This is a genomic window from Geomicrobium sp. JCM 19039 (genome assembly GCF_000698145.1).
In the GTDB taxonomy this organism is placed as follows: Bacteria; Bacillota; Bacilli; order Bacillales; family Marinococcaceae; genus Geomicrobium_A.
The window spans coordinates 1-413,938 of record NZ_BAXB01000002.1; the positions used below are offsets into that span (position 1 = coordinate 1).

Consider the following 413,938-nt stretch of genomic DNA (forward strand, 5'->3'; position numbering starts at 1 on the left):
CCAACTTGCGCGCAGATTCCAGCTGAAGTGCCAACGACATGTCGGCCCCGCTGGGGCCGAAACGAAACCGCACTCGGTTCGGCGCGGGGATTGTACACGTGAGCCGGTAATCTGTTCCCGAGTTTATGAGAATCCATCGCTTTTGCTGCGATTTTCTTCAACTTGAGCGCAGTTTCCACGTCACAAAGCTTACCATGGGTTTTTGAAGAAATTCTTACGTTCAACGTATTTCGTTACGTATATATCGGAGGGAGCACAAAACTAGCGCTACTCATTTCATCTGTCGGTACTGTGAATTGACAAACGTTAATAATTTCACGTACTGTAATCAGTTGCAATTTAAGTGAGATAATCCATCGGAACTCATCATATGGATAAGCAAAGGAGGTTTGGCAATGCTCAAGATTACAGACCTACAATCCAAAGAAGTTGTTAACGTCCAAACAGGGAAACGTCTCGGTATGCTTGGAGATGTAGACATTAACTTGTCGACGGGAATGATTGAATCGTTAATTATTAGCAATTCCGGTCGCATGCTCGGAATGTTTGGCAAAGATGATGAAATGGTGATTCCTTGGAATCAAATCGCAAAAATCGGGACCGACGTAATACTCGTTTATGTTTACGGGCAGGACGCGTGACCCGAGTTTTTGAATATCATGACGATTGCTACCGTACAGTAGGGGAAATGTGCTAAAATATAGAGGAGATTATGAAAAGGAAGGCGAATCATGTCCAAAGAACCTTTCGTATTTGATGATACAAATGAATATTTTACACTTCCATCTCTTCCAAGAGATGTGAAAGCTGGATTCTCGACGCGAAAACAAGGGGGAAGTTCAGCACCCTATAACTCATTAAATCTCGGGCTTCACGTTGATGACCGTACCGAAGACGTCTTAGAAAATCGGTCACGATTTGCAGCCAACATCGGTCGTGACGAAGGATCATTTGTATTTGCTGAGCAAGTACATGGCAACGACGTGCAACGAGTAGGTCCTTTCGACCGCGGGGCAGGGAGCAAAACGTTGGCAACGGCAATTGCTGGTGCAGATGGGTTTTATACGACTGATCCGACGGTCACCCTCATGAGTCTTTATGCAGACTGTGTTCCCCTTTTCTTTATTGGAGAGGAAGGAAGATTGTCGGTTTAGCTCATGCGGGATGGAAGGGTACGGTAGGTCAAATCGGCTCCAACATGCTCGCAGCTTGGAAAGAAGAAGGTGTGGATCTGCAAACCGTGCACGCGTACATCGGTCCGTCGATCGGACAAGCAAATTATGAAGTGAACGACAAGATTATTACGAGAGTGGATGCGTGTTTGCCCCATTCAGCACGACGACCTTACTACCCTACAGACCCGGGGAAGTATCAATTGGATCTAAAAGAGACGAACAGAGTGTTGCTCCAAAGTGCTGGAGTGCCAGAGGCCAATCTCCATGTGAGTGCGTATTGTACATACAAAGAAGCAGATTGGTTTTATTCACATCGACGAGACGGAGCGAAGACTGGGAGAATGGCAGCATTTATCGGATTGAACTGTGGGAGTGTTAATGACCAATGAGCGTGAAAGAAAATGTAGAGCTCGTGGAAGAGCGGATCACGAATGCTCGTGAGCGGGGCGGTTTTGGACAAGCGGTCACAACCGTTGCTGTTACGAAGTACGTATCAACAAATACGGCACAACAAGCGCTTGACTCAGGCATTGGTCATCTTGGAGAAAGCCGAACTGAGGGCTTACTTGAAAAGCAAGATACCCTTCAAGGTCGTGAAGCAAGCTGGCACTTTATCGGTCAACTTCAAAGCCGTAAAGTGAAAGATGTCGTCAACCGGATCAACTATTTGCATTCATTGGATCGACGCTCGTTAGCGAAAGAGATTCAAAAGCGTTATACGAAGGACGAACCTCTTCGTTGCTTTGTGCAAGTGAATGTCTCAGGCGAAGCATCGAAGTCAGGCCTTCATCCCAATGAGGCAATTTCCTTTGTTGAATCGTTATCTGAGTTTGACAAGATCGAAGTTGTCGGTTTGATGACGATGGCACCGTACACGGATGATCCTGAACAAACGAGGCCGTATTTCAAGCACTTGAAAGAACTGCAGTCGACGGTTCAGAGCTACAAATGGCAACACGCGCCGTGCACAGAATTGTCGATGGGCATGTCCAATGATTTTGAACAAGCGATTGAAGAAGGAGCAACATACATTCGACTCGGCTCAACACTCGTCGGCGATGAACGAAACGAATCGTAAAGGGGGCGTTCGCATGAGTATGAAGTCAAGATTCAAACGTTTTTTCGATGTGGATGAAGATTATATTGAAGAAGAAATTGAAGTTCCACATACCGAAGATCCGAATTCGTCTTCAACAGAGAATAAGAAGAACGTTGTGAGCTTGCAAAGCGTGCAGCAGTCTGCGAAGATGGTGTTAATTGAACCACGTACCTATGAAGAAGCTCAAGATGTAGCTGACCATTTAAAGAATCGACGTTCGGTTATTTTAAACATGCAACGCATTCAGCGCGATCAAGCGAAACGAATTGTCGACTTTCTTAGTGGGACCGTTTATGCGATTGGTGGAGACATTCAAAAAGTCGGAAGCAACATCTTTTTAGTCACTCCGGACAACGTAGAAATTTCAGGGGCGATTTCTGAAGTGTTACAACAAGAATTTGAGTAAATGAGGTTGAGGTGAACAATAAATGGTGTTAATCGGAAACATTATTGTAATGGCATTAACGTTGTTACAATTGGCTGTGTTTATTTACGTGTTATCGAGTTGGCTTCCTGGGTTAAGAGAGTCGCAATTCGGGGAAGCACTCGGCAAAGTTGTTGAGCCGGTAATGGAGCCATTTCGAAAGATTATCCCGCCCATCGGCATGATTGATATTTCACCGATTGTGGCATTGCTTGCGCTTTATCTAGCACGAATGGGCGCAATGAGCATCTTCTATTAACGGATGGATATTTTTCAGCATTACCGTCAAGAAGAACACGGGTTTATTGAACTCGTGCAAGATTGGAAAGAAACGGTCGGAACGGTTTATGAAGCCAAGCTTTCTGGTTTTTTAGACCCTCGAGAATGTGACATCGTCCGCGATGTTATCGGTGCCGACGACAATGTAAAAGTGGCGTTTTTTGGAGGTGTGGACGAGGCGGAGCGACAGCGCGCACTCGTCTATCCGTTTTTTGAGTCCCCAGAACGGAGTCGCTTTCACATTACGGTGTTCCAGGCATCGTTTGACCCAAAATTCACTTCATTGAGTCATCCGGATCTGTTAGGTGCACTCATGGGGCTTGGTGTTAAACGAGAGATGTATGGCGATCTACACGTGTTTGATACGTTTGTACAATGGTTTGTTACCGGAGAGATGGAAGACTTCGTCCGCACCCATTTTCATAAAGCGGGGAATACGAGTATCCTACCGAAGGTCGTGTCGTTAGACGAGGCTGTTCCGATGCGTGAAGTATGGGAGGAGCGCTCGGGATTTGTATCGTCCCTTCGTCTTGATACGGTCATTGCAGAGCTTTTCAAGCTATCCAGATCTAAGGCGAAAGCGTTAGTAGAACGAGAGCGAGTGAAAGTGAACTGGAAGGTCGTCGACCAACCTGCCTTTGTGCTAAGAGAAGGTGACACACTGTCGGTTCGTCAATACGGCAGGCGGAAACTGCTGTCACTTGGCACGACAACAAAAAAAGGCAATGTGCGTATTCACTATGGAGAACAAAAATAAATACGGAGGTGGTAGGTTTTGGCATTAACACCGATGGACATTCATAATAAACAGTTTACAAAAGGCTTTCGAGGGTACGATATGGACGAGGTGAATGAATTTCTCGACCAGGTGATTAAAGATTATGAGACGGTGATTCGTGAAAAGGAAGAACTGTTTACAAAGGTGAACGAGCTTGAAAGTCGATTGGATCACTTTTCCAATATTGAAGAAACGCTGAACAAGTCGATTCTCATTGCACAAGAATCTGCAGAAGAAGTGAAGCGGAGCGCGAAGAAAGAATCGCAGCTGATCATTAAAGAGTCTGAGAAAAACGCGGATCGGATTATTAATGATGCGCTATCCAAGTCGCGAAAGATTGCACTAGAACTTGAAGAACTTAAGAAACAAGCGGCTGTTTATCGGATGCGTTTTAAGATGTTAATTGAAGCGCAATTGGAATTGTTGGATGATGAAGATTGGGATAGCCTCACAGATGTACAAGAAGAAGACGAGCAAGAACTTCAGCATACATATGATGATCGTGAAAGTCGTTGACTTGACGTTTGCGCCATTTTCCAATATACTACATGCAAATTACACGTAATATGAGGCAGAGATGAGGACAGTAACAAAAACACGAGCTTGGCAAAGCGAGTTGGGGACGGTGGGAGCCCAATACGAGCCGTTTTTGTGAAGATCACCTCGGAGCTATCGTAAAGAAGCTATGAACGCATAGTGGTAGACTACGACGTGACCAAGCGATAATTGGGCTTGAGTGGCTGCGATCGAGCAGTTATCAGGGTGGTATCGCGGGTAAGCCTCGTCCCTTTTTGTGGACGGGGTTATTTTATGTTTATAGGAGGATACGATGAATTTTAAGAAGACATTACGAATGCCAACAACGGAATTTCCGATGAGAGGGAACTTACCAAATCGAGAGCCAGTCAGGTTAGAAGAGTGGAATGACGCCGCTTTATATGATCAAGTGATGGAGAAGAACAGTGACAAACCGATGTTTGTTTTGCATGACGGACCGATTTACGCAAACGGGAACATCCATGTCGGCCATGCGATGAACCGCATCGTCAAAGATATGATCGTGAGACATCGCAATATGGATGGGTATAAGGCGCCATACGTCCCTGGTTGGGATGCACACGGATTGCCGATTGAAACGGCGCTCACGAAAACGAAGAAAGTCGATCGTAAGAAAATGTCGATCTCAGAATTTCGGGCGGCTTGCGAGGCGTATGCGTGGGAGCAAGTGGAAAACCAGAAAGAACAATTTCAACGACTCGGATTGATTGGGGATTGGGATGACCCTTATGTGACACTAACGCCTGATTTTGAAGCGAATCAGATTAAAGTATTCGGCGAAATGGCGAAAGAAGGTCACGTGTATCAAGGGAAAAAGCCGGTGTACTGGTCACCTTCTTCAGAGTCAGCATTGGCAGAAGCGGAAATTGAGTATCACGACAAACGTTCACCGTCTATTTATGTAGCGATGAAGGTGAAAGACGGACGAGGCGTACTCGATGAAACGGATGAATTTATCATCTGGACGACAACGCCGTGGACATTGCCAGCGAACCTTGGAATTTCTGTGCACCCGAAATATGAATACGTCGTCGTTGAAGCGAGTGAACGCAGATTCGTCGTTGCTAAAGAGCTACTTGAGCAAGTTCAAACGGCGTTGGAGTGGGACGCTATGAACGTCGTAAAGACAGTGACTGGCGACCAATTGGAAAACATTACGGCTCAGCACCCATTTTATGATCGTGAATCACTCGTCATGACAGGTGACCACGTTACTGTAGAAGCGGGTACGGGTGCTGTACACACCGCACCAGGTCACGGTGAAGATGACTTCATCATCGGTCAACATTATGGCTTACCGCCACTTTGTCCCGTCGACGATAAAGGAAAAATGACGGACGAAGCTCCAGGTTTTGAAGGTCTTTTCTATGATGAAGCGAATAAACCGATTACGGAAAAGTTGGATGAAAACGGGGCTTTACTCAAGTTGCAGTTCATCACACATTCGTATCCACACGACTGGAGAACGAAAAAGCCTGTCATCTATCGAGCGACCGAACAATGGTTCGTGAGTGTTGATAATATGAGACAAGACTTACTCGATGCGATTGCTCGCGTGGAGTGGCAACCGAAGTGGGGAGAGGTACGTCTCCACAATATGATTCGAGATCGTGGCGATTGGTGCATTAGTCGTCAGCGCGTATGGGGCGTTCCTATTCCGGTGTTCTATGAAGAAGATGGGTCACCAATTATTTCTACGGAGACGATTGATCATGTGGCACAATTGTTTAGAACTCACGGATCGAACATTTGGTTTGACTGGGAGACAAAAGATCTGTTGCCAGAAGGCTATACGTCTGAAAAAAGCCCGAGCGGAAACTTTACACGTGAAACCGATATTATGGACGTATGGTTTGATTCTGGCTCTTCGCATCAAGGCGTTTTGGAAGAAAGAGCCGATCAACACCGTCCAGCAGACTTGTATTTCGAAGGATCTGACCAATACCGAGGGTGGTTTAATTCATCCCTCATCACCGCCGTTGCTGTTACAGGTGACGCTCCTTATAAGAAAGTGTTAAGCCACGGTTTTACACTGGACGGTAAAGGCGAAAAAATGTCCAAATCACTTGGAAATACGGTTGATCCTGCCAAGGTGATGAAGCAACTCGGGGCCGATATTTTACGGCTGTGGGTATCATCAACAGATTTCCAATCCGACGTTCGGGTGTCTGATGACATCTTAAAGCAAGTGTCAGAGACGTACCGTAAAATCCGTAACACGTTACGTTTTATGCTCGGCAACTTGCATGACTTCAACCAAGCAACCGACCGTGTCGCTGATCATGAACTTGGAGATATGGATCGTTTCATGTATCAACGCTTAAATCGTTTAATTGATACAGCACAAAAAGGATACCGTGAATACAACTTCGGTGCGACGTATCAAGCACTTCACCACTTTTGCTCCATTGATTTGAGTGCGTTTTATATGGATGTCGCTAAAGATGCCCTCTACTGTGATCATAAAAATGATGTGCACCGCCGTGCGATGCAGACGGTTCTTTACGATAGTCTAGTTACGCTCACGAAATTGCTCACACCGATTACGCCTTATACAGCGGAAGAAGCGTGGTCATTCATTGAGGATACGAACGAAGCATTTGTTCAGCTCTCTGACATGCCTAGCCGCTTTGAAGTTGAAGCGAAGCCGACAGGGAAGCGCGCTGGAATGAGCTTTTGCAAGTGCGTACCGTCGTGTTAAAGGCACTTGAGGAAGCGCGTTCCGAGAAAGTAATTGGCAAGTCACTAGAAGCCCACGTATCACTTAAAGTGTCTCCATCAATCAAGCAGATGCTCCAGCAAATGAGTGCACCAGAAAAATTATTTATCGTTTCCAAACTCGATGTCTTGGAAGGTGAAGACACGCACGTGAGTGTTGAAAAAGCATCAGGAGATACGTGTGAACGTTGCTGGCATGTTAAAGATGATGTTGGAGAGAACCAATCTTTTCCTATGCTCTGTGAGCGTTGTGCGGACGTCGTTGCGACGTATGATCGTGCTGTTTTGGAAGAGCCGGCAAAATAAGTATGGAGTAACGTTCCCTCATTTGTCAGAAGCTATGCGTGTACCGGTCACGTGAAGGGGATGTGGGCAATGGCTTCTATTCAAGATGCGATTCAAGCTTTGTACAGGCGGAAAAGAGAAATTGAAACACATGCTTTACACGAACGAGTGGATGGCAGAAATAATGAATTGTCGGTGTACGACAATCACCCGGCGGATTCAAGTGATATTTACTTTGAAGCAAGTAAAGACCGGGTGTTAGAAGAATTTCGTCATCAAGAGTACGATCAAGTGATGCGAGCGATCGAGAAAGTGGAAAAAGGGACGTACGGCATTTGTGAAGTGACAGGTCAACAAATCCCAATTGAGCGGTTGCTAGCGAGCCCGATAGCTCTGACGATTATTGAAAAAGCGAACGATACGAGGCACGTGGAACCGGCGATGCATGCGCCACCAAGCGAAGCTTTAACATTTGATTCAGCCACGGATCTTTGGGAAGAGTTGTTAAACACAACCGAAGATGAAGGATATAGGGAAACGGCGACCGATGATGGCTGGGTAGAAGATGCCCCTGGGTTTACGGAAGAGTATGAGCGCTATGCAAGCACAGGTATTGAGGGTTACACTGGAGCTGAGCACGTGCATATCGTCTCTAGCCATCATCGCCACCTAGAACGAGACAATGAATGGCGGTAACGTGTTTACCGCCTTCCTTTCATGTCTTCTTTCATTGTAAAGGAGCGAACAAACAGAATGATTTTATATTATTTGCTGGCACTAATTATTATTGGCATCGACAGATCACGAAGATTGCTGTTGATCGGAACATGGAAATTGCTGAGACTATTCCAATTATCGAAAACGTGTTACATATTACCTCGCATCGAAACATGGGTGCTGCATTTGGGATATTGCAAGGACAAATGTGGTTATTTTACATCGTAACTGTCATTGTAACGGTCGGGATTATTTATTACATGCCAAAGCTCGCCAAGCAAAACAAATGGTACGGTATTTCGCTTGGCGTCCTTTTAGGAGGAACGATTGGGAACTTTATCGATCGCCTATTTCGTAATGAAGTCGTTGACTTTGTTGATGTGTACATTGGAAGTTACAGTTTTCCGATCTTCAACGTGGCAGATGCTGCTTTAACGATCGGTGTCATCGTTTTATTAGTGCTCATGTTCGTGGAAGATCGTAAAGAGAAAAAGGAGAAGAATCATGAATCTGCATGAAATAGAATGGATCATTGATGAGCAAGAAGCCAATTACCGTTTAGATAAGTTCGTCGCAGAAAAAATGACGGTATCAAGAACGCTCGTTCAACAATGGATTGTCGAGGGCCATGTAACGGTCAACGGCGAAACCTCGAAGAGTAATTATAAAGTAACGAAAGACGACCGTGTTCATGTTATACCGAAAGAGCGGGAACCAATCCGAGCCGTTCCGGAAGATATAGCGCTAGACATTTGCTACGAAGACAACGACTTACTTGTGATTAATAAACCAAGAGGTATGGTTGTTCATCCAGCCCCGGGTCACACGAGCGGCACGGTCGTGAATGGGCTGCTCGGCATGAAGCAGCAGTTGTCATCCGTTAACGATGATACCGTTCGCCCGGGTGTCGTCCACCGAATTGACAAAGATACGAGTGGGTTATTAATTGTCGCTAAAAATGACACCAGCCACGAAGCGCTTGCTAAGCAATTGCAAGAACGCACGTTGAAACGTACGTATGTGGCGATTGTCCACGGCATTATTTCTCACCAAAATGGCACGATTGATGCTCCACTAGGACGAGATGTGCAAGATCGACAAAAGATGACGGTGACTGACTTGCATTCAAAAGAGGCCATTACACATTTTTCAGTGATGCAACGATTTGCTAAATACACGCTTGTCGAATGTCGATTGGAAACGGGTAGAACGCATCAAATTCGGGTGCACATGGAGTATATCGGTCATCCTCTCGCTGGAGACCCGAAGTACGGGGTAAGAAATAGCTTACCGATTGCAGGACAAGCGTTACACGCTCGGGCGTTGACGTTTATTCAGCCGACGACCGGCGAAGCGATGACCGTTGAGGCGGAGCTTCCACATGATATGCAGTCTTTAATTAACAATTTAGAACATTAAAGAGCGGATTGACAGTCGCTCTATTATCTGAAATAATGATCTAAGAAATGAATAGCCCTTTAACACAGTCCGGAGAGGCTGAGAAGGAACCTGGCGAAAAGCAACGACCTACATGTGGTTGCCTGCAGTTAAGTGTGCCCAAAACCTCTCCGTACTGGAGAGGTTTTTTATGTACTACGTAAAGGAGTGGGTGTACACATGAGCTCAGGAGAGCAGATTTTACTCGACGAAGCTGCCATGAATCGGGCGCTAAAGCGTATTTCACATGAGATGATTGAAAAGAATAAAGGGATGAGTGACACGATTCTCGTCGGAATCAAAACACGAGGATACCCGATCGCACTCCGTTTAAAAGAGCATATCGAACGCATCGAAAATGTGAATGTAACCGTCGGAAGCATGGACATCACATTGTATCGAGATGATCTTCATAAAAAGCAAGAAGACCCAGAAATTCACCAAGTTGAAATTCCAACATCCATTGAGAATCAACGTGTCATACTCGTTGATGATGTGCTTTATACGGGCAGAACCGTGCGCTCAGCTATGGATGCTTTGATGGACCTTGGACGGCCGTCACAAATTCAGCTAGCTGTTCTCGTAGACCGAGGCCATCGTGAGCTTCCAATCCGAGCCGATTACGTAGGCAAAAACGTACCGACTTCGTCCAGTGAGACGATTCACGTGAGCTTACAAGAGGTGGATCATTCCGACTCCGTCTTTCTTCAAAATCAATAACATTACGTTTCTCTTTAAAATGGTCCCGTGAGGCTGTAAAGAGGTTGTAACCTGTCAAAAGTGTGGCGAACACCGCTTCCCTTTTTGTCAGTGTGCGGTCAACTCTTTGCTCCTTGGGCAAAGGGTTTTTTTATGAAAATGATGAGGTGGAGGAAACAACATGAATCGCAATCCAAACGCAATACTCGACGTACACGAAAGACCTAAACCTGCGAAATGGATCATCCTCAGCATGCAGCACTTGTTTGCCATGTTTGGAGCAACCATTTTAGTTCCGATCTTGACAGGATTAAGCCCGTCTGTCGCTCTCGTTTCGAGCGGACTAGGGACGCTCGCTTATCTCGTTGTTACCCGAGGGAAAATTCCTGCATATGTCGGCTCTTCTTTTGCCTTTATTAGCCCCCTCATCAGTGCGATGGCGTTTGGCGGACCCGGGGCTGTGATGCTCGGGACGTTCTCCGCCGGTGTGGTGTACGGTGCGACAGCAATGTTAATTACCGCTTTTGGCGTAAACTGGTTGCTAAGATTATTACCTCCGATTGTCGTCGGTCCTGTGATTATGGTAATTGGGCTTGGACTCGCCTCAACGGCGATTGAGATGGCGATGAATTATAATCAAGATACAGGAGACTTTGTTGATACACCGTTACATTTTACCATTGCCCTTGTCACACTAGGAGTAACCATCGTCTCCTCATTGTTTTTTAAAGGCTTTTTCCGACTGATTCCAGTACTGATCGGTCTCGTATCTGGCTACTTGCTATCCATTGTTGTTGGCATCGTCGACTTGACACCGGTAAGGGAAGCCGCATGGTTTCATGTGCCTGACTTCGCCATCCCTTACCTCACAGTTGACCCGATCTATTCGTTAACGATCATCGGAATTATGGCCCCGATTGCGCTTGTCACAATGGCAGAGCACATCGGTGACCAGATGGTACTCAGTAAAATTACAGGGAAGAATTTCATTAAAAACCCGGGGTTAAATCGCTCGTTGCTCGGTGATGGTGTTGCCTCAATCGTTGCAAGTTTAATTGGAGGTCCACCGAATACGACGTATGGTGAGAACATTGGGGTGCTTGCCATCACGCGCGTCTTTAGCGTGTTCGTCATCGGGGGAGCGGCGGTGTTTGCCATCTTGTTTGGCTTCTCAGGCAAGATTGAAGCGTTTATTGCAAGCATACCGACATCCGTAATGGGTGGTGTGTCGATCTTACTGTTTGGAATTATCGCTTCATCAGGCTTCGACTTATGGTAGAAAATCGTTTAGACATGTCAGAGAACCGAAATCTCGTCATCGCATCCGTCATCTTAGTGATTGGGATTGGTGGCGCCTTTATTGAAATCACCGATGATCTCGTTATCCCGTCTATGGCGCTCGCCACATTTATTGGGATGTTTCTCCACGCAATATTGCCAAATAAAGATCTTGGCTATGGAAATGGGAAACTGTTCGATAGCATGGATGAAGACAATACAGAGGAGTGATGGGTATGACAGTGCACAACTTTACGTCAATGGAAGACCTAACAGTGCAAGAGATCGGCAAGCTTCTAGAAGCAGCAAAACGCTTTAAGCAAGGGGAAAAGGGGCATGTTGGGGGTAGCGGTTTTATCGCAAACGTCTTTTATGAACCGAGTACGAGAACGAAGCTTTCTTTTGAAGCTGCAGAAAAGCGTCTCGGTCTCTCCCCGCTCAATGTAGATGCTGACCATTCCAGTGTTCAAAAAGGGGAGTCGCTGTACGACACGGTACGAACATTGCAAGCCATTGGCGCAGAGGCCGCTGTCATTCGCCATTCAACGACGGCGTTTTATGAGTCACTGCAAGGGATTGGCATTCCGATTATTAATGCTGGCGATGGGAGCGGCCAGCACCCTTCCCAATCGATTCTCGACTTGTTTACAATTCAAGAATCGTTTGGCCGCTTTCACGGCCTGAACGTGACGATTGTAGGTGATATCGTCCATAGTCGAGTAGCCGCGTCCAACATGATCGCTTTGCAAAAGTTAGGCGCAAATGTCATGACAGCAGGACCGAAGGCTTGGTCTAACGAGAAGGCGCACCACTGTCGTCACATTACCATGGAAGAAGCCATTCAAACGAGTGACGTCGTCATGCTCCTTCGGGTACAACACGAACGCCATGAAGAACGAACGGCAATGAACGACTATCACGAGCAGTATGGCCTCACCGAGAAACGCGAAAAACAAATGAAGAAAAACAGCATTATTATGCATCCTGGACCGTTTAACAGAGGCGTTGAGATCGCTTCCTCAGTCGTTGAATGCCAACGATCACGAATTTTTCAACAAGTGGAAAATGGTGTGTATTGCCGGATGGCGATTCTCCAAGAAATTCTACAGAAAAAAAACATTCATGCCCTTGAAGGAGTGGTGTAAGTGAAACGTCAACTCATTTTAGAAGATGGACACGTATTTACAGGAAGAGCATTTGGAAGTAAAAAAGAACAAAGTGGCGAAATTGTTTTCAACACAGGAATGACGGGTTATCAAGAAATTATGTCTGACCCGTCTTATAGCGGACAAATTATTACATTTACATATCCTCTGATCGGAAATTACGGCACGAACCGTTCAGATTTTGAGACGATTGCCCCTTCGTTGCACGGCGTCGTTGTGAAATCTCTTTCCCCATATCCGAATCATTGGAAACATAGCGAGTCTTTCAATGAATTGCTCGTACGTTTTGATGTTCCAGGAATTGAAGGAGTCGACACAAGAAAGCTAACGAAATTAATCCGAGACAAAGGGACCGTACGCGCGGTGATTTGTAACGAAGAGACGAGTGTTGATCGCGTAATTGAGCAGTTGCAATCTGAAAATGCTGCTAAAAACCAAGTTGCAAAAGTGAGTACGACACATTCATTTAGCGTACCAGGTAGCCACGGCCCGAAAATTGTTTTGATTGATTACGGCGCAAAGCAAAACATTATGCGGGAATTGTTAAAGCGGGGCTGTGAAGTGCATGTCGTTCCATACAATACATCGGCCAAAGACATTCTTAAAGAGAACCCTGATGGTGTGATGCTTTCCAATGGACCTGGAGACCCGAGGGATATTCCTGAGTGTGTGGACGTTGTAAAAAGCCTTGTCGGAAAAACAAAAATTTTCGGGATTTGCTTAGGCCATCAGCTGTTATGCCTCGCGCTTGGCGGGCGCGCAGTAAAAATGAAGTTTGGTCACCGGGGATCAAATCACCCTGTAGTAAACTTGAGAACGCAAACGGTAAGTCTGACTGCACAAAATCATGGGTATACGATCGACGCGGAATCGTTGCTACATACCCCGCTTTTTGTTACTCATCAAGCCGTTAATGACGGTTCGGTTGAAGGGGTTGCATTGGAAGATGGGAGCGCATTTAGCGTGCAATATCATCCAGAGGCGGCACCAGGTCCAAGTGATGCGAATGCGTTATTTGATCAGTTTTTGCAGCAAATTCGAAAACCAGTGAAGGAGTTGAGCTAACTATGCCAAAGCGTGAAGACATCAAGAAAATCCTCGTTCTCGGCTCGGGACCAATTGTCATTGGGCAAGCTGCTGAATTCGACTATTCAGGAACGCAAGCGTGCCAAGCACTTCAAGAAGAAGGGTATGAAACGGTTCTTATTAACTCAAATCCCGCAACGATCATGACCGATACGAATATGGCCGATAAAGTGTATATTGAACCGTTAACGTTTGAGTTCGTTTCGCGCATCATTCGTCAAGAACGCCAGACGGGCTCATTGCAACGATGGGTGGGCAAACGGCCTTAAACTTAGCAATGGAACTTGAAGGCAATGGCGTGTTACAGCAATACGGTACAGAATTGCTCGGTACAGACCTTGAGGCAATTGAAAAAGCCGAAGACCGCGAAGCTTCCGTTCACTTATGCACGAACTAGGCCAGCCCGTGCCAGCAAGCGACATTGTTCATTCGGTTGAAGAAGGTGTACAATTTGCCGAAGAAATTGGTCTGCCAGTCATCGTGCGTCCTGCGTATACGCTAGGGGGGACGGGTGGTGGAATCGCCACAACGATGGAGCAATTAAAAGAAACACTTGCTTCTGGTTTAGCGTATAGTCCCGTTGACCAATGCCTCGTTGAACAAAGCATTGCGGGCATGAAAGAAGTCGAGTATGAAGTCATGCGTGATCGAAATGATGATGCGATTGTTGTGTGTAACATGGAAAACCTTGATCCTGTTGGCATACACACAGGAGACTCGATTGTAACAGCTCCTTCACAAACACTCACAGACCGTGATTATCAACGGTTACGCGATGCATCACTTACGATTATCCGTGCCCTTAAGATCGAAGGGGGCTGTAATGTTCAGCTTGCTCATAATCCACACTCCGACGAATATTACGTGATCGAAGTGAATCCCCGAGTGAGCCGATCGTCAGCGCTTGCCTCGAAAGCAACCGGCTATCCGATTGCGAAAATTGCCACAAAAATCGCTGTCGGTTATCATCTGAAAGAATTAAAAAACCCAGTAACGAAACGAACATACGCAAGCTTTGAGCCTGCTCTTGATTATATCGTTACGAAAATTCCACGCTGGCCGTTTGATAAGTTCTCGTCAGCAAACCGGAAACTAGGCACACAAATGAAAGCGACCGGTGAAGTGATGGCGATCGGCCGGACCTTTGGAGAGTCACTACTAAAAGGCATTCGTTCACTAGACATGAAAGACGACCATCTGCTTTTGCCACGCTATGAAAATGAAACAGATGAGGCACTCATTCATCAGTGGGAAAATGCCGATGATGAACGATTGTTTGCCGTCGCTGAAGGGTTTCGAAGAGGGTTCACGGTAGCTGAGCTCCACAAACATACAGCGATTGATGCGTTCTATTTGATGCACATCGAAGGACTTGTTCACCTTCATCTCGCCATCAATGACGCGCCGTGGGATGCTGAATTGTTACAAACGGCGAAGGAAAATGGTTTCTCAGACTCCACCATCTCTCAATTGTGGGACACGACTGAAGGAGACATACGGGCATTTAGAAAGCAACAGAATATGACGCCAGTGTACAAAATGGTCGATACGTGTGCAGCAGAGTTTGCCTCGGAGACACCGTATTTCTATAGCACGTTTGAAGAGGAAAACGAATCCATTAAGACCGAAAAATCATCGGTACTCGTGCTTGGTTCAGGACCGATTCGAATTGGGCAAGGTGTTGAATTTGATTATGCGACCGTTCATAGCGTGTGGGCGATTCAAGAAGCTGGATACGAAGCGATCATCATCAACAACAACCCCGAAACCGTGTCAACAGATTTTAGTATGTCTGACAAACTGTATTTCGAACCGTTAACGTTTGAAGATGTGATGAACGTCATTGATCTAGAAAAGCCAAAAGGTGTCGTCGTTCAGTTTGGAGGTCAAACCGCCATCAACCTCGCTGAAAAATTACACGAAGCAGGCGTGAACATTCTTGGCACAACGCTTGAAGCAATGGATACGGCTGAAGACAGAGATAAGTTTGAACGTGCGCTAAAAGGATTAGATGTGCCGATGCCTCCAGGAAAAACCGCCACGTCAGTTGACGGCGCGATTGAGGCGGCGAACGTGCTAGGCTATCCAGTTCTCGTGCGCCCATCCTACGTACTAGGTGGACGGGCGATGGAAATCGTTGATACTGAGGATGAGCTCGTTCGCTATATGAAGGAAGCGGTGCACGTACACGCGGAGCATCCCGTCCTCATTGATCGATATTTCTTTGGAAAAGAAATTGAAGTGGACGCCATTTCTGACGGGAACAACGTGTTCATCCCTGGCATGATGGAACATATCGAGAGAGCGGGCGTGCATTCTGGGGACTCGATTGCCGTTTATCCTCCACAAACGCTTAGCGAACAGACGAAACAAGAAGTTATACGCCAAACAGTGAAACTCGCCAAAGGGCTCGGCATTATCGGTTTGTTAAACATTCAGTTCGTCTTACACGAAAACAGCGTGTACGTGATTGAAGTGAACCCGCGGGCGAGTCGTACGGTACCTTTTCTTAGCAAAATGACAGGTGTACCGATGGCACAACTGGCGACTCAAGTTATTCTAGGTTCGAACCTTACTGATTTAGGCTACACCGACGTGTATCATCCAGAGTCAGACCGTGTATCGGTAAAAGCGCCAGTATTTTCTTTTGCAAAGCTTCGCCGTGTTGACATTCATCTAGGACCAGAAATGAAGTCTACTGGGGAAGTGCTCGGGCGAGATTTAAATTTAGAGAAGGCGTTATACAAAGGACTCGTCGCTTCTGGCATGAACATTCCGAGAAAAGGAAATGTGCTCTTTACGATCGCAGATAAAGATAAAGAAGAAGCCGTACGTCTTGCAGAACGCTACGAACGACTTGGATTTACGTTAATGGCGACAAGTGGGACAGCAAAACTTCTTCAATCGGAAGGGGTCGCTGTTCAAACCGTTCATAAAATTGGAGAAGGCACGCCGAACATATCGTCACTCATTAAAGATGGAGACGCCCAACTGGTCATCAATACATTCACGAAAGGGAAACAACCCGCACGTGACGGATTCCGCATTCGTAGAGAAGCGGTTGAACATGAAATCATCTGCTTAACCTCAATGGATACCGCGTTTGCGTTGTTGCACGTTTTAGAAATGATGTCTTTCGCGACGGAGCCTGTCCCACGCTTAGAGCGAGTGCAAGTGAAAGAAGGTGTTCAGTGATGTACGCAAAACCGATGAAAGTCGTTCGAAATCGTGAGATCGCAAAAGATACGTACGAGCTCATTTTGAGTGGTGAACTCGTTCAGCATTTACATGAAGCAGGCACCTTCCTCCACGTTCGTGTGCCAGAGGAGAACTTCGTATTGCGGCGGCCGCTTAGTCTAGCAGCGGTGAACCACGAACTCGGAACGTGTACGATCATTTATAAACGTGTCGGTGACGGGACAGAGCGGATTACGTCTGCCCGTCCAAACGATCGACTCGATGTGCTTGGCCCCCTTGGTGGGAGCGCATTTCCTGTATCGCTGCCAAAGAACGCTGACCGAATATTACTCGTCGGGGGAGGGGTAGGAATTCCTCCTATCTACTTTGCAGCCAGGCAACTGACAGAACGAGGCATCCCAGTTTCAATTATTGCCGGATATGCAGACAAGGAATCTGTGTTTTATGAGAAAGCATTTTACGAACTTCCCCACAGTGACGTGACGATCGTTACCGACGACGGAAGTCACGGTGAAAAAGGAACCGTCATCGACATAGTAAAGAAACAGCCAGCAGCAGACTGGCTGTTTGCCTGCGGTCCGAGAGGAATGCTGCGTGCACTAAAGGCAGAAGTGCCCGATGAAACGAACTGTTATGTCTCTTTAGAAGAACATATGGGGTGCGGGATCGGTGCTTGTTATGCGTGCATCTGTGAGTCAAGTGATCGACGGTCTTATTATAAAGTTTGTCAAGATGGACCCGTTTTCCTAGCGAAGGAGGTATATCTATGAATCGAGAAAGATTGGCGATTGAGCTTCCCGGTTTGTCAATGAAAAATCCAATCATGCCAGCTTCTGGCTGCTTTGGTTTCGGAAGAGAATATGCCAAGTTGTATGACTTGTCTTGTTTAGGAGCAATTGCAATTAAAGGGACGACCGGAGACATGCGCCTTGGGAACCTAACGCCGAGAGTTGCAGAAAGTCCTTCGGGCATGCTCAACGCCATCGGTTTGCAAAACCCTGGGGCAGAGGCGGTACGAGATGAAGAGCTTCTATTTTTGAATGAATATGACGTGCCAGTGTTGGCGAATGTATCCGGGTCGACCCCAGAAGAATACTTGCACGTGATCAATACGTTGAAAGCAAGTAAAAATGTCGGTGCGTTTGAATTGAACATCTCGTGCCCGAATGTGAAAACGGGAGGCATCCAGTTTGGAACCGACCCGGAACAAGCGGCTCGTTTAACGCAACTGGCAAAAGAGGTATCGGATAAGCCGGTTTATGTGAAATTGTCACCGAATGTAACGGATGTAGTAGCCATTGCCAAAGCTGTGGAAGCGGCTGGTGCAGACGGGTTGTCCATGATTAATACGCTCGTAGGTATGCGCTTTGACTGGAAAACGAAACAGCCAATACTTGCCAACGAAAGAGGCGGCTTGTCAGGACCTGCAATTAAGCCTGTCGCACTACGCATGATTTATGATGTCCGCCAAGTATCGGACTTGCCGATTATTGGTATGGGCGGCATTTCAAATGCAAAAGATGTGATGGAATTTCTTATCGCTGGAGCAAACGCAGTGGCGGTAGGAACGGCGAACTTTACAGATCCGTTTGCATGCCCAACGATTATTAATGAGCTGGAGACGTGGATGGACAAAATGGGCGTGGATCACGTGACAGAACTTATGGCAAACGGGTGATGTCTTAATGGATCACCCGTTATTCATTGCTCTAGATATGAGTTCAAAAGGGGAAGCTGAAGATTTTTTGAAGCGATTTGACGGTCGTTTACCCGCGTTAAAAGTGGGAATGGAACTTTTCTATACTGCAGGACCAGCCTTTATTCATAACCTGAAAGAACGAGGACACCCTCTCTTTCTAGATGTGAAGTGTCATGACATTCCAAAAACTGTGGAACGCACGATGAAGCAAATTGCCGGATTAGGTGTCGATCTTGTGACTACCCATGCGCTCGGAGGAACCGAGATGATGAAGGCAGCAAGGGAAGGATTGGAACAAGGGCAAATCCACGGCCAAGCGCGTACAAAATGTATTGCCGTAACGGCACTTACGAGCATGACTGAACAAATGTTGCATGAACAATTACTCATCCAAACATCGCTAGATGAAACCGTTCGCCACTTGGCGAAAGAGACGATCACTGCCGGTTTGGACGGCGTCGTTTGTTCCGTACATGAGGTTCGTGACTTAAGACGGAGCGTAGCAGATGATATTTTCACGCTCACGCCAGGCATACGTATGGCAGGTGCGGACACTCATGACCAAAAGCGATCGGCAACACCAGAAACCGCGAGAGCCGAAGCGAGCAGTGCGATTGTCGTCGGACGGGCAATTACCGAAAGTGTAGACCCTGTTGCCACGTATGACCAGATTTTTGAACGGTGGCACGGTTTGTCGTAAAGGAGAGAAAATGATGGAAGCAAATAAAGAAATTGCAAAACAGTTGTTAGCGATTCAAGCAGTAAGTCTAAAACCGAACGATCCATTCACTTGGGCATCAGGTATTCAGGCGCCCATTTATTGTGATAACCGCTTAACGTTATCGCACCCGAAACTTCGGACATTTATTGCCGATCAGTTCAACGAACTCATCGGTGCGAAGTTTCCGGAAGCTGACGTCGTTGCTGGAACCGCAACAGCAGGCATTCCTCATGCAGCACTCGTCGCTGAGCGCCTAGAATTGCCGATGATTTACGTGCGAGGAAAGGCGAAGGCCCACGGGAAAGGGAACCAAATCGAAGGACAATTACTCGCCGGTCAAAAGGTTGTCATTGTTGAAGATCTCGTGTCAACGGGAGGCAGCTCTTTGCAAGCCGCCAAAGTAGTCGCTGATGCAGGTGGGAAAGTGCTCGGGATTGTCGCCATTTTCTCTTACGGCTTAGATGCAGCGATAAACAATATGGAATCTGAAAACGTGCCATTATATACGCTCACTGACTTCCAGACGTTGCTTGACGTCTCCCAATCTGAAGGTACACTATCAAAGCGAGAATACGAGAAATTAGTACGGTGGCAACTGGCACCAAGCGACTGGCAAACGTAATCTCTTTTTGACTACATAAGAAAGCAAGTATAGAGGCGTAAGGGCTTGTTATGTGTGTGAACGTTTATTAAGGTGTCGCCGAAAACGAGCTAGAGAGGATGAACTTAACATTTTCCTGATTTGCACAGTTGGGTGTTGGGTTGGATGGGGTAGCGCGGTGCCATTTTGCGCGCAGTTTGTTCCAACTGGAGCGCAGATTCAATGCCCATAAGCTAGCAACCTGTCGGCCTGAGTGCGGCCGAAGCCAAATCGGACTCCGTTCGGCGCGAACCGCGCCGACAGCTTGTGGGTACTTAAGGGCGGAAATGTACACGTAACCTTGTAATCTGTTACCGAGTTCGCTCATTCTGTTACCTAGTTTATGAGAATATATCGCTTTTCCTGCTATTTTTCCTCAACTTGAGAACAGTTCGGTCGCAACTCGAGCACAGTTTCAACTTTGCCAAGCTTACCACTGGTTCTTGAAAAAATTATTTAGTTCAACTTATGTAGTTAGGATGAACTTAACATTTTCCTAATTTGCACAGTTGTCGCTTTCCAATTCAGGCGTATGTCAGTGCTCCAGAGCATAAGTTCGACATCACCTCTCACTACCTCCGCTTGTGCTCGCTGTGTCTACTTTATAGTCTAGACTATAAGTGCAACATCGGTGGTCAAAAATCGCCCACCGTGTTTTCTATGTAGTCCAGAGCAGAAGGGCGAAACGGGTTGCTTTTCTGCCTACTAGCTACGGTGTACAGAAAGAAGCCCAACTGCCTCATAAGTTCATTTTAGTGACACTTTGGAAAGGAAAAATCATCATTTTAGACTTGAATCCGCACATAAACGGGGTCAACTGTCACAAATCGCGATTTAAGTGACAGTTGAGGACCAAAAGTGCTTGGTTTGAGGGCTGAATGGTCACATAAACGAGAGGTCATAACATAGCTTGCGCTAGGTGGTGACCATTGGTCACGTCTTTTTGCCCTTCGGAAACGTTTTCCGTGTTGCTGGTAACCCATGCAGTGACAAACAACGTCCGGGACCGAACGTTGCCGAAGTGAAACGAGATGAGCTTCAACAGACAATAAGTAGGCGTTCGTCCGCAAAAGGTCATACTTGATCATAGGATTCAGTGAATATCTTTAGTCAACTTATCTAGATGCACACGTCCACACTCGTACAAGTTATGAACAAAAAAGCGGATGGTTAGCACCCGCTTTTTTTCTGCTATTACGAAAACAAATAGAGGTCCGTTTAATTTTTGTTTCCAAAGAGTGTACATCTAAATTTTACCCCATTCGAACACATGTCGGCCCCCTCGAGCCGCGCCGACGGAATGCTCGTACTTTGGAGGGGCGCAAATCTGTTACCAAGTTCGCGGTGAAATCCCCGTTTTATGAAAAAATCGCCAATTTGGGCACAGATGCAATGAACTCGATAACAGTCTCAGAAGTGAGGCCTCCGGTCTGCCACCCACACCTCGAGGGATCGACCATTCTGCGTTCACGTTTGCCTTGTTTAGCGTGATGGGTTCGTTCTGATCCGACGTGAATCCCTAAAAACGGCCCGCGATATGGCTCATATCGCGGGCCGTTTCAGTAATTTTAATAACGAGGTGGCACTCGCTATCCTTGATTTTTTCCGTGAACGAATCGGTCGACGAGCATGGCGATCGCGCCGTCGCCGGTCACGTTTGTTGCTGTTCCAAAGCTGTCTTGTGCCATGTAAAGTGCGATCATGATGCCAACAGCGGCTTCAGTGAAACCAAGCATCGTCGTGAGCAGTCCAAGGGAGGCAATGACGGCACCGCCAGGTACCCCTGGAGCGGCAATCATAATTACAGCAAGCGCAAAGATAAACGGCAACATGTTCGCAAATGTCGGTGTAGCCAAATCACCAAACATCATCATAACGGTTGTAGCAGCCATAACAATCGTTATCGTACTGCCTGCGAGGTGGATGTTGGCCCCGAGTGGGATGACGGTCTCAGCCATGCTGTGTCGGACGTTATTTTTCTTTGCTGCCTCTACGGTAACGGGAATCGTCGCTGCACTTGACATCGTTCCAAGTCCGGTGAAATAGGCAGGTAGCATGTTTTTAATGGACGTAAACGGGTTTCTACCAACAACTGCTCCAGCCGTCGTAAATGTCCCGAGCAAGTAGATCCAATGGGTTCCGATTGCAAGGATGAGGACGAGTGCAAAGGAAGCGAGTGTTTCCCATACTGTACCGTCTGCGGCCATTTCTGCAAAGATGCTTGCAATATAAAAAGGCAATAACGGGATGATGACGTTCCATAACAGCTTTTCGATGATTGTTTTTCCTTCATCGAAGAATCGCTTCAATGTTGGAGATTCGGTTCTCGCAATGCCAATCCCGAAAACAAATGCCATGACGAGGGCGGTAATAACGCCCAATGCTGGATCAATTTCAAGTTCAAATAGCGGAGAGAAGCCACTTTCTTCACCAACATTTGGTTGTGATTCGGTAATGAATAAAGGAAGAACAATAAGTGCAATCACAAACGATAACACACCGGCAAGCACAGATGAGATGTAAGCAATACCTGCGCTCAATCCTAACGTTTTGCCTGAGTCAGCGCCCATGCTAGCGACACCACTCGTAATAAAAAATAGAATCACAAAAGGGATAATAAAACCTAAAAACTGGCCGAAAATCATCTGAAAGGTGACGACAGTTTCCATTACAGCTGAAGGGAGTTGAGTCGCCACGAGTCCGATAACAATCCCGGCGACAATCCCGATGAGCAATTTAATGATAAGTTTCATTCGCTTCTCCTCTCTATTGCTTGAGTTGGTTTACAACAGCCGGATCGGGTGTCACGTAGACGGTGCGCTGTTCATCGTAAGTAACAAACCCGGGTTTTGCCCCGTTTGGTTTTTTCACATGCCGAATGAGCGTGTAGTCGACTGGGACAGACCCAGATTCTTTCGCCTTTGAATGATAGGCGGCTAGTTGAGCGGCTTGGTGAAGGGTCTCCTCACTAAATTCTTCGGCGCGAATGACAACATGTGAACCAGGGATGTCTTTCGTATGCAACCACGTATCCGTCTTTCTAGCAAACTTCATCGTTACATATTCATTTTGTTTGTTGTTTTTCCCTACATAGATGTCTATACCTTCGCTTGAACGAAAATGATCGGGTTTTGGTTTTTCAACTTTTTTCTTTTTGTTTTTCTGCTGTTTGTTCTTCAAGTAACCTTCTTCTTCTAATTCTTCTCGTACTTCTCGTAAATCTGCTTGAGCGATCGATTGTAGCTGTTGCAACAGACCATCAAAATAATCGATTTCATTTTTCGTCTGTTTGAGCTGCTCAACAACCGCTTTTTGGGCGTTCTTCGCTTTATTGTATCTTTTGAAGTACATTTGTGCGTTGTCTGCCGGCGTTTTTTCTGGGTCAAGCTCTATGACAATCGTGACACCTTCAGGGTCATAATAGTCATAACTTCAGCTTTTGAATCGCCAAGTTTTAGTTGGTGCATATGCGCAGTCAAAAGTTCCCCGTATTTCTGATTTTGCAAATCGTCTTCTGCTGAACGAGATGTGTCGAATAATTTTTTTTGCTTTCTTTCGTTCTTTTGCAATTGGTTTCGAATAAAGCGATCAAGGTCGTACGCTTGCTGCTTTACGCGGTCTCTTTCCGCTTTGCCTCGATAAAACCCGTCAATCATTTCGTTCACCGTTTCGTATCGGCTCGTTTCACCCCCAAGATGCTCAAGAGGAAAAAGATAGAAGGACTCTTTTTGGTTATGGGTAATGACAACAGGATCGACCTGATGATTTCGAACACGGTCCATCATCGATAGAAAGGCACGAACGAGTGATTCTCGTCCTCCTGATCCTGCGACATGAACCATTTCTTTTGTAATGAGTGGGCTTAAACCGGAATAGCTGTTTAGCAATTGTCTGTCCAGGCGCCCGCCGTTCCAATCAATCTTACGAAGCAGCTCCTCGTCATTTGCGGAAAAAGGATTGCTTTTATGCTGGCTTGGCGGCGGGGTATACGCTTGTCCTGGCAACAGTGTTCGATGACGGTTTACAGCGGGAGATACGTGCTTAATAGCGTCAATAAGCTGGTCTTCGTCATCAATTAAAAGTAAGTTGCTATGCTTACCCATAATCTCAATGTGCAATCGCTTTTCTTCGCGATCGCCAATTTCATCGGTTCCTTCAATCGTCAATTGTGCAATTCGCTCCATCCCAACTTGTGAAATGTCGCGAATGAATCCACCTTCCAGATGCTTTCTCAAAATCCGGCAAAACATCGGTGGTTCTTTATGGCTCGCCTCAGGGGCTTCGCTAAAATGCACTCTTGCGAAACTCGGGTGAATAGAAAAAAGCACCGTATGATTTTGACGGTGGTTACGGATCGTTACGTACACTTCAGTATTGGTTGGTTGTTTAATTTTCGTAATTCTTCCATTGAGTAATGCTTCTTGCCATTCGTGTATGACCGAACGAAGCACCAATCCATCAAAAGACATCGAATCACCCTTTCTTGCAATGAACAGTATAGCATGTTTTGTCCCATTGCTGAATAGGATGGATTATTGAGAAGTCCAAGCTGTGGGGTGGGAAGAGATGAAATGGCACCAGACGGATCCATATGCCGTATACAAAGCGTTAAATACGGACAGTGAAGAAGGGTTAAGTAAAGAAGAAGCGGCTAGACGATTACACATCCACGGTCCAAATCGTTTAATGGAAGAAAAAAGCACACCTTGGCCGATTTTGTTCATGGAGCAATTCAAAGATTTTATGGTCATGATATTACTTGTGGCCACTTTTGTATCGGGGCTTCTAGGTGAATACATCGACGCGCTCGTCATTATGGGGATTGTGCTCGTCAATGCATTGCTCGGCTTCTTTCAAGAACGGAAAGCAGAACGCTCACTACATGCGTTAAAAGAGTTATCTGCCCTGAAGTGACGGTGCTTCGGAACGGAAAGTGGCAAAGCATTCCGTCCGCAGATGCGGTGCCTGGGGACATCGTCCAACTTGAAAATGGCGACCGAATCAGTGCAGACATTCGTCTCATTGAGACGATGAGGCTAGCGATTGAAGAGTCATCTCACGGGAGAGTCAGTGGCAGCGGAGAAATACGAAGGGTTATTGCATGATGAGAAAGCGCCACTAGCCGACCAACATAACATGGCGTTTGCTGGAACGCTTGTAACGAGAGGGCGAGGCAGGGGAATTGTCGTTGGTACCGGCATGAAAACCGAGATGGGAAAGATCGCCCATTTGTTGCAAACGACAGAAACGGTCATGACACCGTTACAACGCCGTCTTGCACAGCTCGGGAAAGTGCTAATTATCGGTGCGATTTTGCTCACCATTCTCGTTGTAGTGCTTGGTATTTTGCAAGGGCAACCGACATATGAGATGTTTCTTGCGGGTGTGTCTCTTGCCGTTGCTGCGATTCCCGAAGGATTGCCTGCGATTGTGACTGTCGCTTTAGCACTAGGTGTACAACGGATGATTCGCTATAAAGCAATTGTGAGAAGACTTCCGGCGGTAGAAACACTCGGATGCGCGTCCATCATTTGTTCTGATAAAACCGGAACATTGACGAAAAATGACATGACGGTCACGGAAGTTTGGACTTGGTCGGAACACGTCGCTCTGGACGGTGTAGGTTTGACCGGGTCATTTACGAATAACGGCGTACCGACAAAAGGGTCTAGAGATATTCAAGACGTTCTTTATTATGGATTGATTTGTAATAATGCCGAATTGAAACGGACGACAGAGGAAGATCGCAAATCAAACATTACGACGGAGCAGCAGTACACATTGAGTGGAGAACCAACGGAGTCCGCCCTCGTACTAGCAGCGGCCCGTGGAGGATGGTTTTATGAAGATGTGTCCCGTTCCGTAACAAGAATCGACGAACTACCATTCGATTCAACAAGAAAAAGAATGACCGTCGTGATGAAACAAAAAGACGGCAAAAAGTTCGTCGTCACAAAAGGTGCACCAGATGTACTCATTTCAAGGTGTACAACGATCCAAGTAAATGGCCACGTCAAACCACTAACGAAAGAAATGAAGCAAAAGTGGGAAAGAAGTGTTAGTCAATTTGCTTCTCAAGCGTTACGGACAATTGCGGTTGCGGTTCGGCCGTTGCCAGAAGGGAACCATCAAGCGGCTGATGTGGAGTCAAACATGACACTCATCGGATTAGAAGCCATGATGGACCCACCAAGACCAGACGTTAAGGATGCCATCCATGAATGCCGCGAGGCAGGAATTAAAACGGTAATGATTACTGGGGATCACGTGGAAACGGCGCGGGCAGTGGCGAAAAGTTTGAACATGTTGCCTGATCACGGCAAAGTCATGACTGGGCAACAGCTCGATCAATTGAGCACAGAAGATTTTAAGCGAGAAGTTGGAAAAACGTATGTTTTTGCTCGTGTAACCCCTGAACATAAATTAAAAATTGTAAAGTCGATGCAGTCCAACGGTCACGTCGTTGCGATGACAGGTGATGGTGTGAATGATGCACCAGCATTAAAAGCGGCGGATATCGGGGTTGCCATGGGGAAAACGGGGACAGATGTCGCCAAAGAAGCAGCGGCACTCGTACTTGCTGACGACCATTTCTCGACGATTAAAGCGGCGATTGAAGAAGGAAGAAATATATACGATAACATCAGAAAGTTTATTCGTTATATGCTCGCTTCCAACGTCGGAGAAATCCTTGTTATGCTATTTGCACTATTGCTTGGCTTACCACTCCCACTTGTGGCGATACAAATCCTTTGGATAAACCTTGTTACCGATGGTTTGCCAGCGATGGCGCTTGGGGTTGACCGTGCAGAAAGCGATGTAATGAAACGCGCTCCACGGCATCCGAATGAAGGGATTTTTGCTAGAGGGCTAGGAACAAAAGTCATTACGAGAGGTTTATTAATTGGTCTTGCAACGTTAGCGGCATTTGTCATTACACTTTATGGAAGTGGTGGATTGCCAGATTTAACGAAAGCACAGACGGTTGCGTTTACAACACTCGTCGTTGCCCAGCTCATCCATGTATTTGATTGCAGAAGCGAGTATTCAGTGTTTCACCGGAACCCGTTCGGTAACCGAACACTCGTCTTTGCTGTACTTCTGTCATTCATCATGATGCTTGCGGTCATATATGTGCCATTTTTACAACCGATTTTCTATACAACCGCATTATCGCTAAATGAATGGCTCTTAATTATCGGTCTCGCAGCAATTCCAACCGTTGCTCTAAGCTGGTCTGGTTTAAGAAGGAAACAATAATAACATTATGTAAACAAAAACGTAGCCCATGCTAAGGCTGCGTTTTTGGTGAGCAAGTGAGAGCTGACGCGCTTAGGTTTACGAAATATAAAAAAAGGGCTAACTGCCACATTGGCATCATTAGCCCCGAACCCCGGTGATTGTATTTACAAACTCGTTGATGCCCTCACGCTAAATGTGACGTTACCGCTTGATGCATCCACATCTCCTGTAATCATTACCGGAATGTCATGATTGTTTTGAAATTTGAGGTCTGCCCAGCCCCAACTGACCATCGCATCTTCACCTTCAGGGACGTAATCGATCGGTAAGGAGTGGTGATGACGCTCGGTAACATCCAGTCCAGCATCGGCTATAGCATTGTATAACGTTGTTGACGTTTGACAAATGCCTCCACCCATGCCGTTCGTAAATTCACCGTCTACGATAACATTTGCCTCTTGATACCCGCGTTCAGCACTAGCTTGCCCGACGACTTCATGGAAGGAGAAAGAATCCCCTGGACCGAGGACGACACGATTGATACTTTCCGTCGATAACCGGATGTTCTCGACTCTACCGGTCGTATTGGCGTTAAAAGAAGTTGTAAAGGAGCCAATCACTTCGGCACCAATATTCTCTAAATCATCTTCTGATACGTTTGGCTCGTTAATGTCAAGTGGAAGTTGAATCTCTCGCCCATAGTAAGAAGCGTCAAGCACGCGTTCTACGAGCTCGCCTTCTCTAAGAATAACCTCACTTCTTCCGCCTTCTAAAGTGCCGTCAATGTTCTTGGGGGTTTGCATGGAACGATCATAACCCTCTTCGCCTCTGGCTAAGTTTTTCGCCCAGTCGGATAAATAATCCTCATTGAGCTGGTCTGCCTCTAATTCAACTCGAAAATCGTCATTGCCTTCTTCGTACACGACGACTTTCTTCTCCGGAGCTGTTTTCATCGCATTCTCGGCGTGAACCGAGGAGACGGATGCGACAGAGGTAGGTGGGTCTACCGTCCCGCAACTTGCTAGAAATGCTGTACAAATTATCATTGGAAATAAGGTATGTTTCTTCATCACAAACCTCCATATATATATATCTATATTGTCGATATCTTGAAATGAAAGTTACATATAATTGTAATGTCATTGTCATTAATATACCATAAATTGGTATGTAACTGTGTGATTAATCATTGACATTTGCCGACAAAATCCTCCTTTCTCGTGTCAGAACTGGCATAAATAGGCGCGTACTTGTTGTTCTCTTGAAAAACGTATACAATAAATGAGTGGATGTGATGACTGTAATGAAAAGCATGACCGGATATGGTCGTTCAAACTTCTCGAGCGGCCGTGAACATGTCATTGTTGAAATAAAGAGTGTGAATCACCGCTTCTTTGACGTGTCAATGCAACTTCCAGATCAGTGTTTGGAAATGGAGCAAGCCATTACAACACGAATGAAAAAGCAGATTCATAGAGGAAAAATACACGTTTTGATTACGGTCAAAGCGAGTGAACATCATGAGCAGACAGTGTCTATTGATTGGGCACTTTTTGATCAGTATGTAAAGGCAGCTAAAAACATGATCGATCGTCATGAAATTATAGAAAAGCAGCTCTCTCTTGGTGAGTGGCTATTTCGAACAAATATCATTTCTGAAAGTTCGAGCACGGACAGGACGTCAACATTCTCAGCGAACGTCTTCAAATCCGTAGATGAAGCGGTACTCGAAATGATGTCAATGCGTAGTGATGAAGGCAAGCACTTGCAAACAGATATTGAAAAACGCTTACAAAGTGTGAGACGATATACGGAGGCAATTTCAGCCCTCCAACATGAAGCGACCGAACAGTTTCGTGAGAAGTTAACGACCCGAATGAAGGAAATGGGTGTTGGCATTGACGACGACCGGTTAATGACAGAAGTCGCGATTATGGCTGAAAAAAGTGATATTTCCGAGGAATTGACTCGACTAGCATCTCATGCAGAACAGTTCGAGCAAGTCATCGGTGAAGCTGGACCGATGGGGCGCAAGCTGGACTTTATTTTGCAAGAAATGAATCGTGAGGCGAATACAATCGGTTCGAAGGTAAAGGGGACAGCCATTCCTAGTTTGGTTATTGATGTAAAAGCAACGCTCGAAAAGCTAAAGGAACAAGTGCAAAACATCGAGTAACCGATGTGCAGAGAGTGAGGGTTTCTATTGAATGTAAAGTTAATTAATATCGGTTTTGGTAATATGGTATCTGCAAACCGCATCATTTCGATTGTAAGTCCCGAATCTGCACCGATAAAACGAATTATCCAAGAAGGCAGAGACCGCAATATGTTAATTGATGCTACATATGGAAGACGAACGAGGGCAGTCATCATCGCCGACAGCGATCATGTCATTTTGTCAGCAGTGCAACCAGAGACGGTTGCACAAAGGTTGCACTCAAAAGACGAATCAGAAGAAGATTAACCGAAGGAAGTGAACAGGTTGAAAAAAGATCCAGGTCTGTTGATTGTTCTTTCAGGACCAGCAGGGGTCGGTAAAGGAACGGTCTGCAATGCTCTTCGAAGTGTTGACCAACGGGTCTCCTACTCCGTGTCTGCAACAACAAGAGAACCACGTGAAGGCGAGCAAGAAGGCGTCAATTACTTCTACAAATCAAAAGAAGAATTCGAGCGCATGATTGCTCATGATGAACTGCTGGAATGGGCAAAATACGTGGATAATTACTACGGTACGCCCCTCCATTATGTTCAAGAAACCGTAAAAAAAGGATCGGACATTATTTTAGAAATTGAAGTTCAAGGCGCAGCGAAAGTGAAGCAAAAGTACCCAGACGGTATTTTTATTTTTCTTGCCCCGCCGAACTTGGCAGAACTTCGAAAAAGAATTGAAGGCCGAGGTACGGAGGAAATGGACTTAATTAATCAGCGAATGGACGTTGCAAAAGCTGAGATTGAGATGATGGCGCAATATGATTACGTCGTCGAAAATGATCAAGTTGAACGTGCAGTTGAGCGGATCCAAGCGATCGTACAAGCGGAGCACCTAAGGCAAGAACGTGTGATTGACCAATATCGAAACCAAGTGGAGGTGAATGAATAAATGTTATATCCATCCATTGATTCATTGTTAAAACGAATTGATAGCAAGTACTCACTAGTAACGATCTCAGCACAAAGAGCGCGAGCACTTCAAGAAACAGAAGAAGGATCACAAGGTGTGGAAAAACCGGTATCAAGAAAATATGTCGGTGTAGCTCTAGAGGAAATCGAAGACGGATACTTGAGCATTAGAGAGTAACTTGGATTTGTTTAAATCGAGAAGGGTGGATTGCCGCCTTTCTCGATTTTTTCAGGTTTAGATACGTTGAACGTTAGCTTTCCTATATGGTGCTATATAAGTTGAAATAGAGAATTTCACTGAATCCGATGACCGAGATCGGCCTTTACAGGCAAACGCCTACCGATTGTCTGTTGAAATTGATCTCGTTTTACTTCGACAACTTCGTTGCTGATCGTTGTTCATCAATACAAGGGTTTTGGGCAACACGGAAAACGTTTGCCGAAGGGTAAAAATTCGTGGCCGAGGGTCACCACCTGGCACAAGCATGTGATGACCTGTCACGTATGTAACAATTCAGCCCTCAAACCGGGCACTTTCGGCCCCCAACGGTCACATATATCGCGATTTGTGACCGTTGACTCTATTTATGTGCGGATTCACGTTTAAAATCATGATTTTTGTTTCTCAAGTGTCACATTAATGAATATATGGGGCATTTGAACTTCTTTCCACACCGTAACCAGCAGTCAGAAACGTGAACCGTGTTGCTCTTATGCTCTGGAGTGTCAAGAAAACACGGTGGGCGTCTTTTGACCACCGATGTTGCACTTGTAGTCTGGACTACAAGAATCTGCCTGAAGTGGAAAGCAACTTCCAACAGGGCAAATCAGGAAAATCTTAAGTTCATTCTATATAGACAACCTTGTTTTTCGCAATTCGTGTGACTCAAACTTAAACATCGAGATTTGAGAGATCGAAGCAGGTTTTAGAAGGAGACTGTCATTCATTTCCTGTAAAGACGCGCTCGATCTGCTTCCATAAATGTCTGTTTGGAAGCAGACGCTCATGGATTGGAACTAAAACAAAACCAAAACGGGCATAGTGAGAGAGTCTGTTTCCAATCCAAGCTCTTTGGAAGCAAAAAAAGTATTCAGCTACCCCAAACTCCTATGGAGAACTTCGACCGATGATCCCACCTTGGAAAGGTGATGGGAATCAAGTACCAACAACGCAAATCAGGAAAATCTAAAATTCTCACGATATCGTTCTCCGCGAAAGAAGGATGTAGGAGTTTCTATAGGGTCGTCATCCGCTATGGGATGATTTTCGATTCACTCCCCGCTCCAACGTTTATCCCGTGGGCTTGACAAGTCTATGTAGGTTTTTTTCGTAGTTGCCTCACTAGTAACGAATAAACCTTACTCTGTCGTCAGATGAATTTCTTGCATTCATTATATATTAGAAGCAAACGAGCACAAGCATCCGGCACGATGAAAGGTACATGATGGTGTTATACTAGCAACAAGGACAAAACGAAAGGAGTGGCATGATGAAAAACAAAAAGGTTGTACTCTGTGTGACAGGAGGAGTTGCGGCGTTCAAAGCCGCGGCATTTGCTTCGAAGTTAAAGCAAACAGGCGCGAGCGTGAAAGTCATTATGACAGAAAGCGCAAAGCAATTTGTCACGCCACTTACATTCCAATCGTTAACACGAGACCATGTGTATGAAAATACATTTATAGAAGAAGACGTTGAAGTTATTGCTCATATTGACGTAGCGGACTGGGCGGATGCGTTTATCGTAGTTCCAGCTACAGCAAACTTTATTGGGAAGTACGCGAATGGCATTGCCGATGATATGCTCACGTCAACGTTACTTGCCACTCAAGCTCCTGTCTATCTTGCTCCGGCGATGAATGTGAACATGTATGAACATCCAGCTGTTGTAGAAAACATGGATCGTCTTCGGTCCCGTGGCGTGAAGTTTGTTGAGCCAGGCGCTGGCTATTTGGCGTGCGGATGGATCGGCAAAGGCAGGCTTGCAGAACCTGAAGACTTGTTGGCCTATTTACAACAAGAGCTTGAAGCCGAAACATCCGACCTTAAAGGCAAAACATTTGTCGTTACTGCAGGTCCAACGAGAGAAGTGATTGATCCGGTTAGGTTTATCAGCAATCGCTCATCTGGAAAAATGGGGTATAGTATTGCCCGAGCAGCGGCAGAACGAGGGGCTGAAGTGATTCTCATCAGTGGTCCTGTCACGTTAGACGTTCCGGTCGGTGTGACACGTGTCTCTGTGACGAGTGCAGAAGAAATGTATGAACAAACGCTTGCCTATTATGACGAAGCTGACGTGGTCATAAAAACGGCTGCAGTGTCTGATTATCGACCTGTCATTCGAGATGAGCATAAAGTGAAGAAGCAAGACGGCGTGCTCACACTCGAATTTGAGCGAACGAAAGATATATTAGAAGAACTCGGAAGAAAGAAGACGAATCAAGTTCTTATCGGGTTTGCTGCTGAGACGCAAGACGTAATTCGGTATGCCGAAGACAAGCTAGAAAGAAAGAACTTGGATTTGATCGTCGCCAACAATGTGAATGACGACACCATTGGATTTGAAAGCGATGAGAATGAAATTACGATTATCCGTAGAGACCGCTCCAACGAACCATTCGCACGTTCAGAGAAAACCGCACTCGCTAAGAAAATTGTCGAAGAAGCACGTCTGTTACTAGAAGGAGCGGGTAATCGTGTACGCGAAGGTGATCGTTGATGTGCCAGCCGGTGGCGTGGATCGCACGTTTGATTACCGCTTAAAAGAAGAGCACATGAATGTGGCAACTGCGGGCATGCGTGTTCTCGTGCCGTTTGGAGCAAGAAAGCAAACGGGTTTTATTACTGAAATCACCTCATCCTCAACGGTGAAAAAGGTCAAATCAATTCATGAGCTCCTCGATGTGACCCCTGTTCTCAATGGTGAACTGCTTGAACTCGGGCAATGGCTCGCGAAAGAAACGATTTGTTTTCAAATTACGGCGTTTCAGGCAATGATTCCTGCGGCAATGCGAGCAAAGGCTCAAAAACAATTGCATCGGCGTGATGACGAAGTCACGCGCTTGCCTATGGAAATTCAGGCGTTATTCGGACAGAAAACGACGATCGATTGGAAAGATGTGCCTCAACAAAAGAAGATTCTCACGCAAATTCAAACAGGGATCGTAGCAGGACAGTTGCGCGTAGGTTATAAACTGAAAGACAGTGCCAAGCATCGAGAACAAAAAGCGGTCCGGGTCGTACAGACGAACGAAACGCCAAACACGGATCAACAAAAGAAGACGCTTAACCGGATTGCAAAAAAAGAGCAGCCCGTCGCCGTAGCATCGCTCATCAACGATGAGTCTCTGAGCCGCTCAACGATCCAAACGTTAGTAAAAAATGGTTTTTTAATTGAAGAGCATGTTGTGATTGAACGAAACCCATACACCGCAGCAGAAGGGGACGGTAAAGAGCAAAAAGCGACACTAACAAGTGATCAAACAACAGCAGTTCACGCACTAATACAAGGTGTGAAATCAAATCAAGCGAAAACGATGCTTCTTCACGGAGTAACCGGTAGTGGGAAGACCGAAGTGTATTTACAAGCGATTGAGGAGGTCATTCATGCTGGCAAAGAGGCCATTGTTCTCGTTCCAGAAATTTCCCTTACCCCGCAAATGGTCAACCGTTTCAAACGTCGGTTTGGAGATGCCGTAGCCGTCATGCACAGTGCCTTATCAACGGGAGAGCGGTATGACGAATGGATGAAAATTCAACGAAAAGAAGTGCAAGTTGTCGTCGGTGCACGCTCCGCTGTGTTTGCTCCTTTCGAAAACATCGGGCTAATTGTGATTGATGAAGAGCACGAAAGTAGCTATAAACAAGAAGATTACCCGAGGTATCATGCACGAGAGGTTGCGATTCGTCGCAGTGAAAAACATCAGTGCCCGGTGCTCTTAGGCAGTGCGACTCCGGCGTTGGAAAGTTATGCAAGGGCGTTAAAAGGAGTTTATCAACTGTTGGAGCTTCCTAAACGTGTGAATGAGAAACCGTTGCCAGACATTCACTTTGCCGATTTGCGTGATGAACTGCGAAGTGGAAATCGCTCTGTGTTCTCTAAAGAATTGCTAGATAAGATGAAAGAGCGGCTCGAACGAAAAGAGCAGACGGTATTGTTTCTTAATCGAAGAGGGTTCTCCACGTTTGTCATGTGTAGAAGCTGTGGGTTTGTGGGCATGTGCCCTCACTGTGAAATCTCCCTTACGTATCACCAACGAGGAGAGCGGTTGAAATGTCACTATTGCAGCTATGAAGAAGGGATGTATGAAACGTGTCCTGAATGTGAAAGTGATCAAATTCGTTATTTTGGGACAGGCACTCAACGGTGGAAGAAGAATTGCAGAAACTTCTTCCCGAAGCGAAGATTATTCGTATGGATAACGACACGACGCAAAAGAAAGGTTCACACGAAAAGCTGTTGAAAGCATTTGGCAATCAAGAAGCCGACATCCTGCTCGGTACCCAGATGATCGCCAAAGGTCTCGATTTCCCGAATATTACACTCGCTGGCGTATTAACTGCGGACACACTATTAAACCTTCCAGACTTCAGAGCACCAGAGAGAACCTTTCAATTGCTTACCCAACTAGGGGGTCGAGCCGGTCGCGACGAATTGGAAGGAGAAGTCATTATCCAAACGTACACACCGGAGCATTACGCAGTCGCTCTTGCTGAAGGTCATGACTATGTCCGTTTCTTTCACCGGGAGATGCAGCAAAGAAAGGTCGCTGGTTATCCACCTTATTATTATTTGTGTTTGATCACGTTTTCTCACGAATATTTAAAAGAGGCGATGAATGCATGTAGTTTTGCCGCTTCACGGTTAAAGGAGCGCCTCAGTGAGGGTGCGGTTATTTTGGGACCAACACCGTCACCAATTAGTCGGATCCAAGATAGATATCGATGCCAATGTTTGATAAAATATAAAGATGAGCCTCATCTCGTTGATGAGCTTCGTGAGTTGTTTGCTCATTACCAACAAGAAATTCATAAAGACAGCCGGTTTATGGCGATTGATCGCCACCCTAACTTATTCATGTAGCCCCCACGCTGTTGGGGGTTTTTGCACGAAAGTTGCATAATAAAGGAAGTGTAAATCAATGAAAATCGTGTTTATGGGTACACCTGACTTTGCCGTTCCTGTCCTTCAATCACTCATTGAAGAGGGGCATGATATCATTCGCGTCGTTACCCAACCGGACCGACCGAAAGGTAGAAAGCGTGAACGGGTGAAAACACCTGTGAAGGTCGAGGCAGAAAAACATGGGATTGAAGTGTTCCAACCTGAAAAAGTCAGGGAGGAAGCTGCTGTTAATCACGCCGTTTCAGGCGATCCTGATTTGATTGTAACGGCGGCATACGGGCAATTGTTACCGGAGTCGTTGCTCGAAGCACCGGTGCACGGAGCGATCAATGTTCACGCATCATTGCTCCCGAAGTATCGCGGTGGTGCCCCGATACACCAGGCAATTATCGATGGCGAAAGTGAAACCGGCGTGACCATTATGTACATGGTTAAAAAGCTCGATGCCGGGGCGATGCTTTCTCAAGAGCGAATAGCGATTGAGCCGACAGACACCGTTGGTACGATGCATGACAAGTTAAGTGAGCTTGGATCAAAGCTGTTGCTTCATACCGTCAAGCAGATTGAGACAGGGACAGTGCATGCAACCGATCAAGATGAAACGAAAGTCTCGTACGCACCGAATATTTCTCGTGCTGCTGAGCGTATTGACTGGAAGAATTCTGCCCAAGCTGTTTATAACCTAATCCGGGGCATGAACCCGTGGCCGGTTGCACATACGTACTGGCGTGAGGAAATGGTCAAATGCTGGGCAGCAAGTATCGATTCAACCGTTTATGAAGGTGTCCCAGGAGAAGTGGTTCACGTGGAAAGAGACACATTGATCATACGTGCAGGGGATGGTCAAGGCGTGAGGTTGCGAGTCGTTCAACCATCCGGGAAAAAGCGAATGCAGGTGGAAGATTATTTACGAGGCAAAGGGAAAGACATTCGAGTAGGAGATTGTTTTGATGACAAATGATGGCAAGCAAAATGCTCGGTTTGTTGCAGCAGAGGTGCTTCACCGTGTCTTCTTTAAGGGTTCATACAGCCATTTAGCGTTGGATGAGGAATTACGCAGTAAAAGCTTGGAAAACGCAGACCAACGATTTGTCACTGAAGTCGTTTATGGTACAGTAAAACGGAAAAATACAATTGATTACATCTTGAATGCGCAGCTTAAGCAACCGGTTGAAAAAAATGACAAGCGCATACAGACGATCTTGCGATTGTCTGTGTATCAAATGTTTTATATGGACCGAGTGCCTGAGCGGGCCGCCATTCATGAAGCGGTAGAACTCGCTAGCCGATGGGGGCGCAAAGGGTTAAAAGGGCTCATTAACGGTGTTTTACGTAATGTGTCAAGAAAAGGGCAACCGAGTTTTGAGCACTTGAGCGTAACAGAACGGATTAGCTTAACGACTTCTCACCCGGAGTGGCTCGTCAATCGGTGGTTGAACGATTACGGCGAAGTCGAAACCCTTCGTATGTGTGAGGAAAATACGAAGCGAGGGTCAACAACACTTCGCACGAACACGAGAGAGGTATCAAGGCCTGACCTTCAGCTTGAACTAAGTGAAGAACACGTTCAAACTCATGAAGGGAACATTGCACCTGAAGCGCTTCGCGTATTGGAAGGACATGCACGAAGTAGTTCGGCCTACGAACGAGGTCGATTCACCATTCAAGATGAAAGTTCCATGCTCGTTGCAAGAGCGCTAGATCCAAAGGCCGGTATGACGGTTTTAGATGCTTGTGCTGCACCTGGTGGAAAGACAACACACATCGCTGAGCTCATGAATAATGAAGGAACGGTCGTTGCTAACGATATTCACGAGCACAAACAGCGGCTCATTAATCAACAAGTGAACCGTCTAGGATTAACGTGTGTATCGACGCGTACGAGTGACGCAAAAACGTTGCCCGACCAGTTTCCCACTCAAACGTTTGACCGGATTTTAGTTGATGCTCCTTGCAGTGGTTTAGGAGTCTACGAAATAAACCAGATATCAAATGGAATACCGATGAAGAGAGAATTAAAGGCTTACCTGTCGTACAGCAAGAAATCTTGCAACAGGTCGCTCCATTGCTGAAAGATTCTGGTGTACTCGTCTATAGTACGTGTACCGTCTTACCTGAAGAAAATGAACATGTCATTCGTAAGTTTATGGAGACTCACCCTGAATTTGCATTCGATCGCACACTCAGCGAGCGGTTGGCGATTGAAGCCGCGGAAACGGGGCAATGTACGATACTTCCTCAACACTACGGAAGTGATGGATTTTATATTTGTGCTCTAATAAAGAAAGGAAGTGCCGATTCGTGAAAACCGTAACAAAAAATAAACGAGACGTAACCGCTACTGCTGAAGGTTCGAAACGGTCGATTTTTTCATTAACGTTTGATGATTGGAAGCAATGGATGAGTGAGAACAGCCAACCGCAATTTCGTGCGAAACAGATGTATGAGTGGCTGTATCGAAAGCGGGTAGAAAGCGTCGATGAAATGACGAATTTACCGTTAGATTTACGTGAGAAACTAAATGAAGAATTTATGTTTACAAGACTGAAAGAAGTACTTCGGCAAACATCTGTTGATGGAACCGAGAAGTTTCTATTTGAATTACACGATGGCTATTCGATCGAAACCGTACTCATGCGTCACGATTACGGAAACAGCATCTGTGTCACCACTCAAGTTGGTTGTCGCCTAGGATGTACATTTTGTGCTTCAACGCTTGGAGGTTTAAAAAGGAATCTAGAAGCAGGAGAAATTACTGCTCAAGTTCTTGATGTTCAACGTGCGTTAGACGAGACGGGAGAACGTGTCGACTCGATTGTTGTCATGGGTATTGGCGAGCCGTTTGACAATTACGATCACTTGATGGGCTTTCTAAGAACGGTCAATCACGATGAAGGGTTGAACATAGGCGCTCGTCACATCACCGTATCAACGAGTGGTATGGTACCGAAGATTTATAAGTTTGCCGATGAAGGGATGCAAATTAACTTCGCGATCTCTTTACATGCACCAAACTCTGAAATTCGTGGCCGGTTAATGCCGATCAATAAAGCATTTCCAGTCTCTAAATTGATGGACTCAATCGTTTATTATCAACAAAAAACGAAGCGTCGTGTCACGTTTGAATACGGCCTGTTTGGTGGCGTAAATGACCAGGTTGAACATGCTGAAGAGTTAGCAGAGCTGATTAAAGATATTCGCTGTCACGTGAATTTGATTCCTGTTAATGACGTGCCTGAAAGGGATTATGTCCGGACATCAAGAGAAGATATTTTCGCGTTTGAAAAAACACTCAAAGATAAAGGGGTACTCGTGACGATACGCAGGGAGCAAGGGCATGATATTGATGCTGCATGCGGACAACTACGCGCGAAAGAACGTGCGGAAGAAACGAGGGAGTAAATGTGGAGATTGCGTTTCGTACTGATGTAGGGAAACTACGTGAGCATAATGAAGATGCTGGTGATTACTTTCTGACCGACGAGTTATTGTTTGCCGTCGTGGCTGATGGCATGGGCGGGCACAATGCTGGAGATGTGGCGAGTGAAATGGCGGTTCAGTCAGTGCGAGAACGCTGGCAAGAGGCACCACCAGCTGCTGAGGAGGAAGCCATCAAAGAATGGCTCCTCCAAACCGTTGAAGCTGCGAATCGGCGCATTTACGCAGCATCTGTCGAACATCAAGAAATGAGTGGGATGGGAACGACACTCGTCTGTGCCCTCGTGTTTGGCGATCGTTTTATTACGGCTCATGTTGGGGATAGTCGTTGTTATGAACGAACAGAAGATGGCGTACTGCAAATTACGAATGATCATACCCTCGTTCATGAGCTCGTCAAATCAGGTCAGATTACGGAAGCTGAGGCGATGGTTCACCCTCGTAAAAATGTCGTCACTCGGGCACTTGGAACTGAAGAGCATGTGCAAGTAGATATAGGTGCACACCCGTTAGAAGGGACTCGCGAACTTCTTATTTGCTCGGATGGCCTTAGTGACAAGCTGACGACTGACGACGTAGAGGGTGCACTTGCTTCACCGCAACTTGAAGAGAGCGCTGATGAGCTTTTGCAACTTGCCCTCACTCGTGGTGGAGAAGATAATATCACCTTCATCTTGCTTCGGCAGGAGGGGAGTGCGTAATGATTGGTTCGAGAATTGATGGTCGTTATGAACTGCTAGACATGATTGGTGGCGGAGGCATGGCCAATGTGTATCGCGCCCAAGATGTCATTTTAGAGCGTGAAGTGGCGGTGAAAGTGCTGCAACCGCAATACATTCATGATGAGGAGTTCATTCGCCGTTTCAGAAGAGAAGCGCAAGCAGCGACCAGCTTGATTCATCCGAATGTTGTTGATATTTATGATGTCGGTGAAGAAGACCAGACATTTTATATTGTGATGAACTATATTGGTGGCAGTACGTTAAAAGATAAAATTATCGGGGAAGGATCGTTGCCGTTCACTGAAGTTCTTGAGATCTTCGATCAACTTACAGCAGCGATTAGCTATGCCCACGAACAAGGCATTGTCCATCGAGATTTAAAGCCTCAGAACATTTTGATTGATCATGATGGGACCGTAAAAGTGACGGATTTTGGGATTGCACGTGCGGTTTCTGCGGCGACGATTACTCATACAAATTCTGTGCTCGGCTCCGTTCATTATCTTTCACCAGAACAAGCACGGGGAGGGCATGTCACAGCTCAAGCAGACGTGTATGCGCTTGGCATTATTCTGTATGAAATGATCACAGGTGTATTGCCATTTGATGCAGACTCCGCTGTTTCGATTGCCCTTAAACATCTACAGGAGACCATTCCAAATTCGAAAGATTTTCGGCCAGATGTGCCAGAGAGCATTAACAATATCATTCGTAAAGCAACGGCGAAAGACCCGCTCAAACGGTATGCGAGTGTCCAAGAGATGCGCGCAGATGCTGAGACTGCCCTGTTGCCAGAGCGGCTAAATGAAGAGCCACTAGTCATTGAAGACGTAGACGACGATCAGACCCGTGTGTTGCCTGCGCTATCAGATTTACAATCGGAAGAAGATACGATTGTTGCTTCTGGAGCAGATGAAGAACAAGCAGAATCACCTGCACCAAAAAAGAAAAAAAAGAAGAAAAAATGGCTCATCCCACTCATTATCATTTTTATTCTGTTTCCTGCAGCCCTCGTTCTGGCACTTGTCGTCATCCCATCTTGGTTAGCGGTTGATGAAGTTCAAGTCCCGGATGTGTTAGGAATGGATGTGAGTGAAGCGGAGGCGCTGTTAGAAGAAAACAACTTGCTCATTACTATTGAACGAGAATTTCATGATGAATACGAAGAGGATATCGTTTATTATCAGACCCCTTCATCAGGGCGAAATGTGAAAGTTGATAGCTCTGTAATGCTCAGAGTAAGCGACGGACCTGAACAAGTGGAAATGGCAGATGTGACTGATATGAGTTTGGAAGAAGCTGAAGATGTGCTAGATGGCTTTGAACTTGATGTCAGTTTTGAACAATCTAGCGATGTTGACCCGAACATGGTGATGAGTCAAACGCCAAATCCTGGAGAAGAGGTCGTTGTCGACGAAACAGTCGTGCAGTTGGTCGTGAGCGAAACGCCAGAATTCACGATTAGTGACTTAACAGGGTCGAGTGAGCAAGCCGCAAGCAACTACATTGAGTCTCACAATTTAAGTGGGAATTTCACGAGGGAACATTCTGATTCTGTACCCGCTGGAAACATTATTTCTCATGATCCAGGACCGTTTGTAACGGTCTCAGAAGGCAGTGAAATCACGTTCGTTGTTTCTGAAGGACCTCCTCCAGTCGAAGAAGAGCCAACCGAGACGCGTTATGCAGAAATCCCAGTAAACGTGACGAATCCAGATGCTGGTGATGTGTTCACGATTCGTATAGAATATGAAGATTTAAGTACAGACGGAGAAACCGATGTATTTGTCGAAGAGGAGATTACTGAATCCGAAGTGTATCTCGTCCCTCTTGAAGTGAGTCCGAGTGTTTCTGGTTCATATACGTTGTATGTAAATGACGAAGAGAGACAGTCAAATACGTTGGAATACGAAGGTGATTAAGTTGAGGTGGAGCATTTGAGGAAAGGTCAAATCGTCAAAGCAGTCGGTGGATTTTATGATGTAAAAACGAGTACAGAAGTCGTGCGCTGCCGAGCTCGTGGGTTATTTAGAAAACAAAATATTAAGCCCCTCGTCGGCGACCACGTTGAGTTTCAAGATGATTACGTGCAAAATGTCCTGCTGCGAGACAATGAAATGCATCGACCGCCTATTGCAAACGTTGACCAGGCGCTGCTCGTCGTATCCATTGTCCAACCTGCCTTGTCCTCATATTTATTGGATCGGCTTCTTGTTCATACCGAGGCGATGGACGTCGAAGCCGTCATTGTACTTACAAAAGCTGACATCGCAAGTGAAGAAGAACTGCAACAAGCAGCGGCAATTGTGCGTCTTTATGAAGCGCTCGGGTATGAAGTCATTCAGATGTTTGACGATAACACGACAGAGAGAGTGAAAGGAGCGTTGGCAGGAAAAACGACCGTAGTTGCCGGCCAATCAGGTGTCGGTAAGTCAACGCTTTTGAATCGTATTGACGAAAGGTTAGCCCTCACGATTGGAGAAGTGTCAAAACACCTTGCAAGGGGCAAGCATACGACGCGTCATGTGGAATTGTTACCGGTAGAAGGTGGGCAAGTTGCGGATACGCCAGGATTTAGCTCGCTTGATTTTACAGGCATAGAACTGGACGTATTGGCCGATTGTTTTATTGAAATACATGAAACAGGCAAAGCGTGTAAGTATAGAGGCTGCACCCATCGAAAAGAAGACGGCTGTGCTGTAAAAGCAGCTGTGGAAACTGAACAGATTGCCCGTTCTCGCTACGAAAACTATATAACATTCTATACAGAAAAAGAAGAAGAAGAAAGACGGAGGTACTAGACATGACCTATATTGCCCCATCGATTTTATCAGCGGATTTTGCCAAACTAGGTGAAGATATTCGCGCGGTTGACAACGCAGATTTTATCCATGTGGATGTGATGGATGGGAAGTTTGTCCCGAATATCACCATCGGTCCGATGATTTGTGAGGCGGCAAAACGTTCGACAGCGTTGCCACTTGATGTGCACTTAATGATTGAAGATCCAGACAAATATGTAGAGGATTTTGTAAATGCAGGAGCAGACATTATTACGGTTCACGCAGAAGCGACAAAACATTTACACCGCACCATTCATTTGATCAAAAGCTTTGGTGTCCGGGCGGGGGTTGCAATAAACCCACATACACCTGTTGACGTCGTACGCCATGTGATTCAAGATGTTGATCTCGTTCTTCTTATGACGGTAAACCCTGGGTTTGGCGGGCAACACTTTATTGATGCTGTGCTCCCGAAAATTCAAGAAGTGAAGCAGATGGCAAATGAAAAAAATGAATCGCTTCTCATAGAAGTTGATGGAGGAGTGAATGAAGAGACGGGAAAAGCTTGTGTTCAAATGGGGCAAACATGCTCGTTGCCGGTTCCTTTATTTATAAACAACCGAACCGAAACGAAATGATTAAAAAACTTCGTCACGCAGTAAAATAATTTTTTTAAAAACGATGTACTATTTCCTTCTGGGTGAATATACATATAGAAGAATCCGTATGTGCCCGTCAGTAATTATTCTTCGGTAATAGCTGGCCTTCAAGGAGGAATAGTCATGAAATTTTATACGATCAAGCTTCCTAAGTTTCTCGGTGGAGTTGTTCGTGCAATGCTGAACTCATTTAAAAAAGATTGAGCGCCACAACACCCTGGAAAGAAAAAAGCCTCGCGTTATGCGAGGCTTTTTTCTTTCGTCGGTCGTAAAAAAACCGGCTGGCGACGCGGATTATACGCGCTCCACCTTGCCGGCTTTCAAAGCTTTTGCAGATACATAAACTCGTTTTGGTTTACCGTCTACTAGAATACGTACTTTTTGTACGTTTGCGCCCCAACGACGTTTTGATGAGTTGTTCGCATGTGAGCGGTTATTACCGCTTGATGGTCCACGACCCGTAACGTAACATTTACGTGCCATCATATTCCCTCCTTTACCTTAGCACTTCCCTTACTTGCACTGAAACATCTTAGCATAGATTGTGCACAAAAATCAATATGGTTTTCTTAACAGTCGCTTTATAAAAGTCCAGAAATATAGTAAACTGTCGATAGTTCTCATTACAGATTGACGAAAGGAGGATGCTATGGCCTTAGAAATGAATTCACAACTAGGTACCATTGACATCTCTAGGGAAGTTGTTGCTACCGTTGCAGGAGGAGCAGCGACCGATTGCTACGGAATTGTAGGCATGGCCTCTCAAAAGCAGATTAAAGACGGTATTTCCGAGCTACTAAAAAGAGATAATTTTTCTCGAGGGGTTGTCATTCGAGAAGAAAATGAAGATCTAATTATTGATATGTACATTATTGTCAGCTACGGGACGAAGATTTCCGAGGTGGCGTATAACGTACAAACGAAAGTGAAGTATCAACTTGAAAAACTGCTCGGCTTAAATGTGGAGTCAGTCAATATTTTTGTACAGGGTGTTCGTGTTACAAACCCGTAGCGTATGGATAAATGAGGTGGTATACAGTGTCGAATAAGATAGACGCCAGATGCTTCTGGCCATGTTTACTGAGGGAGCAGCGTCGCTTGAAAAACATGCGAAGCGCGTCGATGCACTAAATGTATTTCCTGTGCCAGATGGTGATACAGGAACAAATATGAGCTTGACCATTCGGTCAGGTGTCAAAGAAATGAACCAAAGCTACTCAGCTTCAGCAAGTGAAGTGGCAAAACGATTCTCGAAAGGGTTGCTTATGGGAGCAAGAGGCAATTCTGGTGTAATTTTGTCTCAACTGTTTCGTGGGTTTGCCAAAGGAATTGAGCAAAAGCAAGAACTAGACGGTACGCATTTGGCCGATGCGTTAGACGCAGGGTAGAAACGGCGTACAAGGCGGTTATGAAGCTGTAGAAGGCACGATTCTTACGGTAGCCAAAGATGCAGCCGCAGCCGCAAAGAAAGCTGTGAAGAAGCATCGGGACGCCGAAGAGTTACTCACTATTGTCATTGAAGAAGCGAAGGCGTCTCTTAAGCGGACACCAGACTTGTTGCCAGTGCTTAAAGAAGTCGGCGTAGTTGACTCTGGTGGCCAAGGGCTCGTTTACATTTATGAAGGAATGATGGCGGCTCTACGAGGCGAAACGACCGATGATTACGCAACAGAGCAACCGACAATGGAAGAGCTCGTTACGGTCGAACACCATAATATCCAGGGCGATATGCTGCTGAAGACATCGAGTTTGGCTACTGTACTGAAGTGATGATTCGCTTTGACGATGAGAAAGTGAAGAAGAATCCTTATGTGGAGGATGATTTCCGTAACACGTTGAGTCAATACGGAGATTCACTACTCGTCGTAAGTGATGAGGACCTCATTAAGATTCATATTCATGCTGAGCATCCGGGCTTTGTGATGAACGAAGCGCAAAAATATGGCGACCTTACTCACGTGAAAGTCGACAATATGAGAGATCAGCATGCTGCTCTGTCTAACGATTATGATGGACACATACCTGCCGCTGCGTCAGGTGAGCAAAAAGACTTTGCGCTCATTACCGTTGCGATGGGTAGTGGTGTCAGTGAGCTATTTAAGAGCATTGGCGTTGACGAAGTAATCGAAGGTGGACAGACGATGAATCCGAGTACTGAGCAGTTGACTCGGTCCATTGAACGTTTTAATGCGAAGCATATCTTTTTGATTCCAAATAACAGCAACATCATTATGACGGCTGAGCAAGCCGCTGAAGTGAGCGATAAAGATGTTCGCGTCATCCCAACGAAGTCTGTGCCACAAGGGTTAAGCGCTTTATTTGCGTTTAATGGCATGCAAGATGTTAATCAGAACCAAGAGGAGATGACCGACAGTATTCAACATGTCCGTAGTGGACAAGTGACGACGTCAATTCGAGACACGTCCATCGAAGGCATCGACATTAAAAAAGACGACTACATGGGGCTTGTTGAGAATAAAATTGTTAGTGCAGGTGATCCGTTAAACGAGACACTTGTGAAAGTGACCGAGAAGATGATCGATGAAGACACGGAAATGGTCACCATCATTAGCGGGGAAGACGCAGAACAGTCGTGTACAGATGCGCTCATTAAGCATATTGAAAGCCATCACCCAGACGTTGAGACTGAAGTGCACGAGGGCAAACAGCCACTGTATCATTATATTATAGCTGCTGAATAGCAGGGGGGATGGTTGAACGATGACACGTGTGAAGATCGTCACAGACAGTACGGCGGATATTCCTAAAGATCTTGTTGAAGAACTAGATATTACGGTTATTCCACTAAAGGTGAATTTTTCTGAGCAAGAAACGTACTTGGACGGGGAAGAACTTTCACCGGCGCAGTTTTATGAGAAGTTGGGGAAGACGAGTGTGATGCCGACAACTTCTCAGCCGTCACCTTATGACTTTGAGACGCTCTACTCAAAAATTAGCACAGATGCAGATGAAGAGACGGTCGTGTTTTCGATACACCTCTCATCCAAACTTAGCGGTACTTACCAAGCGGCGAGCATTGCAGCTGGAGAAGTTGAAGACAAGATTCGTGTTCATGTGATTGATTCTAAAAAGGCGAGTTATTCAATTGGGATTATCGTAGAGGATGTTGCTAGACTTGCTGCAACTGGAGCGAGTGCCGAACAGGTACAAGCGCGAATTGATGGGCTGCTTGAATCAACATCGGTATACTTTCTTGTCGAGACACTTGAATATCTGCAAAAAAACGGACGAATTGGAAAGGCAGCAGCACTTATCGGTTCGCTATTAAAGATGAAACCGATCTTATCACTTTCGAAAGAAGGGGAAGTGTACCCTTTTGAAAAAGTACGAGGCCGCAAGAAGGCAATTGATAAGATTGTTGAGACACTCGCTGCGGAGTATCACAATCAGCCCGTGAAGATTGGTCTTTCACATGCAGTCGCTAGTGATGTCGGTGATTCTGTTCTTGAAACCGTCTCGTCTAGGCTTAATACGGTGTCAACAGTCAAAACAGAAATTGGGGCTGTCATCGGTACACACGTAGGTCCGGGAACCATCGCAATCATGGTGATTCCTGCAGATGAAAACAAGTAAACCTTCGGTTGAGAGGGGATTAGCATGAAGTATCGGAGTGTAACCGAAATTATAGGGCCGATTATGATCGGTCCATCTAGTTCACATACGGCGGGTGCGGCAAGAATTGGTCGGCTCGCAAGATTATTGTTTCATGAGCAACCTGAGCGCGTGAACATCCACCTATACGGGTCGTTTGCAAAGACGTATAAAGGTCATGGAACCGATGTGGCACTCATCGGTGGATTGTTGGATTTCGACACGTTTGATGAGCGAATCCCACAAGCGAAAGAGCTTGCAAAAGAAAGAAAGATGCGTGTCAGGTTTCATGAAGAAGATGCGATAATGGACCACCCAAACACAGTTAAGCTCCGTCTTGAGGCGAAGGAGAAATCAATGGAGCTCGTTGGGATTTCCATTGGTGGTGGGAAGATTGAAGTGGTGGAGCTTAATGGCTTTCAACTTAATCTATCAGGACATCATCCGGCCCTTCTCATTGTGCATCAAGATCGTTACGGCGTGATTGCTAACGTCGCCAACCTTTTAGCAGCACACAAAGTAAACATTGGGCATATGGAAGTTTCACGTAAAGAAAAAGGTCGAGAAGCATTAATGGTGATCGAAATGGATCAATCCGTCACAGACGACATGATCGAATCGTTAGAACGTCTCGAACACATTACACAAGTAGCGAAGCTGAATGAATGATATTGAGGTGATCACATATGTTTCGGAATGTAGCTGAATTGATCGAACGCACAGATCGTGACCAGATCTCGATTTCAGAGGCGATGATTCGCCAAGAAGTTGAGGTGACCGGACGAAGTCGAGAAGCGGTCTTAGGAGATATGGATGAGAAATTAAAGATCATGGAAGATGCGGCAAAGCGTGGGGTAGAAGAGGACATTCGTTCTGTGTCTGGACTCACCGGTGGTGATGGTAAGAAGCTCGAACAATACATTGCCGAAGGGAAAGGGCTAAGTGGGGACACGGTACTTCATGCCGTCAGCCGTGCGATGGCGACCAATGAAGTGAACGCCGCTATGGGCATGATTTGTGCGACGCCAACAGCAGGGTCTGCTGGGGTTGTACCCGGTACGCTTTTTAGTCTTAAGGACAAGCTAAACCCTTCAAGAGAAGCGATGCAGAGGTATTTATTAACGTCAGGTGCTTTCGGGCTTGTCGTTGCCAACAATGCATCCATTTCTGGTGCGGCAGGTGGTTGCCAAGCTGAAGTCGGTTCGGCAGCAGGTATGGCTGCTGCTGCAGCAACAGAACTTGCTGGAGGGACACCAAGGCAATCTGCTGAAGCGATGGCGATGGCGTTAAAGAATATGCTCGGTCTCGTTTGTGACCCTGTAGCTGGACTCGTAGAAGTTCCTTGTGTAAAAAGAAATGCAGCTGGAGCGGCCATTGCCATGGTAGCTGCTGACATGGCTCTAGCGGGTATTGAAAGCCGAATTCCATGTGACGAGGTCATTGATGCAATGTACCGAATTGGCGAAAGTATGTCCGAGTCACTTAAAGAAACAGCAATGGGTGGTCTTGCCGCGACACCGACAGGTAGAGAACTTGAGACCAAAATCTTTAATATATCGCTAGAGCGGTCGTGAATGGGATGGATCGCCACTCAGAAGTCCAGCAATTAAAAGGTGTCGGACCAGAAGCAGAAAAAGATTTGGAGCGCCTCGGCATATCCACAATTGAAGATTTGTGGTTTCACATCCCCTTTCGTTATGAAAATATCGAAATCAGACCCATTGAAGACATTGAACATAATGAACAGGCAACCATATCCGGTGAGATGATTGGTGAGGCGCGAGTGCGCCGCTACAGTAAAGTAAAAAATATTCTTACCTTTCGATTGGACAGCGGCGGTCACGCAATAGAGGTGACTGCTTTTAATCGTGCATTCCTTAAAGGGAAACTCTCCCCAGGGATGACGATAACAGTAACCGGTAAATGGAATCGAAGCCGTGCACAAGTAACAGCCAAACACATTGAAATCGGGGAGCGTCAAGAACGCACTCCGTATGATCCGATCTATCAATTGACAGGCAAACTTACTAATCGACAATTAAAAACATGGATTGCGGATCTTTCCCGTAATAGAGAAGTATTTCCTTTGGAGATGCTTCCTTTCTCTATTCGAGAGAAGTACAAGTTGCTTCAATCGAAGAAACGTTAAGGCAACTGCATCAACCACAAGATGCAGAGCAGCTAAAGCATGCAAGGCGTAGGTTTATTTATGAAGAATTTTTGACGTTTCAGCTACGCATGCACGCCTATAAGCATGCGCTAAGAAAAAGTGAATACTTAGAAGGATTACAAGATGACCAAGAACGAGTGAGCACATTTATTCGCGGGCTTCCTTTTACACTCACCGGAGCACAAGAGCGTTCTCTACAAGAAATTCTATTTGATATGCGCAGTGGGCATCGAATGAATCGTCTCTTGCAAGGGGATGTAGGATCAGGCAAAACGGCAGTCGCAGCCATCGCAATGTATGCTGCTGTTACTGCTGGGAAGCAAGCCGCATTAATGGTTCCAACAGAAATTCTAGCAGGTCAACATTATGAAGCTTTTAAACAGATGTTTGCGGACGATCCAGTGAATGTCTCGGTGCTCACAGGGTCAACGAAAGCGGCGGAGCGTCGCGACATCATTGAACAACTGGAAAACAAAGAAGTGGACATGATTATTGGGACGCATGCGCTCATTCAGCCAGATGTTCCAATTCCGAAGTTAGGTCTTGTCGTCACTGATGAGCAACACCGGTTTGGGGTAAAGCAACGACGCGCCCTAAAAGAAAAAGGCGACCCTGATGTTTTATTCATGACCGCAACACCTATTCCTCGAACTTTGGCGATTACGGCGTATGGTGACATGGACGTATCAAGGATCGATGAGCTACCTACAGGTCGAAAAGCAGTGGAAACGTATTGGGTGAACATGTCGTTGTTTGAGCGGGTTGTCAACTTCATTAAGCGAGAGATTCAGAACAAACGGCAAGTGTATTTCGTTTGCCCGCTCATCGAGGAGTCAGAACAGCTCGATGTCCAAAATGCTATCGATTTGCATGCGCAGTTACAAGCAATTCTTTCAGGGGACCACGTCGGTTTGCTTCATGGACGCCTTCACAATGATGAAAAACGAGAAGTGATGGAACAATTTACATCCCAAAATTTGGATGTTCTCGTCGCGACGACAGTGATTGAAGTCGGTGTGAATGTTCCAAATGCCACGTGCATGGTCATCTATGATGCAGATCGATTTGGTCTAGCGCAGCTGCACCAGCTTCGTGGTCGCGTCGGTAGAGGTCACAACCAGTCGTATTGCATTTTGCTCGCCAACCCGTCATCAGAGACCGGGAAAGAGCGTATGCGCATTATGACAGAAACGACAGACGGATTTGTACTTGCCGAAGAAGACTTGAAATTACGTGGACCTGGTGAATTACTCGGGAAAAAGCAAAGTGGCATGCCGAAGTTTAGGCTTGCCGATCCAGTGCACGATTACCGGGCATTAGAAACGGCTAGACAAGATGCGAAATCGCTGTTTGAATCCTCCTCTTTTTGGGAAGACCCTGAGTACGAAGCGTTGCGAACGGACTTGGTCACTTCAGGAGCGTTGTCAGAAGACAAGCTTGATTAACAATGGTCAACGGTTGATTTTATCTTTGGACTGTTGCAAACTACTATTAGGACCTAGTCATAGAAATGCGGTGCTCTTTAAGGATGAAAAAGCCTAAACATATTCGAAAAAGCGAACTGAAAGAAACGATCGAAGCCGATCCATTTATTACAGATGAGGCGTTGGCGGAGCGGTTTTCTGTTAGCATTCAAACGATCCGTTTGGACCGTATGGAGCTACAAATTCCAGAACTTCGGGAGCGAATAAAGTCTGTAGCTAAAGGCCACCACGATGACGTGAAGGCACTGACAGATGATGAAGTCATCGGTGAGGTCGTTGATTTAGAATTAGATGAAACAGCCATTTCAATTATGGAAATTACGAGTGAACAAGTATTTTCAAGAAATGGGATTGCTCGGGGTCACCATATGTTCGCCCAAGCGAATTCACTTGCGGTGGCTATTATTAATAATGAGTTTGTCGTTACCGGCAGTGCAAAAGTTCGGTTTTCTCAGCCAGTAAAAGCAGGGGACCGTGTCATTGCTAAAGCAAAGGTAGTCAAGACGGATGACGGTTGGTCGGTCGTTGAAGTAACGAGCACAGTCGACCACTCGGTAGTGTTTTCCGGGGAGTTTATTATGTCGCGAGGACAGGCGATTGAAATGGAAAACGTATCAAACAAGATGCGGAGAAAAGGGGATCGGCAATGAAAATAGCGGTAGACGCCATGGGTGGAGATCATGCTCCTAAAGCACAAGTAGCGGGAGCCCTGGCTGCGGTTAAAGCGTTTGATCATATTACGATCCAACTGATCGGAAACGAAGAATTGATTAAGCCTCACCTAACAGATCACGAAAGAATTGAAGTAAAGCATACGACCGAAGTTATCACTTCTGAAGATTCACCAACAAAAGCAGTGAGAAGAAAAAAAGAAGCGTCTATGGTGCTCGCAGTACGAGAAGTACGTGAAGGAAGAGCTAAAGCTTGCATTTCAGCGGGCAACACCGGGGCATTAATGACAGCTGGACTTTTACACGTTGGGCGTATTGAAGGGGTAGAGCGACCAGCGCTTGCACCGATGCTTCCGACGTTAGACGGTGAAGGGTTTTTGTTGCTAGACGTCGGTGCGAATGTTGATGCGCGGCCGGAACACCTTTATCAGTATGGGGTGATGGGTGACGTTTATTTGCGACAAGTAAAAAACCGTAAAAACCCACGTATCGGGCTATTGAACGTTGGAACAGAGGAAGGCAAGGGCAATGAGTTAAGTAAAGCGACATTTGCCCGCCTACAAGAAGCCGATTTTAATTTCATTGGCAATGTAGAAGCACGAGACGTTTTAAACGGGGTTTGTGACGTCGTCGTCACGGACGGTTTTTCTGGTAACATTCTCCTGAAAACGATTGAAGGAACCGCGGAATCATTGTTCTCTATACTAAAAACTGAGCTCACTTCTTCAACGATGAACAAGCTAGCTGCCGGAGTATTGAAGCCTTCCTTCAAAAATATTAAAGAAAAAATGAGTTATTCCCACTATGGTGGAGCTGGACTTTTCGGACTGCGTGCTCCCGTCATTAAGGCGCACGGTTCTTCGGATCATACGGCGGTATTTCATGCCATCAGGCAAGCAATGCAAATGGTTGAAGAACAAGTACCCGGTGTGATTGAACGTGAACTAACTTCTTCAGAGGGATAGGGAGTGGAAACGATGGAAAACATTGCATATTTATTTCCTGGTCAAGGTTCTCAAGCGCTCGGAATGGGACATGCTGCAGCAAATGACAGTGACGGTGCAAAAGCAATTCTCAACCGTGCGGATGACAGGCTGCCATTTTCTTTAAGCGAGTTAATGAAAGACGGACCTGAAGAACAATTGAAAGAAACGGCAAACGCGCAACCAGCGCTTCTAACGGCGAGTATTGCAAGTCTTTCCCTTTTAGAAGATGCCGAGATTGAGCTAGTTACTTGGCTGGGCATAGTCTTGGGGAGTATAGTGCGCTTGTTGCAGCGGGTGCCCTTCGTTTTGATGACGCAGTTTATGCAGTTCATGAGCGAGGCAAGTTTATGCAAGCGGCTGTTCCTGCGGGGGAGGGAACGATGGCGGCCGTCATTGGGATGGAACGTGAACCGCTCATGCAGATTACAAAGCGAGTAAGTGAGTCGGGCCACGCTGTACAATTGGCGAACCTGAATGCTCCTGGACAAATCGTCATTTCTGGCACGGTTGAGGGGGTACAAGCTGCATCTGCGGCTGCCAAAGAAGAAGGGGCAAGACGTGTGATGCCACTAAACGTGAGCGGCCCATTCCATTCAGCGTTAATGGAACCGGCAAAAGAACAGTTGCGAAACGTACTCACAGCGATTGAATTCCAAAATGCACGTATACCCGTTGTAACGAACATTCATGCCACACCGGTTTCAAACGGAGAAGAGTTGCGGCAAGGTCTAGTAGAGCAGCTCACCTCCCCGGTTTATTGGGAGGACACGATCCGCTTTATGATTCGTGAAGGGGTAGATACGTTCGTTGAATTTGGGAGCGGTCAAGTTTTGTCTGGCTCGTAAAAAAGATTCAACGCCGAGATGTGAATGTTTTCTCCATCAGCAACCTCGAAGAAGCTGAACAATTTAAACAAGCAGTAAAGGCGGTGAGGTAGTGAATTTAAATGGCAAAAAAGCACTTGTTACTGGTGGTTCACGAGGAATTGGTCGCGCCATTGCAGTCGCTCTTGCAAAACAAGGGGCAGATGTTGCGATTAACTATGCTGGAAATGCTGCCAAAGCAGACGAAGTAAAAAATGAATGTATAGCTGAAGGTGTTCAGGCTTTCACCATTCAAGCAGATGTTGCGAGTGAAGATGATGTCAAGAATATGTTTCAAGAAGTGCAATCTCAATTCGGGGGCATTGACCTGCTCATTAATAACGCCGGGATTACACGAGACAACCTCGTTATGCGCATGAAAAGTGACGATTGGGACGCAGTCATCGATACAAATTTAAAGGGGGTGTTTCTATGCTCCAAAGCGGCATCCCGGCCAATGATGAAGCAGCGGAGCGGAGCGATCATTAACATTGCATCGGTTGTTGGTTCCATTGGGAACGCGGGCCAAGCGAATTACACAGCGGCAAAAGCAGGTGTTCTCGGTCTAACAAAGACGCTAGCTCGAGAATTTGCGGCACGGAACATCCGTGTCAATGCGGTTGCTCCTGGGTTCATCTCAACGGAAATGACCGACCAACTCGATGAACAAACGCGCGTTAGTTTGTTGGCAAACATTCCGCTAAATGAACTCGGGAAACCAGAAGACATTGCAGAAGCCGTCGTTTTTCTGGCCAGTGATGCAAGTCGTTATATGACAGGTCAAACCCTGCATGTAGACGGCGGTATGTACATGGGATAAAGGACGATATTCACTAGTTTTTTTTCGAAGTTTCATCTATAATAACAAAAGGATTGCTATCTTTTTCTATAAAGAGAAAGATGATTAATGGAGGCGAATAAATATGGCAGAGAATAACACACTTGAACGTGTAACGAAGATTATCGTAGATCGACTAAGTGTAGAAGCAGCAGACGTAAAAATGGAAGCAACATTCAAAGACGATCTCGGTGCAGATTCCCTTGATGTTGTTGAACTCGTTATGGAACTTGAAGATGAGTTTGAACTTGAAATTTCTGATGAAGAAGCTGAAAAGATTTCAACGGTTGCTGATGTCGTCAATTACATAGATGCACAGTAACTGAACGAACAAGTTCTGCACAGAGGTGCAGAACTTGTTTTCCGGTTAGGATCTTTGAAAGGAGTGTGCTTATGCGGCGGCAAACGGAGCGAAAGCCAAAACGTAAAGCTCAGACGAATGTACATCCGCAATTGGCAAAACGGTTTGACGAATTAATAGAAAGTTTATCGATTACGTTTACGAATAAGCAAATTCTCTATCAAGCATTTACTCATTCATCCTATGTGAATGAACAGAGGTTCCGTTCGGACCAAGATAATGAACGATTGGAGTTTCTTGGAGATGCTGTACTTGAGCTTGCCGTTTCCCAGCATCTATTTAAACGATTTCCGACGATGCAAGAAGGGGAGATGACGAAACTCCGAGCAGCAGTTGTATGTGAGCCATCCCTTGCGGACTTAGCTGAGCGCTTGAACTTCGGAACGCTTATCTTTTTAGGTAAAGGGGAAGAAATGAGTGGAGGCCGCGAACGTCCAGCCATGCTCGCTGATGTGTTTGAAGCGTTTGTCGGTGCACTTTATCTTGACCAAGGCATGGAATCGGTGTACGTATTCCTTGAAGAGACGGTCTATCAGAAGATTAAAAGTGGCAGTTATACACACGTGATGGATTTTAAAAGTCAATTGCAAGAGTTTGTTCAGCAAGAAAGTGGCGCAAGAATTCAATATGAGATTGTCGCTGAGGAAGGACCTGCGCATAGTCGAGAGTTCGTTTCACAAGTGTATGTAAATAAAGCATTGCACGGTGAAGGTAGAGGAAAGACGAAAAAAGCTGCGGAACAGCATGCTGCGCAAATTGCGCTTGCAGAATTAAGCAAAGATGTGGTGGAAAAACAGCACTAACCAATTTCAAAGAAAATGGTTAGTGCTGAGAATTATTTCTTAACCTTAATGGACCCAAGCTCAGAAACGAGCGCATCGATCTCTTTTACGCTTAGATTAGGATGATGAATGACGTAATCGTATACATCACGAATATCTTCATAACGTGATAACGAATAGCCATCTGGTCTAGAATCGCCCGATTGACGACGTTTAATCGTTCCTGCAGCTTTTCAAACATGTAAGTCATATTCTCTTTTGTTGCTTCTTGAAGTTCCATGAATAGCCTCCTTTTCTCTTTTATTTTAGAGGCGATTTTCATGTTTGAAAAGGTGAGACGTAAAAAAAGTCAGATCAGGAAATAAGGGGTAAGGTTGAATTGAGGGTACATGTATGCATTTAAAACGACTGGAAATTTCAGGATTCAAGTCTTTTGCGTCACCGTTGACCGTAGACTTTGACCGAGGAATTACCGCCGTTGTCGGCCCAAACGGTAGCGGCAAAAGCAATGTTGCGGATGCCGTGAGATGGGTGCTTGGAGAACAGTCCGCCAAACAGCTTCGTGGATCAAAAATGGAAGATGTCATTTTTGCTGGCAGTGAATCGCGAAAACGAGTGAATCTCGCTCAAGTTACACTTGTGCTGGACAATGAAGACGGTCATTTACAATCGGACTATACGGAAATTAGTATGACTCGTAAATTGTTTCGGACTGGGGAGAGCGATTATAAGTTAAATGGGACGAGTTGTCGCAGAAAAGACCTCGTGGATTTACTCGTTGACTCTGGGCTCGGCAAAGAAGCGTATTCCATGATTGGGCAAGGAGAAGTAGAAAAGATCCTCTCTTCTAAACCTGAAGAGCGTAGAGCGATGTTTGAAGATGCGGCAGGCGTGCTGAAATATAAATCTCGTAAACAGCAATCAGAAAAGAAACTTCAAGAAACGATGGAGAATTTGGATCGGGTAGAAGACATTTTGCATGAGCTCGAGCAGCAAATTGAGCCTTTAGAAATCCAAGCGTCAACGGCAAAAGAATACATTGAGAAAAAAGAAGAATTAACTGCGCTAGATGTCGCACTGCTTGCGATTGACATCGAAGACAAACATAAAAAATGGTCTGTTTCCAAACAAGATGTCGAAACCTTACAGGAACGTCTGAAAACAGAAGAGAAACAGTTGGCTTCGTATACGGATGCGAGAAAAGAAGAAACAAATAAACTGCAAAACATTGAACAAAACTTAGAAACTGCCCAGACGAAATTGTTAGAAGCAAGTGAACGTCTTCAGCAACAAGAAGGCCATAAGAAGCTCATGGACGAACGAGGGACGAATGCCTATACCCGTTTGGATGAGTTGGACAAACGGATCACAGCGATTGAAAGTGAATGGAAAAGAAAGAAAACAGAGTTGGATGATGAAGATCAGGATCTTCGAGAGAAGACGAATCAATTAACGGCGTTAGACGAACAGTGGAAAGAGTTAACGAACCGTGCAAGTCGTTCGAAAGAGGATCTTGAAGAAGAGATTGAAACATTAAAAACGACTTATATCGATGTTTTGAATGAACAAGCCGCCACTAAGAATGAGTTGCGTTATCACGATGAACAACGAAAAAAGCTACGCCATCGCTTGCGCATCTTGGATGAAGAGAACAAAGGGACAGATGAGGAGCTAAAAGCTCAGGATAAGCAGCATCAAGATGCGATGCAACGTGTGAAAGCACTTCAAGCCAAGCGCGAAGCAGCCAATGATGATGAGCAATCGTTGGATGGAGAGATTGAGCAGGCGATCAAAAAAAAGGTAGACACAGAAGATCATCTCTATCGTGGGTATCGATCGAGGGAAGATGTGACGTCACGACTCGCTTTGCTAGACCGAATGGAACAAGAACACGCTGGCTTCTTTCAAGGAGTTAAAGCTGTTCTTCAAGCAAAGGACCGTGAGAACCTGACAGGGATTGTCGGTCCGATCGCATCCCTCGTCTCTTCTGATAAGAAGTTTGAGACGGCGATTGAGACGGCACTTGCCGGTGCGCTCCAACACGTCGTCGTTGATACCGAACGTTCAGGTCGTCAAGCCATTCAGTATTTGAAAAACCACCGAGAAGGTCGGGCAACATTTTTACCGTTAGACGTCATGCGAGCGCGTACAATTCCTAAAGCTCTCGTACAAAAGCTGCAAACCCATGATGGCTATTTAGGGACGGCAAAAGAAAACGTTCAGTATGAACAACAGCTCGAACCAGTCGTTGGCAACTTGCTCGGAGCCGTCATTATCGCGACAGATTTAAAAGCAGGAAATCAATTAGCGCAAATGGTCAACTATAAAAACCGAATTGTTACGATGGACGGTGACGTAATCAATCCCGGAGGGTCGATGACTGGCGGGGGCGAGAAACGTAAAGGAATGGAACTGCTCGGTAGAAAGCGTGAACGAGAAGAGCTTCGAGAAAAGCAAACGTCTATTGAGGAAGCGATTCAATCTCTTGAAAAGCGAGTCGCGACTGAAAAAGAGACGCTCGCTCAACTTGAAGAAAAGAAACAGGAACAACTTCTTCAAAGTGAAACCATTCGTTTAGAGTTGGAAACAGCAAAAGAACAAGCCCAACAACTTGCCCAGCAAAAGGAGCGGGACGGAGCGCATCATTCCTTGTATATTAAAGAGCGAGAAGCTTATTTACAGGAGCTAACCGATACCGAAGAGCATGTGCAACGAACGGAAGAAAAAGAGCAGTCGCTCGTCACACGTGTACAAGAACTCCAGCAGTCGATCGAACAAAAAGAAGCGCTCAAAAAAGAAGAAGAGTCATCGGAGAAAGATCTTCAAGAGCGTGTGACGGAGATGAGAATTGAGCGGGCGAAACAAAAAGAACAGTTTGAAAGTCAGCAACAAACCGTCAAACGCTTGCAAGCGGATGTAAAAGAACATCAGAAAGGTCTTGCAGCCGCCAAAGATGAGCGGAAAACATTAGAATCAAGACTCGGTGACTTATCAGAAGGCTCATCGACGATTGATGATGATATTCAGTTGACATCTGAAGAAAAGAAAACCGAGCAGGCGAAGGTTGAGGATGGCAAAGCAAAACGTGAGCAAGTGAAGCAACAACTTCAACTGTTAGAAGAGCAAGTTCAACGTTACGAAGTGCGGGTAAGTGAAGAGACAACGAAAAAACAAGATGAGGAACTGTGCCTTCACCGGTTAGACATTGAACTCGATCACTTGCTCAACCGTCTGCAATCCGAATATGAACAAAGTTATGAAGCGGCAAGGCGTGACTATGAGCTATCAATTCCTGTTGAAGAAGCACGTACGAAAGTGAAGCTGCTGAAAAAAGCCATTGATGAGCTTGGGTTTGTCAACCTTGGAGCGATTGATGAGTTTGAACGAATTTCGGAACGTCACGATTTCCTTAAAAGCCAGCAAGATGATCTATTAGAAGCGAGGAGCACCCTTCAAGAAGCGATTCGGGAGATGGATGAAGAGATGACGCGGAAGTTCCGTGAGACGTTCGTGCAAATCCGCGCACAATTTAAAGAAACGTACCGGAAAATGTTTGGGGGAGGGGAGGCTGACCTTGAGCTGAGCGACCCAGATGATCTCCTCGAGAGTGGGATTGATATTTTTGCTCGACCACCTGGAAAGAAACGCCAGGCGCTATCCTTACTCTCTGGTGGAGAGCGAGCGCTCACTGCCATTGCTCTATTGTTCGCGATTTTGAACGTGAGACCGGTGCCGTTTTGCATATTGGACGAAGTGGAAGCCGCGTTAGATGAAGCGAACGTTACTCGGTTTGCGAACTATTTACAGTCGTTCGCTCACCAAACCCAATTCATCGTCATTACACACAGAAAAGGGACGATGGCGTCTTGTGACGCACTGTACGGGGTCACAATGGAAGAGTCAGGTGTATCACGACTTGTTTCCGTTCGTTTAGAAGAAACCGAACAACTCGAGGCGATCGTCTCGGGAGATTAGATCGTGGAAAGGTGTAGATGACATGAGCTTCTTTCGAAAACTTAAAGAACGCGTGACGAATCAAACCGATTCGATGACAGACAAATTTAAAGATGGTCTGCAAAAGACGAGAGATTCATTCTCTGAGAAAATGAACAGTCTCGCTGCAAAGTATCGAACTGTAGACGAAGATTTCTTTGAAGAACTTGAAGAACTTCTCATTTCGGCAGATGTTGGCGTGAACACGGTAATGGAGCTCGTCGATGAACTTAGAGATGAGGCAAAGCTGAAAAATGTTAAAAACAGTCGAGACATCTTACCGATCATTAGTGAAAAGTTGACCGAAAGACTCGATTTTACCGGTCATGACAGTGAGCTTACAATGAATCCCGATGGGATGACTGTCATCTTGTTCGTCGGTGTGAACGGTGTTGGAAAAACGACGACGATTGGCAAACTCGCACACCACTTCAAGCAATCCGACCAAAAAGTTGTGTTAGCCGCCGGGGATACGTTTCGGGCAGGGGCGATTGAACAGTTAGCGGTTTGGGGAGAGCGCGTCGGTGTGGATGTAATCAAGCAAGCTGAAGGTTCAGACCCTGCAGCGGTCATGTACGACGCCATTCATGCTGCCCGCTCTCGTGGGGCGAATGTGCTGTTGTGTGATACCGCTGGCCGCTTGCAAAATAAAGTGAATCTCATGAAAGAGCTTGAGAAAGTGAAGCGTGTAATTCAACGTGAAGTACCTAGCGCTCCTCATGAAGTGTTGCTCGTTCTGGATGCAACGACTGGTCAAAATGCGATGGCCCAAGCAAAACAATTTAAAGAAGCCACCGATGTATCCGGGATTGTGTTGACGAAGCTTGATGGTACGGCGAAAGGTGGAATTGTACTCGCCATTCGCAACGAGCTTGATATTCCAGTGAAATTTGTTGGGCTAGGCGAGAAGATGGATGACTTACAGCCGTTTCAAGCGGAACAGTTCACGTACGGACTTTTTCAAAACATGGTCGAGAAAGAAGAGGACTAACCGTTTCTTGACAGCGGGACGCGCAGCTTGTAACATTTAATTGTAAAGGCTATTCACTTAACAGTGAGGGTGAATTCAGTGCTTGAAAAGACGATGAGAATGAACGCGTTGTTTGATTTTTATCATTCGCTTCTCACAGACAAACAACGCAACTATTTAAAGCTCTACTATTATGATGATTATTCGCTCGGTGAGATCTCTGAACTCTATGAGGTGAGCAGGCAGGCCGTTTATGATAATATTCGCCGTAGTGAACAGATGCTTGAAGACTATGAGGCGAAGCTGGGTCTTTTTCATCGATACCGAATTCGACAAGAGCTATACAAGACACTTAAAGAGATCGGTGACGAGACAGACAACCGGGAATTACTCCGGATTAGTGAAGAATTAGAACGAGCCGAAGAGTAAGGAGGGGATTCCAATCGCATTTGAAAGTTTAGCGGAACGACTTCAACAAACGATGCAAAAGATCAAAGGTAAGGGAAAGGTTAACGAAGCGGACGTCAAAGAAATGACCCGTGAAGTGAGACTTGCTTTACTCGAAGCCGACGTGAACTTTAAAGTCGTGAAGCAATTTGTAAACCGTATTAAAGAGCGGGCGGTTGGCCAGGAAGTGATGAAGAGTTTAACTCCTGGTCAACAAGTCATCAAAGTCGTTAACGAAGAACTGACTGAATTGATGGGCGCTGAAGAAAGCAAGATTGCTACAGCAAACAAACCTCCTACGATCATTATGATGGTCGGTTTGCAAGGTGCAGGTAAAACGACGACAGCAGCGAAACTTGCCAACTATTTGCGAAAGCAAAAGAACAAAACACCGATGCTCGTTGCCGCTGACGTATATCGCCCAGCGGCCATTGACCAGTTGAATACACTCGGAAAGCAATTAAATATGCCTGTGTACTCGGATGGGACCGATAAGAACCCGGTGGACATCGTCAATGCAGGTGTGCAAATGGCGAAAGATAACCAACATGACACGGTCATCTTGGATACGGCAGGTCGTTTGCATGTGGACGAATCACTTATGGGTGAACTGCTGCAGATGAAAGACGCTGTAACTCCTGATGAAATTCTTCTCGTTGTCGATGCGATGACCGGTCAAGATGCCGTTAACGTTGCCGAACATTTCAACGAACAGCTCGAAATTAATGGCGTCGTATTAACGAAGCTAGACGGCGATACACGCGGAGGGGCAGCTTTATCGATTCGCGCGGTCACTGACAAGCCGATTAAGTTCGCCGGAATGGGTGAAAAGATTGACCAACTTGAACCATTCCATCCAGAGCGAATGGCGTCTCGAATTCTCGGTATGGGTGATGTACTTTCATTAATTGAAAAAGCACAGACGAACGTCGATGAAGAGAAAGCCAAAGAGTTGGAAGCGAAGATGCGCAATGCCGACTTGACGTTTGATGACTTTTTGGAACAGTTGGATCAAGTGAAGAGCATGGGGCCTTTAGAAGATCTGCTCGGTATGATTCCAGGTGCTGGGAAAATGAAAGGCTTAAAGAACATGCAAGTTGACGACAGCCAAATTGGAAAAGTGGAAGCGATCATCCGTTCCATGACGAAAGCGGAGAAAGTCGACCCTAAATTGATGAATGCTAGCCGAAAGCGAAGAATTGCCAAAGGTAGTGGGACGACCGTTCAAGATGTGAATAAGCTGCTCAAACAGTTTGATGATATGAAAAAAATGATGAAGCAGATGTCTTCACAAATGACAGGCAAGAAAAAAGGAAAAGGCGGGATGCAGCTCCCGTTTATGAAGTAGGTAAAGATTTTTATGCTGAAAAGGAAAAACCCTTTACACATGAATAGAATTTGTCTATAATAGGCTAATGTGCGATGAATTCACTAGAATTATTGCAAGGCGTTCTGCCTTTTAAACAAAAAAGAAAACAAATATAATGGAGGTTGAGGATTATGGCAACGAAAATTCGTCTTAAAAGAATGGGATCAAAGAAAAGACCTTTCTACCGTGTAGTTGTTGCGGACTCTCGCGCACCACGTGATGGTCGCTTTATCGAGGAGATTGGAACGTACAACCCACTTCTTACAGAAAACACATTTGATGTGAAAGAAGAGCGTGCGCTTAAGTGGATGCTAGATGGAGCTAAACCATCTGACACGGTACGTAACCTATTCTCTAAAGCTGGCCTTATGGAGAAAGTCCATAACGCGAAGAACGGCAAGTAGGTTAACCGATGTTAAAAAAACTCGTCTTGACCGTTGCCCAGACGCTTGTGGATCACCCTGAAGACGTTCACGTAGACCAAGTGGAACAACAAGGAACGACAGTGTTAACGCTGTCTGTGCACAAGGAAGACATGGGGAAAGTCATCGGCAAAAGCGGCAAAGTTGCAAGCGCATTGCGCACGGTTTTGGCTGCAGCGAACCGGGATCACGGAAAGGTTCGACTAAACATTGCTGATTAAGGACGTGTGAGGGGGAGGCGAAGCCTTCCTCTTTCTTTTTACTCGTTTTTGCTCAATCCGGACAAGATTAATGGTATATTGAAAGTATTACATATCAACTAGAGGTGATCCAATGAGAATTGAAAAGAAAGTGCTCGTTCGTCATGTACTCACCGAAGACTATCGGAAGAAATTATTGGCTAAAATGGAACAAGACAAGCAGCGTTTGATGACGGAGACGGAACAACTCCGCTTTCAATCACAGAAACAAGCAAAAGAACAAACCGATGCGAACAACAAAGCGCTCGTAAAAACGAGGTTTAACGCGGAAATAAAGAAGCGTACACAACGAATTGAAAGCATTACTTTTCGTGAGAATAAGATTCGTACGCTTCCAGAAGGTTCTCTTGTAACAAGTGAAACGTTGAAACGTACGACCGATGTAAAAGTCGGCGACAAATGGGCAGACCATAAGCTAGAAGATGAAATCATCATTGAAGATGGTATGGTTACAGAGATTCGCACTAAAGGAGATCAAGGAGATCATGACGTCAAACACTGAGTATTTTAAAGTGGGGACGATTGTTAATACCCATGGGGTGCGGGGTGAGGTGCGTGTCATTCCGTCAACCGATTTTAAAGAAGAACGGTTTCAAGTCGGCAACACACTTTCTCTTCTCAGCAAAAACAAAAACCGTTCCTCGGTTAAAATTACAGGCTCAAGAACTCATAAGCAGTTTCAACTTCTCACGTTAGAAGGCATTGATTCTAAGGAGCGCGCAGATATGCTAAGAAATGCTGAATTGCAAGTGCATGAATCTGAGCGCGAGCATTTGCCAGAAGGTGATTTCTACTATAGTGAAATCGTCGGGTTGAACGTTGTTACAACCGATGGACAAACGCTTGGTGTCGTGAAAGAAATTCTTTCTCCTGGAGCGAATGACGTGTGGGTCGTCAAGCGAAATGAACCGATGAAAAAAGACGTGTTATTGCCGTATATTGATGATGTCATCATTGATGTCAATCGTTCTGAACGAGTCGTCACCGTGCGGCTAATGGAAGGATTGTTAGACGAATGAATCTTCATTTTCTAACGCTTTTTCCAGAGATGTTTACTGGAGTCAAAGAGTCTTCCATATGGAAACAAGCGAATGATAAAGGTAGCACTACTTACACGATTACGAACTTCAGAGATTATACCGATAATAAGCACAAAAAAGTCGATGACTACCCGTTTGGCGGTGGTGCAGGCATGGTGCTTCGTGCGCAACCGATTCACGATGCGTTGCAGGCGATTCCTCGCACAGAAAAGGAACGAGTCGTCCTGTTATGCCCTCAAGGCGAAGCGTACACACAAAAGAAAGCGGAAGAGCTTGCCGATTCTGACCAAATCGTTTTTATTTGTGGCCATTATGAAGGGTATGATGAACGAATTCGCACGTTCGTCACAGATGAAATCTCTGTAGGGGATTACGTGCTTACCGGTGGGGAGCTGGCATCGATGATTGTTGCAGATAGCGTCATTCGTTTGCAACCTGGTGTGCTAGGAAATGATGAATCGGCGGTCAAAGACTCTTTTAGTACCGGTTTATTGGAACATCCTCAATACACTCGACCAGCCGAGTGGAATGGTTTGCACGTACCTGAAGTGTTGCTCTCTGGTCATCATGAGCGTATTCATGAGTGGCGAGAAAAAGAAGCACTGAAGCGAACGTGGCAGCGGAGACCGGATTTGCTCGAACAAAAAGAACTGTCCGAACGAGAACACGTTTGGATCAAAGAATTTGAAGGAAACAATTGAAGAAAGGCTGTCCATATGCTATGATAGCAGGTGTGGCGAAAGCCCTTGAATCCGATGTTCCGCTATGGAAATTCCGTAAGAGCATCCGAGAAGAAAGGAGGCAGTATGCCTTATGACAAACATTATTCGTGAAATTAACAAAGCTCAACTAAAGAGTGATGTACCGAACTTCCGTCCTGGAGATACAGTCGCTGTCGACGTTAAAGTTGTCGAGGGTTCTCGTGAGAGAATTCAGGTATTCCAAGGTGTTGTACTCAAGCGTCGAGGAAGTTCAATTAGCGAAACGTTTACCGTGCGTAAGATCTCTTCTGGTGTAGGAATTGAGCGTACATTCCCGGTTCATTCACCAAGAATCGCTAAGATTGACGTGAAGCGCCGTGGTCGCGTACGTCAAGCAAGATTGTACTACTTGCGTAAACTTCAAGGAAAAGCAGCAAGAGTAAAAGAACTTCGCTAAATTGTAGACCAACGAAAGGAGCTTGCCACCATACAGGCTCCTTTTTCGCACTTCTAAAAGTAAAGGAAGTTGTAACCATGACAATACAATGGTTCCCCGGACATATGGCTAAAGCCATCCGGGAGATGAAAGAAAATATTAAAAAAGTCGATGTCGTGATTGAACTGCTTGATGCCCGCATCCCAGAATCTTCTAGAAATCCGGTGTTAGAAGAAGTCGTAACTGACCAGCCGCGAGTGCTCGTTTTAATGAAACCAGACTTAGCAGATCCGGAACGAACGAAAGAGTGGGTCGCCCACTACGAACAACGTGGACAAGCAGCAGTCGTGGTGGACGCCAAGAAAAACACAGGCATACAAACGCTCATTAAAGAAGTGCTCAATCAGGCAGAACCGAAGATGGATAAGTTGAAGCAAAAAGGCATTCGACAACGTTCTGTGCGTGCCATGATTGTCGGCATTCCAAACGTAGGAAAATCGACGCTCATTAATCGCCTTGTCGGGAGAAACCAAGCAACAACTGGGAATAAACCAGGGGTGACAAGAAAGAACGAATGGTTAAAAGTTGGCAAAAAAATGGAGCTGCTCGATACGCCAGGTGTCCTTTGGCCAAAGTTTGAAGATCAAACGGTCGGCCTTAGATTGGCAGCGACAGGAGCCATTAAAGATGAGCGTCTAGACTTTTCTGATGTTGCCCTATATTTGATTCGTTATCTTAAAGAACATTACCCAAATGCGCTAACTGTTCGCTATAACATAAAAGAAGCTCCGAGTGAAGATGTGGCGTGGTTTGAAGAAATTGGAAAAAGACGAGGGTGTCTAATGAGTGGAGGAGACATCGATTTTGATCAAACTTCCGAACTGATTTTGAGGGAGTTTCGTTCAGAGAAGTTAGGGAGAATTACGCTAGAACGGCCATAACGACCGTCTACACGTAACGCTCCCTTTTTTTAAAAAGGAGAAAACGATGAATAAAGAAAGCATAACGGCAGTGAAAGCCCAGTTATTTGAAGAAGGTGCAGTGCATGACGAGAACTGGCTTAAAGCGATGCGTGCAGACGAAAGAAAAGGCATTCAAAAGCTTCTCGCCCAGTATGATGCACTCATCGAAAAACAAACAACAGATTTGAACATATATACCGATAAAAGAAATGAAGAGTATCGTCTCTGTCGCACGTGGAACTTTGCAGGCATTGATGAAGTCGGGCGAGGTCCACTTGCAGGACCGGTGACGACAGCTGCAGTCATGATCCCTGAGCACGTGATGCTGCCGGGCATTGATGATTCAAAAAAACTGTCACAAAAAGAGAGAGCCCGTCTATATACCTCATTATGGAACGTGCGTTGTAGGCATTGGTGAGGCGACTGTTGAAGAAATTGACGAAATTAACATTTATTATGCTACGCAATTAGCAATGAAACGGGCAATTGAAAACCTGCCGACCCAACCGGATCATTTACTCGTTGATGCGATGACGTTACCCGTGCCCATTCGCCAAACCTCACTGACGAAAGGCGATCAGCACAGTGCTGCCATAGCAGCCGCCTCGATTGTCGCAAAAGAGACGAGAGACAGGTTTATGAGGAAGCTTCATGAACGCTTTCCGGTGTATGGGTTTGACCAGCACGTAGGATACGGGACGAAGCGCCATCTTGATGCTCTTGATGATTATGGACCTTCTTCTGAACATCGCTTGAGTTTCCGCCCAGTCGCCGATCGCGTGCTCTAAGAGAGGGTGTAGGTATGGACCATCAAAACATAAACCGGTCATTATCGGTGTCAAGAGATCTAACGCTCGGTAAGCCTAAACTAACGCCTGGCCAATGGTTTAGTGGACGAATTACAAAGATTTATAGGGGACGTCAAGCGGTTGTACATACATCCGGTGGTTCAATGGTTGCTCGTCTCGAAGCCCCGCTCACAGCGAATGAGCGCTATTTATTTCAAGTGCAGTCGGTTAAAGGTGAGGTCCACTTGAAAGTATTTCCCACCCCGTCCAACTCCCCGTCTAAAGACCAATTGAGTGCAACAGGTCTAGGGAATAACCGGCAGGAACGGGCGTTGCTCGGTCGTTTCTTAAGAGACGAAACGCCGTTTACTACGAATGCTTTGCAACAAGGGGGGGAACTGCTTAAAGCGATTGGAAGAAAAGATGCGCACGCTGTGAAGATTGTCGGAGCGATGATTCAACAACTTTTGCCGTTAACCCCTTCGGTCTATCAAGCCATCGACGCTTTCACGCGAGGAGACCAAGGGGCATCAGCGTCCCTTCGTAAACTGCAAAGCTCCACGACGATGCAAGCGGCAACACCGTCCTCCAATCAATTTCTACAATTGCTTACGACCCTTTTAGAAAGATCGACTGTTTCAGCAAATCAGGCAGTGACGACCTCCCGATTGGAGCAATTGCTCCAAGAAGCAACTGGACGAGAAGTGCCGCACCATAGGGAGAAGGGGCAAGAATGTTGCTAGCGAGGATTGGGCTTGTGAACGAGGGAGTGGCAACCGCGACGAGAGAGACATTTATACACCAACTAAAAGAGACGTATCCAGCGTATACTCAATCGCGTGAGTGGGCACATGGTTAACCCCGTCTTCACAGATGGTTGAGCGTTTGAAAACGATCCTCTCTCTTCAAAACCTAACCGCTCATGAACGCGTAGCTCTGCAGCGACTTGTTGGCCAAGAAGCGATGCACGTACAACAAGTGAAACAATTACTAGACACGAGTACGAGTCAACGAATGCTCGTGCAAACGTTGGAGCGTGGAATCAATACGGAGATGAGCCCGCAGGCGGTAACATTATTTACTTCCGTCGCCCAACAAATTGCCGGCACGCATCTGCTCGCTGCAATTCATGACTTTCAAGCATTTTATATTCCACTAGAGCGAGAAGAAACATATACCGATTTGTTTTTACTACACAAGCGAGAGGATCATGAAGCTTTTCGAATTCTGTTTTTTCTAAATCTGGAAATGCTCGGTGACACCGTCATTGACATGCAAGTCGTCAAAGAGCAACTTTTCTTAAACATTCGCACAAAACAACAGGAACCAGAGTGGATAAAGACGGTCATGATCCCGCTTTTAACAGATCGGCTGGAGCAAGCAGGATTCGTGTTGTCAAAATTCCAGTGGGAAGAGCCAGAAAATGGAGAACCTGTATTAACACTACAAAAACATGAGCAAGAAAATACGAAAACTTCAAAGCGATTGGACATAAGAATATGAAGAAGAAACGAAATTTTGCAGCCGCTCTTCGTTATGACAAAGATCGCACAGACGCGCCCGTTGTCAAAGCAAAAGGGTATGGACATGTGGCTGACCAGATCAAAAAATCCGCGGAGAAATCAGCAATTCCGGTACAAAAGGACCCGTCCCTTGCTGAATTATTGTCTCATTTACACGTGAATGAGCCGATCCCAGAGCACTTGTATGAAGCGGTTGCTGAAGTGTTTGCTTTTATTTATCAAGTGGAGAGAGAAATGAAAGAAATTCAAACAAACGGGAACGATAGAGGGGAAAGATAAGAAAGGAGGGACCAGCGTTGACGAAAAAAAAGAATTTGCTCGACGTTACACAAAGCGAGACGCTGATGACTCAATTTAACGAAGAAATTGCACATGAATTTGGCATTCATTATGCTGCAATTGAACAGGATGCCAAAGCGAAAGCTAACGACAAAAAATCACAGAAACAAGACGAGCAAAAAGAATCTGATCGTTAATTGTTTCAAAAGGCAAAGGCATGGTTGCGTGAAAACATCATGCCTTTTCTATCGTAAAAACGACCCGAACATTTTTAGATAATTTCCAAAAATCGCTAGCAATTTATTTCGAAACACGGTATATTTATCGAGTGACAATTTTTCAACGTTTCTGAATGATAGTTTAATGTGACAAGAAGGTGATGCATTCATGCAGATATTTAAGCAGTTAAAAGAGTTTTTCTGGCCTTATCGTAAGTACTTTATCGGCTCCATTCTCTCACTCATTTTTGTGACTGGCTTAACTGTCGTTTATCCTATTTTTCTACAGCTGGCAATTGACGAAGGGATTGTGAACCAAAACTACAGTCTCATCCCCATTTTATCCATCGGGTTTATCTTCGTGATGATGCTCAAGCAGTCGCAGCATTTTTCAATCAATATTGGGGGGATCTGTTCGGCATTCAAACCGTCTACCAACTCCGGAAAAGATTGTATGAAAAGTTGCAATTTTTGCCATTTCGCTATTACGATAATGCTCGTACAGGCGACTTAATGTCGCGACTAACCGCGGATGTAGAAGGGTTTCGTTTCTTTTTATCATTTGGTTTTGCGCAGTTATTTAACTTTGTTATGATTGTCGTTTTCAGTTTGATCGTCATGTTTTATTATTCACCGCAATTGGCGTTAGTCACGCTTTTTATGATGCCAGTCCTCGCGGTAACCGTGCAACGGTTTGACCGCTTCGTACATCCTGCGTTTAAAGAAATTCGTATCTCAATGGCCAGTTTAAATACGCGCGTTCAAGAGAACGTCAGTGGTATTCAAACGGTCAAATCACTCTCCAAAGAAGACTTTGAGAAGACGCGATTTGATGATAAAAACTCTCACTATCGAGATCGGTATTTGTTTACGTCAGGAATTTGGGCGAAATACTTTCCGGTAATGGAATTCATCGGAAACATCGCCGTCGTCCTTCTTTTAGCTTACGGAGGATACTTAGCGATTTATGGGACGTTAACGCCTGGAGCATTTGTTGCGTTCTTCAGCCTCGTTTGGTACATCATGGGTCCACTTATGAACCTAGTTTATCATTAACACCTTTAGCCAATCGAAAGCGTCAGGAGAGCGTCTGCTTGAAGTGCTGCATGAGCCTGAAGATATTCAAGATCTTCCTAACGCGACCGACGCCAAACGATTAAAGGGAGAAGTTGAATTTAAAGAGGTTGATTTTTATTATCCTTCCGAGAAAAAGGCTGCTCTTTCGTCCATTAACTTCAAAGCAAATGAAGGGGAAACCATTGGTCTTATGGGAGGGACAGGTGCTGGAAAGTCCAGCATCACACAATTAATCGCCAGGTTCTATGAAGCAACGAATGGATCCATCACCATCGATGGAATTGACAATCGAGATTATACGGTGCAATCGCTTCGAGCAAACATCGGTTTTGTTCTCCAAGAGCCCTTTCTTTTCTCATCTTCAATCCGTGACAACATCTCCTACGGAAATCCGAGTATTTCTTTAGAAGAAATTGTTGAAGCGGCCAAACGCGCAGATGCTCATGAATTTATTGAAGGGCTACCGAACGGCTATGACACGGTGCTTGGAGAGCGGGGCATGGGGCTATCGGGAGGGCAAAAGCAGCGAATTTCAATTGCAAGAGCATTGCTTGTGAACCCGAGCATACTCATTCTTGATGATGCGACGAGTGCTGTTGATATGCAAACGGAGTTCAAGATTCAAGCGGCATTTAAGGAGCTCATGAAGGGCAGAACGACATTTATTATTGCCCATCGAATTTCGAGTGTTCAACATGCGGATCAGATCCTTGTACTAGAAGAAGGCACGATAAAAGAACGAGGACGTCACGATGAACTATTAGAAAAGAATGGCCTCTACCGTAGAATATTTGATATTCAATATCAAGATTTAGAAGCAATTAAAGCGCAAACGATTAGTTGAAAGGGGCAAGCCTCGTGTCACAGCAAAACAGTAAGCAGAGTCGTGTAATGGAGCGATTTCATTACAGTCAAGACACGGCAATCGAGAAGCCTTTCAACTGGGAAAAGTTAGCTCGATTGTTCAAGTACATGAAAGAAAGCAAAGGACTCATCCCTAAAGCGATTGTTGCCATGCTCATCACAACAATCGTTCGGCTGATTGTTCCGCTTATCATCGGTCAGTGGGCACTCGATTACGCCCTCGCTGACGAGGATTACGGTTTAATGCTGCAACTAGCGGTTCTTGCTTTAAGTTTGTATATTTTCTCATTATTTGCGAACCGATTTCGGATAAAGTGGACGAATCAAATCGGTCAAAACGCAATCCATGCATTAAGAAAGGAATTGTTTAACCATATTCAAGGGTTATCCAACCGTTTCTTTGATTCACGATCGGCAGGATCGATCCTCGTGCGTGTCGTTAACGATGTGAATGCGTTGCAAGAGCTATTTACAAACGGGATCATCAACATGCTCATGGATATCGTCATGCTCGTGAGCATCATTATTATTCTCTTTACACTTAGTCCACCATTGGCGTTAGCAGTTTTAATTGTTTTGCCAATCATGTTTTTCATTTCAACGAAATTACGAAGAAACATTCGTCGTTCATGGCAAACCGTCAGAATTCGTCAAGCGAAATTGAACTCGCATTTGAATGAAAGCATACAAGGGGTTCGCGTGACACAATCATTTTCTCAAGAAGACAACAACATGGATTTCTTTGATGGCATCAACCGCGAGAATTATGACGCTTGGGAAGAAGCTTCAAAGAAAAGTGCATATTTTCGCCCGTTTGTGGAAATGTCTAACGCCCTTGGTTCGGCAGTGCTCATCTGGTACGGCGCGTACCTCGTCGCTCAAGGATCAATTGGCTTTGGTGTTCTCGTTTCGTTTGCCTTCTTTCTCGGGATGTTTTGGGAGCCGATCTCTCGACTCGGGCAAGTGTACAACCAGCTGCTCGTTGCAATGGCTTCCTCAGAAAGAATTTTTGAGTTTCTCGATGAGCGGCCAAATATTAAAAATAAAGCGGACGGTTATACAGCTGAAAAGCTCGATGGAGAAATTGTCTTTGACGATGTGACATTCAGTTATGATGAATCGAGAAAAGCGTTGGACGGAGTCTCGTTAAAGATCGACGCGGGGGACACGGTTGCACTCGTCGGTCATACGGGCTCAGGGAAATCGACGATTGCCAACCTGATTGGCCGGTATTACGACCCGACAGGCGGTCGTGTATATCTTGACGGAAACGCGCTCGAAGATTATCAATTAAACAGCTTACGAGAAGAAGTGAGCACTGTGCTTCAAGATACGTTTGTATTCTCTGGAACGATTCGAGAAAACATCCGTTTTGGCCGACCTTCAGCTAGCGATGAAGAAGTAGAACAGGCGGCTAAAGCGATTGGTGCGGATGAATTCATCGGCAGGCTTCAGGACGGTTACGAAACTGAAGTTGAAGAACGCGGGAACATTTTAAGCGTTGGAGAACGACAACTTCTTTCTTTTGCTCGGACGCTACTTGCAGATCCTAAAATTATTATTTTGGATGAAGCGACTGCAAGTATTGATACAGAGACAGAACTGAAAATTCAAGAAGCGTTAAACACGCTTTTGAAAGGGAGAACGTCGGTCATGATTGCTCACCGGTTATCGACCATTCGTGAAGCGGACAACATTATTGTTTTGGAACAAGGAAATATTCTGGAACAGGGCAATCACCAGAAGCTGATGAAAGAAAAAGGCAAGTATTACGATTTAGTGATGAGTCAATTTAAAGCGTTGAATGTCACATAAAGATATAGGGGTTGCCTGTGAGTGGATCTCACAGCGGCAAGCCCTTTTCTTTTCAGGAGGTATTTAGAAATGTATGATGTTGTAATCATTCGTGATGTGAAGCTTCAAGACCTCGTTTCAATCATCAATCATAAAAAACAAGTCTTGCGAGAAAATGCTGCATTCATGGGGCGTACACTGGATGAATGGAAGATCGACGTATCCGTTGAAACGGCGTGGTTGAGACAACATTTGCAACCAGGGAGCTGTATGTTTGTCGCCATTTATGACGGACAGGTTATCGGGATGCTCGGCTTTTTACGAAACGAGCGCGCGCGTTACAAGCATGGGGGGATGATGGGCATGAGTATCCAAGAACACTTCACTGGCCAAGGCATTGGCAAAAAGTTGCTCACTGAATTTTTGAAATGGGCCGAAGCAGAAGAAGGACTAGAAAAAGTATCACTGGAAGTGTATGCCTCGAACAAGCGAGCAATCAGTCTTTATGATAAATTCGGATTTTTGGAAGACGCGAGAGTAGAGAAGCTCCGGAAAGAAGCGGACGGTTCTTACGTTGATGACGTACACATGAGTTATTTTCCCAAAAAACTAACCGTGTCGAATCGTCAGAACTAATGTATAATAAAGGGCGTGCCCAATGCGTGATGTTTTTAATGGAAATGTGTGGGCAAGATTGAAAGTTATTGCACATATAACTTTTGAGGATGAACATTTTGTGTTACGATTAAACATGTGTGTAATGAGCTTGCGGTAGGCGATTCATTCGCCAAACGTCCGCATCTTATGAAACTGAATGTACTCATAGGAGGATGGAAAGAACATGAATATTCATGAGTACCAGAGTAAAGAGTTACTCAGAAAGTACGGTGTTGCTGTACCTACTGGGCATGTTGCTTTTACAGTAGATGAAGCGGTTGAGAAAGCCAAGTCGCTATCTACAGAAGTCAGTGTTGTAAAAGCCCAAATCCACGCAGGTGGACGCGGAAAAGCCGGCGGTGTAAAAGTAGCGAAAAACTTAGATGAAGTGCGTACATACGCAGATGAAATTCTAGGAAAAACGCTCATCACGCATCAGACTGGACCTGAAGGAAAAGAAGTGAAACGCCTTCTTATTGAAGAGGGTTGTGACATTGACCAAGAATACTATATTGGACTAGTACTTGATCGCAGTACTTCTCGTATTGTACTTATGGGCTCTGAAGAGGGCGGTACAGAAATCGAAGAAGTTGCTGAGGAAACTCCTGAAAAGATTTTCAAAGAGTTCATTGATCCTGCTGTTGGTTTGCAAGGATTCCAAGCGAGAAGACTTGCTTTCAATATGAATATTCCAAAGGACGCACTCGGCAAAGCCGTGAAGTTCATGGATGGATTATATAAAGTATTCGTTGATAACGATTGCTCAATCGCTGAAATCAATCCACTTGTAACGACAAAGCAAGGTGACGTGCTTGCACTTGATGCGAAGTTGAACTTCGACTCCAATGCACTTTATCGTCAAAACAACATCGTGGAGTACCGCGATCTTGATGAAGAAGACGAGAAAGAAATTGAAGCGTCTAAATTTGATCTTAGCTACATTGCCCTCGATGGAAACATCGGTTGTATGGTAAATGGTGCAGGTCTTGCGATGGCTACAATGGACATTATCAAGTATAAAGGCGGCGAACCCGCGAACTTCCTCGACGTTGGGGGCGGTGCAACAGCTGAAAAGGTAACCGAAGCTTTTAAGATCATTCTTTCGGACAAGCACGTAAAAGGATCTTCGTCAACATTTTTGGCGGGATTATGAAGTGTGACGTTATTGCAGAAGGTGTTGTAACGGCGACGAAAGAAGTCGGCCTTGAAATCCCTCTTGTCGTAAGACTTGAAGGTACGAACGTGAAAGAAGGTAAGCAAATCCTTCAAGAATCAGGACTTAACATTACAGCTGCAGACACGATGTCTGATGGCGCAGAAAAAATTGTAGCTTTAGTAAAATAGAAAGGCGGGCCAACTACAATGAGTATCTTAATTAACAAAGATACGAAGGTTATTGTTCAAGGTATTACGGGCAGTACCGGACTATTCCATACAAAGCAAGCGCTTGAATACGGTACACAAATCGTCGGCGGTGTCACACCGAAAAAAGGCGGTACGGAAATTGAAGGTGTACCTGTATTTAATACAGTATCTGAAGCGAAAGCAGCAACAGGAGCAAATGCAACAGTCATTTACGTTCCACCTGGCTTTGCAGCTGACGCAATTATGGAAGCGGTAGACGCTGAACTTGATCTAGCCATCTGTATCACAGAAGGAATTCCAGTTCTTGATATGTTAAAAGTGAAACGTTATATGGAAGGAAAAAATACACGCCTCGTTGGACCGAACTGCCCAGGTGTTATTACGCCTGAAGAATGTAAAATTGGCATCATGCCTGGTTACATTCACAAAAAAGGTCACGTCGGTGTTGTATCCCGTTCAGGTACCCTTACGTACGAAGCAGTAGATCAACTGTCTTCCAACGGCATCGGCCAATCAACAGCGGTCGGTATTGGTGGTGACCCTGTTAACGGTACAGATTTCATTGATACGTTGAAACTTTTCAACGAAGATGAAGACACAAAAGCCGTAATTATGATCGGTGAAATCGGCGGTACTGCAGAGGAAGAAGCTGCTGAATGGGTTAAAGAAAACATGACGAAGCCTGTCGTCGGATTCATCGGCGGTGCCACTGCACCTCCAGGAAAGCGTATGGGTCATGCGGGTGCGATTATCTCTGGTGGTAAAGGTACAGCAGAAGAAAAGCAAAAAACGCTTCGCGCGTGTGGCATCGAAGTTGCAGAAACACCTGCAGTTATCGGTGAAACATTGATTGGTGTTTTAAAAGACAACAACCTTTACGATGCATGCCTTACACATGAAGTAAAATAAGATCAAAGCGGATATCCCTTTCGGATATCCGTTTTTTTATTCATAGCGGTATTCTAAATAGAATAAACGTAAGATTTTCCTGATTTGCGCTGTTGAGCGTTGGGTGGGAGGGGTAGCGTGGTGCTGGGTGCCAATTTGGGCGCTAGTTTACACGTTTTGCGCGCAGATTGTTCAAAAACTGGAGCGCAGATTCCAGGCTGAAGTGCCAACGACACGTCGCCCCGCTGGGGCCGAAACGAAACCGCACTCGGTTCGGCGCGAACTGCGCCGGCGTGTTGTGGGTACTTCTGGGCGGGGATGTACACGACCTTATCATCTGTTACCGAGTTCGTTCATTCTGATGCTTAGTTTATGGGAGTATACCGTTTTTCCTGAGATTTCTCTCAACTCGAGCACAGTTTCCACTTTACCAAGCTTACCATTGGTTCTTGAAGAAATTATTTTGTTCAACTTATATAGATTGTTTTTCTTATAAATCTATATAAAATGAACTTAGCATTTTCCTAATTGCACAGTTTGTTGTTGCTTTCCACGCCAGGCGGATGCTTGCACTCCAGAGCACAAGTGCAACATCGGTGGCCCAAGTACGCCCACCGTGTTTTCTATGCAGTCCAGACTATAAGTGCAACATCGGTGGTCAAAAGACGCCCACCGTGTTTTCTTGACACTCCAGAGCACAAGGCAACATCGGTAATCAAAGATCGCCCACCGTGTTTTCTATGCAGTCCAGACTATAAGTGCAACATCGGTGGCCAAAAGACAGCCACCGTGTTTTCTTTACACTCCAGAGCACAAGAGCAACATCGGTGGTCAAAGTACGCCCGCCGTGTTTTCTTGACACTTCAGAGCATAAGTGCAACATCGGTGGTCAAAGTACGCCCACCGTGTTTTCTTGACACTCCAGAGCACAAGAGCAACACGGTTCACGTTTCTGCCTACTGGTCACGGTGTGGAAAGATGCCCAAATGTCCCATATATTCATTAATGTGACACTTGAGAAGGAAAAATCATCATTTTAAACGTGGATGCGCACATAAACGGAGTCAACGGTCACAAATCTGAATATATGTGACCGTTAAGGACCGAAAGTGCACGGTTTAAAGGCTGGATTGTCACATACGTGCCAGGAGATCACATGATTGCGCGAGGTGGCGACCATCGGTCACGTCTTTTGACCATTCAACAAACGTCTGCCGTGTTGCCCACAACCCTTGCAGTAACGAACAACGATCGACATCGAAGTGAGATGAACTTCAACAGTCGATCGGTAGGCGTTTGCCTGGAAAGACCGATCTCGGTCATCGGATTCAGTGAAATTCTTTCGTTCTACTTATATAGATAAGCATCGATTGGAAGCAGAAAGAGGCAAAACGGTCACATAGGAGTGAACCTGATTCCAATCGGTGGTCCTTTGGAAATATTTTTCGGTTCCACGTTCAAACTCGACCATAGGCTCCGTGAATGTCTTTGCTTCATCGTTTTAACTAGTATTTATCATCTTGAACAATTCCGATGGCAGATCAGTTATATGGCTGTAATGGTTTAAACGAAGGGTCCAGTGGACAGCGTCACTAATGTGTGGTGTTTATTGCTACAAAAAATAAAAATGCAAGACATTCGTACTGGACAACAGTCATTTTTTCTTATAATATAACAGAATATTCAAAGATTATCTGGAAGGAGCGGTTCAGATTAACGAAACGCGCAATCGCCTCATTTACCTCCACTCTTCGCCCCGCATGACCTCCGCATCTTTACGTCAATTGCTTCTCAAAGTACCTACGTTAGATGTTTTTCATCTTTCACACGAATCATTACAACAGATCACAAACCGCCGTTCTGATATCATACAGCAGTGGCAACACTATTGGCGGACGATTACGGTCGACGAAGTCGTCTGTCGCTATACGAAAGGCTCCGTTCGCTCTGTGACGATCGTAGATGATGAGTATCCAGGTCGGTTCCGGTATTTATCCGACCCACCACCCGTTTTGTATGTGTCTGGACACGAGCATTTATTAAATGACACCCAAACACTTGCTGTTGTTGGTACGAGAAATCCAAGTGAATACGGTAAAGCTCGTTTAAATGAGTTGCTCGTCCCCGTCGTTCATCAAAACACGGTTATCGTAAGTGCTCGCACGTGGAATCGATACGCTCGCCCATAAGCTTGCGATTGGTAATAACGGCAAGACAATTTCAGTCATTGGGAGTGGCCACGACCACATTTATCCAAAAGAAAATCAAGGTCTCGCCAAGACGATCAGTCAAAATCATTTGCTACTTAGTGAGTACCCACCAGATGTGGCGCCACAAAAATGGCATTTTCCAGAGAGGAACCGATTAATTAGCGCCTTAGGTGATTTGTTGTTTGTTGTGGAAGCAGGTGAAAGATCAGGCACACTAATTACGGTCGATTGCGCTTTAGAGCAAGGGAAAGACGTCTGCGCCTTACCTGGGAATGTCGGTGTGAGCACGAGTGTCGGAACGAATCGGCTTATTCAACAAGGTGCTAAAATGGTGTTAACCGTAGACGATCTAATCCCTTCTTAAATATCCGCTTTTCGATGCATGTATTGTCTTAATTTCATAAAAATTCACCGATTTATGGACACTAGTGTTTGACAAATTGTAAATGGGTGTTCAATAATAGGGAAGGTTTACATTTAAAAAGAGGGGGAGGAAACTCTAGAGATGGCAGATTACCTTGTAATCGTTGAATCTCCCGCAAAAGCGAAAACCATTGGAAAGTATTTGGGAAAAAAATATACGGTTAAAGCTCCATGGGCCATATCCGTGATTTACCTAAATCTCAGATGGGCGTGAATGTGGAGCAAGACTACGATCCGAAATATATAACGATCCGTGGAAAGGGCCCGGTCCTAAAAGAATTAAAACAAGCAGCCAAGAAAGCGAAACGAATCTATCTTGCTGCCGACCCCGACCGTGAAGGGGAAGCGATTGCGTGGCATTTAGCGCACAGCTTAGATATTGACCAGGACTCGGATTGCCGCGTTGTTTTTAATGAGATCACTAAAGATGCGATTAAGGGTGCGTTTAAGACCCCACGTCCCATTAATATGGACCTTGTTGACTCGCAACAGGCTCGGCGCATCCTCGATCGTCTCGTTGGGTATAATATTAGCCCGTTATTATGGAAGAAAGTTAAAAAAGGGTTAAGTGCCGGACGTGTCCAATCGGTTGCTGTAAAGATGATTAATGAGCGGGAAAAAGAAATCCAACAATTTGAACCTGAAGAGTATTGGTCCATTCGTGGTCAATTCTCTTATGAAAAAGAAACGTTTGATGCACAATTTTATGGCGTGGATAAAAAGAAACAATCCCTCCATACGGAAGAAGATGTGAAAAACGTACTGGCCAAACTCGAGGGAAACGATTTTCATATTGACTCCGTGACAAAAAAGGAACGTAAGCGTAACCCAGTACAACCGTTTACGACATCTTCATTGCAACAAGAAGCGGCTCGTAAGCTAAATTTTCGAGCGAAGAAAACAATGATGCTGGCGCAACAGCTGTATGAAGGTGTGGACCTTGGAAAAGAGGGGACTGTCGGTTTGATTACGTATATGCGTACCGACTCCACACGTATTTCCAATACCGCTAAAGAAGAAGCGCGGGAGTACATTGAGAACAAGTACGGCAAAGAATACCTCGGGCTGAACGGAAACAAACAAAACAAAATGAAAACGCCCAAGATGCGCATGAGGCCATTCGACCGACAACCGTTGCGAAAGAACCAAAAGAAGTGAAGAGCTACTTGTCAAGAGACCAGTTGCGCCTTTATCGCCTCATTTGGGAGCGGATGGTTTCAAGCCGGATGGCTCCTGCTGTAATGGATACGATGAGTGTCGACTTGACGAACAACGGTGTGTTGTTTCGGGCGACAGGATCTAAAGTGAAGTTTCCTGGTTTCATGAAAGTGTACGTTGAGGGTAACGATGACGGCAATGAAGAAGATGACAAGAAGTATTTACCTGAGCTTAAGGAAGGCGAGACGGCAACGTCAACAGAACTAAATGAGAACCAACATTTCACGCAGCCTCCGCCAAGGTATACAGAAGCACGACTCGTACGGACGATGGAAGAGCTTGGCATTGGCAGGCCTTCGACATACGCTCCAACACTCGACACGATTCAAAGAAGAGGTTACGTTGCGCTCCAAGATCGACGTTTCGTACCTACTGAATTAGGGGAAATTGTCCTTGATCTGATCGTTGAGTTCTTCCCTGAGATCTTAAATGTCAAGTTTACAGCTCGAATGGAAACAGACTTGGATGAGATTGAAGCAGGCAATGCGGACTGGATCGGCATTATTGACGATTTCTACAAAGGGTTTGAAAAACGTCTTGACGTTGCGGAGAAAGAAATGCAAGAAGTTGAAATTAAAGACGAGCCCGCTGGTGAAGATTGTGAAGTGTGTGGCAATCCGATGGTGATTAAAATGGGCCGATACGGAAAGTTCATGGCATGTTCCAACTTCCCAGATTGCCGCAATACAAAAGCAATTGTAAAGAAGATTGGCGTCACTTGCCCGACGTGCAAAAAAGGCGATGTGGTTGAGCGAAAGAGCAAAAAACAACGAACATTCTTTGGGTGTGAACGGTACCCAGAATGTGAATTTGTTTCTTGGGACAAACCGATTGCTAGACCATGCCCTAAATGTCAACAATTGCTCGTGGAAAAGAAAACGAAAAAAGAAGTGCGAGTACAATGTACTAAGTGTGATTATGAAGAAGAACCAAACTAAGACACAAGCGCCCCTTTCTATAAAGGGGCGCTTCCTTATGTGTAAAATTGTTCACTGAATGTTTGTTTTTCTAACAAACAGGCAATCACGTATAATGGAAAGATAAGGTTATGTACGTATCTAAAACGAGGTGATGAATGTGAGTCAATATCCATCCGTAAATGTTATCGGTGCTGGCCTTGCAGGAAGTGAAGCCACGTGGCAACTTGTGAATCGCGGCGTACCGGTGACGCTTTATGAAATGAGACCGGTGAAAAAGACACCCGTTCACCATACCGAACAATTTGCTGAGCTCGTCTGCACGAACTCGCTACGAGGCAACTCTTTGGCCAATGCCGTTGGTGTTTTAAAAGAAGAAATGCGATATTTAGATTCACTCGTCATCCAATCTGCCGATGCAAGTGCAGTTCCGGCAGGCGGGGCACTTGCCGTTGATCGGCATGACTTTGCTGGAAAAGTGACACACACACTACACAATCATCCTCTCGTGACAGTCGTGCGCGATGAAGTTCCAGAGGTTCCTGATGGACCGACAATTATTGCGACGGGCCCATTGACGTCGTCTGCGTTGTCAGAGAGCATTATCAATTTGACAGGAAAAGATCAACTGTACTTTTACGACGCGGCAGCCCGATCGTGGAAACCGACTCCATAAACATGGACAAGGTGTACTACAAATCGCGCTATGACAAAGGGGAAGCGGCGTACATTAACTGCCCGATGACAGAGGCTGAGTTTAAGATTTTCTATGATGCACTTATTCGCGCAGAAACCGTACCGTTGCGTGAATTTGAAAAGAAAATGTTTTTTGAAGGTTGTATGCCTGTCGAAGTAATGGCAGCAAGAGGAGAGAAGACACTTCTCTTTGGACCAATGAAGCCCGTTGGTCTAGAACACCCTGAAACGGGAGAGCGCCCATATGCAGTCGTTCAACTGCGTCAAGATAATATTGAAGGCAGTCTTTACAACATTGTCGGATTTCAGACACATATGAAATGGGGGCCACAAAAAGAGGTGATTCGCCTTATTCCTGGTCTAGAGAATGTGGACATCGTCCGCTACGGCGTGATGCATCGTAACACGTTTATGAAGAGTCCGACACTTCTTCATCCGACGTATCAATATAAAGAGCGAAATGATTTGTTCTTTGCAGGTCAAATGACCGGTGTAGAAGGGTACGTGGAATCCGCTGCTTCTGGGCTTGTTGCAGGCATTAACGCGGCAAACCTTGTGAAAGGTAATGAATTAACGATTTTCCCGAAAGAAACGATGATCGGCGCAATGGCAGAATATATTACGACGGCAGATCCTGATCATTTTCAACCTATCAATGCAAATTTTGGGCTTGTGCCTCGTCCGAAAGAGCGAATGAAAAAGAAAGAAAGGTACGAGTACCTTGGACGAACAGCGCTGAGCTCCGTTCAGAATTTTATGAAAAAAGAAGGCGTTTAGGTTGCGATTGCTCAGGTTATATGATAGAATTTAGTCGCTTTAATGAGGTGAATGATCATGTGTACAACTGCACAAGATCCTTATCAAAGATTTTTTCAATATCTACAAATAGAGAAGAATGCTTCCGTGCACACAATCTAAGCATTCAGTCGGCAAACTCGAAGATTGGAAGTATTTCTTGGATGCTGAGAGCGTGGATGCAGGATGCTTGTCTGCACAGAGTGTGCACATTCGACTTTATTTGACGCGATTACATGATAAAGGTTTAAAACGCATGAGCATCGCTCGTAAATGATCCGTATTAAAAACGTTTTATCGTTTCTTAAAACGGGAATCAGTGGTTTCGGAGAACCCTACAGCATTTACACACTTCCCCTCGCAACCCAATTGCTTACCGCGATTTATGTATAAAGAAGAACTGCAAGTATTGTTTGATGCTTGTGGAGGTGACTTCCCGCTTCAACAAAGATCTGGCTATTATGGAGCTCCTTTACGCAACGTGCATTCGAGCAAGTGAACTTATCGGTCTTCAAGTTAAACACATCGATAATCGTGCTGACCTCATTCTTGTACTCGGTAAAGGTTAAAGCAACGATACGTTCCAGTTGGAGCCTTTGCGATGGCGACCGTTCGACGGTATATGGAAGATGGCAGGCAAGCGTTGCTACAGCATGAAGAAACAGGAGTGTTCTTGAATTTCCGCTCGGGTCCACTTACGGATCGTAGGCTTCGCTACATTCTTACGAAACGGGTTCAAGAAGCTTCGCACACCTTACACATTTCTCCGCATAGTCTAAGGCATACATTCGCAACACATCTGTTGAACGAAGGTGCGGATTTACGAGCGGTATAGGCGTTGCTCAGGGATCTGGACTTGTCAACCACTCAACCGCTATACTCACGTAACGACAGAGCGTCTGCGAAAGGTCTATAAAGGTGCACATCCACGCGCCTGAGAGGAGGCAACATGGAACAGTCTTTCCATGCGACAACGATTTTTGCCATTCGCCATAACGGAAAAGGGGCGATGGCAGGTGACGGTCAAGTAACGTTCGGTCAGGCAACGGTGATGAAGCATTCAGCAAAGAAAATTCGAAGAATCTACAACGGGAAAGTTGTTGCTGGATTTGCCGGTTCAGTTGCAGATGCATTCACACTGTTTGATATGTTTGAAGGGAAACTTCAAGAAGCCAATGGTCAGTTGGACCGAGCAGCAATTAATCTAGCGAAAGAATGGCGCAACGATAAAGTGCTCCGAAAATTAGAAGCAATGCTACTCGTCATGAATGAGGAGAAATTGCTACTCGTTGCGGGTACAGGAGAAATCATCGAACCTGATGATGGCATGATTGCCATCGGATCAGGAGGATTCTATGCGTTGGCAGCAGGTAGAGTCCTTGCCAAGCACTCATCTCTTAGTGCTAAAGAAATTGCTGAAGAAGCATTGCGGACAGCTGGAGACATTTGTGTGTATACCAATCATGAACGAATCGTTGAAGAAATTTAATCATTCTCCTTTGTGAGATGATAAAGGATAGGTGATGGCTTTTGGAACATGCCAATCAAACACCAAAGCAAATTGTAAACAAATTGGATCAATATATTGTTGGCCAATCTGGGGCGAAACGAGCGGTAGCCGTTGCGCTTCGAAATCGGTATCGAAGAAGTAAAGTTGCAGAAAGTATGCGAGATGAAATTACACCGAAGAACATTTTGATGATTGGTCCTACCGGTGTCGGAAAAACCGAGATTGCCAGACGATTATCAAAGCTTGTCGGTGCGCCGTTTGTAAAAGTTGAAGCGACGAAATTCACCGAAGTCGGTTACATTGGTCGCGACGTTGAATCGATGGTGCGTGACTTGGTGGAAGTCGCGGTACGTCTCGTAAAAGACGAAGCGACAAAGGCTGTAAAACCGCAAGCAGACTCGCTTGCTAATGAACGGCTCGTCGAGTTGTTAGCCCCATCAAAAAAGAAGAATCAATCGTACAAAAACCCGTTGGAGATGTTTTTTAACCAAGGCGGAGCTGCTCAACAAGATGTGGATGACCTTGAAGATGCGGATCAGCAATCGTTAAAGGAACAGAGAAAACGAATCGCATCTCAGCTTGAAACCGGTGAGCTAGAAGATACGACGGTAACGGTTGAAGTAGATGAGCAAAATGCTGGACTGATGGATATGTTTCAAGGGTCTGGTATGGAGCAGATGGGCATGAACATGCAAGACATGCTTGGCAACATGATGCCAAAGCGGAAGAAGAAGCGAAGACTAACTGTAAAAGAAGCGCGCAAAGTTCTGGCTGACGATGAAGCACAAAAGCTTGTTGATATGGAAGAGATTAGCCAAAAAGCTGTTGAGAAGACAGAGCAGCTTGGCATGATCTTTATCGATGAGATTGATAAAGTTGCAGGTAAGCAGCAGAACAACAGTGTTGACGTATCCCGAGAAGGTGTACAAAGAGACATCCTTCCAATTGTAGAAGGAGCAACGGTAACGACGAAATATGGCCCTGTGCAAACCGACCATATATTGTTTGTTGCTGCGGGTGCATTCCACATTTCAAGACCGTCAGATCTCATCCCTGAACTGCAAGGGCGTTTTCCAATTCGTGTGGAGCTTGATAATCTCACGAAAGATGACTTTGTGGGGATATTAAAAGAGCCTGACAATGCGCTGCTCAAACAATATGCAGCACTTTTGGAGACTGAAGGTATAATCGTTGAATTTTCTGACGAAGCTGTAGTTAGATTGGCTGAACTTGCAGAGCATGTAAATCGAACGACGGAGAACATTGGCGCAAGACGCTTGCACACACTATTGGAACGTTTACTTGAGGACCTATCTTTTGAAGCGACAGATGTGACGTTAGAAAAGATTACGATTACACCGTCTTATGTAGACGATAAGCTCAAAGACGTTGCAGGAAATCAAGATACCAGCCACTTTATTTTGTAATATATGAATAGGAGGATCTATTAACAGATGGAACTATTAACGAAGTCGAGAAAGATCAATGAGATGCTACAAAAATCAGCGGGGCAACATGTGGATTTTAAAGACATGGCAGAAACATTGCGCGATGTCATCACAGCGAACGTATTCGTTGTCAGTAGAAGAGGGAAGTTGCTCGGTTATTCCATTCAACAAGAGATTGAGCATGATAAGATTGACCGTATTTTAGAGGAGCGTCAATTCCCTGAAGAGTATACAGAAGGATTATTTGGGGTTGCTGAAACATCTCCAAACCTTGATATTGACAGCAAGTACACAGCATTCCCTGTTGAAAATCGTGAACTATTTAAAACAGGACTTACAACTATTGTTCCAATCATCGGTGGAGGACAACGTATTGGTACGCTCATTCTTGCCCGCTTGAATGATTCTTTCAATGATGATGATCTCATTCTAGCTGAGTATGGAGCTACGGTTGTCGGCATGGAGATCCTCCATGAGAAAGCTCAAGAAATTGAAGAAGAAGCGAGAAGTAAAGCGGTTGTTCAAATGGCAATTAGCTCGTTATCTTACAGTGAGTTAGAAGCGGTTGAGCATATCTTTGAAGAGCTTGATGGCAAAGAAGGCTTACTTGTCGCTAGTAAAATCGCTGACCGTGTAGGCATTACACGCTCTGTCATCGTGAATGCACTTCGTAAGTTAGAAAGTGCCGGTGTCATTGAATCTCGTTCCCTAGGAATGAAAGGTACGTATATTAAAGTGTTAAATGGAAAGTTTCTTACAGAACTTGAAAGACTAAGAGACGAGTAAATAAGCGAAGCAAAAGCCCCGCTCCTGATAGAAGGAGTAGGGCTTTTTTCGTGGTTTTTGTGACGGAATAACCATTCCATTTAGTATGTGCTTAGTAAAGAAGGTATATGTCTATAGATGGTGAACGAACGTTTAAAATGGAAATCGGTAAGAAATACCAATATTAGGAAACTGATGCGGAATTTTCTCCTGTCTATTTTGCATTGCTCGTGTCGAAACAAAAACATATTACTGGTCTTTAAGGACTATTGTTTTTGAGGTAGTGAATTAGATTTAGTTAAAAAGTATCAATATAATCGAACATTTAATAGTCCGTAACTCGTGTTTTCATGAAAATTTTAGATTATAATAGAAAAATTGTCGACGTTGACTACAATTTAAAGAGACGAAGTTCACAATACATAAGTACCGAACCGAGTGCGTTGAATCGTGTAATGATTCGGATGAATCATACAGGGAGGGTTAGCGAATGAGCTTAATATCCAATACAATGCTTTCTTTGGAAAGAGGTTTGAATGCATCATCAATGCAACAACAAGCGATATCAAACAACATAGCCAACATCGATACACCGAATTATAAGGCAAGGCGTGTTGACTTTCAGTCTGCCCTCACCGACGCACAAGCGAAATTGGATGCGCACCGAACAGATGAGCGTCATGTGCCTTTTTCAAGTGGAGGAAGGGAACCCATGATGAAAAGAGATGCCAATACAGCATTTAACCATAACGGCAATAATGTTGATCTGGATCATGAGATGGCGATGATGGCAAATAATCAAATTTATTACAATGCCGTTGCCGAGCGATTAAATGGACAATTCAGCTCCTTAAAAACCGCGATTCGGGGAGGGAATTAGATGAGTATGTTTGCAGGTATGAATCATACCGCTTCCGCACTAACCGCTCAACGGCTTCGTATGGATGTGGCTGCTGGCAATATGGCCAATGCGGAAACGACGCGTGGGCAAATGGTAGACGGGGAATGGCAGCCTTATCGTCGTAAGATGGTCACGATGGGCAGCGGCGAGCAGTCGTCGTTTGCGTCACATTTACGAGCAGCAGAGAATGGTGCAAATGGGGTTCAGGTTACGGGAATTGTAGAAGATGAAACCCCGCTTCGACAAATGTATGCACCTGGCCATCCTGATGCGAATGAAGAAGGTATGCTTTTTCTTCCGAATGTGGACCCATTAAAAGAGATGGTCGATATTATGGGGGCAACGCGTTCATATGAAGCGAATGTTACCGTATTTGATGCTCACAAAGGCATGATGATGAAAGCGTTGGAAATTGGACGTACATAACTAGAGGGGGTTAAGTAATGGAGGGTGGCAACACAATTCAACCGTTTATGCCTGTAGGTTTCAGCGGAAACGTTGCTTCTAGTACACGGACGCACACACCTGCTGATGCGCATGGCGCGTTTCATGAGTTGCTAAAAGGTGCAATTGAGAACGTGAACGACCAACAGATCGAATCACGACAAATGACCGAAAAACTCGTTTCAGGTGAAGTAGATAATCTTCATGATGTAATCATCGCTTCAGAGAAAGCCGGTATTGCGATGCAAACTACGATTGAAGTGCGTAACAAAGCCATCGAGGCTTATGAAACGATCATGAGAATGCAAGTGTAGCATCTCTAAGCGGAAGTAGGCGGGACGAACCATGAATGAGAAGATTGAACAAATGAAGGCGCAGACCATTACGTTTTGGACGTCCAAAACAAAGAAGCAAAAAGGCTTCTTTATCGGTTCGGTCATTGTCGTTCTATTACTAATCGTAATGTTGCTATTTTTCACATTGCGCACAAACTATGCACCGCTCTACAGCAATTTGTCCGTTGAGGAAACAGGACAAATTAAAGAGACGCTTGATAGCCGTGGGATTGCCAATACGATTAATGAAAATGGAACAGCGATTTATGTACCAAGAGACGTCGTTGATGATGTGAAAGTTGAGCTAGCTGCTGAGGGAATTCCGAGCACAGGTGCTATCAACTACGAAGATTTTCGCGATTCTCTTGGGTTTGGCATGACAGATAACGAATTTTCGGTCATGGAAAAAGCGGCAATGCAAACGGAATTGGAGGGGTTGATTCAGACGATCGACGGGGTTCAGTCCGCGACGGTCATGATACAGCTTCCAGAAGAGACGATTTGGCTTAGTGATGACCCTGGTGAGGCACAAGCGTCCATCGTACTTACGCTTGCAGGTGGTTATTCACTCGATCCACATAACGTATCAGCACTTTTTAATCTCGTAGCCAAAAGCATACCGAATTTGCCTACCGATAATATCGTCATTACTGACCAACTCTTTAACAATTATACATATGACCAAAGTGAGATGAGCGACAGTACCCTTCACGTGTACGACCAGCAGCGAGAAATCCGACGAAACATAGAACAAGACATACAACAACGACTCCAACAGATGTTAGGGATGATGATGGGGCAAGATAAGGTCGTCGTTTCTGTAACCGCTGATGTTGATTTCACACAAGAGTACCGTGAGGAAGAGCTCGTCGAACCTGTGGATGAAGATACGACGGAAGGAATTGCAATCAGTGTAGAGCGTGTGTCTGAATACTATGAAGGCGGCGGAGTTCCTGAGGAAGGTGTTGTCGGAACAGGCGATGATGACATTGCCAACTACCCAGCTGTAGGGGCTACAGGCGATGGCGATTACGAGCGCATTGAAGAACGAATTAACAATGATGTGAACCGGATTCATCGACAAATCCAAGAAAGTCCATACACGGTTAGAGATTTAGGTGTCCAAGTCGTTGTGGAACCGCCGGACCCAACCGATTTAACATCCCTACCACCAACAGTAATTGGTGAAATTGAGGACATGCTCGAGACCGTTGTTTCTACAAGCATCGCTTCTCCATCGCTCGAAGACATGGAAGGGGATGTTGGTGACCGAATTGTCGTGACCGCACAACCTTTATTTGGAAAAGCAGATGTTGAGGAAACGGCTCAATTTGCAATTCCGGCATGGGTTTACGTAGCAGGGGGCTTAGGGCTACTCGTCCTCATTGTAGCAGGCTGGCTGTTGTTAAGAAGAAACAACGACGAATTCGAAGAGTTTGAAGAAGAGGCGTTTACGGAAACAGTCGAAGAAATCCCGACTGAAGACATTACACCAGGTGCTGAGCGTCGGAGGAGATTGGAACAGCTGGCAAGAGAGCGTCCAGAAGAATTTTCAAAACTACTGCGCACTTGGCTATCTGATGACTAAGGGGGTTCACAGATGAATCGAACGCGACAGAAGTACTCTGGCAAACAAAAAGCAGCAGCGCTATTAATTTCTCTTGGACCCGACGTATCTGCAAATGTATATAAACATTTACAGCAAGAAGAAATCGAACAGCTCACACTAGAGATTGCGAACGTTCGAAAAGTAGACAATGAAGACCGAGATCAGTTGATTCACGAATTTCATCAACTCGCGGTTGCTCAAGAATACATGACGCAAGGCGGCATTGGTTATGCCAAAGATGTGCTAGAGAAGGCGCTAGGAACCGACGAGGCGATGGCCATCATTACGAAGCTCACATCGACGTTGCAAGTGCGCCCGTTTGATTTTGCGCGCAAATCAGAGCCGGTTCAAATTCTTAATTTTATTCAAAATGAGCATCCACAAACGATCGCACTCGTCCTTTCTTACTTAGACCCCCACCAAAGTGGTCAAATACTTTCGGAGCTCTCTTCTGAAATGCAGTCGGATGTTGCAAAAAGAATTGCAACGATGGACCGGACGTCTCCGGAAATTATTAGTGAGGTGGAGGCGGTTCTCGAACAGAAATTGTCATCGACGTTCACTCATGATTATACGGAAGCTGGAGGAATAGAAGCGGTTGTTGACGTGCTTAACAGCGTCGATCGAAGCACCGAGCGAACGATTCTTGATTCATTAGAGATTCAAGATCCTGATCTGGCAGAAGAGATTAAAAAGCGGATGTTTGTGTTTGAAGACATTGTCACGCTTGACGCTAGATCGATTCAACGCATCATTCGCGATGTAGACAATGAAGACTTGCAATTGTCACTGAAAATTGCAAGTGAGGAAGTTAGAAACATTCTATTTAGCAACATGAGTACGCGGATGGCGGAAACGTTCAAAGAAGAGATGGAGTATATGGGGCCGGTCCGTTTGAAAGAAGTAGAAGACGCGCAAACGAGAATTGTCAACGCTGTGCGCCGTCTCGAAGAAGCTGGAGAAATTGTGATTGCTAGAGGTGGGGAGATGATGTGATTGTCTAACCTCATAAAACGGAATCGACAAAACAAAAGCTCAACGAACGAGCGCCCGTTTTCTCTCGTCTTGCAACCGATTGAAAGAGAGACTGAACCTTCGAGTAAAGAATCGTCAAATGAGCAAGTCGAAGCTATGCAAGACACTGGCGTAAACATCGTTCGAGCCGCTCAAGAAAAAGCGGCCACGATTATTGAATCTGCCAAGCAAGAAGCGGCCCGTTTAGAAGCGTCACTCGTTGAAGAGAAAAAGCTTCATGAAGCTGAGGCGAAACGTCTGTTCGAGGAACAACGAGAAGCGGGTTGGCAAAAGGGATATGAAAAAGGTCAGCAAGAAGGACATGATACGTATTTGCAGGAAATTGACCGGGCTGAGCACGTCGTACAAGCGGCGAAGGAAGATTATGACCGGTACGTAGAACAAGCGGAAGAATCAATCTTACAACTAGCGATGGCGTTTGCCAAACAGATTGTTGGTCAAGAAGTGAGCGTGCCAGAAGGTTATGACCAGTTTTTGAAACAAGCGATCGAGCAAGTGAAAGACGAAGAAGAAGTGCTCATTTACATTCATCCAAATCATTTTGCCGACACCGTGCAACGTCGCGGTGAGTATGAAGCTTTGCTTACGATGGCGGAACGTGTTCGTTTTTTTGCAGACCCTAGTCTAGAAGAAGATGGTTGCTTAATCAAAACGTCTTACGGCCATTTGGATGCGAGCGTTCACACACAATTGGATGGTTTGCACACAGAATTAGAACAACGACTCGTTCGTGAGCGTGAGCACCATGAAAGCTATTAATCTCATAGAAGAACTCGCCACTGTCGACCAATACCAATGGTATGGCAACGTAACCCGAGTTGTCGGTTTAACGATTGAAGCTAGAGGTCCTCGAGCTGCAGTTGGAGAGATTTGTGAAATTAATCAAAATGACGGCTCGGTTGTATTAGCAGAAGTCGTTGGGTTTAAAGAAACGAATCTTTTGCTCATGCCTCTTTCCAAAACGAACCGTATTCAAACGGGTAGTCTTGTGAAAAATCGGAGAACACCACTTGAAGTTGCTGTTGGAAATGACCTGATTGGCAAAGTCGTTGACGGTCTTGGTCACCCACTGAACGGTGAACGGTTGCCTCGAGGCTTGAAAAAGGTTGCAGTAGAACAACCGTCACCCAACCCACTAACTCGTCCAAGAATTACAGAAACGATGCCGTTAGGCATTAAAGTGATTGATGGCTTGCTTACTGTTGGGGTGGGTCAACGAGTCGGCATCTTTGCCGGCAGTGGAGTCGGAAAGAGTACACTTCTTTCAATGATTACGAAGTCTTCAGCAGCCGATGTGAATGTGATTGCTTTAATTGGTGAACGAGGAAGAGAAGTTCGAGATTTTATTGAGAAAGAATTGGGCGAAGAGGGGATGAAGCGCTCGATCGTCGTCGCGGCAACTTCGGACCAGCCAGCGCTCGTCAGAATTAAAGGCGCGCAGACGGCGACGGCTATCGCTGAATATTTCAGAGACCAAGGGAAACACGTGAACTTAATGATGGATTCGGTCACACGCTTTGCGATGGCACAGCGAGAAGTTGGACTTGCAGCAGGGAACCTCCGACAACAAAAGGATACACACCTTCAGTATTCGCGATGCTGCCTCAGCTGTTGGAGCGATCAGGCACGAGTGTAAACGGTGCAATCACTGCTTTTTATACAGTTCTTGTTGATGGGGATGACCTGAATGAACCGATCACAGATGCCGTTCGTGGGATTTTAGATGGTCATTTCATCTTGGATAGAAGTATCGCAAACCGAGGCCACTACCCAGCCATTGATGTATTAAAAAGCGTGAGTCGATTAATGAATGATATTACAGAAAAAGACCACCAACAGGCAGCGCAAACCATTCGTGAACGAATGAGTGCCTATCGTGATACGGAAGACTTAATTAGTGTAGGGGCGTACAAAAAAGGACACGCCAGATCGATTGACTTGGCGGTAGAGCTTCAACCAGAAATACAACGTTTTTTGAAACAGTCAACAGGAGAGCATGTTTCTTTAGAGCAAACGCGTGCATGGATGAATGACATTGCCATAAAGGAGTGACCGGGTCGTGACCTTTCGGTTTAGGTTAGAGAAGTTGTTGCAAGTAAAAGAGAATGAAGCGAACGATTGCCAGGTGAAATATAACGAAGCGGTCAAAAAATTCGAAACGGTCGGTTATGAACTGTACCACTGGCTCAAACAAAAAGAGACAACCAAACAAAAAGTCGATCAAAATGTGGTGGCGGGAACGACCATTGCCGCGCTACAAGAAGCAGAGCTAATGTCCAAACGGTTGGAGAAACAAATTCTCATTTGGCAACATGAAGCCGATGTATCCCGGCAACATATGGTCAAAATGAAACAAGCGTGGCAAGCAGCAAACACCGAACTGAAAAAGCTTGAAAAAATGAAAGGAAAAAACAAGGAACGTGAGCGAGAAGAACAAAACCGTCTTGAGCAAATGCAATTGGATGAAACGGCGGTCTTGCAATTCATTCGAGCAGAGTAGGGGGAGGCTATGAAGAAAAAATCAAAAGACAAGCACTCCTCGTGGAGCGGCAAACAGTTTCTGCTGTTTGTCATACTTATCCCTGGTATTGTGCTCGCAACGATCTTGGCTGTTGTATTTTATGTATTGGATTTCAATCCATTGGATACGTTCACGGCTGATTCTGAGGAAGAATTGCTCATTCGTGAAGAAGAGTCATCAAGTTCTGCAGATGTAGATGTGCTAGAACAGCAACTGCTCGCTGCTGAGCAAACGATCGAGGCCCTTGAAGAAGAACTTGAACAATATGAAATTGATGCTGCGTTTGAGGGAGGACAGCCACCAGAAGAAGATGCTGTTGACGAAGAACTCGCGCGTATTGCAAGAATCTATGAAAACATGAATCCTCGAAGAGCGGCAGATATTATGAGTGAGCTGAGTGGTGAGGAAATCGTCACCCACATGACAGAAATGAACGATCAATCCCGCTCAGGCATCTTGCAAAACATGGAAGCTGAGCTTGCAGCAGAAGTGATGACGATGCTAAGCGACCAAGACGATTGAAAGGAGGTGAACCGACTGATTACGACAGGATTTTCAAGTTTGTTTACAGATAAGCTATTCCCGGAAAAGGATTCGCTAAAACCGGTTTTCGCTCAAGGAACAAAAGACAATTCATCAGCACCTGCATTCGCACAGCTGTTAGAAACGCTGAACAGGACACGAGAAGAAGAAATATCCGACACTGACACCCAAGAAGAAACCGTACTCGATACATTGTTATTACGAATTGCCGAATGGTTGACCTCACGCGAAGACGAGCCAGGAGAACGATCACAGCAAGTACAAGTTGAGGTTGTTGAAGCGCGTAACGAGCTAGAAACGGAGCGAGTGCATGAAGAAACCGACCTCCGGTTAGCTCATATTGAATCGCTAATCCAAGATCTAGTCCATGAACCGAGTTTGAGGGAAATCGCCTCTTCTTTGCAAAAAGTTCAGGTTGCGATCGACACATTACGAAGGCAAGACATATCGTCAACCGAGCAACTCGGTCGTTTGCAAACGCTCGTTCAGCGTATCATTGATCAACAAACAACATCTTCACCCGTTTTCAAAGAACCGACCGTGAAGAAGATTGAAGCCGTTATTGAACGTGTAGAGCGACTGGAAACGGATCAAAAACGCAGCCAACCGATCGAACGACCGGCACCCGTTTTGTTGGACGACCGTTTTATGAACAGTGCGTCACGGGTTGAATTTACGCCGTATTACGCGATGAGAGCGTTAGGCGCAGGGGAGCAGCTTCAAATTCATATCGGAACAGAAGATACAAAGCACCGACAAGAGGTACAGTTCCAACGGCAACTCCATTTTGTTCTCAATCGAGCACAGTTTCAACATGTTGGCGGAAAAGAGACACTCACCATTCGCCTTCATCCAGAACATTTAGGGAAGCTTCATATTGAGCTTGTCCGAACGAATGGTGTTATGGAAGCGCGTTTACTAACCGCTTCGGCAACCGCTCGAGAACTCATTGAAACACAGCTGCCTCAGCTCAGAAACGCTTTCCACCAACAACATATACAAGTCGAACGAGTAACCGTGGATGACATTGAGCAAAAACTTGATGGCGAGCAAGCGGAGCGGGACCGAGAAGACGATGAAACGGCACAATATGAAGAACCAGTGTCTGATGAACAAACGGACTTCCCTTCGTTCCAAGAGTGGCTAGCACAAACCATTGAAAAAGAAGAGGAGGAGAGCAAAACGCTATGAACGTGAACTTTCAAACCGCCGCGGCAGGCGAGCGTAATCAAGTGAACGGGGTACCGGTTGCAAAACCCGAAGATACGATTCTTGGAAAAGATGACTTCTTGAAACTTTTAATTCATCAACTGCAAAACCAAGATCCACTAGACCCGATGGACGATCGGGAATTCATCGCACAAATGGCTCAGTTTTCTTCCCTTGAACAGTTGACGAACATGAACGCCAACATTCAACAGTTTACTCAGCAACAAGAACATACTTCACTCGTACAGCTAAGTGGGCTTATCGGAAAACAAGTGAACTGGTACCGAATTATCGAAGATGATAACGGCTTTGAAGAACGTCACTATAGTGAAAATGAAGTCACTGCAGTACGAAGAAATGAATCAGGGGAACTGCAAGTTCAGCTCGATACCGGTCGCTGGGTGGACAGCCGACAATTAACCGAAGTAGCTTTGAAAAGCGAACCATCAGAAGGTGATGACGAATAAATGCACATTCCTTATCAACCTTTAGCTGCCGTGCAAACGGCCCATCCACCTACGAAAAACAGTGTAAAAACCGCTCAATCGAATACCGGATCATTTCAAGAAGCATTACAGGCGGCCACAACGAAAGAACCTCTAAAACTTAGTAAACATGCTGAAATGCGCATGAAAGAACGACAAATTCATATGTCCGAAGAACAATGGATACGGGTAACAGAAAAAGTGCAAGAAGCGAAAGCGAAAGGTATTTCACAGCCTCTCGTGCTCACAAACGATGCTGCCCTCGTCGTAAGTGCCCAAAATGAAACGGTCGTAACCGTGCTCTCAGAACGAGAAGCAACCGACAAGATCTTCACGAACATTGACGGTACGATTGTACTCAAGCCATAACAGCTGGACCGATAAGGAAGCTGTCCGTTCGCCGACTGACTGACGCGAACGACCCACTATAAGGAGGAATACAGATGATTAGAAGTATGTATTCAGGCGTAACCGGATTGCAAAACCACCAACAAAAACTCGACGTAATCGGCAACAACATCGCCAACGTCAACACATTCGGATTTAAAAAAGGGCGTTACACATTCCAAGATATGCTCAGCCAAACCGTGCAAGGAGCGAGTGGTTCTGCAGGAGATTTAGGTGGGACAAACCCGAGACAAATTGGCCTCGGTGTACAGACTGGCTCCATCGATACGATTCATACCCAAGGAGCGTTGCAACCGACGGGGCGTGAGTTGGATTTAGGCATTGCAGGGGATGGGTATTTTCGGGTAGGTCCTCAAACAGATGCTACTGATGCAAATACGTTATATACGAGAGCGGGTAATTTTTACCTTGATGAAGAAGGGTACATTGTAAATTCAAATGGACATTATTTATTAGGGGAAGACGGTAACGGTATAAGTATTCCAACCGACGCAGAAAGTTTTAGCATTGGTTCTGATGGTGGTGTGTATGTTGTAGGTGGTACTGGTATTGGAGAAGATGGTCTTGCTGGTACGATCCAACTCGCCACCTTCCCGAACCCTGAAGGACTTGAAAAAGTCGGCGGCAATTTATATCGTCAATCACCAAACTCAGGAGAGCCTGGTGATCCAGTTACCCCTGGTGAGGGAGGCTCCGGCACTCTCGTTGCTGGCGCACTGGAAATGTCAAATGTTGACCTATCTGAAGAATTTGTGGAGATGATTACCGCTCAGCGTGGGTTGCAAGCGAACTCGAGAATCATTACGACGTCCGATGAAGTGTTACAAGAGCTCTTGAACTTGAAATAATTGATTAGGGAGGCGCGGGCCGGGGTGGACCTGGCTCGCATACGTACATATGATTCGATTACTCCGGTTAGATGAAACGGTATTTTACTTGAGCTTCATGCAAATTGAAACGGTGGAAAGTTTACCTGACACGACGCTCACACTGACGAACAATCGTAAGCTTGTTGTAAGAAATACATTGGACGATGTAATTGAACAGATTGAGACCAAGTATGAGACGTTCGGTATTGTCGTGAAAAGTAGGCCGAAGGAGGAAGCCGAATGAAGAAGTTTGTGCTTATAATGTCTGGTATTACACTTAGCGTTGCCTCGTGACGGCTTCAATATGGTTTTTAGGCATCACGGGTGAAGAACAAGCCGAAGGTTCGGAACAACCGAGCATTGACGAAGTGATTCATCGTTCTTGGGACACCGACCAGCTGACAACGAACCTTGGCAGTGACCATATAATCCGTGCGTCATTTCGAATTGAGACCGACGATCCAGACACACGAATGAACGTAGAGATGCGTGATTTTCAGATTAAAAACTTGATTATTCATCGGCTCGCGGAACAAAGTGCAGATGAGCTTCGCAGTTCAGAAGGGCTAAGAGAGCTAGAAGAAAACGCTTCGAACCGACATTAACGAACTGCTTGAGAGTGGTACGGTAGTCGAAGTGTACACGACGGAACGAGTGATTCAGTAAAAGAGGTGAGTGTCATGGCAGATGTATTGTCACAAGGGGAGATTGATGCGCTTTTGTCCGCACTCTCGACCGGAGAGATGGATGCAGAAGAACTGTTAAGAGAAGATGCGGCAAAGCGCATTTATACATACGATTTCAAACGGGCGGTCCGATTTTCAAAAGATCAAGTGCGTTCGTTAACGCGCATTCACGAAAACTTTGCCCGGTTATTAACGACTGCGTTTTCTGCGCAGCTTCGAACCTATGTGCAAATTAATGTGACGTCTGTCGACCAACTTCCGTATGAGGAGTTTATTCGCTCCATTCCGTCAGTAACGTTATTGAACATCTTTGACGTTTCGCCACTTGACGGTCGGTTTCTCATCGAGGTAAACCCAAACATTGCTTATGCGATGGTGGACCGTATTCTAGGCGGGTCGGGTGCTGGAATGAATAAAATTGAAAACCTGACTGAAATTGAAAAAAGATGCTATCGCAAACGTTTCATTATATGTTAGATAGTTTCCAGCAAGCATGGCAATCGGTCATTGATTTGGATCCGGTCATGGATGATTTAGAAGTGAACCCGCAATTTGTGCAATTGCTCAGTCCGAATGAAACGGTAGTCGTCATTAGTTTATCAACGACGATCAATGAGACATCAGGATGATTAACGTCTGCCTCCCGTATGTCGTGCTTGAGGAGCTATTGCCGAAGTTGTCTGCGCACTATTGGATGCAATCGCCGAACAAAGAACGCAATGAACGAGAAGAGGGGAATTTGAAGCGCTCGGTACATAAAGCTGACCTGTTAATCCAAACGATCCTTGGAACGTCAACATTAACGGTAGAAGAGCTTATGTACTTAAAAGCTGGAGATGTTTTGGAACTAGGCCAAAGTGTTCATGACCCACTTGTGACAAATGTCGGAGAAAAACCTAAATATTATGTACAGCCTGGACGAAAAAAACAAAGAATAGCTGTACAAGTGAGAGAAGAGATAAAGGAGGATGTCGACGATGAATGATGAGCCGCTCTCTCAAGAGGAGATTAACCAGCTGTTGCAAGGTCTCGAAGATGAAGCAGAAGCCGAACGAACTGAAAAGACAGACGACGGCTATCCGCCTGCACCAACACGAGCGACGACCGATATCCAACAATTTCTAACGGAAATTGAAAAAGATGCGATTGGTGAAATTGGCAATATTTCTTTTGGAACGGCGGCAACAACGCTTTCTCAGCTGCTGAACCAAAAAGTGTCGATTACAACGCCAGTTGTGCAAGCGGTCAAATCAGATTTATTGCAAGAGGAGTTCCCTGCTCCCCACGTATCGGTACACGTCCAATATAAAGAAGGGTTTGAAGGGACGAACGTGCTCGTCATTAAAGAGAAAGATGCACAAATCATCGCGGACCTCATGCTTGGTGGCGACGGTACTGAACCGTCAAACGAGCTCGGGGAAATGCACATTAGTGCCGTGCAAGAAGCGATGAATCAGATGATGGGTAGTTCGTCAACGTCATTGTCTACGATTTTTAATACGAGAGTGGACATTTCTCCTCCTGGCATTACGATGTTGGATGTTGAGGCGGGAGACGGCATCGAACAGCTTCCGAATGAAGCGACGCTCATTAAGATTTCTTTTCGTTTAAAGATTGGTGAGTTGATCGACTCCATCATCATGCAACTGGTGACGGTAGAGTTTGCAAAAGAAATGGTCGAGCTACTCATGAACTGGCGATAACGCAGGGGCAATGGAAGCGCCAGCGATGCCGGTAGAAGAGAAAACGGTTGAGCATCCCCCTCAGCCGGAGCCCACCCGACCCGCTCAGAAAACAGCAGTCCCGCCCTCAATTCCATCAGCTAACGAGCATAAAGCACGTTTGCATGAAGAGTTCGCGATGGATGACAGAGAAGTACAACCTGCTCAATTTGCGAGCTTTGAAGAAGAGCCGCTCACGAGAAGTCAGTCCCGCAACTTGAACATGCTAATGGATATTCCCCTTGATGTCACGGTCGAGCTCGGCCGCACGAGACGGTCGATCAAGGATATTTTAAGCTTTACTCAAGGATCAATTATTGAGCTGGATAAGCTGGCAGGTGAGCCGGTTGACATTATGGTGAATCACCGTCTTGTCGCTAAAGGCGAAGTCGTCGTCATTGACGAGAATTTCGGTGTGCGTGTGACCGATATCGTCAGCCAAGCCGAGCGTTTAGAAAACCTAAAATAAACAGAGAAGAGGCGGAGTTCATGACAAGCCGTGTATTAATTGTTGATGATGCTTCATTTATGAGAATGATGATTCGGGATATTTTGGAAAAGCACAACTTTGTCGTTGCAGGGGAAGCAGAAAACGGAAAAGATGCCATCGAAAAGTATAAAGAGACAGAACCGACGTTTGTGACAATGGACATTACGATGCCAGAAATGGACGGCATCGAAGCATTAAAAGAAATCCGTGCGTTTGACCCTGAGGCGAAAGTGATTATGTGTTCGGCGATGGGACAACAAGCGATGGTTTTGGATGCCATCAAAGCTGGGGCAAAAGATTTTGTCGTCAAACCATTTCAAGCGGACCGCGTCATTGATGCAGTAAATAAAACACTCGGTCAGTAAGGGGACATGGGGATGAGGATGATCAAACCATGGACGCAATCGTTTTTGCCATGTGTAGTCTTTTGTTATTCCCTGCACCTCATGCGTTTGCGGATCAATCAGTAGCAGATACACTTCAGAACAATGAAGGGGTGGGGGAAGTCGAAAGTACCCCCGTTGTTCCTGAAGAAGAACAAATTCAAGTCGGTGGGAGCGCAGCTGCTGAGGAAAGTATGTGGAGCGTGTTGTTTAAACTCGGGCTCGCACTCACTGCCGTACTTCTCATTATGTACGTATTGCTTAAAATGCTCGGGCGTAAAAGCCACCATGTGCAATCCAGTGGCATGTTACAAAACCTAGGGGGCATTCAACTCGGGCAACAAAAGTCTGTTCAAGTGATACGAGTCGGTGATCGTTTCTTTATTGTTGGTGTTGGGGATTCCATTCAACTTCTCGATGAGATTCGTGACGAAGCCGAAATCCAACAGCTCGTAGAAAAAGCAGGTCAAACCCATAGCGCTCCTGACTTCATGACGCATGCGAAATCGTTTCTGCAAAAACAAGCGAAAAGGGATGAAACGGTGCAATCGCTTGAGCGAAAGCTCGGTCAAACAAAGAGCGCCAAAAGATCTTCGGTTGATTCGTTGGGGATCGGCAAATGAGCATTGTCATTACGGCAATTCCAGGTGTTGATGTAGGCAATTTGCTCAGTGACGATCCTCAAGATGTCGCGATGACGGTCCGGCTCGTATTGTTGCTCACGGTGCTCACGCTTGCACCTGCATTCCTTATTCTAATGACGTGTTTTACACGAATCATTGTTGTCTTAGGTTTCGTCCGGATGGGACTTGCTACGCAACAGATGCCACCGACCCAAGTGTTAATCGGGTTGGCACTATTTTTGACGTTTTTCATTATGGGTCCTGTGCTTTTAGAGATTAACGAAGAGGCCGTCACACCATTTCTAGAAGGTGAAATTGATCAAGAAGAAGCGTTTGAGCTTGCGGCCGCACCGATAAAATCGTTCATGGCTGAACATACGCGGGAGAAGGATTTAGCTTTATTTATAGGCTATGCCGAAATGGAAGCCCCGGAAACGCTTGATGATATTCCGTTAACGGCACTCGTTCCGGCCTTTGCCATTAGTGAACTGCAGACCGCATTTCAAATCGGTTTTCTCATCTTTATTCCATTTCTCGTCATTGACATGATTATCGCTAGTGTACTCATGTCCATGGGGATGATGATGCTTCCACCGGTCATGATTTCCTTGCCATTTAAAGTGTTGTTGTTCGTGCTTGTGGATGGTTGGTATTTGGTCGTGCAGTCGCTCTTGATTAGCTTCTAGTAGAAAGGAACGATCCGTATGTCACATGAAACGGTGTTAAGCCTTGCCGAGCGCAGTGTGATGGTCATTATAATCATTGCAGGTCCGCTGCTCATCCTTGCGCTCGTCATTGGGCTTGCGGTAGCGGTATTTCAGGCGACGACACAAATACAAGAGCAAACTCTTGCATTCATACCCAAAATTCTTGGTGTGTTAGCCGGAATTGTCGTATTCGGGGCGTGGATGTTAAATGAGCTCATATTCTTTACTGAACAGTTGTATACAAACTTACATAACTTTATAGGATGATCCGATGGAATGGATAAACCTAATACCCGCCTATTTGCTCGTATTTGTCCGTCTGCTCGCATTTTTAGCAACTTTACCGGTATTTTCTTATCGAAATGTACCTGCGTATTTCAAAATTGGCTTTGCGGTTTACTTTGCTTTTATCGTAATCTTTACGATTGATTCTCCGATCGTTGCGTTGGATGGACAATTTATTTTGCTCGTCGTCAAAGAAGTGCTCGTCGGCTTGTTAATCGGTTTAATTGCATCAACGTTGTTTTACGCTGTGCAAACGGCAGGGGCATTTATTGACCTGAAGATCGGTTTTCTTGTCGCTAACGTCATTGACCCACAAACCGGTGCGCAAAGTCCGTTAACGGGAGGATTTCTTTATGCGTTTGCGGTTTTGTTCTTGTTTGTGACGGGGGGGCATCACCTGTTATTAGACGGGATGTTCTATAGTTTTTCATATGTTCCGATTGATGAAGTAGACATTAATTTGACGAGTGAAGCGGTCATGCAAACAGCAGTTGAAGCGTTTGTTACGATGTTTATTATCGCTTTTCAAATGGCATTTCCAGTCGTTGGTGCACTTTTTCTCGTGGATGTCGCCCTAGGCATGATGTCGCGTGCGGTACCACAAATGAACGTGTTTGTTGTCGGTCTTCCTCTGAAGATTATTTTAGGTCTACCGATTATGATGCTCATGCTGCCGGCATTCTTTTGGCTTCTTCAACGACTTGTTGAAGAAATTGTCATTAGTATGCGCATGTTAATGCAGCTTTTTGGAGGTGCATAACATGTCGATGCGGATGGATTTGCAGTATTTTACAGGTGAAAAAACAGAAAAAGCAACGCCGAAAAAAACGTCAAGATACGCGAAAAAAAGGGCAAGTTCCAAAAAGTAATGACGTAAATACAGCCATTATTTTGCTCGTTGTCTTTATATCATTAATGGCCTTTGTCCATTCCTGGACAATTCATGTACGACTTGTTTACAGAGGCGTATATTAACACGTCTGGCATGACGTTTACGGTCGAGAATACGATGGGTTTCTTAACCGATGTGACGGTTGGATGGTAATCGCCGTTGCCCCGATTATGCTTGTTGCTGCATTTGCAGGCGTTGTCGCTAGTATGATGCAAGTCGGCGTCTTGTTTGCACCAGAAGCGATTAAACCAAAGCTGTCAAAGATCAACCCTCTAAAAGGGTTAAAGAGAATTTTCTCTGCCCGTGCACTCGTTGAATTAACGAAAGCGATTTTAAAAATCATTCTCGTCGGAATGGTTGCTTTCGGTATTTTATGGTTGTACCGAGATGACTTACTTTTTTTTAGCGTTATATGACGTGAATGATGGTTTTTTGGTCGTCAGTCAGCTAACGGTAATGATCGGGATTGCTTCTGCACTTTTGCTGCTTATCCTTTCCATCCCTGACCTCGTGTATCAGCGATTTGACCATGAAAAACAAATTCGTATGAGCAAACACGACGTGAAAGATGAGTTCAAAAAAATGGAAGGCGACCCGCTCATCAAAGCAAAACGAAAACAACGTGCACAAGAGATGGCGATGAACCGCATGATGCAAGAAGTGCCAAAAGCGGACGTGGTCATCACGAATCCAACCCACTATGCGGTCGCTCTTCGTTATGATGGAGAAACGATGCAAGCGCCCAAGGTAATTGCAAAAGGGGTTGACTACAATGCGTTACGCATCCGCCAAGTCGCAAAAAAACATGACATTTCCATGGTTGAAAATCGGCCGCTAGCTCGGTCGTTATATGACGGAGCTAGCCTTGGTGAAGACGTACCTGAAGATTTATTTAAAGCAGTCGCTGAGGTGCTAGCTTACGTTTATAAACTGAACAAATCCGTACAATGATCAAAGGAGTGAGGTGAAGGCGCATGCGATTTCGTGATCTGTTTATTCTAGTGTTTGTAATTTTAATTGTGGCGATGCTCATCATTCCTTTGCCATCACCAATGATCGATGTTCTTATTATCGTCAATATTTCATTATCTTTAATGATCATTCTCGTCGCAATGAATATGAAAGAGCCTCTCGACTTTTCGATCTTCCCTACAGTTCTATTATTAGCAACACTTTTTCGGGTCGGAATCAGTGTGTCAACAACCCGAGCCATTCTCGGCCGTGCCGAGGCTGGTGAGGTAATTGACACGTTTGGGAACTTTGTGGTTGGGTCGAACCCCCTCGTTGGTTTCGTCGTCTTTTTAATTCTCGTTGTCATTCAATTTATCGTGATCGTAAAAGGGGCAGAGCGTGTATCAGAAGTCGGCGCACGTTTCACCTTAGATGCGATGCCGGGTAAGCAGATGAGCATTGATGCTGATCTGAATGCAGGCATGATTACCGACCATGAAGCGAAACAACGTCGCGAAAAAATTGAAAAAGAAGCGGATTTCTACGGTTCAATGGACGGGGCGAGTAAGTTCGTGAAAGGAGATGCGATCGTCGGGATCGTCATCGTGCTCATCAACATTATTTTCGGATTTATTATCGGTATGGTACAGATGGGCATGAGTTTCTCTGAAGCGGCGAGTACATATACACTGCTTACGGTCGGAGATGGCTCGTAACGCAAATCCCCGCTCTCTTGATTGCGACCGCGACAGGAATTGTTGTTACACGGGCTGCATCTGATGCCACACTAGGAGCAGATATTTCAAGGCAAATGCTTGCGTATCCTAAACTGTTGTATGTGGCTGCCGGTGCAATTCTTTTACTTGGCATCTTCACGCCTATTCCAAATTTGCTAACGTTGCCTATTGCACTGTTTTTAGGCATTGGCGGTTACATGCTTGACCGTAAATCTGTAGATGAGCCCGTTGAAGATGTTCGTGAAGAAGAGGAAGAGCCACCAACGACAACACCGGAAAATGTGACGCAACTTCTGAGCATTGACCCGGTAGAATTTGAGTTTGGTTACGGATTAATCCCTCTTGCTGATAGTCAACAAGGTGGAGATTTGCTTGACCGTGTCGTCATGATTCGAAGACAACTGGCGTTGGAGTTAGGGATGATCGTGCCAGTGATCCGGATTCGCGACAACATCCAACTTCAGCCAAATGAATATGTAATCAAAGTGCGGGGAAGTGAAGTCGAACGTGGTGAGTTGTTGCTAGATCATTACATGGCGATGAGCCAGGGGTCGAAGACGAGCAAGTCACAGGCATTGAGACGACAGAGCCTGCTTTTGGGTTGCCAGCACTTTGGATTACTGATGATGTGAAAGATAGTGCCGAACTATCGGGCTACACTGTTGTTGATCCGCCGTCGGTCGTATCCACCCACCTAACAGAAACGTTGAAAAAGCACGCACATGAGTTGCTCACACGTGAGGAAACAAAACAGCTCGTTGAACACTTGAAAACGACTCACCCTGCACTCGTTGAAGAAGTGACACCGAATCCATTGACGCTCGGCGATATCCAAAAAGTGTTACGGAGTCTACTGAAGGAGCGGGTGTCGATACGCAACCTGGCGGTCATTTTTGAAACACTGGCAGATTACGGACCGATGTTTAAAGACCCACAGTTAATGGCAGATACGTTCGCCAATCCTTATCAAGACAAATTACACAAGCTGTAAAACCACCACAAGGCGGACCGCTCTATGTGGTAACTCTTGGCGGTGGCGTTGAGAAGAAATTAGCTGATGCATTGCAACAGACCGACCACGGGACGTATTTGTCGCTCGGTCCCGACGATGCAGAACAGATCGTACACGCTGTGCAAAATGAGTCAATGAAGCTTTCGCAAATGGGGCAATCTCCTGTCATCCTTTGCTCGCCTGCGGTACGCATGCATTTGCAGCAACTGTTATCACGGTATTTGCCGAATGTACCCGTTCTCTCATATAACGAGTTAGAATCCGATCTAGAGATCCAAAGTGTCGGGGTGGTGAATGTAGCATGAACGTGAAGCGGTTTTACGGAAAAACGGTCAGCGATGCGATGAATCAGGTGAAACAAGCGTTTGGGAATGAAGCCGTGATTTTGCAAGATCGCCAAGTGATTAAAAAGCGCTTCCTCGGTTTGAAGAAAGAAAAAATCATCGAAGTCATTGCAGCGACAGAGGAAAAGGAAGAAAAACGAGAGATCGTCCAAAAGTCTGTGCAACCCGTTCCGCAAGTGCCCATCGCCCAACGACCCAACCCGGGTGCAAAAGCGTATCAACCTGAGCAGTTGGAACGAATCGTTCGACAACTAGAAGCCCAAGGGGTAATGAGTGACACGCTAAAGCACATTCAACATGAGATGTATCCGCTCTACTATAAACGAGAAGACGAACGAACAGATGTGGAATTGTTGGAACAGGCGCTCGAGCCATTGCTTGTGAACCCGCCTTTTAGAAATGCTCTTAAAGAGGATACAACTGTTGCCATTTTTGTAGGACAAACAGGCGTTGGGAAGACGACGACCATAGCAAAAATTGCAGCGTTGTATAAATTAAAAAAGCAGCGGACTGTCGGATTCATTACGTGTGATACGTATCGAATTGCTGCGGTTGATCAACTTATCACATACAGCAATATTTTAGATGTTCCAATAGAAGTGGCATATACCAAAGAAGACTATCGGCTCGCAAGAGAGAAACTAAAACACGTGGATATTCTATTCGTTGACACTGCAGGAAGAAACTATCAAGATGCTGATCGTGTTGAAGAACTTTGTGAATGGTTGGGTGAACGGGATGACACAACGGAAATCGTGCTAACATTAGGCCTAACAGCGAAAGAGTCAGACCTTCTGCGCGTCTGTGAGCAGTTTGAGAAGCTACACGTTGATCAGCTTCTGTTCACGAAGTTCGATGAAACGAAGACAATTGGAGAGATGTTGACCCTCATGGTAAAAACACAGCTTCCTGTTTTGGCTGTAACGAATGGCCAAGCCGTTCCCGATGATTTACTCCAGTTGGATCGCTATTCGTTTGCCAATTACTTCGTAAAGGAGGCTGCTATGGGTGAAAGACCAAGCGTACGAATTACGAAACCGAATGCAAATGTATGAAGGGGTACAACAAAGCGTTCGTGTTGCGGTGGTCGGTCCATGTGAGAATGACATACGAGCATTCGAGCAACTGCTTGAGGGGGAGATCGAGAGGCGCAGACCGCCGGTTCAAATCTCTTTTAATGAGGCACTTCCTCAACGTGCATCTGTTTTATTTTTATTCTCGGGAACGGATCCAGCCGAGATTACCACTTTATACGAATGGTTAAAAAAACATCGTTCTGAATTGCCTGCCGTATGTTTTGTCATCGTGAATAGCGAGAGCGACGAATCGAAGTCAAAAAGAGCAATTCAAAATCTAGTGAACACGAGTGCGGCATTTCTACAATTACCCATCACCTATATCGGTCATTGGTCAGACAAAGAATCGGTGTTAAATCAATGTATTACTATTCTTATTCAACATAAGGAGGATCGAGATGAACGTCCTCATCGTTGATGATTCTGCATTCATGAGGAAATGGCTTCGTGAGCTTGTTGAAGACCAAGAAGGCTCAAAGTCGTTGGTGTCGCCCGAAATGGAAAAGTGGCATTAGAATTACTCGATCGTATTCATGTCGATGTAATGACGCTAGACATTGAAATGCCGGTTATGGATGGCTTGGAAACGCTCATCCAAGTGATGCACTCACACCCCTTGCCAGTCATCATGGTGAGTAGTCATACAGATAAAGGCGCCAAGAAAACGTTACAAGCGATGGAATATGGGGCAATTGATGTGGTGCTTAAACCAAGTCATCCAAAGGATTATCAAAAGGGTGAACTAGAGCAACAGTTGATCACAAAGCTGCTAGAGGCATCAAAAGTTGATGTGAAAAAACTGAGGGCGATTAGTAAACGAATGACGGGGCAACTTTCACCGCTCCCATTGCATGCTCCTAAAAAGACGATTATAGCCATCGGCACATCGACGGGAGGGCCAAGAGCTTTACAAGCGATATTAACGAGGTTGCCGAACACGTTTCCTTTTCCAATCGTCATCGTCCAGCATATGCCCGCACCCTTTACGAAAACATTCGCAGATCGACTTCACGGGATCACTTCTATCGGTGTACAAGAAGCGGTACACGATAAAAAACTCGAATCAGGGCGTGCATACATTGCCAAGGCAGGTGCACATTTGACAATTGAAGAAAAGGGAGGCGGGCTGTACATGTTTTGCGATGCTCCCCCAGATCCAGGGGAATACCACCGGCCATCGGTCAATCGACTATTTACGTCACTCTCACAAATATCCAATGTACAAGTGATGGCTTTTGTGCTGACAGGTATGGGGTCAGATGGTAAGGAAGGGGCAAAATCATTAAAAGAAAATGGCAATGCACCGTGATTGCTGAATCGAAAACGAGTGCGGTTGTCAACGGCATGCCAGGTGCAATTATTGAAGCGGGTTACGCAGATGCAGTGTGGTCGCTCGCAGAAATTATTGAGCAGTTGGCACAGATGACGGAGTCTGAATAGGTCTTTGCTCCTTATTTGGACTTTTATCTGATTTTCGGCAATATTTTCGTGGTACAATAGCATTATAAAATTAGTCAATTACAACAATTGAAAGAGTTGAGGAATGCCGATGATCACGCAAACATCTGTGCATGCGGGTATGGGGGAACTAGTGGTCGGTTGTGCACCACAAACGTTACGAGTCATTAGTCTAGGTTCTTGTATAGCTGTTTTTATGTATGCCGATGACAAGCCGTGTTCGATGCTTGCACACGTTGTGCTCCCTCAAGCGCCTGCACCAATCACAACCGATTATAAAGTGGCGAAATATGCCGATGTTGCCATTCCAAAAATGCGTCGTATGATGCTTGTGAATTTTCACGTGCAGGCCGACAAGATTCGCGTGAAGATTGCTGGAGGTGCACAAATGTTTGCAGCGTCACGAAATGACGCGCGTATTTTGCACATTGGAAAAAGAAATGAAATCGCAGTTATTGAAGCGTTGGACAAACTCTCCATCCCAATTATAGCGAGTGAAACAGGTGGTCATGACGGTCGAACTGTCATGTTTAATCCAGAAACGAAACAAATGGCAGTGCGAACAAGTACGCTTGGAACAAACTACTATTAACATTGATTAAGAAAGGAGGGAATTCGTGTGACTTCGAGTACGGCATTGGAAGAGGCGTGGCTCAAATGGCACGAACATAAAGACTCACAATCTGCAAACGACATTATCGAGCGTACCTCCCGCTTGTCGACTATCATGTGAACCGAATCGGTGCCTCATTGCCAAGGAATATGGAGCGTGAAGAGCTTCGGTCTCAAGGATTAATTGGATTGTACGATGCCCTCAATAAATTTGACATTCATCGTGACCTGAAGTTTGATACGTATGCATCTTTTCGCGTTCGCGGTGCGATTATTGATAGTTTGCGAAAGCAAGATTGGTTGCCTCGTTCAGCGAGAGAGAAGATGAAGCGAATTGATGAGTGTACAGAACAACTCGAACAAAAGTATGCAAGGCACGTGACCGAACACGACGTTGCTAAAGCATTAAACATGAGTGTGGATGATGTGTTAAAGACAACGGCAGACAGCTACTTTGCTAACTGGTTGTCCATTGATCAAGAAACAAAAGCAGACGGAGATAAAGAGGAAGCCTATCAATCGATGATTGCAGATCAGCAACAAGACATCCCTCATGAACGTTTCGAAAGGCAACTCGTCTATCGAGAGATTGAAGAAAGTATCGGTATGCTTGGTGAGAAAGAAAAGCTCGTCGTGTCTCTCTTTTACTTTGAAGAACTTACGCTAACAGAAATCGGCCAAACATTGCGCTTGTCCACATCAAGAATTTCACAAATTCATTCAAAAGCATTGTTTAAATTAAGGAAGGCATTGCGAAAAGAAATAGCGGTTCGTTAATACGATGGCGGGGGGATCCTATGAAGCTTGAGGATTGCTTTTTAATCAAGGTTACAAATGAGAATATGAAAGCCTCTTGTTATAAGCGAGGCATCATTAAAGAAGGTCAGAAGTTTCAAATGGAAGAATGGAAAGAATTTTTACATAGCCAAAACATCTCTCATGGTCACCTTGAAGAAGCAATTACCAAGTTGTGCGAACATCCTGAACTGCTCTCATACCCTGTTGTTGTTGCAAAAGGAACGGCGCCGAAAAAAGGCGAATCTGCATGGCTACATTATGTTCATGATGAAGATAACACAATAGCTCAAGAAGAAAATGCACACGAACGGACACGAGACTATAAGCACGTACTTACCATTCCAATGGCAGAACAAGGCGAAGTTGTGGCTAGAAAAGTGATGCCGACTGAAGGAGAGAGTGGTTCCACGCTATCTGGAGACCGAATTCCAGGTGTTTTAGGGAATGATTTCACGTTAAGAAATGGGAAAAATACGACCGTCGTTCAAGAACGCGGCGAAATTGTTGCTAATGTGAGCGGTCAACTGAGCATTGAAGGAAGACGAATACACGTGTACCCTGTGTATGAGGTGAACGGCGATATTTCCATGCAAACAGGAAATATTCGTTTTAATGGGAACGTTGTCATACGTGGTTCCGTGCCGTCAGGGTATCGCGTGGAGGCCAAAGGGGACGTTCGCATTACAGGTATTGTTGAAAGTGCGGATATCCACGCTGAAGGGTCGGTCTACATCCATCAAGGGATTGCTGCCCAAGGTAAAGGACGAGTGGTCGCGGGCTACAACATTGAATGTGGCTACATTAATCAAGGCATTGTCACAGCCGGAAATAACATCATTGTTTCCCAAAGCATTATACATAGTCGAGTGGATGCTGGACAATCCCTCATTTGCAACACGGGCAAAGGGAACATTATCGGCGGCAAGAATTCAGCGGGGAAGAACATCCGAGTTCGAGAAGCTGGCAATCACTTGAACACGCCAACAGCATTGTACATCGGCGTCAGTGAACAACGACTGAACAAAGAAAAAGAAGCGAAGCGAACGATTGAGCATGGCAAAGAGGAACTCAAAAAAACTTCAGCAACTCAAACATGTGATGGCACAAAAAGAAAAAGCACAAGGATTTCTAAGTATGAAAGACCGAGTGACCCGATTGCGCATTCGGAACACTATGGAAGATTGGATAACGAAAATTCATCTCGCCTCAGATACGATTCGAGAGATTGAAGACCAAAACACTTTTGGGGAGTCAGTCATGATTGTCGTTGAGAAAGCGACACATATGAATACAGTGGCGCATTTTGGCAAATACCGAAAAAGTGTTACGAAAACGAGACACGCCGCTGTTTTTCAACTAGATAATGGGGAGATTGTTCTCACATCAATGTAAGTGCGGAGGTGTAAGTATGTCCGGATGGGGGATTTTAAGCATCTTGCTTCATATCGTGACCATTCTCTTTGTCCTTTACTTGTATTATACGAAGCCAAAGGCGAGGTTTGGTGAAGATGCCGACGAGGTTGAACAGTTACTCATTAAATATACAGACGAGATGAAAGCAGACAATGATCGGGTGATCCACTATGTTAAACAAAAAGGGCTGATTGTAGACAACCCTGAACCAGAAGGAAAAGCGGCATTTAAAGACGTTCTTGAAGAAGTGGCTGCCGCTGACGAGTTTACTCAGATTGATGACGATACGCCTTTACACATTTCCAAAGAAGCGCAAGTGTTGCAAATGTACAAGGAAGGCTCGACTCCTGAAACGATTGCGAGAACGCTTGGGTTAGGGCACGGGGAAGTGAATTTAATGATTCGCCTTCATAATGGATAAAAGGAAATGGCTCGTTCTTCATCGCTTTAAACGAAAGCGCTTATAAGGAAGGCGAGCAACCGAGTCACCTCTTTGAATACGTTTGTGTCTATTAAGGAAATACTTTCACAACAACCTCTTGCTCTTTGTTTATTGTTTGTGGTATATTTACTGATGGTGTTAATACACACGCTTATGGATTCAAGAATCGGTGCCGTTTTAACGGTCGTTTTTGAAAGAGAAGTAAGCGGAGGTAAAAACCGAAGGAGGAAAAGAATCATGGCAGTTATTTCTATGAAGCAATTGTTAGAAGCAGGTGTTCATTTCGGACACCAAACACGTCGATGGAACCCGAAGATGGACCGTTACATCTTTACGGAGAGAAACGGAATTTACATCATCGACCTACAGAAGACCGTAAAGAAAGTGGACGAGTGCTACAAGTACGTTCGCGATCTTGCAGCTGACGGAGGGAAAGTTCTTTTCGTTGGTACGAAGAAGCAAGCACAAGACTCTGTTCGTGAAGAAGCTGAGCGTGCGGGAATGTACTATATTAACCAACGTTGGTTAGGTGGTACGCTTACGAACTTCGAAACAATTAAAAAGCGTATTAAGCGCCTAAAAGATCTTGAGAAGATGCAAGAAGACGGGACATTTGAAGTCCTTCCTAAAAAAGAAGTTATTTTACTTCAAAAAGAAATGGATCGCCTTGAGAAGTTCTTAGGTGGTATTAAGGACATGAAAGGTCTTCCTGACGCGATTTACATCGTTGATCCGCGTAAGGAGCGCATTGCTGTAGCAGAAGCGCACAAATTGAACATTCCAATTATCTCTATTGTTGACACGAACTGTGATCCGGATGAAATTGATTACGTGATTCCTGGAAACGACGATGCAATTCGTGCGGTACGCTTGCTCACATCAAAGATGGCAGACGCAATTGTTGAAGCTAGCCAAGGTGAGGAAGAAGAAGTAGCAAACGAAGAAGAAAAAGAAGCAGCTGTCACTGCAGCTGACGAATAATAAACGACTGAAGAGGGGTGACAAGGGTGATACCCTTGTACCCCTTTTTTCATGAACAGATTGACCAATTATAAGGAGGACGATTCGAAATGGCTATTTCAGCTAAGCTCGTAAAAGAACTCCGCGAAAAAACAGGCGCGGGTATGATGGATTGCAAAAAAGCACTTACAGAAACAGATGGAGACATGGATGCAGCAGTGGCTTACCTTCGTGAGAAGGGCATCGCTAAAGCAGCGAAGAAAGCAGACCGTGTCGCTGCAGAAGGTCTTACGAAAGTAGAAGTCAAAGGAAACAAAGCAGTTATTGTTGAAATCAATGCTGAAACAGACTTTGTTGCGAAAAACGAAGGTTTCTTGAACCTCGTCGATACGATTGCGAACCACCTGCTTGATCACGAGCCAGCAGACGTTGACGCTGCATTGCAAACGACGATGAGCTCTGGAGAAACATTAGAGACGTATATTACGGACCAGATTGCAAAGATCGGTGAAAAAATTTCACTTCGTCGTTTCACGATTGCTGAAAAAGACGACAACAGTGTGTTTGGCGCGTACTTGCACATGGGTGGTAAGATTGGTGTACTTTCTGTCGTTGAAGGAACTACAGAAGAGCAAATTGCAAAAGATATTTCCATGCATGTTGCTGCCATTAACCCAAGGTATTCAAGCCGTGACAGCGTTCCTGCTGAAGAAGTGGACCAAGAGCGTGAGATTCTTAAGCAACAAGCACTCAACGAAGGCAAGCCAGAGAAGATTGTTGAAAAAATGGTTGAAGGCCGTTTGAAGAAATTCTTTGAGCAAGTCGTTCTTATTGATCAGCCATTCGTTAAAGACGGTGACCAAACTGTTGAAGATTTCTTGAAGAGCAAAGGTGCGACCGTTTCTTCGTTTGTTCGTTATGAAGTAGGCGAAGGCATCGAGAAGCGCGAAGACAACTTCGCTGACGAAGTCATGTCTCAAGTGAAAAAATAATTGATAGGGAACACGAAGGTGTTCCCTATTTTACAATCAATTGTATTGAAGCAATTCGTTAACTGGAGGAGCAGCATGCATACTTATGAGCGCGTGATTCTGAAATTAAGCGGGGAAGCATTAGCGGGAGAACAAGGGTACGGCATTGAGCCGGCCATGATTCAATCCATCGCAGAACAGATCAAAGATGTCGTGAAGTTAGGAACAGAAGTAGCTGTCGTTGTTGGAGCTGGGAACATCTGGAGAGGGATGGCTGGAAGTTCAAAAGGCATGGACCGAGCAACAGCAGATTACATGGGGATGCTTGCAACCGTTATGAATGCATTGGCGTTGCAAGATAGCCTTGAGGATATTGAAGTGGAAAGTCGTGTGCAAACGAGCATTGAAATGAGACAAGTGGCTGAACCGTACATTCGTCGCAAAGCCATTCGACACCTTGAAAAGAAACGTGTCGTGATCTTCGCTGGTGGTACAGGTAATCCATATTTCACTACGGATACAACTGCAGCACTTCGCGCTGCAGAGATTGAAGCCGATGTAATTCTCATGGCGAAAAACAAAGTCGATGGTGTGTATAGCGCAGACCCGTTTAAAGATGAAAATGCTGTAAAGTATAAAGAATTGTCGTATTTAGACGTGCTAAAAGACGGATTAGGTGTTATGGATTCCACTGCCTCATCCCTTTGCATGGATAATGACATTCCGCTGCTCGTCTTTTCCATTACTGAAGAAGGAAATATTAAACGTGCGGTTCAAGGTGAAGACATCGGAACCGTCGTAAGGGGGAATTCTTAATGTCATCTGAAGTCATGCAAGATGCAAAAACAAGAATGCAAAAAGCGGTAGATGCGCTTCACCGTGAGCTTGCGACATTACGAGCAGGACGTGCGAACCCAGCACTTCTCGATAAAGTACTTGTAAGCTATTATGGAATGGATACACCGCTGAACCAAATTGCTACAGTAAGTGTGCCTGAAGGTCGTTTGCTAGTTGTTTCTCCATTTGACAAGTCATCGATTGCTGAAATTGAAAAGGCGATTCAAAAAGCTGATCTTGGTCTTACTCCGAACAATGATGGTTCAGTCATTCGCATTACGATTCCAGCACTCACTGAAGAACGGAGAAAAGAGCTGGCCAAGCTTGTGCGCAAGTATGCAGAAGATGCTCGTGTTTCTGTCCGCAACATTCGTCGTGATGGAAATGACCAACTTAAAAAGCAAGAAAAAGATGGAGACATTACTGAAGACGAATCCCGTCGTGCACAAGATGATGTGCAAAAGCTGACGAATGATTTCGTAAAAGCGGTGGACGAAGCAGCCGAAGCAAAAGAAGAAGAAATTATGGAAGTGTAAATTGTGACAAACCCCTGTCCAAGATAAAACCCTCTACGTTTTTCAGGGGGTTTTATCTTGTATTGTGAGGGATTGTTTTATAAAATATAATTTCCTTATTCGCTTTTTGTCAGGCCGACGAGGGTACCGAGTATTTTACGAACACGAGGCTGGTGCGTACAATGTTGGAGAGATTTTTAAAGAAACAAAATGAATCTCAAGCAGAGGATTTAACCTCTGAGGTCCCTAAGCACGTAGCGATTGTCATGGATGGTAACGGCAGGTGGGCCACAAGGCAGGGACTGCCGAGAAACATCGGTCATCGTGAAGGAATGAAGAAGATTCATGAAGTAGCCAAAGCAGCGGATGATCTTGGCGTAGAGATTTTGACGCTGTTTGCATTTTCAACAGAAAATTGGGGCAGACCGAAGAACGAAGTTGATTTTATCCTTCGCCTTCCGCAACGGTTTTTATCAAGTGAACTGCCGAAACTGCAAAAAAATAATGTGTGTGTGAAGATTATTGGTTCAGCGAATGAGCTGCCTGAACATACACAAGTGGCAGTGAACCGAGCAGCTGAAGAAACGAAGCATAACACGGGAATTGTCCTTAACCTTGCATTGAATTACGGTGGACGGGCAGAAATCACCCAGGCCGTACGAAAGCTATGTGAAGATGTTGAACAAGGTAAAAAACAAGCGAGTGACATTACAGAACAACACATTGAAGACTATCTATTTACTTCAGAAATCCCTGATCCGGACTTGTTCATTCGTACGAGTGGTGAACTGCGTTTAAGTAACTTTATGCTTTGGCAAATGGCATATAGTGAATTTGTGTTTACAGACGTCCTGTGGCCAGAATTCTCAAGGCAAGATTTCTTTGAGGCCGTTGATATCTATCAAAAGCGGAAGCGCCGATACGGCAGCATTTAAGGAGAGGCTCATATGAAGCTTAGAGTATTAACAGCAATTGTAGGGCTTGCCGTGCTGCTTGTGCCATTAATTATCGGCGGCCCGGCGTTTAGTATACTTGTCGCCGCGATGACGATCGTTGGTGTACTTGAATTGCTTAGAATGAATCAAATCCCAATGGTCTCACTACCGTCTTTGCTTGGTGTGAGTGCATCACTCGTCTTATTGTTTACTGGCCCTGGGTTAGAAAGGTTTGCAAATGAATCGACCCTTGCGCTTTTGATTGTTATATTTATTCTCTTGTTGCTCGTTACCTTTTTTACAAATAACCGGTTTCATTTTGGAATCGCAGCGTTTGTTGCGTTCTCAGCTCTGTATGTCGGCATGGGATTTCATTTCTTTTACGCAGCAAGAGTGGACATGGGTCTTGAATACATATTTTTTTGTTTTGCTTGCCATCTGGGCAACAGACACAGGAGCATACTTGTTTGGGAAGCGGTTTGGTCGCAACAAATTATCCCCGAATGTTTCTCCGAATAAAACGATTGAAGGCGCCCTTGGTGGGCTCGTTTTGGCACTTGTGGTCGGCATTATCTTTAGTTTTATTTGGCCACCATATGACATGCCACTCATCACGATCATCGCGCTTATCGTCATTAGCATTGCTGCCCAATGTGGGGATCTCGTTGAATCTGCGTTTAAACGTTATTACGAAGTGAAAGATTCAGGAAAGATTCTACCTGGACATGGTGGGGTGCTTGACCGATTTGACAGTCTTTTTGTTCGTTTTTCCGCTACTTTATGTTCTAACTGTCATTTTCTAGATGTATGATTGAGGAGGAGAAACATATGAAAAAGATTGCCGTTATCGGCTCAACGGGTTCAATTGGAACGCAAACGCTAGACGTCATCAGAGAGCATCCGGACCAGTTTACAGTACACACCCTTGCTTGCGGACGGAACATCGATTTGCTAAAACAGCAAATTGCTGCCTTCGAACCTGAAGTGGTCATTATTGGACGAGTTGAAGATTTGCCTAAATTAAAAGGTCATCTCGGTCACGCACGTGCGTACGCTGGCGAAGAAGCATTGGTCGAAGCGGCCGCGCACAGTGACGTAGATTTTGTGATGAATGCGATGGTAGGTGCTAGAGGACTTCTTCCGACGATGGCAGCCGCTAAGGCAGGTAAAAAGATCGGGATTGCCAATAAAGAAACACTCGTTACCGCAGGTCACCTTGTCACACAAACGTGTCGTGAGCACGGAGCAGAATTAATTGCGGTTGATAGTGAGCATTCAGCCATCTTACAAAGTTTACAAGGGAGTAACCTGAGTGAAGTTGAGCGAATTATCGTTACCGCTTCTGGAGGAAGTTTTCGAGATTGGTCGTACGAGCAGTTAAAAACAGCAACACCAAGTGATGCACTCAAACATCCGAATTGGTCAATGGGACAAAAAGTTACGATTGATTCGGCAACGATGATGAACAAAGGTCTTGAAGTGATTGAGGCTCATTGGTTGTTCGGTCTACCTTACGAAAAGATCGACGTTGTCATCCACCGTGAAAGCATTATCCACTCCCTCGTTGAGTATATCGACAAGAGTGTCATTGCTCAGCTTGGAAGCCCCGACATGAAAGTCGCCATTCAATATGCACTCACTTATCCAAATCGACTTGAACTCGGTGGGACAGAAAGGTTAAACTTATTGGAAGTAGGCAAACTGCATTTTGAGGCGTATGATCAAAACAAACATCGTTGTTTAGATTTGTCCATCGGTGCGGGTAAAGCAGGTGGGTCGATGCCAACGGTGTTAAATGCAGCAAATGAAGTTGCAGTCGAGCTTTTCTTACAGGAGAAAGTATCGTTTTTAGGCATTGCTGACATAGTAGAAAAGGCGCTTGAAACGCACGACAAAATCTCGCAACCTTCCATTGAAGATGTACTGGCTGTTGATGAAGAGACGAGAAAACGTGTAAGAGCGCTATGAACAGATAAGGTGGGAAGCATGTGCAAACGCTCATAGCCGTTATCATTATTTTTGGGTTGATCGTAGCGATTCACGAATGGGGTCATCTGTACTTTGCCAAGAAAATGGGCATCCTCTGTCGTGAATTTGCGATTGGCTTTGGACCGAAGTTGTATTCAAAGAAAAAGAATGAAACGCTCTATACGATTCGCCTTTTTCCAATAGGTGGGTTTGTTCGAATGGCAGGGGAAGACCCCGAATCGGTTACGATCAAACCAGGCTATGAGATTGGGCTTACATTTAACGATGAAGACAAAGTAAAAGAAATTATCGTCAACAATAAAGCGAAACATCCGAATGCGAAGATCGTGTCGGTCGAAAGAATTGACCTTGAGCATGAGATGATGATTGAAGCTTATGGAGATGAAGACGAAGGACTCGTCCGTTTCGAAGTGGATCGCCAAGCAGACTTGATCGTTGATGAAGAAAGAGATCAACTCGCACCGTGGGACCGACAGTTTGGCTCCAAAAAGCCATGGCAAAAAGCCGTAGCAATTTTTGCAGGTCCGCTAATGAATTTCGTGCTTGCTATTTTATTGTTCGTGACGTACAACGTCATGGAAGGCGTGCCAGTTCCGATCGTTGACCAAGTGATGGAAGGCTCTCCTGCTGAAGACGTCGGTCTTGCTCCAGGGGACGAAGTGTTGTCGATTAACGGTGAAGAAATTACGTCTTGGGGTGAGATGTCAGAAACGATTCAATCGAATCCTGGTGAAGAATTATCGTTTCATATTGAACGTGCTGACAGTTCTCAAGAAACGATCCTCATTTCACCCGACAGTATTTATCAAGAACCACTCGATGAATACTTTGGACAAATTGGTGTCGTCCCTCAATCTGAAGTATCGTTTATGCTCGTCATTACAGATAGCTTCGTGAAGCTGTGGGATGTTGTTGAGCTCATTGCAGATGTACTGTCACTCATCTTTACCGGTGAGTTCTCCATTGACATGCTTGCGGGTCCTGTTGGAATTTACGACTACACCGGAGAAGTTGTGCAAATGGGGTACGAAATGCTGTTCTTCTGGGCAGGCATACTCAGTGTGAATATCGGGATTATGAACTTGTTGCCAATCCCTGCACTTGATGGCGGGCGTCTCGTCTTTATTGGACTAGAAGCCATTCGTGGAAAGCCATTAGACCCAGGAAAAGAAGGGATGGCTCACTTTGTGGGATTTGCCCTCTTAATGCTTCTTGTAATAATGGTAACGTGGAACGACATTACACGTCTTTTCTTATAGATGAGACAGTCAAAAAAGTGAGTTGAATGCGATGAGACAACAGACATTTTTTAGTCCAACAATGCGAGATGTACCTGCTGATGCTGAGGCGGTCAGTCACCAGCTGATGCTTCGTGCAGGGTTGATTCGACAAAACGCTGCTGGAATTTATTCATATTTGCCGCTTGGTCAGCGGATGATCCAAAAAATCCAAACGGTCGTGCGTGAGGAAATGGACAGTACAGGCGCTCAAGAACTGTTGATGCCAGCAATTCAACCTGCAGAACTATGGGAAGAATCCGGGCGATTGCAAGATTACGGACCTGAGCTAGTACGCTTGCATGACCGTCACGAGCGACCTTTCGTTCTCGGTCCAACCCATGAAGAAGTGATTACATCACTCGTCCGTGACGGTGTGACGAGTTACAAACGCTTGCCGATGAATTTATACCAAATTCAAACGAAGTATCGCGATGAACGGCGCCCACGGTTTGGGTTGCTTCGCGGTCGTGAGTTTATTATGAAAGACAGCTATTCATTTAGCCTTACAGAAGAAGAGCTCGACGAAGAATACTGGCGGATGTTTGCGACGTATGAGCGAATCTTTTCCCGACTTGGCTTGAACTTTAGAGCGGTTGAAGCGGACGGTGGGGCAATTAGTGGTTCATCAGGTCAGACTCATGAATTTCAGGCACTCGCTGATATTGGTGAAGATACAATCGCCTATTCAGATGGATCGAACTTCGCAGCAAACATTGAAATTGCCGCGACGCATCCGCCGTCAACGGACCGGGTGGGTGATGAGCAACCGCTTTTGAAAACGGCACGAACAACAGTGGAGAATCAGGAACAGTCTGCTGTTGCTACGTCAACGCTCTTTTTTGTGGAAGACGCACCAGTACTTGCCGTCACACAAAAAGGCGATGACATTAGCGACGTTAAATTAGGGGCTGCACTTGGCAGCATTGATGTTGTAGAAGCGTCCATTGACCAAGTTCAATCGCTATTCAATATCCAATCAAATAATGACTTAGGACCAGTAAATGTGCCAAGCGATGTGCGCGTTCTGTTTGATCATCGCCTCGAGCCTTTTGAGAGTTTGATCGCTGGGGCAAACGAGACAGGACAAGCCTACGTGCACGTGAATGCAAAGCGCGATGTGACAGACTATACATTTGCCGATATTCGTCTCATTAAAGAAGGAGACCCGTCACCAGATGGCAAAGGCACGATCCAATTTGCACAAGGGATTGAGATTGGACAAGTGTTCAAGTTAGGGACGAAGTACTCTGAGACGTTAAAAGCAGAAGTGTTAGATGACAATGGACGCTCTACACCACTTACGATGGGGTGTTATGGCATTGGCATTAGCCGAACGCTAGCAGCGATTGTTGAACAACATCACGATGAGCGAGGCATTGCTTGGCCGAAAGAAGCGGCACCGTTTGATGTTCATTTGCTCGTCTTAAATGCAAAAAATGAAGAACAAGTGGCGTTGAGTGATACGCTCTATGAAACATTAAAAACGGCAAACTATGATGTATTATACGATGATCGAAAAGAAAGAGCAGGCGTGAAGTTCAATGATAGTGATCTTTTTGGATTGCCAGTTCGCATCTCCGTTGGAAAACGGGCGGGAGAAGGCATTGTGGAAGTGAAGGATCGTAAATCAGGGGATATGATGAGGTTCACGTTGATGAGCTACTGGATTTCTTAAACAAATAAAGAACAGAGAGGGCTGACCAACGTCCTCTCTGTTCTTGTCTGAGGAGGGGGAGCAATGGACGAGAGGATGAGGGAAGATCGCTTTTTGCTGTTACTCGAGCAGATCGGCATGAGTGATGATCCGTTTGCAAAAGAACTTCAAGACGGTAAGATTACCCGACTTGAAGTGAATCGCGCACAAAAGCACTGGCAATTTCACTTGCAAGTGAAAAAACCGGTTAGCGCAAGCGTGATTCAACTATTAAATGAAAAGCTAAAATCTGCGTTTCAAGAGATTGCAGCTGTTGGCTTTTCGATTCGTTATGAAGCAGGGGAATTAAAGAAAGAAGACATTGAACCGTATTGGCAGGCGATTGTCCAAAAAGCAGAACAAATCCCTGACCATACTCGCATAAAGCTCGAGCGTTCCGTTCCGAAAGTGAACGAACGCGGCATATTGTTACGTTGTTTGAGTGAAGCAGAAGCAAATTCTCTCGAACGACAAGTAAAGGCGCAACTTGAGAAGGCGATCGCACAAGTTGGCTTTGAACGGGTAAACCTTGACACATATGTGGAGGCGAGCTCTGAAGAAGAAGAACGATTCATCCAAAAGAAACAAGAAGAAGATCAAACGAAGGTCATTGAGGCAATGATGGAGAGGCAAAAGCTAGAAAAAGAGAGCGGTGCAAAACTCCAGCACCAGCCTTTACAGCTAGGTTATCCGATTAAGGACGAAGCCGTCCAACTTACATCAATTCAAGATGAAGAACGACGTGTGACGATTGAAGGGTATGTGTTTGACGTAGAAACACGGGAGCTTAGAAGCGGACGCTTATTGCTCACTGCGAAACTGACCGACTATAGTGATTCACTGCTCGTGAAGATGTTCTCAAGAGACAAAGAGGACATTCCGATGATGCAACAACTAAAAAAAGGCATGTGGATTAAAGCAAGAGGTAGCATTCAAAACGATACATTCGTTCGAGATTTAGTCATGATCGCCAACGATATGCTTGAGATTAAAGTGAGTGAGCGGATGGACGAATCGCCAGAAGGGGAGCGGCGTGTCGAACTGCATACGCATACGCTTATGAGTCAAATGGATGCAACAGTGAGTGCTTCTGAACTTGTCGCTCAAGCGGCTAAGTGGGGTCATGAAGCGATTGGCATCACGGACCACGGTGTGGTTCAAGCGTTTCCTGAAGCTCATGCAGCTGCGAAAAAGCACGACATTAAGCTGTTGTATGGGATGGAAGCAAACATTGTTGATGACGGAGTGCCGATTGCGTACAACGAGAGTGATCGCCACTTGTTAGATGATGAATTTGTCGTTTTTGACGTGGAGACGACAGGGCTATCGGCCGTGTACGATACAATTATTGAACTGGCAGCCGTCAAAATCGTGAATGGTGAAATTGTGGAGCGGTATGAATCGTTTGCCAACCCCCACGTGCCACTGACCGCAAAAATTACCGAACTTACCGGAATTACTGATAAGATGCTTGAGGATGCCCCTGAAGTAAGTCAAGTGCTTGAAGAATTTCATCGTTTTGTTGGGGATAGCGGTCTCGTTGCTCATAATGCGAGTTTTGATATCGGCTTTATTAACGCAGGCAATAAAAAGGTGAACCTTCCAGAGATTACAAATCCGGTCGTTGATACGCTGGAGCTCGCCCGCTTTTTGTATCCGAATTTAAGAAACCACCGGCTCAACACGCTTTGTAAAATGTTTGATATTGAGCTTGTGAGCCACCACCGTGCCATCTATGATACAGAGGCCACTGCATATTTGTTTTACCGATTATCCAAAGACGCAGAAGAGCAAAACATGACGATTCACCGCCAGTTAAATGATAACTTAGGCCAAGGAGATTTTTATAAAAACCGACCGTCACATTGTACCATTCATGTGTTAAATCAAACCGGGTTGAAAAACTTGTATACGCTCGTTTCTTTATCACACCTCCACTATTTCCACCGGACACCTCGAATTCCTAGATCTAAATTGAAACAACACCGCGAAGGGTTGTACATTGGATCGGGTTGTGAAAAAGGGGAAGTGTTTGAGGCGGTCATGCAGAAGTCACCGGAAGAAGCAGAAAAAGCCGCAAAGTTTTATGATTATATCGAGATTCAACCGCCTGACCTTTATATGCATCTGATTGAAAAAGAAATCATTCGCACGGAAGCACAGCTGTACGATGTGCTACGCAAATTGAATGATTTAGGGAAGAAACTTGATAAACCTGTAATTGCTACGGGTAATGTGCATTATTTAGAGCCAAGAGACCGGGTATATCGCAAGATTCTCATTGGCTCGCAAGGTGGAGCAAACCCACTGAACAATCAAACGTTACCGAAAGCCCACTTTCGCACCACTTCTGAAATGCTCGACGCATTATCTTTTCTAGGTGAAGAAGCGGCAAGACAAGCCGTTATCGAGCAACCGAAAGCGCTCGTCCAACGTGCTGAAGACATTCAACCCGTGCCTGACGACTTGTATACGCCAAACATTGATGGCGCAGAAGATGAGATGCGCGACATTACGTACGGCAGAGCGAAAGAAATATATGGTGAAGATTTGCCAGAAATCGTGGAAGCACGGCTGAATAAAGAATTGGATAGCATCATCGGTCACGGGTTTGCGGTCATCTATTTGATTTCACAAAAGCTCGTAAAACGATCACTAGAGGATGGCTATCTCGTAGGTTCAAGAGGGTCGGTCGGCTCTTCATTTGTTGCCACAATGTCAGAGATTACCGAAGTGAATCCGCTCCCGCCACATTACGTCTGCCCAAGTTGCACTCACTCCATCTTTTTCGACGATGGTAGTGTGGCATCGGGCTATGACTTGCCGAAGAAACCGTGTGAGCAGTGCGGAGAAATGTATGCGCGTGACGGTCAAGACATTCCATTTGAAACGTTTCTCGGGTTCAAAGGAGATAAAGTCCCCGATATTGACTTGAACTTCTCCGGTGAATATCAGCCACGGGCCCACGCATATACGAGAGATTTATTTGGGGAAGAGAATGTGTACCGTGCAGGAACGATTGGGACCGTTGCGGAAAAAACAGCGTATGGTTATGTACGTGGCTATCAAAATGACCATGGTTTGCACTATAGAGGGGCAGAAGTTGATCGATTGGTGAGCGGGTGTACCGGTGTGAAGCGGACAACAGGACAGCACCCTGGAGGAATTATTGTCGTCCCCGATGATTATGATATTCATGACTTCTCGCCAGTGCAATATCCAGCTGATGATAAAAATGCGACGTGGAAAACGACCCACTTTGACTTTCATTCCATTCATGATAACTTGCTCAAATTGGATATACTCGGCCACGATGATCCGACGGTTATTCGCATGCTTCAAGACTTAAGTGGCATGGATCCCAAGGACATCCCCATTGATGATCCTGACGTAATGAAAATCTTTGAAGGACCAGAAATTTTAGGGGTAACGTCAGATCAGATTATGTGCAAAACGGGAACGTTTGGCATCCCAGAGTTTGGGACCCGTTTCGTTCGACAAATGTTGGAGGAAACGAAACCACAAACCTTTTCTGAGCTTCTGCAAATCTCCGGTCTATCCCACGGCGCCGATGTGTGGCTCGGAAATGCAGAGGAACTGATTCGTGACGGGATTTGTGAATTAAAAGATGTGATTGGTTTACGAGATAATATTATGGTAAACCTTATTTACAAAGGGTTAGAACCAGGCCTTGCTTTTAAGATTACGGAGTTTGTGCGTAAAGGGAAAGGGTTACAAGACGAGTGGATTGAAGAGATGAGAAAGCACAATGTGCCGGAGTGGTACATTAATTCTTGTTTGAAGATCAAATACATGTTTCCGAAGGCCCACGCTGCAGCTTATGTTCTCATGGCTGTAAGGATTGCCTACTTCAAAGTGCATCATCCGATTCTGTTTTATGCGGCGTACTTTAGTGTAAGGGCGAGCGACTTTGAATTGGACACGATGCAAAAAGGCGGAACGGCAATCCGTGCGCGCATCGAAGATATTCAGCAAAAAGGTTTTGATGCGTCTCCGAAAGAAAAAAACCTTGTCACCGTTCTTGAACTCGCTTTGGAAATGTGTGAGCGAGGTTTTGCGTTCCGCGACGTTGATTTATACCGCTCGGAAGCGACCCATTTTCTAGTGGATGAAGATGGTTTGATCCCACCATTCGGTGCTCTTGAAGGTGTTGGATCAAATGCCGCAAAGAACATTGTGGAAGCGAGGCAAGGTGGAGAGTTTTTGTCGAAAGAAGATTTGCAGCAACGTAGCAAAGCGACAAAAACCGTCATCGAGCATCTCGACCAAAGCGGAGCGTTGGAAGGATTGCCAGATTCCAATCAGCTTTCTTTGTTCTAATTTGCATTGTTTGCCATTTTGGTTTATACTAATTTTTGGTGACAAACGGATAAGTTTTAAGAAAGAGTGGGGCTTCCCCACTCTTTCTTGTACGTTTAATGTGCTTTTATAAGAGGCATCGATTGGAGGTAGAGAAATGTCTCAAGAGATTACACAAGCCGTTGAAAGACTCGCCAAACCCATCCTTGATGAACTCGAGATGGAATTGGTCGATGTCGAGTATAAAAAAGAAGGTAGCAACTGGTTTTTACGGTTGTTCATTGATCATCCAAATGGCATGGGGCTAGATGAATGTAGCCTCGTAAGTGAACGTGTGAGTGAAGTGTTAGATAAAGAAGACCCGATTGAAGGTTTTTATTATTTGGAGGTTAGCTCCCCGGGGGCTGAACGTCCATTGAAGAAACCTGCAGATTTCGAAAATGCCGTCGGTAAGAAAGTGTACGTGAAGACGTATGAACCGATTGAGGTAGAAAAGAAATTCAAGGCACACTCACCGAGTATGAAGAGGGTGAACTGACAGTGGAAGTAATCGATAAAACGAGAAAAAGTTTGGTTGCTGTCCCTGAGTCGAAAGTAGCGAAGGCACGCTTATCTGTCTTATAAATGAAGCGTAGCCTGATATTGAAGGGAGAGAATGTACTGTCATGAACAGCGACTTTCTAGATGCTTTAACGACGCTTGAGGAAGATAAAGGCATCGAAAAGGAAATCGTGCTCGAAGCGATTGAAGCCGCATTAATTTCTGCATATAAACGAAACTTCAGCCAAGCACCTAACGTTCGCGTTGACATTAACCGTGACAATGGTGAAATTAAAGTGTTTGCTAGAAAGCAAGTGGTGGAGGAAGTTTTCGACCCTCGCTTGGAAATTTCGGTTGAAGCTGCCAAAGAGATGAGCGTACGCTATGAGCTTGATGATGTTGTAGAAATTGAAGTGACACCGAAAGACTTTGGAAGAATTGCGGCACAAACTGCCAAGCAAGTCGTAACTCAACGAGTACGTGAAGCAGAACGCAGCATTATTTATTCCGAGTTTATCGATCGCGAAGAAGATATTATGACTGGAATTGTACAAAGGCAAGATCATCGTTTCATCTATGTGGATCTAGGAAAAGTGGAAGCCATTCTTCCACAAAGTGAACAGATGCAAAATGAAACGTATCGTCATAACGACCGGATCAAGTCATACATCACGAAAGTGGAAAAGACGACAAAAGGTCCACAGATTATGATTTCAAGAACCCACCCAGGGTTATTAAAACGATTGTTTGAATTAGAGGTTCCAGAGATTTATGATGGAACTGTAGAAATTCAGTCCGTAGCGAGAGAAGCAGGAGATCGTTCAAAGATCTCGGTTCATGCTGAGGACCTGAGGTGGACCCTGTCGGTTCGTGTGTTGGCCCTAGAGGACAAAGGGTTCAAACGATTGTCAATGAACTAAAAGGCGAAAAGATTGACATTGTGCAGTATTCTTCGAACCCTGTTGACTACGTAGGAAATGCGCTCAGTCCGTCAAAAGTGTTGGATGTGCAAGTGAGCGAAGAGGAAAAGAGCACACTCGTCGTCGTTCCCGATTACCAACTATCTCTTGCGATCGGAAAGCGCGGTCAAAATGCACGACTAGCGGCAAAGTTAACCGGCTGGAAGATTGACATTAAAAGCCAATCAGAAGCTGAAGAACTTGGCATTTACAACCCAGAAACAGCACGGGTTCCTGGTGAAGAGTCCGCTTCAATAGAAGGTGAGGATTGGACGGATGATTCTTGGGAAATGACAAAGGAGCATGAAGAGGAATGAGAAAGCAGAACACCCCTCTTCGCAAATGCATTGTCACGAATGAAATGAAGCCTAAAAAAGAGCTCATTCGTTTAGTGCGGGATGCAGATGGTTATGTGAGCGTCGACCCAACGGGTAAAAAGAATGGGCGCGGTGCTTATGTGACTCATTCACCTGAGAGTTTCAAAACGATGCGGGAAAAAGACTTATTGTCCCGTCATCTTAAAGTGAAGCTGACCGCTGAGGATTATGAACGTCTTATAGACGAGAGCAAAGAGGCAAGCCGATGACTGAGGATGCGTTCTATAAATTCCTTGGTTTGGCAATGCGAGCAGGAAAAGTGGTAAGCGGTGAAGAAACGGTTCTTAAAACCGTCCGCGATCAACGCGCCAAACTCGTCCTCATTTCTAGTGATGCTTCAAGCAATACAAACAAGATGTTTCATGCGAAGTGTCATTCTTACAACGTTCCGATTCAGACAGCAGGAACTAGAGAGCACCTTGGCAGAGCAATCGGTAAACATGAAAGAGTTGTCCTTGGCATAACAGACGAAGGTTTCGCAAAAAAACTACAAATCATGATCGATGATTAGAAGTTGGAGGTTATGCTTATGCCGAAAATGAGAGTCTATGAATACGCAAAATCTGTAAATAAGTCGAGCAAGGACATTGTTAACCTTTTAAAAGAAAAGAATATAAAAGTAAGCAATCATATGTCCGTGATTGATGATCATGCCATCAAACAGCTAGAGAGTGAATCAGCGGAGAAAAAGGATGGGAGTATGCAAAAAGATAACAAACCAAAAACAAATACCCAAGCGGCGAGACCTACGAAAGCCGCTGGCGGACAAAATAACGACAACTCCACGCGCAATCGTCGTCAAGCCCCTAAGCAAAACCAACGTCCCCCGCACTTACGCGGAAATCGGGGACCAGGGAAGCGTGGAAAAAGTAAGAAGAACCGGCCAAAAGAAGCACCAAAAACGCCGGAAAAGATTACATTTGCAGGCAGCTTAAGCGTTGCTGAACTTGCCGATAAGCTAAAGAAAGAGCCTGCTGAGCTCATCAAGAAACTGATGGGTCTGGGTGTGATGGCGACAAAGAATGAAGAGTTGGATGCGACAACCATTCATTTGCTATGTGAAGACTTTGGTGTAGAAGTGGAAGAAGAAGAAGTCGTTGACGTGCTAGATATGGAATTATACGAAGAGGCGGACACAGAAGATGATCTTCAAATTCGCCCACCAGTTGTCACGATTATGGGACACGTTGACCACGGAAAAACGACCCTTCTCGATGCCATTCGTAAAACGAAAGTCACGGACACCGAAGCGGGTGGAATTACACAGCATATTGGTGCGTACCAAGTGAAAGAAAACGGGAAGAAAGTGACGTTCCTTGATACACCAGGACACGCAGCATTTACAACAATGCGTGCACGTGGCGCGGAAGTGACCGATATTACAATTCTCGTTGTTGCAGCAGATGACGGGGTCATGCCACAAACAGTAGAAGCTCTAAACCATGCAAAGGCCGCAGAAGTACCGATTATTGTTGCGGTGAACAAGATGGATAAAGAAAACGCAAACCCAGATCGAGTCATGCAAGAGCTTACCGAGTACCAACTTGTTCCTGAAGCGTGGGGCGGGGAAACCATTTTTGTGAATGTGTCTGCAATAAAAGGGGAAGGTATTGATGAGCTTCTCGAAATGATCCTTCTCGTCGCTGAAGTAGGCGAGCTAAAAGCGAACCCAGAAAAGAGGGCACAAGGCACCGTCGTTGAAGCTGAGCTTGATCGTGGACGCGGTCCGGTTGCGACGTTGCTCGTACAAAATGGAACGATGAACGTCGGAGATCCGATTGTTGTCGGGAGTACGTTCGGAAGAATTCGTGCAATGGTGAATGACGTCGGTCGTCGTGTGAAAAAAGCGGATCCGTCAACACCGGTTGAGATTACAGGACTTAACGATGTGCCGCTAGCAGGTGATCAGTTCCTCGTGTTTGAAGACGAGAAGAAGGCTCGCCAAATTGGTGAAGGTCGTCAAGCCCGTGCGAAAGAAGCAGAACGTAAGCAAACATCAAAAGTAAGCCTTGATGATCTGTTTAATCAGATTCAAGAAGGTGAACTTAAAGAAATTAACGTAATCATTAAAGCAGACGTTCAAGGTTCGGTAGAAGCGGTCCGTGGCTCACTTGAAAAGATTGACGTTGCAGGTGTGAAGGTCAATATCATTCATACCGGTGTAGGAGCGATTTCTGAATCCGATGTTATTCTAGCTTCTGCTTCCAACGGGATTATCGTCGGCTTTAACGTTCGCCCAGATGTGAATGCGAAGCGCACCGCTGAATCAGAAAAAGTAGACATTCGTCTGCACCGCGTCATTTACGATGCCATTGAAGAAATTGAATCGGCGATGAAAGGCATGCTTGACCCTGAATTTGAAGAGAAGGTTCTAGGACAAGTGGAAGTTCGCCAAACCTTCAAAGTATCCAAAATCGGTACGATTGCCGGGAGCTATGTAACCGATGGGAAAATTACACGTGACAGTCAAGTTCGGGTGATTCGCGACGGGGTTGTCGTTTACGATGGCCGGGTTGAGGCGTTGAAACGTTTCAAAGATGATGTGCGCGAAGTGGCGAAGAATTATGAGTGTGGCGTGACGCTTGAAAACTTTAATGATGTAAAAGAAGGCGACATTATTGAGCCGTTCGTTATGGTTGAAGTTCCAAGAACATGATTGGTGCCCTTCATGTAACGTGTTCCCTTCCTTCATCACACTCATTAAAAGAAAAGCGAGCGGTGCTTCAAAGCATCCTTACGAGAGTTAGAAAACGAAACCTATCGATGTCTGAGATGGATCATCAAGACGCTTGGCAACGCACGGCCCTTAGTGTTGTATGCATAAGCAGCGACCGCAAAGTGATTGAGCGGGAGCTGCAAAGCGTGCTTGATTTGATCGATCAGTCTGAAGGCATCGATTGTTACGATATGGAATATGAGTGGCTGTAAGCTGCTCTGTAAACTGAGGTGTTACGATGAGTCAGATGAGAGCACAGCGTGTTGGAGAACAAATGAAAAAAGAGATGAGTGACATTCTTATGCGTGAGGTGAAAGATCCACGCGTGCAGTTTGTTACTGTTACTGGCGTTGATGTGACTGGAGATTTGCAACAAGCGACGGTGTATGTCACCGTTCTTGGTGAAGATGAAGAGAAAGATGCAACGCTAAAAGCACTCAAGAAGGCAAAAGTTTATTCGTTCAGAAATAGGCAAACGAATTCAACTGCGAAAGACACCAGAAATTGATTTTTCGTTGGATGAGTCAATTGCTTACGGAAATCGCATTGAAGAATTACTAAAAGATCTTGATAACAACTAGTCCAGGAGGAAACGTATATGGTACAAAGCGGTATTTTGCCATTGTATAAACCTGCTGGATACACTTCTTTTGATCTTGTTGTCCAAGCAAGACGGTGGTTTAAAACGAAAGAAATTGGACATGCAGGCACTCTTGACCCTAGTGTCACGGGTGTTCTGCTCATTTGTGTTGGACGAGCGACCAAGCTTGTTCCAATTTTAATGGAACAAAAGAAAGCCTATGACGGCGTGGCAGCGTTAGGAGAAGCAACGACGACCGAGGATCGCGAAGGAGACGTTATTGCACACGCTTCAATTTCACGAGTGCCGTCTCAAGCGGATGTCGATCAAGCGATTGCGAATTTTAACGGTACGCTTCAGCAAGTGCCGCCGATGTATTCTGCTGTTAAAGTAAAAGGGAAAAGATTATATGAATATGCTCGGGCGGGTGAAACGGTGGATCGTCCGGTGCGAACGGTGACGATTTATGATATGAAGCGTAATGGAGAGGTAGTAGAGACGAGTAGTGGTCACATTCATATTCCATTTTCAGTGACATGTTCCAAAGGTACTTATGTGCGTACACTAGCCGTCGACCTTGGCAAAGCACTCGGATTTCCTGCTCACCTTCACCAGTTAACGAGAACAATGAGTGCAGGCATCACCGATCGGCATTGCGTCACCGTTGAAGATATGGAAATGGCAAGTGAACGAGGGAATGCAGACGAGAAGTTGCTCCGGGTTGACGATGTGCTTCAAGATATTCAGCACGTTGAAGTGCCACTTCCCGTTGCCAACCAAGTGAAGAACGGTGCGGTATTTCAAGCAGATCTATTCCCAGATGCAAAACGAATGGTGCTTACACATCAAGGCAAATGCTTGCCGTATATAAACAACACGAAAACAAACCAGGTAAAGTTAAACCTGAAGTGATGCTTGTCATAAAAGAACAGCCGTGATTGAAAGTTGGGTGACGAAACATGGGTATTCATTACTTATCACAAAGCTTGCATGAAGAAGAGCGACACACGTACCCACCAGTCTCGATTGCACTCGGGTATTTTGATGGCGTGCATCAAGGCCACCGAAAAGTGATTCAAGCGGCCATCGATGATGCTTCGAAGAGAAATGTTGAGAGTGCGGTTCTCACTTTTCATCCGCACCCAAAGACGGTTCTCGGTAAAGAGCCGCTCCAACAATATGACGAAATTACACCGATAGATAAGAAATTGAGCGTACTGGAATCATTAGGCGTTGATCATATATTTCTCGTCACGTTTGATGAGCAGCTGTCGAGTTTATCTCCTCAGCAATTTGTCGATACTTATCTTATTCCAATTCATGTGGTACATGCGACTGCAGGATTTGATTTTTCATACGGTCAGTATGGAAAAGGAACGATGCAGGCAATGCCTGAATACAGTCGTGGTCTCATTTCAACGACGGTCGTTGAAAAGTGGGAGCAGTCCGGTGAGAAGGTAAGCTCAACCCGTGTTCGACGCGTGATTGATGAAGGAAATGTGGCTGAAGCAACGGAGCTTCTAACGCGACCGTATGAATTGAGTGGCACCGTCATTCGCGGCGACCAACGGGGAAGAGAACTCGGTTTTCCGACTGCAAATGTGGAGCTTTCTAGCAATTTTGTCGTGCCGGCTACAGGTGTGTATTATGTAACGGTAAAAACCGCCAAGGGAGAGAAACGAGGCCTTTGCAACATCGGGTATTTGCCGACATTCTTTGAAGATCGCCAAGAAGTGAGCGTCGAAGTGTACGTATTGGATTTTGACGGTGACTTGTACGGTGAACAAATGGATGTGCAGTTTCTTGACAAGGTGAGAGACGACGAAAAGTTCGACCGTGTAGAAGATCTCGTTACCCAAATGAAAGAAGACGAAAAAAAAGCGAGAGCTTATTTCACAAGTTCACGGTAAACACTTGCATTGTGTCGATAAAAAAGGTATTCTAGCACAGTAGTCTGCCATGGGCAGATCACCATTTTCTTGGCATATTCGCTCCACCGGCGATTTGCGAGGAATTTGGAGAAAAAGAAAAAGGAGGTGGAAAGGATGGCACTAACTCTAGAGCGCAAACAAGAAATCGTGGAGCAATACAAAACCCACGACAAGGACACCGGTTCACCGGAAGTTCAAATCGCTATCCTAACAGAGCAGATTAATGAGTTGAACGATCACTTGCGAACGCATAAGAAGGATCATCACTCTCGTCGAGGTCTTTTGAAAATGGTTGGTAAGCGTCGTAACTTACTCACGTACTTGCGTAACAAAGATGTCACGCGTTACCGTGAGATTATTAAAAAGCTAGGATTACGTCGATAAAGCAGAAAAGCGGGAGATCTCCCGCTTTTTTTCAAATCGTAAAAGAAATGAAAACGTAAAGGAGGGGCAAAAGCATGTCAGTAGAACCCCGTACGTTCTCGACCATGATCGGTGGAAGAGAAATGACATTTGAAGTTGGAAAGTTCGCGAAGCAAGCGAGTGGAGCTGTGCTCGTTCGGTATGGTGACAGCGTTGTACTTACTGCGGCCACAGGTTCGAAAGAACCGAAGGATCTTCCGTTTTTCCCACTCACAGTAAACTATGAAGAAAGACTATATGCGGCTGGAAAGATTCCAGGCGGCTTTATTAAACGTGAGGGCCGTCCATCTGAACATGCCGTTCTTACGAGTCGCTTGATTGACCGACCGATTCGTCCATTGTTCCCAGATGGTTTTCGCAATGATGTACAAGTCATCAACACGGTCATGAGTTCAGACTCAGATGCTTCATCAGAGATGGCAGCAATGATTGGTTCATCACTTGCGTTATCGATTTCTGATATCCCGTTTGCAGGCCCAATTGCTGGTGTACAAGTAGGTCTCGTCGATGGAGAATTCGTTGTAAACCCAACTCACGAACAATCGGTTCAAAGTGAGATGGATCTAACGGTTGCAGGAACAAAAGAAGCCATTAACATGGTTGAAGCAGGAGCAGATGAAGTTTCTGAAGAAACAATGCTCGAGGCGATTTTGTTTGCCCATGATCAGATTAAAGAGATCGTTGCGGTTCAAGAAGAGATCGTAGCTCAAGTGGGCAAAGAGAAAATGGACGTTGTTCTGAAAACGCTTGACGAAGATTTAACGAATCAAGTGCGAGCCTTATCTGAAGGTAAGCTTAAAGATGCCGTTCTCGTTAAAGAAAAGCACGAGCGTGAAGTGGCCCTTAAAGATGTCGAAACGGATATTGTCGAGCAGTTTGAAGATGAAGAAACGATTGACCATGTAAAAGAAATCTTAAAAATGCTTACGAAAGAAGAGTTTCGTCGTCTGATTACTAAAGAGAAAATCAGACCAGACGGGCGAGGACCAGAAGAAATTCGTCCACTTGCTTCCGAAGTACAATTGCTGCCAAGAACCCACGGCTCTGGTTTGTTTACGAGAGGTCAAACGCAAGCGCTTAGCGTGTGTACACTAGGTGCACTGGGAGAAGTACAAGTGATTGATGGGCTTGGGCAAGAAGAATCGAAGCGATTCATGCACCATTACAACTTCCCGCAATTTAGTGTTGGTGAAACTGGACCGATTCGGGCACCAGGACGAAGAGAGATTGGACACGGGGCTTTAGGGGAACGAGCGCTTGAGCGTGTCATTCCAGATGAAGAGTCATTTCCGTATACAATTCGTCTTGTTTCTGAAGTGTTAGAGTCTAATGGTTCCACATCTCAAGCAAGTATTTGTGCCAGTACGTTAGCGATGATGGATGCAGGTGTACCCATTAAAGCACCAGTCGCAGGCATTGCAATGGGGCTTGTTAAAGAGGGCGAAGACCTCACGGTTCTCACGGATATCCAAGGTATGGAAGATGCACTCGGAGACATGGACTTTAAAGTTGCAGGAACATCAGCAGGTGTAACGGCATTACAAATGGACATGAAGATTTCAGGGATTAACCGGGCAGTATTACAAGAGGCACTCCAGCAAGCAAAAACAGCACGGATGCACATCTTAAATAGCATGCTTGACGTTATTGACACGTCACGTTCTGAGCTTTCGGCTTATGCTCCTAAGATTATGACGATGCACATTAAACCTGAGAAGATTCGCGATGTGATTGGACCGAGTGGAAAAGTGATTAACCAAATTATTGAAGATACCGGTGTGAAAATCGATATCGAACAAGATGGTACGGTTTACATTTCTTCTACAGAAGCTTCTCTAAATGAGCGTGCAAAAGCGATTATTTCCGATATCGTTCGAGAAGTTGAAGTTGGTGAGATCTATCACGGAAAAGTGAAGCGTGTTGAGAAATTCGGTGCTTTCGTTGAGCTATTCAAAGGCAAAGATGGGCTCGTTCACATATCACAATTAGCTAAAGAACGGGTTAACAAAGTTGAAGACGTTGTGAAAATTGGTGACATGGTCGATGTGAAAGTGACAGAGATTGATAACCAAGGTAGAGTGAACCTCTCTCGCAAAGTCCTTCTAAAAGATGAGCCAAAAGAAGAATCAAAAAGTGAGTAACAGAAAAACTTGGTCCACCGCCAAGTTTTTTGTTTTAAAAAATACATAGGAATTTTCTCTTTGATTGTTTAGTCGATCCGGGGTTCGTTCAACCGCTCTTTTGAAATGGTCTGTTCTTCTCGTCCAATTGTTGCATAAACTAGGACGAGGAGGTGGGTAGCAGATGATGTTTCGAACGAGGTTCATCCAAATCGTCATCGGTGTCGCAATTATTCTTATCGGATTTACTGCTTGGCAAGTTCCTCATCTACCTGACGATACGGTTGAAACATGGAATGAAGAAGCAGAGTTGTTACAAACGACAGAAACCGACGAGCAAATACAATCTCGAATAGCTTCTGCGAAAGAAGAGCTGGATGAACCGCCCATTGATGCGGTCGTTGATCCAGTTTGGAAAGGCATCCCGGGTTTAAATGGGCGCCTAATCAATGAAGAAGCTTCATTTAATAATATGGTGGAAGAAGGAAGATTTGCTGAGGAGTTGCTCGTTTTCGATGAAACCGAGCCTGAAGTGATGATGAGTGATCTCGGCGCAGTGCCGTTCTATCGTGCAAACGGTCAAAAGCCAATGGTCGCATTCATCATTAATGTTGCTTGGGGAAATGAACATCTTCCTGATATGATAAACACGCTAAATGAAAAAGATGTAACGGCTACTTTTTTTCTAGACGGGTCTTGGGTGAAAAGCCAACCTCGACTTGCACGAATGATTCAAGAAGAAGGTCATGAAATTGGCAATCATGCCTATAACCACCCAGACATGGCTACCTTGTCAGATGCAGAAATTCGTGAACAATTAGAAAGAACGAATAATATGATTTCTGTTACACTAGATGTAGAACCTGTCTGGTTCACACCACCTTCAGGCAGTTTCAATGATCGTGTGGTGGAAATTGCAAAGGACATGGAGATGTATACGGTTTTATGGACCGTGGACACAATTGACTGGCAAAACCCGAGCACAGATGCTATGGTGGAGCGTGTCACGAGTAAAATTCATCCAGGCGCAACTGTGCTTATGCACCCAACAAAACCGACCAAAGAAGGAATGGAAGCAATGATTGATGGCATTCGAGCTGAAGGATTAGAAATTGCTCCAATTTCTGAAGTTTTGAGTGAACAAAGAGCACCTTTGCCCCGCACCGATGAAGTGGAGGAGGGGGAGCGTTGGTACAACGCATTCAATTAGCGAATGGGGTCCGACTTGTCGTCGAACCTATGGAACATATTCATTCTGTTGCCATCGGTATTTGGGTTCACACCGGATCAAGAACGGAACAGCCAAGCGAGAATGGATTTCACACTTTGTTGAACATCTCATGTTTAAAGGAACAGAATCGATGAGCGCCGCACATATTGCTGCAGCTTTTGATCGTATCGGCGGTCATGTAAACGCATTCACTTCGAAAGAATACACGTGTTTTTATGCAAAAGTTATGAGTCGTCATGCGAAAGAAGCGGCGAGAATCTTGAGTGACATGTTTTTTCATTCATCGTTTAAAGATGAGGAAATTGAACGAGAACGTCAAGTGATTCTTGAAGAAATTCGGATGGTTGAAGATATGCCGATGACGTCGTGCATGACGATTTGGACCGCGCTGCATTTGGGGCGACGCCTCTTGGTCTTCCGATACTAGGTAGTGAGCAATCGATCCAATCGTTTGACAGAAACCAGCTTCGTCAGTTCGTCAAAGATCATTATCGACCTGAGCGGGTTGTTGTCTCAGTTGCAGGAAACATGGATTCATCGCTACTTGATCAGATTTGTGATGACTTTAGTCAGTTTGAAAAGAGTGATGCAAAACAAAATGCGCCAATACAACAAGAGATGGGCTTTGAACACCTCGTACGGAAAAAGCCGGTTGAACAGGCCCACCTTTGCCTTGGACTTCCTGGTGTATCGCTTACGGACGAGCGGTTATATGCGATGGTCATTTACAACCATTTACTCGGCGGGGGTATGAGCAGTCGACTGTTCCAAGAAATCCGCGAGCAGCGGGCATTGGCGTACTCGGTCTATTCTTATCATACTTCTTATCAAGATACAGGCATGCTTACGATCTATGCGGGCACAGCGACAGAACGCTTGAAGAAACGTACGCAACAACGATGCGAATGATTGAGGAACTGGCCAAGAGCCACTCAATTACAGAAGACGATCTTGAAAGTGCAAAAGCGCATGTGATTGGCAGTACGCTTCTTGGATTAGAAAGTTCAAGTAGCCGCATGAACCGTAACGGTAGAAATGAAGTCGCACTTCAAGAACATCAAACATTGGAAGAACTTTCTCACCGCATTGAACGTGTACACCTTCCTGATGTTCATGAAATTGCTGAGCATATTCATGCGGATCGGTATGCGATGGCACTCATTAGCCCAGACGGAAAATTGCCTTATAATTAATGGTCTCAATGGTTGCCCTTCATCATATCCTTTATGAAGGAGGAGAGCGTATGAGGTTAAGTGAAATGAGCGCAAAAGAAATTGTCGATTATGAGCAAGGAGAGCGCCTCGGTGTTCCAGGAAGATAGATGCGAGAATCGATGCATCAACTGGAGAAGTGCAGGCATTTTTGTTTCCGACCAATCGCTGGAGCCCTTTTCGAAAAAATGAAGACTTGCTTGAGATTCATTGGCGCCATATCCATACGATTGGGGAGGACATGATTATCGTCAATCGGTCTGTACAAAATAACGGCTGAATACTCACAAAAGAAACATCCACATAATAGCTGCCTCGAGACGAACGGTCTCGGGGTTTTTTGTTGTCATTTCTTGTTTTGCATGAAAGCGAATCAAACAAGACCGACGGGATCATTCAGAAGGGGCTTATCTACCGAGCGCAAACCCGTCACCGATGTGTGAAATGCTCATAATCTAACATAGTGCAACTATAAAGGAGGTGAGATGCTCATGGTCGAAATCGCTGTGCTCGGAGGAGACCTGCGAACAATCTCCTTAATGAATACACTATCATCATACGCGAATCGAATTTACACGGTTGGATTCAATCAAAAAGAAGTGGGCGTAGAGGTTTGTGAACGTACACTCGAAAACTTGCCCTACGAGCGGCTAAATGCGATCATTCTACCGGTCCAAGGCGTAGGAACAGACGGTACTGTTCCTACCCTTGATGGAGACCCATTAAAACTGGATCCAAGTCATATAGAAAGAACAGGTGAGCAGTGTCTCTTTATTACAGGTGTGCTCACCCCATTCCTTAAAGCAAATGTCCCCCGAAAGGTCATTAGTTGGATGTCAAGAGAAGACGTTGCGATTGCCAACTCTATACCGACGGCAGAAGGCTGTTTACGATTAGCAATTGAGAACACAGCACATACGATCCATAGCGCCACCGTTTTTATTTTAGGATATGGGCGTTGTGGGAAGACGATTGCTGATCTTTTCAGTGGCTCAGGGGCAAATGTCATTGTATATACGAATGAAGATGGTGAAATAGCAAGAGCAAAACAGCGTGGGTTCGTAGCGCGTTCGTTTCTAAATATTACTGACGACGCTGATGAAGCGGATGTATGTATTAATACAGTCCCAAGTCGTGTGCTGACGCCTGAGCTTTTTCAAAAGATGAAGTCGACGTGTTTCATATTAGACATTAGCAGTGCGCCTGGAGCATTTGACCCAGGCGTAGCAAAAGCTTTTCCACAGAAGATTTTAAATGTTCCGGGTATCCCGGGAAAAGTCGCTCCGAAAAGTGCCGGAGAAATACTCGGAAGAGCAACGATAAAGATATTTGAAAAGGAGTTTGGACATGGAACTTAAAGGGAAAAGGATAGGGTTCGGTTTGACAGGCTCTCACTGTACGTTAGAAGAAGTCATTCCGCTCATTGAAACACTTATCCAAAGAGGTGCAGAAGTTGTTCCTTTCGTTAGTTGGACGGTACAATCAACCGATTCGAAATTTGGTAAGGCAGCCGATTGGATAGCAGCCATCGAGAAGGCGTCAGGTCATGAGGTCATTAACAGCATTGTCAAGGCAGAACCATACGGACCCAAAAAGCCGCTAGATTGCATGCTAATCTCACCAATGACAGGTAATTCATTAGCGAAGTTCGCGAATGCACTTACCGATTCGCCAGTGCTTATGGCAGCCAAAGCAACACTAAGAAACGGCTCACCCGTCGTTGCAGCCATCTCAACGAATGATGCACTTGCTTAAACGCCAAAAACCTGGCCACACTTTTGACGATGAAACACGTATTTCTAGTCCCATTTGGTCAGGACGATCCCATTAAAAAACCAACCTCGTTAGTAGCAAGAATGCAAGCAATCCCGTCAACGATTGAAGATGCGTTAGATGGTCGGCAATTCCAGCCTCTCTTAATTGATAAGTATAACGATTAGTCTATCATCTGAGTTGATTATTCTCACGCTCTCTTATATCGTTAGTAAGGTAGGTTGTAAGACTCGGTTTTGTCCCGGCTCTTAATTAATAAAACTGCTGTTTTAAACGCCGAGAATTGGCGAGTGAATATTTGAGGAGGAACTACACAAATGGCAAATCATCATGGTTATCATGTAGCAATCGTTGGAGCAACAGGTGCAGTCGGACAGCAAATGTTAAAAACATTAGAAGAGAAAAATTTCCCGATTCGCTCTTTAAAGCTGTTATCATCTTCACGTTCCGCCGGCAAGAAAATTGTGTTTCAAGGGGAAGAGCACACGGTTGAAGAAGCGGCTCCAGAGCAATTTGAAGGCATCCAAATTGCCTTGTTCTCAGCAGGAGGTTCGATCTCTAAAGCGTTGGCGCCAGAAGCTGTCAAACGCGGAGCGATCGTTATTGACAATACGAGTGCATTTCGCATGGATGAGAATGTCCCACTCATTGTCCCTGAAGTGAACGAAGAAGACTTGAAGAACCACCAAGCATCATTGCCAACCCAAATTGTTCAACCATTCAAATGGTTGTCGCTTTAGAGCCGTTAAAGAAAGCATTTGGTCTTAAAAAAGTGATTGTATCAACGTATCAAGCGGTTTCAGGAGCAGGGTTAGACGCTGTTCAGGAAATGCAATCACAGTCAAGACAATTGCTTGATGGCGAATCAATTGACCCGCAAGTTTTACCTGTATCTGGAGACAAAAAGCATTATCAAATTGCGTTTAATGCTGTCCCACAAATCGACCTTTTCCAAGAAAACGGATATACATTTGAAGAAATGAAAATGATCAATGAAACAAAGAAAATCATGCACGATGACCAGTTAGAAGTGGCAGCGACGTGTGTACGTTTGCCAGTTGAAACGGGTCATTCAGAATCTGTATACATCGAAACAGAAAAAAGCGGCATGAGCGTAAAAGACATCCACGAAATCCTTGCTGAAGGAGCAGGTGTGACATTACAAGACGACCCAGCGACACAAACGTACCCACTGGCCAGTCATTGTGTAGGGTTACCTGATGTATTCGTTGGTCGTGTTCGAAAAGACTTGGATAAAGAAAATGGCTTTCATATGTGGATTGTTTCTGACAACCTCATCAAAGGTGCTGCGTACAATTCGGTACAAATCGCTGAAAGCTTAGACCAATTAGGGTTGATTGTTCCAGAGGAAGACGCCTCATGAACATCGTAGTTCAAAAGTTTGGAGGGACATCCGTTCACTCCGAAGAACGAAGAGAGGCAGCAGCGAGTCACGTTCAACAAGCGGTTGAGAAAGGATACAAAGTTGTTGCTGTCGTCTCGGCCATGGGCAGAGAAAATGACCCGTATAGCACGGACACGTTACTCAGCCTCATTGGTGGCGTCAAAGCGCACGTCCCCGGAAGAGAACAAGATCTTTTGCAATCGTGCGGAGAGATCATTTCTTCAGTCGTATTCACCAACCTTTTGATTGGAAAAGGCATAGCAGCCAGTGCACTTACTGGCAAGCAGGCAGGGTTTGTTACGAATGGATCGTTTGGGAATGCGCGAATTACAGAAATGAAAACCGATGCTTTACTTGAACGTCTGAAGCACGACGATGTCGTCGTTGTGGCAGGGTTTCAAGGGGAAAGCACCGATGGCGAACTGACGACGCTAGGTCGTGGGGGTAGTGATACGTCTGCCACAGCACTTGGCGCAGCCTTGAACGCTGAATTTGTAGATATCTTCACTGATGTGGACGGCATTATGACGGCTGATCCAAGAATTGTTGATGATGCACAACCGTTGAAGACACTCACGTATTCTGAAGTGAGCAACATGGCGTATCAAGGGCAAAAGTCATTCACCCACGGGCCGTTGAAATCGCGATGTATGCAAAAATCCCTCTGCGCATTCGCTCTTTGCAATCGGAATCGTTTGGTACGTTAATCACGATGTCAAAAGATCAGCTTCCTGGCAGTGACATTGAAGAGCGACTCGTGACGGGCATTACGTACGTGAAAGACCTTGCCCAAGTGACGGTAACGAAGAATGAAGAGGACCACGAAGCGGCTTCAACGATCTTCACGCATATGGCTGAGCAAGGCATAAGTGTAGATTTTATTAACATCGGTCGCACCGAAATTGTGTTCACGGTTCCGATGCATAAACAAGAAGACGTTCAACAGGCGATTAAGAGCATAGGTTACCCTGTTATTCTACTCCCCCAATGTGCGAAGGTGTCCGCTGTAGGGGCTGGCATGACCGGTGTTCCCGGAGTCGTCTCCAAAATTACAAAAGCTCTTTTCCAAGAAGAAATCGAAATTCTGCAGGCGACAGATTCTCATACAACCATTTGGGTACTTGTGAAAGAAAACCATATGCATCAAGCCGTTAATGCGTTGCATCAAATGTTCGATCTTGCGAATAAACAGTCGCATAATGCCTAATTAAAAATCGGTCACCTCTTCACGAGGGGGCCGATTTTTGTGTAGTGACACCTCGGCGCCGCACGTCAACAAAAATGCATGAACGTTAGGGTAATCTTCTTGTGATACTTGTCTTTGTACAAAAGAATAAGGTATACTACTACCAGTTCATTCGTTCGGTTGTAAGCCAATGGGCCATCGGTTAACCCTTGATGTTGATCGATGACCTTAGTAACGGTGTGAAATGTCGCTTTGACGGAAAAGCGAGTAGAGAAAATTTATATAATTGTGGGAGGAACAGATATTGTCTAAGCAAGAGACAACAAGTAAAGTACGTATTTTGCCTTGGGCGGACTCGGGGAGACAGGCAAAAACATGTACGTCGTAGAAGTAGATGAAGAAATGGTCGTTCTTGATGCCGGCCAAATGATCCCTGAGGATGATATGTTAGGGATTGATGTCGTTATTCCAGACATCAGCTATCTCGTCCAAAACCGCGACCGAGTAAAAGCGGTCATTCTTTCTCATGGACATGAAGACCATACAGGCGCCATTCCTTATGTCATTAGTAAGCTACAAGCTCCTGTGTACGGATCAAAGCTAACGATGGGCTTAGTCGAAGAGACTTAAAAATGAAGAACATCGAGAACAAAGTAAAACTGAAAGTCGTATCGCCGGGTGGCAATATTAAAGCCGGAAAAATGAAAATTGAATTTTTCCGCGTCAACCATAGCATTCCTGATTGTCTTGGCGTGGCGATTCAAACGCCGCAAGGGTATGTGGTGTACACAGGAGATTTCAAAATTGATCAAACACCTCCAGACCGGAAATTCTCTGATGTCGGCCGCATGACAGACTACGGGAAAAAAGGCGTGCTCTGTTTGCTTTCTGACAGCACGAATGCTGAAGTACCAGGCACTACGCCATCAGAAAAGGAAACAGAAGCAGGCATTAAAGATGTATTCCGTGATGCACCCGGGCGTGTGATTGTTAGTACGTACGCATCGAATGTGTACCGTATTCAACAAGTGATTGATTCTGCAGCCGAGTCTAATCGCAAGCTGGCGATTGTTGGTGATTCAATGAAGAAAGTCATTGAGATTTCCCAGCGCCTCAACTATTTACGTGTTCCAAAAGGCTGATCATCTCTGTTGAAGAGATTAGCAAATACAACGGAGAAGATGTTGCCGTATTATGCTCAGGGACACAAGGAGAGCCTGTTTCTGCACTACACCGTATGGCGAAAGGAAGCGACCGACAGCTATCGATCTTACCGAAAGATACCGTCATTATTTCCGCAAGCCCATCGCCTGGAAATGAGAAATCGATAGGCCGGGTCGTCGATTACTTGTACAAATTAGGTGCTGAAGTCGTTCATTCTGATAAAAGGGTGAATGTGTCTGGGCATGGGAGTCAAGAAGAGCTCATGTTTATGCTCAATCTCATGAAGCCGCGTCACTTTGTCCCGATTCAAGGAGAGTTCCGCATGCAATTTGCTCACGCTGAACTCGCGTTAACGACAGGTGTGCATCGAGAGCGTATCCATATGCTAGATAACGGTGACGTGTTGCAACTTCAAGGGAAGAATGCGACAAAAGCATCCAAAGTTCCTGCTGGAAATGTCCTCATTGACGGATTAGGTATTGGGGATGTTGGAAATATCGTTCTTCGTGACCGACGCCTGTTATCTAAAGATGGCATTCTAGTCGTTGTCGTCACGTTAAACAAGAAAACGAATGCGTTTGTTTCAGGTCCTGACATCATTTCTCGAGGGTTTGTATATGTAAGAGAATCTGAAGAGCTGCTCGAAGAAGCAAAGAAAAAAGTGACCGACACATTAAATGAATGCATGAGTGAAAATGTAAATGAATGGTCGTCACTGAAAAGCAACGTACGTGAAGTACTCAGTCGCTTCTTGTACGACAAAACAAAACGCAGGCCGATGATCTTGCCGATTATTATGGAAGTATAAACGTACCGCGCGCTTACAACCGATGTAAGCGCGCGGTATTTTTAATATGGAGAACCTGGAAGGAATAAGTCTGTCCTACACTCGAATACTAGACGAAAAGGAGGCAATATAATGGCAGGAGAACAACCCCAAGAAAAAGAGAAAGGTTCAGACGTTGTCCAAAAAATTACATCCCTCGGGCAAACGAGTGTGCTACGAGTGAGCAATCTGAAATTCATTGCATTACGATTATTGGTCAAATTGAAGGACACATGCAGTTGCCACCGCAAAATAAAACGACGAAGTATGAACATATCATTCCTCAACTCGTCGCCGCAGAACAGAATTCAAAAATCAAAGGCCTATTGCTCGTATTAAATACAGTTGGCGGTGATGTGGAAGCAGGTTTGGCAATTGCAGAAATGGTCGCAAGTATGAACAAACCGACGGTTACGCTCGTGCTAGGTGGTGGCCATTCCATAGGAGTACCGGTTGCTGTCGCTGGGGACTACGCGTTTATTGCTGAAACAGCAACGATGACGATTCACCCCATCCGTCTTAACGGACTTGTCATTGGGGTGCCACAGACGTTTGAATACATGGAGAAGATGCAAGAGCGTGTCATTCAATTTGTCACCGGCCACTCCAACATTAAAACCGAGGTGTTCAAAGAATTGATGTTTGATAAAGGGAATTTAACGAGAGACATTGGAACGAACGTCGTCGGTCAAGATGCCGTTGATCACGGATTAATTAATGAAGTCGGCGGAGTCGGTCCAGCTATAGAAAAGCTAAGAGAATTAATCTCAAGGCAAGGGGAACTTTTGCAATGATTATTTACACACCGTTATCAATGGATGAGGTATTTCCACAAACAGAAGGAATTGACTGTCACTATGTAGAAACTGATAATGGCGTTGTTATGCTTGAGAAATCGGGTGACGGGCAATGGGTGGTTGGACGATTATTAAGCACGGAACCTAATGACTTTTTACAACCGAAGTACCAGCAGGAATGCCTTGGGATCTCAAAGATGATCAACAATGAGTTGTTCATCTTTTTTCTTGAATCTCGGTCTTTTTCAGCGCTTTTTGTGAAGTTGTAGTGTGTTATAATGGTTCAGCTACCAACTTTACGTAATCGATGGATTTTTTATACAGGGAAATAAGGGGGGAGGAGTAGATGGGGAAGAAAAAGAAAAAGAAAAAAAAGCAACAAGAGTGGACTACCCAGCTTAAATTTGAAATGGCTGGTTTAATTCTCCTTGCGATTGCACTGTTTACTTCTTTTCAATTTGATCCGCTCGGCATTATCATTATCCAGCTGTTTCGGTTTTTTGCAGGTGAATGGTATCACTTTCTTACGCTGTTGCTTTACATGTTCGCCTTCATGCTCATTTTTAAGCGAGTGTTGCCGACAATGTGGTCTAGGCGTTTTGCAGGCTTATACATTGCGATGTTTACTGTGCTCTTATACAGCCATCTTGAACTATTTCAGAACTTACAAAGCGTTGGACCGTTCCAAAATGGTTCGGTGCTCATGAATACGCTGGAATTGTATCGCTTAGACTTGACCGGTCAAGCCGATGACCTTGGAGGGGGAATGGTTGGTGCCGTAGGGTATGCAGTAGGTACGTTTCTCGTAGATGTTGGTGGGACGTATGTCCTCGGAGCGGTACTTCTTGTCATTGCGTTTATCTTACTTAGTGGTAAATCGATTCGTGATGTGTATGACGCTGTATCAAAACGAGTACGCGTGTGGGGTGCGAAGGGATTGGATGCTTACAAGAACTCCCGCACGAAAGAAAATAAACCTCGAGCGCCGGCGACCGAAAAGAAAGAGAAGGTGTCGACCGCTACACCAACGCCACAAGCACCTGCAGCCACGGAGTCGAGCACGAGCGAGCGACCGGTCATTCATAATTTCCAAGAGCAAGCGTATAAGGGAGAAGAGCGAAGTCAAAAGAAAAAAGGCAAGGGACCTGTTGTAGAAAAAGAAGAGACAGAGGATATTCAACCGCTTCTTACGAGTGAGAAATCAAACGAAGATTATCAGTTGCCTGGTCTTACATTGTTGCAGTCCCCTGTTCAAAATCACCAAACGAGTGATCGAAATCAAGTGTCTACGAATGCGAAGAAACTCGAAGACACGTTGAAAAGTTTTGGTGTGCAAGCTCAAGTGAATGAAGTTCATCTCGGTCCTGCTGTAACAAAATACGAGGTCCAACCAGCGGTAGGGGTTAAGGTGAGTAAAATTGTCAGTCTAACGGATGATATTGCACTTGCTCTAGCTGCGAAAGACATTCGAATTGAAGCGCCGATTCCTGGAAAATCAGCGGTAGGAATTGAAGTTCCTAACCAAGACGTTGCAATGGTTACTTCGGGAAGTACTGGAAACGCCGAAATCCAATGATGCTCACGTTCTTTCTGTTGCGCTCGGACGCGACATTTCAGGTGAGCCGATGACTGCTGAGCTTAATAAAATGCCTCACCTGCTCGTCGCAGGGGCAACAGGAAGCGGGAAAAGCGTTTGTATAAATGGAATTGTGACGAGCATTCTCATGCGGGCAAAGCCTCATGAAGTAAAGCTCATGATGATTGACCCGAAAATGGTGGAATTAAATGTGTACAACGGCATTCCTCACCTACTTACGCCTGTCGTAACTGAGCCGAAAAAAGCCGCGCAAGCATTGAAAAAAGTGGTTTCTGAAATGGAGCGGCGCTACGATTTGTTCTCGCATAGTGGGAGCAGAAATATTGAAGGGTATAATGCGATGATCCGGAAGCAAAATGAAAAAGAGGACGATGACAAGCCGTTGCTCCCGTATATTGTTGTCATTGTAGATGAGCTTGCCGATTTAATGATGGTCGCTTCAAGCGATGTTGAAGATGCAATTACCCGACTTGCGCAAATGGCTAGAGCCGCCGGCATCCATATGATTATTGCAACACAACGGCCTTCTGTAGATGTAATTACTGGAGTAATTAAAGCAAACATCCCTTCACGTATCGCTTTTGGGGTTTCTAGTCAGACCGATTCACGTACGATACTGGATGCGTCTGGTGCTGAGAAATTATTAGGGCGAGGGGACATGTTATTTTTACCCGTCGGTGCAAATAAATCCACCCGAATTCAAGGGGCGTTTATTTCTGATAAAGAAGTTGAAGACATCGTTTCTCACGTTGTTGCCCAACAAAAAGCGCAATATGAAGAAGAGATGACGCCAGATGAAGTCGTTGAAACTCATAAAGAGCCTGAAGACGATCTGTATTATGATGCGATAGACCTTGTCATGCAAATGGACTCTGCATCGGTTTCCATGCTGCAACGACGCTTTCGGATTGGTTATACACGTGCAGCCAGGCTCGTAGATGAAATGGAAGCACAGGGCATTGTCGGTCCTTACGAAGGCAAGAAACCCCGCGAGGTGCTAAAAAGAAATGAACCAGACGATTTAACGGACGCTAAGTAAAGGAAAAGGTGATGACTCATGGTCGAACAATTTAACGTTGGCAGCTTACATGTACATTGGCAGCCGAGTGATAAATATAAAACGACAACGTTTGTGCTTCAAATGAAAGCCCCATTAGAGGACGAAAAAACATCAGCAGCACGCGCGTTGCTTACCCAAGTATTGCAAGCTGGAACGAAAAAGCACCCATCCCGACGAGAAATCCGAAAGCACTTGGATGGGCTTTACGGGGCGAGTTTCGGTGCAGACGTCGGCAAAAAGGGTGAACAACACTTTGTTACGTTTTTTGCTGAAGTCGTTCACGAACAATATTTGCAAAGTGAAAACGAACCCCTAGCTAAAGAGATGTTGCAATTTTTTCTCTCAGTATTATTTGCACCTGCCAAAACCGATGATGGCGCGTTTTTAGACAGCATTATTAAAGAAGAAAAACAAGCGCTCATCAGTCGGGTGAAAAGCATTGCTGATGATAAAATCCGTTACGCGAACCAGCGCCTCGTTGAAGAAATGTGCAAAGAAGAACGGTATGGCATTCCGCCTTATGGTACAGCAGCACACATTGAAGACGTAGATGAACGAGCGCTCCAAGACGCCTACACAGACTTGCTAAAAACAAATGCTTTTGATTTGTTTATTACAGGACCTGGAGAGCGTGAAGAAATTGAATCTATTCTGAATGAGTATGCGACAAAGTTTACGAGCAAGTCAGTGACGAGTGAAACGAAAATGCAAAAAGCCCCGGAGGAGACACGAGAAGTCGTGGACCATGAAGATGTGCAACAAGCGAAATTGCACATGGGGTTTCGGGTGCCGTTTCAAGCAAGCGACAACGAATATGCAGCCGTCCTCGTTACGAACGGGATTTTCGGTGCCTTTCCACACTCCAACTGTTCGTTAACGTTCGTGAAAAAGAGAGCCTTGCTTATTATGCGGCGTCACGGTATGAGCCGTATAAAGGTTTAGTGTTTGCGATGGCAGGTATCGCTTCTGATAAATATGAGCGTGCAGTAACGATTATTAAGGAGCAGTTACAGGAACTCAAAAACGGTAATTTTACCGATGAAGAGTTGCAAACGACTCAGTATATGCTCTCAAACCAAATTCTTGAACAAGTCGATTCAGCGAGAGGGTCGATTGATCTTTTATACCAGAACGTACTCACGAACAAACACCGCTCGGTTGAAGACCGTGTGAAAGAAATTCAAAACGTATCACGAGAAGATGTAACGCGCATTGCATCAGAAATCACACTCGACACGGTGTATCTGTTAACTGGCAAGGAGGATTCGCAATGAAAAAACAACAGTACGACCAGCTCGGTGAAACCCTTTATTATGAGACGCTTGATAACGGACTAAAAGTGTACGTCCTCCCCCGTCATGAAAACAATAAAACGTTTGCGATTTTCACGACCGATTACGGTTCAATTGATGACCACTTCAGTCCTTTAGGGCAAAAAGACGCCATTCGTGTACCTGATGGCATCGCTCATTTTCTTGAGCACAAGTTGTTTGAAGATGAAGATGGCGATGTATTCGATACCTTTTCAAAACGGGGCGCACAAACGAACGCGTTTACGAGTTTCACACGAACGGCTTATTTGTTTTCAAGCACGAGTGATGTGCATAACAACGTGGAGACGCTGATTGACTTTGTGCAAAAGCCATATTTTACGGAAGAGTCGGTTGAAAAAGAACAAGGCATCATCGAACAAGAGATTCGTATGTACGATGATGACGCCGACTGGCGGTTGTTCTTTGGCCTCATTGCGAGTCTTTACAAAAACAATACCGTGCGTGTGGACATTGCTGGAACGGTATCCTCCATTCATGAGATTACAAAGGATATGTTGTATACGTGTTACGAAACGTTTTACCACCCGTCAAACATGGTGCTGTTCGTGACAGGACCTGTTGATCCCGAAGAAATGGGTGCGCTTGTGCGCGATAACCAAGCAGCGAAATCGTTCAAAGACGTTGAAGAGATCAGACGAGAATATGGTGATGAGCCCGATGAAAGTAATCAAAAGGAAGACGTTTTGCGCATGAATGTGCAAACGCCAAAAGTATTGCTCGGATATAAAGAGGGCGGCGATGCGTATCCACTTGACGGGCTGACATATGAACTCGCTGTACAAATGCTTCTAGACGTCATGTTCGGTAGCGGTTCACAAGCGTACGAGAAGTTATACCGAGAAGCTCATTGACGGTTCTTTCTCTACGGATTTCACGATGGAACGCTCTTTTGGCTTCTCGGCAATTGGAGGAGACTCAAAAGATCCTGATCGTCTCGTAGAAGTGCTTCGTGACACGATCCGCACGTACAAGCAAAAAGTCTTAAACGAAGAAGAGATCGAAGTAGCGAAAAAGCGAAAAATCGGTTCGTTCTTAAAGCAACTAAACAGTTCTGAATTTATTGCGACACAATTTACGAGGTATGAAATGAACGGTGACGCGCTGTTTGATGTCGTTCCTAAGCTTGAAAAGCTAACGATCGGTGATTTAGAAAAAGTGTTGCAGCGTCACTTTGCAGAAGACCATAGTTCAGTAATGAAAGTGCTCCCCCACTCTTCATGAGGCATACGTTCATTACTGGAGCTACAGGCGGAATCGGTAGAGCTGTGGCAAAGGAGCGGGCAGGGGCAAACACTCACCTCTACCTTCATTATTATCGAAATAAAAGTGCTGCACTGGACATTCAAGAAGAGTGCCGGAAATTAGGTAGCAAGGTTACGCTCGTTCAAGCAGATTTTGGTCTACCGACCGGTGCTAACGATTGTTTCAAACAACTTGACGCTCGCATTGACGACATCATTTTTGCGAGCGGAACGGCCTTTTATGGTCTCTTGGATGACCACTCCGATGAAGAGGTTGACCGGCTAATGAATGAGCACCTCGCTTCTCCTATTCGGTTAATCAAGCGGATTTTGCCGCAAATGATCGAACAAAAAGCGGGGAGAATTGTACTTGTTGCCTCGATTTGGGGAGAAGTCGGTGCATCTTTTGAAACGGTTTATTCCGCAGCCAAAGGTGGCCAGATTGCATTTGTAAAAGCACTTGCAAAAGAGGTAGCTCCTTCGCACATTACCGTCAATGCAGTCTCTCCTGGGGTCATTCAAACCGCACAAATGGAAGGGTTTAGCCTTGAAGAATTGAGACAACTGTCTCAGGAAATTCCAGCGGGTCGTTTTGGATACGTACATGAAGTTGCGCATGCTTGCAATTATTTACTTTCCGAAGAAGCGGCTTACGTAAATGGTCACGTACTTTCCATCAACGGAGCGTGGAGCGGATAAAGTATGTATGAAATGTTGCCGCTTGCCTCAAACTACAACCGTAGTGAATTAGTAGAGGAGGGAGCAACAGTGTCCGTTCTAGAAAACTGGGAGCATTGGAAATCATTTTTAGGCGATCGTCTTGAATCTGCTGAAGATGATGGATTAAGCCATGACGTGGTCTCTGATGTCGCTTTTGAAGTTGGCGATTATTTGGCAAAAGAAGTTGAGCCACAAAACGAACAGGAACGCGTGCTTAAAGACATGTGGAATGTCGCGGATGAACAAGAACAACATGCGATTGCAAACATGATGGTTAAACTCGTTCAAAGAGATTAGATGAGAGCTACGCACCTTCTTCGGTCAGACCGAACGAGGTGCGTTTTTCTTGCTGTCCAACCATATTCTTACATACTACTACCCAAATGCACGAAAATAACGTAAAATGAGAGATAATGTTAAGTATAGAAATGCTGAAGGAGGCGAGGGAATTGATGGAAAAGAAAGAATGGTATTTTGAATATCAAATCCATCAAAACCGCCCAGGTTTGCTTGGAGATATCTCCTCGTTACTCGGAATGCTGTCCATTAATATTGTGACAATTAACGGTGTGGAGAACAATCGTCGTGGAATGCTCATACGTAGTGCAAAGGATGATAACATCACACGGCTTCGAGACATCTTGCAAACGATGGAAAGCATCACACTAATGAAAATTCGACAGCCGAGGTTGCGGGATCGTCTGGCAGTCATGCACGGTCGCTACATAGAGCGCGATGCCGATGATAAGAAAACGTACCGGTTTGTTCGTGATGAGCTGGGCTTGCTCGTAGACTTCATGGCTGAATTGTTTAAAGAAGAGCGGCATTATTTGGTCGGAATTCGCGGCATGCCTCGCGTTGGAAAAACCGAATCGATTGTGGCTGCCAGTGTGTGTGCGAACAAACATTGGTCATTTATCTCATCCACTTTGCTCCGTCAAACCGTGCGTTCGACCATTCCTGAAGACGAACTAGGCGATGATCTCGTTTATATCATTGATGGAATTGTTACGACGATGCGTGCCAACGAAAAGCATCGCACACTTGTTGACAAGATTATGAGCATGCCAAGTGTGAAAGTTGTGGAACATCCAGACATTTTTGTACGAGAAACAGCCTATACATTACAAGATTTTGATTGTATTATTGAGTTGCGAAATAATGAGGATGAAAAGATTACGTATGAAATGGTGGAGTCAGGTTTTTCTTCATTTGATATTAGCTAGGTGGTAGGTGGGAGTATGACAGAGTTAGGCGAGTTTCTAAAAGAAAAAAGAGAAGAGTTTGGTTGGGATTTAGAAGAGGTACAAGCGCGTACAAAGATTCAAAAGCGTTATTTGCAAGCGATTGAAGAGGGGAATTATAGTGATTTGCCAGGCGCATTTTATGCGCGGGCATTCATTAAGAGCTATTCTGAAGTTCTCGGTTTGGAACCAGATCAAGTGTTTCAACAATTTGAATCAGACTTACCCAAACCAAAACAAGAAGCGGTCGATCTGCCGTCAAGAACGGAACATACACGTGCCAAGCGCACGAGTGAAAGAGAAAAAAAATCGAGCATTTTACCTGCGATACTCATCGGTTTGTTTTTAGTCGTTCTCGTTGCTGGAATTTGGGCCATATCTGTATGGCATCGGCGAGTGATGATGAAGAAGAAAATGGAGATTCTGATGAACAAATGGCAATTGTAGATACGCCACAGGATGACGATGAAGACGTGGAAGGTACAGACGAGGACGAGGGCACTGATGAAGAAAATGGTGCTGATGAAAATGGCGATACGGAGTTCAACCAATGAAGACAACGAAGAAACTTCTTCAGCAAGCCTTGAATTTGTCGAAGTGACCGATAATAATCAATCCATCTTTACCGTTACCGGAGACACGATCGAGATTGATCTCGAATTTGATGGAGAAAGTTATATTGACTTTCGTACTGAGCGTTTCGGTGACCCAATTGAAGCTGGTGGGGTTCTCAGCAGCGATGAATCATTTGAATTCGATGAAGATGCGATCACAATTAACGTCGGCAATATTTTTGGTGTGGACATTACGGTGAACGGCGAGGAATTAGAATACCCAGTTGATGTGCACCATCATTATATTACGATTGAACGAGAATAAAATAAAGTCTCTCGAAACAGACACGGATTGTGCCGGGAATCGTGCGCAAACCGTGTCCTGTTTTATTTATTTGCCCGTTTCTTCGGTAAATAAGTACATCCTCTGTTTTTAGTTTTTGTTCGTTTCTGTTAAAATAATATAGGGTTGAAAGGAGGGCGCGGATGTGAACTTGCCGAATCAGATTACAATTGCCCGTATATGTTTTATTCCTGTCTTTATGATTGTTTTTCTCTATCCATTTCAATGGGGCGCGGTTTCTCTTTTCGGTACAGAAGTCCCCGTGCACCATCTTGTTGCTGCCCTGATTTATGCATTTGCTGCTTTGACCGATTGGGTAGATGGTTACATTGCTAGAAGCAGGAACTTGGTGAGTAACTTCGGAAAGTTTCTCGATCCACTTGCTGACAAATTGCTCGTGACGGCAGCGTTGCTTTCATTAATCGAACTTGATTTATTACCTGCATGGATGGCGGTCATTATTTTGACGAGAGAATTTGCTGTAACGGGAATGCGTCTCGTAGCGGCAGCAGATGGTACAGTCATTGCTGCGAGTTCGCTCGGGAAGTGGAAAACGGTATTTCAAATGGTTGCGATCTTTTTCTTAATGGTACATAACGCACCGTTTGAATCAATTGGCATTCCGTTCGCTGATTTTCTCATGTGGATGGCAGTCTTATTAACGATCGTGTCGGGAATCGATTACTTTTGGAAGAACAAACATGTATTTAAAGATGCTTAAAACAGGTGTTTGAAGATTGGAGGGGGTCCGGTGAATGCTGAAGTCATTGCCGTAGGTACAGAGTTATTACTCGGACAAATTGCGAACACGAATGGTCAATTTGTCTCAAAGCAGCTCGCTTCTCTTGGGGTCAATGTATACAAACATACCGTTGTCGGTGACAATAAGCGGCGAATACAGGCGTCGATTGAGGAAGCGAGACAGCATCACGACTTAATTATTTTCTCTGGTGGTCTCGGACCGACCGAAGACGATTTGACAAGAGAAGCACTGTCGGAGTACTTGAATGTGCCACTCATCTATGACCCTAGTGCTCTCCAGCACGTTGAAAGCTTTTTGCCAGTCGAGGCAAAGAGACGTCAGAGGCGAACCGAAAGCAAGCGCTTGTTCTTGATGGATCACACGTCTTTTTTAATCATGCAGGGCTTGCAGCAGGTTGTGCGATAGAACATGACGGAACACTGTATGTGTTATTACCAGGGCCACCTCAAGAATTAAAAACGATGGTCAAACGGGAGTTGGAACCGTTTTTAGCAGAACGAAATCATGCAGGTGCGTTTTTTCGTTCTCGGGTGCTACGATTTTTCGGTATCGGAGAATCGGCACTTGAAGAGACGTTGAAAGACCTGATCCACGAGCAAACAAACCCAACGATTGCTCCTCTTGCGGGGCAAGATGAAGTGACGCTTCGCCTCACAATTACTGAAACCGATGAAGACCGGGCGACCGACCGCTTAAACAAAACAGAAAATAAGATTTTGGAACGCGTCGGTGAGTATTTATACGGATACAATGAGGATAGTTTGTTCTCAAAATCTGTGGAATACTTACAGGAAAAGAACTGGTCAGTGGCTACTGCAGAGAGCATGACTGGCGGTGGCTTGATGCAGCAACTTACAGAAATTGCCGGTGCATCCTCCGTGACGGCAGGTGGCATGGTCACTTACAGCAACGAGATGAAAATCAAGCATCTCGGCGTTAATCCTGATCTGCTCGTTGAACACGGCGCTGTTAGTGAAGCGTGCGCAAAGCAAATGGCAGAAGGAATTCGCGATCGTTATGAGAGTGCAGTGGGCATATCGATTACCGGTGTTGCAGGTCCAGACACATTAGAAAATAAAGCAGTAGGTACGCTTTACATTGGCATTGCTTTACCCAATCAAACCACTGTGTATAAACGAAAGCTTACAGGCAACCGCGAAACGATTCGACGAAGAGCTGCCAAAGAGGCATGCAGTTGTCTATTGCTAGAAAAGAAAAAAGGTGATTAGTGAATGAACGTATTTGAACACGAAGCGATTAAGCCAGAATTAAAACAAGCCATTAAGCAGATGGGGTTTGAAGAACCGTCTCCAATCCAAGAAAAGGCGATCCCTATCGTCTTAGACGGGAATGACGTTGTTGGTCAAGCGCAGACAGGAACTGGAAAAACAGCCGCATTTGGCATTCCGCTTTTAAATAAAATTACGGCTAGTTCGGACGTGCAAGCGATTGTACTTACGCCAACGCGGGAATTAGCCATTCAAGTTGCCGGTGAGCTTCAGAAATTATCTGCGAATATGAAGCTGACGACATTACCGATTTATGGTGGGCAATCGATTGGTCACCAAATCAAAGCATTGAAGCGCGGAGTCCAAGTCGTGATCGGAACGCCTGGACGCATTCAAGACCATTTGCGTAGAAAGACTCTTCGCTTGGACCGTGTCGAGACATTTGTCCTTGATGAAGCAGATGAAATGTTGGACATGGGTTTTATTGATGATATTGAGTCTATCCTCAAGCAAACGAACAAAGAGCGACAAACACTCCTGTTTTCAGCGACGATGCCGGGTCCGATTCGCAAGTTGTCACGTCGCTACATGGAAAAGCCAGAGACGGTGTCCATTAGTCGCAGTGATGTGACCGCCCCGTCGATCGAACAACTTTATTTTAAAGTGTTAGAACGCAACAAATTGGAATCACTATGCCGGGTAATTGATCGTTACAACCCAGAGCTTGCCATCATTTTCTCTCGTACGAAAAAAGGCGTTGCTGAGCTTACGGAATCATTGCAAGCACGTGGATATTTTGCAGATGGTTTGCACGGGGATCTCACGCAATCACAGCGAGATGCTGTCATGAAGAAATTTAGAGACAGTTCAATTGAGTTCCTTATTGCGACAGACGTTGCGGCCAGAGGAATTGATGTCGATAACGTCACTCACGTCATTAACTATGACATCCCTCAAGACCCTGAATCATATGTGCACCGCATCGGTCGTACCGGTCGTGCAGGTAAAAAGGGGCAAGCGCTCACGCTCGTTACGCCACGCGAAATGAAGCACCTGCGCTCAATTGAGAAAGAAATCAAGATGCAAATTCCAACCCGCGACATTCCAACCATTGAAGAAGTGGTTGAAAAGCAACAAGACGCGTGGAAAACACAAATTACAAATGTGATTCAAGCGAGTGAAGAGACGTCCATTTTTGATGACCTTACCGAAGAGCTATTGAAAGACTTCGACCAAAAAGACGTTATTCAAGCGTTACTAAAGATGAACTACCAGACGGAAAACAATCTTTCTGAAGAAGGATATAGCTTTGGTGAAACCGGTGGTGCAAAAGATGGTACGCTTTTTCATTAACGTCGGTCGCAACGTGAATATGACGCCAAAAATTCTCGTTGAAGAAGTAGCAAACGCCGTTGGCATTCCAGGTAAATCAATTGGGAAGATCGACATCTTTGAGAATTTCACCTTTGTTGAAGTGCCTGAGAGCGTTGCACCTTTCGTTTATGAAGGCCTTCGTCATTCGAGATTGAACGGAGCAAGAGTAAACTTAGAGCCTGCGAAACCGCGTCCAAAACGAGACGCTCGCAAACCGAGTCCCGCTCGTTCCTAATCGTAAGAGAAATTCCGATAAACGCTTGTCATTCGTCCGAGGAGGACTTGTGGCGAGCGTTTTTTGGATGTGCTAGCGTCGGTTATTTAGTACGACTAAAGATAAACTTAAAAACTCCAACAAATGCTATGATTAAGATCGCTATTGGCGGGCGAACGCTGACAGAGTGACTGTTGAAGCTCATCTCAACTCACGTTCTTCGGCATGTGAGTGAGAGTTGCAGGCAAAATAGAAAGCGTTTCTCGAAGGGCAGCATTGCATAGCCGATGGCCACCACCTGGCGTAAGGAATGTGATGACGTGTCACTTATGTGACAATCCAGCCTCAATCCGGGCACTTTCTGCTCTCAACGGTCACATATATCGCAATTTGTGACCGTTGACTCCGTTTATGTGCGGATCCACGTTTAAAAATGATGATTATTCTTTCCCAAGTGTCACGTAAATGAATATTTGTGGCATTTGGACTTCTTTCCAGACACTGTAACCAGTGGGCAGAAACCTGAACCGAGTCGCCCTTGTGCTTTGGAGTATAAAGAAAACACGGTGGACGTCTTTTAGCCACCGATGTTGCACTTGTACTCCGGAGTGCAAGCATCCGCCTGCAGTGGAAAGCAACAACAATACAAATCAGGAAAACGTTACGTTCATTCCATAAAAATTCTAGGCTAGGGGTTGTTTTAGAATTTTGTACTACACGACCTTGTTCTCCGCGAAGCGTGTGATTCAAACTTAAAAAAGTGATTGAAAGAATGAAGAAGGTTTTGGAAGCAGACTGTCGTTCATCTCCTGTAAAGTGCTCGATCTGCTTCCATAAACGCCTGTTTGGAAGCAGACGTCCACGGATTGGAACCTAAACGAGGTAAAAACGGGCATAGTCGGTGAGCTTGTTTCCAATCCAAGCTCTTTGGAAACAAAAAATGGGTTAGCTACCTCCAACGCCTATGGAGAATTTCAACCGGTTGGTCGAAATCAAGGACCAACAACGCAAAAAAGGAAGATCTAAAGTTCAACACATATCGAATTTTCTGAAGCCACGTCAGCGCTGCTGCGAAGTCTTGACGCACCGCAGATCTCTGATGCTATTCTTAACGTTTAGAAATTTCATGAACCCTATGGTCGAGGTAGCCACCCGGTCTTCGTTCCATACGCTTGGCATAGGAAAGTCGGGGGACGTTTACGGTCAAACGCCAACATAGGGGACAAGGCTAATCACGGTCCGTCTAACTCTTTTATGTAACAATCCTCCGCTCAAACAGGCCGCTGTAAGGTGCCAGCTGTCTCATAGATTTCTTTTAGACACCATTCAGGTTGAGGATGATGAATTTCGCTCGGCTAATTGCCACAAACAACAGTTTTGAATAGATGAGACCATCTCTGGACAGTCTCACCCATTTCTTACGAAGCGGTTAGACAGGAGACCGAGTTGATTTCGTCTTATGTTCTCCTCTACAACCATCTGTTTGTAGGAGAGAGCAAGCACACACCGTGCAACTTTGGAAAATGTAACCCCGAGCCCCAACGTCTTGCGGCCGATGAATGCACTAGTTTTCTGAGTTTGTCGATGTTTTCCCCATTTAATCCGCCGTTCGTTTTTCAATCCTTGGGACCGAACGTGTTTCGGCTTGCTTGTGAGTTCGTTGAAGAAAAAACGAATAAATGTTCGTATTTTTCTTGGCAAAATGATCAAAAGACGATATGATGTGTGCAGGGGATAAAATGACCATCATTCTGCATGAGAGAAATGTATGAATTTATAATAAAGGAGATAGAACAATGAGTGACCGCAAAGCAGCGCTCGACCAAGCGCTTCGAAACATTGAAAAGCAGTTCGGAAAAGGCTCCATCATGAAGCTTGGAGAAGATAGTGAACGAAGAGTATCGACAGTATCTAGCGGGGCTTTGGCTCTTGATATTGCTCTAGGTGTTGGTGGCTATCCGCGCGGAAGGATTGTTGAAGTCTACGGTCCGGAATCTTCAGGTAAGACGACAGTAGCTCTCCACGCGATTGCAGAAGTTCAAAGAAATGGCGGACAAGCGGCCTTTATTGATGCTGAGCATGCACTAGATCCTGTATATGCACGTAACCTTGGTGTGAACACTGACGAGCTGTTGCTCTCTCAACCAGACACTGGAGAACAAGGCTTGGAAATTGCTGAGGCGCTTATTCGTAGTGGTGCGGTTGACATTTTGATTATTGACTCAGTGGCTGCACTCGTACCTAAGGCGGAAATTGAAGGGGATATGGGGGATACTCACGTCGGTTTGCAAGCACGTCTTATGTCCCAAGCGCTTCGGAAGTTGTCAGGAGCAATTAGCAAGTCCAATGCAATCGCCGTATTTATTAACCAAATTCGTGAGAAAGTTGGCGTAATGTTTGGCAATCCAGAGACGACGCCAGGCGGGCGAGCACTCAAGTTTTATTCATCGGTTCGTTTAGAAGTACGTCGTGCCGAGGCGCTAAAGCAAGGCAATGAAACGGTTGGTAATAAAACGAGACTGAAAGTCGTGAAGAACAAAGTAGCGCCTCCTTTCCGCCAAGCAGAAGTGGATATTATGTACGGAGAAGGAATATCAAGAGAAGGTTCTTTGCTTGATATTGCGACGGACATTGACATCGTTGATAAAAGTGGTGCATGGTATGCATATGAAGGCGAGCGGCTCGGTCAAGGCCGTGAGAATGCGAAGCAATACTTGAAAGAAAACGAAGATATCGCTAAAGATATTGAACAAAAGATTCGTACTCACTATGAGTTGAACGTTAGCGCGAAGAAAGATAGTGACGAAGAAGAAATGACGTTGAAACTTGAGGACGCATAATGAAGAGCAGGGACATTCCCTGCTCTTTTCGCATCATATCTTCCTTATTCCACACGAAGATGAACATCGTCGTAATGTTGACATTTTCATGAATAGAAGTATACAATTATAAAGAATGAAATGAGTTGCTGTTGGCAAGAAATGACTCCGATAGACAAGGTTAGCAGCCGCTTATCATCGATGAAGAATGCAGTTCGTATTCTCCATCAGATAGTACATTCATAACAGATAAGATGAATGATGGAACAGAATGAACAGAAACATTTGGTTCAATGAACAATGCGTTTGATGAAAACCCAAATGGAATTCAACACCAGAAACCTGCTGTCTCCGTTTTTCGTTGGCAAACCCGCAAGGTGAACAAGATTCACACAGAACAACTTCATAGCAAAGGAGGTGTATCTCTTGATAGATAACAGTCCTGTTATGGTGGTCACTTCCATTTTGCTGCTGTTGGTCGGTGTTGGCGTCGGCGGGTTCATCGGTTATTTGATCCGTAAGAAGATTGCGGAGGCAAAGATCTCAAGTGCTGAGCAAGCAGCCAAGAAGATGATTGAAGAAGCGGAGCGAAACGCTGAAGCAAGCAAGAAAGAATCCATTCTTGAAGCGAAAGATGAAGCGTATCGCATTCGTTCCGAAGCCGAAAACGATATTCGCGAACGGAGAAACGATGTTCAAAAACAAGAAAGTCGACTTCTTCAAAAAGAAGAAACACTTGATCGCAAGAGTGAGTCTTTAGATAAAAAAGAAGAATCACTCGAAAAACGAGAAGAGGTTCTCGCAGAGAAACAGCGTGAAACCGAAGCGATGAACAGTAAAATGGAAGGTTTGATCAGTAAACAGAAAGAAGAGCTAGAGCGTGTATCCGGATTAACGAGGGAAGAAGCGAAAGAAATGATTCGCGTCGATCTCGAACAAGAACTGGAACACGAATCAGCCGTTATGATCAAGTCGAACACCGAGCGTATAAAAGAAGAAACGAACAAACGAGCAAAAGAAATGTTATCTTTAGCTTTACAACGATTTGCGGCGGACCATGTTGCCGAAACAACAGTTTCAGTCGTGAATTTGCCAAATGATGAGATGAAAGGTCGGATTATTGGACGAGAAGGTCGAAATATCCGTGCCTTAGAAACGCTAACTGGCATCGATCTCATCATTGATGATACACCAGAAGCAGTGATCCTATCTGGTTTCGACCCTATTCGTCGTGAAATTGCACGAACCGCACTTGAACGTCTCGTACAAGACGGCCGTATTCATCCAGCACGTATTGAAGAAACGGTTGAAAAGGCGAGACGAGAAGTAGATGAGCGTATTCGTGAGTACGGTGAGCAAGCAACCTTTGAAATGGGCATTCATAACTTGCACCCAGATTTAATTAAGATTATGGGTCGACTTCGATTTAGAACAAGTTATGGACAAAATGTGCTCAAACATTCATTGGAAGTGGCTCATTTGACAGGCTTAATGGCGGCGGAGCTAGGAGAAGACGTGCAACTAGCAAAACGAGCGGGTCTTCTACATGATATCGGAAAAGCGATTGATCATGAAATTGAAGGAAGCCACGTAGAAATTGGTGTAGAACTAACGAAAAAGTACAATGAGCATGCGGTAGTCGTCAACAGTGTTGCTTCTCACCATGCGATGAAGAGGCCGAGTCTGTCATAGCGACACTCGTCGCTGCAGCAGACGCGTTATCTGCAGCACGCCCTGGAGCAAGAAGAGAGACACTGGAAACGTATATACGCCGACTCGAAAAACTCGAGGAGATTGCAGAATCATTTGATGGTGTTGAAAAAACGTATGCCATACAGGCGGGTCGCGAAGTCCGCATTATGGTGAAACCTGATTTAATTGATGATGTGTTAGCACATCGTCTTGCCCGCGATATTACAAAGCGGGTCGAAAACGAATTAGACTACCCAGGTCATATCCGAATTACTGTCATTCGGGAGACACGGGCAGTAGACTATGCAAAGTAAAGCAGCGCACATTGTGCTGCTTTCTTTACGTTTTACACGTGGTAAAAGCGATGATAGTTTTATGAACTCCCTGAAGGTATATAATGACTATCGCATGAATTCGAAGATGAGGCGAGGGAAACAGCATGCGAATCTTATTTATTGGAGATGTCGTCGGTCGACCAGGCAGAAGCATGGTACAAGACTATTTACCGAAACTACAGAAGAAGTATAGACCATCGCTTACGATTGTTAATGGTGAAAATGCGGCTAGTGGCAAAGGCATTACAGAGAAGATTTACAAAAGCTTTTTAGAAGCAGGAGCACAAGTCGTTACACTTGGCAATCATGCTTGGGCAAGAAGAGAGATATTCTCATTTATTGATGATGCACCAAAGCTCATTCGTCCGATCAATTACCCGTTAGGCACACCTGGTAAGGGAATAGTGAGTGTGAATATAAATGGACAAGAAGTTGTCGTTATTAATGCGATGGGTCGTACATTTTTAGCTGATATTGACTGCCCGTTTCGGGCTGTTGAAGAAGCGGTGGAAGAGGCAAAGAAAAGAACCCCGTTTGTATTTGTAGATTTTCATGCTGAAGTCACAAGTGAGAAACAAGCAATGGCTGGTTTTTAGATGGGAAAGCAAGTGCTGTCATTGGAACACACACTCATGTTTCAACAGCCGATGACCGAATTCTACCGGGTGGAACGGCTTACCAATCAGATGTAGGGATGACCGGACCGTATGACGGAATACTCGGGGTTGAACGTGAGGCTGTATTGGACAAGTTTTTGACAGCGATGCCAGTGAAGTTCGAAGTGGCAGAAGGTAGAACCCAATTAAATGGGATTTGCATTGACCTCGATGACCAAACGGGCAAGGCACGTTCCCTGCAAAGAATTATGATTAATGATGATCACCCTTTTTATGAATAACCGTAAATTATCACGTTAAAGGCATAGGAAGGCAACTGCTGAATATTATGGGGGTAACGGTGCCATTTAAAAGCGATAGGAGGACAACACATGGAAGTTTTAAAAGTCTCAGCGAAATCTGTTCCGAATTCTGTAGCCGGTGCCCTAGCAGGAGTCATACGAGAGCGAGGTGCGGCAGAGATTCAAGCCATTGGCGCTGGCGCACTCAATCAATCGGTTAAAGCGGTTGCCATTGCTAGAGGATTTGTAGCGCCGAGTGGCATTGATTTAATCTGCATTCCAGCCTTTACCGATATTGAGATTGATGGTGAGGAACGCACGGCGATTAAATTGATCATTGAACCAAGATAAGTGATTGCTAGCAAAGGTAACGATAAAAAACCTAGTGTACGCACACTAGGTTTTTATCCATGTGCCAAACTTTATAATAAAACCGTAAGACAAGGAGAATTCTTATGAAGCAGTTAACCTCGATTTTACATCGCATTGATCATAAAGGATACAAAGCATACCATGACATTAAAGGTGCGCACACGTTTGGGAAGTATACGCTACACATTGATCATGTCCAAGCCGATCCGTATGCGTCCCCGTCTCGAATACGCGTATGTGCACCGGTAGAAAAGCTATCGTTTACTAAAGACATGTACACCGATCATTGGCGGTATGTAGGAATCACGGATTATTTGGCAAGAGTGGTAAACCAAATGATCCAGAAACACCAAGCAAACAAAGGCATTTACATTGACGCTCCTTCTCAAGAAATATTGGAGAGAAGTGCGGTCGTTATTCATAATGGTCAACTGGAGGTGCGTCTATCTGTTCAGTTACCGGCAAGGGGGCGCTCTATTCTTGCAAAAGAAGCGATTCAACGGCTAACCGTACAACTCCCAAAAATTGTGCAATCAGCCGTTGACCATATGGACATGGGTCAATTACACGAGCACTTGCGTCTTTGTGATGATCAGCATGCTTTGCGCCAATTTGTAGCCAAAGAGGATGGCCTTGTGTTTATTTGTGATGGTGCGATTTTGCCACGATCGAGTGGCATAAGTAAACAGCCACTTCAAAGTGATCACACAAAACGTTTTACGAGCCCAAAAGAACTGGAAGTTTACGCAAACCTACCCCATGCGGGCAACGTTCGCGGAATGTTGATTAAACGAGGTGTAACGGTCATTGTTGGAGGTGGTTATCACGGCAAAAGCACGTTGCTTGAAGCGATTGAACAAGGGGTGTACAACCATATTGCTGGAGATGGGAGAGAGTACATTGCTACCGACGACACAGCGATGAAAATTCGAGCCGAGGATGGAAGAAGTGTGAATGGCGTTGATATTGGCATGTTCATCAGTAATTTACCAAATGATAAAAGCACTCGTTCGTTTTCAACAACAAATGCAAGCGGGAGTACGTCACAAGCGACAAATATTATAGAGGCTCGAGAAGTTGGCACAAAGCTTTTGCTCATTGATGAAGATACGAGCGCAACGAATTTCATGATTCGTGACCAACGCATGCAGCAACTCGTAGCGAAAGAGAAGGAGCCAATTACGCCATTTATTGATCGGGTTCGATATTTATATGAAGAAGAAGGCATCTCAACGATTGTCGTTGTAGGAGGAAGTGGCGATTATTTAGAAGTGGCAGACACGGTCATTATGCTTGATGAATACGAAGTCACCGACGTCACCGATCGTGCGAAACAAATTGCAAGCGAAGGAACGACGAGGCAGGCGGTTATCCACAATGATATGACTCGTTCAACGAAAAAGCGGATGCCGAAAAAAGCAGGTTGGAATGCACAAAAAGGCAAGAAAGAAAAAGTAGGAGCCAAAGGTAAAGATACAATTCTTTTTGGGTGTGAAGCGATTGATTTGTCGAATGTCGAGCAAATCGTCGACGATAGTCAAACTCGTGCGATCGCAGAGATATTGCGGATGCTCACGAAGCATCATATGGACGGGAACACGTCCATTAATGAGCTGTTAGCGCGTTACGAACAAGCAACAACAGCTGGTATTGAACAAGTATCTTCGTATTATGGTCAACACCCAGGGGACTTGGCTCGACCGCGAAAGATGGAAATTGCCGCTGCCTAAATCGGCACCGAGGGTTGCAACTGAATCATTCTTGAAATCTGTGACTAAGAGGTGAACATCTACGAGTAAAAGACTTGAGGTTGTTTTCCTCACGGTGAACCATTATAATTTGAACTGGTAAGTTCTGCAGTTAATGGATTTGCAGCAACATCCGTTTATATATGAGATTTTTGGTATACAGAAAGGGGATGGCTATGAGCGATCACAAACGCCGTCAAAAGGAGACCAACCCTGATAATACAGAAGAAAATGGGAAGTCTTTAGACCAAAAGGACTTCGGGAAATACTTTGATTTCTCGAATGCTGTTTTCGAAGAGAATGATGAAGGAAAAAACGTCATGAAAATTGGCGGGAGAAGTATCGTCGTTAATGAACCACCGAATTACCGACAAGGCCAACGTAGACGAAGAAAAGAAGTCGAATTTCATTATGACTTTTCGGTTCCAGAGCAAATGAAACAAATTGGCCAAGGCAAGCGCTATTATATCCGAACGTACGGATGTCAGATGAACGTTCATGATACCGAAAACATGGCCGGCATTTTAGAAGAACTAGGGTTTACGAGTACAGATGAAACCGCAGATGCCGATGTGATCTTGTTGAACACGTGCGCCATTCGTGAGAACGCCGAGAATAAAGTGTTTGGCGAGATCGGTCACTTAAAGAATTTGAAACTGGAGAAACCAGAAGTTGTGCTCGGAATCTGTGGATGCATGTCTCAAGAAGAAACGGTCGTCAACAAGATCTTGCAAAAGCATCAACATGTGGATCTGATTTTCGGGACACACAACATTCACCGATTACCAGAGCTCTTGCATGATGCCATCCTCGGTAAAGAAATGGTCGTTGAGGTGTGGTCAAAAGAAGGCGATGTTGTTGAGAACATGCCGCGTAAACGTGCAGGGAAAACACAAGCTTGGGTCAACATTATGTATGGGTGTGACAAGTTCTGTACATATTGCATCGTTCCTTATACGAGAGGGAAAGAGCGAAGCAGAAAACCTGAAGATATTATTCATGAAGTGAGAGATTTGGCAAGACAAGGATACAAAGAGATTACGCTTCTCGGACAAAATGTGAATGCGTACGGAAAAGATCTTGAAAACCCGAGCTCTCTTGGAAAACTGATGGATATGATTCGACAAGTGGATATTCCACGTGTTCGATTTACGACGAGCCACCCAAGAGACTTTGACGACGAGCTGATCGAAGTCTTGGCAAAAGGAGACAACTTGTTAGAACACATTCATCTCCCTGTCCAACACGGAAATAACGAGATTCTAAAGCTTATGGGAAGAAAGTATACGAGAGAACAATACATCGACCTTGCTAACCGAATTAAAAAAGCGATGCCGCATGCCACATTCACGACCGACCTGATCGTTGGCTTCCCGAATGAAACCGATGAGCAGTTTGAAGATATGCTCACATTGGTCGAAGAGATGAGATATGACAGTGCGTTTACGTACATTTATTCTCCTCGAGAGGGTACCCCTGCGGCTCGGATGGAAGATAATGTTCCGATGAGCGTGAAGAAAGAACGATTACAAAGACTGAACGAACTTGTAAACAGATTGTCTGCAGAGAGTAATGCCAATATGCAAGGACAAACGGTTGAAGTTCTTATTGAGGGCGAGAGTAAAAAAAATCCAGACGTACTTTCTGGTCGAACGCGTACAAACAAACGTGTAAACGTACGAACGTCAAAAGATAAAATTGGACAGCTAATCTATGCAAAAATCACAAACGTAAAAACGTGGTCATTAGATGGTGAACTGGTCGAATACAGCGAGGTGCAGAACGCATGACAGAAGGATTGTATACAAAAGAAGAGATTATGGCAAAAGCGAAGCAGTTGGCGAATGAACTTACCCAAACAGAAGAGGTTGACTTTTTCATTCGTGCTGAAGCGCAAATTAACCAAAACACGAAGATTCAAGGGCTCATCGATGAAGTGAAAGCAAAACAAAAAGAACTTGTAAACTTGAAGCACTATAAAAAAACAGAGGCCATTAAGAAAACAGAGGCTGAAATTGAAGATCTTCACAAAAAATTGATGACATTCCGATTGTCCAAGAATTTAAGCGCAGCCAAACAGAAGTAAACGAAGTGTTGCAACTCGTATCCAGTACGATTTCAGATACGGTAACAGCGCACATTACAAGCTCTAAAGATAAAGAGTAATCGTCAATCAAAACACCCGCGAGGATGATCGCGGGTGTTTTTCTATAAATAGGGGCATATTTTATTTGAGAAACGGGTAGATAATAATTAGACGCCATGAAAACACAATAATGGTTGTCAAATTATAATTGTTATTATATAATAATTATAATCAATAATTAGTTGGATACACATCACTACTTATAGGAGGCGTTTTACATGGTTAAACGACAAGCAGAAATTAAAGGCACAAGCGCTAGAGCAATGGAGAAAGAATTAAACGAGCAACTCGCCAACCTTCATGTTTTCTATATCAAGCTTCATAACTATCACTGGTATATTAAAGGGAAGCATTTCTTCTCTTTGCATGAGAAATTCGAAGAGATGTATGACAAAACGAAAACACACATTGATGAGTATGCTGAGCAAATGCTAACTGTAAGAGTACAGCCGCTCGCAACGATGAAAGATTTCCTTGCTGCTTCAACGCTTGACGAAGCGACAGGTAATGAAGGCGAATTGGATATGGTGAATAGCATTTCCCTTGACCTTCAGAAGATGAGTAATGAATTGTATGAGATTATGGAACAACTTGAAGATAAAAAAGCATTGTCCCTTGCTGATGCGATTCAAGAAATTGCAAGAGACTTCCAAAAAGATGATTGGATGTTAAGAGCGTATTTAGACAAGAATAATTGGATTGGGTTTTGCATAGGTAAGAGATGAGGAGATCAGCTCCTCATCTCTTTTTTTCGGGAGAAACAATTTATGGGCATGAACGTACATTTAGGTCATACATATGAATAAGAAGAGGCATGCAAGCGCCGGAATGCCGAAAATAAGGGAGGAACGTGACGTGTCTGAACATTACAGAGAAATTATTACGAAAGCCGTTTGCGGTAAAGGAAGAAAATTCTCCAAAACGATGCACACCATTTGTCCGCAGCACAATCCTACGAGTATACTAGGGTGCTGGGTTATTAATCATCGTTATGATGCAGAGCGTAAAGGGGACAGTGTAGAAATTAAAGGTTCCTATGATATTAACGTTTGGTATTCTTATGAGAAAAACACGAAAACCGATGTGGCAACAGAACGGGTATCTTACCATGAACACGTGCCATTAAAGATGAGACCCGATGAACTCATGACCGATGAGTTGGACGTCATTGCAAGAGCAACGAAGCAACCGCAAACGATTGAGGCATTAATCGCGAAAAACGAAAAAGATGTGAATGTTGAAGTTGAGAAAGAGTTCGCTGCTGAAGTTGTTGGGGAGACAAAAGTGAGCATTCTCGTTTATCCAGACAAAGAAGATGCCCATTATGAAGACGTAAAGTGGAGCGAACAAGTGAGTGACCAAGAGCTAAAAGATCAGATTGACCCGAAATTTCTTGATCGCCGACCTCCAAGAGAATTTGGCAATAGAAAGCGTGAACGACAAGATGATCGACGCGACTACGATCATAAAGAGAAAGAAGATCATCGTAAACATGAAGAAGAAAAAGAAAGCTATAAGAAAGATTAACCAGGGGGTTTGCTCCTGGTTTTTCTATTGAATTCGTTCATCATCAAAACGTGAATATGCTATAATTTGTTCTAGTTCGTTAAATAGTGGGGGAAACAAAGTGTCTAAACAAACACCGATGATGCAGCAATATTTTCGAATCAAAGAAGAACATGAAGATGCGTTTTTGTTCTTTCGTCTTGGTGATTTTTATGAGCTGTTTTATGATGATGCCGTACTTGCAGCGCGTGTACTTGAAATTACTTTAACGAAAAGAGGAAAGGGAGACGACGCAGCACCGATGTGTGGTGTTCCTTACCATTCAGCAGAAAGTTACATTACTCGCCTCGTAGAGCAAGGCTATAAAATTGCCATTTGTGAACAAACGGAAGACCCAGCGACAGCAAAAGGGGTCGTCAAACGTGACGTCGTGCGTGTCATTACGCCTGGTACGGTCATGGAAGGAAAAGCGATTCAAGCCGAGGAAAATCAATATATACTCTCGCTTTCAATCGGTATCGCACAGATGGGTTATGCGCGTACTGATTTGTCGACAGGAGAAACTGAGGTCGGTGTGACGGACCGCGGCGATCACGAAATGCATCGGTTATTACATATGGATGGTCTTAAAGAGATTGTGGTTGATGAAGCAGCAGGGTCACTCCTCCCAGTTGTTGGGATGACAATGTCTATAGAAATGAAAGAAGAAATCCCATCTCATATGGACCATCTCTATGATGGAAATGAACCGCTCATACGCAAGGCTTTTGGCCGACTGCTCAATTATTTAACACACACACAAAAGCGGTCGTTACAACATATGCAACCCGCTGTTACTCACATCCATCAGCAACACATGCAAATGGACGTGCATACGAGAAAGAATTTAGAAATTATCGCTTCGTTGCGTGAACGAACGAAAAGTGGGTCGTTATATGGATTGCTAGATTTTACAAAAACAGCAATGGGGAGTCGAAGGTTACGGAAATGGATTGAACAACCGTTATATAACCAATCGCAAATCGAGGCAAGAATTCAAATGGTCTCGGTATTTTTGGACAACCCCATTGAACGCCGCACATTACAAGAGGCGCTTCAGCACGTGTATGATTTGGAACGTCTCGCCGGAAAAGTCGCTTACGGCAATGTGAATGCAAGAGAGCTCGTGCAATTACGAAAGTCTTTGCAACAAGTGCCCGGTATCCGCGCGCTACTTACAGAGCTTGGAGACGCTGCAAACGAATATGGCAAAAACATCGAAGAGTGTGCACCGTTAGAAGTGCTGTTACGAGAAGCGTTTGTTGATGAACCACCGATCTCAATTAAAGAAGCCGGGATGATTCGCGCTGGGTACAATGAGCAGCTCGACACTTACCGAGAAGCGACAGAGAATGGGAAGACGTGGCTTTCTGATCTGGAGAAGACAGAGCGTGAGCGAACGGGAATTAAGACGCTAAAAGTCGGGTATAATCGCGTGTTTGGCTTTTATCTAGAAGTGTCAAAAGGAAGTGCGCACCTCGTACCTGAACAGTATGAGCGGAGACAGACGTTAACAAACGCGGAACGATTTGCAACCAATGAGCTTAAAGCGATGGAAAGTAAGATTTTAAATGCAGAAGATCAGATGGAAACGTTGGAGTATGAACTTTTTCTGCAAATTCGAGAAGAAGTCCAAACGTTTATTCCGAACATCCAGCAAGCCGCAAAGATGATTAGCGAGATCGATGTATTGCAAAGCTTTTCAGTCGCAAGTGAAGAGAAACGTTTCACTAAACCTCTGTTTTCAGAATCCGGGGAACTTCGGCTCGAACGGAGTCGCCACCCCGTCGTTGAAGAGACGATCCCAGTCGGTGACTACGTACCGAACGATATTCACTTAGATGGGGAGCGGGATATGCTGCTCATTACAGGGCCAAATATGGCGGGTAAAAGTACGTACATGCGCCAAGTGGCGATGATTAGTGTAATGGCACAAATTGGCTGTTATGTTCCTGCTGACCTTGCGGTATTGCCGTTATTTGACCGGATTTTTACCCGCATTGGGGCAGCGGATGATTTGGCTAGCGGTCAGAGCACATTCATGGTTGAAATGGTGGAAACAGAATATGCATTGCAACAAGCTTCTGCAAACAGTTTGGTGTTGCTCGACGAAATCGGTCGGGGAACGTCAACGTATGATGGAATGGCGCTCGCACAAGCAATCATAGAATACATTCATGAGAAGAACCGATGCAAAACACTATTTTCAACGCACTACCATGAATTGACGATTCTTGAAGAACAACTTGGAAGGCTAAAAAATGTTCATGTTCGTGCGGAGGAAGAAGACGGAAACGTTATTTTCTTGCATAAAGTTGAAGATGGAAAAGCAGATCGAAGTTATGGGATTCACGTAGCCAAGCTTGCCAACTTGCCCAATCAAGTCATTGACCGTGCCGAACATTTGTTGCAAGAATTGGAACAAACCGAACTCAAGCCAACGCCTGAATCAAAGGTTCATGAACAGCTCGTCTTGTTCGAAGAAACGGAGCCGGAGTCAACAAAAAAGCAAGACAAGGCAGATCAGCGAAGCAAAAGTGAGATCGAACAAGAGGTGCAACACCTTGATGTATTGCACTTATCGCCAATACAGGCACTGGAAAAAATTTATGAGTGGCAACGAAAAATCAATGATTCAGAAAGGGGATGACAATGGCTCAGATCATACAGTTGGATGATCACTTATCAAACAAAATTGCTGCAGGGGAAGTGGTCGAACGCCCCGCTTCGGTCGTAAAAGAGCTGTTGGAAAACGCACTAGATGCGGGCAGTACAGAAATCGATATTGGAATTACCGAAGGAGGGCTTGCCTCCATTTCCATTATTGATAACGGCTCAGGAATTCGAAGCGGCGAAGCTGAACTCGCCTTTTTACGGCATGCCACGAGTAAAATTGCCCGTGAATCAGATCTGAATCGAATACGCACGCTAGGGTTTAGAGGGGAGGCGTTGCCAAGTATTGCATCGGTCGCGAAAGTGACGATGGAAACGGCCGTCTCTGGTGAAGCTGGTATTGAACTTCGCTATCAAGGTGGGCGTCTCATTGGAAAGAATACGACAAAAGCAAGGCAAGGCACACGCATCGTTGTGGACGAGCTTTTTTTCAATACACCTGCTAGGCTTAAGCATATGAAGACCGTCAACACGGAACTTGGAAGAGTAAGCGATGTGATCAACCGGGCGGCGCTTTCCCGGCCAGATGTGTCGATTCGGTTTAAGCACAATGACAAGCAACTTCTATTCACGAATGGGAATGGCAATTTGCAGTCGGTCATTTTTCAAGTGTACGGCAAGCAAGTGGCTGAACAGATGCTCCCGGTCTCCCATGAATCGTTAGACTATACCATCTCAGGGTTTATCGGTCGGCCGGAGTTGAATCGAGCGAGCAGGCATTACATGAGCACATTTATTAACGGCCGTTATATTCGTCACTTTCCAATCGTGAAAGCGTTGGAGTCAGCGTATCATACACTCTTACCTTTGCACCGCTATCCGGTTGTGCTACTTTCAATTACGATGGACCCAACTTTAGTCGATGTAAATGTGCACCCGTCCAAATGGGATGTGCGATTAAGCAAAGAAGATGAATTGCTTCAAGAGGTGGAGAGTACGATTGCCGCTCAGCTCAAAAAAGAAACGTTCATCCCGACCGCAGCGCCTTCGAAACGCGCAACAGCACCGGTTTCTGTCGCTCAGGAGCTGCCACTTTCTTATGAACGTGCTGCAGAGCCAACACGTAAGGAAATTGGAGAGAAACGTGAAGAGAATGAACCGCTTGTTGTGAAAGAAGAGCCCGCACCTGCTCGTATAGAACGAAAACGAGAGCTGGAGGCAGAAGAGACGACGTCTGTTCGTTCGATAGAGGATGAACTCCCTAAAGAAGAGACGGAGCAAAAAGAGAGAATCCCTGTTCTTTATCCGATTGGTCAGCTTCATGGTACGTATATTCTTGCTCAAAATGATCACGGTTTGTATATGATTGACCAGCATGCCGCACAAGAACGTATCTATTATGAAGAATTTCACGAGAAACTTCATGAAAAGCAGCGAGACGAACAAGAGTTGCTCGTCCCGTTTACGATGGACTTTACGTCGGAAGAGTTTATGCAAATGGAGCAAGTGCAAGACGAATTTGCTGCGTTTGGCTTGAGGATGGAACCGTTCGGTACGAATACGTACCGTGTGACGGCGCACCCGGTATGGTTCCCGAAAGGGCATGAAGAAGAGACGATTCGGGAACTCGCTGCCCAGTCATTACAATTAAAAAAGCCTGACACTGTCCAAATTCGAGAAGAAGCCGCAATTCTTATGTCATGTAAACAAGCTATCAAAGCGAATCGGCATTTGCGAACAGATGAAATCTTTCATCTGTTAGAACGATTACGGTCGTGCAACCAGCCGTTTACGTGTCCGCATGGCAGGAATATTTTTGTTCATATATCTACGTATGAATTGGAGAAAATGTTTAAGAGAGTGATGAATTAAGCAAACGGTACGTAATGCAAGCTCGTCTTAGATATGGTACAATAACGACTATAGTAGACGATACAACTAGAGATAAAGGGGTAGAGAGAACGATGACACCAATGGATCTTGTAGCCATCCTCGGCATCACATTTGCAGCTGTGCTCGTTGCCACTGTCATGGCATACGTTTTGTACAAGTTTTCGGAGAAACACTAATACAATGAACCAGGTGCAGCCAAGTTAAAGGCGCACCTCTTTTATTTTGGTGAGGAGCATACGCCGATGATTACGACAAGTCGTAAGCCTACACAGGAAATGGTCGCTCGTGCCGAGCAAATTGCCGCCGATTTTGAGCTGCCTTACCATCGGCGAAACAAGCAGACAATTACAGAATTTCATGCGCATCACCCGCACGTATATATGGTAGGAAAAGCCGGTAGAGACGTGGTATATTCGAGAGCGAAAGAACCGTTCTTTTTCCATCCGAGCATGGCAACATTACGTATCCAACGACTGCAAAATGGAGAAGGCGATCCGTTAGTGATCGCCTCAAGATTGATGCCAGGAGATTCGTTTTTGGATGTGACATTAGGGCTTGGTAGTGACAGTATTGTTGCGAGTTTTTATGCGGGAACGAATGGACAAGTCATTGGTGTTGAAAAGCAACCGATGATTGCGAGCGTCGTCCAAGAAGGGTTAAAAAATTGGAGCGATGATCAACATGCTGCATTGGTTGAAGCGATGAGAAGAGTTCAAGTCGTCTGTGTTGACCAACGACAATATTTACAGAAACAAGCCGATAATAGTTTTGATGTGATCTATATGGACCGATGTTTAAACAGTCCGTACAACAATCTGTACATTTGCAGCCTCTAAAAGAGATTGCATGTTATGATGCATTATCCAAAGAAACCGTGCAAGAGGCGTTGCGCGTCGCTAAGAAAGCGGTTGTACTTAAAGCGGAATCACAAAGCTCCCTGTTTGACGAGTTTGGCTTTAAGCGGTTAGATCGAAGGCGGGGCACGGTGACGTACGGCACAATTGATTTATGAGAAAGGAGCAGCAGTGTGAAGCGATTACCATTAGTCGTCATCGTCGGACCGACAGCCGTCGGTAAGACGGCGCTCAGTATTGAAATTGCGAAAGCATTTCATGGTGAAGTCATCAACGGTGACGCATTCCAAGTGTACAAGCGGCTTGATATTGGAACAGCAAAACCAACAGTCAATGAGCGACAAGGCGTTCCCCATCACCTTCTCAATTACATAGCTCCCGATGAATCGTTCAGTGCCGCCGAGTTTCAACGACAAGCCAAAAAAGCCATTCATGGCGTTCGAGAAGCAGGTCATCTACCTATTTTAGTCGGTGGTACCGGGATGTATGTGAAAAGCGTCACGTCTGATTGGCAATTTGAGGACCAACCAGCGAATCTGGCATGGCGGGAAAAGATGGAACAGCATGCCAATCAACCGGGTGGAAAAGAAGAGTTGCACGAGGCATTGCGGCAACAGGACAAGGCGGCAGCGGAACGCATCCATCAAAACAACACGCGCAAGGTCATTCGTGCTTTGGAATTGATTCAAAGAGGTAAGGCTGCTCCTGTTCCTCTCTCACAAACGAATCCCACGCTTCTTTACGACGTCATTATCATTGGTTTGGAGATGGAGCGAAGTAAGTTGTATAGCCGTATAGAACAACGAGTAGACCGGATGATTGATCAAGGGTTGGTTCAAGAGGTGGAACGTCTCTACGAAGAAGGGTATGCACATACTCAAGCAATGAAGGCAATTGGTTACAAAGAACTCGTTGCCTATTTTGAAGGCGAATACTCATTCGAACAAGCGGTAGATCGAATTAAAATTCATTCTCGACAATTTGCGAAACGTCAGCTCACTTGGTTTAAAAATAAAGAGACGGTCACATGGTTCGACATGGGTGCTGAACCGAAGTCAGAGGATTTTCAAGGAATTGTTAAATTTCTTGAAGGAATCGTGCAAGACGTGTCGAAATGAACAGAAGACATGAATTGGGGGGACCTGTATTGAAAAACGTCAATATTCAAGATCAATTCTTAAATACGTTGCGAAAAGAGAATATCGCAATTACTGTATTTTTGACGAATGGCTTTCAAATTCGTGGGTATTTGAAAGCATTTGACAACTTCACGATCATCATTGATACCGACGGCAAACAACAGTTGGTGTACAAGCACGCCATTTCAACGTTTGCTCCGCAGCGGAACGTCCAACTACAATTAGATCCGAATCAAGGAGAATAAAGAAAATCCCGTCTCTTTTAAAAGAGGCGGGATTTTCTTTTTCAAATGAGTAAAGAAGAATGTGCCAATCTACAGATTGCCACATTGTTAGGAGATCACACGAAAAAATTGTGAGCTTCAGTATGATTAAATGCTACGATTCATCCATTAAGGCCAGTTGCTCATAGCGTTGAAGAACGAGTGGGGAGTGCAAACCAAGTTTTTGTTGGAGGCTTGAGAGGGACTCATCATTTTCAAGGGAACGAACAATGAATGTATGTCGCATGTGCTGTGCGCTTCGCCCAAGAGGGAGCCCTGCTCGTTTTAGTTCCTCTCGAATCATTTTTTGCATCGCCACGATCGTGAGTCTTTTAGGCATATCTTCTTCATATGACCAGCGATACGTTTGCCGTTGGTAGTCGAAACTGATAAATAGCGGGTGTTCATTTCCGAGTATCGGCTGAACTGGCGTTGGAATCACGTCGAGATAATCACGGAGGTACGTGCGGTCGGCTTGTGAAAGTGAAATGGTGCGCGGAAGCACCTCGCCGTCTAACGGTTTGACGTGTAAGCGACCGGGCCGTTGCCAGTCATCGATTTGTAAACCGTACAATTCTTGCAATCGCAAACCGTAAAACAAGAGAAGTCGGATCATAATGAGGTTTCGTGGAGCTAGAAGCGGCCGGGATTTCTGCTGAGTTTCTGAGAGACCATTGTCTGAATGAATAGAACGGAGCAATTGATCCACTTCGCGATGACTAAATAAATCCTCTTCTGAAATTTCATCATCATCGCCCTCTGGAAGTGTAATTTCTTCGACGGGATTGATCGACTGCAAACGCATCTCACATAAATACGCGCCATAACGGAGCAATACCGTATGAATACGTTTGTACGTTTTGTATTTATAGTTACGCTTCCCGATAATTTCAGTAAAGAACTTCGAAAGAGATTCATATGTGGGCAATTGTTCATCAGGTTGAACATGTTCATGAACATAAGAGTAATAATCTAATAAGTCATACCGATATCGCTTGATCGTAGACGTCTTTCTGCCTTTTGCGGCTAAAGCGTCTAAGTACTTGTTTGCAGGTTTAGGTAATGAACAGTCGTTTGGGTGCAAATTCCTTCTCCTTTCGATACAATAATGTAGGCAACGCGGTTTTTGCACATCTTTCCCTTTGCTTGCGTACACTATAGCAAATGCCCGTGATTGTTCGGAGGGATAACAATGATCAGCAGTCAGCAGGGAAGATCTCGCATCCGCGTACGTTTAAAAGAGAAAGAGAAACGAGAAACAGCAACGTTAGAAACCGATCACCACTATCTGCTGCAAAAAGCAGAAAAAGAATTGGAAAAACTGATTGGCGTCGAGAACGTCAAAACAATGGTTCGTGAAATTTATGCTTGGATTCATATTAACCGTTGTCGGGAGAAACATCAATTGAAGACCGTTGAACAGTCGATGCACATGATTTTTAAAGGAAGTCCTGGCACGGGTAAAACGACAGCTGCCCGTCTTCTCGGTCGGTTGTTTAAAGACCTCGGCTTCTTACAAAAAGGCCATTTTATTGAAGCAGAGCGAGCAGATCTTGTTGGGGAATATATTGGTCAGACGGCACAAAAGACTCGTGAGCTCGTGCAAAAAGCGTCAGGTGGAATTCTCTTTATTGACGAGGCGTATGCACTGGCACGAGGTGGGGAAAAAGACTTTGGAAAAGAAGCAGTCGATACGCTTGTGAAAGCGATGGAAGACCATAAACAGTCGTTTATTCTCATTCTTGCAGGGTATTCAAGAGAAATGGATGCTTTTTTGGATTTAAATCCTGGTTTGCCATCTCGGTTTCCATTACAACTTGAGTTTCCGGACTTCTCAGTACAACAGCTCATGCGAATTGCTGAGCATTTACTCGTGGAGCGAGAATACATTTGGACAGAACGTGCGAAAACGAAATTTGAGCAAACGTTACAGCAACGTAAATCCTCAGTTAGAGAGCCGTTTAGTAACGGACGATACATTCGAAACACGATTGAGCAGGCGATTCGCCAGCATGCGGTTCGAACGATGCGCGAGCATAATGAACATGACGTAGATGCATTAAAAACCTTATCTGATCGTGATTTTTAGGAGGTAGCCATTTTTGGAAAGAGTTATTGTTGTTGCAGTCATCAATGAAAAAAAAGACGAGGCTTTGCAATATAGAAGTGTAGAAGAATTGAAAAGTCTTGTGACGACAGCCCACGGCACAGTTGTGCATACGAGTTTACAAAACCGTAGAACTGCAGATGTGTCTCGTTATGTCGGTTCTGGTAAAGTTGATGAACTATCAGAACTCGCTTCGGAGCTAGATGTAGACTTGATCGTCATTAACGATGAACTCTCCCCGAGGCAAGGACAATCGCTAGCAGAATCGACCGGTGTTGCGGTCATTGACCGCACCCAGTTGATTCTTGATATTTTCGCCGAACGCGCACGAACCCGAGAAGGAAAAATTCAGGTAGAACTTGCGCAGTTGACGTACTTGTTGCCGCGTCTAAGAGGTCAAGGGTTATCGCTATCTAGGCTAGGCGGCGGCATTGGAACCCGGGTCCTGGTGAAACAAAACTAGAAACCGACCGTCGTCACATTCACCGGCGAATGGATGAGTTAAAGCGGGACCTCGTTCGCGTGCAAAAACACCGAAATGTGCGTAAGCATCAAAAACAACAAGGTGAGCGTCTGCACATTACGCTCGTAGGTTATACAAATGCAGGAAAAACGACGCTTTTGAATGCACTAACGGATGAACATGCATTCGCCGAGGATCTGTTATTTGCTACACTTGATCCACTCACTCGTAGACTGCGATTGCCATCAGGCTTAGAAGTACAAGTGAGTGATACGGTTGGTTTTATTCGGGACTTGCCTACTACACTTATTGCGAGCTTTCGATCCACTCTCGAAGAGGTTACAGAAGCCGATTTGCTCGTTCACGTTGTGGACGCTTCAAGCGAGCATGCAGATGATGAAGTGAAAACCGTTGAGGCGCTGCTTCAAGACCTTGGCGCAAGTGGTATTGAAACGATTACAGTACTGAATAAACAAGATGAGCATCACTCGAACAGGGAAACGTTGGTGTCAGGCAATGCCCCGCGAATCGAGGTAAGTGCCAAAACCGGCAGAAATATGACAGAGCTTTTGCATTTATTGGAGAAGCAAATCATCTCTTTTATGGAACCGTACGAACAAGTGGTTCCTGCTGGAGATGGGAAGCAATTGTCTCGGTTAAAAAGTACAACGATTGTTCAAAAGGAAGATTTTGATGAACAAACGGAGAGTTATTTCGTGAAGGGTTATGCGCGCTCACAAAATTGCTACGTGAACAAAGACAACTAAAGGAGACAAATGAGAATGACAGATCAAATTGAGACGTGGGAGCAAGAAATCAATATTGACCTCTCTGACATCTATACACAAATTGACCAAACGAGTGAACGAAATGTAGCGAAAGTTTTGGATGCCTTTCAAGAGGCGGGTATTTCAAAGCATCACCTCGTAGGTTCGGACGGTTATGGGTATGACGATGAGGGGAGAGAAAAGCTAGAGCAAGTGTATGCCCGGATCTTTGGGATGGAAAGCGCGCTCGTACGTCCGCATTTCGTGTCGGGAACACATGCCATTAGTGCAGCTTTATTTGGGAACATGAGGCCAGGGGAACAATTAGTGTATGCTAGCGGCGATCCCTATGAAACGATGCAATCGGTTTTAGGTTTGACAGGCGACGAGGTTGGGAATTTCAAAGAGTATAACATGGACACGCACGTCGTTCCCCTCAAAAAAGGGCGCATTGATCTTTCCCTTGTATCTGCTGCAATTTCTGAAAAAACGAGCTGGGTAGTGATTCAACGTTCCTCGGGTTATGATTCCCGCCCATCCATTACTGTGGACGAGCTTGGTGCGTACATTTCGCACATTAAAACCCATCACCCACACGTGAATGTCTTCGTGGACAATTGCTACGGAGAGTTTGTAGAAACCGAAGAACCAGGGGATGTTGGAGCGGATTTGATTGCAGGTTCCCTCATTAAGAACCCAGGTGGGGGCATTGCCAAAACCGGTGGTTACATCGCTGGAAAAACTCGATTCGTCGAACGGGCAGCCTCTCGTTTAAGTGCGCCTGGAATTGGAATTGAAGCTGGGGCAACCGGTCCGTTTTTACATGACGCCTTTTTAGGTGTATTCATGGCGTCAACTGTCGTCGCCGACGCCGTAAAAGGAGCACATTTTACAGCCGCTATGTTAGAGAAGGCGGGCTTTCATACGACACCTAGCTCAATGACAAAGCGAACGGACTTAATCCAAGCGGTTCACTTTGGGGAAGAGCGCGCAATGGTAAGCTTCTGCCAGAGCATTCAGCAGAATTCACCGGTAGATGCCCGCGCATTACCGGTCCCAGGTCCGCTTCCAGGATATGATGGCAACGTCATTATGGCTGCTGGAACATTTGTGCAAGGGGCAAGTATTGAACTAAGTGCGGATGGACCTGTGACAGAGCCTTACACCGCTTATGTTCAAGGGGGACTCTCGTTCGCTCACGTAAAGATTGCGGTGAAACGGGCACTTGCAACGATGTTGCATCACTCATGTCAAAAAAGTTAACATAAATTGATTAAAAAAGTTGACATGAAATTTTGTATCTCTTAAACTAAGTAATATATTCATAGATACAACGTAATATTTTCATGGATCACACGTGCTGATCTTGAAAGGAGCAAACAATTGGAGCAAAGTGAACGACTGCACATGCCTTTGTTCTCGATTCGTATCGTGAAGGAATTAACAGGCCTTACGCCAAGACAAATTCGCTATTATGAAACACACGGGTTTGTAAGACCCGCAAGGACGGATGGCAACCAGCGGCTTTTCTCTTTTGCGGATGTCGATGTTCTCCTTGATATCAAGCAGCTCACTGATCGCGGCGTGAACATGGCAGGCATTAAGGAAATGATGAAAGAACAAGAAGCAGAGCGCGAGAAAGAAGTGCGTGAGCGTGAAGAACTAAAAAAGCTTCGTGAACGGTTGAAGCGAGAAGCAGTGAATCATCCAAACGAAACGAAAGCAAGCATGATTCAAGGACAGCTGTCTCACTTTTTTAGATCATAATCCGGTATTACCTTCTCCACATAGACTTTGTGGGGAAGTCACATACATTGCTTTTTGAATTATTAAACGAAAAGGGGAATGACGAAACATGGCAAAGTATACGCGAGAAGATATTGCGCGACTGGCAAAAGAAGAAAACGTAAAGTTTATTCGACTGCAATTTACTGACCTTCAAGGGACGATTAAAAACGTTGAAATCCCGGTTGATCAGCTTGAGAAAGCGTTAGATAATGAAATGATGTTTGACGGTTCATCAATTGAAGGATTTGTTCGTATTGAAGAGTCAGATATGTACTTATATCCGGACCTTGATACTTGGGTCATTTTCCCTTGGACGCCGGAAAAAGGCAAAGTTGCTCGTCTCATTTGTGACATCTATGAGCAGGTGCACCAGGCGAAGAACCAAAGCCGTTTGAAGGCGACCCGCGTGGCATTCTAAAGCGTGTACTCAAACAGGCAGAAGAGCTCGGTTTTACCGACTTTAACATTGGACCTGAACCAGAATTTTCCTCTTCAAAAACGATGAAAAAGGCGAGCCGACGATGGAGTTGAATGACAAAGGCGGATACTTTGACCTTGCTCCGACAGACTTAGGTGAAAACTGCCGCCGTGACATCGTACTTGAACTCATGGACATGGACTTCGAAATTGAAGCGTCTCACCATGAGGTAGCACCAGGACAACATGAAATTGATTTCAAATATGCCGATGCGATCACTACGTGTGACAACATCCAAACGTTCAAACTAGCTGTAAAAACGATTGCTAGAAAGCATGGATTGCATGCGACATTTATGCCAAAACCACTATTTGGTGTAAACGGCTCGGGGATGCATTGTAACATGTCTTTATTCAAAGGAAAGACGAATGCTTTTTACGATGAGAGCACGCCTTCCCAATTGAGTGAAACAGCGATGCATTTCTTAGCTGGGATTCTCGATCACGCCAAAGCGTTCACAGCAATTACAAACCCAATTGTGAACTCTTACAAGCGTCTCGTTCCAGGCTATGAAGCGCCGGTATACATCGCTTGGTCATTACGTAACCGTAGTCCACTTGTGCGAATTCCTTCTTCTAGAAAAGCAAGTACAAGAATTGAAGTGAGAAGCCCAGACCCATCTGCCAACCCATATTTGGCAATGGCTGCACTGCTCGCTGCTGGTCTTGATGGTGTCAAAAGAAAGCTTCAAGCACCAGAAGAAACAGACCGCAACATCTATGTAATGGATGAGCAAGAACTTAAAGACGAAGGCATTGAAGCCCTTCCTGGTAGCTTAAAAGGAGCGCTTGAAGAGCTAAAAGCCGACAAAGTTCTCGTCGACGCACTTGGCGAGCACGCCATGGAACACTTCGTTGAAGCTAAAGAAATCGAATGGGATATGTTTAGAACCCAAGTTCACCCTTGGGAAAGAGAGCAGTATTTCCAAGCATACTAAAATGAAAAAAGCCTTATCCTTTATGGGATAGGGCTTTTTTATATGTTAGGTCATATTCAAGTTTAGAGGGTGATGTTCTTGATTGACCTAAATATGACCTAATTAAATCGCAAAAAATTTTAATTTAGCAAGTCATCCATATATTGTTCATACTTATTCATATTACTCTTAGCTATCTTCTTGCTGATATGCGAATATACATCTGAGGTTATTTGAATGCTACCGTGACCTAAACGTCCTTGCACATATTTCATATCTGCGCCGGCTTCAAGTTGCAATACCGCATGAGTATGATGTAAGTAATGTAGGGGTATTTGTTCAACATGCAATTTACGAAAGAACACGCTCGGGCGTGGGAGCTTGTCGGTTTGGGAGCTTATTGTTCTTGGCCAAGGATCGAGATAACTAGAAAATCATCATCAAAATATACAAAGGCTTTATATCCGTTAAAATCTTTGTTAACCACGTAGGCATTGTCATTCAAGTTGTTTTCTACAGCTACGGCGTGCTCTTGCATATTAGCTAAAATTTCTGTGAATGCATCATATTCTTGGATTCCACTGGCAAAGCAAGGGTTAAAAAATTTAGGTATGAATGTAAACCCGTTTTATATGTGTACAAAGATATGGATTGCAAACTGTCATCTTCTTTATTTAAATGGAGAGTAAGGCTTGTATCTTCGGTATTGTTTAATTCTATTCGAGAGTACCCCTCATCATTACGGCTTATAGTAGGGTCGTCCACGGTTATTTCTATTTCTTCGTCAAACTCACCATCATATGAACCATCGTAAATATAAATAAATGAATCAACATCTAATGTAAAAGATCTGTAAATATCTTTGTCAAATTCAGACTCTTCAACAAAATCATTAATGTTAATACCGTCATGTTCAATTTCTTCTTCAATACCCTCAATCTCTCCTGCTTCCGCAGTGTCGTTCTTCACATTTGAAGATGACGCAGGTTGAAACAGCCACCATACAAAATAACCCATGCCGAGCATTAAAACTAAACCAAAGTTCCTAGGCTCCATCCTAGAATAGTCCATGCTTTTCTATTCAAATAATCCCCTCCAAAACTACGTAAGACAATTATTCTAATTGTAAAGTATTGGGTATATGATTACCACAATTTTTGGATTAATTATTTTGCCACGGATCTGCCACGAGATCGAATAAAACTAAGGTCGATTGTGAAAATTTTATAAAGAGAAAAACACTATAATAGCATACCTAATTACATTATGGTTGCATGAATAAGCATCATCGTTGTTCCGCACCCAAGTTCACCCTTGGGAAAGAGAGCAGTATTTCCAAGCATACTAAAATGGAAAAAGCCTTATCCTTTAGGGGATAGGGCTTTTTTATATGTCTTGTGGAACATGGTGTATAGTGGCTTGCCCACAATTTTGGAAGAAAAATTACACGTAATGACTTGACCTATAACGAGTTTACTAACTCAGCATCGTTAGATCTTGGATCGTTCACTCGTGGGGATACTTCGTAAGCAATCATGTCTCCGGCAGGATAGGGTTCTAACATTGGGGTTACCGTTTGGGGGTCAATGTTTGTTGGATCTAGCCATCGATCGAAATCAGCAGGGGAGAGAATGACCGGCATGCGCTCATGGATGTCAGCGACCAATTCGTTTGCTTCTGTCGTAATAATAGCGCAGCTCATCACCTGTTCTGTGTCGTTTGACCACGTATCCCAAATGCCTGCGAAAGCGAGCGGTTCACCGTTTTTTAATTGGATGTGAAACGGTTGCTTCTTCCCGTTTTTCGTTTGCCATTCATAAAAGCCAGAGGCAGGAATGATGCATCGCCTCCTTTGGAAAGGTTGACGGAAGATAGGTTTGTCTGTGACGGTCTCTGCTCGGGCATTAATAAGTGGACGGCTAGACTTCTGTTCTTTCGCCCAAGAGGGGACGAGTCCCCACCTAAACGTTTTTAATTGTTGGTACGTACCGTCATGATACACGCAAAAAATCGATTGAGTCGGTGCGATATTATAGCTTGTTGGTAGGGGGTCATTCTGTCCGTACTTGATGTTAAATAGCTTTTCGAGGGTTTCTAATTGCTCAAAGAATGTAAATCGGCCGCACATGAACGATATCTCCCTTCATCTATTCAGATACCGTTATCGTGCCCAAACTGGCAAATGTGCAAACGCTCGGGTACGTGGGAAATTTCCTTGCATACACTAGATGTAAAAGACACTAAAGGGTCCGCGTATGCTTGAGTTTGGATTAATTGTGTCACTTATGATCGCTACACCTGGAATTGGAATGCTTAGTGTGATCGGTGTCGCTCTTTATGTGAAAGAACGGAAAAATAAACAATAATAACATTATGTAAACTTAAAACAAAAAAGAAATAACCTGTGTGTCTACACAGATTATTCCAACAGTTCTTTAATGAATATTTCGTAGTACGCCGGTCACTTTTCCTAACACAGACACATTATCTAAATAGATTGGTTCCATCGTTTCGTTTTCTGGTTGCAAACGAATCTGATTACCTTCCTTGTAAAAGCGCTTTACCGTCGCTTCTTGCTCTTCAGTCATTGCAACAATAATATCGCCGTTATTCGCTGTCTGTTGTTGCCGAACAATGACTTGATCCCCGTCTAAAATCCCGGCATCTATCATACTTTCACCGACAATGGTTAGCATGAAAACCGACTCATTCCCAACAAAAGATTCAGGGAGAGGGACGTATTCTTCAATGTTCTCAACAGCCGTGATCGGTTGACCTGCGGTAACTTTACCGATCACAGGTACGTAAGCGGTTGCCGCTGGCGCATTGCTGTTCTCGGTGTATGAAGAGGCGTCTGTCGTTGCGCCTTCTAATCCTAACACTTCGATTGCGCGAGGTTTTGTAGCGTCACGCCGAATGAATCCTTTTTTCTCTAAGCGTGCTAAATGTCCGTGCACAGTAGAGCTTGAAGCGAGGCCGACAGCTTCACCAATTTCTCGTACGGACGGAGGGTAACCTTTGCTTCGTACATTATCTTTAATATAAGTAAGAATGCGTTCTTGGCGTGCGGATAACTTTGTCATCGTTTCACCTCATTATCTCTTTCCAATCTTAGGAAAAGCATAGCACACAAAACATGTGTTTGCAAACACTCGTTCTGTTTTTCTTGTTGACAAGAACATTTGTTCCGGTTATGATCGTTATACGAACATACGTTTTGGAGGGGATCAGATGGTCAAGTTATCAAAAGCACTTATAAAGAGGAAAACGGTAGAAGAATGGCTCATTATTCTTCTGTTTGGTTTTGCGGTCGCTGTCATGTTGTTTGTAGCGCAAACGTCATTAGCGGCGAGTGAACCTGTCGTTTTGGATCCAGCATTTCTTTCATATAAGGAACACTAATAACTTTGGCCATCTTTTACGTGGGGTCTGAAAAATTGACGAATCGGTTAAAATCTTTAAATTATAAATGTTAGGTTTATTTCTTTTGCTGTTCGGGAATATACATACTAACGTGTGAGAACGACTATAAATAACGAAAGGAGGACCCGTGATGAACTCTAGTAAGAAAATCGACCGTATGAACGAACTTGCCAAGCGGGCAAGGACGATGGGATTAACTCATGACGAAGAGTTCGAACAGCATTCGCTTAGAGATGAGTACTTGAGTAGTCTAAGAACATCTTTTAAGAAGCAATTACAAGCCGTTAAAGTGGTTGATGAGAATGGAAGCGATGTGACTCCTCGTTCATTAAAGAAACGAAGACGTTCTTATTAATAAAATGAATAGCTTAACCCATCAACCTGGACGGTGCATCCAGGTTTTTTCAATGTCATGAACAAACCGTTCTAAAGGTTGTTTTGATGAATAAAACCGTATATCATGGAAAAGAGTAGGTTGAATAGGAATGATGGAGAGGATGAACGAGTGTTGAATACAGTAGAAGAAAAAGCAATTAATACGATTCGTACGTTATCCATTGATAGCATTAACCGAGCCAATTCCGGTCACCCGGGGCTTCCGATGGGTGCAGCACCGATGGCGTTTGCATTATGGACAAGACATTTAAAGCACGAGCCAGATAACCCGACTTGGTGGGATCGTGACCGTTTCGTACTATCAGCCGGACACGGCTCGATGCTTTTATATAGCCTGCTTCATCTTAGTGGATATGACTTGAGCATGGAGGAACTGAAAAACTTTCGCCAATGGGGAAGTAAAACGCCAGGTCACCCTGAATACGGACATACACCAGGTGTGGATGCAACAACAGGACCTCTCGGTCAAGGACTAGCAATGGCTGTAGGTATGGCAATGGCTGAATCCCACTTGAGTGCAGTATACAATACATCCAAACATGAGCTGTTTGACCACTATACGTACGCCCTTTGTGGTGATGGAGATGTGATGGAAGGTGTCGCTTCAGAATCAGCATCCCTTGCTGGTCATCTCGGACTTGGAAAGCTTGTCGTTTTGTATGATTCAAATGACATCTCTTTAGATGGAGATTTGAATCGCTCGTTTTCTGAGGATGTAATGGCACGTTATGATGCATACGGCTGGCACACGATTCTTGTAGAAGATGGCAGCGACGTTGATGCCATTGACCAAGCAATCGCAGATGCGAAAGCCGATCCGCGTCCAAGCTTGATTGAAATTAAGACAGTCATTGGTTTTGGGTCCCCGAACAGAGCAGGCACTAATGAAGCTCACGGGAAAGCTCTCGGAGCTGACGAGACTGTGCTCGTTAAAGAAAGCTATAAATGGGAGCACGATGAGTTCCATGTGCCTGAGGAAGTGGCTTCATTCTTTGCTTCTTTAAAAGAAAACAATAAAAAACAGTTTAGCGATTGGGAAAGTACGTTGGCCGCTTACGAACAAGATGAACCGAAAAAAGCAGAAGAACTTCGCGGCGCGTTTGCAAGAGAATGGTTTAATAAAGAAGCGCTTCTAGATCTTCCTGCTTATGAAGTAGGAAAAGATAAGCTTGCTACACGAAAAGCATCTGGTGAAATGATTAGTGCAATCTCAAAACAAACAGATGCGTTGTTTGGTGGTTCAGCTGATCTTGCTTCTTCTAACAATACGATGATGAATGATCATGACGACTTCACGAAAGACAATCGTACAGGAAGAAATGTATGGTTTGGTGTTCGTGAATTTGCAACAGCTGCAGCAGTGAACGGTATCGCTCTTCACGGTGGCTTACACCCATATGGGGCGACGTTCCTCGTGTTCTCAGACTATATGCGCCCAGCCGTTCGTTTGTCGGCATTGATGAACGTACCTTCGACGTTTGTCTTTACCCATGACAGCGTTGCTGTCGGGGAAGACGGTCCAACTCATGAACCTGTCGAGCAAACCTCATCGCTGCGAATGATTCCAAACTTGAATGTTCTTCGCCCGGCAGATGGTAATGAAACGGCAGCAGCATGGCGAATTGCCCTTGAGTCTAAAGGGACACCAACCGCCCTTGTGTTGACCCGACAAGGGTTGCCAACACTCATTTCTGCAGATCAGGCATATGAGCAAGTGAAGAACGGGGCGTACGTACTCGCTGAAGCGGAGGGTGCGGTAGCTACTCTTCTTGCGACGGGCTCTGAAGTGTCGCTTGCGATGGACGCACAGAAACAATTGAAAGAGCAAGGGACGCACGTACGCGTCGTAAGTATGCCAAGTCAAGAGTTGTTTGAGCAGACTGATCGTTCGTATCAAGAAGACGTACTGCCTGCAAACATTCCGGTTCTTTCAATTGAAGCAGGTACGACTTATGGATGGCAACGATACACAGGTCGTTCCGGAGCGAACATTGGGATTGATACGTTCGGAGCATCTGCACCTGGAGATGTCGTGATGGACGAGTATGGCTTTAATGTAGAAAACGTGATTACCCACGTAAATCGTTTGATTAAGTAAATGTGAAGTGACAAAATAAACCGCCCTTTCAGCTAGGGCGGTTTATTTTATCGTAAATATCGAGGGAGGCGAAGATGTGTAGCGAAGGAATCATTTTGTCGAATTCACTGTGCAAATATTGACAAGATTCTCTTTAGTCTCTTGGTATGATGAGGACAAGCTAAAGGAGGTCGAAACATGCATCGCTATGATATTTATTTGTTGCAACCTGATGTCGCAAAACGATTTATACGCGCTGAAGCGAAATTGTTTCAGCTGTTCGAAGAATATGAAACGGTAAAACCTCTGTACCATATCGTAAAAAAACAAATTGCATACATTTGCCGGCCGTTACCTGTTCATGATATTTGTGAACAATTTTCCCTTGACCGTATTGACACAACACCAAATGAACGAGAGCTACTATTTATGGAAGGTGAAGACGGGGTTAAAGTGGCAATGAATGATGAGCGCATGCAAATATGGAGTGATGGAAACATGGGTGATGAGTGGCCATGGTTTGATCAATTGCAAACGTATGACCCTTATTTTTTCGCATGTGACATTCATCGGCAAAAGTATGGCTGGTTAAAACCGATAAAATTTAAATCGCTTTTGCTAGAGAATGTGTAATGGTCTTTTCATGCAGGTTCAGTTACGGTATAATGGGACGTGCTGTAATAAGGAACTGCGAGTGTAAAGATTAGGAGGAAACGATTGTGAGCACTATCTGGGTTGTACTAATTGCAATTGCTGCGATGTTAGCAGGTGTTGCACTAGGGTTTTTTATCGCTAGAAAAACGATGATGAATTATATGAAAAAGAATCCACCAATTAACGAACAAATGCTTCGTGTCATGATGATGCAAATGGGGCAAAACCCTTCTCAAAAGAAGATCAATCAGATGATGAAGGCGATGCAAAAGCAGCAAGACAACAAAAAGTGAACACCTCGACACCGAGGTGTTTTATCTGTATGAATGAGATTTGTACAATCGTGTACCCTATACATAAATTTCAATCTAGACAGCAGGAGGAGAACGCTATATGAGCGAGTCAACTTTGTTGCTCCTTACGACGATTGGCGCGGTATTTATGAGCTCTTTCATCATCTTCGTAAGACTGAAAGCGATCAAAAAGCCAGCTAGCGTTAAAAAGATTATTATTCCGCCGATTATGATGAGCACTGGTTTTTTAATGTTCATCTACGAACCTGCACGCTTAGAAACATTGCAAATTATAGCACCGTTACTTACTGGGATCGTTTGTTCGTATTTTTTGATTCGGACGTCGCATTTCCATCTAAAAGATGGAGACATCTATATGAAGCGATCCAAGTTGTTTATTTACTTACTCATTGGTCTACTCATCGCGAGAGTGATCGTAAAGATGATTTTAGGAGAACAAGTGCACCTCCCTCAATTGGCAGGCATGTTTTTCTTGCTTGCATTTGGCATGATTTTGCTTGGAGGATTGCGATGCTTGTATCTTTTAAGAAATTTGAAAGACGGACGTTATCCAATTCCGCGTTTCAATTTCGGATGAAAAGTGAACGAACATAACGAAACAAACTCTCACGGACGAGCGTGAGAGTTTGTTTTATGATAATAAGTGTTCGTATTTTTCGTAACTCATGTTTTTCTCGTCCAGTTTTCTGCGAAGGAATTTATGATCCCTTTTTGGTGTCGCAAGAATATAGCCGCGAATCAAAAGATCCTCAGTAATATGATCTGCTTTTTGCTCGATCGCAAGTTCGCCAATTTTGCCAGCAATCTTGTCTCTTGCCACATCACGAAACAGCTCTGGAACGGGCGATATAAGCTCTTCTAGTAAGTCACTTTGCTGTTTCGTCCACAAGTGTCTCGTTCGCTCAAGGTAATGGTCTTGCCAGTCTAAGATGGAGCGTCCATCTTCTTTTGGCAACCGTTTGAGAAACTTACGGAACATAAAGAAACCACCGATAAACATAAAAACAACCATAAAGACGGTCCAAAATACGATAAACCACATGAATAGATTTTCAGCCACTCGGTTCACCTCGGTATTATAATCAATTCTTATATTAGCATATAAGAAATTCGATGAACAAGGTTTGTGATTTTAAGAGATTATACTTCGACAAATTGGTTACGGTATTATATGATAGGAGTAAAGGGAGGGATTTGATGAGTGAAACAAATGATCTCTATCAAGCCAAAAAAACATTCGACGTTAACGGCGAATCTTATGTTTATTATGACTTACAGTCGTTAAGCAATGTCGCGGATGTTACTAAACTACCATATTCAATTAAAGTATTATTGGAATCTTTATTAAGACAGCAGGATGGTAAAGTCATCAAAAAGGAACATGTGGAAAGTCTCGCAAAATGGGGCACAAAAGGTGGCGGAACGGAAGACGTTCCTTTTAAACCATCCCGTGTCATCCTTCAAGACTTTACAGGTGTACCAGCGGTTGTTGACCTAGCTTCACTTCGTAAAGCCATTGCTGATTTTGGGGGAGACCCTTCTTCGATTGATCCAGCAATTCCAGCCGACCTCGTTGTTGACCACTCTGTTCAAGTCGACCAGTTTGGTACAAGTGACGCACTTATGCGCAACATGAACTTAGAGTTTGAGCGTAATGAAGAGCGCTACAAATTGCTCAGCTGGGCAACAAAAGCATTTGAAAACTACAGTGCGGTACCTCCAGCAACGGGTATTGTTCACCAAGTGAACCTCGAATACCTTGCGAATGTTGTTCATGTTGGAAAGAACGATGAAGGTGAGAAGATTGCTTTCCCTGATACGCTAGTCGGTACCGATTCTCATACAACGATGATTAACGGAATTGGTGTACTTGGTTGGGGTGTTGGCGGTATTGAAGCCGAAGCAGGTATGCTTCAGCAACCTTCTTATTTCCCAGCACCTGAAGTTGTCGGTGTACGTTTGGAAGGAAAGCTTCCAGACGGTGCAACAGCTACAGACTTGGCACTTAAAGTGACTCAACTTCTACGTTCCAAAAATGTTGTTGGCAAGTTCGTCGAATTTTTCGGACCGGGTCTTAGCGGTATGAGCCTTGCTGATCGTGCCACAATTTCAAACATGGCTCCTGAATACGGTGCAACGTGTGGATTCTTCCCTGTTGACGAGGAAGCGCTTAACTACATGCGTTTGACTGGACGTAGTGAAGAACAAATTGCCGTTGTAAAGGCGTATAGTGAAGCGAATGGTCTATTCTTTACTGAAGATACACCAGAACCAACGTACTCTGAAGTCGTTAAATTGGACATGAGCAACGTCGATCCAGCACTTTCAGGTCCAAAACGTCCTCAAGATCTCATTGAGCTTGATGACATGCAAAAATCATTCAAAAAAGCGGTAACGGCTCCAGCAGGTAACCACGGATTTGGTCTTGAAGAATCTGAGCTCCAGCGCTCTGTAGATGTCGAGCATCCGAACGGCAAAACATCAAAGCTTGATACAGGTGCCGTTACGATTGCTGCCATCACAAGCTGTACGAACACGTCCAACCCATCGGTTATGATTGGTGCAGGTTTGGTTGCAAAGAAAGCCGTTGAAAAAGGACTTGATGTACCAGAGTATGTCAAGACTTCACTTGCACCAGGTTCAAAAGTGGTTACGCGTTACCTTGAAGACTCTGCTAATGCCTTACTTGAATAAACTTGGGTTTAACCTCGTTGGTTACGGTTGTACAACGTGTATCGGTAACAGTGGTCCACTTCCTGAAGAAATTGAAGAAGCAATCGCCGACAATGATATGCTCGTTTCTTCTGTACTCAGTGGTAACCGTAACTTTGAAGGGCGTATTCACCCACTCGTGCGTGCAAACTACTTGGCATCACCGCCACTTGTTGTTGCTTATGCACTTGCGGGTAATGTGAACTTCGACTTGCGTAATGATTCATTTGGTAAAGATGCAAACGGAACAGACGTTTACTTTAAAGACTTGTGGCCATCTTCTGCGGAGATCGAGTCGTTCATCCGCGAAAACGTTTCACCACAACTTTTCAAAGATGAGTATGCGGATGTGTTCGATAACAACGAGCGTTGGAATGCGCTTCAGTCTAAGGACAACGCAGAACTTTATAACTGGGATGAGGAGTCTACGTACATCCAAAACCCACCGTTCTTTGAAGATATGTCGAAAGATCCAAAAAGTATCACACCTTTAAATCGCTTAAGAGCCATCGGGAAGTTTGGTGATTCTGTTACGACAGACCACATTTCTCCTGCAGGTTCAATTGCGAAAAATAGCCCAGCCGGTGAGTACCTCATGTCCAAAGGTCTTAAGCCTGCGCAGTTTAACTCGTACGGCTCTAGACGCGGGAATCATGAAGTTATGATGCGTGGTACGTTTGCGAATATCCGGATCAAAAACCAATTGGCACCAGGGACTGAAGGTGGCTTCACAACCTATTGGCCAACGGATGAAGTTATGCCAATCTATGACGCAGCGATGAAGTATAAAGAAGAAGATACAGGACTCGTTGTGATGGCTGGTGAAGATTACGGAATGGGAAGTTCACGTGACTGGGCAGCAAAAGGAACGAACCTTCTTGGCATCAAGATGGTTATCGCCCAGAGCTTTGAGCGTATTCACCGAAGTAACCTTGCATTGATGGGTGTACTCCCGCTGCAATTCAAAAAAGGTGAAGGTGCAGACTCCCTTGGCCTTACAGGGAAAGAAACGTTCGATATTAATATTACAGACGCCGTTACACCAAGAGACACGATTCAAGTAACAGCGACGGATGAAAATGGCAAGAAGACATTATTTGACGCGACGGTACGCTTTGATTCTGAAGTAGAGATTGATTACTATCGTCACGGCGGCATCTTGCCGATGGTTCTTCGAAACAAACTGAAAGAAGCGGCGAACAAATAAGCCGTCATTTGCGATCCCTCTGCGCAATAAGTAGAGGGATCTTTATTTTTCACTAATTCTAAATTTCACGTACCGTATTAGTGCATCAAATTGCACATAATGAATAATTTCGACAACGTCTTCCCATAATGGACAGTAGAGGTGATGATTTATGAAAAGAATGAAAAAAGTAAGGTTTGCAGAATTGATGCGCACGAATCGCGAACAAATTATGAATGATCGCGAAGCACTTGCCAAAATTGATGAGAAGATGGATGCAAAACGGAAATAAGAGTTGTAGAAACGGACATTCCTAATCATAGGGATGTCCGTTTTTTACGATTGAGATATCGCGTTCAGAGAAAACCGAATCATTTCTTTTAGTTTGCAAGCTTTTCAATCGTAGTGCTTGATTGCTTGATGGTTATTTACTATGCTTAAGTGAAGAGAACGTTTATTAAGGGAGTTATTCATATGACAACGAGCAACACGACCATTCAAACACGTTATGCAGAAACGGATCAAATGGGTGTGATTCATCATTCACAATATCTTATTTGGTGTGAAATCGGTCGCACAGACTTCATTGAAAAACTTGGCTTTTCTTACGCACAAATGGAACAAGACGGTTTGCTTGCGCCTGTAACAGAAGTAAATCTTCAATATAAACAAGCGTTACGGTATCCTGAGACGGCTCATATTTCGACTTGGCTTTCCGATTATACGGGGATTCGGGCAACCTATGCGTACACAATTTCGAATGACAAAGGACAAGTTTGTGTTGAAGGAACGACGACACACGTCGTTGTGACAGCCGACCGATTCCGACCGGTATCCATGAAGAAAGTAGCACCGGAGTGGCATCGTGTATATGAAAATGAGGCTCAAAAGCGGGACAAGTTATAATGGCGTTTGGCGTATCAAAACGAGAGGTGGCGCAATGGAAAGCGCGGGCGAGGGCTGGCGAAATTAGCATCCTCACGCATTTTTGGTTAGATGATCGTTTTCCAGATTGTGATACTGTAACAAAAGTCGCCTGTGCAGATCTAGAAAAATTGCTACAATGGGGGAAACGCTACGGTCTTTGTAAAGAATGGATTCATGAGCGAGGGTCATTGTCACACTTCGATTTGTTTGGAACGCACCAACAAAAGGTTTTGATTCAAGAAGGTAAACTCGACCAATACGAACGATTTATAAAACCCTTGGGAGGAATGAAGATGAATCGAGAAGAGATTATCGAAGTTTTGGAAGTGAACCCATCTATTGAGCCTGAACATGCATTTAAGAAGAGAAAAGAGTTTATGAAGGCATACATAAAGAATACCGGGACAAACGGGTTTGTTCTCGGGATATCGGGAGGTCAAGATTCGACGCTTCTAGGGAAAATGGCGCAATCAGCTGTCGCAGAACTACGTAACGAAGAGAATGATGACCGGTATCAATTTTTGGCCCTTCGTTTACCTTACGGTGAGCAGCAGGATGAGGATGACGCGAAGCGTTCGCTTGAATTTATTGAACCTGATCACGTTCTCACTGTGAATATCAAACCAGCGGTAGACGCTGCTGTGAAAGCCTACGAAGACGCTGCAGGGGAAAAGCTGTCTGATTTTGTTAAAGGCAATACGAAAGCGAGAGAGCGAATGAAAGTTCATTACGATTTCGCCGCGTCAAGAGGGTTGCTTGTAATTGGTACAGACCATGCGGCAGAAGCAATCACTGGCTTCTTTACGAAGTTTGGGGACGGTGCTTGTGACCTTACGCCACTGTTTGGGCTAACGAAGCGACAAGGGAAAGAGATACTGAAATATTTAGATGCGCCAGAAGAAACGTATTTGAAAGTACCAACGGCTGATTTGGAAGATGATCGTCCAGGATTGTCAGATGAAGAGGCACTCGGACTTACGTATGAGCAAATTGACGATTTTCTTGAAGGGCAACCACTCGATAAAGAGGTTGAAGACAAGATCATTGCCGGATACAACAAGACGGAACATAAACGAGTCGGACCGGTGACGCCTCAAGACGATTGGTGGAAACGTTAAGTCGAATGTGACGATTGATAGGAGAGGCTTTAATGGGATGGAAGTATTGGACACTAATGGGACTCGTATTGGTTCTTGGGTTTATGGCAGGGATGGCGTTTGAAGGTAGAGGTCAGTCTGACAACTTAACGAGCGCGAGTGACGACCTTTTAACGAATAGTGAATCCGCACGCATTGGAAATTTGGACATTTCTGTCGTAGATGCATACGAAGAATCAAATGAAGAGACGTCCTACGTGATCGTAGATGTAATGGTCGTCAATCAAACAGAGTCGAGTGCGCAGTTTGCGCCGCTTAATACGAGCATTGTCGATGAAGAGGGGTATGAATATCGACATGATTCTTCGTTTGGTGACCAACGGTTGATGGGTGGCCAAATTCGACCGGGTGGACAACGAAGAGGGACGCTTTCGTACGAAGTTCCAAACATTGATTCAGAATTTGAGTGGATTTACTCTCACCATGCAACGGGAGAGTATGGAGCGTGGGACGTAAATACCGCAGCAGAGTAGAGATTATGATAAGAGAGGTTCAATCATGCCAATAAAGATTCCAAATCAATTGCCCGCATCAGAAATCTTGCAGCAAGAGAATATATTTGTCATGAAAGACGAGCGCGCTTATGCACAAGACATTCGACCGCTGCACATCGTCATCCTAAATCTAATGCCTGTCAAAGAAACGACAGAAACACAACTATTACGCTTGCTTGGAAATACACCTTTGCAAGTAGAGATTACGTTTTTGCATCCTGCATCACATCAATCCAAAAATACGTCAACAGAACATCTGTCGTCGTTCTATAAATCATTTGCTGACGTGAAAGATTACGATTTTGATGGGATGATCATTACCGGAGCACCGATCGAGAAACTTCCTTTTGAAAAGGTAACTTATTGGGACGAACTTCGGGAAATGCTAGATTGGAGTAAGACACATGTGACGAGTACGCTTCACATTTGTTGGGGTGCGCAAGCAGCGATGTACCATCACTATGGTATTGATAAACAGGCGCTTCCGACAAAGCAGTTTGGTGTGTTCAAACATACGATTAAAGAGAAGAATAACCCGCTTTTGCGCGGGTTTGATGATTCGTTTTATGTTCCCCATTCTCGTTACACGACAACCGATAAAGAAGACATCGAGTCTCATGAGGAGCTAAAGATATTAGCTGAGTCCGAGCGAGCGGGTGTGTATCTCATAACGAATCACGATGGGAGTCAAGTGTTTGTGACCGGACACGGAGAATATGATGCAGATACGTTGAAAGAAGAATATTTACGAGACCGACAAAGAGGAATGGATACACAAATTCCTGATGATTATTTTCCAGAAGATAATACGCAAAGTTTGCCCCCGCTTTTATGGCGGGCGCATTCTCATTTATTATTTTCAAACTGGCTAAACTATTACGTGTATCAAGAGACGCCTTATGAACGAAGGTAACCGTTACGTGTTGAGTGAAGAAGATGTGAATGCTAAGTTTTATCCGTGCGAAGCGGGGGATTCAGAGAAATTATTTGTACTCATTCACGGATTCATGAGTTGGTCTTTTAGCTTCCAATCATTAATTCCAACTCTCGTAAACCATGCCCATGTGCTAACGCTTGATCTTCCAGGGTTTGGCAGGAGTAAAAAAGATGTGAAGTATGAGTTTTCTTATGAACAGTTCACAAAAACCGTTCAAGATATGATTGACCGACGAGAGGAACACTTTACCGATATTGTGCCTATCGGCCATTCGATGGGTGGTCAAATTGCGCTACGCCTTGCAAGGTCAAACCGATTTGTCCACCGTGTTGTTCTGCTTGCAAGTTCTGGAGATATGCAAAAAAGCTCCAAGCGTCTTCGATGGGCAAGTCGTCTTCCTTTTTTCGACGTTTGGCTTGCAAGATATGTAAGAGATCGTGATGTGAGTCACGTGTTAAAGCAGGTCATTCATGACAATAAGAAAGTGACGACAGAGCAAATAGACGCGTACAGTTTGCCGCTCCAAGAGAATTTGATGTACCGTGCGCTTAGTAAGTTTATTCGGCAGCGAGAAGGGGATTTAAGTCGGGAAGAATTGCATAAAATTACTGAACCTGTGCTGCTTTTATGGGGAGAAAATGATCGCATTGTACCTGTAGGCGTCGGCAGGTATTTAGAAAAAGAACTGCATCGTGCAAAATTGAAAGTGTTTCCGAAAGTTGGTCATCTACTTCCTGAAGAAATTCCTTCTGAAGTTGGGGAGGAGATCATTCGCTTTTCGGCTGGCAAGGAGAGGAGTGAATAGGATGGATGCGCTGGAAGTTATGGACAATTTGACGAATATTTATCCGAAGTTTCAGCCGATGTATCATGCAGGTAATCATGAAATCGCCGGATTTGAAGTGACGCCACACCTTCTCGATTCAGAAGGCGTTGAACATCATTTGTCGGCGTTCATTTACGACAATGATGTGCCTGAAGAGTATCGGCGTCAAGTTGACATGCAGACGAGAGCGGCTGCGTTTCAGATCATGCAAAACGAAGACGTATTTTTGTATGTAAGCATCAACGCATCGCTATACACAGGAAGTGAAGCAGACAACCTTCTAGAAGAATTTAAAAGCAATGGAGTGCCAGCCATTTTAGGTGTCGTTTGTACCGACGACTTTAGCGGATGGGAAGAGATTAAGCACTTTACGTACTATTTACAAAGAAGCGGGTTAAAAGTAGCGATGAAAAGTTTAGCGTATCAACAGCTTACGTTAAGGGATTTATCACACATTAAACCAGACGTCGTTGAAATGGATATGCAGTCGTTCCAAATCGACCTTGTCGATATTCATCGAGAGCTGTTTCACACCTACTCTGTCGCTGCAGGAAAGATTGGTGCGTCTTTATTATTTCGTGGCATCGGAAACTTTCAACAGCTAAAAGATGCGTGGCAGTCGGGTGCAAGGTACATCCAAGGAGACTTTCTGTCAACGACGAAAAGAGACGGCGTACACGAAGTGGGCAGCAAGGGGCGGTTGCAAAAAGAGTTTCAAAGGTTTTTAACGTATGAGCAAGAAAGAATTCGCTCCTTGCTGACGTTTACGAGTGACCTCGGAAAAAGAATGGAGAAAATCGTTTCGAGTCAAAGTATTGAGGCTCTTGATGCGTTTGCGTATGAAATTGGTAAACGTATGGACGACGTTTGTTTTCGCGTGTATATCGTCAATGCCCAAGGTGAGCAACAGACGGCTAACATGTTCGTACATCAGCAGGTGTATGGGAATATGATGAAACGAACCGTTGGCAAAATTGGAGCTGGCGACCGTACTTTTTAGAAAACATTGTGCGAATGAATGTGTCTGGAAAAGGTGTACTTTCAGACTTATATAAAGACTTGACGACAACCGATCACATTCGTACATTTTCTTACCCAATGAATGAACAATTGTATGTATTTATGGATATTGGTTTTTCGTTTTTGTATGAGCATCCTTATTTAAGTGTATAGATACACAGATAAGGATTTCTGTGTTTATGATTCAGAAAATACGAACAATACAGTTTGCTTTAACAAAGTACATATGCTATTCTTAAGTTGAGGAGATATCGCTGAATGCCAAACGTCACAAAATGAGGATGTGTAGTGACTTGTCAAAAGTATTTATGGATGATATTCGCGATTCCCCAACAGACCACCGTCTCGTGAGGACAGCAGAAGAATGCATTTACATTTTGGCCAATGAATCGACACTTTCCCACCTGTCTCTTGATCACGATATGGGTAGTGATCAATCCAATGGCTATTCAGTCGTTGAGTACATGATTGAGCATCGCATCTATGCAGATCGCATAACCGTTCATTCTGCCAATGCTCCGAGAGGGAAGAAGATGTATGAAGCACTAATGGATGCCCGGCATATGGGGACCTTTCCACTACATGTGAAGATTTATCATCGGCCGTTGCCGCTTTATAATCATTAATACATCCCGTATGCATGGCTACTGCATACGGGTCTATTTTTTGTTTAAGAGCGAACGGTTGTAAAGAAGCTTGTAATTTGTTTAATCATCGGTGATACTTGCTGGTACGTTTTCATAGCTGTATCAACGGTCGCCATCGTTTTTTGTACATCGATCTGTCCATTTTGGTCAGTGAACCCATTCATAATGTTTTTGACATATGCACCTTTTGGCTTTTGAACTTGTGGGGAGTAAACCATTGCATTTGCTTGTTGCGTGAAGTTTGCGACAGGTGGTTGATTTGGCACTGAAGGTGGGTAAGGTCTTGGAGGATACATATACGGGTGGTGATTTTTCGGTCCGGGACCAGGCGGCGGTGAAAATTGTGTACTTCTATACATGAAAATCCCCTTTTCCAACGTGTTTGCTATTTTTTATGCGAGCAAAGCCCGTTTTGTGAATGACCAAGTTGGGTAGAATTCATGAATCAAATAATAGAAAAGAGTGAAGATATGTTTATTGCAGATGGCCATTGTGATGCCTTGCTTCGGATGTGGGAATCACCCAATAATACGTTTGAACAGAAGACCGTTGTTAGTGAGCAAACCCTTGCTCAAGGTGGAGTGAACATGCAAGTGTTTGCAGTGTTCCCACCTGTATACGAAGCGCGCGGGGACCAATTTGATGTCATACTTCGACAAATTGATCTGTTTCACCAATCCGTCGTGACAAACGAGCAAATTGCTTGGAAGCCGTGTACACCGATTGAAGCGACAGAAAATAAAACACGAGCGATACTCGCTTTAGAAGGTGCTGATTTTGTTTCAGATGATTGGATGAGGTGGCGTTTGTTAAAACGGTTAGGAGTAGAGAGTGTTGGCCTCACTTGGAACGAATCCAATCACCTCGCAGCTGGTTGTATGGAAACAAAAGGGTCAGGACTAACAAACCGTGGTCGGAAAGTCGTCGAGTTTCTAGCGAAAGAAGGCATGATTCTAGACGGTGCTCATTTAAACGAAGCTAGTTACTTTGAAACGGTGGAGCGGAGTGGGTCGTTTTTTGTTAGCCATGCGAACAGTCGCAATATTCATGAACATCCAAGGAATCTAACTTCTGAACAATTACAAGCGATAAAACAGAAAAACAGTCTCGTTGGCATGACCTTCTTTCCGAAGTTCATAAATGGCACAACAAAAGCTACGTACAAAGATCTTTTCGAGCACATTGACGATATTGCTGGCAGAATTGGAATTGAACACGTCGGTTTTGGGTCAGACTTTGATGGCATTACAACTGCCGTTTCCGGGCTTGAAGATTCGGGCAAATTCCCGCAATTGATTGAAGAGATGCTCAAGCACTATTCTGACACAGACGTAAAACGTGTGGTAGGTGAGAACTACCGACGCTTTTATAATGATCATGTGAATAAGGAAAAAGAAAACTTTCTGTCAACAAACTGACACATCTATCGAAGAAATACAAAATCTCCACACAGATTGTCTTTTTGATAACCAGCTATGTTACAATGCCATCAACCGCAATGAAGAAAGGGGTTCTTGGCATTGAATAAACGAATAGTCACCGTAGGCGCTGCTGCTCTTTTAACGTTTGGTCTCGCAGCATGTGGCGATGATAGTGAAGGTGAACAATCACAAGAAGAACAAGAACAAGGTGAACAAGAACAAGGTGAACAAGAACAGGCGTCACCAGAACAGGCTCATCCTGAAATGGATTTTAGTGAACTTCCGGATACCATTGCTGAAGTGAATGGCACCGATATTAGTAGAGATCTATTTGAAGAACAATATACGATGATTGCAATGATGAGTGGCATGGGTGAAAGCGAAGACGGTCTTGACCCAGAAATTACCGAGATGATTGTTGATGGGCTTGTTGGGCAAGAATTACTCGAGCAAGAAGCTAGGGAGCAAGGCTATGAACCATCAGAAGAAGAGATTGACGAATACATTATTGAGCAAGAGCAGCTCGATGTAGAGGGCATGGACGTTGAAGAGTATTACGACATGGTGGGAGAGCAGCAAGGCGTGAACGCCGATGAATTTAGAGAAATGCTCGCCCCTCAAGTTGCTGTTGAACTTTACGTGAATTCACAAACAGATTTCGAAGTGACCGATGAAGAAGTGGAAGAAGCGTATGAAGAAGAAGTACGCATGATTGAAGAAATGAATGCGCAATTTGAAGAATCAGATGAAGAAGTAACAGAAGAAGAAGAAATGATGGGCATGGGACCTCAGGAAGTACCTGAATTCAGTGAAGTTGAAGAGGATCTACGTACGATGCTCGAGCAAGACAAGCAAACGGAATATGTATTTGAAACACTTGTTCCAGAACTAGAAGAACAAGGTGACGTTACGATTCATATTTAAAGTCGGAGATTTAAAGCGTCATCTAGGCCATAGGCAAACAGCTTTCCTTTCGGAAGATGTTGTCTATGGCTTTTTTGTATTCCTGATTGTTTGCAGTTGAATTGAGTCAGGCATAAAGTCTTACGTTTCGATCTTTCTTTACAAAATATGAGGTTTACGTCTTAGGATTTCTGGGAATATAGTAGTTGTTAAAGCTTGCGCACGTTTTTGACAATTTGCAATCGCGATAATGCATCAAAACATGAGCATTTGTGCGAATACATTCGAAAACCATATAGTAAAGCCCTTGGAATTGTATGGATGTAAGATTATGGGCAATATATACGATAGAATGAGTTTGTACATGATCCAAAAACGGCGTATAGTTTTGAAAGTGTGGTGCAAAAAGCATAGACCATTGATCAATTGATGATAAATGTGCGTGAATGCTTAAACATGATTAAATAGAGGGGTGGATGCATTGTCGAAAATTAAAGTAGAGAATTTGACGAAAGTATTCGGTAAGAAACCGGCACGGGCGATTCCTTTATTAAATGAATCAAAGTCCAAATCAGAGATCCTCGAGAAAACAGGATTAACTGTCGGTGTGAACAAAGCTTCATTTGCAGTTGAAGACGGAGAAATTTTTGTCATTATGGGGTTATCGGGAAGTGGAAAATCGACACTCGTACGGTTACTTAACCGACTGATTGAACCGACAGAAGGCTCTGTATACTTAAACGACAAAGATCTGGCGAAAGTAGACCAGAAAACATTACGTGACATAAGACGGAAAGATATGAGTATGGTTTTTCAGAAGTTTGGTTTATTTCCGTTTCGTACCATTGTTAGCAATGTTGAATACGGATTGGAAGTTCAAGGCGTTCCTAAAGACGATCGTTACAAGAAAGCAATGGAATCGTTAAAGCTCGTTGGCTTGGAAGGGTACGAAGATAAGTATCCAGATGAGCTTTCCGGAGGGATGCAACAGCGTGTTGGACTTGCTCGGGCATTTGCGAATGATTCCGACGTATTGCTAATGGATGAAGCCTTCTCAGCGTTAGACCCGTTAATTCGTAAAGACATGCAAGATGAATTGCTCGATCTTCAAGAAACGATGAAGAAGACGATTATCTTTATTACGCATGACTTAGACGAGGCTCTTCGCATTGGGGACCGGATTACAATTATGAAAGACGCGCCATCGTCCAAATTGGCACGCCTGAGGAGATCCTAACGAATCCTGCCGATGAATACGTAGAGAAATTTGTCGAGGACGTTGATCGATCAAAGGTGTATACTGCATCCAACGTCATGATGCGCCCAGAAACGGTACAACCAGAGCGGGAAGGTCCTCGTGTCGCGTTGAAACGGATGCGTGAGACGGGTATTTCAAGCATTTTCGCAGTGAAACGAAACCGTGAACTCATCGGGATTGTTGATGCGGCAGACGTTCGCAAGCTTGTGGACGAAGGAAAAGACGATTTGACAGAGGCCATTCAAACGAACGCACTAAAAGTGATCGAGATGGATATGCCTGTCAATGATGTCATTGATTTAACGTCAGAAACTAAATATCCAATTGCGGTTGTCGATGATGGAAAGCTTCGAGGCATTATTATTAGAAGTTCAATCCTTGCAGCGCTTTCTGGAAAAGAGGTGAATCTGGATGAGTGATGCAATACCTAGAATTCCTCTCGATGAATGGACGCGTGATGTTGTTGATTGGATGACGAATGCCGATTTCATCTTTGAAAGTATTGAAACGGTCATTTACTATATCCTTCTAGGGTTGAGCACAGCCATGGAAGCGATCCCGGCACTATTATTTGTAGCGATTATCGCTGCTGTAACGTACTTTTTTGCTGGAAGGAAAATTGGCCTTACTGCTTTTGTTTTCTTCGGTCTCATGTTAATTATTAACTTAGGATTCTGGGAAGACATGATTACGATGCTGTCTCTCATTTTGGCAGCGACGATTCTTTCTGTTGTGATTGGTGTTCCTGTCGGAATTTGGATGGCAAAGAATGACACCGTCGAAGCAATTGTCAAGCCGATCCTTGACTTTATGCAGACGATGCCAGCATTTGTATATTTAATTCCTGCGGTTGCTTTCTTTGGAATTGGTATGGAGCCAGGAGTTATTGCGTCAGTGATCTTCGGGATGCCGCCGACCATCCGCCTTACGAACCTCGGCATTCGCGAAGTGTCTTCTGAAGCGATTGAAGCGGCAGATGCGTTCGGGTCTACAGGTGCACAGAAACTATTTAAAGTTCAGTTGCCGATGGCAAGAACGACAATTATGGCGGGTGTGAACCAAACGATTATGCTATCCCTTTCCATGGTCGTTATCGCATCGATGATTGGTGCTGACGGTTTGGGTGATATCGTGTACCGGGCCGTAGGGCGAAATGACGTCGGTAGCGGGTTTGAAGCCGGCCTTGCCATCGTCGTTGTCGCGATAATCTTAGATCGACTTACCGCAGGCTTTGGTTTACGAAAACGGAAATCCTAGCATGTATTCTTCCCTGCCGCTGGCAGCGCGCAGGGGGGGGCAATACGATACAAAACAAATTACTTAAGGAGTGAAGTTTCTTATGAAAAAGAACTGGCAGAGAATCGGTCTTGCATCTGCTTTGTCTTTCACACTTGTCGCTGCAGGATGCGGCACAGATGATGGCGATGACAACGGTGCAGATTCAACCGACGATAACGGCACGGGTGAGGAAGCAGACGACGAGGAAGACTCCGATGATAACGGTGAAACAGCGAACTATGGTGAAGAAGTTAACTATACGATCGTCGGCATTGACCCAGGTGCTGGTGTAGTAGCTGCTGCAGAGCAAGCGATCGAAGATTACGACTTAGAGGGATGGAGTGTTCAAACGAGTTCATCCGCAGCGATGACGCAAGAGTTGACTAACGCATATGAGAATGAAGAGCCGATTCTTGTGACAGGTTGGACACCTCATTGGAAGTTTGAAGCGATGGACCTGAAGATTCTTGATGACCCAGAATTATCTTTTGGAGAAGCGGAGAGCATCCACACGATCGTACGTGAAGGTCTAGAGGAAGATCTGCCAGAAGGCTTTGCGGTTCTTGATAACTTTGCGTGGACAGCGGCTGATATGGATGAAGTGATGCTTGAAATTAGCGAAGGCGTTGCTGAAGAAGAAGCGGCACAAAACTGGATCGACGCGAACGAAGACGTTGTTTCTGAGTGGACAGCGGATGCTGGCGAAGTTGACGGCGAGTCAATTGACCTTGCATACGTTCCTTGGGAAACAGAGATTGCTTCAACGAACGTTGTTGCTCTTGTACTAGAGAGCATTGGTTATGAAGTAAACATGAGCTCAATGGAAGCAAACATTATGTTCACAGCTATTGCCAATGGCGATGCTGACGGAATGGTTGCGGCTTGGTTACCGTACACGCATGAAGAATATTATGCACAAATGGAAGATCAATTCGTAGACCTTGGTCCAAACGTAGACGGTGAAGCCGCCCTAGGACTTACGGTTCCTTCTTATATGAACATTGATTCTATTGAAGACTTACGTGAAGATTAATAGCTAGAAATTATTGAAATGTAACACCGCAAGCTTTCGCTTGCGGTGTTTTTTTGCGCAACTTTTGACAACAAACAATGATGAGTTCTAAAAAGTACGTGTTTTTGGCCAGTGCGATTGGTGAATGGCTACCCGCAATCAAGTGTTTTCGAATATTCATGGACTTCCTTGTTAAATGTAGGCAATCGTCGTCCGATAATAAAGATAGAGAGGGTGGCGATCATGGAAAGTAGCGCATTCTTTGAAACCGAATATGTGAATGAAGACTTAAACGAATTTGAGATTATCGTCTATCGTGTAGGTGACATATCTTTTGCAATAAATATATTAAAAGTGAAAGAAGTGATTCACCGAGGAGCGATAACAGCAACCCCAAACCGGCATCGTTACGTGTCCGGTACGATACAGTTTCGCGATGAGGCAGTACCTGTCATTGAACTTCATCGTGTGTTGGCGTTAGAAGAGTCATTATCGACCGGTGATGAGAAGATGATGGTCGTGGAAGTGAACGGTCAGGCGATGGTGCTTGCAGTGGATGGTGTTGTAGGCATTTATAACATCAATTGGGCGTCAGTACACAATACCGATGAGCTTTCTGCAGGGTTAGAGTATCTAGCGACAGGTTATGTGAAGATGGATAATGAAACCGTACAATTTCTCGATTACGAGAAGATTATTATGGAAATTCATGATGAACGGCTGGATACCGGATTGACCGAAAAGGTAATGTACGTTGAAGAAAGAAGCAATCAACACATCGTACTCATTGAAGACTCTGTGATGATGCTAAGGTCGATTGAGGACTTCTTCCGCGCTTCTGGGTATACAAATGTGACGACATTTAAAAACGGTCAAGATGCGTTGACCTATCTTTTGGAGGGCGATCACTCCAGTTGCGGGCTACTCGTTACAGACTTGGAAATGCCGGGAATGACAGGTCACCAGTTAACGAATGAATTAAGAAGGAATTCTGTGCATCAAGACTTACCGATTCTTTTATTTTCAGCGATGGTAAGTGAAAATGTACGAGAGCGCAATGAGCAAGTCGGCGTGACTCAACAAGTTCAGAAGCCTGACGTTTCGCAGCTTGTTTCTGTGATGGATGAGCAATTACACATACGCTCCTCTGTATTGTAACAACAAAACTAAAAAATGTGTTATAAAGCCATAACTAAACGCACATCACTTGTAGATGTGCGTTTTTTTTAGTGTATAAAGAGTAGTAATCACACGTGTTAGTTATTTTGTGTTATATAAAAATGGAAATAATTATTGACTGTATTATAACAAAAAGCTACAATGAGCATACACTATTACAATACAAAAGAAAGGGAGAGGATGGCAATGAACGGAAAAACGAGAGAATTAACGGAAAAGTTGAGCGGAGCAGGCCGAGAAGAACCATCTGTTATTCAACAGATAAATGAGTACTACGAAAGAGGTTTTGAGAAGTCGTAAATTCGTCAGATGGTTCCTTCTATGATAAAATGGCTTGAAGCGATTTTATCGTAGAAGGTATGGTGAGTGAAATGGAAGAGAAAGAACGCTTGTTTACTATTGGAGAGACGGTCACATATGAAGGCGAGACGATGAAGGTCATTGCTGAGTATGAACGAACGATTGTAGCGGAATTTAATCGCTTCCCGATTCCTAATAAAGAGGAAGAATTTCCGTTTCGTCGTATCGTTATTAAAAAAGGAAAAGCAAATCGCGTATAAACGATAAAAAGCAACAGCCACCTCGTAGCTGTTGCTTTTTATGTGCCGTATTTTTCAGCAAGTTTTTGTATGGATTCAACGAGTGCAGCTTCTGTTCGACTTGTGATTGGAACTTGTTCATTTGCATGTATATGTACGGGAGGAAAGTCACCGACAATTACGCTATGGTTGGCTTGAATAAACAGCGGGACATCATTCAGATCATTGCCGAAAACGACGAATTCTTCTACGCAAACACTTTGAAAAGCTTGATGTTTGCTCACATTTTTTGCGGTCAAATCAAAACGAGCTTCTCCTTGATGGCGATGCCGTGTGACATTCATCGTTGGAATCGCTTCAAGCAGTGGGGTCGGATCTTGGCAATCTAGAACGAGTATTTTCCCGATAAAAGGGAGTTCGTCCACATTTTTAGCCGTTGCTTCTTCTAGATGCACGTAGCTAGGAAGATATGGTTCGGCGTCATTTCCAACGATGGCGTAGTCCGTGCTTGCTTCCACGAGATAAGTGGCGCCGATGGAGTGCAGTAAACTTTGCACTCTTGCGAATGTATCAGTGTCAATGCCCACAAAACGTCGTAGCTGACGCTGTTCCCAGATTACAGCCCCATTTGCACTAATTAGCCGTGCATCTACCAGCCTTTGATCAAGGACGGGTAGCATGTCCCGGATGCTCCTCGCTGATGCAAACGTGACCGTATGACCAGCCGTTTGCAAACCGAGCAACGTATTCGTAATGTTTTCTGACATTCTTTTGCCTTCAAAAATGAGTGTGCCGTCCAAATCAAATACAAACTGCATGTTACATTCCGCCTTTTTGCCTTCACTTATTAGGATGAAGTGGTAGTGTAAAAGATGTAGCTCTAATCTGCGATAGTCACCAGCATTCGCGCAATGGGTTCAAAGTGATCGTAATTGATTTTGTAGTTCCCTTTATAAACAGCGGTATCAATGCTCGTATGGATCACTTCACCGAGAATGACGTGATCTGTGCCAACAGGGATAATCTGAGTGCACGTGCATTCGAAAGCGACTGGTGCTTCTAAAATCGAAGGTGGGGAAACGAGTTTCGATCGTGCAGCAGTGAGGCCGCTTTTAGCAAACTCATCTATATCTTGGTCATAGGGTAAAGACGTTGTATACATCTCATCGGCATGATGGAAAGGAACGATATTGATGACAAATTCGTTCACTGAGCGAATGTTTTCTAACGTATCTTTCACGGTGCCTTCGCGATTTTGAGTTCCTGGACCAATTGAAATAAGCAACGTAGGCGGTTGCCTTGATGCAACGGTAAAAAAACTAAAAGGAGCAATATTGCGTGTGCCATCCTCGTGTTGCGACGAAACCCAAGCAATTGGTCGGGGGACGACCGATCCGGTCATCAGTTTGTACATGTCTTGTGTCGTGATGTTTTTAGGTTCAAAGTGGTGGGCGTTTTCTTGAGGCATCTAAACGCCTCCTTTCCGTATGCTCTTCCTTTAGTGTAGCACAACAATGGTTTTTAATTGTGGAACTTGTTTTTAAATTTCCCGCCATGAACTTCTTGGGCGTCCATGACGGTAATAAAAGCTTCTTTGTCAATGTCAAAAACAATGGATTTCAGTTTAAGTACTTCAAGTCGTGTAACAACAATATAGAGCACTTCCTTATCCCGATGAGTAAAAGCCCCGTGACCAGTCATGACAGTTAATGAGCGACCGAGACGGTGAACAATCTCGGAACTGAGCCGCTTATGCTTGTTGGATACAATCATGACGGCTTTCGTTTCGTCGATTCCTTGTAAAACGGCATCAATCGTTTTCGATGCAACAAAGTACGTAATAATTGAGAGCATCGCTTGCTCCCACCCGAACACAAACCCTGCCCATGCGAAGATAAAGATATTCACAAACATGATAAATTCACCGACAGAAAAGGGAAGGTTCCTCGTAAGAAGAATCCCGATAATCTCGGTCCCGTCTAACGCCCCGCCGTGCCGAATGACAATTCCGATACCGGCACCTAGAATAAACCCACCAAAAAGTGTTGATACGAGTGGTTCATGAATAAATGAATCCATATGAGCCAATTGCTGCTCTAAAATGGCAAGCACGACAATGGCAAATAACGATGTAAGAAAAAAATGCGGGCCGATTTGCTTTAATCCAAAAAATAAAAACGGTAAATTGATAATGAGAACTAATAATCCAAAGCCCAAACCGGTGATTTGATTTAAAATTAAAGAGACCCCAATGACGCCCCCGTCAATGACCATATTAGGTATAAGAAAAAGTTGAATCGCAACGGCGGTTAAGGTGGCGCCGGTAGACACCATGAAACAACGATAGATCAGTTTCGAGATCGGACTTTGTTTTCTTGTCACATACATCCGAAACGCCCTTTCAATCAAAAGTGTTTGGGGAAAAGATTGCCTGTGTATTAACATATCGTTTCGGTCGGACAAACATGCCAATAAATCAACAAATAGGAGGAATTCTCATGCAACTGAAAGAATGGATGCAAAAACAAGGGTTAGATTGGGTTGTGGAGGAACGAGCCAATTTATGGACCAACCCTAACTACATACCTACAGATCACTCATTTTTAGCCGATCAACAAACCACAGAAGACGCGTTCTTACGTATTCAACGATTTTTACCGGTGCTGTCTCTATTGTTTACAGATGTAAGTGTAGAGATTGATGGATTAGACTCAATCATCCATCTTGTTGATAAAAAATTTGGCGCAGACGTGTGGATGAAACGAGACGACCTGTTACCGATCTCGGGTTCGATAAAAGCGCGAGGGGGAATTTATGAAGTGTTGTACGTGACTGAGCAGATTGCTATTAAACACAAGCTGTTACACTCTGTTAACGACGACTATTTGAAACTCGTTCGTCCAGAAGCGAAACGACTTTTTTCATCCTATGGATTTGTCGTTGGTTCTACTGGCAATCTAGGCTTAAGCATCGGAACCGTTGGACGGGCCTTTGGCTACACGGTTGAAGTACACATGTCAAAAGAAGCAAGCGATTGGAAGAAACGTAAACTTAGAGAAATCGGTGCGATTGTTACAGAACACGAACAAGACTACAGCTCTGCAGTTAAGGCAGGTCGAAATGAAGCGGCAAAACAAGAGAAGTGGCATTTTATTGACGATGAGTTGTCTGAGACCTTATTTACGGGATATAGCACGGCAGGAATTCTCGTTAAGAGACAACTGAAAGAACAAAACATCCGTGTCGATGCAAACCATCCGCTCATTGTGTATTTGCCTTGTGGGGTAGGCGGTGGCCCTGGCGGGGTTCTTTGCGGCTTAAAACAGCAATTTGGTGAGCATGTGCACGGCTTCATGATGGAACCAACCGCATCTCCATCGATGCTACTTGGACTTGTAACGGGCCTTCATGACAACATTTCGGTTTATGATACGGGACTTACAAATCAAACGATTGCCGACGGTTTAGCTGTGGCTACGCCATCTAGGTTTGTCGGTCAACGAATCGAACCTTTTTTGAGTGGGTGTATGACTGTGCGTGATGAAACGCTGATCCAACTCCAAAAAAAGATGTTCTCTAAGCAGAATATCTACTTAGAGCCTTCAGCGGCAATTGGATTAGCAGGACGAGACCTACTCGAACATACCGAAGCTGGCAAACGTTACATAGAAATGAATTTCACTGAGACGGCGTGGAAACAGACTACACACCTCGTCTGGTCGACAGGAGGCAGTATGGTTCCGATTTCGGAACGAGGGGGATGCTCATGAGTAACTTTTACGAAGAAGTATATGCGCTCACAAAACAAATCCCTCCAGGCTCTGTTGCAACGTACGGCCTCATTGCACGGTGGCTTGGAAACCCGAGAGGTGCTCGGGCGGTTGGCTGGGCGCTGCAAAGAACGCCTCACGGTGCTCGTATTCCAGCTCACCGGGTCGTGCGTCGAGATGGCACGCTAGCAGCAGACCATGTATTTGGGGGATCAGACATACAAAAAGAACTGCTTGAAAATGAAGGTGTGCCCTTTACCGGTAATGACCGCATTGATATGAACAAAGCCGTGTGGTCAGGTCCAGTAACGGATCGTTTTGATGCATAGATTTTCCCGATCAGGTAACGATAGAACTGAATTCGGAACATCTAGGCGAAGGAGCGAAGCAACATGGATGATGAAAAGAAATGGCGTGCATTTGGAACGAATGCAGATGGCGCAGGGGACGCAAATGACGAACGAAAAGCAGAAAATGAGAATGACGACACACTAACAAATCGGCAAGGTCAGCCGGTCAAAGACAACCAGAACATTCGAACTGTCGGAAACCGTGGACCTTCGACACTTGAAAACTACGATTTCTTAGAGAAAATGAGTCATTTTGATCGAGAGCGAGTGGCGGAGCGTGTCGTCCACGGGCGAGGTGCGGGTGCGCACGGATATTTTGAATCGTATGGAAAAGTAGGAGATGACAATATTTCCAAATATACGAGAGCGAAAGTGTTCACAAACACAGAAGCGAAAACGCCAGTATTCGTACGCTTTTCAACCGTTATTCACGGTACTCACTCCCCGGAAACGTTGCGAGATCCTCGGGGTTTTGCCGTTAAGTTTTATACAGAAGACGGGAACTGGGATTTAGTCGGAAATAATTTAAAAATCTTTTTTATTCGAGATGCACTAAAATTCCCGGATATGGTGCATGCATTTAAACCTGATCCGGTCACAAACGTTCAAGATATGGAGCGGTTTTTTGATTTTGTTGCTTCGAGTCCTGAATCCACACATATGATTACGTTTTTGTTTAGTCCGTGGGGGATTCCTGCGAATTATCGGCAAATGCAAGGTTCTGGTGTGAATACGTATAAGTGGGTCAATGCAGAAGGCAAAGCCGTCCTTGTGAAGTATCACTGGGAGCCGCTGCAAGGCATAAAAAACTTGACCCAAACAGAAGCGGATGATATTCAAAGTCAAAACTTTAATCATGCAACTGAAGATTTGTACAAGGCCATTGAAGATGGGGATTATCCAGAATGGGAACTTTACGTACAAATTATGGAAGACGGTGAACATAAAGAACTTGACTTTGACCCATTAGATGATACGAAGCTATGGTACAAAGACAAGTTCCCGTGGTATAAAGTTGGGAAAATGACGCTCAATAAAAACCCACAAAATTATTTCGCAGAAGTAGAACAAGCAGCATTTGGAACGGGTGTACTCGTCGATGGCCTGGATTTTTCTGACGATAAGATGTTGCAAGGTCGTACGTTTAGTTATTCCGACACTCAGCGTTATCGTGTTGGTGCCAACTACTTGCAATTGCCAATCAATGCACCGAAAAAACGAGTGGCTACAAATCAACGAGATGGGCAAATGGCCTATCACGTCGATAGTCCGAAGAGTCATAACCCACATATTAATTATGAGCCTTCCTTACTTGGAAGCTTGCAAGAAGCAGATCGAGAGGGTCGCAAGTTTCATGAACCCGAAATTCACGGAAAGCTCGTTCGTGAAGCGATTGATCGTCCGAATAACTTTGGACAAGCAGGTGAGACGTGGCGAAGGTTCAATGATTGGGAACGTGATGAGCTCATTACGAACTTATCTGGAGCGCTTGCAGATGCGGACACTCGCATTCAAGAATCGATGATTAAAAACTGTACAGAAGCGGATCAAGAATACGGCAAACGACTAAAAGAAAGGTATCGAGAAGCAAATTGCAAGCACAAAAGCAAAGCATGATGAAGGTGTAGAAAAATCACGTGAAATGGGTCAATCATCAGATCCATACTAGACAAAAAAGCTGCGAGAGTGGATTCTCGTAGCTTTTTCATTGACCCAATCTGAATGTATCCGCGAGTGAAGTGTATATAAAGTAACTTATGCCCATCGTCATTTTTAGCAATCTTCAACTATAATAAGAGTTTGCAATTCATTTATTAAATAAGGTGGTGGGGAAGCTGATCATTCGATTAATAGGGATGATTCTTGTAGTGATGATGGCTAGTTTCTCTGGAGTAGCAACAGCAGAAGAAGAAACCGATGCTGCAGCAGCACTAGCCGAGCAGATGATAGGGGAAAGTTCAGGCGACTGGTTAACATCAGAGTTTGTTCAGTATGTTTTCCAAGAAGCGAAGTCAAAGAGCATACCAAGGTATGCCCATGAGCAACAACAGGTTGGCGAGCCCGTTGAGAAACAGGCCTTAAAAGCTGGTGACGTTGTTTTTTTCCAGGGGACAGGCTTGATGTCTGGTATCTATTTGGGTGAGGGGAACTTTGTCATTGTGACGAGCGAGGGAATCTCTCTACGAAACTTACATTCGAGTGCATATTGGGAAAATGCATACACTGGAGCCGTTCGGTTTGATCATGATATAACTGATGAAGCAGCGACACTAGCGATTGCTTTGTTAGGGGAGAATGTTCAGAATTGGATCACATCGGAATTTGTTCAACATGTGTACGCTGAATCAAAACAAATTTCATTGCCGCGGTCCGCTGTCCAACAATGGATTGAAGGTGAGGCTGTATCGGAGCCAGAGCCTGGTGATGCCGTCTTTTTTCAAGGTTCGTACTTAATGTCAGGAATTTATATTGGTCACGGAAGATTTGTCATTGTGACGAGTGAAGGCATTTCTGAGCGGAATATGGAGACGAGCAGTTACTGGGGTGAGCGCTATATTGGCGCAAGGCATTTTGAAAGCACTGAACCACCAGTTTCTACAGATGATGAAATTGTCGAATTGGCGAGAGAGCTGATTGGGACTCCGTACAATCGTTCTGGCACAAACCCGAATGAAGGGTTTCACTCTGGATCATTCGTATTTTATGTGTTCAAAGAGATTACGGGTAGTTGGTTATCCATGCGTACAGCTGCACTGTTTGAAACCGGTGACTCGGTTCAACGAGACGAGCTTGAACCTGGAGACCTTGTGTTTTTTGAGAATGATGAGCAAGAGCTTATCGTTGGTATTTATGCTGAAAATGACCAATTTGTCATTGCAACCTCGTCTGGTGTTGAGGAGCGACACATGGAATACAATCGCTATTATGAAGAGCGTTATGTAGGTGCGGTCCGTTATACCGGTGAACTACTTGAGAAAGCTCATCCGTCCACGTACGAAAACGCCGACCATCCGGTAGTGCGAGAGTCGATGAAGTATTTAGGAACACCATATTTAATGACGGGCAGTACATTGGATGCGTTTGATTGTTCGTTTTTAGTGCAAATGCTTTTTCGCGATGCGATGGACATCTATTTGCCGCGAATTAGCTATAAGCAGTGGGAAGTAGGAGAGACGATGATCCCTGAAGGAGCCGATATAGAAGCGATCGACTTGGACGATGAGCTTCAGCCTGGAGATGTTTTATATTTCTCCGGGACATGGCAGTCTGACATTTCTCATACAGCGGTCTATTTGGGTGATGATTACATCGTTCATGCCACCGGAGAAGAAGGGCAGACAACGATCTCTCATATGACACAATATTGGCGAGACCATTTTACTGGGGCGAAGCGTTTTGATGATCTAACGATTTCATTTGAAAATGATATCGTCTATGAAGCCTTTCAGCAAGTAGGTTTAGACTACCTGGCTGGTGGGAGTAGTCCAGATGAAGGGTTTGATACAGGAGGACTTGTTCAGTATGTCTTTAAAAAAGCGTGGGACTACAATATGCCCCGTTTTGGGAGATTGCAAATGGAGCAGGGCACACCAATAGGTGACGCAGATGCACAACCTGGCGATGTGTTATTTTTCCAAGGCTCAAGCATTATTCCCGCCATCTATATTGGGAACAATCAAATGATTGTGGCGACTGTCGCCAATGGAGTCACTGTCATTGATCTTACAACGAGTGACTACTGGCCACCACGGTTTATTGGTGCAAATACCTATACACACCAAACCGAAGAAAATGGAGCAGCCCGAGTAGCAGAGGGACTCATTGGTCAATCGTTCAATGATACTTCTCTTTCATTTATTGTTCATATTTATGAGCAAGGGGAAGACGTTCAATTGCCAACAAGCTGGGATGAGCTAAGAGATTTCGGTGATGACGTTCACATTGAGGAGTTACAAGTCGGAAACCTCATATTCTTTGATGACCCAACAATCGTTGGCATCTATATTGGAGATGGAAAATTTATTACAATTGTGAACGAACAGGTAAGTGTACAATCGTTAAATGGAGATTTTCGCTGGCTCGATCGTTTTTCTAGTGCAACGAGCATTGAGTAATCTGCACGTGTTGAAGTTTGGAACTTTCTAATGGATGCTTCACTTCTAAATGGAATGAACGTAAGATATCGGTTTTTATTTTCCAGTACAAGCGGTTGATTGCACTCCAGAGCACAAGGGCAACATCGGTGGCCAAAAGATGCCCACCGTGTTTTCTATGTAGTCCAGACTACAAGTGCAACATCGTTGGTCAAAAGACGCCCACCGTGTTTTCTATGCAGTCCAGACTACAAGTGCAACATCGGTGGTCAAAAGACGCCCACCGTGTTTTCTATGCACGCCAGAGCATAAGGGCGATGCGGTTTACGTTTCTGCCTACTGTCTACGGTGTGTGGAAAGAAGTCTAAATGCCCCATATATTCATTAATGTGACACTTGAGAAAGAAAAATTATGATTTTAAACGTGAATCCGCACATAAACGGAGTCAATGGTCACAAATCGCGATATATGTGACTGCTGAGGGGCGAAAGTGCCCGGTTTGAGTTGGATTGTCACATAAGTGACAGGTCATGACATTCCTTGCGCCAAGTGGTGATCATCAGTCGCGTCACTTTACACTTCGACAATCGCTTTCCGTTTTGGTCCCGAACCTTGTAGTGACGAGCAACGATCGACAACGAAGTTGTCGAGGTGAAACGAGGGGAACATCAACAGACAATAGGTACGTGTTTGCCTGTAAAGGCCGATCTCGAACATAGGGATCAGTGAATTTCTTTCGTTGAACTTGTATAGACTAAAAAGCCAACATCACCGTTGAAATGACCTCCGCTCTGTTTACTTTGCACTCCAGAGCACTGTACACGTCTTTTATAAGTGGACAAGCGCTTGGCGTTGTTCCTAAATCAATCACCATCGATATCGTCGGTTTGAAGCGAAACTGAACTGCCATAGGCATGGTGCATGCCGCTGTCTCATATAAAAACGGATCGCTCCATCAAATGATGGGGCAATCCCGTTTCTTTAATCGTTCTTTTTCTCACTGTCTTGCGGGTTTTCATTCGTTTCTTCTCGTTTTGTTTCTTCCATATCTTCTTTGATTTCTTCTTTAATTTCTTCGTAAACTTCTTGTTTCCAGTCGTCGTAAAATTCTTCTTTAATGTCTTCTTTTAGTTGTTCGGTCCGAGCGATCTGTTCATTTCTTCGAATCTCTTTCAAATCTCGACCCATCATGATCAGCATGCAGATGATCATGGCGATCATAATGAAACTAAACGGGAGCGCTGATGCAATGGCTGCCGTTTGTAGACCCTCCAAACCACCAGTTAACAAGAGTACACTAGCCGTACCGGCAATGAGTACGCCCCAGATAAATTTGATTGAAAGCATTGGCTTTAAGCCGCCTTGTGACGTCATAACTCCGAGTACGTAAGAAGCAGAGTCGGCGGAGGTAATGAAGAAAATACCAATTAAAATAAAGGCGAGAATACTCGTAATAAAAGCAATTGGCAAACCGCTAAGCATGTCAAAGAGGGCGTTTTCTGGATTCTCAGCGACAACACTTGCGATGCCTGTATTTTGCTCAATTTCTTGGAAAAGTCCAGTACTACCAAACGCTGTAAACCAAATCACACCAACGAGAGAAGGGAGTAGAAGAACGCCCATCATAAATTCACGTACAGTACGTCCCCGTGAAATTCTTGCAATAAACAAACCGATAAATGGCGCCCAAGACATGTGCCAAGCCCAAAAGAAAATCGTATTATTTCCGAGCCAATCGGAATCTGAGTATGGTGTCATCTGCAAACTCATTGGAATGATGTTTGCAATATAACCGCCTAGCACTTCAACAAAGTTGTTGGCAATAAAGATGGTTGGTCCAGCAATAATCACAAAGAGTAATAACACAGCGGCGAGAACAAAGGTTGACATTACTCAAATACTTGATCCCCCGATTCACACCGGAAGCCGCAGAAACCATAAAGAGTACCGTCACAATCCCGATAATCGTAAACTGAGTGAGAAAGTTATTCTCAATATTACTAATATACGATAAGCCACCGGACATTTGCAGCGCGCTCAAGCCAAATGTTGTTGCCACACCCATGGCCGTTGCAAGGACAGCGAAGATGTTGATACTTTTTGCTGGCCAACCAGCAATTTTGTCACCCATTAATGAGGTGAATGCCGAACTAATTAAGGCAGGTTGATTTTTTCGGAACTGTACATAAGCGAGAACGAGTCCGACGAGTCCGAAAATGGCCCAAACGTGTAGTGACCAATGAAACACACCGTACCTTAAACCGACAGTCGCAGCTTCAGCAGTACCGGGCACAACATTGTCAGGTGGATCGTCGAAATAGAGGACAGGTTCAGCAACACCCCAAAACACAAAACCAACACCAATACCTGCTGCGAAGATCATACCTATCCATGTCGGGTAATTATATTCGGGTCGGTCATCTGAACTTCCGAGTCGAATCTTACCAAATGGACTGACGACAAGGAAAAGGGAAAGAGCAACAAAAATGCGGTAATTATCATATAATACCAACCGAAGTTCTCTAGCATAAAGTCCATAGCGGTGTTGGCAGCCGCATCCATTGACTCTGTGCCAAGAGCCCCCCAAAGCACGAACGCCGTTACTAAAATCGCGGATATGGCAAATACGATATCCGGGCGTTTTGTTTCATATGTATAATGTTTAGACATATTCACAGTAAAGGTTTAATTCCCTATACCTTTACCTTCCTCCTTCCAAATTTCTAACATTGCGCATTTGAATGTTAGACGGTATACAGTATCTTACCCAAATCTCTCCTTTCATTAACATGAAATTACTTCATCGTTGAAATAAAAACAATCCGAATTAACGTAATCCGAATTGTTGTGATAAGTCCACGTCTGACTCTACAGACGACAAAAAGGACTTAAGGACAGTTACGTGCACTGTAACATTCACCCCTTCGGGGGTCGTAATAAACACATGTCCGTCTTGTTTCGCTTTTTTGAACTGATATCCGTCTACATGAAACAATACTCGTTCATCAGGTCTTGCCATGATTGATCACCTCGTGTCACTATTGTACAGAAAAAACCTCTACATTTCTATCACTTCTCTAGAAAAGAAAAGTATGTGAAAATAGAAAAATGGCTATAGCAAAGGATGAAGGCGAATGAGTGAATGGGAAAAACTTGTAAATGACAATGTTCAATCGATCGAAGTATCTGGAATTCGTCAATTTTTTAATCGGGTGAGTGAAGTGCCTAATGCGGTACAACTCACACTTGGGCAACCGGATTTTCCAACACCTGATCACGTGAAAGAGGCGGCAATTCAAGCAATTAAAGAAGGCAAGACGACGTATACCCCAAATGCGGGGATCCTTCCTTTAAGAAAAGCTGCGTCCCGCTTCTTGCATACGAATTACAACCTCAATTACGACCCACAAATGGAAGTCATCACGACGGTAGGGGCAAGCGAAGCGTTGGATCTTGTGATGCGCACGCTCATTAATGAAGGTGATGAAGTAATTGTCCCAGCGCCGGCCTATCCGGCGTACGAGTCATTGATTCGTATGAGAGGGGCTGAACCGGTGTGGGTCGATACAAGGGAAACACAATTTAAATTAACGGCTGAGGCACTACAACGAAAGATCACATCGAATACGAAAGCTGTGATCTTATCTTACCCATCCAACCCGACGGGTGTCACGCTGAACGAGCAAGAACTTCAAGCGATTGTCGATGTGCTCGTAAATCAACAAATTTTTGTTATTAGTGATGAAATATACAGCGAGCTTGTATATGAGGGAACCATGTGTCCATCGCATCAATACCGAAGATGAAAGAGCGAACATTTGTCGTCAATGGCGTATCAAAATCTCACAGTATGACAGGCTGGCGAATTGGCTTTTTATTCGGACCCGCATCATTAATGAAACAGGTGTTAAAAGTTCATCAGTATAACGTGTCTTGTGCGTCTTCCGTTTCTCAGTATGCAGCGCTTCAAGCGTTAGAACATGGACAAGACGATCCTCAAGTGATGCGCGAAGCGTATCAAAAGCGGCGAGATTATATGATGGAAAGGCTGGAAGCCATGAACTTGCCGTTTGCAAGTCCAAGCGGCGCGTTTTACTTGTTTGTTTCCATTGAAAAAACAGGGCTTAGTTCTTTTGAGTTTGCCGATCGCTTGTTAAATGAAGCACAGTTGGCTGCAGTTCCCGGAACCGCTTTTTCAACGTATGGCGAAGGGTTCATTCGCATATCGTACGCCTACAGTATGGACAATCTAAAAGAAGCGGCCGATCGGTTAGAAACATTCGTTAAACGGTTTAACGTTTAGGAGATTTGGATACGTACGGGTTGTCTTTTTCAAAGAAACGCCACGGATACATTTTCGCTTCTTGACTGTTTGGTATGCCGATTCGTGGCGAAGTGGCGATGTCACCGCAACCCGATCCTTCCTCAAGGTATAACGTCTCACTGTTTAAAGGGTGGGCGTTATGTTTATGTTTTTGAATGTGGAAGGCTTGTCCGAGTTTACCGGGTCCGTTCGTTAACTGGAACACTTCTCGTTCCTTTAATTCGTGGAGTGGTTTCTGAAAGCGTCTGTGACTCATATGCTGGAGCCCCTCTAAAGGCTCTACAGCACGTATGAGAACGCCTTCTGGATAACCCGCACCTTTCGTCACGACATTTATGCAATGGTGAATGCCGTAATTAATGTACACGTAAAGAACGCCGGCATTTCCAAACATCGTTTTGTTTTTGTTCGTGATCTTGCCGCCAAATGTGTGGCTTGCTCGGTCATCAGGCCGATATAGGCTTCAGTTTCTACAATGCGGCCTTTGAGGACCTCGCCTTCTTCTGTGTGATGAACGAAATGTTTACCGATTAATTCACGGGCTACAATTAGCGTATCTCGCTCAAAAAAAGCGGTTTGTAACTGCATAATACAACTCCTTTAAGCAAAGCGATTGAGATCAATCCAAAGTTCCAGTATGATGGAGGAAAGTGAAGGAGTTGAATTCCTTCTCGAACAATGATTGTTGAGGTGAAATCATGGCTGATGAAAAGCTATTAGAAGAAACGAGAGAACGAGTTCTTGCCGAACTGGAAAATGTGATTGACCCAGAGCTTGGTGTTGATATTGTTAATCTCGGTCTCGTCTATGACATTGATCTTGATGAGAACATGAATACGACCGTTATTATGACACTCACATCGATGGGTTGTCCACTTGCAGGGATGATTCAATCAGAAGTGAGAAATGCCCTCGCTGATTTAAGTGAAAACAAGGAAATTGGCGAAGTGGAAGTGAGCATTGTTTGGAATCCGCCTTGGACGAAGGACAAGATGTCACGTTACGCAAAAATTGCCCTCGGTGTGGCAGATTAATGATGAAATAAAAAGAGAGGCACGGGGCTTTCGCTCTGTGCCTCTCTTTTTATTTGGTTAGATTCTACACGTCTAATTTCCGAAGTTCATCAACAGTGTTTTTAAACATGTTCAACGCGTTTTTAATCGGCACATCGGATGTTAAGTCCACTCCGGTATCAAGGAGCAAGTCAAGAGGATCTTTCACACTGCCACTTTGTAAGAACGTATGGTAATTCTTCAATGTTTCTTCGTCGCCATCAAGAATTCTCATCGCAATGTCAATGGCTGAAACAAAGCCCGTTGCGTATTGGTAAACGTAAAATGCGCGGTAAAAATGGGGGATGCGTGACCATCCGTATTTTACTTCATCATCAAACACGATCTCATCACCGAAGTACGTCCGGAATAAACCTTCATACAGTTCATTAAGGGAGGACGCATCGAGCGGTTCTTCGGCTTCGGCACGTTCGTGCGTTTGTTTTTCGAAATCGGCAAACATGACTTGTGTAAAGAACGTGCCTCGAAATTGTTCAATAAAATGGTTAAGCAAGTAGGCGCGTTTTTTTTGATCGGTCGTTTCTTTTAGTAGGTGCTGGATGAGCAACACTTCATTCACTGTAGAGGCGACTTCAGCGACAAAGATTTTGTACGACGCTGAGATTTGCGGCTGCATTTTGCTTGAATAGTGGCTATGGAGCGCATGACCCATCTCATGTACGAGTGTGAACAAGCTGTTTAAGTCATCATTGTGATTTAAGAGAACGAACGGGTGAACACCGTAAACGCCCATGTTGTAGGCTCCAGACTTCTTTCCTTTCGTCTCTCGAACATCGATATTGCGCTTGTCTTTAAATGCACGTAACTGTTCGATATAATCATCACCAAGGGGCATAAGCGCCTGAATCATCGTCTCGTATGCCTCATCATAAGGGATGTCTTCTTTAACACCGGCGACAATCGGTGCACTCAAGTCATACTGACGAAGTTCTTGAACCGCTAGACGCTCTTTGCGAAGCTTCGCATAATCGTGTAGTGGTTGGCTATTGTCTTTTGCGGCTTGAAGAAGATTCTCATATACTTCACTCGGAATGTTGTCGCTAAACAACGCTTCATCCAAGGCTGAGTTGTAGTTGCGGATCTTTGCGAGACTGGCATTCGTTTTCACTTCGGATGCATAGTTCGTCGCAATCGTATTGTTCATCTGTAAATACGGCTTGTAGTATGCTTTGTACGCTGCTTTTCGAACGTCTCGGTCTTCGTCTTCAAGCATTTTTGAGTACATGCCTCTAGTAAGCTGAACTTCTTCGCCCTCTTCATTGTGAACCATGCCGAACTGGATGTCGGCGTTATTATACATATTGTACGTATTGCTTGGAGCTCCAATCGTTTCGCTCAGTTGAGAAAGCAGCTCTTCTTGCTCTTTTGAAAGAACGTGTGGTTTATAGCGAAATGATTTCCATAACTCATCTTCAAAGTACTGCAACTCTTTTTCTTCGTTGATGTAAGACGTTAACGTATCTTTGGACAAGCTGAGCAGAAACGGCATAAAAAAGGCGCTTGCTTCACTCATTTTCACGCTGAGCTGTGCTGCTTTGCCACTTAATCTTTGCGCATTTGTATCACGAGTATCAATGTCAGATAAAAACATACTATACGCAAAAACTTTACGGGCAATAAGTGAAAGGTGCTCTTGTTTTTTCAAATAAGCGAGAAGGGAAGAGGCATCTGTAATGTTATCTTCGAATTGAGCCAATTCATCTGCAAGCTGTTTGCACGTGTCCACATCTTTTTGCCAAGCCTCTTCGTTTTCATATAGATCGGTTAGATCCCATTTTTCTTGTTCAGGTACGTCTTCTCTCGACGTGTACGAAGTTGCCATGAACAATCACCTGCTTTTCATGAATTTAGGGAACGCTCTTTTGGCGTTCATGCGTTTTGATGCAATGCTGACGCTAAAGCGGCTACGAGTTGGTCAGCGACATGCTTCATCCCGTAGATGCCGACCTTTTCTTCAGCGTCTTTGTTATAGTTTGTGTTTGTGTTGACGTCGTATGTGTACAGTGTGCCGAACTCATCACGAATAAATTCAATCCCTGCAAAAGATATGCGATGTGTTTGCAAAAATTCCTCATATTTTTTAATGATTTCGTGTTGGAAGTTCGGAATGATTGAAAATTTATCCCGATCCCGAGGCTGATCGGTTGTCGGGCAAAAAGCATCATCGATCTGGCACACATCTGCTGGGCAAAGTTCAAAGCCATCAGACGTGTCCACGTTCACTGCATACAGAAACTTCCCGTTTACGAATTCGCACCGTGTAATCACAGAGTCGGGGTTGTTAATGTATGTTTGCAAAAGCGTAATCCCATCAATGGAGGGTTCAAAATCTGTCTGTAAGTAGCGTTCTAACCCAGCTGTGTCTTGGAAAAGGTGAACGCCGAGTCCTTTACCTGCTCGGTTATGCTTCGTAATAAAAGGGGCGCTGCCCATCTGTTTGCTCGCATCGAGAATCGCTTGTTTTCCGCTAGCTGCAATCGTCTCTGGCACACGAATGCCGTGTGAAACCAAGCTCGTGTATTGAGCCGCCTTACTTAATTCTAGCTGTAACGCTTCTGTACCGTTGAAAACGGTGCGATTGTAGCTTTCTAACCAACGAAGGACCGCAGCGGTATATTCTGGAGCGTACCGGTGTCCCCGTGTATGTGAAGACGCGCTCATACGGTTGTAAAATACACCTTCAGGCGGGGCTTCCATTAAGTTGACCGACCCTTCATGCAAGTGCCACAATTCAAATTCTGCACCAAGCGTTTCAAGGGCGGTTTTTAGTGGAGCAGTCCATTCATCATTTTCATGGAGTACATAGATTTTTGCCATTATTTCACACCCTTTTCTATTCCTGATTGTAAAGCAGATGACCAAGCAGTGCAAAAAAAGCGATTGCAATGAAAGAGTGGAAAATATACACGGAAAAAAGGAGAGGTCAAACAAAAAGCAGTATACTGATTGGGGTATATCGAATTTTTGTTTGCCGTCACGAGGTGCGCATTGATGTCCCCGTTCCACCTAGCGTCATGTTCCGGTTATGGACGGCTGTTATCACGAAGAACTTATGACCGCTACCGTCGGTGCAGAAAATCGTGAAAAACGAACTATATAAATTGAACTAAACAATTTCACTGATATGATCGACATCGCTCGTTGCCGATCGTTGTTCGTCTCTGTATGTGTTACGGGCAAAGCGGAAAGCTTTTGCCCAAGGGTAAAGAGAAGTGACCGATGGTCATCACTTGGCGCAATGTATGTTGCGACCTCCCGCTTTTTTATGTGACAATTCAGCCCTCAAACCCGAAGGGTCACGGAAATAAATATATGTGACACTTCGACTGCTTTCTATACACCCTAGCGAGTAGACAGAAAAGGGAACCATGTCACCTTTGTGCTCTGGAGTCCAACCATCCAGCTGTAGTGGAGAGCAACAAACCACAGCCAACTTCAGGAAAATCTAAAGTTCATACGATGTAGATCACCAATATTCTGAAAATCTCCAACCTCGGTAGGGGGGCAAATGCAAACGCAAACTTCTTCGTATAAGTGGATGTCGAAAGTTTCGCTAGTATTGCTCGCTCAGCTCGATGCAAAAGTAAGCGTGAAGGATTGTATAATTTGCATTACGTGAAAAATGTAAAGTACAACATATAAATTTCCACACGGCTATTCGTAACAATATAACAACGGTCGTCCGAGCATGGGAAGGTGAAGAACGAACATCTTGGCATAGAAAAGAGCCGTCGTCTAGAATAACGGCTCTAATTGAAACGATGGTTATGCGTAACTTTCTTCTAACTGCTGCACGAGCGAACCGACATAATTGACGGCTTCAGAAATCGGCTCTGCGGTAGAAAGATCAACCCCTGCAATACTGAGGAGCTCAAGCGGAGATTTCGATCCCCCAGCTCGTAGCATGTCTAACCAACGCTCGACTGCTGGGGCTCCTTCTTCAATAATTCTTCTCGATGCATAGGTGGATGCGGTGAGACCTGCCGAATACGTGTAAGGGTATAAGCCATGTAATAGTGAGGCTGGCGCATCCATGTGAGTGCGGCACCTTTATCAAAAGTAACCGTGTCCCCCCAAAATCCTTGAAGTGTCGCAAGTTTAAGTTCATTTAATTTGTCTGCTGTTAGAATCGTTCCTTCTTCTGCAGCTTGATAGACTTCCCGTTGGAAATGGGCTTCAAGTAAGTGGGTCACAAAGTTATGATAATACGTACCTAATAATGAGAGGACCACCCACCGTTTCATCTCTTTGCTATCCGCGGTTTTTAAAAGGTGGTCACCGAGAAGCATTTCATTCATCGTTGAAGGCGCTTCGATCATGTACGTTGACGGTCTGGCGCCACCAAGCTTCTGATGTTGATGCGCTGTATAAAAGTGGCCAGCGTGCCCCAGTTCATGGGTGAGGATAAACGTGCCGCGCATCATGTTTGTCCACGTCATGAGAATATAAGGATGCGCACCATAAGGGCTTGCGCAAAATGCTCCGTTTTGTTTTCCGACATTCTCCGCTCGGTCAACCCATCGCTCTTCATACGCTCGGTCAATCATCTTGTTGTAGTCTTCACCCATGACTTTTAGTGAATCTTTAATTAAGGAGAACGCTTCTTCGAAGCTAATGTCTGGATCATAGTCTGGGTCAAGCGGTGCTTTTAGATCAGCGAATGTGAGCTCATCGAGCCCGAGTACATTTTTCTTTAACGTCGCATATCGTTGCATGTATGGACTTAATTCGTTGTAAATCGTATCAATTTGTCGATGGTACATCGCCGGCTCCACATCTTGTTCATGAAGGAGCATGTCAGTGACAGAAGGGTATCCTCGCAAACGAGACACGTTCACTTGTCGCGTTACTTCTGCGGCGTATGTTCCGGCAAACGTATGCTGGTAGTTGCTCAGCCCATCAATAAAGGTTTTGTAGGCATTTCTTCGGATACTCGCGTCTTTTGAGAACTCGTATTTATCTTCAAAAAGAGCAAAGGTAAGCGGGTGAGTATTTCCATTGTCATCTTGAAAGTCAGCGAATGAAAGGTCGGCTGCCTTGCCCTGTTTGTAGATTGAAAACGGAGCACGTAGTGATTCATTTAAAGCAGCAAGCACTTCCTCAGTCTCATCAGAGAGCATGTAATCTTTGTTTTTTCGGATTTTTTGAATTTGTACTTCATACTTGTGTAGCTCGTCATTATCTTTAAAAAATTGGTGCAACGTCTCATCATCTATTTTAACGATTTCTGAATTGATAAAAGCACTTGCTCGGCTAAAGGATGCTTGAAGTTGACTTACTTTCCCTTGCCGGCTTTGATTGTTCGCATCACTTCCATCTGCGGCCACTTTAAGCATCGCGTAAGTGGCGACGGGAATGAGCATTTGCATCATGTTTTCGTACGTTTTCAAGCAGTCCAGCAGCTGTTTGGCACTTTCATGTAGCGTTCCTTGATAAGGCTTTAACCGCGGAAGAATCATTTCGAGTTCTTCATAAGCTTTCTCCCACGACTTGTCTGACGCAAAAAGATTCGTTAAATCCCATGTCTCTTCAGTTCGTACATCTTGTCGGTATTGTTGAATCGCTTGTGTCATTGAAAATCACCCTTTCGTATTTGTTCGTAAAGTTCAAGATTGGCATACACGACTTGTAATGCAGGCGCGTCCAAATGATACGCTTTCGCTTTTTCCAACAGGTACCCTTGAATATGCTCATACTCGACTGCTTGTCCTTTTTCTTTATCTTTTTGCATCGAAGCTTTAAAAGAAGCGTCAAGGTTTTGCCATTGTCGCTTCGCTTTTTGTTGCAAACGCTCTGCATCCATTTCTGGTGCAATCTGTTCAATTAATCGAGCAACCTCATTTATGTAGCGATCGATAAATGACCCTGCACTTGTAGAGGTTCGAATTGTGCCGACGTCGGTATGAAAAAGGGTCGTTGCTCCGGAAAGAATCGTGATGAGCATATATTTTTGCCACATGTCACTTTCAATGGTATCTCGAGTCTTAATATCAGAAACAGAAGAAAGTGCTTTTTCAACCTTAGTGGCAGAGGGCGGAGCAGAATGTGTTCTTCGACCATACATCATCGAGGCATTCGCCCCTTGGTGAAGGATGTGCCCATCTTCGGATAAGGTCGATTCAATAAAGGCAACCCCTCCATACACTTGTGTTTTGGAAAAAGCAGAATCGAGCACATCGAGATGTTGAATGCCATTAAGCAAAGGAATGACGATGGTCTCTGAATGGACAAACGGCAACACATCTTCGATTGCCTCGTGGAGGTGATACGATTTTGTGCTCATAAGAACCACATCAAAAGCTCCGACATCTGCTGTTGTGATAAGATGAGGGTCGAAGATGTTCAAATCACCATTTCTGCTTTTTACGATGAGTCCATTTTTTTGGAGTTGAACACGTCGCTTCGATCGAACGAGGAATGTGACTTGTTGTCCCGCTTCATGAAGCCTTGCTCCGAAGTAACCCCCGACGGCACCGGCGCCGACGACTAGAATTTTCATCATATTGCCCTCCTTTCTCTATTATTTAGTATATCGAAGAAAAAGAAAATTAGAAATACATATCTATGAACACATGTTAGACTGAAAAGAACTAAAACGGAAGGTGCTGAACAAAAGGTGAAACAATACGCTGCTTCAACTATGATTCGTCGTTTGCCCGAACAGTATTTTTCGAAATTGGAAAAATCCATTGTGGCATTAAAGTCACAAGGGGCAGATATTATAAACCTTGCCCAAGGTAGCCCGGACCAACCGACACCAGACCACATTATCAAGTCTTTACAAGAAGCGGCAGCAGACCCGCAATTTCATCGGTATTCACCGTTTCAAGGCTTCTCGTTTTTTAAAGAAGCGGTTGCCGAATTTTACAAAGATCAATATGATGTGGACCTCGATCCAAATGAAGAAGTGTGCATTCTTTTTGGAGGCAAAGGCGGCCTCGTTGAAGTGAGTCAATGTTTATTGAACCGCGGAGATGTTGCCCTCGTCCCCGATCCTGGGTACCCTGACTATTGGTCAGGGGTTGCGATGCAAGAAGCGAACATGCACATGATGCCACTGCGCCATGAACACGGTTCCTTCCTCAGTATGAAGACATTCCAGCTCGGGTGCGCGATGAAGCAAAGCTGCTATTCCTCAACTACCCGAACAACCCGACAGGGCGGTGGCGTCTTCTGCGTTTTTTGAGGAAACGGTCCGATTTGCTAATGACCATGACATCTGTACAGTCCATGACTTTGCTTACGGAGCCATTAGCTTCGATGGCGTGAAACATCCAAGTTTTATGCAAACAAAAGGGGCTAAAGAAAATGGCATTGAGATTTATACACTTTCTAAGACGTACAATATGGCAGGGTGGCGTGTCGGCTTTGCGGTCGGGAATCGCTCGGTCATTAAGCATTTAAATGTGCTTCAAGATCATCAATATGTAAGCCTATTTGGAGCTGTGCAACGAGCGGCGACGACCGCTTTAACATCGTCGCAAGCAGGAGTAACAGAGCTTCAACAGATGTATGAGAAGAGAAGAAATGTACTCGTTCAAGAAGCGAAACGGATTGGATGGGCACAACAGGCACCGAAAGGCTCATTTTTCGCATGGTTTAAAGTGCCAAATGGGATGAGTGAAACTGAATTTGCTACACAGCTTCTCCATGAAGCTCACGTCGCCGTTGCGCCTGGCAATGGCTTTGGGGAACACGGACGCGGGTACGTGCGTATCGGTCTTGTGAACGACGAAACGAAGATTAAAGAAGCGATGTCAAGAATTCAAGCATTAAATCTATTTTAAAAAGGACGATCCAAATGAAAGTCTTACAATATCAAATGCGTGTAATCGCAGGAAGCCCTGTTCAAAATCGACAACGGGTCGAAGAGTGGATGCGTGAAGAAGTGAAAAAATATGCACCTGACGTCGTTGTTTTACCTGAGATGTGGACGACCGGGTACGCACTCGAGCAGCTTGAAGACATTGCCGAACAAGAAGGAGGGGTGACGGAGTCGTTTCTGATGGAGCAAGCGAAGACGCATAACGTGATGATCGTTGCCGGCAGCATGGCTGTGAAAACAGCGGACGGCATCGTGAACCGTAGTCTTGTTTATGATCATACCGGTACGTGCGTTCATCGGTATGACAAAATCCATCTCGTGCCGATGTTAAATGAGCCTGACTATCTCGTACGTGGCCAAGAGAAACCAACGGTCTTCCCTGTATCGTCTTCCCGAGCTGGCGTATTGATTTGTTATGATTTACGTTTTCCTGAACTGTTCCGATCGTTAGCATTGCAAGGAGCGGAAGTGATTTTTGTCGTTGGAGAGTGGCCAGCGGCAAGAAGAGACCATTGGGATACGTTGTTAAAAGCGAGAGCAATCGAAAATCAATGCTATATTGTCGCGTGTGATGCTGTTGGCTCACACAACGACGTAGATTACTCTGGAAATTCATTAGTCTACTCTCCGTGGGGGAACTTGATTGTCCGTGCGTCACCCGTTGATGAGGAGACGGTCGTTGCCGACCTTGATTTTTCAGAAGTACAACAGTTCCGAAAAGCCGTGCCAAATTTAACGAATCGCGTGCCATCACTCTATTAGAAATGGGGAGTTTTTATGAAGCTAGTGACGGTTATTGCAAATGATCAAGAAAAAGCAGGAATTTTACTTGACGATGTGATTGTGCCGATTGAATGCATTAACGATCATGATCGGTTAGACTTTGAAGTGAAGATGAAACCGCTGATTGAAAACGACCAACTCTCGGATCTTGCCAGGTGGGTAGCGAACAAGCAACACATCGCCACTGAAATACCTGGAGTTTTGCCTCTTTGTGACGTCACTTTGGGACCTCTTTACCGAAACCCTGAGAAAATATGGGGGATCGGCCTAAATTATGTCGATCATGCCGCTGATTTAAACGAAGTGTCCCCCAATACAGAACCGGCAAGCTTTATGAAACCTGTAACGACGATTATCGGTCCGGGAGAGACGATACGGTTGCCACCGCAATCCGAGCGCACGACCGGCGAAGCAGAGCTAGGTATTATTATTGGGAAAACGTGTAAGGACGTTGAGGAACATGAGGCATTCGATGTGATAGCCGGCTATACGACGATTATTGACATGACGGCGGAAGATATTTTAGAGAAGAATCCGAGGTATCTCACACGCGCCAAAAGTTTTGATACGTTTTTCAGCTTCGGTCCGGTCTTGCTCACCCGTGATGAGGTAGAAGATCTTCACAGTCTCGAAGTGCGTACGATGCACAATGGTGAGCTTCATCGAAAAAATACGATTGCAAACATGACATTCTCGCCAGAAATGCTCGTATCCTTTCATTCTAAAGTGATGACACTCAACCCTGGGGATATTATCTCGACGGGAACACCTGGTGCTGTGCACCTCCGAGAGGCAGACATTGTCGGGTGTGAGATTGATGGCTTTTTACCACTCACCAACCCTGTTAAAACAGCAGACTAAAAAAGGATGTGTTTCCATGAACCTATCATTAGAAAATAAGAGAGTGCTCGTTCTCGCTGCAAGTAAGGGACTAGGTCGTGCGATTGCGACGGCTTTTGCGCACGAAGGCAGCCACGTCGTCATTACGAGCCGAGACGCAAGTGCTCTAGAAGACACAGCAAATACGATCAAACAAGAAACGGGGAACGAGAACGTTTATTTTTCCTCTAGTGACATTACGAAAGAAAAGGATTTACAATCGCTTGTGAATGAAACCGTTGAAAAACTTGGCGGTGTCGACATCCTCATTAACAATAGCGGGGGCCCAAGAGCAGGTTTGTTTGAAGATATGACGGCTGAAGATTGGCAGCAAGCCTACGAATTGAATTTACTTAGTTATGTACGGACGACGCAAGCGGTATTACCTTACATGAAAAAACAACAGTTTGGCCGAATCGTAAACATTACATCGTCTTCGATTAAACAGGCGCTTGATGGAATGGTTCTCTCCAATACGTTTCGCGCAGGGGTGCTCGGCTTGACGAAAAGCCTTGCTACAGAACTTGCTGGGGAAGACATTCTTGTCAATACAGTAGGACCTGGACGTATTGCAACCGACCGGGTGGCAGAGCTTGACGCTATTGCGGCGAACAAACAAGACAAACAGCCTGAAGACATTAAAAGAGAGTCTGAGAAAAAGATTCCGGCAGGTCGCTATGGAGAACCAGAAGAGTTTGCAAAAACAGTTGTGTTCCTCGCATCGGGAGCGAATACGTATGTGACCGGGCAGTCGTTACTCGTCGATGGAGGACTCGTCCGCTCATTGTAGTCGCTTGACTTTTCTCCTCAATATGGTAAGCTGGACGTTGTGTAGTTGCTAGCTACTCACGCAGATCCCTCGACTTTACCCTTCCCATGTGAATTTCACGAGAAGAGAATGGAAGCGAGGCTTGTGCTCATATTGAGCTTAAATAAGCAAGTTGACGTAACATAAGATAACGACCATTCAACCATTTCATCCAGATCTTTAAGGGGCGGCCATTGGAGCCGTAAAGGCAAAAGAGCAGGTAGGGCTTTTGTTGATCTGGGGTACATTGCTATGAAATAAACGTGAGAACCATCAGCCCCGTGTGGAGCTGATGGTTTTTTGGTGTGCTTTTATAAAGCGGTTAGGCGTGGTCATGAATTAAGGTCCAGTTGAATAAGATGAGTGATGAACGTGAAAGGAGAGGTTCCTTTGATCGAAGGTGTCAAAGTAAAACAGCTCATAAAGCATCACGATGATCGCGGCTATTTTGCTGAACTTGTCCGTGAAGACGAATCGATACTCACGCAATTTGGTCAGATGTCTTTGTCGATGAGTTATCCAGGCGTTATTAAAGCCTTTCATTATCATGAAAAACAAGATGATGTATGGTTCTTCCCAGCTGGAAACGCACAAGTGGTTTTGTATGACACACGTCGGTCTTCACCGACGTACAAAGAAACCGATGTGTATTATATGGGGGAGTCCAATCCAATTGTGCTGCTCATACCTCGCTTTGTTGCCCACGGATACCGAGTGCTTGGCAACACGCCGCTCTCAATTATCTATTTAACGACGCACGCGTATCGAAGAGACGAACCCGATGAAAAGCGCATTGCTTGGAATGATCCCCGAATTGGGTTTGATTGGAACACGAAACATTATTAAATGCGAAAGGGCGCTATCTTTGGATAGCGCCCTTTCGTTCGGCCTCTGTATGTTAAACTAAGGGAAAATGACTAAAGGGAGTGGGAAGTGTGACGACAATTGGATTTATTCGACACGGTCGGACCGCTTGGAATCATACAGGACGGGCACAAGGAAGTTCTGATATTCCTTTGGATGAAGAAGGGATCGTTACAGCTGAACGCCTAAGAGAACGGCTTCGTGATGAACAATGGGACCACGTGTACGCCAGTGATCTAAGGCGCGCTTATCAAACCGCAGACATTGCGAGTGGCGATCATTTGCCTCGCCCGATTCACACCGACGAGCGTTTACGCGAAATCGGCGGAGGTTTGATCGAAGGAACGACGGAAGCTGAACGAATTGAGCGGTGGGGAACAAACTGGCGAGACAAAGACTTACAAATGGAATCTGCTGAAGCGGCTGCGACGTGGGTTGCTCGCGATCGCTGATATTGTAAACAATCATCCTAGTGAGCGTGTGTTGATCGTCGCTCACGGAACATTGCTCAGACTTTTGATTGAGAGTATGACAGAAACGAGTGATCGGTTACCTTTAGATAATACGTCGGTAAGCTATGTAACGAAGACAGATGACCGTTGGACGTGTTCAATTTATAATTGTACGAAACACTTATAGTAAGATTGTGACATAAACATACCCAAATACGAACAAGACGAACGAAGCAAGGATGCAAATCAAGAATAAGCGCTTGCCGTGTTTTAATGAACCGATGCTCACTTGTAGACCAAAACCCGCCATCGCCATACCGATCAATACGTACGCGATTTGCACGAAAATCTCAGACATTGCTGTCGGAAAAATTCCTGTCGTATGAATGGCACTTGTGCATAGAAAGCCGAATACAAACCAAGGTATCGGGAACTTGCCAATGGGTTGGCTATTTCTGTTTGACTTCCGAAAAACAAAGGCGAGGATGAGTAGCAAAGGGATGAGCAATAGTACACGGGTCAATTTAACAACGAGTGCATGATCGAGTGCTTCTGAAGTCCCTCTTGCTCCAGCCGCTGCAACGTGGGCAATTTCATGTAAGACACCGCCAGCAAGCATGCCGTATTGGCTGTCTGTCATACTTAAAAACGGGTAACTTACGATGAGCAATAGCGTAAACAGTGTGCCGGTCATTGAAATAATGGCCACAGCTGTGGCGACTTCGGTTTGGCGAACTGCTATTTGCGTGCTCACGGCCCCAATGGCCGCTGCCCCGCAAATAGCAGTTCCTGATGCAACAAGAACGCCTGATGAGCGATCAGTGTTTGTGATCATAACAAGGACGATGACGGCGAAAAATCCGACGATAGTCGCTAAAATTGCAAACTGCAAAGTTTCAGTTCCGAGGGAGAGAATGTCGCCAAAATGAAGACGGAACCCAAGGAATACGATGCCGATTTTAAGCAGCATCTTTGTGCTAAGTGTTACGCCAGACTGACACTCGTTTTGCAAACCGAAGATTGAGCGGTATAACATCCCGATGAATAAAGCTAAAACGAGCGGTCCGATAATGGACAGTAACCCCCATTGACTAAGGAGCATTGCGATCAATGTAAGTGCGAATGTGAGTAGAATTCCTTTTATGTAGTGCACTAGTTTCGCTCCTCTCATCATTACTGTACATAAAGATTGATGATAAATGAAATACATAATTATAATGCTTAGCATTACAATTCTTAATGAATGGAGCGTTGTAGGTGGTCGATGAACGACTCAAGATTTTTGTTACTGTTGTTGACGAGCAACATTTTACGAAAGCGGCTGAAAAGTTGTTGATTTCACAACCAAATGTGAGCATTGCACTAAAAAAGCTTGAGGAAACGTACGGGACGACCCTTCTCATTCGATCGTCAAAATCGGTGAAGCTCACACCGACGGGTGAGCGGTTATACGTAAGGGCAAAGCAAATCTTAGCTTTGTACGAGCAAATCCACACAGAAATTGATACACTACATAATCATGTGCAAGGAAAGCTTCATATTGGAGCTAGCTTTTCGATTGGAGAATACCTTGTACCGAAGATGTTGCACGATGTATACACTGACTTTCCGAATCTTGAAGTGGAAGTCACAATTGCTAATACGGAAGAAATCGTACAGAAGGTTGCAAATTTAGATGTTGAATTCGGGTTTATTGAAGGAAAAACCGAGCATAAAGATGTGTGGGTACAGCCTTTCATGGAGGATGAACTTAGAATTGCTGCAAGTCGTCATCATCCATTGTTGGCGCGTTCTACCATTGATATACAAGACCTTTACGGACAAGCATGGGTGATGAGGGAACGAGGGTCTGGGACGCGTAACTATTTTGATGAGTTTTTATTTAAGCATCACATCCAACCTAAATCGGTGACGACAATCGGAAGTAACCAGGGCGTTAAAGAGGCAGTCATGAGGAATTTAGGGTTATCCATTTTATCGAAGCACGTCATTCAACAAGACGTTGAACGAGGGACGATCGTTGTTATCCCGCTTGATGCCGTGAAAATGCAGCGAATGTTCTCGTTCGTTTCTTCTAAAATATCGTCCACGAGTCGTAACAAGCAGGCATTTGTCCACGTATTAAACGAGCGTTGGGGAACAACGATAAAAGAATGGTGAGGGGAATCGGAATGATCAATCAAGCTAAATCCGTGGCAATAGCCGCTGCGCTGGAAGCAGGGAACTATATGAAACGTCAATTTTTGCAACCTTCTTTTGTTCATGAAAAAGGGAACGATGGCGACCTCGTTACGAATGTCGATTTTGAATGTGAGCGAATCATTCTCCAACAGATCACGGGGACGTTTCCAACTCATCAAATACAAAGTGAAGAAATTGGCGATAACGGCCACGAAAGTGAATGGCTATGGCTCATTGATCCCCTTGATGGAACGAACAACTTTGCGTTAGACTTGCCATTGTTCTCCGTATCCATTTCATTAATGCATAAAAAGAAAGCGGTGTTGTCGGTCATCTATGAACCGATGGTCGATCAATTGTATTGTGCGATTGAAGGCGAAGGGTCTTACGTGAACAAGGAACGGTTTACAATATCACGTACTGAAAAAGAGTTGCGGCAACTATCTGTCGCATGGATTCAAGGGCATCATGTACAGCGAACGAAAGAAGCCGTTGTACTCCGCCAACACATTGACACGTATTGCAAACGAATGATTCGGACGTGGGCACCAACGTTAGTGTGGAACATGCTTGCAAAAGGAAAGCTGGACGGCATTGTTCTTTATGATTCTGAAGGATATGATCTATACTCGGGCATGTTAATGGTAAAGGAAGCGGGAGGAGAGATCATTGATTTTGACGGTCGTGACGTCTCTCAGATGCTGAGTCGGCCAACATTGATTGCTTGTCACACAAATAAAAAGTCACAAATGTTACAGCTCGTAAACGAAGGTTTACGGAGCAAGGAACCGATTAGATAAAGGAAGTGCTTACATGAGTAAACAACAACAGCTCCAAGACAGTTATAAAAACCGCGGTCGCTTGTTGATCAGTTGTGAGGACCAACCTGGTATTGTATCAGCCGTATCGTCTACACTCGCAAATCATAAAGCGAACATTATTGAATCCAATCAGTATTCGACGAATCCCCATGGAGGAAAATTCTTTATGCGCATCGAGTTTGAATGTGCAGATCTTCAGGCGCATAAAGCGAACATAAAAAAAGACCTTGAAGCGATTGGACAGACGTTCCAGATGAAGTGGACGTTAACAGATGTACAACAATTAAAACGCGCGGCGATTTTTGTTTCAAAAGAGCTTCATTGTTTACGTGAAATTCTATTGGAGTGGGATAACGGAGATCTTCCCATTGAAATACCTATAGTAATTAGTAATCATCCTGATGCTCGGGTGTTCGTCGAGTCATTTGGTATTCCCTTCGTGCATATTCCCGCATCTAGAGACAACCGTGAACAAAGCGAAAAAGAACAATTGGACTTCCTGAAACAATATGAGATAGATGTGGTCGTGCTCGCGCGTTACATGCAAATTCTCACTCCCGATTTTGTCGAGCAATACGATCAGCGGATTATTAACATCCACCATTCATTTTTACCTGCATTTGTAGGCGCAAAACCGTATGATCGTGCCTATGAACGAGGGGTGAAGCTCATTGGAGCAACGTCCCATTATGTGACGAATGATTTAGATGAAGGTCCGATTATTGAACAAGATATTAAACGAGTCAACCACCGAGACGGGTTGATGACTTAAAAAAGAACGGTCGGATCGTTGAAAGAAGCGTGCTCATTCGCGCATTAAAGTGGCATGTGGAAGACCGTGTTATGGTGAATGATAATAAAACGATTGTTTTCTAGGATGTAGGGTTACTTCATGATGAAATAGGGTATTCCTCCCATATACTTACTTTTTACTGACGGGGAGGATGCACACATGAAAAAGATCAGTTCGATTCTAGTTGGAAGTCTTCTCGTTTTGGCTGCGTGTGGAGACGACGATGGATCAGAAGAAGCGACGGTTGATATGGACGCTGGGCAGCAACTTTATGAAGAACATTGCCTAAGTTGTCATGGTCAAAACATGGAAGGGGACGTCGGTCCAGACATTACGATTTATCCGTATCGTGATGTACTAAACGCCATCGAGGAAGGTCCGGGCACGATGCCGGAAGGTATTATCGAAGGCGAAGAGGCGGAGACGGTCGCGCAGTATGTAGAAGCTGTAAATCAAGAAGATGAGGATGAATAAGAAGGGCTGAAAAAGGCGGGGAAGGACGAGTGAACATCCTTCCCCGCCTTTTTTTGATGACCGTGAGGCGAGGAAACTTGCTCATTTCTACTGTTTTTGATGAGCGGGTTCCTCTATTTTCAAAATATAGATTGACAGTGATAATCATTATCACTTACTATGATTGAGAATACATTTCATTAAACGGAGGAAATTATGAAAAAAATTTACCCATATATGAGCGGAATTTTGTTGACCGTTGCTTTAACGTCCGCTTGCGGAAACGGATCGGCAGACTCTGATGCAAGTGAATCAGCGCAAACATTGACAGATGGAGCAGGAAACGAGGTCAACGTTCCAGATTCACCGGAGAGAATCATTGCCCCATACTTAGAAGATCCATTACTTACATTAGGTGAAACCCCTGTCGTCCAATGGTCGGTTATGAATGGAAGCAGTCATCAAGCGTATCTAGAAGAATCGCTCACAGATATTCCGTTTATCGATTTTGAGTTGCCGCTAGAGTCTGTCATTGAGGCAGATCCAGACCTTATTATCGTCCCAGATTCAGCCTCTCTTGGCGGCGGAGAGTACAATCAATACGATCAAATTGCTCCGACATATGTTCTCAGCAGCGACACTGAAAATGACTGGCGAGCGGCACTGTTAGAAGTCGGTGAAGTACTCGGTGAGGAACAAGCTGCCAATGAAACGATTGAGGAATATGAAGCCCATGTCAATGAAGTGAGAGAAGAGTTGATGAGTGAGGTAGGCAGTGACAAAGTCGCCGCACTATGGCTAACAAACGGGACGTACTTTATTGTTGCACCAAGTGTGGCAAGTGGAACGGTACTGTTTGATGATTTAGACTTAGAGCCTGCGAATGCCATTGCGAATATCCCAGCCGATGCGGAGGCGCATTGGAATGAGCTGTCTCGAGAAGCACTTGCTGAATTAGATGCTGATTATATCTTTCTTGTCAACAGTGATGGTGAAAGCAGTGAAGCACTCATGACAGAAGATGTGTGGTCAAACATTCCTGCTGTCGATCAAGATCAAGTGTTTGAAGTCGATCCTGACGGTAGCTGGTTATACAATGGCTATCAAGCGAATCGCCAAACCATCGATGATGTTGCCGCTCATATTCTCGGGGAATAGGGGGAGTATGATGAAAAAAACACGATGCTTAGCGTTATTTGGAATTGTTTTAATGGGATGTTCAGACGGTGCGAATAGTGAAAACGAAGAAAGTATGCGGTCGGTTGAGATTGGAGACACCTCCTATGATGTGCCTGCCAACCCGGAGCGTGTCGTGACGGATTATTATGCAGGAGAGTTGCTCGCTGTTGACGCTGAAGTTGTAGGTGCGACAACGACTGCTTTTGACAATCCATTCCTTGAAGATCAACTCGCAAGCACTGAAAATATAGGCGAGCCGATTGATGTTGAACGCGTTTTAGAGTTGGATCCAGACTTAATTGTTGTCATGTATGATGACGACCTGGAACAATTACGAGAAATTGCACCAACGGTTTACATTCCTTATAATACAGCGACATCGATTGAAGGGGTAACAGAACTGTTTGGATCTCTGATGAATAACGAAGAAGCCGCTGCTGAATTTCTAGAAGGGTATGAGCAAGAAGCTAGAGAAGCAAGAGCGGAGCTAGAAGATCATTTGAATGGCGATGAGACATTTGGATTGTATGAAGTGACGAATCAACAAGAACTGTATGTTTTCGGTGAAAATTTTGGAAGGGGAGGACAAGTCATTTATGATGCTCTGGAATTGCCTGCCCCACAATCAATCGCACAAGATGTGATGGAAGAAGAGGACGTGCTACAATTGTCCCGAGAAGCAATTCCTGAGTACGCCGCAGATGTGATGTTTATCACGAGCTATGACCCAGAAGGAAGTCACCAATCGTTAGATTTTTTTGTTGACTCCTCTGTATGGCAAGGGTTAGATGCGGTCGAAAACGACCGTGTCGTGATCAATGATTTTGATACATTTTATCCGTATGACCCGATCTCAATTCGTGGTCAGATCCCACTTTTTACAGAAATGATCATCGATGTAAATCTCAATAGGTAGTGACAAAATGAAGCAATCAGCGCCAAAAAAACGAGCAACATTTACAATCGTCTTTCTGCTAGGCATCGTACTCCTTTTCTTCGCAACGATACTATCACTTACGTTTGGAGCGGCCTCCATTACACCCGCGGTCGTTTGGGAAGCGATTTTTTATTTTGATCCGTCTCTTACTGAGCATCAAATTATACGAGAAATTCGCATTCCACGTGTACTAGGCGCGATTGTCATCGGATCGGTTCTCGCGGTCTCTGGGGCGGTAATGCAAGGAATGACGAGAAATGCATTGGCAGAACCTTCGATTATTGGGATTACGGACGGTGCTGCCCTTGCCCTTGCCATTATGTTTGCCTTTTTTACTGCTGTGCCTTACGTTGGATTGTTGTTTGCTTCATTTATCGGTGCAGGTGTCGGTACAGTGCTCGTCTTTTTAGTCGGAACACTTGCAAAGGGAGGACTGACCCCAGCCAAGTTAGCGTTGGCAGGGGTCACAATTGGCGCGTTTTTAAGTGCAATATCTTCAGGAATTGCGATTTACTTTGACGTCGCTCAAGACATTAGTTTTTGGTTCGCTGGTGGGCTCGCAAATATGGATTGGCGAACGCTTCAACTCATTGTCCGGCGTGCTTCATTGGTCTACTCATTGCTCTTTGTCTTGCTAAATCAATTACGATTTTGAGCTTAGGCGCGGATGTGGCAAGAGGGTTAGGTCAAAGAACAGCGGTCGTCCGTGTTCTCGGGATTGTGAGTGTTATGTTAATGACAGGTGCAGCGGTGGCAGCAGCGGGAACCATAGGTTTTATAGGGCTTGTAATTCCTCATATTACAAGGGCGCTAACCGGTATGGACTATCGGTTTGTCATACCGGCATCTGCGGTATTAGGTAGTTTATTACTACTCGTTTCAGATATTATAGCAAGAATGGTCAACGCCCCCTATGAAACGCCTGTAGGAGCGATTACAGCCCTCGTTGGGGTTCCATTCTTCCTCTATCTTGCTAGACGAGAGGGGAGGGGCGTCTAATCATGCAAAAGCGACGAACCATGATAATTTCCGTTCTTTTGATCTTTATTGTATCTACGTTTCTTGTAAGTATGACGCTTGGAACATTTACGATGTCACCCGCTGAAGTGTTTCAAACGTTTTTCGGTTTAGGTAGCTCACAGCAGGAACTCGTGTTGTTCCAATTTCGTTTACCTAGAATGGTGCTGGCCATTCTTGTCGGTGCAGGTTTAGCTGTTTCAGGTGCAATTCTTCAAGCCCTTTCAAGAAATGACCTTGCTGACCCTGGGATCTTAGGAATAAATGCCGGTGCAGGGCTTGCGATTGTGCTGTTCATTTATTTCTTTCAAGGCTCTTATGCAGACTTAGGCTGGTCCATCTATTTGTTGCCAATGTTTGCCTTTCTAGGTGCGCTCGTAGCCGCTTTTCTCATTTATACGATTGCTTGGAAGCAAGGGGTTACGCCGGTTCGGTTAGTGTTAGTCGGTATCGGTATTAACGCAGGGTTTATGGCGTTGCTCATTGTGTTCCAATTACGCATGAATCCAAACGACTTTATGCAAGCGACCATCTGGTTGACAGGGAATATTTGGGGTTCAAGTTGGACGTACGTCCTTGCCATCTTCCCTTGGTTATTCGTGTTAATGCTCCTCGTTTTACGGGATGCCAATACGTTAAATGTGATGCGGTTAGGCGATGCTTCATCTGTATCTTTAGGCGTTCGGGTGGAACAAGTGAGGCGGCGTTTACTCGTTTTTGCGGTAGGTTTAGCAGGAGCTTCTGTCGCTGCAGGTGGAGCGATTTCCTTTATCGGTCTCGTTGCTCCCCACATTGCGAGAAGGCTCGTAGGCCCAAGACATGGGGTAATGATTCCAGTCGCAGCTTTGGTCGGTGCCTTTTTCTTATTGTTCTCAGATATGATCGCAAGAAACGTGTTATCCCCGTCTGAAATACCGGTAGGTATTATCGTAGCAATGATTGGGGCACCTTATTTTCTCTATTTGCTTATGAAAACCGCATGATAAGGAAGGGATCCATATGACTGTATTACAAGCAGAAGCAATGTCGGTCCGTTATGACAAGGTGGATATCGTAAAACAGCTTCATTTATCGATACCCGCAGGTCAGATTACGACGATTATTGGCCCGAATGGTTGTGGGAAATCGACCATACTAAAGACGATGGCGAGAATACTAAAGCTTCAAGTGGCGCTGTATACCTTGATGGAAAAGCGATTCATAGGGAACCGACGAAACAAGTTGCGAAAAAAATGGCGGTGTTGCCGCAATCCCCAGAAGCGCCTGCGGGTTTGAAAGTGAAAGAGTTGGTCGCCTACGGGAGATATCCTCATCAGAGCGGGGTGCGTTCACTTACTGGTGAAGATCATCGTGTCATTGAACAGGCACTCGAGCAAACAGGAATGGAAACGTTTAAAGATCGAGAAATTGAAGCATTGTCAGGTGGCCAAAGGCAAAGAGTGTGGATTGCGATGGCTCTGGCGCAAGAAACGGAAGTTTTATTGTTAGATGAGCCAACCACATATTTAGACCTCGCTCACCAACTAGAAGTGTTGCAAGTCTTAAAGACACTGAATGAAACAAAACGAAGAACGATTGTCATGGTCATTCATGACCTGAACCACGCTGCACGCTTTGCAGATTATATGGTTGCTTTGAAACAAGGAGCGATTATGCAAGCAGGTTCACCTGAGGAAGTCATGCAAAAACAAGTGCTGAAAGACGTCTTTCATATTGATGCTGATGTGGTTTTAGACCCTCGAACAAATAAGCCATTTTGTTTAAGTTATGATCTGTTAAGAACAGGAGGCGAGTAGCGATGGAACTGTATGATGTGACAATTATTGGTGGCGGTCCTGCTGGACTGTATAGCGCATTTTACAGCGGTATGCGCGATCTCAAAACGAAGATTATTGAAGCGGAAGACCATTTAGGTGGTAAATTAAATGTGTTTAAAGAAAAAACGATTTGGGACATTGGCGGTCTGCCTCCAACGAAAGGGAAACAAGTGATTGCTCATCTCATTGGGCAAGCGAAAACATTCTCGCCACACGTTGTTTTAGGAGAACAAGTCGTCGATTTCTCTCGTGAAAAAGACGGGAACTTCCTCATTAAAACGAATCGGTCAACTCATCGGTCCAAAGCAATCATCATTGCATCAGGTTACGGCATACTTCGGCAAGCAAAGTTAACGATACACGGAGCAGAGCGATATGAACAAGACAATTTGCTTTATGCGGTGACCGACATTGAACGTTTTCGTAATAAAGATGTGATGATTTCAGGTGGGGGGAATTCGGCGGTCGATTGGGCGAATGAAATTGAACCAATTGCGAAAAGTGTCACGGTCATCCACCGTCGTGATGAATTTGGCGGTCATGAAAAATTCGTTCAACAAATGCGGCAATCGAACGTTCAAGTGATGACACCGTTTCAAGTGAAGGGCCTTACGGGGTGCAGTAACAACTGTCGTGTAGAAGAGATTGAAATTGAACATTGCGAAAGTAGGCAATGCGAACGGCGAAAAATAGACGCGCTCATTGTGAATCATGGCTATGATATTGATCTCTCATTTATGGATCAAGCGCCAGAGGGACTTGTGCTTGAAGAGATGAGAATTCCGACCGAATCGTCGATGCAAACCTGTGCACCCGGAATATTTACTGCAGGTGACATTTCCGGACACCCTGGGAAATTGCCGCTGATCGCTGGTGCATTTACCGATGCAGCATTAGCAGTCAACGCGGTGAAAACGTATATTACGCCAGAAGCGAATGCATTCGCGGGTGTATCATCACACGATGAACGATTACAAGAACAAGGAAGTTAATGAATAGGTGCCTCTTTATATAAGGGGCACAAATTTTGTGCGCATTTTTTTAATTTCACGTACCGAAATTAACTAGAAAAATAAAAAGCAGGGGAGAAGCCAACAATTTTCACGCTAATATGTAAAGAAGTCGTTTGTAATACTGGCTGAAGTTGATTAGTAATGGCAGATGTGACCTGTTCTCCAAGTGTTTGCAACTGTGCATCATCATATGATCGGTCCAAGTCAATCGTAATCCGGCAAAACTCTTGATGCTCTGTACCATTGAACACATACGTTGATACCGTTTCTGCTCCGACAATGATTGGCTCGTTGCTCGTAACACCGGTATGACGAACGGCTTCGTGAATTTCTTTTAACAGTATACGAATCGAGGTGCGCTGCTCCAAAAACGAAGAATAGCGAGTATGTATGTACGCCAATAAGTTCACCCCTTTGTGTCATTATATCCTACAGAAGAGTCGATGTTAAACAAAAAACAGATGATCAGTATGCAACTACTGATCATCCTCGTCTCGTTCTTGAAGTGTAAATCCAGTGTAAGCATAAAATAATGCGATGATTGGAGTGACAAGGCTAAGGAAAACAAAAAATACATAATCCACACCAACATTAAGCGTCGTCATTACGTACGCGCCAATAATCCCCCAAGGACGAGAGGATGAAGAATTGTTCCACCGTCCTCTAGTGTTCGGCTTAGATTTTTTGGATGCAACCGATGATGAGCATACACTTGTTTATACGTTTGTCCAGGCAAAATGATTGACAAGTACTGTTCGCCAGTAACGAGATTAATACCAAAGCATGACAGCATCGTAGAAAGAATCGTATTTCCACGCGTTCGTAGAAAAGATTGGATGCCTTTAATCATGGCATCGGCAATCCCTATGCCGTGAATCAAACCTCCGAACGCTAGAGCAATTATAATAAGTGAAACACCGAACAACATGTGTTCAAGTCCGCCAATCGATAACAGATCATCAATGTTTGCATTTCCCGTAGCGGGTTCATACCCTGAATGAGCAGCTCCCATTACATCAGCTAGCCCACTGCCAGGTGACGTGAAAAATGTCGTAAGTCCTGCTACGACGAGTCCGAAAACAAGTGCAGGAATTGGCTTCACTCTACATATGGCAAGCAAAATAATGACAGCAGGAGATAGTAGTGTTACCGGGTGAATCGTAAATGCATCATTTAAGACACGAATCATCGACTGTATCTCTCTATCATCTCCCGCTTGACTTCCATACATAAAAATACCAATCAGGCCAAAGATGATAATCGTAACAATGAGTGCAGGGATCGTCGTCCATAACATATGGCGGATATGTTCAAATAGATCTACCTCGGCGGTAGCCGCAGCTAAGTTCGTCGTGTCAGACAATGGGGATAATTTGTCACCAAATATTGCACCACTAACAATGGCACCGGCGGTCATTGCTGGATCAATATCCATACCATAGGCCATTCCCATAAATGAAACGCCCACGGTTCCGATGGAGCTAAGCGAGCTACCGACCATCGTAGAAATAATGGCGACAATAACGACTGTAGCTGCTAAAAAGAATGTAGGGGATAATAAGTTTAGTCCGTATAACGTCATCGTTTGAATCGTTCCGTTTAACGCCCAAACCCCAATTAACATCCCGATAAGTAACAAAATGAGCATTGGGATAATCCCGTGCGAGATGGCTCGGATCATGTGTCGTTCGAGATCCTGCAAGGTTGCTTCACAATGAGACCGTATGTAGCCGTCACGATTGCGGCTAAAAGAATAGGGATATGCGGGTAGACCCCGTAATAAAGGATTCCAACAGATAAGATGGTAAGAATGATGGCTAAAACGATAAATGAACCTCGTATTGAAACCGTTCGATGCATAAGGCAAGCTCCTAGTCTTAACTATATTACTTAAACGCGGTAAAGCAAAAAACCATTCATATACTATAACATGTTACAATAAGTATGCCAAAGGAAAAGATTACTATTATAGAAATGGGGAATCCAATTGGTACAAAAACCAATGCTTTCACAGATGACCGCGATATTGCTTGAACATGCGTATCGTAAAACACCTAGCGAAATCGAGTTGCAAAATGCATTACAAGAGAAAGACACCGATTTCTTGCGACAGTTAGCTGATGAAAACATGGATTATAAAGACTTTTTTTCATATATGGAAACGCACGATGAAGATGCGGCACTCGCGTTAAAAGAAGGATACGAAATTAAATTTAATACACTAAAAGGATTGAAATTGTGGCTTCGTGAGAAGTTTAATTGGGTAGAAGATGTAGATTACGAGCAATCTGAAGATGCCCTCGTTGGCTTTACCATTCAATCAGAACAACTCGGACAACTAAATACAAGTTTGGCAAAGAATTGGGTCGTCAGAACGAATGATGAAGATGAGAATGAGGATTGGCGAAAAGTACACCTTGAAATCAACAAATTTTTAGCATAGAAGTAGGAAAGCGAAATTTCACACACTATAGTAAGGGAAGAAGGAGGTGAACGCGTTTAACCATTTTAAAAACAGAAAAGTTAAATACTCATTATATTAATTTCACGTACCGTATTTTCATATAATAAAAACAAAGCGTTTAGGACAATCCATTGTTGACGATAATGATTCATAAAAAGCAGGGATTTTATGAATCTATTACAAACAGCTTCAGAGCTACTCATTGGCTTCGTAGCATTGCTCATCATGTTAAAGCTGCTAGGGAAGGCGACATTAGCCCAAATTACACCGTTTGATTTTATTTCTGCATTAATTCTTGGGGATTTAATCGGAAATGCCATTTATGAAGATGAAGCTAAAGTTGGTTCCATTTTATTTTCAATAACCGTTTGGGGTGGGCTCATCTATTTATTAGAATGGACAACGCAAAAATATCGAGGAACGAGAAGCATTCTAGAAGGCAAACCATCGATTATCGTACGTGACGGACAATTAGATCGATTAGAACTAAAAAAGAATAAGCTTGATATTAATCAATTGCAGCAACTGTTACGGCGTGTGAATGTATTTTCCATTCGAAATATTGCGTACGCCATTCTTGAAACAGACGGCACCGTTAGTGTGTTGCAAAAATCAACGTATGCAACCCCAACAAATGCCGACTTACACGTTCCTGAAAAGCAAGTCTCATTGCCAATTTCATTCATAACAGATGGCAAAGTTGAATGGGATAACCTAAGCCAAGCAGGTTTTGATGAACGATGGTTGCTCAGTCGTTTACAAGAGAGGAACATTTATAACTATTACGACGTGCTCTATATGGATTGGCAAAAAGAAGAGGGCATTCATATCCAGAAAAACACTTAGCAGTTTGCGTCAATGAAACTGCTAAAGTCTATAAGTTAACATAATATATATATTGTAAAGTAAGACGAAATTACTCATCATCTTTAGGCAAATCCATCCTATCCACAGCATTTTTCAAATCATCGTTATGAATGTGCGTATAAATCATCGTCGTTTGGATCGATGAATGGCCAAGTTGACGTCGCAACTTCGGTACATCATTAATTTCGTTATGATACCTCGTTGCAAATGAATGCCGTAATTTATGAACAGATAACGAAGGTTTGCCGAAAGCGGCTGCATATTTTTCAACTAATTTTTCTATAGATCGTGCCGTTAATCGTCTTGGGGTTCCTTTTGGGCCCATTGCCGCTGCGACAAATAACGCTTTGTTCGTTTGCTTGATTTTGTAGCGCTCCGCTCTTATTTGCAAATAATCATCTAAGTCCGCTTTTGCTTGTTTGCTAAAATAAACGAATTGTTCTTTGTTCCCTTTACGAATCACTCGAGCGGTGTATTTGCTATGATCAATATCATCAATATTTAGATTCACAACTTCTGAAAGCCGTAAGCCAGAACCTAAAATGAGCGACACAACCGCTGTATCACGTTCGCGGTTTCTTAAATGAAAATTTACGAGCTTTTTGTTGTCTGTAACAAGCTTGCCGTACTCAGACGCAACAAATTGGCGAAATTCTTCATACTCATCACCAATTAAGATGTTTCCTTCCATTTTGTTTGCCGTCGTTTCCATACTCTCTTTAATATCATTGAATTCAAGCTTTGCCATCACATTTCGTTTTAAATAGGGCTGCAAATCACGGGTTTCAGCGATGTTTTGAAGGTAATTGAAAAGCGATTTTAAGCCAGACAGCTTGCGATTAATGGTCACTTCTTTGTTTTGCAATTCATATTGAAGGAACGTCAAAAATTGCTCGGCTTCTTGAACGGTCATTGATTCAAGCAACTCAAGAGGTAGTTCCTTTAGGTCACCAGGATAATCATTTTCCGTAACTAGCCAATGAAAGAAGATTTTATAATCGTGTACGTAATTAAGCAGTGATGCTACGGATAACTTTCGTTTTTTATAATTAACATATTCTTCAACAAACCACGGAAGGTCTTTAACATGTGTTTGAAGCTTCGTGTACATTTGCTGCTTAGATTGATTTTCCAAAAGATCACCTCATAACCATATTTTACAAGATCCGATTTAGAAAAGCAATTTATTACGTCAAATTTATATTTTACGTAATAAAGTTATGTGAAGAGTATTTAGAAAGTCATTCATAGTATGCTTCCACTATGCTACCTTGCTCGTCAACCTCTTTCTCACTCTTCTTCTACATCAGGCTTTCATACAATTTGTGTATAATGACTATAATTCTTCATATTCACTTATGCTATAATTAATCATCTTTGAACTCTGATTAAGGGGCGCGATTTATCATACTAAAGTTCACTCGTTTAGGATCATATTCTTGCTGTTAATTGGCTGCAGTTCTACTGGTGAAACGTTAGCTGTTGGCAGTTACAAAGACCCGGATACCATTGTGTTCCAGGATGAAGAGATTAGCGAAGAAAAGGTCATTGACGAGGTTAAAAACATCGTCAATGCTGCTGATGAAGCAACTGAACCCCCTGACGGGCCTCCAAACATAGTCATCCATGTTAATGACTGGCAATACTCCACAATGGTTATGAGCATTTCTTTGTGGACAGATAGTGGTTCTACACCTACCTTGCTCAGAGGTGATTTGGTCGACTCTGAAAAGCAATTTTACCAACTATCTGAAGAGAGCTGGTTTGAAATTCAAGAACTACTTGACTTAGAGGAATACCTTTAATCTACTCCACCAACACCCATGAATCTTATTCTATCCTTACGTGTTGGAATTCCGTTGTTTACTGTTTCCCATAACCCATTTTCAAATCGCTCGTAGTGCTCAAACACGCACGGTAATCCGTTTGCAATAGCTAGTTATGATGATCCATTAGTTGAAAATGTAAATGTGGAGCAAAGGAAATACCAGAATGTCCGACTCTACCAATCAACTCTCCTTGATTTACTCGCTGATCAGCTGAAACTTGTATTGACCCGGTCTGAAAATGCACGAATGCAGCAAAAACAGTAAAACTGAACTCTAACATACGTGATAGTTCTGAAATGGCTGTGCGGTAAGAGCTGTTTTGCTATGAACGCAACAACACGAAATAGAATGTTGGACGGATCCTTAGGGAATCGTGCTTCCTGTTGAAAATATTTCAAAAGCAAAGCAAAGCCAAGCCAAGGCATGTTGTATTCCTTTTATTGTTTATTAATTGTCTTTCAGCTGGCAGTAATATAAAGATTTCAACGAGTTCTTCTTCTGTCATTCTAAAAGTTTCATTCCTCTCAATTTTTGATTGAGCTTCAATGTTATTCCTCAATTACGCATTCGCATAGCTAGCTGAAGACCAAGTGAACTGATGTTATCTAACATTTCCTCCTCAATTAATATTGTATATTCAATTTTGACTATAAAATTATTTTTAAACTCCCTGGCACAGGGAATAAGTATTTACGTTTTGTTGTTCCAGTAACTTGATCGATTTATCAATATATTTTTTTGTAGCTTTATGGTTTCAAATATGTGTTCAAAAACGAGAAGCGTAAATGGAGAAGGATTCACTTTTTAAGCTTCTTTTCTTGCTGCTTTCGCAATGATACAAGTGCTTCATCTCTATCCAACTTATCGACAAAAGAAAATTCAGAATACAATTGCGTAGGGTACGGATTCAATGGTTTTTCTAACACTTCTTTTATGAGTTGCTTTTCGTATACCTTTCCTCTATTTGTAATTGCATAAATTTCTTCCTGACGATGGCTAGTGTGTTTAAATTGTTGACTATGTAGCAACATTAAATATAAATATCAAAATTACTACATCGAGCATAAAGTGTATCATAAAAGCCCAATAGAATCCTTTTGTTTCTTGAATAGACTTCGCTAAGAAATATCCTAAATACGCTGATATTAACACACCAAATATTCCATTCGGGGCAACACCCCAATAATGGATAATCCCAAATATAGCAGATCCCATAATTAAACCATATACAGAAGAATTCGTTTCATTATCTCCCATTGTCACATACGGAAGTCTAAAAATTACTTCTTCAATAAAAGCGTTTGTTGCTGCTAATGGAATAACCATTAATAAAGCTACTAAGCTAAAATCAAACCCTACCGCATACGTTTGTAAAAATGCTACCACTCCCATGATAGCTACCATTATTATGCCTATACCCAAAGCATCGTGTTCCCATTTTCCTTCGCCTAATAAAAATGAAGGTTTCATCTTGCCCTTACGATTAAAATTTAAATAACCCAATTTAAATTTTATCCGCAAATATGTAAATCAATAATAAAGCTAAAGCCGCTACGATTAATCCACTGAGTTGATAGTTTAAATGATAATTTAAAGCAGTGTTATCAAAAATATTAAAATTAAATATTGGATTCTCAGTTACTATGAATAATAACCAAGTGACAAGTAACATCAAGATAGTAAAAATGCCTAATTTAAAGTATTTCATATTACCTCCAAATTTTTCATTCAAATAACATAAACCAAAATAGATTTATTCCAATTGATTCGTTTTCTTTTCACAGTAACTTGATCGCTTTATTAATATATTTTTGTTGTAGCTTTATGGTTTCAAACATGTGTTCAAAAACAAGCAAGGCAAAAGAGGAGAGGTTCTCTTTTTTTACTTTTAATCCATAAGATACTATTTCGTGTTCTTCTTCCAAATTTTTTTGTTGCTTTCGCAATGCTGCAAGTGCTTCATCTCTATCCAACTTTTCCATAAAGGAAAATCCAGAATACAATTGCGTAGGGTATGGATTCAATGGTTTTTCTAACGCTTCTTTTATGAGTTGCTTTTCATATTCCTTTCCTCTATTTGTAATTGCATAAATCGCTTTCTGGCGATGGCCAGTTTGTTCAATATGGCTGACTTCAATGTATCCTTCTTTTTCCAGTTTATTGAGCGCATTATAAATTGACCCAATAAGTAGTCCACTCCATCGTTCAGCATCCATACTTTTCAGTGTTTCTTTAATATCGTATCCTGACATCGGTTGTATCCCTAATAAAGCGAGAACCAATAATTTCGCCATAATATCACCTTTGTATATTCAAATTTGTATATTCATACTATACTGTTATACTAAGAATGTCAATGGGCGAAGTAATCACAACTTTTCGTTATATGCTCCTATTCAGTAATAGATCTCTGCCAACGTTTATAAAAGTATGCCTTTAAGGAATAGAAGAACGCATTGATCAAAATGTGGCATATCATGTTTATAAATATGGTTAAAAACATTTATAAACGTTTATGTCTACCGTTTACCTTTATAAACAAGAAACGTACATTGAGGGTAGCAAAAAACATAAGGGGGAGGAAACAAGGCTGCTACTTATGGATACATACGGGTAAACACTAAAGAACAGAATGAACAGCTTCAGTTACACAAAATGTTGGAAAGGGGTGTTGAGGGACGTCGCATTATGGATATGTTAAAGCTGAAGAAAAACATGTTTTATAAAATCATGAAGAAATATAAAGAAGCACAGAGCTCCTAGCTCAATGCTTTATTTTGAGTGGCGTTACTACTCAAGTGTGGTTTAAGGAGAAATGGCGGTAGTATCGTCAGATGCTACCTTTACCCCATAATGATATAGTTACCAGCAACGGATTGAGTGTCATCTTTATTCGGATTAAAATTATGAGCATATTTACGAGCGCTATACAGATCTGAAAGCCACTTCGTTTTCGCTCGCTCTTTAAACCCGTCCTCTGCTTTAACAACGATTCCGTCACAAGGAGCAAACACTTCTAGACCCCAACAATAATAGTTCTCTATTGGCACACCAAAAAATAAATACTGCCCAATATTCGTTCGATAGGCTGGCCGACCCTTTCGTTTCCAATCTACTTGAACGAAATCATACGCATACCTTGATCCAAATCGGTTCGTACCGTGACTTGGAATTTTACTGCCTGGTGTGTTTGGACAATACCACTCCCCTCTCAATGGAAACTCTACACTGACTGGTTCACACTTTGCATCAATCATCAGATGCCCCTCCCAAATCCTGCTTTAGACGTCAAGTTCTATTTTACACTCCTAGTTAAGAATGTTTTTTCAAATTTTTCATTCGATAACTTGCCTTATAACTTCCCTCTATAATTGTATGAGTTACTATACCCACTGTTCATGATCCCTGCTCTTCCTTGCCCACATGATGACGATGGAAAATGCAACGATTGACAAAAGAATATTAGTGAATAGATTTTGAGGTGAAGGGACCCAAAAAATGATCGGTGTGGTCACGATAAAGTAAACGCCATACACGATAAGAATTTTCAACCCATGTCTTTGTAATACACCGAGCAAGCTGCTCACCTCTCCACATGATTTAGTTTGGCAAATGCGACTAAGCTTCCTTGATCACAAGATGTGAATGCGTGCTTTTTGTAAAAAGAACGCACCGCAGGTTCATCGTCGGTTAACAATACGAGTTGTCGCACGTGCTTGAAGTCGTTAATCACTTTAGTTAGCAGTGATGACCCTATTCCTGAATGTTGGTACGTTTGTAATACGAGAAGATCTTGAATATAAACGATCGTTTCTCCATCACCTACGATTCGTACAAGACCGATTAATCGGTTTTCGTGCCATGCTGACACGATCGCTAATGATTGTTCGATCCCAGCCATTAGAGTGGATATATCTTTCGTATATTCCGTCCAGCCTGCATCTTTATAAAGAGCGAGCACGTCTGCACGAGGTAACGTTTTGCTTTTACTGTATGAAATGTTCATTCCTTCAACTCCAATGTTTACTGTTTGTTCATTGATGTAGAGATTTTGTGCAATTCGACATAAATGAGAAGTAACCAGCCTACGATAAATCCTAGTAAATTGTTTGAGCAGTTTCAAAGTTCAATGACAGCAAATCAAGAAACGTGTATAAAACAAGTATTAAAATAACGCCACCGAGGGCACTAAAAATCAATCGTAAAACGATGGCTTTTTCAATACTCCCCTACATAGAGTGTATATAGCGACTTCCCCCTTTATACTATTCGAAATAAACGATTAATTCAATCTATGGTATGTGAAATTTAGGTTGTGTTCGGATACCCTCTTCAATTAGCATCACAGGTAAAACAAGAAAAAACCGCCCTAGGCTGGACGGTTTACTTGGTAGGGTCAAACAAAAGGTGGTCTAGCGCTTACCAATATTTGAAGCACAAGTTAACCATAGCATAGACCTAGTACAATGATCAAATATAAACACTCAAATATATAATTAGCGGAATTTGGCTGGCCATTGTCGGAATACGTCAACCCCGCGACCACCGGTAATGGAAACTTCCGCATCATTCGTTTGTTGCTTAACTTCTACACGATAGACGAGATGACCCGATTGATTGTCTTTTTCAAATAGTTCGAGTGTGTATGATTGATTGTTTCCCTCTTGCACACGATGTGACTTCCACGGCAGTAGCAATAACTGCTCGTGCATCTGTTCCAGCTGTTTTAATACCTTCTCTTCACTAACGTTCCCTTCGTTGTCCAAAACCGCAATCGGTTGGTTGCTACGCTTCGTTGTTGTATATTTGTTCATGGTGCTTCTCCCTCCTGTTGGTGTGTCTCTCTTCTACTTCTATACCGCAAATGACAATCGGGTAAACCTTTTAGATAAGTTCGTTTTCGCGCTCTTTTGAATAAGGAATGACTTGATCAAGTTGGCCTTCTTTTAATTTTGTTGGCCACGCTGAATCTGCAAGTAAGGAGCGACCGATGGCAACATAATCGAAATGACCTTGTCTGATCTGCTCCTCAGTCCAATTGATGTTGTCAGTGATGGACGGGGCATGGACTTCTTCGCTTCGGTATGCGCGGTCAATACCAATTGAACCGACAGCAATTACCGGTTTCCCCGTCAAATGTTTTGTCCAGGCAGCTAAGTTCCGCTCACTGTCTTCCTCCGGGAACTCCGTTTCCCAAATGCGACGAGTGGAGCAATGGAAAACATCAACACCAGCATCAACAAGCGGCTTCAAAAACGTAGATAATTCCTGGGAATTGCGCGCAATCTTTGCTTCGTAATCAGCGCCTTTCCATTGAGAAAAGCGAAAAACGATCGGGAATTCAGGGCCTACAGCTGCTCGGCACGCACGCACAATATCAATGGCAAACGTCATTCGTTTTTCAAGGGATCCACCATATCGATCAGTACGGTGATTTGTACGTGACCAGAAAAACTGATCAATCAAGTATCCGTGTGCCCCGTGAAGTTCAATCCCATCGAAACCGATGTCTTTTGCATCTTTGGCCGCATTTGCATATTGGTTTACTAAATCTTCAATATCGGATTCAGTTAACTCATGAATTCCTTCTACCGGTTCCCCTTTTAAGCTGTAGCCAGATGGCTTACTGGAGCTGCTTAGGGGTTTGGCAAACTACCTGCTTTTCTCGCTGCCCCGACATGCCAAAGTTGTGGAATAATCTTACCGCCGGCTCGATGAACCTCGGAGACAACTTGTTTCCATCCTTGGAGCGCGTCATCACCATGAAAACGTGGAATATTTTCAGACATAACCGCCGCTGGATGATTGATTGCTGTGCCTTCGGTAATGATTAAGCCGACACCGTTGGTCGCGCGTTTTGCGTAATAACTAGCCACATCTTCACCTGGGATGCCTTCTGGTGAAAACATTCTTGTCATCGGAGCCATTGCAATTCGACTTTGCAACTGACTGTTCTTAAACGGTACGTGTTCGAGTAGTATGCTACCTAAGTTGTTCATGTTCGTAAGTCCCCTCTTTTGCTCGTTTTCGTTTTTTCATTCTCACGACTCTCAAGAGCCGACCACGGTTGAAGCGTTGCAATATAATGATGGGTACGTTGATCACGAGTGCATAAACGACCATGAGCCAAGCTGCCCATAATGGATTCCATAAAAAGAATAAAGCTGCAGGAAAAATACTTAACCAATGAGTAACTTCCGCACGTTTTGATTCCGTGATAAAGTTGTCAAAATAACCAATACTCCGGTCTCGCAATTCCCTCTTTTCAAAACCACCCTCAAACATTTTTGCACCGTCAGGAACGATATGTTTCCACTTCTTTACGCGTGTTAGAGATTGCCAAATCTCCCCTTCTCGCTCCCAACTTCCGATACGTAATAAGCGGAGGTTCTTTTGAAAAAAATGATCTGGAACTTTTAGCATTGCGTAAGAAACGGCGATATGAAAGAAACCCCAAGCCACAATGTTTACGACGAGAAGCCAAACGAATGAAAGTTCTACAAGTGGCATAAAAATCCCCCTACACTCGGATTTTCCGACCACGCCAAGTGACCGTTTGCTTCACTTTTGTATAATAGACTGACCGCATAAATAATAGGGTAAAGAAAACAAAGAAGAAAAAATGCAGTGGATATACCCACCAGTGAAATCTTCCAATCTGCCGACCGACCGTATACAGTTGCAACGTAAACAGTGCGAACAACAGTACACTCATTGCGACAAAAACAACATTCCCAACGACTAGGGAAAGGACGAGTGCAGGCAAAGCTAAAAACCCACCGCTAATCCACAGGCTGATTAGTGTTGTGACGAAGGGGTGCGTCGATTGTGATGCGGTTGCGAAATTCTTTGTCCATCCTTCAATAAGTGGTCGCAACCCTTCAGGATACATTTGAAAATGGATCAAACCTTTACCACTGAAACAGTCGACAGGCAAATCAACGTGCTGGTAAGCCTCACCGAGTGCCAAATCATCCATCACTGCTCCGCTAATCTTCTTATGTCCCCCCGAAGCGAAATAATCTGTACGGTTCGTCACGATACATGGCCCAAACGAGCCCGCTCCTTTAAAAGACCACGGGGTAAATACATTCATCCCTGCCATTACGATCATATTAAAAATAAAGGATAGGTTTTCAAATGGCTTTGTAACCGTATGAAACGGTTGTACGGAGAGGATGCCGCGGGAACCCGACGTTTGATAAGCACCGATGAGCTCATCTATGCTCGTGTTTTTGTAAAAGCGCGTGTCTGCATCCAGGAACAATAAAATTTCACCACTCGCGGTGGTTGCTCCTTGCCAACATGCCGCAGATTTACCAATCCAACCGTCTTCCACTTGTGTATTGGCAATCACCCGTGCTCCAAATGAGCGGGCAAGATCCGCTGTCTGATCGGTAGAGTCGTCGTCAATGACGAGCACTTCCACGTTCGGGCGACTTTTAGGCTGAATGGACGCGAGTAGTGGGCCTAGCCGTTTTTCTTCATTTCGAGCTGGGATAATAATGGATACTTGTGCTTCGCGAGACGTTTCATGCGGTTCATCTGCAATTTTAGGCATGCGCCAAAGCATGAGCAAACAACTCACAGTTGCCATAAAAACGAAAGCAAAACTAACGATTAGCCCCACTCAATCATCGTTCGCCCCCTGTTCAGCTTGAACGATACGTTCGCTAACTTGTTGACCGCTCAGTGTAACCATTGGCATCCCGCTACCTGGATTTACCGTACCGCCAACAAAGTAAAGGTTTCGATATTTGCTGCTCTGTTTCGGGTGTTTGAATCCTTGGTTTCGTTTTTTATTAGAGACCGTTCCGTAGATTGACCTCGATGGGAATAATAATTGCGTTCAATATCTTCAGGCGTCCAGAAGTCTTCTGTAATAATGTGCTTTCTTAAATCTTCCAACCCCATCCGCTCCAGCTTTGTGAGCACAACATCGCGAAATGCTTCATAATCAGCGGTTGTAAACGGACGGTCTTGGATCGGCGGGATGTGCGGGAGAATTTTAATGTTTTCGCACCCAGCAGGTGCTTGTGAAGGGTCTGTTTTGTTTACATTCACAAGGTAAATCGTCGGATCTGTAGGCAGTTGCTTATCGTGAAAAATCCGCGTCATTTGTTCTTTAAGGTTGTCTGGATAAAAGAAATTATGATGAGCGAGCTCGGGATACGTCCGATTCACACCGATGTGCATGACTATACCCGAACTAGAAGGCTCGAATTTTTTTTTCTAATTTTTCTACAAACGGTTCATCCTCTTGCAATAAATGTTTGTACGCAGGAATCACTTCCATATTGGATACGAAATAATCCGCATGAATCTGTTCACCGTTTGCGAGCTTAGCGCCTACAACGTGATGATCTTGTGTATGTAACCGTGTGATCTCTGTCGATGGATGAAAGTCGACCCCTACTTCTTTTCCTAAACGGACGAGAGCATCTGCTAACTTGTGCATTCCGCCGTGTATGTACCATGCGCCTTCTTTATGTTGCATATAAAGAAGCATGTTCAATATTGCCGGAGCGTCGTACGGTGAGGATCCAACATACTTAATCATATACGCCAGCATATCCCGTAAGTGTGGGTTTTTCATCCGCTTATCAATGCCGTCAAACATTGAATGAAAAAGATCAAATTGCGTTAACGTCTCTTTCATTCCATGATGATTGAGAATATCACGAACGTTGTCACTTCCTCTGCCAAAATACCCTTTCTCTGTTACATCGTATAATTTTTTGGAGTAAGCCAACAGCTTTTCATAGTCTTTCTTATCTTCAGCCGTTAACGAAGGATTATGTTCGGAAAACATCTGTTGTAGATTCTGGTGCAGATCGATCTTTACACCGTCAGGAAAAAATGAACGCCACTCCACATCTAACCTGGATATCGTAACATAGTCACTCATGCGTTTATCACTACGATGAAAAAGCCGCTCAAAAATCCGCGGCATCGTTAAAATCGACGGACCGAGATCAAAACCGAATCCGTCTTGTTCCAAACGATTAAGCTTACCACCTAAATGGGCATTCTTCTCGTAAAGAGAGACGTCGAATCCTGATTGTGCAAGTGAAATTGCAGCTGATATGCCGCCTAGCCCACCGCCGATAACGACGATTTTCTTCGAGGTTGTCACACTCGTCTGCCTCCATTCATGATTCGGACTGAACAGTCTCGAGTGATAACTCTCCCGTAAGTCGAATCATTTCTTCTTTTGGTACATAATTTCTTGTCGTAAAACATTGATAGTCATTGTCTCGCACCGCATTTAAAATGGCACGGTAAACGGTAGACGCATAACCGACAGGTAATTGGCTGTCACTATCAAAATGGTGAAGCACGCTCATAAATTCATCGTAGCGACTTTCTGCGCGTGTGGCCATTTGTTCCCAAAGCATAATGAAGTTGTCGTTAATCGTTGATGTTGATAAATCCTCAATCGTGTAAGCGAATCGATTCATTTCTTGTACAGGTAAATAGACGCGCGACATCTCACGATAATCCTCGCCTATATCCCGGAGAATATTCGTAAACTGCATACCGATACCGAGGCTAATTGCTTGAGACGTTAAATCGCGATCCGTCTCACTTGCGATAATTGGCAGCAACATTAATCCGACTGTGCCCGCAACATAATAGCTGTACTGTTCAACGTCTTCCACCGTTTCTAATCGCTCAAAAGCAATATCCATGCGCTGACCCTTAATCTGATCGAAAAACGGCTGAATATCCATTTCGTAACGTTGAAATACGTCTCGAAGAGCTCGCCACATCGGTTGATTAATCACATACCCTTTTTGGAACAAGCTTAAATCATGCTCCAGTTGATCTACATCATGTAATCGTTTACTCGCCGGTGCATGTTGGTCAGCACGATCGTCTGCAAATCGACAGAACGTATAGATGGCAAAGACAGCCTTCGCTTTCTCTTTAGGCAATTGCTTAAATGTGAAATAAAAGCTTTTCGAATTCTCTTTAATGATGGATTCACAATAGGTATAGTCCCGTTCAAGCTGTGCTAGATTCGTCATACCGATCCCTCCCTTAAGAAGTTGCCCGTGTTCCTCTGTCATCTAAGAGCAGCTCCTCTGTTGCAATCTTTGCGGAAAGCAATACAATCGGCACCCCTGCACCAGGATGTGTACTACTACCCGTAAAATATAAGTTCTCGCAGTTCTTTGCTTTACTTTGCGGACGTAAATGATTGCTTTGGGGAAGCGTTGGCCTCAAGCCAAAGCATGCGCCGTTGTATGCATTAAACTTGTCTCTAAAGTCAATCGGTGTCATATACGATTCAGATACAATCTCATCCTCAACGGATTTGAACGGCTCCATTTTTGCTAATGACTGCAATATGTGATTGCGGTAATAAGCAATCGTTTCTTCGTCCCATTGATCTTTGGAAGTGGAAAGCTCAGGAACGGGCACGAGGATGTATAACCCATCTTTACCTTCAGGGGCAAGTTCCGCATCCATTTTGGAGCCAATGTACACATAGAATGACGGGTCTTGCAAACGCTCTCCACTAAAAATATCGTCCAAATTTTTTCTTAGATCATCACTAAAAACGAAGTTATGGACGTTTTTCACATCGTCATATTTTCGGTCCATTCCGAGATACATAATGAAACACGAACATGAATACTTCATACTGTCGATCTTTTTGTCGGTATACTTCCCTTTTGCCTTCACATCTTGTACGAGCGTTTTCATTGCGTAAGGGAAGTCGGCATTGCACATGACAAAGTCGCTATTTATCACTTGTCCGTTTACACGAATGCCTTCTGCTTGCTGATTGTGAATGACAATTTCTTCGACATTCGTGTTGTAGTGCACACGTCCGCCGAGTTCTTTAAACAATCTTTCCATCGAGGTAGCCATCGTATGCATGCCACCTTTAATAAACCATACCCCATACAACATCTCAATCATCGGAATGATCGTATATAAAGACGGCCCTTGAAAAGGCGAGATACCAATATAAAGTGTTTGAAAGCTAATCATGTGCTTGAGCCGCTCATCTTTAATGTACTTACTAATAAAACGATCTGCACTTCCAAATGTTTTCAACTTCAACCCTTGGCGAATCATCGCCGGTGTGTAAAAATCCGAAGCGTTTCGAAATGGGCGTTGGATAAAGTGATTCTTTGCAACAAGAAACCGCTCATAAATCTTTTCCAAGTACGTGAAAAATCCTTGGGTATCTTCCTCGCTAATATTTTCTAACGTCTCCGTTAATTTGACGAGGTCTGTAGACACTTCGTGATGGTCATCCTTTTCTTCACCGAAAAATACAGAATACAATGGATCAATCGGCTCCATCGGTATGTAGTCATCAGGATCTTTACCTGCAAGTTCGAATACTTCTCGATACAATTCAGGCATCATAACGATGCTTGGCCCGAGGTCAAATTGATAGCCATCTTGTTTAATGACGTTCATCTTACCACCAGGGTCGATTCTTTTTCATATAAGTCAACTTGGTAGCCGGCGTGCTGAAGGCGAATGGCACTCGCTAGGCCTGCTACGCCTGCACCAATGACGATTACATTTTTCTTATTCATGGATCATTTACCGCTCCATTCGTTTCAATTACTCTGATTGTGGATTTCTTAAGGCGTGTACATGTGAAACGATAAATGTTTCTAAATCGATCTGTGCGTCCCCTTGATCGGCGAGACGATGCTCATCAAATGCTCGGCCAATTCCTACATAGTCATGCTCGTATACTTGAGACTGTCCAATTTTCATTGCATCTAATACATTTTTAATATGGGATATTTTCACCATAGAAATGTGCACCTCACAATTTAGATGGATTGTATCGCTACTTTATTCACTGTTATAAAGTGCCATTCCCCTTCTGTTCATTTTAAAACCTTTTCAGAGTAAAATACTCTTCTTTCCTTACTGTTTTGACAAAACAGACCGAATGTATTCGTCGACTTTTAAAGGATCTTCTCCAATATGGTTTGCTCGTTGCTCATCTTTATCTAATTTGTTCATTGCCGCTCGATAGACTTCTTCCATTTGCGATTTTGGAACAACGACGACACCATCTCTGTCTGCGACAACGAGGTCTCCTGGGTGAACAACAACCCCGCAAACAGAAATGGGTATTTGCAGTTGTCCTCTGACATTCTTTTTCCCTGCTGCAGGCGTAGTACCTAGCAAAAGACCGGGAAATTAAGCGCTTGTATATCGGAAAGATCCCGGATAACGCCATTAACAACAATTCCGCCAAGTTTCTTCGTTTTTGCGAGCCCAATGATGAAATCCCCGGCAATCGCAGCATTTCGTTCTCCTTTACCGTCAATAACAAGCACATCACCAGGTGACGCAGCTCCAATCGCCTCGAGCACACTCACATTTTCACCACCTGGAATACTGACAGTAAACGCTCGTCCCGCTGTGTGCCACGACGCGGTTAGCGGAAAAATCCCTTGACTCATATGATTCAAACCTGACAAACCATCAGATATCGCTGTCGTCGGCAACTCTTTAAATGATTCCCACGTAGACATGTTTTCGTTCACTCCTTTACGTTTACGTTGGTTTTTTAAATGCGACAGATCCAACACCAAATAATAGCCCTAAGCCGATGCCGACTGCGAGATTGTTAATGAGCAATCCAACGACCATACCGATCAAAAAACCAATCCCAATTCTAGCGGCAATCTTCTTGTTCTTTTCTTTTTCTTCACTCATGAGAAAAATCCTCCTGTTCTAGATGTATTCACAATGTATCATACTCGAGTCACTGTAGAATCTAGAAAGGCTTACAAGTTTTTGATTTTTTTTCGTCAATCACTTCGCTTGTTACGTTGTCTAAAGAAAGCAACCGTTAAGGAGCGTTTATCGTGACAGAAACCGTTTGGCGCAACAAACCGTATGGACTGATGATTGCATCGCAAACATTTTCCTCGTTTGCAGATTGGATGTTTCTCCTCTCCGCCCTCACGATTGCAGGCGTTCATCTGAATGCGAGTTCTATTGAAATGTCGCTTTTAATGCTTGCGTTCATCTTACCTCAACTTCTTATTTCTCCGATTGCTGGAAGTCTGAGTGATCGGTTTGACCGGAAACGAGTGATTATCCTTTCGAATATCGGCCGATCAGTGGTCGTCTTATGCGTTCCGTTTGCCGTTTTTAGCATGTGGCAATTGATGATTATCATGGGCTTGCTTAGTACGTTCTCCAGTCTTTTTATTCCTGCAAAAAACGGAAAGCTCAAAGAAATACTAAGTGACGACCAATTGCAACAAGGCGTTGCAATTAGTGGAATGATCGACAATGCAAGCAAAGTACTCGGTCCTTCGCTTTCCGGCTTCCTGCTCGTACTCTTCTCTACCCAGTCTTTGTTTTTGTTTATTAGCGGAAGTTATGTTCTATCTGTGCTCACACTCTTATTTTTAAATAAGAGTGTACCAATTGAGCAAACAGAAGAAAAACCCGCGGTTTCGTTCAGCCAAGGATTCCGAGAAATCCGTGCTCACACCTCTATTTACACCGGCTTAATGGTACTTGCAACGTGCATGTTTTTCTTACAACTCGTCGATTCTCAACTCGTGATCTTTCTCACTCAAACGATGCATTCCGCTGAGCAGACGTTAGGAATGGCGATAGCGGCAAGTGGGTTCGGAACACTCATTGCAGCGTTTTACTTGAGCAAAAAACCACTTGTGCATTTTGAAAAATATCAACGCGTTGCTACAGGCGTATTAGGGTGTTCCTTTTTATTCATCTTAGTCGTAAGTGTACTACCTGAGGAATTAATGATGGTATTGATCCCCATTTGCTTTTTGTTTGGCGGAGGAGCTTTTGGTTGTGTGCTTGTGTCGTTTCAAATTTACGTGCAAAAAACGATTCCTGTCAAAAGTACGGGTCGCATATTCGGTGCGATTTCAAGCGTAACGAGCGGTGCATCGATTTTTGGCTTATTGCTCGGTGGAGTAAAGGCTGAACTGTTTGGCGTCCAGTTTGTCTACTTCGTCGTCGGTACGGCTCTCGTGTTGTTGTCACTGGATTTATTTATTAAGCAACGGGCGGTTGCGCGTCGAAATCGTCAAAATCAAACGATGTAACAATGAAAGACCGTTCACCGTCTAATCGAAAAAAGGGGTGTTGCAATGAGTTGGAAACGGCTAGCGGTTCTTTTTCTCATAATCTTATGCGCAGCGTGTACCGATACGAGTGATCCGTATTCAGATGATTATGAATCGACACTAGCTACTGCTCATATCGATTCGGTCGCGTTATATGAAATGGTTAGCTTCAGAGAGGTCGGCGAGCACGTCGTGACATTTCGTGACACCGACACCGTTCAATCCATCCAAGGATTAATCGTTGAAAGAGAGAAAGAGAGTCAACCGAGTGTTGTTGATACGGTTGACCCTCCGTATTTACTCGATTTCGACGGCATCAAATACCATCTTTGGCTTTCTGAACAAGGGGTTGCAAGCTTTCAATATACAGAAAACAACGATGCTCATTTTAGCTTTACTGAAAACGAAACCGAGCAACTACGTCCGCTGCTCGGCATGTAATTGCTCGGTACGATCGTTAACTGTGCTGTGAGATCCATGAAAAAACCTGATCCTCATATTCTTGTGGATCGGTATGATAGGAATTCCCGTGCTCAGCACCCTCGACAACATAAAGTCCTTTTTCACCAGCTGCTCGTTTATACAACTCATACACCATCGACGTCGGCACAAAAGAGTCGTCTCCTCCATGAATGAATAGCGTTGGTAGTGTAGAACGCTGAACAAAATCTACCGGGGACGCATCTTTAAATGAATAGCCTGCACGCATTTTCGTAATCGCACTCGTTAAAGGAACGAGTGGGTATCGAGGCAGTTTATACATCCGTTGCAGTTGATAAGCGAGCAAAGGGCTTAAGGAAGAGAATGAGCAATCGGAAATAACGGCTTTTACTTGCTCGGATAGCGTTCTTTCACCACTCGTCATGAGCACTGTCGCAGCGCCCATTGACACACCGTGTAAAATAATGCTGTCGTTCGGTCGCCGTCTTCCAATCCAATTGACCCAAGAGACGTAATCTTCACGTTCATGATAGCCAAAACCGATGTAATTCCCTTCACTCTTCCCGTGACCACGGGCGTCAGGGAGCAGCACGTTGTATCCTTTTTTTACATACATCTGAGCCCAATCTTTCATATCTTGAGCTTGTCCTGCATAGCCGTGGGCGATAATGACGGTTTTTCCTAGCGTAATGTCACCATTAATATAAAACCCATGAAGACGAAAACCGTCCGTGGATTGAACATTCACTTCAACAGCATCGTAATCCCGCAACCAATCATCCGTTACATCCTGATGCTCAAAAAAGTCATCTTGCAAATCTGCACTACCTTCCAAAAAATCTTTCGGCGCTCGTTTGATCGCGACAGAGTAAAAATATGTACCCGCTCCAATCAAACCTGCGGCGGCTGCAACTCCACCAGCTAGCCAGCCTTTTTTCTTCATTCTTATTCCTCTTTTCTCCCGTCGATTCGAAACTGGTCAATATTTTGGACGATACTGACTGCACTTTCAAATCTTTTCACTTGCTCTTGACGCGCCCAATCCTCTTCCACTTCTGCCATTAACCACATCACTTCGTCAAGAAATACGTGTTTAACTGCTTGATGCCACCAAGGAAGGTCTGATGCGCCTACTTCGTAGTATTCATTGTACCCTTCCATAAACGACGCCCATTCATCCGGAGTAAATGCACGATGAGGGCAGAAGCCATTTCATTATGGAATAATAATAACACCAACGCGAGATCAAAAATGGCAGGTACGTAACCGGCATTATCAGGGTCAATGAGTACCGGTGATGAATCGGTATAGAGTAGGTTGTTCGCTTTATAATCATGTGGGGTTAACACGTATTTGAGCGGTGCATTGCCGAGCTCGCTTTGAGCGTCGACCGCGACCGCAAACATTTGCTGGAGTTGGTCGAGAGGGATCTGAGACTGCGCACGAATGGCATGCGCACGAATTTTTGCCATACTTTCTTTTACCTCATAGTGATAAAAATCAAACACATCGTATACCGGAAGTTTCCACATATTTTGACCTTCAGATTGTTGATGGATTTGTCCGAGTAGCTTTCCGGCTTCTCGAATTTGCTCTCGTGTGCCGGTATATGCATCCCCCTTTATGAAAGGGTACACGACTAAGCAATCGTCACCAATCTGTATAGGGTTTGGTGACGAAAGTAAGGCAGGCGTTACAATTCTCACACCTGCTGCCTTAAGTGACGTCGTAAACTGCATGAGCCGTTTTGCGTTGGTTAATGGGCTTTGGGTTTTCTTAATCACGTATTCTCCGACTCGATATACCGGCGCATATGCGTACAGACTCTCGGGCGAATGCGTTTCATTAAGACCAAATGCGCTGATCAGTGATTTTATTTCCATACCGTACCCCTTAATCGTTTGTTGAAGTAAGCAAGCTTCCCTTCGCATAATGGGAGAAACCAGCTTCCAGTAGTTGTTCGGTTTGTTTGAAGCGTTCGCTTGAACTATTCGTACGCATCACAACAGAAATCAGTCGCGTCCCTTCACGTTCTGCGGTACCAATAAATGCATATCCTGCCGCTCTCGTATAACCTGTTTTCAACCATCCATTCCTGCATGCCAACTTCCATGAGAAATGAGTCGTCTGGCCACTCTCCATCTTCGTTCCAATCATCTTCACGTTCAAGTAGTTGATTGGTATTAATAAATCGTTCATTCGTAAAAGAAAGAGAAAAAAAGGGCTGTTTCGTCAATTCAACCACTTCCGGGAAATGTTGCAACAAATAAAAACCTAGCAATGCTGTATCTTCTGCCGTAAGTGTTGATTCAGTACCCCGACCATCAAGGGGAAGACCGTGGCTGTTCACGAAATTGGCGTGGGTGGACAAGCCTAATTCCTCTGCTTTTTTGTTCATCCGATCAACAAACGCTGCTTCCGAACCAGCCAGATGCTCAGCAAGTGCCACTGTCGCATCGTTTGCAGAAGCGAGTGCCATCGCTGAAAACAAATCTTGAATTTGCCATTCTGACCCATCTTGAAGGTACATCGTACTTCCCCCGGTTTCAGCTGCCGTCTCACTAATCGTCACAAATTCATCGCGATCGACTTCTCCATGAGTAACTGCTTCCAACACAAGTACATACTCATCATTTTAGACATGCTCGCAGGAGGCAACGGTTGTCTGGCGTTCTTTTGCCACACGAGTTGACCGTTATCGGCATTAATGACAATGGCAGCGTCAGCACCAATGTCACGCGGGTTAACGTCTGAAAGCATTGAAATATTAGACTTTTCTGGAGGCGTGAGTTTCTTTAGGCTCAACCCATCAGTAGCCGCTTGTGCGCCAAACGTTGAAAAACATACAGTCACGATGAAGAAACAAAGAAGTGACTTCAAAAATGTTTGCATCAGCTCTCCTCTTTTACATAAGACCTTATCCACATAGTATATGACAATTGTCATTGTTCGACAACGCTCATTTGGGTGTGACTAGTGAATCACACCCATAACCGTTAATGTGTAATAGCTAACCCAAAGAACGCACACAACCCACACACTTCCCTCTCCTAGCAATGATCCCGTTCTTGTATGAAAAGGAAAGCGGACGGTCTGGTTGATTGGATAGAAAAGTTGAATCCCACGGGAAGTAAGCATATCCAATAAAAAATGACTAATCATCCCGAGCATGATTCCGACTTGCAGCATGAGGCCAAATTGGCCTGGGATTAAACCAACAACAACCCCAATGATCAGTAAAAAAATAAGACTGTGTGTGAAGGTCCGATGTCCGAACAGGCGCCGGATGGTTGTAGATAGCAACGACACACGACTGCCCGCTTTTGAATTCGGCTGACAAATATCAGGGAGCAGCCCTCCAAAGAGAGCTGCTCCACCGTAAACAGCCAATTCGACACTTGTTGCGGCAGTGGCCCAGTTGTCTGGAGCAAATGTATCATACGCTGCGGCAAGGGCCAGCGCCCCGACGAGATGCGTACCGGCTTTCATAATTGTTCTCCGTTCTATATTATTCTTCTTTCGTCAGTTCATGATGAATATATGGCCACACGTCGACGACTTCTCCATTTGTTTCTGTATCCACCAAATAAGAACCTGTCTGATAGCGGTCATAATCTTTAATTGGTAAGTCGGCAATCTTCAACATGTCGTTTTTGTCGGTAAATACCATCACTTCGTGAAGGTCGTCTGTATTCGGATACACCCCTACCGTCGTGTGTGGGCTTTTCTTCAATTCTCGCAACATCGTGAGCCCCCGTTTCGCTCGGCTTGCTACTGGGAATTCACTCACTTTCATTCGCTTTACCGCCCCGCGTTGGGTCATGAGCAGTACGTGACGAAGCGATTGCTCAAGAAATGTGAATGCAGAAACGACATAATCATCTTCTTTAAGTGACATTCCTTTTACACCTGAAGCACGCTGACCGACAACATTTACATCTGATTCCTTAAATCTGAGTCCATAACCTTTTTGCGTAAACATCATTACCTCATGCGTGCCATCGGTTTGCGAGACATGAACGACTCGATCATCACCTTTTAGCTTAATCGCAATGAGTGCCCGAGCAAATCGCTGAGACTGATACTCACTTAATAAGGACCGCTTTGCCATCCCATTTTTAGTGAAAAACAATAAATAGTGATCGTCTTTAAACTCCGAAATTGGCATCGCTCGAACAATCCGATCGTCCGCGGCCACATTGGCAAGGTTTGCGATATGCTGACCGGTATCTTTCCACCGAATATCTGGAATTTGATGCACAGGGATATACATGTATTGTCCTTTTTCCGTAAAGATGAGCAACGTTTCCGTCGTGTTCATCTCTTTAAAGAACTGCAAGTCATCGGTATCTTTCATCCCGGGCCGTTCGCCGTTGGATGCAGTGAATGACCGAACACTCGTTCTCTTTATATACCCTTCACGACTTACCGTAACAATAACGTCTTCTTGTGGAATCATCGTTTGCATATCAATCTTTAACTCTTCAACGGCATCTTGTACAATGGTTCGTCGCTCATCTTTAAATGTCTTTTGAATTTGTTTCAATTCTTTCTTGATCGTCTGGATGAGCTTCTTCGGGTTCTCAATGATTTGTCGGAGTTGTTCAATCGTCTCCTGTAGTTTTGCTGCTTCCTCTTGTAACGTTTGAATATCCGTGTTCGTCAAGCGGTACAGTTGCAAGTTCACAATCGCTTCTGATTGTGGTTCGCTAAACCCAAAGCGCTCCATAATGTTCTCTTTTGCATCGCGTTTGTCTTTAGACTGGCGAATAAGTGCAATCAGTTCATCCAATACACTAATTGCCTTGATCAACCCTTCAACGATATGCGCACGGTTTTGTGCTTGATTAAGATCGTGCTGGCTACGATTTAACACGACTTGTTTTTGATGATCCAAAAAAGATACGAGAAGCGCTTTTAAGCCCATTAACTTAGGCGTTTTTTCAGATATGGCTACCATGTTGAAATTGTAGTTCACTTGCAGGTCAGTATGCTTATATAAGTAATGCAAAATGCTTTTTGCATCGGCTTCTTTTTTTAGCTCAACAACAATTCGAAGCCCTGTTCGATCCGTATCGTCACGAACTTCAGCAATGCCATCGATTTTTTTGTCAAACCGAATTTCATCCATACGCTTGACGAGCTCGCCTTAACAACTTCATAAGGAATCTCAGTAATGACAAGCTGCTCTTTCCCGCCGCGTAACGACTCAACGTCTACTTTCGCACGGAGAATAACTTTGCCTTTACCTGTTTCATATGCTTGTTTTAACCCTTCTGTTCCTTGAATGGTTCCACCACCAGGGAAGTCAGGACCTTTGATGACAGTCATTAAGTCGTCGACATTCGCAGTCGGTCGATCCAAAACAAGCATCGCACCGTCAATCACTTCCGCGAGGTTGTGAGGAGGAATGTCCGTTGCATAACCCGAGGATATTCCGGTTGAACCGTTTACGAGTAAATTCGGGAAATGACCCGGCAAAACAACGGCTCTTCTTCGGTGTCATCAAAGTTTGGAATGTACTGCACCGTATCTTTTTGAATATCGCGAAGCATTTCTTCTGCTAATGCCGACAACCGCGCTTCTGTGTACCGCATGGCAGCAGGTGGATCTCCGTCAATTGAGCCATTGTTTCCGTGCATGGAGACAAGCGCATTGCGTATCTTCCATGATTGGCTCATTCTCACCAGTGCTTCGTACACTGAAGAATCCCCGTGGGGGTGATAGTTACCAATGACGTTCCCGACGGTTTTCGCAGCTTTTCTAAAAGGTTTGTCAGAAAGATTGTTGTCCCGTAACATCGCGTAAAGAATTCTTCTTTGCACCGGTTTTAGTCCATCTCTTGCGTCGGGAAGCGCTCGTTCTTGAATGATATATTTACTGTATCTTCCAAACCGATCACCCAGCACTTCCTCAAGGGGCAAGTCTAAATACTTTTCCGCTTCATGCACTTTAGTCATCCTCCTCTGACATTAACATTTCATTATCGAGGATATTCGTTTCCTCATTCAATCCAAACGCAACATGGGATTCAATCCACTTACGGCGTGGTTCCACTTTGTCACCCATTAGCGTGGACACACGTTTATCCGCCCGAGCAATGTCTTCAATGCTTACTCGAACGAGCGTACGGGTTTCTGGGTCCATCGTCGTCTCCCATAGTTGAGAGGCATTCATTTCTCCAAGACCTTTATAGCGCTGGATCGTATACCCTTTGCCGACAGACTGAATTGCTTTTTTCAGTCCTTCCTCGTCCCAAGCATATTCTAGCTTTTGTTTCTTTCCTGTTCCTTTTTCAACTTTGTAGAGCGGCGGCAGAGCAATAAACACTTTGCCTGCTTCGACGAGGGGACGCATGTACCGATAGAAAAACGTGAGCAACAATACTTGAATATGAGCCCGTCTGTATCTGCATCGGTCATGATAACCACTTTATCGTAGTTGCTATCTTCCAGTGAAAAGTCTGTACCCGCACCCGCGCCGATGCTGTATATGATCGTACGAATTTCTTCGTTTTTCATGATGTCATCGAGCTTTGCTCGCTCGGTATTAATGACTTTTCCACGAAGAGGTAAGACGCTTGAAACTTTCGATCTCGCCCTTGTTTAGCAGAGCCTCCAGCAGAATCACCCTCTACTAAATACAGTTCATTTCTCTCTGGATTTCTCGATTGCGCTGGGGTAAGTTTGCCACTGAGCAGTGCATCCTTGCGGCTATTTTTCTTCCCACTACGTGCTTCTTCTCGGGCTTTTCGTGCAGCTTCACGCACTTCTTGGGCTTTAATTGCTTTCTTTATAAGCTGCGTACTAAGTTTTGGGTTTTCTTCAAAGAAATACACGAGCTTCTCGGACAGCAGTTGATCCACGCTCGCTCTTGCTTCTGGTGTACCGAGTTTACTTTTCGTTTGACCTTCAAACTGCAATAGTGCTTCAGGAATATGTATCGACAGCACGGCAGTAAGGCCTTCGCGGATATCATTCCCATCCAAGTTCTTATCCTTTTGCTTAAGAAGTTGCAACTTTCTCGCATGCTCATTCACAGCCCGAGTGAACGCAGCTTTCATTCCAAATTCATGCGTACCTCCATCGCGTGTGCGAACATGATTCACAAATGACAATATATTTTCGGTGTAGGCATCGTTAAACTGAAACGCAAAGTTAATTTCAATGCTTTGATGATTTCCAGAAAAAGAAGCAACTGGATGAAGCGCGTCCTTATCTTCGTTTAAATATTCAACAAAGGCATCAATGCCCGTGTCATACTGATACGTTTCTTCGACTTCTTTGCCCGCACGTTCATCTGTTAACGTGATCGCCGTTCCACCGAGGAGAAACGCACTTTCGCGAAGGCGTTCAGACAACGATTCAAATTGGTAGTTGGTCGTTTGAAACATTTGGTCATCAGGCTTAAAATGTACCGTCGTTCCTGTTTTCTTCGTTTTTCCGATCTTCTCCAATGTCGTTTCTGGAATGCCACCGTTAACAAACTGTTGACGGTAGGAATGGCCATCTCGGTGAATCGTTAGCGTAAGTGATGAGGAAAGCGCATTGACGACAGAAGCACCAACGCATGAAGCCCTCCACTTGTTTGATAACCGCCTTGTCCGAATTTACCCCCGGCATGCAACACGGTCATGATCACTTCCGGGGTCGGACGACCCGTACGGTGCATGCCTACAGGCATACCTCTGCCTTCGTCTTGCACTGTAATGCTATCATCGGAGTGGATGGTCACCCCGATACGCTTTCCATATCCTGCCATTGCTTCATCAACGGCATTGTCTACAATTTCATATACGAGATGATGAAGTCCGCGTGTGTCTGTGCTACCGATGTACATTCCCGGTCGCTTACGTACCGCTTCCAAACCTTCGAGGACTTGGATCGCATCATCATTATATTCAAGTGTCTTGTTCATATCTTGACTCACGAATCTATGAGGCCCCTTTCCAATCCAACATGAATAAAAAACTGTTTTGGCAGCTGGCGATTCGCGCCACAATGCCTTATCTACTCTCTATACAATACATGTTAAGAACGTATGTTTTCAAGCTCTATTTCATATCACACCTGTTTTTCCGTCCGAAAGTCGTTCGAATTTTTTTGGCATTTTTTATCTTTTCTGTCCGAGATGATACTTTTTTGAGTAAATTTACCCATAACTGGGCAAAAGTAAAAAGGCAATTGTGTAGACTTCCAAACATAAAGGAGTGATTAAAATGGCTGAAGAGCAAAACAATGACACGAAAGCAGATGGCGTTACCCGAAGAGACTTCTTGAAAAACAGTGGTCTTGTCGTTGGCGGGGTCGTCGGGGGTGGCCTTTTAGGTGGCCTCATCACCAACACATTTATGGACGATGGTCAATCTGTATCCCCTACCGCCAATAACAGTGATGAACCCCAAGATGCAGAACAATTAACGAAAGCTCGGATGTTCTTTAAACGAGCGGAAGATTTCCGGGTGCTAAGTGCAGCTGTGGAAAGGATTTTTCCAGAGGACGATATCGGTCCTGGAGCGATTTCATTGGCCATTCCTTATTTCATTGATAAGCAATTGGCAGGAGAGTATGGCTTTAATTCCCGAGAATACATGGAAGGGCCTTTCTTTGAAGGCGCTCCTACTCAAGGTCCACAAACAGGTATGAGAAGAAGAGAAGTTTTCCTGTATGGCGTATCCAAACTGCAAGAAATCGCACAGAGTGAGCATGACGAATCCTTTTTTGATTTAGAAGGGGAAGCCCAAGACGAGATTCTCGGCGCTTTTGAGCAAGGTGAAGTTGACATGACTGGCGTCACTTCAGATGCTTTCTTTGCGATGCTACGCTCCTCTACATTGGAAGGCGCTTACTCTGACCCAGTGTATGGCGGAAACCTAAACATGGACGGTTGGAGAATGAAGCAGTATCCAGGTGGGCAAATGGCGTTCTTTGACGTCATCGAGTCTGAAGAGTTCGTAGAAATGGAACCTGTAAGTTTACACGCACATCATACGTAAACAAACGTTGTTCTTGTGATGATCTGAAAGGAAAGGTGAACGATTATGGCAACAGAATTGCCAAGAAAACAAGTCGCCGTCGTTGGCGTCGGTTGGTCTGGAGGCATCATCGCTTCAGAACTAGCTAAAGCTGGGATTGAATGTATCGGTTTGGAGCGCGGTAGCGAGCGCAAAATCAATGATTTTATCATGCAAAAAGATGAACTGCGCTATGCGGTTCGTTATGAACTGATGCAAGATCTTTCGAAAGAAACGTTAAGTTTTCGAAATGACCGAGATATGCGAGCACTTCCAATGCGTCAGATGGGTTCGTTTCTTCTAGGAACGGACCTCGGGGGCGCGGGTATTCATTGGAATGGCCAATGCCCAAGGTTTTTCCCTTATGATTTTGAAATTCGCTCGCAAACGATTGACCGTTACGGTGAAGACCGTATTCCAGAAGATATGAACTTACAAGACTGGGGAATCTCTTATGACGAAATTGAAGAGCATTTCTCACACTTTGACGATACGATTGGCACGTCAGGTGAAGACAATGAAATGACCGCTGAACGCTCAAGTGATTTTCCTACTCCACCGATGAAAAAAACACCATCGATTCGACTTTTTCACGAAGCTGCGGAGAACTTAGGGCTCCACCCATATATGAGTGCTTCAGCTAACCTTTCTGAAGCCTATACGAATCCAGATGGTAAGACGATTAACCAATGCATGTACTGTTCATTTTGCGAGCGGTTTGGTTGTGATTATCAAGCGAAATCCGATCCACTCATAACCGTAATTCCGACAGCTGTTGAAACTGGAAATTTTGAGATTCGAACGCATGCGAATGTGCGCTCAGTCTCTTATGACGGAGAGCGGACGGACGGTGTGTACTTCGTTGATACTCGAACAGGAGAAGAATTCTTTCAACCTGCTGATCTTGTGATTTTGACTACTTATGTGATGAACAATACGCGTTTGCTGTTGCAATCAGGTATCGGTGAACCGTTTGATCCAGACACAAACACGGGCGTGATCGGGAAAAACTACTGCTATCAAATTATGGCTAGTGCTCAAGGATTCTTTGACCAGCAGTTTAATTTGTACGCTGGTGCTGGTGCGCTCGGTGGACAAGTTGATGATTACAATGCGGACAACTTTGACCATTCCGACCTTGATTTCCTTCACGGCGGAACGATCCAACTCACCCAAACGGGTATTCGTCCGATCAGTACGAACCCCGTGCCTCCAGGTACACCAAATTGGGGGAGTGAATTCAAGCAAGCCTCCGCTCACCACTTTTATCGAACGTTATCGCTCGGCTCACAAGGAGCTAGCCTTCCGTATCGATACAACTATTTAGATTTAGATCCGACCTACACGGATGCGCTCGGAGACCCGCTTCTGCGCATGACGTATAACTTTACGGAACAAGACCGCAATCTCGCTGCTCATCAAACGGCTAGACTTGAAGAGATTATGCAAGAGATGGGTGCCAATGAAGTGGCTTCGAATCCAGACATTGGCGACTACAACATTATGCCTTATCAAACGACCCATAACACCGGAGGAGTCATTATGGGCGCGGAACCAGAAACGTCTGCGGTGAACAATTACTTGCAAATGTGGGATTGTGAAAACTTGTTTGTTGTCGGTGCTTCAGCGTTCCCTCACAACAGTGGTTACAACCCAACCCCTACAGTTGGCGCGCTTTCTTACCGAGCAGCCGAAGGCATTTTGCAGTATTTAGATAACCCAGGTCCATTAGTTTAATTCAATTTTAAAAACGGAAAGCGCCGTTAACGTTGGCGCTTTCCGTTTTTTATACGGTAATGCTATGCTCCACTTTGATGCAGCGATCCATTACGACGTCCATGCCATGATCTTTAGCAATTTGATAACCTTCTTCACTCACAACGTCAAGTTGCGTCCAAAATACCTTTGCATTCACACGAACCGCCTCTCTGGCAACCTCTGTCACGAATTCACTTCGTCGAAATACGTTCACAATATCGATCGGTCCATTAATGTCTTCAAGTGAATCGACTGCTTTTACGCCCAATGCTTTCTCAATCATCGGATTGACTGGAATGATTTCATAACCAGCGTCTTGCATCGCTAGGGACACACTGTTGGACGTTCGGTACGGATCATCAGACAAACCGACAACCGCAATGCGTTTTGCATTCTTTAAAATCCGACCGATCTCTTCTCTTGAAGGGTTTTCCATTTTCACATGAATCATCCTCTCTCCTATGTGCAATTGTTCTTACTCGTAACCTTACATGATTTCTTGACCGTTGTCAGAAACAAAGAACTGCCGCATTCAACTGTAGCGGCAGTTCATTTTATTAAGCTGATAGTTCATCGCTTGGTCGTACCGGATATTGGCAGCCAAAAGCGCTTGATTTATGTTTTTTCTTTGATCCTCTGAAAGTTGTGATTCAACAACGGCTTGTTCGACGTGCAACATCGCGTGTTGGATTCGTGAAAATATCGAGTAATCAACACAATGAGCGTATATAAGTCATGTCCCCTTCCAAAAAAACATGTGACCAGTATACGCCGAAAGGATGAAACTTATTCCTCAATTATCGTTTTCTTTTTGCCCAGTATTGATAATAGTCGGTTTTAATGTTGCCATTATAGAGCTTTCTTTTTTTCGTAGCGTCTGCTCCATAGAGTAATTCAAATTGTTCGTTTGCCGTGAGCACATACACGGACCAGTCATCATACGCTTCCCGTACGCGAGTTCCCAATTGACTGTAGATCTTTTGGACTGCTCTTTCATCTTCTAGTCTTGTCCCATAAGGCGGGTTCATGACGAGCACCCCTCTCCCGTCGATCGCTGGAAGCTGATCAACGGCTGATCGTGAGAACCCGATCTCCGGGACGTGAGCCAACTCCGCATTGTTCTCACTAAGTTTAACCATTTCAGGATCTTTATCAAAACCATAAATATGGACGTCTCGATCATTGATCTTTTCTTTCGCCTTCGCTCGTGCCTCACTCCACGCTTGCTCTGGTACCCATGACCACTGTTCGGATGCAAAATTTCGGTAAAGACCTGGCGCAATGTTCTTTGCATGAGTGCTGCTTCAATCGGAATCGTCCCTGAGCCACAAAACGGATCAACAAGCACTTGGTCATATCGCCAATTGGTTAGCTTAATTAAAGCAGCGGCTAATGTTTCTTTTAGTGGAGCCATACTGTGTAAATAGCGATACCCTCGTTTATGAAGGCCTTCTCCTGACGTATCAATCGTAAGCGTGGCTTCGTCCTTCAAAAGAGCCACTTCGATTTTAAATTGCGGACCTTCTTCTTGAAACCAGTCTTGGTTGTACGTTTGTTTCAGCCGTTCCACGATCGCCTTTTTTACGATTCGTTGGCAATCTGAAATACTAAACAATGTGGACTTAACCGAGCGGCCGTCAACAGGGAATTCTCCATATACTGGGATGAACTCTTCCCAAGGCAGTGCTTTCGTCTGCTCGAACAAGTCATCAAACGTGTCGGTATGAAACTTTCCAATCACAAGCTTCACACGATCTGACGTCCGTAACCATAAGTTGGCTTCAATCATAGCTTCAATTGGACCCTCGAACATGACCTTGCCATTTTCAACTTCTGTATCATAACCGAGCGCTTGAATTTCTTTGGCAACAATGCTCTCTAAACCCATCGTTGCTGTTGCAATATACGTATAAGTTTTAGACATAGCTAGAACCTTCTTCCTTAAGCAGTTTCTCATCTACATTAGCACGGGTGGATGGTTAAAGTAAAAAAACCCCGAATACGGGGTCCTTCAGAGGCTGGAGGGCTCGATAAGCCATGTTCTGTATCGTCGTGCTGCGGCTATTCACCTCACATGACGATGGCAATCATCTATCTGCGGCTAAAAGCCGCCTTCTTCTAACGTTTCCGTTACAGAAATGCCCCTACCATATTTTTGGGTTTCTCACTCGCGGGGTTTACCTCGTTCCACTCTTCTCGTTTCCGAGAAGACTACGTCACTGTGGCACTTTCAGATGGTCGACCATATACCCTCAGAGGATACGTAGGTGTTCCAATCGCCGTCAGTATACAATACTGCCTTGACTTATGGTTTCGTCAAGCACGAACACTACAGCCATTTCAGGCTGTGTGAGCATGGACTTTCCTCTCTGCTCCATTAAGAAGCAGAGCGATTGCCTGAGCCCGATCCAGCGTATGCGCAAGCTGTATTATATCGCGAATGGCAGAAATGTGCAATGCTACGTTTCGAGTTGTTTATGAATGGCTTGTTTCGCTAGATGGTCTGCCTCTTTATTCCTTGCATTAGAAATCCAGGAGACAATAAATAAACGAAACTCGATGCTTAGTAGCAAAACATCATGCAAGTAAGGCTTATACACTTGGTTTTTCACCTTGCCATCATGAACAGATTGGTCGACGAGTTGTGAGTCTGTAAAAAACCGTGCATGCGTATATCCACGTGAAGCTGCAAGGTCCATCCCTGCCTTTAACGCCACAAACTCTGCTGCATGGATGTGCGTCAGGTGACTCGGTATACTAAACCGTTCGACGTCCCCACTCGGATGTTTCAAGAAAACACCGAGCCCACATTTTCCTGGGTCCCCAGCACAAGCAGCATCAACATATACGTGCACGACCTCATCATTACTCACTTAGTTTCTTGCCAAAAACTTCTTTCTCCAGATTCGATAACCGTTTCAAAATATCATAGTTTGTTGTACCTGAAGCGTTGTTTACTGACGGTTCTGCTGCTTGCGTACGTTCTGCTTGAGCAGGTGCATTCCGTTGACTGCGTTGAACTGTTGTGGATGACTGCATTTTACGGAGTTGATCCACTTCTTTTTCTAGCTTAATAATATGTTCTTGAAATAGCTCATAGTCTTGGATAATATGATCCAAAAACTGATCCACTTCTTCTTTGTTGTACCCTTTCATGCTCGTCTTAAAGTCTTTATCCAAAATTTTCTTTGCATCTAATTGTGCATTGGCCGGCATGATCCTCACCCCACGCATTTAATCTCTTGCATCTTCTATCCATTTATTTTTTCAGAATACCGATGAAAAGTCAATTTATTACATCGTAAATCCCCCGTAATACCTAAAAAGAAAAACACCGGTAAATGCTTTATACCGGTGTTTGTGCCTACATGGTTGTCCTTACTTACCAAGGGCGATGGCCGCAGCCTTTTCCTTTATGGTGATGACCCCCCATATGGCCATTCCCGTTCATCATTTGTCCGCCAACCATTCCATTACCAGGTCCACAATCGTACTGCTCTGTTTCACACTCATATAAGTTCTCATTCGTGTGAGGGTGGCTGTGAACATGCTTATACACATCTTTATGAACGTGCGTATGGTGCGATGGGTGCACCTCCGGAATAATATACTCTTGGTTGCTAAATGATGTGTCACACTTCGTTGGGTGTACTACAGCCGGTAATACAATTGGTTGATTGTTACACCCATTCCCATTTCCATAACCGCCAAAGTTGCCTTTGCCACAATGTCTGCTCATGAATCTTCCTCCTTTTCTGTAAGCTTACTGCTACTATATGAAAAAGATTGAGCAAGCGTTATCGTGCAAGCACCTATTTTCAAGGGAATGGGTATAAATCTATGCATCATTCGACAAAGACCAACAATCCCTCTATGGAGAAACTGGAAGGTTTTTGTTCGTTTTTGGGTAACCGTGCGCTTGCCCGGGAAATAATCGCTCGGCAATATTTCCCGCCTACAAACGCGAACCAGAACTGACGAAATGCAAACTGGCGTGAACGTTCCTGAGCGCTAGACGTGGATTGAACGGATCTATATAAAATGAACTTAACATTTTCCTAATTGCGCAGTTTGTTGTTGCTCTCCACTGCAGGCGGATGCTTGCAGTCCAGACTACAAGGGCAACGTCGGTGGCTAAAAGACAGCCACCGTGTTTTCTTTACACTCCAGAGCACAAGGGCAACATCAGTTGTCAAAAGACGACCACCGTTTTTCTTGACACTCTAGAGCATAAGGCAGACGCGGTTCACGTTTCTGCCTTATGGCTACGGTCTGTGGAAAGAAGCCCAATGCCCCATATATTCATTAATGTGACACTTGGGAAAGAAAAACCATCATTTTAAACGTGGATGCGCCCATAAAAGGAATCAACGGTCACAAATCGGGATATATGTGACCGTTGAGGGTCGAAGGTGCACGGTTTAAAGGCTGGATTGTCACATAAGTGCCAGGTCATCACACGCTTGCGCCAGGTGGTGACCATCGGTCACGTCTTTTTACCATTCAGCAAACGTCTTCCGTGTTGCCCACAACCCTTGCAATAACGAACAACGATCAACATCGGAGTGAGATTTACTTGAACAGAAGTTAGGTAGGCGTTTGCCCGTAAAGGCCGATCTCGGTTACCGGTTTCAGTGAATTTCTTTCGTTTAACTTATCTAGCGCCCCCCTGCCGGCGTGAAATTCTATACAAATGACCGCCCATTATCCGAGTGGGTGTCTGTGTTCACATTTCCCTTTTAAGCGATGAATACGATGCTCCCACGCTGCTTTTTCTTTAGCTGGCTCGTACTCACACCAAAGAAGGCCTTGATATGCAACTCGAAGCGCTTCATCGTACTGTTTCTTTTTGTGTTCATACCACATGGAAAGCACTCGGGCTGCTTCAATTTTATGGACAGAGGCAGCGGTATATACTTGTTCGTAGAGCTTGACACTCTCTTCTTCATTGACATGTTTTCGTAGCAAGCGCGCACGTTCGACGACGGCCTCATTCCCATAACCTTTATCTACAAGAGAGGTGAATTGGTGTAGTGCTAAGCGCCACTCTCCTTGCTGTTTCCACCACCGAGCGACTTCAAACGCCTCATCCAATGTTTTTCCACCGCCTAGCACCCGGTCTGACAACTCAAGGTACAGCGTGAACAACGACTTGATGTCTTGTTCATTATGCTCGAACACACCGGCAAGGTGGGTTGGGTCCGCTGTTTGTAAATAATCTTGATAATACATCGGCGCCAAGTAACCCGGTGTATCTTCCTCTCTGCCCATTTGTAGAATTTCCTCTTCTACGACGCTAAGCTGGCACGAAGGCAATTGATGCTTGAACAGTCGCCTCGCTGCGTGCAACAGATCAAAGTGACCAAACTCGGGAAGTCGAGGAAGCTCGTGTCTAAGCATCGTATGTCGCATTCTCACTTGTGGCCAATCAAATGCTTTGCCGTTATATGTTACTAAGGCATCCAGGTGATGAACTTGTTTTAAAAAGTAATTATAAAAAGCGACTTCGTTCTCTGGACCTGGCAACAAATATTGATCAATGACCATTTGGTTACCAACAATTCTACCTGTACCAATCATAAAAATCATATTGCCTGCACCGTGACTAAGACCCGTCGTTTCGGTATCCAAAAACAACAAATCACTCGGCTCGGTATGATCCTTAGGTTTAAGAGGGTGTTGGTGAACAGACAAGTTCGACCAATTACTAAACACATGTGAAAAAGATAATGTCTCCCTTTCGGCTACTTGGAGTGGATACGTGTTTTGGCGGTGAATGACCGTCCCTTGATCGGTTTCAATCACGCTACACTGCAAATCACGCCACTGCTTCGTTTCTAACGGTTGATGGTTTGTCGGAGGTTCTGTCTGAGCAGTCTCTGTCTGTAAATGTGGCTTCATACGTGCCAATTTCTTTTTAAAGTTCATGCTGTTCCACAACCTTACTCTATGAGTGTAGCAAGCCAACGGTTGACATCTTGCTTAAGTCCTTCGTGTTCGCCTGAACCTAAACAAGACGGACACCCATGCGCACATGGACACTGTTTACTAAGCAGAAGGCAGCGGTGAAGAATTTCATCCATTCGCTGATATACTTTCTCTGAAAGTCCAATCCCACCAGGGTAATGGTCATATAAGAAGATGGCTGGCAGCTCGGAATGATCGGCTTTAATTTGTACTGCTGTGTGCAAATCACTACGGTCACTCATTGTCATAACCGCTCCCAAATGGTGAAGCATCGTACTCAATGCCACAAGCATATGCTCAAACCGGTTTTTGCCGAACTGGAGAAGTGCGGATTCATCAAAATCGAGCCAAACGCCAGACGTATGCAACTCTTCTTGAGGAAGGTGAATCGGCCCAGAACCGATATTTTCATATGTGGATAGTTTCATTTTCTTAAAAATTGAAGGCATGATCGTGACAGCCACGTCGCCAAATGATCGGCGATAGTGGGCACGGGGAACCGCTTCGTCTTCTTCAATCACAAATAGCTTCACATTAAGGTTTGCATCTGTAAAATATTCGACGTCCACGTGTTTCACATAAGCCTTCTTCTCTTCCCAATCCAATTCCTCGACTTGAAATTGTTCACCTTGGTGTAGATAAATCGCTTCTTCATGCAAGAGCGTCATCGCACTAAAACGATCCATTTCCCCGATGACCGCTGCTTTACCTTGCTCAGATTGATCAATGATCACAATGTTCTCTTGAGAAGCAGATCGAAGACTTATATTGTGGGCGGGGAACGCTTGACTCATCCAGTACCATTTATCTCTTCGCAAATGAACAATTTGCTGATCTTTTAAATAGTCCATAATGTCATTAATTGGCACGCCACCGTACTCGTCGTCGACATGGAATGGCAGCTCGTATGCAGCACATTTCGCATGATCCATCAAAATGAGTAAGTTGTTCGGTTCAATTCGTGCTTCCTCTGCCGGAGAATCAAGCACGTACGCTGGATGATTCATCACGTACTGATCGATCGGTGTTGAACCAGCCACAACAATAACAAGTGCCTCATCTTGGCGTCTTCCTGCACGTCCGGCCTGTTGCCATAGACTAGACACAGAGCCAGGATACCCTGTGAGTATACACACTTGGAGTTGCCCGATATCCATGCCTAACTCCAATGCATTTGTACTCACAACCCCGCGCACTTCTCCATTTCTCAACCCTCGTTCAATTGCTCTTCGCTCACTTGGCAAATAGCCACCGCGGTACGCCCGGATCGAAGCCGGCCCCCACTCTTTTTGCATCATCGATTGGAGGTCGCTATAGATGACTTCTACTCGGACACGGCTTTTGGCAAACACAATGAGTTGCGCCCTTGCTTCGAGCGTTCTTCTTGCCAACTGCCGCACTTTTTTGGAAGCACTCTGACGAATGTTTAATGCTTTGTTTACGACAGGCGGGTTGTAAAAAGCGACGTGTTTTTTTCCTGTTGGTGCCCCGTTGTTGTTAATCAACGAGAATGATTGTTCAGTGAGTCGCTCCGCGAGTTCTTTCGGATTTTTAATTGTTGCAGAGGTGCAAATAAACTGCGGGCGACTGCCGTAGTAATGGGCCAGTCGTACGAGACGTCGGATGACATTCGCCACATGACTACCAAACACCCCACGATACATGTGAAGTTCATCAATCACGATGTACTTTAGCTTCTCAAACAGAGATACCCACTTCGTATGATGAGGCAAAATGGACGTGTGCAACATATCTGGGTTAGTCATAACCACATGCCCCGCCTGTCGGATCTTTTGTCTGATTGCAGGTGCAGTATCACCGTCATACGTATAGCTGTTCACATCCATACCCGAGTCTTCAATCCATTCTGCGAGTTCACTTTTTTGATCTTGTGCGAGAGCCTTCGTCGGAAATAAGTAGAGCGCTCTCGATTCAGGGTCTTGAGCAATGGATTGAAGTATCGGTAAATTGTAGCAGAGCGTTTTGCCAGATGCTGTTGGAGTGACGGTTACAATATTTGATCCTGCCGTTGTCGAATCGATCGCGTCACGTTGATGTGTGTATAAGGATTCAATACCTTTACGTTCCATAGCTTTAATGATCCGCTCGTCCAAATTAGGCAAAGGGGCATGCCTTGCTTCTTGAGGTGGGATCGTGTGCCAGTGCACCACATGCTCGTCTTCTTTTAACTGAGCAATCAGTTGCTCAAGGTTCGGTTTTTCAAAAAGCATTTGATCTCCCCCTTTCATTCCATACCGTCAGTATAACACGCACGAACATTCGTTTGCATCACTTTAAGACAAACGCACCTTTACCCATTCACGTACACTATTAATAAGCCATAACTCATCGGCGAACGAAACGTCATCCACGGTCAGTACTTGTTCTTCAATCGTTCCTTGTTTTAATAAATGTCGACGGAAAACACCAGGCAAGCAGCCCGATTCCAACGGAGGTGTAACATATTTCCCATTCACTTTGGCAACGACATTGCCGATTGTAAATTCAGTCACTTCATTGTGATCATTGTATAAAAGCACATCAAACACATTCGGAAGACGTCGCTCTTCATACACGCACCGCAACGTCGTTTTATGTCTTAAAAACAGGTCACCGCGGTGGACAGGTCGTGTTCCCCAGCCCACACGTTCGACCGACCGTATACCCGGGTGCTCAATCCGTTGATGAGATATCGACCATTCACCGGTGGGCCCAACAACTAACCGAACTTTGTACGTCGTTGAGTGATCGAGCGATTGCGCGTATTCAAACAGCGCCTTTTTCAGATGGTCTTGGTCGAGCGACCGTGAAAATGTCGTCTGAGACTCGGCAAGCCGCTCGATATGTTCGTTCAAACGAGCATACCGACCTTCTTTTAACAACATGCTTTCAAGCAGTGAGAAGTTCGACTTCACTTGTTCCACAACGTTCGTTTTAAGCAAAGCCTCTGCATACTCCCCCTCCGCCGTTGAATCGATCGTTACCCCACCTCCTGCACCGTAGCGAATGGATTCATTTATGATTGATGCGGTACGAATGCCTACATTAAATAGCGCATCCCCAGTTGGTGTAACGTAACCGATCGATCCACAATACACCCTCGGGAATCGGCCTCTAAGTCTTGAATAATTTTCATTGTCTCTTGCTTTGGCGCTCCGGTGATCGAACCACAAGGAAAGAGGGCACGAACGAGGCACGAAATTTCACTTCAGGTCTCATCGTGCATGCGACAACAGACGTCATTTGCCAAACGGTTGGGTATTGTTCAATCTGGAACAAATCATTCACATGAACTGATCCTGACTTCGCAATGCGACCGAGGTCATTTCGGAGAAGGTCGACGATCATCACATTTTCCGCACGATCTTTCTCAGAGTGTACGAGCGTTTTTTTTTAATTGCTCATCTTCTGCAGACGTTTCTCCTCTACGAATTGTTCCTTTCATCGGCTTTGTCATAAGTTCATCGTCAGTTTTCGAAAAGAACAGTTCAGGTGAGACCGACACAACTTTACGGCCATCCCCAATGTCCACATACGCACTATATGCGGCTTGTTGTTTCGTTTTTAAATCCTCATAATAGGAGTTCGCATCTCCATGAAATTGACTTTCCAATTGCATCGTATAATTGACTTGATACGTATCGCCTTGGCGGATATATTCATGGATCGTTTCTATATCTTTCATATATTTACTCTTAGTCGTTTTCGTTTCCCAATGATCTACATAATACGGCTTTGGATTCTTCAATTTTGACACAGCATTAGCTTGTGAAAATATGCCAAACCAAACGAGTGGCATGCCACTCTCCTTATGAACCGAAAAACTTCGTGTGTCTGCTTCATACGAAATAAATCCTGCCGCAAAGTAACCTCGTTCGGTCCACGAACCAATCTCATCTAGACATTGGTCGACTTCGTCAACGTGGTTTGTCGTTATGATATGTATGGGATTTGTGAATAACATGGGGCCTGTCTCTTTATGATGAAAATCGATTTGTACGTACCCGCGATTTGTCATGATTTCGTCATCCTCTACTTCATGTAATGTCACGTGAAACAAGCGGAAACATCCACATCGCTATGCCCGTGTTTCATCTTCTTCAGTATATATCATCATTCTAATTGATGGGTTGCCTGCAGACAAAAGAAAAGCACCCCCTATGGAGTGCTTGCCATTTATGATGATTTCTTGTGGGAAGGTACGAGTGCATATGGTTGGTGTACTGACAGACGTTCATGAAACAATCGTTTTAGTGCATCGTCATCCATATCCACCAGGAAAGGTCGAGGAATCCCGCATAAATCACTCAAAAGACGGATCATTTCTACTTTTGAAAAACGCAACATCTCCAAGCCCCCTATCAGATATTTGCTTACACTTATACTATACCGTTTATGGATGGAATATTCAAAAAGTTATTGTTTGGAGAGAAATATGGAAAAGATACATCGTTCATGAGAAGATAGTACAGAAATCGATGATGAAGGAGGTTGTATGCTTTGCACCGTTATACAATAGAAAAGGCTAAAGAAATGGACAATCAAGAAACGGTCGCATCACTTCGTGATCAGTTTTACACAAGCCATTCTCACATTTACTTTGACGGAAATTCCCTCGGACTCTTATCAAAATCCGCGGAACAAAAAAGTGCTTGAACTGTTAGAAAGTTGGAAACAACACGCCATCGATGGCTGGACGAAAGGCGATCATCCATGGTTTTACTTAAGTGAACAACTTGGAGAAAAAAGCGCCCATCTCATTGGTGCACACGTCGGTGAAGTGATTGTGACAGGATCAACGACAACGAATCTTCATCAGCTCGTTGCCACTTTTTATCAACCTGAAGGGAACAGAACGAAGATTCTTGCGGATGAATTGAATTTCCCTAGTGATATTTATGCGCTAGAAAGCCAACTCAAACAAAAAAATAAAAACCCTGACGATCACCTTGTGAAAGTTAAATCCCGTGATGGTCTGACCTTACATACCGATGACATCATTGCTGCTATGCGTGACGACATTGCACTCATTGTTTTGCCTTCAGTGTTGTACCGAAGTGGACAAGTACTTGATATCGATGCGATTACCCGGGCTGCAAATGATAAGAACATTCCGATTGGATTTGATCTTTGCCATTCCATCGGCAGCATTCCCCACCAACTTCATGATTGCGAAGTGGACTTTGCTTTTTGGTGCAATTACAAATATGTAAATGCCGGACCTGGAAGTACAGGTGGGCTGTTCGTTCATGAGAAACATCATGAGAAAAGCCCAGGCCTTGCCGGATGGTTCGGTTCGAATAAAGAAAAGCAATTCGACATGAATCATGAGCCTACGTTTGCCGCTGATGCTGGGGCATTTCAAATTGGCACACCGCACATCTTGAGCACTGCGCCATTAATCGCCAGTTTAGATATGTTCGAGCAAATAGGCATTACCGCCTTACGTGAGCGTTCGTTACGGATGACGGCTTATTTTATGGATCTGATTGATGCCCGCCTATCACCGTTTCGGTTTACTGTCAGCAATCCGCGAGGTAACAAAGAACGTGGAGGTCATGTATATTTAGAGCATCCCGAAGCGGCTAGAATCGTTAAAGCTCTTAAAAAGAACGGCATCGTGCCCGATTTACGGCCACCAAACGGGATCCGTCTCGCGCCTGTGCCCTTGTATAATACATATGAGGAAATCTATCAAGTGGTGGATGCACTCTATGAAATTATGTTGACGAAAGCATATGAACAGTTTAGTAAAGGGCGGGATGTCGTCTCATGAGCGAGTGGATTGATATTACCCAACCGCTCACGGGCTCACTCGCTCATTGGCCAGGAGACATTCCATTCACGTATAAAGAAACTTACTCTCACGCCGACACCGGATCTGTTGCCATCGGGCAAATTCAGCTGAGCCTTCATAGCGGAACTCACGCAGATGCACCGTACCATGCAGAAAAAGAAGGCCAAAGGATGGGCGATGTGCCGATTGAGCCTTTTATTGGACCCGCACAAGTCGTGGATCTATCCGCTTATCCAACCATCTCAAAAGAAGCGTTGCAACAAAGTGGACCGATTAAAGCCCGTCGCGTATTACTAAAAACAAAAATACCGAACGATGCGAACCGTTTTCCAGATTCAATTGCTGCTATAGACGAAGCGGCGGTTGACTATTTATTTGAGCAAGAAGTAAAACTCATTGGTGTGGATGTGCCGTCTGTTGATCCGCTTAATAGCAAATCGATGCTCGCGCATAAAAGATTAAACTTACGCAACATGTATATATTGGAAAACCTTATGCTCGACCACGTTGAAACAGGGGGCTATTTTCTATCAGCATTACCGCTCGCAATTACTCACGGAGATGGTAGTCCGGTCCGAGCCGTTTTAAAAAAGCAAACGTTAGGAGGAACCTATTATGGACAATGACGATCAATTGAAAGCGTTTAGAAATGAGAAAGACATCCATACCGATTTTAAAGACAATATGACGTACAGTGACTACTTGACGTTAGACCAAATTCTCTCCAGTCAAAACCGATTGTCAGACCACCCAGACGAAATGCTCTTCATCATCATTCATCAAGTGAGTGAACTATGGATGAAGCTCATTATTCATGAGCTAGATCGGGCAATTCAATCAATACAATCTGGTGAACTTTCACCTGCTTTCAAAATGCTCGCGAGAGTTTCAAAAATCCAATCGCAAATCATCCAAGGTTGGGATGTGTTATCAACGTTAACTCCCGCAGATACATGGAATTTAGAGATGCTCTTGGTAAAGCATCAGGGTTTCAATCCTATCAGTACCGAATGATTGAATTTTCCCTCGGATATAAAACCGAACATAGCTTAAAGATTTACGAGAATGAACCCGAGATTTACGAAAAACTCAAACACCAGCTAAATAGACCGAGCTTGTATGACGTGTCGATACAAGCGCTCAGTCGCGCGGGCTTTGCTATTGACCAACATGTACTAGAGCGCGACATTACCAAGCCGTATACGACGCACGAAAGTGTGCAAAAAGCTTGGCAAGCGGTATATGAAAACGTAGATGAGCATTGGGAGCTTTATGAGCTCGCCGAAAAGCTTGTTGACCTTGAAGATTGGTTCCAGCAATGGCGCTTTCGCCACATGAAGACCGTCGAACGAATTATCGGTAATAAAAAAGGAACAGGCGGTTCATCAGGTGTAAGCTACCTTAAAAAAGTGATTGATCAGTACTTCTTCCCAGAGTTATGGGAAGTGCGAACAACGATCTAACCAACACCTAGACGATGATCGGAGGACAATTCGATGGATAGAGAGAATGCGATAAGGATTGGAGATTTAGAAATTATACGTGGGGAGAATGGCAGTCGCGTACCGTTCACAACCAATGTTGTTGTGGTCGGTGACGGGGAGTCTGCACTCATTGATGCGGGTGCAGGAAAAGAAGCATTCTCCTACATCCATAATCAATATGATATCAATCAAATATTCCTCACCCACTTTCATATTGATCATACGTGGGGCATCAAGCATTTCCCTACCGCACAAGTGCACGTCAACCCGCTTGACGCCAAGAAACTCAGTTCTATGGAGGAGCTTCTCAAAATAGGTGGCAATTATGCTGTTGAAGGGGAACAAAACCTCCAGGCGATGATTCAGAGCCGGGAAGGACGAGCATTTCAATCAGTCGTTGATCGCAACAAAGAGATCTACCCATTCGATGAAGAATTTGTTGTCGCTGGAAAACGAGTGCAAATGATTCATACACCTGGTCATTGTGAGAGCTTTTGCTGCCCATATTTCCCAGAGGAGAAAGTAATGATCGTCGGGGATTACGACCTCACTTCTTTTGGACCATGGTATAACAACGCTGATTCGAACATTAATCAGATGATTGCTTCTGCGGAGAAAACGCTCGGCTATGATGTGGAGCATTACGTGACGCTCCATCACAAAGGTGTATTTTCTCAGGAAGACTATCAAGCGAAGTTAAAAGATTATATGCAAATCATTGATGAACGGGAAGGCCGCCTCATTGATCGAATCAAAGCAGGTGTCACTCCAGAGGAAATTGTCTATCAAGAAATCTTTTATCGGGAGAAAAATTTAAAACAATCCCCTCCTCTCGTTGCTTTCGAGAAAATAGGGATTGCAAAACATCTTGAAAGACTGCTAGAAAACGATGAGCGTTACCTTGACTTTTATGATTCATTTCTTCAAGCCAACTTCAACGCCCCATCGTTCGTACACTACTATCATTCGACGGTTTGATGCAATGCTTGTAAAAAAGCTTCGCCGTAAACATCTAATTTATGCTCTCCGATCCCTTTGATCGAGAGCATTTCTTGTTTTGTTTTTGGTTGACTGACCGCGAGATGCCGCAATGTTTGATCAGAAAACACCATATAAGGTGCGACCGAATGTTCTTTCGCGAGCTGCGTCCGAACTTTCTTTAACTCCTGAAACACGGGATCATCCACACTAACACTCGTCGTAGCAACCGTTTCTTTCTTTAACACCCGTTCTTCTCCTTTAAGAACATCAACGGACCGTTCATTGAGTGTTAACACCGGGTACTGGCCTTCACCGATTGTGACGTAACGATGGGCAGCAAGAAAATCGATGAACGCGGTAATCTCCCGTTGAGAGCGACCTTTCATCAGCCATATGTAGAAAGTTGATCGAGCTTAAAATCAATGATTTTTCGATTGCTTGAACCCGAAAGCACTCCGGCAATCATCGTCTTTCCAAACCGCTCCCTCGTTCTTTTCATACAGGAGAATACCATTTGCGCTTCCTTGGTCACATCGACGGTCTGACGTTGATCCGTACAATGAAGGCAACGTCCACAATTTTTTGCATCGTTATCACCAAAATACTTCAAAATAAACTTCATCAAGCAATCTTCTGTATGACAATAATTCACCATCGACCGGAGTTTTAAAAACTCTTGCTGCTTCCGGTCTTCAGCGAGTTGGGTTTGATCGAGCAAAAAGTTCTGGATTTGAACATCTTGCGGAGAAAATAATAATATACATTCACTGTCCAGGCCATCTCTCCCCGCTCTCCCCGCTTCTTGGTAGTAAGCTTCAATCGTCCGGGGAAGCTGTGCATGAATCACATAGCGGACATTGGATTTATTGATACCCATCCCAAACGCATTCGTTGCAACCATGACGTTTACTTCATCATAAACGAACTGCTCTTGACTCTGTTCACGCGACTCGGAATCCATGCCACCGTGATACTTGCCAGCTTGAATTCCTTTTTGTTTAAGATGGTGATGAATTCTCTCGACTTCTTTTCGCGTGCTTGCATAAATGATCCCGGATTCTCCGGAGCTCTTTCTAATGTAATTGACGATATACTTGTCATCGTCTGATCTTTAATGACTGACAGCGTCAAATTTTCTCGAAGGAAGCCGGTGTTGACCCGTTGGTCTTCGGGGATGTGAAGTGCTTCACACACATCCCGAGCAACTTCTGGGGTCGCCGTCGCAGTAAGTGCGAGAACACTTGGACTCTTCTCTAGAGATTGAATAAAAGATGGAATCATTAAGTAACTCGGTCGAAAATCGTGGCCCCACTGGGAAAGACAGTGTGCCTCATCGATGGCGATTAATGAGATATGTAATTCGTGCAAGCTCGATGTGAAATCTGGAGATACGAGCCGCTCAGGTGCTAAGTACATTAATTTATACTCATCGTTTTTCGCAGCTTCTAATCGCCGATGGGTTTCTTTTCCTGACAGCGAACTGTTAATGTATGTAGCCGGGATCCCAATTTCTTGTATTTCATCTACTTGGTCTTTCATTAATGAGATGAGCGGGGATACGACAATCGTCATGCCGTCAAGAAGTAGAGAAGGTAACTGATAACAGATCGACTTCCCACCGCCTGTAGGCATAATTCCCATCACATCTTGACCGTTCATTATGGATTCTATGACTTCAAATTGTCCAGGACGAAACGAGTCATATCCATAATAGGTTTGTAGTAATTTCTTTGCTTCGTCTCTCATGACTCTCCTCCTGAAAAGCTACTACTTTAATCATAGCGAGTGACTCAAAGACTATCAACCGTTTTCTTTAAATCTGTTTCACCTCCAACGACTAAGGGAATATGAAACTATTATTGGAAGCAAAGGGGACTTTCCTATGCGGCATATGAACGTAATCATTACTGGAGCAAATTCAGGAATTGGCAAAGCAACAGCGCAGGAAATTGGCAGAAGAGGGGCTCATGTGACGATCGCTTGTCGATCAATTACACGCGGGGAAGAGGCGAAACAGCAATTGCTCGCTGAAGTGCCTAATGGACGTTTTTCGGTCATGTACTGTGATTTAAATGACTTGGAGAGCGTACAGCAATTCGCACAAGCTTATCAGAAAAAACATACCTCACTCGACCGACTCATCAATAATGCGGGTGTGGTCACTCTCCAACGTGAAACGACCGCGCAAGGATTTGAAAAGATGCTCGGTGTGAATCACCTCGGACATTTTTTGCTCACACAGTCGTTGTTACCAATGATGGTAGAAGCAGATTGTGCACGTGTCATTAATCTTTCCTCTGGAGCATATAAATGGGGGGCATTTGACTCACAAGACCCTCACCTTGACCATTCTTTTTCTGTTATGAAAGCTTACGGTCGCTCAAAACTCGCGAACCTTTGGTTTACGATGCGGTTAGCTGAACGATTAAAACACACCCGTGCGAACACCGTTGCGGTTCATCCTGGGGCTGTGAGCACTTCCCTCGGTGTGAATCGAGATACAGGCTTTGGAAAAGGCGTGCATCAACTGTTGAGGCCCTTCTTTTCCACGGCAGAACAAGGAGCAGAAACAAGTGTCTTCTTGGCAGATACTGACGATATTGTCAACGGAGGCTACTATTACAAAATGAAACGCCGACCCGTGAAAAAAGCACTCGCATCTGATCAACGAGAAGCGGAGAGGTTCTGGCAATGGAGCAAACAAATGATCGAAAATTACACGTAACCCGAAAAGCAGCAGGACGGTTCATGTATAAGATAAATTCGGTCAACACCTCAACATACAATTGTTGCATGTTGAGGTGTTGATTTTATTGTGGCTATTTGTTAGCGGTCACTACTTATCTCGCTTTCGGTCTCTTCTTTTCTTTTTCCCTCGATGCCATTGGGAAAGGTGGTAATACCGGTTTTGTCGCTCACGTTCGTTGCGATAATATGCTTTCGTAAACTCATCATGCCACATTCGCATACACCTCCCTATATTCTGAGCACTCCGATGTTTCCCGTCCCTTCGTCATTCTTCTCTGTACGAATGCTACCGTGATCAACATCTAACTTTTGCTTTACGACCAACTTCATTCCAGAATTTACATACATTTTCCCGAACAAATATATCGGACCTAACGTCTTCACCGTTTCTTTTTGCACATCTTCAGCTAGTGTGAGTGATCCGTTGATAATGATTGATGTACCTTCATCAACACCTTGAATCGCTTTATCATCCCATTCTTCCTTACCATCAACGACGATGAAGTCGTTGTCGATCGCTAAGATCTCTGTTTCTAAATCATCTGCAAGTTCATACAATACATCCTCAATTTCACTCGAACCAACAATGTATGATGAAGATTTAATATTTGTGATCGTTGTCACCAATCGTTCTCGGGCAACATCTTTTCCAAAAAATATCGGCTTCTCTGTAAACAGCTTTTTATGTTTCCAAAAGGAAAGTTGTTGATCTCGCAATTTAAGGGTTTTGGGGACCACATAATAGTCATCTGGAATGAGCTCTAGTACGGTACTTTTTGATGTTAACAACGTTGTTACTATAGGTTCCAATCGGCTGCGTAATTCGATGACACCTTTAACGGACAATGAAGACATTCGCTGTAAAGACGCTTCATCCACATCATCTTCAATGTATAACACCCCTTTCACTTCCATGTGAATTTCTTGATCCAAGTTTTCCAGATACGATTTACTTAAACGGAATGTGCCTTTTTTTGTAATTGTCTTGATGTCTTCGTCATTATAGCCATGAATGTTACCACCTCGGTCGGTCATGCGTGTTTGAATCGAACCTCTAAGCTCTTCCGGGATATTGACCTGACCATAATACTGAATGTCGGCAATGCATTGTTGTATCATTTCTTTTGTGACGTCTCGATCAAAGGTTACAACACTTGTCGTAGTCGCTTTAAGCGGATGTTCAAGCCCTTCTAAATAAGCCCGAGTAATTTGGAGGTCTTCCAAAAAGAGCTCATATCCCTCCTCAACCTCAACGACGACACCGATGTTGCCAATTGAGATTTGGTGCAACAGATGGCTTCCTCCCTGTCGTGTAAGAACGACACCGACATTGCCAATCTTTGAGATTCCTTTAATTGCTTCTTCTTTCGTTTCTCGTAAATCGAGTACACCTACGTTTCCAAACTTACCGCTCATCATCATTCCTCCTAATATTTTTGCAATTGTTTCAATGCCGTTTTCATCTTTGATCGGACCGTCGATGGCGGCATATTGTGTTGTCTACCAATTTCAGCACTGGACAATCCGAGCCAATATTTCTGAAATAATATCGTTCTTTCTTCTTCGGGAAGTGTTGAAAGGATCTCCATCACTTCAATTTTTTCATAGTCACTAAATGGAGATTCAATACGATCATGAATCGTATAATCAAATACATCTTCACGTTGACTTTTTCGTCGTTCATCAATTAAAAGTCGCTTCATCGTTTTGAAAAACCACGCACGTTGTTGGTGAACTTCTAAGTCAAAGACGTGGGGGTGTTTCATCGCTCTCGTCCAAGCATCGTGGATGAGATCCCCTGCTTCATGTTCATGTCTTGCGATGCTATTGGCAAATCGCCAAAGGTCGGGGAACAACTGTTCATAATGATGATCTAACATTCGGTTGGCCCTTTCTATTTTGTCGGTTCATATAGGTAACGGGTGAGAAAGCAAAACTGACGAAACTTTTTTTATTTTTTCATAACAACATGTGACGGAAGAAAAGCTAGCCGACATTCGGCTAGCTTTGAACGGTCACACGTGAGCCTGTACCTTCTGCCGTAGCAGGGGTGACGAGAAGTCGTGTTTGAAGACGTTCTTGTAATTCCGGAACATGACTGATGACACCAACGGCTAGGTGATCCGTTTGCAATTGTTCCAACGCCGTTACAACTGTATCTAACAACTCCGTATCCAACGTCCCAAATCCTTCATCTAAAAAGAAGAACTCTAGGTTTTGCTCTCCAGTGAGTTGAATGGAAGCTGATAAAGACAGAGCAAGGGCAAGTGATGTGAGGAACGTCTCCCCTCCAGACAGAGAAGTTGTCGGGCGTTTCTCACCACCGTTAAAATAGTCGGCAATGAGAAACCCTCCGCTTGAGTCAAGCACTAAAGCATAGCGGCCTCTCGTCAAATCATGAAGGCGTTCCGAAGCGTTTTTCGTGACATGAATCAATTGCTCTTCCGCTAAAAAGTCAACAAATTCTTTTCCACGAAATACAGACTCCAGTTCTTTATAATTGCTGATTTGCTGCTCATAATGCTCCTTTTTCTTGTTGAGCTTTGCGTAGCGAACATGTTTCTCTTGCACGTCTTCCCACCTTGATCTGGCGGTTGTTCGTTGTTCTTTAAGCGTTTCGACACGAGATTCGCTCTCTCTGTACGAACGCTCAAGCTCGGCAAACGCCTCCTCGTCAAAGGTTTTTCCTTCCATGCGATTTTCGAGACGTTCAACATTTGCGGTAACACTTGTGGTCTTTCGCTCATAGTCGTCTTTTTGTTCTTCATTTTTTAACCGTTCTTCATCGGACAATACCCATTCCGATAACTGCGCAGCAGTATCAAATTGAACCAGATCAATCAACGTTGTGAACGATTTCGTTTGTTGATAATGTCTCCAATCTTTATCGGCTTTTTCTTGAAACTCTTTTGCTGATTCAAACCGGGTCCGGGCTGTTGTTCGCTTCGCATCAACTTCCTCGTAATGCTTCGTAGAAGCTTGTACACGCTCGTCACTCGACTTTACTTTTGCTTTTAGGCGCGCAATCTGCTCTTCGACATCCGCTTTTGCTTTTTCGATATTGTCTACGTCCACTACGTGACGATGTTGCTTCTCAAAAGACGTCATTTGTGCTTCTGCTTGTTGGCGATTATGTTGCGATTTAAGGACGTCAATCTCAAGCTTGTACATATCTTCTTCGAGCCGTTTATGGTCGGCTTCTAACTTCTGTAGCGATTGCTGCTCTTGTTGCACATTTTTTCTCAAGCGATTGATGATGCTCGCTTGTTCGTGCACATGCTCTCTCGTTTTAGCGATCGTCGTAAGTGACCAATCCGAATACGTTTTTTCCCAACGGTATTTCTCAGCTTCCCACTCCGCATGCTTTTCGTTACGCCTTTTTGTCAGTTCTTCAACAGTCTTCTGCTCGTAGTTCAACTCAGCTTGATGGGCTTGTTCAACGCGCAGTTGCTCTTGGTGTTCTTTCATAAGCGTTTCCGTCCGCGCTTTAATTTTTTGGACTGTGTTCGTTTTCGGAGGGATCTGTTCTAACCATTGTTCAATGATTGCAACCAAATTTTCATTGGACTTTTGCTCATAAAGTGTTTCTTCTACCTGTTGAACCTCTCGTTCCCGATGCTCATCAATGGTGACGGTTGTGCGCACTTGAGACGCAATCTGTTCCAATAGTTGTGTGTTGGAAATGAGGGTGGGCGTCTCGGTATTCAGATTTTCATACAGTGTTTGTAGCCGCTCTTCGGCTTCACTCGGTCGCTCAGTGTTCGTATTTGGATGTGAGGTTGAGCCACATACTGGGCATGGGTTTCCTGCTTCTAAGTTTTGGGCAATCTGATGTACCGAAGCTTGGGTGTGATGCATTCCCTTAAGTTTCACGGCATCCATCATTTTCGCTTTTTGTCGTTCTAGATCTTTAAATGTTGTGTACCAGTTAAGCGCGTACTCATACGCGATCGAAAGTTTCTCTTCAATCTGCTGTCGGCCATTTATCGCTTGCCGAGCCTTTGTCTCAATCTCTGTTTGTTTTTTTTTCGTTTGAATGAGTTGCTCGCCGACTTCCTCGACCGATTTGAACAGTGCGTCAAGAGATTTGGCCTGTGCAAACGCTTCATCGACTTGTTTTCTTTCATCATCTCGATCGTCATACGCATTCAAATCATTTTGCATCTGCTCGATGTTTTCTTTTTGCTCCGTAATTCTTTGTGAGAGAGCTTCTTTATTCTTACTTAGATTCTTTAGTGTTTTGTTCAATTGTTGCTCGTTTTCACGTTCCTCTTTTACCGTCTTTCGTGCGACTTCATATTGTTTTGCTTGTTCGGCGGCATCAGCAATTTTCGCTTGCCGAACGAGTAGCTCAGGTTCTTTTTTCTCACGATCTTCTTTATCTTGTTGTTGCTGTTGTTTTGCGCTTTCAAGCTCCTTCACGATTTGAGAAAACGACTCTTCTTGCTTTTTATACTCGTTTTCTTTCACAGAGACGTCCGCTGATGCTTCCTCAAGTGCAAACAATAGAGGTTTCGCTTCTTTTGAAAGGGCGTGAACCCGAAGGCGTTTTTGTCTCTTCTCGTAGAGTGGTTTTTGTTCAACTAAGCTTTGTTGTTCCTTATGGGCATCTTGAAGTTCTTCATATAAGCTTTTCAATTGTTGAGCAGCTTCCCATTGACGTTTATGCTTTTCTATTTTTTCTTGTTCCTTTTTCAGCGTTGTTTCAGCTTCCACCACTTCTTTTTTCGCTCTGTTTACCGCTGCTTCTGAAGCTTCACCAATGCCTTGCAATTCACCATCAATGACGCGATGTTCCCCTTGTAAATGGTGCAAACCTTCTTTGATCTTGTGATTAAGGTCATCGCCGTACTTATGAAGGTTAAACAACCGTTGCAGCATTTCACGTCGGTCGGAACCTTTTAGATGAAGAAACTCAGAAAATTTATTTTGAGGCAGTACGACTGCACGCGTAAAGTCGGCCAATTTCAATCCGAGCAGCTGTTCGATTGAAGCATTCATATCCCCCACTTTGTCGGTAAGCACAACCGCTTCGTCCGTTACATCTAAAAACCGTGCACGGGTCGTCTGCAATGTATCATCTTTGGAACGCTTTACTCTTCGTTCGGCCGTATACACACGTACCCCCAGCCGAAACGTGTAAACGACCATGGCTTCTTTTTCGGCTTGGTTAATCATGCTCGCACCCGTTGCACCACTGCGACCGATTTTCCCATATAAAGCAAAGGTCATCGCATCTAATATCGTTGACTTTCCACTCCCTGTAGGACCAAAGATACCAAAAACTCCACCTGAACAGAGCGTATCAAAATCAATTTCTACGGCGTCACGGAAGCTATGCAGACCGCGGATACTCAAATAAACAGGTCTCATTTTGCACCTGCTTTCTGTTCGGTGCTCTCTTGGTCAATGAGATTTAGAAACAACTCCGTAATCTCTTGGTCCGGGGTAGCTCCACCTGTCTTCTTTTCATAAAACTGTTTAAACAGTTCATCAATCGGTAAGTTTCGACGCTCTTCTCGCTCCACATATTGTTCTTCTGGTAATACCGCACGAATCGTCACAATTCCAGGTGGGCGCGTCGTATTTTTTGGATGTCATCAGGGCGCAACGTGTGGTCGCTATGAATGGACAAGTCCACCCAAGAATCAAGTGCTGCCGATTCATCCAGCCATTTGTAAACTTCCTGTAGTCCGTTCTTCGCTTGCCATTTCACGAGAGGCTTGCCGCTATTTAGCGGTATCTCTCGAATATGTGCGTCTTCACGGGGCACGACGTCAATGACCGTTACTGATTTAGATACACCCGTATCATTAAACGAAAAAGATAACGGAGACCCTGCATATCGAGTCGGAGCCGGGGCGTGGTGTACCCATTGGGGGCGATGTAAGTGCCCAAGTGCCGTATAACTCACATGTTCCGGCAAGCTCGTAGGACGCACCGTATAGGCGCCTCCAACCTCGATGGGGCGCTCGGAATCCGTCGCCGCTCCACCCCCAACAAAAATATGACTTGTCGCAATATTAATGTCATCATCGGAAAACGATTGGGTCATTTGCTTAAAAAGTTGTTGAATTCGCTCGTCGTACGTCTGTTGGAATGCCTGATCATCCCCGTCAAAGCTTCCGTTATATGAAAAGCTCGTCCGTAATCTTGATTCAGAAGGATAAGGCAATGCGGCTACCTTCATTGTCACGTCGTGAGATTGGATCGGGACGTTTAGAGGCTCCTTAATCGGCATACCCACTAGGTACATGTTTTGCGATTGAACGAGAGGCAGCGCTGCTGCGAGACGATCAGGTTGATCATGATTTCCAGCAATAACGACAATCGGACGCCTGCCTCCGTCGGATAAACGACTTAACGCTTCGTAATAGAGCTCCTCCGCAGCTGCTGGCGGGTTCATGCTATCGTATATATCACCGGCAATGAGTATCGCATCTACCGCCTCTTCTTCAACAATCGTTACGAGTTCATCGACAAATGCAGCATGTTCAGATAACCGGTCTCTTCCTTCTAAAGAGCGACCGAAATGCCAATCAGCTGTGTGCAATATTCGCATGTGCACCCCTCCTTTTATACGTTAATTTCAATTTCATAACTCCCATCAAAAAAGTATAACCAACTCTCATCGACTTGTCGGTGCCAAATCTGTTCAATGGCTTCCTTATATATTTCTAGTTGCGCACGGTAGCGTTCACGAAGTATGGGCCCTGCTTCAGCAATTCCTCCAGAAAAACGTGAAGCCGCTTGATCCGTTTTGTAGTCAAGAAGGACAAGCCGGTCATTTTCTTCAACAAACAGGCAATCAGCCATGCCTTGTATAAGAATCGGCTCATCTTCAGCGGTTTTCCAATCAGGATAAACGTGACGACTCTTCTTAATGAAAGTAAAAGGGACTTCTTTGTACAATTGTTTGGCTTGCTTCATCCTCAATCCGAGCGGTGATGTTAAAAAATCCAACACCCATTGCGGCTGGATCGTCTCTTTTTCTGAGAGGGTAAGAAGTTCTTTTTCATATAGTTGTTGAACGAACGCTTCGATGTCTAAAAGACTGGCATCTTTCATCGGGAGGTGTTGCATCACGGTATGCATCGCTGTTCCTGCCTCTGCACCGCTTAACGTGCCCTTTTGTAAGAACTCCGGTCGTTTAGCTCTTTCAGAAGAGAACGTGCGAGCGGGGCTTTCAGTTGCACTGTATCGGTCTTCAGCCAGACGCTTAATGTCCGTAACTGTCTGTTTTGCAAACGATTTTGTGGCTTCTGGATGGGGGTAGCTATACGACAACCTCTCGTCAACTTCAGCCATGTGTGAATCCCCACGGTTCTCCACAGGTTGAAGAGATTTAATCAAGCCGAGTATTTGATTCTGATCTGGCTCTTTCTCACCTTCTTCAGAAAGTACGGGCTGCTCAAACTGCAAACGCCATTTAGACGGGTGAGCAATTGATGTTTGCAGCTGTACATCTGAATGAGCTTGCTGAATACTAGGGTGTTTTAAGATCGCTGGCACAAGCCAATCAAAAAATCGTTTTGCATTTTTTCTCACGTGTAACGGCAAGAGCTTCGAATCGTCATCAGCCAGCTTGATCCAGTTGAGCATTTTCTTCTCGCGTTCTTTTACACTTCCAACAAGAATTGCTTTTTCTTTAGCTCGTGTAAGTGCGACGTAGAGAATGCGGAGCTCTTCGGACAGCTGCTCACGTTCTTGAGCATTCTTAATCGCCAATTGTGGCAACGTTTTTTGTTTCGTACGCTGATTTGTATCAATATGAACGGAACCGAACCCTAACGTTTGGTGAATTTGCGTCGCCCGTTTACTATCCGAGAAATTAAATTCTTTCATCCCGTCCACGATAAACACGACGGGGAACTCCAAGCCTTTACTTTTATGAATGCTCATGATTCGAACGACATTTTCCTGCTCACTTAACGTTCTTGCACTTTCTAAGTCATCCCCTCGTTCTTCCATTCGATCAACAAATCGTAAAAAACGAAAAATCCCACGAAATGACGTTTTTTCATACGCTCTCGCGCGGTCATATAACGCATGAACATTTGCTTGTCTCTGTTTGCCGCCTGTGAGACCACCTACATAGGAATCGTAGCCTGTCTCTTCAAAAAGCTGCCAAATAAATGGCGCTAAAGCGGTATGCTTGGACCGCGTACGCCACTGTTGAAAATGCTCATAGAATAGCACAAGTTTTCGCTGCCACCGATCGGTTTGACGCTTTTCTTCAATGTAAGTGGTCGGCGATGGCTCAAACGTAGACGCTGGCTCATTCGTAATCGTCTTTTTCACCGCTTCATAAAAGGGCTCACCAACAGCAGCGAGTCGAATTTCTGCTAATTCATTCTCTTGTAAGCCAACTATCGGAGAGCGAAGCACCGCAGCGAGTGGAATATCTTGATACGGGTTATCGATAATTTTCAGCAAAGCAAGCATCACTTGAACTTCAATTCGTCGGAAGTACCCTTCATCTCGATCTGAATATGCGGGAATCGCTTCATGCTTAAAGATGTCCAAATAAACCGGAGCTGATGGGAGCGATCGCATCAGCACCGTAATGTCCCGGTATTCAATCGGCCTCATTTCTTTTTTCTCTTTGTCAAACACCGGATACTCGCTTGCGATGAGCTCATTAATTTTGGATGCTGTCCACGTGGCCTCGAGCTCAGCTGCTGGCTGTTTGTCCTCATCCTCTGATTCCCGCTCTAATAAAGTCAATTCTACTTCATAGCTGTCCACATCAGGCACATAATCTACATTACCGTATTTCAACGATTGAGCATCATCATATGTCACATCGCCAACGTTTGCATCCATCGTTTGTTCGAACACATAATTCACACCATCTAACACTTCTTCGCGACTGCGGAAGTTATCAGATAGATCGATGCGTACTCCAGGTGCTCGTTCAATCTCCTCTATCGGTTGTCTGAGTGTAGCATACGTTTCATGCTTCTTAATAAATAGACCGGGTTCGGCAAGACGAAATCGATAAATGCTTTGTTTGACATCCCCTACCATAAAACGATTGTTCCCGTCTGATAAAAGCTCCAGAATTGCCTCTTGAACTTGATTTGTGTCTTGATACTCGTCGGTAAGTACTTCTTGAAAGTGGTCTTGGTACTGTTTTGCAATGGCGGATGGTTGATCCACGGAATCATTACTGAGAATTTCTAACGCAAAATGTTCAAGGTCGTCATAATCCATCAATGTCTTCTCACGCTTCGTTTCTCGATACTCTTTGGCGAACGCTTGTACAATCTCGACAAGAATCTCTACACGTGGATGCAATTGTTGAATCGTATCAAGATAGTCATCAGGGTTTGGGTGCAGTAATTTTTCTACCTCACCGATCATCTTCTTGCTCTCATCACGCAACGTTTTCGCTCGTGCTTGAACGGCAGGGTCAAATTCAATGCCTTTTTTCTTACTCGGTACTCTTTTCCACGTAAAACCGATGATCTGTTGGCGCAATTCATCCCACGTATTCACGCTTTTTAATTGTTGAAGCCGCCCGTACTCTTCTTCAAATAGGTCGAGGTAATGAGGGGGACCTTCAGGGGCATGAACCGCCGCTAACGCTGACTTCATTAACCCTAAAGCGGAATGCACTTGTTCGAAAGCGTAAGAGAACACAACTTGTCCCCACGGTGATTGTTGTGGATGTTCATACGGATGCTCGTACATTTTCTTCACGTAATCCAACCATTTATTTGGCTCTGGGTGCGCTCTTGAACGGGTGTATAGATCAAAAATAAGTTTGCGCAATCCCGTGTCACTTCGGTCGTTGCTATACGACTCTGCCATCTCATAAAAGATCGGTGCTTCTTCAATTGACGCTTCGTAATAGGCTTCAAGTACACCATCGAGCACTTCTTCTTTCAAGAGCTCACGCTCTGTATCATTTGCAATTCGAACTTTTGGGTCCACGTTCACTTCATAATAGTGCTGACGAATAAGCTCTGAGCAAAACGAGTGAAGCGTGGAGATGTTTGCGCGATGTAACAATTGTCTTTGACGTTGTAAATAAAGCGAAGGGTTCTCATTTAATTCTTCTTCAATCCGCTCTCCAATCCGTTCTTTCATCTCAGCTGCAGCAGCCTTTGTAAACGTCACAACGAGCAACCGATCAACTTCTGCCTCATCGCTTGAATCAACAATTCTCCGGACAAGACGCTCAACAAGTACGGCTGTTTTCCCACTTCCGGCTGCGGCTGCGACAAGAATGTTTCCCCCTTTTAAGGAGATCGCTTCCCACTGCGGGTCCGTCCAACGAACACCCGCGGGCTTGGCTTCTAGTTTCCAACGGTTCATTACTTTTCACCTTCTCTCTTTGCACTAAGATCCATCATTTTTTGAAGCGCTTCCGCATCGTCAAGTTTAGGAATATCTCGATAGTCGTTTCCTGGTAATGTCGGATCAAACTGACAGACCGATTCGAATGGACAAAACGTACAGGCAAGTTTCTTGTTGTCTTTATTGTACGGAAGTATACTCGTTTCCCCAGCTGTCATGCGATTGCCAATGTCAACCATCTTCGTTTGCAAAAACTCATGTAGGCCTTTTAGTTCGTCTTGATTAATCACTTTTGAGTGAGCGTCAAAATTTCCGTCTTTTTTAAGTTTAGCTGGGACCATTCTTGAAGCACCCGTATTGGTGAACTCCTCATCCATTAACGAGGCGACAGTTAGATCTTTTTGTAACCATCCATTCATTTTGTACGATTTAAAACGTTCAGCTGCAATTACGGTTTTTTCATCCGCCTCTGTTAAGTCAATCACCGGATTATGAACGTGAAAATAAAACATTCCCCCGTATGAGCTTCAATCCCCATCCAAGACTTCGCACCATTAACAACAACGTCTAAGTACACAGGCATTTGCAAGGATATGCCATGCAGAACATCGGTAAATGAGAGCGATTGTTCACTTGACTTATAATCAACAACTTGCATATAGGAACCTCGATCTGTTGTTGCTTGGTCAACCCGATCAATTCTTCCTCGAAGAGACATTGTCGCCCCATTGTCTAATGTGTATACCGGTGACTGCAATGGGCTCTTTCTTCCAAACTCTACTTCTAAGTCAATCGTCTCAAAGTTGGACTGAATTGCCTGTTCACGAAGTGTCTTCGTTACGTTTTGCATGATATTTGTTAATTTGTACTGAACATATCGGAAATGATTCGAGCTCTCTAATATGTGTCGTTGAATTTTAGGTACAACCGCTTTCGTTACTTCTCCAGTAATGTGGCGACACTCTTCTTCAGTGATTGTTTTCCATGTCTTGTTCTCTCTTTTTAGTACATCCGAGATGTCTTTGAGCACCGCATGGAATAATTCCCCTATATCAAATGCTTCTAAGCGGTAAATGTCACGTTCTTTTAGGTTTAACCCATACTGACTAAAGTGTCGAAACGCACATTGTTCAAATAGCTCCATTCGACTAACGCTTGCTTCAATGTGCTCTCCAAACAATTTCGCAGATGACTCCTCTCGCAAAGCCACCGCTTCATTATCGTACGTAAGACTCTGTAGTGCCGTCTCAAAATGAGCATACCAGTCTGGTTGATTCGTAAACCAATTATAAACATCCCACCAAATTGGAGCGATCGTCTCCCCCGCTTTCCATCGTTGGAGTTGGCGAGACAAAAGGTCGATAGCCTGTCTAGGATGGGAGAGGTAGGTCAGTTGATCAGACAATTGTGTGCCCGCGGGTTCCGCTTCAACAAATGCGGTTATAATCCCAGAAAACTGTTCATTCAACTGGCGAATTAGCGGAGAAGGTAGCAAGCTACTACCTTCTTCATCAGCAAGTGCATAGGAGAAAACAATGTGATGACTTGAGCTAGATTGCGTAAGATAAACGAAAAAAGGTTCATGCCATAATCGTTCCACCGCAGACGGCCCAAGAGACACGCCATGTGCCTCCAATTGATTACGGTCTTGGTCTGACAAGATCCCGTCTTCGGTCGGTCGCTTTGGAAGCAAACCTTCATTGCACCCAATTAAAAATGTCGTTTTTATTTTTGGTAGGCGAGAACGCTCCATATCTGCGATTGTCACTTGATCAATCGCAGGGGGGACAAGACGAAAACTCAAACTTTCAAAACCTGCATCAATTAATGTAGAAAACGTCTCAAGTCCAAGGTCATCGCTACCGGCCACGTGTACAAATTGATCAATCACATCGATAATGTTCTCCCAAACTTGACCGTGTTCACTGCTTTCTTCCAAAGCCTCTCGATCTACGGCTGCTTGACTCAATTGTTCCAGCTTTTCTGGGATGTGTAGCTCAATAAGAAATTCATAAAGTGCGCTGCTCATCTCTTCAACATTTGTGCATGTGCACAACACTTTATGAAACTGTTCAATTGGAGCGATGAGCATATTTTTTGTTTCATTTAAGCGCTCTTCAATCTTCTTTTCTTTGTCGGTTTGACTTCGTACATCCAACAGATGACGGGCGCTTGAGTACGTCCAATTTGTTGCGACTGTCCAATCCTGGTTTTTCTTTCCCGTCGCAAGCACATAATTCTCCAACTCATCCACGCGCTCACGAAACATCTGCCAATTCGAATGTAGTGGAAACAATAAATCCGTCTTGAATGCACGAAAAACCGGTTCGTAGCGGTAATTCTGTATCATCATCTCAAACGTCGAACGAATGAACTCAATAACAGGATGATGCATCATCGACCGTGAATCATCAAGAAAATAAGGAATATCAAAACGTGCGAATGTATGCTTCAGTAAGTCTTCATACGGCTCAATATCCCTCATGAGAATCGCGATTTCTTCATAACGATACTCGTTCTCCCTGACGAGGTCCCGGATGGCACGGGCAACACTTTCCACCTCTATGCGTCGGTTTACAGCTTCAACAATTTGAATGCTACCATCATCTACATGCTGCTTTGTGCCTCGTGCTGGTCATCAAATTGCTCCAACATCGAAATGCCAGCATTCTCAAAACGTCCCCCACGAGCAAATTGACGTACGCCCCAAGACAAGTTTTCCGCTTGTAATATTTGGGTTAACTCGCTGTACGTTTTCGCAGGTAAAAAGAAGCGATCCAGTTCATTCGGCGAATCTCCAGATCGGGGTACTTCAGGTAACGTTAGCGACATCTTTACAGAACTTGCCACGTTGAACAATTTATGTACAACGATTTGCTCTTGTTTGCTGAAATCATGGAAACCGTGAATGTAAACGATCGCCCCTCGCGCAATCGTTGATTGGTCCACTAAATCCGCTAACAGTTTAATCGACTCTTCAGCGTTCACATAAACCCCAGTAAACAACGATTCGAACGTCTCATAGATCAGATGGATGTCATGCATTTTGTCACGCATCACGTGTTGGTCGCTTTCTGCGAGAGGCTCTAGCATTTCTGCTGATACTGCTTGCCTTCTCATTTCCGTAATGATGCGCTCCATCTCGGCAATGAACCCTTCCGTATCTGCCGTTTTTTTATAAACGAGCAGCTCGTCCTTTTTCTCCTCGACAATCTTTCGAATGAGCATGTGCATACCTGGCTTTTGTAAGCGTTCCCGTCGGTGCCCTCCCAACTCTTGCAAACCCGGTGAGCTAACCGTGAGAAACTATACACTTGAACCCGTGTCATGCCACCGGTCAGCTTTGCCAACGCATATTCCACTTGGAACGTCATTTGCTCGGGTACAAGAAACACGATCGGTGACCCATCCACCGGCTCGTTTGACAATAAACGGGCAACTTCATTGACCATTTCCTTAGATTTCCCACTGCCATTTCTCCCTAAATAAAACTGGATGCTCACTCGTTAACGCCTCCTTCTTCAATCATTGTCACTTCATCAATGACTTCATTAATAGGGACCATCAATCCGACACGACCTTCATCCCCTTGATTTCTCGTTGCATATATAATACCGACCACTTCTCCCTCGTGGTTAATCGCTGGGCTACCAGAGTTGCCACTAAACGTGGGAGCACTAATGACAGCTGGCGTGCCTGTTTCCAACACCTCTCCCTCATTCGCAATGCCTGTAAAGGAAAGGGGGTTGCCAATAACAATAATATCTGTACCCACGTCCATAATCGGCTCTTCCTCTGCCAAAGGTAAATACGGGACAGGCGTTTGCTCTCCAATATCGATAATTGCAAAATCCAATTCATCAGAAATAAACACAGGCTCCGCTTGAAACGCAGTACCATCATGCAACGTTGCAACCACTTGAAACGCCTCTGCAACTACATGCCTGTTCGTCGCAATCAAGCCATCTTCATTTATAAAAAAGCCTGTCCCTCTTGAGGATGCTCCTGGAGCTTCGACTTGTAACGTGACGACAGATTCCCGCCACTCAGCAACTTCTTCGTTTTGTGAGAGTTCGTATGACGTCGTAAGAAAATCAATTACGTCAGGGCGCAAGAATTGAAACAATGCGGCAGCGCTTGAACGACGAGTAAAAATGAAACGAAGATGATCCCGAATTTTTGCCACCGTTTTAATGTCTTTTTCTTCTTTTTCGTTTTATCATCGATCACTTCTTTTTCAAAAAAAGCCTCTAAAGGGGGTTCCTCTGGAGGGATGTTCGAGTCATCATCGGACTCTTCTGTTTGCCACTCTCGAAAATCTTCTTCTATAAATTCATCGTTAAACTCATCGGCATCATCATCAAACTCACCTACGATGTCTGATTGTTCACGATTGCGTCGTTCTTCTTCACGTCTTTTTTGATCATCTTCTGTCATAAGTACAAGTGGCCCCTTTTCGTTCGCTATATGTATTTTATCATGCAAGGCAAAGGAGCGTCATTTGAAAACATCGAAAGCAAAAAGAAGCGATTCGCAATGATCACTTCTTTTAATGTTATTACGGTATGTGAAATTTAATTTGGTGCACATTAGCAGTTACAAATCATAATCACGTTTCCATCTGGGTCTTCAATATTGAACCACGCCGTTTCGCCAACATGTTCAATTTCTCGCACGACACGTATACCTTTATTTTGTATATCATTATAGGCATCCTGAATGTTTGGCGCATACAAATTAAACAAAGGTTGTGTTGTCGCTTCGTAGTGGAAATTCGGATCAAAACGATGATCGTCCAACGTGAGTGACGTCGTACCCCTCACGGGCACATTGTGTACGGGTGATTCCACATGAGACACATTCAATTTCACCCCTACCAAGTCTGAATACCAAACCGCCGAAGCGTTTAGATCTTTCACATGCACAAAAATGCTATTAATTTCATTTCTTATCGGTAACGTCATGAATGTTCCTCCCCAATATTTGTTTACCCCAATTTCTTTCTAATTGAATCGGCTTGTCGAACATTCTCCTTTAAGAATTCAGGTGCTTCCGCCGTACTGAGCAAGTCTGAAGTAGACAGCCAAAGGACGGCATCCACTTCTTCGCTACTTTTCTCATAGGGTATGCCTGACGCCAATTCACAAACGTACACAATATCAACAACAGGCGTACCGTTATCTGCAAAAAACAGCGTACTATTCACATACTGCAAATTTTTAACCTGCACCCCAACCTCTTCCATCACTTCACGATGGAGAGTTTGCTCCAATACATCGTTTGCTCGTGCCCCAGCCTCGACTCGTCCACCGGCAAAAGCCAATTGCCCAGCGGCGTGTTCTTCTTGCTCACTCCGTTTTATGAATAACCATTGGTTATCATCGTAAATGGCTGCTTCTACATTAACGACAAACATCGTTTTCTCCTTTTTCATCATCACTCAACGCCTGTTTGTTGGAGGATTGATTTTGGCATTTTTAAACGCACGGTTTTCAACGGATTGACCGCCTGGCATATTTCCAAATTCGAAGAAGCGCTGAGTAGCATCATCGCCTCTTCACTCGTTAGCCGTGACCGCGTGGCAAGGTAGGTTGTCCATTCCGACGCCGCTCGTTTACCCGCCTCTTCGAATGTCTCTGCTGACGCAATAACTTGCCAACTATCGCTCGTTTCTAACCACGGAAGATTTATTGCCTCCTTCACGACCGAAAACTTCACGGTCACACGGGCAGCAATTTCCACACCGGTCACACACACTTCACCATCCCCCATGGCCGCATGCACATCACCTAAAGCGAAAAGCGCCCCATCACACGAAACCGGAAAATAGACCGTTGATCCTTCGGTCATACTCGAGTTATCCATATTCCCACCGTGATTCCCAGGCGTTCCACAACTCACGGCCTCACCTGTTGGTGCAACGCCAATCACGCCAACCATTTTGCGCACTGGAAATGAAATCTCATCCGAGAAAATCACGTGATCGTCGCGAACGTCCATCAATTTCGCTTGAAAACGATTCACCTGATCTCCTAACACCCCTAAACCAGGAGCAACAGCCATGACACCTTGCGAATCTAGATCAATGCTTACAATCTCTACTTTCAGCGTATCTCCAGGTTTTGCACCGTCTACAAACACCGGTCCGGTCGCTGGGTTTACGGCATTCATATCAATTTTGTCAAACGTCGACGTTTGATCCACAATTTGATTTGAAAATGCATCTAACGTATGGAATGTCACTTCTTTTCCTACAGGAACTGAACGAATGGCTCGATGCTCCTTTGAAAACGTAAAAATATGATCCGTTGATTGTATGTTCATAACCATCACCTCTTTTCATACTATTCTAACATATATCAGCAATTATTAAGTTACATAATATTTTTATTGGAAACTCAATTGCTCGAAACCGATTCTCCATTAAAAAAAGACGGCTCATCGCCGTCTTACTACTGCTCTTCAAAATAATCTTTTAAGAAACCAGCCATCGTTCCCGTGTCATCAATCACAAAATAAAATTCTTCAGTTTCGTTCTTCACATCGTACGTATTCCCTGGTGTAAGGACGGAATTTACTTTGTATTTCTTCGCGTTCACATGCACACAAGTAATTGTTTTGATTGTCGTGTTATTTTCCCATGTATAGTGCAGCATCTATGATTCCCCTTATTAATCGTGATGGTAAACAAGTTCTGGTAAGTGATCGAGAATAAACTGCGCTTTGTTCGCATCGGCAAGTAAATTGAAGCGCTTATAGTACGTGAGCACTTTCTCGAAATGGTGCTCCATTTGTTTACTTTCCTTAAAGATGCGTTCAAATGCTTCGTCAGCAAGCATAAACGCAGCAACAAAATCGGTAAACGGAATCACATACGACTTCGCTTCGGTTTGAATGGATGAACAATAGATCATTTCATTCGATTGTTCTTTGAAAAACTGAGCGATCTCATCCATATAACGCTGATAACTTTCGGGAACCCAACTTGCTCGATCAGCATAATAAGAATGGAGCTCCCGGAAAAATGTAATGAAAAACGGTAAATCTTCACGTTTTATATTAAGATCAAAGCCATTTTCTTTAATGCGTGGCCAATTCATCGGTTCCAAAGAGTGATGCAGCGAGCGACAATAGAAATAACGCTTTCGGCTCGTATCCATAGTATCCCCTTTCGGATCATGCTTTTCCTGATTGAGAGTGATTATCAATAGTATATCATGCGACATGCTTTCATGACAATCTGAATACAACCCAAAAAAACAGCCGTCAAATTGACGGCTGTTTGTCTTTACCATTTATAAGCAATTCATTCTACGTACGTCACTAATAAAATCAATGAGCTTGGACTCCTCTGAAAAAGCTGTTTCATTGAGGTCATGTTCACTGATGGTAATATGAAGCGTATCGCGATCAGCTTTGTGTTCAATCCAAATTCCACTGAGCTCTAGTGAATCTTCGTTCATAATTTGCATCTCAAGCCGTTCAGCAATTTCAGATAATTGTACACGCTGCTTAGGGACATCAATACGAATGCTTAACTTCTCAGGAACACCTGTAGAAATAAATCCCCACTTCGTCCCTTTCCAAGAACGACATCCCGTTCGACTATTCAGAACAATGTCTTGTTTATCATCTACGGTGAGTGTTGTGTTTGACCAGCCTCTCATCTGAATCGCCGCACGCAATTCTTGAGCTTTCGTTTGTACCATAAGAAATCCCTCCTCAAAAATGTGCACCTCACGGTTATCGACGGACTACGGGCGACTTTCGCTTCAAGAGGCGATATAAAGTATTCAGCCTTCATATGAACGTTTATGAGGGCTAAAGGTATACTATATATTACCACATATCTTGATGATGTAAACCCTTAAATTTCATATTTTCTCACAATTGCTCGTCTTATCGATTTTCCCTTACGATTCGACAACATCGACCTGTGATACAAATAATTCTGATTTACTTTTGAGCGATTATTCAGTAAAGTATAAGTGATTACATACAATTGGGAGGTGAGTAGATATGAGTCTTTTTAGTGGTCGTCTGGCAAAGATCGGTGCGTTTTTAACTCGTTGTCGGACAATTTTTTCCGCATGGGTTGCGAAATTGGATCAGTCTGTCTTTTTTCAACCTTTACGATGGAAAAACTACTAAAGAGACGTGTCTATTCATTTTTCACACGAAGATGATGGAGACTCATTCTCCGTCATCTTTTTTATTGGTCACGTCTTCTCAAAGGAGAAGCGACAATGATTGTATGCTACGCACACCGAATCGAACAATCGTATGGTGGGACAACCGTATTTTCCGACCTATCTTTTGAAATTCAATCAGCTGACCGAATTGGTCTAGTCGGTCAAAACGGGTCGGGTAAATCAACACTCGCCCTGTTAGCTGCGGGGCTAATGTCACCAACCGTCGGCACGATTGGTTGGCAAAAAAACACTTCAAAAGGTTTGCTTGCACAAATTCCAGATCACTCGAACGAGGGTACAGTTTATGAAGTACTCCAACAAAGCTTTCGACATATATACGATATAAGCAATGAGTTGCAACGTCTAGAAGAACAGCTTCAACAGCCTGCTCAAATCAACCTAGACCAAACGTTACACACGTATGGATTAATACAAGAACAATTTGAATCTGTGGGCGGTTATGAAATAGACGCCTTAATCCGACGCGTATCTGATGGATTAGGCATTAGCACACTCTTAGAGGCGAGTTGGGAAGCGTTAAGTGGTGGCGAGCGTGCCAAAGTTGAACTTGCACATTTACTACTTACAACGCCCGATTTGCTCGTATTAGATGAGCCGACCAACCACCTTGACCTTTATGCACTTGAATGGTTGAGCAAATGGGTCCGTAATTACAAAGGGGCTGTTCTTATCATTTCCCACGACCGTGCATTTCTCGATGATACAACAACAAAGACGTGGGAGATCGAGCAAGGTACATTGCACACGTACAATACAAATTACAGTGGATATGTCTTAGAACGAGAGGAACGATTACTGAAGGAATTCCAAGCCTATACCGATCAGCAAAAAAAGATTAAAAAAATGAAAGAAACGATTAAACGTCTTAAAGATTGGGCAAATCGCGCCAATCCACCAAATGCTGGAATGCACCGTCAAGCCAAAAGCATGGAAAAAGCGCTGCAACGAATCCAACGATTAGAACGTCCCGTTCACAAGAAGAAAATCTCATTAACTTTCGATCATGAAAAACGAACAGGAAATGATGTGTTCACTTGTAGTAATGTACACAAATCGTATGCTCACCTACCAATTTTGCAAAGCATCTCTATGCACATCCGTTACGGTGAGCGAGTAGCCATCGTCGGTCCAAATGGCGCTGGCAAATCGACGCTTCTACACGTATTAACAGGAGAAGCGCATGTTGATGATGGAGAAGTAACGATCGGCACGAATGTATCCATTGGCTATTTGTCCCAACACCCCACTGTTGGCGATCAAGAAGATACGATCGTTGCAGCATTAAAAAAAGAAGTGCCGGTCACTGAGGCTCGGGCCCGTCATATTCTTGCATCGTTTCACTTTTTCGGACATGACGTCTTTAAGACAGTCGCCTCTCTTAGCGGCGGGGAGCTGATGCGGCTTCGCCTTGCACAGCTGATGCACCAAAACCACAATGTTCTTATATTGGATGAACCGACGAATCACCTTGATATTGACGCGCAGCATATGCTCGAAGATGCAATTGAAGGTTTTACGGGTACAATTGTTGCCGTATCCCATAATCGATACTTTCTTAACAAATGCTTCCCCACCACCTTCTGGCTTGAAGATGGCCAGCTTGCGAAGTATGAAGGATCTTTTCGTTATGCTTATGAAAAACGAGTAAAGGAGCGTTGAAAAGACGCCCTCCCCCTTCAGAAACATAACAACCGCTCGGATGATCGTCATCCAAGCGGTTGTTATTGTATTATCCTTCGAGTAAAAGTTGCTCAGGCTCTTCGAGCATCTTTTTCAGTTCCACAAGGAAACTTACAGCTTCTTTCCCATCAACAATACGATGGTCGTAAGAAAGAGCGATGTACATCATCGGACGGTTTTCCATGCGTTCCTGATCAATGGCTACCGGACGCCATTGAATGGTGTGCATGCCTAGAATTCCAACTTGAGGAGCATTTAGAATTGGCGTGGATAGCAATGATCCAAACACGCCACCATTCGTAATCGTAAACGTACCGCCTTGAAGGTCAGAAAGAGCGAGTTTGTTGTCTCTTGCCTTTTTCCCAAGCTCACCGATTTCTTTCTCAATGCCTGCAAAGCTTAACCGTTCAGCGTCACGAACGACCGGTACAACGAGACCATCATTCGTTGATACAGCCATACCGATATCGTAGAAATCTTTTTTCACAATTTCATTGCCTTGAATTTCTGCATTAAGAAGTGGGAATTTCTTCAAAGCGCCTACGACAGCTTTCGTAAAGAAACTCATAAATCCAAGACGTACGCCATCATGTTGTTCTTGGAACGCATCTTTACGGCGCTTACGAATATCCATAATCGCACTCATATCTACTTCATTAAACGTCGTAAGCATCGCACTTTCTTGTTGTACATCAACAAGACGCTTCGCAATCGTTTGACGACGACGGCTCATCTTGATTCGCTCATGCGGCTTGCCACCGAACTCATCTTTCTTTTCTGGTGCTGGGCTTTCATTCTTCGCTGCTGGTGTTGATTTCGGCTGGTTCGTGTGCGCTTCTACATCCTCTTTGCGCACGCGGCCAAGTGGATCACGTGTCGAGATTTCATTCAAGTTAATCCCTTTTTCACGTGCCAACTTACGAGCAGCAGGAGAAGCGATTACGTGATCCGTTTCACTAGACTCAGAAGAGTCATCTCCGCCAGTCGAACTAGACTCCTCTTTCTTTTCAGAAGGTTGTTCAGCAGCTGGTGATTCTTTTGCCGGCTCTTCAGCTGGAGCTGAACCTTCCTTGGCATTCTCATCAATCGTCGCGATGGCTTCACCAATCTCGACTGTGTCTCCTGCTTCTCTTAAGTGTTTTTGCAATACACCAGATTGTTCGGAGTTGATTTCAACGTTCACTTTATCGGTTTCTAACTCGGCAATCGTTTCCCCTTGTTCGATATAATCGCCTGGTTGCTTTAGCCACTCAGCAATTGTACCTTCTGTAATCGATTCTGCGAGTTCAGGAACTTTAATTTCAGCCACTATTTTGTTCTCCCTTCATTTCGACCCAATGCTGTATTAATAATCCGCTGTTGTTCGTGTTTGTGGAAGTTCGGATCCCCTTCAGATGGACTTGAACGGCGACGACGCCTACGTAATCGAGCGTTACGTGATCTGGTAAACTTTCCCGCAAGTATGGATCAATATAATTCCATGCGCCCATATTCTTCGGTTCTTCTTGTACCCAAACGGCTGAGGTCACGTTCTTATATTTGTTAAGAATCGTGTTCACTGTCTTGTGAGGGTATGGGTACAATTCTTCAAACCTGACGATATGGATCTTCTTCGTATCAACGGTGTCATCAATACTTTCATGTAAGTCAATCGCCATTTTACCTGTACAGAAGACGAGTTTCTCTACTTCATCTTCGTTTCCAAGCGTCTTCGGATCACCAACAATACGATGAAAACGTCCATCGGTAAATGATTCGTTTGAATCGGCTAGAGATTTGTTTCTTAATAAGCTCTTTGGTGTCATGAGCACAAGCGGTCGAACTTCATCCATCTCCAAGCTCTTCGCTTGTCTTCTAAGGATGTGGAAATACTGCGCTGTACTTGACAAGTAAGCAACGTTCCAGTTGTTCTCCGCTGCGAGTGATAAGAAACGTTCGAGACGCGCACTTGAGTGCTCAGGTCCAGAACCTTCGTAACCATGAGGTAACAACAGCACCATACCTGAACGTTGTCCCCATTTCGCTCTACCCGCTGATAAGAACTGGTCAAACTGGACTTGTGCGGCGTTTGAGAAATCTCCATATTGTGCTTCCCAAAGTACAAGTGTCTCTGGTGCTTGAACGTTGTACCCGTACTCAAAACCAACAACTGAAGCTTCAGATAGCGGCTATTATGCAACGCAAACGATGCTTTCGCCGTTGACAACGTGTGCATTGGTGAATGAATATCACCCGTTTTATGATCGTGCAAAATCAAATGTCTATGATTAAACGTTCCACGCTCGGAATCTTGACCCGTCATACGAATTGGAGTTCCATCAGAAATAATCGAAGCAAACGCTAGTGCCTCAGCATGACCCCAATCAATCACACCATCTGTGAACGCTTCTTTTCGACGTTCTAAAATCTTCTTCAGTTTCGGGAATGCCGAAAATCCTTCTGGGTGTTCGAGCAATTCTTCGTTCATCTGCTTTAGCGTGTCATAATCTACGGCAGTATCCATCTTTGGCAAGCCTTTTTCAATCACTTCAGGCGGGTTCATTTCAGAAACCTCTTTATTCGCCTCGCCTACTTTGTCATACTCACGCTTTAGTTTGTCTTGAATGTTTGCTTGCATTTCTTTCGCTTCGTCTTCAGTAATAACACCATCGCCGACAAGTTTTTTCGCATACAACGTTCGTGCAGTATCATGATTGCGAATTTGTTCATAAAGCTTCGGTTGTGTTGATGCAGGCTCGTCGGTTTCGTTATGCCCGTATCTACGGTAACCTACGAGGTCAATTAAGAAGTCTTTATGGAAACGACGACGGTATTCACAAGCGAGGTGTACAGCAGCGATGCATGAATCAGGATCGTCTGCATTCACGTGAATAATTGGAATTTCATAGCCTTTTGCAAGGTCACTTGCATATGTTGTTGATCTTGAATCGTGACTTTCCGTCGTAAACCCAAGCAAGTTATTTGCAATAATATGCAAGGTTCCACCTGTTTGGTATCCTTTAAGACGGCTCAAGTTAAGCGTCTCCGCAATAATGCCTTGACCTGGGAACGCCGCGTCACCGTGGATAAGAATGGCGCCTGCTCGTTCCATTTCTTGACTTGGAAATCCGATTTCTGTACGGTTTTCTTGTGCAGCACGCGCATACCCTGCGACAATTGGATCTACATACTCCAAGTGACTCGGGTTGTTCGCTAATGCAACCGTTGTATATGTTGATTCTTCACCAATTTGCTTATTCGCCCCGAGGTGATACTTAACATCCCCAGTCCAACCTTCGCTCAATGACCCTTCAGTTGGTGCTTCTTCTGTATTTGGTGCATGCTTAAATTCAGAGAAAATTAAATGGTAAGGCTTCCCTAATACGTGGGCAAGCGTACTTAAACGACCGCGATGCGCCATGCCGATCATGATGTCTCTTGCACCATCTTGCATGTAGCTTTGCGTCATTTCTTCAAGCATCGGTACCATCGCGTCCAATCCCTCAATGGAGAAACGCTTTTGTCCGACAAAGTAACGGTGTAAAAACTGCTCAAAACTTTCGGTTGCAGTAAGCTTTTCAAGGATCGATTTGCGCTTATCGCTTGACAGCTCTTCGTATATATTACCCGTTTCAACCATCTGATTGAGCCAATTTTTCTCTTCGAGGTCGTGTACATGGTGGAATTCAAATGCAATGGATTTGGTGTACATCTGCTTAAGGTGATTAATGGCATCTAAACCATTCCGAACAGTGTTTGGTGCATCTTTACAAAGCATTTCTGCTGGCATTGATTTCAGATCATCTTCACTGAGACCATGCTCTTTTGGATCAAGAAACGAAGATTCTTCTCCTGGTTCTTGCAGAGGGTTCATATCCGCCAACAAATGACCGAATGTCCGAATATTATCGGCAAGTTTAATCGCCGCTGCAACCTTATGCATTGATGATGAGTTCACTTCTTGGCTGTCCATTACTGAAACACCATTAGTCGTTTCATCCATGGTTGGTGCGCCGTATGCGTCAAACCACGCTTTTAAATCTTCTTCAACTTCATCTGGGTTATCCTTATACACTTCATACATGTCCATCACGTACCCTAAGTTCGGTCCGTGAAATGTTTCCCAAGACTTTCCAAGCTTGGAAACCTTTCTGTCCATCTGCTACTACCTCCAACTACACTTGTTTACAATCTGTGAATGATGGCCGCTAATTCTACTAAACTTCGTCCTACCGGACAATTCCGATCCACTCAGAATCATCATTCTCCTCATTATTTTCACACACTAAAATGACGATATTGCAAAAAGCAAATATCACACACAACAGTCATCCATCAAAAAATTCATTCATGACGAAACTATATCCATATAACATTCATCTGCCATTATATGGTGGATCCGTGTTGATCACGGTTAAAACTAATTGCATCATTGCATGAAAAAATGATTGACGTCATTTCGTAACGCTTTCACGATACTATTTTAACATGCTCTGCGAAAGGATACAAAAGATAGAGCAGATTTTGTTTGTTAAACTGACAAACTTTTATTTTCACAACGCAAACGCCGAAAAATTTAGAATATATTACAAACGAATGTCGTTTTCCGTCAGAATATTATATTTATACGTCTATCTGTTGACAATATGCTACAATATGAGTAAATATACACTGACAGGAAAGGATGAACATTGTGCTAAACACATTGATCTTTGACCTCGACGACACATTGCTTTGGGACAAAAAAAGCATCAAAGAATCCTTGCTTGCAACATGCAATGAAGCTTATGCACTTGCTGGCGTTGATCCTGAACTACTTTTTGAAGCCGTAAAAGAACGAGCACCAGAAGAGTACAAAAAGCAAAGTTTTTACCCGCTCACTGTAGCTTTAGGCATTAATCCTTTCGAGGGACTTTGGGGCTCCTTCAATGACGTTCATGACGCCAGGCTTCGGGCGATGGCTGCCGACATTGGTGCTTATCAATTTGATGTATGGATGCAAGCATTAAAAAGTGTGGGGAATGAAGACTTATCTCTTGCCCGCAAGCTTTCCAGAACGTTTATTTATTATCGAGAAACTTTGCCTTATGTGTTTGAGGAAACGTTTGATGTACTCACACAATTAAATAAAGCTTTTCAACTCGTTTTACTTACAAATGGAGCACCTAGCTTGCAATTGAAAAAGCTAGAAATGACCCCGGCGCTCGTCCCTTTTTTCAACCGGATTTTCATTTCCGGTTCTTATGGTGTGGGTAAACCTGACTTAGGGTTTTATCAATATGTATTAGGTCAGCTTGACTTAAAACCAGAGAATGCAGCGATGATCGGCGATAACCTTCATACGGATATAATTGGCGGTAATCAGGCTAAACTAACAACAATATGGTTAAATCGCGAAGGTGCAAAAAACGAAACATCAATTACCCCAGACATTGAGATCGTCAGTTTGCGGGAGATGCACGAAGTGGTGGAGCGAATCTCCATCTCATAACTTTCTATTTTTCATCTAAGGTGGGAACATCATGAACAGCACGACAAAACTTCCAACGATCCTTTGGTTTCTTATTCCTTCATTAATAGGAATATTTATCTTTATGCTTCCCATCAGTTATACGACGGACGGTCAGTCGCAATTGACGATTCCGATTGCCTTTATTTCAGAAACAGCAGAAATGGCATTTGCACCGATCTTGCAGAAATGACAATGGTGCTTGCTACTTTATCTGTTCTTGGTAGTCTCGTCTACCTTTATGTGAAACCAACGTGGATGAACAACTCCGTATTTGCATCAATATTCAACGTATCCACCTTTTGGTTGATCGTTCGAATCATCGGGTTAACACTCGGACTTTTTATCTTTTTCCAAGTCGGTCCAGAATGGATTTGGGGTGAAGATACGGGCGGACTTATTCTTGATCTCGTTTCATTTCTTATCGTTGTATTTTTGTTTGCCGGTATCTTTCTCCCGCTTTTGCTCAATTTTGGTTTGTTAGAGTTTGTCGGAACGCTCATGAACATCATCATGCGTCCGTTGTTCCGTTTGCCAGGACGGTCTTCAATAGACACTTTAGCTTCTTGGTTCGGTGATGCAACGATTGGCGTCATGATGTCCAATCAGCAGTATATTGATGGGCACTACACGAAACGAGAAGCAGCAGTTTTAGGTACTACGTTTAACATCGTTTCCATTACGTTTACGATTGTTATTCTCGGTTATCTAGACTTAGAGCACATGTTTATTCCTTACTATGCAACCATTGTCATCGCTGGATTTGTTGCCGCACTAATCATGCCTCGAATTCCACCACTGTCTAGATTTAGTGATGATTATTATGAACATGCTACGCCTAAAAGAAATGAAGAAGCTTCTAATGAGCCTCTAATAAAAATAGCATGGCATGGGGCGATGACCCGAGCCGCTCACGCCCGGATTCGAGATACTGGAAAACAAGGAATGCAAAACGTATTGGATTTATGGTTTGGCGTCATTCCAATTGTACTTGCCATTGGTACTGTCACGATCGTTATTGCAGAACAAACACCGGTTTTCACCTGGTTTGGTATGCCGTTCATTCCGTTTTTAGAGCTCATGCAAGTGCCAGAAGCTGCTGCTGCCTCTGAAACGATGCTCATCGGCTTTGCAGATATGTTGTTGCCAGCGCTCATCGGTTCAGGCATTGAAAGTGAAATGACGCGATTTATTATCGGTTGCTTATCTGTTACGCAACTCATATTCATGTCCGAAGTCGGGGGATTGTTACTCGCATCAAAAATTCCTGTAAACTTTTGGCACCTCGTTGCGATCTTCTTACTTAGAACGATCATAACGTTACCCGTCATCATTTTATGTGCACACGTTGTATTTACGCTTTAACGGGCTTACACATATAATCTTTGTAAAAGAGATACGCCAATACAACGGATCATAAAAACCGGATGTCCGCTACGGAACATCCGGTTTTTGTGACATTCTTTTTAAGGGTGGTGTGGGCAAACCATTGAGAGTCATCCGGATTTACCTTAATCCCCGTGCTCGGTAGCGCGTCAGAGATTGAAAAGATCACCATCGCAATTATGTATTCGGTTCGTGTCGGCTAGCGACTCTTAATGGTACAAGATCACACTCGAAATGGTCCAATGATTTCTTAGGTTCATTATGTATTCATCATCTCTCTGACCTCAAACTAATACTTGTGGATGCATATCACTTCGTACTCAAAAAAGGGTTCCAAGTCAAATGTTGGGGTAGAGGCAATACACCTCTGAGGCTGTTGAAAAACCTAAATGTTGTTTTTATAGAAGTGTAGGGGGTGTCATGGCTACGCTTGCCACGGGCGTTGCCTCAGCTATCGCGCTTCGCGCGAGGATCTTCGGCTAACGCTACTCCCGTAGGCGTCTCCGCCATGACACCCCTTCTCATTTTGCACAATTTGAGAGACTGCCACACGCCTCTGCTCCTTGGTTTATCCTACTCGACTTGTATGCTCTTTTAATTGGTGATGCAATAGCATCTTCAAATGCAGCCGGTCATAGCGGCAAAAGCCAAACGCATTGCGCTTAATGACCTTCGTCTGGTTGTTCAGCCTTTCAATCGGACCCTTCGTGTGACCAAAATAAAGCTGTTGAGAATTTCTGGTTGCCAATTCTTCAATGTTTTTTGCGGCCTTTTTCATCACTTTCAGCGCTGATGTTTCTACAGCTTGATAAAAAGCTTGTAGACCGGCGAACACGTTGGTTCCCTCGGTCTTGCCCGTCCGATGCTTGTCAAACCATGCTTGGAACTGGTTTTTCAGCCCATAGACTTCCCGAAGTTCCTCGGATAACTCCAAGTAGCGATTCAAGTACCACGTTTGCTTCTCGCTTAGCTTTTCCGCACGCTTATGAAAGACATGGCGCATTTGCTTGCACTTCTTTCGATCATACTCGTGAAACGTTTTTTGTACGCGGCGCCGCACTTGGTCTAGCGCCCAATAAATATAGCGACAGAAATGAAAACGATTGGCAATGATGATCGGACGACCTAAGGCTTGATTCACCGAGGATTTGAAGGAAGGGCTAATATCGATCACAACCATCTTGACACCCCCACCTTTTTCCTAAAGATCTCGCTTAAGGGTCTTGGCTTTTCGATCCAGCAGAATATCCAGTGGCACACCGGTCGCTCCGTTGGCAATCAGGACTTGAAAACGTTCGCCATTCGTATCGCCTTTGTACTCATCAATGGCGACCACTTCTTCCAGCATCCGTGGAGCGAGCGGATCAAAACGTCGCATTGCCGTTGTTGGCGCGGTGAACAGCTGTTTTGCGGTGTCTTTAAAGTTCTTACCTTGTATGACGCGCAGTGCTAAAGCTTGGATGTACTCCACACTGTGGCGCTGATCGCGCTCTCCACGACTGGGCACGCTTCCGGAATCCGCTTGCCACAGGTACACACATACCGCCGTTTCCGGTACCACAGCAACGTATTGCGCTCAAAAAGTTGCAAATGTTGGATTTTCTGCAGTTGGTAATCATGAACCTTGTTCGTCTTCTCCCGCACGCTGGGCAACGATGTTTCTTGCGCTCCATTTCCACGTGCAAGTGGCACGTGTCTTCAATAATTTGAGAGTCGGTGACCGTCATCGTTTCCAGTCCCGGGAATGATGTGATAAAGTGCATGGATACGTAGCTCCTTGTCTATGACTTGTTTCGGCAAATTCAAATATAGAGGACAAAGAAGCCTGCGTATTTAATTTTGCCTCAGTTGTTTTTCCACCCCAACATTTAGTGTAGAGCCCAAAAAAGAACTGAGCGTACAATTACGCTCAGTTCTTTTTATAGTTATACGTTGTTTAGTCGTTTTTCAAATCGTCTAAGTTCCTCGCCACTGTTTCGCTTCTCATGGATGAGCAACTGTCGGATGAGTTTCTCGGCTTTAATGGATACCGGTAAAAGCCGTTGGCTAATCATACTCTGGCGTAAAAATTCTATTGAAGTAATCTGATACTGTTCGGATTCATCCACTTGGTCTAAATATCGTTCAAACACGTCGCGAATGGAATCTCCTTTTTGTACAATGCGACCGTATTTCTTTTGATTAAACTGAAAGTTCCAGAGATCTACACTGTTCATGAGCACTTGTGAGAATAACATTTCGTTACCTTCCATCTGAAACCCTTGCGCTTTGCAATATTTAACGAACAATGGCAAGTCTTTATCAAAGAAGGCTGCTCTCTGACGTGACTCTTTCGTCTGTGGACGTTGCTTTAGACCCGTCCGTTGTTTAGACGTTTGAAGAAAGTTTACGAGCATCTCTTCTGATTCATCTTTTAATAAAAAGACCGGTCGAGTCATTTGAATAAACTTCTTCATTTCCTGTTCTAAAAAAATCACCGCTTCTTCGTTGTTCGTTGTGTGGTTTACGCGATTCATCGGACGATTCAATCGCAGCTTAAGTCCTGCCAGCATCAGGAGGCCCCCTTTCGGAATTGTCATTAACCAAAATGTAGTGTATCACAGTCAAAGGTAAAATAAAATAGAGAAATACAAAGAATACACGAAAAAAATCACCTGATCAGTTCTGTGCTGATCAGGTGCCGTTTTTTCGTCATTTATCACTATTTTTACTTGAATTCGTCATCTCGATCTTCAGGTTGAAATAACCCATCTGCTTGTTCTGCCATCTGATTAAACACGTTTGAAAATTGAATCGATAGTAAATAGATCGCTGCCGCGTGTGCTTCAATTTCTTCTTTCACACGTGCCCATCCACTTGGGGGCTCGCGGTCTATGACACGGAAACCTACAGTTGCCTCTCGGTCCCCTGCCCACTCATTTTCTAAGAAAGCAAGACTGTCATTTAGCGCTGTGTTACCCGTGGCCATCACTTCATAAAACGATAAAAACCCGTGCATGACGCCTTCGTAGCGCATTGTTTCTACATGTACACCGTCTTGGAATAGTTTCTCGGCATACAGTTCACCCTCATCTCGGAGTGGATCATATTCTGCAGTTGCGATAAATGCTGGCGGCAAATCGGTTGCTTCTCCAGCATCAAGTGGTGAAACATACGGATTCTCCCACATCTCTTTTCCTGGCGTGTATGAATCTCTTGCCTTTTCCATTACCGCTCTAGAAAGCAAGTAGTTGCCGCTACTGTACTTGTCCCTCGTCTCAAGGGCGTGATCGTGAAACGTCGTTAATGGATAATAAAGAAGCTGAGCTACGAGATTGGGGCCTCCTAAGTCTCTCGCTTTCATTGCTGTGACGGTGGCAATGTTTCCACCTGCACTGTCCCCTGCGACAGCAATATTATCTGGATCTCCTCCAAGGTTTTCTGCATGTTCATGCACCCAAACGAGAGCATCATATGAATCTTCAATCGCTTTAGGGAAAATATGTTGAGGTGCAAGACGGTAACCTACGCTAACAACAATGGCGCCAGACCGATTTGCTAAAGCTCGGACGATATTATCATGTGAATAGATGCTGCCGTACCCTTCCATGAATGCCCCACCGTGATAATACATAATGATCGGTGCATTTTGTACGCCTTTTGGTTTGTGCATGCGCGCCTCTAAGAAGTGACCATCACTCACTGGAATTGCAATGTCTTGTCTTTCAAAGACAATTCCACCATTATTCGTTCCTCGCGTGAGAAATGCAGGTGCTTGTAAATTATCGCTTGGCACGATGAGTTGGTTGTTAATTGCGTGAAGAACGACCCCCGTTTTTGCAGGTAAATTCCCTTCTGCGGTGACCGACCAGCTACTGACAAAACTTGATAAAATAATGCCAAAACCAATCCCAAGTTTGAATAAAAACGTGATCATTTTCCAAAGTTTCGTTGATGAGATCTTCACGATTAACTCGCCTCCCGCACTTCTCCTATATATCTCTGCTTTCACGATGTTTATGCATGTTTTTTATATTATATCACAATGTTTGGTAAATGTTGCGTTATTTTTTTAGTTTATCACACATTTTCACACATTTTTAGCAATTGAAAAACCGACTCGGGGAGGTCGAGTCGGTTTTTATCGGTTATGTAGCTACAAATCTCTTAACCCAATGCTGATTTCTAACGCTTCATTCACCTTTTGCATCATGTTCTCATCGAGATGTGTAATCTTGTCTGTCAGCCGTTGTTTATCGATCGTTCGGATCTGTTCCAAAAGTACAACGCTATCTCTGTCAAACTTGTGTTTATTCGCATCAATTTCTACATGGGTTGGCAACTTGGCTTTCTTTATCTGTGCAGTGATCGCCGCAACGATGACGGTCGGACTAAACCGATTGCCGATATCATTTTGGATTATCAACACCGGCCGAACCCCGCCTTGTTCGGATCCTACAACCGGAGATAGATCTGCAAAGAAAACATCGCCGCGTTTGACGCTTTTCTTTGCAGCTGGATGTTGCGATTGATTATGGTTGCTCACCTCATCCATTCACCTCCTTGTTAATAATGGGTGACCTTTTGTGTGTGATTCTCTTTAAACGCTTCCCATTCACAATAGGCAAAGGCTTCAGCAATTGCTAAATTTAGCTCTGCCATTTCCTCATAACCATATCGAAGATCTTGAATGAGTTGTTCGCGCTTTTTCTTTTGTACATAGTATTGAACGATATTGTGAAACAGGCGATTTTGTTCGGGTTGCGTCAAGTGCCTTATTTCACTAAATAAATCATTTGAAAGTGGAACTGCGATTTTTTCTGAATGCATGATCCTACTCGCCCCCCAGCCATGTATTCCTTATCCATTATAAGTGAAATCGGTGATGGAATAAATGATTTTTCACATATTCGCTTCCCTATAATGTAAGGATGACCGGTTCTGTTAGAAAACATGCATAGAATTGTCGCGCAAATCCCATACTAAGAAGTAAAGAAGATTGACAGAAAGGGGTTTCTATCGTGAGAAAGTACCTGTTCGCCATGACCGCCATCTCTTTATTGGTTGGCTGTAATCAATACGGAAACGATCTTGAGCAAGATCTACAACAAGACAATGCTAAGCCTCACATGGAGGATCAGCAACCTAACTCCATTTATGTAAAGAATGAGAAACATCCTCCTGAAGAAGAGGTCATGCTCTATAGTGATCATTACGCATACTTTTTGGGGCAATTTCATGATGAACTTGATGTGCTTTACAACCACATGCTAAATGGGAACTACATGAGAGCAGAAAAAAAGTGCAGAGACATTGTTCAGTTACACAAAAGATATGGAAGGAATCTATACACCTCAATCTTTTGAAGATGTAAAAGAACTCATTGTTAGCTCACGTGTTGAGTTAAACGCCATTCTCGACGACCTACCTAACTGCGATGGGCAAACAGACTGTGACAATGCGAAAACACATACAGAAAACTTAACGAATTATCTCGTGACGATGGAACATTTGTATGAGGCAAAAATTAACGACCTAGGCATCACATCGTAAATAGGAATGAAGAGGAAGGATGGTTTAATCTAACCATCCTTTTCCTCTTTTTTGAAGCTCATACTCCATCTCATGAAACCAATCATCCAGATGCGTTTCTTGATTGGGATGTTCAGCACGTTCAGCAGCTCGGATTCGGTTCACCGCTCCTCGATCTGTAAACCATTCGTACTGCGCATCATTTCTCTCTGATTTCACAATCTCTTGGATGGCACGACTCATTTGCGCCTTATCCTCAGTTTCACTTTCTAAACCAATAAAAAACCTGCCATTGATTTCAACAACATAGGCGCTGTATACAGAGTGAAGTTTTTCTAGTTTGTACTTAATATTCGCGGCATCTTCACCTGTATCCGGCTGTTCAATGCTATCGTTCATTTGCTCAGCCTCATGCAACAGCGCATCAGGATGTGCATGCGAATTCGGCCTATCCTTAAACTTCCCTGTTTTTGCAGGAGTTAAACGGTTATTGTGCCATCCATAATCTCTTTGTGTCGGTTTGTTTGTATAATTATAGTATTCATCAGAACTTAAGTTCTCAACCATTTGATCTTCGTCTCGATTTGGATAGCGGTCTTGACTACTTTCTTCCATTGCATTTTCATTGCATGAGCTCATCAATACGAGCTGACCAAGCACGATCAATACTACTATGGCTTTCCTCTTCATAGTACGCGTACCTCCCTCTTACCGTTATTTTTCTCTGCTTTACTTGATTTATTGAAGGCAAATGTCGTCACTGTTTCCAATACGTAACAAAATGATCATCGTTTACCCATTGCATCGGGTGAGATCGTTTGTTAGTATAAGGATATAAGTTTATACAAACTTCTTCTGGGAGTAGAGGAGCAAAGATCATTAGTAAGTAAATGGAGAAACGTGAGTTTCTTTGAAGTTTACTGAAAGGGGAATTTGCCGAAGCTAAGGCATGCTCACGCAGTCAAGGCTGGTCTTACATTGAACAAATGTATGGCTGTCATATAAGGACAACCTTATATGGAGGGCTATCTCACGCATGAAGTGCTTTTCTGTTTAGGAAGGTATTCATGCAGCAATGAGATCTCTCATTGTTGCTTTTTTATTGGCAGGCTGCCGCCCTTCCCAATCAAACAGCTGCACTTTCACTAGTGCAAGCACATATTATGTTTGTGTCAGGCCCCTCATGTTTTTTTAACAAACCTAGACTACAATTTATAAGCAGAGGGTGATATTCATGGATTTTGGCCGAATTGTCACTGCGATGGTGACTCCATTTAATGAACAAGGACAGATTGATTACAACGATGTTACGAAGCTTGTGAATCACTTAGTCGGAAACGGAAGCGACTCACTGGTTGTTGCCGGTACGACAGGTGAATCCCCAACACTGTCCAAAGAAGAGAAAGTCTCTTTATTCAAACACGTGATTCGCATTGTTGACGGACGAATTCCGGTCATTGCCGGTACGGGCAGCAACAATACGAATGCATCCATCGAATTAACGCAAGCAGCAGAAGAAGCTGGAGCAGACGGAATTATGCTCGTTACACCATACTATAATAAACCATCACAAGAAGGCATGTACCAGCATTTTAAAGCAATTGCTGAAACGACAGCTTTGCCAATCATGCTCTATAACGTACCCGGTCGGACGGTTGTCAGCCTCATGCCAGAGACAACAATTCGTCTTTCGCACCTACAATGTGGTCGCAATTAAAGAAGCGAGCGGAGATTTGGATGCAGCCTCAATGATTATTGAGAACTCCTCTGACGGCTTCGACTTGTACGGTGGAGACGACAGCATGACATTACCGCTTCTCTCCATCGGTGCTAAAGGTGTTGTATCTGTTGCCGCCCACATTATTGGGAAGAACATGGCACAAATGGTTCAACAATTCTTAGATGGTAACAATACGACCGCAGCGAAGCAACACCGTGAATTGCTACCCATTATGAGTGCGATGTTTATGGCACCAAACCCAGTTCCGGTAAAAGCTGCACTAGAAATGCAAGGCATCATCTCAGGCGATGTACGTTTGCCTATGATTCGCCTTACTGACGATGAGAGCCATATGCTTTACAGCATTTTGCAACCAAACGCCACATTTTATGTGAGCTAATTTAACGTAAAGAGCGACCATTCGGTCTGCTCTTTACTTTTGTGATTGGAGGGATGGTCATTCTCCGCCAAATGGTTATTGCACCGATTCGCTTTTATCAAAAATTCATATCTCCTGCCACCCCGCCTACATGCCGATTCCAACCGACTTGTTCTCATTATGCATTGGAGTCGGTGCAAACACACGGTGTCGTTAAGGGACTACTCCTCGGCATCGTACGCATTCTAAAGTGCCACCCATTTCATCGCGGAGGATTTGATCCTGTCCCTCCAAAAAAAGAAAAAAAACGGCACTCTTCGTGAGTGCCGTTTGTATTAATGAATGGACTACAACGGTTTTTCAAACACATCACGGTTAAATGACGTAAGTGTTTCAACCCCCGAGTCCGTAATTAATACGGATTCCGTAATCTCTACACCGAAGTCATCAAACCAAATGCCGGGCATAAGATGAAACGTCATGCCTGGTTCTAAAAGGATCGATCCCCTTTTCGAAAACTGATTGTATGCTCTCCCCAATCTGGAGGATAACTTAGGCCAATTGAATAGCCTAACCGCGATGCTTTAATGAATCCGTGCTTACCAATTGATGTACGCCAAACTTCTTCCACCTGTTCTGCGGTTACACCTGGTTTCATTTGCGCCAACGTTTCGCTAATGCCTTCGGTAACCACTTTCCCTACTTCTCTTACAGATTCAGGTGCTTTTCCTAGAGACATCGTTCGTGCCAGTGGTGTATGATACCGCTGATAACAGCCAGCGATTTCCAATGTTAGAAAATCGCCTTCAACGTACTTTCTATCTGTCCACGTTAAGTGAGGGCTTGCCGTGTTTTTCCCTGTCGGTAGCATCGGAACGATCGACGTGTAATCTCCACCGAACTCTTTTGTTCCACTCACTTGAGCGTGATAGATGGCGGCAGCCACATCATTTTCCCTAACACCAACATTTACCGTATCATAAGCCGATTGCATTGCATTTTCTACGATTTTCGCTGCTTTTCGCATGTATCGAATTTCTTCATCGCTTTTGATCACGCGAACCCAATTGACAATCGTGCTCGTATTTTTAAACTCCGCATCCGGTAAACCGTACGTGATGCGTTCATGACACATCGCTGTGTAATAGAACGCATCCATTTCTACACCAATTTTTCGTTGGCCTTGACCGAGGTCAGTAAGAATGTTGGCGACAAAATCCATCGGGTGTCTGATGGTCGATTGTACGAACTCATCCGGATAAGGAATAATTCTCCGTTGGTCAAGCCACGTCGTCGTGCGAGCACTATGAGCATCCATTTCCCGTCCAATCCAAATCGGTTCTTCCTCATCTATTAACACGAGTACTACTTGGTGGACGTAAAAACTCCACGCATTGTATCCCGTTAAATAACAAAGGTTTGATGGATTGGATAGTATTAGTACTTCAACGCCATATTCGAGCATTTTCTGCTTTGTTTTATTCATTCTGAGTTGATACTCTTCTCTAGGAAACATAATTGGCCAGCACTCCTACTTCGTTGTGGAATTCGTGTAAAAGCTATTCTTCAATTTCTGTGAAGCAGACGACTCTTGGTTCTGTCATTTCATGGAGTGCAGACAGAACCCCTTCGCGACCTAGACCTGATCCTTTTGTCCCACCAAAAGGCATGGCGTCAATTCTAAAATCACTGCTGTCATTCACCATCACGCCACCAACATGTAATTTTTGAATGGCGTAATGTGCGTTCGATAAAGATGCCGTGAAAATACCGGCTTGCAGTCCATAGTTCACATCATTCGCGACTCTTACTGCTTCTTTTAGGCTTTGAAATGATTCAATCATTGCAATCGGTCCAAAAATCTCTTCCTTATACAACAGTGTATCTTTCGGCACATCGGTGAGCAATGTTGGCTCTAAATAGTTTCCATGTAACACGCCTCCACATAAAAGGCGAGCGCCTTTGTCGATCGCTTCATCAATGCGGTGAATCATTCGCTCTGCTTCTTTTTCATTGATTAACGGACCGACATCATCGGTTTCACGCATCTTGTCTCCAAATGCTAGTCGAGATGTATGTTCGATCACTTGTTCAGTGAATATGTCGAATACATCCTCATGCACAATCATGCGCTGAACACCTAAGCAATTCTGACCAGCTGATGCGAAAGCGCCGTCACAGCTGCCTTTGCAGCAACACCGATGTTCGCATCTTTACAAACAATAAGCGGGGAATTGGCCCCTAATTCCATCCCTATTTTCTTTAGCCCGGCTTGCTTTGCTAACGTTTCCCCCGTTTTAAGTCCACCGGTGAAACTAATTAAACGAACATCAGGATGTGCAATCATCGGAGGAATCACTTCACTCCCCCGACCTGTAACGACGTTTAATACATGATCTGGAAGCCCAGACTCTTGAAATTTCTTCGTTAACCAAAGGCTGAAAGTGGAGTTTCTGTCGCCGGTTTTAACACAACAGCGTTCCCTCCTGCAATCGCTGGACCAATTTTGTGTGCGACGAGGTTAAGTGGGTCATTAAATGGTGTGATCGCACCGACGATCCCGATCGGAAACATGAATGTATACCCATGCCGATGAGCATTTCCAGGCATCTGATCGAAATTTACTGTAGACCCGGTTAACCTTCTTGCCTCTTCAGCACAAATTTGCAACGTTTCTGCCGCTCTTCGCGCTTCTTTACGGGCTTCAGTTATCGTCTTAATGCCTTCAGATGCAATGATTTCTGCGATATCTTCACGCTCTTCAAGAATGAGGCGAGACACATTCATAAGAATGTCCATACGTTCACGCACGGTAAGCGCTGCTGCAATCTCTCGACCGAGTACAGCGGACTGCAACGCTTCCACCATGTCTTCTTTCTGTCCATTCGGCACATACCCGATCGTCACTCGTTTACCTGGGTCTTGTACTTCAATCATCTCGGTTTTTTGTTTCCACTCGCCTGAAATAAACATCGCTTGGTCTTTTTCATTAATTCCGATCATTTCTTACACCCCTAACCTATTAGAATTCAATTATCGGATAGACAAAATGTCAATGAGTACAGCAAATCCAGTCTCCGTAATTCCCGCTCCTGCACCAATAAGTGTTACATTTCCAGACAAATCGCACTGATACGTTACCGCATTCATCGGTCCATTAATTTGCGCTAAAGGATCATCTGCGGTAAGTAATTTCGGCTCCACTCGAGCTGTTACGACGTTACCATCGTTTTCTACAACACCGAGAAGTTTCCACACTTGGTTTGAATCTTTTGCCTTCTTAAAATCTTCTCGTGTGAGTTTCGTGATGCCAGTGCAAGGAACGTCATGTCGCGTAAGGCTGGCACCGAGTAGAACATTCGCTAAAATGACGACCTTTCCTTGAACATCATACCCTTCAACGTCGTTCGTTGGATCGGCTTCGGCATACCCTTTTTGTTTCGCAATATCAAGGCTGTCCTCATAGCTCATGCCACTCGCCATGTCTGTAAGCATACTGTTTGTCGTACCGTTTAATATGCCTTCGATGCGTGTAATCGTATTTCCTTTCAGTGTCATAAGTGGCATACGAAGCGCAGGCGTACCACTCATAACGGTTCCTTCAAATAGAAATTCAACCCCTTTTTTATCTGCGGCTTCTTTCAGTTGTTGATAGGCTTTAACGATGGGGCCTTTGTTCGTCATCACCACGTGTTTCCCCGCTTCAATTGCTGTTTTACAATGAGTGATGGCGGGCTCTCCAGTCAAAACATCGGTAAATGTTAGCTCAACGATAACGTCAGCATTCGTGTTTTCGATTGTTTTCACTGCATCCCAATCGGGTTTTATTGCCTTTTGATTCTTATAGTGTTCGAGTGTTCCATCAACGTCTAAACTTTTGAATACTCCCGCCATATCGAGCCCATTCTCATCGTGTAATGTGCCTTTGTATAAATCGTTAATCGACACGATCTCAATGTCCTGATGATGTTGACTGATTAGCTGTTCTTGTTTCTCGGCTAACAGCTTGGCGAAGCTTGACCGACTCCACCAAAACCAATAATCGCAACTTTTTTCTTCATGAGCACTCTCCTGTTATTGAGTTACTGTAATGGCTTTCATCGCTTCTTCAAGATCTGCTTTTAAATCTTCAAAGTCTTCAATGCCTGCAGAGTACCGAATGAGCCGTCAGGGATGCCAAGCGCTTTTCTCTCCTCTGGCGAAGATTCAACATGACTCGTTGTTCTTGCTGGTCCAACCGTTGTTTCGACTGCACCAAGATTTGCCGCACGATTGGCAAATTTCAATTTCGGGAGCATCTCTTTGACCGCATCCATTCCACCGTGTAATGAAAAACTAAACATACCGCCAAATCCTCGCATCTGTTGTTTGGCAATATCATGGTTTGCATGATCGGTAAGCCCAGGGTAATACACCGATTCTACGAGTGGATGCGCTTTTAAATATTCCGCTAATTTCCCTGCGTTTTCTGTTTGTTTCCATACGCGCAAATGAAGAGTCTTCATGCCTCTTATGAGTAAATAAGCAGCCATCGGGTCCATCGTTGCCCCGTTAATTTCTCGGTAATGGTACACCCGGTCAACGAGCACTTCATCCCCGCATAACACTCCGCCAAGTGCATCAGCGTGACCACCTAGAAACTTCGTAGCAGAGTGAATGACAAGGTCAGCCCCAAGTTGCAGTGGGTTTTGTAACACTGGCGTCGCGAATGTATTGTCAACAACGACAAGAGCTCCTGCTTCTTTTGCAGCTTCGGCAATTTTCTCAATATCTGTAATCTTTACTGTCGGATTCGTCGGTGTCTCAAGATACACGACTTGGCAACCTTTTTTTATTTCTTCAATCATCTCATCGTGATTGCCTGTTTCACACAAAGTGATATCAATATCTAGACGTGGGAGAAACTCACTAAAGATCTTGTTTGTGCCTCCGTACGTATCTTTAATGCTTACAATGCGGTCTCCAGGCGTCAAAAACGTAAGCAGCGTATTGCTAATTGCGGCCATACCTGTTGAAAAGCTCGTTGCAGCCTCTGCGCCTTCGAGCTGTTTCACTTTGTCTTCAAAGCTTGCGACGGTTGGGTTTGTATTGCGACCATAGATATGACCTTCCGCGTTTCCAACCGCCACTTCATACCAATAATCAAGATCGTCGTACGTGTACGCAACACTGTGTACGACCGGCACTTGACTCGCGCCGTGTACCCGATACTTTTCTTCTCCTGCCCATACCGTTTCCGTTGCAAATGATGGTTGTTTACGTGTCATTCTATCCACTCCTCAATTCATCAAACGATTTAACTCATTGAAAATTCGGACGAAAAGAAGCTAAAAAAAGCGTAAGAAAAGAGGAAGACAGAAGTGTCACCTCTTTGGTCTTACCCATCTATAAAGTTTCTCTTTACTTACTGTACCTTACTTTTAGTTCTTCTAAACTCTTTAGCGCTTCCTCCCCAAATGAATCATTTCGTTCTTTCATTCGGGCAATCTCATCATCAACAGCGGATTGCAAACTATGCTCATAAGAAGGCAGGTCATCGGTAAACGATTTTACTGTGACCGTGGCACCCACGCTTTCTCTTTATGAGCAAGTGCATTGCGTTGATGAAACAAAGGGACATCGGTGGCGAACCCTTGATGGAGGTCACCTTGCAGTGGGTGCTTGATGACCGCTTCAACTTGAAGTAGCGTTTGGTCGCGCCTCTCTTCCATAGGCGTACCTGCATAGACACCTGTTTTATACTTTCCGATTACGTACACCAGATCACTCCCTTCAGAACAACTCATCTCTTGATGACTTTTTTACCGTAATTTCACTTCTATCATACGTGATGACATGAGCATTGTTCAAGATGTTAATAAAAAAATGCATAAAATGTTTTCGTTTTGACATCCTAAGCATCAGGAGCATCCGGTTAATACGGTATGTGAAATTATGAAAGGCCGTGCGCTTATGCAATTGTTTATCCAACGTCTCTCTAACCGAACCATCAAATCACTGATTAGTATCGCCGTTTGCGTTGTGCTCTGTCGTGCATTGCACTTACCCCCAGGGTATGCCGTCATTACAACGTGTTTAGCTTTAGAGGCTACGAGTCTTGATGCAGTTCGAAACGGGGCTGTCCGTTTAGGCTCTGCCCTTGTCGGAGTGTCGTTTGCTCTCTTTTTCTACTACTCCCTCGGTGCCCATCCATTTTGGTACTTGTTTGCGATTAGTGTTTTACTTCTCTGTACGATGCAGTTGCAAGTGAATAAGCGCACCCTCATTGCTTCGATCTCTTTATTTGCGATGATGCCAACGATGTTTGATCAACATATTGATGATTACAGTGTACGCGTGATGAGCTCAATGATCGGCATTATGATTTCAACAGTCGTAAACATCTTTGTACTTCCAAATAATTTCATGCCCGAGCTAAAAAAACGCCATGATCGACTTTTTCAAGAACTCAAAGCGCTACCGTCTTTGTATGTAAACGGGAAACATCCGTATGCGAGAGAAAAAAACCGGACGAAACTTTTGAAGAGCGTCCAAGAGTTCGAACGAATGGCAACGTTGCAACGAAAACAATGGCAACTTCGTCCCCCTGAAAAAAGTGAGATGAGAAAATTACTCTATTTTTCTCATCAGCAACGCCAAGTGAGAGACCTTGTGCTTGAACTTTCACAACGAGCAGGAGCGAAGACGGCTCCGTACTTAATTCAGTTTGCAGCTAACGTTCCAAAGCATTTGCATAAACTTTCTAAAGATGAACGCGGACAGGTAATCCAATGGTTACTGCGAAAAGAGAGTTCCATTCCCCCCGCTTACTTGAACGATTACCACCTTATCATGCGCACATTATTTCTATTGGAGAGAACGGCCGTGTTCTCGAAGCAATCCGCCGAGCGTAGACAAGCGGGTTGAAAAAAGTTGGGTAGAGAACGAACCGAAGACGAGGAGGGTACCCTCCTCGTCTTCGGTGTCGTTGCCTACCGTTTTACGGTAAAATCGTATCGCCCATCAAGTAACGGTCACACTCGCGAGCCGCTTCTCGACCTTCATGAATCGCCCATACGACAAGGCTTTGACCTCTACGATTGTCTCCTGCAGCAAATACACTTGGAACATTCGTATTGTACTTACCATACGGCGCATCAATCGTACCACGGTTTGTTACTTTTACTTGCATCTGTTTGAGCAACGCTTGCTCTGGTCCGGTAAATCCAATCGCTAGTAAAACAAGATCAGCATCCCAAACTTTTTCAGTTCCAGGGATCGGTTTTCGAATCTTGTTTCCATCTTCAAAGATGTTTCTGCTTGGACGGCTTCCAATCCAACAAGGTTATTGTCTTCATCTGTGACAAACGCTGTCGTAAACCATTGATATGCACGCGGGTCTTCACCGTAAACCGCTTCCGCTTCTTTATGACCATCTTCTTTGGCAAACGTCATTGGGAACAGCGGCCACGGGTTATTGTCCATTCGAATGTCTTCTTTAATCTTATTAATATCAAACTGGGTAATTGACTTCGCCCCGTGTCGAACAGACGTTGTAATGCAGTCAACCCCAGTGTCGCCCCCACCAATGACGATCACGTTTTTATCCTTAGCGGTAATGTATTCTTTATTTTCATGGTTTGAATCTAGCAATGATTTCGTATTTTGCGTGAGAAAATCCATCGCAAAATGAACACCATTTGCCTCTTTGCCCGGCACGTCGCCAACGCCTCGAGGTACTTGAGCACCTGTGCAAAGAATGACGGCAGAATAATCATTGTTCAATTGCTCCCACGAGATTGTTCGTCCAATTTCTTCGTTCGTCTTGAACGTAATCCCTTCTTCTTCGAGCAGCCGAACTCTTCTCATGACCGTATCATACGGCAGTTTCACGTCCGGAATCCCATACGTTAATAGACCACCAATACGATCATCTTTCTCATAAACAACGACGGTGTGCCCTGCTTTATTCAGTTGGGCAGCAGCGGCAAGTCCTGCCGGACCTGAACCAACAACCGCGACGCTTTTTCCTGTTCTTTTTTTCGGTGGCTGAGCTTTTACCCAGCCCTCTTTAAACCCGCGCTCAATAATTTGCCACTCAATTGATTTAATGGCGACGGGATCGTCATCAATGGCAACCGTACAAGACCCTTCACACGGAGCTGGACACACCTTTCCGGTAAATTCTGGGAAATTGTTTGTTTTGTGAAGTCTCTCCAACGCTTCATACCATTTGCTTGATAGATTAAATCATTCCATTCGGGAATGAGGTTGTATACCGGACAACCAATTTCATCAGAACCTGGGATGCTCGTACCTGCCTGACAAAACGGATCCCACAATCCATACAACGAGCGGCTTGTGATTCAATCAGTTCTTTTGACGGTGTCAAATGAATGTCTTTCCAATCTTTTGATCGTTCCACTGGATCTCTTTTTGGCGGAGCTTCTCGTTTAATCTCCATAAAACCAGTCGCTTTTCCCACTGTGATCCCCTCCTGTTCTGACGGTACTACTTAACCGCCGCTTTCTTTTGCTGACTTTGATCAAATGCTGCCATGACGGCTTCTTCTTCTGAAATGCCTTCTTTAATCGATGTTTCAATCGCTTTTAACATATTGCGATAATCTGTAGGGATCACCTTTACGAAGTTCGTCACTGTCCGCTCCCAATCACGAAGCAACCGCTCGCCTATCGGACTGCCAGTAACCAAAGCGTGCTTTTCAATCAGTTCTTTTAACTCCGTCACATCTTCATCTTTCACTTCATCTAATTCAACGAGTGCACGATTGCAATGTCTTTCAAATGACCGTTCAGGGTTGTATACAAAAGCCGTCCCCCCTGACATTCCTGCAGCAAAGTTCTTCCCTGTTTCTCCAAGAACGACAACCGTCCCGCCAGTCATATATTCTAACGCGTGGTCTCCTACACCTTCGACAACAACACGAGCGCCACTATTTCTCACGCAAAAACGTTCGCCAGCGATGCCTGAAATGTACGCTTCGCCATTTGTTGCACCGTATAGCGCGGTGTTTCCAACGATAATGTTTTCCTCAGGCTTGAGTGGTGCCGATTCATGAGGGTGAACATAAATCTTTCCCCCTGACAAACCCTTTCCGATATAGTCATTGCTGTCACCAATAAGGCGAAGCGTCATGCCTTTCGGGATAAATGCCCCAAAGCTTTGGCCTGCGGAACCAGAAAACGTTAAGTCCAACGTATCTTCCGGCAGTCCATCCATGCCGTAACGTTTAGAGATCATGCTTCCAATTACCGTACCGACCGCACGATTTATACTCCAAATTGGATAGCTTTGCTCGACTTTCGTTCCGTATTCAATTGCTTCTTCACAACTTTCCATCAACATCGTTACATCGAGTGATTCATTCACAAGATGTGTTTGTTCAAGATGCCCGATATGTTTTTGCTGATTTTCTGTCTCAGGTCGATAAAGCAATGAAGCAAGGTCCACCTGTTTTGCTTTTTCATTCGTGATGTCTGTACGTTGTTCTAACAAGTCAGAACGACCGATCATATCATCAAGCTTTGTAAACCCAAGTTCTGCCATGATTTCCCGCATTTCTTCAGCAACAAATGTCATGAAGTTCACGACATGATCTGGATTTCCAGCAAAGCGCTTGCGTAATTCCGGATTTTGGGTCGCAATACCGACTGGACACGTATCGATGTGACAGACGCGCATCATCACACACCCTAAAACGACAAGCGGAGCTGTGGAAAATGCATATTCTTCAGCACCAAGCAGCGTTGCTGTAATAATATCATTGCCTGTCATCATCTTGCCGTCTGTCTCTAACCTCACACGTTCCCGGAGACCATTTAGCACAAGTGTTTGATGAGCATCAGCCAAACCAATCTCCCATGGAAGTCCTGTATGCTTAATCGATGTACGTGCAGCTGCACCTGTACCCCCATCATAGCCACTAATGACAATTCCATCCGCACGACCTTTTGCGACACCGGCGGCGATCGTACCGACACCTGTACCCGATACAAGCTTCACACTAATCCGCGCGGCAGGGTTTGCATGTTTCAGATCATGAATGAGCTGCGCCAAATCTTCAATCGAATAAATATCGTGGTGTGGCGGCGGCGAGATCAGACCAACGCCTGCAGTCGTTCCGCGCACTTGAGCGACCCAAGGGTACACTTTGTTTCCTGGCAATTGTCCACCTTCACCTGGCTTTGCGCCTTGCGCAATTTTGATTTGAATTTCATCGGCATTCACTAAATAATGACTCGTTACGCCAAAGCGGCCGGATGCCACTTGTTTAATCGCACTACGTCTTAAATCACCATTTTCATCAGGAGTAAAGCGTTCTGGGTCCTCCCCACCTTCTCCTGTATTCGATCGACCACCAATCCGGTTCATCGCAATGGCTAAAGATTCATGCGCCTCTTTCGATATGGAACCAAAGCTCATTGCACCCGTTTTGAAGCGTTTGAAAATCTCTTCAACCGGTTCAACTTCATGCAATTGTACAGATGGACGGTCTTTCTTAAACGCGAGCAGACCTCGAAGTGTTGTTTGCTTCTCTTCTTGCTCGTTAATGGAACGACTATAGGCTTTAAACAATTCCTGATCGTTTGATCGACAAGCTTGTTGGAGCATATGAATCGTGTGGGGGTTAAATTGATGCTCTTCCCCATTTCTTCTCCACTGATGGTCGTCACCGTCTGGTAAAGAAAGTTGTTCACTTTCAAAAAGACGATAGGCTTTTCGATGACGTTGGATCGCTTCATTCGCAATCGTCTCAAGATCAATTCCACCAATTCTTGTTGGCGTCCACGTAAAGTGATGATTGATTACATCTTCATGAAGTCCAACCGCTTCAAAGATTTGCGCACCACGGTAGCTTTGTATCGTGGAAATGCCCATCTTTGAAAGGACTTTCATCATCCCTTTTGTCGCTGCTTGAATGTAGGCTTTTACTGCATCGACGTAATTGACGCCCTCGAGCTCTTCATCTCTAGCAAGACCTTCAAGAGAATCAAACACAAGATACGGATTGATCGCTTCAGCCCCGTAACCGAGGAGAACAGCGAAATGATGAACTTCACTCGCTTCACCGGTTTCTACAATTAAGCTCACTTTTGTTCTTGTTCCTTGTCGGATGAGATGATGATGCAAGCTCGAGACAGCCAAAAGCATTGGCAGAGGCACGTTGGATTCATCTGAGTCACGATCCGTTAACACAATGAGTGTCTTTCCGTCTTCAATTGCTCGATCTGCGCGTTTGTGTATGTCTTCAAGTGCCTTTTCAATATTTGAAGACGATCCACTCGGCTCAAACGTTGCAGACAGCACTTCTGCTTGTAAGCCTTGCTCGTCACAAGCGGCAAGCTTGGCTAGCTCTTCATTCGTTAGAGTGGTGTTTCTAAGTAAATATGGCGGGCACTCTTCGCCGTTGGGTGAAGAAGGTTGCCCTCTTTCCCGATTGTCGTGCCTACCGCAGTCACGACTTCTTCTCGAATCACGTCGATCGGCGGATTCGTTACTTGTGCAAATTGTTGCTTAAAGTAGTTGTACAACAGTTGAGGTTTCTCCGACAACACAGCTAGCGGATTGTCATACCCCATTGACTACCGGGTCTGCCCCATCTGTAACGAGCGGCTTGATCTGTTTATGAATTTGCTCAAACGTATACCCGTGTACGAGTTGATTTAGGAGCACTTGCTTTTCGTCATACTCTTTAAATGCATCTGAGCTTTCACGGATATCATCTAGCGTCTTTAGTTCCTGTGAAACCCATTCTTCATACGGGTGCTTAGAAATAATCTCTTGTTTTACATCTTCATCTGGAATAATGCGCCCTTCGCTCGGGTCGACGATGAGCATCTGCCCCGGTTTTAACCTTTTCTTCTCAACAACTTTCTCTGGTGCTGCGGGGAGTACACCCACTTCAGAAGACATGACGACGATGTCATCTTCTGTCACGATGTAGCGGGATGGACGAAGACCATTTCGGTCAAGACAAGCGCCTACACGATTTCCATCCGTAAACACAATGGCTGTCGGTCCGTCCCACGGTTCCATTAGCGTAGAATGATATTGGTAAAATGCACGCTTATCTTTAGCCATGTTCTCAGCATTTTGCCATGGCTCTGGAATCATAAGCATTGCTGAGTGGGCAAGTGTTCTTCCAGACAATGTTAAAAATTCAAAAGCATTATCGAACATCGAGGAGTCACTACCATTTTCATCAACGACAGGTCGCACTTTTTCAAGATCGCTTTGGAAATAGTCGGATTCGAACACCGCTTCTCGCGCTCGCATCCAGTTGACATTCCCTTTAATCGTATTGATTTCCCCGTTATGCATAAGATACCGGTTTGGATGTGCTCGCTCCCAACTCGGAAATGTATTCGTACTAAATCGAGAATGCACGAGAGCGATCGTACTTTTGAATAATTTCTTCTTCAGATCGGTATAAAACGTACCGAGTTGATCCGTCGTAAGCATGCCTTTATAGACAATCGTTCTTGTTGAAAGACTGGCAAAATAAAAAGAATCACCCTCTTTTAAAAGGGCTTTAACTTCTCGTTCAATACGCTTTCGAACAACATATAATTTTCTCTCTAAAACGTCTGAAGACAAACCTGAAGATGTAATAAAAACTTGTTGAATATAAGGTTTTGCTGCGAGTGCAGTCTTACCTAACCCTTGTTCATTCACAGGAACATCGCGAATACCGATGACACTTGCTTGCTCCTCTTTTGCAATCGATTCAAGTAGGTCGAGGACAGCCCTTCTTCTGCCTTCATCGGTAGGCAAGAACAACATCCCAACGCCATATTCCCCAGCGTTTGGTAATGAAAAGTCGTTTTCCTTTGCAGCTTCTACAAAGAACGGATGAGGGATTTGCAACAAAATTCCTGCCCCGTCACCAGAGTTCTTCTCCGCTCCTTGCCCACCTCGATGTTCAAGATTGCTCAAAAGATCAAGTGCGCTTCGCACGATCGTATATGATGGTGTTCCTTTAAGATTTGCTAAAAACCCAATTCCGCAGTTGTCATGCTCAAATTCAGACCGGTACAATCCTTGGTCCCCTTGATATTTGTGAGTCAATTCATTCCACCTCTTTCATCCAACTTGAAGTTGTCTCAGTAAACTAGTAAAAATGATCTTACCACTTATCTGAACCTTCGGCAAATTGGAACTGCCCGTCGCTTCAGCATGTAAGCGCTTAATGTATAGTTGCTTCGGGAAAAAATCTAACAATCATTTTTCTGCCTGTTTTCTATATATTAATCCGTAATTGTACTTTTCTTTAATAGAAATAATACATACGAAACCTTTATCTGTTTACAAACGTAAATGAATCAAGACATGATTGTTGTGAAAATGATATAATGAACAAAGAATTGCTCGGCTGATTTTTACTGACAGAAAGGTGGTCTATCCATGCAAGAAGAAAATACACATGCCCCAGAAGTTGACGAAACGAATTTTGAAACTGACCTTAAAGAACCTGAGAAACAAGAGGCTGAGAAAAACGCAGAACAATACATGAACAAATTTAAAGAAAGTAGCAATACAGCTGAACTAATCCAACAGTTAGGTTTGTTAGGAGAAGATGAGCAAAAACTTGCTGGAGACTCTCTTGAATCATTAAAGCGACCGGTGCAAGACATGCTCTCCAATAAAAACAGTGAGTTGCCTGAACAACTCTTTGAACTTCGTCAGCAAGTGTCGACGCTAGAGCCTGAACACCTTAACCAAAATGCATTGCAAAAAGCGTGGAACAAGCTTACCCGCAAAAATCCAATTGATCAATATGCACAGAAATATAAAACGGTTGAAGAACAAGTAGAGAACATCATTGAAGCGTTGTTAAAAGGGAAAGACAAATTGCAAGAAGACAACTTGATGTTAGAGCAACTTCGGGAGACCGCGACTTCCCGGATCACCAATTTGGAAAAGCAAATTGAAACGGGTAAACAGTTAAACACGATGCTTGAAAGTGAAATGACTGCCGAGAAATGGCGAGACAACCCAGTGGAGTTGCAAAAGGGCCAGCAAAAAGTGATTACACGGATCAAAAACATGACACAAGCGGTCATGGTATTACAGCAGTCACTCGCTTCAGTTGACTTAATAAAAGAAAACAATGAGAAGCTTGAAGAAGCGATTTTTAATGCGATTACGATGACGAAGAACGTCATTACGGTCACGGCAAGCATCCAGCTGGCCCTCGGTAACCAGAAGAAGGTCATTGACGCTGTACAAAGCGTGAACCAAGCAACCGAAGATATGATTTTAAGTAATGCCAAAACGTTGCGTACGAATACGGAAGAAACGTTAAAAACATTGGAAGAACCTGCGGTTGCCATTGAATCTTTCCGTAAAGCTTATGAAGATGTGCAATCTGCGATTGAATTAACCGAACAATCCAATGAACGAATCGTGCAATCCGGTAAAGCGTTCATCGCCGAACTTGATGACTTGAACAAAAATGTTCAAGCTCGTCTGCCTGAGCGAACCGAGCGTTCATAGCACCGAGTCATTGACCACTACTTTACGATGAAGGTGATGATGTTTGTGAAAGATTGGCTAACCTCCTCATGGAGGGAGCGTTTTATTCCGGAGCGGATGCGCACCGTTGACGATCATATATTTTCTGACCCAAACGGCCTTTCACTCATCAAAGAAAGTGAAGCGGTTTTAGACAAAGTCATTTCCCATATATTAAAACACGGACCGCCACGAGGCTCACAAGTGTATAGAAAAAATGGTCGCACCTTTAAGATGAGGCTGAAAGTAAGTCAAAAACATTTGAAGTTACTCACGTTTGATACCCATCAATCTCCTTCTGCCATAAAAAAACGCTTTGTGTTGCATTACGTAAGAAGTGAACATTCAAAAGCCCAACAAAAAATGATTAAAGATGGGTTTGTCTATTATATGAAGAATGGGAAATCGCATGTGAGGAGTGTCGTTAAATCACCATATTTTCACGGCATGATTCAAAAATTGCAACACATTGACGGAGCATTAGATGGACATGCCCCTACTTCTCTCATTCAAATGCAAGACCAACCTGATCACGAAGAAACGATCTCTAAAGAAGCGAAATCAGAGCGAGATCAATATGCAGGTTCTCTAAACTATGTATCGATGCTCGAACACGAGTTGCCTGCGCCTTTAAAGAACCGACTGCGCCAGCTCCTTGAACTGTTGTATCCACTCAAAGAACAGCTCAGGCACTTATCGGTTGAAGATCGGTATCAAGTAAAACGCATGCTCCAACAAGACATTCCAAACCTATTAGAAGCCTATCAGCAATTGGATGAGGAAGAGCAGTCCGAGCAAATGGAAAAGGTGTACGAAACTCTAACACAAATGGAAATAACAGTAAGTCGATTGCATGATAACGAAGACGATATGAAATCAGAGCGATTTGATTACCTCATTCGATTAAACGAACGTCGCTATAACGAAAAAAAAGACCGCTAAACAAGGTTCAGCGGCTGAATTTAACCCCAAGTTCGGACCATAAACGAATTTGGGGTGTTTTATTTGTGAAAGCAGCGTGAGCATGTAAGAAGAAGTGGATTAGAAGCCTATGGAAGGCTCGTATTGTAACATTCAATAAGCCTTACACTTTCATGAATGACCAAGTTCGTGCTTGTTTTCACTGTAGCTGATGCCGATACGATAAGGCATCGTCCCCTCGCCCATTCTCGCTGTGTCTGCGTTTCAGTCCAGGCTACAAGGGTGACATCGGTGGTGAAATAACGGTGCTGCCTCCTGGCTACGGTGTGTGGAAAGAAGTCCAAATGCCCCATATATTTATTAATGTGACAATTGAGAAAGAAAATCATGATTTAAAACGTGAATGCGCACATAAACGGTGTCAACTGTCACAAATCGTGCGATTTGTGACAGTTGCGTGCCGAAAGTGCCCGGTTTGAGGCTGGATTGTCACATACGTGATCGGCCATCACATGCTTGTGCCAGGTGCTGAGCCTCGGTCACGACTTTTTACCCTTCGGCAGACGTTTTTCGTGTTGCCCGCAACCCTTGCAGTGACGAACAACGATCGGCAACGAGATGAATTTCAACAGACAATATGCAAGCACTTACCCGCAATGACCCATCTCGGTCATCCATCTCAGTGAATTTCTTTCGTTCTACTTATATAGATAGTAACCGGAACGATTTATATAGAGTGAATCTAAGCTTTTCCTAATTTGCGCTATTGGACTTTTCTTTCCAGTACAAACGGTTAAATACAGCCTGAACTACAAGCATCCACATGTATTGGAAAGCAACAAACAACATCGCAAATCAAGAATTCATAAAGTTCAACTTGCATCCATTCACAATGTCTTATCCATGATACGATATATAGAAGACAAGGAAGTGAATTTTTATAAATCGTAAAATTGTTAAGATATCATTTATGCAAAGTGTGATTTTACGTTAAAATAATGAGCACAAGTCACTTGCCGTTATAATCAACTCACATTGGAAAGGAATCGATGATGCAGAAACTATTTGATCACACGTATCTCATTGACGGACTCGACCTTGGCATGGAAGAACGTACCGGAATTTATGTGTTGGACAATGAGCAACTAACCATTATTGAAACAGGACCGAGTCAATCATTTGAGCCGATTCGCCTTGGACTCAAACAGCTCGGTTATGAAATGACTGATATTTCTAACATTATCTTAACCCACATTCATTTAGATCATGCAGGTGGCGCCGGGCAGCTCGTTCAACACGCCACCAATGCTCGCGTCCACGTTCACCCAAGTGGCTACAAACACCTCATCGATCCGACGAAATTGATCGAAGGAGCTCGTGTTGTGTATGGGGATGCGTTTGACCTTACGTTTGCACCTGTTCTCCCCGTTCCAAAACGGATGGTCGTTAGTCAAGAAGATGGAGCACAGCTCCATCTTGGCAACAACCGAACGCTCACATTTTTCCATACTCCTGGCCATGCAATGCATCATATCTCCATTCTAGACAGCCAAACGAATGGGATCTTTACTGGGGATACGGTTGCGGTCTATTATAAAAGTTTGAGCGAGCGTTACGATCAATGTGTAAGCGTGCCGAGTACATCCCCTTCCCAATTCGACCCAGCAATGATGGCAAATTCGTGGGAAAAGATTCGTCGGTTATCTCCGGATGTTTTGTATTTAGGCCATTTTGGCGCCCCACGGCAAACCGATCAACTGTTTCTAAACAGCGAACAACTGCTCGAGAAATTTATCGATGCGTTAAGAACAGAATCACAAGATGCAAAGCGGTTAGCGCGCATCCTTCAACAAACCGTTCAAGATCATTATCGGCTCGAACACCTTACAGGTGATGAATCCAATATGTTAAACGTCGATTGCCAAGTTTCAGCACTCGGTCTCCTCCACGCTTATGAAAAAGGGAGAATCGAGCTAGATGGTTGAACAACGGTTGAAAGCCCTTTATAATGAGTAGGTGAACTGTGTTGAAAAGAGAGGATAAGTATGAATCGTAAAGAAGCATTGCAATGGCAAGGAAAAACGGTTATTTTTCAAAATGATTCGACGTGCAGTTATTACGGAGTACTAGAAGAAATTCATACACCCCAGAACAAGATATGGACTGGAACCATTCTCGTTCAAGGAGTACACGAAATCTTTGATGTGGATGCGATCTTTTCGCTAAAAGACCGTGGTGGTGAACGGTTTACGATCTCTGGAAACAACATCCATCCTTTTGACGGAAAAACCTCTCGTTCATTTCGAGGATCTGTGCTCAGAGCGCTCACAAATCTAGAAAACGTAACAAGTGCAAACATCCAACATTTAAAAGAACAGAAGAAACACCTTCAAGATTCTCGCTTGCGCTTTAAAAATGGCCATCGTCAATCGGAAGATCCTTATTTATATTTTACATTAGGGTATGAAGAAGAAGAAATTGTACTCATCGAAAACTCGCAAAAAGAGCGCATGATGCTGGACGGTTGCCCTTTTGATTTAGAATGGTACTATGCAAAACATGACGAGTGGTTGATGGTTCTTCATGAGCGCGAATGGAAATTCAAATTAAAAAACGGCAAGAAAGTACGTCTCGAACAAGGTGCTGCCGTTCGTATTCACAAGGAACAGTTTGAACCTTTCCAAATTCTGCTCAACGAACTTGAAACGCCAGCGAAAGAATCTCTAGCGAGTATTCTTAGAGATTTCGGATATAAACGTAAACATCTTGTGAAATGTCACAATACGTTACTTCGCCAATTGCTGCACGCACAAGAGGAGCAAAAGTTTACCGGAGTGAACTTCTTGATCTTTGAAAAAGAAGCGTCCTCCATCATTATTCAACATCGTTACGAACGCATTTTGCACCATATCGGTGAAGATTACGTGTATGACCGGTTTGAATGCACGTCTGACCAAAACGAACGGCAAGTGCTTACGTATACGAATATGCAGACACTAAAATAAAGAAGATGAACCCCTTTAAAGCGGTTCATCTTCTTTTTCGTTTGGACCCAGGTGTGTATGATGTTTTGAAAACCAGGCGAGTAACGTCTGTCCGTCTTCTTCGCCTAAATCATATACTTCAAAACTTTTCCCCGATAAACTTGAAAGAATGGATACTGAAAATGTCGATAACGTTCTCCATCTTTGAATTGGAGATTGCACGACGTCAGCAGCTTGAATTCTTCGCTTAGGAATGAGAACTCGGTTCAGGTTGAACAATCGCCATTGCATAATAACAAAGTGATCGTCATGATAAAAGCCACCGTGCTTATGTCGCCAATGCCCGACGAGCATACCAGGGATAATTAACAATAAACTGTACCACCCTACCGGTTGGAAGAAATAGACGATAGGGACAATCACGAATAAAAGCGGGAAGACGGAGCGAATCATGTAGCGGAACTTCGCCCTCTTCGGCAAACGTGACAACGTATATTCTTCTTCAAGAGAGAATTCTGGTAGAAACTGAGCGAGCACGTCCTCCACTTCGGAACGTTTGATAAGCGGAATGAGCATCGTTGACTGCTGTTCCTCTGCACTGCCGCCACCTTTTGATTCAACATATAAGGTTGTATAGCCAAACGGCTGTCTAAGAATACTCGAAACCATGCGGACAGCGGTAATCCGGTGCTCTTTTAGTGTGAGTTGTTTTCTTTCCAACAATCCTCGGGAAACAATAATATCAGTCCCGCGCTTCTCCACTTGAAATTGCCCGTACTTGATGATCGTAATACCTATTGAAATAACCCAAGCAATAATGGCAATGGAAACGACAATCACAGTAATTAGCGTCATCGTTAACGAAAGAGCAATGCCAATCGTTGACTCGTAAAATTGTTCAGGCAAAAGGAAGTCGATTTGGGACACGAGTGCCACTACTGCTGATAACACAAGTCCGACACCGCCAGATGTCATACCAGCTACGATAAGTCGCTTCGTACCGAGTACCCACTTCTCTTCGGGCTCTTCTTCTACCCAATCTTCCTCCACCTCATCAAGTTCCTGATCGGCAAGGTATTCATCTGTATGGGCTCTTCATGAAATGCCTCATCATCTGTTTGAATCTCTTCATCAACCGTCTCTTCTTGAGGTTTTTTGAGAAGTTTTTTCTTTAGGCGATTCGCTTCACTTCGGTCGAGTGCAATTAACTCTACATCAGGCTCACTACCTCCACCTGCAGTCTCAATTTTCACTTTCACTAACCCAAAAGGTCGTTGTAAAAGACCCGCCGACATGTCAAAACTTTGGACACGACTTCTTTGAATATAGCGCTGTTTTTTTATGAGGACGCCTTGGCGAATATGAAGTTCTCGATCTTCCACACGGTATCGGTACATGAACCAATACAAAAAGCTATACCCCCCGGAAATGAGCAAGATTGCAGGTATGATGATGAGTGCGAATAAACCTGGAAATCCTGTACCTCCGATAAAAAAGGCAATGATGATCGGGATAATAAAACTTTTCAACCCCGATAACACCATGATTACGACAGCTGCCCAGTGCATTCTTTTGCCGTCAGTCATCTTCATCAGCCGTTTGGGCCAAAACGGCAATTTGATCCCGAAGATCCGAGGCCACTTCTTCTGTTAATGCAGGAATTTGATGAATGGTCGCAGCCGTTGATATGGAAACGGCCGATAGCTTATAGTGCCTATAGATCGGCCCTTGTTCTGTATCTACATGCTGCACACGATTCATTGGAACGAGTGTTCTACGTATAATAAATACACCGTACTGAAAGTCAATTTCCTCGTCGTGAACTTCATAGCGCCATCGGCGCCACCTGACTGCTGGAATGACAAGACTTTTTAATATTGCGATCAAGATCCATAGCAGCATCACTGTATAAAATCCAAAACGGCCAATCAAAGAAAAACGACAACCCTGCATATGCAAGTGGTAATAATAAGTAAAATAAGCTTTCTAAAAGTCCTGTAATACGCCATACAGGAAGCGCCTTTTAGATAGGCGCTTCGCCGGTACTTCTCGCATAAGCGGTGCTCCTTCCTTGATTAATCCTCGTCGGTTACGTAAACGATCTCGACACCGATCTCTTCAAGTAACGCAATCACTTGTCGGTTCAAGTCTTCATCACGCAACAATCCAAGAGATTCAACGAGCTCGAGCTCATCAAACTCACCGGCTTTCGCTTCTTCTATGAGCTCAAGCACGTCGGTCATTTTCTTTTCTTCAAGTTGTTGAATTAATTGTTCGTTCGTCATCTCTTCCACCTCTCAAGATTCCCTGCTCGCTCTTACTGAATCAGTCATTTGTTTCCATACTGACCCTTTCGCTTCTTCACCACCAGCAATTCTTTCAAGGGCGAGCTGCATCTGCATGTCAACTTCAAATTCTGAGTCACCAATGGCTGCTTTTAACGGTTCAATCGCCCGCTCGTCTCCAAGCTCATATAAGAACATTGCCGCTCTCCAACGAACGAGTTTGCTTTTGTCTGTTAAGCTTTCAATGACAACGTCCATCGCACTCGCATCGCCTAGATCAGAAAACGCATCTGCGGCTGTCCGCCTTACCGTTGCCGATTTATCGTTCATCGCTTCGTACAGATAAGGAAGAATGGCTGGCGTTTCGATCATGCCGATTAGTGTAACCGCAAGACGCCGAACTGATAACTTCTGGTCTTTCATCGCCTTTTGCAGTACTTCGAGGTCCTCCTCAGCCGGGTCCATCTGATCTAAGGCGGCAAAGCGTGCTTTCCAATCTGGGTTATCAAGCATCTCCAGCGTAACAGCATAAGGTTCTGGTCGGCTGTTTGATCCAGACACTTCGCTCCATTCAATCAGTTTATTTAAACGCTCCTTCGTGTAAGCCGCTCCAATTTCCTCTGCTACCTCTTCACCGATCTTATCCAAATCGCTTCCGTAGCGAACACTACGCTCTTCCCATTTACGTTCTGTCACAATGTTTTCCGAGTCTCCAGCCGCAGTAAACGCCGCTTCCATAAAGCGTTCAGGTAAAGCGACGCGCTTCTCCTCATCACCTGCGACGAGCTTAATTTGCATTGGAATGTTTTTATACACTTGCAGTTGAACGGTGACTTCTCCGTAATGTTCATCTATCACGTGTTCACCCGTGCTCGTGCTCTCCGTTTGCTCGCCAAAGACTTTTCTTGCCTCTTGGAGGACAGCTTCCCATTTCGCTTTTGGTTCACGTTCTAATGCGATGAAATCTGCGACGTGATAAACCCCTTTAATTCCTTCGATTTGAAAAAGCTCTTTGATTTCTTCGGGTGCACCCGCATAGTCCGTTTTTGTATAATTATTGCTCTTCCCACTGGAAAGAGATTCATCTAGCGTTAGCTTCATCGTATTCGGACTTGGTGTCGGTTCAATAGAATTATCTTCATCGTTTGTTCCTCCTCAAAAACAGCGTTCTCGGCTTCTATCATAACAAATTGCGTATGAGATGGCTATTTAACGAATCCACGGGGACAAATGTTGCACAATTTCCGTAAAAGGCGTTTTGTCACCAAAACGCTGTGATACCTCACCTCGTTCATTAATGAGGATTGTCGTTGGTACACCGATGGCGCGATACGCTTCGTACGTAGTCATTCCGTCATCGATAACATACAAAACGGTGTACGGGGCGTTGTCCATAAATTGTTTGCCATCGCCACGGTTTCTCTCTCGGCCTTCTACGTTAATAAACAACAAATGTAAACCCGCTTCTTCCAACGACTGTTGGATTTTCGCTTTTTTGTCGAGGTCGACTTGCGAATCAGGCACCAAGATGCCCAAAACGTCAGAAGTAATGGTTTGCCTTTATAATCTTCCAAAGATACCCGTTCGTTTGATACCGGATTTAATAATGAAAATGCTGGTGCTTTCACTTCGATTCTCCTTTAGTCGTTTCGACAACCATTGGATCACGTTAGCGGTGGAACGAATTTGTGTGAGCTGAGTATACCCCTCAGGTTGTTTGCATAACAACGTCGGGACGGTTTCAATGTTGTAATCATAAGCAAATGTCTTCGTGAGTTGTAGATTTAATTTATACATTGTATCTTCTGGAGCTACGTACCGAAACGCTTCTTCAACCATCGTTTCTGCCACTTGACAACTTAAACAAAACGGTGAAACGATCAATGTGTATCGGATGTTTCGCTTTCGCCACTCGGCTTCGGTAATTTCTTCTAGCACGCTCATCCCCCTTTTTTGTTTACGGAGTAAATACACGATGATGCACAAACAAAAAAGCGCTACAGGCAGTCAAGTTCACTACTGCCAACAGGTGAAAATCTACACCCGAGCGCTTCTTCAAAAACCGTTATTTATGCTTCGCTTGCTTTCATGAACGTCACGATATTCTTTTCCATTTTGGCATGATTCCACGCTGCTTTCAAGCCATCTGTAAACACGATCTCCTTTTGCAAGTGAAAACTGTGCAATGGGTAACGGGTCGTCTCCAAAAGCGGAAACGGATCCAAAACAATCCGCCGCTCGTCGTGCCAATGTGCTTGCACAATTTGATCATCTAAAAAAGAAAATCGAGAAGAGAAACCATTCTTAAACCAAGGAAACTCATCTTTCTTTTGTACCCCCGGTCGGTTCAAACATGCATATAGCGAAAGCTCGTCGCACATTGTGAGTATTTGTTGGTCGATCGTCGTATCTGTGTTTATTCCCATGTTCGATTGCCGCAGCTGCTCACCCTTTATAAATGCAGCTGCACGAGGCGTGTCAATATGCTTAAAGAATGCCAACAAATGGCGACTCACCAAATATGCTGCTCGCTCATCCATCAACTGCACTTCTTCGATCCCGCGTGTATAAAGTGCAACCTTATCCTCTTCTGGATAAGAATTAAAGTCATGCGGTTGCTCATGAATGGCGTTCCATTTCGGAAGGTGGTCGGCTTCTTTCCACCCGCGATCATGTTCCCGCGCGGCGATTACAACCGATTGCCACTCGCTTTGTTTCCTTCGATTTGTATCGCCCCAACGACTGGCAAGTGACCGCTTAGTCCCCCGTGCTCATGTTGCGTCGTAACGACCCAAAACTCAGATTCCTCTCGAATGATCATAAGACGAAATTGAACAATTTGTCTGACGTAGAAATTTCATCAACATCAAACCCTTCAGATCGCATCCGAGCCATAAGAACCGGATAGTCACCGGCATGTTTCAGTTCAATGCCCACAAGTGCGGGCGCAACTGAACGGTTATTCTTTTTCACATAATCAAACCTCGTAATGTCATCATTTGGACCGAGTACATCATTTAAGAATTCTCTTAAAGCTCCAGCTCTTTGTGGGAAATTCACGATAAAGTAGTGCTGTAACCCTTCATAAACGAGCGATCGTTCTCTCATTTCTGCCATTCTACCGATGTCATTGTTTCCACCTGATACGACGCAAACGACCGTTTTACCTTTAATCTGATCCTGATAAAAGTCTAGAGCAGAAATGGACATGGCTCCAGCAGGTTCTGCGACAATGGCTTGCTGATTATACAACTCCAAAATTGTCGAACAAATCTTACCTTCAGGCACTAATACGACATCATCTAACAGTTTTTCACACATTCTAAATGTTTTGTTGCCGACACGCTTTACCGCAGCGCCGTCAACAAACTTGTCAATCTCACCAAGCTCAACAACCTCACTTTTAGCGAGGGAGTCTCGCATTGATGGGGCCCTTTAGGTTCCACACCAATGATGTTGATGCGAGGGTCAATCGACTTTAAATACGTGCCGACACCCGAAATGAGGCCACCGCCTCCAATTGAGGCAAATACATAGTCAATGTTCTCTCCGATATCATTAAGAATTTCCATTCCAACCGTTCCTTGACCAGCAATGATTTTTTCGTGATCAAAAGGGTGAACAAAAATCATGCCATGTTCTTCTTCATAACGTTTCGCCTCTTTAAATGCATCATCAAATGTATCTCCAGTGATGATAACGTCAACAAATTCTTTCCCAAATTGTTTCACTTGGTCTTGTTTTTGCCTCGGTGTCGTTGTCGGCATGAAAATTTTCCCTTTTACTTTTAACTGCCTGCAGGAATAGGCCACTCCTTGAGCATGGTTGCCGGCACTTGCGCATACGACACGTTTTGGAGGTCTTCTTCAGGAAGGCTTTTCATTAAGTAATAAGCGCCTCTAATCTTAAATGAGCGAACGACCTGCATGTCTTCTCTTTTTAAATATATATTGGCATCGTAGCGCTCTGATAAAACCTCATCTCTTTGAAGAGGGGTGTGCGTTACGACATCTTTTAACGTTTGGTATGCAATAATGATATCTTCTAGTTGGACTTCTTCGATTGTTTCACTTTTTTGTGCCATCTTTTACGCCGCCTTTGTATACAATTCTAACGCTAACCGTAACATATATAACGTGAATTATAACACGCTTGTTTGAAGATTTCTTCTATTTCTTTAACGATGTGATGAGTTTAACGACAAAAGCGTACAAAACGAGAAACCGTAATACATTTCGTTGAAAATCAAGCCCAATCCTTCTATAATTAATGAAGAATGGCGTTTATGAAGGAGGAAGAGAAAAATGAAATTTAAAACCGCAATGATGAGCATGATTGTTTTCTTAGCATTTTTAGCCCCAACTACGCAAACACTCGCAGCATATGGGGAAGAGGCTGGTAGTGACGCGAGCACATTTCTTGTATTTTCACTTAGTGCTTTTTCAATCGTTACACTCGTCTACTTAGTCGTTTCAGCATTTAAAGACAACAACAGCTAACAAATGGTTAAAATCTTGGTTTTTCGGGAAACTAGATAGCTATAACGATTGTATTAGGGAGGCTGTTAACGATGAATGATTGGTTAAAGAATGGATTTTTCTTAGGACTTGGTGCTGCCGCTGCTGGAACAGAGAAAGTGCAAAGTTATTTAGACGACCTTGTTACCCGAGGAAGAATTACGCCAAAGGAAGCTGAGCAATTTGCAGAGGAACTGATCTCTAAAGGTGAATCAAAGGAACAAGAATGGTCAGATGCCTCCAAAGCGCGTATGAAAAAGATGTTTAAAGATATGGGTCTAGTTACAACGGAAGATTTAAGTCGCCTTGAAGAACAAATCGCTCGTCTGGAAACACTCGTGAACAACCAAAATGATTCAACTGACTCTAAAGAGTCGTAAGGAAGATGACTATTGCTCTCTAATGGGTTAAAACATGCCAATCGTTACCGAAAAATTGTCACCATCCTCGCTCGCCATGGGTTTGGATACGTACTCAAAGAAGTTGGTCTTTTTCATGTGTTGTCCCTTCCAAAGCGTATGGCTACGAATCGGAATGACCCGAACTATCGATTGATTGGCGAGCGCCTTCGTAATGCATTGGAAGAACTCGGGCCGACCTTCATTAAATTAGGTCAAATGGTCAGTACTCGCCAAGATCTTTTCCCGAAGCATATCGTTGATGAACTTGTTGAACTTCAAGATAATGTGACGGCGTTTAAATATAGCGAAGTGAAGGCCATTGTTGAAGAAGAGTTGAACATGCCGATTGAAAAAGCATACAAAAGCTTCGATGAGTTGCCTATTGCTGCAGCTTCAATCGGGCAAGTTCATAAAGCAGAGCTGGATGACGGTACGATCGTTGCCGTCAAAGTGGCTCGACCGAATATTAAAGAAACTATAGAAAAAGACTTGGACATTCTTCATGACATCGCTCGCCTATTTACACAACGATTTCGTTGGGCGGAATATTACCGGTTAGAAGAAATTGCAGATGAATTTGCAGAAGCCATCCGTAATGAAGTGGACTATACACTTGAGATCCGCAACACAGAAAAAATGCGGATGAATATGAAGAAATTTTCGCTCATTCAAGTTCCAGAAATCTATGAGCCGCTTTGTACCCGGAAGATGATTACGATGAGCTTTATAGATGGGGACAGCTTACATGATTGGGAACCTCCGAATGAAGACATACGCCAGCAGTTCGCTCGCGAACTTGCTGATGCCTTTTTACAACAAGTATTGATCGATGGCTTCTTTCACAGCGACCCCCACCCCGGTAACTTCATTGTCACCCGTGATGAGAAGATTTGCATGCTTGACTACGGTCAGATTGGTCGTTTGAATAAATCAATGCGAAATCAATTCGTTGACTATGTGATCTCTTTGACGAGAGGCGACCCCGACGATGTCGCTCGGTCTGTGTATACGATGGCGGATGTCCCAGATACGGTCGACCCTGAAGAGTTTAGTGAAGAAGTCGAATACTTACTGGATAAATATTACGAGCAACCATTTGAAGAAGTAAAAATAGGCGAAGCGATTAATGACATCTTTTCTGCATCCCACCGGTATAATATTCGAATTTACAAGGAATATACGTTGCTTGCAAAAGCATTCATTACAGTGGAAAGCATCCTTTCCCGCCTTGATCCGAATTTAAGTATCGTTGAAATTGCCGAACCGTATGGACGCGACTTGGCCCGCGAACGATTGAATCCAAAGAACTGGTCAAAGGATATCTATCGACAAGCAAAATCGCAGTCAAAAACGCTTTTTGCTCTTCCTACTTCACTGAAACGAGCGATTGATCGTGTCGGAAATGACGAACTATCGGTTCAATTACGATTGCCAAAGTTGAATCTGTTCTTTCGCAAACTGGACCGCATTTCCAACCGCATCTCTTTTAGCCTGACGTTACTCGCGTTTAGCATCATCATGGTTGGTCTAATCATTGGTTCTACGTTTGGTGAACAAGGATCCATACTCGTGCAATTACCTGTCATTCAAATTAGCTTTATCGTTTCGTTCCTCATGTTTGTTCTCATCCTCTTCTCGATTCTAAAGTCGGGAAGGTTCTAACATTGAAAAGAGCAACGCCCTAGTCGGCGTTGCTCTTTTCGTTCATCTCATCGAATAGCAATTCCATGACATAGTAAATTGCTTGTATCCGTTCTTCATATCGTTTTTCGCGAACGTGTGCTTGAAACGATTCTGTTGGAATTACATACATATTTTCGTATGTATGTTCAATTTGCACCGCATTTAGCGTATTCATTGCATTTTCTTCGGCGAACGCTAACGCTTCTCCCCGCCACACTTCAACACGCTCTTGCACTTCATTCACGAATGGAAGAATCGTTTCTTCAAATGAAAACGATTGTCCTTCTTGCTTTTGTCGATGATATTGCTTCGCTCGCTCAACGTCACTGAGCAGTTGTAGTGACCGTTCACGAAGTTGCTGTACCATGGTTAGTCCCTCACTTTATGATCCGGAGAAAGAAAACATTTTGCCGAGTTTTCTTTTCTCACGTACGGGTTGTTCATCCGTTTTTGTTTCACTACTCTGATCGTCATTTTGAAAGGATGCGAGCTGATCTTCAAGAGAGAGCATCGATTTTTGAACATCATCCAACTCATGGCGATGTTTAAGAAGTTGAAAGCTAACGACTTCATCGGCTTTTCTCTCAATCATTCTTTCTAAATGTTCAAGCCGAAACAAGATGTCTTCCATCTTCTTTCTCTGCTTCTCTCGTTGACGCCATGAGTGTTGGTGCTTTCTCCTCTTGGTTGATGATAAACGTTTCTTGCGCTGGCATTTGCCGCTCTTTTATGCCTTTTAGCATTTCAATCATCTGTTCGTCATACAAATAATGGCCGCGATCATTGGTGTTCACTTGAACTCCGTGTTTTCTTACCCAGTTTTGAATCGTCTTTGGTGCCACTTGGAGCATGTCTGCCACTGCTTGCGTTTTTACATAAGTCAATCGAATCGCCCTCCCCGTTTAAGAAAACGTACTGCCTTCTTTCTTAACGGTAAGATTCACGCAAACAAGTCCCATCTCCTTTCTGGCTGACAAAACTGGTATTAATTCGTCAAATGTTCTCTTTATTCATCGCCAAGACGATGGCCGATCGTCTCAGGTGGATCGCTGACAAAACGACATGGTTACTATCCATAAGAATAATACTTCTCGTTTTACGTCCATTTGTGGCATCAATGCACATTTTTCTTTCTTTCGACTCTTGCACAATACGCTTGGTCGGTGCAGAATCTGCATGTACAATGGAGATAATGCGCTCGCCGGGAACAATATTGCCAAAACCAATATTCGTTGGTTTATCGTTCATGTTTTGTTCACCTCTTTCATAGCACTTTAAAAAGTGTAACATGAGCCCGTCTCATAGAAAACAATTCTTCAAAAATCGTAAAACGTATGCTATTATTAGCTGTTGTTATTATTCATATTGAGACCTCCGGGAAAGGATGAGACGATTGACGTTTCGTTATCCGAACGGAAAACGCTACACGAAACAAGCGATCCCACAAAAAATGGGGAAAGCAAACCGAGGTATGAGTTTAGAAGAAGACATTAACCAATCAATCATTCACTATCGAAATACTGAACGAGCAATTATTCATAAAAAACCAACGCCTGTACAAATTGTAAACGTCGATTACCCGAAAAGAAGCCGAGCCAAAATTACAGAAGCGTATTTTCGGCAAGCATCTACAACGGACTATAACGGCGTATATAAAGGTCGATACGTCGATTTCGAAGCTAAAGAAACCCATCAAGTTCAATCTTTTCCTTTAAAAAACTTACACGAGCATCAAATTACACATATGCAAGAGATTGATGCACACGGAGGTTTTGGATTTCTCATCTTGCGATTTGCCCGCTCTCAAGAAACCTTTGTCATCAAAACGAGTGATTTCTTGCATTTGAAAGCTTCAACCGAGCGAAAATCTGTACAGAAGACTCACATTGAAACATACGGTGTAAAACTAGCAAATACTACGCTTCCACCTGTCGATTTTCTGCCTGCTGTCGATTTATTATTTCAATAATGTAACCTGTGACAGGTTGTAACGTCTAAAGTAATGAGAAATGAGGGGAATTTATGACAGAATATAGATCAAGAACGGAGAAACGGCGAGCAGCCGAAACTTCTTCTAACAAAAACCAAAAACCTTCTAAAAAGAAATCAAAAGGAAAACGCTCACTATTTAAAAAGTTATTCATTAGTTTTGCAATTGTCATTGTCGTTGGCTTGCTTGCGGGTGTTGCAACGGCTGCTGCAATTATAAGTGGTGCACCTGAACTAGACCCAGATGAGTTGATGCTCGCTGAAGGAGCTACGGTGTACGATGTGAATGACAATGAAATTGGACGGCTGCACGGAAATGAAGCGCGTAGCTATCGGACAATCGAAGAGACCCCACAACATGTCCAAGATGCTTTTATCGCTGTAGAGGATATGCGTTTTTATGACCATATGGGTGTCGATGTTCGACGCGTTGGTGGTGCCGTTATTGCCAACATTACCGGTGGTTTTGGTTCAGAAGGTGCGAGTACAATTACGCAACAAGTTGTTCGAAATGCGTTTTTGAGCGCAGATAAATCAATGTCAAGAAAGGTACAAGAACAGTGGCTGGCTCTGCAATTAGAGCGTCAATTCAGTAAAGATGAGATTATGGAAATGTACTTAAATATCATCTATTTCAGCCATGAAGCATACGGAATAGGCGAGGCTTCGATTCGTTGGTTCGACAAAGAGAGCTTAGAAGAATTAACGATTGCTGACGCAGCGGTTCTTGCAGCCGTCCCGAGAAGACCGTCTTATTACAACCCTATTGAGAACCCAGAGAACGCTGAAAATCGACGAAACTTGATCATTTCTATGATGGAAGACCAAGAGTTGATTACTAATGAAGAAGCCGAAGAAGCGAGAAATACGAACATTGAAGACCAGCTTGACTACACTCCTGCTGATGATTCAATTGGGCATACGTCGTTTATTAACCACGTAATGCGTGAGATTGAACAAATCGACGGATTAGAAATCGGTGACTTGTACGCTGCTGGCTTTGATGTGTACACAACGATTGATGTTGAAGCACAGCGTTATGCTGAACAAGTCATCCAAACGAACGATTATATAAGTGGATTCCCAGATGACCCTGCTTTCCAAGTCGGGTTCACCATGCTTGATACGAATACTGGCGGAATTGCTGCCATTGTCGGAGACCGAGGCGGCGAGGAAGTGCTCCGTGGCGATAGCTATGCGATGAATCGCGTCGGGCAACCTGGTTCGACAGTAAAACCGATGCTTGATTTCGGTCCAGCAATCGACAATCTCGGTTGGGGAACCGGACAAACGCTTGTAGATGAGCCGCACAGCTATTCCGATGGCACCGAAATTCGGAATGCTTCTGGTAATTACAGCGGGCAAGTGACGATGCGTGAAGCACTCGTGCGATCATTAAACATTCCAGCGCTAAAAGCCCATCAAGAAGTAGGCAAGGAAGAGGCTCATGAGTTTGCGAACCGTCTAGGCATGGAGTTCGATAGCGTTGAAGAAGGAAATGCCCTTGGTTCACAATACGAGTCACCTGAAACGATTGCTGGAGCATACGCTGCTTTTGGAAACGACGGTGTGTATAACGATCCGTACAGTGTGCGCAAGATTGTCTTTACAGACGAACGTGAAATGGACTTAACACCTGAGTCCACTCGGGCGATGAATGATTACACTGCTTATATGGTGACCGATATGCTTAAAGACGTCGTGACGGACCCACGGGGAACAGGTACCGCAGCGAACATTGAAGGTCTTCCACTCGCTGGTAAAACAGGAACATCGAACTTTGGTGATGGAGAACGAGACAACGTTCCCGCAGGTGGCGTGCCAGACATTTGGTTTGCAGGGTACACCCCTGAGTACACCGCAGCAGTGTGGACGGGATACGAAAATCGTGGTGCCGGGTATTTGCTCGGTGAAGAGCATCAGCTTGCAAGAAATATCTTCCGAACGATTATGACCGAAGTTCATTCAGGTATGGACGTATCGGACTTCCAACGTCCTGATTCCGTTTGCGAGCAAGGTGGAGAACTGTATATTTGTGGTGGAACACCGGATATGCCTGACGAACCAGAAGTGAGTGAAGAAATATCTGATCTTACAGCTGGGTTTGATGAAGGCAATAACCAAATTATCGTAAGCTGGAACTTCCCTGATGAAGCGATGGACGGCGTAAGCTTTATCGTCCGCCACGGTGTAAACGGGCAAGGAATGAGTGACGTACAGGAGAGCAGTGACCGACAATTTGTGCTCACTGACCCAGAAAGAGAAAGTACTCATAACTTTGAAGTCGTTGCCGTTCGTGACGGAGAGCCGATTGACAGTGCGCAAACGTCCGTAGAGATCGCAGAAGCAATTGAAGAAGAAGAACCAGAAGAAGACGAAGAAGAAAATGAAGAAGATGAAGCACCTGAAGAAGATCAAAGCCCTCCTGAAGACGCAGATGAATCCGATGAACCGACCCCTACCCCACCGACAGACGAAGGTGACAACGGCGAAGGAGAAGGCGGTTCAGACGGAGACGACTCTAGTGATGATGGCGAAGATCCAGAAGAAGAAACCCAATCAGAAACCACAAACGATGATGATGATGATAATGATGAATAATCGAACCGCCCGTTACGGGCGGTTTTTTTATCCGTTTACTAAAAAATCAGTTGTAGATCGGGAAAGCAGAACAATTCTCTGTTAAAACCCTGATAACACGATGTATATAAGTTGAACTTTATATTTCCTAAATCGGGCTGTATGCTTGATTGCCACTAAAGGCAGATGGCTGTAGTTCAGACGATAAAGCAAACATTAGATGCCCATTCGGCTCCATTTGTTTTCCCTGTGTCTACGAGCCAAAGGAAGACATACGCTCTACGATCTACCGTTTTATTAAAAACAGGTGAGTATAAAATGCCTCAAATATCACTTTTTGAGACAATCTATCGAGCAAGATTCGTCATTCTTAACTTGAATTGTCTCATAAACTCAACCAATGGTCACAAGTAGACATTTATGAGCCGATTTGCGTCTTAAATTGTCCCATTTGAAAGACGGATTGTTACATAAAAGAGCCAGAGAAAGTAGCTTGCTCTTTCTTCTGTATGATGACACAGAGCATACCGATCACGTCTTTTCAAAGATGGAAAAATACCAAGCCATAAATCTCAAGGGCTAGCAACCATCGGCACCTACAGAGTCGATGCGAAATTGACCGGAGTTCTTCATGAGTCATGACGACACGATGTTGCCTTTTGCCTGTAAAAAACGCTCGAATTGCCTACTTCGTGAAAAGAAAGCGGACGTTAGATGGAAATCCTAACAAATGGTTTAAGGGTTTTCATTACCTCAACATGCACGGATCACGACTTTTGAGTAGACTGTGTATGAGCAAAATTCTGCTCGTGCTAAACCATTTTAAAAACCCGGTTGCCCTGTAAAGGACAACGTTTTAGTGGACTCTCTATTCCTCTACTTACAGCATCATTTATGGGCATACTCTTGATCTCGTGCGACGAGGTGAGATTGGAGAGATTGGAGTTCTTCTTGCACTCGTGTCAAATCGGGTTGTGGGTGTTGCAATTGCTCCATCCATGCTTCATTCTCGCTCATGACCCGTTCAATGTCTTGCTTTAGTTCCTCATTTGCAAGGTGTACCCGCTCGCTCCACAGATCGCGCAATTGCTCAACGGCTTCGTCGAGTCGTGTACGTAACGCTTCTTTTGTTCGTTCTAAAATACGCTGCTTAAACTGCTCCCCTTCTTGATCATGAACAAAACTCGGTTTTACTTTCAGAGTCTTTATTTCATTAAAGAAACTTTCTAATGTTCCTCGTAACTGCAGTGAAAAGTCTAGATGCTCTCGTAAGTCTATGGGCAGTTGTCGCTGGTTCGAAACTGTATATAGACGCTCACACTCTTGTTCTAAAGCGGTTTGCCAGTCGTTTTCTGCTACTTCCATCCACTCGTTCAACCCTTTTTGCAATTGTTCTTTGCGGCCTTCTTGTTGGCCAACATTCGCAGAAATGATTGACTTGTAGTGATCGGCAAAACGTAAGAATAGACGACGATGCGCATACACACCGAAGGCACGAATTTCTACATCTTCAGATTCTAGTTGTCTTATAGCCTGTTCTCCTTCATCTTTCTTCTGTTGAACCGGTTGTCGAAAAGCTTGTGATTTTTGCTTTCGGTCGGCTTCTGGTTGGTCCATCCATTCCTGCCACTCGGATAACTTTACAATATGCGCTCTAAGCAACGCTTCCAATTCCTCATCGAGTCGAGCTCTTAGCACCGGTTTCAAACCGTTCTCAAAATGTCGAGTAAATGAAAGAATCCCTTCTTCATCCGTGTAGTCTTCAAGTGCGCGCTTACTAGAGATGGGTACGACGTCTGTATGAGGGAAACCGAGGGTTTGAAGTTGATCACGCACATGGGTCATAACCGCTTGCTTTTCTCCAACGTCAGCTGCGAGATCACTCGCGTTAATAAGCAAATAGTCTGGAGACTGAATGGTTTTAATCTTTTTCATGAATTGTTCATCAGCATTTGAGAACGCATGGTGGTAGTAAGTCACATAAATAAAAGCATCGGCTTTTTCGATCTCTGACATTGCAAGTGCAGTGTGGCGCTCATGCACACTCTGCACGCCAGGCGTGTCAATCAGTTCATAGCCTGCATCTGTCCAAGCGGTATGCACATAGACGTGTGAAACATCAATTAAACAAGCTTTTGCTTCATCTACGGCCATCTCTTGCCATTCCGTTAGCGAAATAACAATCGTGCTTCCCCATTCGTATTGTTCTTTTTTGACACCCATTTGCAATGCACGTAAGTACTCTACCCATTGCTTTTCTTCGAGCGTATCCGTCTTCTTAATTGACAAACCTTCAGCTCGTTTCAATGATTCAAGTGTGTACGTTAAGTTGCACAAATACGAGACGTGTGCGATTTCACTATCTAAGTCCGCTCTCGTCTTAATCCGAACACGAACTTGTTCTGGTCGGTTCGACCCGCTCGGTGCGCTCACAGTTGTTAAGGAAGCCGTCGTTGGATGGGGAGAGCTTGGCATGAGTTCCCTTTGCAAAAGTGCGTTGATAAACGTTGATTTACCCGCACTAAACGCACCCGCAACAACGACGGACGTCGGTCGATTCTCCAGGCGATCGATGAATGCTAAGATATTGTTTCGTTCGTTTTTTTCAAAAAGCACATCTTCAAACGCTGCCAAGTCGCCTCGGAGCGAATCGAGTGCGAACAGTGGCTTTACTTGGACAGATTCACTTGATACGTCTGCAGTTTGCTCTCTAGCATCCTCTTGAAATACCGCATTGGAATCGTTCACCTCGATCGACTCATCAACACCTGATAAGTCGGTATGTGCTGTTAGCGCACGTTCGATCTTCTCTTCGTAATGAGCGGCAGCACTCGTTTGTAGTCGTTGTTGGACCGTGTTCAGTTGCGACTGGATTGTTTGTTCCTCTGCCATAAACGATTGCTGTAGTTCATGAAGACGCTGAAATGGTTGCAAATCCTGCTGATTTTGCTGCTCTAGTTGTCCCTTACGCTCAGGGTATAATGACCTGAGTTGCTCTACAATTGGCTCAAGGGAACGTTTGATATCTTGAATAATTGCTTGATTGATCTCTTTAGTAAGCTGATAAATGTATTGATTACTTTTTTCGCCCGTCGTCACAAAAGCTCTATACCACTCGATCGATTCCGGCAAATGCAATTGTTCAACCTGCTCTATAAGATCGTCTCGAACGCGTTTAGGCATCTCTAATTTGCTAAACTGTTGAAGCAAATAAAAGCGAATTTCCGACTCGTAGCGCTCATTCATTAACCGAATCATCTTATCAAAATATTGTTGTTCCACGATCAACTTTTTCTTTTTCCCTGCGAACAATCCGAATTTGTACGAACCGTCAACGACTTGCAACCAGTCATTCGCTGCAGACGTCGTGTCATGAGGGAACAAGTTGGTTTGTTTGTAGAATTGTTGTAACGTATGAACGAGTGCTGAGATTTCTTGATCTAATTGTTGTTCAATTTCTTGACCCACTTTGACTAAAGCGAAATACCGTTGATGATCTTCTTGATGATAACCTTCGTTCTTCATCGCTTCTCGCATTCGGATTGTCACTTGATCACGGTCAACGAGTAGTCGTTCTCGTAGCGAAGAAACGGCACTTTCCACCATGCGGGCGTTGGCATCATCAATTAATGACTGGCCTTCATATAACCACGAACGAATCTGTTGAACGAACAGTGGCAATTGATTATGTTTATGAGATTCATCTCTCGAAGTGGTCGTATAAATAGCCACCGGATGTATGCCATACCGTTGGAGCATATCTTTTAGGCCATGATAAAAAATGGAAAACGATAATTCACTTTCATTGTGCTTATCGATCTGATTAATGACAATGACAATCGGCTTATTTTCCCGCTGGATTTGCCTGAGAAACTCAATGTTTGTTTGCGAACGAACGTGATTGTAGTCAGTTACATAGATAATTGCATCCGTTGTAATGAGCTGATCAGCTGTATACTTCCCATGGGTAGGGTCTGTAGAATCCATGCCCGGCGTATCGGCAATTGTTACTTTGTTCGAAAGAAACGGCACTGGCAATGTGAGAGCGACTTCTTCAATACCCGCACCATCAACCGCCATCTCTTGAAGCTTGTCCCACGGAATTTCATTTTTAAAGTGACTCACTTGCCCATCGCTTTGAACCGCTTTTATCTGGGCGGTCGGTCCACCAAGAATTGTCATAATATTGGCAGTCGTCGGGATCGGGCTCGATGGCAGCAGGGCTGCTCCGAGCAATTGATTGATTAGCGTTGATTTACCCGCAGAAAAATGGCCACAAATTGCGACCGAATACTTCGGTTCCCCAGCAAGCTTGCTAGAAATTCGCGCTAAGCGCTCCTCTTCAGGTTTGCCAAACGGTAACATTTGTTTTATCTCTTCGATGCTGTAGCCACCATCGATCGTACTCATACACTTCCTCCTTGTTGTCACTAGACTCGTTTACGCCCTTCTCGACAAATCTCTAGAAGAGGACAGGTTTCGCACTGAGGGTTTCTTGCTTTGCAATGATAACGACCGAAAAAAATCAATTGATGATGGCTATCTGACCATTTTTCTTCGGGTAACTTCCTCATAAGAGTCTTTTCTACTTCTAAAACACTGTCTTTCCAACGACAAATGCCTAATCGTTTGGATACCCGCTCTACGTGGGTATCTACAGCGATTGCAGGCAAATCAAATGCGACAGACGCTACTACATTTGCCGTTTTTCTTCCAACCCCGGCAAGCTTCATGAGCTCATCGCGGTCCGCAGGCACTTCACCACCGTAGTGATCTAATAAAGATTGACTCATTTTTTGAATGTTTTTTGCCTTGTTTCGAAATAAGCCAATTCGTCGAATATCTTGTTCTAATTCTTCTTGTGGTACTTGCAGATAGTCGTCTGGACGTTTGTATTTTGAAAACAGTCCAGGTGTAACTTTGTTTACGAGGCATCGGTGCATTGAGCGGAAAGAATTACAGCAACAAGTAACTCTAAAGCATTCGTATGTGTGAGTTCACACTCCGCTTCTGGGTACATTTGTTCAATTTGCTCCATCGCCCATGTCGTTTGTTTATTCGATAGCATAAAGGGTTCCCCTCATCTGTCAATCTGACTCTAACCAATTATATGTCGGATACGGTTCACTTGTCTTTTTGGCTCCTGCCGGTTCCGCTCGTTTATTTTGTCGAAAGCTTTCACTGTGTGCGTGTGCTTGTTCTGGTGTTTTGATGCCACTTCGCTTCCACTCATATAAAATTCGATCGATATAACGGAGATTTAATTTCCCGGAGATCACCGCTTCTTTTAATGCAGCTTTAATCATTTCCATTGAATAATGATCTTGGTCAATCCATACGCCAATCGTTTCAGATTCCATCGGTGAAAGTGGCCGACTGAACTCGTTTTCGAACAGTTGATACAGCTCTCCACTTTGATTCACTTCTAGGTTGGTTTGTTCCGATTCAAGGTAGTAAAGAATCTTTTCATAAAACGGGCGCAAGCTATACATTTCAAACATAATGCCGTCATCTTCTTTTTTCTCAAGCGCTAATACGCCTCGTTTCATGAGACGACCTAACCCTTCTTGGCAATGGGAGACGGTCAGTGACATCTTTCTCGCTAAATGTTCTGGCGTAGGAAATGCACGCCCTTGCTGGATTTCTCGATGCAAATGCAGCAGAAGCATCATGTCTTTCTCGTGGATGCCTAGTGCATCGTAGTAATCTAAAAACACAACTGGAATAGATACTTGACCTTGTTCCAGCAAATCAATCATGACATTTTTATTCATTCGTTTCACCTCTTACATCCTTACCTCTTTGAAAAACCATCTCCTCCGGCGGACGAGGAGATGGGAGTATCCGGTTTATGGATACAAACGATTTAGCAAACGTGGAAATGGAATCGTCTCACGAACATGCTCTGTTCCGCTAAGCCAAGCAACCGTTCTTTCTAATCCGAGTCCAAATCCTGAATGAGGAACACTACCGTATTGTCTAAGCTCTTTATACCAGCGGTATGCATCTTCTGACAACTGATGTTCTTTGAATCGTTCATCCATCAGTTCATAATCATCAATTCGTTGACTACCCCCAATAATTTCCCCGTAACCTTCTGGCGCAATTAAGTCAGCACAAAGAACCAAATCTTCATTCTCAGGGTCTGGCTTCATATAGAACGCTTTGATCTCTTTTGGCCAATGTGTAATAAACACTGGCGTGTCAAACTGGTTCGCAAGCTCTGTCTCATGCGGTGACCCGAGATCTTCTCCCCACTGGATCTCATAACCTTTATCTTGTAAACGTTGAATCGCTTCGCTGTACGTCAAGCGTGCAAATGGTGCACGAATCTTTTCAAGCTGAGCGATGTCGCGCTCAAGTGTTTTTAACTCTATCTTACCCTCACGAAGTACCGCATCCACAATGTACGTGACGTACGCTTCTTGAATTTCTAAGCTTTCTTCGTGATCACAAAACGCCATCTCTGGTTCAATCATCCAAAATTCAATGAGATGCCTACGAGTCTTTGACTTTTCCGCTCTAAATGTTGGTCCAAACGAGTATACGCGTTGAAAAGCCATCGCTGCAGCTTCCAAATACAACTGCCCGGATTGCGAGAGAAATGCATCCTCATCAAAATACTTCGTATGGAACAACTCCGTTGTCCCTTCTGCTGAGTTCGCAGTAAGAATGGGTGGATCCACTTTCGTAAATCCATTCTCATGATAAAAGCGATGCGTCGCTTGAATAATAATATCGCGAATTCTAAGAACAGCATGCTGTTTGCTCGAACGAATCCACAAATGACGATGGTCCATAAGAAACTCTGTTCCATGATCTTTTGGTGTGATCGGATAGTCAACCGCTTCTTGAATTACTTCCACACCTGTGACGGTGAGTTCAAAGCCACTCGGGGCACGATCATCCTTTTGCACTTGACCTGTCACATAGAGAGCACTCTCTTGCCCAAGCCCTTTAACTTGTTGAAACAATTCTTCTCCGACTTCGCTTTTAACGACAACGCCTTGAATAAAGCCTGTCCCATCTCGAAGTTGTAGGAAAGCAATCTTTCCACTGGATCTTTTATTGCTCAGCCAACAACCGAGTGTCACTTCTTGGCTTTCAAATTGACCGATGCTGTGAATCGTAGGTTTCACGTACGGTAACTCCCTTCAAAATTCCATCTGTTTTCATTGATACACATCTCAATTCATTACTTATCTAGTTTACGAGACGAGCGGTCGAACTTCAAGCGAAGATGTTGAATTTCCCGATTTAAGGCAGTCTTAATACTTGGTTCGTACTTCCTGACTCGGCATCTACATAATGATAAATGTGACCGTCTTCTTCATCAATATAAATGACTTCGTATACATACGATCCGTCCAATAAACCGAGTGTGACACCTCGTTGTTCATCAATAGAAGACGCCTCTTCTTCGACAACGCTCCACGCCTGTTCTTTCGTTATAAATTGATCAGCGGCGATCCGGTCAAAGCGCTCGTAGGCTTCATTAAACATCCATACTTCTTGCTGAGAGTCTTGAAGATCAACAAGCGCATTCGCCGTCCTCTCGTCCCCGTAATGATGGTCAAAATACACGACGTTTGCGACTTCATCTTCATGCATTATGCGGGTTTCCATCTCTTTTTTCGTGTCATTTATATCGCCGAATGCTGAAGAATGAACGCCGAAAAGCACGCCTGACAATACGAGCACAACAGCACCTACACTAATCGCACCAATCTTTAACATACAGACGTCCCCCTCTTAGTTGCTCGATTCAACCAACTGTTTTCTCGCGCGATTGGCATCATACAAGACTCGTTCTTCGTCAATCGTGAGCAATTCTTTGTTCGTCATTAGTGGACGACCATTCACATACACGTCGCTCACATCGTTTTTGCCTGCAGCGTAGACGAGTGTTGCTGGATCAATCGTGAGCGGCTGAAGGTGTGCAGAGCGTGTATCAATCATAATGAAGTCCGCTGCGTACCCCGCTTGAATGAACCCGCTATCTAAAAAGCCAAGAGCCCTAGCACCGTTCACTGTAGCCATCCTTAACGCCTCTTGGCTGGAAATGACTTCAGCAGACTGCAAAGCTCCTTTATGGAGCATAGCCGCTTGACGCATTTCTGCAAATATATCCAACGTATTGTTTGATGCTGCACTATCCGTCCCTAACGAGATCCCAACGCCTCGACGATGCATGTGTGGGATCGGGGCAATGCCCGACCCGAGTTTAAGGTTACTCAATGGATTGTGAGAAACGTTCACGTTTTATCATTCATTAGCGTGATTTCGTCCTCATCCACATGGACCGCGTGCACGAGCAAATCGCCTTCTGACAAAATGCCCCCAGTAAGAAGATGTTCAGCGGGACGCATGCCATACGTCCGCAAGTGGTCTGCGACTTCTTTTTTTGTTTCACTCATGTGTAGCTGGATTGGCAATTGCTCTTTGGTCGCCGCTTCCCTCACATCTTCTAAAAATGTGAAACGGTTCGTATATACCGCATGTGGGAACAACCCACCTTTCAGACGCTCCGTCGGTGAGGCATTACACCGTTTTGCATAGTCGACCGCTTTGTGCAATTTCTCGCTTGCCACACTAGCACTATCAAACATCGTAATCATTCCACGTGTTAGCAATGCTTTCATGCCTGTTTCTTCTACGGCTCTTGCTGTGCCTTCACGGTTTAAGTGATACATATCCGAAAACATCGTCGTGCCGGATCGAATCATTTCGACTAGAGCAAGATTCGTCCCCGCTTCACTCATCTGTTCGGTCATTTGTGCTTCAGCGGGCCAGATCTTCTCACTGAGCCATCTTTCAAGCTCAAGGTCATCGCTCCAACCTCGAAGAAGGGTCATCGGTGAGTGGGTATGTGTGTTCACAAGCCCAGGCATCATCATTTTCCCTTTACCACTGATCACATGTGTACGTGTGTTCGAATTCGTTTCATAGTCACCAGCTCCTACTTCTTGGAACTGCCCTTCTCTAATTACCACATACCCTCGTTCAATGACTGTCTCGCCGTCGATAATGCTCGTATCTTTTATCACGAGATCACTCATTTTATCGGTCTCCTTTTTCAGCGTAAAAATCGTTAGCAATGTCCAATACTTTGTCCGTACCGGTGTATGTGACCGGTACGTTTGGCAATGAATCGATGAAACTTTTGCCGTACCTCGCCTCGATTAAACGTTTGTCAAGAACAAACACAAGCCCTCGGTCTGTGCTCGTACGAATCAATCGACCAAACCCTTGTTTAAATCGGAGGACGGCTTTTGGAATCGCTAGATTCATAAACGAGTTTTTGCGGTTTTTATTAAGCTCATTTGCTTTTGCTGTATATACCGGGTCATTCGGCGGCGTAAACGGTAGTCTTACGATAATGAGGGCAGACACGTCGTCTCCAGGCAAATCAATCCCTTCCCAAAACGTACTCGTGCCCATAAGAATGGAGCGTTCATGCTTTTTGAATTTCTTGATGAGCTTCCCACGCTGCTCGCCGTTTGCTCCTTGGGTGAATATGGAATAGTTTAGGTCCTCGATATACGGCTTTAATTGTTCATACGTTTTTTGGAGCATTTCATAAGAGGTAAATAAGACGAGCATGCGTCCATTAACAGCACTTGTGAGCATGGAGATGAACTCAGTGACGCTACTCACAAACTGTTCCTCATTTTTAACATCAGGAAAGTCACTTGGTATGAGCAATTCTGCTTGATTTTCATAGGAAAATGGTGATTTTACAACGAGCGTATCGGTTTGATCATTCGTGAGGCCAATCTCATCCATCATGTATTGGAAGGAGCCTTTTACAGTCAAAGTAGCGGATGTAAATATGATGCTTTTTGTACACGTAAAGAGTTGTTCATCTAATTGCTTGCCGATCTGGACTGGCCTTTCGGATAAACGAATCCGATCTGCTCGTTTATCACGATCGGTTTCCATCCAATACACATGCTGTTCGTGCTCTTCTACGAGTAGAAATGAAAGCTGATCATGCTCATCTTTAAGATCATCTAGCAAATGCCGGACCTTTTTCCATAACACTTGCTCACGGTCTTTTTCATCTAACGCTTCAATGGCTTGGTTCCAAGAGTGGAACGTTTGATCAACGAGCAGATCAACCCGCCTGATCGTATCCTCAACCCCACGACCTTGAAATTGAGCAGGTCGGTAACGAACGACCGGATCGACAGACCCGCTTGCGACGGATTGCAGTTGATGAAATAACTGCAACCATTCTTGTTGCAATCCGATAAGTTCTGATTTACGATTCTTTAGCCATTCACTCGACAACGCTTTTGGATCTTCAGTCCGATTGGCCAACTCAATTTCATTGAACAGCCCTTCTCGGTCTTGAAGTCCCCACCGACCCGTCCAACGAACGAGAGCTTGATAGCTTGAGCGACGGCCGAGATGTCGACCTGCTGTCTCCTCAATTTGATGAGCCTCATCGATGATCGCATACTGGAATTCAGGAAGCAGTTGATGCCTTGAAAAACGATCAGCAAACAAAAGGGCGTGATTCGTAATAATGAGTTGAGCCGTCTTTGCGCGCTCCAACGCTTTGTAATAGAAACACTGGTGCCAATACGCGCACTCCGCACCGACACACGTATGCGGGTCACTCTTTAGCTCATCCAAAGTGCTCGCCCTCCACTCGGCAAATTCAGTTCCTCTACATCGCCAGTTTCGGTTTCAGTAAGCCATACGAGTAGTTGACAAGCCATTAGCTGCTCATCATAGTGGGCAGGCATACGCTCCAGGAAATGTTCAAACTTCTGCACACATAGGTAATGGTCTCTCCCTTTTAAGAGAGCTGTTTTTACCGTTGTCCCTAGCGCTCGCTCCAACTTAGGTACATCGTTTTCAAGAATCTGTTGTTGCAAGGCAATCGTATCGGTCGCAATGACGACTGGCAAATTCTCCTCAACACTTTTTACGAATGCTGGATATAAGTAAGCCATCGTTTTACCTGTACCGGTTGCAGCTTCAACGAGTAAGTGTTGTTCGTTTTCAAACGCGTGCCAAACCGCTTCAGCCATTTGTTGTTGCGAGCCACGAGGCTCATAATTGGGGATTACTTGATGTAATGACCTTCTTTCCCGTAAAATGAATCTCCAGAAAACGGCCCGGATTTCACAGAACCTTCCAACTCAAACTCGATATGCTTTACCGGAAAGCTACGTAAATACTGAACATTCGGGTCCGGTGCTTTTTCGCGCGCGTCTTTCAAACAGTCGTACACCAACTGTTGTAATCCGGAACTCATCCCCGCTGTAAATGGCTCCATTTTCATGACGGTTGCTTTTGGTAATGAGCGTAGCTTCTCTTCCATTTTTATGAGGATTTCTGCAGTCACATGAGCGTCACTGCCCGCCCTGTGTGGGGCGTTATGACCGAAAGAAAAATGTTGTGCAATCGCCGATAACCGGTAGCTATCGAGTGTCGGATACACCATGCGAGCCATTTCTACCGTGTCCAAAACTGGACCTTCAAAAGGTGCATAGCCCGCATTTTCAAGGGCGACGTTAATAAACTGCAAATCAAAATCTGCGCGGTGAGCGACAAAGCAACTTCCGTCCAATGCTTGGAGAAGCTCGGGTACAATCGCTTCAAATGACGGAGCGTCTTGAAGATCCTCGCTTCGTATACCTGTCAGCTGCTCAATGAAAAGTGGAATATTACGGTCCGAATAGACGAGCGAGGAAAACGTATGCACCACTTTCATCTTTTCGATCACCGTCATGCCGACTTCTATGATCTGATCTCCTGCTGTCGGACGGTTGCCCGTCGTTTCTACATCGATTACGACATAACGGTCTACATTCATAAAATCCTCCTACCCATTACTCCACAGTAAAAATAATATTATCGATCAGCCTAGCTTTTGAGTAGCGAATCGCAGCTGCTAGTACGTACTCACCACTCGGCAACTCATTCGTTGACGCTTGAAGAGTTGGAAATGTTTTTAGTTCAACGTACTCCACGCTTGCTTCCATATTGCTTAACGCATCCGTCACTCTTTTTAGTACGTCTTTTCGGCTTTTGTTTTCTTTTAATTCAGCGACAGCTTTTCTAAGCGTTTGGTAAAGCTCTGGTGCATCTTTTCGTTCTTGTTCAGTTAAATATTGATTTCTTGAAGATAAGGCCAAGCCGTCGTGGTCTCGAACGGTCGGACCACCAACGATCGTAGTATTGATTAGAAAATCGGTAGCCATTTGCTTGATGATCGCAAGCTGCTGGGCATCTTTTTGACCGAAATAAGCACGATCTGGACGAATGATTTGTAAAAATTTCATCACAACCGTCGCCATACCGTTAAAATGGCCAGGGCGATTCTTCCCACAAAGCTCTTCGCCTAATTCACCCACATCGATCATCATGATTTGTTTTTGCTCGTAAAGATCATGAACTTCTGGAAGCCAAACAACGTCCGCGCCCGCAGATTGAGCTTTCTCTAAATCCACTTCCGGGGTGCGGGGGTACGTCTCATAATCTTCTCCTTCACCAAACTGTAAAGGGTTAATGAAAATCGTAACGACGACTTGATCGGATTCTTGCTTGGCTTGACGAATGAGAGATAGGTGACCTTCATGAAGGGCTCCCATCGTCGGCACGAGACCAACGACTCCTTGCAACCGGCTACGAGTTTGTTGAAACTCTAACTTTGAACGGACAATTTTCATTGTTTTGCCCCTTGTTTTCTTGCTGAGAACGTGTGGGCTTCCGTTGGAAAAGCACCCGTTTTCACTTCATGATGATACAGCTGTACCGCCTCTTTCATCTGATCATAAACGTTGGCGTAAGTTTTCACGAATTTCGGCAGTTTACCTGTGGTTAGTCCGACACAATCATGGAAGACGAGCACTTGCCCATCAGCAATTCCTGCGCCAATGCCAATAACCGGAATCTCAACGGCTTCTCGAACACGATTCGTGACGACTTGAGGTACGCACTCTAATACAAGTGCGAATGCACCGGTTTCAGCAATTCGCTTACTTTCGGCCACGATCCGTGCCTCCTCTTCTTGGCTACGACCTTGAACTTTAAAACCACCGAGTACAGTACTTGACTGCGGCGTTAAGCCGAGGTGACCCATGACTGCCACACCTCCTGCGGTTAATTGCTGGATACTTTCCACCATCAAATCGGTGCATCCTTCGAGCTTTACCGCATGAGCTCCGCCTTGTTGGATCATCGTTCGCGCATTCCCTACGGTCTCACTTATGGACCCATGATAAGTCATAAACGGCAAATCCGCTACAATAAACGTATCCTTTGCCCCTCGCCGTACTGCACGGGTATGCAAAACCATGTCATCTAGCGTTACAGGTTGTGTTCCGTCATAACCGTGCACAACCATGCCAACAGAATCACCGACGAGAATCATATCCACGTCTGCTTCTTCAACGATTCGACGTTGGTGCATCATAAGCCGTCATCATAGAAATCATTTCTTCATTTTGCTTCATCTTCAAAAAATCAATCGTTTGCTTCATTGTCTTCTCCCTCCCATAATTAGAGGGAGCGTCTGATGGATCATAGCGTTCCCTCCGTCCCTGTCAACAGTGATCAAGGCAGATTTACTACTTACAATTACCGGTAAACCATGTACAGCTCCGTAGTGGATGCCGTCATTTCATACACCTTCAGTATAGCAAAAACAAACGCACGGTTCTATTGTAGATCCCCACTATAAATGAGCCGTTCAACTCCGGTCTCGTCTTCTAACCTAAGAACACCATCATCTGTAATGCCAACCATCTTACCTTTAACGACACGGTGCTGATCCGTCACCGTCACTGTCTGACCGTAAAGCAACGCCCGCCTTTCCCAGTCATTACGAATGCTTTGAAACCCTTCGTTGATCCAACGTTCATACTCGTGTTCAAACTCGGAAAAGATCTCTTGAAGCAATTGCTTTCGATTCCAAGATTGTTTCGTCTCAATGTATAGCGAAGAAGCTTTTTGCTCCAAACCTCTCTCCACCATCTCTTGAGTCGTTTCATTCACATTCAATCCAATGCCCGCAACCATCATTTCCACACGACTTCCTTCAGCTTGCACCTCTGTTAGAATGCCTGCAATCTTCTTTGAACCGATGTACAAATCATTCGGCCACTTAATGCTCACACTCACATTCGCTACCTTTTCACACGCTTTTGCAACAGCTACAGCCGTCACCAATGTTAGTTGGGGAGCCGTGTGAAGTGGAAGGTGCGGGGTTACGAGTAACGAGAACATAATGCCTTTGGATTGAGGGGCCTGCCAAGGTCGGCTCATTCGCCTCTGCCGCTCGTTTGTTCTTCAGTCGTAACCACTGCCCCGTGCACAGCCCCTTGTTTGTACCATTCCTTCATCACATCTTGTGTAGAGGAGACGACAGGCTCATAACGGACATATTGACCGATATGCTTCGTATTAAGCCCTTTTCGCACTTCAGACTCATTGAGCGTATTGGGACGTGAAACAATTCGATAGCCACGACGAGGTACCGCTTCAATCCCATATCCTTCTTGGCGTAATGATTCAATATGCTTCCACACCGCCGTTCTTGATACGTTCAAATGATCGCTAATTTCTTGACCTGAACGGTACGTTCGATTGGCATCTTCAAGCAGTTCCAGCAATTTAGTCTTCATCATCCAGCTCCTTTGCCCTTTGCCATAAGGTTTGTTTATCGTTTTTTAATGTTCCTTCAACAACTTCGCTCTCCAACCGCTCCATCATGTGTCCGAGCCAACGACCGGGTGTACGTTGAAAATGAGTCAATAACTCTTTAGGTTGTAACAAAAGATCCATTCGTGTCTCGATGGGGATAAGGTTTCCTAATTGCTTTATTTGTTCCTCTCTTGAAGTGAACTGCTCATCTACAACGCTCACTAGCCGGTCCACTTGCAGATGTACGTGCACCCCATATGTGTAAATGTCTCGTTTAGACGGTGCGTGTGTTCGTACGCCTTGCATCAACCGATGCCGCATGTGATACGCATGTACATCAGATGTAGCCAGTCCCCATTTTCGAAAGACGGGGGTCATATCCACTTTCCATTGATCAGACAAAAGCAGCCACCGCTCCCACTCCTCTTTTACACCATAAAACGAGAGGGCGCTTGTTTTCGTATACTCGGGCAAAATGTACGGCAACACGTGTTCATGATTTAGTTCATTAAGAACCGCTTCTGCATTTGAGCTCGTGATTATTTTCCTCATTTCCAAACCGATCCGCTCTTTTGCAACATCGCGCAGTTTGTATTTCTCCGTGTGAATGGCTTTCATCGTTTGCACAGAAATGATAAACCCGGATGCCGACCTGAAACGAAACGCACGTAAAATACGGACTGGATCTGCATACAAGCTTTTTAGGGAAGCAAGCTGTATGGTTTTTTGCTCGAGTGCTCTTTTACCATCTAGTGGATCAATGACATTCCCCGAAACGTCAATAGCCATCGCATTCATTGTGAAATCACGTTGCCGTAGATGAGAGACGATGTTTGTCCCTTCCCATTGGCTTACATCGACCGACACGTCTCGTTTAAAATGAAGGAGCGGCACTTTTGTTGCAATGAGTGCCGCTCCTTCAATCCGCTCATACAAAGTTGACAGCGGTTCATTGGTTACCATATCAACATCTTTTGGGCACGTTCCTTGTAGCCAATCTCTCACCGCACCGCCAACGACGTACACTTCAAATTCATCCGCTCGAAGAAGGGCAAACAACGGCTGAAACGGGTGATTAATGGCAGGCATCTTGTAACATCCGATAATATAGTGCTTCGTATTGTGGGACAATCACATCTTTACTAAAGTTCGTAAGCGCTCGTTTTCTGCTATTTGCTGAGTATCGTTGCCAAGTTTCTTTATCCGCGAGCAATCGCACGGCCTCTTCAGCTGCCTGCTCGTATTCGTACACAGGCACAATGATGCCCGTTTCTTCGTGCACGACGACTTCGGAGATGCCACCGATGTTTGCACCGATGACTGGAACCCCGACACTCATTGCTTCTAACGCGGCCAGTCCAAAGCTTTCTTTTTCAGATAGTAGCAGTTTCACATCTCCGATTGCCAAAAGTTGAAACACTTGCATTTGATTTCCTAAAAAGAATACACAATCATCTAACCCTAAAGATTTCACGAGTGTCTCCATCACATGTCGGTCTGGACCGTCACCGATCAGATAGAGTTTACTTTTCACTTGGCTCTGAATGAGCGCAAAAGCACGAATTACATCATCCACGCGTTTCACACCGCGAAAATTCGACATATGTACGATCACTTTTTCGTCATCTTGAATGTTGAATTGCTCGCGTATGAGATGACGGTTCACGTCAACAAGCTCTCGTTCATCGACAAAGTTATATACGGTGTCGATTGAATTTTTAATATCAAGCATGTCATACGTTTGTTTTACAAGAAAGTCGGACACCGCCGTCACTTGATCGGAACGATTTATGCCATGTTCAATGATGTTTGCGAGCGACGGATCTTCTGCAAGCACGGTAATGTCCGTTCCGTGAAGCGTCGTCATCACTTTCACATCCCCACCTAACATGTCTTTGGCAAGAGAAGCAGAAATGGCGTGCGGAACGGCATAGTGGACATGCAAGAGGTCGAGTTCATGTTTTCGAGCAACTTCTGCCATCTTACTGGCTAACGTCAAATCATAGGGAGGGTAGCGAAACACTTGATATTGATTGACAACCACTTCATGAAAGAAAATGTTTGGGTGAACTTGTTGTAGTCGAAACGGCAGGCTGGACGTAATGAAATGGATTTCATGTCCCCGTTCAGCAAGACGAATGCCCAGCTCCGTCGCCACGACACCAGACCCGCCAACCGTCGGATAACACGTAATCCCAATTTTTAACGGCCGCATGCTACCCTTCCTCTTTCTGCATCACTTCACGAAATGTAAAGCGACCGTCTTTCATGCCATTAATTAATATTTCTGCAGTTCCCATGTTCGTCGCAATTGGCACTTGATGAACATCGCACAATCGAATGAGCGCTGCAATATCTGGCTCGTGAGGTTGTGCAGTTAGTGGATCGCGAAAAAAAAGCACCAAGTCCAATCCATTCGTTGCCACACGTGCACCGAGTTGTTGGTCACCACCGAGGGGACCTGATAAATATCGCTGTATGGAAAGACCTGTTTCATCGGTAATTCTCATTCCCGTCGTTCCTGTAGCAAACAACACATGCTCTTTTAAAATGTGTTTGTACGCAATGGCAAAGTCAACCAAATCGTCTTTTTTCTTATCATGGGCAATGAGTGCAATGTTCATGAGTACATCTCCCTCAACTAGTCAATGATTTGTTCCAAACCGTAAATCAATGTTTTTGCCGACATAACCGTCTCGACTGCCAGTTTCACACCTGGCATAAACGAATAACGATCGATTGAATCATGACGCAATGTGAATGTCTCACCATTGCCCCCAAAAATCACTTCTTGATGGGCGACAAGTCCTGGCAGGCGAACGCTGTGAATCGGCATCCCTTGGTACATGCCACCTCTTGCTCCGTCTAACGTTTCTTGTTCGTCAGGATGCCCTTGCTTTTTCTCGTTTCTCACTTGGGAGATTAATTCAGCCGTTTTTAACGCCGTTCCTGAAGGCGCATCAAGTTTTTGATCATGATGACGCTCAATAATCTCGACATCTTCATAAAATTTCGCTGCCATTTGTGAGAACTTCATCATGAGCACCGCTCCGATCGCGAAGTTCGGGACAATCATCGCCCCCAAGCCTTTTTGTTCCGTTTGCTTACGCAACTCATCAATTTCTTGTTCACTAAAACCTGTCGTCCCAATGACAGGACGAATGTTGTATTCGATCGCTTGTTTTAAGTTTTCTTTAGCTGATTCTGGTGTCGTCAAATCAATGAATACATCCGCACGCACATCATCTTTAAAGCATTCTTCAATGCTTGTATATAAAGGAACTCCTTCTGGGTCAAACCCTGACTCTTCTTTTGATTTTCGGTCTACATACGCCACCGCCTCAAACTCGGCAGTGTTCGCAATCAATTGCCGCGCAGCACTGCCCATTTTGCCTCGTGGTCCTGCTAGTATAATTTGTATCATGTTGATTCCTCACTTTCTTCAATGCGTGTCCAACGATCTTTATCTCTTGTATTAAATTTGTGCATAATTTCGTCAAAGCTCTCTGACAAATCCACATCTAAAGAGTTTGCAAAACAAATGAGCACAAACAATATGTCGCCCATTTCTTCTTCGATTTTCTTGTCGGCTTCTTCATTTTTCTTTGGCTTCTCGCCGTATACGTGATTGATTTCTCTAGAAAGTTCTCCGACTTCTTCGGTCATCCGCGCAAGCATCGACAGCGGGGAAAAGTACCCTTCTTTAAACTGCCCAATATAACGATCCACATCTTCTTGCATATCGTTCATCGTTTTCAACGTCATCGTATCACCCATTCGCATCGTGTAGACTGAAGCAGATTTGCTCCTCGTCTTGTTTTCCACTATAATATGAACGTCTATAATACCGAAAGTAGGAGGAAGCTCTGTGGCAAACATACTCATACATACAAAGCGGATCTTTTTCATTCTGCTCGGTTGTGCGCTCGTATCATTCGGACTCGTCTATTTTAACATGGAAAACAGTTTAGCTGATGGGGGATTTACCGGAATTACTCTGATTCTTTATTTCGTGTGGACGATTGACCCTGCCTTATCAAATATTGTACTCAACATACCTATGTTTATTTTAGGCTACCGAGTGCTCGGGCGTACCTTGTTCGTTTATACAATTATCGGCACACTCGGCTTGTCATTATTTCTATGGATATTTCAAGCAGTTCAAGTGATTCAGCTTCCGTTACAAGATGACCTGACGCTCGCCGCATTATTTTCAGGCGTGTTCATTGGAACAGGTCTTGGCATCGTCTTTCGTTATGGGGGTACAACTGGCGGTGCTGATATTATCGCCAAACTCGGTTTCAAGTATTTCGGATGGAGCATGGGTAGAACACTGTTTATGTTTGATGCACTCGTCATTACCGCATCATTAATTTACTTAGACTACCGTCAAGCAATGTACACCCTCGTTGCCGTATTTGTAGCCGCTAGAGTTATTGATTTCATTCAGCAAGGCGCTTATTCAGGCAAAGCGGCATTTATTATCTCTGAAAATACTGGCGCTGTAGCCGACGCTATTCTCATGGAGATGGAGCGAGGCGCAACGATCTTGCAAGGAAAAGGCTCATATACCGGCAAAGAAAAGGAAGTTCTTTATTGTGTAATCGCCCGTAATGAAACCGTTCGACTAAAGGCGATCGTCGAAAACGTCGATCCCCACGCGTTTATTACCATTTCTAACGTACAAGATGTTGCCGGAGAAGGCTTTACACTCGATGATGAAAAACGACCGTATCAATAACGTTAAAGTTCATCTAGATTAGTTGAACGTTAGATCTTCCTAGTTTGCCCTGTTTGTGCTTGACCCTCACTACAGGTTGAAGTTTGCACTCCAGAGTACAAGGGCAACATCGGTGGCTAAAAATCACCCACCGTGTTTTCTAGACACTCCAGAGTACAACGGCAACATCGGTGGCTAAAAATCACCCACCGTGTTTTCTAGGCACTCCAGAGTACAACGGCAACATCGGTGGTTCAAAATCACCAACCGCGGAGGACCGGCCGAGCCCTTCGATCTTACGACGAAGGCGATGAAAACTTGGAAAATGAATACCCGAAATGGGTTGGACAGGATGTCTCGCATGAGTGAGTTATAAAGAAAGCTACACACTTCTTTTAGTGACCTCGGGCTTTTACTTAGAAAACCCGGAGAGTCGATAAGGTGGGGGATGCCCATTAGGACGCCTAGTTAGCAAAAGTTTTAGCTCTGCACCTTGCTCAGTGCCTTGCATGAGAGATGGGATCATGTACATTTGCAATGCGACATGTTGCTCGAACCCCCGCATAGACTGAATTCGTTCATTTCGGTTAACGAAGATCTTAAATAGTGATGTGCTTTTTTACTGACCTGAGCAGTTTTTAACACGGATCGGAAAAAATGATTCCAAAAGATCACCGTTTTGGAATCAGATTCACTCATATGTGACTGTTTTGCCTCTTTCTGCTTCCAATCGATGGTCATCTAGTTCCAAACATCCAATTATGGAATCAGATTCAGCACATTAAAGAAATTGAACGACAATCTAGTTCCAAAGCGATGTTTATGTTCACCAGATCGAGTCGCATGCCCTGCCCCGCTCGGTATAAACACCATTGGAGGGATTTCGCTACGGGAAAGAGATATGAAGACAGTTTTGTCATAACGGTCGAATCGTATGAAATCACGATGTAATCTCTCCAACATGGCGTCCAATAATGCCTTCCGTTCATCCTATATCATCCAAACAAAGAGCGATCGAGTCGCTTTTTTTTTACTCTGCCTGCACTCACTTTTAAGGATGCTCATATGATTCATTTAGCAGCTGAATAAGGTTTTTAGCCATATCCCCTTCCATTGAGTACAATTCTCCTGGTTCACGATGATTTGAAAACAATACAGACGACTGCTGAACATACACTCGAAATTCCGATCCTCCACCTAGGTCAACCATGTAATCAGGATCGACAATTAATAAGACGTCTGCACGTTCTGCTTCCATGTCGTTAATGAGATTTCGAAGCGCAAACGATGTGTCCCGATCGAGGGTAAGGTGAGGCTGATCGTCATTTCCATAAATGAAAAATGTCACACCTTTCGCTTCGTACGGAATATCCAGTTCTAACTCTGATTGTTCCTCCTGTGCACAACCTGCCATGAGACTTAACAATATGAGAACGAATCGAAACTTGGATACGATCATCTGCACAGCCCCTCACTTTCGCTACCCTCTCATACACATCGCGTACAACGTATTATAGTCTTTGAACATTCGTCCTTTCCCGAAAACAAAGGATAATAAAAGACCTGGAAGTAGCAACCCGTGTGCTTGATCTCAACGACATGAGAGCGAACGGGTCACATCTGTAGCTAAAAATCACCACCGTGTTTTCTAGGCACTCCAGACTATATGGCGATATCACCTCTCACTGCGCTGCGGTTGTGCTCGCTGTGGCAACCCTACACTCCAGAGCATAAGGCCTGCATCAATCCTCCACTTTTGTCTAGAAGTTCGCGCAAAACAGGTGTAACTCTATAAAAATTCGCCAAATCCCCAATAATTACATCGAGAAGATGACTGGCCTTTTCCTCATTCGCTCGGCATGACTCCAAGCCGAGCGAATGAGTTAGAGTCTCTATGCCACACTTTAGCTATCGGTATGCCCATTCAATCAAAAAACACCGCAAACGTTAGTGTTTAACGCTTGCGGTGTTTGAAATACTTAATCGTCACCTGCAGCTACATACATCATAATGAAACGTGCAAGTTCTAGCACTGCAACGAGTGCACCAGCGACATAGGTGAGTGCTGCAGCATTTAATACTTTCTTTGACTCTCGTTCTTCATTATTTCGAATAATGCCAGAAGCCGTCATTTGACCCATTGCTCGGTTAGAGGCATCAAACTCTACAGGAAGTGTAACGAGTTGGAATAAGACAGCTGCCCCCATAAATACAATACCGGCAAGCAAAAGACCTTGAGCTTGCAAAATAATGCCAGCCAGAATAAAAATAAATGAGAAGTTCGAGCCGATGCTTGCAAACGGCACAAGCCTCGAACGCAGTCTCATAAAACTATAATCTTCAGCGTCTTGAATGACGTGACCCACTTCGTGTGCAGCAACTGCAGCACCGGCAATTGAAGTTCCGTAATAGTTATCTTCAGATAGCCGAACAGCTTTTTTTGACGGGTCGTAATGGTCGGTAAGCTTACCCTTTACAGGTCGATCGTTACATCATATATGCCATTGTCTTCCATAATCCGCCTAGCGACTTCAGCACCTGTCAATCCTTGGCTATTCTGGACTTGAGAATATTTACTATACGTTGATTTCACTCTCGCCTGGGCATAGAGAGGAATAATTAGCAACAAAGCAAAGTAAATAATAAATGAAAAACCACTAAACATGCGATTCACCTCCATAATGGATGGTATATTACTATTTTATTAAGAAAGCATTCGCTCGTCAAAGAATCAGCCTCGCTCACGCTCTTTTTCACCTTTATATTTCTTCCAACCAGCATAAGTAAGGCTCGTCACAATGACACCACCGACGATAAAAATAACCATGAGTAACGACGAGCTACTCGATTTAGGCTCCATGTCGTACATTCGGTGAAGTTCATAGGTTAATGCTTTAAAAAAGGGCTCAGCTTCAGATTCATCGTAAAGGCGATGGCTATGCTCACTCATAAACGATAATAATGATCGAATTTCTTCTTGTTCCGATTGGGATGTTCGTAGCATCATCGCTGGACGCACCACTTGAAACTGGACGACCCATTCATTCCACGCGTGTTGGAAACGGGTCGGATCAGATTCGTTAGAGGCCCGTTGCACAGCTTCTAACTGCGCAAAAACGTCTTCTCTCGTATCCAACCAAGCGGGTTGATGCGGGTGGATGACGGCGTCGATTAAATAATAAAAACGCTCAGCTGCCATCAAACGCTCCTCATGAGGCATGTTCGCAGCTGTTAATGCTTCATCGGTCCGTTCATAGTTCCTAATTATGATGCCCATATCATGAATATTTAATGAGGCCGATTCATAGTCAGCTCTTGTTAGCGGTGTAGATAATGATCGAAGAACGAGCCTTGCATCTTCATACTTTTCCTCTTCTACAAGTAAAACGATTTCTTCAGCTTTTGTATCAATGTTCACCCACTCATCTTCACGTTCTGCAGCACCGGCAATCTTTGCTCCATGTAAAACTACTAACGCCAAAATAAAGGGAATAACGACTCTTATAAACGCCCGCACTAAAAGAGCCTCCTCTCTTGTCCAACTATTCTAGCCTATGAGCCATTGGACAAGAGTAGACCATCATTCAAATTCGCGGTAGTTTTAATTGGTATCGGTCGGTGCGAATACTCAACATATAGGTGGTGAACACAGCTGTTAAACCGAGCCAAAAAGTGAAATAGCCGATATGATCAATATACGGCATGAGTACGCTATGCACACCAGGGTGCATGCCATACACGTAATCGATAATGTCGTTATGTACGGTCCAGATCATGGCGACGAGCAAGTGCCATGGCTTAATCCGAAAATAGGGCATAAATAATAATGCTTGAAGGGCCATGCCTGCGTGGGAAGCAATGAGCATATAATTTTGGAACGATAGCGGCGCCCCCATCACACCCGCACCTACATTCATTACAACGGCCCAAATGCCGTATTTTATTAACGTCACCGCTGCAAGTGCTTCAATCAGTCCAAGGTTTTTACGCAACAGTAATGCTGCAAGCACGATCGTGAAGAACAAGCTTGCCGTTGGACTATCTGGCACAAATGGCAAGAATATCGGTGGAGTTACCATCAATTGACTTTCATACCATAAAAAACCATAAAGCGTACCAAATGCATTAATAAAGAATAATGCCCACAATCCATACGGATGGCCAACGACATGAATCAACGCTCTTATCATGTTTTCATCCTCACTTTATGTAATGATGAAGAAAAAAGCTGACAAACGTGTCAGCTTTTTTTCGGACGCTTATTCATCAGCGTCTTCATCCTCTTCATCATCATCTGTATCTTCTGCGTCTTCGTCGCCTTCAGCGCCGCCAGCACCTTCATTCGTGCCGCCACCACTTACAACATATTCAGAAATGGTTTCAATTTCTTCTGTTTGATCTGCATCAATAACAGCAGGCATTTCGCCAATTCCTTCAACGACGATTTGCGCTACGCCTTCTTCGTCATATGCCAAGTCATATAAGTCAGGTCCCATGGCGGTCCCCTCCATATTATCACCGTGACAGGCAATACAACTTTCCTCGACGTAAATATCATAACCTGGATGGGTCGTATCAATTTCCCTGACATCATCGTCAATGGAAGCCGCTCCACCCCATTCGTGCTGATCTGCAGCTTCCCATGTTAAGTAAGCAACAGAGATAAAACCTAGAAGCATCATACCTGTGGCAATCGGACGCTTAGATAATCTACGCTCTGGACCTTTGTCAAGCCAAGGAGCAAGCATTAGCGCACCGAACGCAAGACCTGGGATAACTACTGTACCTAAAACAGTGAAGGCTCCTGCGGCTGCTTCATACTTTAGCAACTGGTAAAGGAATAAGAAGAACCAGTCTGGTACCGGGATATAACCGGTGGCATTCGGGTCAGCTTCTTGCTCAAGTGGTGCTGGATGAGCAATCGTTAAACAAAGGAACCCGATGAGGAATACTGCACCAACAAGCCATTCTTTTAACAAATAGTTTGGAAAGAATGCTTCTGTCTTGCCAGGGTACTCCGAATAATCTTTAGGTATATTCTTCATGCGATGTTCGCGATCGGGGATTCTGGAATCTCCGACGAACTTCATCCCTTTTCCACGTTTCATCTGTTCCCCTCCTTTGATGTTGATTGAGGGGCAATCTCGCTAATTCCTATAGTGGACCGGAGATGCCCTGTCTACGAATCATAATAAAGTGAACAGCTATTAAACCGAGTAGTGCTCCTGGTAAGAAGAACACATGGATGGCAAAGAAGCGTGTAAGCGTCTGTGCACCAATGATTTCTCCACCGGCGAGTAATTCTCCGAGCAAATCACCTATGACCGGAACACTTATGGCAATTTCAAGTCCTACTTGTGTCGCAAAGTAAGCCTTCATATCCCAAGGTAGTAAGTATCCCGTAAAACCAAGTCCTAAAATCACGAAAAAGATAAGTACGCCGACAACCCAGTTAATTTCCCTAGGTTTCTTGTATGAGCCGGTAAAGAAAACGCGTAAAGTATGCAGGAACATCATGACGATAACAACACTGGCACCCCAATGGTGCATGCCGCGAACAATCATCCCGAAGGCAACTTCACTTTGTAAGTATTCTACCGACGCGTGTGCATTAACAATGTCCGGAACGTAATACATTGTAAGAAACATTCCGGAGAGGATTTGGATGACGACGGTAAAAAACGTCAGACCACCAAAGCAGTAGACAAAGGCCGAGAAATGGTGACCCGGGTTTACGTGCTCAGGCACTTCATGATCGGCAATGTCACGCCAGATCGGCGTAATATCGATACGGTCGTCGATCCAATCGTAAATACGTTGTAACATTCGTCGTGCCCCTCCTACTGTTGTGATTGTGGCCGCCCGACATAAACAATGCCGTCGCGAACTTCGTGCTCATAGCGGTGCAACGGTTCCGTTGGCGGTGTGCCCGGCACGTTTGTTCCGTCTTGTTCAAACCTTCCGAAGTGGCAAGGGCAGAAGAATTGATCAGGGTTGCTCTCATCTCCTCCAAAACTTACCGTACAACCAAGGTGTGTACATACTGGCGACAATGCAACAACATCTTCACCATCGAGGTATGCCCAAACCGTTTCTTCAACCTGTTGTGTTACCCAACCATCATCTTGCTCAAATGATAATGGAAATGATTGCGGTTCATCTGTTAGGTTCTCAACTTCAGTTAACTCGTACATATCACTTGCAGCTTCTGCTCGCAAGATTGGATCTACCGCAAAACGAACCATGGGCATAATCATCGCTGAACCCATGAAACCGCCTACACCCATGAGTGTATAAGTTAGAAATTGACGTCTAGATACGTTGTGGTTCTTCTCACTCACTTATGTTCCCCCCCTACGTTGCAAAATCAATGCTTGCTTTGCACTGTGGCAGAGCGTGATCAAGGGCAGTTGTGAAACTCTTCACGCGGCAAACCAAGATTCGCTCCTGTTCCATTTATAAGACTAAGACATATACATGATAGCGTAGCCGTTTTGGACATGTCAATCTTTTCACAGTGCTATTTTACGAAAACTATACAAGACCGTCTTCTTTGCGCCATTCATCCATGACGACAGGAAGAAGTTGTTGCATTTGGTCGCGTATCGTTTTCGTTCGATAATTCGGATCCAAGTGCTCTACTGGCAAGTGCGGAATCCATAATAAAAAGACCTGGGGCCACGTCTTCTAGTTTCTTAAGACGTGGGTCCGAAGTGAGCCAAATCACATGCTTCACTTCATGAGTTCGAAATTCATCGACCCATATACTAAGACGCTCTCCAATACTTTCTTCTGATTCTGTTGATGGATACATAAGGGGTGGCAACTGGAGCAACCTCCCTCGAAATTGTTTCTCCATCTCCATCGTAATTAATGAGATGTATTCCCCCATCGCCACTTTGCTTCTCATCTCATCATCCAATGATACGGGGACAAGCGGCACGAGAATCGTGTCCACATAAGCCTTAGATTGTTGGTACGTATCGACATCAGTCGTTTGCCATCTCATGCTTGTTACACTCCTAATCTTCCTGTATTAGACGCTCGACATAAGCTGCCAAGCCTGCGTTGTCTTCTTGAAGTATGACGCTTGTCGGAGTGCTTCGAATCCGTCTTTGCGTCTACCATTTTCGATGAGGAGATAACCGAACTCTTCCATAGCTTCTCCGTCATTTCTTATTTCATTACGCACTTCTTCATACAAAGCAAGTGCTTCCTCAACTTCATCTTCAAGGTGCTTTGCCTTGCCTTTGTAGTACGTATACAGCGGGTCTTCTTCCCCGGCATCACGCAGCTTTTCAATTACACGATACATTTCTTCTGTTTCCTCTTCTTCAAACAGAAGGTCCAAAAGAGATTTAGCTGCTTGAAAATTACCTGGATTAAGCTCTAACGCTCGGTAAAGGTCCGGTTTTGCTACGTCAGGCTGATCATCTTGCTCAAGACGACTTTTCACGACATACAATTGTTCATTCTCTTCGTCTTGCAAAATGCCAGCATCTGCAACCTCTTTGGCCAAGCCAATTTTATTCTCTTTTTCATATGCCTCAATAAGTGGTAAATAGAGGTAGATAGGCAGGGTCTTTCTCTCTTAAAGCTTCTAGCTGTTCTATAGCGAGCGTTGAATCGTCTGCACGAAGTGCTGTCAGTCCATAGCCAAATAACGCCCGAGGCTCTGCTCGTTCATCAATGGCTTGTTCATAATATGACAATGCCGTCTCAAACGCACCCGTGCCACTATAAGCTTCTGCGAGCATGAGAGAAAGGTTCGCCTCTTCAAGGTCAAACCCATTGGCAACCGCTTGCTTTAAAAAGGGAATCGCCTTTTGATAATTGCCTCGTTCAACATAGTAACTCCCTATGCCTGCCAATAAAACCGCTTCATCAGGTGCGTGCTCATACGCTAATAACAACTTCTGTTCCGCCACTTCTTCAAGTCCTTGCAACTGATACAAATCAGCCAAAAGCATGAGCGATTCTACAAAAACTTCATCGTTTGCATCGATCTGTTCCAAACTTCCGATGGCCGTATCTTCATCACCAAGGTCGATCGCCGCTTCCGCTTTTAGCGTAAGCAAACTTCCCTCACCTGGGAATTCATCTAATAAATTGTCAACAATCGCAACCGTCTCGTTCGCGTGTCCGAGTTCTTGATAGACGAAAGCTGCTTGAAATCTCGCCTCAGCGTCACCGCGGGAAACGACTTCTTGAAGAAGCAATAATCCCTCGTCAACTTCCCCAGACTCAATACGCTTCATGGCTTTTTCTACTTTTTCGAGCAATGTCAAACCTCCGATTCCGCTAGATCTGTTTTACTTCCGACCAACCTTAGACCTTCGGATCTTTATTATAGCAAAAAAACCCGTAGAATGGCTACGGATCGAATACGACAACAACGTGAACATTGCACAAAAAAACCTGAATTGCATCGCGTAAACGCTTACAATTCAGGCCGAGAAATAAAATTCTCTAGGTTATGGATAGGAGTGGAGAGAAACCATACGCTAACTATTAGTATACGCATTATTCTGTAAACGTCAAGGGGGTTTCCAAAATTTATCTTCTTAAATGGAATAAACCTACTGTACCGTTATACTTGACGCTATTTGCTATCCGTTTTTGTTTGAGGAGTTACTCTTGCTATTTGGTAACATAACAGGACATTGCCTGATTTAAACACCTTAGCTCTCACCAATTTTAATAGCTTGCAATCTGTGATGTTTTTAAAATAAGGCTTGCCTCCACCTAATATAACCGGATTGACGATCACTTGATATTCATCGACCAAATTAATGTTTGTTAAAAAAGATACAAAGTCTGAGCTACCTAAGATCACCAGGTCTTTCCCCGGTTGTTGCTTAAGCTCCATCAAATAATCGTTCACTTTCTCTTTGATAAGTGTAGTGTCATTCCAGTCAACATCATTTAATGTACTTGAAAACACGATTTTAGGTAAATTGTTCATTCTTTCCGCAATAGCGGGGAATTTCTCTATTGCAAATTCAGTAGGCCAAAAATTCTTCATGTGTTGATACGTCTTTCTTCCGTACAAAATGGCATCAACAGAATACAGCATCTCTTCGGTATACTTATGATATTCATCATCAACATGATGCCAATTTAATTCCTGATTCAATCCTTCGATGAAGCCATCAAGCGATATCATCATTTGACTAATGATCTTCCTCATTTTATCCTCCTACCTTTCACTTATAGACCCCTATATACTAATTTTACTTCAGTAAAGACAGTAAGATTCTCCAGTGTAGACTTTAATCCAGTGTCTAGATCCTCCATCCTTATTCTTTCAAGTATGTTCTTATAAACGATAGTGGCCTTTATCCTTCGGAAATGGGTTCCAAGTGCCACATCTGTATCATCTCACTCGTGAACGCCAGATCTTCTGATTCGAATATTAATGACTACACAAATTTCTTGTCTGGAACCAACGCCAAAAACTACGCTTGGGAAATTTCAGTGTTTTCCGAATTTTACCCATTGGTGGAGTGCTCTATTTCGTACACGGGAATTATACTCTAAGTTCCGCCTTCGCTAGGGTCAAAATGATAAAATATTCGCTCCGCTGTCCATCCCAACTCGCTCGTGGTTTATCGATCTACTCGAATCGTTTGTAAAAATCAACTTTTAAGGCGATTGGTCAAATATAATTCGTCATTCTAAATCTAAGTTGTCACATAAACTTTGAGAATTGAGCCATATGGCGCCTTAAAGTGCCAAATTTTGAGTGTGGATGGGTATATAAAAGAGTCAGAGAGTTTCCCTCTATAATGACCACGATCCATGTTTTTTCAAGAGGAAAAATGTTTTGTTTGTAATCGTAAAGAGCGGTCGATTCTCCTATACCTTGGATAAGGAAAGGCAATTAAGTGAATTACTTTAGTTCAACATTTACTGCCTCAAAAAAATGCCCAGGGAGAACGTTTTTCGTTCTGCCCAGAGCGATTTTTTCTAACCTACACTTTTTGATCAAGTTCGAAAGACGTAACAAAATGTTACGATTGCACGTCTTGAAGCAGTGTAAAGAAATTAGGGAATGACACGTCAGCAGCACCAGCATCATTAACGGTCGTTTCCCCTGATGCAATTAATCCTGCGACAGCAAATGCCATAGCAATGCGGTGATCACCAAAACTTTCTACTTCGCATCCGGTCAAAGGTGTTGGACCGTGAACGATCATCCCATCAGATGTCGCTTCAATATTCGCTCCCATTGCGTTTAGCTGATTCACAACGGTATCAATACGATTTGTTTCTTTATACTTTAGTTCTTCGGCGTCTTTGATAATGGTTATTCCTTCTGCTTGTGTTGCTAAGACGGCAATGACGGGAATTTCATCAATAAGTCTCGGAATGAGTTCGCGATCAATTGTCGTTCCGACAAGATTCGCATAGTGAACAACAAAGTCAGCGACTGGCTCTCCGCTCTCGGTTCTCTCATTCTCAATGTTTAGTTGGCCGCCCATCGCTTTCAATACATCAATAATTCCAGCGCGAGTTGGATTCATGCCCGTTTCATTAATGCGAAGTTTACTATGGGGTACGAGTGTCGCTGCAGCGAGCAAAAAGGCAGCAGAAGAAATATCACCTGGGACGTTTACATCCGCTGATTGAAGCGTTTGGTTTCCTGCGATTGTCACTCGCGTGTCCTGGACGTCAAGTTTTGCGCCAAATGCTCCAAGCATGCGTTCAGTATGATCTCTTGAGCGAGAAGGCTCGGTCACAGACGTCTGACCATCAGCAAACAAACCTGCAAGTAAGATGCTACTTTTCACTTGTGCGCTTGCGACACGCGTCGTATAGTCTTTTCCGTGAAGCTTTGTTCCTCTAATCGCAAGAGGAGTAAGGTTCGCTTCGTCTCGGCCCCAAATTTGCGCCCCATACTGACGAGTGGTTCCGTCACCCTAGCCATCGGACGCTTCGCTATAGATGCGTCCCCTGCAACGGTTGAAAAAAACGGCGCACCTGCAAGAATGCCCATGATCAAACGAATCGTTGTACCGGAGTTTCCGACATCGAGTTGACTTTTCGGTTCTGTAAGACCTCCAAGCCCTTTCCCTTCAACAACAATCTCATCTGCCACTTCTTGAATGTTTACACCAAGCTGCCTGAAACAATGGATCGTACTTTTGCAATCTTCACCTTGCAAGAAGCCACGTATTCTCGTCGTCCCATGTGCAATGCTTCCGAACATCACTGCTCGGTGTGAAATTGATTTGTCACCAGGAACAGAGACTGCTCCTGTAAGCGGTCTTGCCCGCTGAATCACTTGTGTTGTCATCGTCTCCACCCCTACTCACTTTTATATGTTGAAAAATGCTCGTTCTCTAGACATCTTTGTCCTCGTTCTCGATCAGTCGTCGTGCGGAAGGTGAGCCTTAACACACCCATAATGTCTTCTCGAGCTTCGATAATTCGAATGTTCGTAATGCTAATCCCATGCTCAGCAAGAATACCCGTGACATCCGAGATTACACCCGGGTGGTCGGGTACATCTACATACAAATCTTTTAACGCGGGTATGGCACCAGATGTCTTCACTGGAAGATCGTCGCGGTGACGCTTTGCACCATCAAAGAACGAAAACAAAGATTCAGCATCTCCTTGCCTAATCAGCTCGGTGATGCTCTCCATATCTTGCTGCCACTCTACCATCATCTGTGTCAAAACTTCACGATTTTGCAACAAAATATCTCGCCACATGACAGGATTCGCCGATGCAATCCGTGTAATATCGCGAAACCCTCCTGCTGCAAGGTCCCGAATCATCGGCTGGCTTTGTTCAACTTTGTGCAATTGATGAACGAGCGCAGAAGCAACAATGTGCGGAAGATGACTGACACTACCAGCAACTTCATCGTGCTCACCAGGACCCATTTCTACAAAGCGGGCATTCGTTCCAGCTAAAAGCCTTTGAATTTCTTCACTAGCGGCTCGTTCTTTCTCATCTTGCTTTGGCAGAGTGAGGATATAAAAGGCATTTTCGAACAAGTCATGCCTCGCTCCTTGAACGCCACTTTTGTGAGAGCCTGCCATCGGGTGTCCCCCAATAAAGGTGACGCCTCTTTCCACGAGTGGTTCAGCTGCTTGCAAAACGGTTGACTTCGTGCTGCCTGTGTCCGTAATAATCAAATCGGTTTTCAGAGGCACACGCATCAATGTTTTCGTTAACATCTCTATAGATTTAGAAACCGGTGTAGCGATGACAAGAACATCTGCCTCACTCGCTACTTGTGATACGGTTGGACTCACCTCATCAATAACGCCCAGCCTCATTGCTTCTTCTAATGCGACCTGGTCAACATCCACACCCACGATGTGTACATCTTTCCCATGGCGCGCTTTTATTCCTAATGAAATCGAACCTCCAATCAGTCCCATCCCAATGATTCCAATCGTTTTCTTCAAGGTGCTTCCCCTTTCAATTACTACGCAATACGTTAGCTGTACAAATGGTTAAATGCACGTATCAGTGTATCATTTTCTTCTTTACTTCCTACAGTTAAGCGAATGCATTCCGGGAAACCGAGCGGTACTCCCGAACGAACGATCACTCCTTGCTTCATCAGCTCTTGAAATACTTCACTTCCATTTTTTTGAACGTTCACGAGTAAGAAATTCGTTTCGCTCGGATAAACATTATAGCCTTGATCTTCAAAATAAGACCGCAACCGTTGCTTTTCCGCGCTGTTCTTCTCGTAACATTGCTGAACGAACTCTGTATCAGCTAGCGCAATGATAGCCGCTTGTTGAGCAATCGTCGTCGTGTTAAATGGCGGACGAAGCGGTTCAACCTTACTAATGAGATCACGGTGACCGATCCCGTACCCAATTCTTAATCCTGCAAGACCATACATCTTTGAAAATGTCCGAAGAATAAGGAGGTTGTCATACGTTTCAAGCATCGGAATTGTATCCGGATAATCTTGTGCTTCGACGTATTCCACATATGCTTCGTCACTCACAACGAGCACATGATCAGGAACCTTCTCCATAAAAGCAGAAAACATGTCCTGATTAATATAGTTTCCAGAAGGGTTGTTCGGATTACATACCCAAACAATTCTCGTCTCCTCATTTATTGCTGCGAGCATACGCTCTAAATCATGATCCCCTGAGGACGTCAATGGCACCTCAATGATTTCACAGCCTTCAATCGAGGCATTATGCTTGTACTGGGAAAACGAGGGGGTCGCCATGACCGTATTCGTGCCTGGTCCTAATATGGCACGGCATAAAAACAAAATCACTTCATCTGACCCTGCACCAAAAAGCAGTTGATCTTCCTGAACATCCAAGTGTTCAGCGACAGTCTTGCGTAAACTCGCAGCATGTCCATCAGGGTATATTTGAGAAGGAGAAGGATTTTGAAGGAACTGCTCTACATCTTTAGAGGCTCCGTAAGGATTTTCGTTGGAAGCAAGTTTAATCACTTCAGTCAGTCCATATTCTGCCTTTACTGCTTCCATAGGTCTACCTGGCTCATAAGGCGTGAGATGATCGACCGTTGGCTTGAGTTTTACTTTCATAATCATCACCTTCCGAATATTCTGTTCGTAAGTAAAAATGAGAAGAACAGTTCGTCTTCTCATCAATTTAGCTTTCCTTATAGTTTACGATGAAACGAGGGATTGAACAATCGTTTTTATTTCTTCTATTGCTTCGTCTTGCTCTTGTGAGGAACATAAAGCCTCATTTCGCTCATTTATCTCTGATACAATTTTAGAACCGACCACAGCTCCGTAACCTTGTTTATGAATGGTTTTTACATGCTCACGTGTAGAGATTCCAAAACCAACAGCCATCGGCACCGAGCTATATCGCTCGACTGTCGTGACAAATTCCGTTAAATTCGGGTCTAAAGATTCTCGTACACCTGTCACTCCAAGGCTCGAAACACAATATAAGAACCCTTCCGCTTGCTCAGCAATTTTTTGAACGCGATGTTTGGACGTTGGTGCAACTAACGAAATCAGCTCCGTTTCATGCTCTTGACAAGTTCGCTTGATTTCTTCATTTTCTTCAAAAGGTAAATCTGGAATTAACCAGCCATCGACGCCAACTTCTTTACCTTTTTTATTGCGTCTTTAATACCATATTTTAGAAGAGGATTTATATAGCAAAACAGAATGATCGGAATGTGAACGCCACGAGCCCGAATGTCTTCCACGAGAGAAAATACATGGTTGAGCGACATACCCCCATCCAAGGCTCGTTTGGCTGCATTTTGAATTGTTGGTCCGTCTGCTAGAGGGTCTGAGTACGGGACACCTAGCTCAACAATATGGGCTCCACTAGTCTCTAGCATGCTCACAAGTTTTACCGTTGCTTCGGGTGTTGGGTCTCCTGCGACAATATACGGAATAAACAATTGTCCTTTTGCCTCTCTCGCTGCTCGTTCTACACGTTTCATGACCTCACTACTCCTTCCCCTCATCCACAGCACGTTGAATGGTTTCTACATCTTTATCTCCACGACCCGATAAACAGACGAGCATTGTCTCGTTATTTGGCATTTGCTTTGCTTTTCGTATCGCAAGAGCGAGGGCATGAGCACTTTCAATTGCTGGTAAGATTCCTTCTGTTCTTGTGAGTAAAAGTAGCGCATCCATTGCTTCCTCGTCGGTAACCGCCTCATACACAACCCGCCCAGCATCGTTTAAATAGCATGCTCAGCCAATACCTGGGTAGTCTAAACCTGCAGATATGGAGTACGGCTCAATGATTTGGCCGGAATCATCTTGCATAAGATAGGTAAGTGCCCCGTGAATTACCCCACGATCTCCTTTAGTAAGCGTCGCCGCATGATGGGGGGTGTCGATGCCTTTCCCTCCAGCTTCTGCTCCGTACAACGAGACAGATTTATCGGCGAGGAACTGTGTGAAAATTCCAATCGCATTACTTCCGCCACCTACACATGCACAGACCGCATCTGGACGATGTTGGAGTTGACGTTTAGCTTCTTCACCAATAACCTTTTGGAACTCTCTCACCATATACGGGTAAGGGTGAGGACCAACGACCGAACCGATAAGGTACATCGTGTCTTCCACATTCGCCACCCAGTAGCGAATCGCTTCATTGGTCGCATCTTTGAGTGTTTGACTGCCACTCGTTGCCGGTATCACTTCTGCACCTAAAAGCCGCATGCGAAAAACGTTTAACTTTTGCCGCTCCATATCTTTAGCACCCATAAAAATCTTACACGATAATCCGTACTTGGCAGCAACTGTTGCCGTAGCGACGCCATGTTGACCGGCACCTGTCTCGGCAACAATTTTCTTCTTGCCCATCCGCTGTGCAAGTAACGCTTGTCCAAGGGCATTATTAATCTTGTGAGCGCCCGTATGCAAAAGGTCTTCTCGCTTCAAGTAAATCTTCGCCCCACCCACTTCCTCAGTTAACCGATCGGCATACGTAAGTGGTGTCGGGCGACCGGCATATACACGAAGCACTTCTCTTAGCTCCTCGTGAAACGCATCACTCTTTAGCGCTTCATCTAAACCCGCTTGGAGCTCTTCCAAAGCCGCCATTACCGTTTCAGGTACATACCTTCCGCCAAAATCGCCAAAACGTCCTCTTTCATCTGGATAATCGTTAGCCATGATCTTTCACCTGTCCTATCAGCCTACGCATTGTTGGTTTATCTTTTACACCATCTTTTTCGATACCGCTGGATACGTCCACGCCATCAGGTCGGTATGCGCATAACGTCGCTACATTCTGCTCATAAATTCCCCCTGCAATCCATATCGGTATTCCGAGCTGGTTTGCAGATTGAATATATGGAGGCACGTGCTTCCAATCAAATGCCTTCCCCGTCCCTCCTCGTTGACTGTTCGTTCCTGCATCAATGAGGAAAATGTCCACGTCCTCAGCGTAGCGACCGAGCTGTTGAAGCGTATTTTCTTCATGTGGAAACGCCTTAATCACACGCTTCCCCGTCACTGCTTTCACTTCTCGGACTGTCTCGGGCGTTTCTTCCCCGTGCAACTGGATGATGTCTAAATTCGCTACATTCATGACGGATTGAATGGTTTCTGTACACTCATTTACGAACACGCCTACGCGGTCAACAGCAGCATCTTTAGATGCAGAAAGCCAGTCCCGAACGTCCTCTTTTTGAACTTGACGCCGACTTTTCGTAAAGATAAACCCGACAGCATCAGCACCACAAGAAATTGCATCGTTAACGTCTTTCTCTGACATCATTCCGCAACATTTAATGTACATGTTCCGAGGCACCCGCCTTTAGATCCCTAATCGCCTCACGCGGGTCACCGCTTTTGACGAGATGCTCACCAACGAGTAAAGCCTTTGCACCTGCACCACGAACAAACGAAGCATCTTCACGAGAATGAATACCACTTTCACTAACAATTGTACACGTTTTTGGTACATAGTCTGCCAACGTTTTTGTTTTTTCAATGGATGTTTCAAAGGTTTTTAGGTTGCGATTATTAATGCCGATCAGTTCTGGTTGACTATAGGCAAAAACTTCTTGAATTTCGTCTTCGTTGTGAACTTCTACAAGTACTTCCAATCCGAAATGCTGAGCTTTCTCAGTAAAGGACTGGATTTGTGAGCCGCTAAGCACTGCGGCAATTAAAAGGATTGCATCTGCCCAATTCGGTAGCTTTCTTCAATCTGTCTCTCATCAACGATAAAATCTTTTCTTAAAATCGGTAGTTTGGTAGCAGCACGAACAGACTGTAGGTCGATGTTGCTTCCTTTAAAGTACGGTTCGTCTGTTAGAACGGAAATGGCGTCTGCGCCCCCATTCTCATAGGCAATTGCACGGCCTGAGACGTCCAAGTCTTGTTTAATCCACCCTTTTGAAGGTGACGCTCTTTTAATTTCAGCAATAATGCCAACACCTGTATCGTTTGCGCCTCTTGTTAAAGCGGTACGAAGGCTAAGTGGTTGTTTGTGGTTTCTCATATTTTCTGGCATGATAAACTGCTCTAAATCTTTTTGTTTACGTTGAACAATTTCAGGAAGCATATGTTTCCCCTGCCTTTTTCGTTAGTTGGTGAAAGTGATTGTCAATCGTTCCATCCTTAAGGCATTTCTCGGCAATTGTTGCCCCTTCGATGAGTGTTTCACTCTTGCCGCTCACATACAAACCTGCGGCCATATTCATTACGAGCACTGACCTTGCCGCTTCATGACCTGAACCTTTGAATACGTTTCGAATAAGTGCGGCACTTTCAGCAATTGAATCGACTTGGATGCTCGATAAAGGATGCCTCTTAAACCCAAACATTTCGGGCTCAATATCATAAGAGCGGATGTTGCCATTATGAAGTTCTGTAACGGTTGTTTTACCTGTAATCGTAATCTCGTCAACCCCATCTTCTCCAGTAACAAACAATGCCCGTTTTGTACCTAGTCGCTTTAGCACTTCCGCCATTTTCATGCCGTAATTCGCGTCAAATACTCCGATCACTTGGTAACAAGCGTTTGCAGGATTTGTAAGGGGGCCGAGCAGGTTAAATATTGTCTTAAACCCAAGTTCTTGTCTCGTTTTCGATACGTGCTTCATCGCGCTATGATATAGCGGTGCGTACAAAAACGCGAGGTTCGATTGCTCAAGTTGGCCATTCAGCTGTTCTGGTTCATGAATGACAGGCATTTGCAACGCTTCTAACACATCCGCACTTCCACTTTTTGAAGAGACGGAGCGATTTCCGTGTTTTGCAACCGCTACACCGAGGCACTTAGACCGATTGCCGACGCTGTAGAAATATTAAACGTAGCGCTCTGGTCGCCTCCAGTACCGCACGTGTCGAGAAGCTCCGGATAATCAAGACACACTTCTTTTGCCTTCGCTCTCATTGCACGAGTGAACCCCGTTAACTCTTCGACACTCTCGCCACGAAACCTCATAATTGAGAGCAGACTCGCCATTTGTGTTTCCGGCACCTGACCATTCATCATTTCAAACATGATGCGTTCTGCTTCGCTTTCAGTAAAGGTCTTGCCGTTCATCAATTGTGTTAATTGCTCTTTCATTTTGTTACCGCTCCTCTCTCATACATCTTCTCAGCTGTCTGAATGGCACTAAACAAAGCGGCCGCTTTGTTTCTCGTCTCTTCGTACTCTTCTTCAGGAACGGAATCCGCGACGACTCCTGCCCCAGCTTGAACGGTAACTTCTCCATTTCGAACGACCATCGTCCGAATAGCAATGCACGAATCTACGACATTGTTATACCCAAGGTAAGCAATGCCCCCAGAGTAGATCCCGCGCTTGGTAGGCTCTAACTCCTTTAAAATTTCCATCGCTCGCACTTTTGGCGCCCCAGACACCGTACCTGCAGGAAAACCGGCCATCAATGCAGAAAGAGGGTGGGTGTCTTCGTTTAACTGCCCCCTTACAATAGAGATAATGTGCATCACATGGGAAAACAGTCCAATTTCCATTAACACCGGTAAGTAAATCGTTCCATACTTTGACACTCGCCCAATGTCATTTCTTGCTAGATCTACGAGCATCTGATGCTCGGCACATTCCTTCTCTGATGCCAATAACTCCTGTTTCAATCGATCATCTTCAGCTTGAGTTAATCCGCGTTTTCGTGTACCGGCAATCGGATGGATTTCCACTTGACCATCCTCAACACCAACAAGCTTCTCGGGAGAACTTCCAACGATCTCTTTGTCACCTATTTTGAGGAAGAAAAGGTAAGGAGAAGGATTCACTCGACGCAATACACGGTAGATCGTAAAAGCAGAAATCCCCGTCTCATATCGGAATCGCTGCGATAACACGGTTTGAAAAACATCTCCGTTTTGAATGTATTCCTTAATTCGATCCACATCTCGCATAAACTCTCGTTTTGTATAGTTGGATTGAATAGACGCCCAGTCCGGGGAAACAGGGTGAATAAAGTCTACTGGCAACGATTGTTCATCTGACGTATTTATTCGCTCTACGAGCGTTTTGATGTTGTTAACCGCTGAATTGTAGAGATTTTGCTCGTCGTCATATTCTTGTGTGTCAACGTAATGAATAACTGAAATCGATGATTGTTTATGATGAATACAAATCATCGTATGACAAAAAACAAAATGAATACTCTCATCATCTGTATCGTTTTCAGACACTAATGATTTCTCAAGGTGTTTCACACTGTCATAAGGAAGCACACCTACTGCCCCACCTGGGAAAGGTACGTCTGCCTCCTTCCCTGGACAAGGATCCACGTGTTGAAATGCGCGTTGAAAAGCAACGACCGGATCTTTTTCAGAAAAAATCAAATCACCTGTACGGTTCGTAAATCGAAACTGGCCTGCTTTTTCGGTTAATTCAAAGGCTGGGTCCAATCCGATAAAAGAATAATGCGACCAATCAGACGACTCGTCATTGCTCTCAAGTAAACAGACCGCCTCATCACTTAAACGTTGATAAAGTTCAATTGGGGTGATCGTGTCTACAAACATTTGACGAATGACAGGTACATGGCGGTATTTCTCGGATTGTTGCTGGAAAGTCGTAAACGAAGTTATCATTTGGGGTTCACCTCTCGTCAATGGAGAAGTGGAGGGTCATCGATTGAAAAATCGCAGTAGAAAATAAACACGCCCATCCACATGTAAGAGGATGAGCGATTATTCGTTAACAGTTAAGTACTCTGCTCAGCTCTTCTCTACTCGTCTCCACTCTGCTCATCTCATTATCTCGTTATCTCTTCTCGGGTAAAGCTACTCGTCTACTGTAAGCGTAAAATGTTTATTCGTTTTTGTCAATCCCTCCAACCAAATCTGGGCGGAGTTTCACCGCGTCATTTTGAAATACATGATGAATGTCGGCTTGTTTTTTTGATGAGTTTACACTCATCATCACGCGAATACAGTGATTCAAACTGCTTGGCACACCAATCTCTGTGGCGCACATAACCGGAACGTACGCCCAAGAGGGATCATCTAACAAACGAGCTGCCTTCGCTGGAAAAGCAGCATTAATGTCTGGCGTAACCGTAAACCAAATGTGTGCCACATCTTCTGGGCGAATGTCATTTTGCGTGACCATCTCTTGTAAGCAGTCTTTCGTTCGACTCCATATCTCTTCATCATTGTTCGCATCGATCGTCGTTGCACCACGAATTCCTCTAATCACTGAATACATCCTCCTTGCATTTATCGATAAGCTCACGCATCTTTACTACCGGGATTTGAACGAATTGAGGTTCACCCAGTTTTTTTAAGACGACAAACCCGATATGCCCCGCTTTATTTTTCTTATCGTACTTCATCTTTTCAACTAGCTCATCTGTCGTCACTTCCAGCACTTGATCGAACCGATAGCCACATTGTTGCCACCGCTCTTTTTCTTTCTTCGCATCCGGAACTTGCCCGCTGTGTAGCTGTTTGGAAACAAACAGCGCGAAAATGATACCTATGACGACTGCCTCTCCGTGTGACAACTTCCCAAAACCCGAACTCGCTTCTAGAGAATGACCGAGGGTATGGCCAAAGTTCAAAAACGCCCGCACTCCCCGCTCTTTCTCATCTTGAGAAACGATGTTCGCTTTCACACGGATTGACTCCGCTAAGTCTTGTTCCGCAATTCGCCAATCTGTTTGTCCAGCAAGTGTTTTTTCAATTCTACCGAGCAATCCGTAGTGATGAATGTAGCCGTGCTTAATCACTTCACCAAACCCTGAGCGCCATTCCCTTTCAGGCATTGTTTGTAGAAAACGCGTGTCATAGATGACAAGATCGGGTTGATGGAAGGAACCGATCAGGTTTTTCCCTTGGGGGTGATTAATACCGGTTTTTCCTCCAACACTGCTATCATGAGCGAGTAACGTAGTAGGCACTTGCACGAAAGAAATACCACGCATATACGTGCTTGCACAAAATCCTGCCAAATCACCGACTACACCGCCCCCAAAAGCAATGACCGCACTATTGCGATCTAGTTCACTCTGAAACATCTCATCTAAAACGTAAGAATACGTATCAAGGGATTTTGAAGCTTCTCCAGCTGAAATAATACAACTTGTTACAAAAAAATTCCCCAAACGTTTTTCGAGAGTACCCAAATGAAGGTGACCTACAGTTTCATCAGTAAGAATAAACAACCGTTTTTGATCATTCCCCCACTGTTTTACAAGTAAATCTTCAATCTGCTCTGTGACACCCTCACCGATATAAATCGGGTACGTCTTAGAGTCGGTAACAATATCAAGCACTTCCATCTAAAACTCTCTCGTCTCTTTGCGGTATGCGCCAATTGTCTCTTTTAGGCGGTCAAACTGATCGGCACCAAACATGTCCAACAAGCCGTTTGCCAGCTCAAAAGCTACGACGTGCTCACAAACAACCGCCGCTGCTGGCACTGCACAACTATCCGAACGTTCAATTGAAGCCTCAAACGCTTCCTTACTATCAATATCTATACTCTTTAATGGTTTGTAAAGCGTCGGAATTGGTTTCATGACGCCGTTAATGACGATCGGCATACCTGTTGTCATCCCGCCTTCAAATCCACCAAGACGATTGCTGCTTCTTCTGTATCCGTCTTCTTTTGTCCAATAAATCTCATCATGAACTTTACTTCCAGGCAAATTGGCTGCATCAAATCCAATGCTACTTCTGCACCTTTAAAAGCGTTAATGCTCATGACCGCACCGGCAATCTTCCCATCCAGCTTACGATCATAATGAACGTGGCTACCAACACCTGGGGGCATTCCTTCAGCAACCACTTGGACGATCCCACCGATGGAATCACCATTCGCTTTCGCTTGGTCAATCGCTTCTTTCATCTTTTCACTTGCTTGTTCATCGATACAACGCACCGGAGAAGCCTCTGCACGTTCAATTAGCTCACTGAGATTGGCGTACTCTCCATTTGCTTCGACGCCCCCTATGTTCAACACGTGAACACCGATCGTAATTCCAAGCTCACTAAGAATTTTCTTCGCTACACTGCCAACAGCAACACGCATCGTCGTCTCCCGTGCAGATGAACGTTCCAATACATTTCTCATATCACGATGACGATATTTTAACGCGCCGTTCAAGTCGGCGTGCCCTGGTCTTGGCCTTGTTAATTTCTTTGTATTTACGCGATGCTCATCTTCACTGGATACAGGATCAATACCCATCACTTGTTCCCAATGAACCCAATCATCATTTGTGACCGTCAGTGTAATCGGGGCTCCTGTCGTTTTGCCGTGGCGAACACCACTCGTAATCGACACGAGATCCTTTTCAATTTTCATTCTGCGTCCACGGCCGTAACCACCTTGGCGACGTTTCAACTCTTTATTAATGTCTTCTGTTGATAATGGTAGTGATGCTGGCACCCCTTCAACAATCGTTGTCAATCCGGGGCCGTGTGATTCTCCGGCTGTTAGAAAACGCATATGCTTACCTCCAAAATTTCTCTCACTTTAATGCTTTTATGTAGTAAATTATATCACATCTTAAGACTGTAGTGAACCGTTCATTGGCTCGTTTTCTTACGATAGATGAATGATTTGTAATTCTCAAGCCCGTACTTCTCAGGTGAAAATAACTGTTCAGTACTACCGACAAAAAGAAAGCCACCAGGCTTAAGCGTTGCTGAAAATTGCGTAATGATTTGTTGCTTTGCAATATCAGTCATATAAATAAGCACATTGCGACAAACAATCAAATCTACGTAATCTGGGTAACGATCTTGAAGTAAATTATGACGCTCAAAAGTGATCGGTTGTTTAAATTGTCCTTTCACTTCAAACACTCGGTTTCGCTCATGGAAACCAAATTGCTTCTCTCTTTCATGTAGTGAGCGTAATGAACGTTCGGAGTATTGCCCGACCTTAGCTGCTTCTAAAACGGTCGGATCGAGGTCAGTAGCGAATATGTGATAGTCGTTTGCTTGCAACTGTTTGTGAAAAACCATTGAAAGTGTATACGGTTCTTCACCTGTTGAACATGCCGCAGACCATATCGATAATGGCAGATGCTGTTCTTTTAAAATCGGCACAATCTCTCGCTCAAATTCAAGCCAGCGCTCTTTATTTCGGTAAAATTCTGACACATTAATCGTCACACGATCAAGAAACTGATGCAATAGTTTATCGTCACGTGATAACCCTTCCTCAAAAAACTCCATAAATGACTGAAACTGGTAACGCTCATAAAAGTTTTGTAGACGTCGCTTCATTTGCTTTTCTTTGTAAAGGGTTAAGTCCAACCCTGTCTTTTGTTTCACAACATATTGGAAACGTGCATAATCCTCCGTCATGTTTGGCCCCTTATGTAAAAACCGGCCAATTCCCATTGACCGGTTTTCTTGCTTTCTTTACTTGCCAAAAAATAGTTCAATTTCGCGCGTTGCGCTTTCTGGTGAGTCTGAACCGTGAATAACGTTTTGGCCGACATTCACAGCGAAGTCACCACGGATCGTCCCAGGTGTTGCATCTTTCGGATTCGTAGCCCCCATCATCGTGCGGGCATTAAGAATAACATTCTCACCTTCCCAAATCATCGCGAACGCAGGACCAGAAGTGATAAAGTCAACGAGTTCACCAAAGAATGGCTTATCGCTATGCTCACCGTAGTGTGACTCTGCTGTTTCTTTAGAGATGTTCATAAGCTTCGCTTCTTTCAAAACGTAGCCACGAGCTTCAAAGCGGCTGACAATCTCACCGATAAGTTGACGCTTTACGCCATCCGGCTTAACCATGATAAATGATTGTTCCATGTTGTATTGCACTCCTCTTTTTCTTCTGTACAGGCTTTCATACCCGTTCTAGTATACCATCAGTTGTTGACAGATTAAACCTCTAAAAACGCCTGGAACCAATGTATGTAGCAATTTCGGAGAGAGATTGCACAGCAGGTATTTGCGGCAAGGTTTCAAGTGTCTGATACGCTTTGTTTAAGTAACGCTCACTTAGTTCTTTTGCGTATTCAATACCTCCGCTGTTTTTAATGAGCGTTAGCAGTTCAGCGAGTGTCTGTTCATCAGGCTCTCCATCCATAAATGCACGCGTAATGCGTTCTTTTACACTCGGGTCGTGGTGCATCGCGTAGAGCGCAGGTAACGTAACATTTCCTTGAAGTAAATCTCCTCCTGCTGGCTTACCGAGCTCTTCTTCTGTACCTGTGAAGTCGAGCACATCATCAATAATTTGATAAGCCATGCCCACTTCATAGCCATATCGATAGAGTGCGCGCTGGGAGGATTCAGGTGCACCGACGGCAATCGCACCAAGCTCACAGCTACCGGCAATGAGCAGTGCTGTTTTTCGCTTAATTCGGCGAAAGTACGTCTTTATATCTTGGTCCCATTCATACTGATAGCGGATCTGTTCAATTTCGCCAACGACCATTTCGTGGATGACACGAGACATTGCTTGATGAAGTTTCGGTTCATCGAAAAATGCCGCACTCTCAACCGCCTTCGCAAAAATATAGTCTCCTGTGTACATCGCCACTCGGTTGTCATATTTCGCTTTAACCGTTTCTTGGCCTCTTCTCAACTCAGCGTCATCAATCACATCATCATGGACGAGCGAAGCCATGTGAATGAGTTCTAACGACACCCCAATATGCTTGAGTCGATGAATATCATAAGCGCCGAACTTGCCAGCAAGCAATACAAACACCGGTCGAATTCGTTTTCCACCTGCTTGCAACAGCTGCAGCGTCGCATCTTCTAGCACAGGATGAGCGCCTTCAACCGCTTGTTTCATTTCTTGTTCAATTTTGTGTATATCCGCTCGTAAATACATATAAAGGTCTGCAAGCTTCATGACCATCAGGTCCCCTTCAAGTTATGGAGTGTATCCCAACACCGACATCCCAAACTTTTAGTTCGTCGGCTTTATCGTGCAAATATCCTTCTTCGTAAAGAAGTGTGTAGAAATGAAGCAGACCCTTTTGGTCTTCTTCTTGAAATTGGTAACGGAGATTTGTAAAGTATTGCTTCCAAAACGATGGAGGTCCACCATATTCTTTTGAAACGTGGGCTGCGAGCTCTTCATAACAATCATGTCTCGTTTTTGCCTCACTGGATTTCCATTCCAGTAAAAGTTGCTCCATGCCTTCCGGCTCTTCGGCGAGCTTGTCTTTTCTCATGGCAAAAACAGCAAACGTCATCGGCAAAGACGTGTTAGCCGTCCATAGATTGGCAAGATCATATACGTACACTTGGTGTTCTTCTCTTCTCTTTGCTTCGATGGCATCATCACCGATCAATAAACAAGCATCATGTTTTGACATCATCTCATCATAAATGGGCGGGACCGTATGATACGTATTCCCACGATGCTCGTAGAACCTACGCATAATAATCTTAAGCAAATGAATAGAAGTAGCTGAACTATGCGTAAGCGCAATGGTTTTATCATTTAATTGTTCAATCGGAACCTTTGAGAAAAGAAAAATCGAACCGACCTCTCCTTTTGCCGCTACGGCAAGGTCAGGCATTAGCACGTAATCTTCGTGATTTTGTGCATAAGCGAATGACGAAATAGCCCCTACGTCTATCTTACCTTGTGCCATGGCTTCGTTCAACTTCGCTGGGATACTCGGCACAAAAGACACATCATGCTGGAATTGATCACGATTCAAATGATAGAAGAACGGGTGGACATTTGTGTACAAAATTTCTCCAACGTTAATCATGTCATCTCTCCCCATCGTTGAAATAAACTATGGTTTACATCGAGTCGGTCGAGAATTTTACCGACAACAAAATCAATGAGGTCATCCATCGTCTCCGGCTTATGGTAAAAGCCTGGCATTGCAGGGATAACCGTTCCACCGGCATCAGCAACGCGCTTCATATTCTCCAAATGCGTACTCGTAAGCGGCGTTTCTCTAGGTACAATAATTAATGGTCGTTGTTCTTTAAGCGCAACATCAACACTTCGCTCGAGCAAGCTTCCTGAATGACCGTAAGCGATCTTTGCGAGCGTTCCCATTGAACACGGCACGACGATCACTCCGTCGTTCTTGTAAGAACCACTCGCAATCGGTGCACGAAAGTCTTGCAACCCATGAACGTGCAAATCTCCTGTTGGAAAGAGTCGCTCTAAACAGGCTTCACGATCCGTAACGTCAAGCCCTTCCTCCAAATCAAATACTTGCCAAGCAGCTTCAGACATGACGAAGTGTACTTTATGCTCACTAGAGAGTAGCTGTTGTACTAAGCGAATGCCGTAAATGGCCCCACTCGCTCCAGACATAGCGACCGTAAAGATTCGTTTCTCACTCACACTCATAAAAGAAAATCTCCAATCGTGAAGAAAAGCATTAAAAGACTAATGATGCCATTCATCGTAAAAAACGCAACATTCACTTTTGATAAATCGTTAGGACTGACAAGACTATGTTCGTAAATCATAATGCCCGCACAAATGACCGCCCCAACGAAAAATACCCAGCCGAGCGGAGAAATGAATGAGAGCGTAAGTAGCGCTGTTACACTAATAATATGACTACCACGAGCAATGATTAACGCTCGTTTAATGCCAAAGCGTGCAGGAACCGAATGCAAACCATTTCTTCGGTCATAATCAGCATCTTGCGTAGCATAAATAATATCAAACCCTGCTGTCCAAAACATCACGACTATAAATAGCAACACCGCAACTGGACTGATTGTGCCAGTCGCACCGACCCAGCCACCTAGTGGTGCAATCGCGATTGTCATCCCTAAAATAAAGTGACACGCCCATGTGAACCGCTTCGTATAGGAATAGATGACTAAAAAGAAAACCGCAAGTGGCAACAAGTAAACCGCTAACATGTTTAATTGAAATGCAGCTACAAATAGCAACACGAACGACACAGAAATAAAAATGCCCACTTCTTTGAACGAAATATCACCTGCAGGAATCGCACGGTTGCTCGTTCTCGGATTTCGTTTATCAATGGTTGCATCAATCACTCGGTTTAAACTCATCGCAGCACTTCTTGCACCTACCATGGCAACGGTAATCCAAAAGATTTGCATAAGCGTTGGCCACGTACCATTCTCAACAAAAGCTTCCGAGAATTGCACCTAAAAAAGCAAAAGGAAGCGCAAAAACAGTATGCTCAAACTTGATCATTTCGAGAATTGTTTTTAGTTTATTCATAGATTGCATCCTCAAGACTGATCGCTTAAAACCCCAATGACCAGCGGCTGCACCACCAGCATAGCTGCGGTAGTTCACATCAACAAAACCAGAATCAACAAACCACTCAGCCAGTTCCTTTTTCTTTGGAAACGTCGCGGTCGAATCATACAACCACTGATACTCTTTACCGCTTCCAGCGACCCAGCGACCGAGCCTAGGCATGACTTGTTTAAAATACACGGAATAAAACGGCTTAAACAATACATTCTCTGGGTGGGACGTCTCTAGGCAGAGTACTTGTCCTCCGGGTTTAAGAACACGAAGAATTTCTTGTAAAGCCTTTTTCGGGTCCGGTACATTGCGGAGTCCAAAGCCAATTGTGACAACGTGAAACGACTCATCCGCAAATGGCAGTTCCGTCGCATCTCCATGAAGAAGCTCCACATTTGTTAGTTTCTCATCGTCGACTTTTTTTTTGGCCGACCTGGAGCATATTTTCACTAAAGTCAAGACCGTGCACTTTTCCTTTGCCTTCAAGCTGATTGGCGATGGCAATCGTCCAATCTCCTGTGCCGCAACACACATCAAGCACTTGAGCGTGAACAGGCAATGACATTTGCCTCATAATGTCTCTGCGCCATTGTTTATGCATGTTCAGGCTGATGACACCGTTCATTTTGTCATACTTCGTTGATATGGATTGAAACACTTCATGAACGTGTTTTTCATTCGTTCTCCCCACAGTTGTTACCCCTCCCGATTATGCGCTAAGAGTTCTCCGATGCGATTGGATAGATGCTCTGTTAGTTGCCTTTCATGCGTGTTATACGCTGCTTCAAGCTTAACGTATACACGTTCAGCGACAATTCGAAGTTGCTGGATCATCCCTTCTGCCGATACATCCCCAACTTCCCCACCGGTTCCATGGCAAATAACGGTGATAGCCTCGCTGAACCAAAGGGGTTCTCTTTTTCTTCTGCGTGCTCGATCATGTCGAGTAGTCTTCGATACGTTAGAAAAGGCGGCGCTAAGTGTTGCACAGCCTCGTGATTATAAAAGACACCGACGTTTTTTATAAGTGTAGATTCCATAATCGTGACGAGACTTTCCAATTCATCCACGCCTGACCAGTCATGCTCATGAAGTCGTATCTTCGCGTCGTTCGTCTTTTGGATGGATCCGCTGAACACACGGACAAGTTTCACATCTTCAAGCTTAGCGAGCTCTGAATAATAAAGGCTGCTAAACCAATCTCCAGCAAGCACCGTTAATTGCTTTTCAATTTCACGGTCTCTTGCTTCATTATGTAATGGGACATATTGATGAGTCGTAAGCGCTGCGTCTACTAGCATCGCTGCTGTTGTCCTCTTCAGCTTACCTTCTTCAGCCAGTTCAGGGGCGTCAATACAATTCGTGAAAAGCATCATTTTGTCCCGATCGATGCTCACTTTCGAGACGTGTTGGTTTAAATACCGATGAGCACTTAATCGATTAAATCGGTCTTGAATCCATTGAAACCGCTCTTCTTCTTTCCATTCTGCCTGTTGCATACTCTTCCCTCCGGAAACCCATGATCCTGAATAGAAAGAAAGTAGCTAGATTTTGCTACTCTCTTTCTGTCAACATTTCTCCGTGACTCGTTTGAATAAGTGCCTTGCCGCGAATCTTAACAGCAGACGTATGCTCTGTAAATTGACCAATCATTACTTCGCCTTTGTCCAGCTTTTCAGAGTGATGAAAACGCGTCGTATTTCCACGTGTTAAGCCAATCACATTCACACCGTCTTCTTCTGCCCGAACGACAAAGAAGTCATTGTTACTACTCATGAGAATCCCTCCTCTACGCATTTACTGTCTAATACTTAATGAGAGATAATACTTCTTGACGCGAAGACTCTTCTTCTTCAAATACGCCACGAACCGCAGAAGTGATTGTCGAGCTACCTGGCTTTTGGATGCCACGCATCGTCATACACATATGTTCAGCCTCAACAATGACCATCACACCGTGCGGATCTAACGTCTCTATCAAAGCATCGGCTACGGTTGATGTAATTCTTTCTTGAAGTTGTGGCCTTCTCGTTACGGTTTCAACAACACGTGCCAATTTACTGAGCCCTGTAACTGTACCGTTCTTAGGGATATAACCTACGTGTACTTTCCCGAAGAATGGTAGTAGGTGGTGTTCACACATCGAATAAAACGTAATGTCTTTGACGAGCACAAGCTCTTCATGCTCTTCTCCAAATACTGTCTTCAGATGCTCAGCAGGATCTTCACCAATGCCACCGAATACTTCTTCGTACATTCTTGCTACCCGGGCAGGTGTATCTATAATTCCTTCTCGACCAGGATCATCTCCGATCGCTTCAAGGATTTGACGGACCGCAGATTCAATTTTTTCTTTGTCGAATTTCGTCATGGCGTATGGCCCCCTATATCGCATGTTAATCGCTAGAAATTTTAGCACAGGGCCTTTTATAAAGCAATTATGACCTCTTATCCTATTGTAACACTTCGTCAAGCCTCATCAAATAAAAACAAAATAAACCCCCGTTATATAACGGGAGTTTATTATTACAAGATAATCGCAATCAGACCGCCGCTACCTTCATTAATGATTCTCTCCAGCGTTTCTTTTAACTTATACCTTGCATTTTCTGGCATGAGAGAGAGCTTCGCTTGAATGCCTTCGCGGACGATGCTGTTTAAAGAGCGACCGAATATATCTGAATTCCAAATGGAAAGCGGGTTTTCTTCAAAGTCTTGCATCAAGTAGCGCACGAGCTCTTCGCTCTGCTTTTCTGTCCCGATAATCGGGGCAAACTCTGACTCAACATCAACTTTAATCATATGAATGGACGGAGCAACCGCTCGTAAGCGAACCCCAAACCGTGACCCTTGTCGGATGATTTCTGGTTCATCCAAACTCATGTCCGTAATAGCTGGTGCGGCAATACCATACCCTGTTTGTTTAACCATTTTCAACGCTTCGGAAACTTGATCATACTCTGATTTTGCATGGGAGAAATCTTGCATCAGTTGTAAAAGGTGGTCTTTCCCTCGAATCTCTACACCGACCACTTCTTTTAAGATCTCATCATACAAATCATCAGGCGCATACAAATCAATATCTGCGACCCCTTGCCCCATTTCGATACCCGATAACGAGGCGGTATCAATAAACTCAAACTCGTCTGCAAAGTGACCGACGACGCGATCGACGTCTCGCAACCGTTTAATATCTTGAACCGTCTCTTTCACAGATCGCTCATAATCTTTTCTTAACCAGTGATCATCGCGTAACACCATGACCCAACTCGGTAAATTGACGTTCACTTCGTGCACCGGAAACTCAAAGAGTACTTCTCTTAGTACACGATTAATATCGTGCTCTGTCATGCTTTCTACACTCATTGAAAGTACAGGTACGTCATGCAACTGCTCCAAATCACTTCGGAGTTCTTCTGTCTCTGGTGCGTACGGTCGAACGGAATTGACGATAACGATAAACGGTTTGCCAACTTCCTTTAACTCTTCAATGACACGCTCTTCTGCTTCCAAGTATTCATGTCTCGGCAATTCCCCGATGCTGCCATCAGAAGTGACAACAACACCAAGCGTCGAGTGTTCTTGAATGACTTTTCGTGTTCCAATCTCTGCAGCTTCTTGGAACGGAATCGGTTCTTCGTACCAAGGTGTATTAATCATTCTTGGTCCGTGCTCATCTTCATACCCTTTCGCTCCCGAAACCGCATAGCCCACACAATCAACGAGTCTTATATTTACATCGAGACCTTCATCGACATGCAGCTCAACAGCCGTATTCGGTACAAACTTAGGTTCTGTCGTCATAATCGTTTTTCCGGCAGCACTTTGCGGCAATTCATCTTGTGTGCGGGCGCGCTCTACCTCACTGTCCATGTATGGCAATACGACCAATTCCATGAACTTCTTGATAAAGGTTGATTTACCTGTTCGCACCGCACCGACGACGCCTAAGTAAATATCACCTCCTGTACGCTCCGCGATATCTTTAAAGATATCCACTTTCTCCACGAGATCCCCTCCGATCTAAAATTAACTCCACCGTTTCAAAATATGTGTCATTGCATTCTATGATGTTGTCCACTTCTTTATGACAAGGATTGAACAGGCGGATCGTTTTCTCGAAATATTTACAAAAACAAAAAACCTCTTCTACTCTATATATAGATAGAGAGGAGAGGTTTAGAACATTTCCTTATTCGTTTTTGCCTGTAATTTTTGGTTCTCCGTTATCCAGTTCATAAGGAACAGAATAGACCGGCGCAATTGGAAACTCGTCAGTAAGTATAGAGCGGATGTCTGATTCATCTTCTGGAACACCGTCATATTCATGCAATACTCGGTTTAAATCAATGGCATAGTCGATCACCACTTGACCTGTACGATCCAAATACAATGGTAACGTCGTGGAAAAATACGGGCTGGATACAACCGGTTGCTCATCTAAACCCATAGCTTCATAATCAAGGGCAAAAATGCCAGGTGCTACCATTTCGTCTAGCGGTGGATAACCGTTTGTTCTCGTGTATTCATTTACTTCTCGTTCAAATTGGTTCGCTTCATGCATAACAAGTACTGGTATGACTCGAACTTCGGGATCGTTTTCGACATCAATTAACGTGTAGTAGAAGTTGCCCCCATTTTCATATGCACTCGCAGGAGCATCATGCATATAGCCAGGCACAAGTTGGCGAAAATCAACTTGATACCGTTCATAGTCGGTCATCGTTTCATCAAACGTCTTAATCGGGAGCACCCCGTTTTGTTCTTGGAACTGATCAACCCCAGCTTGCACAGATTGCAATTGCTCTTCGTATGGAAAGCCCCCTGTACTCGTTCCTGATGACGGTTCAGGATCACCACAAGCTACGAGTAAAACGAGCAGCGATATGGGAACTAGCTGTTTTATAATACGCACCATGCTTCACTCCAAAGATATATTCAAAGGGTTGCGCGCGATCCAGGAACGACCACGACCAACACGATTAATCCTGCGATGAGAATGCATACAAATGAAAAGCTGAGCACGATAAAACGTAGCACACCATTTAACTTTTCTCTTCCAAACAGCGCACCCGCTGCAGCCACAAACATTAAAAACAACCCGATAAAAGACAGCCACATTGATTGTAACGGGGTCATAACGTACCCTCCTTCAAATTCACTCGTCCATTATAGCATACCGATGATTGGTCTCGCAGTAACCGTTCATAGCAACAGTTGTCCATTTTTCAAAAATCTTTCGCTATAGGTATGAGGCATCATCCACACCACAAAAAAAATCGAAGAGCATCCGCTCTTCGATTGACTAAACCTTTCTTCCAATAGGTGGAGCCTTGTTGGATGTGGTTCACTGGTATCCTATGCAAAGTATCCGTCTCTGCACTATACGAACGCCTAGCTAAACGCAATTATCCTCTGAAAAGTTGACTCAATGAATTAAAATCTAAAGGAATATCATTATTTGTGATCGCGCGAACGAGTTGATCTTCTTTTTCTTTTGAAACCGGAACGCCTGCCATTTTTGATACATCATGGATGAGTTGACGAACGGTCGCTTCATCTTGCAAGTTAGCCCCGCTAACTGAGTTTGCCATGTTGTATACATCGTTTTGGTTCATGTTTGACTCCTTTTGAATCCGATCGAAAATGGAATCAAATTGATTCATATCTACACCCACTTTCCTATTCTTATTGAATAGTGTATGTAGATCGAATTGAGGTGTGATTTCTAGGCAGAAGTTCAGATCGATTATTCTTTTAGATGTTTAAAAAAGTCTTCAGACTCATGCTTTTTTAGGCGACCCATTAATTGTTCACTGGCGCTTTCTGGGTGCTCTCCATTAAAAATCACGTCATACAACGCCGTTGTAATTGGCACCTCGATCTCATGTGATGCCGCCAGTTGGTGCATGGCACGTGTCGTTTTTACACCTTCTACAACCATCCCCATATCATCCAAAACGGTTTGAAGCGGCTTGCCTTGACCTAGTTGAAAGCCCGCTCTCCAGTTCCGGCTATGCTTGCTCGTACACGTCGCAATTAAATCTCCAAGGCCAGAAAGACCTGCAAACGTTAACGGGTCCGCGCCTAACCGTGTTCCCAGTCTTGTAATCTCCGCAAGCCCTCTCGTCATAATCGCCGCTTTTGCGTTATCACCAAAGCCAAGACCTTCCGCCAGTCCAACAGCGAGTGCAATCACGTTTTTGAGAGACCCGCCGAGTTCAACCCCAGTCAAATCTTCATTCGTATACACGCGAAAGTTTTGGTTAATAAACAAATCTTGAGCCTTTTTGTCGCATGAACATCATCCGATGAAACCGTAACGGTCGTCGGCTGCCTTCGGGCCACCTCTTCGGCATGGCTCGGTCCTGACAGACAGACGATTGAGTCCGTCACTTTTTCTATACCCTCATCTTTCATTAACTCTGATACTCTAAGTAATGTGTCCGGTTCAATGCCTTTAGAGGCATGAATGACATAAGGAATGGTTTTATTGAATGCGACAATTTCTCGAACAGCTTCTCTCATCCCGGACGTTGGGACGCTAATTAATAACGCTTCCCCATGTGCCAATACCTCTCCCATATGTGTAGAAGCCTTCAATTGTTTAGGGAGCGTAACACCGGAAAGATACTTCTCATTCGTCTGATGACCATTCATTTCATTCACTTGGTCTTCTCTTCTCGCCCACATTAAAACATCATGGCCATTGTCGGCGAGAACGATCGCGAGCGCCGTTCCCCAACTTCCAGCACCAAGTACTGCTACACGTTGTTTCATCCCCATCATCCCTTTCCAGCTTTCAAGCCAATACCGCACATTACTTTTCTCCGATTTTACTTTCATTCCCTTTGACTAAACGTTGAATGTTCGTTCGATGCCGCCAAATAGACATGATCCCAACAACACAAGTAAGCGCAAAGTATGATATTGGATAGCCATAATGGTCAAGCGTAAACAACACCGTAAACGGGGTAAAAAAAGCAAAGATCAGTGATCCAAGCGACACATATCTCGTGATGACGATCGCCAAAATCGCAACAATCCCAACATAGATTGCCGGAAAGAAAACGAGCGTTGCAATGACACCAATTGTTGTTGCGACACCTTTTCCACCCTTGAATTGATAATAAACCGGATAATTGTGACCGAGTATTGCGAGCAATCCGCAGATCGCAGGTGTCCAACCCGAGTACTGATCAAAAAATGACAGACCGCTTGATAAGAACAACAATTCCATTAAAAAACCGAGAAGGACGGCGACGATCCCTTTCACTGCATCAAGTAGCAATACAAGTATTGCGGGACCTTTCCCCAAAATACGTAGTGTATTTGTCGCCCCTGCGTTTCCACTGCCGTGTTTTCGAATGTCTACTTTCTTGATTTTCTTTACGAAAATGTAACTAAAGCTAATCGAACCGATAAGATACGCAATAATCCCTGCAAGAATAACATCCATCGTCTCCCCACTCCCCCCAAAGCTTAAGACTCGTTTTTCTTACGCGCAATAATTTTCAGTGGTGTACCAACAAAAGAAAACGCCTCTCGCAATTGATTCTCCAAATACCTGCGATACGAAAAGTGCATTAAATCTGGATCATTCACAAACACAACGAATGTCGGTGGACCGATGGCAACTTGAGTAGCATAATTAATTCGCAAACGCTTAATCCCACCAGCGGTAGGTGCAGGGTTTCGGGAAACTGCATCCATAATGACGTCATTAATCACGTGTGTTGGCATCCGCATTTGGTGACTGTCCATCACTTCATTTACAACAGGAAGCAATTTTTGAATCCGCTGATTCTTTGTAGCTGACACAAACACGATTGGCGCATACGACAAGTAGCTAAACGTCTCCCGAATGTTCTCGGTGTACGCTTTCATCGTGCGATCATCCTTTTCCACCGCATCCCACTTATTCACTACAATTACAACGGCCCGACCCGACTCATGCGCATAGCCTGCAATTTTCTTATCTTGTTCAATAATGCCTTCTTCACCGTCTAAGACGACAAGCACGACATTCGCCCTCTCAAGAGCACGCATCGCCCGAAGAACACTGTACTTCTCTGTGTTCTCATATACTTTCCCGCGCTTTCTCATACCAGCTGTGTCCACAATTTTGTAGTCTTGGTCCCCTCGGGTAAAGTTCGTATCAATGGCATCTCTTGTCGTACCGGCAATATTACTCGTAATGACACGCTCTTCCCCTAAGATTGCATTGACGAGTGAAGACTTCCCGACATTTGGTCTACCAATAACAGCGATTTTAATGAGTGATTCTTCCTCAGCGTCCTCTAAATGAACAGGGAAGTTGGCAAACACTTCATCAAGCATATCTCCGATTCCAATGCCGTGTGATCCAGATATTGGAAATGGTTGACCGAACCCAAATTCATAAAAATCATAGATTAAGTCTTGCATATCAGGGTTATCAACCTTGTTGACGCCTACAACAACAGGCTTTTTGGACCTTTTCAAGATCATCGCAACTTCTTCATCTTGAGGCGTAATGCCTTCCCTACCATTAACGATGAAAATAATGCTATCTGCTTCCTCAATCGCAATTTCTGCTTGCATTCTCGTCTGGTCTATGAGTGGTTCCTCACCGATATCAATTCCACCGGTATCAATGACATTAAACGTACGATTCAACCACTCTCCTTGTCCATATAGGCGGTCTCTCGTTACACCCGGTTTATCTTCGACGATTGCTAACCTTTCGCCGACCATCCGGTTAAAAATTGTTGATTTCCCAACGTTAGGTCTACCAACGATGGCTACTGTTGCTTTTGACATGAGTTATTCATGCCCCCTGTTCTTCTATGTAGATCACGAATTCAAAGGTTGAACTCGCGACACTCCTCTATGCTGAAAGTGTCACTTTCTTTCTACGGGAGTGGTGGTGATACTGACCTGCTCGCTGTACAAGGCTTTCAATCATATGCCATACGACAAACAAAACGAGCACTGCAGTTAAACGATTGAAAAAGAGAGCGTCTGCAATAAACAGCCCTTCTCTTAATGGAACGAGCACCCATCCAGTAAGCAATTCCCCAAAGCATAGCGCTAACATTGCTAGTGGATAACGACTGTCACGGTAGCGATAAACGAACACCGTTAAAAAGAAAATTGCTGCTGCAGGCACCCATACGTCATGCGCATAAAAAATGACAGGACTAAACCAGTACGCCAGTTCAATTGCCGCATACATAAACATTAACGATAACGCACATACGATTAGCGATAGCCATCTTTTCTTTGGGACGTTACCCGCCCACACGATCGCAGTGATGAGTGCAACTCCAAATGCGAACGGGACCGTGTACGCTTCACCTGACCAAGCTAATGGGTAGACGATCATGCCGACCAAAATTGCAGCGGCTAAATAAAATCTGGCAAGGCTTTTCATAAAAAAAGAAATGAGTACCCAAAGTATCCATGAAAACCAAAAAAATAACAAGCTCTCCATTTGCATCCTCCCTTTTCTTGTTCAGTATAGACAAGAAAAGGCAGAAAGAACCGTACGGGTTACGAATGGAGAGCTCTATTTCTCAAAACAATCGGCGAATCCACTGTTGGTATTCGCCGATTGTTTGCGGTAATTAATCGTTACGGTATTTTTTTAGTTGATCTCCAATCATGTCGCCAAGGGAGAACCCAGAATGATCTTCTTCAGGTGCTTCATACTCACGCTGAACTTTATGGTCAGACGTCTGTTTTTCTTCCAATTCGCGAATGCTTAATGAGATACGCTGTTCAGAAGGACTGATATCTAAGATCTTCGCTTGAACAGCTTGACCTTCTTCCAATACTTCTCCAGGCGTTCCAATATGGCGGTTCGCGATTTGTGAAATATGAACGAGCCCTTCCACTCCAGGAGCCACTTCAACGAACGCGCCAAATGAAACGAGGCGCTTCACTTGACCATCAATGACGTCACCTGGTTGAAATTGACCTTCAATCGTCGTCCAAGGTCCTGGCAACGTGTCCTTAATCGACAATGAGATCCGCTCTTTGTCTGCATCTACTGCCAAGATTTTCACTTCAATTTCTTCCCCTTCTTTTACAATCTCTCCAGGGGACTCGACACGATGGTGAGCCATTTGTGAAATGTGAACGAGACCATCAACGCCTCCAACATCTACAAACGCACCAAAGTCAGTGAGACGCTGTACCGTTCCTTTAACCGTATTTCCGATTGTTAAATTTTCAAGAACTTGCTTTTTCTTTTCATCCGCTTCTTCGTCGAGAATTGCTCTGCGAGACAGAATCAATTTGTTCTCTTCTGCATCTAACTCAACGATTTTCAACGTAACGGTCTGCCCTTTGTAGTCTGAGAAGTCTTCTACAAAATGACGCTCAACGAGTGACGCTGGAATGAAACCACGTACACCAACATCTACAACAAGCCCACCTTTGACCACTTCTGCAACTTCAGCTTCAATAGGTGTTCCTGCCTCAAACGTTGCTTTAAGTTCATCCATGCCTTTTCCGCCCGCGCGCCGCGAACAGAAAGGACGAGCTCATCATCTTCGACCTTGATACTTTAAGGTCTAACTCGTCACCCGTATTTAATACATCACTTACCTTTTCTACGTGTAAACTGGAAAGTTCGCTAATAGGAACAATTCCGTCTACCTTGTAGCCAGCGTCAACGAATGCTTGCTTTTCTTCAACCTTCGTCACCTTACCTGTAACGATGTCATTCACTTGAAGATCTTTCATTCCTTCTAATTCATTGTTCATTTCTTCAGCCATTGTCTTTTGCCTCCTTACTTCCCTTTAAAAACATTGCTATACAAAATTCTCCATTGCTTGGAAGAATGTTGCAGACATCAGTTCGAATTCTGTTCTTCTTTTAGCTGCTTAATATGATCCATAATCCGGTCGGTCACTTGCCTCGCAGAAGCTTTCTCTTCCCGCAAATCATCAAGTGGAACGGCTTGTCCATACGTGAGCTCAATTTTTTTGAATGGCTTGTACTTGCCTTTAACGTAGGCCGGAATGACAACTGCATCACTTTTCAGTGCGAAAAAACCTGCACCGGCTAAACCTTCACCAATCTCATCGGTTTTGGAGCGATTCCCTTCAGGAAATAACAGCAACATGTCTCCTTGGTTCAATACAGCAAGCGCCGTCCGTAGCGAAGCTCGATCACCTGCCCCTCGCTTTACAGGGAAAGCACCGAGATTCTTAATCAACGTGCCGAATCCTTTTTTCTCGAATAATTCTTCTTTCGCCATAAACCGAAGTGGCCGTTTAATGTAGGATCCAAGCAGCGGTGGATCGAAGTTGCTTTTATGATTAGAACAGATAATTACCGGTCCATTCGCCGGTATATTTTCTTTTCCCTGAATTGACGCAAAGAAAACACCAGAAAGCAGAATTCTACAAGCAAATTGTCCAATTCGATAGATCATGACGATGTGTGCTCCTTCTCGCGGGCATGTGCATAAATAAAACGAACGACATCCTCAATCGAAAGTTGTGTCGTGTCAAGTGAAATCGCGTCATCTGCTTGTCTTAAAGGAGCAAATTCCCTTGTCGTGTCTAAATGGTCTCTTCGTTCAATTTCTTGTCGAATCGTCTGAAGATCTGATGGTTGTTCATTTTGTATATTCTCCAAATGGCGCCTTGATGCACGTTCATCAACCGATGCAAACAAATAAACCTTCAGTTCAGCATCTGGTAATACGTGGGTACCAATGTCCCTTCCATCCAAAACGACACCTTTTTGTTTAGCGAGCTCTTGTTGGCGCTCGAGCATCTGCAGCCGTACGCTATGGTGACTAGACACTTCAGAAACTGCATGAGTCACACTCGCGCTGCGAATTTCTTGACCTATATACTCGTTGTTGACGAGCATATGGCGCCCATCGCTAGACAATGTGAAGCTCATCTCTTTTAGTACATCATCAATGGTATTCTCATCACTCAGGGAAATGTTATTCAAAAGTACGCGGTAGGCGAGCGCACGATACATAGCGCCTGTATCAATATACAAATATTGCAATTCGTTCGCCACCTTCAATGCGACCGTACTTTTGCCAGAGCCCGCAGGTCCGTCAATTGCGATATTAATCTTTGTCATACGTCTCTCCATATGTAAATTTCATTCGTTGTCTATTGTTGTCCAACATTGCCTAAAGTCTACCATAATAAGCGGTGTAAGACAAATCGCTCATTAAGCAGGCCCTTTAGTTCCAACACTGGAAATAAAGGGCCTTCGTTAGCAAAAGCTGTCTTTTTGTTTGGGGACCCCAAGTCCGAATAACGGTCGTAAATATAACGCTAAAAATGTTCCACCGAGTGCCATAATTCCCCAAATATAACCGTGGGCACTAAACGATGCAATGCCGCTGAAATATGCACCGATGTTACATCCAAACGCTAGCCTTGCGCCGTATCCCATCATCAAACCACCGATAACAGACGCTAAAGCATTCCCCTTCGTGATCTTGTTGAAGCGGAACAATCCACCTGCAGCGGATGCAAGAAACGCCCCAAGAATGACACCGAAGTTTAGTACCGACGTCGTATCAGCAAATATAGAGGCATCTAGTGCTGCTGTATCTCCTTGCCAAAACCCCCACTCACGCACATCAAATCCTAGAAACTCGGCAGCTTTTGAGCCCCAAAGTGTAAATGCATACGTAACACCCCAAGGTGTTTCACGAACGAGCAGTGTAATCGCGTTTAAGACTGCGAGCACAATTGCCGCTGCAAACAACGGCCATGATCCTCTAAAAATTCTTTTCCAACCACTTTCAGTTGGCACTTGTGCCATTTTAGGTGGGTTTTTCTTTTTTTCTATGATTATGGTCACAGTGGCTACCGCACCAAAAATAAGCATCGAGACAAGCCAAGCTCCACCATAACCTAGACCTGTTGATGTCGCTAAGGAAAATGATTCAAATGCGGGCATGTCTTCCATCCAAAAGTTAAAGTGACTCGCCCCAATGGTTGATCCGATGATGAAGAATAGTAGCGTGATGAACATTACGCTTCGACCGCCACCTACCGCATATAGAGTTCCAGACGCACAACCACCGCCAAGTTGCATACCGATTCCAAAGATAAACGCTCCAACGAGTAAGCTGACGCCTACTGGAGAGATGTTCCCGGTAGCTTCACCACCAAAAAACGTAAAACCTGTAGCGAGAATTGGGGCAAAAAGTGTACACGCGATGGCTAGCATGACCATATGAGCGCGAAGCGCTTGTCCATTTCCAACCGATGCGAGTCGTCGAAATGCAGATGTGAAGCCAAATCTAGCGTGAAAGAGCGTATACCCAAGTAAAATTCCAATAACGAGAAGAATTGGTTGTACAAAATGCTGGGTGAATATGAGGTACAAAGCAAGTATAAAAGACGCGATAAGACCAATAGTTACGAGATTTAACTGCGGTTTCTTTAAACCAATCGTATGTTTAGCAACAGAATGTTGTTCTGATATAGGTTGAACATGTGTAGTCAAATTCATTTCACCTCTTTATCTGATGGATTTACTCAGGAATTAATCTTCTAACAGCCTATGCCTGAATGAACAAAATGTCAATACTAAATAAAGATTCTCCTGTGTAAGCAACTGTTGTTCTCTGAAAAAAGTGTCCTGATCTCATTTTATAAGTGAAATGAACATACTTCAGTTACTCATTAACACAATCGATGTGGAAGTTGAAGTAGGTGGTAATTTGCTATGGTAGGATTTTATTAATTTTGCTAGCGTTTTCGGATGAGATCTTGCCATTGGTTATTCTATGGTAAGATTTCTCGACCCGATGGGAGGATTCTTATTAGAACGCCTCGTATAACAAGGAAAATCTTACCTTATAACCATCTATGGTAAGATTTTACTCCCCCTCGCCAATGCTAAGTTTTCGGACGAGGCAAGTCTATGTGGAGTGTGATTGAATTTGACGCTAAATTCCATTAAGAATCCCGGTCTTGTCGCCGAATGACATTCATTAATTCAACTCGTATAGATCGCTTCTATTGAGCTCAGACGCTCTTTTCGGATTCTGCGTCCGTCCACCATGAGAAACCTTCAATTCTGGTGGTCTATTTTGCCGCCCCACCCTTACTTTCGTACAAAGCAGCACCCCTATACAGACGAGTCAAAGTACCGAGAGTGCTGACATTCAAGGTAGCGAAGAAACGTGCGTTAGCTCCCACGTTTAATAAGTAGAGAACACTGAAAAATTAACGTCTCTTTTCTTAAGTTACTCGTTAACTCGACGTATTGGTCAGATCTATGTAGATCCCTGCTAAAAATTGTTCTTTAATGAAGAAAATTCCATCATAGACAGGGTCTATGTGGATTTTATATTTATATCAAGCGAAACACTGTGATATGATTTTCAAATTCTCTTTTTAAGTGACCTCAATGATTGCGGTGGGGGATTTTGACCACATCCTTATGGATCTGTGATCAAACTCTCTTGCATACAACCATCGTGAACGTCGTGTGCACACCTATCGACTTCAAGTACCCTACTCTGGATCATACCCCACCCAAAAACCGAT

The 413,938-nt window shown here is 44.4% G+C and carries 349 protein-coding genes, 1 other RNA gene, 91 pseudogenes and 1 riboswitch; of the genes and pseudogenes, 253 read left to right on the top strand and 188 right to left on the bottom strand.

Annotation, left to right across the window (positions count from 1 at the left end; genetic code table 11):
- Positions 1-395: 395 nt before the first annotated feature.
- The 20 genes and pseudogenes from JCM19039_RS02155 (at position 396) to pyrE (ending at position 19,939) form a co-directional block, all read left to right on the top strand.
- Positions 396-641 (top strand): YlmC/YmxH family sporulation protein, encoded by a 246-nt coding sequence (locus JCM19039_RS02155; protein WP_042401922.1) that lies wholly within the window; start codon positions 396-398, stop codon positions 639-641.
- Positions 642-731: 90 nt separating this feature from the next.
- Positions 732-1,564 (top strand): annotated as a pseudogene (pgeF, locus tag JCM19039_RS22890) (peptidoglycan editing factor PgeF).
- Positions 1,561-2,253: a YggS family pyridoxal phosphate-dependent enzyme gene (locus JCM19039_RS02165; RefSeq protein ID WP_042423530.1), complete on the top strand. Its 693-nt coding sequence runs from the start codon at positions 1,561-1,563 to the stop codon at positions 2,251-2,253. The pseudogene pgeF and the gene JCM19039_RS02165 overlap by 4 nt, the downstream one beginning before the upstream one ends.
- A gap of 13 nt (positions 2,254-2,266) precedes the next feature.
- On the top strand, positions 2,267-2,680 hold the full coding sequence (locus JCM19039_RS02170) for a cell division protein SepF (RefSeq protein ID WP_042423533.1): 414 nt from the start codon (positions 2,267-2,269) through the stop codon (positions 2,678-2,680).
- Between the two features lie 22 nt (positions 2,681-2,702).
- On the top strand, positions 2,703-2,957 hold the full coding sequence (locus tag JCM19039_RS02175; protein ID WP_042423536.1) for a YggT family protein: 255 nt from the start codon (positions 2,703-2,705) through the stop codon (positions 2,955-2,957).
- 3 nt (positions 2,958-2,960) lie between these two features.
- Entirely contained in the window at positions 2,961-3,734 is a 774-nt protein-coding gene (locus tag JCM19039_RS02180; RefSeq protein ID WP_042423539.1) for an RNA-binding protein, read from the top strand.
- Between the two features lie 18 nt (positions 3,735-3,752).
- Positions 3,753-4,271, top strand: coding sequence for a DivIVA domain-containing protein (locus JCM19039_RS02185; protein WP_042423542.1), 519 nt, complete (start codon positions 3,753-3,755; stop codon positions 4,269-4,271).
- 313 nt (positions 4,272-4,584) lie between these two features.
- A pseudogene (gene ileS / locus JCM19039_RS02190) lies at positions 4,585-7,337 on the top strand (isoleucine--tRNA ligase).
- Between the two features lie 69 nt (positions 7,338-7,406).
- Entirely contained in the window at positions 7,407-8,012 is a 606-nt protein-coding gene (locus JCM19039_RS21405) for a TraR/DksA C4-type zinc finger protein (protein WP_052398440.1), read from the top strand.
- Positions 8,003-8,551: a signal peptidase II gene (gene lspA / locus JCM19039_RS02200; protein ID WP_307190130.1), complete on the top strand. Its 549-nt coding sequence runs from the start codon at positions 8,003-8,005 to the stop codon at positions 8,549-8,551. Before JCM19039_RS21405 ends, lspA begins: the two co-directional genes overlap by 10 nt.
- Positions 8,544-9,452, top strand: a complete 909-nt coding sequence (locus JCM19039_RS02205; protein ID WP_042424093.1) for an RluA family pseudouridine synthase — start codon at positions 8,544-8,546, stop codon at positions 9,450-9,452. Before lspA ends, JCM19039_RS02205 begins: the two co-directional genes overlap by 8 nt.
- 198 nt (positions 9,453-9,650) lie before the next feature.
- Positions 9,651-10,190: a bifunctional pyr operon transcriptional regulator/uracil phosphoribosyltransferase PyrR gene (gene pyrR / locus JCM19039_RS02210; RefSeq protein WP_042401941.1), complete on the top strand. Its 540-nt coding sequence runs from the start codon at positions 9,651-9,653 to the stop codon at positions 10,188-10,190.
- Between the two features lie 160 nt (positions 10,191-10,350).
- A pseudogene (locus tag JCM19039_RS02215) lies at positions 10,351-11,678 on the top strand (uracil-xanthine permease family protein).
- 11 nt (positions 11,679-11,689) lie between these two features.
- Positions 11,690-12,592, top strand: coding sequence for an aspartate carbamoyltransferase catalytic subunit (locus tag JCM19039_RS02220; protein ID WP_042424094.1), 903 nt, complete (start codon positions 11,690-11,692; stop codon positions 12,590-12,592).
- A complete protein-coding gene (gene carA / locus JCM19039_RS02225) occupies positions 12,593-13,678 on the top strand; it encodes a glutamine-hydrolyzing carbamoyl-phosphate synthase small subunit (RefSeq protein WP_042423545.1) in 1,086 nt (361 codons plus the stop codon).
- Positions 13,679-13,680: 2 nt separating this feature from the next.
- A pseudogene (gene carB / locus JCM19039_RS02230) lies at positions 13,681-16,894 on the top strand (carbamoyl-phosphate synthase large subunit).
- Entirely contained in the window at positions 16,894-17,667 is a 774-nt protein-coding gene (locus JCM19039_RS02235) for a dihydroorotate dehydrogenase electron transfer subunit (protein WP_042423548.1), read from the top strand. The pseudogene carB and the gene JCM19039_RS02235 overlap by 1 nt, the downstream one beginning before the upstream one ends.
- Positions 17,664-18,575, top strand: coding sequence for a dihydroorotate dehydrogenase (locus JCM19039_RS02240; protein ID WP_042423551.1), 912 nt, complete (start codon positions 17,664-17,666; stop codon positions 18,573-18,575). Before JCM19039_RS02235 ends, JCM19039_RS02240 begins: the two co-directional genes overlap by 4 nt.
- 7 nt (positions 18,576-18,582) lie before the next feature.
- On the top strand, positions 18,583-19,296 hold the full coding sequence (gene pyrF / locus JCM19039_RS02245; RefSeq protein WP_042423553.1) for an orotidine-5'-phosphate decarboxylase: 714 nt from the start codon (positions 18,583-18,585) through the stop codon (positions 19,294-19,296).
- A gap of 13 nt (positions 19,297-19,309) precedes the next feature.
- Positions 19,310-19,939: an orotate phosphoribosyltransferase gene (pyrE, locus tag JCM19039_RS02250; protein ID WP_042423554.1), complete on the top strand. Its 630-nt coding sequence runs from the start codon at positions 19,310-19,312 to the stop codon at positions 19,937-19,939.
- Between the two features lie 1,607 nt (positions 19,940-21,546).
- On the opposite strand, the gene JCM19039_RS02255 is transcribed toward pyrE, so the two are convergent.
- Together JCM19039_RS02255 and JCM19039_RS02260 are read right to left on the bottom strand one after the other, a co-directional pair.
- Positions 21,547-22,710 carry a dicarboxylate/amino acid:cation symporter gene (locus JCM19039_RS02255; RefSeq protein WP_042423556.1) on the bottom strand — a complete coding sequence of 388 codons (1,164 nt, stop codon included), beginning with the start codon at positions 22,708-22,710 and terminating at the stop codon, positions 21,547-21,549.
- Between the two features lie 13 nt (positions 22,711-22,723).
- Positions 22,724-24,426 (bottom strand): annotated as a pseudogene (locus JCM19039_RS02260) (NFACT family protein).
- Between the two features lie 97 nt (positions 24,427-24,523).
- Between JCM19039_RS02260 and JCM19039_RS02265 the strand changes: the two are divergent.
- Positions 24,524-27,217: pseudogene (locus tag JCM19039_RS02265) on the top strand (calcium-translocating P-type ATPase, SERCA-type).
- 146 nt (positions 27,218-27,363) lie between these two features.
- Here the strand turns inward: JCM19039_RS02265 and JCM19039_RS02270 are convergent.
- A complete protein-coding gene (locus tag JCM19039_RS02270) occupies positions 27,364-28,269 on the bottom strand; it encodes a VanW family protein (RefSeq protein WP_052398441.1) in 906 nt (301 codons plus the stop codon).
- Positions 28,270-28,493: 224 nt separating this feature from the next.
- Here JCM19039_RS02270 and JCM19039_RS02275 point away from each other — a divergent pair, with 224 nt between their 5' ends.
- From JCM19039_RS02275 to spoVM, 14 genes and pseudogenes are all read left to right on the top strand, one after another.
- Entirely contained in the window at positions 28,494-29,375 is an 882-nt protein-coding gene (locus JCM19039_RS02275) for a YicC/YloC family endoribonuclease (protein WP_042423558.1), read from the top strand.
- 27 nt (positions 29,376-29,402) lie between these two features.
- Positions 29,403-29,663, top strand: coding sequence for an extracellular matrix/biofilm regulator RemA (remA, locus tag JCM19039_RS02280; protein ID WP_042401957.1), 261 nt, complete (start codon positions 29,403-29,405; stop codon positions 29,661-29,663).
- Positions 29,664-29,681: 18 nt separating this feature from the next.
- Positions 29,682-30,299, top strand: coding sequence for a guanylate kinase (gmk, locus tag JCM19039_RS02285; protein WP_042423560.1), 618 nt, complete (start codon positions 29,682-29,684; stop codon positions 30,297-30,299).
- Positions 30,300-30,497, top strand: coding sequence for a DNA-directed RNA polymerase subunit omega (rpoZ, locus tag JCM19039_RS02290; RefSeq protein WP_042423562.1), 198 nt, complete (start codon positions 30,300-30,302; stop codon positions 30,495-30,497).
- A gap of 1,312 nt (positions 30,498-31,809) precedes the next feature.
- Positions 31,810-33,036: a bifunctional phosphopantothenoylcysteine decarboxylase/phosphopantothenate--cysteine ligase CoaBC gene (gene coaBC, locus JCM19039_RS02295; RefSeq protein WP_307190132.1), complete on the top strand. Its 1,227-nt coding sequence runs from the start codon at positions 31,810-31,812 to the stop codon at positions 33,034-33,036.
- A pseudogene (priA, locus tag JCM19039_RS02300) lies at positions 33,011-35,400 on the top strand (primosomal protein N'). The gene coaBC and the pseudogene priA overlap by 26 nt, the downstream one beginning before the upstream one ends.
- A 58-nt stretch (positions 35,401-35,458) precedes the next feature.
- Positions 35,459-36,403, top strand: a complete 945-nt coding sequence (gene fmt / locus JCM19039_RS02305; RefSeq protein WP_042423566.1) for a methionyl-tRNA formyltransferase — start codon at positions 35,459-35,461, stop codon at positions 36,401-36,403.
- Positions 36,393-37,747, top strand: a pseudogene (gene rsmB / locus JCM19039_RS02310) (16S rRNA (cytosine(967)-C(5))-methyltransferase RsmB). The gene fmt and the pseudogene rsmB overlap by 11 nt, the downstream one beginning before the upstream one ends.
- On the top strand, positions 37,744-38,844 hold the full coding sequence (rlmN, locus tag JCM19039_RS02315; RefSeq protein ID WP_042423568.1) for a 23S rRNA (adenine(2503)-C(2))-methyltransferase RlmN: 1,101 nt from the start codon (positions 37,744-37,746) through the stop codon (positions 38,842-38,844). The pseudogene rsmB and the gene rlmN overlap by 4 nt, the downstream one beginning before the upstream one ends.
- Positions 38,845-38,846: 2 nt before the next feature.
- Positions 38,847-39,581 carry a Stp1/IreP family PP2C-type Ser/Thr phosphatase gene (locus JCM19039_RS02320; RefSeq protein WP_052398444.1) on the top strand — a complete coding sequence of 245 codons (735 nt, stop codon included), beginning with the start codon at positions 38,847-38,849 and terminating at the stop codon, positions 39,579-39,581.
- Positions 39,581-41,524, top strand: coding sequence for a Stk1 family PASTA domain-containing Ser/Thr kinase (pknB, locus tag JCM19039_RS02325; RefSeq protein WP_042423572.1), 1,944 nt, complete (start codon positions 39,581-39,583; stop codon positions 41,522-41,524). The genes JCM19039_RS02320 and pknB overlap by 1 nt, the downstream gene beginning before the upstream one ends.
- Before the next feature lie 15 nt (positions 41,525-41,539).
- Positions 41,540-42,403, top strand: coding sequence for a ribosome small subunit-dependent GTPase A (gene rsgA / locus JCM19039_RS02330; RefSeq protein WP_042423574.1), 864 nt, complete (start codon positions 41,540-41,542; stop codon positions 42,401-42,403).
- Between the two features lie 2 nt (positions 42,404-42,405).
- Positions 42,406-43,052, top strand: a pseudogene (gene rpe / locus JCM19039_RS02335) (ribulose-phosphate 3-epimerase).
- Positions 43,053-43,167: 115 nt separating this feature from the next.
- Entirely contained in the window at positions 43,168-43,248 is an 81-nt protein-coding gene (gene spoVM, locus JCM19039_RS02340) for a stage V sporulation protein SpoVM (protein WP_042401972.1), read from the top strand.
- 90 nt (positions 43,249-43,338) lie between these two features.
- Here spoVM and rpmB read toward each other — a convergent pair whose 3' ends face one another.
- Positions 43,339-43,527: a 50S ribosomal protein L28 gene (gene rpmB / locus JCM19039_RS02345; protein WP_042401976.1), complete on the bottom strand. Its 189-nt coding sequence runs from the start codon at positions 43,525-43,527 to the stop codon at positions 43,339-43,341.
- 166 nt (positions 43,528-43,693) lie between these two features.
- On the opposite strand from rpmB, the gene JCM19039_RS02350 reads away from it, so the two are divergent.
- From JCM19039_RS02350 to rnc, 12 genes and pseudogenes are all read left to right on the top strand, one after another.
- Positions 43,694-44,056 (top strand): Asp23/Gls24 family envelope stress response protein, encoded by a 363-nt coding sequence (locus tag JCM19039_RS02350; protein WP_042401978.1) that lies wholly within the window; start codon positions 43,694-43,696, stop codon positions 44,054-44,056.
- A 49-nt stretch (positions 44,057-44,105) separates the two neighbouring features.
- Positions 44,106-45,746, top strand: a pseudogene (locus tag JCM19039_RS26225) (DAK2 domain-containing protein).
- Positions 45,747-45,765: 19 nt separating this feature from the next.
- Positions 45,766-46,638 carry a DegV family protein gene (locus tag JCM19039_RS02360; RefSeq protein ID WP_042423576.1) on the top strand — a complete coding sequence of 291 codons (873 nt, stop codon included), beginning with the start codon at positions 45,766-45,768 and terminating at the stop codon, positions 46,636-46,638.
- Positions 46,639-46,662: 24 nt separating this feature from the next.
- Positions 46,663-47,325, top strand: coding sequence for an L-serine ammonia-lyase, iron-sulfur-dependent subunit beta (gene sdaAB, locus JCM19039_RS02365; RefSeq protein ID WP_042401981.1), 663 nt, complete (start codon positions 46,663-46,665; stop codon positions 47,323-47,325).
- A gap of 17 nt (positions 47,326-47,342) precedes the next feature.
- Complete coding sequence (gene sdaAA, locus JCM19039_RS02370; protein ID WP_042423577.1) at positions 47,343-48,230, top strand: L-serine ammonia-lyase, iron-sulfur-dependent, subunit alpha; 888 nt, start codon at positions 47,343-47,345, stop codon at positions 48,228-48,230.
- Between the two features lie 5 nt (positions 48,231-48,235).
- Positions 48,236-50,271 (top strand): annotated as a pseudogene (gene recG, locus JCM19039_RS02375) (ATP-dependent DNA helicase RecG).
- 83 nt (positions 50,272-50,354) lie between these two features.
- Complete coding sequence (gene fapR, locus JCM19039_RS02380) at positions 50,355-50,960, top strand: transcription factor FapR (protein ID WP_042423579.1); 606 nt, start codon at positions 50,355-50,357, stop codon at positions 50,958-50,960.
- The gene (gene plsX, locus JCM19039_RS02385; protein ID WP_042423581.1) at positions 50,957-51,946 is read left to right on the top strand and encodes a phosphate acyltransferase PlsX; all 990 of its coding nucleotides are present in this window, start codon (positions 50,957-50,959) and stop codon (positions 51,944-51,946) included. The genes fapR and plsX overlap by 4 nt, the downstream gene beginning before the upstream one ends.
- Before the next feature lie 12 nt (positions 51,947-51,958).
- Positions 51,959-52,904, top strand: a pseudogene (gene fabD, locus JCM19039_RS02390) (ACP S-malonyltransferase).
- Positions 52,904-53,650 (top strand): 3-oxoacyl-[acyl-carrier-protein] reductase, encoded by a 747-nt coding sequence (gene fabG / locus JCM19039_RS02395; RefSeq protein WP_042423584.1) that lies wholly within the window; start codon positions 52,904-52,906, stop codon positions 53,648-53,650. The pseudogene fabD and the gene fabG overlap by 1 nt, the downstream one beginning before the upstream one ends.
- A gap of 103 nt (positions 53,651-53,753) precedes the next feature.
- A complete protein-coding gene (gene acpP / locus JCM19039_RS02400) occupies positions 53,754-53,990 on the top strand; it encodes an acyl carrier protein (RefSeq protein WP_042401995.1) in 237 nt (78 codons plus the stop codon).
- 71 nt (positions 53,991-54,061) lie between these two features.
- Positions 54,062-54,832: a ribonuclease III gene (rnc, locus tag JCM19039_RS02405; protein ID WP_042423586.1), complete on the top strand. Its 771-nt coding sequence runs from the start codon at positions 54,062-54,064 to the stop codon at positions 54,830-54,832.
- A gap of 32 nt (positions 54,833-54,864) precedes the next feature.
- Here the strand turns inward: rnc and JCM19039_RS27680 are convergent.
- A pseudogene (locus tag JCM19039_RS27680) lies at positions 54,865-55,133 on the bottom strand (DUF1128 family protein).
- A 71-nt stretch (positions 55,134-55,204) separates the two neighbouring features.
- Here JCM19039_RS27680 and smc point away from each other — a divergent pair.
- The 123 genes and pseudogenes from smc (at position 55,205) to hfq (ending at position 172,546) form a co-directional block, all read left to right on the top strand.
- Positions 55,205-58,786 (top strand): chromosome segregation protein SMC, encoded by a 3,582-nt coding sequence (smc, locus tag JCM19039_RS02410; RefSeq protein WP_042423590.1) that lies wholly within the window; start codon positions 55,205-55,207, stop codon positions 58,784-58,786.
- 22 nt (positions 58,787-58,808) lie between these two features.
- Positions 58,809-59,795: a signal recognition particle-docking protein FtsY gene (gene ftsY, locus JCM19039_RS02415; RefSeq protein WP_042423593.1), complete on the top strand. Its 987-nt coding sequence runs from the start codon at positions 58,809-58,811 to the stop codon at positions 59,793-59,795.
- A gap of 78 nt (positions 59,796-59,873) precedes the next feature.
- On the top strand, positions 59,874-60,203 hold the full coding sequence (locus JCM19039_RS02420) for a putative DNA-binding protein (RefSeq protein ID WP_042423595.1): 330 nt from the start codon (positions 59,874-59,876) through the stop codon (positions 60,201-60,203).
- Between the two features lie 13 nt (positions 60,204-60,216).
- The gene (ffh, locus tag JCM19039_RS02425) at positions 60,217-61,569 is read left to right on the top strand and encodes a signal recognition particle protein (protein ID WP_042423597.1); all 1,353 of its coding nucleotides are present in this window, start codon (positions 60,217-60,219) and stop codon (positions 61,567-61,569) included.
- Between the two features lie 152 nt (positions 61,570-61,721).
- Complete coding sequence (gene rpsP / locus JCM19039_RS02430) at positions 61,722-61,994, top strand: 30S ribosomal protein S16 (RefSeq protein WP_042402009.1); 273 nt, start codon at positions 61,722-61,724, stop codon at positions 61,992-61,994.
- Positions 61,995-62,002: 8 nt separating this feature from the next.
- A complete protein-coding gene (locus JCM19039_RS02435) occupies positions 62,003-62,233 on the top strand; it encodes a KH domain-containing protein (protein WP_042423600.1) in 231 nt (76 codons plus the stop codon).
- Between the two features lie 112 nt (positions 62,234-62,345).
- On the top strand, positions 62,346-62,774 hold the full coding sequence (locus JCM19039_RS02440) for a YlqD family protein (protein ID WP_042402014.1): 429 nt from the start codon (positions 62,346-62,348) through the stop codon (positions 62,772-62,774).
- The gene (gene rimM, locus JCM19039_RS02445) at positions 62,758-63,291 is read left to right on the top strand and encodes a ribosome maturation factor RimM (RefSeq protein WP_042423602.1); all 534 of its coding nucleotides are present in this window, start codon (positions 62,758-62,760) and stop codon (positions 63,289-63,291) included. Before JCM19039_RS02440 ends, rimM begins: the two co-directional genes overlap by 17 nt.
- Positions 63,288-64,013, top strand: a complete 726-nt coding sequence (gene trmD, locus JCM19039_RS02450) for a tRNA (guanosine(37)-N1)-methyltransferase TrmD (RefSeq protein ID WP_042423605.1) — start codon at positions 63,288-63,290, stop codon at positions 64,011-64,013. The genes rimM and trmD overlap by 4 nt, the downstream gene beginning before the upstream one ends.
- Before the next feature lie 112 nt (positions 64,014-64,125).
- Positions 64,126-64,470 carry a 50S ribosomal protein L19 gene (rplS, locus tag JCM19039_RS02455; RefSeq protein ID WP_042402021.1) on the top strand — a complete coding sequence of 115 codons (345 nt, stop codon included), beginning with the start codon at positions 64,126-64,128 and terminating at the stop codon, positions 64,468-64,470.
- 77 nt (positions 64,471-64,547) lie between these two features.
- A complete protein-coding gene (gene ylqF / locus JCM19039_RS02460) occupies positions 64,548-65,390 on the top strand; it encodes a ribosome biogenesis GTPase YlqF (RefSeq protein WP_042423607.1) in 843 nt (280 codons plus the stop codon).
- A 46-nt stretch (positions 65,391-65,436) separates the two neighbouring features.
- The gene (locus JCM19039_RS26230; RefSeq protein ID WP_052398445.1) at positions 65,437-65,829 is read left to right on the top strand and encodes a hypothetical protein; all 393 of its coding nucleotides are present in this window, start codon (positions 65,437-65,439) and stop codon (positions 65,827-65,829) included.
- Positions 65,750-66,199 carry a ribonuclease HII gene (locus tag JCM19039_RS25025; protein ID WP_255343611.1) on the top strand — a complete coding sequence of 150 codons (450 nt, stop codon included), beginning with the start codon at positions 65,750-65,752 and terminating at the stop codon, positions 66,197-66,199. Before JCM19039_RS26230 ends, JCM19039_RS25025 begins: the two co-directional genes overlap by 80 nt.
- A 14-nt stretch (positions 66,200-66,213) precedes the next feature.
- The gene (locus JCM19039_RS02470) at positions 66,214-66,942 is read left to right on the top strand and encodes a hypothetical protein (protein ID WP_042423610.1); all 729 of its coding nucleotides are present in this window, start codon (positions 66,214-66,216) and stop codon (positions 66,940-66,942) included.
- On the top strand, positions 66,933-67,058 hold the full coding sequence (locus JCM19039_RS26235; protein ID WP_255343612.1) for a hypothetical protein: 126 nt from the start codon (positions 66,933-66,935) through the stop codon (positions 67,056-67,058). Before JCM19039_RS02470 ends, JCM19039_RS26235 begins: the two co-directional genes overlap by 10 nt.
- 26 nt (positions 67,059-67,084) lie before the next feature.
- Positions 67,085-67,702 (top strand): hypothetical protein, encoded by a 618-nt coding sequence (locus JCM19039_RS02475; RefSeq protein WP_042423613.1) that lies wholly within the window; start codon positions 67,085-67,087, stop codon positions 67,700-67,702.
- The gene (locus JCM19039_RS02480; protein ID WP_042423616.1) at positions 67,699-68,001 is read left to right on the top strand and encodes an EscU/YscU/HrcU family type III secretion system export apparatus switch protein; all 303 of its coding nucleotides are present in this window, start codon (positions 67,699-67,701) and stop codon (positions 67,999-68,001) included. The genes JCM19039_RS02475 and JCM19039_RS02480 overlap by 4 nt, the downstream gene beginning before the upstream one ends.
- Positions 68,002-68,018: 17 nt before the next feature.
- Positions 68,019-68,198 carry a hypothetical protein gene (locus JCM19039_RS02485; protein WP_042423618.1) on the top strand — a complete coding sequence of 60 codons (180 nt, stop codon included), beginning with the start codon at positions 68,019-68,021 and terminating at the stop codon, positions 68,196-68,198.
- 190 nt (positions 68,199-68,388) lie between these two features.
- Positions 68,389-70,140: pseudogene (locus JCM19039_RS02490) on the top strand (ABC transporter ATP-binding protein).
- A gap of 47 nt (positions 70,141-70,187) precedes the next feature.
- A complete protein-coding gene (locus JCM19039_RS02495; protein ID WP_152550076.1) occupies positions 70,188-71,975 on the top strand; it encodes an ABC transporter ATP-binding protein in 1,788 nt (595 codons plus the stop codon).
- A 69-nt stretch (positions 71,976-72,044) separates the two neighbouring features.
- Positions 72,045-72,590, top strand: a complete 546-nt coding sequence (locus JCM19039_RS02500) for a GNAT family N-acetyltransferase (RefSeq protein WP_042423623.1) — start codon at positions 72,045-72,047, stop codon at positions 72,588-72,590.
- A 205-nt stretch (positions 72,591-72,795) separates the two neighbouring features.
- Positions 72,796-73,955 (top strand): annotated as a pseudogene (gene sucC / locus JCM19039_RS02505) (ADP-forming succinate--CoA ligase subunit beta).
- 18 nt (positions 73,956-73,973) lie between these two features.
- Complete coding sequence (gene sucD / locus JCM19039_RS02510) at positions 73,974-74,885, top strand: succinate--CoA ligase subunit alpha (protein ID WP_042404459.1); 912 nt, start codon at positions 73,974-73,976, stop codon at positions 74,883-74,885.
- 1,135 nt (positions 74,886-76,020) lie between these two features.
- Positions 76,021-76,227: a hypothetical protein gene (locus JCM19039_RS23555; RefSeq protein WP_152550054.1), complete on the top strand. Its 207-nt coding sequence runs from the start codon at positions 76,021-76,023 to the stop codon at positions 76,225-76,227.
- 421 nt (positions 76,228-76,648) lie between these two features.
- Entirely contained in the window at positions 76,649-77,053 is a 405-nt protein-coding gene (locus JCM19039_RS21425) for a DNA-processing protein DprA (protein ID WP_193744125.1), read from the top strand.
- Positions 77,019-77,438, top strand: coding sequence for a DNA-processing protein DprA (locus tag JCM19039_RS21430; protein ID WP_052398448.1), 420 nt, complete (start codon positions 77,019-77,021; stop codon positions 77,436-77,438). Before JCM19039_RS21425 ends, JCM19039_RS21430 begins: the two co-directional genes overlap by 35 nt.
- A 141-nt stretch (positions 77,439-77,579) precedes the next feature.
- A pseudogene (gene topA / locus JCM19039_RS02520) lies at positions 77,580-79,653 on the top strand (type I DNA topoisomerase).
- Positions 79,654-79,792: 139 nt separating this feature from the next.
- Positions 79,793-81,105 (top strand): annotated as a pseudogene (trmFO, locus tag JCM19039_RS02525) (FADH(2)-oxidizing methylenetetrahydrofolate--tRNA-(uracil(54)-C(5))-methyltransferase TrmFO).
- Positions 81,106-81,584: 479 nt separating this feature from the next.
- On the top strand, positions 81,585-81,692 hold the full coding sequence (locus tag JCM19039_RS27685) for a hypothetical protein (RefSeq protein WP_373974839.1): 108 nt from the start codon (positions 81,585-81,587) through the stop codon (positions 81,690-81,692).
- Positions 81,693-81,724: 32 nt separating this feature from the next.
- The gene (locus tag JCM19039_RS25030) at positions 81,725-81,958 is read left to right on the top strand and encodes a tyrosine-type recombinase/integrase (protein WP_238544900.1); all 234 of its coding nucleotides are present in this window, start codon (positions 81,725-81,727) and stop codon (positions 81,956-81,958) included.
- Positions 81,959-82,072: 114 nt separating this feature from the next.
- Positions 82,073-82,612: an ATP-dependent protease subunit HslV gene (hslV, locus tag JCM19039_RS02535; protein ID WP_042423625.1), complete on the top strand. Its 540-nt coding sequence runs from the start codon at positions 82,073-82,075 to the stop codon at positions 82,610-82,612.
- A 41-nt stretch (positions 82,613-82,653) separates the two neighbouring features.
- Complete coding sequence (gene hslU, locus JCM19039_RS02540; RefSeq protein ID WP_042423628.1) at positions 82,654-84,060, top strand: ATP-dependent protease ATPase subunit HslU; 1,407 nt, start codon at positions 82,654-82,656, stop codon at positions 84,058-84,060.
- A 27-nt stretch (positions 84,061-84,087) separates the two neighbouring features.
- Positions 84,088-84,867, top strand: coding sequence for a GTP-sensing pleiotropic transcriptional regulator CodY (gene codY / locus JCM19039_RS02545; RefSeq protein ID WP_042423630.1), 780 nt, complete (start codon positions 84,088-84,090; stop codon positions 84,865-84,867).
- Between the two features lie 469 nt (positions 84,868-85,336).
- Entirely contained in the window at positions 85,337-85,726 is a 390-nt protein-coding gene (flgB, locus tag JCM19039_RS02550; RefSeq protein ID WP_042423633.1) for a flagellar basal body rod protein FlgB, read from the top strand.
- Positions 85,727-86,173, top strand: a complete 447-nt coding sequence (gene flgC, locus JCM19039_RS02555; RefSeq protein WP_042423635.1) for a flagellar basal body rod protein FlgC — start codon at positions 85,727-85,729, stop codon at positions 86,171-86,173.
- 47 nt (positions 86,174-86,220) lie between these two features.
- The gene (fliE, locus tag JCM19039_RS02560; protein ID WP_042424099.1) at positions 86,221-86,505 is read left to right on the top strand and encodes a flagellar hook-basal body complex protein FliE; all 285 of its coding nucleotides are present in this window, start codon (positions 86,221-86,223) and stop codon (positions 86,503-86,505) included.
- 31 nt (positions 86,506-86,536) lie between these two features.
- The gene (gene fliF / locus JCM19039_RS02565; protein ID WP_042423637.1) at positions 86,537-88,114 is read left to right on the top strand and encodes a flagellar basal-body MS-ring/collar protein FliF; all 1,578 of its coding nucleotides are present in this window, start codon (positions 86,537-86,539) and stop codon (positions 88,112-88,114) included.
- A 12-nt stretch (positions 88,115-88,126) separates the two neighbouring features.
- Positions 88,127-89,139: pseudogene (fliG, locus tag JCM19039_RS02570) on the top strand (flagellar motor switch protein FliG).
- Positions 89,132-89,929 carry a flagellar assembly protein FliH gene (gene fliH / locus JCM19039_RS02575; RefSeq protein ID WP_042423640.1) on the top strand — a complete coding sequence of 266 codons (798 nt, stop codon included), beginning with the start codon at positions 89,132-89,134 and terminating at the stop codon, positions 89,927-89,929. Before fliG ends, fliH begins: the two are co-directional and overlap by 8 nt.
- Positions 89,916-91,222: pseudogene (gene fliI, locus JCM19039_RS02580) on the top strand (flagellar protein export ATPase FliI). Before fliH ends, fliI begins: the two are co-directional and overlap by 14 nt.
- A 7-nt stretch (positions 91,223-91,229) precedes the next feature.
- Positions 91,230-91,670 carry a flagellar export protein FliJ gene (gene fliJ, locus JCM19039_RS02585; protein WP_042423642.1) on the top strand — a complete coding sequence of 147 codons (441 nt, stop codon included), beginning with the start codon at positions 91,230-91,232 and terminating at the stop codon, positions 91,668-91,670.
- 9 nt (positions 91,671-91,679) lie between these two features.
- A complete protein-coding gene (locus JCM19039_RS02590; protein ID WP_042423645.1) occupies positions 91,680-92,213 on the top strand; it encodes a magnesium transporter MgtE N-terminal domain-containing protein in 534 nt (177 codons plus the stop codon).
- A gap of 6 nt (positions 92,214-92,219) precedes the next feature.
- Positions 92,220-93,425, top strand: coding sequence for a flagellar hook-length control protein FliK (locus JCM19039_RS02595; protein WP_152550055.1), 1,206 nt, complete (start codon positions 92,220-92,222; stop codon positions 93,423-93,425).
- Positions 93,422-93,910, top strand: coding sequence for a flagellar hook assembly protein FlgD (flgD, locus tag JCM19039_RS02600; RefSeq protein ID WP_052398449.1), 489 nt, complete (start codon positions 93,422-93,424; stop codon positions 93,908-93,910). Before JCM19039_RS02595 ends, flgD begins: the two co-directional genes overlap by 4 nt.
- A complete protein-coding gene (locus JCM19039_RS02605) occupies positions 93,911-94,297 on the top strand; it encodes a TIGR02530 family flagellar biosynthesis protein (RefSeq protein WP_042423650.1) in 387 nt (128 codons plus the stop codon).
- A 74-nt stretch (positions 94,298-94,371) separates the two neighbouring features.
- Positions 94,372-95,184 carry a flagellar basal body rod protein FlgG gene (gene flgG, locus JCM19039_RS02610; protein WP_042423652.1) on the top strand — a complete coding sequence of 271 codons (813 nt, stop codon included), beginning with the start codon at positions 94,372-94,374 and terminating at the stop codon, positions 95,182-95,184.
- A 49-nt stretch (positions 95,185-95,233) separates the two neighbouring features.
- Positions 95,234-95,449 (top strand): flagellar FlbD family protein, encoded by a 216-nt coding sequence (locus tag JCM19039_RS02615; RefSeq protein ID WP_042423654.1) that lies wholly within the window; start codon positions 95,234-95,236, stop codon positions 95,447-95,449.
- Positions 95,450-95,495: 46 nt separating this feature from the next.
- A complete protein-coding gene (locus JCM19039_RS02620; RefSeq protein ID WP_052398450.1) occupies positions 95,496-95,810 on the top strand; it encodes a flagellar basal body-associated FliL family protein in 315 nt (104 codons plus the stop codon).
- Between the two features lie 75 nt (positions 95,811-95,885).
- Positions 95,886-96,876: pseudogene (fliM, locus tag JCM19039_RS02625) on the top strand (flagellar motor switch protein FliM).
- Positions 96,869-98,081 (top strand): annotated as a pseudogene (gene fliY, locus JCM19039_RS02630) (flagellar motor switch phosphatase FliY). The pseudogenes fliM and fliY overlap by 8 nt, the downstream one beginning before the upstream one ends.
- 20 nt (positions 98,082-98,101) lie before the next feature.
- Positions 98,102-98,467 (top strand): response regulator, encoded by a 366-nt coding sequence (locus JCM19039_RS02635; protein ID WP_042423656.1) that lies wholly within the window; start codon positions 98,102-98,104, stop codon positions 98,465-98,467.
- Positions 98,468-98,496: 29 nt separating this feature from the next.
- Positions 98,497-99,108 carry a flagellar biosynthetic protein FliO gene (locus JCM19039_RS02640; protein WP_052398451.1) on the top strand — a complete coding sequence of 204 codons (612 nt, stop codon included), beginning with the start codon at positions 98,497-98,499 and terminating at the stop codon, positions 99,106-99,108.
- Positions 99,105-99,794 (top strand): flagellar type III secretion system pore protein FliP, encoded by a 690-nt coding sequence (fliP, locus tag JCM19039_RS02645; RefSeq protein WP_042423658.1) that lies wholly within the window; start codon positions 99,105-99,107, stop codon positions 99,792-99,794. Before JCM19039_RS02640 ends, fliP begins: the two co-directional genes overlap by 4 nt.
- Before the next feature lie 18 nt (positions 99,795-99,812).
- Complete coding sequence (gene fliQ / locus JCM19039_RS02650; RefSeq protein ID WP_042423660.1) at positions 99,813-100,082, top strand: flagellar biosynthesis protein FliQ; 270 nt, start codon at positions 99,813-99,815, stop codon at positions 100,080-100,082.
- A gap of 4 nt (positions 100,083-100,086) precedes the next feature.
- Positions 100,087-100,860 (top strand): flagellar biosynthetic protein FliR, encoded by a 774-nt coding sequence (gene fliR, locus JCM19039_RS02655; RefSeq protein ID WP_042423662.1) that lies wholly within the window; start codon positions 100,087-100,089, stop codon positions 100,858-100,860.
- A 35-nt stretch (positions 100,861-100,895) separates the two neighbouring features.
- Positions 100,896-101,408, top strand: a pseudogene (locus JCM19039_RS27690) (EscU/YscU/HrcU family type III secretion system export apparatus switch protein).
- Positions 101,380-101,943, top strand: coding sequence for a flagellar biosynthesis protein FlhB (locus tag JCM19039_RS27695; protein WP_373974849.1), 564 nt, complete (start codon positions 101,380-101,382; stop codon positions 101,941-101,943). Before JCM19039_RS27690 ends, JCM19039_RS27695 begins: the two are co-directional and overlap by 29 nt.
- A 23-nt stretch (positions 101,944-101,966) precedes the next feature.
- A pseudogene (flhA, locus tag JCM19039_RS02665) lies at positions 101,967-103,997 on the top strand (flagellar biosynthesis protein FlhA).
- Positions 103,994-105,091 (top strand): hypothetical protein, encoded by a 1,098-nt coding sequence (locus JCM19039_RS21435; protein WP_052398452.1) that lies wholly within the window; start codon positions 103,994-103,996, stop codon positions 105,089-105,091. The pseudogene flhA and the gene JCM19039_RS21435 overlap by 4 nt, the downstream one beginning before the upstream one ends.
- Positions 105,045-105,530, top strand: a complete 486-nt coding sequence (locus JCM19039_RS02675) for a hypothetical protein (RefSeq protein ID WP_042423664.1) — start codon at positions 105,045-105,047, stop codon at positions 105,528-105,530. The genes JCM19039_RS21435 and JCM19039_RS02675 overlap by 47 nt, the downstream gene beginning before the upstream one ends.
- Positions 105,531-105,617: 87 nt before the next feature.
- Positions 105,618-106,421, top strand: a complete 804-nt coding sequence (locus tag JCM19039_RS02680; protein ID WP_052398453.1) for a chemotaxis protein CheB — start codon at positions 105,618-105,620, stop codon at positions 106,419-106,421.
- Positions 106,418-106,552, top strand: coding sequence for a chemotaxis protein CheB (locus tag JCM19039_RS26240; RefSeq protein ID WP_193744126.1), 135 nt, complete (start codon positions 106,418-106,420; stop codon positions 106,550-106,552). Before JCM19039_RS02680 ends, JCM19039_RS26240 begins: the two co-directional genes overlap by 4 nt.
- 109 nt (positions 106,553-106,661) lie before the next feature.
- Positions 106,662-107,162, top strand: coding sequence for a chemotaxis protein CheD (locus tag JCM19039_RS02685; protein ID WP_042424111.1), 501 nt, complete (start codon positions 106,662-106,664; stop codon positions 107,160-107,162).
- Between the two features lie 137 nt (positions 107,163-107,299).
- The gene (locus JCM19039_RS02690; protein ID WP_304413202.1) at positions 107,300-107,959 is read left to right on the top strand and encodes a FliA/WhiG family RNA polymerase sigma factor; all 660 of its coding nucleotides are present in this window, start codon (positions 107,300-107,302) and stop codon (positions 107,957-107,959) included.
- Positions 107,960-107,979: 20 nt separating this feature from the next.
- Positions 107,980-109,209 (top strand): DUF342 domain-containing protein, encoded by a 1,230-nt coding sequence (locus JCM19039_RS02695; RefSeq protein ID WP_042423666.1) that lies wholly within the window; start codon positions 107,980-107,982, stop codon positions 109,207-109,209.
- Positions 109,210-109,237: 28 nt separating this feature from the next.
- Positions 109,238-109,372: a hypothetical protein gene (locus JCM19039_RS26245; protein ID WP_255343613.1), complete on the top strand. Its 135-nt coding sequence runs from the start codon at positions 109,238-109,240 to the stop codon at positions 109,370-109,372.
- Between the two features lie 16 nt (positions 109,373-109,388).
- Positions 109,389-109,814: a DUF6115 domain-containing protein gene (locus JCM19039_RS02700; protein ID WP_042423668.1), complete on the top strand. Its 426-nt coding sequence runs from the start codon at positions 109,389-109,391 to the stop codon at positions 109,812-109,814.
- 258 nt (positions 109,815-110,072) lie between these two features.
- Entirely contained in the window at positions 110,073-110,816 is a 744-nt protein-coding gene (rpsB, locus tag JCM19039_RS02705; RefSeq protein WP_042423670.1) for a 30S ribosomal protein S2, read from the top strand.
- Positions 110,817-110,905: 89 nt separating this feature from the next.
- The gene (gene tsf / locus JCM19039_RS02710) at positions 110,906-111,787 is read left to right on the top strand and encodes a translation elongation factor Ts (RefSeq protein WP_042423672.1); all 882 of its coding nucleotides are present in this window, start codon (positions 110,906-110,908) and stop codon (positions 111,785-111,787) included.
- Between the two features lie 75 nt (positions 111,788-111,862).
- The gene (pyrH, locus tag JCM19039_RS02715) at positions 111,863-112,582 is read left to right on the top strand and encodes a UMP kinase (protein ID WP_042423675.1); all 720 of its coding nucleotides are present in this window, start codon (positions 111,863-111,865) and stop codon (positions 112,580-112,582) included.
- The gene (frr, locus tag JCM19039_RS02720) at positions 112,582-113,139 is read left to right on the top strand and encodes a ribosome recycling factor (RefSeq protein ID WP_042396861.1); all 558 of its coding nucleotides are present in this window, start codon (positions 112,582-112,584) and stop codon (positions 113,137-113,139) included. The genes pyrH and frr overlap by 1 nt, the downstream gene beginning before the upstream one ends.
- A gap of 161 nt (positions 113,140-113,300) precedes the next feature.
- The gene (locus tag JCM19039_RS02725; RefSeq protein WP_042423677.1) at positions 113,301-114,053 is read left to right on the top strand and encodes an isoprenyl transferase; all 753 of its coding nucleotides are present in this window, start codon (positions 113,301-113,303) and stop codon (positions 114,051-114,053) included.
- 12 nt (positions 114,054-114,065) lie between these two features.
- A pseudogene (locus JCM19039_RS22900) lies at positions 114,066-114,864 on the top strand (phosphatidate cytidylyltransferase).
- A gap of 17 nt (positions 114,865-114,881) precedes the next feature.
- Positions 114,882-116,021 (top strand): 1-deoxy-D-xylulose-5-phosphate reductoisomerase, encoded by a 1,140-nt coding sequence (locus JCM19039_RS02735; protein ID WP_042423680.1) that lies wholly within the window; start codon positions 114,882-114,884, stop codon positions 116,019-116,021.
- Positions 116,022-116,041: 20 nt separating this feature from the next.
- Entirely contained in the window at positions 116,042-117,301 is a 1,260-nt protein-coding gene (gene rseP / locus JCM19039_RS02740; protein ID WP_042423683.1) for an RIP metalloprotease RseP, read from the top strand.
- Positions 117,302-117,332: 31 nt separating this feature from the next.
- Positions 117,333-118,997: a proline--tRNA ligase gene (locus tag JCM19039_RS02745; RefSeq protein WP_042423686.1), complete on the top strand. Its 1,665-nt coding sequence runs from the start codon at positions 117,333-117,335 to the stop codon at positions 118,995-118,997.
- Positions 118,998-119,060: 63 nt separating this feature from the next.
- A complete protein-coding gene (locus tag JCM19039_RS02750; protein WP_052398457.1) occupies positions 119,061-123,356 on the top strand; it encodes a PolC-type DNA polymerase III in 4,296 nt (1,431 codons plus the stop codon).
- A 136-nt stretch (positions 123,357-123,492) separates the two neighbouring features.
- Positions 123,493-123,959: pseudogene (rimP, locus tag JCM19039_RS02755) on the top strand (ribosome maturation factor RimP).
- Positions 123,960-124,000: 41 nt separating this feature from the next.
- Positions 124,001-125,151 (top strand): annotated as a pseudogene (gene nusA, locus JCM19039_RS02760) (transcription termination factor NusA).
- Positions 125,148-125,420: an RNase P modulator RnpM gene (gene rnpM / locus JCM19039_RS02765; protein WP_042423689.1), complete on the top strand. Its 273-nt coding sequence runs from the start codon at positions 125,148-125,150 to the stop codon at positions 125,418-125,420. The pseudogene nusA and the gene rnpM overlap by 4 nt, the downstream one beginning before the upstream one ends.
- A complete protein-coding gene (locus JCM19039_RS02770; protein ID WP_042423694.1) occupies positions 125,417-125,722 on the top strand; it encodes a YlxQ family RNA-binding protein in 306 nt (101 codons plus the stop codon). Before rnpM ends, JCM19039_RS02770 begins: the two co-directional genes overlap by 4 nt.
- Before the next feature lie 18 nt (positions 125,723-125,740).
- Complete coding sequence (gene infB / locus JCM19039_RS02775; RefSeq protein ID WP_042423697.1) at positions 125,741-127,867, top strand: translation initiation factor IF-2; 2,127 nt, start codon at positions 125,741-125,743, stop codon at positions 127,865-127,867.
- Positions 127,864-128,139 (top strand): DUF503 domain-containing protein, encoded by a 276-nt coding sequence (locus JCM19039_RS02780; protein WP_042423700.1) that lies wholly within the window; start codon positions 127,864-127,866, stop codon positions 128,137-128,139. Before infB ends, JCM19039_RS02780 begins: the two co-directional genes overlap by 4 nt.
- A gap of 26 nt (positions 128,140-128,165) precedes the next feature.
- Positions 128,166-128,508, top strand: a pseudogene (rbfA, locus tag JCM19039_RS02785) (30S ribosome-binding factor RbfA).
- Positions 128,509-128,525: 17 nt separating this feature from the next.
- Complete coding sequence (truB, locus tag JCM19039_RS02790; protein ID WP_052398458.1) at positions 128,526-129,419, top strand: tRNA pseudouridine(55) synthase TruB; 894 nt, start codon at positions 128,526-128,528, stop codon at positions 129,417-129,419.
- A 47-nt stretch (positions 129,420-129,466) separates the two neighbouring features.
- Positions 129,467-130,417 carry a bifunctional riboflavin kinase/FAD synthetase gene (locus JCM19039_RS02795; RefSeq protein ID WP_042423703.1) on the top strand — a complete coding sequence of 317 codons (951 nt, stop codon included), beginning with the start codon at positions 129,467-129,469 and terminating at the stop codon, positions 130,415-130,417.
- Positions 130,418-130,552: 135 nt separating this feature from the next.
- Complete coding sequence (gene rpsO, locus JCM19039_RS02800; protein ID WP_042396831.1) at positions 130,553-130,822, top strand: 30S ribosomal protein S15; 270 nt, start codon at positions 130,553-130,555, stop codon at positions 130,820-130,822.
- A 74-nt stretch (positions 130,823-130,896) separates the two neighbouring features.
- Positions 130,897-133,002, top strand: coding sequence for a polyribonucleotide nucleotidyltransferase (locus tag JCM19039_RS02805; protein ID WP_042423706.1), 2,106 nt, complete (start codon positions 130,897-130,899; stop codon positions 133,000-133,002).
- Between the two features lie 163 nt (positions 133,003-133,165).
- On the top strand, positions 133,166-134,191 hold the full coding sequence (locus JCM19039_RS02810; RefSeq protein ID WP_052398459.1) for a polysaccharide deacetylase family protein: 1,026 nt from the start codon (positions 133,166-133,168) through the stop codon (positions 134,189-134,191).
- A pseudogene (locus JCM19039_RS02815) lies at positions 134,170-135,405 on the top strand (M16 family metallopeptidase). The gene JCM19039_RS02810 and the pseudogene JCM19039_RS02815 overlap by 22 nt, the downstream one beginning before the upstream one ends.
- 509 nt (positions 135,406-135,914) lie before the next feature.
- The gene (locus tag JCM19039_RS02825) at positions 135,915-136,781 is read left to right on the top strand and encodes a dipicolinate synthase subunit DpsA (RefSeq protein WP_193744127.1); all 867 of its coding nucleotides are present in this window, start codon (positions 135,915-135,917) and stop codon (positions 136,779-136,781) included.
- A pseudogene (locus JCM19039_RS02830) lies at positions 136,771-137,363 on the top strand (dipicolinate synthase subunit B). Before JCM19039_RS02825 ends, JCM19039_RS02830 begins: the two are co-directional and overlap by 11 nt.
- A 150-nt stretch (positions 137,364-137,513) precedes the next feature.
- Positions 137,514-138,580 (top strand): annotated as a pseudogene (gene asd, locus JCM19039_RS02835) (aspartate-semialdehyde dehydrogenase).
- Positions 138,577-139,808: pseudogene (gene dapG, locus JCM19039_RS02840) on the top strand (aspartate kinase). Before asd ends, dapG begins: the two co-directional pseudogenes overlap by 4 nt.
- Positions 139,809-140,162: 354 nt before the next feature.
- Positions 140,163-141,759 (top strand): annotated as a pseudogene (locus tag JCM19039_RS02845) (ribonuclease J).
- A gap of 111 nt (positions 141,760-141,870) precedes the next feature.
- Positions 141,871-142,571 (top strand): annotated as a pseudogene (locus JCM19039_RS02850) (ClpP family protease).
- Positions 142,568-142,843 (top strand): YlzJ-like family protein, encoded by a 276-nt coding sequence (locus JCM19039_RS02855; RefSeq protein ID WP_042423712.1) that lies wholly within the window; start codon positions 142,568-142,570, stop codon positions 142,841-142,843. Before JCM19039_RS02850 ends, JCM19039_RS02855 begins: the two are co-directional and overlap by 4 nt.
- Positions 142,844-142,920: 77 nt before the next feature.
- Positions 142,921-145,210, top strand: a pseudogene (locus tag JCM19039_RS02860) (DNA translocase FtsK).
- A gap of 18 nt (positions 145,211-145,228) precedes the next feature.
- A pseudogene (yfmF, locus tag JCM19039_RS27700) lies at positions 145,229-146,505 on the top strand (EF-P 5-aminopentanol modification-associated protein YfmF).
- Positions 146,502-147,786, top strand: a pseudogene (gene yfmH / locus JCM19039_RS02870) (EF-P 5-aminopentanol modification-associated protein YfmH). Before yfmF ends, yfmH begins: the two co-directional pseudogenes overlap by 4 nt.
- Positions 147,783-148,505, top strand: a complete 723-nt coding sequence (gene ymfI / locus JCM19039_RS02875) for an elongation factor P 5-aminopentanone reductase (RefSeq protein WP_042423715.1) — start codon at positions 147,783-147,785, stop codon at positions 148,503-148,505. The pseudogene yfmH and the gene ymfI overlap by 4 nt, the downstream one beginning before the upstream one ends.
- 69 nt (positions 148,506-148,574) lie before the next feature.
- Positions 148,575-148,823 (top strand): DUF3243 domain-containing protein, encoded by a 249-nt coding sequence (locus JCM19039_RS02880; RefSeq protein WP_042396971.1) that lies wholly within the window; start codon positions 148,575-148,577, stop codon positions 148,821-148,823.
- Between the two features lie 155 nt (positions 148,824-148,978).
- Positions 148,979-149,752, top strand: a complete 774-nt coding sequence (locus tag JCM19039_RS02885) for a DUF3388 domain-containing protein (protein WP_042396808.1) — start codon at positions 148,979-148,981, stop codon at positions 149,750-149,752.
- A 15-nt stretch (positions 149,753-149,767) separates the two neighbouring features.
- Positions 149,768-150,217: a RodZ family helix-turn-helix domain-containing protein gene (locus JCM19039_RS02890; RefSeq protein ID WP_052398462.1), complete on the top strand. Its 450-nt coding sequence runs from the start codon at positions 149,768-149,770 to the stop codon at positions 150,215-150,217.
- 57 nt (positions 150,218-150,274) lie between these two features.
- Positions 150,275-150,649 carry a hypothetical protein gene (locus tag JCM19039_RS02895; RefSeq protein WP_152550057.1) on the top strand — a complete coding sequence of 125 codons (375 nt, stop codon included), beginning with the start codon at positions 150,275-150,277 and terminating at the stop codon, positions 150,647-150,649.
- 163 nt (positions 150,650-150,812) lie between these two features.
- Positions 150,813-151,388 (top strand): CDP-diacylglycerol--glycerol-3-phosphate 3-phosphatidyltransferase, encoded by a 576-nt coding sequence (pgsA, locus tag JCM19039_RS02900; RefSeq protein WP_042423719.1) that lies wholly within the window; start codon positions 150,813-150,815, stop codon positions 151,386-151,388.
- A gap of 30 nt (positions 151,389-151,418) precedes the next feature.
- Positions 151,419-152,659 (top strand): annotated as a pseudogene (locus JCM19039_RS02905) (competence/damage-inducible protein A).
- Between the two features lie 3 nt (positions 152,660-152,662).
- Positions 152,663-154,268: pseudogene (locus tag JCM19039_RS02910) on the top strand (DEAD/DEAH box helicase).
- Positions 154,269-156,043: 1,775 nt separating this feature from the next.
- A complete protein-coding gene (recA, locus tag JCM19039_RS02915; RefSeq protein ID WP_042423721.1) occupies positions 156,044-157,087 on the top strand; it encodes a recombinase RecA in 1,044 nt (347 codons plus the stop codon).
- 426 nt (positions 157,088-157,513) lie between these two features.
- Positions 157,514-159,072: pseudogene (gene rny / locus JCM19039_RS02920) on the top strand (ribonuclease Y).
- Between the two features lie 125 nt (positions 159,073-159,197).
- Positions 159,198-159,991 (top strand): annotated as a pseudogene (locus JCM19039_RS02925) (TIGR00282 family metallophosphoesterase).
- A 90-nt stretch (positions 159,992-160,081) separates the two neighbouring features.
- Positions 160,082-160,342 carry a stage V sporulation protein S gene (locus JCM19039_RS02930; RefSeq protein WP_042396783.1) on the top strand — a complete coding sequence of 87 codons (261 nt, stop codon included), beginning with the start codon at positions 160,082-160,084 and terminating at the stop codon, positions 160,340-160,342.
- 104 nt (positions 160,343-160,446) lie between these two features.
- The gene (locus JCM19039_RS02935) at positions 160,447-162,093 is read left to right on the top strand and encodes an ABC-ATPase domain-containing protein (RefSeq protein WP_152550058.1); all 1,647 of its coding nucleotides are present in this window, start codon (positions 160,447-160,449) and stop codon (positions 162,091-162,093) included.
- A 194-nt stretch (positions 162,094-162,287) separates the two neighbouring features.
- Positions 162,288-163,901 carry a tRNA (N6-isopentenyl adenosine(37)-C2)-methylthiotransferase MiaB gene (gene miaB, locus JCM19039_RS02940; protein WP_042423722.1) on the top strand — a complete coding sequence of 538 codons (1,614 nt, stop codon included), beginning with the start codon at positions 162,288-162,290 and terminating at the stop codon, positions 163,899-163,901.
- Positions 163,902-163,930: 29 nt separating this feature from the next.
- A pseudogene (locus JCM19039_RS02945) lies at positions 163,931-164,277 on the top strand (RicAFT regulatory complex protein RicA family protein).
- Positions 164,278-164,475: 198 nt separating this feature from the next.
- Positions 164,476-164,982, top strand: coding sequence for a DNA starvation/stationary phase protection protein (locus JCM19039_RS02950; protein ID WP_042423724.1), 507 nt, complete (start codon positions 164,476-164,478; stop codon positions 164,980-164,982).
- A gap of 130 nt (positions 164,983-165,112) precedes the next feature.
- Positions 165,113-165,784: an outer spore coat protein CotE gene (gene cotE / locus JCM19039_RS02955; RefSeq protein ID WP_307190137.1), complete on the top strand. Its 672-nt coding sequence runs from the start codon at positions 165,113-165,115 to the stop codon at positions 165,782-165,784.
- Between the two features lie 100 nt (positions 165,785-165,884).
- The gene (mutS, locus tag JCM19039_RS02960; protein WP_042423726.1) at positions 165,885-168,452 is read left to right on the top strand and encodes a DNA mismatch repair protein MutS; all 2,568 of its coding nucleotides are present in this window, start codon (positions 165,885-165,887) and stop codon (positions 168,450-168,452) included.
- Positions 168,453-168,454: 2 nt separating this feature from the next.
- Positions 168,455-170,287: a DNA mismatch repair endonuclease MutL gene (gene mutL / locus JCM19039_RS02965; RefSeq protein WP_042423729.1), complete on the top strand. Its 1,833-nt coding sequence runs from the start codon at positions 168,455-168,457 to the stop codon at positions 170,285-170,287.
- 263 nt (positions 170,288-170,550) lie between these two features.
- Positions 170,551-171,144 carry a class I SAM-dependent methyltransferase gene (locus JCM19039_RS02970; RefSeq protein ID WP_081834288.1) on the top strand — a complete coding sequence of 198 codons (594 nt, stop codon included), beginning with the start codon at positions 170,551-170,553 and terminating at the stop codon, positions 171,142-171,144.
- Entirely contained in the window at positions 171,099-171,320 is a 222-nt protein-coding gene (locus JCM19039_RS23565) for a hypothetical protein (RefSeq protein WP_152550059.1), read from the top strand. Before JCM19039_RS02970 ends, JCM19039_RS23565 begins: the two co-directional genes overlap by 46 nt.
- Positions 171,321-171,335: 15 nt before the next feature.
- Entirely contained in the window at positions 171,336-172,280 is a 945-nt protein-coding gene (gene miaA, locus JCM19039_RS02975; RefSeq protein ID WP_042423732.1) for a tRNA (adenosine(37)-N6)-dimethylallyltransferase MiaA, read from the top strand.
- A 29-nt stretch (positions 172,281-172,309) separates the two neighbouring features.
- Positions 172,310-172,546, top strand: coding sequence for an RNA chaperone Hfq (hfq, locus tag JCM19039_RS02980; RefSeq protein ID WP_042396961.1), 237 nt, complete (start codon positions 172,310-172,312; stop codon positions 172,544-172,546).
- 133 nt (positions 172,547-172,679) lie between these two features.
- Here the strand turns inward: hfq and JCM19039_RS02985 are convergent, their stop codons facing one another.
- Entirely contained in the window at positions 172,680-173,648 is a 969-nt protein-coding gene (locus JCM19039_RS02985; protein ID WP_042423735.1) for a site-specific integrase, read from the bottom strand.
- A 102-nt stretch (positions 173,649-173,750) separates the two neighbouring features.
- Here JCM19039_RS02985 and JCM19039_RS02990 point away from each other — a divergent pair, with 102 nt between their 5' ends.
- From JCM19039_RS02990 to glnA, 5 genes and pseudogenes are all read left to right on the top strand, one after another.
- Positions 173,751-174,653: an AAA family ATPase gene (locus tag JCM19039_RS02990; protein WP_373974962.1), complete on the top strand. Its 903-nt coding sequence runs from the start codon at positions 173,751-173,753 to the stop codon at positions 174,651-174,653.
- A gap of 13 nt (positions 174,654-174,666) precedes the next feature.
- A pseudogene (gene hflX / locus JCM19039_RS27705) lies at positions 174,667-175,901 on the top strand (GTPase HflX).
- 9 nt (positions 175,902-175,910) lie between these two features.
- Positions 175,911-177,164, top strand: coding sequence for a methionine gamma-lyase family protein (locus JCM19039_RS03000; protein WP_042423739.1), 1,254 nt, complete (start codon positions 175,911-175,913; stop codon positions 177,162-177,164).
- 120 nt (positions 177,165-177,284) lie between these two features.
- The gene (locus tag JCM19039_RS03005; RefSeq protein ID WP_152550060.1) at positions 177,285-177,668 is read left to right on the top strand and encodes a MerR family transcriptional regulator; all 384 of its coding nucleotides are present in this window, start codon (positions 177,285-177,287) and stop codon (positions 177,666-177,668) included.
- Positions 177,669-177,756: 88 nt separating this feature from the next.
- Positions 177,757-179,104: pseudogene (gene glnA / locus JCM19039_RS03010) on the top strand (type I glutamate--ammonia ligase).
- A 522-nt stretch (positions 179,105-179,626) separates the two neighbouring features.
- Here the strand turns inward: glnA and JCM19039_RS03015 are convergent.
- From JCM19039_RS03015 to lexA, 3 genes are all read right to left on the bottom strand, one after another.
- Entirely contained in the window at positions 179,627-180,139 is a 513-nt protein-coding gene (locus JCM19039_RS03015; protein WP_042423742.1) for a hypothetical protein, read from the bottom strand.
- A 406-nt stretch (positions 180,140-180,545) separates the two neighbouring features.
- Positions 180,546-181,211: an SOS response-associated peptidase gene (locus JCM19039_RS03020; protein ID WP_042423745.1), complete on the bottom strand. Its 666-nt coding sequence runs from the start codon at positions 181,209-181,211 to the stop codon at positions 180,546-180,548.
- 307 nt (positions 181,212-181,518) lie between these two features.
- The gene (gene lexA, locus JCM19039_RS03025; protein WP_042423748.1) at positions 181,519-182,166 is read right to left on the bottom strand and encodes a transcriptional repressor LexA; all 648 of its coding nucleotides are present in this window, start codon (positions 182,164-182,166) and stop codon (positions 181,519-181,521) included.
- A gap of 148 nt (positions 182,167-182,314) precedes the next feature.
- On the opposite strand from lexA, the gene JCM19039_RS24155 reads away from it, so the two are divergent.
- The 6 genes from JCM19039_RS24155 (at position 182,315) to JCM19039_RS03050 (ending at position 186,524) form a co-directional block, all read left to right on the top strand.
- Positions 182,315-182,485 carry a hypothetical protein gene (locus tag JCM19039_RS24155; protein ID WP_193744128.1) on the top strand — a complete coding sequence of 57 codons (171 nt, stop codon included), beginning with the start codon at positions 182,315-182,317 and terminating at the stop codon, positions 182,483-182,485.
- Between the two features lie 151 nt (positions 182,486-182,636).
- On the top strand, positions 182,637-182,861 hold the full coding sequence (locus JCM19039_RS03030) for a DUF896 domain-containing protein (protein ID WP_042423751.1): 225 nt from the start codon (positions 182,637-182,639) through the stop codon (positions 182,859-182,861).
- Between the two features lie 150 nt (positions 182,862-183,011).
- Positions 183,012-185,000 (top strand): transketolase, encoded by a 1,989-nt coding sequence (gene tkt / locus JCM19039_RS03035; RefSeq protein ID WP_304413206.1) that lies wholly within the window; start codon positions 183,012-183,014, stop codon positions 184,998-185,000.
- A gap of 177 nt (positions 185,001-185,177) precedes the next feature.
- The gene (gene sirA / locus JCM19039_RS03040; RefSeq protein WP_042423758.1) at positions 185,178-185,612 is read left to right on the top strand and encodes a sporulation inhibitor of replication protein SirA; all 435 of its coding nucleotides are present in this window, start codon (positions 185,178-185,180) and stop codon (positions 185,610-185,612) included.
- A gap of 86 nt (positions 185,613-185,698) precedes the next feature.
- A complete protein-coding gene (locus tag JCM19039_RS03045) occupies positions 185,699-185,926 on the top strand; it encodes a YneF family protein (protein ID WP_081834290.1) in 228 nt (75 codons plus the stop codon).
- Between the two features lie 100 nt (positions 185,927-186,026).
- On the top strand, positions 186,027-186,524 hold the full coding sequence (locus JCM19039_RS03050) for a CcdC family protein (protein WP_307190138.1): 498 nt from the start codon (positions 186,027-186,029) through the stop codon (positions 186,522-186,524).
- Between the two features lie 54 nt (positions 186,525-186,578).
- Here JCM19039_RS03050 and JCM19039_RS03055 read toward each other — a convergent pair whose 3' ends face one another.
- The gene (locus JCM19039_RS03055; RefSeq protein WP_042396753.1) at positions 186,579-187,007 is read right to left on the bottom strand and encodes a DUF2621 family protein; all 429 of its coding nucleotides are present in this window, start codon (positions 187,005-187,007) and stop codon (positions 186,579-186,581) included.
- A gap of 137 nt (positions 187,008-187,144) precedes the next feature.
- Here JCM19039_RS03055 and acnA point away from each other — a divergent pair.
- The 10 genes and pseudogenes from acnA to JCM19039_RS03095 all read left to right on the top strand — a co-directional run bounded on the left by acnA (position 187,145) and on the right by JCM19039_RS03095 (position 195,832).
- Positions 187,145-189,866, top strand: a pseudogene (acnA, locus tag JCM19039_RS03060) (aconitate hydratase AcnA).
- 151 nt (positions 189,867-190,017) lie between these two features.
- On the top strand, positions 190,018-190,137 hold the full coding sequence (locus JCM19039_RS22910) for an FbpB family small basic protein (protein ID WP_081834291.1): 120 nt from the start codon (positions 190,018-190,020) through the stop codon (positions 190,135-190,137).
- A 182-nt stretch (positions 190,138-190,319) separates the two neighbouring features.
- Positions 190,320-190,751, top strand: a complete 432-nt coding sequence (locus JCM19039_RS03065; RefSeq protein WP_042423761.1) for a thioesterase family protein — start codon at positions 190,320-190,322, stop codon at positions 190,749-190,751.
- Positions 190,751-191,890 carry an ammonia-dependent NAD(+) synthetase gene (nadE, locus tag JCM19039_RS03070; RefSeq protein ID WP_373974878.1) on the top strand — a complete coding sequence of 380 codons (1,140 nt, stop codon included), beginning with the start codon at positions 190,751-190,753 and terminating at the stop codon, positions 191,888-191,890. The genes JCM19039_RS03065 and nadE overlap by 1 nt, the downstream gene beginning before the upstream one ends.
- Before the next feature lie 32 nt (positions 191,891-191,922).
- Positions 191,923-192,402, top strand: coding sequence for a DUF4352 domain-containing protein (locus JCM19039_RS03075; RefSeq protein WP_042423765.1), 480 nt, complete (start codon positions 191,923-191,925; stop codon positions 192,400-192,402).
- Between the two features lie 25 nt (positions 192,403-192,427).
- Positions 192,428-193,336 carry a homoserine O-succinyltransferase gene (gene metA / locus JCM19039_RS03080; RefSeq protein WP_042423768.1) on the top strand — a complete coding sequence of 303 codons (909 nt, stop codon included), beginning with the start codon at positions 192,428-192,430 and terminating at the stop codon, positions 193,334-193,336.
- Complete coding sequence (locus tag JCM19039_RS03085; protein ID WP_052398465.1) at positions 193,323-194,165, top strand: alpha/beta fold hydrolase; 843 nt, start codon at positions 193,323-193,325, stop codon at positions 194,163-194,165. Before metA ends, JCM19039_RS03085 begins: the two co-directional genes overlap by 14 nt.
- Positions 194,166-194,184: 19 nt before the next feature.
- Complete coding sequence (locus JCM19039_RS03090; RefSeq protein WP_255343620.1) at positions 194,185-195,186, top strand: EAL domain-containing protein; 1,002 nt, start codon at positions 194,185-194,187, stop codon at positions 195,184-195,186.
- Positions 195,177-195,359: pseudogene (locus JCM19039_RS26250) on the top strand (EAL-associated domain-containing protein); the annotation flags it as partial. The gene JCM19039_RS03090 and the pseudogene JCM19039_RS26250, both read left to right, overlap by 10 nt.
- Positions 195,360-195,499: 140 nt before the next feature.
- The gene (locus tag JCM19039_RS03095; protein WP_238544902.1) at positions 195,500-195,832 is read left to right on the top strand and encodes a cyclic-phosphate processing receiver domain-containing protein; all 333 of its coding nucleotides are present in this window, start codon (positions 195,500-195,502) and stop codon (positions 195,830-195,832) included.
- 44 nt (positions 195,833-195,876) lie between these two features.
- Here JCM19039_RS03095 and JCM19039_RS03100 read toward each other — a convergent pair whose 3' ends face one another.
- On the bottom strand, positions 195,877-196,212 hold the full coding sequence (locus tag JCM19039_RS03100; protein WP_042423777.1) for a YppG family protein: 336 nt from the start codon (positions 196,210-196,212) through the stop codon (positions 195,877-195,879).
- Between the two features lie 81 nt (positions 196,213-196,293).
- Here JCM19039_RS03100 and JCM19039_RS03105 point away from each other — a divergent pair, with 81 nt between their 5' ends.
- The 5 genes and pseudogenes from JCM19039_RS03105 (at position 196,294) to JCM19039_RS03125 (ending at position 201,746) form a co-directional block, all read left to right on the top strand.
- Positions 196,294-197,271: a dipeptidase gene (locus tag JCM19039_RS03105; RefSeq protein ID WP_081834293.1), complete on the top strand. Its 978-nt coding sequence runs from the start codon at positions 196,294-196,296 to the stop codon at positions 197,269-197,271.
- A 102-nt stretch (positions 197,272-197,373) separates the two neighbouring features.
- Complete coding sequence (locus JCM19039_RS03110; RefSeq protein ID WP_042423780.1) at positions 197,374-198,198, top strand: SurA N-terminal domain-containing protein; 825 nt, start codon at positions 197,374-197,376, stop codon at positions 198,196-198,198.
- 460 nt (positions 198,199-198,658) lie between these two features.
- Positions 198,659-199,854: pseudogene (locus JCM19039_RS03115) on the top strand (glycine betaine/L-proline ABC transporter ATP-binding protein).
- Complete coding sequence (locus JCM19039_RS03120; protein WP_042423783.1) at positions 199,847-200,692, top strand: proline/glycine betaine ABC transporter permease; 846 nt, start codon at positions 199,847-199,849, stop codon at positions 200,690-200,692. The pseudogene JCM19039_RS03115 and the gene JCM19039_RS03120 overlap by 8 nt, the downstream one beginning before the upstream one ends.
- Positions 200,693-200,774: 82 nt before the next feature.
- Entirely contained in the window at positions 200,775-201,746 is a 972-nt protein-coding gene (locus JCM19039_RS03125; RefSeq protein WP_042423786.1) for a glycine betaine ABC transporter substrate-binding protein, read from the top strand.
- A gap of 10 nt (positions 201,747-201,756) precedes the next feature.
- On the opposite strand, the gene JCM19039_RS24160 is transcribed toward JCM19039_RS03125, so the two are convergent.
- On the bottom strand, positions 201,757-201,906 hold the full coding sequence (locus tag JCM19039_RS24160) for a hypothetical protein (RefSeq protein ID WP_193744129.1): 150 nt from the start codon (positions 201,904-201,906) through the stop codon (positions 201,757-201,759).
- Positions 201,907-201,968: 62 nt separating this feature from the next.
- Here JCM19039_RS24160 and JCM19039_RS03130 point away from each other — a divergent pair, with 62 nt between their 5' ends.
- Together JCM19039_RS03130 and JCM19039_RS03135 are read left to right on the top strand one after the other, a co-directional pair.
- Positions 201,969-202,883 (top strand): chemotaxis protein CheV, encoded by a 915-nt coding sequence (locus tag JCM19039_RS03130; protein WP_042423790.1) that lies wholly within the window; start codon positions 201,969-201,971, stop codon positions 202,881-202,883.
- Positions 202,884-203,275: 392 nt separating this feature from the next.
- The gene (locus JCM19039_RS03135; protein WP_152550062.1) at positions 203,276-203,464 is read left to right on the top strand and encodes a hypothetical protein; all 189 of its coding nucleotides are present in this window, start codon (positions 203,276-203,278) and stop codon (positions 203,462-203,464) included.
- Positions 203,465-203,502: 38 nt separating this feature from the next.
- On the opposite strand, the gene JCM19039_RS03140 is transcribed toward JCM19039_RS03135, so the two are convergent.
- The 3 genes from JCM19039_RS03140 to JCM19039_RS03150 form a co-directional block, all read right to left on the bottom strand.
- Positions 203,503-204,261 (bottom strand): HAD-IIB family hydrolase, encoded by a 759-nt coding sequence (locus tag JCM19039_RS03140; RefSeq protein ID WP_042423794.1) that lies wholly within the window; start codon positions 204,259-204,261, stop codon positions 203,503-203,505.
- A gap of 62 nt (positions 204,262-204,323) precedes the next feature.
- Positions 204,324-204,911, bottom strand: a complete 588-nt coding sequence (locus JCM19039_RS03145) for a flavin reductase family protein (protein ID WP_042423798.1) — start codon at positions 204,909-204,911, stop codon at positions 204,324-204,326.
- 53 nt (positions 204,912-204,964) lie between these two features.
- Positions 204,965-205,831, bottom strand: coding sequence for a YitT family protein (locus JCM19039_RS03150; RefSeq protein WP_042423801.1), 867 nt, complete (start codon positions 205,829-205,831; stop codon positions 204,965-204,967).
- Positions 205,832-205,941: 110 nt separating this feature from the next.
- Here JCM19039_RS03150 and JCM19039_RS03155 point away from each other — a divergent pair, with 110 nt between their 5' ends.
- The 4 genes and pseudogenes from JCM19039_RS03155 to JCM19039_RS03170 all read left to right on the top strand — a co-directional run bounded on the left by JCM19039_RS03155 (position 205,942) and on the right by JCM19039_RS03170 (position 211,678).
- Positions 205,942-207,213, top strand: coding sequence for a D-serine ammonia-lyase (locus JCM19039_RS03155; protein WP_042423804.1), 1,272 nt, complete (start codon positions 205,942-205,944; stop codon positions 207,211-207,213).
- Complete coding sequence (locus JCM19039_RS03160) at positions 207,210-207,542, top strand: MGMT family protein (RefSeq protein ID WP_042423807.1); 333 nt, start codon at positions 207,210-207,212, stop codon at positions 207,540-207,542. Before JCM19039_RS03155 ends, JCM19039_RS03160 begins: the two co-directional genes overlap by 4 nt.
- Before the next feature lie 63 nt (positions 207,543-207,605).
- Positions 207,606-209,232, top strand: a pseudogene (locus JCM19039_RS03165) (catalase).
- A 187-nt stretch (positions 209,233-209,419) separates the two neighbouring features.
- Positions 209,420-211,678, top strand: a complete 2,259-nt coding sequence (locus JCM19039_RS03170; RefSeq protein ID WP_052398467.1) for an NlpC/P60 family protein — start codon at positions 209,420-209,422, stop codon at positions 211,676-211,678.
- Positions 211,679-212,639: 961 nt separating this feature from the next.
- Here the strand turns inward: JCM19039_RS03170 and JCM19039_RS25055 are convergent.
- From JCM19039_RS25055 to JCM19039_RS03180, 3 genes and pseudogenes are all read right to left on the bottom strand, one after another.
- Positions 212,640-213,548, bottom strand: coding sequence for a BCCT family transporter (locus JCM19039_RS25055; RefSeq protein WP_238544903.1), 909 nt, complete (start codon positions 213,546-213,548; stop codon positions 212,640-212,642).
- A pseudogene (locus JCM19039_RS25060) lies at positions 213,463-214,328 on the bottom strand (BCCT family transporter). Before JCM19039_RS25060 ends, JCM19039_RS25055 begins: the two are co-directional and overlap by 86 nt.
- A gap of 157 nt (positions 214,329-214,485) precedes the next feature.
- On the bottom strand, positions 214,486-214,677 hold the full coding sequence (locus tag JCM19039_RS03180) for a hypothetical protein (RefSeq protein WP_042423810.1): 192 nt from the start codon (positions 214,675-214,677) through the stop codon (positions 214,486-214,488).
- Positions 214,678-214,792: 115 nt separating this feature from the next.
- Here JCM19039_RS03180 and JCM19039_RS03185 point away from each other — a divergent pair.
- Positions 214,793-215,961: pseudogene (locus JCM19039_RS03185) on the top strand (aminotransferase A).
- On the opposite strand, the gene JCM19039_RS22920 reads toward JCM19039_RS03185, so the two are convergent.
- Both JCM19039_RS22920 and JCM19039_RS24770 read right to left on the bottom strand, forming a co-directional pair.
- Entirely contained in the window at positions 215,951-216,397 is a 447-nt protein-coding gene (locus JCM19039_RS22920; protein ID WP_202963184.1) for a DNA-3-methyladenine glycosylase, read from the bottom strand. The pseudogene JCM19039_RS03185 and the gene JCM19039_RS22920 overlap by 11 nt on opposite strands.
- On the bottom strand, positions 216,316-216,570 hold the full coding sequence (locus tag JCM19039_RS24770; RefSeq protein WP_052398469.1) for a DNA-3-methyladenine glycosylase: 255 nt from the start codon (positions 216,568-216,570) through the stop codon (positions 216,316-216,318). Before JCM19039_RS24770 ends, JCM19039_RS22920 begins: the two co-directional genes overlap by 82 nt.
- Before the next feature lie 110 nt (positions 216,571-216,680).
- On the opposite strand from JCM19039_RS24770, the gene JCM19039_RS03195 reads away from it, so the two are divergent.
- Complete coding sequence (locus tag JCM19039_RS03195) at positions 216,681-217,016, top strand: metal-sulfur cluster assembly factor (RefSeq protein ID WP_042396696.1); 336 nt, start codon at positions 216,681-216,683, stop codon at positions 217,014-217,016.
- A 64-nt stretch (positions 217,017-217,080) separates the two neighbouring features.
- Here JCM19039_RS03195 and pepF (JCM19039_RS03200) read toward each other — a convergent pair whose 3' ends face one another.
- From pepF (JCM19039_RS03200) to JCM19039_RS03215, 4 genes and pseudogenes are all read right to left on the bottom strand, one after another.
- Positions 217,081-218,877, bottom strand: coding sequence for an oligoendopeptidase F (gene pepF / locus JCM19039_RS03200; protein WP_042423812.1), 1,797 nt, complete (start codon positions 218,875-218,877; stop codon positions 217,081-217,083).
- Between the two features lie 47 nt (positions 218,878-218,924).
- Positions 218,925-219,872, bottom strand: a complete 948-nt coding sequence (locus JCM19039_RS03205) for a RimK family alpha-L-glutamate ligase (RefSeq protein ID WP_042423815.1) — start codon at positions 219,870-219,872, stop codon at positions 218,925-218,927.
- A 948-nt stretch (positions 219,873-220,820) separates the two neighbouring features.
- Positions 220,821-222,628 (bottom strand): annotated as a pseudogene (gene pepF, locus JCM19039_RS03210) (oligoendopeptidase F).
- A complete protein-coding gene (locus tag JCM19039_RS03215; protein WP_042423817.1) occupies positions 222,625-223,554 on the bottom strand; it encodes a ketopantoate reductase family protein in 930 nt (309 codons plus the stop codon). The pseudogene pepF (JCM19039_RS03210) and the gene JCM19039_RS03215 overlap by 4 nt, the downstream one beginning before the upstream one ends.
- Before the next feature lie 141 nt (positions 223,555-223,695).
- Between JCM19039_RS03215 and JCM19039_RS03220 the strand changes: the two are divergent.
- The 7 genes and pseudogenes from JCM19039_RS03220 to JCM19039_RS27040 all read left to right on the top strand — a co-directional run bounded on the left by JCM19039_RS03220 (position 223,696) and on the right by JCM19039_RS27040 (position 228,853).
- Positions 223,696-224,842, top strand: a pseudogene (locus JCM19039_RS03220) (pyridoxal phosphate-dependent aminotransferase).
- Positions 224,843-224,856: 14 nt separating this feature from the next.
- On the top strand, positions 224,857-225,642 hold the full coding sequence (locus tag JCM19039_RS03225) for a carbon-nitrogen family hydrolase (protein WP_042423820.1): 786 nt from the start codon (positions 224,857-224,859) through the stop codon (positions 225,640-225,642).
- Between the two features lie 15 nt (positions 225,643-225,657).
- Positions 225,658-226,524 carry a fumarylacetoacetate hydrolase family protein gene (locus tag JCM19039_RS03230; protein WP_042423824.1) on the top strand — a complete coding sequence of 289 codons (867 nt, stop codon included), beginning with the start codon at positions 225,658-225,660 and terminating at the stop codon, positions 226,522-226,524.
- Between the two features lie 16 nt (positions 226,525-226,540).
- Entirely contained in the window at positions 226,541-227,332 is a 792-nt protein-coding gene (locus JCM19039_RS03235; RefSeq protein WP_042423827.1) for an SDR family oxidoreductase, read from the top strand.
- Between the two features lie 408 nt (positions 227,333-227,740).
- Positions 227,741-228,196: a dTDP-4-dehydrorhamnose 3,5-epimerase family protein gene (locus JCM19039_RS03240; RefSeq protein ID WP_042423830.1), complete on the top strand. Its 456-nt coding sequence runs from the start codon at positions 227,741-227,743 to the stop codon at positions 228,194-228,196.
- A gap of 89 nt (positions 228,197-228,285) precedes the next feature.
- Complete coding sequence (locus tag JCM19039_RS03245) at positions 228,286-228,666, top strand: histidine phosphatase family protein (protein WP_307190139.1); 381 nt, start codon at positions 228,286-228,288, stop codon at positions 228,664-228,666.
- Entirely contained in the window at positions 228,650-228,853 is a 204-nt protein-coding gene (locus JCM19039_RS27040; protein WP_307190140.1) for a histidine phosphatase family protein, read from the top strand. The genes JCM19039_RS03245 and JCM19039_RS27040 overlap by 17 nt, the downstream gene beginning before the upstream one ends.
- On the opposite strand, the gene JCM19039_RS03250 is transcribed toward JCM19039_RS27040, so the two are convergent.
- The gene (locus tag JCM19039_RS03250; protein ID WP_052398470.1) at positions 228,848-229,819 is read right to left on the bottom strand and encodes a YeiH family protein; all 972 of its coding nucleotides are present in this window, start codon (positions 229,817-229,819) and stop codon (positions 228,848-228,850) included. The genes JCM19039_RS27040 and JCM19039_RS03250 overlap by 6 nt on opposite strands.
- Positions 229,820-229,923: 104 nt before the next feature.
- Between JCM19039_RS03250 and JCM19039_RS03255 the strand changes: the two genes are divergently transcribed.
- The 10 genes and pseudogenes from JCM19039_RS03255 (at position 229,924) to JCM19039_RS03300 (ending at position 238,856) form a co-directional block, all read left to right on the top strand.
- Positions 229,924-230,826, top strand: a complete 903-nt coding sequence (locus tag JCM19039_RS03255) for a LysR family transcriptional regulator (protein ID WP_042423833.1) — start codon at positions 229,924-229,926, stop codon at positions 230,824-230,826.
- A gap of 11 nt (positions 230,827-230,837) precedes the next feature.
- Positions 230,838-231,647 carry an inositol monophosphatase gene (locus JCM19039_RS03260; protein WP_238544905.1) on the top strand — a complete coding sequence of 270 codons (810 nt, stop codon included), beginning with the start codon at positions 230,838-230,840 and terminating at the stop codon, positions 231,645-231,647.
- 13 nt (positions 231,648-231,660) lie between these two features.
- Positions 231,661-232,544, top strand: a pseudogene (gene purU / locus JCM19039_RS03265) (formyltetrahydrofolate deformylase).
- 76 nt (positions 232,545-232,620) lie between these two features.
- Complete coding sequence (locus JCM19039_RS03270) at positions 232,621-232,935, top strand: cytochrome c (protein WP_042423840.1); 315 nt, start codon at positions 232,621-232,623, stop codon at positions 232,933-232,935.
- 195 nt (positions 232,936-233,130) lie between these two features.
- Complete coding sequence (locus tag JCM19039_RS03275; RefSeq protein WP_042423842.1) at positions 233,131-234,072, top strand: ABC transporter substrate-binding protein; 942 nt, start codon at positions 233,131-233,133, stop codon at positions 234,070-234,072.
- A gap of 10 nt (positions 234,073-234,082) precedes the next feature.
- The gene (locus JCM19039_RS03280; protein ID WP_042423845.1) at positions 234,083-235,009 is read left to right on the top strand and encodes an ABC transporter substrate-binding protein; all 927 of its coding nucleotides are present in this window, start codon (positions 234,083-234,085) and stop codon (positions 235,007-235,009) included.
- A gap of 7 nt (positions 235,010-235,016) precedes the next feature.
- A pseudogene (locus JCM19039_RS03285) lies at positions 235,017-236,029 on the top strand (FecCD family ABC transporter permease).
- A gap of 2 nt (positions 236,030-236,031) precedes the next feature.
- Entirely contained in the window at positions 236,032-237,030 is a 999-nt protein-coding gene (locus JCM19039_RS03290) for an iron ABC transporter permease (protein WP_042423847.1), read from the top strand.
- A gap of 16 nt (positions 237,031-237,046) precedes the next feature.
- Positions 237,047-237,843: pseudogene (locus JCM19039_RS03295) on the top strand (ABC transporter ATP-binding protein).
- A 2-nt stretch (positions 237,844-237,845) separates the two neighbouring features.
- On the top strand, positions 237,846-238,856 hold the full coding sequence (locus JCM19039_RS03300) for an NAD(P)/FAD-dependent oxidoreductase (protein WP_042423848.1): 1,011 nt from the start codon (positions 237,846-237,848) through the stop codon (positions 238,854-238,856).
- Positions 238,857-238,924: 68 nt separating this feature from the next.
- Here the strand turns inward: JCM19039_RS03300 and JCM19039_RS03305 are convergent, their stop codons facing one another.
- The 4 genes from JCM19039_RS03305 to JCM19039_RS25070 form a co-directional block, all read right to left on the bottom strand.
- The gene (locus JCM19039_RS03305; RefSeq protein WP_042423851.1) at positions 238,925-239,278 is read right to left on the bottom strand and encodes a hypothetical protein; all 354 of its coding nucleotides are present in this window, start codon (positions 239,276-239,278) and stop codon (positions 238,925-238,927) included.
- Positions 239,279-239,353: 75 nt separating this feature from the next.
- Entirely contained in the window at positions 239,354-239,482 is a 129-nt protein-coding gene (locus JCM19039_RS26255; RefSeq protein ID WP_255343614.1) for a hypothetical protein, read from the bottom strand.
- Positions 239,482-240,558: a Na+/H+ antiporter NhaC family protein gene (locus tag JCM19039_RS03310; RefSeq protein ID WP_052398471.1), complete on the bottom strand. Its 1,077-nt coding sequence runs from the start codon at positions 240,556-240,558 to the stop codon at positions 239,482-239,484. The genes JCM19039_RS26255 and JCM19039_RS03310 overlap by 1 nt, the downstream gene beginning before the upstream one ends.
- On the bottom strand, positions 240,555-240,737 hold the full coding sequence (locus tag JCM19039_RS25070; protein WP_052398472.1) for a hypothetical protein: 183 nt from the start codon (positions 240,735-240,737) through the stop codon (positions 240,555-240,557). Before JCM19039_RS25070 ends, JCM19039_RS03310 begins: the two co-directional genes overlap by 4 nt.
- Positions 240,738-240,864: 127 nt before the next feature.
- Here JCM19039_RS25070 and JCM19039_RS21470 point away from each other — a divergent pair, with 127 nt between their 5' ends.
- Positions 240,865-241,320: a hypothetical protein gene (locus tag JCM19039_RS21470; RefSeq protein WP_052398473.1), complete on the top strand. Its 456-nt coding sequence runs from the start codon at positions 240,865-240,867 to the stop codon at positions 241,318-241,320.
- A 189-nt stretch (positions 241,321-241,509) separates the two neighbouring features.
- Positions 241,510-242,187 carry a DUF421 domain-containing protein gene (locus tag JCM19039_RS03320; RefSeq protein WP_042423854.1) on the top strand — a complete coding sequence of 226 codons (678 nt, stop codon included), beginning with the start codon at positions 241,510-241,512 and terminating at the stop codon, positions 242,185-242,187.
- Between the two features lie 70 nt (positions 242,188-242,257).
- Here JCM19039_RS03320 and xerS read toward each other — a convergent pair whose 3' ends face one another.
- Positions 242,258-243,343: a tyrosine recombinase XerS gene (gene xerS, locus JCM19039_RS03325; protein WP_042423856.1), complete on the bottom strand. Its 1,086-nt coding sequence runs from the start codon at positions 243,341-243,343 to the stop codon at positions 242,258-242,260.
- A 304-nt stretch (positions 243,344-243,647) separates the two neighbouring features.
- On the opposite strand from xerS, the gene JCM19039_RS03330 reads away from it, so the two are divergent.
- On the top strand, positions 243,648-244,013 hold the full coding sequence (locus JCM19039_RS03330; protein ID WP_042423859.1) for a hypothetical protein: 366 nt from the start codon (positions 243,648-243,650) through the stop codon (positions 244,011-244,013).
- 130 nt (positions 244,014-244,143) lie between these two features.
- Here the strand turns inward: JCM19039_RS03330 and JCM19039_RS25075 are convergent, their stop codons facing one another.
- The 5 genes from JCM19039_RS25075 to JCM19039_RS03350 form a co-directional block, all read right to left on the bottom strand.
- Entirely contained in the window at positions 244,144-244,317 is a 174-nt protein-coding gene (locus JCM19039_RS25075) for a M23 family metallopeptidase (RefSeq protein WP_238544906.1), read from the bottom strand.
- A complete protein-coding gene (locus JCM19039_RS22930; RefSeq protein WP_081834297.1) occupies positions 244,244-244,462 on the bottom strand; it encodes a DUF4158 domain-containing protein in 219 nt (72 codons plus the stop codon). The genes JCM19039_RS25075 and JCM19039_RS22930 overlap by 74 nt, the downstream gene beginning before the upstream one ends.
- Before the next feature lie 592 nt (positions 244,463-245,054).
- Positions 245,055-245,540, bottom strand: coding sequence for a CPBP family intramembrane glutamic endopeptidase (locus JCM19039_RS03340; protein WP_042423861.1), 486 nt, complete (start codon positions 245,538-245,540; stop codon positions 245,055-245,057).
- Position 245,541: 1 nt separating this feature from the next.
- Positions 245,542-245,745: a hypothetical protein gene (locus tag JCM19039_RS24165; protein ID WP_042423864.1), complete on the bottom strand. Its 204-nt coding sequence runs from the start codon at positions 245,743-245,745 to the stop codon at positions 245,542-245,544.
- A 70-nt stretch (positions 245,746-245,815) separates the two neighbouring features.
- A complete protein-coding gene (locus JCM19039_RS03350; protein WP_042423866.1) occupies positions 245,816-246,331 on the bottom strand; it encodes a PadR family transcriptional regulator in 516 nt (171 codons plus the stop codon).
- A gap of 313 nt (positions 246,332-246,644) precedes the next feature.
- On the opposite strand from JCM19039_RS03350, the pseudogene JCM19039_RS25080 reads away from it, so the two are divergent.
- Positions 246,645-246,725: pseudogene (locus JCM19039_RS25080) on the top strand (recombinase family protein); the annotation flags it as partial.
- Between the two features lie 155 nt (positions 246,726-246,880).
- Here JCM19039_RS25080 and JCM19039_RS03355 read toward each other — a convergent pair.
- The 13 genes and pseudogenes from JCM19039_RS03355 to JCM19039_RS24170 form a co-directional block, all read right to left on the bottom strand.
- On the bottom strand, positions 246,881-247,294 hold the full coding sequence (locus JCM19039_RS03355) for a hypothetical protein (RefSeq protein ID WP_193744130.1): 414 nt from the start codon (positions 247,292-247,294) through the stop codon (positions 246,881-246,883).
- A gap of 326 nt (positions 247,295-247,620) precedes the next feature.
- Positions 247,621-248,043 (bottom strand): GNAT family N-acetyltransferase, encoded by a 423-nt coding sequence (locus tag JCM19039_RS03365; protein WP_042423871.1) that lies wholly within the window; start codon positions 248,041-248,043, stop codon positions 247,621-247,623.
- Between the two features lie 490 nt (positions 248,044-248,533).
- Complete coding sequence (locus tag JCM19039_RS03370) at positions 248,534-248,851, bottom strand: hypothetical protein (protein WP_042423874.1); 318 nt, start codon at positions 248,849-248,851, stop codon at positions 248,534-248,536.
- A gap of 70 nt (positions 248,852-248,921) precedes the next feature.
- Positions 248,922-250,036 (bottom strand): annotated as a pseudogene (locus JCM19039_RS03375) (NADH:flavin oxidoreductase).
- On the bottom strand, positions 250,020-250,547 hold the full coding sequence (locus JCM19039_RS03380) for a hypothetical protein (RefSeq protein WP_042423876.1): 528 nt from the start codon (positions 250,545-250,547) through the stop codon (positions 250,020-250,022). Before JCM19039_RS03380 ends, JCM19039_RS03375 begins: the two are co-directional and overlap by 17 nt.
- Positions 250,548-250,557: 10 nt before the next feature.
- Positions 250,558-251,667 carry a glycosyltransferase family A protein gene (locus JCM19039_RS03385; protein ID WP_202963183.1) on the bottom strand — a complete coding sequence of 370 codons (1,110 nt, stop codon included), beginning with the start codon at positions 251,665-251,667 and terminating at the stop codon, positions 250,558-250,560.
- Positions 251,668-253,173 (bottom strand): annotated as a pseudogene (locus JCM19039_RS03390) (phytoene desaturase family protein).
- Between the two features lie 16 nt (positions 253,174-253,189).
- The gene (locus tag JCM19039_RS03395) at positions 253,190-254,068 is read right to left on the bottom strand and encodes a phytoene/squalene synthase family protein (protein ID WP_052398501.1); all 879 of its coding nucleotides are present in this window, start codon (positions 254,066-254,068) and stop codon (positions 253,190-253,192) included.
- Between the two features lie 13 nt (positions 254,069-254,081).
- Positions 254,082-255,479: an NAD(P)/FAD-dependent oxidoreductase gene (locus JCM19039_RS03400; RefSeq protein WP_238544907.1), complete on the bottom strand. Its 1,398-nt coding sequence runs from the start codon at positions 255,477-255,479 to the stop codon at positions 254,082-254,084.
- Complete coding sequence (locus JCM19039_RS25085; RefSeq protein ID WP_238544908.1) at positions 255,476-255,601, bottom strand: FAD-dependent oxidoreductase; 126 nt, start codon at positions 255,599-255,601, stop codon at positions 255,476-255,478. The genes JCM19039_RS03400 and JCM19039_RS25085 overlap by 4 nt, the downstream gene beginning before the upstream one ends.
- 28 nt (positions 255,602-255,629) lie before the next feature.
- Positions 255,630-255,827, bottom strand: coding sequence for a hypothetical protein (locus JCM19039_RS03405; protein WP_042396627.1), 198 nt, complete (start codon positions 255,825-255,827; stop codon positions 255,630-255,632).
- Positions 255,828-255,944: 117 nt separating this feature from the next.
- Positions 255,945-256,561, bottom strand: a pseudogene (locus tag JCM19039_RS27710) (RraA family protein).
- 22 nt (positions 256,562-256,583) lie between these two features.
- A complete protein-coding gene (locus JCM19039_RS24170) occupies positions 256,584-256,745 on the bottom strand; it encodes a hypothetical protein (protein ID WP_193744131.1) in 162 nt (53 codons plus the stop codon).
- 152 nt (positions 256,746-256,897) lie between these two features.
- Here JCM19039_RS24170 and JCM19039_RS03415 point away from each other — a divergent pair, with 152 nt between their 5' ends.
- Both JCM19039_RS03415 and JCM19039_RS03420 read left to right on the top strand, forming a co-directional pair.
- Positions 256,898-258,121 carry an MFS transporter gene (locus JCM19039_RS03415; RefSeq protein ID WP_042423880.1) on the top strand — a complete coding sequence of 408 codons (1,224 nt, stop codon included), beginning with the start codon at positions 256,898-256,900 and terminating at the stop codon, positions 258,119-258,121.
- A gap of 45 nt (positions 258,122-258,166) precedes the next feature.
- On the top strand, positions 258,167-258,583 hold the full coding sequence (locus JCM19039_RS03420) for a hypothetical protein (protein ID WP_042423883.1): 417 nt from the start codon (positions 258,167-258,169) through the stop codon (positions 258,581-258,583).
- 16 nt (positions 258,584-258,599) lie between these two features.
- On the opposite strand, the gene JCM19039_RS03425 is transcribed toward JCM19039_RS03420, so the two are convergent.
- The 11 genes and pseudogenes from JCM19039_RS03425 to JCM19039_RS26275 form a co-directional block, all read right to left on the bottom strand.
- The gene (locus JCM19039_RS03425) at positions 258,600-259,526 is read right to left on the bottom strand and encodes an alpha/beta hydrolase (RefSeq protein ID WP_042423885.1); all 927 of its coding nucleotides are present in this window, start codon (positions 259,524-259,526) and stop codon (positions 258,600-258,602) included.
- A gap of 2 nt (positions 259,527-259,528) precedes the next feature.
- On the bottom strand, positions 259,529-259,744 hold the full coding sequence (locus tag JCM19039_RS21475; protein WP_052398475.1) for a hypothetical protein: 216 nt from the start codon (positions 259,742-259,744) through the stop codon (positions 259,529-259,531).
- The gene (locus JCM19039_RS03430; protein ID WP_052398476.1) at positions 259,714-260,466 is read right to left on the bottom strand and encodes an aminoglycoside phosphotransferase family protein; all 753 of its coding nucleotides are present in this window, start codon (positions 260,464-260,466) and stop codon (positions 259,714-259,716) included. The genes JCM19039_RS21475 and JCM19039_RS03430 overlap by 31 nt, the downstream gene beginning before the upstream one ends.
- A gap of 10 nt (positions 260,467-260,476) precedes the next feature.
- Positions 260,477-260,725, bottom strand: coding sequence for a hypothetical protein (locus JCM19039_RS22935; protein ID WP_238544909.1), 249 nt, complete (start codon positions 260,723-260,725; stop codon positions 260,477-260,479).
- Positions 260,610-261,529 (bottom strand): annotated as a pseudogene (locus JCM19039_RS27715) (D-alanyl-D-alanine carboxypeptidase family protein). The gene JCM19039_RS22935 and the pseudogene JCM19039_RS27715 overlap by 116 nt, the downstream one beginning before the upstream one ends.
- 27 nt (positions 261,530-261,556) lie before the next feature.
- A complete protein-coding gene (locus tag JCM19039_RS03440; RefSeq protein ID WP_042423888.1) occupies positions 261,557-262,072 on the bottom strand; it encodes a metal-dependent hydrolase in 516 nt (171 codons plus the stop codon).
- Positions 262,073-262,091: 19 nt separating this feature from the next.
- Positions 262,092-264,543, bottom strand: a pseudogene (gene parC / locus JCM19039_RS03445) (DNA topoisomerase IV subunit A).
- Entirely contained in the window at positions 264,536-264,967 is a 432-nt protein-coding gene (locus JCM19039_RS26260) for a hypothetical protein (RefSeq protein WP_255343615.1), read from the bottom strand. Before JCM19039_RS26260 ends, parC begins: the two are co-directional and overlap by 8 nt.
- Positions 264,850-265,137, bottom strand: a complete 288-nt coding sequence (locus JCM19039_RS26265; protein ID WP_255343621.1) for a hypothetical protein — start codon at positions 265,135-265,137, stop codon at positions 264,850-264,852. Before JCM19039_RS26265 ends, JCM19039_RS26260 begins: the two co-directional genes overlap by 118 nt.
- A complete protein-coding gene (locus JCM19039_RS26270; protein ID WP_255343616.1) occupies positions 265,101-266,039 on the bottom strand; it encodes a hypothetical protein in 939 nt (312 codons plus the stop codon). The genes JCM19039_RS26265 and JCM19039_RS26270 overlap by 37 nt, the downstream gene beginning before the upstream one ends.
- A gap of 65 nt (positions 266,040-266,104) precedes the next feature.
- Positions 266,105-266,512 (bottom strand): ATP-binding protein, encoded by a 408-nt coding sequence (locus tag JCM19039_RS26275; RefSeq protein ID WP_255343617.1) that lies wholly within the window; start codon positions 266,510-266,512, stop codon positions 266,105-266,107.
- 289 nt (positions 266,513-266,801) lie between these two features.
- On the opposite strand from JCM19039_RS26275, the gene JCM19039_RS03455 reads away from it, so the two are divergent.
- Both JCM19039_RS03455 and JCM19039_RS03460 read left to right on the top strand, forming a co-directional pair.
- The gene (locus JCM19039_RS03455; protein WP_042423890.1) at positions 266,802-267,578 is read left to right on the top strand and encodes a gluconate 2-dehydrogenase subunit 3 family protein; all 777 of its coding nucleotides are present in this window, start codon (positions 266,802-266,804) and stop codon (positions 267,576-267,578) included.
- 45 nt (positions 267,579-267,623) lie between these two features.
- Entirely contained in the window at positions 267,624-269,333 is a 1,710-nt protein-coding gene (locus tag JCM19039_RS03460; RefSeq protein WP_042423893.1) for a GMC family oxidoreductase, read from the top strand.
- Positions 269,334-269,382: 49 nt separating this feature from the next.
- Here the strand turns inward: JCM19039_RS03460 and JCM19039_RS03465 are convergent, their stop codons facing one another.
- The 13 genes and pseudogenes from JCM19039_RS03465 to JCM19039_RS24175 form a co-directional block, all read right to left on the bottom strand.
- Complete coding sequence (locus JCM19039_RS03465; protein ID WP_042424161.1) at positions 269,383-269,796, bottom strand: CoA-binding protein; 414 nt, start codon at positions 269,794-269,796, stop codon at positions 269,383-269,385.
- A gap of 355 nt (positions 269,797-270,151) precedes the next feature.
- Positions 270,152-271,311, bottom strand: a pseudogene (locus JCM19039_RS03470) (class I SAM-dependent RNA methyltransferase).
- A gap of 69 nt (positions 271,312-271,380) precedes the next feature.
- An RNA gene (gene rnpB, locus JCM19039_RS22940) (RNase P RNA component class B) lies at positions 271,381-271,759 on the bottom strand.
- Positions 271,760-271,813: 54 nt separating this feature from the next.
- Positions 271,814-272,227, bottom strand: coding sequence for a ribonuclease HI family protein (locus JCM19039_RS03475; protein WP_052398479.1), 414 nt, complete (start codon positions 272,225-272,227; stop codon positions 271,814-271,816).
- On the bottom strand, positions 272,220-272,570 hold the full coding sequence (gene gpsB / locus JCM19039_RS03480; RefSeq protein WP_042423896.1) for a cell division regulator GpsB: 351 nt from the start codon (positions 272,568-272,570) through the stop codon (positions 272,220-272,222). The genes JCM19039_RS03475 and gpsB overlap by 8 nt, the downstream gene beginning before the upstream one ends.
- Before the next feature lie 166 nt (positions 272,571-272,736).
- Positions 272,737-273,093 carry a CotD family spore coat protein gene (locus JCM19039_RS03485; protein ID WP_042423898.1) on the bottom strand — a complete coding sequence of 119 codons (357 nt, stop codon included), beginning with the start codon at positions 273,091-273,093 and terminating at the stop codon, positions 272,737-272,739.
- A 965-nt stretch (positions 273,094-274,058) separates the two neighbouring features.
- On the bottom strand, positions 274,059-275,282 hold the full coding sequence (locus JCM19039_RS03495) for a ribonuclease H-like domain-containing protein (protein WP_042423904.1): 1,224 nt from the start codon (positions 275,280-275,282) through the stop codon (positions 274,059-274,061).
- Positions 275,283-275,296: 14 nt separating this feature from the next.
- Positions 275,297-277,552, bottom strand: coding sequence for a DEAD/DEAH box helicase (locus JCM19039_RS03500; RefSeq protein ID WP_042423906.1), 2,256 nt, complete (start codon positions 277,550-277,552; stop codon positions 275,297-275,299).
- A gap of 63 nt (positions 277,553-277,615) precedes the next feature.
- A complete protein-coding gene (locus tag JCM19039_RS21490; protein WP_238544916.1) occupies positions 277,616-278,206 on the bottom strand; it encodes an aminotransferase class IV in 591 nt (196 codons plus the stop codon).
- A 108-nt stretch (positions 278,207-278,314) separates the two neighbouring features.
- Positions 278,315-278,457 (bottom strand): annotated as a pseudogene (locus tag JCM19039_RS27720) (chorismate-binding protein); the annotation flags it as partial.
- Positions 278,454-278,669: a chorismate-binding protein gene (locus tag JCM19039_RS26280; RefSeq protein ID WP_052398481.1), complete on the bottom strand. Its 216-nt coding sequence runs from the start codon at positions 278,667-278,669 to the stop codon at positions 278,454-278,456. The gene JCM19039_RS26280 and the pseudogene JCM19039_RS27720, both read right to left, overlap by 4 nt.
- Positions 278,670-278,691: 22 nt before the next feature.
- A complete protein-coding gene (locus tag JCM19039_RS21500; protein ID WP_152550066.1) occupies positions 278,692-279,339 on the bottom strand; it encodes a chorismate-binding protein in 648 nt (215 codons plus the stop codon).
- Positions 279,340-279,497: 158 nt separating this feature from the next.
- On the bottom strand, positions 279,498-279,668 hold the full coding sequence (locus tag JCM19039_RS24175) for a hypothetical protein (protein ID WP_193744132.1): 171 nt from the start codon (positions 279,666-279,668) through the stop codon (positions 279,498-279,500).
- A gap of 186 nt (positions 279,669-279,854) precedes the next feature.
- On the opposite strand from JCM19039_RS24175, the pseudogene kynU reads away from it, so the two are divergent.
- From kynU to JCM19039_RS03525, 4 genes and pseudogenes are all read left to right on the top strand, one after another.
- Positions 279,855-281,097, top strand: a pseudogene (kynU, locus tag JCM19039_RS03510) (kynureninase).
- A complete protein-coding gene (gene kynB / locus JCM19039_RS03515; RefSeq protein ID WP_042423909.1) occupies positions 281,094-281,744 on the top strand; it encodes an arylformamidase in 651 nt (216 codons plus the stop codon). Before kynU ends, kynB begins: the two are co-directional and overlap by 4 nt.
- A pseudogene (gene kynA / locus JCM19039_RS03520) lies at positions 281,734-282,581 on the top strand (tryptophan 2,3-dioxygenase). The gene kynB and the pseudogene kynA overlap by 11 nt, the downstream one beginning before the upstream one ends.
- A gap of 33 nt (positions 282,582-282,614) precedes the next feature.
- Positions 282,615-283,580, top strand: a complete 966-nt coding sequence (locus JCM19039_RS03525) for an MBL fold metallo-hydrolase (RefSeq protein ID WP_042423912.1) — start codon at positions 282,615-282,617, stop codon at positions 283,578-283,580.
- Here JCM19039_RS03525 and recQ read toward each other — a convergent pair.
- Positions 283,565-285,329 (bottom strand): annotated as a pseudogene (gene recQ / locus JCM19039_RS03530) (DNA helicase RecQ). The gene JCM19039_RS03525 and the pseudogene recQ overlap by 16 nt on opposite strands.
- Before the next feature lie 136 nt (positions 285,330-285,465).
- Between recQ and JCM19039_RS03535 the strand changes: the two are divergent.
- Positions 285,466-286,308 carry an SDR family oxidoreductase gene (locus tag JCM19039_RS03535; protein ID WP_042423916.1) on the top strand — a complete coding sequence of 281 codons (843 nt, stop codon included), beginning with the start codon at positions 285,466-285,468 and terminating at the stop codon, positions 286,306-286,308.
- A gap of 111 nt (positions 286,309-286,419) precedes the next feature.
- Here JCM19039_RS03535 and JCM19039_RS26285 read toward each other — a convergent pair whose 3' ends face one another.
- The 17 genes and pseudogenes from JCM19039_RS26285 to JCM19039_RS03605 all read right to left on the bottom strand — a co-directional run bounded on the left by JCM19039_RS26285 (position 286,420) and on the right by JCM19039_RS03605 (position 304,345).
- Entirely contained in the window at positions 286,420-286,545 is a 126-nt protein-coding gene (locus JCM19039_RS26285; protein ID WP_255343618.1) for a hypothetical protein, read from the bottom strand.
- A gap of 14 nt (positions 286,546-286,559) precedes the next feature.
- The gene (locus JCM19039_RS03540; protein WP_042423918.1) at positions 286,560-287,747 is read right to left on the bottom strand and encodes a hypothetical protein; all 1,188 of its coding nucleotides are present in this window, start codon (positions 287,745-287,747) and stop codon (positions 286,560-286,562) included.
- A gap of 11 nt (positions 287,748-287,758) precedes the next feature.
- Positions 287,759-288,211, bottom strand: a complete 453-nt coding sequence (locus JCM19039_RS03545) for an RNA polymerase sigma factor (RefSeq protein ID WP_042423921.1) — start codon at positions 288,209-288,211, stop codon at positions 287,759-287,761.
- Between the two features lie 121 nt (positions 288,212-288,332).
- Positions 288,333-291,704: an SbcC/MukB-like Walker B domain-containing protein gene (locus JCM19039_RS03550; protein WP_042423924.1), complete on the bottom strand. Its 3,372-nt coding sequence runs from the start codon at positions 291,702-291,704 to the stop codon at positions 288,333-288,335.
- Positions 291,701-292,893: pseudogene (locus JCM19039_RS03555) on the bottom strand (exonuclease SbcCD subunit D). The gene JCM19039_RS03550 and the pseudogene JCM19039_RS03555 overlap by 4 nt, the downstream one beginning before the upstream one ends.
- A 14-nt stretch (positions 292,894-292,907) precedes the next feature.
- A complete protein-coding gene (addA, locus tag JCM19039_RS03560; RefSeq protein WP_042423926.1) occupies positions 292,908-296,654 on the bottom strand; it encodes a helicase-exonuclease AddAB subunit AddA in 3,747 nt (1,248 codons plus the stop codon).
- Complete coding sequence (locus JCM19039_RS26290) at positions 296,654-297,148, bottom strand: PD-(D/E)XK nuclease family protein (protein WP_052398483.1); 495 nt, start codon at positions 297,146-297,148, stop codon at positions 296,654-296,656. The genes addA and JCM19039_RS26290 overlap by 1 nt, the downstream gene beginning before the upstream one ends.
- A complete protein-coding gene (locus tag JCM19039_RS26295) occupies positions 297,118-299,196 on the bottom strand; it encodes a PD-(D/E)XK nuclease family protein (RefSeq protein ID WP_052398484.1) in 2,079 nt (692 codons plus the stop codon). The genes JCM19039_RS26290 and JCM19039_RS26295 overlap by 31 nt, the downstream gene beginning before the upstream one ends.
- A 47-nt stretch (positions 299,197-299,243) precedes the next feature.
- Positions 299,244-300,088: pseudogene (locus JCM19039_RS21510) on the bottom strand (PD-(D/E)XK nuclease family protein).
- A gap of 47 nt (positions 300,089-300,135) precedes the next feature.
- Positions 300,136-300,762: a S1C family serine protease gene (locus JCM19039_RS03570; RefSeq protein WP_052398486.1), complete on the bottom strand. Its 627-nt coding sequence runs from the start codon at positions 300,760-300,762 to the stop codon at positions 300,136-300,138.
- Positions 300,735-301,073: a hypothetical protein gene (locus JCM19039_RS03575; RefSeq protein ID WP_042423929.1), complete on the bottom strand. Its 339-nt coding sequence runs from the start codon at positions 301,071-301,073 to the stop codon at positions 300,735-300,737. The genes JCM19039_RS03570 and JCM19039_RS03575 overlap by 28 nt, the downstream gene beginning before the upstream one ends.
- Before the next feature lie 152 nt (positions 301,074-301,225).
- Positions 301,226-301,600, bottom strand: a complete 375-nt coding sequence (locus JCM19039_RS03580; RefSeq protein ID WP_042423932.1) for a VOC family protein — start codon at positions 301,598-301,600, stop codon at positions 301,226-301,228.
- Between the two features lie 23 nt (positions 301,601-301,623).
- Positions 301,624-302,070, bottom strand: a complete 447-nt coding sequence (locus JCM19039_RS03585) for an NUDIX hydrolase (protein ID WP_238544910.1) — start codon at positions 302,068-302,070, stop codon at positions 301,624-301,626.
- Positions 302,071-302,072: 2 nt separating this feature from the next.
- On the bottom strand, positions 302,073-302,960 hold the full coding sequence (locus JCM19039_RS03590; protein ID WP_052398487.1) for an acetamidase/formamidase family protein: 888 nt from the start codon (positions 302,958-302,960) through the stop codon (positions 302,073-302,075).
- A gap of 128 nt (positions 302,961-303,088) precedes the next feature.
- Positions 303,089-303,292 (bottom strand): DUF6501 family protein, encoded by a 204-nt coding sequence (locus JCM19039_RS03595; protein ID WP_042423937.1) that lies wholly within the window; start codon positions 303,290-303,292, stop codon positions 303,089-303,091.
- A gap of 15 nt (positions 303,293-303,307) precedes the next feature.
- Positions 303,308-303,796 carry a hypothetical protein gene (locus JCM19039_RS03600; protein WP_042423940.1) on the bottom strand — a complete coding sequence of 163 codons (489 nt, stop codon included), beginning with the start codon at positions 303,794-303,796 and terminating at the stop codon, positions 303,308-303,310.
- 135 nt (positions 303,797-303,931) lie between these two features.
- On the bottom strand, positions 303,932-304,345 hold the full coding sequence (locus JCM19039_RS03605) for a hypothetical protein (RefSeq protein ID WP_042423942.1): 414 nt from the start codon (positions 304,343-304,345) through the stop codon (positions 303,932-303,934).
- Positions 304,346-304,882: 537 nt separating this feature from the next.
- Here JCM19039_RS03605 and abc-f point away from each other — a divergent pair.
- A complete protein-coding gene (gene abc-f, locus JCM19039_RS03610) occupies positions 304,883-306,508 on the top strand; it encodes a ribosomal protection-like ABC-F family protein (RefSeq protein WP_042423944.1) in 1,626 nt (541 codons plus the stop codon).
- A gap of 70 nt (positions 306,509-306,578) precedes the next feature.
- Here the strand turns inward: abc-f and odhB are convergent, their stop codons facing one another.
- Both odhB and JCM19039_RS03620 read right to left on the bottom strand, forming a co-directional pair.
- Positions 306,579-307,838 (bottom strand): 2-oxoglutarate dehydrogenase complex dihydrolipoyllysine-residue succinyltransferase, encoded by a 1,260-nt coding sequence (gene odhB, locus JCM19039_RS03615; RefSeq protein ID WP_042423947.1) that lies wholly within the window; start codon positions 307,836-307,838, stop codon positions 306,579-306,581.
- Positions 307,838-310,667, bottom strand: a pseudogene (locus JCM19039_RS03620) (2-oxoglutarate dehydrogenase E1 component). The gene odhB and the pseudogene JCM19039_RS03620 overlap by 1 nt, the downstream one beginning before the upstream one ends.
- Positions 310,668-311,201: 534 nt before the next feature.
- Here JCM19039_RS03620 and JCM19039_RS03625 point away from each other — a divergent pair.
- Genes JCM19039_RS03625 through JCM19039_RS03630 form a run of 3 tightly spaced genes read left to right on the top strand, consistent with a single transcriptional unit; the run spans position 311,202 to position 313,382 of the window.
- Positions 311,202-311,999, top strand: coding sequence for an HAD family hydrolase (locus JCM19039_RS03625; protein WP_052398488.1), 798 nt, complete (start codon positions 311,202-311,204; stop codon positions 311,997-311,999).
- A 31-nt stretch (positions 312,000-312,030) separates the two neighbouring features.
- Complete coding sequence (locus JCM19039_RS27045; protein WP_307190144.1) at positions 312,031-312,210, top strand: hypothetical protein; 180 nt, start codon at positions 312,031-312,033, stop codon at positions 312,208-312,210.
- Between the two features lie 2 nt (positions 312,211-312,212).
- Positions 312,213-313,382 (top strand): YjiH family protein, encoded by a 1,170-nt coding sequence (locus JCM19039_RS03630; RefSeq protein ID WP_307190145.1) that lies wholly within the window; start codon positions 312,213-312,215, stop codon positions 313,380-313,382.
- A gap of 589 nt (positions 313,383-313,971) precedes the next feature.
- Here JCM19039_RS03630 and JCM19039_RS25105 read toward each other — a convergent pair.
- The 7 genes from JCM19039_RS25105 to JCM19039_RS03655 all read right to left on the bottom strand — a co-directional run bounded on the left by JCM19039_RS25105 (position 313,972) and on the right by JCM19039_RS03655 (position 318,212).
- On the bottom strand, positions 313,972-314,583 hold the full coding sequence (locus JCM19039_RS25105; RefSeq protein ID WP_238544911.1) for a transposase: 612 nt from the start codon (positions 314,581-314,583) through the stop codon (positions 313,972-313,974).
- A gap of 21 nt (positions 314,584-314,604) precedes the next feature.
- Positions 314,605-314,940 (bottom strand): hypothetical protein, encoded by a 336-nt coding sequence (locus JCM19039_RS25110; protein ID WP_238544919.1) that lies wholly within the window; start codon positions 314,938-314,940, stop codon positions 314,605-314,607.
- Positions 314,853-315,095: a transposase family protein gene (locus tag JCM19039_RS25115; protein WP_307190146.1), complete on the bottom strand. Its 243-nt coding sequence runs from the start codon at positions 315,093-315,095 to the stop codon at positions 314,853-314,855. Before JCM19039_RS25115 ends, JCM19039_RS25110 begins: the two co-directional genes overlap by 88 nt.
- A 233-nt stretch (positions 315,096-315,328) precedes the next feature.
- Positions 315,329-315,955 carry a hypothetical protein gene (locus tag JCM19039_RS03640; protein WP_042423952.1) on the bottom strand — a complete coding sequence of 209 codons (627 nt, stop codon included), beginning with the start codon at positions 315,953-315,955 and terminating at the stop codon, positions 315,329-315,331.
- Between the two features lie 155 nt (positions 315,956-316,110).
- A complete protein-coding gene (locus JCM19039_RS03645) occupies positions 316,111-317,349 on the bottom strand; it encodes an alpha/beta hydrolase (protein WP_238544912.1) in 1,239 nt (412 codons plus the stop codon).
- Between the two features lie 189 nt (positions 317,350-317,538).
- Positions 317,539-317,928, bottom strand: a complete 390-nt coding sequence (locus JCM19039_RS03650) for a type II toxin-antitoxin system PemK/MazF family toxin (RefSeq protein ID WP_238544457.1) — start codon at positions 317,926-317,928, stop codon at positions 317,539-317,541.
- 20 nt (positions 317,929-317,948) lie between these two features.
- Positions 317,949-318,212 carry a hypothetical protein gene (locus JCM19039_RS03655; RefSeq protein WP_042423955.1) on the bottom strand — a complete coding sequence of 88 codons (264 nt, stop codon included), beginning with the start codon at positions 318,210-318,212 and terminating at the stop codon, positions 317,949-317,951.
- A gap of 191 nt (positions 318,213-318,403) precedes the next feature.
- Between JCM19039_RS03655 and JCM19039_RS03660 the strand changes: the two genes are divergently transcribed.
- The gene (locus JCM19039_RS03660) at positions 318,404-318,748 is read left to right on the top strand and encodes a hypothetical protein (protein ID WP_042423957.1); all 345 of its coding nucleotides are present in this window, start codon (positions 318,404-318,406) and stop codon (positions 318,746-318,748) included.
- Positions 318,717-318,935: a hypothetical protein gene (locus JCM19039_RS03665; RefSeq protein ID WP_042423959.1), complete on the top strand. Its 219-nt coding sequence runs from the start codon at positions 318,717-318,719 to the stop codon at positions 318,933-318,935. The genes JCM19039_RS03660 and JCM19039_RS03665 overlap by 32 nt, the downstream gene beginning before the upstream one ends.
- A 24-nt stretch (positions 318,936-318,959) precedes the next feature.
- Here JCM19039_RS03665 and JCM19039_RS03670 read toward each other — a convergent pair whose 3' ends face one another.
- Positions 318,960-319,604, bottom strand: coding sequence for a YhcN/YlaJ family sporulation lipoprotein (locus JCM19039_RS03670; RefSeq protein WP_042423962.1), 645 nt, complete (start codon positions 319,602-319,604; stop codon positions 318,960-318,962).
- A gap of 164 nt (positions 319,605-319,768) precedes the next feature.
- Positions 319,769-319,950, top strand: a riboswitch (Lysine riboswitch).
- Positions 319,951-320,148: 198 nt separating this feature from the next.
- Between JCM19039_RS03670 and dapA the strand changes: the two are divergent.
- Positions 320,149-321,034 (top strand): annotated as a pseudogene (gene dapA / locus JCM19039_RS03675) (4-hydroxy-tetrahydrodipicolinate synthase).
- Between the two features lie 71 nt (positions 321,035-321,105).
- Positions 321,106-321,336 (top strand): membrane protein insertion efficiency factor YidD, encoded by a 231-nt coding sequence (gene yidD, locus JCM19039_RS22945; RefSeq protein WP_373974967.1) that lies wholly within the window; start codon positions 321,106-321,108, stop codon positions 321,334-321,336.
- Positions 321,337-321,360: 24 nt separating this feature from the next.
- On the opposite strand, the pseudogene JCM19039_RS03680 reads toward yidD, so the two are convergent.
- From JCM19039_RS03680 to kapB, 5 genes and pseudogenes are all read right to left on the bottom strand, one after another.
- Positions 321,361-322,529 (bottom strand): annotated as a pseudogene (locus JCM19039_RS03680) (M24 family metallopeptidase).
- A 43-nt stretch (positions 322,530-322,572) separates the two neighbouring features.
- Positions 322,573-324,016 (bottom strand): annotated as a pseudogene (locus JCM19039_RS27725) (aldehyde dehydrogenase family protein).
- Positions 324,017-324,046: 30 nt separating this feature from the next.
- Complete coding sequence (locus tag JCM19039_RS03690; RefSeq protein ID WP_307190151.1) at positions 324,047-325,018, bottom strand: homoserine dehydrogenase; 972 nt, start codon at positions 325,016-325,018, stop codon at positions 324,047-324,049.
- Between the two features lie 69 nt (positions 325,019-325,087).
- Positions 325,088-326,280 (bottom strand): annotated as a pseudogene (locus tag JCM19039_RS03695) (cystathionine gamma-synthase family protein).
- Between the two features lie 133 nt (positions 326,281-326,413).
- Positions 326,414-326,799, bottom strand: a pseudogene (gene kapB, locus JCM19039_RS27730) (sporulation phosphorelay system protein KapB).
- A gap of 148 nt (positions 326,800-326,947) precedes the next feature.
- Here kapB and JCM19039_RS03705 point away from each other — a divergent pair.
- Positions 326,948-327,919 (top strand): aromatic acid exporter family protein, encoded by a 972-nt coding sequence (locus JCM19039_RS03705; protein WP_042423964.1) that lies wholly within the window; start codon positions 326,948-326,950, stop codon positions 327,917-327,919.
- 73 nt (positions 327,920-327,992) lie between these two features.
- Here JCM19039_RS03705 and JCM19039_RS03710 read toward each other — a convergent pair.
- Positions 327,993-329,477 (bottom strand): annotated as a pseudogene (locus tag JCM19039_RS03710) (glutamate synthase subunit beta).
- Positions 329,478-329,503: 26 nt separating this feature from the next.
- Positions 329,504-334,081: pseudogene (gene gltB / locus JCM19039_RS03715) on the bottom strand (glutamate synthase large subunit).
- 336 nt (positions 334,082-334,417) lie between these two features.
- Between gltB and JCM19039_RS03720 the strand changes: the two are divergent.
- Together JCM19039_RS03720 and JCM19039_RS03725 are read left to right on the top strand one after the other, a co-directional pair.
- Positions 334,418-335,509, top strand: a complete 1,092-nt coding sequence (locus JCM19039_RS03720; RefSeq protein ID WP_042423966.1) for a toxic anion resistance protein — start codon at positions 334,418-334,420, stop codon at positions 335,507-335,509.
- Positions 335,510-335,554: 45 nt separating this feature from the next.
- Complete coding sequence (locus JCM19039_RS03725; RefSeq protein WP_152550069.1) at positions 335,555-336,469, top strand: hypothetical protein; 915 nt, start codon at positions 335,555-335,557, stop codon at positions 336,467-336,469.
- A gap of 528 nt (positions 336,470-336,997) precedes the next feature.
- Here the strand turns inward: JCM19039_RS03725 and JCM19039_RS26300 are convergent.
- Positions 336,998-337,126, bottom strand: coding sequence for a hypothetical protein (locus JCM19039_RS26300; RefSeq protein ID WP_255343619.1), 129 nt, complete (start codon positions 337,124-337,126; stop codon positions 336,998-337,000).
- A 371-nt stretch (positions 337,127-337,497) separates the two neighbouring features.
- Between JCM19039_RS26300 and JCM19039_RS03730 the strand changes: the two genes are divergently transcribed.
- The gene (locus JCM19039_RS03730; protein ID WP_052398490.1) at positions 337,498-338,433 is read left to right on the top strand and encodes an MBL fold metallo-hydrolase; all 936 of its coding nucleotides are present in this window, start codon (positions 337,498-337,500) and stop codon (positions 338,431-338,433) included.
- A gap of 60 nt (positions 338,434-338,493) precedes the next feature.
- Positions 338,494-339,453: a DUF2777 family protein gene (locus JCM19039_RS21520; protein WP_052398491.1), complete on the top strand. Its 960-nt coding sequence runs from the start codon at positions 338,494-338,496 to the stop codon at positions 339,451-339,453.
- A 15-nt stretch (positions 339,454-339,468) separates the two neighbouring features.
- On the opposite strand, the gene JCM19039_RS03740 is transcribed toward JCM19039_RS21520, so the two are convergent.
- From JCM19039_RS03740 to ilvA, 11 genes and pseudogenes are all read right to left on the bottom strand, one after another.
- Complete coding sequence (locus JCM19039_RS03740; RefSeq protein WP_042423969.1) at positions 339,469-340,482, bottom strand: PH domain-containing protein; 1,014 nt, start codon at positions 340,480-340,482, stop codon at positions 339,469-339,471.
- The gene (locus tag JCM19039_RS03745; protein ID WP_042423972.1) at positions 340,464-341,018 is read right to left on the bottom strand and encodes a PH domain-containing protein; all 555 of its coding nucleotides are present in this window, start codon (positions 341,016-341,018) and stop codon (positions 340,464-340,466) included. Before JCM19039_RS03745 ends, JCM19039_RS03740 begins: the two co-directional genes overlap by 19 nt.
- Positions 341,011-341,334, bottom strand: coding sequence for a PH domain-containing protein (locus tag JCM19039_RS03750; protein ID WP_307190152.1), 324 nt, complete (start codon positions 341,332-341,334; stop codon positions 341,011-341,013). Before JCM19039_RS03750 ends, JCM19039_RS03745 begins: the two co-directional genes overlap by 8 nt.
- 173 nt (positions 341,335-341,507) lie before the next feature.
- Positions 341,508-341,717 carry a hypothetical protein gene (locus JCM19039_RS03755; RefSeq protein WP_042423974.1) on the bottom strand — a complete coding sequence of 70 codons (210 nt, stop codon included), beginning with the start codon at positions 341,715-341,717 and terminating at the stop codon, positions 341,508-341,510.
- A gap of 12 nt (positions 341,718-341,729) precedes the next feature.
- On the bottom strand, positions 341,730-342,845 hold the full coding sequence (locus tag JCM19039_RS03760; protein ID WP_255343622.1) for a conserved virulence factor C family protein: 1,116 nt from the start codon (positions 342,843-342,845) through the stop codon (positions 341,730-341,732).
- A gap of 81 nt (positions 342,846-342,926) precedes the next feature.
- The gene (locus tag JCM19039_RS03765; protein WP_152550070.1) at positions 342,927-343,241 is read right to left on the bottom strand and encodes a hypothetical protein; all 315 of its coding nucleotides are present in this window, start codon (positions 343,239-343,241) and stop codon (positions 342,927-342,929) included.
- The gene (locus JCM19039_RS27735) at positions 343,151-343,345 is read right to left on the bottom strand and encodes a redoxin domain-containing protein (RefSeq protein WP_193744133.1); all 195 of its coding nucleotides are present in this window, start codon (positions 343,343-343,345) and stop codon (positions 343,151-343,153) included. The genes JCM19039_RS03765 and JCM19039_RS27735 overlap by 91 nt, the downstream gene beginning before the upstream one ends.
- Positions 343,278-343,655: a thioredoxin domain-containing protein gene (locus JCM19039_RS03770; RefSeq protein WP_042423981.1), complete on the bottom strand. Its 378-nt coding sequence runs from the start codon at positions 343,653-343,655 to the stop codon at positions 343,278-343,280. Before JCM19039_RS03770 ends, JCM19039_RS27735 begins: the two co-directional genes overlap by 68 nt.
- A gap of 131 nt (positions 343,656-343,786) precedes the next feature.
- Positions 343,787-344,257, bottom strand: coding sequence for a DUF3891 family protein (locus JCM19039_RS03775; protein ID WP_042423984.1), 471 nt, complete (start codon positions 344,255-344,257; stop codon positions 343,787-343,789).
- 149 nt (positions 344,258-344,406) lie between these two features.
- Positions 344,407-344,538 carry a DUF3891 family protein gene (locus tag JCM19039_RS25120; protein WP_238544913.1) on the bottom strand — a complete coding sequence of 44 codons (132 nt, stop codon included), beginning with the start codon at positions 344,536-344,538 and terminating at the stop codon, positions 344,407-344,409.
- Positions 344,535-345,801 (bottom strand): annotated as a pseudogene (gene ilvA, locus JCM19039_RS03780) (threonine ammonia-lyase IlvA). The gene JCM19039_RS25120 and the pseudogene ilvA overlap by 4 nt, the downstream one beginning before the upstream one ends.
- A 220-nt stretch (positions 345,802-346,021) precedes the next feature.
- Here ilvA and JCM19039_RS03785 point away from each other — a divergent pair.
- The 3 genes from JCM19039_RS03785 to JCM19039_RS03795 all read left to right on the top strand — a co-directional run bounded on the left by JCM19039_RS03785 (position 346,022) and on the right by JCM19039_RS03795 (position 348,297).
- The gene (locus tag JCM19039_RS03785) at positions 346,022-346,216 is read left to right on the top strand and encodes a hypothetical protein (RefSeq protein ID WP_042397725.1); all 195 of its coding nucleotides are present in this window, start codon (positions 346,022-346,024) and stop codon (positions 346,214-346,216) included.
- Positions 346,217-346,287: 71 nt separating this feature from the next.
- The gene (locus tag JCM19039_RS03790) at positions 346,288-346,614 is read left to right on the top strand and encodes a phasin family protein (protein ID WP_042423987.1); all 327 of its coding nucleotides are present in this window, start codon (positions 346,288-346,290) and stop codon (positions 346,612-346,614) included.
- Between the two features lie 12 nt (positions 346,615-346,626).
- Positions 346,627-348,297 (top strand): AarF/ABC1/UbiB kinase family protein, encoded by a 1,671-nt coding sequence (locus JCM19039_RS03795; RefSeq protein ID WP_042423990.1) that lies wholly within the window; start codon positions 346,627-346,629, stop codon positions 348,295-348,297.
- A gap of 19 nt (positions 348,298-348,316) precedes the next feature.
- Here the strand turns inward: JCM19039_RS03795 and JCM19039_RS03800 are convergent, their stop codons facing one another.
- From JCM19039_RS03800 to JCM19039_RS03815, 4 genes and pseudogenes are all read right to left on the bottom strand, one after another.
- Positions 348,317-348,685 (bottom strand): DUF1798 family protein, encoded by a 369-nt coding sequence (locus tag JCM19039_RS03800; RefSeq protein ID WP_042423993.1) that lies wholly within the window; start codon positions 348,683-348,685, stop codon positions 348,317-348,319.
- Positions 348,686-348,700: 15 nt separating this feature from the next.
- Positions 348,701-348,949, bottom strand: coding sequence for a hypothetical protein (locus JCM19039_RS03805; protein ID WP_052398492.1), 249 nt, complete (start codon positions 348,947-348,949; stop codon positions 348,701-348,703).
- Positions 348,924-349,202, bottom strand: coding sequence for a MerR family transcriptional regulator (locus JCM19039_RS03810; RefSeq protein ID WP_042423996.1), 279 nt, complete (start codon positions 349,200-349,202; stop codon positions 348,924-348,926). The genes JCM19039_RS03805 and JCM19039_RS03810 overlap by 26 nt, the downstream gene beginning before the upstream one ends.
- Positions 349,203-349,324: 122 nt before the next feature.
- Positions 349,325-349,566, bottom strand: a pseudogene (locus tag JCM19039_RS03815) (DUF370 domain-containing protein).
- A gap of 136 nt (positions 349,567-349,702) precedes the next feature.
- Here JCM19039_RS03815 and recU point away from each other — a divergent pair.
- Together recU and JCM19039_RS03825 are read left to right on the top strand one after the other, a co-directional pair.
- Complete coding sequence (recU, locus tag JCM19039_RS03820; RefSeq protein WP_373974933.1) at positions 349,703-350,287, top strand: Holliday junction resolvase RecU; 585 nt, start codon at positions 349,703-349,705, stop codon at positions 350,285-350,287.
- 53 nt (positions 350,288-350,340) lie between these two features.
- The gene (locus tag JCM19039_RS03825; RefSeq protein ID WP_042424002.1) at positions 350,341-352,908 is read left to right on the top strand and encodes a transglycosylase domain-containing protein; all 2,568 of its coding nucleotides are present in this window, start codon (positions 350,341-350,343) and stop codon (positions 352,906-352,908) included.
- 867 nt (positions 352,909-353,775) lie between these two features.
- Here JCM19039_RS03825 and JCM19039_RS03830 read toward each other — a convergent pair.
- From JCM19039_RS03830 to JCM19039_RS03910, 19 genes and pseudogenes are all read right to left on the bottom strand, one after another.
- Positions 353,776-357,297 carry a dynamin family protein gene (locus JCM19039_RS03830; RefSeq protein ID WP_042424006.1) on the bottom strand — a complete coding sequence of 1,174 codons (3,522 nt, stop codon included), beginning with the start codon at positions 357,295-357,297 and terminating at the stop codon, positions 353,776-353,778.
- Positions 357,298-357,317: 20 nt separating this feature from the next.
- Positions 357,318-357,955 (bottom strand): annotated as a pseudogene (gene nth / locus JCM19039_RS03835) (endonuclease III).
- Positions 357,956-357,974: 19 nt separating this feature from the next.
- A complete protein-coding gene (locus tag JCM19039_RS03840) occupies positions 357,975-358,661 on the bottom strand; it encodes a DnaD domain-containing protein (RefSeq protein WP_042424008.1) in 687 nt (228 codons plus the stop codon).
- Between the two features lie 75 nt (positions 358,662-358,736).
- Positions 358,737-360,026: an asparagine--tRNA ligase gene (asnS, locus tag JCM19039_RS03845; protein ID WP_042424010.1), complete on the bottom strand. Its 1,290-nt coding sequence runs from the start codon at positions 360,024-360,026 to the stop codon at positions 358,737-358,739.
- A 118-nt stretch (positions 360,027-360,144) separates the two neighbouring features.
- Positions 360,145-360,624: a hypothetical protein gene (locus JCM19039_RS03850; protein ID WP_042424013.1), complete on the bottom strand. Its 480-nt coding sequence runs from the start codon at positions 360,622-360,624 to the stop codon at positions 360,145-360,147.
- A 15-nt stretch (positions 360,625-360,639) separates the two neighbouring features.
- Positions 360,640-361,146 (bottom strand): amidohydrolase family protein, encoded by a 507-nt coding sequence (locus tag JCM19039_RS26305; RefSeq protein ID WP_052398493.1) that lies wholly within the window; start codon positions 361,144-361,146, stop codon positions 360,640-360,642.
- Entirely contained in the window at positions 361,143-361,946 is an 804-nt protein-coding gene (locus JCM19039_RS26310; protein WP_052398494.1) for an amidohydrolase family protein, read from the bottom strand. The genes JCM19039_RS26305 and JCM19039_RS26310 overlap by 4 nt, the downstream gene beginning before the upstream one ends.
- 1 nt (position 361,947) lies before the next feature.
- Positions 361,948-363,528, bottom strand: a complete 1,581-nt coding sequence (locus tag JCM19039_RS03860) for a helicase C-terminal domain-containing protein (RefSeq protein ID WP_042424016.1) — start codon at positions 363,526-363,528, stop codon at positions 361,948-361,950.
- Positions 363,516-364,022: a DEAD/DEAH box helicase gene (locus JCM19039_RS03865; RefSeq protein WP_307190153.1), complete on the bottom strand. Its 507-nt coding sequence runs from the start codon at positions 364,020-364,022 to the stop codon at positions 363,516-363,518. The genes JCM19039_RS03860 and JCM19039_RS03865 overlap by 13 nt, the downstream gene beginning before the upstream one ends.
- The gene (locus JCM19039_RS03870) at positions 363,965-364,717 is read right to left on the bottom strand and encodes an exonuclease domain-containing protein (protein WP_042424022.1); all 753 of its coding nucleotides are present in this window, start codon (positions 364,715-364,717) and stop codon (positions 363,965-363,967) included. The genes JCM19039_RS03865 and JCM19039_RS03870 overlap by 58 nt, the downstream gene beginning before the upstream one ends.
- A gap of 16 nt (positions 364,718-364,733) precedes the next feature.
- The gene (gene panC / locus JCM19039_RS03875; RefSeq protein ID WP_042424024.1) at positions 364,734-365,573 is read right to left on the bottom strand and encodes a pantoate--beta-alanine ligase; all 840 of its coding nucleotides are present in this window, start codon (positions 365,571-365,573) and stop codon (positions 364,734-364,736) included.
- A pseudogene (gene panB / locus JCM19039_RS03880) lies at positions 365,570-366,386 on the bottom strand (3-methyl-2-oxobutanoate hydroxymethyltransferase). Before panB ends, panC begins: the two are co-directional and overlap by 4 nt.
- A gap of 178 nt (positions 366,387-366,564) precedes the next feature.
- Positions 366,565-367,170 (bottom strand): biotin--[acetyl-CoA-carboxylase] ligase, encoded by a 606-nt coding sequence (locus JCM19039_RS22955; RefSeq protein WP_081834310.1) that lies wholly within the window; start codon positions 367,168-367,170, stop codon positions 366,565-366,567.
- Positions 367,167-367,529 (bottom strand): biotin operon repressor, encoded by a 363-nt coding sequence (locus tag JCM19039_RS22960; RefSeq protein ID WP_193744134.1) that lies wholly within the window; start codon positions 367,527-367,529, stop codon positions 367,167-367,169. The genes JCM19039_RS22955 and JCM19039_RS22960 overlap by 4 nt, the downstream gene beginning before the upstream one ends.
- A complete protein-coding gene (locus JCM19039_RS03890) occupies positions 367,519-368,637 on the bottom strand; it encodes a hypothetical protein (protein WP_042424027.1) in 1,119 nt (372 codons plus the stop codon). The genes JCM19039_RS22960 and JCM19039_RS03890 overlap by 11 nt, the downstream gene beginning before the upstream one ends.
- On the bottom strand, positions 368,624-369,763 hold the full coding sequence (bshA, locus tag JCM19039_RS03895) for an N-acetyl-alpha-D-glucosaminyl L-malate synthase BshA (protein WP_042424029.1): 1,140 nt from the start codon (positions 369,761-369,763) through the stop codon (positions 368,624-368,626). The genes JCM19039_RS03890 and bshA overlap by 14 nt, the downstream gene beginning before the upstream one ends.
- A 1-nt stretch (position 369,764) precedes the next feature.
- Positions 369,765-370,172 carry a methylglyoxal synthase gene (mgsA, locus tag JCM19039_RS03900; protein ID WP_042424032.1) on the bottom strand — a complete coding sequence of 136 codons (408 nt, stop codon included), beginning with the start codon at positions 370,170-370,172 and terminating at the stop codon, positions 369,765-369,767.
- Positions 370,173-370,189: 17 nt separating this feature from the next.
- Positions 370,190-370,972: a 4-hydroxy-tetrahydrodipicolinate reductase gene (gene dapB / locus JCM19039_RS03905; RefSeq protein ID WP_042424035.1), complete on the bottom strand. Its 783-nt coding sequence runs from the start codon at positions 370,970-370,972 to the stop codon at positions 370,190-370,192.
- Positions 370,969-371,313, bottom strand: coding sequence for a nucleotide pyrophosphohydrolase (locus tag JCM19039_RS03910; RefSeq protein ID WP_042397796.1), 345 nt, complete (start codon positions 371,311-371,313; stop codon positions 370,969-370,971). The genes dapB and JCM19039_RS03910 overlap by 4 nt, the downstream gene beginning before the upstream one ends.
- Before the next feature lie 103 nt (positions 371,314-371,416).
- Between JCM19039_RS03910 and JCM19039_RS03915 the strand changes: the two genes are divergently transcribed.
- A complete protein-coding gene (locus tag JCM19039_RS03915; protein WP_042397660.1) occupies positions 371,417-372,289 on the top strand; it encodes a YitT family protein in 873 nt (290 codons plus the stop codon).
- A 1,030-nt stretch (positions 372,290-373,319) separates the two neighbouring features.
- Here JCM19039_RS03915 and JCM19039_RS03920 read toward each other — a convergent pair.
- The 46 genes and pseudogenes from JCM19039_RS03920 to JCM19039_RS04140 form a co-directional block, all read right to left on the bottom strand.
- Positions 373,320-373,727 carry a hypothetical protein gene (locus JCM19039_RS03920; protein WP_042424038.1) on the bottom strand — a complete coding sequence of 136 codons (408 nt, stop codon included), beginning with the start codon at positions 373,725-373,727 and terminating at the stop codon, positions 373,320-373,322.
- Between the two features lie 520 nt (positions 373,728-374,247).
- Positions 374,248-374,948 (bottom strand): annotated as a pseudogene (locus tag JCM19039_RS03925) (zinc metallopeptidase).
- A gap of 51 nt (positions 374,949-374,999) precedes the next feature.
- Positions 375,000-375,785 (bottom strand): sporulation protein YpjB, encoded by a 786-nt coding sequence (locus tag JCM19039_RS03930; protein WP_042424039.1) that lies wholly within the window; start codon positions 375,783-375,785, stop codon positions 375,000-375,002.
- 67 nt (positions 375,786-375,852) lie between these two features.
- The gene (locus tag JCM19039_RS03935; protein ID WP_042397646.1) at positions 375,853-376,458 is read right to left on the bottom strand and encodes a DUF1405 domain-containing protein; all 606 of its coding nucleotides are present in this window, start codon (positions 376,456-376,458) and stop codon (positions 375,853-375,855) included.
- 69 nt (positions 376,459-376,527) lie between these two features.
- The gene (locus JCM19039_RS03940) at positions 376,528-377,376 is read right to left on the bottom strand and encodes a menaquinol-cytochrome c reductase cytochrome b/c subunit (protein WP_042424042.1); all 849 of its coding nucleotides are present in this window, start codon (positions 377,374-377,376) and stop codon (positions 376,528-376,530) included.
- 46 nt (positions 377,377-377,422) lie between these two features.
- Entirely contained in the window at positions 377,423-378,094 is a 672-nt protein-coding gene (qcrB, locus tag JCM19039_RS03945) for a menaquinol-cytochrome c reductase cytochrome b subunit (protein ID WP_042424044.1), read from the bottom strand.
- A 14-nt stretch (positions 378,095-378,108) separates the two neighbouring features.
- Positions 378,109-378,609: a ubiquinol-cytochrome c reductase iron-sulfur subunit gene (locus tag JCM19039_RS03950; protein ID WP_042397641.1), complete on the bottom strand. Its 501-nt coding sequence runs from the start codon at positions 378,607-378,609 to the stop codon at positions 378,109-378,111.
- Between the two features lie 193 nt (positions 378,610-378,802).
- Positions 378,803-378,916, bottom strand: coding sequence for a hypothetical protein (locus tag JCM19039_RS27740; RefSeq protein WP_373974944.1), 114 nt, complete (start codon positions 378,914-378,916; stop codon positions 378,803-378,805).
- Positions 378,912-379,277 (bottom strand): annotated as a pseudogene (locus JCM19039_RS03955) (DUF2487 family protein); the annotation flags it as partial. The pseudogene JCM19039_RS03955 and the gene JCM19039_RS27740, both read right to left, overlap by 5 nt.
- 27 nt (positions 379,278-379,304) lie before the next feature.
- Positions 379,305-379,787: a tetratricopeptide repeat protein gene (locus JCM19039_RS03960; RefSeq protein WP_042424046.1), complete on the bottom strand. Its 483-nt coding sequence runs from the start codon at positions 379,785-379,787 to the stop codon at positions 379,305-379,307.
- Between the two features lie 28 nt (positions 379,788-379,815).
- Positions 379,816-380,550 (bottom strand): lipopolysaccharide assembly protein LapB, encoded by a 735-nt coding sequence (locus tag JCM19039_RS03965; RefSeq protein WP_042424049.1) that lies wholly within the window; start codon positions 380,548-380,550, stop codon positions 379,816-379,818.
- 320 nt (positions 380,551-380,870) lie between these two features.
- On the bottom strand, positions 380,871-381,458 hold the full coding sequence (locus tag JCM19039_RS03970) for a dihydrofolate reductase family protein (RefSeq protein WP_042424055.1): 588 nt from the start codon (positions 381,456-381,458) through the stop codon (positions 380,871-380,873).
- An 823-nt stretch (positions 381,459-382,281) separates the two neighbouring features.
- A pseudogene (gene aroA, locus JCM19039_RS03975) lies at positions 382,282-383,567 on the bottom strand (3-phosphoshikimate 1-carboxyvinyltransferase).
- A gap of 11 nt (positions 383,568-383,578) precedes the next feature.
- On the bottom strand, positions 383,579-384,694 hold the full coding sequence (locus tag JCM19039_RS03980) for a prephenate dehydrogenase (RefSeq protein ID WP_042424056.1): 1,116 nt from the start codon (positions 384,692-384,694) through the stop codon (positions 383,579-383,581).
- Between the two features lie 32 nt (positions 384,695-384,726).
- Positions 384,727-385,815 carry a histidinol-phosphate transaminase gene (hisC, locus tag JCM19039_RS03985; protein WP_042424185.1) on the bottom strand — a complete coding sequence of 363 codons (1,089 nt, stop codon included), beginning with the start codon at positions 385,813-385,815 and terminating at the stop codon, positions 384,727-384,729.
- Between the two features lie 84 nt (positions 385,816-385,899).
- Positions 385,900-386,699, bottom strand: a pseudogene (gene trpA, locus JCM19039_RS27745) (tryptophan synthase subunit alpha).
- Between the two features lie 7 nt (positions 386,700-386,706).
- A pseudogene (gene trpB, locus JCM19039_RS03995) lies at positions 386,707-387,891 on the bottom strand (tryptophan synthase subunit beta).
- A complete protein-coding gene (locus JCM19039_RS04000) occupies positions 387,884-388,519 on the bottom strand; it encodes a phosphoribosylanthranilate isomerase (protein ID WP_042424062.1) in 636 nt (211 codons plus the stop codon). The pseudogene trpB and the gene JCM19039_RS04000 overlap by 8 nt, the downstream one beginning before the upstream one ends.
- Positions 388,509-389,290 (bottom strand): annotated as a pseudogene (gene trpC / locus JCM19039_RS22965) (indole-3-glycerol phosphate synthase TrpC). Before trpC ends, JCM19039_RS04000 begins: the two are co-directional and overlap by 11 nt.
- Positions 389,280-390,301, bottom strand: a pseudogene (gene trpD, locus JCM19039_RS04010) (anthranilate phosphoribosyltransferase). The pseudogenes trpC and trpD overlap by 11 nt, the downstream one beginning before the upstream one ends.
- A complete protein-coding gene (trpE, locus tag JCM19039_RS04015; protein ID WP_042424066.1) occupies positions 390,298-391,800 on the bottom strand; it encodes an anthranilate synthase component I in 1,503 nt (500 codons plus the stop codon). Before trpE ends, trpD begins: the two are co-directional and overlap by 4 nt.
- 220 nt (positions 391,801-392,020) lie before the next feature.
- Positions 392,021-392,407, bottom strand: a complete 387-nt coding sequence (gene aroH, locus JCM19039_RS04020; protein ID WP_238544914.1) for a chorismate mutase — start codon at positions 392,405-392,407, stop codon at positions 392,021-392,023.
- Complete coding sequence (gene aroB, locus JCM19039_RS04025; RefSeq protein ID WP_042424068.1) at positions 392,400-393,491, bottom strand: 3-dehydroquinate synthase; 1,092 nt, start codon at positions 393,489-393,491, stop codon at positions 392,400-392,402. The genes aroH and aroB overlap by 8 nt, the downstream gene beginning before the upstream one ends.
- A pseudogene (aroC, locus tag JCM19039_RS04030) lies at positions 393,492-394,663 on the bottom strand (chorismate synthase).
- Positions 394,664-394,743: 80 nt separating this feature from the next.
- The gene (locus JCM19039_RS04035; RefSeq protein ID WP_042424069.1) at positions 394,744-395,529 is read right to left on the bottom strand and encodes a protein-glutamate O-methyltransferase CheR; all 786 of its coding nucleotides are present in this window, start codon (positions 395,527-395,529) and stop codon (positions 394,744-394,746) included.
- A 57-nt stretch (positions 395,530-395,586) separates the two neighbouring features.
- The gene (gene ndk / locus JCM19039_RS04040; protein ID WP_042424070.1) at positions 395,587-395,988 is read right to left on the bottom strand and encodes a nucleoside-diphosphate kinase; all 402 of its coding nucleotides are present in this window, start codon (positions 395,986-395,988) and stop codon (positions 395,587-395,589) included.
- 82 nt (positions 395,989-396,070) lie between these two features.
- Positions 396,071-397,042 carry a heptaprenyl diphosphate synthase component II gene (hepT, locus tag JCM19039_RS04045; RefSeq protein ID WP_042424187.1) on the bottom strand — a complete coding sequence of 324 codons (972 nt, stop codon included), beginning with the start codon at positions 397,040-397,042 and terminating at the stop codon, positions 396,071-396,073.
- 16 nt (positions 397,043-397,058) lie between these two features.
- Positions 397,059-397,916 (bottom strand): menaquinone biosynthesis protein, encoded by an 858-nt coding sequence (locus tag JCM19039_RS04050; protein ID WP_052398498.1) that lies wholly within the window; start codon positions 397,914-397,916, stop codon positions 397,059-397,061.
- Positions 397,913-398,515, bottom strand: coding sequence for a UbiX family flavin prenyltransferase (locus JCM19039_RS04055; protein WP_042424075.1), 603 nt, complete (start codon positions 398,513-398,515; stop codon positions 397,913-397,915). The genes JCM19039_RS04050 and JCM19039_RS04055 overlap by 4 nt, the downstream gene beginning before the upstream one ends.
- A pseudogene (locus JCM19039_RS04060) lies at positions 398,512-399,373 on the bottom strand (UbiA-like polyprenyltransferase). Before JCM19039_RS04060 ends, JCM19039_RS04055 begins: the two are co-directional and overlap by 4 nt.
- Before the next feature lie 21 nt (positions 399,374-399,394).
- A pseudogene (locus JCM19039_RS27750) lies at positions 399,395-400,097 on the bottom strand (demethylmenaquinone methyltransferase); the annotation flags it as partial.
- 139 nt (positions 400,098-400,236) lie between these two features.
- Positions 400,237-400,905, bottom strand: a complete 669-nt coding sequence (locus tag JCM19039_RS04070; protein WP_042424076.1) for a heptaprenyl diphosphate synthase component 1 — start codon at positions 400,903-400,905, stop codon at positions 400,237-400,239.
- 55 nt (positions 400,906-400,960) lie between these two features.
- Positions 400,961-401,182 carry a trp RNA-binding attenuation protein MtrB gene (mtrB, locus tag JCM19039_RS04075; RefSeq protein ID WP_042397597.1) on the bottom strand — a complete coding sequence of 74 codons (222 nt, stop codon included), beginning with the start codon at positions 401,180-401,182 and terminating at the stop codon, positions 400,961-400,963.
- A 28-nt stretch (positions 401,183-401,210) separates the two neighbouring features.
- The gene (folE, locus tag JCM19039_RS04080; protein WP_042424077.1) at positions 401,211-401,777 is read right to left on the bottom strand and encodes a GTP cyclohydrolase I FolE; all 567 of its coding nucleotides are present in this window, start codon (positions 401,775-401,777) and stop codon (positions 401,211-401,213) included.
- A gap of 155 nt (positions 401,778-401,932) precedes the next feature.
- Positions 401,933-403,414 carry a stage IV sporulation protein A gene (gene spoIVA / locus JCM19039_RS04085; RefSeq protein ID WP_042424078.1) on the bottom strand — a complete coding sequence of 494 codons (1,482 nt, stop codon included), beginning with the start codon at positions 403,412-403,414 and terminating at the stop codon, positions 401,933-401,935.
- Positions 403,415-403,598: 184 nt separating this feature from the next.
- Positions 403,599-404,324 carry a hypothetical protein gene (locus JCM19039_RS04090; protein ID WP_052398499.1) on the bottom strand — a complete coding sequence of 242 codons (726 nt, stop codon included), beginning with the start codon at positions 404,322-404,324 and terminating at the stop codon, positions 403,599-403,601.
- A gap of 20 nt (positions 404,325-404,344) precedes the next feature.
- Positions 404,345-404,545: a DUF2768 domain-containing protein gene (locus JCM19039_RS04095; RefSeq protein WP_042424080.1), complete on the bottom strand. Its 201-nt coding sequence runs from the start codon at positions 404,543-404,545 to the stop codon at positions 404,345-404,347.
- A 269-nt stretch (positions 404,546-404,814) separates the two neighbouring features.
- A complete protein-coding gene (locus JCM19039_RS04100; RefSeq protein ID WP_042397587.1) occupies positions 404,815-405,072 on the bottom strand; it encodes a stage VI sporulation protein F in 258 nt (85 codons plus the stop codon).
- 83 nt (positions 405,073-405,155) lie between these two features.
- Positions 405,156-406,195: pseudogene (locus JCM19039_RS04105) on the bottom strand (NAD(P)H-dependent glycerol-3-phosphate dehydrogenase).
- A gap of 31 nt (positions 406,196-406,226) precedes the next feature.
- Positions 406,227-406,865: a glycerol-3-phosphate 1-O-acyltransferase PlsY gene (plsY, locus tag JCM19039_RS04110; protein WP_042397583.1), complete on the bottom strand. Its 639-nt coding sequence runs from the start codon at positions 406,863-406,865 to the stop codon at positions 406,227-406,229.
- 23 nt (positions 406,866-406,888) lie between these two features.
- Positions 406,889-408,208 (bottom strand): ribosome biogenesis GTPase Der, encoded by a 1,320-nt coding sequence (der, locus tag JCM19039_RS04115; RefSeq protein WP_042424084.1) that lies wholly within the window; start codon positions 408,206-408,208, stop codon positions 406,889-406,891.
- A 67-nt stretch (positions 408,209-408,275) separates the two neighbouring features.
- Positions 408,276-408,881, bottom strand: a complete 606-nt coding sequence (locus tag JCM19039_RS04120) for a hypothetical protein (protein WP_042424086.1) — start codon at positions 408,879-408,881, stop codon at positions 408,276-408,278.
- A 133-nt stretch (positions 408,882-409,014) separates the two neighbouring features.
- Positions 409,015-410,170 (bottom strand): annotated as a pseudogene (gene rpsA / locus JCM19039_RS04125) (30S ribosomal protein S1).
- A 77-nt stretch (positions 410,171-410,247) separates the two neighbouring features.
- Entirely contained in the window at positions 410,248-410,832 is a 585-nt protein-coding gene (locus JCM19039_RS04130; protein WP_042424088.1) for a 1-acyl-sn-glycerol-3-phosphate acyltransferase, read from the bottom strand.
- Complete coding sequence (gene cmk, locus JCM19039_RS04135) at positions 410,829-411,503, bottom strand: (d)CMP kinase (protein WP_042424089.1); 675 nt, start codon at positions 411,501-411,503, stop codon at positions 410,829-410,831. Before cmk ends, JCM19039_RS04130 begins: the two co-directional genes overlap by 4 nt.
- Positions 411,504-411,641: 138 nt before the next feature.
- Complete coding sequence (locus tag JCM19039_RS04140; RefSeq protein ID WP_042424091.1) at positions 411,642-412,895, bottom strand: YeeE/YedE family protein; 1,254 nt, start codon at positions 412,893-412,895, stop codon at positions 411,642-411,644.
- Between the last annotated feature and the right edge of the window lie 1,043 nt (positions 412,896-413,938).

What these genes read in the sequence shown, in the direction of transcription:
- JCM19039_RS02155 (WP_042401922.1), top strand. Translation starts at nt 396, where the DNA reads ATGCTCAAGATTACAGACCTACAATCCAAAGAAGTTGTTAACGTCCAA.
- JCM19039_RS02165 (WP_042423530.1), top strand. Translation starts at nt 1,561, where the DNA reads ATGAGCGTGAAAGAAAATGTAGAGCTCGTGGAAGAGCGGATCACGAAT.
- JCM19039_RS02170 (WP_042423533.1), top strand. Translation starts at nt 2,267, where the DNA reads ATGAGTATGAAGTCAAGATTCAAACGTTTTTTCGATGTGGATGAAGAT.
- JCM19039_RS02175 (WP_042423536.1), top strand. Translation starts at nt 2,703, where the DNA reads ATGGTGTTAATCGGAAACATTATTGTAATGGCATTAACGTTGTTACAA.
- JCM19039_RS02180 (WP_042423539.1), top strand. Translation starts at nt 2,961, where the DNA reads ATGGATATTTTTCAGCATTACCGTCAAGAAGAACACGGGTTTATTGAA.
- JCM19039_RS21405 (WP_052398440.1), top strand. Translation starts at nt 7,407, where the DNA reads ATGGCTTCTATTCAAGATGCGATTCAAGCTTTGTACAGGCGGAAAAGA.
- lspA (WP_307190130.1), top strand. Translation starts at nt 8,003, where the DNA reads ATGGCGGTAACGTGTTTACCGCCTTCCTTTCATGTCTTCTTTCATTGT.
- pyrR (WP_042401941.1), top strand. Translation starts at nt 9,651, where the DNA reads ATGAGCTCAGGAGAGCAGATTTTACTCGACGAAGCTGCCATGAATCGG.
- JCM19039_RS02235 (WP_042423548.1), top strand. Translation starts at nt 16,894, where the DNA reads ATGTACGCAAAACCGATGAAAGTCGTTCGAAATCGTGAGATCGCAAAA.
- JCM19039_RS02240 (WP_042423551.1), top strand. Translation starts at nt 17,664, where the DNA reads ATGAATCGAGAAAGATTGGCGATTGAGCTTCCCGGTTTGTCAATGAAA.
- pyrF (WP_042423553.1), top strand. Translation starts at nt 18,583, where the DNA reads ATGGATCACCCGTTATTCATTGCTCTAGATATGAGTTCAAAAGGGGAA.
- pyrE (WP_042423554.1), top strand. Translation starts at nt 19,310, where the DNA reads ATGGAAGCAAATAAAGAAATTGCAAAACAGTTGTTAGCGATTCAAGCA.
- JCM19039_RS02255 (WP_042423556.1), bottom strand. Translation starts at nt 22,710, where the DNA reads ATGAAACTTATCATTAAATTGCTCATCGGGATTGTCGCCGGGATTGTT.
- JCM19039_RS02270 (WP_052398441.1), bottom strand. Translation starts at nt 28,269, where the DNA reads ATGAAGAAACATACCTTATTTCCAATGATAATTTGTACAGCATTTCTA.
- JCM19039_RS02275 (WP_042423558.1), top strand. Translation starts at nt 28,494, where the DNA reads ATGACTGTAATGAAAAGCATGACCGGATATGGTCGTTCAAACTTCTCG.
- rpoZ (WP_042423562.1), top strand. Translation starts at nt 30,300, where the DNA reads ATGTTATATCCATCCATTGATTCATTGTTAAAACGAATTGATAGCAAG.
- coaBC (WP_307190132.1), top strand. Translation starts at nt 31,810, where the DNA reads ATGAAAAACAAAAAGGTTGTACTCTGTGTGACAGGAGGAGTTGCGGCG.
- fmt (WP_042423566.1), top strand. Translation starts at nt 35,459, where the DNA reads ATGAAAATCGTGTTTATGGGTACACCTGACTTTGCCGTTCCTGTCCTT.
- pknB (WP_042423572.1), top strand. Translation starts at nt 39,581, where the DNA reads ATGATTGGTTCGAGAATTGATGGTCGTTATGAACTGCTAGACATGATT.
- spoVM (WP_042401972.1), top strand. Translation starts at nt 43,168, where the DNA reads ATGAAATTTTATACGATCAAGCTTCCTAAGTTTCTCGGTGGAGTTGTT.
- rpmB (WP_042401976.1), bottom strand. Translation starts at nt 43,527, where the DNA reads ATGGCACGTAAATGTTACGTTACGGGTCGTGGACCATCAAGCGGTAAT.
- JCM19039_RS02350 (WP_042401978.1), top strand. Translation starts at nt 43,694, where the DNA reads ATGGCCTTAGAAATGAATTCACAACTAGGTACCATTGACATCTCTAGG.
- JCM19039_RS02360 (WP_042423576.1), top strand. Translation starts at nt 45,766, where the DNA reads ATGACACGTGTGAAGATCGTCACAGACAGTACGGCGGATATTCCTAAA.
- sdaAB (WP_042401981.1), top strand. Translation starts at nt 46,663, where the DNA reads ATGAAGTATCGGAGTGTAACCGAAATTATAGGGCCGATTATGATCGGT.
- sdaAA (WP_042423577.1), top strand. Translation starts at nt 47,343, where the DNA reads ATGTTTCGGAATGTAGCTGAATTGATCGAACGCACAGATCGTGACCAG.
- fapR (WP_042423579.1), top strand. Translation starts at nt 50,355, where the DNA reads ATGAAAAAGCCTAAACATATTCGAAAAAGCGAACTGAAAGAAACGATC.
- plsX (WP_042423581.1), top strand. Translation starts at nt 50,957, where the DNA reads ATGAAAATAGCGGTAGACGCCATGGGTGGAGATCATGCTCCTAAAGCA.
- acpP (WP_042401995.1), top strand. Translation starts at nt 53,754, where the DNA reads ATGGCAGAGAATAACACACTTGAACGTGTAACGAAGATTATCGTAGAT.
- rnc (WP_042423586.1), top strand. Translation starts at nt 54,062, where the DNA reads ATGCGGCGGCAAACGGAGCGAAAGCCAAAACGTAAAGCTCAGACGAAT.
- smc (WP_042423590.1), top strand. Translation starts at nt 55,205, where the DNA reads ATGCATTTAAAACGACTGGAAATTTCAGGATTCAAGTCTTTTGCGTCA.
- ftsY (WP_042423593.1), top strand. Translation starts at nt 58,809, where the DNA reads ATGAGCTTCTTTCGAAAACTTAAAGAACGCGTGACGAATCAAACCGAT.
- rpsP (WP_042402009.1), top strand. Translation starts at nt 61,722, where the DNA reads ATGGCAACGAAAATTCGTCTTAAAAGAATGGGATCAAAGAAAAGACCT.
- JCM19039_RS02435 (WP_042423600.1), top strand. Translation starts at nt 62,003, where the DNA reads ATGTTAAAAAAACTCGTCTTGACCGTTGCCCAGACGCTTGTGGATCAC.
- JCM19039_RS02440 (WP_042402014.1), top strand. Translation starts at nt 62,346, where the DNA reads ATGAGAATTGAAAAGAAAGTGCTCGTTCGTCATGTACTCACCGAAGAC.
- rimM (WP_042423602.1), top strand. Translation starts at nt 62,758, where the DNA reads ATGACGTCAAACACTGAGTATTTTAAAGTGGGGACGATTGTTAATACC.
- trmD (WP_042423605.1), top strand. Translation starts at nt 63,288, where the DNA reads ATGAATCTTCATTTTCTAACGCTTTTTCCAGAGATGTTTACTGGAGTC.
- rplS (WP_042402021.1), top strand. Translation starts at nt 64,126, where the DNA reads ATGACAAACATTATTCGTGAAATTAACAAAGCTCAACTAAAGAGTGAT.
- ylqF (WP_042423607.1), top strand. Translation starts at nt 64,548, where the DNA reads ATGACAATACAATGGTTCCCCGGACATATGGCTAAAGCCATCCGGGAG.
- JCM19039_RS26230 (WP_052398445.1), top strand. Translation starts at nt 65,437, where the DNA reads ATGAATAAAGAAAGCATAACGGCAGTGAAAGCCCAGTTATTTGAAGAA.
- JCM19039_RS25025 (WP_255343611.1), top strand. Translation starts at nt 65,750, where the DNA reads ATGATTCAAAAAAACTGTCACAAAAAGAGAGAGCCCGTCTATATACCT.
- JCM19039_RS02470 (WP_042423610.1), top strand. Translation starts at nt 66,214, where the DNA reads ATGGACCATCAAAACATAAACCGGTCATTATCGGTGTCAAGAGATCTA.
- JCM19039_RS26235 (WP_255343612.1), top strand. Translation starts at nt 66,933, where the DNA reads ATGTTGCTAGCGAGGATTGGGCTTGTGAACGAGGGAGTGGCAACCGCG.
- JCM19039_RS02480 (WP_042423616.1), top strand. Translation starts at nt 67,699, where the DNA reads ATGAAGAAGAAACGAAATTTTGCAGCCGCTCTTCGTTATGACAAAGAT.
- JCM19039_RS02495 (WP_152550076.1), top strand. Translation starts at nt 70,188, where the DNA reads ATGGAGCGATTTCATTACAGTCAAGACACGGCAATCGAGAAGCCTTTC.
- JCM19039_RS02500 (WP_042423623.1), top strand. Translation starts at nt 72,045, where the DNA reads ATGTATGATGTTGTAATCATTCGTGATGTGAAGCTTCAAGACCTCGTT.
- sucD (WP_042404459.1), top strand. Translation starts at nt 73,974, where the DNA reads ATGAGTATCTTAATTAACAAAGATACGAAGGTTATTGTTCAAGGTATT.
- JCM19039_RS23555 (WP_152550054.1), top strand. Translation starts at nt 76,021, where the DNA reads ATGATTGCGCGAGGTGGCGACCATCGGTCACGTCTTTTGACCATTCAA.
- JCM19039_RS27685 (WP_373974839.1), top strand. Translation starts at nt 81,585, where the DNA reads ATGGAGCTCCTTTACGCAACGTGCATTCGAGCAAGTGAACTTATCGGT.
- JCM19039_RS25030 (WP_238544900.1), top strand. Translation starts at nt 81,725, where the DNA reads ATGGCGACCGTTCGACGGTATATGGAAGATGGCAGGCAAGCGTTGCTA.
- hslV (WP_042423625.1), top strand. Translation starts at nt 82,073, where the DNA reads ATGGAACAGTCTTTCCATGCGACAACGATTTTTGCCATTCGCCATAAC.
- codY (WP_042423630.1), top strand. Translation starts at nt 84,088, where the DNA reads ATGGAACTATTAACGAAGTCGAGAAAGATCAATGAGATGCTACAAAAA.
- flgB (WP_042423633.1), top strand. Translation starts at nt 85,337, where the DNA reads ATGAGCTTAATATCCAATACAATGCTTTCTTTGGAAAGAGGTTTGAAT.
- flgC (WP_042423635.1), top strand. Translation starts at nt 85,727, where the DNA reads ATGAGTATGTTTGCAGGTATGAATCATACCGCTTCCGCACTAACCGCT.
- fliE (WP_042424099.1), top strand. Translation starts at nt 86,221, where the DNA reads ATGCCTGTAGGTTTCAGCGGAAACGTTGCTTCTAGTACACGGACGCAC.
- fliF (WP_042423637.1), top strand. Translation starts at nt 86,537, where the DNA reads ATGAATGAGAAGATTGAACAAATGAAGGCGCAGACCATTACGTTTTGG.
- JCM19039_RS02590 (WP_042423645.1), top strand. Translation starts at nt 91,680, where the DNA reads ATGAAGAAAAAATCAAAAGACAAGCACTCCTCGTGGAGCGGCAAACAG.
- flgD (WP_052398449.1), top strand. Translation starts at nt 93,422, where the DNA reads ATGAACGTGAACTTTCAAACCGCCGCGGCAGGCGAGCGTAATCAAGTG.
- JCM19039_RS02605 (WP_042423650.1), top strand. Translation starts at nt 93,911, where the DNA reads ATGCACATTCCTTATCAACCTTTAGCTGCCGTGCAAACGGCCCATCCA.
- flgG (WP_042423652.1), top strand. Translation starts at nt 94,372, where the DNA reads ATGATTAGAAGTATGTATTCAGGCGTAACCGGATTGCAAAACCACCAA.
- JCM19039_RS02615 (WP_042423654.1), top strand. Translation starts at nt 95,234, where the DNA reads ATGATTCGATTACTCCGGTTAGATGAAACGGTATTTTACTTGAGCTTC.
- JCM19039_RS02635 (WP_042423656.1), top strand. Translation starts at nt 98,102, where the DNA reads ATGACAAGCCGTGTATTAATTGTTGATGATGCTTCATTTATGAGAATG.
- JCM19039_RS02640 (WP_052398451.1), top strand. Translation starts at nt 98,497, where the DNA reads ATGGACGCAATCGTTTTTGCCATGTGTAGTCTTTTGTTATTCCCTGCA.
- fliP (WP_042423658.1), top strand. Translation starts at nt 99,105, where the DNA reads ATGAGCATTGTCATTACGGCAATTCCAGGTGTTGATGTAGGCAATTTG.
- fliQ (WP_042423660.1), top strand. Translation starts at nt 99,813, where the DNA reads ATGTCACATGAAACGGTGTTAAGCCTTGCCGAGCGCAGTGTGATGGTC.
- fliR (WP_042423662.1), top strand. Translation starts at nt 100,087, where the DNA reads ATGGAATGGATAAACCTAATACCCGCCTATTTGCTCGTATTTGTCCGT.
- JCM19039_RS27695 (WP_373974849.1), top strand. Translation starts at nt 101,380, where the DNA reads ATGACTTACTTTTTTTTAGCGTTATATGACGTGAATGATGGTTTTTTG.
- JCM19039_RS21435 (WP_052398452.1), top strand. Translation starts at nt 103,994, where the DNA reads ATGAACGTGAAGCGGTTTTACGGAAAAACGGTCAGCGATGCGATGAAT.
- JCM19039_RS02685 (WP_042424111.1), top strand. Translation starts at nt 106,662, where the DNA reads ATGATCACGCAAACATCTGTGCATGCGGGTATGGGGGAACTAGTGGTC.
- JCM19039_RS02695 (WP_042423666.1), top strand. Translation starts at nt 107,980, where the DNA reads ATGAAGCTTGAGGATTGCTTTTTAATCAAGGTTACAAATGAGAATATG.
- JCM19039_RS26245 (WP_255343613.1), top strand. Translation starts at nt 109,238, where the DNA reads ATGATTGTCGTTGAGAAAGCGACACATATGAATACAGTGGCGCATTTT.
- JCM19039_RS02700 (WP_042423668.1), top strand. Translation starts at nt 109,389, where the DNA reads ATGTCCGGATGGGGGATTTTAAGCATCTTGCTTCATATCGTGACCATT.
- rpsB (WP_042423670.1), top strand. Translation starts at nt 110,073, where the DNA reads ATGGCAGTTATTTCTATGAAGCAATTGTTAGAAGCAGGTGTTCATTTC.
- tsf (WP_042423672.1), top strand. Translation starts at nt 110,906, where the DNA reads ATGGCTATTTCAGCTAAGCTCGTAAAAGAACTCCGCGAAAAAACAGGC.
- pyrH (WP_042423675.1), top strand. Translation starts at nt 111,863, where the DNA reads ATGCATACTTATGAGCGCGTGATTCTGAAATTAAGCGGGGAAGCATTA.
- frr (WP_042396861.1), top strand. Translation starts at nt 112,582, where the DNA reads ATGTCATCTGAAGTCATGCAAGATGCAAAAACAAGAATGCAAAAAGCG.
- JCM19039_RS02725 (WP_042423677.1), top strand. Translation starts at nt 113,301, where the DNA reads ATGTTGGAGAGATTTTTAAAGAAACAAAATGAATCTCAAGCAGAGGAT.
- JCM19039_RS02735 (WP_042423680.1), top strand. Translation starts at nt 114,882, where the DNA reads ATGAAAAAGATTGCCGTTATCGGCTCAACGGGTTCAATTGGAACGCAA.
- JCM19039_RS02745 (WP_042423686.1), top strand. Translation starts at nt 117,333, where the DNA reads ATGAGACAACAGACATTTTTTAGTCCAACAATGCGAGATGTACCTGCT.
- JCM19039_RS02750 (WP_052398457.1), top strand. Translation starts at nt 119,061, where the DNA reads ATGGACGAGAGGATGAGGGAAGATCGCTTTTTGCTGTTACTCGAGCAG.
- rnpM (WP_042423689.1), top strand. Translation starts at nt 125,148, where the DNA reads ATGAGAAAGCAGAACACCCCTCTTCGCAAATGCATTGTCACGAATGAA.
- JCM19039_RS02770 (WP_042423694.1), top strand. Translation starts at nt 125,417, where the DNA reads ATGACTGAGGATGCGTTCTATAAATTCCTTGGTTTGGCAATGCGAGCA.
- infB (WP_042423697.1), top strand. Translation starts at nt 125,741, where the DNA reads ATGCCGAAAATGAGAGTCTATGAATACGCAAAATCTGTAAATAAGTCG.
- JCM19039_RS02780 (WP_042423700.1), top strand. Translation starts at nt 127,864, where the DNA reads ATGATTGGTGCCCTTCATGTAACGTGTTCCCTTCCTTCATCACACTCA.
- truB (WP_052398458.1), top strand. Translation starts at nt 128,526, where the DNA reads ATGGTACAAAGCGGTATTTTGCCATTGTATAAACCTGCTGGATACACT.
- JCM19039_RS02795 (WP_042423703.1), top strand. Translation starts at nt 129,467, where the DNA reads ATGGGTATTCATTACTTATCACAAAGCTTGCATGAAGAAGAGCGACAC.
- rpsO (WP_042396831.1), top strand. Translation starts at nt 130,553, where the DNA reads ATGGCACTAACTCTAGAGCGCAAACAAGAAATCGTGGAGCAATACAAA.
- JCM19039_RS02805 (WP_042423706.1), top strand. Translation starts at nt 130,897, where the DNA reads ATGTCAGTAGAACCCCGTACGTTCTCGACCATGATCGGTGGAAGAGAA.
- JCM19039_RS02810 (WP_052398459.1), top strand. Translation starts at nt 133,166, where the DNA reads ATGATGTTTCGAACGAGGTTCATCCAAATCGTCATCGGTGTCGCAATT.
- JCM19039_RS02825 (WP_193744127.1), top strand. Translation starts at nt 135,915, where the DNA reads ATGGTCGAAATCGCTGTGCTCGGAGGAGACCTGCGAACAATCTCCTTA.
- JCM19039_RS02855 (WP_042423712.1), top strand. Translation starts at nt 142,568, where the DNA reads ATGATTATTTACACACCGTTATCAATGGATGAGGTATTTCCACAAACA.
- ymfI (WP_042423715.1), top strand. Translation starts at nt 147,783, where the DNA reads ATGAGGCATACGTTCATTACTGGAGCTACAGGCGGAATCGGTAGAGCT.
- JCM19039_RS02885 (WP_042396808.1), top strand. Translation starts at nt 148,979, where the DNA reads ATGGAAAAGAAAGAATGGTATTTTGAATATCAAATCCATCAAAACCGC.
- JCM19039_RS02890 (WP_052398462.1), top strand. Translation starts at nt 149,768, where the DNA reads ATGACAGAGTTAGGCGAGTTTCTAAAAGAAAAAAGAGAAGAGTTTGGT.
- JCM19039_RS02895 (WP_152550057.1), top strand. Translation starts at nt 150,275, where the DNA reads ATGAAGAAAATGGTGCTGATGAAAATGGCGATACGGAGTTCAACCAAT.
- recA (WP_042423721.1), top strand. Translation starts at nt 156,044, where the DNA reads ATGAGTGACCGCAAAGCAGCGCTCGACCAAGCGCTTCGAAACATTGAA.
- JCM19039_RS02930 (WP_042396783.1), top strand. Translation starts at nt 160,082, where the DNA reads ATGGAAGTTTTAAAAGTCTCAGCGAAATCTGTTCCGAATTCTGTAGCC.
- JCM19039_RS02935 (WP_152550058.1), top strand. Translation starts at nt 160,447, where the DNA reads ATGAAGCAGTTAACCTCGATTTTACATCGCATTGATCATAAAGGATAC.
- miaB (WP_042423722.1), top strand. Translation starts at nt 162,288, where the DNA reads ATGAGCGATCACAAACGCCGTCAAAAGGAGACCAACCCTGATAATACA.
- JCM19039_RS02950 (WP_042423724.1), top strand. Translation starts at nt 164,476, where the DNA reads ATGGTTAAACGACAAGCAGAAATTAAAGGCACAAGCGCTAGAGCAATG.
- mutL (WP_042423729.1), top strand. Translation starts at nt 168,455, where the DNA reads ATGGCTCAGATCATACAGTTGGATGATCACTTATCAAACAAAATTGCT.
- JCM19039_RS02970 (WP_081834288.1), top strand. Translation starts at nt 170,551, where the DNA reads ATGATTACGACAAGTCGTAAGCCTACACAGGAAATGGTCGCTCGTGCC.
- JCM19039_RS23565 (WP_152550059.1), top strand. Translation starts at nt 171,099, where the DNA reads ATGTTTAAACAGTCCGTACAACAATCTGTACATTTGCAGCCTCTAAAA.
- JCM19039_RS03000 (WP_042423739.1), top strand. Translation starts at nt 175,911, where the DNA reads ATGAGAATGACAGATCAAATTGAGACGTGGGAGCAAGAAATCAATATT.
- JCM19039_RS03015 (WP_042423742.1), bottom strand. Translation starts at nt 180,139, where the DNA reads ATGGAGCCTAGGAACTTTGGTTTAGTTTTAATGCTCGGCATGGGTTAT.
- JCM19039_RS03020 (WP_042423745.1), bottom strand. Translation starts at nt 181,211, where the DNA reads ATGTGCGGCCGATTTACATTCTTTGAGCAATTAGAAACCCTCGAAAAG.
- lexA (WP_042423748.1), bottom strand. Translation starts at nt 182,166, where the DNA reads ATGACAAAGTTATCCGCACGCCAAGAACGCATTCTTACTTATATTAAA.
- JCM19039_RS24155 (WP_193744128.1), top strand. Translation starts at nt 182,315, where the DNA reads ATGGTCAAGTTATCAAAAGCACTTATAAAGAGGAAAACGGTAGAAGAA.
- JCM19039_RS03030 (WP_042423751.1), top strand. Translation starts at nt 182,637, where the DNA reads ATGAACTCTAGTAAGAAAATCGACCGTATGAACGAACTTGCCAAGCGG.
- sirA (WP_042423758.1), top strand. Translation starts at nt 185,178, where the DNA reads ATGCATCGCTATGATATTTATTTGTTGCAACCTGATGTCGCAAAACGA.
- JCM19039_RS03050 (WP_307190138.1), top strand. Translation starts at nt 186,027, where the DNA reads ATGAGCGAGTCAACTTTGTTGCTCCTTACGACGATTGGCGCGGTATTT.
- JCM19039_RS22910 (WP_081834291.1), top strand. Translation starts at nt 190,018, where the DNA reads ATGAAAAGAATGAAAAAAGTAAGGTTTGCAGAATTGATGCGCACGAAT.
- JCM19039_RS03065 (WP_042423761.1), top strand. Translation starts at nt 190,320, where the DNA reads ATGACAACGAGCAACACGACCATTCAAACACGTTATGCAGAAACGGAT.
- nadE (WP_373974878.1), top strand. Translation starts at nt 190,751, where the DNA reads ATGGCGTTTGGCGTATCAAAACGAGAGGTGGCGCAATGGAAAGCGCGG.
- JCM19039_RS03075 (WP_042423765.1), top strand. Translation starts at nt 191,923, where the DNA reads ATGGGATGGAAGTATTGGACACTAATGGGACTCGTATTGGTTCTTGGG.
- metA (WP_042423768.1), top strand. Translation starts at nt 192,428, where the DNA reads ATGCCAATAAAGATTCCAAATCAATTGCCCGCATCAGAAATCTTGCAG.
- JCM19039_RS03085 (WP_052398465.1), top strand. Translation starts at nt 193,323, where the DNA reads ATGAACGAAGGTAACCGTTACGTGTTGAGTGAAGAAGATGTGAATGCT.
- JCM19039_RS03090 (WP_255343620.1), top strand. Translation starts at nt 194,185, where the DNA reads ATGGACAATTTGACGAATATTTATCCGAAGTTTCAGCCGATGTATCAT.
- JCM19039_RS03100 (WP_042423777.1), bottom strand. Translation starts at nt 196,212, where the DNA reads ATGTATAGAAGTACACAATTTTCACCGCCGCCTGGTCCCGGACCGAAA.
- JCM19039_RS03105 (WP_081834293.1), top strand. Translation starts at nt 196,294, where the DNA reads ATGAATCAAATAATAGAAAAGAGTGAAGATATGTTTATTGCAGATGGC.
- JCM19039_RS03120 (WP_042423783.1), top strand. Translation starts at nt 199,847, where the DNA reads ATGAGTGATGCAATACCTAGAATTCCTCTCGATGAATGGACGCGTGAT.
- JCM19039_RS03125 (WP_042423786.1), top strand. Translation starts at nt 200,775, where the DNA reads ATGAAAAAGAACTGGCAGAGAATCGGTCTTGCATCTGCTTTGTCTTTC.
- JCM19039_RS24160 (WP_193744129.1), bottom strand. Translation starts at nt 201,906, where the DNA reads ATGAATATTCGAAAACACTTGATTGCGGGTAGCCATTCACCAATCGCA.
- JCM19039_RS03130 (WP_042423790.1), top strand. Translation starts at nt 201,969, where the DNA reads ATGGAAAGTAGCGCATTCTTTGAAACCGAATATGTGAATGAAGACTTA.
- JCM19039_RS03135 (WP_152550062.1), top strand. Translation starts at nt 203,276, where the DNA reads ATGGAAGAGAAAGAACGCTTGTTTACTATTGGAGAGACGGTCACATAT.
- JCM19039_RS03140 (WP_042423794.1), bottom strand. Translation starts at nt 204,261, where the DNA reads ATGCAGTTTGTATTTGATTTGGACGGCACACTCATTTTTGAAGGCAAA.
- JCM19039_RS03145 (WP_042423798.1), bottom strand. Translation starts at nt 204,911, where the DNA reads ATGCCTCAAGAAAACGCCCACCACTTTGAACCTAAAAACATCACGACA.
- JCM19039_RS03150 (WP_042423801.1), bottom strand. Translation starts at nt 205,831, where the DNA reads ATGTATGTGACAAGAAAACAAAGTCCGATCTCGAAACTGATCTATCGT.
- JCM19039_RS03155 (WP_042423804.1), top strand. Translation starts at nt 205,942, where the DNA reads ATGCAACTGAAAGAATGGATGCAAAAACAAGGGTTAGATTGGGTTGTG.
- JCM19039_RS03160 (WP_042423807.1), top strand. Translation starts at nt 207,210, where the DNA reads ATGAGTAACTTTTACGAAGAAGTATATGCGCTCACAAAACAAATCCCT.
- JCM19039_RS03170 (WP_052398467.1), top strand. Translation starts at nt 209,420, where the DNA reads ATGATTCTTGTAGTGATGATGGCTAGTTTCTCTGGAGTAGCAACAGCA.
- JCM19039_RS25055 (WP_238544903.1), bottom strand. Translation starts at nt 213,548, where the DNA reads ATGTCAACCTTTGTTCTCGCCGCTGTGTTATTACTCTTTGTGATTATT.
- JCM19039_RS03180 (WP_042423810.1), bottom strand. Translation starts at nt 214,677, where the DNA reads ATGGCAAGACCTGATGAACGAGTATTGTTTCATGTAGACGGATATCAG.
- JCM19039_RS24770 (WP_052398469.1), bottom strand. Translation starts at nt 216,570, where the DNA reads ATGCAGTTACAAACCGCTTTTTTTGAGCGAGATACGCTAATTGTAGCC.
- JCM19039_RS03195 (WP_042396696.1), top strand. Translation starts at nt 216,681, where the DNA reads ATGGCTGATGAAAAGCTATTAGAAGAAACGAGAGAACGAGTTCTTGCC.
- pepF (WP_042423812.1), bottom strand. Translation starts at nt 218,877, where the DNA reads ATGGCAACTTCGTACACGTCGAGAGAAGACGTACCTGAACAAGAAAAA.
- JCM19039_RS03205 (WP_042423815.1), bottom strand. Translation starts at nt 219,872, where the DNA reads ATGGCAAAAATCTATGTACTCCATGAAAATGATGAATGGACTGCTCCA.
- JCM19039_RS03215 (WP_042423817.1), bottom strand. Translation starts at nt 223,554, where the DNA reads ATGAAAATTCTAGTCGTCGGCGCCGGTGCCGTCGGGGGTTACTTCGGA.
- JCM19039_RS03225 (WP_042423820.1), top strand. Translation starts at nt 224,857, where the DNA reads ATGAAAGTCTTACAATATCAAATGCGTGTAATCGCAGGAAGCCCTGTT.
- JCM19039_RS03230 (WP_042423824.1), top strand. Translation starts at nt 225,658, where the DNA reads ATGAAGCTAGTGACGGTTATTGCAAATGATCAAGAAAAAGCAGGAATT.
- JCM19039_RS03235 (WP_042423827.1), top strand. Translation starts at nt 226,541, where the DNA reads ATGAACCTATCATTAGAAAATAAGAGAGTGCTCGTTCTCGCTGCAAGT.
- JCM19039_RS03260 (WP_238544905.1), top strand. Translation starts at nt 230,838, where the DNA reads ATGATCAATCAAGCTAAATCCGTGGCAATAGCCGCTGCGCTGGAAGCA.
- JCM19039_RS03270 (WP_042423840.1), top strand. Translation starts at nt 232,621, where the DNA reads ATGAAAAAGATCAGTTCGATTCTAGTTGGAAGTCTTCTCGTTTTGGCT.
- JCM19039_RS03275 (WP_042423842.1), top strand. Translation starts at nt 233,131, where the DNA reads ATGAAAAAAATTTACCCATATATGAGCGGAATTTTGTTGACCGTTGCT.
- JCM19039_RS03280 (WP_042423845.1), top strand. Translation starts at nt 234,083, where the DNA reads ATGAAAAAAACACGATGCTTAGCGTTATTTGGAATTGTTTTAATGGGA.
- JCM19039_RS03290 (WP_042423847.1), top strand. Translation starts at nt 236,032, where the DNA reads ATGCAAAAGCGACGAACCATGATAATTTCCGTTCTTTTGATCTTTATT.
- JCM19039_RS03300 (WP_042423848.1), top strand. Translation starts at nt 237,846, where the DNA reads ATGGAACTGTATGATGTGACAATTATTGGTGGCGGTCCTGCTGGACTG.
- JCM19039_RS26255 (WP_255343614.1), bottom strand. Translation starts at nt 239,482, where the DNA reads ATGACGACGCTTAATGTTGGTGTGGATTATGTATTTTTTGTTTTCCTT.
- JCM19039_RS03310 (WP_052398471.1), bottom strand. Translation starts at nt 240,558, where the DNA reads ATGATCCGAGCCATCTCGCACGGGATTATCCCAATGCTCATTTTGTTA.
- JCM19039_RS25070 (WP_052398472.1), bottom strand. Translation starts at nt 240,737, where the DNA reads ATGCATCGAACGGTTTCAATACGAGGTTCATTTATCGTTTTAGCCATC.
- JCM19039_RS03320 (WP_042423854.1), top strand. Translation starts at nt 241,510, where the DNA reads ATGAATCTATTACAAACAGCTTCAGAGCTACTCATTGGCTTCGTAGCA.
- JCM19039_RS25075 (WP_238544906.1), bottom strand. Translation starts at nt 244,317, where the DNA reads ATGTTAGAGTTCAGTTTTACTGTTTTTGCTGCATTCGTGCATTTTCAG.
- JCM19039_RS22930 (WP_081834297.1), bottom strand. Translation starts at nt 244,462, where the DNA reads ATGCCTTGGCTTGGCTTTGCTTTGCTTTTGAAATATTTTCAACAGGAA.
- JCM19039_RS24165 (WP_042423864.1), bottom strand. Translation starts at nt 245,745, where the DNA reads ATGAAATACTTTAAATTAGGCATTTTTACTATCTTGATGTTACTTGTC.
- JCM19039_RS03350 (WP_042423866.1), bottom strand. Translation starts at nt 246,331, where the DNA reads ATGGCGAAATTATTGGTTCTCGCTTTATTAGGGATACAACCGATGTCA.
- JCM19039_RS03355 (WP_193744130.1), bottom strand. Translation starts at nt 247,294, where the DNA reads ATGATTGATGCAAAGTGTGAACCAGTCAGTGTAGAGTTTCCATTGAGA.
- JCM19039_RS03365 (WP_042423871.1), bottom strand. Translation starts at nt 248,043, where the DNA reads ATGAACATTTCATACAGTAAAAGCAAAACGTTACCTCGTGCAGACGTG.
- JCM19039_RS03370 (WP_042423874.1), bottom strand. Translation starts at nt 248,851, where the DNA reads ATGAACAAATATACAACAACGAAGCGTAGCAACCAACCGATTGCGGTT.
- JCM19039_RS03380 (WP_042423876.1), bottom strand. Translation starts at nt 250,547, where the DNA reads ATGCCACTTGTAGAACTTTCATTCGTTTGGCTTCTCGTCGTAAACATT.
- JCM19039_RS03395 (WP_052398501.1), bottom strand. Translation starts at nt 254,068, where the DNA reads ATGACGAATCTAGCACAGCTTGAACGGGACTATACCTATTGTGAATCC.
- JCM19039_RS03400 (WP_238544907.1), bottom strand. Translation starts at nt 255,479, where the DNA reads ATGAACGTCATTAAACAAGATGGCTATCAATTTGACCTCGGGCCAAGC.
- JCM19039_RS25085 (WP_238544908.1), bottom strand. Translation starts at nt 255,601, where the DNA reads ATGAATAAGAAAAATGTAATCGTCATTGGTGCAGGCGTAGCAGGCCTA.
- JCM19039_RS03405 (WP_042396627.1), bottom strand. Translation starts at nt 255,827, where the DNA reads ATGGTGAAAATATCCCATATTAAAAATGTATTAGATGCAATGAAAATT.
- JCM19039_RS24170 (WP_193744131.1), bottom strand. Translation starts at nt 256,745, where the DNA reads ATGAGTGAAGAAAAAGAAAAGAACAAGAAGATTGCCGCTAGAATTGGG.
- JCM19039_RS03420 (WP_042423883.1), top strand. Translation starts at nt 258,167, where the DNA reads ATGAGTTGGAAACGGCTAGCGGTTCTTTTTCTCATAATCTTATGCGCA.
- JCM19039_RS03425 (WP_042423885.1), bottom strand. Translation starts at nt 259,526, where the DNA reads ATGAAGAAAAAAGGCTGGCTAGCTGGTGGAGTTGCAGCCGCCGCAGGT.
- JCM19039_RS21475 (WP_052398475.1), bottom strand. Translation starts at nt 259,744, where the DNA reads ATGGAAGGGTACAATGAATACTACGAAGTAGGCGCATCAGACCTTCCT.
- JCM19039_RS03430 (WP_052398476.1), bottom strand. Translation starts at nt 260,466, where the DNA reads ATGGAAATAAAATCACTGATCAGCGCATTTGGTCTTAATGAAACGCAT.
- JCM19039_RS22935 (WP_238544909.1), bottom strand. Translation starts at nt 260,725, where the DNA reads ATGGAGAGTGGCCAGACGACTCATTTCTCATGGAAGTTGGCATGCAGG.
- JCM19039_RS03440 (WP_042423888.1), bottom strand. Translation starts at nt 262,072, where the DNA reads ATGAAAGCCGGTACGCATCTCGTCGGGGCGCTGGCCCTTGCCGCAGCG.
- JCM19039_RS03455 (WP_042423890.1), top strand. Translation starts at nt 266,802, where the DNA reads ATGGCTGAAGAGCAAAACAATGACACGAAAGCAGATGGCGTTACCCGA.
- JCM19039_RS03460 (WP_042423893.1), top strand. Translation starts at nt 267,624, where the DNA reads ATGGCAACAGAATTGCCAAGAAAACAAGTCGCCGTCGTTGGCGTCGGT.
- gpsB (WP_042423896.1), bottom strand. Translation starts at nt 272,570, where the DNA reads ATGCCGGCCAATGCACAATTAGATGCAAAGAAAATTTTGGATAAAGAC.
- JCM19039_RS03485 (WP_042423898.1), bottom strand. Translation starts at nt 273,093, where the DNA reads ATGAGCAGACATTGTGGCAAAGGCAACTTTGGCGGTTATGGAAATGGG.
- JCM19039_RS03495 (WP_042423904.1), bottom strand. Translation starts at nt 275,282, where the DNA reads ATGAACTTTAAAAAGAAATTGGCACGTATGAAGCCACATTTACAGACA.
- JCM19039_RS03500 (WP_042423906.1), bottom strand. Translation starts at nt 277,552, where the DNA reads ATGCTTTTTGAAAAACCGAACCTTGAGCAACTGATTGCTCAGTTAAAA.
- JCM19039_RS21490 (WP_238544916.1), bottom strand. Translation starts at nt 278,206, where the DNA reads ATGTTGTTAAAAGAAGGTCGGTATGCTCGTTTGAACGAACATATCGAG.
- JCM19039_RS26280 (WP_052398481.1), bottom strand. Translation starts at nt 278,669, where the DNA reads ATGATCGTCGACCTTCTCCGAAATGACCTCGGTCGCATTGCGAAGTCA.
- JCM19039_RS21500 (WP_152550066.1), bottom strand. Translation starts at nt 279,339, where the DNA reads ATGACAAATCGCGGGTACGTACAAATCGATTTTCATCATAAAGAGACA.
- JCM19039_RS24175 (WP_193744132.1), bottom strand. Translation starts at nt 279,668, where the DNA reads ATGTTGCGTTTTTCAAAAGTAGAAATGATCCGTCTTTTGAGTGATTTA.
- kynB (WP_042423909.1), top strand. Translation starts at nt 281,094, where the DNA reads ATGAGCGAGTGGATTGATATTACCCAACCGCTCACGGGCTCACTCGCT.
- JCM19039_RS03525 (WP_042423912.1), top strand. Translation starts at nt 282,615, where the DNA reads ATGGATAGAGAGAATGCGATAAGGATTGGAGATTTAGAAATTATACGT.
- JCM19039_RS03535 (WP_042423916.1), top strand. Translation starts at nt 285,466, where the DNA reads ATGCGGCATATGAACGTAATCATTACTGGAGCAAATTCAGGAATTGGC.
- JCM19039_RS26285 (WP_255343618.1), bottom strand. Translation starts at nt 286,545, where the DNA reads ATGTGGCATGATGAGTTTACGAAAGCATATTATCGCAACGAACGTGAG.
- JCM19039_RS03540 (WP_042423918.1), bottom strand. Translation starts at nt 287,747, where the DNA reads ATGAGCGGTAAGTTTGGAAACGTAGGTGTACTCGATTTACGAGAAACG.
- JCM19039_RS03545 (WP_042423921.1), bottom strand. Translation starts at nt 288,211, where the DNA reads ATGTTAGATCATCATTATGAACAGTTGTTCCCCGACCTTTGGCGATTT.
- JCM19039_RS03550 (WP_042423924.1), bottom strand. Translation starts at nt 291,704, where the DNA reads ATGAGACCTGTTTATTTGAGTATCCGCGGTCTGCATAGCTTCCGTGAC.
- addA (WP_042423926.1), bottom strand. Translation starts at nt 296,654, where the DNA reads ATGAACCGTTGGAAACTAGAAGCCAAGCCCGCGGGTGTTCGTTGGACG.
- JCM19039_RS26290 (WP_052398483.1), bottom strand. Translation starts at nt 297,148, where the DNA reads ATGTTTTATTTTCACGTTCATAATCCGGTGATTGACTTAACAGAGGCG.
- JCM19039_RS03575 (WP_042423929.1), bottom strand. Translation starts at nt 301,073, where the DNA reads ATGACAGAAGATGATCAAAAAAGACGTGAAGAAGAACGACGCAATCGT.
- JCM19039_RS03580 (WP_042423932.1), bottom strand. Translation starts at nt 301,600, where the DNA reads ATGACGTTACCGATAAGAAATGAAATTAATAGCATTTTTGTGCATGTG.
- JCM19039_RS03585 (WP_238544910.1), bottom strand. Translation starts at nt 302,070, where the DNA reads ATGAAAAAGGAGAAAACGATGTTTGTCGTTAATGTAGAAGCAGCCATT.
- JCM19039_RS03590 (WP_052398487.1), bottom strand. Translation starts at nt 302,960, where the DNA reads ATGAACATACAATCAACGGATCATATTTTTACGTTTTCAAAGGAGCAT.
- JCM19039_RS03595 (WP_042423937.1), bottom strand. Translation starts at nt 303,292, where the DNA reads ATGCTGCACTATACATGGGAAAATAACACGACAATCAAAACAATTACT.
- JCM19039_RS03600 (WP_042423940.1), bottom strand. Translation starts at nt 303,796, where the DNA reads ATGGATACGAGCCGAAAGCGTTATTTCTATTGTCGCTCGCTGCATCAC.
- JCM19039_RS03605 (WP_042423942.1), bottom strand. Translation starts at nt 304,345, where the DNA reads ATGGTACAAACGAAAGCTCAAGAATTGCGTGCGGCGATTCAGATGAGA.
- abc-f (WP_042423944.1), top strand. Translation starts at nt 304,883, where the DNA reads ATGATTGTATGCTACGCACACCGAATCGAACAATCGTATGGTGGGACA.
- JCM19039_RS27045 (WP_307190144.1), top strand. Translation starts at nt 312,031, where the DNA reads ATGAACAGCACGACAAAACTTCCAACGATCCTTTGGTTTCTTATTCCT.
- JCM19039_RS03630 (WP_307190145.1), top strand. Translation starts at nt 312,213, where the DNA reads ATGGTGCTTGCTACTTTATCTGTTCTTGGTAGTCTCGTCTACCTTTAT.
- JCM19039_RS25105 (WP_238544911.1), bottom strand. Translation starts at nt 314,583, where the DNA reads ATGGTTGTGATCGATATTAGCCCTTCCTTCAAATCCTCGGTGAATCAA.
- JCM19039_RS03640 (WP_042423952.1), bottom strand. Translation starts at nt 315,955, where the DNA reads ATGCTGGCAGGACTTAAGCTGCGATTGAATCGTCCGATGAATCGCGTA.
- JCM19039_RS03655 (WP_042423955.1), bottom strand. Translation starts at nt 318,212, where the DNA reads ATGCATTCAGAAAAAATCGCAGTTCCACTTTCAAATGATTTATTTAGT.
- JCM19039_RS03665 (WP_042423959.1), top strand. Translation starts at nt 318,717, where the DNA reads ATGGAAGGAATCTATACACCTCAATCTTTTGAAGATGTAAAAGAACTC.
- JCM19039_RS03670 (WP_042423962.1), bottom strand. Translation starts at nt 319,604, where the DNA reads ATGAAGAGGAAAGCCATAGTAGTATTGATCGTGCTTGGTCAGCTCGTA.
- yidD (WP_373974967.1), top strand. Translation starts at nt 321,106, where the DNA reads ATGGTTATTGCACCGATTCGCTTTTATCAAAAATTCATATCTCCTGCC.
- JCM19039_RS03705 (WP_042423964.1), top strand. Translation starts at nt 326,948, where the DNA reads ATGAAAGGCCGTGCGCTTATGCAATTGTTTATCCAACGTCTCTCTAAC.
- JCM19039_RS03720 (WP_042423966.1), top strand. Translation starts at nt 334,418, where the DNA reads ATGCAAGAAGAAAATACACATGCCCCAGAAGTTGACGAAACGAATTTT.
- JCM19039_RS26300 (WP_255343619.1), bottom strand. Translation starts at nt 337,126, where the DNA reads ATGGATGACCGAGATGGGTCATTGCGGGTAAGTGCTTGCATATTGTCT.
- JCM19039_RS03730 (WP_052398490.1), top strand. Translation starts at nt 337,498, where the DNA reads ATGATGCAGAAACTATTTGATCACACGTATCTCATTGACGGACTCGAC.
- JCM19039_RS21520 (WP_052398491.1), top strand. Translation starts at nt 338,494, where the DNA reads ATGAATCGTAAAGAAGCATTGCAATGGCAAGGAAAAACGGTTATTTTT.
- JCM19039_RS03745 (WP_042423972.1), bottom strand. Translation starts at nt 341,018, where the DNA reads ATGACTGACGGCAAAAGAATGCACTGGGCAGCTGTCGTAATCATGGTG.
- JCM19039_RS03750 (WP_307190152.1), bottom strand. Translation starts at nt 341,334, where the DNA reads ATGCTGCTATGGATCTTGATCGCAATATTAAAAAGTCTTGTCATTCCA.
- JCM19039_RS03755 (WP_042423974.1), bottom strand. Translation starts at nt 341,717, where the DNA reads ATGACGAACGAACAATTAATTCAACAACTTGAAGAAAAGAAAATGACC.
- JCM19039_RS03775 (WP_042423984.1), bottom strand. Translation starts at nt 344,257, where the DNA reads ATGGATGAGCGAGCAGCATATTTGGTGAGTCGCCATTTGTTGGCATTC.
- JCM19039_RS25120 (WP_238544913.1), bottom strand. Translation starts at nt 344,538, where the DNA reads ATGATCATTCGAGAGGAATCTGAGTTTTGGGTCGTTACGACGCAACAT.
- JCM19039_RS03785 (WP_042397725.1), top strand. Translation starts at nt 346,022, where the DNA reads ATGAAATTTAAAACCGCAATGATGAGCATGATTGTTTTCTTAGCATTT.
- JCM19039_RS03790 (WP_042423987.1), top strand. Translation starts at nt 346,288, where the DNA reads ATGAATGATTGGTTAAAGAATGGATTTTTCTTAGGACTTGGTGCTGCC.
- JCM19039_RS03800 (WP_042423993.1), bottom strand. Translation starts at nt 348,685, where the DNA reads ATGGTACAGCAACTTCGTGAACGGTCACTACAACTGCTCAGTGACGTT.
- JCM19039_RS03805 (WP_052398492.1), bottom strand. Translation starts at nt 348,949, where the DNA reads ATGGAAGACATCTTGTTTCGGCTTGAACATTTAGAAAGAATGATTGAG.
- recU (WP_373974933.1), top strand. Translation starts at nt 349,703, where the DNA reads ATGAGACGATTGACGTTTCGTTATCCGAACGGAAAACGCTACACGAAA.
- JCM19039_RS03825 (WP_042424002.1), top strand. Translation starts at nt 350,341, where the DNA reads ATGACAGAATATAGATCAAGAACGGAGAAACGGCGAGCAGCCGAAACT.
- JCM19039_RS03830 (WP_042424006.1), bottom strand. Translation starts at nt 357,297, where the DNA reads ATGAGTACGATCGATGGTGGCTACAGCATCGAAGAGATAAAACAAATG.
- JCM19039_RS03840 (WP_042424008.1), bottom strand. Translation starts at nt 358,661, where the DNA reads ATGAATAAAAATGTCATGATTGATTTGCTGGAACAAGGTCAAGTATCT.
- JCM19039_RS03850 (WP_042424013.1), bottom strand. Translation starts at nt 360,624, where the DNA reads ATGTTAAAGATTGGTGCGATTAGTGTAGGTGCTGTTGTGCTCGTATTG.
- JCM19039_RS26310 (WP_052398494.1), bottom strand. Translation starts at nt 361,946, where the DNA reads ATGAGTGATCTCGTGATAAAAGATACGAGCATTATCGACGGCGAGACA.
- JCM19039_RS03870 (WP_042424022.1), bottom strand. Translation starts at nt 364,717, where the DNA reads ATGAATGTAGACCGTTATGTCGTAATCGATGTAGAAACGACGGGCAAC.
- panC (WP_042424024.1), bottom strand. Translation starts at nt 365,573, where the DNA reads ATGAAAATTGTCCGTTCAAAGTTAGAGTTTCAACAAACTCGTAGCCGG.
- JCM19039_RS22955 (WP_081834310.1), bottom strand. Translation starts at nt 367,170, where the DNA reads ATGAGCCGACCTTGGCAGGCCCCTCAATCCAAAGGCATTATGTTCTCG.
- JCM19039_RS22960 (WP_193744134.1), bottom strand. Translation starts at nt 367,529, where the DNA reads ATGAAGACTAAATTGCTGGAACTGCTTGAAGATGCCAATCGAACGTAC.
- JCM19039_RS03890 (WP_042424027.1), bottom strand. Translation starts at nt 368,637, where the DNA reads ATGCCTGCCATTAATCACCCGTTTCAGCCGTTGTTTGCCCTTCTTCGA.
- bshA (WP_042424029.1), bottom strand. Translation starts at nt 369,763, where the DNA reads ATGCGGCCGTTAAAAATTGGGATTACGTGTTATCCGACGGTTGGCGGG.
- mgsA (WP_042424032.1), bottom strand. Translation starts at nt 370,172, where the DNA reads ATGAACATTGCACTCATTGCCCATGATAAGAAAAAAGACGATTTGGTT.
- dapB (WP_042424035.1), bottom strand. Translation starts at nt 370,972, where the DNA reads ATGATACAAATTATACTAGCAGGACCACGAGGCAAAATGGGCAGTGCT.
- JCM19039_RS03910 (WP_042397796.1), bottom strand. Translation starts at nt 371,313, where the DNA reads ATGACGTTGAAAACGATGAACGATATGCAAGAAGATGTGGATCGTTAT.
- JCM19039_RS03920 (WP_042424038.1), bottom strand. Translation starts at nt 373,727, where the DNA reads ATGATCGTATCCAAGTTTCGATTCGTTCTCATATTGTTAAGTCTCATG.
- JCM19039_RS03935 (WP_042397646.1), bottom strand. Translation starts at nt 376,458, where the DNA reads ATGATAAGAGCGTTGATTCATGTCGTTGGCCATCCGTATGGATTGTGG.
- JCM19039_RS03940 (WP_042424042.1), bottom strand. Translation starts at nt 377,376, where the DNA reads ATGAAACGTGGAAAAGGGATGAAGTTCGTCGGAGATTCCAGAATCCCC.
- qcrB (WP_042424044.1), bottom strand. Translation starts at nt 378,094, where the DNA reads ATGTTACAACGTATTTACGATTGGATCGACGACCGTATCGATATTACG.
- JCM19039_RS03970 (WP_042424055.1), bottom strand. Translation starts at nt 381,458, where the DNA reads ATGAGGAAGATCATTAGTCAAATGATGATATCGCTTGATGGCTTCATC.
- hisC (WP_042424185.1), bottom strand. Translation starts at nt 385,815, where the DNA reads ATGAAAGTAAAACTCAAGCCAACGGTCGATCATCTCACGCCTTATGAG.
- JCM19039_RS04000 (WP_042424062.1), bottom strand. Translation starts at nt 388,519, where the DNA reads ATGTACATTAAATGTTGCGGAATGATGTCAGAGAAAGACGTTAACGAT.
- trpE (WP_042424066.1), bottom strand. Translation starts at nt 391,800, where the DNA reads ATGATAACTTCGTTTACGACTTTCCAGCAACAATCCGAGAAATACCGC.
- aroB (WP_042424068.1), bottom strand. Translation starts at nt 393,491, where the DNA reads ATGGAAGTGCTTGATATTGTTACCGACTCTAAGACGTACCCGATTTAT.
- JCM19039_RS04035 (WP_042424069.1), bottom strand. Translation starts at nt 395,529, where the DNA reads ATGACGGAGGATTATGCACGTTTCCAATATGTTGTGAAACAAAAGACA.
- ndk (WP_042424070.1), bottom strand. Translation starts at nt 395,988, where the DNA reads ATGGAACAATCATTTATCATGGTTAAGCCGGATGGCGTAAAGCGTCAA.
- hepT (WP_042424187.1), bottom strand. Translation starts at nt 397,042, where the DNA reads ATGAAGCTTGCAGACCTTTATATGTATTTACGAGCGGATATACACAAA.
- JCM19039_RS04050 (WP_052398498.1), bottom strand. Translation starts at nt 397,916, where the DNA reads ATGATTAACGTTGGAGAAATTTTGTACACAAATGTCCACCCGTTCTTC.
- JCM19039_RS04055 (WP_042424075.1), bottom strand. Translation starts at nt 398,515, where the DNA reads ATGAGTGTGAGTGAGAAACGAATCTTTACGGTCGCTATGTCTGGAGCG.
- JCM19039_RS04070 (WP_042424076.1), bottom strand. Translation starts at nt 400,905, where the DNA reads ATGCAACAGGCAGAATGGAAAGAAGAAGAGCGGTTTCAATGGATTCAA.
- mtrB (WP_042397597.1), bottom strand. Translation starts at nt 401,182, where the DNA reads ATGAGTAGTAACAATGACTTCTTTGTCGTTCGGGCAGAAGAAGACGGT.
- folE (WP_042424077.1), bottom strand. Translation starts at nt 401,777, where the DNA reads ATGACGAAATTCGACAAAGAAAAAATTGAATCTGCGGTCCGTCAAATC.
- JCM19039_RS04090 (WP_052398499.1), bottom strand. Translation starts at nt 404,324, where the DNA reads ATGGTGCGTATTATAAAACAGCTAGTTCCCATATCGCTGCTCGTTTTA.
- JCM19039_RS04095 (WP_042424080.1), bottom strand. Translation starts at nt 404,545, where the DNA reads ATGACCCCGTTACAATCAATGTGGCTGTCTTTTATCGGGTTGTTTTTA.
- JCM19039_RS04100 (WP_042397587.1), bottom strand. Translation starts at nt 405,072, where the DNA reads ATGAATCAATTTGATTCCATTTTCGATCGGATTCAAAAGGAGTCAAAC.
- plsY (WP_042397583.1), bottom strand. Translation starts at nt 406,865, where the DNA reads ATGGATGTTATTCTTGCAGGGATTATTGCGTATCTTATCGGTTCGATT.
- der (WP_042424084.1), bottom strand. Translation starts at nt 408,208, where the DNA reads ATGTCAAAAGCAACAGTAGCCATCGTTGGTAGACCTAACGTTGGGAAA.
- JCM19039_RS04120 (WP_042424086.1), bottom strand. Translation starts at nt 408,881, where the DNA reads ATGGAGAGCTTGTTATTTTTTTGGTTTTCATGGATACTTTGGGTACTC.
- JCM19039_RS04130 (WP_042424088.1), bottom strand. Translation starts at nt 410,832, where the DNA reads ATGATCTATCGAATTGGACAATTTGCTTGTAGAATTCTGCTTTCTGGT.
- cmk (WP_042424089.1), bottom strand. Translation starts at nt 411,503, where the DNA reads ATGACAAAGATTAATATCGCAATTGACGGACCTGCGGGCTCTGGCAAA.
- JCM19039_RS04140 (WP_042424091.1), bottom strand. Translation starts at nt 412,895, where the DNA reads ATGAATTTGACTACACATGTTCAACCTATATCAGAACAACATTCTGTT.